Source organism: Pseudomonas sp. Eqa60, assembly GCF_018326405.1.
Lineage (GTDB): Bacteria > Pseudomonadota > Gammaproteobacteria > Pseudomonadales > Pseudomonadaceae > Aquipseudomonas > Aquipseudomonas protegens.
In genome coordinates this window covers 5,507,834-5,902,500 of record NZ_AP024342.1, presented here as the reverse complement: position 1 = coordinate 5,902,500, position 394,667 = coordinate 5,507,834, and the positions used below count along the sequence as shown (strand labels likewise).

Below are 394,667 nucleotides of genomic sequence, written 5' to 3'. Positions count from 1 at the left end.
GACACACGGCGGGTGCTAACGTCCGTCGTGAAAAGGGAAACAACCCAGACCGTCAGCTAAGGTCCCAAAGTTATGGTTAAGTGGGAAACGATGTGGGAAGGCTTAGACAGCTAGGAGGTTGGCTTAGAAGCAGCCACCCTTTAAAGAAAGCGTAATAGCTCACTAGTCGAGTCGGCCTGCGCGGAAGATGTAACGGGGCTCAAACCATACACCGAAGCTACGGGTATCACGTAAGTGATGCGGTAGAGGAGCGTTCTGTAAGCCTGTGAAGGTGAGTTGAGAAGCTTGCTGGAGGTATCAGAAGTGCGAATGCTGACATGAGTAACGACAATGGGTGTGAAAAACACCCACGCCGAAAGACCAAGGTTTCCTGCGCAACGTTAATCGACGCAGGGTTAGTCGGTCCCTAAGGCGAGGCTGAAAAGCGTAGTCGATGGAAAACAGGTTAATATTCCTGTACTTCTAGTTATTGCGATGGAGGGACGGAGAAGGCTAGGCCAGCTTGGCGTTGGTTGTCCAAGTTTAAGGTGGTAGGCTGGAATCTTAGGTAAATCCGGGGTTCTAAGGCCGAGAGCTGATGACGAGTTACCTTTTAGGTGACGAAGTGGTTGATGCCATGCTTCCAAGAAAAGCTTCTAAGCTTCAGATAACTAGGAACCGTACCCCAAACCGACACAGGTGGTTGGGTAGAGAATACCAAGGCGCTTGAGAGAACTCGGGTGAAGGAACTAGGCAAAATGGCACCGTAACTTCGGGAGAAGGTGCGCCGGTGAGGGTGAAGGACTTGCTCCGTAAGCTCATGCCGGTCGAAGATACCAGGCCGCTGCGACTGTTTATTAAAAACACAGCACTCTGCAAACACGAAAGTGGACGTATAGGGTGTGACGCCTGCCCGGTGCCGGAAGGTTAATTGATGGGGTTAGCTAACGCGAAGCTCTTGATCGAAGCCCCGGTAAACGGCGGCCGTAACTATAACGGTCCTAAGGTAGCGAAATTCCTTGTCGGGTAAGTTCCGACCTGCACGAATGGCGTAACGATGGCGGCGCTGTCTCCACCCGAGACTCAGTGAAATTGAAATCGCTGTGAAGATGCAGTGTATCCGCGGCTAGACGGAAAGACCCCGTGAACCTTTACTATAGCTTTGCACTGGACTTTGAATTTGCTTGTGTAGGATAGGTGGGAGGCTTTGAAGCGTGAACGCCAGTTTGCGTGGAGCCATCCTTGAAATACCACCCTGGCAACTTTGAGGTTCTAACTCAGGTCCGTTATCCGGATCGAGGACAGTGTATGGTGGGTAGTTTGACTGGGGCGGTCTCCTCCTAAAGAGTAACGGAGGAGTACGAAGGTGCGCTCAGACCGGTCGGAAATCGGTCGTAGAGTATAAAGGCAAAAGCGCGCTTGACTGCGAGACAGACACGTCGAGCAGGTACGAAAGTAGGTCTTAGTGATCCGGTGGTTCTGTATGGAAGGGCCATCGCTCAACGGATAAAAGGTACTCCGGGGATAACAGGCTGATACCGCCCAAGAGTTCATATCGACGGCGGTGTTTGGCACCTCGATGTCGGCTCATCACATCCTGGGGCTGAAGCCGGTCCCAAGGGTATGGCTGTTCGCCATTTAAAGTGGTACGCGAGCTGGGTTTAGAACGTCGTGAGACAGTTCGGTCCCTATCTGCCGTGGACGTTTGAGATTTGAGAGGGGCTGCTCCTAGTACGAGAGGACCGGAGTGGACGAACCTCTGGTGTTCCGGTTGTCACGCCAGTGGCATTGCCGGGTAGCTATGTTCGGAAAAGATAACCGCTGAAAGCATCTAAGCGGGAAACTTGCCTCAAGATGAGATCTCACTGGAACCTTGAGTTCCCTAAAGGGCCGTCGAAGACTACGACGTTGATAGGTTGGGTGTGTAAGCGCTGTGAGGCGTTGAGCTAACCAATACTAATTGCCCGTGAGGCTTGACCATATAACACCCAAGCAATTTGCTTAAGAAGCGAGTTGCGGTGTGTGAAGACGATACAAACCGAAAGTTTGCGAACACAAAAATCTATTACATACCCATTCGCTGGCACGTTGCACAAGCAACGGACTGGCTACCGAATTTCTTGACGACCATAGAGCGTTGGAACCACCTGATCCCATCCCGAACTCAGAAGTGAAACGATGCATCGCCGATGGTAGTGTGGGGTTTCCCCATGTGAGAGTAGGTCATCGTCAAGATTAAATTCCGAAACCCCAACTGCGCATGCAGTTGGGGTTTTGTTTTTGCGCGTGGAAAATTTGCTCTTATTCGCAAACAAATTTGCACAGTTATTTTCGGATTGGAACACTAGAATAACCGTTACTTTCTCCACTCCCAGAGCCTTCTATGCCAGAACCGGTTGACGCCCCCGGGTTGTCAGAATTACCACTGGACGACCTGGTTGCCTGCCATGAATGCGACTTGCTGATGCGCAAGCCCAAGCTCGCCCTCGGTGAGAAAGCCCAGTGCCCGCGTTGTGGCTATGAGCTCTACGCGCACCGGCACAATGTGGTCGAACGCAGCCTGGCCCTGGTGATCGCGGCCTTGTTGCTATATGTGCCGGCGAACTTTCTACCCATCATGCAGCTCAATCTCCTGGGACAGTCTTCCGAAGACACGGTCTGGAGCGGTGTGCAGGGGCTGTTCGACACCGGTATGGAAGGCGTGGCGGTGGTGGTGTTCCTGTGCAGCATGGGCATTCCCCTGCTCAAGTTGATTTGCCAGCTTTTAGTCCTGCTGAGTATTCGTTGGGACATCGGCCGCAGTTACGGCTTGCTGCTCTATCGCATTTATCACCATCTGCGCGACTGGGGCATGCTCGAGGTCTACCTGATGGGGGTGCTGGTGGCCATCGTCAAGTTGGCCGACATGGCATCCATTACCGTGGGCCTGGGCCTGGTGTGTTTTATCAGTCTGTTGTTGGTGCAGGTCTGGCTGGAGGTGGTGATGTCGCCTCACCAGATCTGGCAAGCGTTATCGGGAGAGGACATACATGCGGGCGATTGAGGCAGGCATTCTGATCTGTACTGAATGCCACGAGTTGAATCGGCAGGAGGCTGACAGCGAAGAGCAGACCTGCACTCGCTGCGGGGCCAGGGTTCATCCTCGTCGCCCCAATAGCATACTGCGCACCTGGGCGTTGCTGCTCACCGCCGCGATCCTCTACATCCCGGCCAACTTGCTGCCGATCATGACCGTCAGTTCCCTGGGCCAGGGTGACCCCAGCACCATCATGTCCGGGGTCATCCAGCTGGTGCAGCACGGCATGTTTCCCATCGCTGCGGTGGTGTTCGTCGCCAGTATCCTGGTGCCCACCTTCAAGCTGGTGGGCATTGCCTTACTGTTGTTTTCGGTGCAGCGTCACCAGCCGCTCTCTGCCCGACAGCGGATCATCATGTACCGCTTTATCGAGTTCATCGGCCGCTGGTCGATGCTGGATATCTTTGTCATCGCCATCCTGGTGGCGGTGGTCAACTTTGGCCGGCTGGCCAGTATCGAGGCCAATCTCGGTGCGGTCGCCTTTGCCAGCGTGGTGATCCTGACCATGCTGGCTGCAGTAACTTTCGATCCCCGACTGATCTGGGATAACACGGAGTCGGACGACGACCATGAGTGATTTGCCTACCGCCAAAACCCGCCCGGCCTCCAACTGGTCGGCTATCTGGGTATTGCCCCTGATTGCCCTGATCATCGGCGGCTGGCTGGGCTGGCGTGCCTACAGCCAGACCGGTATCGAGATCCAGTTGCGCTTTGAAAGCGGCGAGGGGATCCAGGCCAACAAGACTGAAGTGGTCTACAAGGGCATGCCCGTAGGTAAGGTCAAGACCCTGGCTCTGGACGATGAGGGCAACTCCAAGGGAGTGATTGCCTCGGTCGAGATGAACAAGGACGTCGAGCAGTACCTGAAGACCAACACGCGCTTCTGGCTGGTCAAACCCAGTGTCAGCCTGGCCGGGATCACAGGCCTGGAAACTCTGGTCTCGGGCAACTACATCGCCGTCAGCCCCGGGGATGGTGAGCCTAGTCGCAAGTTCAAGGCCCTGGCCGAGGAGCCTCCTTTATCTGATGCCAAACCGGGCCTGCACCTGACCATCAAGGCCGAGCGCCTGGGGTCGCTGAACCGTGGCAGCCCGGTGTTCTACAAGCAGATCCAGGTTGGCCAGATCAAGAGCTTCCTGCTCTCCGAAGACCAGAACACGGTGGAGCTCAAGGTCTATATCGAGCCCACCTATGCCAATCTGGTGCGCAAACACACACGTTTCTGGAACGCCAGCGGCATCAGCATCGACGCCAACCTGTCCGGGGTAAAAGTACGCAGCGAGTCCCTGTCCAGCATCGTCGCCGGGGGGATCGCCTTTGCCACGCCGGAGAATCGCAAGGACAGCCCGCCCACCGACCCAAGCCTGCCGTTCCGTCTGTATGAGGACTTCGACGCCGCCCAGGCCGGGATCCGCGTCAAGGTCAAGCTCACCGATTTCGAAGGCCTGCAGGCCGGGCGCACCCCGGTGATGTACAAGGGCATCCAGGTGGGTAGCCTGAAGGCCCTGAAGGTCGACTCCGACCTGAGCAGCGCCACCGCCGAGCTGACTCTCGATCCCCTGGCCGAGGATTACCTGGTCCAGGGCACCCAGTTCTGGACCGTCAAGCCTTCGATCTCCCTGGCCGGCATCACCGGTCTTGAGGCCCTGGTCAAGGGTAACTACATCGCTATCCGTCCCGGTGACAAGGGCGCCGCGCCCCAGCGCGAGTTCGAGGCCCGGGCCAAGGCCCCGCCGCTGGACCTGCGTGCCCCCGGCCTGCACATGGTGCTGTTCACCGACAACCTGGGGTCCCTGGATGTCGGCAGCCCGATTCTCTATAAACAGGTCAAGGTCGGGTCGGTGCAGAGCTACCAGTTCTCCCACACCCGCAAGCAACTGGTGATCGGCGTCCATATCGAGAAGGAATATGAAGGCCTGGTCAACGGTTCGACTCGCTTCTGGAACGTCAGTGGTATCACCCTGACCGGGGGCCTGACCGGCGGTATCCAGATCAAGAGCGAGTCGCTGCAAAGCCTGATGGCGGGTGGCATCGCCTTCGAGACCCCGCTGCCCAACGTACCGCTGAAAAAGCGCATTCCACGTTTCCGCCTGTTCGCCAACCAGGAGGAGGCGGCGCAGCGCGGCACCCTGGTGAGCATCAAGGTTGATCGCGCCGACGGCTTGCGGGCCGGCACGCCTGTACGCTTCAAGGGCCTGGACGTGGGCAAGCTGGAAGAAGTGACCCTCAGCGCCGACATGCAATCGGTCATGCTCAAGGCGCGGATCACCGAAGTGCCCGAGCGCATCGCCCGGGTCGGCAGCCAGTTCTGGGTGGTCAAGCCGGAGTTGGGCCTGATGAAGACCTCGAACCTGGAAACCCTGGTCACCGGCCAATACATCGAGGTCCAGCCTGCGACGAAGAGTCAGGGCGTGCAGACCAGTTTTGTCGCCTTGCCGCAACCACCGGAAGCCAGCGTTCAGGAAGCCGGCCTGAGCCTGGTGTTGAGCGCTGCTCGGCGTGGCTCGCTGAAAGTCGGAGTGCCGGTAACCTACCGCGAAGTGGCGGTGGGCAAGGTGACCGGTTACGAGCTGGGCCAGACGGCCGATCGGGTACTGATCCACATCCTCATCGAACCCAAGTACGCACCGTTGGTTCGCAGTGGTACGCGCTTCTGGAACAGCAGTGGATTTGGTGTCGACTTTGGCCTGTTCAAAGGGGCGACGGTGCGTACCGAATCCCTGGAGACCCTGATCCAGGGGGGGATTGCCTTCGCGACGCCGGATGGCGAGCGCATGGGCAACCCGGCGCGGCCTCAGCAGACCTTCCCGCTGTTCGACAAGTTCGAAGAGGAATGGCTGACCTGGGCACCGAAGATCCCCCTGGGCAAATAACCTTCTTGTAGGAGCCGGCTTGCCGGCGAAGAGGCCCTCAGCCCTGCGTCGCGCCAGAGGACGCCTTCGCTGGCAAGCCAGCTCCTACAGCAGCTTTCCCATAAAAAAGGCCGCGCTCGGAAGAGCGCGGCCTTTTTCGTTGCAGCGTTACGAAATCAGACTTCGTCCAGCTCCGCTTCTGCTTCCGGCTCTGCGTTCAGCACGGCCTTGACCTGATCGTGACGACGGATGAACTTCCAGTCGGCCTCGTCGATGTAGATGCCGTTCGGTCCGCTGCCACCTTCCAGGTCGATGGCCACCTGGGCCGAAACCTGGGGCTTCACACTGGCCAGGATTGGCACGAAGCCCAATTGCAGGCTGGTTTCCAGCAGCGCCGCCTGGTTGCGCTCGTCGATGTCCGCCGCCTCGTCGAGGTAGTAAGGCAGGCGGATGCGCCCGGCCTGGTCGCGGTCCATCAAGTGCAGCAACAGGTACATGTTGGTCAGCGCCTTGATGGTCATGGTGGTGCCGTTGGACGCCGCGCCATCGATGTCGGTGTGGATGACCGGCTGGCCGTTGACCTTGGTGATCTCGAACGCCAGTTCGAACAGGTCCTTGAGGCCCAGCTGGTTGTGGTTGGCCGCCACCAGCCGCGCCAGGTACTCCTTGGCTTCTTCGTTCTTGTTGTCCTGCTCGGCGCTCTGGCTCAGGTCGAACACCGACAGGGTCTCGCCTTCTTCGTATTGCCCGGCGCTGTGGATGATCTGGTCGATGTGCTTGAGGGCTTCCTTGTTCGGCGCCAGGACGATGCGGAAGCTCTGCAGGTTGGACACCTGGCGCTTGTTGATCTCGCGGTTGAACAGCGCCAGTTGGTGTTCCAGGCTGTCGTAGTCGCTGCGGATATTGCGCAGGGTCCGGGCGATATCGGTGACCGCGGCGCGGCGCGCCTTGCCCAGGGTCAGGGCTTCGTCGGTGCGGTGGGCATAGGCGTTGATCAGCAGCTGCAGGCGCCGCTCTACGTCATCCTCACTGTCGAACTTGGCCACGCCCTTGAGGCGCACCTGGGCATACAGCGCCTCGATCTGCCCGTCGACCCGCTGCAAGCCCTGCCAGCTGTCCTGGTAGTCGTTGAGCAATGGCAGCAGGTTGTCCATGGAGTCGTCCACTGGGTCCATGAACGGCGTGCCGAACGGCAGGTCCGCCGGCAGCAACTGACGGCGACGCAGGGCGTCGTCGAGGGTGCGCTGCTTGGCTTCCATGTCGGCAATCTGCCGGCCCACCAGTTGCAGCTTGGCCGACAGTTGCTGGACGCGTTCGGTGAAGGCGTCACTGGAGCGCTTGAGTTCGTCCTGGGCGGCCTCCATCTGTGCCAGCTGCTCCAGCTTCTCGCCTTCCTCGGCGCTCAGGGTCTGGGCACGGCGGAAGTCTTCCAGGGCCTTCTGCGCATCCAGTACCTGCTGGTACAGGGCTTCGGTCTGGGTCTTGCTCGCGGCGCGGTCTGCAGCCACGGCAGCTTGGGTCTTGAGCTGCTTGAGCTCTTTTTCCAGGCGCTCTTTCTGATCCCGCAGGGCGGCGCGGTCAGCCAGGGCCTGCAGGGCTGGCGGCTCGATGTGGGAGATGTCGATGGACAGCCCCGGCACTTCGAAACGCTCGCCCTTGAAGCCATCGAGGATCAGCTCCACCGACTTCACCCACTCGCCGTTGTCGTCCAGGGCGATGCCGTGCTCGCCCAGGGGCAGGCTGAACAGCGCGCTGTTGAACAGGCGCATCAGGCGCTCCACGTCCTGCTGGGAGAACTCCTCGCGCAGGCGGGCATAGCTGTTGTTGTCAGCGTGATCGAGTTGCTGCTTGACCGACTTCAGACGTTTTTCCAGGTCCCGCAGGCGCTCTTCCAGGTCTTCGGCGGAGAACTGCCGCGACTGGGCCAGGGCGCCGGCCAGTTCATCGTGGGCATCCTTGGCCGCCAGCAGTTGCTGTTCCAGGACCTTGACGTCATCCACCAGGGCGAAGCGGTGCTTGAGCACCGACAGTTCGCCGAGCCAGCGCTGGGTGCCGGTGATTTCCCGCTCCAGGCGCATCATTTCCTGGGTGCTGCTGCGCTGGTCGTTCTGCAGCGCGTCCTGCTCGTTGCGGTAATGCTCGGCCTGGATGGTCAGCTCTTCCTTGCGGGCGCCGGCGTAGTCCGACCAGGTGCCCAGCAGCGAGTCCAGCAACGGTGACAGGCGATGCAGTTTGCCCCGCAGAATGTCCCGCTGCTTCACGCCGTTGGCCAGGGCTTCCACCAGAGGGCCCGCAGCCACCAGGGAGTTGTAGTCCTGCTCCATGCGCCGCACATCGCGGAAGGCTTCGTCGCAGGCGGCGATGTAGTCGACGCTACCGGAGCGCAGGCTGTGCTCGAAGGCATCGAGGAACAGCTGCTTGAGCTTGGCCGCGGTGATTTCGCGCATGTGCAGCAGGTTGATGAACAGCGCACGGAAGGTCTTCAGGCTCTGTTCACTGGTGGAGCGCAGCGGAATCAGGGTCAGGTCCAGGGGGATCGACGTATGGCCGCCCACCAGCAGGCGCCGCAGTTCATCCGGCTTGAGTTCATAGGCCTTGAGGCCCTGGCGCTCCAGGTTGGTGAACAGCTCTTTCTGCCGCAGGCAGGTGTCGTCCTTCTGGTAATGCGCCAGGTCCAGCTGTCCGGCGTAGGCGAAGAACTGGTGACCGAAACCGCCGCCCGGGCCGCGCCCGACCACGCCGATCACATGGGGGCCGTGGGGTAGCGAGACCTCCACCAGGATGTAGCTGGTGTCGGAAGCGAAGTAGAAGCGCCGGGATTGCTCCAGGCTGTACTTGCCGAAGCTCATGTCCGACATGCGCGCCAGAATCGGGAATTGCAGGGCGTTGATCGACGCCGACTTGCCCAGGTTGTTGGCCCCGTAGACCGACAGCGGCTCTTCCAGGGGGAACAGGCCGAGGCTGTAGCCGGCGGTGTTCAGTAGGGCAAAGCGGCGGATGCCGTAGCGTTCCTTGCTCATGCGTCGAGCTCCTGTTCTTCGGCGATGGCTCGGGCCAGCGCGTCTTCTTCACTTTCTTCGGACTCGTCGAATTCGCTCAGGTCCAGCGGGTCATCGGTCTGCAGCAGTTTCTCGTCGCTGTCGTTGTCCACCAGCACCGGGGTCGGCAACGGCAGCACGCTGTGCAGGCTGGCGGCCAGGTCGCGGTCCTGTTGCACCGACAGGCAGACATCGAGGAAGCGGTGCATCGGCGGCAGGAAGCGATAGATCCCCGGCTCCTCGGCGGCAAAACCCAGCTGGGTCATGCGGCGCATGATCTTCTCTTCCAGCTCTTCCTGGGTCTGCACTTCGGCCTGGATGAACAGGTCGCGGTATTTTTCCAGCAGCGACGGCAGTTCGTCGCGGCCCAGGCTGCCGCCGTCGAGCACGGCGATCGGGTCGCGGCCCTGGTCGGCCAGGTGCTCCACCAGGATGAAGGTGAACAGCGCCAGGCGTTGGGCGGTCTTGTTCACCTGGGCGGCGGCGTTGTCCGGCACGAAGTAGTAGAAGCCGCGGGTATCGCACACCAGCTCGAAGCCCAGGGCCTTGAACAGGGTGCGGTACTGGTCCTGGAAATTCGACAGTTGGGCGTACAGCTCCGGGTCGCGGCGGCTGACGTGGTAACCCTTGAACAGCTCGCGGAAGATCGGCGCCAGCTGGGACAGTTCGGAAAGATCAAGATGCATTGGCGTTGCTCGCAGAATGCTCGGCGGCGTCATCGCGGGCCGAGAGCAGGGCGAAGGAGCGCAGGCTGACCTGGTGCTCCTGGGTGTGGTAGTCGCGGCGTTCGAGGCGCTCGCGCTTGAAGCGTTTTTCCCGGGACAGGCGCGAGAACCAGTACAGCAGTTCGTCGGTGGCGCCATCGGGCTCCTGGTCCAGCAGCCAGCTCATCAGGTCCGGCATCGGCAGGGCGTCTTCGCAGCGCTCGAGCATCTCGCGGACGGTGCGCGGCGCCTTGGGGGCCACGCCCTTGTGGGTCTTGTGGGCCTTGGGGAAGCGCGCGGGCTTGGGTTCGAAGCGGGCCAGGGCGTAGACATAGGCTTCCACCTGGCCGGAGCTGCCGAGGAAGGTGCTTTGCGGACGGGTGAACATCGGCATGGCGGCCTGGGGCACGGCGTCGATGCCCTTGCGGCGGATGGCCGACAGGGCCAGGGCCGCGCCGCGGGTCACGGCGTTATGACGGCGCGCCTCCTCACGCAGCGGCAGCAGCAGTTCCCGGGCATGGCGCAGGGTCAACTGGGCGCTGGTCTGCATTTCCAGGATCCGCGCGTGGGTGCGCAACAGCATGTCGTCGTCCACCAGGTGGCCCAGGCGCTGCTGTTCGGTGAGCATGCGCAGCAGGACGTTCTCCACCTTGCGCACGCCCTGTTCGAAGGCGCCGTCGGCGTTCACCAGCTGGATCATCGGTTCAACGTATTCGTCCCAGGTGGCCAGCACCTCGGCATAGCGCTGGCGCAGGGGGATCTGCCGGTCGCTGGTCTTGGCGCGCTCGGCCACCGCGACCAGGGCCTGTTCGTCGTTGGCGAGCTTCTTCAGGACATCGCGCACGCGCATGTCCAGCAGCCGCAGCTGACGGGCCAGGTCGTTGCCGTCGCGCACGTCGAAGGCGTCCTGGATGTAACCGGCCAGGCGCTCGAGGTGGCGCAGGTAGGCTTCGATCTCCAGGCACAGGCCCAGGCGGTGCTCACGGCGCAGGTAGGCGAGGAAGTCGTGGATCTGCGCATTGAGCTCGAAACGGTTCGGGCTTTTCGCCACCGGGACCAGGATGTCCAGGCGTATCCATACGTCCAGCAGGTGGGTGATGTCCTGGGGCGTGCTGTCCAGTTGTTGGGCAGACAGCTGTGAACGCAGTTCGGCAAGACTCAGGGTGCCTTGGTCGAAGTGCTCGCACAGCGGCTCCAGAAGTGCCCAGTGTTCGGCGAGGGCGCGCAAGACGCGCTTGGGTTCGATCATCGGAATGGCCGGCTGGTTGGCAATGAAAAGCGGCGATTGTACTGCATCAGGGGGCTGACGATTCACCCCCAGGTCCAGGTATGAGACGGACAGTCGCTTTTGTGCGCAATCAACTGCGGGCGATCTTCGGCGAAGGACGGTAGAATCCCCCTCCTCAGTTATCCACAAGTGGCCGACCTTTGCTTATCGAGTCCCGTCGTCGCGCTTATCTGTCCGCCATGCAGGTGGTCAGTTGGCTGCCGCGCAGCGAATTGCCCTTTGCCGCCCCTTCGCGCCCCGAGTTGCTGGCCCTGCCGGAACCGGAGGTGGAGGCGCCGCCTGCCCCTGTGGTCGAGGCCAAGGCCCCCGCGGCGCCGGCGGCAAGGAACGTCGAACGGCCGAAGATCGAGGTGCCGCGCCCCTCCACCGCCCCTGCGCGCCCAGCCAGCAAGGCGCCGACCGAGGGCGAAGAGGCCCCGGCCCCGGTGGTCAAGGCCCCGGTGGTACCGCCGCCGCGTTTTGCCTTGCAGTTGCTGCGGGCCGGCCGTTGCCTGCTGCTGGTGGAGTTACCCACAGGCGAAGCCTTCCAGAGCCGCGACCCGGCCTACCTGTTGCTCAAGGACATGCTGCGCGCCGCCGGCCTGCCGGACAGCCCGCAGATCCTCGCCGAGCCGGTGCGCTGGCCGATGCTGACCCGGGGCAACCTGGACCAGGGCCCCGAGGCTGCGCGGGATTTCGTCCAGGCCTTTGTCGGCGTGCGGATCGAGCAGGAACCCTGTGTCTGTCTGTGGCTGATCGGCCTGCCGGCGGTGCGATTTGCCGGCGAGGCGAATGCCGAATCCTACAACCGCGAACTCCAGGTCGAAGGCCTGGGTTCGGCCTGGGCCCTGCCTGGCCTGGAACTATTGATGGAAGAGCCACAGCGTAAGGCTGATGTCTGGCAAGCCATGCGTCGCTTGATGACGCGCTGGAAAAGCACTGATGAGCAAAATGACCAATGAGTGACGCGTTGACCTTCCGCCTGGCCACCGAAGCGGACCTGGATAGCATCCTGAAAATCGAATATGCGGCGTTCAGCCACCCCTGGACCCGGGGCATTTTCATGGATGCCTTCAAGTCCTACGAGGTCTGGCTGATGTTCGAAGGCAGCCAGCAAGTGGGCCACGGGGTGATCCAGGTGATCATCGACGAAGCGCATCTGCTGAACATCACCGTCAAGCCGGAAAGCCAGGGCCGCGGCCTGGGCCTGCGGTTGCTGGAAGAGCTGATGAAGCGCGCCTACCAGAAGGACGCCCGGGAGTGTTTCCTGGAAGTGCGCTCCAGCAACCAGACCGCCTATCGGTTATACGAGCGTTATGGCTTCAATGAAGTGGGGCGCCGCCGCGACTACTATCCGGCGGTAGGTGGTCGCGAAGACGCCCTGGTCATGGCCTGCACGCTGGTCGACTGAGCCTTTAACCGCACGCGGGCCGCTGTAGGATCTGGCTTGCCAGCGAAGGCGCCATTCGGGGCGATGCACGGCTTGAGGGCCTCTTCGCCGGCAAGCCGGCTCCTGCGGGAGAGCGCGTCATTGAATGCGGTGCAGGGCTCAGGGCTTGCCGTCCAGCGGGTCGCGGCGGGCCAGTTCGGCTTCATCCAGGCCATTGCCGCCACCAATGTTCTCTTCTTCGACAATACTCAGGTCCCAGTCGGCCGGTTTGTCGGCACCGGCCTCATGGGCGGAGCGGGCGCCGTCTTCGCGGATCAGGGTTTCCGGGCTCAGGTCATCATCGCTTGCACCGTCGTCCGTGACGCGGTTGCTGGCGCGGGCGGCGGGTTCGTCGTCATCGAAATGCAGCTCCTCCATGGAGCCCATGCGGTCCTGATCGTCGTCGATGGGTTCGGGCTGGGGGGCGTTGTAGGGGCGTCGTGATTCGTTCATGGCGATTACTCATACTTCGGGACTGGATAAAGGGTGGACCCTTGCACGCCCCTGAAGATTCCCCCGCAAGGGATGGCCGGTATCTGTAGCAATAGGCGTGACCTCGACGGGCGGCCGTCTGTCAAAGCAGCGCATCATTCTTGAGGCTTCACAGCATGAACGAACTACAAGATCTGATTGATAACAACGAGCGTTGGGCCGAAGCGATCAAGCAGGAAGATCCGGACTTCTTCTCCAAACTGGCTCGCCAGCAGACCCCGGAATACCTGTGGATCGGCTGTTCGGACGCGCGGGTGCCGGCCAACGAGATCGTCGGCATGCTGCCGGGCGATCTGTTCGTGCACCGCAACGTGGCCAACGTGGTACTGCACACCGACCTCAATTGCCTGTCGGTGATCCAGTACGCGGTGGATGTACTCAAGGTCAAGCACATCCTGGTTACCGGCCACTACGGCTGTGGCGGCGTGCGCGCCTCTATGCAGGATCGCCAGCTGGGCCTGATCGACGGCTGGCTGCGTTCGATCCGCGACCTGTACTACGAGCACCGTGAAGCGCTGGGGCAGTTGCCCACGGAAGAAGAGCGGGTCGACCGTCTGTGCGAACTGAACGTGATCCAGCAGGTGGCCAACGTCGGCCATACCAGCATCGTGCAGAACGCCTGGCATCGCGGGCAGAGCCTGTCGATCCACGGTTGCATCTACGGCATCAAGGACGGTCGCTGGAAGAGCCTGAACGCCACCATCAGCGGCTTCGAGCAGTTGCCGCCGCAGTATCGGCTGCGTCCGGTGGGCGCGGTCTGATCGTCGCTGGCCGCAGGCGGCGATAGGGCGCAGGCTTGCGGGCTCTGTCAGAGCACCGCGACCCTGCGGGTCGATCGCAGCCTGCGGCAGCGGCTACAGGTTTAGCGGCCGGCTCAGAGGTGCGGTACCTCGGTGCTTGGCGCCGGTGCCGGGGCCTTGAGCTGGTTGAGCTGGGTCTTGACCGGTGCACTGGTGCATTTGGCCGCGGCTTGCTGCTCGCTCAGCTTGCGCACCGAGGTGTAGAACAGCTCGCAGGTCTGCACTTTCTGCGTCACCTGCCAGGTCTGGGTGCAACTGCCGAGCAGGGTGCTCGGGTCCGTCCCCGGCTTGCTGCCCATGCCGGCCTGCCAGCAGGCCGCGCTCAGGTCCTGGCCCATCACTTTCAACCCCGCGGCATCGGCCTTGGCCTGGTCATCGTCGTAGTTCGCCGGGTCTGCCGCGTACCAGATATAGCTCGGGTGGTTGGAGCCCAGCACCGGCACCTTGACCCCCTCGCTGGGGCTGATCTGTGCCAGGCCCAGCACATTCACCGTGACCCCGTACTGCTGCTTGAGCCAATTGCGCACCGGTGCGCCGAAGGCCACCATCGGCAGGGCCGCGCCGCTGGTACTCTGGCTGACCTGCTTGACCATGCTGGTCTGGTAGCTGTTGAAGTAGCTGTAGACCCCCTCCAGGTCCTTGCCGGCACTCGATGGCGCGGCAATCGGCGCGATGTCGACGATGGTCTGGTAGGCCGGGGTCTGCTCGGCGGCGATGCCGTTGGCCGTCAACAGGGTTGCCCAGCGGTCGGTGGTGGCCGACTCCAGATAGTCCTGGGCCTGGGTCAATGAATAGTCCGGCGGGAAGTGCAGCAGCTCGACGCTCTTGCGGTTTTCCAGGGCCATGCCCAGGGGCAGGAACAGGTACCAGCTGTAGGCCCATTTGCCATCGGCATTGAGCTGGCTGGCGCCCTTGTAGGCCAGGTCGCCGGCATCCAGCAGGGCACTCAGGGGCTTGTCGTAGCCGTCCGGCACACCGCTGATGGAGGCCAGGACCTTGTCGCCGGTGGTCTTGACACTGACTTTTGCAGCGCTGTAGCCGTCACGCTGCACGCTCTGGGTCAGGTAGTGAGCCACCGTCTCCTCCAGGGTCCAGTTGCGATAGCAGATCACGTTGCAGTTGTTGGGGTAGGCGAAGAGTTGGGTGACGCGCTGGGGGCTGCCCAGATCGACTTCGACATCGGCCTGTGCCGTCGCGCTCAGGGCAGCAGCGGTCAGCGCCAGGGTCATTCCTGCGAATTTGAACATGCTCAGATCCTTTTCAGCGTGAACCCCTTCGAAGGGGGGGCAGGACATACTGAAACAGCACCGAGCGGAGAAACAGCCGGGAGTGAAAAAATATCCATTGCCCCGGCCGCGCAGGGTTCAACCAGGCATGAGGCGCGTCCAGGGAAACCCCGGGGTATGGAGCTGACAGACCCGGATGACCACGATCATGACGACCAGATAGATCGGCTGCCAGGGGCTGAAGTGATTCCAGTGCAAGGCGCCCAGCCAGGGGCTGCGGGCACAGAAATCCGGGTCCGGCTGGCCGATGCGCCGCGAATGCAGCAGGCCGATCAGCACAAAGCCCAGGTAGGCCAGTATCCCCAGGGCCCCCAGCCAATAGCCGAACAGGCCCAGCATGACCGCTTGCGGCACCCCGTGGCGCAGCACCAGCCAGTGCTGGTGCGGATTCAGGCGCTTGGGCACCAGGCGCTCGCTCAACCACAGGTCGATGGCCAGCAGGCGGGCGATCGCAGGGGCCCAGGTGTTGAGCAGGATCAGCCCGAAAATCGCCAGGACACCCCCACAGAACAGCCCCATCATCACTGCAAGTTCTTTGCTGTGTTGAGGCTTGTTCATGAAGTACAGGCTCAGGGCCAACCCCATGGCGACCCCTGACCTGATCCAGCTGTCCACGCCCTGCGGACGCGGCATCAGGTTCTGCCAGAAAAACACATCGCTGCGAGGCAGCCGCTCCAGCAGCGCCGGGAAACGCGAGGCCAGGGTCTGCGACAGCTCCATGCAGGCCTGCCAATGTTCGTCTTCGAAGTGCCGGGTCAGGGCGACCTGGCGACGTCGGGGCATGGGGTTCAGCAGCAGGCGAGCCGCGGCAACGTCCGGCGTCGCTTCGCCGGGTTCCCCAGCGTTGGCCTGCAGCTTCTGATAGAAGGCCTCCTGCTGGCAGCGCTCGATCAGCGACTGCCAGAGCCACGCCGGTTCAGGGGTGTTGCCACGGCTTTCGTCCCAGCCGAACAACTGGCATACCCGATCGAACAAGGGTACCTGCCAGGCTTGCTGCTGCAGCAACTGCAGCATTTCATGCTGCCAGTTCTGGCGATGATCGAAGATCCGCAGCCAGGGTTGTGCGCAGTAGCTCGTCAGACGTTCGAGGAAGGCCCGCTCCTGGCCGGCTTGCAGCAACGCTTCCAGCGTCCGGCGGTATTCCTGCAATAGCGTCTTGACCAGGAATGCCTCTTGCCAGGCCTCCATGGGCGGTTGTTGCCAGGGTGTCAGCCAGTCCAGATGCTCGGCGGCCCAGCCGATGATCGCGGCGTATTGCTCGGGGTGGGCGCAGCACGCCACCAGCAGGCGCTGCAGGAAATCGTTCTCGCAACCCTCCTGCCGAGCCTGTTGCCAGCGCTCTGGCAGGTTCTCGACGCTCAGCCCCTTGAGCAGCGGCAATGCGCTAGTGGCTGGAGCGGGTAGGGGGGCGGGATCCTGCGGGGCGGGCGGGACCCAGTCCGCCAGCGGTTCGACGGACAGGGGGACGTCTTCAAGCAGGCTGGCCCATTGCTGGGCCTGGGAAGGGCCCCTCGGCGTTGGCCGCGGGGCGGCCGCGTCCATCTCTATCAGGCCCGACCAGGCCTGCAGGTTGTCCGGGGGCGGTGCCTTAGTGGAGGCGGTCTGGATCACCACGACTTCATCCGCGATCTCTTCCCGCCAGCGGGCCAGTTGCAGCGCCCGCTCATAGGCTTCACGCAGGCGCTGGAAGCCTTCGGCATCCTCGTCCGGACGGGTGATCTTCAACTGCCGGGCATAGCTGCGCTTGATGCTGCGTTCGTCGGCGTCCTCGGGCAACTCCAGCAGGGACCAGCAATCCATGTTGCCGCTCCTCAGTGCCAGTGGCCGTTTTCCAGGTGTTGCAGCTGTTCACTGAGCTGGCTGCGCACTTCGCGGATCTTGCGCTCGTCCTGGGTTTCCAGCACTTGCTGGAATTGCCCGGCCCAATAGCCGATCTGTTCGCGCAACTCCCCCAGGCTCTCCTGATACAGGCGTTCCAGTCGGGCGCTGAGCAGCGTGTTGACCTGCTGGTCGCGGGGGTGAATCTTCAATTGCGCCAGGGCCTTGAGGCGCTCCTGGATTTCTTCCGGAGTCAGCACGCCGGGGTTGTTTTCGATCACCAGGGAATGGCTTTCCCCGGTCAGCGGGATGCTCACCTGGGCTTCCAGAAGGCCGTTGATGTCGTAGGTGAAGCGCACGTCCAGCGAGACTTCGCCGGCGGGGCGCTTGGGCACGCGCATTTCCAGCTGGCCCAGGGCGACGTTGTCGCGTACCAGGCGGCTTTCGCCCTGGAAGATCTTCAGTAGCACCTGCTCCTGGTTGTCATGCAAGGTCTGCACGGTCTTGACCCGGCTTACCGGCACCACGCTGTTGCGCTCGATGATCGGCAGGTAGTGCCCGCTCTCGATCTGGTTGCCGTATTGCTGGGAGGTCTCGATCCCCAGGGTGTAGGAGCAGACGTCGGTCAGCACCACTTCTTCCAGGGCCGCCGAGCGTGCCTTGAGGGCCGCCTGGACCGCCGCGCCCTGGGCCACCACCTGGTCGGGATCGAGGCTGATGGAGGGAAAGCGCCCGAACAGCCCGGCCGCCAGCTTGCGCACCAGGGGCATGCGGGTGGCGCCGCCCACCAGGAGGATTTCATCCAGGTCGCTGACGCGGATCCGTGCATCGCGCAGGGCGCGTTCGATGGGCGCCCGCAGGCGTTCCAGCAGCGGCGCATAGAGGCTGGCCAGTTGCGCCTGGGTGATGGTCTGGGTCCATTGCCGGCCATCGACCCGCAGGCTGAATTCGGCACTGGGCTCCTGGCCGAGGGCGCGGCGCACGCGCTCGGCTTCCCGGCGCAGTGCCTGGAGCACGCTCTGGCGTTCGGGAAAGCCCGCGGCCTGGGCCTGCTGTTCGAGGAAGTGTTCCAGCAGCAGGTTGTCGAAGTCCTCGCCGCCGAGGAAGTTGTCGCCGGCGCTGGCGCGGACTTCCATGACCCCGTCGAACAGCTCCAGGATCGACACGTCGAAGGTGCCGCCACCGAGGTCGAAGACCAGGAACGAGGTTTCCCGGTCACGCTGGTGCAGGCCGTAGGCCAGGGCTGCGGCGGTGGGTTCGTTGATCAGTTTTTCCACCTTGAGCCCGGCCAGTTCGCCGGCAATCCGCGTGGCCTTGCGCTGGGCATCGCTGAAGTAGGCTGGCACGCTGATCACCGCTTCCTCCACCGGTTCGCCATAGGCCCGCTCAACGTCTTCCTTGAGGCTCTTGAGCACCAGGGCCGAGAGTTCTTCGGGGCGGTAGGTACGTTCCCCCAGGCGCACTTCGGTGGCGCTGCCCATGTAGCGCTTGAACAGCGCCGTGGTGAGCTGCGGGTGCGTGTGCAGGCGCTCCCTGGCGGCTTGCCCCACCAGGATCCGGCCTTCGTCGTCCAGGCCCACCACGCTGGGGGTGAGCAGTTCGCCCAGGGCATTGGGCACCAGCTCGCTGGCGGTTTCGCGCCAGACCGCGACCAGGCTGTTGGTGGTCCCCAGGTCGATACCTACGATCATGACGACGAACTCCCTTTCCAATCGGAAAACAGATGAAACAAATAGGTGGCGCGCAGGATATTACCCGCCGGGTGGATGGGTAAAGTGGGTGATGTTATATGGCTATCATTTGTGCCGGTGCCGCAGAACCGAAGCCGGGCTTGGGTTTCGGTTCTGCGGTGGCAGGTGGGCCCGTTGCGGGCCCGGCCGGGGTCAGGCCGTGAAGTGCAGGGCGTTGGTCAGGTCGCCCATGGGCTTCTGGCCCCGGGCGATCATGGCCTGGTCACGTTCCTTGATGCCGTCCAGGGTTTCCAGCTGGAACACCCGGGTGATCAGCCGCAGGATCGAGGCGGTGTCGTAGACCGTGTGGTCCACCGTGCCCTTGCGGGCGAACGGCGATACCACCAGCGCCGGAATCCGCGTGCCCGGGCCCCAGCGGTCGCCCTGGGGCGGTGCCACGTGGTCCCACCAGCCGCCGTTTTCGTCAACGGTGACGATCACCACCATGTTTTTCCATTGCGGGCTTTCCCGCAGCACTTTCAATGCCCGGTCGATATGCCGGTCGCCGGCGGCCACGTCGGCATAGCCGGCGTGCAGGTTGAGGTTGCCCTGGGGCTTGTAGAAGGTCACCGCCGGCAGCTTGCCGGCCTCGGCATCGGCGAAGAACTTGTTGGTGCTCGACTCATCGCCCAGGCCGCCGTCGCGCAGGCGCTTGGCCCGTTCGGCGGGGTTTTCCGGGCCCTGGCGCACGAAGTAGTTGAAGGGCTGGTGGTGGTACTGGAAGTTGGGGATCTTGGGAATCCCGCCGGAATCCTTGAACTGCTCCAGGGTCGCCTGCCAGGCGCCGCCGTACCAGGCCCAGTCGACGTTCTTCTTCGACAGCTTGTCGCCGATGTGTTCGTGGGTTTGAGGCACCAGTACGCTGGGCAGGTCCGGCTTGGCGTAGTCCGGGCGCTCCGGGTCGCGGATCCAGGTTGGCCAGTAGGGCGGGGCCATGGTATTGACCGCGAAACCGTCCGGGGTCAGGGCGCTGGGACCGAACTGCGGGGCGCCGTCCATGGCACTGGCCGGGGACTTGTCCAGGGGCTTGAGGCGGGTGCCCTTGGGGTCGTCGCCCTGCAGGGTGGCGATCTGCGACTTGGCCACCGAGTTGGCGGCATCGGGGTAGAACGGCACCTTGGCGCTGATCAGGTACTGGTGGTTGAGGAACGAGCCACCGAATGCCCCCTGGAAGAAGTTGTCGCAGAGCACGAACTCCCGAGCCACGTCCCACAGGCGCAGGGAGTAGCGGGTCTGGGCGTAGTGGCCCATGGTCAGGGCGCCGGAGTCGGCCCAGGCCACGAAGCTGTCGTTCTTGCCGCCGTTGATCTGCATCTGGTTCTGGTAGAACACGTGCCACAGGTCGCGGGTCACCAGGCCCAGGGGCAGGTCCTCGCCACTGGGCCCCTTGAGGGCGAAGGGGGCATTGGGCAGGTTTTCCTGGAACTGGGTTTCCACCGGGTAGGTGATGCCGTCCAGGGTCTGCGGGCCCACCTGGAGAATGCCGCCCCAGATCGGCGGCAGTTTCTGCAACAGGTTGCCGTCGCGGTCGCGCTGCTGGAAGTCTTCGGGCTTGAGGGCCGAGAGCGGTTTCTCCACCCCGGGAAAGTTGGCGAACAGGTTGTTGAAGCTGCGGTTCTCGGCGAACAGTACCACTACGTTTTTCACCTGCTCCTGCAGCGCCTTGTCCAGTTCGGCCGGGGACAAGGGGCGTTCCACCGGCGGTTTGCCTCCTGGCTCGCCGGGCTGGCCGCAGGCGCTCAGGGTGGCGCCGACCCCCAGAACCGCAACGCCGCCTAGGAAGCGGCGGCGGCTGGTATCGGTAGGCTGGTCGGTGGCGGATTCGGGGGTGTCGCGCAGGTCGGTATCGTCGCTCATGTCGGCTCCTTGCTCGGCTCTCTGAGGATTCGTTACAAAGTATTTCGGTCGCACGGTAACAACCGAATATGACGCAAAGGCTACAGGAATGCGGCACGGCCTGGCTGTCTGGGCCCTGGATAAATCTGCGATTGGGCCGGCGGGCCGTTATCCACAGGCTCGCTGTGCAGCGGGCCTGTGGCTCTGTCAGGGAATGACCGGCGGCAGGTAGGACAGGGTGGTGCCCAGGGCCCAGAGCAGCACCAGCACCAGGGGCGCATGCACCAGCAACTGGACAAAGGAGAAGCCGATCAGGTCCCGGGCCTTCAAGCCCAGCACCCCCAGCAGCGGCAGCATGTAGAAGGGGTTGATCAGGTTCGGCAGGGCCTCGGCGGCGTTGTAGATCTGTACCGCCCAGCCCAGGTGGTACTGCAGGTCATTGGCCACCTGCATCACGTAGGGCGCCTCGATGATCCACTTGCCGCCGCCCGAAGGAATGAAGAAACCCAGCACCGCCGAGTACAGCCCCATCAGCAGCGCGTAGGTGTCGTGGGAAGCGATCTGCACGAAGAAGGTCGAGATGTGGTGGGCCAGGGTCTGGCCGTCCACGCCCTTGACCACCGTCATCAGTGCGGCGATGGAGCCGTACAACGGGAACTGGATCAGCACCCCGGTGGTGGTGGGCACCGCGCGGGCCACTGCATCGAGGAAGCTGCGGGGCCGCCAGTGCAGCAGGGCGCCGGCCATCAGGAACAGAAAGTTGTAGGTGTTGAGTCCGGAGATCGCGGTGATCGCCGGTTTGGTGGCGAACTCGTGATACAGCCAGCCGGCCGCCAGCAGCGCCAGGAGAAGGGTCAGCAGCGGGCTGTATTCCAGCCATTCGCCAGGTCGGGTCCGGAGTTGCGGCTTGGGCATGCTGAAGCTCGGGTCGACCCCGCAGGCCTGGGCATCCCGGGCGCTGCCGGGGCCGGGCGCCGTGGCGTAGGCGACGATCAGCGAGACCACCACCAGGGCCAGCAGCAGGACGCCGGATTGCCAGAGAAAGATGGTCTGGGTGAAGGGAATGACCCCGGTGATGGCCAGGATCGACGGTGGCAGGCTGCCCGGGTTGGCCTGCAACTGCGCCGCCGAAGACGACAGCCCAAGGGCCCAGACCGCGCCCAGGCCCAGGTAGGCGGCAGCGCCGGCGGCGCGGTAGTCCATGCGCAGTTCGGTACGCCGGGCCAGGGCCCGCACCAGCAGGCCACCGAACACCAGGGACAGGCCCCAGTTGAGCAGGGAGGCGACCATGGAAATCAGCGCCACCCAGGCCACCGCCGAGCGGCCGTTCCTGGGAATGCGCGCCAGCTTGTCGATCAGCTTCACCGCCGGCGGCGAGCTGGCTACCACATAGCCGCCAATGACCACGAAGGCCATCTGCATGGTGAAGGGGATCAGGCTCCAGAAGCCGTCGCCAAACGCCATGGCGGCATCGGTGGGCTTGGCGCCCATGGCCAGTGTGGCCAGGGCAACGATGATCACCGCCAGCGCGGCGAACACCCAGGAGTCGGGAAACCAGCGTTCGGCCCAGTTTGAGCAGCGCAGGGCAAAGCGGGCGGAGCGGCTATCTTGAATATCAGCGGCCACGTGAGTACCTCGGATTTCTTATGTTTATAAGGAGGTCGGCCGCCCCAGGCAGAGGCGGCCGAGAACTGTGCAAGAATGCGGCAATTGCCACGGACTGCAAAGGATCTCAACGCCCATGTCATTTTCCCCCGAAGAACGCGCCGCACTGCTCAAGGTCAAGGGTGTCGGTTCTACCGTGGTCGCTCGCCTGGAACAACTGGGCATCACTTCCCTGGCCCAGCTGGCCGCCGCCGATGCCCTGCACATCGTCACCCAGGCTTCGGCCCTGGTGGGTTCCAGTTGCTGGAAGAACAGCCCCCAGGCCCGCGCGGCGATCCAGGCGGCGATCGCCATGGCCAAAGGCAACTGAAGCGGTGCAGCGCCACCCGTCTTTCGCCTATCAGGCGGTCTACCGCTACCTGTCGCAGTGGATCGACAACGCCGCCAGCGATCAGGAGCAACGCCTGCCGTCATTGCGCGAACTGGCGCAGCGGCTGAAGGTTTCCCTGTCCACCATCAAGTACGCCTACGCCCTGCTGGAAGACGAGGGGCGCATCTGTTCGCGGCCGCGCCAGGGCTATTTCACCCGGGCCCTGGCCGCCGCGACCGTGCCCGAGACCGGTGAGGACCTGCTCGACAACCTCTATGCCCAGGCCCGCCTGCCGGGGCGCCTGGCGCTGTGCAGCGATGCGCCGGCGATGCTGCTGTCGCTGGAGCAACCCTTGCTGATGACCGAGCGCGAACTGGCCCGCCAGTACCCGCGCAACCAGGCACCGCTGTACCAGCCCCTGGGCGAGCAGGAGCTGCGCAGCGAACTGGCCCGGCGCTACACCTGCTCCAGCCGCGACTACTGGCAGGCCGACCAGGTGTTCCTGGGGGCCGATCTGCACAGCGTGGTGGAGTTGGCGTTGCGGGCGCTGGACCTGGACGGCGGCGTGGTGCTGGTGGAGTCCCCGTGTTCCTGGGCGATCCTGCGCCAGTTGCGGGCGGCGCGCCTGCGGATTATCGAGCTGCCCCTGGATGCCGGCGGGCGCTTCGATCTGCAGCAGGTGCAAGCGCTGCTTCAGCGCGAGCCGGTGCGCCTGGCGGTGTTCTCCTCGACGGTGAACATCCCCCACGGCAGCCTGATGCCCGCCGCCGACAAGCAGCAGCTGTGCCGCTGGTTCGCCGAGCGGGGGATCTGGCTGCTGGAGAACGATAGTTACGGAGCATTCAGCTTCGTGCCCGGCGCTGCTCGCTATCGGGATTTCGCCGACCCCGAGCGCCTGCTGGTGTTCGCCAGCCTGGACAAGGCCATCGGCGCCGAGGCGCCCTTGAGCTACGTGCTGAGCCGCAGCCTGGGCCCGGCCTTGCAGCGCCAGTGCCTGGAGCGGCGCTTTCGCCTGTCGCCGATCCGCCAGAAGGCCGTGGCCCGGCTCTTGAGTTCCGGTCGCGTAGACCAGCACGTGCTGAAACTGCGGGGCATGCTGCAACAGCGGATGAAGCAGTTGCAGCAACTGCTGGACGAGCAGGCCGGCGGGCTGTTGCATGCGCCGCTTGCCGCCGGCGGCGCGACCTTGTGGGTCGAAGCCAGGCGCCCGGTGCCTATGACCCGGGTCTACGAGCGCCTGCTGGCCGACGGCATCGTCATCGCCCCGGGGGCGATCTTCAGCCAGCAGGGCTTGTGGCAGCAGCACCTGCGCCTGAGCTTCACCCTGGACTGGAGCAAGGATATCCAGGGCGCCCTCGGGCTGTTGGCGCGGGCGGTGAGTCAGGCCTCCTGAACCACCCCATAACAATGCTGCAACTGCGGAAAGGCCTGCTCCCGAACCTCTGCGGCGAAGCGTTCGCAGGCCTGGCTGATCAGGGCGCCGGCATCGGCGTATTGCTTGACGAAACGCGGCACCTGGGGCCCGCCCAGCCCCAGCAGGTCTTCGGTCACCAGTACCTGGCCGTCGCAGGCCGGGGAGGCGCCGATGCCAATGGTCGGCATCGGCGAGAAGTCGCTGATGCGCCGCGCCAGGGGCTCCGCAACCCCTTCCAGCAACAGGCTGAAGGCGCCGGCCTCGAGGTGGGCCCGGGCATCTTCCTCGATCTTGCGGGCCGCCTCGCTGTCGAGCCCCTGGGCCTTGAACCCGCCCATCTGGTTGACGAACTGCGGCATCAGGCCGATATGCGCCATCACCGGAATGCCCCGCTGCACCAGGAACTCCACGGTGGGCGCCAGGGCCCGGCCGCCCTCCAGCTTGAGGGCGGCGCAACCGGTGCGGGCCATCACCTCGGCGCAATTGCGGTAGGCCTGTTGCGGGGATTCCTGGTAGCTGCCGAAGGGCATGTCGGCAATCACGCAGGCCAGGCGGCTGCCGGCCACCACCGCGCGGGTGTGGGCGATGATTTCCGCCAGGCTCATGTCCAGGGTCGAGGTGCGCCCGTAACCGACCATGGCGGTGGAATCACCGATCAGGATGAAATCCACGAAGGGGTCCATCAGCCGCGCCATGTGGCTGGTATAGGCGGTGAGGGAAACGATCTTCTGCCGGCCTTTCATGGCCACCAGTTGCGGGACGCTCAGGCGCTGGGTGCGGGTATGGCTGCTCATGACGACTTTCCTGATTCTGCTTGGGTGGGAAAGTGCCCGATTATTGGCCTGGCGCGCGGCCGTTCAAGGTACAGAAAACCCCGGAAAACCAACCCAGGGCCGGGAACGGGTTGTTCCCCGGATCTTTTGCGTAGACCATGAGCGCCTTTGCTTTGTGCTGCCATCGAGTTGCTTTATGACCCCTTCCACTGAGTCGTCGCCGGCGCGCTTTTCCCGCTCCGACTACAAGACCCTGGGCCTGGCCGCCCTGGGCGGTGCCCTGGAAATCTACGACTTCATCATCTTCGTATTTTTCGCCCTGACCCTGAGCCAGCTGTTCTTTCCCCCGGAAATGCCCGAATGGCTGCGCCTGCTGCAGAGCTTCGGGATCTTCGTCACCGGCTACCTGGCCCGGCCCCTGGGCGGCATCCTCATGGCCCATTTCGCCGACCGCCTGGGGCGCAAGAAGGTTTTCAGCCTGAGCATCCTGATGATGGCGCTGCCCTGCCTGCTGATCGGCATCATGCCGACCTATGCCCAGATCGGTTATTTCGCGCCCTTGCTGCTGCTGGCGCTGCGGGTGCTGCAAGGTGCCGCCGTGGGCGGTGAAGTGCCCAGCGCCTGGGTATTCGTCGCCGAGCACGCGCCGCGGGCCCATCGCGGTTATGCCCTGGGCTTTCTCCAGGCCGGGCTGACCTTCGGCTACCTGCTGGGCGCCCTGACCGCGACCCTGCTGGCGCGGGTCTTCAGCCCCGAGGAAATCCTCGACCACGCCTGGCGCTATCCCTTCCTGCTGGGCGGCGTGTTCGGCGTGATCGGCGTCTGGCTGCGCCGCTGGTTGAGCGAAACCCCGGTGTTCGTGGCGCTGCAGCACCAGCGCGATGCCGCCGCCGAACTGCCCCTGCGCACCGTGTTGCGGGAACACCGGCTGGCGATCCTGCCGGCGCTGATCCTCACCTGCGTGCTGACCTCGGCGGTGGTGGTGTTCGTGGTCATCACCCCGACCATGATGCAAAAAGGCTTCGGCATGAGCGCCAGCCACACTTTTGCCCTGAGCAGCCTAGGGATTGTCTTTCTCAACATTGGTTGCGTGCTGGCGGGGCTGGTCGTCGACCGCCTCGGTGCCTGGCGCACGGTGATGCTCTATAGCCTGCTGCTGCCACTGGGCATCGCCGTGCTCTATGGCTGCCTGATCAGCGGCGGCGCCTGGATCGGCCTGGCCTATGCCATCGCCGGCCTGGGCTGCGGCGTGGTGGGGGCGGTGCCGTCGGTGATGGTGGGCCTGTTTCCGGCGCGGATTCGCGTGTCGGGGATCTCCTTCACCTACAACATCGCTTATGCCCTCTGGGCCAGTACCACGCCGTTGCTGCTGATCGCCCTGATGCCCTGGAGCCCCTGGATCTGCGTGATCTACTGCGCAGTGATGGGAGCGGTGGGAGTCGTCAGCGCCGCTTACTTCGGCGGCCGTGTGGGTGAGGAAGGGCCTGCGGCAGCGAGAGAAAGCTGCATGGCTGACCAACGCTAGGACTTTTCTTCGGCCTGCTGTGATTCAGCGAAGCGGCGAGCTAGAGCCTTCACCAAAACGCCTCTTGATCCCGCGTGAAACCGGGCTGAAAAAGAGCTTTCAGCCCCCGGTTTTTTCCCGCTAATCTCCCGGAACGCGCGGCCTGCGCTTGGGTTTCCGGGAGCTGTCTTGATTCGTTCGACGCTGTGTTCCTTGCGAAATTTCTCCGCCTTGGCGCCACTGTTACAAGTGGCGCTGATGAGCTTCGTGCTGGGGTTGGTGTTTGCCCTGATCCAGGCCTGGACCTGCACGCAACTGGACTACGGCCTGGAGGGCGCCAGCCCCGACAGCTTGCGCGCCCGGGTGATCGCAGTGGAGGCCGGGGCGCTGCTGGTGGAGGAACTCGACACCGGGGAGCGCCAACGCTTGCGCCTGAACCGCGAACTGACCCGGCTCCAGCTGTCACTCGCTCAACTGCCGGGGCAGACCCTGGTACTCAGCCACCTGCGGGGGTACCTGCTCAGTTGTCGCCGCGACGATCAACCCGGGTGCAGCGCCCTGTGTTCCAGCGCCGCAGAGTGCCAGCAGCGCCTGCGCCAGGGCGACTCGTGTGTTGGCATGCTGGGCTTTGCCTGGCTCGTCAGCCTGATCTGCGGACTGCTGCATGGCTTGGAGCATCGACCGTTCTGGCCGCGAGCGGGCTCCTGAGGCCGCTTTCGCGGGCAAGCCCGCTCCTGCAGGTGCTCCGGCTTGCTGGCGAAGAGGCCCCCGGGCCTGCTGTCATTCGGGCAGCAGTTGTTCCAGATAGCGGGTGCGTTCGGTGCTCAGGCGGGTCACGCAGAGGTTGATCAGGGTCACATGGGCCGGCTTGCCCGGTTCCACTTCGAAGGCCTCCAGCACGCAGGTGCTGTCGCGGTATTTGATCCAGGCGCGTTGGGCGTTCTTCAATTTGCCGAGGTATTCCTGTTCTTGCAGCAGGCTGCTGGGGTACAGGTTGTGCACCCGGACCAGCAGCGCCTGATAGCTCTGGTTGAGTGCGGCGTCGGCCCGCTCCTTGTCCTGCTGGGCGCAGCGGTCGACCTGTTCGCTGACGCTGATGTGCTCGCAATCCAGCGCTGCGGCCTGGGCAGGCGCCCAACCAGCGGCGCCTGCAATTACGGCGATGACGAGGCCAAAGATCCAGGGCTGATAAGGCATGTCGGTCCCTTGCGCTGAGAATGAAGCGGGCATTCTACAGCGCTGTTCCCAATGCAGAAGGGCTGGCCTGCCCACCACGGCCAGCGGTTATTGCAGCCAGTGCCAGAGCAGCAGCGTCCCCACCAGCCCGACCACGGAAACAATGGTCTGCAGCACCGACCAGACCCAGAGTGTCTGCTTGAGTTGTAGGCCGAAATACTCGCGCACCATCCAGAACCCGGCGTCGTTCACGTGGCAGAAGAACACCGAGCCGGCGCCGATGGCCAGCGCCACCAGGGAGCTTTGGGTGGCGGCCAGACCGGCCATCATCGGCGCCAGGATGCCGGCGGTCGTGGTGGTGGCCACGGTAGCCGAGCCGGTGGCCTGGCGCAGGGCCACGGCGATCAGCCACGCCAGGAGGATATAGGGCAGGTGCGCGCCTTCGGCCACCTTGCTGATGGTCTGGCTGACCCCGGCATCCAGCAGCGTCTGTTTGAGCCCGCCGCCGGCGCCAATGGTCAGCAGCAGCACGGCAATCGGTGCCAGGCTTTTGCGCAGGGTGTTGCCCACCTGGTCCCGAGCCATGCCGTTGGCCCAGCCCAGACAGATCACCGCGGCGATCACCGCCAGGCCCAGGGCGATCAGGGGTTCGCCGAGAAACTTCAGGGTCAGGGCCAGGGTGTTCTCCGGGCTCATGGCGACCTTGGCCAGGGTGCTGCCGAGCATCAGCAGCACCGGCAGCACAATGATCAGCAGCGACACGCCGAAGCCCGGCTGGCGCGGGGCCTTGGGCGCAGCACTGAACAGCGCGCCGAGCTCCGCCGGTTCGCTGACCTGCATGCGCTTGGACAACCAGTTGCCATACAGCGGGCCGGCCAGGATCACCGCCGGCACGGCCAGGCACAAGCCCAGCAGCATGGTCAGGCCGAGGTCGGCGTGCAGGGCGCTGACGGCAATCAGCGGGCCCGGGTGCGGGGGCATCAGCGCGTGCAGGGTGGTCATCCCGGCCAGGGCCGGAATGGCGATTTTCAGCAGCGGCAGGCCCGAGCGGCGGGCCATGACGAAAATGATCGGCACCATCATCACCAGCCCCACTTCGAAGAACAGCGGCAGGCCGATGACCATCGCCACCAGGGCCATGACCCAGGGCAGCGACTTGCCCTTGCCCAGGCCCAGCAAGGTCGAGGCGATGCGGTCGGCGGCGCCGGACTCGGCCATCAATGCGCCGAGCATCGAGCCCAGGGCAATGATGATCCCGGCCTCGCCGAGAATCGCCCCGGCGCCCTTGCTGAAGGCCTTGGCCACTTCCTCCGGCGGCAGGCCTGCGCCCACCCCGGCAATGAAGGTGCCGATCAGGATCGACAGGAACGGCGGCAGTTTGGTGGCGCTGATCAGCACAATGATGCTGGCGATGGCCACCAGGCAGCAGATGATCAGGCGGGTGTCGTGGACCATCCAGGCGGCAGTCGATACATCCAAGGCGGGACTCCTCAATCGGCTATTTTTATCTGTTACGTTTTGTTTCACTTTTTCGGGAGCATACCCGAGGCGCCCGCCGCAGAGGGCTTATGCGCACTTTTGGTGCATTCGTTAGCCGGCTAACTATGGGCCTGCCCTGGATAACCGGCGGATAACCGGCAGATGACAATTCGCTTATCCAGCCCTGGGCACCTGGCCAATCGAACTATCATCAGAGCCACGCTTTACCAGCCAAACGAGGATCTTTCATGGGCGCAGGACACAGTCACGGCCAGGTACGGGCCGGGCATGAACGCAAGTTGTGGATGGCCCTGGGGCTGACCGGCAGCTTCATGCTCGCCGAGGTCATCGGGGCCTTTGTCACCGGCAGCCTGGCGCTGCTGTCGGATGCCGCGCACATGCTCACCGATACCCTGGCGCTGCTGTCGGATGCCGCGCACATGCTCACCGATACCCTGGCGCTGGCCATCTCCCTGGTGGCGATCCAGGTCGCCAAGCGCCCGGCGGACCGAAAGCGTACTTTCGGTTATGCGCGCTTCGAGATCCTCGCCGCGGCGTTCAACGCCCTGCTGCTGTTCGTGGTGGCGTTCTACATTCTGTTCGAGGCCTGGCAACGCCTGCAGGCACCGGCCGAGATCCAGTCCACGGGAATGCTGGTGATCGCGGTGCTGGGGCTGATCGTCAACCTGATCTCCATGGGCCTGCTGGCCTCCGGCAGCAGCCAGAGCCTCAACGTCAAGGGTGCATACCTGGAGGTATGGAGCGACATGCTCGGTTCACTGGGGGTGATCATCGCCGCGCTGGTGATCATGTTCACCGGTTGGGGCTGGGTCGATTCCCTGGTGGCCGCGGCCATCGGCCTGTGGGTGTTGCCTCGGACCTGGACCCTGCTCAAGGAGAGCATGAACGTGCTGCTGCAAGGGGTGCCGGACGGGGTCGACATCGACCAGGTGGAGCAGGCCATACGCCAGGTGCTGGGGATCAGTGATGTGCACGACCTGCATATCTGGGCCCTGACCAGCGGCAAGAACGTGCTTAGCGCGCATCTGGTGGCGCACCTGCAAGGGCGGGATGAACAGGCGATCCTGGCCGAGGTCACCGAGCTGCTGCAGGAGCGCTTCGACATTGCCCACGTCACCTTGCAGGTGGAGCAGGCAGGGTTTCATGAGCAGGTGCATGAACATTGAGGGAGCCGCGCTTGCGTCTTGTGCAGGAGCCGGCTTGCCGGCGAACACGGCCGCGCCTCAGTCGCGTTCTTCAAGGACATAACCCACACCGCGCAGGGTGTGGATCAGCTTGCGTTCGAAAGGGTCGTCGATCTTCGCCCGCAGGCGGCGGATCGAGACTTCCACCACATTGGTGTCACAGTCGAAATTCATGTCCCAGACAAAGGAAATGATCTGGGTCCGCGACAGCACCACGCCGCTCTGGCGCATCAGCAGGTGCAGCAGGGCGAACTCCTTGGTGGTCAGGTCGATGCGCTGCTTGCCGCGAAAGGCCCGGTGCCGGCCCTGGTCCAGCTCCAGGTCGGCGACCCGCAGCACATCCGGCACCGGCGCCTGTTCGCTGCGGCGCATCAGGGTGCGGACCCGGGCCAGCAATTCCGGAAACTGGAACGGCTTGACCAGGTAATCGTCGGCGCCCAGGTCCAGGCCACGGATCTTGTCCGCCAGCCGGCCCTGGGCGGTGAGCATCATCACCCGGGTGCTGCTGTCCTGGCGGATTTGCCCGAGCACGCCCCAGCCGTCGATGTGCGGCAGGTTGATGTCGAGGATCACCAGGTCGTACGCATGCTGGCGAGTCAGGTGCAGGCCGTCCGCGCCGTTGTTGGCGCAATCCACCACGTAGCCACTTTCAGTCAGCCCCTGATGCAGGTAGTCAGCGGTCTTGGGTTCGTCTTCGATGACCAGAATACGCATGAAAATGAGGTTCTCGGCAGGTGGGGGACAGTAACGAAAAGACGCGAGTAATCAGCGGGCCAATGCTCGAAAGTTGTGCGGCCCCGTGCCGTATTCGTGTTCTTTAAAGTTCGCTTGCTGGCACTTGAAAAGTGCTCTTGATGTTCACTTCGAATAGCCGGATGTTAATACAGAACCTTGAGACAGAGCCTTTGCTAACGGATTTGTAATCTTTGCGCCACCCTGCTGATAAGCACTGAAAGTTACAGTTGGCCGAACTTGAAACTCTCCCTGTCAATGGGCGAACTGCTGCAGTTTCATATCGGCCGGAACTCCTGTGGATAAGCGTCGATATGGTGCGCTGCAACTTCGCAGACACTTTGCCTCCATAGGGGCCGGAACTTGTTATGCCGACTTTCCCGAGAATATCTGCCCTGGCAGCACGCACCTGCGTCCTGACCCTGTTGCTGGCCCTGGCGAGCCAATCTGCAAGCGCCGTCGAGCAACCGCTGTTGAGCCTGGACAGCGCCCTGGCCCGAGCCTTTGCCAACAACCCTGAACTGGCCGCCGCACGCTGGGAGATCGACATCGCCCAGGGCGCCCGCCAGCAGGCCGGGCTCATCCCCAACCCGGTGCTTTCGGTGGACGCCGAGGACACCCGCCGGGATTCGCGCACCACTTCGGTCAAGCTCGGCCAGGCCCTGGAGCTGGGGGGCAAGCGCGGAGCACGGATCGACGTGGCCAGTCGCGGTCAGGAACTGGCGGCCCTGGAGCTGGAGCGGCGTCGCAACCAGTTGCGTGCGGATGTTCTGGATGCCTATTACACGGCGCTGCGGGCCCAGGAACGCACCCAACTGGCCGGGCGCTCCCTGGCCCTGGCCGAACGGGGCGTGGCGGTAGCCCAGGGCCGGGTCAACGCCGGCAAGGCCTCGCCGGTGGAAGCCACCCGGGCCCAGGTGCAACTGGCCGAGGTGCGCCTGGAACTGAACCGGGGGCAGATGGAGCAGGACAATGCCTACCGACGCCTGGCCATGGTCACTGGCGCGGCCACCAGCGACTTTGCCGGGGTGCAGGAGCAGCCCCTGGCACTGGCGGCGCTGCCGGCTCCGGCACAGTTGCTTGGCCGCCTGCCGGAAACCACCGAACTGCGCCTGGCGGAGCAGGAAGTGGTGCAGCGCGAGGCGTCCCTGGGGCTGGAGAAGGCCCAGCGCATTCCCGACCTGGACGTCAGCGTGGGCAGCCAGTACGACGCCAGCGCCCGGGAGCGGGTCAACCTGGTAGGGCTGTCGATGCCTTTGCCGCTGTTCAATCGCAACCAGGGCAACGTGCTGTCCGCCGCCCGCCGCGCCGACCAGGCCCGGGACCTGCGCAACGCCACCGAATTGCGCTTGCGTACCGAAACCCGCCAGGCCCTGGAACAGTGGAACACCGCCCGGGGCGAGGTGCAGTCCTTCAACCAGACCATCCTGCCCGCCGCCCAGCGTGCGGTGGACAGCGCCACCCAGGGCTTCGAGATGGGCAAGTTCAGCTTTCTCGACGTTCTCGATGCTCAACGCACCCTGATCGGCGCGCGTACCCAGTACCTCGCCGCGGTGGCGCAAACCACCGATGCCTGGGTACGGATCGAGCGCATCTACGGCGACCTCAGCCGTTGGTGAAACCCTGGCTGATGGGCCTGGCGTGCCTTGCCGCGTTGCTGGTGAGCGACTGCAGTGGCGCACCCCCGACAGCCCCCGAAGACCCACCCGCGCATTGGTGCGTGCATGAGCTGCATCGGGCCATTGGTCAATGGCTGTTTCCCTCTACCCCGTAAGGCAGCGCCTGGCGCTACCGACCCTCGATCGATTCAGGAGTCCCCATGGATAAAAAACGCAGCCTTGTTCTGGCCAGCACGGCAGTGGTCGGCCTCGGGCTGGCGGCCTTGCTGCTGCCGGGCCTGTTCGCCAGCCCGGTAACGGTGCCCCAGGCCGAGGAGGCCGGGCACGGCGCCCAGGAGCCCGAGGGCCATCTGGAACTCAGCCCGGAACAGATCCAGGCCGCCGGCATCGAGCTGGCCGCAGCCGGTCCGCGGCGCCTCAACCGGGTACTCAGCCTGCCGGGAGAGATCCGCTTCGACGAGGACCGTACCTCGCACATCGTGCCCCGGGCCGCCGGTGTGGTGGAGTCGGTACAGGTCAACCTCGGCCAGTCGGTCAAGCGCGGCGAACTGCTGGCGGTGATCGCCAGCCAGCAGATCTCCGATCAGCGCAGCGAGCTGGCCGCCGCCGGGCGGCGGGTGGAACTGGCCCGTACCACCTTCCAGCGCGAGCGCCAGTTGTGGGTCGACCAGATCTCCGCCGAGCAGGATTACCTGCTGGCACGCCAGGCCCTGCAAGAGGCGGAAATCGCCCTCAACAATGCCCGGCAGAAGATGAATGCCCTGAGCGGCAGCGCCCAGTTGGTGGGCGGCAACCGCTATGAAATGCGCGCGCCGTTCGACGGTGTGGTGGTGGAAAAACACCTGAGCGTGGGCGAAGTGGTGGGCGAAACCAGCGCCGCGTTCACCCTCTCGGACCTGTCCCGGGTCTGGGCCACCTTCGGCGTGTTTCCCAAGGACCTGGACAAGGTCCGGGTCGGCCAGCCGGTGCAGGTCAGCTCCAGTGAGCTGGGGACCCAGGTCCAGGGCCAGGTGGCCTACGTCGGCAGCCTGCTGGGGGAACAGACCCGCACCGCCACGGTGCGGGTGACCCTGGCCAACCCCAATGACGCCTGGCGCCCGGGGCTGTTCGTCTCGGTACAGGTGGCCACCGAAGCCTTCGACGCACCGGTCAGCGTGCCGCAGACGGCGATCCAGACCGTGGAAGACCGGCCCTCGGTGTTCGTCCGCGTGGCCGAGGGGTTCCAGGCCACGCCTGTGGTCACCGGGGCCAGCCAGGACGGTTTTGTCGAGATCCGCGAGGGCCTCGAAGCCGGGGCCCAGGTAGCCGCCCGCGGCAGCTTTACCCTTAAGTCCGAACTGGGCAAGGGCGCGGCCGACCACGGCCATTGATCGGCCTCATCAGAGAGTGACTTCCCATGTTTGAACGCATCATTCAATTCGCCATCGAGCAGCGCATCATCGTCCTGCTGGCGGTGCTGCTGATGGCCGGCGTCGGCATCGCCAGCTACCAGAAGCTGCCGATCGACGCGGTGCCGGACATCACCAACGTCCAGGTGCAGATCAACTCCGCGGCGCCGGGGTTCTCACCCCTGGAAACCGAACAGCGCATCACCTTTCCCATCGAGACGGCCATGGCCGGCCTGCCGGGGTTGCAGCAGAGCCGGTCGCTGTCGCGCTCGGGGTTGTCCCAGGTAACCGTGATCTTCAAGGACGGCACCGACCTGTTCTTCGCCCGCCAACTGGTCAACGAGCGCCTGCAAGTGGCTCGCGAGCAATTGCCCGACGGTGTGGAGGCGGTGATGGGGCCGATTTCCACCGGGCTCGGGGAGATCTTCCTGTGGACCGTGGAGGCCGAGGAGGGCGCCCGCAAGGAGGACGGCACGCCCTACACCCCCACCGACCTGCGGGTGATCCAGGACTGGATCATCAAGCCGCAACTGCGCAACGTGCAGGGCGTGGCCGAGATCAACACCATCGGCGGCTTTGCCAAGGAGTACCAGATTGCCCCGGACCCCAAGCGCCTGGCGGCCTACAAGCTGACCCTGAGCGACCTGGTGACGGCCCTGGAGCGCAACAACGCCAACGTCGGCGCCGGCTACATCGAGCGCAGCGGCGAGCAGTTGCTGATCCGCGCGCCGGGGCAACTGGCGTCCATCGAGGACATCGCCAACATCGTCATCAGCAGCAGCGACGGCACGCCGATCCGCGTGCGCAACGTGGCCGACGTGCAGATCGGCCGCGAGTTGCGCACCGGCGCGGCCACCGAGAATGGCCGGGAAGTGGTGCTGGGCACCGTGTTCATGCTGATCGGCGAGAACAGCCGTACCGTGTCCCAGGCGGTGGCGAAGAAACTTGAGGAGATCAACCGCTCGCTGCCCGAAGGCGTGGTGGCGGTCACGGTGTACGACCGCACCAACCTGGTAGAAAAGGCCATCGCCACGGTGAAGAAGAACCTCTTCGAGGGCGCGCTGCTGGTGATCGTGATTCTGTTCCTGTTCCTGGGCAATATCCGCGCGGCGCTGATCACCGCCCTGGTGATCCCGCTGTCGATGCTGTTCACCTTCACCGGCATGTTCAGTAACAAGGTCAGCGCCAACCTGATGAGTCTCGGTGCCCTGGATTTCGGCATCATCGTCGACGGCGCGGTGGTTATCGTCGAGAACGCCATCCGCCGCCTGGCCCATGCCCAGCAGCACCACGGGCGCATGCTGACCCGCTCCGAACGCCTGCATGAAGTCTTTGCCGCGGCCAAGGAAGCCCGGCGCGCGCTGATCTTCGGCCAGTTGATCATCATGGTGGTGTACCTGCCGATCTTTGCCCTTACCGGGGTGGCCGGGAAAATGTTCCACCCCATGGCCTTCACTGTGGTCATGGCGTTGCTGGGGGCGATGATTCTCTCGGTGACCTTCGTTCCGGCAGCCATCGCGCTGTTTGTCACCGGCAAGGTCAAGGAAGAGGAAAACCTGCTGATGCGCAGCGCCAAGCGCGGCTACGCCCCGGTGCTGGACTGGGTGATGGCCCGGCGTGGCCTGACCTTCGCCCTGGCCGGCTTGATCCTCGCTGGCAGTGCGCTGCTGGCCAGCCGCATGGGCAGTGAATTCATCCCCAGCCTCAGCGAAGGCGACTTTGCCCAGCAGGCCCTGCGGGTGCCCGGCACCAGCCTCACTCAGTCGGTGGACATGCAGCAGCGCCTGGAGAAAACCCTGCTGGCGCAAGTGCCGGAGATCGAGCGGGTGTTCGCCCGCACCGGCACCGCGGAGATCGCCTCGGACCCGATGCCGCCGAATATTTCCGACAGCTACCTGATGCTCAAGCCCAAGGCCCAGTGGCCGGACCCGAACAAGTCTCGAGAGGCGCTGATCGCTGATATCCAGCGTGCCAGTGCCCTGGTGCCGGGCAGCGCCTACGAGCTGTCGCAGCCGATCCAGCTGCGCTTCAACGAGCTGATTTCCGGGGTGCGCAGCGATGTTGCGGTGAAGGTGTTTGGCGATGACATGGCGGTGCTGAACAAGACCGCTACGCAAATTGCCACGGTCTTGCAGAGCTTGCCTGGCGCCTCGGAAGTCAAGGTCGAGCAGACCTCGGGGCTGCCGGTGCTGACCATCAATATCGACCGCGACAAGGCCGCACGTTTCGGCCTCAACGTGGGGGATGTGCAAGACACCATCGCCGTTGCGGTGGGCGGGCGCCAGGCCGGCACCCTGTACGAAGGCGACCGGCGCTTCGACATGGTGGTGCGCCTGTCCGATCAACTGCGCACCGATATCGACGGCCTGTCCCGGCTGCTGATTCCCATACCGGCGACGGCGGGCACGGCCAACGGGCAGATCGGCTTCATCGCCCTGTCGGAAGTGGCCAGCCTCGATCTGGTGCTGGGCCCCAATCAGGTCAGCCGTGAGAACGGCAAGCGCCTGGTGATCGTCAGCGCCAACGTGCGCGGGCGGGATATCGGCTCCTTCGTCGAAGAGGCCACAGGCCTGATTGCCGAGAAGGTCAAAGTCCCGGCCGGCTACTGGACGACGTGGGGCGGTCAGTTCGAACAATTGCAGGAAGCCTCCCAGCGCCTGCAGGTGGTGGTGCCGGTGGCCTTGCTGCTGGTGTTCGGGCTGCTGTTCATGATGTTCAACAACCTTAAGGATGGCCTGCTGGTGTTCACCGGGATTCCCTTCGCCCTGACCGGCGGGATCATGGCCCTGTGGCTGCGGGACATACCGCTGTCGATCTCGGCGGGGGTGGGCTTCATTGCCTTGTCCGGGGTCGCCGTGCTCAACGGCCTGGTGATGATTGCCTTTATCCGTAACCTGCGAGAGGAAGGGCGCTCGTTGTCCCTGGCGATTCATGAAGGCGCCCTGACCCGACTGCGCCCGGTACTGATGACCGCCCTGGTGGCCTCCCTGGGCTTCATCCCCATGGCCCTGGCCACCGGCACCGGCGCCGAGGTGCAACGGCCCCTGGCCACGGTAGTGATTGGCGGCATCCTGTCCTCCACCATCCTCACCTTGCTGGTGCTGCCTGCCCTGTACCAATGGGCGCATCGCAGGGAAGAAGACTGATCGCGCGCCGCTTCTTGTAGCCGCTGCCGCAGGCAGCGGCTACAGGTGTCAGTCCTGCGGCAATTTTCGGGCAAAAAAAAGCGCCCCAAGGGGGCGCTAAAAATTCATCTCTTTCCAAAGGAGCATCAGAAAAAACGCTTCAAGAGATGAATGTGCTCGGTAGGCAATCGCTGTCAGATGTCTTCTTCGGCCGTGGTAGGCGCAGAAGCATCGCGAGGGGCTTTGCCGGTGCTGCCGGTGGCGGCTGTTTCCTGGTTGGCGTCGCCGTGGATCTGTTCCTGGCTGGCCAGGAAAGCTTCGCGGACCTGCTGTGGGCGTTCGCTGCCATCAGCGGCCCAGGTGGCGGAGCTGGTTGTGGCCAGTAGGCCGATCAATAACAGTTGGGTTGGGCGCATGAGCTTCTCCTGACACGTTGGGCGGCCGTGAAAAACACGGTGGCTGCCAGTGTGTCCGGGAGTATATGAAGGCCAACCTAACGAGAAGGTGAGGCCGATATTACAGTTCTGAAAGGCATGAGTCTGTGAAGAAGTTTTAACACCGGGCAGGCCTGGCGCCTGCCCGGAGCCGCTCTCTAGAGCAGGGCCAGGGGGTACTCGACGATCAGGCGAAACTCTTCCAGGTCGGATTCGAACTGGCTGGAACGGATGGTCGCCTGGCGGATGCGCAGGGACAGATCCTTGAGGCTGCCGCCCTGGAACACGTACTTGGCTTCGATATCCCGCTCCCAGCGGCGCTGGTCGGTCAGTGGGTCACCTGCCGCATCGCGGCGCATGTACACCGAGTTGGCGTGGCTGTAGTCGGCGCCGCTGCCGCGGGCGTAGCGGGTCATGAACGACAGGCCGGGAATGCCCAGGGGCTGCATGTCGAGGTCGTAGCGGACCATCCACGAGCGTTCCTTGGGCGAGTTGAAGTCGCTGTACTGGATCGAGTTGTCGAGGAAGATCGAGTCCGACTGGCGCAGGTAGTCGAAGTCGTCGTTGCCGTTGTTGCGCTGATGCGACAGGGCCAGGGTGTGGGCGCCGTAGGTGGCGCCGACCTTGGCGCTCCAGATGTTGTTGTCGAACTCGCCCAGGAGTTTCTTGCCCTCATCGACGGCCTTGTAATAGTTGAAGCCGCTGAACAGGCTCAGTTGGTCGGACAGCGGGTAGTTGCCCGCGACGCCGAAGTAGTACTGGTCCCAGGCGTCCTTCAGGCGGCTGCTGTAGAGGCTGAAGTTGAGATTGGAGTTGAGCCGGTAGTCGCCGCCGAAGTAGCCGACCCAGGGCGAGTCCACCTTGCCGGCGTAGAAGGTGGCGAAGCCATCGCGCATGCCACTGCTGTCGGGCTGGCTCATGGCATGCAGGCGGCCGCCCTGCAGGTTGAGGCCGTCGATGCTGGTGTTCTCCAGGGTCACCCCGCGAAAGCTTTCCGGCAGCAGGCGGGAGTCGCCGTAGTGCACCACGGGGGTCTTGGGAAACACATCGCCGACTTTCACCACGGTATCCAGGGCTCGCATTTTCACCGCACCCCCAGCCTTGCCGTAGCTGTCGGCGGGCCGGTTGTCGTGGTTCAGCGGCAGCATGCCGAAGGAGCCACCGCCGCCGCTGCGGCCGGTGCCAGAGTCGAGCTTGAGGCCGTACATGGCAAAGGCATCGAGGCCAAAGCCCACCGTGCCCTGGGTGAAGCCGGATTCGAACTGGCCGATCAGGCCCTGGGCCCAGGCTTCGGAATAGCCGTTGCCGGTGGGGCTGGACTGGCCCTTGCGGTCGTCGCGGTTGAAGTAGAAGTTGCGCAGCAGCAGGTCGAGGCGGCTGCCTTCGACAAAGCCTTCGGGCCGTTCCTCGGCGGCCACTGCCGCCATAGGGCTGAGCCCCAGTACCGCAGCGAGCACGGACAGGGACAAGGGGGGATTGATACGCATGGGGGTCGCTCCTGAGTGTTGGCAGCTATCAACTTTTATATCGCCAGAGGCGTTCTTATTGGGCTCGACCGGCAGGCGTCGCAACGCCTGCCCAGTCGCTGTCGATAGTTGCAAACGGCAGATAACGGCGGGGTGACCCGGTCATTACAATTGTGCAAGAAAGCCGTCCAGGGCCCGGGCCAAAACCCCGACGGGCCGGGGGTTATCCCGGGTAGGGCGGGCTGTCGGCAGCGCCCATTACAGATAAGTAATCTGCCCGCGATCATCCTGACAGGGTCGGTTGCTTATCCTCGCTGGCGTCAACTGGACGAGGAAACTGTGATGAAAGCAATCAACCTGAGTCTCGCCGCGCTGCTGTTGAGCCTGGCTTCCCTGGTGCAGGCCGAAGGGGGAGGCGACCGTACGTTCGCCCGGGCCATGGTGGAAAACCAGAAGGCCATGGAGCGCTATGCGGCGAACCAGGGCAAGCCGGCGCCGGTGGTGCAGGCGTACCGCTACGGCATGAAGCTGGATGTCGCCAAGGTGGTCAACGTGACCCCGCCGATCAAGTCCTGCGAGGTGGTGCCTTCGCGCATGACGTATGAGGATTCCGCCGGCCAGCTCAAGACCATCGAGTACCAGGTCATGGGCCAGTGCCGCAACAACGGCAGTTGATGGGCCGCCGGCGCTGCTGTGCCGGGCCCGCAGGGGTGGGCCCGGCCAGCGTGGCTGTACTCAGTCGTTGCCGGAGCCGGGGTGCAGGGCGACGATCATGTCCACTTCCACCGAGGCATTCTTGGGCAATTGATAGACCCCCACCGAGGTCCGGGTGTGTACGCCGGCGTCGGCAAAGATCGAATAGAGGACTGCGGAGGCGCCGTCCGCCACTTCGCTCTGCTGGGTGAAGTCCGCCGCACTCTGTACATAGACGTTGATCCGCAGGATGCGCTTGATCCGCTGCAGGTCGCCGAGCATCTGCTCGAGGATCGCCAGGGCCCGCAGGGTGCAGATCTGCGCCCCGTGCCGGGCCTGTTCCAGGGAGGTTTCGGCACCGACCCGGCCAACCACCATCACGGTATTGTCGATACGCGGGATCTGCCCGCTGACATACACCTCATCGCCATTGCGCACCGCCGGCACGTAATTGCCGCCAATGCGCATCTCGCCTTCGAAACTGTGTCCGACCTGTGCTGCGGCCTGCTGGAAAAGTGCCTTGCGTGATGCATCCATAGTCCAACTCCGTCGATCGCCCTGGAATTTCCCGTCGCCGACTATACGCGCTCCTTGGTTGCGCGAAATCCCCGGCTGCGGGCCCGAATTCTGCGGCCTTGCTGGCTGCGGAATTATTTTTGTCAGACAAGCCTCAATGGCTATTAAGAAAAATCTTTCAGGGCCGATGTTAGGCCCAAAGCAGTCCACTTTTTCAGCCCCCCCCGGTACATCCTCATGTTCAATAAACGCTTGAAGCAGGAGTTGTCGACTCTACGCGAAGAACTTTCGAGCCTTCAGCAAGTGAAGGAGAGCCTTGAAAGCGAGATGCTCGTCATCAACCTGAGCGCCGATGGACGGATTCAGTCGGTCAATCACAATTTCGCCCAGGAAATGCTCTACAAGACTGGCGATCTGGTGGGCCGGGCCCTGGAGGACATCGTCCCGGAACACGTCAAGCATGATGAGTTTCACCTGCGGTTCAAGGCGACCCTGACCCGGGGCGAACACTTTGCCGGGGCGGTGCGGCTGCTGCGCGGCAATGGCCAGGAAGCCTGGCTGCGTTCCATCTCTCAGCCGGTTCGCGACTCCGAGGGGCGGATCAAGTATTTCGCGATCTTCTCCAGCGACCTGACCCGCACCATCGAGGCCTCTCGGGAGCACGAGAACCTGATTGGCGCGCTGATGCGTTCCACCGCGCTGATCGAGTTCGACCTCAACGGCAACGTGCTGACGGCCAATGACCGCTTCCTTTCCAGCATGGGCTACAGCCTGGCGCAGATTCAGGGCAAGCATCACCGTATTTTCTGCGAGCCGGAGGAGTACAACAGCCAGGCCTACCAGGCCTTCTGGAAACGCCTGAACGCCGGGGAGTTCATCGCCGAGCGCTTCAAGCGCATCGACGCTCATGGCCGGGTGGTCTGGCTGGAGGCTTCCTACAACCCGGTCATGGACGCCAACAACAAACTCTACAAAGTGGTGAAGTTCGCCACCGTGATCACCGACCAGGTAAACCAGGAACTGGCCGTGGCCGAGGCGGCGAGCATTGCCTACAACACCTCGCTGCAGACCGACAACAGCGCCCAGCGCGGTACCACGGTGGTTACCGAGGCGGTGAACGTGATGCGCGATCTGGCCAAGCACATGCAGGAGGCCGGCGAAGGCATTGGTGCCCTCAACGAGCAATCCCTGGTGATCGGCAGCATCGTCAAGACCATCAGCGGGATTGCCGAGCAGACCAACCTGCTGGCACTCAACGCGGCCATCGAGGCGGCCCGGGCCGGTGAGCAGGGGCGTGGTTTCGCCGTGGTGGCCGATGAAGTCCGGCAACTGGCCTCGCGCACCAGCAAGGCCACCGAGGAAATCGTCGGCGTGGTGCGCCAGAACCAGGACATGGCCCGCGAAGCCGTGGAACTGATGGCCGAAGGCAAGCTGCAGGCCGAGCAGGGGCTGGCCCTGGCGGCGGAAGCCGGCACCGTGATCGTCGAGATCCAGGACGGCGCGCAGAAGGTGGTCAGCGCGGTCGGCCAGTTCGCCAACCAACTGTCCTCCTGATTGCTCCCCAGCACAGTGCTCCCGCCATGGGGCACTGTGGATTTCAGGGCGGCACCGGCCAGCCCCGGCGCCCTTGGCGCCATTCATTTCCCACGCTGAGACACTCGGGCCTGACCGATAGGGCCCCGGGCGACGGCTGCGCCCAAGAAAAACCAAGAAATTTCCTAGAGGCTTGTAGGAAGTGTCTGGAAAGCGCTGCGGGGCTTGGAGAAAGCCCAAACTGCGCCGATGGCTAGGGGTTGTTGTATCCACTCCTAGTCTGTCGGTGTATCCATGTTCAACAAACGTTTGAAGCAGCAACTTGCCACCCTGAGCGACGAGCTGAACGCTCTGCAGCAATTCAAGGCCTGCCTGGAAAGCCAGGTGCTCAATCTCGAACTCGATGGCGAGGGGGCCATCCGCCGGGCCAACCAGAACTTCATCCAGGCCCTGGAACTCGATGGCCAGCCACTGGCCGGCGTGGCCCTGGAGAGCATCATCTCGCGCCACCCGCAGGCTGTGCCGTTGTATCGCGAATTCAAGGCGGCCCTGGGGCGCAACGAAAGCTACACCGGCCAATTGCGCCTGCAACGCGGAGGCGGCCGCGAGGCCTGGCTGCAGGTCTGCGTGCAGCCGATCCGCGATGGCGCCGGGCGGCTCGATCATTACAACCTGATCTGCACCGACCAGAGCGCTTCGGTGGAAAGTGCCTGCGAGCATGAAAACCTGATGGCGGCGCTGCTGCGCTCCTCTGCGGTGATCGAGTTCGACCTGCAAGGCCGGGTGCTGACGGCCAACTCGCGGTTTCTCGCCTGCATGGGCTACCGGCTGGATGAGGTCCAGGGCCAGAACCACCGCCTGTTCTGTGAACCGCAGGAATACGAAGGGCCCGGCTACCAGGAGTTCTGGGCACGGTTGAACGCCGGCGAATACATCGCCCAGCGGTTCAAGCGCATCGACAGCCAGGGCCGGGTGGTGTGGCTCGACGCTTCCTACAACCCGGTGCTGGACGCCAGTGGCCAGCTCTACAAGGTGGTGAAGTTCGCCATCCTGATCACCGATCAGGTGAACCAGGAGCAACGGGTGGCCGAGGCGGCGGACATCGCCTACAGCATCTCCCGACAGACCGACACCAGCGCCCAGCGCGGCTCGGCGGTGGTCACCGAGACCCTGGACGTGATGCGTGACCTGGCTACCTGCATGCAGCAGGCCGGGGACGGCATCGAAGCCCTGAACGAGCAGTCCCTGGTGATAGCGAGCATCGTCAAGACCATCAGCGGGATTGCCGAACAGACCAACCTGCTGGCCCTCAATGCGGCCATCGAAGCGGCCCGGGCCGGTGAACAGGGGCGGGGTTTTGCGGTGGTCGCCGATGAGGTCCGGCAACTGGCCTCGCGCACCAGCAATGCCACCGACGAGATCGTCGGCGTGGTGCGCCAGAACCAGGACATGGCCCGCTCGGCGGTGGAACTGATGGCCGAGGGCCGGCAGCAGGCGGAACAGGGCCTGACCCTGGCAGCGGAGGCTGGCACGGTCATCGTCGAGATTCAGGACGGTGCGCAGAAAGTGGTCAGCGCGGTCGGCCAGTTCGCCAACCAGCTGTCGGCCTGAGGGCGTGGGCGTGCGTCTTGGGGGCGCACGCCCGGGTTGCTAGCGTGGCGCAGGCCCATGGCACTCGTAGTGCAAGCGGTCGAACCACTCGCCGTGCAACAGGAAGCTGCGCCGCGAATGGCCGTAGCAAGAGAAGCCGCAGGCTTCCAGCACCCGCACCGAACCGGTGTTCTGCGGCCGCGCATTGGCTTCGATGCGGCTCAGTTGCAGTTCGCCGAAGGCGCGCAGCAGCACCTGCTGCACCGCAGTGCGGGCAATGCCGCGGCCGTTGAAGCGGGCGCCGACCCGGTAGCCCAGTTCCGCGCAATTGAAGTAGGGGCGCTGCACCCGGTGCAGGTTGACGCGCCCCACCAGCACTGCGTTGTCGCGGATCAGGAACTGATAGCCGCGGTCTGCCTCGGCATCCTCGCACGCCTGGTTTATGGCTTCGGCGACCCCTTCGCGGGAGTAGTAGGTGGCAGGCCGGGCGTTGATCGAGGCTTCGAAGAACGCTCGGTTTTCCCCTTCGAAGGCCAGCAGGTCATCCAGGTCGTCGAGGTGTGGAGCGCTGATGTGCAGGTGGGTCATGGTGCCAGTGCCTCAATCCGTGAAGGCGCTTTCTTCTCACGATCCGCGGGTGTTCAGCAAGCCTCCAGGTGCGGTTTGATCAGCTCGGCGAACCATTCGATGAACACGTTGAGGCGGCGCGAGCGATGGCGCCGGTCGGGGTATAGCGCGCAGATATCCATGGGCGCCACCGGCAGTTCACGGAGCACCTGCACCAGCTCGCCACGGTCCAGCAGGTGCTGCACGTCGAAGCGTGGCACCTGGATCAGCCCCAGCCCCTGCCGGCAGCAGGCGATGTAGTTCTCGACGTTGTTGACGATCACCCGGCTGGGCAGCCCCAGCAGGTGCTCGCGACCTTCCAGCAGGTATTCCCAGGGCTGCTCGCGGCCGGTGTCCGGGGAGGCATAACCGACCATCCACTGGCCGTTCTGCAGGTCCTGGGGGGTGTGGGGCTCGCCCTGTTCGGCCAGGTAGGCGGGGCTGGCGCAGTTGATCAGCGCCAGTTGCCCCAGGGGGCGGGCGACCAGGCTGCTGTCGGCCAGGCTGCCGACGCGGATCGCGCAGTCGATGCCTTCCTGGACCAGGTCGATGCTGCGATCGCTGGCGCCCAGGGCCAGTTGCAGGCCGGGGTATTGCGCCAGCCATCGGGGCAGGGCGGGGACGATCAGGCGCCGGGCGATGCGGCTGGGCACATCGATGTTCAAGCGCCCGCTGACGTCTATCTGGCGGTGGTGGAACAACTGGTTGAGTTCGGCGGCGTCTGCCAGCAGGCGCCGCGCCCGTTCCAGCAGAATGGCGCCGTCGGCGGTCAACTGCACGTGGCGGGTGGTGCGGTGCAGCAGTCGGGTGCCGAGGCCGGTTTCCAGTTGCTGCACGGCGGAAGAGACGGTGGCCCGTGGCAGTTCCAGGGCATGGGCAGCCTTGATGAAGCTACCCATGTCGGCCACCTGGATGAACACGCGGTATTGCTCAAGCTTATCCATCGTTTGAACGATCCTGGTTCGGGGGCGCCTGACGGCAGTGGATCGCAGCATCGGCCGAGGCGATCGATGCTGCGGCTCGGCAGGCCAATTTACCCCTTGGGCGCCAGGATTACTTGGTGGTGTAGCCGCCGTTGATCAGTAAGGTCTGGCCAGTGATCCACCAGCCTTCGGTGACCAGGTGGCGAATGAAGGGCACCACGTCCTCGATATCGGTGAGCCCGGTCTTGCTCGAAGGCGACAGGGCTGCGGCGCTCTTGTGGTACGCCACGGCGTCGGCGCCTTCGGCCGGGTAGAAGAATGGGGTATCCATGGGCCCGGGGCCGACGGCAGTCACTGAAATGCCGCGGGCACCGAACTCCTTGGCCGCGGCCCGGGTGAAGTGTTCCACCGGCGCCTTGGAGCCGCCATAGGCGGCATAGAACGGAGTGAAGGCCCCCAGCAGCGAAGTCACCAGGGTCACCAGCTTGCCGTTGTCCTCCAGGTGCTTGCCGGCTTCCTTGATAAAGAAGAAGGCGCTCTTGGCATTGACCGCGAACATCTGGTCGTACTCGTCCTCGCTGATTTCAATGATGGGTTTCTTCAGCACCTTGCCCACGGTGTTGATGGCGATGTCGATCTTGCCGAAGCGCGCCTTGGCCTCGTTGAACAGCTGCTCCACGGCACTGGCGCGGGTGAGGTCGGCCTGCCACGCCTGGGCTTCCACACCCAGGGCCTTGAGTGCCGCCACCGTGGCCTCGGCGTCGGCCCGGCTGGCGTTGCTGTTGTAGTGCACGGCCACCGCCCGGGCACCGTGGCTGGCCAGGTCGCGGGCAATCAGGCCGCCGAGGTTCTTCACGCCACCGGCGATCAGCACGACTTTGTTGTTCAGGGAGTGATCGGTCATGGCGCGGGTCCTTCAACAATTGGGGTGAAGGCTGAGTCTAGTGTCTGCACCGCTGTTGATAAGCCGTCGGCGGCTGGACGGATTATCCAGAAAAACCGGCCAATGACCTTGCCTGCCGACGGCCGCGATGGGGCTACAATCGCAGTTTTTTTCAGGAGCCAGTCATGTCCGATCTTCGTCGCCCGGTACCGCTGGACAAGGCGTACCGCTTGCTCAACCACGGCCCAACGGTGCTGGTCAGCGCAGCCCATGGCGGGCAGCGCAACATCATGGCCTGCCCCTGGATTTCGAGCCGCCGAAAGTCGCCGTGGTGCTCGACAAGTCCACCTGGACCCGACAACTGCTGGAGGCCTCGGGCACCTTCGTGCTCAATGTGCCTTGCGTGGCCCAGGTGGATATCGTGCAGAGCCTGGGCAACAGCTCCGGGCTTGAGCTGAGCCAGGGCGGTAGCGACAAGTTCGCCGCCTACGGTCTGCAGGCCTTTGCCGGCGAGCAACTGGCGGCGCCGCTGCTGGAAGGTTGCGTGGCCTGGCTGGAATGCCGGCTGCTGCCCGAGCCCCACAACCACCAGCAGTACGACCTGTTCCTTGGCGAAGTGATTGCCGCCCAGGCCGATGCCCGGGTGTTCAGCGAAGGGCGCTGGCACTTCGACGGGCACGACCGGCTGCGTACCCTGCACCATGTTGCGGGCGGGCATTTCCTGACCATCGGTGACGCCGTTGACGGTCGGCAACTGCCCCTGGTCGGCGAGCCCTGAGTCAGGGGATCAGCCGGTAGTCACGCAGCCGTTGCAACTGTTCGAGCACGCTCTGGTGGCTGTCGATGCAACCGGTAAAGCCGGCCTGGCGGATCTTGATGGTGCTTTGCACCATGTCGTAGCCGGTATTGAGCCAGCCATCGACGAAGGGCCAGGCGGCGATCTGCTCCCAGGGCGTGGGGCGCAGTTGCTGTTCCTGGACAATGCGCGCCCACAGCGGCGCCTTGTCGGCCATCTGCACCCCCAGGTTCATCGGTTGCGGCGCGGCGCTGGCAAGGCCGAAGAACCCTGCGATCTGTGGCCACAGGTGCTGCCAGCGAAAGTGATCGCCGTTGGTCACGTTGAAGACCTGCTGCTGTGCATTCGGTGAAGTCAGGGCCCAGAGCACGGCCTGGGCCAGCACCCGGGAATCGGTGGCCTGGTGCAGCGCCGACCAGGCCTGCAGGCTGCCGGGAAAACGCAGTGGCAGGTTCAGTGCCTGGCTGATGGCGGCGAAGCTGGCGATGCCGGTGAGGATGTTCATCGGTGAGTTGAGGCTGGGGCCCATGACCCCGTCCGGGCGCAATACCGTCCAGGCAAAACCCTCGCGTTCGGCTTCATGCCACAACAGGTCTTCCTGATCGTTGTAGAAGATCGGCCCCATGAAGCGCGGGTCGCTTTCCTTGGCTGGCGTCTTATAGGGCCCCAGGTGTTCACCGTAGGATTTGCCGCCACCGATCAGCACCACCTGGCGCAACCTGGCTCCGGCCTGGCGCAGGGCCTTGAGGCTGTGCTCCAGCATCGCCAGGTTCGGCGCCACCGTGGCGGCCATGCTTTCCCGCTCGCTGTAGGCGCAGAACACCAGGTCGGTGACGCTGCCCAGTCCGGAAAAGGCGCGAGCGGTGCCGGCGGCGTCCAGCAGGTCGGCGCTGATGTGCGCCGGTGCCGGGCTGCCGTCCAGCAGGCTGGTCGGTGGGCGGCGACGGGCGGCGGTGGTCAGTTGCCAGCCCGGGGTACGGTGCATCAGCTCGACCACTGCGGTGCCGACCACGCCATAGCCGCCGATCACCAGCAAGTGACGGTCCGGGGAAGTTGAAACGCTCATCTGGGATACCTCGAATAAAGGGATCGCCAGCATAGAGTCGGGTCTTTGAGTGAAATAGACTGCCGGCCGGAACAGCAGCTGTGAGTTGAATTCATATGGCGGGCAGCGAGATCAACCGGTTTGCCGAGATGGAAACCTTTGTCGCGGTGGTGGAGTGTGGCGGCTTGTCGGCCGCTGCGCGGTTGAGGCAGGTGACGCCTTCCTCGGTGAGCAAGCTGCTGGCGCGGCTTGAAGCACGCCTGGGCGTACGCTTGCTCAACCGCTCCACTCGCCAGTTGCAACTGACCGCGGAAGGCCGCGGCTTCTATGAAAACAGCGTGCGCCTGCTGGCAGACCTGCGAGAAGTGGAGGGTGAGGCCAGCAGCGCCCGGGCTCCGGTGGGCCGGGTGCGGGTCAACACCAGCGCCTCCTTTGGCCTGCATGTACTGGCGCCCCTGGTGGCGGAGTTTCTCCAGCTGTACCCGCAGGTGTCCCTGGACCTGGTGCACAGCGATGCCCTGGTAGACCTCTTGGGGGAACAGACCGATGTGGCGATCCGCACCGGGCCGCTGGCGGATTCGCAGTTGATTGCCCGCAAGCTCGGGGAAACCCGCGGCGTTGTCGTTGGCTCCCCGGCCTACCTGGCTCGCTGTGGCGTACCGCAGACCCCGGAGGATCTGGCCGCGCACCACCTGCTCGGTTTCGACTACGTCCGGGCCGTGCCGGGCTGGCGCCTGGGCGCGGCGGGCGAGAGCCAACTGCTGCAGCCCAATGGCCGGGTGCAGGCCAGCGACGGCGAAGCCTTGCGCCATCTGGCGCTACACGGTGCCGGGCTGGCGCAACTGGCGGCTTTCACCATCGCCGATGACCTGGACAGCGGCAGGCTGGTACCGGTACTGGAAGCCTTCAACCAGGCGCCGCTGGAAAGTTTTTATGCGCTGTATGTCGGCCAGGGCGGCCACGTGCCGTCGCGGGTGCGGGTGTTCATCGACTTCCTGGCGCAGCGGGTGCGCTTGTAGCCGCCACTGGTCAGGCGTGGCGACGGATGCTTGAATCAACCCCCTGGCGACTTTTCCAAGGACAGAACATGCATGCAGTTTTCCAACGACTGGTGAGCCTGCTGGACAGCCACCAGGCGCGCTATCGGGTGATTTTTCACCCGGCCGAAGGGCAGTCGGCGCGGGTTGCCGAGATCCGCGGCACCGAACCTGGGCAGGGGGCCAAGGCCATGCTCTGCAGCCTCAAGGGCACAGACGAGGTGTATGGGCTGGTGATTCTCAGCGGCGACCAGAAGCTGGACATGAAAAAGGTCGGCGCGGCCCTGGGGGGCAAGAAGGCGCAACTGGTATCGCCGGAGCTGGCCAGGGAGCTGACTGGTTGCGTGATCGGCGCCATAGCTCCGCTGAGTTTCGATCCGCGCATCCGGCTGATCGTCGACCCGCAACTGACCTCCCGCTACAGCGAGATCGCCTTCAACGCCGGGCGCCTGGATGCCTCCATGGTGCTCGATACCCAGGACTACCTGAGGGTCGCCCAGCCGCTGCTGCTGAGCGTGACCCGGGACCTGGAGAGCGACAGCGCCCAGCCCGGTTGAAGGCGGCTACCAGCTCAACCGAACCAGGGCCTCGGCAAAGGCGGTGAGCTTCGGCGAGCACTGGCGCGAGGGCGGATACACCAGCGACAGCTCGCGGCTGCGCCCGGCATGCTCCTGCAGCACCGGCACCAGCCGGCCGGTGTCCAGGGCTTCGCGTACCGCGAACTCCATCAGTTGGGCAATGCCGAAGCCGCCGAGCACCGCGTCCACCAGGGCATCGCCGATATCGAAGATCAGCCGGCCCTGGACGGCCAGGTCCAGGGGCTTGCCCTGGTCCATGAACTGCCAGTCCACCAGCCGGCCGCTGCGCAGGTTACGCACGGCCAGGCAGTTGTGCTGCTGCAGGTCGGCCAGGTGCCGGGGCGTGCCATGGCGCTCCAGGTAGCCTGGCGCCGCCACCGTGACCCAGCGCAGGGGCGCCAGGGGCCGGGCAATGAGGCGCTGGTCCTGGATCACCCCGGTGCGCACCACCGCGTCGAAACCTTCATCGATGATGTCCACCACCCGGTCGGTCATCACCGCTTCGATGCTCAGCCCCGGGTGCTGGGCCGTCAGCTCGCCGATCACCGGCATCACCACCTTGCGCCCGAACAGTGACGGGGTACTGATCTTCAACATTCCACTGGGGGATTCGCGCCGGTCCAGCAGCAGGTGTTCGGCATGGGCCAGTTCCGCCAGCAGGGGCGCGGCGCGCTCGACCAGCACCTGGCCGTCCGGGGTCAGGCTGACACTGCGGGTGTTGCGTTGCAGCAGGCGTACACCGAGCTGCTGTTCCAGGCGGGAAATGGCTCGGGACAGGCCGGACTGGGTCAGCCCCAGGTCACCGGCGGCACGGGTGAAACTGCGGGTTTCGGCAACCCGGACCAGCAGGCGAAGGGCGTTCAGATCCATGATTAAAGTCATTACTGAAAGAGATAATGGCTTGTTTATCATTTAAACAGCATCGATGACACTGGCCGCCGGTTATTTCCACACAAGGATCTTCGCGATGTCCGCGACCCCGTTAGCCAAGCCGTCGGGCTGGATGCTGTTACTGCTGGCCACCGCGCAATTGATCATCGCCCTGGACGCCACCATCGTGTTTGTCGCCCTGCCGGAAATCGGCAGCCACCTGGGCTTCTCCGCCCAGCAGTTGCAATGGGTGGTCAGTGCCTACAGCGTGGCTTTCGGTGGTTTCCTGCTGCTGGGCGGACGGGCGGCGGACCTCCTGGGCAAGCGGCGTTTCTACATCGTCGGCCAGTCCTTGTACGCCCTGGCCTCGCTGGCCGGCGGCCTGGGCGGCAGCGCGCTGCTGCTGGTGCTGGCCCGGGCGGTGCAGGGCGTGGGCGGGGCAATGCTGTTCCCCGCGACCCTGGCCCTGATCAACACCTGGTACGCCGAGGGGCCGGCGCGCAACCGGGCCTTTGCGGTGTGGAGCGCAGCCTCGGCGGCGGGGCTGGCCCTGGGGGCGCTGCTGGGCGGGGTGCTGACCCAGTACTGGGGCTGGGAGGCGGTGTTCCTGGTCAACGTGCCCCTGGCTGGGGCCTGTGCGTTGCTGGCCCGGCACTGGATACCCGCCGACCCTGCGCGCCAGCGCGGCCGTCAGTTCGACTTGCGCGGCGCGCTGACCGTGACCCTGGGTGGCACCCTGCTGGTGTTTTCCATCGTCCAGGGCCCGGAGTGGGGCTGGAGCGCCCCGGCGACCCTGGGCTGCCTGGCGTTGTCCCTGGCCCTGCTCGGGTTGTTCGTGCGCCTTGAACAGCGTAGCGCCGACCCGCTGATGCCCCTGCGCCTGCTGGGTTATCCACAACTGCGCATGGCCATGGTGATTACCGCGCTGTTCATGAGCAGCTTCGGCGTGCAGTACTACTTCCTCAACCTGTATTTCCAGCAGGTCTATCAGTTCAGTGTGTTGCAGAGCGGACTGGCGTTCCTGCCCTCGACCCTGCTGTGCACGGCCGGGATCTGGGTCGCGGAGCGGGCCCTGCTGCGCGTAGGCTTACGGGCGACCCTGGTCAGCGGCTTGCTGCTCGGGGCGCTGGGCATCGGCCTGATGTACCTGGCCCTGCCGGGCAGTAGCGGCTTTGTCGGCTTGCTGCCGGGGATCGTGATCATGAGCATCGGCCAGGGCATGACCTGGACCTCGATGTGGGTCTCGGCCGGGCAGGGTATCGCGGCGTCCGAGCAAGGGGTGGCTGCGGGTGTGGCTTCCACCAGCCAGCAGATCGGCGGCGCCCTGGGGCTGGCGCTGCTGGTGTCCCTGGCCAATACCTTGAGCCCTACGGGCAACCAGGCTTATGGCATCGAAATGGCCACTGCGGCCAGCGCCTTGCTGGCCTTGCTCGGGGCACTCCTGGCGCTGCGCCTGCCCCGGGCCTCAGCGGCCTTGCCGGCCTGTTCCGTGGCCCAGGGCTGAGGGGGATTTAATCGGGCTGGGGTAAGTGGCGGCGCACGGCCCACAGCACCCCGGCCAGCAACAGCAGGGCTGCCGAGCTTTGCATCAGGCTCGGCAGGTGTTGCAGGCAGATAAAGCCGTACAGCAGGGCGAACAGGGTCTCGAACACGATCAATTGGCCGCTGAGGGTCAAGGGCAAGCGCCGGGTCGAGGCATTCCACATGCGATTGCCGAACCAGGAACCCAACACGGCACTGGACAGGCTCAGGCCCCAGAACAGCATCCAGCGCTGCTCGCTGGCCTCGGCCCGGGTGCCGGGCAATGAGAACCCGTCCGCCAGCAGCCAGACCAGGGCGCTCATCAGCCCAGTGGTAATGCCCCACAGGGTCGACCACTGGCTGCTGTTGAAACGGCTGCCTTTGAGGTAGCGGGCGTTGTCGGTGGCAAACCAGGTCCAGCACAGCAAGGCGCCGAAGGCGCAGAGCAGGCCCAGGGCGCGCTGGCCCAGTTCCACGGAATCGCTGTGTGCCGTGAGCAGAGTGTCGAGGTTGATGCAGCAGATGCCGGCGAACACCAGCAGCAGCGGCCAGCGCAGTCGGCGCAGGGGCAGCGCGTCGGCGTCGGCGCGTCCGGCCAGAGTGATGGTCAGGGGCAGCAGGCCGACGATCAGCGCGGTGCTGGCTACGCCGGCCCACTGGATGGCGCTGGCCAGGAGCATGAAATAGATCAGGTTGCCGGTCAGCGCCAGCTTCACCAACAGCACGGCATCGCCCCAGGTCAGGCGTTGCAGCAGCTCCCGGGCCTGAGGCGCAGCCAGGAGCAGGGAGAATGCGCCATACAGCGTGAAGCGGGCACAGCTGAGCATCAGCGGACTGAACTCCGGCAACAGGCTGGGCACCACAATCGCCAGGCCCCAGACCGCGCCGGCCAGGGCGGCGTAAGCAACTCCGCGTTTCATGCACACACTCGCAGCGATTCATCAAAGCGCGCAGCCTAGTCATTGCTGACCGACCGGACAAAGGATATATAGGCACCCATCTATTCTTCTGGGGAATGCCTGATGAGCCGCTTTGCCCGCCATTTACCACCATTGGAAACCCTGGTGACCTTCGAGGCGGTGGGACGCAGCGCCAGTTTCACCCGCGCCGCCACCGAGCTGTGCCTGACCCAGAGTGCAGTGAGCAAGCAGATTCGTGCCCTGGAGCTGTCGCTCAAGACCGAGCTGTTCGAGCGCCAGGCCCGGGGGGTGAAACTCACCGTCAGCGGTGCCTCGCTGTTTGCTGAGGTCAGTACCCAGTTGGAAGCGTTACTGCGCAGCGTCAGCCGTCTGCGGGCCGGGCGCGACGCCAACACCATCACCGTGCAATGCACCCATGCAGTGGCACAGTTCTGGTTGTTTCCGCGCTTGCTGGCGTTCAACAAACAACACCCGGACATCACCGTGAGCATCCACGCCAACAACGACATGGACGAGTCCAGCGTGGCCGAGCACGACTTCGCCATTCTCTACGGCGCCGGGCACTGGTCGTCCCTGACCGCCACGCCGTTGTTCGCCGAGATGGTCTATCCCATCGCCAGCCGGCGCCTGGAGTTGCCGGCCATTGACGCGCTGGCACAACTGGCCGAGCTGCCCTTGATCCAGCTGGATGCCTCAGCCTGGAACTGCATCGACTGGCGCGACTGGTTCCGGCATTTCGGACTGGACTACAGCGCACCGCCAGGGGCCATGGGGTTCAACCAATTGACGCTGATGTTCAGTGCCGTGCAGCAGGGCATGGGGGTTGGCCTGGGCTGGGATTTCATGGCCAGTGAGTTGGTGGCCCAGGGCGAGTTGCAGCGCGTCGGCCAGTGGGCGTTTCGCACCGGGCAGGCAGACTTTCTGGTGCATGTGCGGCACAAGCGCCTGTCCGCCAGCGGCCAGCTGTTTCGCGACTGGCTGGTGGCGCAATCTGTTGAATGAGGGGGCGGGGCTCGGCAGGGAGCCCCGGAGTGCGGTCTAGAGGCTGGCGCGCGGCACGCTGAAGCGGAACTCGCTGCCCTTGCCCACTTCGCTGTGGGCTTCGATCTTGCCGCCGTGGGCGTGGATGATGCCCTGGGTGATGTACAGCCCCAGGCCGGTGCCGTTGGGGTTGCCTTCCTTCATGGTCCAGTAGCGGTCGAAAATGAACGGCAACTGGTCGGTGGGAATGCCCTCCCCGGAGTCGCGCACGCTGAACACGATCTGCTCGCCGTCGGACATCGCCACCACTCCGACCTTGCCCTGTTTGGGGGTGAACTTGATGGCGTTGCCCACCAGGTTCGACAGCACCTGGAACAGGCGCTCGGGGTCGGCGTTGATCCTGAGGTCCGGTTCGGCGTGGAAGCTGATGTCGATGGCCTTGTCCAGGGCCAGTGGCGCCAGCAATGAATAGGCCTCTTCGAATATCTGGCTGACGTCCAGCGGCTGCGGGGCGATGCTGTAGCGCCCGGCCTCGATCTTGGAGGTGTCCAGCAGGTCTTCCAGGAGATTGTTCATGCGGCTGGCGGCCTGCTGCATGGTGTCGATGGCCGAGGAAATGCGCCGTGAGGTATGCGGGCCATCGGAACTGAAGGCCTTCTGCATCATGCCGCAGAGCATGGAGATCACGGTCATCGGGTTGCGCAGGTCGTGGGACACCACCGCCACCAGTTCGTCCCGGGCGCGCACGGCCTGTTGCTCGCGCAGCACCTGGCGCGCCAGATCGTGCTCCAGGGCCGAGCGGCGCAGGTCATTGGCGGCGAAGCGGTCGCCGTGGCTCCACTTGGTGGAGATCCCGGCCATCTCCACTTTCCAGATCTCGAACGAGGTGCGCGGCCGCAGGCGCAGGCCGGCGTCGGAGTTTTCCAGGTCCAAGGGCTTTTGCGGGTTGCCACTCCAGTTGATGTTTTCCTTCACTTCCGGGCGGAACCACAGCACGCCGTTATCCACAGGCTTGGGCAGGGTCATGGCCAGGACCCCGCTGGCCACTTGTTGATAACTCGCCGCCGGCGGGTAGACGCTGGCCAGGTGATGGCTGGCGAACACCGCCTGCCCGGTGCCTTGCAGCCAGCGGTGCAGGGCGCGGATTTCGTCCTGGGGCGGGCAGTTACCGAAGCAGTGCAGCTGCTTGTCTTCGATGATTGCCACGCCACCGGCCTGGGTCAGGTCCAGCAGCAGTTGCGGCACCTGGGTCAGGCCGTCGAAGACGCTGTCAGGGGTGTCGCGCATGGTCTGGTCGAGGCTGGCCAGGGCGGCGACTTTCTCTTCCCGCTGGCGGCTGATATCCAGGGCTTCCATGGCGCTGATCTGTAACGACAGCACCTGGCCGATGGTCTGGCAGGCAATGCGCAGCTCGTGGGGCACCAGCAGCGGCTGGCGGTTGCCGCAACTGATCAGGCCCCAGAGCTGGTCGCCCTTGAGCAGGGAAATGCTCATGGAAGACAGCACGCCCATGTTCTTCATGTACTGGCAGTGGATCGGCGACACGCTGCGCAGGGTGGCGAAGCTAAGGTCCAGGGCCTGCTGAGTGTCCGGGCGCAGTGCCGGCAGCAGGGGCACTGGCTGGTAATCGGCGTTGGGGATGATCCGCAGCCAGTTGCTGCGGTACAGCTCGCGGGCTTGCTGGGGAATGTCCGAGGCCGGGAAGAACAGGCCATTGAACACTTCCATGGTGGGGCGGGTGGCTTCGGCGATCACCTGGCCGTGGCCTTCCTCTTCGAAGCGGTAGATCAGCACCCGGTCGTAGCCGGTCATCGCCTGGATTTCGCTGACGCTGATGGCGTACAGCTCATTCAGGGTCTTGGCCGTCTGCAAGCGCCGCAGCAGGCGCCCCAGGTTCTCGGTCTGCTCTTTCAGGTGCTGGGGCTGCAGGTGTTCGAGCTGGATTTCCAGCTCCAGCATCAGCACTCCCTGGTGGCGATGCAGCAAGCCTTCGAAGCGCGCGTCATTGACGGCCAGGTGCAGCGGCGGCGCATCGGACAAGCGCGGCAGTTGCAGCACCTCGCGGATGCGCTGGCCGTCGGTGTCTCCCAGCAGTTGCTCCAGGGGCTGGCCGAGGACCTGCGCGGCAGGCTGGCCCAGCAGGGCCTCGACGTTGGCGCTGATCTGCTGGATGCGCAGGTCCGGCTCCGACAGCGTCAGCAGCACGCCATGGGGCTGGATCGCACCGGGGGAGCGGATTGGCTCATCGGCGCAGTTGGCCAGCAGTTGTTCGAAGGCTTGGGCGTCTTGTGGGGTCATAGCAGCACCTCGCGGCTGTCGAGCCAGTGCTCGAAACAGGCAAATGTGGATTGCGCGGCGCTGACCACTTGTTGTCGTGCGCTCGCGTCCTCGGGCATGCGCCCCAGGTAGTCGAGAAAATCTTTCCAGCGCCGCCCGGTGGCGGCGCCATACACGTCGAGGAAAGCCCCGCCGTTATCCCTGTGCAGGTCCAGGCGCTGGGCCATTTCCCGGCGCAGGATCTGCCCGCCCAGGGTCGCGCCCTCCAGTACATAGAGGGCGCCCAGGCACGCGCCGGGGCTGGCCAGTGCGGGCAGATGGTCGCAACGGGGCAGGGCGTCGATGCGCTCCGGGGCCAGGCCCAGGGCCTGCAGGTCGCCGGCCAGGGCCGGGGTCTTGCGGCGCTGCTCCGGGTCGAAGCCGACAGGGATCAGGCCGCTGTCAAACAGGGCCGCCTCCAGGGGCTGATAGAAGCCGAAATAGGCCTGGATCAGGCGCCGATACCAGGCCGCATCGAGATGCTCAGAGAAGAACGGCAGGCGCTTTTCCAGGGCCTCGTGCAAGGTCGCGGTGCCGGCGCGCAGGTCTTGATGCAGGGTGGGGGCGGCGGTGTCTTGGTGCGGTTTGGGCATTCAGGGGTCAGGGGTCGCAACAGGTAATGGACGCGCCATGGGCGTCATCGAAAGCTGGGACCAGACTCTAGTCCCTGCACTAGAGCCATCGCACAGAAAAATAAGAGCGTCACTCTACCTGTGCTTTTTGCACTGACGTACAGTTTTTGACGCACCATTGGTCGGCCAAGGGTAGTCGATCGATGACGTGTTGCTGTGTCTGACTGTGTTCAAGAGGCAGAAATTCCTTTTTCCGTCTCGCAGGTTCAGCGGTGAGGATCAGATCCAGACGTCGTTCTGGGCGGTGCGTTCGCCACCTTGATCGCCGGTGTTGAGCACGCCCTTGGGTTCGATCAGCAGCAGTTTGACCTCCTGCTCGGCCCAGGGTTTGTGCTCGACGCCCTTGGGCACCACGAACATCTCGCCACTGCCGATGGCCACCCGGCCGTCACGGAAGTCGATGTACAACTGGCCGTCGAGCACGATGAAGGTTTCATCGGTGTCGGCGTGGGAGTGCCAGACGAATTCGCCCTGCAACTTGGAGATCTTGAACTGGTAGTCGTTCATCTCGGCGATCACCTTGGGGGTCCAGTGTTCGCTGAACAGGCCGAGTTTGCTGGCGAAGTTGATGCTCTGGTAGGCGTCTTGCGGGGCAGGGTTTTGCATGGTGTGGTCCACCTCAGTGATGAATGAGCGCTGAGGGTAAACAGCCAGGGGCTAGGGCTTCTTGAACGATCGTGTGTGGCCTCAGCGGCCGAGCATCTTCAGCCAGCGCGCCGGTGGCAGGCCGTAGGTCTGGCGAAACTGCCGGGTCATGTGGCTCTGGTCGGTGAAGCCGGCGATCAGTGCGGCGTTGGCCAGGGTCTGGCCCTGCACCAGCAGCGCGCGGACCAGGTCCAGGCGGCGCATGCTCAGGTAGCGGTAGGGGCTGGTGCCGAACAGCAAACGAAAATCCCGGGACAGGCTCCAGCGGTCGCGCCCACTGTGGGCCGCCAGTTCCTCCAGGGTCAGGGTGCGGTCCAGGGCACTGTGGATGTATTCCCGGGCCCGCTCGGCCGCCACATAGTCGAAACGTTGCCGTGATTGGGCGACCCCGGAGACGCTGTTCAGGGCATGGGCCAGGTCGAACAGGGCGTCTTCCTGTTCCAGCGGGTCCAGGGGGCTGTCGACCCCACGCAGCAGGGCCTCGGTGGCGGCAAACAGCCGCGGGTCGTTGGACAGGCCGCCAGTAATGAAGGGCAGCGGCTGGCCGCCGAGGATCTGCTGGATCAGCGCCGGCTCGACATACAGCATGCGGTAGTGAAAGCCGTCGTGGGTGCCGGCCTCGCCGTCGTGGGCTTCGTCGGGGTGCAGGACCATGGTGGCGCCGGGCAGGCTGTGGCGCCAGCCGCCGCGGTACTGGAAGCTCTGCACCCCGTGCAGGGTGCGGCCGATGGCGTAGGTGTCATGGCGGTGCATGTCATAGCCATGGCCGGCGAAATACGCCTCGATGCGCTCCAGGCCCCGGGCGGGCGGCGCGCGGTGAACCCAGTCGGTGACAGCTGCGGGTTTGGCCATGGAACGGTCCTGATGGATGAAACCAAGGGCCGTACGTTAACTCAGGGGCGCGCTGGCTGTCTTGCCCCTCGGTTCTACGCCGTAGCGGTTCTGCCGGAAGAAGGGCGGCTTGCAGGAGGGCTCCGGCGCTGCACGATGGCTTGTTGCCTGAGCCGGGTTGCGAGGCCAATCGGCGGTTGCCTGGGCAGGCGCGAGTGGAGTAGCGTCGTTCCCCCGGACCCTCTTCATGGCCATCTGTTCCCATGTACGCCTCACACCTGGTTTACCTCGCCCCGTTGTTGTCGCTGGCCCTGCTCTGGAGCGTGGCGGTGATCACCCCCGGGCCGAACTTTTTCACCACTGCACAACTGGCGGCGGGCTGTTCGCGGCGCCATGGCCTGTTCGCCGCCCTGGGGGTGGCCAGCGGCACCGTGCTCTGGGGGCTGGCGGGAGGCTTGGGCATCAAATCGCTGTTCAGCGCGGCGCCGGCGCTGTTCGTGTTGTTCAAGGTTGCCGGTGGCTGTTACCTGATCTACCTGGGGCTCAAGCAGTTCAAGCGCAAGCCGGCCCTGGAGACCCCGACCACCGATGGCGCGAGCCATGCTGCGCGCAGCCTGTTCTCGGCCTACCGGCTGGGCTTTCTCGGCAACATGACCAACCCCAAGTCGGCGCTGTTCGTGGCCACCATTTTTGCCACTTCGATGCCGGCCTCCCCGCCACCTCTGCTACTGGGGCTGGCGGTGCTGACCATGGCCGGCCTGTCGCTGTCCTGGTACTGCTGCGTGGCGCTGTTTTTCGCCAGCAGCCGGGTGGCCGGGTTCTATGCCCGGGCCCGGCGCTGGCTGGACCGCCTGGCCGGTGGTTGCTATGTGCTGTTCGGCGGGCATCTGCTGGCCAATCGCTGAACGGCCGGTGCCTTGCGCCGGCCAGTATCCACCCCCCAACAAGGACGATCCGTCCCCGTATCAGGAGACTGAACATGGCTGTTGTTTTTCGCCCGGTGGCAGAGGCGGACATTCCGCGGATCTGCAGTTTCGTGGGCAATCCGCAGGAGTTGTATTTCTTCTTTCCCGCTGCCACTTGGCCACTGACCCACGAGCAGTTGCGCGACTCCATCGCCCAGCGCAGCGACTCGACGGTGATCGAGCGTGACGGGCAGGTAGCGGGCTTTGCCAACTTCTACCGCTGGGCCAAGGGCGGCACCTGTACCATCGGCAATGTCATCGTCGACCCAGAGGTGCGCGGCACGGGCCTGGCGGCGCAATTGATCGGGCAGATGATCCACATCGCCCACAGCAAGCACCAGGCCAGCGAGGTGACGCTGTCGTGCTTCAACAGCAACGTGGCGGGGTTGCTGCTCTATCCGAAGCTGGGCTTTGTGCCGTTCGCCATCGAAGAGCGCAAGAACAAGGAGCAGGAGCGAGTGGCGCTGATCCATTTGCGCTACAGCCCCAGCTGAATTGAAGAACCGTCAGCAATCATTTTTTCAACAGGAAGCAGTCATGAGCAAGTTGCGGGTCGGGATTATTTTTGGTGGCCGTTCGGCCGAACACGAAGTGTCGCTGCAGTCGGCGCGCAATATCGTCGATGCCCTGGATCGCACGCGTTTCGAGCCGGTGCTGATCGGCATCGACAAACAGGGGCACTGGCACCTCAACGACACCTCGAACTTCCTGATCAACCAGGAAAACCCGGCGCTGATCGCCCTCAACCAGTCCAATCGCGAACTGGCGGTGGTGCCGGGCAAGGCCAGCCAGCAACTGGTGGAAACCTCCAGCCAGGAACTGCTGGGGCATGTCGATGTGATCTTCCCCATCGTCCACGGCACCCTGGGCGAAGACGGTTGCCTGCAGGGCCTGCTGCGCATGGCCGACCTGCCCTTTGTCGGCTCCGACGTGCTGGGTTCGGCGGTGTGCATGGACAAGGACATCAGCAAGCGCCTGCTGCGCGACGCCGGGCTGGCGGTGACCCCGTTCATCACCCTGACCCGGGCCACCCGTGGCCGCTACGGTTTTGCCCTGGCCCGGGAAACACTCGGCCTGCCGCTGTTCGTCAAGCCGGCCAACCAGGGGTCATCGGTGGGGGTGAGCAAGGTCGACAACGAGGCCGAATACGAGGCCGCGGTGGAACTGGCCCTGGGCTTCGATCACAAGGTGCTGGTGGAGTCGGCGGTGCGTGGGCGGGAAATCGAATGCGCGGTGCTGGGCAACGACCAGCCGATTGCCAGTGGCTGCGGCGAGATCGTGGTCAGCAACGGTTTCTATTCCTACGACAGCAAGTACATCGACGGAGAGGCGGCCCAGGTGCTGGTGCCGGCGGACATCAGCATCGAGCACAGCGAGCGCATTCGGGCCCTGGCCGTCGAGGCATTCCAGGTGCTGGGCTGCTCCGGGCTGGCTCGGGTCGATGTGTTTCTAACCGATGAGGGGGAAGTGCTGATCAACGAAATCAACTCGCTGCCGGGCTTCACCCGGATCAGCATGTACCCCAAACTTTGGCAGGCCACCGGCATGAGCTACAGCGAGCTGGTGAGCCGCCTGATCGAGCTGGCGCTGGAGCGTCACGCTGAACGGCAAGGGCTGAAAATCAACCGCTGAAGCGGATCATCGTGGTTAAGGACGTGACGAATGAGTTCGGCAACAGATGCATCGGTTTATCTTTTTTCCTACGGCACCCTGCAAGACAAGGCGGTGCAGATCGCCAACTTTGGCCGTGAGTTGAGTGGCAGCGCGGATGCCATGCTTGGCTACGAACAGAGCTGGGTGGAAATCACCGACCCCGAGGTGCTGGCGGCCAGCGGCAAGACCCACCACCCGATCCTGCGCCCGGGGGCGGCGGACAGCGCGCCGATTCCCGGCACCGTGTTCTGCATCACCCCCGGGGAGCTGGCAGCGGCCGACAGCTATGAAGTCTCGGACTACAAGCGGGTCAGCGTGACCCTGGCCTCGGGCATCCAGGCCTGGGTCTACGTCAGCGCCTGAGTCTTCGGCTCACTCCGGCGGCAGCATCACTCCGATGCACGCCAGGGCCAGCAGCACCGCCCCGAGCACGATGAACACATAGTTCAGCGGCGTGAAACGGGCGTTGCTGCGGCCTTCGGGATCTTTCGCGGCGGCATTCAGGCCGCGCTGGCCGAGCCAGGTGATCCACGCCAGTACCGGCAGCAGCGCCAGGCTGGCAATGTCGGTCACCGGGTAGCCGATATTCTTGCGCGACAGCGCGTCCACCACGTTGTTGATGATCACCCCCACCACAAACAGGGTTGCCAGTTCACCGGGCCGCCAGTCATGGCTGCGGCCGTCGCGCTTGAGCGTCGCATCGGCTTCGCGGTACAGCGCATGGGTGAAGAAGATCGCGAAGAAGGCCCGGGCCACCGGCCACAGCTCCTGGCCGCTGGCGTGCCTGAACTGATGCCAGTTCTTGTAGGCCCAGTACACCTGGTAGATACCGAAGGTGAGGATGTACAGGGTCAGGAACTTGGCCTTGGACACTACGTAGAACGGCTGTTGCGCCGCTTCGGGCGAGGGGGCGACCAGATCCGCCTGGGGCGGGGCATAGAGGTTGTCAGACACGGGCACTCCTTGGGTTGGGCCTGAGGGGGGAGGCAACGTTAGCTCAGGTTGCTGGCCAAGAACCAGCATGCTCTCGGTGACCAACCGGAACCAGGTTCAGGCCCGGGGTGGATCCGCCGGCCGAACGTAGTGAATATCCCATTCACTTTCACCCACCTGAACAAAGCCCAGGCGTCGATAAAAACGATTCGAGTCACTGCCGCGCAACGCATCGAGGTGGATGGGTAGCTGCTCGTTGGCGGAGCGTTCCAAAAGCTGTTCCAGGGCCTTGGCGCCGAGGCCCCGCCCTTGGAATTGCGGTAGGACGTACAGGTGCTGCAGGCTCAGATGATCGCCGTGTGATTGGCTCTGGATAAAGCCTGCGGGCTGTTCGTCACTGAGGATGAAGTGGCAGCGTTCGGCCGCGAAGCTTGCAGCAAAACGCTCCCGGGCGCGCTGTGGGTCGAAGCGACCCAGGCGCTCAAGGCTGTCGCGCATCGCCGCGATGCGCATCTGGACCAGGGTTTCCAGGTCGGTTAGAGAGGTCGGGAGTAGCGCAAAGCCGAGGCTCATGTCCGGCCGATCCAGGAGTACTGGAAGGCCTTGGCCTCACCCCGATGCATGCGTCGGCGATAGCTGGCCAGGGCCGGGGTCGAGCAGTAGGTGCACAGCTCGCTGATTTCGATCTGTTCATCACTGATTCCAGCGGCGTGCAGCAAGTGCACGGCATAGCGGCTCAGGTCGAACCACAGGGAATCGACCTGGGTCGGTTGCGGTGGCGGAATCTGCGGCGGCAGCAGCGGGGCCGGTTGCTCACGGCTCCAGGGGGCCTGTGCGGCCGGCCACAGTGGATCCTGAGTGGCGGACAGGGTGTCGATGAAGTCGGCGCTGACTTCATAGCAGCAGGGTTTGATCGACGGGCCGATGGCCACCCGCAATTGCTGTGGGGCGATGCCCTTGCTGGCGAAGTGTTGCAGCACATTGGCGATGATCCCGCCATGCAGGCCTTTCCAGCCGCCGTGCACTGCCGCGACCCAGGTACCGTCCTCGCTGCTGATCAGCAATGGCAGGCAGTCGGCGGTGACCACTGCGATGGGCCGGCTGGAATGGGTGAGTACCGCGTCGCCGCGGATGATTCCGCTGGGCAGCGTGGTACTGGCTTCCACCACCTCGCCGCTGTGGATCTGCGAGCAGAAGAACAGGTTGGCCGGCAGGGCGGCGCCGAGGGTCGAAAACGCATGACGGATGCCGGATATCTGGTTCAACACACCTGCCTGGAAACTCATCGGGCCTTCGCTCGGTAACCTGGGAATGGCTGCAGAGCATAGCGGTATCCGAGGTACTTTTGCTGACAGACAACGCTGGATAGGCCGGGGCAGACCAGCGGTAGCCTGCTGGTCGGCCCCTTCACCGGGCGTTTCAGGCGCTCAGTGGGATATACAGTTCCACCACGCTGTCCGGGTGCATGGGCCCCAGAAAGCGCTCGCCGGTGTACTCGAACTCCACCGCGTCGATGGGCATCAGCCCGGCGGCGGGCAACCACTCGCTGTAGGCGGCGCGAAAGGTTTCCGGCAGGGTGGCCACGCTACCGTGATGCTCGACTCGCGCGTAATGGCGGGCAGGGATTTCCAGCTCCACCATGCCGGGCACCAGGGGCGCGTCGGCGGCGACCGGCAGGCCGGCCACATAACGCCACTGGCCGTCCTCCAGGGGCTGGCAGATGCCATAGGTGCCCACCGGCTCGGCCAGGCGCTGGATCTCCTGTTCCCGAGGTTCGAAACGTTGCCAGAGCTCGGCGATGGTGCCCGGGTCATCCTGCTGCCAGGCCATGCCGATGATCCGCTGCGACGCCAGGAATACCTTCTGTGGTGTCTGCGCGGCTGGGAGTTGGCGCTGCGGCTGGGCCAGGTAGCGCTGCAGATGGCCCAGTACTTTCTGGCTGCGGGCGATCTCGCTTTGCAACTGCCGGGCATGCGCCTGCAGTGACTGCTGCATGTGCAGCACGCTGTCCAGGCCGCCTTGGTCCGCGAGATGGCGGATGTCTTCCAGGGACATGCCCAACTGCCGCAGCCAGACGATGCGCCCCAGGGTCACGATCTGTTCCGGGCTGTAGTAGCGGTAGCCGTTGTCCCGGCCGGTGAGGGCCGGGGTGAACAGGCCGATGCTGTCGTAATGGCGCAGGGTCTTGGTGGTAAGGCCGTGGCAGCGGGCCATTTGTCCGATGGTGAGCATGGAGCGTCCTTGGTGTTGTTGGGATGCGGGGCATGCTGAGCCTTTACCCAGGGGCAAGCTCAAGCCCGGCAGCACGGCTCAGGACGATTTGATCGGCTTGATCAGGCTTTCGGCAGGAATGCCGAACAGCTGGTGCAGTTTCCAGATCATGGGCAGGGTCAGCGCGCGCTTGCCGTTGAGCACTTCGTAGACGCGGTTGGTGCGGCCGATGGCGGGCGCCAGGTCGGCGGCGGACAAGCCGGACTGTTCCATGCGGAACTTGATCGCCTCGATCGGGTTGGGCAGGTCCAGGGGAAACTGCTTGGCTTCGTACGCCTCGATCAGGGTAATCATGACGTCGAAGTAATCGCCTTCAGGTGTTCCGGGCTGCGGTTCGTTGTCGAACAGGGGCGAGACGCTTTTCAGCGCGGCGCGGTAATCCTGGTCGGTGTGGATAGGGCGGATGTTCATGCGGGTTGCTCCATGTCTACGCTGTCGGCATCAATGGCGTCGTACTCTTGGTGAGTGCCCACGAACTTGATGTGCAGCGCACCAAAGCGGTAGGCCACGGCAACGATCAGTCGATACTCGTTGCCCTTGATGTTGAAGACCACCCTGCGGCTTTTGAGAATGCTCGCGTTGCGATATTGGTCCTTGATCTGCGCAGGGTTGGACCACTCGGCATTCCTTGCTTCATCGATCCAGGCCAGCAGAGGCTGTTCTGCGTCCGGGTGCTTTGCCCAGAAGGCCTTCAACTGGCTGACTGCAATAATTCTCATGGCGAGATCCTAGTCCCGTGCTGGGACTTAAACAAGTCGCTGAGTGCGTCAAGCGATGTACGGGCAGATCGCTGGATCTGCCCGCAGAGGCAACGTCGGTTCAGGGACGATCAGGTCATGCAGAGAGCGTGGCGTGCACGTCGTCCATCAGTGCCTTGCCCATCTCTGCCAGGTAGTGTGCCGCCCAAGCATAGCGGTCGCACCGCGGTTCCATGGCTGAATTGCTTTGCCAGATGCAACAGGGTCGAGGCGTGTTCCAGGGCGTCGTTGATCGGCACGTCGGCATTCACTCGAAACAGCGGATGCGAGTGTTCGCCGCAGTGGGAAAAGCGGATTTCACCGAGGGTGGTCAGGGGCGATTGAGTGGTCATCGGGCACCTCCGGTTTTGTGTGACGGGAGGTGTTGGGGAAACAGATTGCAGAAGCAGTTCATGGTCACGACTCCTTGATTCGAAGGACCGTCACCGTCTGCCGCCAAGCAGATCAGGGTGGCGGATTGCGCAGGATTGGCGGACCGGGAATCAAGGAACCGGCGAACCCGAAGGTTCTCCCACGCAACCCGCCATAACGCAGGTATGCGGGCGCAAAAAAAGCGCCTGCATGATTGGTGGGGGCGCTGTTGCGCCTCGATTCTATCAGGCCGCCAAGCCTGTTCGCTGATTTTGCAGCGACGGTCGAACCATAGGTTGGAGTAGGGGGCGTCGCAACGGCATTACTGCGACATTTTGTGAACCAACCCTGTAGCCGCTGCCGCAGGCTGCGAACGACCGGAACGGTCGCAGCGATCTCCCAGGCGCCGAAGGCCCTTCGGTCCTTGTCGCAGCCTGCGGCAGCGGCTACAGAAAGCCCTGTTTCGCCATCTCACTGGTCGCCGCCCAACCCAGCCCCTGATACAGCGGCTTGCCGGCCTCGGTCGCATGCAGCACGGCAAAGCCCAGCCCGCGCTGGCTGAACTCGGCCTCTGCCAGTTTCATCAGCGCCGAAGCCAGGCCGCGCCGCCGGTAGGCCGGTTCGACGTAGACGTTGAGCACGTAGCCGCGTTGATCCTGGGTCGGATGGGAAGGGTGGGGCGGCCAGTCGATGCTCATCAGGCCGATGCTGGCCACGCTCTGCTCGGCGTCCATCAGGGCGAAGCCGTAGTAGCGGCCGTCCTCCAGGCGTTCGCGCAACCAGGGGCGAAAGTGCTCGGTCATCACTTGCAAGGTGGAGAGATCCTTACCCGCATCGAGAAACATCGCCTTGCGATGGCGGCAGATCAGCTCAAGGTCCTGGGGCGTCAGGCGTCGCGGGCTCAGGCCCGTGATATCAAGGTCGGCTGCAATTTCGTTCATCGTCGGTTCCTCGGTGGACAGGGACGATGCTAGGGCAGATCCCCCGGCCGGGTCAGACACAGACCAGCGCAAAATTTTGCATACAGCGCCGTTGTTTCCCGCCCACAAAAAAGGGCCAGCCTCACGGCCAGCCCTCGGGTTCATCCGATTACTCTCAATCCCCAGCGCTTCCCCTTCACGCCGTGGATCGGCGCCGCCGGCCCAGGACGCCTTGCCCTGTGCATCACGCACGCGAACGATGGCCTGGGTGCCGCTGGTCATGTCGATCTCGTTTACCTCATGTCCCTGAGCTTGCAGTGCCTGCTTCAGGGCCGGGCTGAACTGGCCTTTCTCCAGTTCGGTCGGCCCGTTGCGGCTGCCGAAGTTGGGCAGGCCGACGGCGGCTTGCGGGTCGAGGTTCCAGTCGAGCATGCCGACCACCGACTTGGCCACGTACTCGATGATCTGCGAGCCGCCGGGGGAGCCGACGCTGGCCAGCAGTTCGCCGCTGGCGCGGTCGAAGACCAGGGTCGGCGCCATGGACGAGCGGGGGCGCTTGCCCGGTTCGACGCGGTTGGCCACCGGCTGGCCATTTTCCTCGGGGATGAAGGAGAAGTCAGTCATCTGGTTGTTGAGCATGAAGCCCTGGACCATCAGGTGCGAGCCGAACGCCGCTTCCACGGTGGTGGTCATCGATACGGCGCCGCCCAGGTCATCCACCGCCACCACTTGCGAGGTGGAGATGCGCATTGGCGAACGGTCCGGTGCGTAAGCCACCTGGATGCCCTGAGGCTTGCCCGGTTCGGCCTTGCCCATGCTGCGTTCGCCAATCAGGGCTGCGCGTTTGGCCAGGTAGTCCGGGGCGATCAGGCCGGCCACCGGCACGGGCACAAAGTCGCTGTCGGCCACGTACAGGCCACGGTCGGCATAGGCCAGGCGTTCGGCTTCGGCGATCAGGTGTACCGCTTGTGGCGCTGGCTCAAGGCCGGCGGGCAGGCTGGTTTTCTGCGGCTTGAGGTTGGCCAGGGTGTAGCGCGGGTCGCGCTGTTCCAGGGCCTGCAGGGTGCCGAGGATCTGCGCCACCGCCACGCCGCCGGAAGAGGGCGGCGGCATGCCGCACACCTGCCAGCGCTTGTAGTCGCTGCACAGCGGTGCGCGTTCCTTGGCGCGGTAGCCTTGCAGATCGTTGAGCGACAGGCTGCCGGGGTTGGCGTGGCCCTGGACCTTGGCGACGATTTCTGCAGCCACCGGGCCTTTGTACAGAGCGTCCGGGCCTTCCTTGGCGATGCGTTTGAGCACCGCGGCCAGTGGCGGGTTCTTCAGCAAGGTGCCCACGGCTTTCGGCGTGCCGTCGGCATTCAGGAAGTACGCGGCCATGTCCGGCGAGCGCGCCAGGAAAGGATCGGCGCTGATCATGGTGTGCAGCCGTGGCGAGATGGCGAAGCCTTGCTCGGCCAGGCGGATTGCCGGTTCGAACAATTGCGCCCAAGGCAGGCGTCCGTGTTTCTGGTGGGCCATTTCCAGGGCCCGCAGCACGCCCGGGGTGCCCACCGAGCGTCCACCGATCTGCGCCTGGGGGAAGGCCATGGGTTTGCCGTCCGCCTGCAGGAAGAGCTTCTCGGTGGCGCCGGCCGGCGCGGTTTCCCGACCGTCATAAGTGCGCACGGCCTTGCCGTCCCAGAGCACGATCATCGCGCCGCCGCCAATCCCCGAGGACTGCGGTTCTACCAGGGTCAGCACCGCTTGCATGGCAATCGCCGCATCGATGGCCGAGCCGCCCTTGCGCAGCATTTCGCGCCCGGCCTCGGCGGCCAGCGGGTTGGCAGCGGCGGCCATGTGCTTGTCGGCATGGCGAGTCTGCATGTCGGTGCGGTAGCCCGAGGCGATTTCCGGAGCAGCGGGCAGGGTGTTGGAAGAGGGCGGGTTGTGGCAGGCGCCAAGGCTGAGGGCGGCAGCCAGCAGGCTGAAGCCGAGCAGTTGGCGGTGACGGGGAGGGAAGTTCGAGAACACGCGTTGAGCTCCGTTCACAGGGAAATGAGGGGTCGTCCGTGCGGGGGAATGTACAGCAGTGGCGCCGGCAGTTGGACCCGGATGTAGCCCTGGGCAGTTGGCTGGAGTGGGCCATCTCCCCTGTACACAGGGTCGCAGGCAGTCTTTCACCCGGCCGTCGATTGATCTGAGTCAGGGCGGGAGGGGGCGTTGGGTACAGGGTGAAACAAACTATAAGCCTGATGAGGGGACGTCATGCACCGTTGTAAGTGGTTACTTGTTTTCGGATTGCTGTTGGGGGGGAGGTCAGGGGGGAAACGCCAAGCGAACCGATCCAGCCGGTACAGCCGGTGAAGATCACCGATGTGGCCAAGGTGGAGCTGGGCAAGCAGTTGTTCTTCGACCCGCGCCTGTCCAAGTCCGGTTTCATATCCTGCAACTCCTGCCACAACCTGAGCATGGGCGGCAGCGACAACCTGCCCACCTCCATTGGCCACAACTGGCACCAGGGGCCGATCAACTCGCCCACGGTGCTCAATTCCGGCATGAGCGTCGCGCAGTTCTGGGACGGCCGCGCGGCCACGCTTCAGGAACAGGCCGGTGGCCCCATCGCCAACCCGGGGGAGATGGGCTTCACCCATGACCTGGCGGTGGACGTACTGCGTTCCATTCCCCAGTACCGGGCCTCCTTCAAGCATGTCTACGGCGACGACGGCATCAAGTTTGACGACGTGACCAACGCCATCGCTGCGTTCGAAGAAACCCTGGTTACCCCCAATGCGCCGTTCGACCGCTGGCTCAAGGGCGACAAGGCGGCCATCAGCCCCACCGCGCTCAAGGGCTACCAACTGTTCAAGTCCATCGGCTGCGTGGCTTGCCACAACGGCGAGGCGGTGGGCGGTGGCTCATTCCAGAAGATGGGCATGATCGAGCCCTATGTCACCCAGAACCCGGCCCAGGGCGTGGCCGGACTGACCGGCAAGGATGCCGACCGCATGCTGTTCAAGGTGCCGACCCTGCGCAACGTGGCGCTGACCTATCCCTACTTCCACGACGGCGCCTACTGGAAGCTGGAAGAGGCGGTGGACGTGATGGCCCGTCTGCAACTGGGACGCAAGCTGGGTACCGAGGAGGTCAGCCAGATCGTGGCCTTCCTTGAAACCCTGACCGGTGACCAGCCGGACTTCAAGCTGCCGATCCTGCCGCCGTCCTCGGCGCAGACACCGCGTCCGCAGCCGTTCAACTGAGCGAAAAAAACCGCAGCCTGCTGCGGTTTTTCAAGCCCTACGTGCTGGGTCAGCCCTGCCTGGCCCCCGTGGCGCAATTGAATCGGTCATCGATGGGGGCTTGGCGAGCGGGTTCGAAGTAGCCAGGTGTACGAGTGCTATCGGTGCGTTGCCAGCGTTGTGGGTAAGACAGCATCGAGTAGGGCGAGTGGTCCTTGAGCGTCTCGTAGTTCAAGGACAGGTCGATCTGCGCAGCGCCGTGCAGGAGGGGCCCTTCGATCGAAAGGACGGAGCCGGTCAGCCAGGTTCGCTCAGGGCTTTCCAGGTACCTGGGCGCGGTGATGCGCAGCCAGGTACGCCCGGCATCCTGGGAAAAGTACAGGCGCGGCAAGCCGGCCCCGCCCTTGCTGAAGCCCGGTCCTTGGGCAATCGGAATCACCAGGTAGTTGGAGTTGGCAGCATCGATCATCAAGTGCGAACCACGGCCATGCACGGTGATGCCGTTGAATGAGCCAAAGGGTGCAACCGGGGTGTGGATGCCGAGCCGGGTGTCGGTGTAGTGCACCATGTCGCCACTGCTGGCGATGACCGGCGAGGAACCGTTGCAGAGCTTGAAGGTGGTCCGGTCGATCTCGAAAAAGCGTGATGAGTCGATGCGGTAGATGACCCGGCCGGGCAGGTACTGGATCGGCTCGGGAGTGCTGCAGGCCCCAAGTACCCCGCACGAGATCAGCAACAGCAGCTTCCTTGCCCACATGAGAAAACGACTCCTTGTTCCTGCCTGAGTGCAGGGGCTGGCGTTTATGACATCCCTGGGGGCTTGGCGCAACACTGGCCATGGCGGGCCAGCGTTGCGTTGATGTTGCGGCGCCCTGTCAGGGCTTCATCTGCCAGGCCGTCGAGCTGGCCGCGGCCTTGAACTTGGCCCGATTTTCCGGAGTGGCCGGCGGTTCGGAGTCGCCGAAGATCGCCTTCAGCCAATGGCCATCGGTGGGGTTGGGGAAGAGGATGAACTTGCGGCCGAACTGCTCCTTGTCCTCGGTCATCAGGCTGCTGCGCTGCTTGACGTCGGCCACGTAGTACTTGCGTTTGAAGTCGTTGAGGTTGTCGCCCAGCATCAGCACCACGTTGTGGTCCTTGGCGATCTCCTGCTGCCGCGGCTCCTTGTTGGAGCTGTCGCGGTACACCGTCAGGTGCTGCTCATCGGCATAGGGCAGCTGGTTCTTGCGCAGGTTGGCCAGGGCGTATTCGTAGGTCTTTTCGCCCTGGTCGCGGCTGGTGACGTAAAAGACTTCGACGCCCTTGGACTGGGCGTACTTGAGGAACTCCACGGCGCCCGGGGTGGCCACCGGGCCATTGTCCGCGACCCATTTGTCCCAGGCCTCGTCGTCGAAGAACTCCTTGCCCGAATTGATCATGTAGCCCCAGTAGCTGTTGCTGCTGAGCACGGTGTCGTCAACGTCGCTGATGATCGCCAGTGGCCGCTCGCCGGCCTTGTGTTCCTGCAGGGCGCGGTCCAGTTGCAGACGGGCGATGTTGAAGCCCTGGTAGTACAGCGCCTCGAACTCTGCGGCGGTCTGCTTCCAGGCCACGGCGGCGGTCAGCAGGTTGGAGGGCGGGGTAGGAGCCTGCTCGGCGAAGGTTGAGGTACAGGTGATTGCCAGGAGCGAGAACAGCCAGGGAGCGACCGCGGTTCGGGTGATTTTTGTTTTCATTTTCGAGCCCTTGAAGTGAGGATTGCGCAGCTCTCACAAACACTGCCGGAGTGTTCTATCCCAGTCAGTGGCGGTGCTCAATGCGGGTGTCGCGTTTGTGGATCAATGCGGCGTAATCCCCGGTACTTTTTCGCGGGCATAAAAAAACGGCCTACCTTGCGGTAAGCCGTTTTTAGTACTTGGTGGCTACACAGGGACTTGAACCCCGGACCCCAGCATTATGAATGCTATGCTCTAACCAACTGAGCTATGTAGCCAAGTGGCGCGCATTATTCGCTCGGAACGACAATGCGTCAAGCGTTTTTATAAAAAAATTATCTACGCTATCAACCGTTTATCCCTTCCCCCCGAAAATCAGTGGCGATGGGCAGCGCTGGAACCAGCGGCTGGCCTGTTCGTAGGCGTGGGCCAATTGCAGGACGGCGAAGTCGGCCTGGTGCTTGCCGATGATCTGCAAGCCCATGGGCAGGCCGTTGGCATTGAAGCCGGCCTGCACGCTGGCCACCGGGCAGCCGGACAAGGTGCCGGGAATCACCACCTCCATCCAGCGGTGGTAGGTGTCCATGGCCACGCCTTCGATGCTGCGCGGCCAGGGGCTGTTCTTGTCGAAAGGGAAGACCTGGGCGCTGGGCAGCAGCAGGTAGTCGAAGCGTTCGAACAGTTTTGAAATGGCGCGGTACCAGTCGCTGCGGATCACCGAGGCCTCGAACACCTGGCTGGCGGACAGCTTGAGGCCGTTCTCCACTTCCCAGATGGCTTCCGTCTTGAGTTGTGAACGCTTATGCGGGTCGGCATAGGCGCTGCCCAGGGACCCGGCGACCATCCAGTGGCGCAGGGTGCGCCAGCTGCTCCACAGACGCTCGGGGGCGAAGTCGGGGCTGGCCGGTTCGACGCTGCAGCCCAGGCTGCGGAAATCGCCCAAGGCCTTTTCGCAGAGCTCCAGCAGGCCCTTTTCCATTGGCAGGTAACCGTTGAAGTCCCCCAGCCAACCCAGGCGCGAGCCCTTGAAGTCACGTTCCAGCGGGGCGGCGAAGCCCTGGCCGGACTCGGCGATGGACAGCGGCGCCCGTGCATCGCCGCCGGCCTGTACTGACAGCAGCAGGGCCGCGTCGCGCACGCTGCGGGCCATGGGGCCTTCGTAGCCGAGCTGGTCGATGAACAGGTCGCTGCTGTCGTCGAAGGGCACCCGGCCCTGGGACGGGCGGAAGCCGAAGATGTTGTTGAAAGCCGCCGGGTTGCGCAGTGAGCCCATCATGTCGCTGCCGTCGGCCACTGGTACCAGGTGCAGGGCCAGGGCTGCGGCGGCGCCGCCACTGCTGCCGCCGGCGGTCTTGCTCGGGTCATAGGCGCAGCCGGTGGCGCCGAACAGCGGGTTGTAGGTCTGGGAGCCGAGGCCGAATTCCGGGGTGTTGCTCTTGCCGATCAGGATCGCCCCGGCGGCCTTGATCCGTTCCACCATGATGCCGTCGCGCTCTGGGATGAAATCCCGGTACAGCGGCGAACCCAGGGTGGTGCGGATGCCCCGGGTCAGGGACAGGTCCTTGATGGCGTGGGGCAGGCCGTGCATCCAGCCACGGTACTGGCCACGGGCCAGTTCGGCGTCGCGCTGGTCGGCCTCGGCCAGCAGGCTGTCGGCCGGTTGCAGGCTGACCAGGGCATTGACCAGGGGGTTGTAGTGCTCGATGTGGGCAAGGTAGGTCTGCATCACTTCCCGGCAGGAAACCTGACGCAGGCGGATACGCTCGGCGAGTTCATGGGCCTGGAGCAGGACCAGTTCGCTGGGGGGCTTGGCGATCATGGCAGGAGGGCCTTTCAAACGGCTTTGGAAACGCCCCGGCATCCAGGCCGGGGCGGCAGAAGTCAACGCAGCTCAGCGCATCAGGTTGGTCCATAGGCGGTCGGCAAGGCGGATTGCGCCTTCGCCGCAGGTCTGGCTGAAGACCACCTTGGTACCCTCGGGAATGTGCAGCTCGGGGGCGTCCTTCAGGCCGGCGTCGAGGAAGGGTTCGACGCCCTTGATCGGGCTCTGGTGCTTGAGGAAATTCTGGGTCATGGCAGCGTTCTCAGGCTGGCTGAGGAAGGCGATGAAGGCCTTGGCGTTTGCCGGGTTCTTGCTGCCCTTGGGGATGACCATGTTGTCCACCCAGGCCAGCACGCCCTCTTTCGGGTAGAGGTACTTCAGGCCGGGCTTCATCTCCCGGGCGCGCATGGACGAGCCGCCCCAGAACATCGACATGTCGATTTCCCCAGCCGCCAGGTTCTCGCGGATCGCCCCGGCCTTGGAGCTGTAGGTCTTGACGAAGGGCTTCTGCGCCTTGAGCAGGCCAAGGATCTGCTGCATCTGCTTGGGGTCTTCGCTGCACAGCGGAATGTTCAGGTACAGGCTGGCCATGTCGATCACTTCGCTCACCGAGTCGAACATGTTGATCCGCCCCTGCAGCTCCGCTGGCGGCTCGTAGAGCACCTTGTAACTGTCGCTCGGGCCTGTGTAGCGCTCGCCGTTGAGCACCACGCTGGTGGTGCCCCAGATGAAGGGCACCGAGTAGGCGCCTTCCGGGTCCCAGGTCGGGTTCTTCAGGTTGTCGACCACGCTGGCGTAATAGGGCTGCTTGGCCGGGTCGAAGCGCTCCAGCAACTGCTCCTTGATCAGGATCGGGATGAACTGGTGGGAGGGGATCGCCACGTCATAACCGGTGCCGCCCTGTTTCAGCTTGGCCAGCAGGGTTTCGTTGGAATCGTAGGAATCCACCGTGACCTCGATACCGGTCTGCTTCTGGAACTTGGCGAGGATTTCCGGCGAAAAGTAGCCGCTCCAGCTCACGACGTTGAGTTTCTCTGCGGCCTGCACCGCCAGTGGCAGGCTCAGCAACAACGAGGTACCCAGGCTTGCGATCAACTTGCTCATGTCATTTCCCCAAGGTCAGTGGAAGGTTCAAGCGTGTTTCTTGCTCAACAGGTAAGAGAGGCTGACGAACAGCACCGAGACGCCGAGGATCAGCGTCGACACGGCGTTGACGTCGGGTGTCACGCCCATGCGCAACAGGCCGAAGATGAAGATCGGCAGGGTGGTGGTGCCGGCCTGGGACACCATCATCGAGATCACGAAGTTATCCAGGGAGACAATGAAGGCCAGCATCAGCCCGGAGACGATCCCCGGCATCAGCAGCGGCAGAGTCACCTTGCGGAAGGTGCGCCAGGGGCCGGCGTACAGGTCTGCCGCGGCGTGTTCCAGGGACAGGTCCATGTCGTTGAGGCGGGCGCGGATCGGCAAATAGGCGAAGGGGATGCAGAACACCGTGTGGGCGATGATCAGGTTGCCGTAGCCCAGGGACAGCCCCAGGGTGGAGAACAGCGCCAGGGTGGCCACGCCGACGACGATTTCCGGCAGCACCAGGGGCAGCATGATGGCGCCCATGGACAGTTGCAGGCCCTTGAATTTCGCCCCGCGTGAGGTGCCCAGGGCCGCCAGGGTGGCGATGGCGGTGGCCGCCATGCTGGCGCACACGGCGATCAGCAGGCTGTTGCCTGCCGCCTGGCGCAGGGCCTGGTTGGCGAACGCCGCGCGGTACCAGTCGAGGCTGAAGCCGCTCCACACCGTGGCCGACTGGTTGGCGTTGAAGGAGAACACCACCAGCACCAGGATCGGCGCGTAGAGGTACAGGTAGAACAGGAAGCTGAAACCGCCGAAGCCGGGAAAGTCCTGGACACCGAGGCCGTTGCGCTTGAACAGGCGGATCATCATGCACCCTCCTGAAGGGTTTTCTGGCGCTGGGCGCGCAGGGCGTAGACGGTCAGTACCAGCATCACCGCGGCCATCAGCACCAGCGACAGGGCTGCGCCGAAGGGCCAGTTACGGGCATCGCTGAACTGCCGGAAGATCAGGTTGCCAAGCATCATCCGGGTGCCGCCCCCCAGCAGTTCCGGGGCGATCATCGCCCCCAGGCAGGGCACGAAAGTCAGGATCGCCCCGGCGAAAATCCCCGGTTTGGCAATGGGCAGCACCACCTTGCGCAGGGTCCGAATGCGCCCGGCGTAGAGGTCCTGGGCCGCTTCCAGCAGGCGGGTGTCCATCTTTTCCAGGGTGGCGTAGATCGGCAGCACCACGAAGGGCGCGTAGGTGTAGACCAGCCCCAGCAGCACCGCACCGTCGGTGTACAGCAACTGCAACGGCTCGTGGATGATCCCCAGGCCCATCAGGCTGTTGTTGATCACCCCGGTGTTGCGCAGCAGCAGGATCCAGGCGTAGGTGCGGATCAGCAGGTTGGCCCAGAACGGCACGGTGATCAGGAAGATCAGCAGGCCGCGGCGCTGCACCGGTTGCATGGCCAGCCACACCGCCACCGGAAAACCGATCAGCAGGGTGATCACCGTGGTCAACCCGGCGATGCCGATCGAGCGCAGGGCGATCAGCAGGTAGGAATCGGCGAAGGCCAGGCTGTCGTCCAGTTGCCGTTCGAACAGCAGGGAGGTGTAGGCGTCGCTGCTGAACACCTTGTTCACCCCGCCATAGGGGTTGGCTTCCATCAACGAATAGCCGATGACGATAAGGATCGGCACGATCAGGAACAGGCCGATGGCGACCAGGGCCGGGCTGACCCCGAGAAAGCTGCGCAGGGCCTTGCGTCGTTCCAGGTGCTGGGAAATCGAAGAAGCGTGCATGGCGAATCCTCGTGGTCAATCCAGCAGGACGCTGGCGCTGCCGCGTTCGAACAGCAGCCCGGCGCTGCTGCCTACGCTCAGGCGCGGGTGGTGTTCGAGGCTGTTGGGCGTGCGCACGGTGAGGCGCGTGCCGTCGCCGAGGCTGACCTGGTATTGCAGGTCGGTGCCCAGGTAGATCAGCGCTTCGATGCGGCACGCCAGGGCGCCTTGCGAGGCATCACCGCGCATGTGCAAGCGCTCGGGGCGCACCGACAGGGTGACCTGCTGGCCGACCTTGGCGGTGGTGCAGGGTTGCGCCGGCAGCGCCTGCCCGGCGGGCCCGCTGAACCAGGCCAGGCCCGCTTCGACACGGCTGACCGTGGCCGGGATGAAGTTGGTTTCACCGATGAAGTCGGCGACGAAGCGATTGCGCGGCTGCTCGTAGATTTCTTCCGGGCGACCCACTTGTTGCACTTCGCCTTCGGAGAGCACGGCGATGCGGTCGGACAGGGTCAGGGCTTCTTCCTGGTCGTGGGTGACGAAGATGAAGGTGATACCGGTCTTGGCCTGGATGGCCTTGAGTTCTTCGCGCATGGCCTGGCGCAGCTTGAGGTCCAGGGCCGACAGCGGCTCGTCCAGCAGCAGTACCTTGGGGTGGGGGGCCAGGGCCCGGGCCAGGGCGATGCGTTGCTGCTGGCCGCCGGACAGCTGGTTGGGCTTGCGCGCCGCAAAGCGCTCCATCTGCACCAGGGCCAGCATCTCGCGCACCCGCTCGGCGATCTGCGCCTTGCTCAATACCTGGCCCATAGGGCGCGATTCCAGGCCGAAGGCCAGGTTCTCGGCCAGGGTCATGTGGGGGAACAGTGCGTAATGCTGGAACACCGTGTTCACCGGGCGCTCGAAGGGCGGCCGGTCGGCGATGTTCTCGCCATAGAGAAGGATCTCGCCCTGGGTCGGGAACTCGAACCCGGCGATCATCCGCAAGAGGGTGGTCTTGCCACAGCCCGAGGGGCCGAGAAGGGTGAAGAATTCGTTGTCGCGGATATCCAGGTCGATGTTCTTCAGGGCCACCGGGCCGCTGTGTGGATCGCCGTAGACCTTGCGCACTGAACGGATGGACACCGCCAGCGTTTGCAGCGCATGCAGGGCATTCATGCCTTACCTCCGATTCCCCCATGAGCTGTCGTGCAGGCCATGGATCTTGTTTTTCTTGGGCAGGATCGAAATGTGTCGGGTGCGTGGAAAGCTTGTCTTTGCAGGCTTTGCGCGGGTTTTACCGGGTTCTGCTGGGGCTGATTATCAGTGAGGGGTTGCGGGGGGCGAAACATCAATTTTAACATACCGGCTGTTAAAAAAATTAATAGCAAGAGGCGGGCGAAATCATGGTCGAGCAGCGTTTGCCACCGTTGAATGCAGTGCGTGCTTTTGATGCCGCCGCCCGTCTTGGCAGCTATGTCGAAGCCTCCAGGGCCTTGCATGTAACTCAGCCGGCCATTGGCCGCCACGTGAAGCTGCTGGAGGACTGGCTCGGGGTGCAGCTGTTCGAGCGCACGTCCCGCGGCGTGAACCTGACCCCGGCGGGGGAGAAGTACCATCGCAAGATCGCCGCCGCCCTGCAACTGATCATCGAGGCCGGGCGCGAGGTACAGCCCAGGGCCGCCGAGCGCTGGCTGCGGATCATGGTCGTGCCGGGGTTCGCCAAGCGCTGGCTGACCCCGCGCCTGGAGGCGCTGCGCCACGTGCGCCCGGGCCTGAAGTTCGCCATCGAGCCGAACTCGACCTTTAGCGAAGTGGATGCCAAGAGCAGCGACCTGGGGATCGCCTACGGCCTGGACGGGCAATACGCCGAGTCCCGGGTCAGCCTGATCTGCCCCCGGGTGTTTCCCATCTGCACCCCGGCCTACCTGGCCAGTATCGAGGCGATTCGCGAGCCGGCGGACCTGGCCCGCCATGAGTTGATCCACTTCGATGACGGCGAGTGGTGGAACATGTGGTTCGCCGCCAATGGCCTGGATATCCAGCTCACGTCCGACCTGATCTACGTGAACAACGACCATGCGCTTTCGGTGGCGGAAAGCGGCGGTGGTATTGCCCTGGCCAACGAAGTGCTGGTGCGCGAGGAGCTCAAGGCCGGCACCCTGGTGCGGGTGCTGGAAGACCAGGTGCAGCTGGAAAGCTACCGGGTGCTGACCCCGGCCAGCGAGTGGTCGGAGGACGTGGAATGGTTTATCCAGTGGCTCAAGGCCGAGCTGGAAGCGGATTTCCCCGAGGCGCGAATCGGGGTTCGTTAGCAAGCTAATGGGATGGCGCGACTGCACCGAAAAATGGCACATTGACGCACCTGCCCCTGTGCACCCACCCGTTGTACGGAAAATCCTATGGCTAGCAGCAACTCCCCGAGCGTCGCCGCGACGGCTTCCCCGGCTTCGCAAAGCAGTCCCCTGGTCCTGCGCATCATTGGTGCGGTGGCCCTGGCGCACCTGATCAACGACTTGATCCAGGCAGTGCTGCCGGCGATCTACCCGATGCTCAAGGACAGCTACGGCCTGACCTTCACCCAGGTCGGCCTGATTACCCTGACCTTCCAGCTGACCGCGTCGCTGTTGCAGCCCTGGGTCGGCTACTACACCGACCGCCGGCCTCAACCATTCCTGCTGCCGGCGGGAATGATCTGCACCCTGATCGGCATCCTGATGATGTCCCAGGTCGGCAGCTTTCCCTTGATCCTGCTGGCAGCAGCATTGATCGGCATTGGCTCCTCGACCTTCCATCCGGAGGCTTCGCGGGTCGCGCGGCTGGCCTCGGGCGGGCGCTATGGCCTGGCCCAGTCGAGCTTCCAGGTCGGCGGCAATGCCGGCACCGCCTTCGGCCCCTTGCTGGCTGCGGCCATCATCATTCCCTACGGCCAGGGCAATGTGGCCTGGTTCGGCCTGTTCGCGCTGTTTGCCCTGGTGGTGCTGTACGCCATCAGCCGCTGGTATGCCAACCACCTGCGCCTGTACAAGCTCAAGCAGGGCCAGGCGGCGACTCACGGCCTGTCCAGGAACCGGGTGATCAGCGCCCTGGTGGTCCTCGGGCTGCTGGTGTTTTCCAAGTATTTCTACATGGCCAGCTTCACCAGCTACTTCACCTTCTACCTGATCGAGAAATTCGACCTGTCGGTGGCCAGCTCGCAACTGCATCTGTTCCTGTTCCTGGGGGCCGTGGCGGCGGGAACCTTCTTCGGCGGCCCGATCGGCGACAAGATCGGGCGCAAGGCAGTGATCTGGTTCTCGATCCTCGGGGTGGCGCCGTTCACTCTGTTGCTGCCCCATGTCGACCTGTTCTGGACCAGCGTCCTGAGCGTGGTGATCGGCTTTATCCTGGCCTCGGCATTCTCCGCCATCGTGGTGTACGCCCAGGAACTGGTGCCGGGCAACGTTGGCATGATCGCCGGGGTGTTCTTCGGCCTGATGTTCGGTTTTGGCGGGATCGGTGCGGCGCTGCTGGGGCACCTGGCGGATATTCATGGCATCGAGTATGTGTACTACCTGTGCTCGTTCCTGCCGCTGTTCGGGGTGCTGGCGATCTTCCTGCCGCGTACCCGCAAAGCCTGATGGCTTGAGGCGTGCTGGCGATAGAACGCCCGGGGTACTGGCCCCGGGCTTTTTTTTGCCTGGGCTTCAGCCGCCCTGGCGGGTGTGCCCGGTGCCTTGGCGAAAGGCGTTGGGTGTCTGGCCGCCGAGGCGCTTGAAGAAGCGGGAAAAGTAGGTGGGGTCGCTGAAGCCCAGGTTGTCCGAGAGCTGGCTGATGCTGATGTTGGTGTAGATCAGGTTGCGCTTGGCCTCCAGCATCAGGCGCTGGTGGATGATCTGCAGCGCGGTCTGCCCGGCCAGTTCCCGGCACAGGGTATTGAGGTGCACGCTGGACAGGCCGATGCGATGGGCCAGGGCTTCCACCGTCGGGTGCTCCTGGTAATGCTGCTCCACCAGCTTGATGAAGTGCCCCAACAGTTGCTGGTTGCGCTCGCTGCGGTTGCTGGGCGTCACGTTCTGCTGGCGTCGGCGGCTGATCCACACCAGCAGTACGTTGACCAGCGAATGCAGCAGCAGGTCCCGCGCCGAGGCGCTGCCTTCGTATTCCTCCAGCAAGGTCTTGAACAGGCTGTTGAGGCGCTGCCGGTCACGGCCCACCGGGTAGCGCCCGGCCGCGGCCAGGACCGCCAGCGGCGCCCCCAGCTGGCTTTCCAGCTGGGCCACCAGCGGCGCACCCAGGGTCAGCACGTAGCCCTCGATATTCTCGGAAAACTGAAAGCCGTGGACCATCAGCGGCGGCACCACCTGGATGGTTGCTTCGCGCACGTCCTCGCGGCGCCCTTCGACTTCCACCAGGGCCTGTCCGCTTTGCACATAGAGCAGTTGATACAGGTCGGCGTGGCGGTGCGGCTTGATCTCCCAGTGGTGCAGGCTGCTGCGCTTGGGGATGGATTCACAGTGCAGCAGGTCCGGAGTCGGCCAGGCCTGGTTTTCGCCGTAGAGCTTGAATACGGGGATGCTGGAGCGACTGGCTTTCATCGGGCGCGGCCCTGGGGGTGAGGGATTGGAATGCTCGATAATCGAACGCTGTTTTCAAAAGTGCATTTTTACGGCGGTTAATCACCATTTTTTGCGATTTTTGTCGGCAAAAATGCAGGGGTACAACAATAACCATAAATTCCGGATTTCGCCTGCACGGTGACTGGAATGCCCTTATGAGACGACAACAATGAAAACTCAGGTTGCGATTATCGGCGCCGGACCTTCCGGCCTTCTGCTGGGCCAACTGCTGCACAAGGCCGGCATCGACACTGTGATTATCGAGCGCCAGACCCCGGACTACGTGCTGGGCCGCATCCGTGCCGGTGTGCTGGAGCAGGGCACCGTGGACATGCTGCGCGAGGCCGGTGTGGCCCGCCGCATGGACGCTGAAGGCCTGGTCCATGAAGGGGTGGAGCTGCTGATGGGCGGCAAGCGCGTACGTATCGACCTCAAGGCCCTGACCGGCGGCAAGACGGTGATGGTCTATGGCCAGACCGAAGTCACCCGCGACCTGATGGAGGCCCGCGCTGCCTGCGCAGCGCCGATCATCTATTCGGCGGACAAGGTGCAGCCCCATGACATGAAGGGCGCGCAGCCCTATATCACCTATGAAAAAGACGGCCAGCTGCAGCGCATCGACTGCGATTACATTGCCGGCTGCGACGGTTTTCATGGTGTGGCACGCAAGAGCATCCCCGAAGACGTGCTGACCCACTACGAGCGCGAATACCCCTTCGGCTGGCTGGGGCTGCTGTCCGATACCCCACCGGTCAATCACGAACTGATCTATGGGCAGCATGAACGTGGTTTCGTGCTGTGCAGCCAGCGCTCCCTGACCCGCAGCCGCTACTACCTGCAAGTGCCGCTGAGCGACAAGGTCGAGGACTGGTCCGACGAGCGCTTCTGGAACGAGCTCAAGGCCCGTCTGCCAGAAGAGGTGGCGGCTGACCTGGTGACCGGGCCAGCGCTGGAGAAAAGCATCGCGCCGCTGCGCAGCTATGTGGTGGAGCCCATGCAGTACGGCAAGCTGTTCCTGGTGGGGGACGCGGCCCATATCGTTCCGCCTACCGGTGCCAAGGGCCTGAACCTGGCGGCCTCCGATGTGTGCTACCTGTACCGGATCCTGGTCAAGGTCTACCGCGAAGGGCGTACCGAGCTGCTGGAAAAGTATTCCGAACTGGCCTTGCGCCGGGTGTGGAAGGGCGAACGCTTCAGCTGGTTCATGACCAACCTGCTGCACGACTTCGGCGACCGGCAGGATGCCTGGGACCACAAGATGCAGCAGGCCGATCGCGAATATTTCCTCAACTCCCACGCTGGCCTGGTGAACATTGCCGAGAACTATGTGGGCCTGCCTTACGAAGAAATCTGCTGAGCCCACGACCCTGAAGCGACCCGCATGCAGTGGGCCGTTTCAGGGCGCTGCCTGCAACGGGCGGCAAGCCGTAATGTAACAGTGCGGAAACATTCCTATTTATAAATGATATTCATTAGCATTACACTCCGATCCCTCTCTCCCTTGATGCACCATCCGGGTGCATTGAATCGACAAGGATCGTTTGTAATGAAAGTCAGCTCATGCCTGTTCAATTCGCTTCTGCTAAGCGCCGGTGTCGGCCTGCTGGCCCCGCTGGCGCAGGCCGGCGATGCGGTTGAAGAGGCCAAGCCTGCATCGTTGGAACTGGATACCGCCTTTGTCACGGCTACTGGCGGTGCCACGGATCTCAAGGATGCCCCGGCCAGTGTCAGCGTCATCACCCGCGAGGAAATCGAGCGCCAGCCGGTCTATGACCTCAATACCCTGCTGCGCCGGGTGCCGGGGGTGACCGGTGGTTTCGGCCCGGTGGGCGAGCAGTCGAAGATCAAGCTGCGGGGGCTGGACGACAAATACACGCTGATCCTGGTGGATGGCAAGCGGGTCGGCAGTTCCGCGGACCTGAGTTATCGCCGCGACCTGGCGCGCCAGGACCTGAACTGGATCTCGCCGAACATGATCGAGCGCATCGAGATCGTCCGCGGGCCTATGTCGTCGCTGTATGGTTCGGACGCCATGGGCGGGGTGATCAATATCATCACCCGCAAGGTCTCGCGGACCTGGACCGGCTCGGCCAGCACCAATATCACCGTGCCCAAGGATTCCGACCGCGGCCAGACCACTCAGTACAGCGTGAATGCGGCAGGTCCGCTGACGGAGTCCCTGGGGCTGCGCCTGGGGGCCAACGTCACGCGTCGGGCTGCGGATGAGGTAGAGGCGCGGCGCGATGCCCAGGGCGATTTCATGTACGACGATGGCGCGGGCGGCTCCAAGGATCAGAGCGTGAATGCACTGCTGGACTGGCAGATCAACCAGGAGCAGAGCCTGTCCTTCGAGGCGGTGCATGGCGTTGAGCATTCCTGGGCATCAAAGAAGACCTTTGGTGACTGGAACGAGACCGTTGGTGGCGCCTTCGGCCCCAGCCGCCTGACCCGCGACAGCTACATTCTGTCCCATACCGGCGACTGGAGCTTTGGTACCTCGAAGCTCGATGCCTACCTGAACAAGTACCGCAACGACCTTGACCTGGGCAAAGCCAACTCGGAAGAGAAGATCGTCGAGGGCAGCCTGAATATTCCCTTCCAATTGCTGTTGGACCAGCGCCTGACGGTGGGCGGGCAATGGAAGCGTGAAGAGCTGACCAACACCGATACCCTGGGCACGGTACCCGTGGATTATCAGGGCGCGCCGGTCAGTGGCTCGACCTTGAAGGGCGATTACTCGGCGGCCTTTATCGAGGATGAACTGTTCCTGCTGGACAACCTGTCCCTGACCCTGGGCAACCGCTTCGACCACAGCGACAAGTACGGTAACCACAACAGCCCGCGGGCGTATGTGGTCTATCACCCGCACCCGGACTGGACCGTGCGTGGCGGTGTTTCCAAGGGTTTTCGTGCGCCAAGCCTGAAGGAGGGCAGTGCGGGGGCGGCTACCGAATCCGCAGGCCGGGGCTGTGGTTCGTTACGGCCGTTGGGCTATGTCACTGGTAGTTGCTGGATGGCGGGCAATCCGAACCTGACACCGGAAACCAGCACCAACAAGGAAATCGGCCTATCGTTCGACCACGATGGCTGGGAAGCGGGCCTGACCTACTTCCACACCGACTTCACCGACAAGATCGAATACGGCCCGTTGGGCCAGTACCAGGGCCGCTGGTGGACCATGCTGGAAAACGTCGACAAGGCCCGTACCCGTGGCTGGGAAGGCACCGCCCGGGTGCCGCTGGGCGACTCCGTGAACTGGCGCACCAACGCCACCTACATGCTGGAAAGCAAGAACCTGTCCACCGGTGAAGACCTGATCAGTTCACCCAAACTGTCGGCATTCAGTGCGCTGGACTGGCAGGTCACCGACCGTTTGAGCACCGAGCTTTCGGCTCAGCACGTCGGCAAGCAGCGGGGCATGGGCAATGATTTCGTGCAGTCCTACACCACCTACGACCTGACGGCGAACCTGGCGCTGACCAAGTGGCTGACCCTGAATGGCGGCGTGCAGAACCTGCTGGATAAAGACCTGCGGGACGGATCGACCAACTTCTATGTGCCCGGGCGGGCGTTCTTCGCGGGGGCGACCACTTACTTCTGAGGCCGCTGGATGTAGCGGGGGGAATCAGCCCCATTGCCAGGCAATGGGGCTGAAGGGGCATTACACGTTGAAGCGGAAGTGCATCACGTCGCCGTCCTTGACGATGTATTCCTTGCCTTCCAGACGCCATTTACCGGCTTCCTTGGCTCCGGCTTCACCCTTGAACTGGATGAAGTCGTTGTAGGCGATGACTTCGGCACGGATGAAGCCTTTCTCGAAGTCGGTGTGGATCACCGCGGCCGCTTGGGGCGCGGTAGCACCGACACGCACGGTCCAGGCGCGGACTTCCTTCACACCTGCGGTGAAGTAGGTCTGCAGGTTGAGCATTTCGTAGCCGGCGCGGATCACCCGGTTCAGGCCGGGCTCTTCCAGGCCCAGGGCCTCGAGGAACATGTCCTTTTCTTCGCCGTCTTCAAGTTCGGCGATTTCCGCTTCGATCTTGTTGCATACCGGCACCACCATGGCGCCTTCTTCTTCGGCGATGGCCTTGACCACGTCCAGCAGCGGGTTGTTCTCGAAGCCGTCTTCGGCAACGTTGGCGATGTACATCACCGGCTTGGTGGTCAGCAGGTGGAAGCCGCGGATGATCAGCTTCTCATCGGCGCTCATGTCCTTCATCAGGCTGCGGGCCGGCTTGCCTTCGGTGAAGTGGGCGATCAACTGCTCCAGCAGGGCTTTCTGGGCCACGGCATCCTTGTCACCGCCCTTGGCGTTGCGGGCGACTTTCTGCAACTGTTTTTCGCAGCTGTCGAGGTCGGCGAAGATCAGTTCCAGGTCGATGATCTCGATATCGCGCTTGGGGTCGACGCTGTTGGACACGTGGATCACGTTGTCGTCTTCGAAGCAGCGGACCACATGGGCGATGGCGTCGGTTTCGCGGATGTTGGCCAGGAACTTGTTGCCCAGGCCTTCACCTTTCGAAGCACCGGCCACCAGGCCGGCGATGTCGACGAACTCCATGGTGGTGGGCAGCACGCGCTCGGGCACGACGATGGCGGCCAGGGCGTCCAGGCGCGGGTCGGGCATCGGCACGATACCGCTGTTGGGCTCGATGGTGCAGAAGGGGAAGTTCTCGGCCGCGATCCCGGATTTGGTCAGGGCGTTGAACAGGGTGGACTTGCCGACGTTAGGCAGGCCGACGATGCCGCAATTGAATCCCATGGTGTATTCCCCGAGGAGTAGAGTCAGGCCTTCTGGCTGTGCAGGTTTTTCATCGCGCGGTTCCATTCACCGGCGAAGATATCCGGCAGCACGCCGAGGGCAAAATCGATGCTGGCATCGAGTTTTTCCTGTTCGGCGCGTGGCGCACGACCCAGGACAAAGTTTGAAACCATACTGGCAACGCCCGGATGGCCGATGCCGAGCCGCAGGCGGTGAAAGGTATTCTGATTACCGAGCTGCGCGATGATGTCCCGCAGTCCGTTGTGCCCGCCATGGCCGCCGCCGGTCTTGAGCTTGGCGACGCCTGGCGGCAAGTCGAGTTCGTCGTGGGCCACCAGGATCTCTTCCGGCTTGATGCGGAAGAAGCCGGCAAGCGCCGCCACGGCCTGGCCGCTGCGGTTCATGTAGGTGGTGGGAATCAACAGACGAATGTCCTGACCCTGGTGACTGAAGCGCCCGGTCAGGCCGAAATATTTGCGATCGGCGACAAGGTTGATCCCTTGTTTTTCGGCGATGCGCTCAACAAAAAGGGCCCCTGCGTTATGCCGGGTCTGTTCGTATTCGGTGCCTGGATTACCCAGGCCAACGATCAGTTTGATGGCAGTCACGATGGGGGCCCTTCTTTGGAGTGGTGGATGACATCGCCGCAACCGGTGCTACGGCGAAAGTGGACGACAAAAGCTGGGTTGCCTTGCGGCAAACTTCGCGTTCTCGCCCGCTTTCTCGCTACGTTCCAGTCCGCGATGTACTCCGCTTAACTCCCGCGTCAGAGTGAATTACTCTGCAGCGCCTTCTGCAGCTTCTGGAGCAACACGTGGAGCGTGAACGTTGGCTACTGCCAGGTCGTTGCCGTGTGCCAGGGCCACGAATTCAACGCCTTTAGGGGCCTTGATGTCGGACAGGTGAACAATGGTGCCGATTTCAGCGTCAGCCAGGTCGACTTCGATGAATTCAGGCAGGTCTTTGGGCAGGCAGGAAACTTCGATTTCCGCGATTACGTGCGAGATCTCGCCGCCTTTCTTGACCGGAGCAGCTTCGTTGATGAAGTGCACTGGAACGATGGCGGTCAGTTTCTGACCAGCAACCACGCGAACGAAGTCAGCGTGCATCACGTGGCCTTTGGCCGGGTGACGTTGCAGGGCCTTGATCACGACGTTCTGCTTGGTGCCACCAACGTTCAGTTCGATGATATGGCTGTAGGCAGCTTCGTTTTCCAGCAGCTTGGCAACTTCTTTGGCCAGCATGCTGATGGATTCAGGGGCTTTGTCGCCACCGTAAACTACAGCTGGAACCAGGCTTGCGAGACGACGCAGGCGGCGGCTCGCACCTTTCCCCAGGTCGGAACGCACTTCAGCATTCAGAGTAAAATCGTTCATGTTGTATCTCCAAAATAACCACACTCGCCCCAGCGTTTGCGACCAGCGCTAAAGGCGATATGGGCAAAAAAGCCCCGTCCCAACACAGGTTGGGACGGGGCGCTTTTCGTCATCGGGATGTTCTGCCAGGGACGGGCCCTAGCGGAACATCGCGCTGATCGATTCTTCGTTGCTGATACGGCGAACCGCCTCGGCAACTACCGGTGCGATATCCAGTTGACGGATACGCGCACAGGCTTGTGCTGCAGCGGACAGCGGGATGGTGTTGGTCACCACCAGCTCGTCCAGCACGGAATTTTCAATGTTCTCGATGGCCCGACCCGACAGCACAGGGTGTGTGCAGTAGGCAAAGACCTTGGCTGCGCCATGCTCTTTCAGGGCCTTGGCCGCGTGGCACAGGGTGCCGGCGGTATCGACCATGTCATCGACCAGAATGCAGGTGCGTCCTTCGACGTCGCCGATGATATGCATCACTTCGGAGTGATTGGCTTTCTCACGACGCTTGTCGATGATCCCGAGATCAACGCCCAGGGACTTGGCCACGGCACGTGCACGCACGACGCCGCCAATGTCCGGGGACACGATCATCAGGTTTTCGAAACGCTGATCTTCGATGTCATCCACCAGAACCGGGGAGCCGTAGATGTTATCTACCGGAATATCGAAGAAGCCCTGAATCTGGTCAGCATGCAGATCAACCGTGAGAACACGGTCGATGCCGACTACGGTGAGCATGTCAGCGACGACTTTCGCGCTGATAGCCACACGTGCGGAACGCGGACGGCGATCCTGACGGGCATAACCAAAATAAGGAATAACAGCAGTGATACGAGTAGCTGAGGAACGGCGGAAGGCGTCGGCCATCACCACGAGTTCCATCAGGTTATCGTTGGTCGGAGCGCAAGTCGGCTGAATAATGAAGACGTCTTTACCGCGGACATTTTCATTGATCTCGGCAGTAATTTCGCCGTCGGAAAATTTTCCAACAGAGATGTCACCGAGAGGGATATGCAGCTGACGTACGACACGCCGAGCCAGATCGGGGTTAGCGTTCCCCGTAAAGACCATCATCTTGGACACGCGCAGTACCTGAAGGCTGAGGGTATACCTGGATGAGTATAGGAAAATGGCAGGGGCGGCTGGATTCGAACCAACGCATGGCAGGATCAAAACCTGCTGCCTTACCGCTTGGCGACGCCCCTGTATCTGTTGCTTCGAATGCCTGGCACTCGGTTCCTTTAGAGCAGACTTTGCAGCTTGCGATGCAACATCGAAACGTTGCTTCCTTTGGCTACAAACCCTGTAAGGGTCTCTGTAAGAAGGGCCGAGACTTTATCAGCTTCAGCTTTGCTTGGGAAGCCCCCAAACACACAACTTCCAGTTCCAGTCAGTTTTGCTTCGGTAAATTTACCTAGCAAATTCAATGCGTTACGTACTTCTGGATAACGCCTTGCGACTACCGGAAGGCAGTCGTTTCTGCTGTTTCCCTTGGGAACGGGGCGCACTTTAATGGGCGCGGTGTTCCGTGTCAACAAAGGATCTGAAAAAATTTCTGCTGTACTAACAGACACTTGCGGGACCAGTACCAGATACCAGGGTTCTTCGGGATATTCAGGGGTCAGTTTTTCCCCCACACCTTCGGCGAAGGCAGCATGCCCGCGGACGAAAACCGGAACATCGGCGCCCAGGGTCAGCCCCAGTGCAGCCAGTCGGTCTTCGTCCCAGCCCAGTTGCCACAAGTGATTGAGGCCCAGCAGGGTGGTGGCGGCATTCGAACTGCCGCCGCCGATGCCGCCGCCCATGGGCAGGACCTTGTCGATCCAGATGTCGATGCCCTGGGTGCAGCCCGATTGTTCCTGGAGTTTCTTCGCCGCCTTGACGATCAGGTTGCTGTCGTGGGGCACGCCTTCGAATACGGTGTGCAGGCGAATCACGCCGTCATCGCGCAGGGCGAAAGTGATTTCATCGCCGTAGTCGAGAAACTGGAACAGGGTCTGCAGCTCGTGATAGCCATCTTCACGGCGACCGAGGATGTGCAGCATCAGATTGAGTTTGGCCGGGGAGGGCAGGGTCAGTTTTTCCACGGACATTTCATTGCCCCAGCTTGCGCGGCAGCCATTCCTTGATCACCAGGGTGACGTCAAGGTCGCTGCCGTGCAGTTTGATCCGCTCGGGCAGCCAATAGCCGTTCTGCTGCGAGTAGCTGCTGTATTCCACCTGCCAGCCATCTTGCTCCAGGCTCGCCAGATGGCTGTCGCCGTCCAGGGTCAGGCGGCTTTTGCTGTCGGGCGCGGGCAGGCCGCGAACCCACCAGGCCAGGTGCGAGACCGGCAGCTTCCAGCCCAGCTGTTCTTCCAGCAGGGTTTCCGGGCTTGCGGATTCATAGCGACCCTGGTTGGCCACTTCCAGGCTGACCTGGCCGGGACGACCGGTGAGTCGTGCGGCGCCACGGCCCAGCGGGCCTGACAGGCGGATGTCGTAGTAGTCCTGGCGTTGCAGCCAGAACAGCGTGCCGCTGCCGGAATCCTTGGGGGCACGAATGCCGATCTTGCCGTTGATCTGCCAGCCGTCGAGGCCGGTCAGTTGATCCTTGTGCAAGCGCCATTGCGCAGGGTTGCCCTGGCCCTGGACGGACTCGCGGGCACCGAAGCCGGCGCAGCCGGCCAGCAGGGCGATAAAGCTGAAAACGATAAAGTGGCGCAAAAACATGGTCTTAAAGAGTCTCTGATCCGGTCAGGCGTTTGATGGTGCCGCGTAGCACGGGGCTGTCGGGCTGATCCTTTAGGAACTTGCTCCAGATCTGCTTGGCCTCGCGCTGCTTGCCGTTGTTCCACAGCACTTCACCCAGGTGCGCCGCCACTTCCTGATCGGGGAAGCGTTCCAGGGCCTGGCGCAGCAGGCGTTCGGCTTCGTCCAGGTTGCCCAGGCGGAAATTCACCCAGCCCAGGCTGTCGAGGACGGCCGGGTCTTCCGGAGTCAGCTGGTGGGCTTGCTCGATCAGGGTCTTGGCTTCGGCATAGCGTGTAGTGCGGTCAGACAAGGTGTAGCCCAGGGCGTTCAATGCCATGGCGTTGTCCGGTTCGCGCTGGATGATCAGGCGCAGATCCTTTTCCATCTGCGCCAGGTCATTGCGTTTTTCCGCCTGCATGGCGCGGGTGTACAGCAGGTTCATGTCGTCGGGGTATTGCTGCAGGGCCTGCTGGATGACTTTCCAGGCGCGCTCGCCCTGGTTGTTCGCCGACAGGGTCTCGACTTCGATCAGGTACAGCTGGATGGCGTAGTCGGGTTGGGCGTCGCGGGCCGCCACCAGGCGTTTTTGCGCCTCGTCGGTGCGGCCGTTGTTCATCAGGATATCGGCCTGGCGCAACTGTGCGGGCAGGTAGTCATTGCCCGGGCCGACCTGGCCGTATTCGATCAAGGCCCCTTGCGGGTCGTTGAGCTCTTCGGCAATCCGGCCCAGGTTCAGGTGCGCGGAGTCTTCGTGGCTTTCACGGGCAATCAGGTCTTCCAGGTAGCCCTTGGCTTCTTCCCAGGCCTTGGCCTCCAGGCAGACGAGTGCCAGGGAATAGCGCAGTTCGTCATCTTCCGGATATTGCTGGACCAGACTGGAGAACTGGGTCTTGGCATCCTCCATGCGGTCCTGCTCCACCAGCATGCGGGCGTAGGTCAGGCGCAGGCGCTTGTCGTCCGGGTACTTGCGGATGCTTTTTTCCAGCAGCGGCAGGGCTTCTTTACCCCGGTTCAGGCTTTGCAGCAGGCGGGCGCGCAGCAGCAATGGCGCAACTTCGCCGTCTTCCGGTGGGTTCTGTTCCAGCAGGGCCAGGGCTTCCTTGGCGTCGCCGTCCTGTTGCATGAGCAAGGCCTTGCCGAAAATCAACTGGCTGTTGTGCGGGTGTTTCTGCAGCAGGCGGTCGAAGCTTTTCATCAGGCCGTTGCGCGTGTCCTGGTCGGTATCGGCTGCGGACAGGGCAAGAAAGTCGAAGTGGGTATCGCCCTTGCCTTGCAGGACCTTCTCCATATAGACCATCGAGTCGTCATAGCGCCCGGCCCGGGCCAGCTGGATCGCGGCGGCTCGCTGCGCTTCCAGGTCGTCGGGGGCGTTTTTCGCCCAGATCAGCGATGTGTCCAGGGCAGCCTGGTCGGCGCCCAGGTATTCGGCGATGCGAAAGGCCCGCTCGGAGATGCCCGGATCCTGGGTGTTGATGGCCTGGGTCACGTAGTTGTCCAGGGCAATGTCGAAACGATTGCGCTGGCCCGCGAGTTCAGCGCTCAGCAGGCTGAAGACGGTGTCTTCGCTGAACGAGGAATAGACCTTGGGCTTTTCAGGGGCGGAGGTGCTGTCTTCCACCGGCGACGTAGCGTCCGATGAAACGGGTGCCAGAGATTGGCAACCGCTGAGGAAGACAAAGGCGAGGAGCAACGCGGAAGATCTATTCATATAGGAAGAGGGCGACTAACCTGCGGTCGGATCATCATGACACAAGCCTTCGGCCAAACATAACCGAGACTCAACGGGATGCCAGAACAGAGGCAGTCTATTAGTTTCTGCGCGAAAACTGCCTGCGCTTCGACCATGCTGCGCGCTGGGCGGCCTTGGCGCTACGCAGAAACAGGCTCGGAATGCTCATTTAGGCTCCTAAACTCCGCTTCCTCGCCTGTTTTCGCCTTGCCTGATCTTCGCTCGGCGAGTTTTGGCACAAAACTAGGACAATAGTCGGCGGTAGTTGTTCTGAGTCGGGCGAAGTAGGACAATTGCCGGCTTCTCGACATCATCAGCGACCTTGAATGGCCTTCCTTGCACTCGGTATTAACCACAAGACTGCTTCTGTAGACGTCCGCGAGCGCGTGGCCTTTACCCCTGAGCAGTTGGTTGAGGCCTTGCAGCAGCTCTGCCGACTCACCGACAGCCGCGAAGCTGCGATCCTCTCCACCTGCAATCGCAGTGAGCTCTATATAGAACAGGATCATCTTTCTGCGGATGTGGTGCTGCGCTGGCTGGCGGAATATCACCATTTGAGCCTAGACGAGCTGCGCGCCAGTGCCTACGTGCATGAGGACGATGCGGCAGTTCGTCACATGATGCGGGTGGCGTCGGGGCTGGATTCGCTGGTGCTGGGCGAGCCACAGATTCTCGGGCAGATGAAGTCCGCCTACGCCGTGGCCCGCGAGGCCGGCACCGTCGGGCCGCTGCTGGGCCGGCTGTTCCAGGCCACATTCAGCGCCGCCAAGCAGGTGCGCACCGACACCGCCATCGGTGAGAACCCGGTGTCCGTGGCTTTCGCCGCGGTGAGTCTGGCGAAACAGATTTTCAGCGACCTGCAACGCAGCCAGGCACTGCTGATCGGCGCCGGGGAGACCATCACCCTGGTGGCCCGGCACCTGCACGACCTGGGAGTCAAGCGTATCGTGGTGGCCAACCGTACCCTGGAGCGCGCGAGCCTCCTGGCGGAGCAATTCGGTGCCCACGCCGTGCTGCTCTCGGATATTCCCCAGGAACTGGTGCACAGCGACATCGTCATCAGTTCCACCGCCAGCCAGTTGCCGATACTCGGCAAGGGCGCAGTGGAAAGTGCCTTGAAGCTGCGCAAGCACAAGCCGATTTTCATGGTGGATATCGCCGTTCCCCGGGATATCGAGCCAGAAGTCGGCGAGTTGGACGACGTTTACCTCTATACCGTCGACGACTTGCACGAAGTGGTGGCAGAAAACCTCAAGAGCCGCCAGGGCGCGGCCCAGGCCGCCGAGGAATTGGTGAACATCGGCGCCGAGGATTTCATGGTGCGCCTGCGGGAACTGGCGGCGGTGGATGTGCTCAAGGCCTATCGTCAGCAGAGCGAACGCCTGCGCGATGAAGAACTGCAGAAAGCCCTGCGCATGCTGGCCAACGGCAGCGGCGCCGAGGACGTGCTGGCCCAGTTGGCCCGCGGCCTGACCAATAAACTGTTGCACGCGCCGAGCGTGCAGTTGAAAAAGCTCTCCGCCGAAGGCCGCCTCGATGCGCTGGCCATGGCCCAAGAACTCTTTGCCCTCGGTGAGGGCTCATCGGATAAAACCCCGTAATGAAAGCGTCACTGCTCAGTAAGCTGGACATTCTCCAGGATCGTTTCGAGGAACTGACCGCCTTGCTCGGCGATGCTGAGGTCATTTCCGATCAGGCCAAGTTCCGCGCCTACTCCAAGGAATACGCGGAAGTCGAGCCGATCGTGGCTACTTATAAACAGGTGCTCAAGGTCCAGGCGGACCTTGAAGGCGCCCAGGCGCTGCTCAAGGACAACGACCCGGACCTGCGGGAAATGGCCGCCGAGGAAGTGCGCGAGGCCAAGGAACAACTGGCCGAACTGGAAAGCAGCCTGCAGCGCATGCTGCTGCCCAAGGACCCCAACGACGGGCGCAACGTATTCCTGGAAATCCGTGCCGGCACCGGCGGCGACGAGGCGGCGATCTTCTCCGGCGACCTGTTTCGCATGTATTCCCGTTACGTCGAGCGGCGCGGCTGGCGGCTGGAGATCCTCTCGGAAAACGAGGGTGAGCACGGCGGCTACAAGGAAGTCATTGCCCGGGTCGAAGGCGAGAGCGTCTACGGCAAGCTCAAGTTCGAATCCGGCGCGCACCGCGTGCAGCGAGTGCCGGCCACCGAATCCCAGGGCCGCATCCACACTTCGGCCTGCACCGTGGCAGTACTGCCCGAGCCGGATGAACAGGAAGCCATCGAGATCAACCCGGCGGACCTGCGCATCGACACCTATCGCTCCTCGGGTGCCGGTGGCCAGCACGTGAACAAGACCGACTCGGCGATCCGCATCACCCACATCCCTTCGGGGATCGTGGTGGAGTGCCAGGAAGAGCGTTCCCAGCACAAGAACCGGGCGCGGGCCATGTCCTGGCTGTCGGCCAAGCTCAACGACCAGCAGACCAGTGCCGCGGCCAATGCCATTGCCAGCGAGCGCAAGTTGCTGGTGGGCTCGGGGGACCGTTCCGAGCGCATCCGCACTTACAACTTCCCCCAGGGCCGGGTCACCGATCACCGCATCAACCTGACCCTGTATTCCCTGGACGAAATCCTCGCCGGGGGCGTGGAAGCCGTCATCGAGCCGTTGCTGGCTGAATATCAGGCCGATCAACTTGCGGCATTGGGTGAGTAAATGACCATCATCGCCAGCCTGCTGCGCGCAGCCCAACTGCCCGACTCGCCGACCCCGCGCCTGGATGCCGAGCTGCTCCTGGCCGCGGCCCTGGGCAAGCCCCGCAGCTTTCTCCACACCTGGCCGGAGCGCATCGTGCCCAGCGAGGCGGCCCTGGTGTTCACCGACTACCTGCAGCGACGCCGCTCCGGCGAGCCGGTGGCCTATATCCTTGGCCAGCAGGGCTTCTGGAAGCTCGACCTGGAGGTGGCGCCCCACACTCTGATCCCGCGCCCCGACACCGAACTACTGGTGGAAGCGGCGCTGGAACTGTTGCCCGCGACCCCAGCCACGGTCCTTGACCTGGGCACCGGCAGTGGTGCCATCGCCCTGGCCCTGGCCAGCGAGCGCCCGGCCTGGCAGGTCACGGCGGTGGACCGGGTACTTGAAGCCGTGGCCCTGGCCGAACGCAACCGCCAGCGCCTGCAACTGGACAACGTCAGCGTGCTCAGCAGCCACTGGTTCAGCTCCATTGAGTCCCGGCGCTTTGATCTGATCATCAGCAACCCGCCCTACATTGCCGAAGCTGACCCCCATCTGGTGGCCGGCGACGTGCGTTTCGAGCCGGAAAGCGCCCTGGTGGCGGGCAAGGATGGTCTGGACGACCTGCGCCTGATCGTCGCCCAGGCTCCGCAGCACCTGGAGGCCGGTGGCTGGCTGATGCTGGAGCACGGTTACGATCAGGCCGCGGCGGTCCGCGAGTTGCTGGCTGCCCAGGGTTTCATCGAAGTCCACAGCCGGGTCGACCTCGGTGGGCATGAGCGCATTAGCCTCGGGTGCCGGCCGTGCTGACCGACCAGGAGCTGTTGCGCTATAGCCGACAGATTCTGTTGCAGCATGTCGATATCGACGGCCAGCTGCGCCTCAAGGAAAGCCGCGTGCTGATCGTCGGCCTCGGCGGTCTCGGTGCTCCCGCAGCCTTGTACCTGGCGGCGGCGGGGGTTGGTGAGCTGCACCTGGCCGACTTCGACAGCGTGGACCTGACCAACCTGCAACGGCAGATCATCCACGACAGCCACAGCGTCGGGGTCAGCAAGGTGGACTCGGCCATCAGTCGCCTGTCTGCCCTCAACCCGGAGGTCCGCCTGGTGCCCCATCGCCAGGCGCTGGATGTCGATACCCTGGCCGCTGCCGTGGCGGCGGTGGACCTGGTGCTCGATTGCTCCGACAACTTCAGTACCCGCGAGGCGGTGAACGCCGCTTGCGTGGCGGCCGGCAAGCCCCTGGTCAGCGGTGCGGCGATCCGCCTGGAAGGGCAATTGTCGGTCTTCGACCCGCGGCGCCCGGAAAGCCCCTGCTACCACTGTCTATACGGGCATGGCAGCGAAGCCGAACTGACCTGCAGCGAAGCCGGGGTGCTCGGCCCGCTGGTGGGCACCGTGGGCAGCCTGCAGGCCCTGGAAGCCCTGAAACTGCTGGCCGGGTTTGGCGAGCCGCTGGTTGGCCGGCTGTTATTGATTGATGCTCTGGGTACGCGTTTTCGCGAGTTGCGGGTCAAGCGCGATCCGGGGTGCAGCGTCTGTGGTACCCATCGTGAGTGAAGCGCCGATCGGGGTGTTCGACTCCGGCGTCGGCGGCCTCTCGGTGCTGGCGGAAATACAACAGTTGCTGCCCCACGAGTCGCTGCTGTATTTCGGCGACTGCGGGCATATTCCCTATGGCGAAAAGACCCCGGAGTTCATTCGCCAGCGTTGCAGCCTGATGGCCCGGTTCTTTCGTGAACAGGGCGCCAAGGCCCTGGTGCTGGCCTGCAACACTGCTACCGTGGCCGGGGTGGCCGACCTGCGCCGCGATTATCCGGACTGGCCCATCGTTGGCATGGAGCCTGCGGTCAAGCCGGCGGCGGCCGCGACCCGCAGCGGCGTGGTCGGGGTGCTGGCCACCACCGGCACCTTGCAGAGTGCCAAGTTCGCCGCCTTGCTCGACCGTTTCGCCACTGATGTGAAGGTCGTCACGCAGCCCTGCCCGGGGCTGGTGGAGATGATCGAGAATGGCGACTTGCACAGTGCCGCTCTGCGCCAACTGTTGCACGGCTACCTCGAGCCTCTGCTGGCTGCCGGCTGCGACACCATTATCCTGGGCTGCACCCATTATCCGTTTCTCAAGCCGCTGCTGGCGCAGATGCTGCCCGGGCCCATCAGCCTGATCGATACCGGCGCCGCGGTTGCCCGGCAATTGCAGCGGCTGCTCGACGAAGGCGATCTGCGCGCCCAGGGGCCAGCCCGGGAAACCTGTTTCTGGACCAGTGGCGATGTCCCGCACTTTGCCCGGGTGCTGCCTCTGTTGTGGAAAGAATCTGCTGAAGTCCTGCCTTTGCAGTTGTGAAAAAATCGTGAAAAATCCCTTCGCTGGCGCTGAACTTCTGAATGCGCGCTGGCTTCTATAGCCTATCCACAGGGTTGTACAACACCATATAAAACCGTTCGAAAAGGATGTTCCTGATGAAGCGACTGTTGTGTTTGGCTGCACTTGCGGCCGGGTTGTTGGGGCACAGTTTTTCCGCGCAGGCGGCCGGAGTCGAGTTCTCCGTGGGGCAAACCGGCGATTCGACCCAGGCCTATCGGCTGGGTATGCAATGGGATTGGGACAAGAGCTGGCTGCAAAGTGACGTCGGCCGTCTCACGGGTTACTGGAGCGGCGCCTACACCTATTGGGATGGCGACAAGACCTCCAGCAACCACAGCCTGTCGTTCTCCCCGGTGCTGGTCTACGAATTCGCCGGGGCCAGCGTCAAGCCCTACATCGAGGCCGGCATCGGGGTAGCGGCCTTTGCCCATACCCAGGTCGAGGACAACAAGCTGGGGTCATCCTTCCAGTTCGAAGACCGCATCGGTTTCGGCCTGCGCTTCGCCGGTGGCCATGAAGTCGGTATCCGCGCCACGCACTACTCCAACGCCGGCATCAAGACCCCCAACGACGGTATCGAAAGCTACGCGCTGCATTACACGATGCCGCTCTAAGGCCGCTATCAGCGATACGCCGTGGCAATTCCCCGGCGTTCGCTCAAGCAATCGGCCTCGCCCAGCTCGAACTCGCGACAGATCAGCGGCCGCAGCTCATAGATGCTGCAACGCATGCTGTCGCGGTCCAGCGCCGCGCACCAGCCGTCATCCAGGCGGCGCATGACTTCCCCTCCCCAATCGTCGGTATCGATAAAGCGCTCGGGCACCCCGGTGTCGGTGATCAGCATGACCTCCAGCTGGCAGCAACAGGCGGCGCAGGTGGAGCAACTGACGGCGGGTTCGGCGGCGATGGAGGTAACGGGGATGGTGGTCATAGGCGCGCAGTGTAAGGCAGTGAGCCCGGGCTGTGTTAAAGCCCGGACGGATGCTCAGTCTCCGGTGACCAGTGGCGGCTCTTGCGGGGCCGGCCGCGCGAGCACGTGCAGCAGCGGCAGTAGCAGCGCCCAGAGCAGCCCCAGGCCGAGCAGGGTGGGGCCGGTGCCGTAGGGAAAGGTCACTCCCGCCAGGCGACCCCCGGCGTAGTAGGAAAGCGGCCCGCCCAATGCCCCCAGCACACACCCCAGCCACCAGGGCCGGGCGCTCCAGGCCAGGCCATGGCGCAGTGTGGTGGCCAGCAGGGCCCAGAGCAGCATCAGCCACAAGGGCACCAGCAGGCTGACTTGCTGGAACTGAAACACCCCGAGCCAACTGAGGAAGCTGTCCAGGGCGATGCCGATCAGGGCAATGCCGACGATCATCGGGCCTTCGTCGGCCCAGCGGCCGATCCAGTGCAGATGCGCCGGCAGGATCGCCACCCCCAGCAGCAGCCAGAGGCTGTCGCCGCTGAGCACGCAGATGAACCAGCCCAGCTGGAACAGCAGGGCATTGACCAGTTGCCTAGGCATCGAGGCGCCCGAGCAGCGGTTGTGGCGCGGCCGCAGGTTTGGCCAGCAGCAGTTGGGCGGTGCCGATGCTGCGTTCCAGGAAGCCGCCTTCGCAATAGCACAGGTAGAACTCCCAGAGCCGCAGGAAGTATTCGTCGTAGCCCAGTTCGCCGAGGCGGCCATGGGCGCGGCGGAAGTTCTCGTGCCACAGGCGCAGGGTGCGGGCGTAATGCAGGCCGAAGTCCTCCATGTGCAGCAGGTTCATGTCGGTGTCGCGGCTGACCACTTCGAGCATCTTCTGTACGCAGGGCAGGGCGCCACCGGGAAAGATGTAGCGCTGGATGAAATCCACGCCATTTTTCGCCTGCTCATAGCGCTGGTCGCGAATGGTGATGGCCTGTAGCAGCATCAGGCCGTTGCTCTTGAGCAGGTGCGCGCATTGCTTGAAGTAGGTGGGCAGGAAGCGGTGGCCCACGGCTTCGATCATCTCGATCGACACCAGCTTGTCGTACTGGCCGCGCAGGTCGCGGTAATCCTCCAGCAGCAGGGTTACCCGGTCCTGCAGGCCGGCGGCCTCTATCCGCTGCCGGGTATAGGCGAACTGCTCCCTGGACAGGGTCGTGGTGGTCACCCGGCAGCCGTAGTGTTGCGCGGCATACAGGGCCATGCTGCCCCAGCCGGTGCCGATCTCCAGCAGGTGGTCCTCGGGCTTGAGCGCCAGCTTCTGGCAGATGCGTTGCAGCTTGTTCAGCTGGGCCTGCTCCAGGCTGTCTTCGGCGCTGCGAAACTGCGCGGCGGAGTACATCATGGTGGGGTCGAGGAACTGCTCGAACAGCTCGTTGCCCAGGTCGTAGTGGGCCGCGATGTTTTTCTGCGAGCCCTTGCGGGTATTGCGGTTGAGCCAGTGCAGGCCGCGGATCAGCGGCCGGCCCAGTTTCGCCAGGCCGCCTTCCATGGCGTCCAGCACGTCCAGGTTGCTGACGAACACGCGGATCACCGCGGTCAGGTCCGGGGTGCTCCAGTAGCCGTGGATGAATGCCTCGCCGGCGCCGATCGAACCGCTGCTGGCCACCAGGCCCCAGGCGCTGGAGTCGTGGATGTGGATTTCCCCCAGCAGGGCGGCACCACTGCTGCCGAACACCAGGCGTTCGCCCTCTTCGCAGACCACCAGTTGGCCGTGCCTGAGCTGCGCCAGTTGTCGCAGCACGCCACGGCGCAGCAGGCTGGCGGTGAGGCTGTGGGTGCTGAGCAAGGGGGTTCTGGCCGAGATGCTAGAGGATTTCATGGCGGCGATCCTTGGGTTGTACGACGGCTGTGCGATAGGCGCCAACGGCGGCCCAATGGGGAAAAAAGCGCATGCCCTTGGCGGCCAGGCGCAGGGCCTGCCAGTAGATCGCCAGGCAGGTCTTGGCGGTCATCCATGGAAAATGTCGCAGGTACTGGTGCAGGCTGCGTCGATCCAGAGGCTGGCGTTGCAGGTTGAGGGTGGCGTCGAACACCTTGAGCTCGCCCTGCCAGTCGGCCATGTGCACGCCCAGCCGCTCGGCCGGCGGGCTGAAGCTCATGCGGTACTCCAGATCCCGGGGCAGGAATGGCGATACGTGGAAGGCCTTGGCCACGGCGAAGTGCTGGTGCTCGGGCGTTGTGGCAGTGCCCGGGCGGGCCGGTAGCACATAGTGATAGCGCTCGCGCCAGGGGGTGTTGGTGACTTCGCAGAGAATCGCCGCCAATTGCCCGTTGGCCTCGAAGCAATAGAAGAAGCTCACCGGATTGAACGCCAGCCCCCAGCTGCGCACCTGGGTCAGCAGGCGTATTGCGCCGCTGGGAGCGTGGCCGATGGCCGCGGCCACCTGCTGGCGTACCGCGTCGATCAGGCGCATGCCCTGGCCGGTGAAGGTCGGCAGGTAGTCGCTTTCACGGAAGGCGAAGGGTGCGAAACGGCTGCGGCCTGCCAGGGGCGAGAGCCCCAGCACCGCTTCCTGCTCGTCCAGGTCCAGGTACAGCAGGCCGATCCGGTAGCGGAAGGCATGGTCCTTGGGGGCGAAGCGCCGGTGGCTGATCCAGCCGTTGTACAGGGCGCTGTTCACAGTTGCTCTCCAAAGGCCTGGGCCACGCGCAAGGCGCTGACCACGCCGTCTTCATGGAAGCCGTTGGCCCAGTAGGCTCCGCAATAGAAGCTGTGGTGCGCGCCCTGCAGTTCGCCCCAGCGCGCTTGTGCGGCCAGCGCGCCGAGACTGTATTGCGGGTGGGCGTAGGTGTAGCGGGCAAGAATCTTCGAAGGGTCGATGGCGGCGCTCTGGTTGAGGCTGACGCAGAAGGTACTGCTGCTTTGCAGGCCCTGGAGAATGTTCATGTCGTAGGTCACGGCTGCGGCCTTTTCGGCGCTGGCGTCGAGGCGGTAGTTCCAGCTGGCCCAGGCCAGGCGCCGGCGTGGCAGCAGGCGGGTATCGGTGTGCAGCACCACGTCGTTGTCGGCGTAGGGCAGGGCCTGGAGGATTTCCTGTTCAGCGAGGCTCGGGCTGGATAGCAGTTGCAGGGCCTGGTCGCTGTGGCAGGCGAACACCACCTTGTCGAAGCGCTCGCTGCCGGCGTCGCTGTGGATAAGTACGCCCTGCTCATCGCGTTCGACCCGCCGCACCGGGCAGTCGAGACGGATGTGCTGGCGAAAGCTTGCGGTCAGCGGCTCGATGTAACGGCTGGAGCCGCCTTCGATCACGCACCATTGCGGGCGGTTGCTCACCGAGAGCAAGCCGTGGTTCTTGAAGAAACGCACGAAGAACTGCAAAGGGAAACCGAGCATCTGCCCCGGCGACATCGACCAGATCGCTGCGCCCATGGGCACGATGTAGTGGCGGATAAAACGCTCGCCGTAGCCCTGGCTTTGCAGGTACTGGCCCAGGGTGGTGTCGGCGGCGATGCGTTGTTGCAGCAGGTCCTGCTGGGAGGCCCGGTTGAAGCGCAGGATGTCCCGCAGCATGCCCCAGAACCCCGGTGACAGCAGGTTGCGCCGCTGGGCGAAGAGGCTGTTGAGGTTGTTGCCGTTGTACTCCAGCCCGGAGGCTGGGTCGCACACCGAAAAGCTCATCTCGGTGGCTTTGTAGCGCACCCCGAGCTGCTTCAGCAGGCGAATGAAGTTGGGGTAGGTCCAGTCGTTGAAGACGATGAAGCCGGTGTCCACGGCCTGGGTCTCGCCATTGAGGCTGACGTTCACGGTGTGGGTATGGCCGCCGATCCAGCTGCCGGCCTCGTAGACCCGGATGTCATGCCGGCGGTTGAGCACATAGGCGCAGGTCAGGCCAGCGATGCCGCTGCCGATGATGGCGATTTTCACGATGTTTCCCCGCTACGGGCCAGGCGCCTGGCAATGCCCAGTTGCAGGCGGCCGGGCAGCCAGGCCAAGAGCTTGAGGCCGAAGATGAACAGACCTGGGAAGGCGATCTCCAGGGGGCGCCTGCCCAGATGCCGGTGGATATGCCGGGCGGCCTGTTCGGCGGTCCAGCGCATGGGCATCGGGAAATCGTTGCGTGCGGTCAGTGGCGTGTCGACAAAACCCGGGCTGACCAGGGTCACGTCGATGCCTTCGGCAGCAAGATCGATACGCAGGGACTGCAGCAGATAGCGCAGCGCCGCCTTGGAGGCGCCATAGGCACCGGCCCGGGGCAGTGGCAAACAGGTCACCGAACTGGCCACGCCCACCAGGTACGGGCGATTGCCTGCGCGCAACAGCGGCAGTGCGGCCTCGATGCAGTAGCTGGCGGCCAGCAGGTTGGTGTTCAGCACCCGTTCGATCAGCGCTGCGTCGAACTGCTGTACCTCGATGTATTCGCAGGTCCCGGCATTCAGGATCACCGTGTCCAGGGCGCCCCAGGCCTGGGCGATGCGCTTGCCGATCTCGCGTACCTGCAAGGCATCGGTGAGGTCGCCGGGCACCACCAGCACTCGGCCCGGATAGCGCTTGGCCAGGGCCTCCAGGGGCTCGCGGGAACGGGCGCTGAGCGCCAGCTGGGCCCCGGCCTTGAGCAGTTCTTCGGCCAGGGCTGCGCCGATGCCGCTGCTGGCACCGGTGAGCCAGACCCTTCGTGGCATGGCAGGCTTCATCCGAGCCTCCGTTTCAGCCAGGCGATCATCGCCCCGAGTAGCGGCAAGTGTTCATAGAGCAGGGCACCGGCGTCGAAATAGTCGCGGTGGCGGTAGACCCTGGCGTCGCGCCATTGCAGGTACGAGCAGCCCGCCACCTGGATCAGGCCGCCGCCGTTGAGGCGCGGGTGGCGGTAGCTCATGGTCCAGCGCAGGTAGCCCTGGCCCTCGGCGCACAGGTCGCTGCCGTGGAATTCAAAGCGCAGCTCACGGACGTTGGCGTAGAGCTCGGCGAAGTAGCCGCGCAACTGGGCCAGCCCCTGGACCTCGTGCAGAGGATCGGTGAACTGGATGTCATCGCTGTAGAGCTGCTCCAGTCGGTCGAGATTGTGCCGGTCGAGGGCGGCGAACTCCCGGGCGAAGTTGTCGAGAAAGTCACTCATGGCTCACCCCTGCATCCATTCGCGCGGGCAGCGCCTTGAACGCCGCCAGGGCCCGCTCCCGGGAGCGTGAAAGATCGACGATCGGCGCCGGGTAGCCAGGCACGCCGAACAGGCCGCCCATGGCCGCCGGGTTGTGGATATCTTTTTTGTTCAGCCCCGCCAGTTGCGGTAGCCAGTGCTTGATGAAGCGCCCCTCACTGTCGAACTTCTGCGACTGGCTGATGGGGTTGAAGATGCGGAAGTAGGGCGCCGAATCGGTGCCGGTGGACGAGCTCCACTGCCAGCCGCCGTTGTTGGCCGCCAGGTCGCCGTCGATCAGGTGACGCATGAAGAAACGCTCGCCCTCGCGCCAGTCGATCAGCAGGTTCTTGGTCAGGAACATCGCCACCACCATGCGCAGGCGGTTATGCATCCAGCCGGTCTCCAGCAGCTGGCGCATGGCAGCATCGATGATCGGCAGGCCGGTGCGGGCCTCCTGCCAGGCCGCCAGTTCCTCGGGGGCATGGCGCCATTTCACCGCCTCGGTTTCCGGGCGAAAGGCCCGGCGCCGGGACACCCGTGGGTAGCCCACCAGGATGTGTTTGTAGAACTCGCGCCAGAGCAGTTCGTTGATCCAGGTGACGGCCCCGGGGCTGCCGCTTTCAAACTCGCCCTGGTTGCCGCGCAAGGCGGCGTGCAGGCACTGGCGGGGCGAGATCACGCCGGCGGCGAGGTAGGGCGAAAGCTGGCTGGTGCCGGGTTTGGCCGGGAAGTCGCGTTCGCTCTGGTAGTAGTGGATCTGTTCATCGCTGAACTGCTCCAGGCGCCTTTGCGCCTCGTCCTCGCCGGCGGGCCACAGCTCGCGCAGGGCTTGGGTGGGGCTGGGAAAGCCTTCGACCCGCTGCGGGAGCGGATCGGCGTTGATCGACAGCGGCAACTGAGCCCCGGGTGCCTTCACCAGGGCCGGCAGTGCGGTATGCAGGCGGCTGTAGCAGACCTTGCGAAACTGGCTGAAGACCTGGAAGTAGCCGCCGCTCTTGGTCAGTACGCTGCCGGGCTGGAACAGCAATTGGTCGAGATGACCCTGGACGCTGATTCCGGCGTGTTGCAGGGCCCGGGTCACGGCCGCATCGCGGCGGCTTTCGTGGATGCCGTATTCCTGGTTGAAGTGCAGCATCTGCACCTGCAATTGCCGGCACAGCTCCAGCAGGACCTGAGGCGCCTGCTCCCAGGTGGCGGCGCTGCGGATCAGCAGCGGGATATTCAGGCGGCCCAGGGCGGTGCTCAGCGACTGCAGGTTACGCAGCCAGAAATCGATCTTGCACGGTGCATCGTCATGGGCCAGCCACTGCTCCGGGCTCAGCAGATACACCGCTACGGCCGCGCCCCGCTGGGCAGCGGCGCTCAGGGCGGTGTTGTCATGTAGGCGCAGATCGCTGCGCAGCCAGATCAATTGCATGTCGGTTCCCGGATCAGAAAAGTCCTCGCTCGAGCAGTAGCTGGCAGGCCGCTATCGGGTCCTGGGCCAGGTACAGATCGGCGATTTCAGTGGTACATACGGACCACTGGGCGGGGTGGATGCACACCGCGGGTCCGACGATGAATTTTTTGCAGGCCACGCCGCTGAGCAGCCTGGGCAACTGGGCGGGGTTGAGTGCCTTGCCGGAATACAGCAGCAGGCCCCGGGCCTGCAGGCGTTCGGTGGCCAGGGCCAGTTCGCCGCCGGGCAGCGGCCAGTCGAAGACCTCCACCGGGCAGTCGGCGTTACTGGCCAGCCAGGCGGTGAGCCACAGGTGCGGCTCCAGTGGCAGGTCCGACTGGTTGACCAGCAGCAGCGGGGCGCCCTGCACCTGGCGGTTGTTGTGATAGATCCGGGCGCCGAGCTTGCTGCGCAGCCAGGAATAGAAGAACACCTGTTCCATCTGGCTGCCGAACTGGCCTTGCCAGCGTTGTTGCAGTTCCGCCAGCAGCGGCATCAACAGGTGCTCGCACAGGGTCCGTGGCGGGTACAGCGCCATGGCCTGATTGAAGGTGTCGTCGACCTTGCGCTCGGCCAGCTGGCTGATGGCCCGGGCGAGGGCGGCGCGCAGGTGCAGCCAGTCATTCTCCACCTGGGGGCTGGAGCAGGTGTCGCTGTCCAGCAAGGGCTTGACCTGGCTCACCGCAACCCCTCGATTGAGCCAGGTGAGGATGGTCAGGATCTGCTGCACCTGCTCGCTGGAATACAGCCGGTGGCCCTTGGGCGTGCGCCGGGGCACGATCAGCCCGTAGCGGCGCTCCCAGGCCCGCAAGGTGACTGCGTTGACACCGGTCTGGCGCGCCACCTCGCGGATCGGCAGCCAGCCCTGTTCCTGGCAGTCGGTATCCGGGGCGGTGTCTTCGTCGACCGCTGGGGGGAAGAGTTTCATGGCTCAGATCGCGTTGCGCAGGCTGAGGTCTTCGGGGTGCGGCTGCAGGTACAGTTGCTGGGCAATGTAGGGATCGGGGTTCTGGCGCAAGTGGTGCTTGAGCAGGGTCAGGGGCACCACCAGCGGCACGATGCCCTGGCGGTACTGGTTGATGAGGCGCTGCATTTCCTGCTTGTCCTCGCTGCTGATGGCCCGCTTGAAGTAGCCACTGATGTGCTGCAGCACATTGCTGTGGGTGCCACGGGTGGCGCAGCGGCTCAGCGCTTCCATCAACTGGCTGAAGTAGCGTGGGCCGATCAGCGTCGCATCGCCCTTGCCCATGCTGCCCAACAGATTGCCCAGGGCCTTGTACTGTTCGGGGTGATGGGCCATCAGCAGGTATTTGCAGCGCGAGTGGAAGTCGGTGAGGGCGCGGCGGGTCAGGCCTTGCTTGAGCAACGCCTGCCAGTCGCGATAGACGTAGACCCGGGTCAGGAAGTTTTCCCGCAGTACCGGGTCGTTCAGGCGTCCGGCTTCTTCCACCGGCAGATTGGGATGCTGTGCGCAGAATGCCTGGGCATAGATTCCCCGGCCGCCGTTTCGGTGGGGAATGCCGTTGGCCTGGTACACCTTGACCCGCTCCAGACCACAGGATGGTGAGTTCTGCATGAAGATATAGCCACAGATATCGTCTACCTGGGCCGCCATGCGCTCGCCATATTCCGCCAGGGGCAGGGTGACATCCAGGCTGGCATCCACGGTGCCTACGGCCCGGGGTTGCTCGGGGTCGCCGACCAGTCGAATAGGTTCGCGGGGGGTGCCCATGCCGATTGCAACTTCCGGACACAGAGGCACGAAATCGAAGTAGTCACTGAGTACTCGGCTGCACAGGCGAGACTCCTTGTGCCCACCGTTGTAGCGGACCTCGACGCCCATCAGGCAGGCGCTGATGGCAATTTTCGGCTTGGCGGACATGGTGCAACCTCCGGGGTTTACCTGTACAAAAAAGTAACGCTGTACAACTTTTCTTCATCATAGAATTAAAGTTGTACAAGTCAAATTATTTGTATAGGTATTGCCTGGTAGGTTGTCGGGTTATTTCCAGCCCATTCGCCAGTCGCTGTCGTTGAGCAGGGTTTGCCAGCTCATGCGCTGGCTGCGTCGGGTGAGTACGGCTTGCAGTTCGATGTCCAGCACAGTGCCTTCTTCGTCGCAGAAAAGCTCAGTGACCAGGAAGTGTTTCTCACGGCGTTGCGGGTGGGCTGCTGTCCACTTCGACAGCAGCAGTTTGCGCGGGTTGAGGCGATTCACTGCAGGCTCTCGTGGAGCCGGCGCGCGGCCTCCTGCCCGCTCAGCCAGGCGCCTTCGACGCGGCCGGACAGGCACCAGTCGCCGCAAACGTACAGGCCCAGATCGGCGTCGGCCAGGGCGCCCCATTCATGGCTGGTGGCCGGGCGGGCGTAGAGCCAGCGGTGGGCCAGGCTGAAGGTGGGGGCGGGCATGACGCTGTGCAGCAGCTCGGCGAAGGCACCGTGCAGTTGTTCGGTCACGGCTTCTTTCGAGAGGTCGATGTGCTGCCGGCTCCAGGCGCTGGTGGCATGCAGGACCCAGGTGTCGAGGTGGCTGTCGCGCCCGGGCTTGCTGCGGTTGCGGGCCAGCCAGTCCAGCGGGCTGTCCTGGACGAAGCAGCCTTCCATGGGGGTTTCCAGAGGGGTATCGAAGGCCAGGGCGACGGCCCAGGTCGGGTCCATTTTCACCCCGGCGGCGACACCCGCAAGCTTCGGCGCGGCGGCCAGCAGGGCAGTGGCCTGTGGTGCCGGCGTGGCGATCACGACGTGGCTGAAAGGGCCGTGGGTGAAACCTTCGGCGTCCTGCAGATGCCAATGCTGTTCGCCGCGGAAGACTTCGGTGATGCGGCAGGCGAAGTGGGCCTCGAGGTCGCCGATCAGCGCGCGGGTGATGGCGCTCATGCGGGGAGTGCCGACCCAGCGGGTCTGTTCATCCGGCGAGGGGCTGAGCTGGCCGCCGTGGGAGTTGTAGAGTTGTGGCGTCCATTCGGCGACCCAGCCCTTGGCTTGCCAGCGCTGGACTTCGGTGACGAAACGACGGTCACGGGCGGTAAAGTACTGGGCTCCCAGGTCCAGGCTGCCGGCATCGCTGCGTTTGCTCGACATGCGCCCGCCGCTGCCGCGGCTTTTATCGAAAAGGTGGACGGTATGCCCGGCATCTCGTAGCGCCTGGGCGGCGGAGAGTCCGGCGATGCCGGTACCAATGATTGCGATGGGTACTGTCATAGGGGCCTCGTTTACCTTTCTGTACAGATTACGCCGCCGCCAAAACCTGTACAATATTGTTTTTTGGTATAGCTTTCGGCGTCATCGGTTGTTCAGGTTGTCTATCGTTAAAACACAGCCTGTCCGATTGAAAAGATCCCTGCTTATAAAAATAGACTAGTGATTCGGGTAAAACGCCACGCGAGGAAGATGTCATGCATATATTGCTGACCGGCGGTACTGGTTTGATCGGGCGTGCCCTGTGTCGTCACTGGCAGGCCCAGGGTCACCAGTTGAGTGTATGGACTCGCCAACCCGATAAGGTTGCCGCCCTGTGCGGTCCCCAGGTGCGGGCTGTCAAGACGCTGCAAGAGCTGGACCAGATCCCGGTGGACGCGGTGATCAACCTGGCCGGGGCGCCGATCGCCGATCGGCCCTGGAGCCACAAGCGCAAGGCGCTGCTTTGGCACAGCCGCATCGCCCTGACCGAAACCCTGCTGGCCTGGCTCGAAAGCCGCGAACACAAACCCGGTGTGCTGGTGTCGGGCTCGGCGGTGGGCTGGTACGGCGACGGTGGAGAACGGGAACTGAGCGAGGATTCGCCCCCGGTCAACGAGGACTTTGCCAGCCAGTTGTGCATAGCCTGGGAAGAAACTGCCCAGCGCGCCGAAGCCATGGGCGTGCGTGTGGTGCTGGTGCGCACCGGTTTGGTGCTGTCGCCCGAGGGCGGCTTTTTGTCGCGCCTGCTGCTGCCCTTCAAGCTGGGGCTGGGCGGGCCGATCGGCAACGGCCGGCAATGGATGCCGTGGATTCATATCGACGATCAAATCGCCCTGATTGATTTTCTTGTGCATCAGCCTGGGGCACAGGGTCCTTATAATGCCTGCGCGCCAAAACCGGTGCGCAACCGCGAGTTCGCCAAGACCTTGGGGCGGGTGCTGCACCGGCCCGCACTGATACCGCTGCCGGCGTTTTTCCTGCGCCTGGCCTTGGGTGAATTGTCGTTGCTGTTGCTGGGAGGCCAGCGTGCCGTTCCCGCGCGGTTGCTGGAAGCGGGTTTCACTTTCCGGTTCACTGATTTGCCTGCGGCCCTGGATGCCTGTGTCCAGCCGCCTCTGAAATAGGACGTTGCATGACCGATCACGCGTTGCTCCTGGTCAACCTGGGTTCGCCGGCTTCCACTTCGGTGGCGGACGTGCGCAGCTACCTCAACCAATTCCTCATGGACCCTTATGTGATCGACCTGCCCTGGCCGGTCCGACGTTTGCTGGTGTCGCTGATCCTGATCAAGCGGCCAGAGCAATCGGCCCATGCCTACGCGTCGATCTGGTGGGAAGAGGGTTCGCCGCTGGTGGTGCTCAGCCGGCGTCTGCAGAAGGTAATGAGCGAGCAGTGGAAGCAGGGGCCGGTCGAGCTGGCGATGCGTTATGGCGAACCTTCGATCGAGTCGGCGCTGCTCAAGCTGGTGGCACAGGGACAGAAGAAGATTACCCTGGCACCACTTTACCCACAGTTCGCCGACAGCACGGTGACCACCGTGATCGAAGAGGCCAGGTGCGTGGTGCGCGAGCGCAAGCTGGACGTGCAATTCAGCGTGCTACAGCCGTTCTACGATCAGCCTGAGTACATCCAGGCCCTGGCGGCCAGCGCCAAGCCATACCTGGCCCGGGAGCATGATCATCTGTTGCTCAGCTTTCACGGCCTGCCGGAACGCCACCTGACCAAGCTCGACCCGACCGGCCAGCATTGCTTCAAGGACGCCGACTGTTGCCGCAATGCTTCGCCGGCGGTGCTGGCCACCTGTTACCGCGCCCAGTGCATGCGCACCGCATCGGCTTTGGCCGAGCACTTGGGATTGGCGGATGGCACCTGGTCGGTGTCGTTCCAGTCTCGTCTGGGACGGGCCAAGTGGATCGAGCCCTACACCGAGGCGCGGCTTGATGAATTGGCCAAGCAGGGAGTAAAGAAAGTCATGGTGATGTGCCCGGCATTTGTCGCCGACTGCATCGAAACCCTGGAGGAGATCGGTGATCGCGGTCGCGAGCAGTTTCGCGAGGCGGGAGGGGAGGACCTGGTGTTGATCCCTTGCCTGAATGACGACCCACAATGGGCCAAGGCCTTGAACGCCTTGTGCGAGCGAGCGCCGCTGGCGTTGTAAATAGCTTCGCCGGCAAGCCGGCTCCTGCGGGGGAGACAGCTTGCCGGCGAAGGGTTCTCTAGATCAACGGCTCATCGGCCTTCTTGTTCTTCCAGCCGTCGTTCCCCGGCAGCACCAGGTTCAGCACGATGGCGACAACGGCGCACAGGGCGATGCCTTTGAGGCCGAAATCATCCGGACCGGTACCGGTTCCCACCAGCACGCCGCCAATGCCGAACACCAGGGTCACCGAGACGATCACCAGGTTGCGGGCTTCGCCCAGGTCGATCTTGTGGCGGATCAGGGTGTTCATCCCCACCGCAGCGATCGAGCCAAACAGCAGGCAGAGAATCCCGCCCATCACTGGCACCGGGATGCTTTGCAGCAGCGCGCCGAACTTGCCGATAAAGGCCAGGGTGATGGCGAAGACCGCCGCCCAGGTCATGATTTTCGGGTTGTAGTTCTTGGTCAGCATCACCGCGCCAGTGACTTCGGCGTAGGTGGTGTTGGGCGGCCCGCCGAACAGGCCGGCAGCGGTGGTGGCGATGCCGTCACCGAACAGGGTGCGGTGCAGTCCGGGCTTCTTCAGGTAGTCGCGGCCGGTGACGCTGCCGACCGCAATCACGCCACCGATGTGCTCGATGGCCGGTGCCAGGGCGACCGGGACGATGAACAGGATCGCCTGCCAGTTGAACTCCGGTGCGGTGAAGTGCGGCAGCGCCAGCCAGGGGGCGGCGGCGATCTTCGCGGTGTCCACCACGCCGAAGTAGAACGACAGGGCAAACCCCACCAGCACGCCGGAAATGATCGGCACCAGGCGAAAGATGCCTTTGCCGAACACCGCGACGATCAGGGTGGTGAGCAGCGCCGGCATCGAGATCATCATCGCCGTCTGGTAATGAATCAGCTCGCTGCCGTCACCGGCCTTGCCCATGGCCATGTTGGCGGCGATGGGGGCCATGGCCAGGCCGATGGAAATGATCACCGGGCCAATGACCACCGGCGGCAGCAGGCGGTCGATGAAACCGGTGCCCTTGATCTTCACGGCCAGGCCGAGAAAGGTGTAGACGAAGCCCGCCGCCATTACCCCGCCCATGGTCGCGGCGAGGCCGAACTGGCCCTTGGCGAGAATGATCGGGGTGATGAAGGCAAAGCTCGACGCCAGGAAGACCGGCACCTGGCGCCCGGTCACCACCTGGAACAACAGAGTCCCGAGACCCGCCGTGAACAGCGCCACGTTCGGGTCGAGACCGGTGATCAGCGGCATCAACACCAGGGCACCGAAGGCCACGAAGAGCATCTGGGCGCCAGACAGTACCTGGCGCCAGAGCGGATCGTTGAACTCGTCCTGCATGATCAGGAATCCTTCTGCTTGGTGCCGAAGATCTTGTCACCGGCATCACCCAGGCCAGGAATGATGTAGCCATGCTCGTTGAGCTTCTGATCGATGGAAGCGGTGTAGATGGTCACGTCCGGGTGCGCCTGCTCGACGGCGGCGATGCCCTCGGGGGCGGCCACCAGGACCATGGCGCGGATGTCACGGCAGCCGGCCTTTTTCAACAGGTCGATGGTGGCGACCATGGAACTGCCGGTGGCCAGCATCGGGTCGATGATCATCGCCAGGCGCTCGTCGATTTCCGGTACCAGTTTTTCCAGGTAAGTGTGGGCTTGCAGGGTTTCCTCATTGCGCGCCACGCCTACGGCGCTGACCTTGGCGCCCGGGATCAGGCTCAGCACGCCTTCGAGCATGCCGATGCCGGCACGCAGGATTGGTACCACGGTAATCTTCTTGCCGGCGATCTTCTCGACCTGGACAGGGCCGCACCAGCCTGGAATCTCGTAGCTTTCCAGGGGCAGGTCTTTGGTGGCTTCGTACGTCAGCAGGGCACCGACTTCCTGAGCGAGCTCGCGAAAGTTCTTCGTGCTAATGTCTGCGCGGCGCATAAGGCCAAGTTTGTGTCGGATCAGCGGATGGCGGATCTCACGGATGGGCATAGGGAAAGGCTCCGGCGGCGGGCAAAAAAAACGGCCTAGATTAATCTATCCGGGGTTGTTGTCCTATAGACATAAAGTACGTTAGTCCAGAAACGCTTGATCTGACCGGGCCGGATGCGTACCTTTGCCCGCTTTTCCGAAACTGCCACCCCTTGGAGAGCGCCATGTCCGCTGATCTCGAGCATATCCGTCAAATCATGCGCGAGGCTGACTGCCTGTACACCGAAGCTGAAGTCGAGGCGGCCATCGCCCGGGTCGGTGCACAAATCACTGAAGAACTGGCTGAGCGCAATCCGGTGGTGTTCTGCGTCATGAACGGTGGCCTGATCTTCGCGGGCAAGCTGCTGACCCACCTGCGCTTTCCCCTGGAAGCCTCCTACCTGCACGCTACCCGCTACCGCAACGAAACCAGCGGCGGTGAGCTGTTCTGGAAGTCCAAGCCGGAAGTCTCCTTTATCGACCGCGACGTGCTGATCATCGACGACATCCTCGATGAAGGTCACACCCTGGGCGCGATCATCGACTTCTGCAAACACGCCGGCGCCCGCGCCGTGCACACGGCCGTGCTGATCGACAAGGACCACGACCGCAAGGCCCGTCCGGACCTCAAGGCCGACTACATGGGCCTGCCTTGCGTGGACCGCTACGTGTTCGGCTACGGCATGGACTACAAGGGCTACTGGCGTAACGCTGCCGGCATCTATGCCGTCAAGGGCATGTAAGCGATGACCGGGCCGAGCTTTCTCGATCAAGCGTTGTTCAGCGACCTGGCTGAGAAAGCCGCGGCCAACCCCCGCGGTCGTCAGCACCACAACTTCCATGCCATGGAAGAGCCTTGCCACCGCATGGCGGTGGGGCTGCAACCCTCCACTTATGTTCCGCCGCATCGCCACCTGAGCGCTGACAAGGCCGAGACCCTGCTGGTGCTCAAGGGGCGCCTGGGCGTGCTGATTTTCGATGAAGCGGGCCAGGTCCAGGGCAAGCGGGTGCTGCAGGCCGGCGGCGACTGCGTCGGTGTGGACTTGCCGGCCGGGGTTTTCCACGGCCTGGTGGTGCTGGAGCCCGACAGCCTGATGTTCGAATGCAAGGCCGGCCCTTATCGCCCAGTGGGCGAGGGTGAGCAGGCCAGTTGGGCGCCCCGTGAAGGCGAGCCCGGCGTGGCCGAATACCAGGCCTGGATGCGCGCCCACTTCGACTGAACAGGCCCGCGCCAGAGACAGCGGCCTACCGTCGGTAACGGTGCAAGATTTGCGGTAAAAACCCGTGCTAGAGTGCTCGGCCCTTGTCTGGAGCCTGTCATGAGCCTGTTGATTCGCAGTAGCGCGGCCCTTCTTCTGTGCTTGAGCCTGCCCCTGGCAGCCGCCCCGGCCCCCTTGCACGGGCAGTTCCTGCCTCCCGATGATCTGACCCTGCGCGACAGCGTTCCGCAACAGCAGCAGTTGTTGCAGGTCACCGAGTATTCGGTGGTGATCGGCAGCCAGCGCCAATCGAACCAGCAACCGATTCCCGTGACTTCGCCAGTGTGGGTGAGGCTCAAGGGCAAGCCGTTGAACAAGGGCGCCACCATCAGCCAGGTGCTGGTGAACTTCGACGGTGAAAGCAAAAGCCTGAAAAAGCCGCAATTCGATGCCAAGAGCCGGACCCTGACCCTGTATTACCCGCTGGCCCAGTACCGAGCGGTGATGGACCTGTTGCGCAATGACACGGTGTATTGCCAGTTCCTCAGCTATGCCAACGGGCACATCTGGGCTGACCTGCATACTGGCAGCGTGCGTTCGCGTTGAGGCCATATGCGGGCTGGAGGTAAACTGCCCGCCCCGTGAAATGTCTGCGAGCTGGAGTCGGCAATGCGTAAAGATAAGAAACAAGTGATTGGTGACGAGATCAGCGACGAGCAGATCAAGTTGTTCCTCGATTTCGAGCCGGTCGATGCAACTTCGCCGTCCCTGCACAAGCTGATCAAGGCCTATCGTGGCCTGCGCATCGATGATTTCGAACGCTTCCTGACCTTCTTCGTCGAAGCTGGTTTCGACCTGGATGGCAAGGATGAGCACGGCCAGACCTTCGTCGACCTGATCCGCGATCAGCGCAACGCCGCCGACTACATCGAGCTGATGGACAACGCCCGCGGCTGATCTTCTCGCCAGGCATAAAAAAACGCCCCGTCCTGCGAAGGACGGGGCGTTTTTCATTCAGCGCGGATCAGGCGCAGCTTTCGGTTTCCTTGCTTGGCTCGACCAGCTCCAGGCTCAGGTTGTTTTCGCTGTTGATCTGGTGGTACAGCGTTGCGTCGGTTTCCAGGACCTTTTCCCGTGCCGGGAAGATTTCCTTGAGCTTGGCAGCCCATTCGCCGCTGGCCTTGGCCGGGAAGCAGCGCTCGATCAGCTCCAGCATGATCGAAACGGTCACCGAGGCACCTGGCGAGGCGCCGAGCAGGGCGGCCAGAGAGCCGTCCTTGGCTGCCACCAGTTCGGTACCGAACTGCAGGATGCCGCCTTTCTTCGGATCCTTCTTGATGATCTGCACCCGCTGGCCGGCCACCTCCAGGCGCCAGTCCTCGGCCTTGGCCTCGGGGTAGAAGCGGCGCAGGGATTCCAGGCGCTGCTCCATGGACTGCATGACTTCGCTGACCAGGTACTTGGTCAGGTCCATGTTGTCCCGGGCCACGGCCAGCATCGGGCCGATGTTGCCGGCGCGTACCGACATCGGCAGGTCGAGGAACGAGCCGTGCTTGAGGAACTTGGTGGTAAAGCCGGCATAAGGCCCGAACAGCAGGGACTTCTTGCCTTCGACCACGCGGGTGTCCAGGTGCGGCACGGACATCGGTGGCGAGCCCACGGCCGCCTGGCTGTAGACCTTGGCCTGGTGCTGCTTGACTACTTCCGGGTTGTCGCAACGCAGCCACTGGCCGCTCACCGGGAAACCGCCGAAGCCCTTGCTTTCCTCGATGCCCGAGGCCTGCAGCAGGGGCAGGGCCGCGCCACCGGCGCCGAGGAACACGAACCTGGCGTCGACTTCGCGGGTACTGCCGCTGTTGACGTCCTTGATGCTCACGGTCCAGCAGTTGGCCTTGTTGCGCTTGAGGCCAGTGACACGCTTGCAGTACTTGACCTGGGCATCGGGAGCGCTGGTCAGGTGCTTGAGCAACTGGTTGGTCAGGGCGCCGAAGTTGACGTCGGTACCGTTGAGCACGCGAGTGGCGGCGATGGTTTCGTCCGCTGGGCGGCCCGGCATCATCAGCGGCATCCACTCGGCCATCTTGGCCTTGTCTTCGGTGTATTCCATGTCCGCGAAGGCATGGTGCTGGCTCAGTACTTCAAAGCGCTTCTTGAGGAAGGAAACGCCTTTTTCGCCCTGTACGAAGCTCAGGTGCGGCACGGGGCTGATGAAGGACTTGGACGAGCCGAAGGTGCCTTTCTTGGTCAGGTAGGACCAGAACTGCTTCGACACCTCGAACTGGGTGTTGATGTGCACGGCTTTCTTGATGTCGATGCTGCCATCGGCGGCCTGTGGCGTGTAGTTCAGCTCACAGAGGCCGGCGTGGCCGGTACCGGCGTTGTTCCACGGGTTGGAACTTTCCGCGGCACCCGAATCCATCAGCTCGACGACTTCCAGCTTGATCGCGGGGTCGAGCTCTTTGAGCAGTACAGCAAGGGTGGCACTCATGATGCCGGCCCCGACCAATACGACGTCTACTGCTTCGTTATGCGCCATTAACGCGTCTCCAAAATCTGCAGCACCAAATTGACGGCATGGCTGCCAGGAGTGACGGGGCGGTTCACGTAATGCCCCAGGTTACCCATGGCCAGGATCGCCATGTCCGAATCTTCGCAATTTTTTGCAACTACCACGGACGCTGCCAACCGGGCCTCAAGGTGCGTATGAACGCATCTCGGGGAGCCTCGGGCAATTCGACTTATGGTCGATACATCCGCTCGTGCAACCAAATCCGTCAGCGGACAGGCTTCAAGCACCAGTTCTTGAGGAGTGCTCGGTCCTGTGTAATCGGGCTGTTGTAGAGGCCAATGGTGCCAGTTCAGACGCAAAACTATTCATTTGCTCGCCACACTCTTGTGAAGTTGTGAAAACCCGTTTTTTCACGCTCTTTTGAAGACGTGAACCTCAAAAAAGGGCTGCCTCAGCCTGGCACCTGGCCCGCGCGGTGATGCCGGCAAAGGATGCGGGCACGACGGGCAAACAGCTTTAAGTGGCCGAGCAACGGCAGCTCTGCAGTTTCGCGAAAAGTGGAGGTTTGCAAGGTGAACAGCAAGCACGCCAGCTTCACTCGAACTGTGTGGGCGGCTCTCTGTGGGCGGTGCGGGGTGCCAAAGCAGTGGCGTTGGCGGTACTGCGAGGCCCGATCAGGAGACGTCCTTATAATCGGGGGGAGATTGTAACGAAGAAATGCGCAGAAATGATCCTGTTTCGCGACTTTTATTAGGCTTTTGGTCAGGTGGCCAGTATCGGTTGCACCCGGGAGCGAGCGCAGCGCGGGCTGACCCGGGCGCTGGCGGGCAGCGCCTGGTGCAACCAGTTCAGGCGAATTTCCTGGATTTCCACCCAGCCATCGCCTACCGGGGCCAGCAGGCAGTGCTTGAAGGCCTGGCAACGTCCCTGGCTGTCCAGCAGGGCGAAGCTGCGAAACTGTTGACGCGGGGCGAACAGGGAGCGGAGGAAGTTCATGACCAGGTACCTGAATGTGTCATTGACGATAAGAATGCCCTTGAGCCGTTACATCATGATGTATTGCCAGTGAACGGCAGGTTACAGGAACCCGGTTGTACGGGACCTGTCTGAGTCTTGACTAAGTCATGCCTGGCGCTGGTTTGCCGTCCTTGTGCACCGCTATACTGCGGGCCTGTTTGTGCCTGATTCCTGGAGAGATGAGCATGTTGCAACGCCTGTTGTTCGGTTTGATCACTGTGACCAGCCTGTCGCTGGTGGGTTGCGCCCACAGCCCGCAACAACTGAGCCCGGAGCCCAAGCTCACTGCCCAGCTGGCGCCTGTCGGCCATGGCCAGCCGGTGGTGGTGAAAGTGGTTGATGGACGTCCTTCGCCGACCCTGGGCACCCGTGGCGGCCTGTACCCGGAAACCAGTGCCATCACCGTGCAGAGCGCGCAGATCCTGCCCAAGCTGCAGGCCCAGGCCGAAGCGGCAGTGCGCCTGCTGGGCTTTACCCCGACCGCCGGTGGCGCCAACGCCCCTCAGTTGACCGTGACCCTGGCCGAGCTCAAGTACCAGTCGCCTAAAGAAGGCCTGTACGTGACCGAGGCTACCATCGGTGCCACCTTCCGCTCGGATGTGCAGAACGCCAACCGTCGTTACAGCGGCCGTTACGGTGCTTCCCTGGACCAGCGTTTCGGCATGGCGCCGAACCAGGACACCAATACCAAGCTGGTGGGTGATGTGCTCAGCGATGCCCTGACCCGCCTGTTCAAGGATCCGACCGTGGGCCAGATCCTCGGCGAGTAACCCGCGCCTGGCTGGGGTTTGAGCCCTGGCCAAGCAACGAAAAAGCCCGGCTGCCTGATGGCGCGCCGGGCTTTTTTATGGGCGCGGATCAGGCCGCCTCGACGTAGAAGTCCAGCATGCTGACGCCTGTCAGCAGGTCTGTTTCCGGCAGGTCCGCGTGCTGGTGGCCGCCCAGGGCGCAATACACCAGCCAGTGCCGGTCCTGCACGTTGAACGCCAGGGCGCCCACCAGCGCCTGCTGTTCTTCACTGGGGGCGATCAGGTAAAGGCGGTCCTGGTTTTCGGCGTGCAGCATGACAAGCTCCGTGGGTTTCGAGGGGCGACAGACTGGCTTGTTTAGATGACGAAAAGATGACGCTTTAAATTAATGGACCGGCGTCTCGTTACTGGTCGGAAAGCCCCCGCGTTTTGTCGGGGATTGAGTAGAATCCGCGCCGCGGGTGCACTCGACGGCCCGTATACGGCTTTCCTCCGAGGTTCATGATGTCGCTGCAACTGATTTGGTCGATGTTCAACGCCCATCCCGCCAAACTGATCAACCTGCTTGCCCTGCTGTTCGCCTGCCCAGGCAGCTGGCTGCTGCACGCCACCCGCCGTCGTGAACTGCGGGCCCTGGCCAATCTGGCCGTGCAGAGCGAGGGACGGGCGGTGGATCAGCCGCTGCTGATGCTGGATCCCGCAACCTTGCGCATCAATAGGTTTTTCTACCGCTTCGGCTTCGCCTGCCTTGGCCTGGCGTTGCTGGTGTCCTGGATCAGCACCCGGTTCTGATCAACCCCCAGGTTGCAGAAACGACAACGGCGCCCGCAGGCGCCGTTGTGCTTTCCAGTCCGGCCGTTACAGCGCCAGACCGGCCTTGACCCGATACTGGTTGCGCACCGGATTGGCGTATTGCAGTACCAGGTACGGCCGGTGTTCTGCCGGGCAGGCATCCAGCCGGCGCTGCCATTCCTGTTCGGCCTTGGCCAGCTCCTGGGCCGGGAAGACCTCGGCGGCCGTTGGCACCTGCAGTTGTGGATCGGCATCGCTCCACTGGGCATAGGCCAGGTAGTGCACCGGGAACAGGCGGTAGCCGCCGAGGATCTGCCGGTCCATTTCCATGGCCAGTTGCTTGGTGTCCTCGAAGGATTCGCTGATGGGCGCGGCGAAGTTTACGTGGACCCGGCCTTTATAGCCGGTGATGCCCTTGGCGATGCTCACGTCATCCTCGCCTGGTGCCTTGGTATAGGTGCCGGTGGTGGCGCGGATGTACAGCTCGCGGGCCTTGGCCTGGTCGCAGGGGTCGTATTCGTAGCTGATGGACACCGGCGTCAGGTTCAACGACTGGATGACCTCGCCGAACGGCTCGTCCTTGCGGCTCATGTGGAACATCTTGAGGATCGCCGACTCGGTGCGATCGTCGCCATCCTTGGCCCGGCCCTCGGCCTGGGCGATCCAGATCGACTGGCCGTCGTTGCGGATCGAATGGTTGATATAGGCCGACAGCAGCTGGTAGGCCGCGAGCTTTTCCCGGCGACCGCTGATGGAACGGTGCACGATGAAACTCTTGTTCAGGCGCATCAGATCGCTGACAAACGGTTTCTGCAGCAGGTTGTCGCCAATGGCGATGCGTGGCGTCGGCAGGCCGGCGTGGTACACCGCGTAGTTGACGAAGGCCGGGTCCATGACGATGTCGCGGTGGTTGGCCAGGAACACATAGGCGGTGCCCGACTTGAACTGCTCGACGCCGGTGTAGGTCACGCCGTCGGTGGCCCGCTCGATGGTGTGGTCGACGTAGAATTCGACCTTGTCCTGCAGGGTGGCCACCGAAGTGACCCCGGCAAACTCACGGCGCAGGCGGTGAGCGATCAGGGGTTTGAGCAGCCAGCCGAAAGTCTTGGCAAAACGCGGGAAGCGAAAGTGGGTGAGGATATCTAGAAACGCCTTGTCACCGAGCAGCCGGGCCAGCACCGCTGGTACTTCGCTGTCGTGGTAAGGTCGGATGGCATCGAATTCGCCCATCATGCTCTCTTGTTAGAAACGGCTAGGGTAAGAAAAGGTTCGGATCGAAAAAAAGCCGGGCACGGTCTGAAAATTCAGCTCAAACAAAAAAAGCCCTGCAAATAGACCGGCGATTATACGCATAAGTCACTCTGGAGACGGCGATGCTGGAAACCGACCATTATCAGTGCCCTTACTGTGGTGAACAGGCAGAGGCGGTGCTGGACCTGTCTGGCGGCGACCAGACCTATATCGAAGACTGCCCGGTGTGCTGCCGGCCCATTGTATTCACCCTGCAAACCGACGGTCGGGAATGGATGCTCGACGTTCACAGTGAAAACGACTGAATGGGGAGTGGCCCTTATGCAGCGCATCTACGAGCCGGAAAACCTACTGGAAGGCGAGTTGCTCCAGTGCATGCTGGCCAGCGAGGGGATCGAGGCCCATCTGCAGGGGCGCGATCTGTTGGGCGGGGCAGGGGAGCTGCCGCTGTTCGGGCTGCTGGGGCTGGCGGTGGAAAACCACCAGGCGCAACAGGCGCGAGAGCTGATCGCTGCGTACAATGCGGCCCTGCCGTTGCCCTTTGATGAACCGGACAATTTTGCCGGGGTGCTGGTCTGTTAGGCTGAGCGCCGATTTGCCGAGAGTTGTATTGCCCCATGTGTGGACGTTATGCCCTGTTTCGCTGGAACCCCGCGTTTGCCGCCTTGCCGGGATTTCCCGCCGACCAGAAGGCGCAGTGGAACATCTCGCCCAATGATTCGGTGCTGATCCAGCGCGCGGAAAACGGCCAGCGCACCCTGGCCCGGGCCCGCTGGGGGCTGACACCGCCGTGGCTCACGGACCTTTCCCGGACGCCCGCCCATGCCCGGGCGGAAACCCTGGCGGAGCAGCCGATGTTTCGCCAGGCCTTTCGCGAGCGGCGCTGCCTGCTGCCGGCCAATGGTTTCTACGAATGGCGCGGCGGCACCCGCAAGCGCCCCTACTGGCTGACACCGGGGGAAGGTTCGTCGATCTTTTTTGCCGCGATATGGGAGGCCTACCCGGTGCAGGAGCAGGTCTGGCTGAGCACTGCAGTGGTAACCCAGGCGGCTTCCAATCTGCGCCGCCCGCTGATCCTCGATGCCGCCGGCCAGCAAGCCTGGCTCGATCCCGAAACCCCCTTGCATGCCCTGCAAGCCTTGCTGGCCAGCCCGCCGGCAGCCCTGCGCGAGCGGGTCCTGGCCAACCTGGTCAATGACCCCAAGCTCAACGGCCCCGAGTGCCTGACCCCCGCCTGAAGCATCAACTGCAGGAGCTGGCTGCAGGAGCTGGCTTGCCAGCGAAGAGGCCCCCTGGTTTGCTGCCCAAGCCAGGATCGCTTTCGCCGGCAAGCCGGCTCCTACAGGTCCGTGATTAGACTTTGAACTGGTTGATCAGGCGTCGTTGCTGTTCGGCGAGCTTGGTCAGCCCGGCGCTGGCCGCACTGGACTCATCGGCACCGCCCGCCACTTCATTGGCCACCTGGCCGATATTGATCACATTGCGGTTGATGTCCTCGGCCACCGCGCTCTGCTCCTCGGCGGCGCTGGCGATCTGGGTGTTCATGTCGTTGATCACCGACACCGCCTGGGTGATGGTTTCCAGGGCCTGGGCCGCCTTGGCCGCGTGTTCCACACTCTGGTCGGTCTTGTGCTGGCTGTCCTCCATCACCCGCACCACTTCCCGGGTGCCCTGTTGCAGTTGCTGGATCATCGACTGGATTTCTTCGGTGGCCTGCTGGGTTTTCTGCGCCAGGTTGCGCACCTCGTCGGCAACCACCGCAAAGCCCCTGCCTTGCTCGCCGGCCCGGGCCGCCTCGATTGCCGCGTTAAGCGCCAGCAGGTTGGTCTGCTCGGCAATCCCGCGAATGGCGATGAGGATGGCGTTGATGTTCTCGCTGTCCTTGGCCAGGGTCTGCACCACGCCCACCGCACGGCCGATTTCCTCGGCCAGGGCGCCGATGGCGCTGGAGGTGTCGCGCACGATCTGCATGCCCTGGCTTGCGGCCTGGTCGGCGTGGCTGGCGGCTTGCGCGGCCTGGGTGGCATTGCGCGCGACGTCCTGGGCGGTGGCGGTCATTTCGTGCACCGCGGTGGCTACCTGATCGATTTCAACCATTTGCTTGTGCACGCCCTGGTTGGTGCGAATGGCGATGTCTGCGGTGTGTTCCGAAGAATCGCTGACGCTCTGAACCGAGGTCACCACTTGGCTGATCATCGCCTGCAGCTTGGCCAAAAAGGTGTTGAAGCCTTTGGCGATGGAGCCCAGCTCGTCAGCGCGATCGCTGGTCAGGCGTCGGGTCAGGTCGCCTTCGCCCTGAGCGATGTCGTCGAGCATTGCCACCATCTGCCGCAGCGGCCGGGCAATGCCGTGGCCCACCAGCCAGATCACCAGCAAGCCGAGGCCGGCAATCACCAGCCCGACCATGGCCATGCCGAAGGTGTCGGCCTTGCGTTGTTCGGCCAGGTCACCTTGCAGTTTGTCGAGGTCGGCCATCACCGCGCTCAGCGGCAGTTGCAGCATCAGGGTCCAGTGCGCATCGGTCTGGCCGATGCCGAAGGGCAGGTACAGGCTGATGGTGCCGTTGGCCTGGTCGACGTCGTAGGTCACTTCGCCGCGCTTGAGGCTGGACAGCTTGGTCAGTGCATCACTGCTGAGCACGTCGCTGACTTTTTCACCGAACTTGCTCGAGTCCTTGGTATAGGCGACCAGGCGACCGTTGCCGCCGATCAGGGCCATGTGCCCGGCGCCGCCGTAGAGCTTCTGGTTGGCTCCCACCAGCATGTCCTGGATGAAGTTCACTGACAGGTCGGCACCCACGATGCCCTGGAACTTGCCTTTGAGCAGGATCGGCTGAATAAAGGAGGCCAGCATCACCACCTTGTCGCCGACCTTGTAGGGAGCGGGGTCGATGGCGCAAGGCTTTAGGCTGTCCTGGGAGCAGAGGTAGTACTCGCTGGCGCGCACGCCGGTGGAAAGCAGGGTCCGATCATTGACGTCGGCCAGTTTGTCCAGGCCCAGGCTGCCGTCCTCATTGCGGAACCACCAGGGCAGGAAGCGGCCGTTTGCTGCATCGATACCCACCACCGAAGTGCCTACGTAGGCAGCGTCGTCATGGTCGATGGCGCCGGGTTCCCAGCCAATGTACGCACCGAGGATCTTCGGGTTCTGGGTGACGTTTTCCTTGATCAGGGCAATCAGCTGTTCACGGCTCAGGCTCAGCCCGGCATGGCTTTGCGAGTCCTGGGTGCCCATCAGCGCATTGACCCGCACCAGGCCGCCGGCGATCAGCAGGGGCGCTTCCAGTTCGCGCTGGATCTGGCTGACCTGGGTCTGCGCCAGGCCGCTCAGGCGTTGTTCGATGACCTGTTCGAACTGGGCCTGGGTACGGTCTTGCACCATCTGCTGGGTCCTGGCCCCGGAGAACAGGGCGTACAGCACCAGGGCTGCAACCACGCTGAGAACGATGGCGCCGGCCAGGGCGGCGACGGAAAACTGGATCGACTTGAACTTCATAGAGGCTCCGGGCGCAGGAATTTAGGTCTGCCGAGCTGTATCGGCCGCTGCAGCGCTGGCCATTAGCCTTACACGGAAAAATGACTGTTTCAGGGAGCTTGATGTCGTTCTTGGCAAGCTGTGGGGGTAACCCGGGCGGGATTTGCGGGAGGAATGAATTTTCTCCTGCAAGGCAGATATGTATCTGAAATGCGACCGATTGCTGTTTTTACATCTGGCGCGGATACATTTCCGCCCTTAGGATACGCGCCACGTTTTCAGGGAGGTTTCATGATGAAGAAGTCATTGGTCGTATGTGCATTGAGTGCCGCAGTACTGCTCAGCGGTTGTGAAACGGTCAATACCACCAGCGGTGGCGTGGTCGGTGTGGATCGCAAGCAATCCATGTTCAGCATGGTTTCCAGCGCTGAAGTGAACCAGTCCTATGCCCAGTCCTATCAGCAGACTCTGGGTGAAGCCAGCAGCCAGGGCGTACTGGACAAGACCAGCGCCAACGCCAAGCGCCTGCAGGTCATTGCCAACCGCCTGATTGCCCAGGCGCCGACTTTCCGCCCCGACTGCGCGCAGTGGAAATGGGAAGTCAACCTGATCAAGAGCGACGAGCTCAACGCCAACTGCGGTCCTGGCGGCAAGATCATTTTCTACTCCGGGCTGATCGAGAAGCTCAAACTCACCGACGATGAAATCGCCGCGGTCATGGGCCATGAAATTGCCCACGCCCTGCGCGAGCACGGTCGCGAAGCCATGTCCAAGCAGTACGCGGTCGGTGCCGGCAAGCAGATCGCCACCTTGTTCGGCGTTCCGCAGGAAACCGTAGCCCTGGGCGACAACGGGGTGAACCTGCTGATGACCCTGCCCAACAGCCGCGAGAATGAAAACGAAGCGGACCTGATCGGCCTGGAACTGGCCGCCCGTGCCGGTTACAACCCGAATGCGGCCATCAGCCTGTGGAACAAGATGGGCCAGGCTGCCGGTGGCTCCGCGCCGCCCGAGTTCATGAGCACTCACCCGGCTTCCACCAGCCGTATCGCTTCCTTGCAGGCGGCGATTCCCAAGGTGATGCCGCTGTATCAGGCCGCCAAGAAGTCCTGATCCCTTCGCGTCATTGTCGATGATGCCATCGCCGGCAAGCCGGCTCCTACGGGTTGCGTAGGGGCCAGCTTGCCGGCGATTTCGTTTATACCCAGCCGCTGATCTGCATGGCCTTGTACACCGCCACCACGGCGAGGATGAAGAAGGCCGACGCCGCCAGGCGACGGATCAGGGTCAGGGGCAGCTTGTCTGCGGCGAAGTTGCCTGCCAGGACCACCGGTACGTTGGCAATCAGCATGCCCAGGGTGGTACCAATGATCACCAGCCACAGATCCGGGTACTGCGCCGCCAGCATGACGGTGGCGACCTGGGTCTTGTCACCGATTTCTGCCAGGAAGAAGGCGATCAGGGTGGTCAGGAATGGGCCGAACTTGCGTGCGGTATTGGCTTCGTCGTCGTCCATCTTGTCCGGAACCAGGGTCCACAGCGCGGTGGCGGTGAAGCTGGCGGCGAGGATCCAGTGCAGGGTCGAGTCCGAGAAGAAGCTGCCGAACCAGGCGCCTACCGCACCGGCCGCCGCGTGGTTGGCCAGGGTCGCGGCAACGATGCCGGCGATGATCGGCCAGGGTTTGCGAAAACGTGCGGCGAGAATCAGGGCAAGCAGTTGCGTCTTGTCGCCGATTTCGGCCAAGGCAACGATTGCGGTGGGAACGAGTAGGGAGTCCAGCATCATCAGGGTTTTCCTAAGGGGCGGGTCGACACGGCTATGACACGTACAGCCTTCCCGCCCCGGGTAAGGTGTGCGTGTCATAGGTCTTGTCAAACCCTGCGGTCCGTCTGTGCGGACTCTTGGGTCGCATGCGCCATGGTCTGTTGACCAAGTATGTTGACGCATGCCGGACGAGCGTGGCGCTCGTGGGAGACTACTCCCCTAGGACGGAGCGGATTCTGCCTAGGCAAAACCCTTTCGGCAAGCCTTGTTTGCGAAAAAGGATTTCAGCCGCGCTTGGCCCGATAAATGCGAAAGCCCTGGCCTTCGGCCTTGATCGCACAGGGCCCCAGGTGCTCTTCGATCAGCGGCTGGTAGCGCAGGAAGCTGTTGGCAACTACTCGCAGTTCTCCACCTTTTTGCAGATGTTTGGCTGCTTTTCGCAGCAGGTTTTCCGTTGCCTGGTAGTCGGTATGGACCCCGGTGTGGAAGGGCGGATTGGTCAGGATGCCGTTCAGCCCCATGGGCGCGGCGTCGATTCCGTCACCGGTCAGCACCTCGGCTTCCAGGCCGTTGGCCGCCAGGGTCAGGCGGCTGCTGGCGGCGGCGAAGGCGTCCACATCCAGCAGGGTCACGCGGCTGTCCGGGTAGCGGCGTTTCACGGTGGCCCCGAGCACTCCGGCACCGCAGCCGAAGTCCAGCAGGTGGCCGGCGGGCAGGTGGTCCAGGTGCTCCAGCAGCAGCGCGGTGCCGCGATCCAGCCGGCCATGGCTGAACACCCCCGGCAGGCTGATGACTTTCAGCGGGCCTTCGGCCAGCGGCAGTTCGTACTCATGGGCCAGGCTCTGCAGGGTGAGCGGTTCGGGAGCATTGGCCACCGTGACCTGCCACAGCTGGCAGTGCCGGGCGCTATCGAGCTTGCGCGGTTTGCCGAAGGGGTTGAGTTGCTTGGCCGCACTCTCCACGCCGCTGCGCTTCTCGCCCACCAGGTACAGTTCGCGCCCGGCCAGGCGCGAGGCCAGGGCGTTGAGCAGGTAGTCGGTGAGGTCCTTGGATTTGGGCAGGAACAGCACGGCGCTGTCGAAGGATTGGGCCGGTGCGTCTACGCCAAAGTGACTGCGGCCGGGAAAGCGCGCCTCCAGGGCTGCCTGGTCGCCGGCGTGCCAGCTCCAGCCCCGGGCATTGGGCAGGCGGCCCAGCAGATCGTCGGCGGCCAGGCCGGCCAGCAGCAGTGAGCCTTGAAACAATTCAGCCTGACGCAACAGTACTTCACTGCGTGTGTCCATGATCCGCCCCCGAAAAAAGTGGCGAAGTTTATCAACTCACGACCCGCAGCGGGGCGCCGCTGAAGAAGGCGTGGGCGTTTTCCGTCAATTGACCGACGATTCGCTGGCGGGCCTCGCGGCTGCCCCAGGCGTTGTGTGGAGTGACGATCAGGCGCGAAATGTCGCCGGCCAGCAGGGGGTTGCCAGCCACCGGGGGTTCGACGCTGAGCACATCGGTGGCTGCACCACCCAGGTGACCATTGCGCAATGCATCGGCCAGGGCCTGTTCATCGATCAGCCCCCCGCGGGCGGTGTTGACCACCAGGGCTCCGGGCTTGAGCAGGGCCAGTTCCCGGGCACCGATAAAGTGGCGGGTGTGCTCGTTGAGGGGGCAGTGCAGGGTCAGGGCGTCCACTTGCGGCAGCAGTTCCTCCAGCGGCAGGCGGTCCGGGCGGGTCGGGCGGCCTGGAATCTGCCCCAGCAGCACACGCATGCCAAAGGCTTCGGCCAGGCGGGCCACCGCGCTGCCCAGTTCGCCATTGCCCAGCAGGCCCAGGGTCTTGCCCGCCAGTTCGATGATCGGGTAGTCCAGCAGGCAGAACTGACTGGCCTGTTGCCAGCGCCCGGCAGCCACGGCCTGCTGGTAATCGGCGACCCGGGTGGCCAGGTTGAGCAGCAGCATCAGGGTGTGCTGGGCCACCGAGGGAGTGCCGTAGCCCTGGCAGTTGCTGACGGTGATCCCCTGCTTGCGGGCTGCGGCCAGGTCGACATTGTTGGTGCCGGTGGCGGCCACCAGGATCAGTTGCAGGTCGGGGCAGGCGGCCAGGGTTTCGGCTGTCAGTGCCACCTTGTTGCTGATGGCCACCCGGGCTCCCTGCAGGCGTTCGGCGACCTGTTCCGGCGCTGTGTGGGCATGTACTTGCAGAGGGCTGAAGCTGTCATGCAGCGCACCCAGGTCCAGGTCACCGAGGTCCAGTGAGCTGTGATCGAGGAAGACGGCGCGGCGATTGTTAGTCATGAACTGTACCTTTTGCACGAGGGTTCTAAGGCGTAATCTGCCGAGCCTAACAGATGAAATAATTAGACATACACAGGAGCCTGCATGTACTTCACCGAGTTCTTGACCGTTGCCCTCATCCATCTTCTGGCAGTGGCCAGCCCCGGCCCGGACTTCGCCGTGGTGGTGCGTGAAAGCGTGACCCACGGCCGTCGAGCCGGCACCTGGACCGCGCTGGGCGTGGGCTGCGCAATCTTCCTGCACGTGGGTTACTCGCTGCTGGGGATCGGCCTGATCGTTTCCCAGTCCATCGTTCTGTTCAACGCACTGAAGTGGCTGGCTGCGGCCTACCTGCTGTACATCGGCTACAAGGCCCTGCGTGCCCAGCCGGCCAAACCGGCGGCCGACGACCTGCACAAGGAAGCCGGGGTCCGCACTGCGCGTGGGGCCTTCACTTCAGGCTTTGTCACCAATGGCCTGAACCCCAAGGCGACGCTGTTCTTTCTCTCGCTGTTCACCGTGGTGATCAACCCGCATACGCCGCTGGCGATCCAGGCCGGGTATGGCGTGTATCTGGCGGTGGCCACCGCTGTGTGGTTCTGCCTGGTGGCCATGCTCTTCAGCCAGCAGCGGGTTCGTGCCGGCTTTGCCCGCATGGGCCACTGGTTCGACCGCACCATGGGCGCAGTGCTGATCGCCATCGGCGTGAAGCTGGCCTTCACCGAGATGCATTGATTGCGCTGAGCTGATTCAAGGCCGCCACGTAATGCCGTGGCGTATCCCCGAGCAAACGGCAGAACATCGCGCTGAAGGCCCGGGCGCTGCCGTATCCCAGCGAGTCGGCCACGCTGTGCACGCTTTCCCCGGCGAGCAGGCGTGGCAGGGCTTCCATCAGGCGCACCTGCTGGCGCCAGGCATTGAAATTCATCTGCACCTGCTGCTGGAACAGCCGCGCCAGGGTTCGTGAACTGGCGCCGACCTGCTGCGCCCAGTCTTCCAGGGTGTGGGGGTGATCCGGGGTCTGTATCAAGGTCCGGCAGATGGCTTGCAAGCGCCGGTCCTGGGGCATGGGAATGTGCAGCGGAAGGTTTTCCAGGGCGGCGATTTCTTCCAGCATCAATTGCTGGATCAAGGGGTTTTCCGCTTGTTCCGGACCTTGCACGGCACGCAGGATCAACTCCCGCAGCAGCGGTGTGACCGCCAGGACGCAGCATTGGCGCAATGCGGGCGCTGACAGCTCCGGGTCGATGAACAGAGAGCGCATGCGCACCTCGCCGACCATGAAGATTTCATGCTCCACCAGTGGCGGGATCCACACCGCCCGGCTCGGTGGGATCACCCAGGCGCCCTGGGCGGTGACCAGGCGCATGGTGCCGCAGGCGGCGTAGAGAAACTGCGCCTCGCGATGGCGGTGCAATGGTTGATGCCCGGCGTCGGGGTAGTCCCGGGGATAGGCGCTGACCGGCCCATGGTGGAAGTGGTCGATTAACATGTCCGGTCCAATGACTTTGTTGTCAGAAATGCGGTGGATTGCCAAATTAGCATAGGCGGCACAACAACCAACCCCCGGTGTGTCGCCATGAATCAAGCCCGAAACGTCATCCGCTACGTCAACGCCGCCCATGTCATCGATCACATGTTCATGCTGATCTTTCCCGCTGCCGTGCTGGGCATGACCCAGGCCTTTGGCCTGGACTATGCCGGGCTGATCGGTCTGTCCCTGGGTGGTTTCATCGCTTTTGGCGCCTGTTCGCTACCGGCCGGTTGGCTGGGGGATCATTGGAGTCGGCGGCAGATGATGCTGCTGTTCTTTTTCGGCATCGGTGGCGCTTCGATCCTCACCGGGCTCAGTAATAGCCCGAGCATGCTGGTGATCGGGCTGACCCTGATGGGAATATTCGCCGCTATCTATCATCCGGTGGGCACCGCGATGCTGGTGGCCTATGCGCAGAATCGCGGGCGCGAGATCGGCATCAACGGTATGTGGGGCAACCTCGGCGTGGCCTTCTCGGCCTTGATTACCGGCTTGCTGGTGGCGCAGTTCGGCTGGCGCTCGGCGTTCATCCTGCCGGGGAGCGTGGCCATCCTTCTGGGTGTCGGCTTTGCCTTGCAGGTGCGTGACGAGCCTGCCCCCGCACGCGCCCATGTGCCGCTCAAGGGCAAGGGCGGGCAGCAGATCTCCATGTTCCTGGTGTTCGGCGTGCTGGCCCTGGCCACAGCCACTGGCGGGGTGGTCTTCAACGCCACCACCATGACTTACCCGAAGCTGTTCCAGGAACGCCTGCATGAATTGTTCACCTCGCCGCAGACCCTGGGGGTGGTGGTCAGCCTGGCCTATGCCTTCGGCGCAGTGGCGCAGTTGTTGATCGGCCGGGTATTGCACCGCTTCAGCCTGAAGTGGCCGTTCATCATTTTGACCCTGCTCCAGGCCCCGTTGCTGCTGGCGATGGCCGACAGCCAGGGTTGGGGTGTGATCGTCCTGGGTGCGGCCTTCATGTTCGTGGTGTTCGGCCAGGTCACGGTGAACGATGCCATGGTCGCCAACTTCGTTGCGCCCCAGTGGCAGTCGCGAATCTTCGCCTTGCGTTACTGCCTGTCGTTCGGTGCCAGTGCCACGGCGATTCCGCTGATTGCTCTGGTGGAACCGCGTCAGGGCCTGAGTGGCCTGTACCTGGTCCTGGCGGGGGTCGCGGCGCTGACGTTTGCCGCGGCGCTGGCCTTTCCCCGCACCCCGGCGGAGGCAGCCGTGGGGCAAAGCGCCTGAGGTCGTGCAGGGCCGTAACAATACTGGCCTGAAGCTAGTATTTGTACGGCCCTGCAAATCATTCCTTTGGCTGATTTAGCGGGCGCGCAGGAGCTCTAGAGTGGTTATCCTCCAGTCACGACCGAGCCGTCAGAAAAGGGATTCTTATGTTGCAGACTCGCGTTATTCCTCCCGCCGAAGGCGCCTACCAATACCCACTTCTGATCAAGCGCTTGCTGATGTCCGGCACCCGCTACGAAAAAACCCGCGAGATCATCTACCGTGACCAGTTGCGCTACACCTATCCGACCCTGATCGAGCGGGTGGCGCGCCTGGCCAATGTGCTGACCGCGGCCGGGGTCAGGGCGGGGGACACCGTGGCGGTCATGGACTGGGACAGCCATCGCTACCTGGAGTGCATGTTTGCCATCCCGATGATCGGTGCGGTGATCCACACCATCAACGTGCGTCTGTCGCCGGAGCAGATTCTCTACACCATGAACCATGCCGAGGACCGCTTCGTGCTGGTCAACAGCGAGTTCGTCGGCCTGTACCAGGCGATTGCCGGGCACCTGACCACGGTGGAGAAAACCCTGCTGCTCACCGATGCCCCGGAGAAAACTGCCGAGCTGCCGAACCTGGTGGGCGAGTACGAGACCTTGCTCGCCGCCGCCGGCCCCCAGTACGCGTTCGAGGATTTCGACGAGAACTCGGTGGCCACCACCTTCTACACCACCGGCACCACCGGCAACCCCAAGGGCGTGTACTTCACCCACCGCCAGCTGGTGCTGCACACCCTGGGGGTGTCCACCATCATGGGGGCCATCGACAGCGTGCGCCTGCTGGGCACCAACGATGTGTACATGCCCATCACCCCGATGTTCCACGTGCACGCCTGGGGCTTGCCGTACGTGGCCACCATGCTCGGGCTCAAGCAGGTCTATCCCGGGCGCTACGACCCGGAGTACCTGGTGGAGCTGTGGCGCCGGGAGAAGGTCACCTTCTCTCACTGCGTGCCGACCATCCTGCAGATGGTGCTCAATGCCAAGGCGGCCCAGGGTACGGATTTCGGCGGCTGGAAGATCGTCATCGGCGGCAGTGCGCTGAACCGCGCGCTGTACGAGGCGGCCAAGGCCAAGGGCATCCAGCTGACGGCTGCCTACGGCATGTCGGAAACCGGACCGCTGGTGTCCTGTGCACACCTGAACGATGAACTGATGGCGGGCAGCGAGGACGAGCGCACCACCTACCGCATCAAGGCCGGAGTACCGGGGCCGCTGGTGGAGGCGGCGATCATCGATGCCGAAGGCAACTTCCTCCCGGCGGACGGCGAGGCCCAGGGCGAGCTGGTGCTGCGGGCGCCCTGGCTGAGCGAAGGTTATTTCAACGAGCCGCAAAAAGGCGCCGAGCTCTGGGAAGGCGGCTGGCTGCATACCGGTGACGTGGCAACCCTGGACAGCATGGGGGTGATCGACATCCGCGACCGGATCAAGGACGTGATCAAGACCGGTGGCGAGTGGATCTCCTCCCTGGACCTGGAGGACCTCATCAGCCGCCACGTGGCGGTACGTGAAGTAGCAGTGGTGGGCATTGCCGATCCGCAGTGGGGCGAACGCCCATTCGCCCTGCTGGTCATCCGCGAGGGCCATGAGATTGGCGCCCGCGAGCTCAAGGAACACCTCAAGCCCTTCGTCGAGCTGGGCCACCTGAGCAAGTGGGCGATTCCCAGTCAGATCGCCCTTGTTACTGAAATTCCCAAGACCAGCGTTGGCAAGCTCGACAAGAAGCGCATCCGCGTCGACATCAGCGAGTGGCAGGCCAGCAACAGCACCTTCCTCTCCACGCTCTGAGCGTCCTCTGCCGTGCCCGCCAGGGCACGGCATGCCCACCCGGCAAGCCTTTGCCTTGTACTCACGGATTTTTCAGTCATTCTTGCCGCGCCGTTTTTCAAAGGTTATGGCAAAGGGCTGTTCCAGTGCGGTGGGTGGCTGCAAATCACACTTTAGAGGGATCAAGCAGTAATCCCTGCTGGATATAGTCCGTTCACGGATTTTTCTGAACGACGGAGCATTGCGGGGGGCTCGCGCCACGCAACTTCGGAGCCGGGACAAGTGTTCATTCAACCGGTATTCGAAGCGTTTTCAGAAAAGCGTACTGCCATAACAATAATGCACATGGAGTAGCGTCGATGACATCAGCAAACCAGTTCTGGCGCCGGGCGAAACTGCCCCTGGCCGTCGGTCTCGCCTCCACGCTCGCCGGGCCGGCATTCGGCGTCAGCTTCAACATCGGTGAAATCGAAGGCAGCTTCGATTCGTCCCTGTCGGTGGGGGCCAGCTGGTCGACCGCCGGGCGCAACAAGGACCTGATCGGGGTCAACAACGGCGGCAAGGGCCTGTCCCAGACCACCGATGACGGCCACTTGAACTTCAACAAGGGCCAGACCTTCTCGAAGATCTTCAAGGGTATCCATGACCTGGAATTGAAGTACGGCGATACCGGTGTGTTTGTCCGTGGCAAGTACTGGTATGACTTCAAGCTCAAAGACGAAGACATGGACTTCAAGAACATCAGCGACAACAACCGCAAGGAAGGCGCCAAGTCTTCCGGCGGTCAGATCCTCGATGCTTTCGTCTATCACAACTACTCCATTGCCGATGAGCCAGGTTCGGTGCGCTTCGGTAAGCAGGTGGTGAGTTGGGGCGAAAGTACCTTCATTGGTGGCGGTATCAACTCGATCAACCCGATCGACGTGTCGGCGTTCCGCCGTCCTGGTGCCGAGGTCAAGGAAGGTCTGATTCCGGTCAACATGTTCTACATCTCCCAGAACCTGACCGAGAACCTGTCGGCCGAAGCGTTCTATCAGTTGGAGTGGGACCAGACCGTTACCGATAACTGCGGAACCTTCTTCTCGCAGCCGGACAACATTTCCGATGGCTGTGACGACAATCTGCGTCTGCTCGCCAAGCGTTCGACCATCGCCGCCACGGCGCCGGGGCGCGCGGCCCTGGCCGCGATGCAGGCTCGTGGCGTCGACGTCAACGAAGAAGGCACGCTGGTGCGTCGCAGTGGCGACCGAGATGCCCGTGACAGCGGCCAGTTCGGTGCGGCGTTCCACTACAACTTCGAGCCGCTGGACACCGAGTTCGGTGCCTACTTCATGAACTATCACAGCCGAGCGCCGATCTTCAGTGCCACGGCGGCACCACAGTCGGCTTACAACATCGCTCCTGGCTTTGGCTCTCTGGCGCCGGTGTGGATCGCCGGTAATTCGAAGTACTTCGTTGAGTATCCAGAAGACATTCGCCTGTATGGCTTGAGTTTCTCCACCACCCTGCCTACGGGGACGGCGTGGAGCGGTGAAATCAGCTACCGGCCGAATGCGCCTGTACAACTCAACTCTACCGATATTCTCTATTCCGCCGTTCGACCTCTGAAGGGGGCATTCGCCAACGCCTCGCTGCTTGAAGGTGTAGCGGGGCAGGACCTTCACGGCTATCGCCGCAAGGAAGTCACTCAGTTCCAGACTACCTTCACGCACTTCTTCGATCAGGTCATGGGCGCCAGCCGTCTGACGCTGGTGGGTGAGGTGGGGGTTACCCACGTCGGAGGCCTTGAGAGCAAGTCGGATGTCCGCTATGGACGTGATCCGGTGTTTGGTCCTGGCGCCTTGCCAGCCACCGGCGGGCAAAACACCTGTCGTGCGCTTAACTCCACCACCATTGCCGGTGCAGGTCCTGGTGCAGACGCCAGCAATCTGAGCGCCAACTGCAACAACGATGGCTTCACCACCGCCACCTCCTGGGGCTACCGCGGCCGTGCCATCTGGGAGTACCCGGATGTGTTCGCTGGTGTGAACCTCAAGCCGAACGTGGCTTGGTCCCATGACGTCAAGGGTTACTCGCCAGGTCCTGGCGGCAACTTCGAAGAAGGCCGCAAGGCCATCAGCCTGGGGCTGGATGCCGAGTACCAGAACACCTACACCGCGAGCCTGGCCTACACCAACTTCTTCGGTGGCGACTACAGCACCGTGGATGACCGGGATTTCCTCGCCTTGAGCGTTGGCGTGAACTTCTAAGCACACTGCATTTTCAGGAAGAACAACAATATGAAAATCACCAAGAGTCTGTTGCACGTCGGTGTGCTGGGACTGTCACTGCTGGCCACCGGGGTCATGGCCGCGGTCTCGGCCGATGAAGCCGCCAAGCTGGGTACCAGCCTGACTCCGATGGGCGCGGAAATGGCCGGCAATGCCGCCGGCACCATTCCGGCCTGGAAGCCACTGGCGACCAATGCTGGCACCGTGGACAGCAAGGGTTTCCTGTCCAACCCCTACGGCAGCGAGCAGCCGCTGTTCACCATCACCGCGCAGAACGTCGAGCAGTACAAGGACAAGCTGGCGCCGGGGCAGTACGCGATGTTCAAGCGCTACCCGGAAACCTTCAAGATGCCGGTCTACCCGTCCCATCGCGGGGCCACCGTGCCGGCTGACGTGTTCGCCGCGATCAAGCGCAACGCCACCAGCACCAACCTGGTGTCCGGCGGCAACGGCCTGGAGAACTTCGAAACCGCGATTCCGTTCCCGATCCCGAAAAGCGGCGTGGAAGTCATCTGGAACCACATCACCCGCTATCGCGGTGGCAGTGTGACCCGCCTGGTGACCCAGGCCACGCCACAGGCCAACGGCTCCTACAGCCTGGTGTACTTCCAGGACCAGTTCGTGTTCCGCGACAAGATGAAGGACTACGATCCGAAGAACCCGGGCAACATCCTGTTCTACTTCAAGCAGAAAGTGACCGCGCCGGCGCGCCTGGCCGGTGGCGTGCTGCTGGTGCACGAAACCCTCGACCAAGTGAAGGAGCCGCGTTCGGCCTGGGTCTACAACGCTGGCCAGCGCCGCGTACGCCGCGCCCCGCAAGTGTCCTATGACGGTCCGGGTACCGCTGCCGACGGCCTGCGTACTTCCGACAACCTGGACATGTACAACGGTGCGCCGGATCGCTACGACTGGAAGCTGGAAGGCAAGAAGGAGATGTACATCGCTTCCGACAGCTACAAGCTCGACTCGCCGACCCTGAAGTACGCCGACATCATCAAGGCCGGCCACATCAACCAGGACCTGGCTCGCTATGAGCTGCGCCGGGTCTGGCATGTGGTGGCAACCTTGAAGGAAGGCCAGCGCCATATCTACGCCAAGCGTGACTTCTACATCGACGAAGACACCTGGCAGGCAGCGGTGATCGACCACTACGACGGTCGTGGCCAGCTGTGGCGCGTGGCCGAGGCTCACGCCGAGAACTACTACGACAAGCAAGTGCCGTGGTACGCCCTGGAAACCCTCTACGACCTGCAGTCCGGCCGCTACCTGGCCCTGGGCATGAAGAACGAAGAGAAACAGGCCTACGACTTCGGTTTCACCGCCACCACCAGCGATTTCACCCCAGCCGCCCTGCGTCAGGACGGGGTTCGCTGAGCCGCTGCAAATAGAGGCCGCATCCTCGGAAAAAGCCCCGACCTGGTTCGGGGCTTTTTTTTGCCTGAGGGCCCGGCCTTGGAATCCATCCAGGTACAGGCAGCTTTCTCGAAGCTAATTAGCCACTTAATCAATAAATAAACGAAATATCTTTTAATCATTCAGAGTTATCTGACCAATTTGCTCATAGTCTTTTTCGCCCGAATGGTCGCAAAAATCTTCAACAGGTGGCCTTTTACCGCTAGTCTGCGGACATCTGCTACGCCGACAACCGTACATCAATAAGAGTTGGCCATGACTGACCTGTCCCCCCTGCAACGGCCTGCCAGCGCGGTGATCCCCGCTCTGGAGGGGCGTTTTTATCGACCCCCCCTGCCCGATGGATACGTGCAGCGGCCGCGTCTTTGCGAGCGCCTGGGCGCCGGGTTGAAGGGGCGATTGCTGCTGGTCTGTGCGCCTGCCGGGTTTGGCAAGAGCTCGCTGGCCGTGGAGTTTTGCCAGGGCCTGCCGGATAACTGGCAGAGCCTGTGGCTGGGGTTGAGCCGCCGGGACAGCGATCCCGGGCGCTTCCTCGAGCGTCTGTTGGCCGGTCTGCAGCAGTACTTTCCCCAATTGGGACGGCAGTCCCTGGGCCTGTTGAAAATGCGTCAGCGCCACCAGCCCTTCGCCTTTGAAGAGTGGCTGGACGGCCTGCTGGATGAGCTGGCGGTGCAATTGACCGGTGCCAGTCCGTTATTGCTGGTGCTGGACGACTATCACCTGGCCCAGGGGCCGGTCCTCGATCGTTGCCTGCAGTTTTTTCTCAATCACCTGCCCGATGGCTTGCTGGTGCTGGTCACCAGCCGCCAACGCCCGGACTGGCACCTGGCGCGGCTGCGGTTGTCCCGGCAACTGCTGGAGCTGCACGAGCAGGATTTGCGCCTGACCCACGACGAATCCCTGAGCCTGCTCGACCGGCACAGCAGTTCGCTGCGCGGCGAAGCCCTGGAAAACCTGATTCAGCGCAGCGAAGGCTGGGTGGCCGGGCTGCGTTTCTGGTTGCTGGCGGCATCCGAGGCGGGAGCCGGGGGCGCGCTACCCCAGGGCCTGCATGGCGGGGAAGGGCTGATCCGCGACTACCTGCTGGAAGAGGTCATCGACTGCCTGCCCGCCGAAGTGCAGTCATTCCTGTATGACACGGCGCCCCAGGAGCGGTTTTGCGCCGAGCTGTGCGATGCCCTGCGCGAAGCCCATGACAGCGCCGAGATCCTGGGTTTCCTCCAGGCCCACCAGGTATTCCTGGTGCCCCTGGATGAACACGGCCATTGGTATCGTTATCACCACCTGTTTTCCGACCTGCTGCGCAGCCGGCCCACGGCCAATGCCCTGGTGCCAGCGGCCAGCCTGCACCTGCGCGCCTGCCGCTGGTTCAACGCCCAGGGGCTGCTCGACGAGGCGGTGGAGCAAGCGCTGCGCGCCGGGCACCTGGACGTGGCGGCCAACCTGGTGCAGAACCTGTCCGAAGAGCAACTGCTGGCGGAACAGAACGTCGGCATGCTGCTGCGCTGGAAGATGGACCTGCCCGACAGCCTGCTGATCAGCACGCCGCGGCTGATCGTGCTCTACAGCTGGGCCCTGGGCCTGGCCTGCCAGCTGGATGCGGCGGAGGAACTGGCCAATCACCTGAGTCGTTTCCTGCCGGCCCCTTCGGCCACGGCGCAGAAGTCGATGTTGGCGCAATGGCTGGCCCTGAGCGGAATCATCGCCCGTGGCCGCGGCCAGCGGGAAAACACCCTGGCCTATTGCAGCGAGGCCCTGGAAAGCCTGCCGCCCAAACGTTATGGGCAGCGCCTGATGTGCCTGTCGACCTTGTCCAACCTGGCCATTACCGATGCCGATCTGTGGCGGGCCCGCAGCCTCAATCGCGAATCCCTGGAGCTGGCGCAACGGGTCGGCAATCCGTTGTTCGAAGCCCTGGCCCACTACGACCGTGCCCGGGTCCTGCAGGCCCGCGGCGAAGTGCTGCGGGCGCAGGAGGAGGTACACCAGGGGCTGCGGCGCTTGCAGGGCCTGTCGGCCCAGCGGTTGTATGCGGTGCGGGCCCGGTTGACCCTGTATGACGGTTATCTGCTGACCCTGCGCGCCCAGCCCGAGGCCGGCCTGTTGCGCTTGCAGGCCGGCCTGGTGGAGGCCCGGGCCTGTCGCGATATCAGCGTGCTGATCGGTCACTGCGTGATCGCCAAGCAGGAAGGCCTGGGTGGCGAGTTCTCCCGAGCCTTCGCCGAGCTGGCGGAAGCCGAGCGCTTGATGCACATCTGGGACGTGCCACCGATCTATTACCTGGCAATGATCACCCTGGTGAAATGCGAGCTGTGGCTGGCCCAGGGGCGTACCGATCTGGCCGAAGCCTGGCTGGCCCGCCTGGGCCAGACCTACACCGGCGAACAGGCGGCGGCGCCACCGGAGTTCCACCCGCAACTGCCGTTGCACATCGAATTGCAGCAAGCCCAGCTTGAAAGCATCAAGGGCGACCTGAGCCGGGCGGAGCAGCGCTTGAATCGGTTGGTCGAGCATGGCCAGCAAAGCGGCCGGCAGTTGCTGAGCGTCATGGCCCTGACCCAGAAAGCCGCACTGTTGCTGGCGGCCGGTCGCGGTCCGCAGGCCCGCCAGGACCTGGCCCAGGCTCTGGAGGCCGGGGTTGGAGGCGCGGTGCAGCCGTTCATGGCATTGCTCCATGGCCATCCCGGCTGGATGCGTGAGCAGTTGCAGCAGGGCGTATCGACAGCCCTGACCCAGGCGTTGCTGGAGCGGTTGCCGGCAGCATCGCGTGAACCTCAGGAGATCGTGGCCCATAACGAGTCCTTGAGCTCCCGGGAGCTTTCAGTGTTGCAGTTGATCGCCCAGGGCTGCTCCAACCAGGAAATCAGCGAGCGCCTGTTCATCTCGTTGCATACGGTGAAGACCCATGCCAGCCATATCAACAGCAAGCTGGGGGTAGAGCGCCGGACCCAGGCCGTGGCCCGGGCCCAGGAGCTGGGGTTGCTGGGGTAGGCGCTGCGCCACTGGCTGCCGGGGCTAGCGGGCCAGGTGCTCCTTGCAGTAGTCGGCGAACAACCGCGCCGGCTTGGTCAATTGGCCACGTTTGAGCCAGGCGGCCACCAGGCCTGAACCTGTGACGTCCTCGACAATGTCGACACACACCACCGGCTTGCCATCGTAGGAAAAAGGCGAGTGGGGGCGGGTGACCAGGATCGAGAAACCGAAGCCCTGGCCGACCATCCCGCGCACCATCTCGATGGACGGTGAGCTGAAGGCAATCTGCGGCGTCAGCCCCAATTCTTCGAACAGGCTGACGAAATAGGTGCGGCTCGGTTGCACATCCAGCAGGATCATCGGCTCCAGGCACAGGTCGCGCAGCGATACCTGGGGCTGCTTGGCGTAGCGATGGCCGGCCGGCAGCAAGGCGTAAGGCCGTTGCGGCGGCATCAGTGGCTCGGTTTCGATGGTGCCGTCCAGGTCATGCTCATAGAGGATCGCCAGATCGAACGCGCCACCGGTCAGGCCCTGTACCAGTTCCTGCTGCTCGCCATCACGGATGCGGATTTCCACCCCGGGATAGAGCGCGCTGAAGCCGGCGATCAGCTGTGGCAGGTACAGCGGTGCCACGGTTTCGAAGCAGCCGATGTCGATCTGTCCGGCGACCACGTCGTTGTCTGCCAGGGCGTTCTGCTCGAACTCCTTGGCCATGCGCAGCAGCTCCTGGGCCTTGCGGTAGAAACGTGCCCCGCTGGGGGTCAGGGAGACGCCGAGGGCATGGTGACGAATCAGCAATTGCACGCCGAAGCTGTCCTCCAGGCCCTTGATGGCGGTGGAGATCGACGGCTGGGCAATGTACAGCTTGCGTGATGCCTCGGCGACGCTGCCGCACTCGACGGTGGTGATGAAGTACTTCAGTTGACGCAGATTGTAGGCAGCCACAGCGAACCTCGTTCTTTGCCCGGGCACGGGGGAAGGGCGGCCGGGTCAGGGTGACCCGGGACTTGCATGCATCACCGCGCATGCAGTGCGCTTGATGCAAGCAAGTTACGCACCGGCAAGGCTCCCCCGGCGTGTTTTTTTGTCCCGCAACAATACTCACAAGTGCCGGGAGGGAGGGCATGACCAAGGCAGTTTTTTCATCGCTTGCGAGCACATTTTTCCTCGCTTGGCTTCAGGCACTCTCCTCGCCGGGGGCGGCGGGCGGGGCTTCCTCGGTCGGGGTGGCGTCGAAGTCCAGGGTGACGCTGAAGTGTTGCTCCTCCACCAGCACGTCGATGCGCCAGCCCAGGCGGGCACACAACTGGCGCATCAGTTCCAGACCCAGGCCATAGCCGTAGTCGCTGGAAGGCTCGATCTGCTTGGCTTCGCGGATGCGGTTGAGAATGCGCAGGCGCGGGTAGTCGAAGTGGATCTCGATGGTGCCGTCATCGGCATATTGCAGGGCGTTGCGCAGGAAATTGCCGACCACGATTCGGCAGGCGGTCAGGGGCAGGCGGCAGGGCGTGGTGCTGATGTCCAGGGTCAGTTCGATATCCCGTGTCCCGATCAGGTAGCGCTGCTCCTGGATCAGCTCGTTGACCAGCCCGCTCATGTCGATGGGCTCCTCGGGCAGGGCTTCGGGCAGCTCGCGGCTCATCCACAGCAAGGTCTCGGCGATGCGCTGCATGTTCAGCACCGAGCGTTCGATACGTTGCAGGGGCGGCGGCAGGGCGCCGCCGGATTGCAGGGTCAGCAGCTCGATATTGGCCTTGAGCACTGCCAGCGGGGTACGCAGTTCATGGCTGGTGTAGCGTAGCAGCCGACCTTCACGCAGGCTGGCAGCCTGGACCTGTTGCATGCTCTGGGCCAGGGCGTCGGCCAGCATATTGAATTCCTTGAAGCTGAAATTGGGCCGTTCGCCGGCCACCGTGTCGGGGTCCTTGAGGGTACTGGACCACTGGGACAGGCGGCCCAGGGGCCGTACCAGCCACCAGACCAGCAGGGCAATGATGATCAGCGCCGGTATGAACACCGCCAGGCTGATGAAAATCACCCCGTGCAGTTCACGGTCCAGGTAGGCGTCGGACAGTGGCGTCTCGACTTCGCCGCCTTCTTCCTGGTCATGGTCGACGTCGTACATGTACAGGGTCTTGCCGTCCGCCAGGGGTTGGGCAAGGATCGCCCGGCCTTCATCGTCGTCATCGGAATCCAGATCGCCAAAGACCTGGACTGCACCGAAGGACAGGCTCGGGGGCGTGTCCAGCAATTGGCGGACCTTCCCGGGCAGCGCCTCCTTGCCGATGACGCTGGTATAGAAATAGTTGTGCGGCGGCGGGGTCGTGGGGTCCTTGTTGTAGTGCCTGGCGAAGTACTGGGCTTCTTCCTCCATCATCGCGCTGGCGGTGTAGAGCAGGCCGCGGACGCTGTATTCCGGCAGCAGCAGACTGTAGATCAGCAGCACCACGGCAATCAGCAGCAGGAAGCTGCCGCTGATCACCCATTTCAAACTCAGGCCGTTACGCATGTGACCTCAGCTGTATGCCAATACCGGGAAGGGTGTGGATCAGGGGCTGGTCGAAGGACTTGTCCACAGTCTTGCGCAGCCGGTGCATATGCACCTTGAGGGTGTTGCTGTCGGGCGGTTCGTCGCCCCAGATCGTCGCCTCCAGGCGTTCCCGGGTGACAGGCTCGGGGCTGGCGCGCATCAGGCATTCCAGCAGGGTCCAGCAGATGGGCGACAGGTGCAGTTCCTGGCCGGCGCGGCTGACCTTGCGGGTGGTCAGCTCCATTACCAGGTCGGCCACCTGCAGGCGGCTGGCCTGGCCGCTGCGGCGCAGGCTCAGGGCACGGATCCTGGCCACCAGCTCGGCCAGTTCGAAGGGCTTGACCAGATAATCGTCGGCACCGGCGGCAAAGCTGGCGAGCTTGTCCGACAGGGCATCCAGCGAGGTGAGCATGAGGATGGGGGTCTGGCTGCCGTGCTGGCGCAGTTGTTCGCACAGCTGCTGGCCGTCCAGCCGCGGCAGCATGATGTCCAGGAGGATCACGTCGTAATGCTGGCTCAGGGCCAGGTTAAGGCCGGTCTGGCCGTTGCTGGCGTGGTCGCAGACGATGCCGCCGATTTCCAGGTACTCGATGACGGTATTGGCCAGGTCGAGGTTGTCCTCGACCAGCAGCAGGTGAATATGCACGGAAACGTCCCCTTGGACCCTTGGCACTCGATGGGCCGAAGGATAGCGGAAGCCGAGGCTTTTCCATTCATGTTTACCCGCTCTTAACCCAGCGCTCTCTAAGCTCAGGCTCTTCTTAACTGCAGAGCGCGGCACAGCCATGAACCTGTCTTCAGTGCTCAAAGGCATCCTGCTGGTGTTGATTCTTCTCGGCCTGATGGCTTGCGTCCTGCCGTCCGGGGCACCCATGGTGCGCCTTGGGGACGGCGGCCCCTTGAGCTTGTTCCTGCTGGGGCATGACCTGCAACGGGCGGAGGCCGAGCATGTCGCGGGTATCGTCTGACGATAGCGGCGCCGGCTACACCGACCAGCTGGTGCTGTGCCTGATGCTGATCCTGTGTGTATCCATTTCCCTGGGTGCTTATATCGTGCGCTTCAACGCCCAGATCGACCGCCAGCGCGAGCTGTCGCCGGTGCACTTGCTGGAGTGTGGTCAGGGGCGGGGGGCCTTTATCGTCGACCCCCATGGGCGGCTTAGCAGCAGCGACAATTGCTACCTGGTGGATGAGGACGACTAGCCTCGCCGCCTGGCAGCGCCCAGAATGATCCGCCTTCGAGTTCCAGCGCAAGAAACGAGGTTCTTGCGCTGAAATCTCGTTCTACAGTGCAGGCGTACTGAGATGAAGGCGGCGAACCCCAGGGTTGCCGGCCTGATTTCCCTGGCGGATTGAAGGAGAACTGCGATGTCCTGCGTATTCAAGAAAATGGCGTCCCCGGTTGGCCAACTGACCCTGGTCGCCCGAGGAGCGAAGCTGGCGGCGATTCTGTGGGAGCACGAGCGGCAGAACCGGGTGCGCCTGGGCCCACTGCAGGAAGCCGCGGAGCATCCGCTGTTGCTGGAGACCGAGCGCCAGTTGTGCGAATACTTTGCCGGTACCCGCGAGCGTTTCGAGCTTGAGCTGGACTTTGTCGGCACCGAGTTCCAGCGCCAGGTCTGGCAAGCCCTGCTGACCATTCCTTTCGGCGAAACCCGCAGTTACAGCCAGATCGCCCGACAGATCGGCAATCCCACTGCCGTGCGTGCGGTAGGGACGGCCAATGGGCGTAATCCGATCTCGATCGTCGCCCCCTGCCACCGGGTGATCGGCGCCTCGGGCAGCCTCACCGGTTTCGCCGGCGGTCTTGAGGCCAAGCAGTTCCTGTTGGCACTAGAAGGCGAGGAAACGTTGCAACTGGCGTTCTGAGTAAGCAGTGGCGGCGAGCTGTGACAGAATGGCCCATCGATTTTTCTGGAGCCTTCCCATGGACGCCGCCAAGCCCAGCCTCATCCGCGAAACCTTCCCCGTCGGCCCGCTGCAGTGCAACTGCACCATCATTGGCGACCCGCTGACCAAGAAAGCCATAGTCGTCGATCCGGGCGGCAACCCCGACCTGATCATGGCGCGCCTGGACGCACTGGGCCTGAAGGTGGTGAGCATCATCCATACCCATGCCCATCTGGATCACTTCCTGGCCTCCGGGCAGATGAAGGAAAAGACCGGCGCCACCCTGCATTTGCACAAGGACGACCAGTTTCTCTGGGAGAACCTTGAGATGCAGTGCAGCATGTTCGGCGTGCCCTACACCCCTGTGCCGTCCCCGGATCGCTGGCTGGGTGATGACGAAGAGCTGGCCTGCGGTTGCGGCGTGGCCTTGCACACTCCAGGGCATACCCCTGGTTCCATGAGCTTTTGGTTTTCCGAGGCTAAGCTTCTGATTGCCGGCGACACGCTGTTCAAGCGCGGGGTCGGGCGCACGGATTTGTGGGGTGGCGACCAGGCCACGCTGGTGCGTTCGATCAAGCAGCGTCTCTATACCCTCGACGAGGACGCCACAGTGGTTGCCGGGCACGGCCCAGACACCCGGCTGGGAGATGAGATGCGTCAGAACCCGTTCGTGCGAGCCTGACTATTTGACCGTTGGTTCACGGAATTTTTGCCGTTCTGCGTGTTCCAACGCCGGCAAAGGTCTATTGCCAACGTCCGCTGCACCACAGAATGCAAAATGTAGGAGCTTTCCATGTTCACCTCACGTCGTTTGATTGTTGTCGCTACTGCTGTGGCCTTGTTGTCCGGCTGCGCTTCGCCTAACCCCTATGACAACCAGGGGCAGGCCGACGGCGGCTCGTCTGGCATGAGTAAAACCGCCAAGTACGGTGGGCTGGGAGCCTTGGCCGGTGCGTTGGCTGGTGCTGCCATCGACCACAACAACCGTGGCAAGGGGGCCTTGATCGGTGCAGCAGTGGTCGGTGCTTCCGCTGCAGGTTATGGCTACTACGCTGACCAGCAGGAGAAAAAACTGCGTGCCAGCATGGCTAACACCGGGGTCGAGGTGCAGCGCCAGGGCGATCAGATCAAGCTGATCATGCCGGGCAATATCACCTTCGCCACTGACTCGGCGAATATCGCGCCCAGCTTCTACCAGCCCCTGAACAACCTGGCCAACTCCCTGCGTGAGTTCAACCAGAACCAGATCGAGATCGTCGGCTACACCGACAGCACCGGCAGCCGTCAGCACAACATGGATCTGTCCCAGCGTCGCGCCCAGAGCGTAGCGACCTACCTGACGTCCCAGGGGGTCAGCGGTTCCAATCTGTCCGCTCGTGGCGCCGGTCCGGACAACCCGATCGCCAGCAACGCCGATGTCAACGGACGTGCGCAGAACCGTCGGGTCGAGGTCAACCTCAAGGCGATTCCGGGCCAGCAATACCAGCAACCGAACCAGCAGTACCAGCAGCCCTATCAGCAGCAAGGTCAGCAATACCAGCAGTATCCCTGACCGGACTGGCTGAACCCCAGGCATAAAAAAGCCCGCCCGATGCAGATCGGGCGGGCTTTTTTAATGGCTGAGGCGTATTACTTCTTCAGGCCATATTGTTCGTCGAGCATGCCTGGGGCATTCGGCGTCTTCGGCGCGTAGTCCCGTGGTGGTTCCTGGTCCCGTGGAGGGGTCAGGCGCTCACGTGGAGCCTGCACCGACTCCGAGTGCAAGGCGGCCAGCAGGCGCTGGCGGGTCAGTTCGTCCAATGCCAGGCGATTGGCGCCCTCGGCGAGGTGATCCTGCACTTCCTGGTAACTCTGGGTCAGTTTCTTGACCAGGGTTGCGGTGCTGTTGAAGTGAGTGACCACTTCATTCTGATAATTGTCGAAACGTTCCTGAATATCATCCAACTGACGCTGCGTGCGGTTAGGCGCGGCATTGGGCAGCAGGCGAGCGACCAGGAATCCAATGGCGACACCCGCGACCAGGGCAAGAGTCGGCAACAACCAAACTAAGAGCGAGTGTTCCACGAGTCCTTCCTCTATAAACGGCTTTGCTTTACGTTAACGGCTCGAACCTGCGCTGTATACCGCGATTCACTCGCAATAGATTGGCACAGACCATTTGCTAGACGAGTCGACCCCCTTCGAGGTCACGGAGTTCCTTCCTTGCTTATGCGTGAAACCCCTGTAGTGATTGCCGGCCCGGTGGGCCAACTGGAAGCCCTGTATCTGCAGGTGCCCGATGCACGTGGGATGGCGCTGATCTGCCACCCCAATCCGGTGCAGGGCGGCACCATGCTCAATAAGGTGGTATCCACCTTGCAGCGCACTGCGCGGGATGCCGGCCTGACCACCCTGCGCTTCAACTACCGTGGCGTGGGCGCCAGTGAAGGCAGCCACGACATGGGCAGCGGTGAAGTCGACGATGCCCAGGCGGCAGCCCAGTGGTTGCAGGCCCAGCATCCGCAACTGCCCTTGACCCTGTTCGGGTTCTCCTTTGGCGGTTTTGTCGCGGCCAGCCTTGGCGGGCGTCTGGAAGGCCAGGGCACGCAGCTCAAGCACTTGTTCATGGTGGCGCCGGCAGTCACCCGCCTGCGTGATAGCGACCTGCTGCCGCAGAACTGCCCGTTGACCCTGATCCAGCCGGAAACCGATGAGGTCATCGACCCTCAGGCGGTCTACGACTGGTCCGACGCGCTTGTTCGCCCCCATGAGCTGCTGAAAGTGGCAGAATGCGGGCACTTTTTTCATGGCAAGCTCACCGATCTGAAAGATCTGGTGCTGCCGCGACTTTCGAATTGATAGCAGTCTGATAAGCGATTACCCATGACTACTCGTACGCGTATCCTCACCGGCATCACCACCACCGGCACCCCGCACCTGGGCAACTATGCCGGTGCGATCCGCCCGGCGATCGTCGCCAGCCGCGACAGCAATGCCGACTCCTTCTACTTTCTGGCCGACTACCACGCACTGATCAAGTGCGATGACCCGCTGCGTATCCAGCGTTCGCGCCAGGAAATCGCCGCCACCTGGTTGGCCGGTGGCCTGGATGTGGAGCGCGTGACTTTCTATCGCCAGTCGGACATCCCGGAGATCCCCGAGCTGACCTGGCTGTTGACCTGCGTGGCGGCCAAGGGGCTGCTCAACCGTGCCCATGCCTATAAGGCTTCGGTGGACAAGAATGTCGAGGCCGGTGAAGACCCGGACGCCGGCATCACCATGGGCTTGTACAGCTACCCAGTACTGATGGCGGCGGACATCCTGATGTTCAACGCGCACAAGGTGCCGGTGGGCCGCGACCAGATCCAGCACGTGGAAATGGCCCGGGACATTGGCCAGCGTTTCAACCACCTGTTCGGCCAGGGCAAGGAGTTCTTCACCATGCCCGAGGCGCTGATCGAGGAAAGTGTTGCCACCTTGCCAGGCCTCGATGGCCGCAAGATGTCCAAGAGTTACGACAACACCATCCCGCTGTTCACCAGCGCCAAGGACATGAAGGACGCGATCTCGCGGATCGTCACCGACTCCAAGGCGCCAGGCGAGGCCAAGGATCCGGACAACTCTCATTTGTTCACCCTGTACCAGGCGTTCTCCACCCCTGCGCAAGCCGCCGAGTTCCGCAGCGAGCTGCTTCAGGGCCTGGGTTGGGGCGAAGCCAAGAACCGCCTGTTCCAATTGCTGGATGCCGAACTGGGCGAAGCCCGCGAGCGTTATCACCAACTGATCGCACGCCCTTCGGACCTGGAAGACATCTTGCGTGCCGGCGCCGTCAAGGCCCGTGCCGTGGCCACGCCGTTCCTCAACGAACTGCGCGAAGCCGTGGGCCTGCGCTCTTTCGCCGCCCAGGTACAGGTGGCAGCCACCACCAAGAAAAAAGCCGCCAAGGCCGCGCGTTTCATCAGCTTTCGAGAGGATGATGGCAGCTTCCGTTTCCGTTTGCTGTCGGCCGATGGCGAGCAACTGCTGCTGTCGCGCAATTTCGCTGATGGCAAGGCTGCAGGTGCTGTCACCAAGCAACTGCAATCGGGCCAGGAGCTGGATCTGCGGACCGAGGGCAATGCATTCGGTATCTGGCTGGACGGCGCCTGTGTGGCGGACAGCCCGGACTTTGCCGATGCCAGCGCCCGTGACGCGGCTGTAGATGCACTGCGCATCGCTCTGACCCCGGCGCAGGACTAATCGGCGTCTTCCCGACCAAGGGCTGATTGCCATTCCCCAGGGCCGTCGCTAAAGTGACGGCCCGTTTTTGTTGCCTTGCTAACGAATTATGACGCCCCTAGAACGATACCAAGCAGATCTGAAACGCCCGGATTTCTTTCATGATGCGGCACAGGAAACGGCTGTGCGTCATCTGCAGCGCCTGTATGACGATCTGATCGCGGCCGAGCAAAACAAGCCGGGCCTGCTCGGCAAGCTCTTTGGCAAGAAGGACCAGACGCCGGTCAAGGGGCTGTATTTCTGGGGCGGAGTGGGGCGCGGTAAGACCTATCTGGTGGACACCTTCTTCGAAGCCTTGCCGTTCAAGGAAAAGGTACGCACGCACTTTCACCGTTTCATGAAGCGCGTACACGAAGAAATGAAGACCCTGGGCGGTGAGAAGAACCCGTTGACCATCATCGCCAAGCGTTTCTCGCAAGAGGCGCGGGTGATCTGCTTCGACGAATTCTTCGTGTCTGACATTACTGACGCGATGATTCTTGGCACCCTCATGGAGGAGCTGTTCAAGAATGGCGTGACCCTGGTCGCCACCTCGAACATCGTCCCCGACGGCTTGTACAAGGATGGCTTGCAGCGCGCGCGCTTCCTGCCGGCGATTGCCCTGATCAAGCAGAACACCGAGATCGTCAACGTCGACAGCGGTGTCGACTACCGCCTGCGTCACCTGGAGCAGGCGGAGCTGTTCCACTATCCATTGAACGAAGAAGCACAGGAAAGCTTGCGCAAGAGCTTCCGGGCGTTGACGCCGGAGTGCACCCAGGCGGTGGAAAACGATGTGTTGATCATCGAGAACCGCGAGATCCGCGCATTGCGTACCTGCGATGATGTGGCCTGGTTCGACTTCCGGGAGCTGTGCGACGGCCCGCGCAGCCAGAACGACTACATCGAGCTGGGCAAGATCTTCCATGCCGTGTTGCTCAGTGGCGTGGAGCAGATGAGCGTCACCACCGACGACATCGCCCGGCGCTTTATCAACATGGTCGACGAGTTCTACGACCGCAACGTCAAGCTGATCATTTCCGCCGAGGTCGAACTCAAGGACCTCTACACCGGTGGCCGCCTGACGTTCGAGTTCCAGCGCACCCTTAGCCGTCTGCTGGAGATGCAGTCCCACGAGTTCCTGTCGCGGGCGCACAAGCCATAAGCATCGCCAGATGAAAAAGGGCCTGCATTGCAGGCCCTTTTTTTATGCCGCCTGTTGCTGGAACTGTTGGCGGTACTGGTTGGGTGAAAGTTCGGTGTGCTGGCGGAACAGTCGGGCGAAGAAACTGGCGTCGTCGTAGCCGACTTCGTAGCTGATGGTCTTGATGCTCTTGCGCGTTCCCGAGAGCAGGCCCTTGGCGGTTTCGATGCGCAGGCGCTGCAGGTAATGCAGGGGCTTGTCGCCGGTGGCGGTCTGGAAACGGCGCATGAAGTTGCGAATGCTCATGCCGTGCTCGCGGGCCACGTCCTCGAAGCGGAACTTGTCGGCGAAGTGCTCTTCGAGCCAGTGCTGGATCTGCAGGATGATCACGTCCTGATGCAGCTTCTGGCCGCCGAAGCCGATGCGCCCTGGGGCGTAGCTGCGCTGTACTTCATAGAGAATGTCCCGGGCCACGGCCTGGGCCACGTTGGCACCGCAGAAGCGTTCGATCAGGTAGATGTACAGGTCGCAGGCCGAGGTGGTACCGCCCGCGCAGTAGAGGTTGTCGGCGTCGGTCAGGTGCTTGTCCTGATTGAGCTGGACCTTGGGGAAGCGCTCATTGAAGGCGCTGAAGAAGCGCCAGTAGGTAGTGGCTTCCTTGCCATCGAGCAAGCCGGCTTCCGCCAGCCAGAACACCCCGGTGGCTTCGCCGCAGAGCACCGCGCCGCGAGCGTGCTGGGCGCGCAGCCAGGGCAAGATCTGCGGGTAACGCTGGCACAGGGTGTCGAAGTCGTCCCAGAACGCCGGGAGGATGATGATATCGGTGTCTTCCAGCGGGCCGTCCACCGGCATGATCACGTCGCTGAAACTGCATACGGGTTGACCGTCGGGGCTGACCAGGCGGGTTTCGAACGCCGGGGTCAGGCCTTGGCCCAGTTGTTTGCCGTAGCGCAGGCTGGCCAGATGGAAGAAATCCTTGGCTTGCATGAGGGTGGAAGCGAAAACCCGGTCGATAGCCAGGATGCTGACGCGCCGCAAGGGCGTGGAGGTTTGGTTAGACATAATTCAATTGTTCTTATAGGGGAAAGTGGTCACCAGACGGCTGGATCGTCTTATTTTTTGTCGGATGTGTCCAGTGTCCCGTGCAGGTGGCTAGCCTTAGGCTCTGGCAGCCAACCCATGATCAATAATCATCACAGGTGCCTGCATGATCCCTAGAACCTTGTTCAGCTCCGAGCACGAACTCTTCCGTGACAGCGTGCGTACATTCCTTGAGAAAGAGGCAGTGCCCTTCCATGGCGAATGGGAAAAACAGGGCTATATCGACCGTCAGCTGTGGAGCAAGGCGGGGGAGGCCGGAATGCTGTGTTCGCACATTCCCGAGGAGTACGGCGGCCTGGGGGCGGACTTTCTCTACAGCGCGGTGGTGATCGAGGAGATTGGCCGGCTGGGCCTGACGGGCATTGGTTTTTCCCTGCATTCGGACATTGTCGCGCCCTACATCCTGCATTACGGCAGTGAGTCGCTGAAGCACAAGTACCTGCCCCGGCTGGTCTCGGGGGAAATGGTCACGGCCATTGCCATGACCGAGCCGGGGGCGGGCTCCGACCTGCAAGGGGTGAAGACCACGGCAGTGCTCGATGGCGACGAATACGTGATCAATGGTTCCAAGACCTTTATTACCAACGGCTACCTGGCGGACCTGGTGATAGTCGTGGCCAAGACCGATCCCAAGGCCGGAGCCAAGGGCACCAGTCTGTTTCTGGTTGAGGCCGATACTCCCGGGTTCTCCAAGGGCAAGCGCCTGGAGAAAGTGGGAATGAAGGCTCAGGACACCTCCGAGCTGTTCTTCCAGGATTTGCGAGTGCCCAAGGAGAATCTGCTGGGGCAGGCTGGGGCAGGATTTGCCTATTTGATGCAGGAGTTGCCCCAGGAGCGCCTGACCGTGGCCATTGGTGGCCTGGCCAGTGCCGAGGCTGCATTGCAGTGGACCCTGGAATACACCCGCGAACGCAAAGCCTTCGGCAAGGCAATTGCCGATTTCCAGAACAGCCGTTTCAAGCTGGCGGAAATGGCCACGGAAATTCAGATCGGCCGGGTATTTGTCGATCGCTGCCTGGAGCTGCACTTGCAGGGCAAGCTCGATGTGCCGACGGCGGCCATGGCCAAGTACTGGGTGACTGACCTGCAGTGCAAGGTGCTTGATGAATGCGTGCAGTTGCACGGCGGCTACGGCTTCATGTGGGAGTACCCGGTGGCCCGGGCCTGGGCCGATGCCCGGGTGCAGCGCATTTATGCCGGGACCAACGAGATCATGAAGGAGATCATTGCCCGCTCACTATAGGACGGGGGCCGCCGGCGAAGGGTGCGAAGCGGGTTGTGCGACGTATCCATTCGCTGGCAAGCCAGCAACTGTGGGCCTATTAAGGCGCGGGGTTGGGGTGATCCTTGTGGATTGCCTCGATCCCGGCGAGGATCTCCTCCGACAACTTCAAGGCGGCGCTGGCGATGTTGCTGTCCAGCTGTTCCAGAGTGGTGGCGCCGATGATGTTGCTGGTCACGAACGGCTGTTGAGTGACGAAGGCCAGGGCCATTTGTGCCGGATCCAGGCCGTGCTCGCGAGCCAGCGCCACATAACGGCTGCAGGCCGCTTCCGACTGAGGGTTGAAGTAGCGGCTGAAGCGGCTGTAGAGGCTCAGCCGTGCCTTGGCTGGCCGCGCGCCGCCTTCGTACTTGCCGGACAGGTAGCCAAAGGCCAGAGGAGAGTAGGCCAGCAGACCGCATTGTTCACGAATGGCAATTTCCGCCAGGCCTACTTCGAAGCTGCGGTTGAGCAGGTTGTAGGGGTTCTGGATCGAAACCGCCCGCGGCCAGCCACGGCTCTCGGCCAGGGCAAGGAACTTCATGGTGCCCCATGGCGTTTCGTTGGACAGGCCGATATGGCGGATCTTGCCGGCCTTGACCTGCTCGTCCAGGGCTTCGAGGGTTTCTTCCAGCGGAGTGAAGTCTTCATCGGCCTGGTGCTTGTAGCCCAGTTGGCCGAAGAAGTTGGTGCTGCGCTCGGGCCAGTGCAGTTGGTACAGGTCGATCCAGTCGGTCTGCAGGCGCTTGAGGCTGGCATCCACGGCTTCGACTATATGCTTGCGGTTGTGCTTGAGCTGTTTGTCGCGAATGTAGTCGATGGTGTTGCCCGGACCTGCGATCTTGCTGGCCAGGACCCAGTCGGCGCGGTCGCCACGCTGCTTGAACCAGTTGCCGATATAGCGCTCGGTGGTGGCGTAGGTTTCGGCCTTTGGCGGCACCGGGTACATCTCGGCAGTGTCGATGAAGTTGATTCCGGCGTTCTTGGCCCGCTCGATCTGAGCGAAGGCTTCAGCCTCGGTGTTCTGCTCGCCCCAGGTCATGGTGCCCAGGCAAATTGCACTCACATTCAGATCGGTTCGGCCCAGCTGGCGGTAGTCCATCGGGTGCTCCCTTGGCAAAACAATCATAAAAGCAGGTTGAAATTTTTTTCGCAATCTGCATAATTCGGCAGCTCTTTCTGCAGTGGAAGTGATGCGCCGCCTGCCGAAGAATCTTGCCGTATATCAGACGCGCTGACCCGAGCCCCCGATAGCGTCTGTGTCCGGCTGCCTTTGACCTTGTCAAAGTAAGCACTATTCAGTAAGATCCGCCGTCTATTTTGCTGGGCGGCCCCTGAGGCTATAAAGAATGAAAACTTTTACTGCTAAACCGGAAACAGTAAAGCGCGACTGGTTCGTCGTCGACGCTGCTGGTCAGACCCTGGGTCGTCTGGCCACCGAAATCGCGAGCCGTCTGCGTGGCAAGCACAAGCCTGAGTACACTCCTCACGTTGACACCGGCGACTACATCGTCGTGATCAATGCCGAGCAGGTACGTGTTACTGGCGCTAAAACCACTGACAAAATGTACTACTCCCACTCCGGTTTCCCGGGCGGCATCAAGTCGATCAACTTCGAAAAGCTGATCGCCAAAGCCCCTGAGCGCGTGATCGAGACCGCGGTAAAAGGCATGCTGCCTAAGAACCCGCTGGGTCGCGACATGTACCGTAAGCTGAAAGTCTATGCGGGCGCTGCACACCCTCATACTGCTCAGCAGCCCCAAGAACTGAAGATTTAACGGAATAGTTCATTATGTCGGCGACTCAAAATTACGGCACTGGCCGTCGCAAGACTGCAACCGCACGCGTTTTCCTGCGTCCGGGCACTGGCAACATCTCGATCAACAACCGCTCCCTGGATAACTTCTTCGGTCGCGAAACTGCCCGCATGGTAGTTCGTCAACCGCTGGAGCTGACCGAGACCGTTGAAAAGTTCGATATCTACGTCACCGTTATCGGCGGCGGTGTAAGTGGTCAAGCTGGCGCAATCCGCCACGGTATCACTCGCGCTCTGATGGATTACGACGAAACTCTGCGCAGCGCGCTGCGTAAAGCTGGTTTCGTAACCCGTGACGCACGTGAAGTTGAACGTAAGAAAGTGGGTCTGCGTAAAGCGCGTAAGCGTCCGCAATACTCCAAGCGTTAATTCGCTACTGCGTTCAAAAACGCCCAGTCTCCTCGCGGAGCTGGGCGTTTTTTATTGTCTAGAATTTGCTCTGTGACAACTTGCCACATCCGCGGAGGCCCTATACTGCAAGGCTTCGGGCCGGCTCGGCTTGGTAATTACCTTGTCAGAATAGGGGCTTTTCATTACCATTCGGCAAAATTTTTATAAGTTCAGATTTTTACTTAGTAGATGCCTGATTTAACAGGCCACAAAGCTGATGGGAGAGGACTGAATGAGCAATGACGGCGTGAATGCAGGCCGGCGTCGCTTCCTAGTAGCAGCCACATCCGTGGTGGGTGCTGCTGGAGCGGTGGGGGCTGCGGTCCCGTTCGTGGGGTCATGGTTTCCCAGTGCCAAGGCGAAAGCCGCAGGTGCACCGGTGAAGGTGAATATCAGCAAGATCGACCCAGGTCAGCAGATGATTGCTGAATGGCGTGGTCAGCCGGTATTCATCGTCCGCCGTACCGAGGAAATCCTGGGGAATCTTAAAAAGATCGAGGGCCAGTTGTCTGACCCTGACTCCAAGAACTCAGTACAACCAACCTACGTCGACCCGGAAGTGCGTTCGATCAAGCCAGAGATTCTGCTGCTGATCGGTATCTGCACCCACCTGGGCTGTTCTCCGACCTTCCGTCCTGAAGTGGCGCCCGCGGATCTGGGCAAGGACTGGGTAGGTGGCTATTTCTGCCCTTGCCACGGTTCCCACTACGATCTGGCTGGTCGCGTCTACAAGTCGCAACCTGCGCCTTTGAACCTGCCAGTACCCCCGCATTCCTATGAGTCGGATGACATCATCGTCATTGGCGTCGACACGGAGAAAGCGTGATGAGCAAGTTCATGGATTGGGTTGATGCGCGCTTCCCCGCGACCAAGATGTGGGAAGACCATCTCAGCAAGTATTACGCTCCGAAGAACTTCAACTTCTTCTATTTCTTTGGCTCCCTGGCGCTGCTGGTTCTGGTCAACCAGATCGTAACCGGTGTCTGGCTGACCATGAGCTACACCCCTTCGGCGGAAGAGGCCTTCGCTTCCGTTGAATACATCATGCGCGACGTCGAGTACGGCGCGATCCTGCGTCTGCTCCACTCCACCGGCGCTTCGGCGTTCTTCATCGTGGTCTATCTGCACATGTTCCGTGGCCTGCTCTACGGTTCCTACCAGAAGCCCCGTGAGCTGGTGTGGCTGTTCGGCATGCTGATCTACCTGGCACTGATGGCCGAGGCCTTCATGGGCTACCTGCTGCCGTGGGGCCAGATGTCCTACTGGGGCGCCCAGGTGATCATCTCGCTGTTCGGTGCGATCCCGGTCATCGGCGACGACCTGACTCAGTGGATCCGCGGTGACTACCTGATTTCCGGTATCACCCTGAACCGCTTCTTCGCCTTGCACGTTGTTGCCCTGCCGATCGTGATCCTCGGTCTGGTGGTGCTGCACATCCTGGCACTGCACGAAGTGGGTTCGAACAACCCGGATGGCGTCGACATCAAGAAGAACAAGGATGAGAACGGCATCCCGCTGGATGGTATTCCTTTCCACCCTTACTACACCGTGAAGGATATCGTCGGCGTAGTGGTGTTCCTCTTCATCTTCTGCTCGATCGTGTTCTTCTTCCCGGAAATGGGTGGCTACTTCCTCGAGAAGCCGAACTTCGAACAGGCCAACCCGTTCAAGACGCCTGAGCACATTGCTCCGGTTTGGTACTTCACCCCGTTCTACGCGATCCTGCGTGCGGTGCCGGACAAGCTCATGGGCGTCATTGCCATGGGTGCTGCCATTGCCGTGCTGTTCGTGCTGCCTTGGCTCGACCGTAGCCCGGTCAAGTCCATGCGCTACAAAGGCTGGCTGAGCAAGATCTGGCTGCTGGTGTTCTGCATCTCGTTCGTGATCCTGGGGGTGCTGGGTGTATTGGCACCGACTCCGGGCCGTACGCTGCTGTCGCAGGTATGTACCTTCCTGTACTTCGCCTACTTCATTCTGATGCCGTTCTACACCAGGCTCGAGAAGACCAAACCGGTTCCGGAAAGGGTGACTGGCTGATGAAAAAGCTATTTGCTGTACTGATTCTTGCTGCTATGCCTGTATTGTCTTTCGCGGCCGAGCACGGCGGCCCTGAGTTGGAGAAGGTCGATATCGACCTGGCCGACAAAGCTGCCCTGCAAGACGGCGCGCGTACCTTTGCCAACTACTGCATGGGCTGCCACAGCGCAAAGTTCCAGCGTTATGAGCGGGTTGCCGACGATCTGGGTATCCCTCACGATCTGATGTTGAGCAAGCTGGTCTTCACCGGCGCCAAGATCGGTGACCACATGAACATCGGCATGCAGCCGGCAGATGCCAAGACCTGGTTTGGCGCTGCGCCACCGGATCTGACCCTGGTGGCCCGTGTGCGGGGTACCGACTGGCTCTATGGCTACCTCAAGTCCTTCTATGAGGACCCGGCGCGCCCTTGGGGTGTGAATAACAAGGTTTTCCCGAACGTGGGCATGCCTAACGTTCTGGTTGGCCTGCAGGGTCGCCAGGTGATCGGTTGCAAGCAGGTGCAGATCGTCGAAGACGGCAAGAAGCAATACGATCCGCTGACTGGCACGCCGCTGACTCATGAAGCCTGTGACCAGCTGACCATCAAGGAGAACACCGGGACTCTCAACGAGGCTCAGTTCGACGAGAAGGTCAAGAACCTGGTGACCTTCCTGGCTTACTCGGCCAACCCGGTCAAGCTGCAGCACCAGCGCATCGGTACCTACGTACTGCTGTACCTGGCCTTCTTCTTCGTGTTCGCCTATCTGCTCAAGCGCGAATACTGGAAGGATGTGCATTGATAGCGTTTTAAGCATCAGTTGTTGAACGTGCGCGCCCAAGGGCGTCTCTGAAACTGTAACAACCCTGTATCATTCGGGGGTTACCAGAGGCGCCCTGAGGGCGCGCTCGTTTTTTCTGCTTCCGATAATTTCAACAAGCGAGGAGGATCGCCATGGGCGTGACCAATCGGTTGGCCTGTTACTCCGACCCCGCCGACCACTATTCCCACCGGGTGCGCATTGTGCTCGCAGAGAAGGGTGTCAGCGCCGAGATCATCAGTGTGGAGGCGGGGCGTCAGCCGCCGAAGCTGATCGAAGTGAACCCTTATGGGAGCTTGCCAACGCTGGTCGACCGCGACCTGGCGTTGTGGGAGTCGACAGTGGTGATGGAGTACCTGGATGAGCGTTATCCGCATCCGCCACTGCTGCCGGTTTATCCTGTGGCGCGAGCCAACAGCCGTCTGCTGATACACCGGATCCAGCGTGACTGGTGCGGGCAAGTGGATCTGATTCTTGATCCGCGGACCAAGGAGGCTGCTCGAGTGCAGGCGCGCAAGGAATTGCGTGAAAGCCTGACGGGTGTTTCTCCTTTGTTTGCCGACAAGCCATTTTTCCTCAGTGAGGAACAAAGTCTGGTGGACTGCTGCCTACTGCCCATACTCTGGAGATTGCCGGTCCTGGGTATCGAACTGCCGCGGCAGGCCAAGCCGTTGCTTGATTATATGGAACGCCAATTTGCGCGTGAGGCTTTCCAGGCGAGTCTGTCTGGTGTCGAACGCGATATGCGCTGAGGCTTAAGGAGCCGCTATGAACTCCAGTCGACCTTATCTGGTCCGCGCGCTCTATGAGTGGATTGTGGACAACGATTGCACCCCGCACATGCTGGTCAATTCTGACTATCCGGCAGTGCAGGTGCCCCAGGGCTTTGCCAGTGATGGGCAGATCGTCCTGAACATTTCTCCCAGTGCCGTGCGTCATCTGCATATGGATAACGACGTAGTGACCTTCGAAGGGCGCTTCGGTGGTGTGCCGCACAGCCTGCATGTGCCGGTTGCGGCGATCTTGGGGATCTATGCCCGTGAGAATGGCCAGGGCATGGTCTTCGATCTGGAGTCGCCTCTGGATGAAGAGGATGATCTCGAGCCGGATGACGACCTGCCGCCACCGGACAGTGAGCCGCCGCGCCCCAGTGGCCGACCGAGCTTGAAAGTGGTCAAGTAATAAAAAAGGCGATCCATCCGGATCGCCTTTTTTGTATCTCGCGGTTGTGTGTCAGTCGATGTATTCGAACAGTTTGACGATCTTCTGCACACCGGACACGCCTTGAACCAGGTTGGTGGCCTGGGTGGCCTCCTGTTGGGTCAGCAAGCCCAGCAGGTAGACGATGCCGTTCTCGGTCACCACCTTGATTCGCGAGGCGGGCACGCTGGCGTCGGTGAGCATCTGGGTCTTGATCTTGGTGGTCAGCCAGCCATCGTTCTGGCGGGCCAGGAAGCCGGAAGGTGGCAGTACCTGCAGTTCGTTGTGCACCTTCTTGACGCGCTGCACTTCGCTGGCGGCCTGTTCGGCCATGGCCTTGAGGTCCGGGCGGGGTGTTTGTCCGGCCAGCAGGACGATGCCGTTGAAGCTGGTGACAACGATGTGCGAGTTGTTTTCCAGGTCTGGGCTGGCTTTGGCGACGTTGACGGCGACTTTGGTCTCGATCAGCGAATCGTCGATCTTGCTGCCAAAGGTGCGGGTGCCGCGGTCATCATCGATGGGTTTGTCGCGGGTGGCGGTAATCACCGAGCTGCAACCAGTGATGCTCAGGCACAAGGTCAAGGCCAGGAGGCCAAGGCGATTAGGGGTCATTCTTCACTCCCGAACAATTGGCTGTCGATCAGATCGCAGAGGCAATGGATCGCCAGCAGGTGGACTTCTTGAATGCGTGCAGTGACGGTGGCCGGTACGCGGATCTCGACATCTTCAGGCAGCAGCAGGGAAGCCATGCCGCCGCCGTCACGACCGGTCAATGCTACGACAATCATTTCGCGATCATGTGCGGCCTGGATCGCTTGAATAATGTTTGCGGAGTTGCCGCTGGTGGAAATCGCCAGCAATACGTCACCGGGCTGGCCCAGGGCGCGGATCTGCTTGGAGAAGACTTCGTTGTAGCTGTAGTCGTTGGCGATCGAGGTAATGGTAGAGCTGTCGGTAGTCAGGGCAATGGCCGGCAGGCTCGGGCGTTCGCGCTCGAAGCGGTTGAGCAGTTCGGAGGAGAAATGCTGGGCATCGCCGGCGGAGCCGCCGTTGCCGCAAGAGAGCATCTTGCCCTCGTTGAGCAGGGCGTTGACCATGACCTGGCTGGCTTGCTCGATGTGCGGTGCAAGTACGTCCATCGCCTGTTGCTTGGTGTCGATGCTGGCCTGAAAAAGCTGGCGAATTCGGGATTGCATGTCCATCTGTGTGACCTTAAGTGGCGCGGCTTGGTGGCACGTAAATGTGCAGCCCGCAAAGCAAAGAGCAAAAAAGTTGAGTGAAAATGGGTGCGGCCTGAGGGCTTCTTTCAGCTGTCGAAGGCATTGCGTAGCCAGTTCAAGCGGGCTTCTGCACCCGAGGCGCCGTCAATGGCGACCACGTCGAAACGGCAAGGATGGCTGGACCAGCGTGATTCGCTTTGCAGGAAAAGCTGCGCGGCAAGGATCAGTTTTTGACGCTTGCGCCCATCGATACTGCCCAGTGCGCCACCCCATTGCGTGTGTTTTCTGTAGCGGACTTCGACGAATACTACTGTATCGCCGTCAAGCATGACCAGATCAAGCTCGCCGCGTTTACACAACCAGTTCTGCGCCAGCAGGCGCAGTCCGTGCTGTTGGAGATGCCGAAGCGCTTGGCTTTCGGCATCTCGTCCGCTGTGCTGGCTTGATCCTTGGAGCATTAGCGCGGCGTGTCGGGCAGGCGGGTCACCTGGCCCCCGACGAACTTGGCCCATGGCAGCTGACGCTCGATGCGTTGCCCGGCAGCCATGCCCAGGCTGCCGGATTCACCTTCTATCCGGCTGTCTGGCAGGGCCTTGAGTTGGCCCAGGCGTGGCGCCAATCGGTAGGCGTCGACGCCCATGGCATACAGGCGCCCTAGGCTGCCGCCAGCTTGCGGCCATTGTGCGGTGACCTGGCGGCGCAGCGGGCCGTTGGCATCCAGCAGCCATGGGGTTTCGCAGAACATCACGCCGTTCATGTCGTTGTACTGGTTCTGGTCGCCGCTGGCGCTGAACACATTGGAGGTGGCGTAGACCGGTACATCACCAGCGTATTGGAAGTTCAAGGTCGGCTTGATCTGCTGAGCCTGTTGCGGAGTGGAGGCGAGGAAAATGAACTCGATATCCTGGCGACGTGATGGCTGTGCGGCTACCTGGGTGCCTACGGTGCTCTGCAGGCTCTTGGCGCGGCCTTCACTCTGGCGCAGCTGGAACAGGTCGGCAATCTGCTGTGCCAGGGCGACGGGCTGATCGACGCGTTCGATACCGATTACGCTACCACCGTTGGCTTCCCAATCCTGACGGAATGCCTTGAGCACGCGATCGCCCCATTCGCCTTTCGGAACCAGAGCGGCGGCGCGGTGCAGGCCGTCGGCGCGGGCGCGACGGGAAACCTCGCGGGCTTCGTCTTCGGCTGCCAGGCCGAACTGGAACAACTGCGCCGGGCCTTGTTCGCCTTCGCTGTAGTTCAGGGCCAGGGTGGTGATCGGCAGTTGCGGGCGAGCGGCAAGTTGCTTGACCAGGGGTTTTTCCAGTGGGCCGACGACCAGTTGCACGCCAGCGGCCTGAGCCTTGCGGTAGAAGTCATCCAGCGAGCTTAGGCGCGAGCTGTCATAGAACTCGATGCTGGGTGGATTCTGTCCGGCTTGCTGAGCCTGGTAGTGAGCAGCCATGAAACCTTCGCGCAGTGCTTTGGAAACCGATGCGAGGGGGCCGTCCTGTGGCAGCAGCAAGGCAATTTTCGATACCGGCTGGCTGGCCAGTTCCTTGAGCTTGATCAGGGGTTGGGGCAGTTGAATGGCTGCCGGGTGCTTTGGATTCTGGGCGCGCCAGGTATCGATGGCTGCCTGCTGCTGTTCCAAGGTGCCGGCGCTCTTGACTGCCAGGGCCAGGCTCATCCAGCCGGCCAGGTCGTCATTGCCGGCAGGCTGCAACTGATCGGTCGGCAGGGCGGCAATCAGTGCCCAGATGGCTTCGTGGTTTTTGGCTGCTGCATCATCCTTGAGCAAGGGCGCGATAACGATGCGCTCTTTGGCGGCGGCCAATGTCTGGCCGTCGGCTTCCAGTGCGCGAGCATGAACGCTGCCGGTGCGAATCTGTTGAGCTGCCGGCAGTTCGCTCAGGTGTTGCAGGCTTGGATGGCTCAGTGCGGTGAGGGCAGCCTTTGGCTGGTTGCGCACCAGGGCCAGCTCTGCGGACAGGGTGCTGGCGAAGATTTGCTGGGCAGGCTTGAGTTGATCCAGCGGCACTTGCTGCAGGATTTGTCCGGCGCGTCCGGCATTGCCTTGACGATACGCCAGGTCGGCGGCGCTCAGGCGCAGCAGGGCTGCTTTTTCCGGAGTTTTGCTGGTGGCGGCCTGTTCGAGCAGTTGCTCGATACTGGCATCCGGTGTCCGTGGAAGTTCGCCAAGGCTGGAAGAGGGCGAGCTGGCGCAAGCCACCAGAAGGGTAGCCAGGCAGAGGGCAAGAAACAGCCGCAGGCAAGCGATCATGTAAGTGTTCCTGATACTCGATCAAATGAGCGTGGAATTGTACCCAAGCGCTGGCTGGGGTGCGATGTTACTGGCGATAAACCGTCGATTTAGCTCAAGCAAATGTTGCTTGGCTGCCTGAAAGGTCGCAGCGCAGCGCCATACCGGCTGATCGCAAGGCGTATTGAGAATGCTTCAACGCGCTACAATGGCGCTTTTGCCGATCAAGAGGTGTGCGCTTTGACTGCTCCAGGTCCTTTGAATTCCGCTGCTGGCTCGCTTTATGTGGTGGCGACGCCCATCGGCAACCTGGACGATATCAGCGCCCGGGCCTTGAAGCTGTTGCGCGAGGTGTCGTTGATCGCTGCCGAAGATACCCGGCATTCCCAGCGCCTGATGCAGCACTTTGGTATTTCCACGCCCCTGGCTGCCTGCCATGAGCACAACGAACGTGATGAGGGCAGTCGCTTCATTACTCGTCTGCTGGCTGGGGATAATGTCGCCTTGATCTCCGATGCGGGCACGCCGCTGATTTCCGATCCCGGCTACCACCTGGTGCGCCAGGCGCGGGCGGCGGGTATCAACGTGGTTCCAGTACCGGGGGCCTGTGCTCTGATCGCGGCGTTGTCGGCGGCGGGCTTGCCTTCGGACCGGTTCATCTTCGAAGGCTTTCTGCCGGCCAAGGCGGTCGGGCGCAGGGCGCGCCTGGAAGCGGTCAAGGAAGAGCCGCGTACGCTGATTTTCTATGAGGCGCCGCATCGCATACTTGAATGCCTGCAGGATATGGAGTCGGTATTCGGTGGTGGGCGGCCGGCATTGCTGGCGCGTGAATTGACCAAGACCTTCGAGACCCTGAAGGGGCTGCCACTTTCCGAGCTGCGCCAGTTCGTCGAGTCCGACAGCAATCAGCAGCGTGGGGAGTGCGTGGTGCTGGTCGCGGGGTGGACAGCACCGGAAAGTGATGAGGCGATCAGTAGTGAGTCGATGCGTATCCTCGACCTGTTGCTCAAGGAAATGCCGCTGAAGCGGGCTGCTGCTTTGGCTGCGGAAATCACTGGCGAGCGCAAGAATGTGCTGTATCAGGTGGCCCTGGATAAACAGAAAGAACAATAAATTGCGTAGCAGGGTGGCCAAAGGCTTTTAGCGCTTGTTCTTCGTTCGCTCTGCCGTTAACCTGCGCGGCGGAGAGTCGATTGGACAGTCGCTGCCCTCTATGAAAATTAGAGGGGGGAGGAAAGTCCGGGCTCCATAGGGCGGAGTGCCAGGTAATGCCTGGGGGGCGTGAGCCTACGGAAAGTGCCACAGAAAATAACCGCCTAAGCACTTCGGTGCCGGTAAGGGTGAAAAGGTGCGGTAAGAGCGCACCGCACGTCTGGTAACAGTTCGTGGCTAGGTAAACCCCACTCGGAGCAAGACCAAATAGGGTTCCAAGGCGTGGCCCGCGCTGGAACCGGGTAGGTTGCTAAAGATGTCCAGTGATGGCCATCGTAGAGGAATGACTGTCCTCGACAGAACCCGGCTTACAGATCGACTCTCCACCTTTTCCCTCCCTGCTTGAATCAATAGCAGAAGCGTTTTTGTAATACCGAAAAAATCTTACTCTTAATAAATTACTTTAACTTCGCGCTGCAGCTTATTGAGCTGTTGGAAGTTGATGCTCTGAAACACCCTTCGAATTCCCGTTACCTCTCCTTTAAGTCTCCTAAATATCCGTTCTATAAGGCTTTTCCGTCGCCGCGCGCCTTGACGGTGGTGTGGGCGCATTCCTATAGTGTGCGCAAGTGGCGGAAAGTGGCATGAAGTGGGTTTTTTGAGCGCAAAACGCTAAAATTTGGAGAAACGCTGACGTGTTTCGCGGAGCTAACGCTATCAGTCTCGATGCAAAAGGCCGTCTCGCCATGCCGAGCCGGTATCGTGACGAGCTCGTTTCGCGAAGTTCCGGGCAGTTAATCGTCACCATCGATGCCGTTGATCCCTGTTTGTGTGTTTACCCCCTCGATGAGTGGGAGCTGATTGAAACCAAGCTGCGCGCACTGCCTTCTCTTCGTGAAGAGAACCGTCGTTTGCAGCGTTTGCTGATTGGTAACGCCGTCGACCTTGAACTCGATGGCAGTGGTCGTTTTCTGGTGCCTCCGCGCCTGCGTGAATATGCCAAGTTGGATAAGCGCGCAATGCTGGTGGGCCAACTGAACAAGTTCCAATTGTGGGACGAGGATGCCTGGAATGCTGTTTCCGCAGCGGACCTGGCAGCTATTCAACAACCGGGCGCCATGCCTGATGAACTGCGTGATTTGATCCTGTGACTATTGATAGCGGCTTTAACCACATCACCGTACTGCTTGACGAAGCCGTCGAGGCTCTCGCCGTACGTCCTGATGGCTGCTATCTGGATGGCACCTTCGGGCGTGGCGGGCATAGCCGGCTGATTCTCAGCAAGCTCGGGCCCCAGGGGCGCCTCCTCGGATTCGACAAGGATCCCCAGGCGATTGCCACCGGGCAAGCGCTAGCGGCCGAAGACGGCCGCTTTGTCGTTGTACAGCGCAGTTTCGCCGAGCTCGGTTCGGAAGTTGCCGAACGCGGCCTGGCGGGCAAGGTCAGCGGTGTCCTGCTGGATCTGGGGGTGTCTTCGCCGCAGCTGGACGACCCTGAACGCGGCTTCAGTTTTCTCAATGACGGCCCGCTGGATATGCGCATGGACCCGACTCGCGGCATCAGTGCTGCGCAGTTCATCGCCACCGCTCCGGTAGAGGAAATTGCCCGGGTATTCAAGGAGTACGGCGAGGAGCGTTTCTCCGGTCGCATGGCGCGAGCCGTGGTCGAGCGCCGCGAGATCCAGCCGTTCGAGCGTACCGCCGATCTGGCTGAAGTGTTGAAAGTCGCCAACCCGGCTTGGGAGAAGGGCAAGAACCCGGCTACCCGTGCTTTCCAGGGGCTGCGCATTCACGTCAACAATGAACTGGGTGATCTCGAGGCGGGCCTTGAAGCTGCACTGGAGTCCCTGGAAGTGGGTGGTCGCCTGGTGGTGATCAGCTTCCACTCCCTGGAAGACCGCATCGTCAAATTGTTCATGCGTCGTCTGGTCAAGGGCGAATCGGACAACCTGCCGCGCAATCTGCCGGTACGTTTCGAAGCCTTTGTGCCGAAAATCAAGATCCACGGCAAAGCGCAGTTCGCCTCCGAGGCAGAGCTCAAGGCCAACCCGCGTGCCCGCAGTGCCGTCATGCGCGTCGCGGAGAAGCTTCGGTGAGCAAGCTTTTCGCCAAGCCACTTCCGGGCGGAAGCTTTTTCATGTTCCTGCTATTCGTCGGCGTTCTGGTTTCCGCAATTGCGGTGTCCTACAGCGCCCACTGGAACCGTCAGTTGCTCAATACGCTGTACGGCGAGTTGAGCGTGCGTGACAAAGCCCAGGCCGAATGGGGTCGCCTTATTCTTGAGCAAAGCACCTGGACTGCTCACAGCCGCATTGAAGTGCTGGCCACCGAACAGTTGAAAATGCACATTCCCGGCGCGGCCGAAGTCCGCATGGTGGCGCCATGAAGCTCGAAGGCGCGCTCTATCCATGGCGTTTCCGTGTAGTGCTGGGTTTGCTGGCGGTCATGGTGTCGGCGATTGCCTGGCGCATCATCGACCTGCAAGTGGTCGACCGTGACTTCCTCAAGGGGCAGGGCGATGCACGCAGTGTCCGGCACATTCCGATTCCCGCGCACCGCGGTCTGATCACCGATCGCAATGGCGAGCCTCTGGCCGTCAGTACGCCCGTGACCACCCTCTGGGCCAATGCCAAGGAAATGCAGCTGGCCAAGGATCGCTGGCCGGCGCTGGCCATGGCACTTGGCCAAGACCCGAAAGCCCTGGCCGAGCGGCTTGAAGCCCAGGCCAATAAAGAGTTCATCTATCTGGTCCGAGGCCTGACGCCTGAACAGGGCCAGTCCGTATTGGATCTGAAGGTCCCCGGTGTCTATGGCATCGAGGAATTCCGACGCTTCTATCCAGCCGGCGAAGTAACCGCGCACATGGTGGGTTTCACCGATATCGACGACCGCGGTCGCGAAGGGGTGGAACTGGCCTACGACGAATGGCTCGCAGGGGTTCCGGGCAAGCGCCAGGTGATCAAGGACCGGCGCGGCAGGCTGATCAAGGACGTCCAGGTCACCAAGAACGCCAAGGCCGGCAAGCCCTTGGCGTTGTCGATTGACCTGCGCCTGCAATACCTGGCCAACCGCGAGCTGCGCAACGCCATCGTCGAGAACGGTGCCAAGGCTGGCAGCCTGGTGATCATGGATGTGAAGACCGGCGAGATCCTGGCCATGGTCAACCAGCCGACCTACAACCCGAACAACCGGCGCAACCTGCAGCCGGCGATGATGCGCAACCGCGCGATGATCGACGTGTTCGAGCCTGGCTCGACCATGAAAGCGATCTCCATGAGTGCCGCACTGGAAACCGGACGCTGGAAGCCCAGCGATACCGTCGAGGTCTACCCGGGCACCCTGCAGTTGGGCAAATACACCATCCGTGACGTTTCCAAGACCGAAGGTCCGGTACTCGACCTGACCGGCATCCTGATCAACTCCAGTAACGTCGGCATGAGTAAGGTGGCCTTCGATATCGGCGGCGAAACCATTTTCCGCCTGGCACAGAAAATCGGTCTGGGCCAGGACACGGGGCTCGGCTTCCCTGGTGAGCGGGTCGGCAACCTGCCGAACTACCGCGAATGGCGCAAGGCGGAAACCGCGACCCTGTCCTATGGCTACGGCCTGTCGGTGACCGCGATCCAGCTGGTGCACGCCTTTTCCGCATTGGCCAACAACGGCCGTATTGCGCCGCTGACACTGATCAAGTCCGACAAGACTCCGCAGACCACCCAGGTGATTCCGGAAAATGTCGCCAAGACCATGCAGGGCATGCTGCAGCAAGTGATCGAGGCCCCGCGCGGAGTATTCCGTGCCCAGGTTCCGGCCTATCACGTGGCCGGCAAGAGTGGTACTGCGCGCAAGACTTCGGTGGGTACCAAGGGCTACGCCGAGAACTCCTACCGCTCGCTGTTCGCCGGCTTCGGTCCGATGAGTGATCCACGCTACGCGATCGTGGTGGTGATCGACGAACCGAGCAAAGCCGGTTACTTCGGTGGCCTGGTATCGGCGCCGGTGTTCAGCAAAGTGATGTCCGGCACCCTGCGCTTGATGAACATCACCCCGGACAACCTGCCGACCACGCAGCAGGCCAACGCCGCATCCGGCACCCCTGTACGAGCCAATGGAGGGCGCGGCTGATGTCTCTTAGCCTGAACAAGATTTTCGCCCACGCCGGTCGCGACCTGCTGATTCGTGAGTTGACCCTGGACAGCCGTAACGTGCGGGCCGGGGACCTGTTTCTTGCGGTGCCCGGCGCCAAGTTCGATGGGCGTGCGCACATTGCCGATGCCCTGCAGCGCGGCGCTGCCGCGGTGGCTTATGAAGTGGAAGGGGCAACTGTGTTGCCGCTGACCGATGTACCGCTGATTCCGGTCAAGGGCCTGGCGGCGCAGCTGTCGGACATAGCCGGGCGCTTCTATGGTGACCCGAGCCGCCAGTTGAACCTGGTGGGCGTGACCGGCACCAACGGCAAGACCAGCGTTACCCAACTGGTGGCTCAGGCCCTGGATTTGCTCGGCCAGCGTTGTGGCCTGGTAGGTACCCTGGGGACCGGGTTTCATGGCGCGCTGCAAAGCGGGATGCACACCACGCCGAACCCGATTGCCGTGCAGGCCACCCTGGCGGACTTGAAGAATGCAGGAGCCAAGGCGGTGGCCATGGAGGTCTCGTCCCATGGCCTGGATCAGGGGCGCGTGGCGGCACTGGCTTTCGATGTGGCGGTGCTGACCAACCTGTCCCGTGACCATCTGGATTACCACGGGACCATGGAAGCCTATGGCGCAGCCAAGGCCAAGCTCTTTGCCTGGAACGACCTGCGTTGCCGGGTGATCAACCTCGACGACGATTTTGGCCGGCAACTGGCGGCGGACAAACATGAGTCACGACTGATCACTTACAGCCTCGAAGACGCCGCTGCTTATCTGTACTGCCGCGAAGCGCGTTTTGACGATGATGGCGTGCGCGCGACCCTGGTGACTCCACAGGGTGAGCACCACCTGCGCAGTTGCCTGCTCGGGCGCTTCAACCTGAGCAACGTGCTGGCTGCGGTAGGTGCGTTGTTGGGTCTTGAATACGCGCTGGACGAAATTCTTGCGGTCCTGCCCAAGCTTGAAGGCCCCGCCGGACGCATGCAGCGCCTGGGTGGCGGTACTCAGCCGCTGGTGGTGGTGGATTACGCCCACACCCCGGATGCCCTGGAAAAAGTCTTGCTGGCCCTGCGTCCGCACGCCAAGGGCCGCCTGCTGTGCCTGTTCGGTTGTGGCGGCGACCGGGACCGCGGCAAGCGTCCGTTGATGGCTGAGGTGGTCGAGCGTCTGGCCGACGGCGTGCTGGTGACTGATGACAACCCGCGCAGCGAAGAGCCGGCCCAAATCTTCGACGATATTCGTGCCGGCTTCAGCGCGGCAGAAAAGGTGAAATTCGTAGCCGGTCGCGGGTTGGCCATTGCTCGCCTGATCGCTTCCGCGTCGGCCGATGACGTGGTGGTGCTGGCCGGTAAAGGCCATGAGGATTACCAGGAAATAAACGGCCAGCGACATGACTTTTCTGATCTCGCCGAGGCGGACAAAGCCTTGACCGCGTGGGAGGTGGGCCATGCTTAAAGCCCTGCAACTCAGTGAGGTCTCGGCTCCATTGGACGCCCGCCTGATCGCGGGCGATGCTCGTTTTAGCGGCGTCAGTATCGATAGCCGGGCGATTCAGGCCGGCCAACTGTTTATTGCTCTGACCGGCCCACGTTTTGACGGCCACGATTACTTGAATGAAGTGGCGGCCAAGGGCGCCGTGGCGGCGTTGGTTGAACGTGAGGTTCCCGACAGCACGCTGCCGCAACTGCTGGTCAAGGACACTCGCCTGGCGCTGGGGCAGTTGGGTGCGCTCAATCGCGCCGCGTTCAGCCGCCCGGTCGCTGCGGTAACCGGCTCCAGCGGCAAGACCACGGTCAAGGAAATGCTCGCCAGCATCCTGCGCACCCGTGGTCCGGTACACGCCACTCGGGGCAACCTGAACAATGACCTGGGTGCGCCCCTGACCCTGCTGGAACTGGCCCCGGAACACACAGCCGCAGTGATAGAGCTGGGCGCTTCGCGCATCGGCGAGATTGCCTACACCGTGGCCATGACTCGCCCCCACGTAGCGATCATCAATAACGCCGGTACCGCTCACGTCGGTGAGTTTGGCGGGCCGGAGAAGATTGTCGAGGCCAAGGGGGAAATCCTGGAGGGCCTCGATAGCGCCGGGATCGCCGTGCTCAACCTGGACGACAAGGCTTTCCCTATCTGGAAGGCCCGTGCTGCCGGCCGTCAGGTGCTGAGCTTCGCCCTGACTGACAGTTCTGCCGATTTCTTTGCCTCCGATATCGGTCGCGATGCCCGTGGCTGCCCATCCTTCAAGTTGCACAGCCCCAAGGGTGTGGAGGCGGTGCAATTGAACCTGCTGGGCACCCATAACGTTGCCAATGCCCTGGCTGCGGCAGCCGCGGCCCACGCCATGGGCGTCTCGCTGTTCGGCATCGTCACCGGCCTGAATGCGGTGCAGCCGGTCAAGGGGCGTACCGTCGCCCAACTGGCCAAGAACGGCATGCGGGTCATTGATGACACTTACAACGCAAACCCCACCTCAATGTGCGCCGCCGTTGATATACTCGCCGGCTTTTCCGGCCGCACCGTCCTGGTGCTCGGAGACATCGGCGAGTTGGGCGAGTGGGCGGAGCAGGGGCACCGCGAAGTAGGTGCATATGCCGCTGGCAAGGTTTCGGCCCTCTACGCCGTAGGCCCGATGATGGCTCATGCCGTTGCCGCCTTCGGCGAGCACGCGCGCCACTTCGCCAGCCAGGCTGACCTGATTGCCGCCCTGGGCGTCGAGCAAGACCCAAATACCACCATTTTGATCAAAGGATCGCGCAGCGCGGTGATGGAAAACATCGTCGCGGCTTTGTGCGGCTCCAGTACGGAGAAACATTGATGCTGCTGCTGCTAGCGGAGTACCTGCAACAGTTCTACAAAGGCTTCGCGGTCTTTCAGTACCTGACCCTGCGCGGGATCCTCGGGGTACTGACTGCGCTGTCTTTGGCGCTGTGCCTGGGTCCGTGGATGATCCGCACTCTGCAGAACCGCCAGATCGGCCAGTCCGTGCGTAACGATGGTCCGCAATCTCACCTGTCCAAATCGGGCACACCGACCATGGGCGGTGCGCTGATTCTCTCGGCCATCGGTATCAGCACCCTGCTGTGGGCCGACCTGCGCAACCACTATGTGTGGGTCGTGCTGCTGGTGACCCTGGCCTTTGGCGCCATCGGCTGGGTCGACGACTATCGCAAGGTGATCGAGAAGAATTCCCGTGGCCTGCCCAGCCGCTGGAAGTATTTCTGGCAATCGGTGTTCGGCCTGGGCGCGGCGATCTTCCTTTATATGACTGCCCAGAGTCCGGTGGAAACCACTCTGCTGATCCCGATGCTCAAGGACGTGAGCATTCCCCTTGGCATCGGCTTCGTGGTCCTGACCTATTTCGTCATCGTCGGTTCGAGCAACGCGGTCAACCTGACCGATGGCCTCGATGGCCTGGCGATCATGCCTACGGTGATGGTGGGCGGTGCGCTTGGGATCTTCTGCTACCTGTCGGGTAACGTGAAGTTCGCCGAATACCTGCTGATTCCTTATGTACCGGGGGCGGGAGAGCTGATTGTCTTCTGTGGTGCGCTGATTGGCGCGGGCCTGGGCTTCTTGTGGTTCAACACTTACCCGGCGCAGGTGTTCATGGGTGATGTTGGCGCCCTGGCGCTGGGCGCGGCCCTGGGCACTATCGCGGTCATCGTCCGTCAGGAAATCGTTCTGTTCATCATGGGCGGCGTGTTCGTGATGGAAACCCTGTCCGTGGTGATCCAGGTTGCCTCCTTCAAGTTGACCGGCCGCCGTGTGTTTCGCATGGCGCCGATTCACCACCATTTTGAACTCAAGGGCTGGCCCGAGCCGCGCGTGATCGTCCGTTTCTGGATCATCACCGTGATTCTGGTGCTGATCGGCCTTGCCACCCTGAAGCTGAGGTAGAACGAGTGTCTCTGATCGCTTCTGACCACTTCCGCATCGTTGTCGGCCTCGGCAAGAGCGGCATGTCCCTGGTTCGCTTCCTGGCGAGCCGGGGCGTTGCCTTTGCGGTGGCCGATACGCGGGAAAATCCACCTGAGCTGGTCACGCTGCGGCGTGACTACCCGCAGGTGGAGGTGCGTTGTGGCGAGCTGGACGTGGACTTCCTGTGCCGTGCCGACGAACTCTACGTGAGCCCCGGCCTGGCCCTGGCGACCCCGGCCCTGCAGGCTGCTGCTGCCCGTGGGGTGAAATTGTCCGGTGATATCGAGCTGTTCGCGCGTAACGCAAAGGCACCGATCGTGGCAATCAGTGGTTCCAACGCCAAGAGCACCGTGACCACCCTGGTGGGCGAGATGGCAGCGGCGGCGGGCAAGCGCGTGGCGGTCGGCGGCAACCTCGGGACCCCGGCCCTGGACCTGCTCAGCGATGACGTCGAGCTGTACGTGATGGAGCTGTCCAGCTTCCAGCTGGAGACCACCGACCAGTTGGGCGCCGAAGTGGCCACCGTGCTCAACATCAGCGAAGACCACATGGACCGTTACAGCGGCCTGCCGGCCTACCACCTGGCCAAGCACCGGATCTTCCGTGGCGCCCGGCAGGTGGTCTTCAACCGCCAGGACGCTCTGACCCGGCCATTGATCGGTGAAGGCCTGCCATGCTGGACCTTCGGCCTGAGCAAGCCTGATTTCAAGGCCTTCGGCCTGCGCGAAGAGGACGGCGAGAAGTACCTGGCCTTCGAGTTCCAGAACCTGATGCCCGTGCGCGAGCTGAAGATCCGCGGCGCCCATAACCAGTCCAACGCCCTGGCAGCCTTGGCCCTGGGTCATGCAGTGGGCTTGCCGTTCGACGCCATGCTCGCGGCGCTGCGCACTTTCGCCGGCCTCGAGCATCGCTGCCAGTGGGTTCGCGACCTGGATGGCGTGGCGTACTACAACGACTCCAAGGCCACCAACGTGGGCGCCGCCCTGGCGGCCATCGAAGGCCTTGGCGCCGACATCGAAGGCAAGATCGTGCTGATCGCCGGTGGTGACGGCAAGGGCGCCGACTTCAAGGATCTGCGCGGCCCGGTGGCGGCCAACTGCCGCGCGGTGATCCTGATGGGGCGCGACTCCGACCAGATCGGCGAAGCCATCGGTGACGCCGTGCCGCTGATTCGTGTCGGCTCGCTGCAGGAAGCCGTGGAGCAATGCCGCGCCACTGCCCAGCCCGGTGATGTGGTGCTGCTGTCGCCGGCCTGCGCCAGTTTCGACATGTTCAAGAACTACGAAGACCGTGGCCACCAGTTCGTCCGCGTTGTGGAGGAACTGGCATGAACCTGAGAAACATCATCAAGCCCTATCCATCGCCGATCATCACCGGTCGGGGCATCGACCTCGATTTCCCGATGCTCGCTGGTTGCCTGACCCTGCTCGGCCTGGGCCTGGTCATGATTGCCTCGGCCTCCACTGAAGTGGCGGCGGCGCAGTCGGGCAGCGCCCTGTACTACATGATTCGCCACCTGATCTACATCCTGCTGGGCCTGGGGGCCTGCATCGTCACCATGATGATCCCGATCGCCACCTGGCAGCGCCTGGGCTGGTTGATGCTGATCGGTGCCTTCGGCCTGCTGGTGATGGTGATCATTCCGGGGATCGGCCGGGAAGTGAACGGTTCGATGCGCTGGATCGGCTTCAGCTTTTTCAACGTCCAGCCTTCCGAGATCGCCAAGGTGTTCGTGGTGATCTACCTCGCCGGTTACCTGGTGCGGCGCCAGAAAGAAGTGCGCGAGAGCTGGATGGGCTTCTTCAAGCCGTTCATCGTGCTGCTGCCCATGGCTGGCCTGCTGCTGATGGAGCCGGACTTCGGCGCCACTGTCGTAATGATGGGCGCCGCTGCGGCCATGCTGTTCCTGGGAGGGGTCGGGCTGTTCCGGTTTTCCCTGATGGTGGTCCTGGCGGTGGCAGCGGTTGTCTTGCTGATTCAGATGCAGCCCTATCGAATGGCGCGCCTGACCAACTTTGCCGACCCCTGGGCGGACCAGTTCGGTGCCGGTTATCAATTGTCCCAGGCACTGATCGCCTTTGGTCGCGGTGAGTGGCTGGGTGTCGGCCTGGGCAACAGCGTGCAGAAACAGTTCTACCTGCCGGAGGCTCACACAGACTTCGTGTTCTCGGTACTGGCTGAAGAGCTGGGCGCCGTCGGTTCGCTGTGCACGGTAGCGCTGTTCGTCTTTGTCTGTATCCGCGGCATGTACATCGGCCTGTGGGCGGAAAAGGCCAAGCAGTTCTTTGCCGCCTATGTCGCCTACGGACTGTCGTTCCTGTGGATTGGCCAATTCCTGATCAACATCGGGGTGAACGTCGGCCTGTTGCCGACCAAGGGCCTGACCTTGCCTTTCCTCAGTTATGGCGGCAGCTCGCTGGTGATCTGCTGCGCCTGTCTGGGGTTGTTGCTGCGTATCGAATGGGAGAGCAGGACCCACCTGGGCAGTGAAGAGATGGAGTTCAGTGAAAGTGACTTTGCCGAGGAGCCGAGCCATGGGCGCTAACGTCCTGATCATGGCCGGCGGCACCGGTGGCCACGTGTTCCCGGCACTGGCCTGCGCCCGCGAGTTCCAGGCCCGTGGCTACACCGTGCACTGGCTGGGTACCCCACGTGGCATCGAAAACGATCTGGTGCCTGCGGCCGGGCTGCCGTTGCACCTGATCAACGTCAGCGGTTTGCGGGGCAAGGGCAAGCTGTCCCTGCTCAAGGCGCCGTTCGTGTTGATCAAGGCCGTGCTCCAGGCGCGGCAGGTCATTCGCCAGTTGAAGCCGGTCTGTGTCCTGGGTTTTGGCGGTTATGTGACCGGCCCTGGTGGAGTTGCCGCGAAGTTGTCTGGGGTGCCGGTCATCGTTCACGAACAGAACGCCGTGGCCGGTACCGCCAATCGGCTGCTGGTGCCGTTGGCTGCCCGAGTCTGCGAAGCTTTCCCGGACACCTTCGGTGCCTCGCAAAGCCGGCGCACCACGGGCAACCCGGTACGCACCGAACTGTTCCTCGAAACACCGCGCGAGGCCCTGGCCGGACGCAAGGCGCGTTTGCTGATCCTGGGCGGAAGCCTGGGCGCAGAGCCGTTGAACAAGCTGTTGCCGGAAGCCTTGGCACAGGTCGCCCCCGAGCTGCGCCCTGAGGTGTTCCACCAGGCCGGCAAAAACCACGATGAAGTCACTGCAGAGCGCTATCGCGCCGCCGGCGTCGAGGCGCAGGTGCAGCCCTTTATCAAAGACATGGCCCAAGCCTATGGCTGGGCCGACCTGGTGGTCTGTCGCGCAGGCGCGTTGACCGTCAGCGAACTGGCTGCCGCCGGTCTGCCCTCGATGCTGGTGCCTTTGCCCCACGCGATCGACGACCACCAGACCCGCAATGCCGAATATTTGGCTCGTGAAGGTGCTGCCTTCCTGATGCCGCAAAGAACGACTGGTGCTGCGGACCTTGCCGCTCGCCTGACAGAGGTTTTGATGCAACCAGAACGACTCGACAACATGGCCCAGGCTGCTCGCCGCCTGGCCAAGCCCGGCGCCACCCACGACGTAGTGAATATCTGCCTGGAGGTGGCCCATGGTTGAGAATCAGAAAGCCATGCCGCAGCCGGAAATGCGCCGCATCCGCCGCATCCACTTCGTCGGTATCGGCGGCGTGGGCATGTGCGGGATTGCTGAAGTGCTGCTGAACCTGGGCTACCAGGTATCCGGTTCCGACCTCAAGGCATCGCCGGTTACCGAGCGCCTGGAGTCCTTTGGCGCACAGATTTTCATCGGCCACCGCGCCGAGAACGCTGCCAATGCCGATGTGCTGGTGGTTTCCAGCGCCGTGAACACCTCCAACCCGGAAGTCGCCACCGCTCTGGAACGGCGTATTCCAGTGGTACCGCGGGCGGAAATGCTCGCCGAACTGATGCGCTACCGTCACGGTGTGGCCGTGGCCGGCACCCACGGCAAGACCACCACCACCAGCCTGCTGGCCTCGGTATTCGCCGCTGGCGGCCTGGACCCGACGTTCGTCATCGGCGGGCGGCTGAATGCAGCGGGCACCAATGCACAACTGGGCACCAGCCGTTACCTGATTGCCGAAGCCGACGAAAGTGATGCCAGCTTCCTGCACCTGCAACCGCTGGTGGCTGTGGTCACCAACATCGACGCCGACCATATGGCGACCTACGACGGTGACTTCAACAAACTGAAGAAAACCTTTGTCGACTTCCTGCACAACCTGCCGTTCTACGGACTGGCAGTGATGTGCCTGGACGATCCGGTGGTGCGCGAGATCCTGCCGCAGGTCAAGCGTCCGACCGTGACCTACGGCTTCAGCGAAGAAGCCGACGTGCGCGCCATCAATGTACGCCAGCAAGGCATGCAGACCTTCTTCACCGTACTGCGTCGCGACCGCGAGCCGCTGGACGTGTCGGTGAACATGCCGGGCAACCACAACGTGCTGAACTCCCTGGCGACCATCTGCATCGCCACCGACGAAGGCATCAGCGATGAAGCCATTGTCCAGGGCCTGTCGGGCTTCCAGGGTGTGGGCCGACGCTTCCAGGTCTATGGCGAACTGCCAGTGGAAGGGGGCAACGTGATGCTGGTGGACGACTACGGTCACCACCCGACCGAAGTCGCTGCGGTGATCAAGGCCGTGCGCGGTGGCTGGCCGGAACGCCGCCTGGTGATGGTCTACCAGCCGCACCGTTTCAGCCGTACCCGCGACCTGTACGACGACTTCGTGCAGGTACTGGCCGATGCCAACGTATTGCTGCTGATGGAGGTCTACCCGGCCGGCGAAGAGCCGATCCCGGGCGCCGACAGCCGTCAGTTGTGCCACAGCATCCGTCAGCGTGGCCAACTGGACCCGATCTACATCGAGCGTGGGGTCGACCTGGCACCGCTGGTCAAGCCGTTGCTGCGCGCCGGTGACATCCTGCTGTGTCAGGGTGCCGGTGACATCGGTGGCCTGGCGCCAAAACTGCTCGGCAGCCCGCTGTTCGCCGGTGCTGTAGCCGCTGGCAAGGGGGCGAAATGACCGCTGCCTACGCTAACCTGTTCTCTACCGTGAAACCGAGCGATTTCGGTCGCGTCGCCGTTCTTTACGGTGGCAAGAGCGCCGAGCGCGAAGTGTCGCTCAAGTCCGGCAAGGCCGTGCTTGAAGCGCTGCAGAGCGGCGGTGTGAACGCCTTCGGCATCGACGTCGGCGATGATCTGCTGCAACGTCTCTTGAGCGAGAAGATCGATCGTGCCTTCATCATTCTCCACGGTCGTGGCGGTGAAGACGGCAGCATGCAAGGGCTGCTGGAGTGCCTGGGGATTCCTTACACCGGCAGCGGCATCCTCGCTTCGGCCCTGGCCATGGACAAACTGCGTACCAAGCAGGTCTGGCACAGCCTGGGCATTCCGACGCCGCGCCACGCCGTATTGAGCTCCGAGGCCGATTGTATTTCCGCGGTGGCGGAACTGGGCCTGCCTTTGATCGTCAAACCGGCTCATGAAGGCTCCAGTATCGGTATGGCCAAGGTGACTTCCGCGTCCGAATTGTTCGACGCATGGAAGGCGGCCAGTACCTACGATTCGCAAGTGTTGGTCGAGCAATGGATCCAGGGTCCGGAGTTCACCATCGCGACCCTGCGTGACCAGGTGCTGCCACCCATCGCCCTGGGCACTCCCCACACATTTTACGACTACGACGCCAAGTACCTGGCTTCCGATACCCAGTACCGGATCCCGTGCGGGCTCGACAGCTCCAAGGAACAGGAACTCATGGAACTCACGGCGAAAGCCTGTGAGGCGCTCGGTATCGCCGGTTGGGCACGTGCCGACGTGATGCAGGACGCCAAGGGGCAGTTCTGGTTCCTGGAAGTGAATACCGCTCCGGGCATGACCGATCACAGTCTGGTTCCGATGGCGGCCCGCGCGGCCGGCCTGGATTTCCAGCAACTGGTATTGGCCATCCTGGCAGCCAGTCTTGAGGCGAGAGGTTAAGTCCATGCAAGGCGCGTCGCTTCGTCATCAGCAACCCGCACCCGGCCGCAAGCCGGTGCCGCGGGGTGCCAGCCGAATGGTGGCCAAAGAGCCGATGTCGGCGCGCCTGCCGAAAGCCAACTTCGGCTTTCTGAAAAGCCTGTTCTGGCCGGTGCTGCTGGTGGCTCTGGGGTTTGGCACCTATGAAGGGGCCCAGCGCCTGCTGCCGTACGCCGACCGCCCGATCACCAAGATCGCGGTGCAGGGGGACTTGAGCTATATCAGCCAGCAGGCGGTGCAGCAGCGGATCGCGCCTTATGTCGCGGCGAGCTTCTTCACCATCGACCTGGCGAGCATGCGCACCGAGCTGGAGCAGATGCCCTGGATCGCCCACGCCGAGGTACGTCGGGTGTGGCCGGACCAAGTGGTGATTCGCCTGGAAGAACAACTGCCGGTGGCCCGCTGGGGCGACGAGGCGCTGTTGAACAACCAGGGCCAGGCCTTCACCCCGCGTGAACTGGCGAACTATGAGCACTTGCCGCAGTTGTTCGGGCCGCAGCGGGCCCAGCAGCAAGTGATGCAGCAGTATCAGGTGTTGAGCCAGATGCTGCGGCCGCTGGGCTTTTCGATCGCCCGTCTGGAGCTGCGCGAGCGCGGCAGCTGGTTCCTGACCACAGGCGCCGGCAGTGCCGGCCCGGGTATCGAACTGCTCCTGGGCCGCGATCACCTGGTGGAGAAGATGCGCCGCTTCATTGCCATTTATGAAAAAACGCTGAAAGAACAGATCACGAACATCGCGCGCATCGATCTGCGCTACGCCAACGGCCTGGCCGTCGGCTGGCGCGATCCGGCGGCACCCACGACGGCGCAACCTGCCGTCGCGAAGAATTAAGAAGAGGCAGGACCATGGCAAATGTGCAAAGCGGCAAAATGATCGTCGGCCTGGATATCGGTACCTCCAAGGTTGTGGCGCTGGTGGGCGAAGTCGCGGCCGATGGCTCGCTGGAAATCGTCGGCATCGGTACCCATCCTTCCCGCGGCCTGAAGAAGGGCGTGGTGGTGAATATCGAATCCACCGTGCAGTCGATCCAGCGGGCGGTGGAAGAGGCGCAACTGATGGCGGGCTGCCGTATCCACTCGGCGTTCGTCGGTGTGGCGGGCAATCACATCCGCAGCCTGAACTCCCACGGCATCGTGGCGATTCGCGACCGTGAAGTCAGCTCGGCGGACCTGGAGCGGGTCCTCGACGCTGCCCAGGCCGTGGCGATCCCGGCTGACCAGCGGGTTCTGCACACCCTGCCGCAGGATTACGTGATCGACAACCAGGAAGGCGTGCGTGAACCCCTGGGCATGTCCGGCGTACGCCTGGAAGCCAAGGTGCACGTGGTCACCTGTGCAGTGAATGCCGCGCAGAATATCGAAAAATGCGTGCGCCGCTGCGGCCTGGAAATCGACGACATCATCCTCGAGCAGCTGGCTTCGGCCTACTCGGTGCTCACCGACGACGAGAAAGAGCTGGGCGTGTGCCTGGTGGATATCGGCGGCGGCACCACCGACATGGCGATCTTCACAGAAGGCGCGATCCGCCACACCGCGGTGATTCCGATTGCCGGCGACCAGGTGACCAACGACATCGCCATGGCCCTGCGTACCCCGACCCAGTACGCCGAGGAAATCAAGATCCGTTACGCCTGCGCCCTGGCCAAGCTGGCCGGTGCCGGCGAAACCATCAAGGTGCCAAGCGTTGGCGACCGCCCACCGCGCGAACTGTCGCGCCAGGCCCTGGCCGAGGTGGTCGAACCGCGTTACGACGAACTGTTCACCCTGATCCAGGCCGAACTGCGCCGCAGTGGCTACGAAGACCTGATCCCGGCGGGCATCGTGCTCACTGGCGGCACTTCGAAGATGGAAGGCGCGGTGGAACTGGCCGAGGAAATTTTCCACATGCCGGTTCGCCTGGGCGTACCCCACAGTGTCAAGGGCCTGTCCGACGTGGTGCGCAACCCGATCTATTCCACCGGTGTCGGCTTGCTGCTGTACGGGCTGCAGAAACAGTCCGACGGCATCTCGTTCTCCGGCATCGGCAGCCGCGACAGCTACAGCAGCGACGAGCCCAAGGCGGCACTGCTCGATCGCATCAAGAGCTGGGTGCAGGGCAACTTCTAAAGATTTACCGCAACACCGTTTCAAAGCAGTAGGCAGTAGGCGAAAAACTAGAGAAATGAAAGGAGAGGGAAAATGTTCGAACTCGTAGACAACATCCCGCAAAGTCCGGTAATCAAGGTTATCGGTGTTGGCGGTGGCGGCGGCAACGCGGTCAATCACATGGTCAAGAGCAACATCGAAGGCGTCGAGTTCATCTGCGCCAACACTGATGCTCAAGCGCTGAAAAACATCGGCGCGCGGACCATCCTGCAACTGGGTACCGGCGTGACCAAGGGCCTGGGTGCGGGTGCCAATCCGGAAGTCGGCCGTCAAGCCGCCCTGGAAGACCGTGAGCGTATCGCTGAAGTACTGGCGGGCACCAACATGGTGTTCATCACCACCGGCATGGGCGGCGGTACCGGTACCGGTGCGGCGCCGATCATTGCTGAAGTGGCCAAGGAAATGGGCATTCTCACCGTTGCGGTGGTGACCCGTCCGTTCCCGTTCGAAGGCCGCAAGCGCATGCAGATCGCCGATGAGGGCATCCGCGCGCTGAGCGAAAGCGTTGACTCGTTGATCACCATCCCCAACGAGAAACTGCTGACCATCCTCGGCAAGGACGCCAGCCTGCTGTCGGCTTTCGCCAAGGCGGACGACGTGTTGGCCGGTGCCGTTCGCGGTATTTCCGACATCATCAAGCGTCCGGGCATGATCAACGTCGACTTCGCCGACGTACGTACCGTGATGAGCGAAATGGGCATGGCGATGATGGGCACTGGCTGCGCCAGCGGTCCGAACCGTGCACGTGAAGCCACTGAAGCGGCGATCCGCAACCCGCTGCTGGAAGACGTGAACCTGGAAGGCGCACGCGGCATCCTGGTGAACATCACCGCCGGTCCTGACTTGTCCCTGGGCGAGTACTCCGACGTGGGTAGCATCATCGAGGCCTTCGCTTCCGAACACGCCATGGTCAAGGTCGGTACCGTTATCGATCCGGACATGCGTGATGAGCTGCATGTAACCGTAGTGGCCACCGGCCTGGGCGCAAAAATCGAGAAGCCTGTGAAGGTCATCGACAACACCGTCCAGACTTCCATGTCCGCCCAGTCGCAAGCGCCAGCCCCTGCTCGCCAGGAACTGCCGTCGGTGAACTACCGTGACCTGGACCGTCCGACCGTCATGCGCAATCAGGCGCAGTCGAACGCGGCGACCGCGGCGAAGCTGAATCCGCAAGATGATCTGGACTACCTGGACATCCCGGCATTCCTGCGTCGTCAGGCCGATTGATGGAATGCATCAGGGGTATTAGGGTGATTGGTGTTCAGCAAAGGCATGGTCTGCTATTATCGCCAGCCTTTGTTGATACCAGTTCGCAATTTGCGCTGAAGCGGCCCAAGCCATGATTAAACAACGCACCCTGAAGAATATTATCCGTGCCACAGGTGTAGGCCTGCATTCCGGGGAGAAGGTATACCTGACCCTCAAGCCTGCGCCTGTCGACACCGGCATTGTGTTTTGTCGTGCCGACCTGGACCCTGTGGTGCAGATTCCTGCTCGCGCGGAAAATGTTGGCGAAACCACGATGTCGACCACTCTGGTCAACGGTGACGTCAAAGTGGACACGGTGGAGCACTTGCTCTCGGCCATGGCTGGCCTGGGCATCGATAACGCCTACGTCGAGCTCTCCGCGTCTGAAGTCCCGATCATGGATGGCAGTGCCGGACCCTTCGTATTCCTGATTCAATCTGCTGGCCTCGAAGAACAGGACGCAGCTAAAAAGTTCATCCGCATCCTTCGTGAAGTGACCGTGGAAGACGGCGATAAGCGCGCCACTTTCGTGCCTTTCGATGGTTTTAAAGTGAGCTTCGAGATCGATTTCGATCACCCGGTTTTCCGTGACCGCACCCAGAGTGCAAGCGTGGACTTCTCCAGCACTTCGTTTGTAAAAGAAGTCAGCCGCGCCCGTACCTTTGGTTTCATGAGTGATATCGAGTACCTGCGCAAGCACAACCTCGCACTCGGCGGCAGCGTGGAAAACGCAATTGTGGTCGATTCGGATGGCGTACTGAATGAAGACGGTCTTCGCTACGAAGACGAATTCGTCAAGCACAAGATCCTGGATGCAATTGGCGACCTCTACCTGCTGGGCAACAGCCTGATAGGTGAGTTCAAAGGCTTCAAGTCGGGCCATGCACTGAACAACCAGCTACTGCGCAAGTTGATTGAGCAGAAAGATGCCTGGGAAGTCGTGACCTTCGAAGATGCCAGCACTGCACCGATCTCTTACATGCGTCCGGTTGCGGCCGTGTAAGTCACTCTCTCTTTCCTTTTGTTTTTGAAGGCCATCCCCCGGATGGCCTTTTTTTATGCCTGCGGTTTCAAGCGCCGCGCTTGGAGCCGCCCTGGGACATGTTGGAAACCACCCGGTTGCGCCCGCTGTACTTGGCCTGATACAGCGCCTTGTCGGCGTCGCTCACCCACTGTTCAAGACCGATATCGAGGTTACCCGACCAGGTGTTGATGCCAATGCTCACGGTCAGCGGCGCGGCGTGTTCGCTGATGGCCGGCAAGGCGGCGATGCTGGTGCGGATCTTCTCGGCGAGTACGGCGGCGCCGGCACTGTCGGTACCTGGCAGGATGACCGCAAACTCCTCGCCGCCATAGCGCGCCGCCAGGTCCGATGGGCGCCCGACGCAGGCGCCAATGCTCTGTGCCACCGCACGCAAGGCCTGGTCCCCCAGCGGATGGCCGAAGCGGTCGTTGAAGGATTTGAAGTGATCGACATCGACCATCAATAGCGACAACGGCAGGTTGGCTCGCCGGGCCCGCGACCATTCGTTGCCCAGCACCTGGTCCAGGGTCCGGCGATTGGCCAGGCCGGTGAGGGCATCGACGGCTGCCAGGCGCGCCAGTTCCTGCTCGGCGCTCTGCCGGCGCCGCAGTTCGCGGCACAACTGCCAGGTCAGCCAGAACAGGGCGATGCAGAGGGCGCCAGTGGCGCCGCTGATCAGCACCGCGGTGCGTTGCCAGGCTCCGAAGACCTCGTCGATGGACAGCGCGACAATCACGATCAGGGGCAGATCGCCGACCTGGGAAAAGGTGTACAGCCGCTGCTTCTGATCAACGCTGGAGACGCTGCTGAAGCTGCCGTTGCCTTCACGCAGAATGCGGACGAAGTTGGGGCGGCTGCTGAAGTTCTTGCCTATCAGGTCGTCTGCCAGCGGCGGTTGCTGGGCCAGCAGAACGCCGTCGCGGCTCACCAGGTTGATCGTACCGTTGCGACCGATATCCAGATTTCTGAACAGCTCGTTGAAGTAGCTCAGGCGCATGGCCGCTTCGGCCACCCCGATGAACTGGCCATGCTCGTCGCTGAGCCGGCGGCTGAAGCTGATCCGCCAGTCGTGATCGGCGGTGCGCGCGCGGAACGGCGGGCTGATCATCATCCTCGGGTCCGGATTGTCGATGTGCGATCGAAAGTACTCGCGATCGGCGTAGTTGCCCGTGCGCGGCACGACCGAGGCCGAGTCGGCCAGCACGTCGCCGTGCCTGTCCAGCAGCAGGATGTCGCCCTTGTAGGGCGCTGCGGTGGCCCGGTCGAACAGCGCCAGGTGACGTATGGACGCCGAAACATCCTTCAGATCGTCACGTTGCGCGGCACTGATCAGTCCCTTGAGAGACAGGTCGTAGAGCTCGACGTTGCGCAATACATCGGCGTCGATCAGTTGCACGATGTTGTTGGCGGCACGTGTGGCAGCCTGTTCGGCAGCGGCGTGTTCGCGGATCAACAGGTAGGTGACGATGCCGAGAATGGCTACAACGATCAGCGAGCTGGAGAGGATCAGCAGGCGCTCGGTATTTGACGCGATCTTCCCTGTGCGGGGTGTCGCACTACTCACGTTCATGATTTTGATTTCTGCTGCGTCGACAGTTTTGAGTCTAGTGTGGACGTGGGCTACAGAAATCGGTCACGCCTGCGCGCTTGTATAAATCTCCGATAAAAAAAAGACCAGCAAAACATGCTGGTCTTTTTGTTTGGGCGGCTTAGAAGACGTTGATCGGGTAGTCGACGATCACCCGGTATTCGTCGGTGTCGTTGTCCAGCGCGCCGTAGCCGTTGCCGCCACGGTTGGTGGCCCACTGCAGGCGTACGGCGAGGTCCTTGGCGCTGCCGCCCTGCACCACGTACTTGAGGTCCAGGTCGCGCTCCCAGTGCTTGGCGTTCTTGCCGTCGGCGCTGTACCAGCTGGCATAGCCGCGGCTGGCCGGATCGACCTTGGTCAGGTCCAGCTCGCCGCGCGAGTAGGACAGCGCCGAAGTCAGGCCCGGCAGGCCAAGACCGGCAAAGTCATAGGCGTACTTGAGCTTCCACGAACGCTCGTTGGGGCCGTTGAAGTCCGAATACTGCTGGGAGTTGTCCAGGTAGATGCTGTCGCCCTGGGCGATGTAGTCGAACGGTGTGTTGCCGTTGACCCGCTGATAGGCCGCGGTGACGCTATGGTTACCCACGCCGACGGTGAAGTGCAGGCTGTAGGTGTTGTTGTCGATGTTGCCCAGCAGCGCCTGGCCGGTGTCCTGAGTGTGATAGAAGTGCAGGCCCGGGTTGAGGCTGACCAGTTCATTGACCGCGTAGGTGTAGTCCAGGTCGTAGTAGTACTGGTTCCAGATGTCCTTGAGTTCGGACGCGTAGAGGCTGCTGGTCAGCCCTGGCACGCCGCTCCAGGCCACGCCGGCCCAGTTCAGGTGCAGGCTCTCGTCGCCCTCGCGCAGGCTGCCGTAGGAAGTACCGATGCGTTTGTGTCCGCTCTGGTTGTACGGCTTGGTGAAGCTGGCCTGGCCGCCCTCGATCAACCAGCCGTCGAAGCTGTGGTTGGTCAGGCTCACGCCGCGGAAGGTCTGGGGCAGCATGCGGCTCATGCCGCCGGCGATCACCGGGTTGTTGAGGAACAGGTCGCCAGCCTTGAGCTCGGTATCGAAGGCCCGCATTTTCAAGGTGGCGCCGGCGGTGGAGAACGAGCCGGGTGCCTTGTGCCGGCCATCGTCGCTGATAGGCAGGATGCTCGACTTGGTGGTGCCGCCACCACCGTCCAGCTTGAGGCCGAGCATGGCGTTGGCATCAAGGCCGAAACCCACGGTGCCCTGGGTGTAGCCCGACTCGAAGACGCCGAGAAAACCCTGGCCCCATTCGATGTTGTCTTTGTTCTGCTGCAGGCGGTTGCGGTTCATGTAGTAGTTGCGGGCGTTGAGCTTGAGGCTCGAACCCTCGACAAAACCCTCGGCCTTGGTTTCTTCGGCGGCTTGCCCGAGTGTCGGGATCGTTGCGGCGATTGCAATGAACAGGGGGCTGATCTTCAGTGAGGTCTTGAACAACGTTTAGCTCCTTTGGTGAAGACAATGGCTTCTTATTGTGAATTCGGGTGTTTCTTGTTCTGGGTATGACGAGTGTGCCGAGGGTTTCTATACGGCAAAAAAAAGCCGCTGAACTCAGCGGCTTTAAGACAACTTACTCCCGGGTTGAAAGCAGAGAAGTTGTCGAGGGAAACAAGTCGGAAGCGTGGATCAACTGTCTTTCTGAGTGTCGCTCTTGCTTTGCTCGGCAGTGATCTTCTGGGCTTGCTGAGTGTTTTGCTGCTGGGCTGCCTGGGCGATCTGGGCTTGTTCGAAAGCGGCGGCGCGTGCGGCATTTCTTGCCACGAATCCCTGGGATTCTTCGGCCATGGCCATTGGTGCCACGAACAGGGAAGACAAAACGAACGCGCTGGCGATACCCATACTGTTGGACATTTCTGAAGACCTTCTTGCAGAGCAAGTTCAATTCGGTGCGACAAAAATATAACCACGTGGCTGCTGGAAAAAGAGCCGAACAGGATAAGGACTGTTACAAAAAAAACAATAGTAGGAGCTGGCTTGCCAGCGAACGCGCCCTATCGCCTTGCGCCGGATGTGTTGACGCCTTCGCCGGCAAGCCGGCTCCTACAGAATCCGAGAATCCCGAGTCAGAGAGGCAGGTACAGGCCGAAGGTATTGATGCCCCGGTCGCTGCGCACGAACACATCGCCGCCATGCATCAGGGCGATGGCCTTGACGATGGCCAGCCCCAGGCCGTGATTGGCACCGCTGTTGCTGCGCGAGGGATCCACCCGGTAGAAACGCTCGAACAGCCGTGGCAGGTGTTCACTGGCAATGTCCTGCCCCGGGTTGCTGACGGCGATCGCCACCTGGTGTTCCTGGACCTCGATCCGCACCTGGATCACTTCCCCGGCTGCGGTGTGCTGCACCGCGTTGCTCAGCAGGTTGATCAGGGCCCGGCGCAGGTGGGCAACCTCGATCCGCACCTGGGCATCGCCCTGAACCTCGACCCTGACCTGGGCGTCTTCGAGGATGAAGTCCAGGTAGTCCAGGGTCGTTGCCACTTCCGCCGCCAGGGAACTGGTGGTGAGCTTGGTGGCCTTGCTGCCCTGGTCGGCACTGGCCAGGAACAGCATGTCGTTGATGATCGAACGCAGCCGCTCCAGCTCTTCGAGGTTCGATTGCAGTACCTCGAAGTAATGCTCCGCCGAGCGCCCCCGGGTCAGGGCGACCTGGGTCTGGCCGATCAGGTTGGTCAGGGGCGAGCGCAGTTCGTGGGCCACATCGGCGTTGAACGACTCCAGGCGCGAGTAGGCGTGTTCGACCCGTTCCAACGTGGAGTTGAAGGAATTGACGAACTGCTTCAGTTCCGGCGGCAGTGGCGACAATTGCAGGCGCCCGGACAGCCGTGGCGGTGCCAGGCGCTGGGCTTCCTGGGAGAGCTTGATCAGCGGCTTGAGGCCGATCCGCGCCACCCAATAGCCCAGGGCCGAGGCCAGCAGCACGCCGACAATGGCCAGGCCGATCAGGGCCATCAGCAACTGATGCTGGGTCTGGTGGAAGGTGTCGGTGTCGATGGCGATCAGAAAGCGCAGGGCCGGGCGCTGTTCCTTGGCCGGCAACTGGCTGACCAGGACTTTCAGCGGATAGGGGTGATCGCTCAGGTTCAGGTCACGCATGCCCAGGGGGCCTTGGGCGAATTCGCGGATCTGCGCGTCGGGGTTGCCGTATTCATAGCCGGGGTCGCCGCTGATGGCCCAGAAGCGGATGCGCTTGTCTTCCTCGCTCAGCAGCTTGAGCTTGGCGTTGATCTTGGCCCAGTGCTCGGGGTTGCCGTAGCGGGTCAGGGCCGACTCCAGCACGCTGTAGCGCGCATCCAGTTCGGCTTCCGGGAGCAGCCCCAGGCCCTTGTCCACCTGCTGGTAGAGGGCCCCGCCAATCAGCAGGAAGATCAGCAGCGCCACCAGAGTGAACAGCCCGCTCAGGCGCAGGGCAATGGAGTTACTCGGCACCGCGGCTCTCCAGCACATAGCCCATGCCACGGATGGTGTGCAGCAGTTTCTGTTCGAAGGGGCCGTCGAGCTTGGCCCGCAGGCGCTTGATCGCCACTTCGACGACATTCGCGTCGCTGTCGAAATTGATGTCCCAGACCATTTCCGCGATGGCGGTCTTGGACAGGATCTCGCCCTGGCGCCGGGCCAGCACGCTGAGCAGGGAAAACTCCTTGGCGGTCAGGTCCAGGCGGCTGCCGGCACGGCTGGCCTTGCGGCTGATCAGGTCGATCCACAGGTCGGCGATGCTGATCTGCACCGGCTCATGCCCACCGCTGCGACGGGTCAGGGCTTGCAGGCGGGCCACCAGTTCAAGGAAGGAGAAGGGCTTGCCCAGGTAGTCGTCGGCGCCATCGCGCAGGCCCTTGATGCGGTCTTCCACGCGTTCGCGGGCGGTGAGCATGATCACCGGGGTCTGCTTGCGCGCACGCAGTGCTCGCAATACGCCAAAGCCATCCAGGCCGGGCAGCATCACATCCAGCACTATCACGGCATAGTCGCCCTCCAGAGCCATGTGCAGGCCTTCGACGCCGTCCCGGGCCAGGTCGACGGTGTAGCCTTGCTCGGTCAACCCGCGGTGCAGGTAATCGGCCGTTTTTTCTTCGTCTTCGATAATCAGAACGCGCATGACCCGCCTCAGGTAGTGGTGGCCGGCAACAGGGCCGGCTGGGGCCGGTGGAACAGCCGCTCAAGCCACAAGTATATGACCGGCGTGGTGAACAGCGTCAGGGCCTGGCTGACCAGCAGGCCGCCCACCACGGCAATCCCCAGGGGCTGGCGCAGTTCGGCGCCGGCGCCGTAGCCGAGCATCAGCGGCAGGGCACCGAGCAGGGCGGCCAGGGTGGTCATGATGATCGGCCGGAAGCGGGTGATGCAGGCCTGGTAGATCGCCTCCTCGGGAGGCAGGCCGCCGTGGCGCTGGGCTTCCAGGGCAAAGTCGATCATCAGGATGCCGTTCTTCTTGACGATGCCGATCAGCAGCACCAGGCCGATCAGCGCCATGATGGAAAAGTCCTGGCCGCACAGCCAGAGCATCAGCAAGGCGCCCAGCCCGGCCGAGGGCAGGGTGGAAATGATGGTCAAGGGATGCACGAAGCTTTCGTACAGCACCCCGAGAATGATGTACACCGCCACCAGCGCCGCCAGGATCAGGTACGGCTGGCTGGCCAGCGAGCTCTGGAAGGCCTGGGCCGCGCCCTGGAAATTGCCGCTGATGGCCGTTGGCATGCCGATCTCGCTCTTGGCCTGGTTGAGCAGGATGACCGCATCGCCCAGGGCCACGCCGGGGGCCAGGTTGAAGGACAGGTTGGCCGCCGGGAACATGCCGTCGTGGGCAATCGACAGCGGGCCGATGGTGGGCGCATCGAAGCGCGCCAGGGCAGAGAGCGGGACCATTTCTCCGGTCAGCGGCGAGCGCAGGTAGAAGTAGTTGAGGCTCTCGGCCTTGCCCCGTTGCTGGGTGTCGAGTTCAAGGATCACGTTGTACTGGTTGATCTCGGTCTGGAACTCGTTGATCTGGCGCTGGCCGAAGGCGTCGTACAGTGCCTCGTCGACATCGCTGGCGGTAAGGCCGAAACGCGCGGCAGCCGTGCGATCGATCTGGATGTGGGTGATGCTGCCGCCCAGTTGCAGGTCGTTGGAGATGTCACGGAAGGCCGGGTTGCTGCGCAGCTTTTCCGTCAGGCGCTGGGTCCAGGTGCTCAGGGTCGGGCCGTCGTTGCTTTTCAGTACGTACTGGTACTGGGCGCGGCTGGGACCAGAGCTGAGGTTGATGTCCTGGCCGGCCCGCAGGTACAGGACAATGCCGGGCACCTTCATCAGTTGCGGGCGGATGCGGTCGATGAAGGCACTGGCAGACACGTCCCGGTCGCCACGGTTCTTGAGGGAAATCCAGAAGCGGCCGTTGGCGATGGTCTGGTTGCTGCCCGAGACCCCCACGGAGTGGGAGAAGGCCTGCACTGCCGGGTCGGCGGCGACGATCTCGGCCAGCGCCTGGTGCTTTTTCACCATGTCCGGGTAGGAAATGTCCGCCGCAGCTTCGGTAGTACCGAGCACGAAGCCGGTGTCCTGCACGGGGAAGAAGCCCTTGGGGATCAGGATATAGCCGGCAATGGCCATGCTCAGGGTCAGGCCGAAGATCCCCAGCATCAGTTTCTGGTGGGCCAGGGCCTTGCGCAGGCCGCGCTCGTAGACCGCCAGCAGGCGCTCGCCGAAGCCCGGCTTGGCATGGGCCGGGTGCACCGGCGCGCGCATGAACAGGGCCGCCAGGGTGGGGGCCAGGGTCAGCGAGACCACCACCGAAATCATGATGGTGGAAGTGGCGGTCAGGGCGAACTCCTTGAACAGCCGGCCCACCACGCCGCCCATGAACAGCAGGGGAATGAACGCCGCCACCAGGGAGAAGCTGATGGAGACCACGGTGAAGCCGATCTCGCCGGCGCCCTTGATTGCCGCCGCGCGCATGCCGTCGCCGGCTTCCAGGTGGCGGTGGATGTTCTCCACCACGACGATGGCGTCATCCACCACAAAGCCCACGGCCACGACAATGGCCACCAGGGTCAGGTTGTTCAGGCTGAAGCCCAGCACGTACATCAAGGCGAAACTGGCGGTCAGGGACACGCCCAGCACCGCGGAGACGATCAGGGTCGCGGACCACTGGCGCAGGAACAGCGCCATCACCGCCACCACCAGCAGCACGGCGATCAGCAGGGTGATCTCCACTTCGTGCAATGAGGCGCGGATGGTCTGGGTCCGGTCCACCAGCACCTTGACCTGCACCGAGGCCGGGAGCATGGCCTCCAGGCCTGGCAGGGCAGCCTGGATGCGGTCCACGGTCTCGACGATATTGGCCCCGGGCTGGCGCGAGATCACCAGGTTGACCCCCGGTTGGTCGCCGGACCAGGCCTGGACGTAGGCATCTTCCGAACCGTTGACTACCCGCGCCACATCCTGCAGGTGCACGGGGGCACCGTCCTTGTAGGAAACGATCAACTGGCCGTATTCCTCGGGATGGAACAACTGGTCGTTGGTGGACAGGGTGGAGATGCTCGACTCGCCATACAGTGCACCCTTGGCCAGGTTGAGGCTGGTCTGCTGGATCGCCAGGCGGATGTCGGCCAGGGTCAGGCCGATGGCCGCCAGTTTGTCCGCCGAAGCCTGGACCCGGATCGCCGGGCGCTGCTGGCCGGTGATGTTGATCTGGCCGACCCCGTCGATCTGGCTGATCTGTCGGGCCAGCAGGGTTTCCGCGTAGTCACTGAGCTCGGTGCCGGGCATCTGCGTCGAACTGATGCTGAGGATCAGCACCGGGCTGTCCGCCGGGTTGACCTTCTTCCAGGTGGGCAGGGTGGGCATGTCCTTGGGCAACTTGCCAGCGGCGGTGTTGATCGCCGCCTGCACTTCCTGGGCGGCGGTGTCGATGCTCTTGTTCAAGGTGAATTGCAGGGTCAGCAAGGACGAGCCCAGGGCGCTGCTGGAGGTCATCTGGGTCATGCCGGGAATGGCGCTGAATTGCACCTCCAGGGGCGTGGCCACGGAAGAGGCCATGGTGTCCGGGCTGGCACCGGGCAGGGCGGCGGACACCTGGATGGTCGGGAACTCGGCCTCTGGCAGCGGCGCCACCGGCAGGCGCGGGAAGGCAATGGCGCCCAACAGTACCAGGGCGAAGGTCAGCAGGACGGTGGCAACCGGATGGTCGACGCACCAGGCGGACACCGAGCCATGGCCCTTCATGGCTGGGGCTCCGTCGCCTGTACCACCTGGGGTGGATCGCTCAGTACCTGGACCTGGGAGCCGGGCTTGAGCCGCGACTGGCCGTCACTGACCAGCACATCGCCAGCCTGGACCCCGGAGATGATGTTCAACCCGCTGTCCTGATACACCACCTGCACCGGCACGACTTCCACCTGCTGGCCCTTGACCCGGTACACGAAGTGCTGGTCCAGGCCGCGCTGGACCACGGTCGGCGGTACGGTGAGGGCGTTCTGGTCCAGGGCGGTCTGGATTTTCACCGTCACCAGTTGCCCGGGCCACAGCTGCTGCTGGGCGTTGCTGAACTCCGCCTTGGCGCGGATGGTGCCGGTCCCGGCGTTGATCTGGTTGTCGATCAGGGTCAGGTGGCCGTTGCCCAGCAGGGCCCCGGCGCTGTTGCTGTCAGCGCCGAGGAAGGCCTTGACCGCCGCCGGGTCCTGGGCGCGGATCAGTTGCTGCAGGGTTGGCAGCATTTGCTGGGGCAGGGAAAACTCCACGGCAATCGGGTCGATCTGGGTTACCGAGAACAGGCCCTGGGTATCGCTCATGCGTAGGAAGTTGCCTTCATCAACGGTACGAATCCCCACCCGGCCGCTGACGGGAGAGCGGATCTGAGTGTAGGAAAGCTGTACCTGAGCGGCATCAATGGCAGCCTGGTTACCCTGGGCCGTGGCGTTGAGCTGATTGACCAGGGCCACTTGCTGGTCATAGGTCTGCTTCGAGATGCCGTCATCCACCGACAGCAGCTTGTAGCGCTTGAGGTTGATCTGGGCCACCTGCAACTGGGCCTGGTTCTGCGCCAGCTGGGCCCGGGCCTGATCGAGGTTGGCGCGTATCGAACGATCATCGATGGTCGCCAGCAGGTCGCCGGTCTTGACCAGTTGCCCCTCCTTGACCAGCAGCCGGGTCAGGATGCCATCCACCTGTGGGCGAATCACCACGCTGTGCAGCGACAGTACCGTGCCGATGCCGCTGGCGTAACGCGGCACATCCTGCTGGTGCACGCTGACCACCCGTACCGGAATGGCCGTGGGCGCGGCCAGCCTGGCGGTGGCGGGCTTGTTCAGGAACCACGCGAGGCCGGCGATGAGCATCACGAGTACCGCTGCGGTCACGACTGTTTTCTTGGCAATGGGCATGGGGAGAGAGCGCCGGGCAATGATGTCGGAAGGATGGCCATGATCTGGGCACAGTTATAGCCCGACAACCCGGTCAGCACCGTGACGGCCAGCTGTCAGCGCTGTCAGAAAACTCCCGGTGGGCCCCGATCAAAGATGGCTGGCGCACAGGTATACTGGCGCCCACTGCGGCCTGCACCCCGGCGCGGATTTCCTTTCTCTCCTGGAGTTTCCATGACTTCCCCTGCACAACCCGCTGCGGATGACGCCCTGAACGTCGACCCGGCCGCTGACGCAACCGCTACCGACACCCCGAGCACAGCGGCGATCCCGGCGTTCAAGTTTCCCTTCAAGCCTTCCGAGTTTGCTCCTGCCAAGAATGCCCAGCAGCCCTGGTACAAAAATGGTGCCAGCAACGGACACACCAAGACCCCCGGCGCAGCGCCTCCCGGCACTCGTCGCTCCATGGGCAAACGCTGATATCGCCGACATTCGCAGAAAAAATCCCGATTTGCGCTTTTTTAATCGCAATGATGGCTAATTGCTTTAAACCTGAGCTGGATCAGTATTTGTGGCATCAGTGCGCTTAGAGTCAGCAGCCCTGCCGACTCCACCCAACACATACGAGCGCGCTATCCATGAAGATCAACCTTCCGGTTACTGGGCGAAACGTGGACTTTGCCCCTGATGCGAATATCCTTTCGACCACTGATCTGACTAGCGCGATCACCTACGCCAACCCTGATTTCATCAAGATCAGTGGCTACAGCCGTGAGGAGTTGCTGGGCGCGCCGCATAACCTGTTGCGCCACCCGGACATGCCCTCCGCGGCCTTCGCCCACATGTGGCGCACCCTCAAGCGCGGCCGTTCGTGGATGGGCATGGTGAAGAACCGTTGCAAGAACGGCGATCACTATTGGGTCAGTGCCTATGTCACGCCCGTGACCCGCGATGGCCAGGCGGTGGAATACCAGTCGGTGCGCACCAAACCCAGCGTCCGTCAGATCGAGGCGGCGGAGCGGGCCTATGCCCAGCTCAACGGTGCCGGCCCCTCGTGGTGGAGCCTGTTGCCGGTGATCAGCCTGCGGTTGCGTCTCTGGGCCTCCATCAGCGCCGGCTTCATCGGCAGCTACGGCGTTTCAGTGTGGCTGCTGCCCGAATCCTGGATGGTCCAGGGGGCCGTGATGGCCATGGGGTGGTGCCTGAGCCTGACGGCGGTCGGCGTGCAAGCGCGGCCACTGGATCGATTGGCCGAGCGCGCCCGGCAGATCGGTGACAACCCCTTGAGCCAGGGCATCTATACCGGCCGTACCGACGAGTTCGGGCGCATCGAGTTCGCCCTGCAGATGCTCGAAGCCCAGGTGGGCGCGGTAGTGGGGCGCATCGGCGATGCGTCCCAGCGCCTGGAGGGGCATGCCGCGGAACTGGTGGAGCATCTGCACAGCAGCCACAACAGCACCCTGGAACAGCAGGCGGAAACCGATCAGGTGGCGGCGGCCATTCACCAGATGGCGGCCAGCGTCGCCGAGGTCGCCACCCATGCCCAGCAGGCCTCGGTGGCGGCGGACCAGGCGGAAAGCGAAACCCGTGAGGGCCACCTGCTGGTGGGCGAAAGCCGCAGTGCGGTGCTGCGCCTGGCCAGCGAGCTGGAGCGGGCCACCGAGGTCATCCATCAACTGGAAAGCCATAGCACCGACATTTCCGGGGTGCTGGAGGTGATCCGCAGCATCGCCGAGCAGACCAACCTGCTGGCCCTGAATGCGGCAATCGAGGCAGCGCGGGCCGGGGAGCAGGGCCGGGGTTTTGCCGTGGTCGCCGATGAAGTGCGCGGGCTGGCCCAGCGTACCCAGGATTCCACCAACGAGATCCAGCGCATGATCAGCACCCTGCAAATGGGCGCGCGCAATGCGGTGGAGGCCATGCAGCACAGCAGCCAGCACCTGGAGAGCAGTGTCGACCAGGCCAAGCGCGCGGCGGTGGCCCTGGACGGCATCAGCCAGCGGGTCAACCAGATTACCGAGATGAGCTTGCAGATCGCCGCAGCGGTGGAAGAGCAGAGCGCAGTCAGCGAGGACATCAACCGCAACATCATCGGCATTCGCAATGCCTGTGAGGCGACCGTCAGTGCCGGCCAGCTCAGCCACGTCAACTCAGGCGACGTGGCCGGGCTGGCGGGGGACTTGCGGCAACTGGCCCTGGAGTTCTGGCACAAGCGCGGCTAGGGCTGTTCGCCGCCCCGCCATTGTCCGCGGCTCAGGCGGCGCGCAGGGAAATGAAGGCGTAGTCCAGAGGCGTTTCACTGACCACCTGGGCACCGGCGGCCTGGACCTGACCGGCGATATCGTCTCCGGACAGGTGAAAGCGCCAGGGCTGGCCCGGTGCTCCGGGTGGTGCAGCCTGGACCTGGTCGATGGCGTTAGCCAGGGCGCCCATGTCCGGCAGGTAAGCGGTGAAACCGTCGCCCTTGAGCGCTGTGGTGCGAATGCCCAGCAAGGCGCAAATGGCCTCCTTGGTGTGGATGTCGTCACGGTCGGCCTGGCGTGAGCGGCGGATCAGCTCGGCCAGCTCCTGATCCACCAGTTCATTCCCCAGAATCAGTTGCGGGCCCTGTTCCCAGGATTCCGGCGGGCATTCCTTGGCCTGCGGGTTGAGGGGAATGTGCGGATTGATTTCCATGGGGTAGATGCGGCACACCAGTGGCCGGCGCTGGTAGATGCGGCACAGCTGGTCTTCGTCAAGATTCCGGCAGGGGCCGACGTTGTAGGCGGCGAAGGTGATCGCCACATAGGCTTCGGTGGCGCCACTGCGGACCCGGCAGGAACGGCGTTCGGCGTGCTCGCGCTGCTGCATCGGCAGCCCCAGGCCATTGCCGAGGAAGGCTTCCACCAGAATGATCACCTGGCCGCCGTCGGCCGCCCAGTCGCGGGCTTCCAGCAGGGTCAGGGGCACGTGGTGATCGTTGCAGCATTTGCCGCAGCCGACGCAGGAAAACTGAGTGTTCATTGCACGAAGCGCCTTGTGGATCAGCAGGAGTCAGGTGGGAAAACCGTCATGGACGCTACCCGGGTCCATGCCGAAGCAAGTTATGCGCCATTCACCGGGCCTTGAGGGCCGGCCGGATCGAGTCCCACTCGCTGACCGCAGCCTGGCCGGTCTGCCTGTTGTACAGGCACAGTTCGATGCCCGATTGGCCGCGCATGTGTTTCTGCGGGTAGCGGCCTTGCAGCAACAGGGCGCTGACGCCGACCTGGTCGGGAAATTGCGCGATGGTTCCCACGGGTTTGGGGTTTTGCAGGCCGCTGGCCTGGGTACAGCTGATTCGGATGGCCTGCTCCAGGGCGGCCCAGGCATCGTCGCTGGAGGCGCTGGCCTGGCCGGTGAGGGTGGCCAGGCAGAGCAGGCACAGAGTCTTGGCGTTCATGGGGGCGGCTCCTTGGGGCGCAGGGGCTTTGGGATCGCCGGGGCTGATCCGACCGTTCGCAGCCTTCGGCGGCAGCTACAGGATAGTGACCGGCGGATCAGTCGAGGGTTTCGTGACGCACGATGTACATGCCGACGCTTTCGTAGAGGCGCCGGGCCCCCAGGTTGCCTTCCAGTACCCGCAGATCGACGCAGCCTTCCCGGCGTTCGGCGAACAGGATGAAGGCTTGCTGCAGCAAGGCGCGCCCCAGGCCCTGGCCGCGCGCTCGGGGGTGTACCACCAGGTCCTTGATGTAGGCGCTGGTCCAGCACTGGGCGACGCCGATCACACCTTCGGCATCCCGGGCCACCAGGCACAGTTCGGGGTCGTATTCGGCATCGCTCTCGAAGGCCTGGCGCCAGCTGTCCAGCACCGGGACGTCGCCGCCACCGTCCTGGTAGCCCAGATGCATCAACTGATGCACAGCCTGCGCATGCTCGGGGCTGTAGTTGTACACAGTGACGCCGGCAGGCCACTGCGGCGCTGCCAAAGGGGCAGTGAGATCGCGGCGCATCAACAAACAGTGGATCTGGCTCATGCTTCAGGCGCCCTGGGTGGCAATGGTCTTGGCTGCGTCGATCAGGCAGCGGGTCAGTTCTGGCGAGGAAAACTTGGTGAGCACGGCGTTGGCACCGGCCACACGGGCTTTCTCGCTGTTCATGGCGCTGTCCAGGGAGGTGTGCAGCAGCACGTAGAGATGGGCGAAGTCCGGGGTTTCCCGCAGGGTGCGGGTCAGGGCGTAGCCGTCCATCTCCGACATCTCGATGTCCGAGACAATCAGGTTGATCTCGTTGGCCGTGCCTTGCAGTTCCAGCAGGCAGTCGATGGCTTCCTTGGCGCTGCGGGCGGTGTGGCATTGCAGGCCGAGGTTGCGCAAGGTGTGTACCGATTGCTGCAGTGCCACCTGGCTGTCGTCCACCACCAGGATCCGCGCGTTGCCCAGGGCTTCGGCGTCTTCCATGCTCAGCTCGGTGGGCGCCATCTCGATCTGGGCCGGGGCGATGCCATGGATCACTTTCTCGATATCCAGTACCTGCACCAGGGTGCCGTCCACTTGGGTCACCCCAGTGATGTAGGACCGCAAGCCGCCGGAACCGAAGGGCGGTGGACGGATATCGGTGGTCAGGCAATGCACGATCTTGCTCACGGCCTGCACGTGCAGGCCCTGTTTGGAGCGGCTGACGTCAGTGACGATCAGGCAGCCGCTGTCGGGGTCGGCCAGGGGCCGCTCGCCGATGGCCCGGCTGAGGTCGATCACCGACAGCGAGTTGCCCCGCAGGGTGGCGATGCCTTTCACGTGGGGGTGGGATTCGGGCAGCTTGGTCAGCGGCGGGCAGGGAATGATTTCACTGACTTTAAGCAGGTTGATTGCCATCAGCTTGCCGCTGCGCAAGGTAAACAGCAGAAGCGATAGCGAATCTGCGCGGGCTTTGTTGGAGGACATAAAAACCTTCTCTGGAGAAAATTGGCTCGTGGCACGGGCCACGGACAACCATTGATAACGGGTTATCGACGTGTTCAGGGCTGGCTTTAGCGGTGTTCCCGCTTTCCGTCGGCGGCGCGACCCTGGCCGGCAAGCCGGCTCCTGCAGAGGGGCGGGGCGCTTTGTCGGCGCTGGCGTTTACCGCAGGCCCAGGCGCTTGGCCAGGCGGCTCAGGTTGGCCCTGTCCAAGCCTAGCTCACGGGCGGCGCTGGCCCAGTTGTGCTGGTGCTGCTCCAGGCAACTGCTGATCAGTTGGCGCTGGTAGTGGTCGGTGGCCTGGCGCAGGTCGCCGGCTACGGCAGGCATGGCCTGGGTTGCAACAGCAGGCTCGACGGGGGCGCTGGTTCTTTCGCTGGCCCGGGGCAGGTCCAGATCGCCGGCATCCAGGCTGAGGATCTTCGGTCGCTCGGGGTGGTTGCCCAGCGCTTTCAGAGCGCTGCGCCCGATCAAGTGCTCCAGCTCGCGAACGTTGCCCGGCCAGTGGTAGGCCAGCAGCGCCTGTTGCGCCTCAACGCTCAGGCGCAGGCTGCCCAGGCCCATGCGCGAGCGGTTCTGTTCCAGGAAGTAGCCACTGAGCAGCAGCACATCGCGGCCGCGCTCGCGCAGTGCCGGCACCCGCAGGGGGTAGACGCTGAGACGGTGGTAGAAGTCGGCACGATAGCGGCCGTTGCGCACTTCTTCCGCCAGATCGCGGTTGGTGGCGGCAATCAGGCGCACGTCGACCCGATGCTCCTGGTCCGACCCCAGGCGTTGCAGTTGGCCGCTTTGCAGCACCCGCAGCAGTTTGGCCTGCACGGTCAGCGACAACTCGCCCACTTCATCGAGAAACAGCGTGCCGCCATTGGCCAGTTCGAATTTTCCCCGGCGATCCTGGGTGGCCCCGGTGAAGGCGCCGCGCACGTGGCCGAACAGCTCGCTCTCCACCAGGGTGTCGGGCAGGGCCGCGCAGTTGAGGCTGATGATCGGCTGCTCGGCCCGGGGCGAAGCCGCGTGGATAGCCTGGGCGACCAGTTCCTTGCCGACGCCGGTTTCTCCGGTGATCAGCACCGTCAGGTCGCTGCCGCCCACCAGCTTGATTTCCTCCAGCAAGCGTTTGTGGGCCTTGCTCTGGCCGATCATCTCGCGGTTCTGCCCACTGGCCTGGCGATAGACCTCGGCCCGCTGGTGCTCGTTTTCGGCGCGCTGGGCCAGGCGTTCGATGCGCTGGGCGGCGCTGACCGTTGCGGCGGCGAGGCTGGCGAAGGCTTGCAGGGCATCCAGCTCGATGGGTTCGAAGCGCTGCGGGTCCAGGGCATCGAGGGTCAGCAGGCCCCAGGGGCGCTCGTCGACGAACAGCGGGCAGCCCATGCAGTCATGCACTTCCAGGTGATCATCGAGCCCCTCCACCAGGCCGTCGTAGGGGTCGGGCAAGTCGCTGTCGCTGGCAAAGCGGGTCGGGCCCGGGCTGCTGAGCAGGGCGGCGAAGCGCGGATGCTCGCTGACCTTGAAGCGGCGGCCCAGGGTGTCGGTGCTCAAGCCGTTGACCGCCAGGGGCACCAGCCACTCGCCATCCAGGCGCAGCAGTGCGGTGGCATCGCAGGGCAGCAGGGCGCGCAGAGCTTCCAGCAGGCGGCGATAGCGCTCGCCTTCGGGCAGTTCGCGGGACAGGTCGGTGACCAGGGGAAGCAGGGCGGTGAGCAGGGATTTTGCAGTCATAATGACTCCGTGGTGTCTTAATGACTATAAAAGACAGAGTGTCTTTATGACTATATTTATTTTAACTTGTTGATATTTAACGTATTTATTTTTGGCACGAAAACTGATTAGGCATAGGAAACCTGCAAGCAGTCATAAAGTCCAGGAGTTGTCCTTATGCTAAGCGTTCAAGATCGTGCCATTATCAAAGCCACTGTGCCCCTGCTCGAAAGCGGCGGCGAAGCCCTGATTACCCACTTCTACCGGATGATGCTCTCCGAGTACCCGCAAGTGCGGCCACTGTTCAACCAGGCGCATCAGGCCAGCGGCGATCAGCCCCGGGCCTTGGCCAATGGTGTTCTGATGTATGCCCGGCACATCGACCAACTGGACCAGTTGGGGGACCTGGTGGCCAAGATCATCAACAAGCACGTCGCCTTGCAGATCCTTCCGGAACATTACCCCATCGTTGGCGGTTGCCTGCTGCGGGCCATTTCCGAAGTGCTGGGCAGCGAGATCGCCACCCAGGAAGTGATCGATGCCTGGGCCGCCGCCTATAACCAGCTGGCGGATATCCTGATCGGCGCCGAGGCGGCGATCTACGACGAGAAAGCCCAGGCGCCCGGCGGCTGGCGCGGTGCCCGTGAGTTCCGGCTGGTGCAGAAGGTGGAAGAAAGCGCGGAAATCACCTCCTTTTATTTCGAACCGCTGGACCAGGGGCCGATCCTCGCCGCTGAACCGGGGCAGTACATCGGTTTGCAGCTCTTTATAGGGGGCGAGGAAATCCGTCGTAACTACTCCCTTTCGGCACTTTCCAACCAGGGCCAGTACCGCATCAGCGTCAAGCGCGAAACCGGCGGCGTGGCCTCCAACTACCTGCATGACCAATGCCCGGTGGGCACCAGCGTCATGCTGTTCCCTCCTGCGGGGGAGTTCACCCTGGCGGCCAGCGACAAACCGCTGGTGCTGATCAGCGGCGGGGTGGGCATCACTCCAACCCTGCCGATGCTGGAGGCGGCGCTGGCCACCGAGCGTCCGGTGCATTTCATCCACTGCGCCCGCAACGGCCAGGTGCATGCTTTTCGCAACTGGGTCGATGAACTGGCCCAGCGGTATCCACAGCTCAAGCGCTTCTATTGCTACGCCGAGGATGACGGTGTCAGCCCGGCGGCGGACAAGCTGGGCATGCTGACCCGCGAGCAACTGGCCGAGTGGCTGCCGGAGCAACGCGACCTGGACGCCTACTTCCTCGGGCCCAAGGGTTTCATGGCCGCGATCAAGCGCCACCTGCAGGCCCTGGGCATTCCCGAGCAGCAGAGCCGCTATGAGTTCTTCGGTCCGGCAGCGACCCTGGAATAACCACCCCGGCCGGCTCCCCACGGGCGCCGGCCTTTTCTCTCTCCCCTTCGTTTCATGTCGCTCCGGTATTCGCTGATTTTCCCGAAACCGCCTTTATTCTCGGCGTATTTGGTATGGCGGTTAATCCACTCTTAACCTGCTTGTCGCTATTGTCCGCAACTGGCAAAGCGCCCGAAGCCGCGTTGCAGTGGCGCTGTACGTCCCTGCATTCAAAGGTCATGTTCAACGTGTAGACTTCCCGGCAGCCGGGTGTGCCTCTGCGAGTATTGGCCTGCACGCGATCGACGGGTTCATCGAAGACAATCTCGGTCTGCCGCCTCGGGTCTCGGGGGCAGGCTGAACACAACAGAAAAAGGAATAGGGATGAGTGACGACAGACTGGGTTTGGGACGCGAGCGGCGTTTCCTGGTGCTGCTGGGGATTATCTGCCTGGCACTGATCGGCGGAGCCCTGTACATGCAGGTGGTGCTGGGCGAGGCGCCGTGCCCGCTGTGCATCCTGCAGCGTTATGCCTTGCTGCTGATTGCACTGTTTGCCTTCATCGGCGCGGCCATGAGTTCGCGACGTGGGGTCACGGTCATGGAAACCCTGGTGGTCATCTGCGCCCTCGCCGGCGCGGGCGTGGCGGGGCACCATGTGTACACCCAGTTCTACCCCTCGGTGAGCTGTGGCATCGATGTACTGCAGCCGATTGTCGACAGCCTGCCGTTGGCCAAGATCTTCCCCCTGGGCTTTCAGGTGGACGGTTTCTGCTCCACGCCGTACCCGCCGATCCTCGGTCTGTCCCTGGCCCAGTGGGCGCTGGTGGCGTTCGTGCTGACGGTGATCCTGGTGCCTCTGGGTGTGGTACGCAATCGCAAGAAAACCTACTGATTCACTCGTAAAAGCCCCGGCCTTCCGATGGGGGGCCGGGGCTTTTTTGTGCCGTTCATTCGGCACCTGAAAAGTCCGTGATTTGCGGCAAGCGCAGGTGCGGCAAAAGTGCGACATGTTGTCACAGTGCCGCGGTCGCAGAGGGGCGGTTGAGTCGCTGCAACAGACTGCATTCTGGCGCGCTGGTTCAATGAGAGCCTGTCAGTTTGTGTACGCGAGCCTGTCGGCCGAGAACCATAGCCTGCTATCGATACAAATCTTCACAGCGCCCGTTTTACAAGGGGTGAAGCCTGATGGAAGGCGGCCCTCAGGGGGGATCGAGAGTCCTGGAAGGGGAGTGTTTCAGGTCCTTTTTGGGGCTTTTTGTTGCAAATGAAAATCGCTATGATTGCGATCCTTCGCAACAATCATGAGGGATTGTTGCGCCATGGGATAAAAATTATTTCGGGATAAGACATGGTTTATAAAACGCGACATATCTACAATCGCCCGCACTGAATTTCCGACGCTGCTCAACCCTGAGCACACGAGGACGGTCGAGGGGCGGATAGAGCGCTCCATGCGACTGCGGGTGTCGGCGCCTTCCAAACTTCCGCACCAAATGGAATTGGTCTGTAACAAGGCCTTTGACCACGAGATCGAATAAGAACCACTGCTAGCCCGGGATGTGTCGTTGAGCGCTTAACGCAACGGGCAGGCCCTTATTCAATTGAAGAAAAATGCCAACCCTTGGCAGGGTGAAGTGTTGGCGATCAAAACCCAACTGCATTGCGCAAGCTGCTTTAGAGGTCGTGAGATGAGTAAAAACAGGTACCCCAGATTACTAGGCTTATTGCCGCTGCTCGGCATGTTAATGCTGGGAGGCTGCAAGTGGACCTTGCTCGATCCCAAGGGTCAGGTCGGTCTGGATGAACGAAACCTGATCATCACGGCAACCATCCTGATGCTGCTGGTGGTTGTGCCGGTCATCATCATGACCTTCGCCTTCGCCTGGAAATACCGCGCCTCCAACAAGGACGCGACCTACGCGCCGAAGTGGTCCCACTCCACCAAGATCGAGATCGCGGTGTGGCTGGTTCCGGTGCTCATCATCATTGCCCTGGGTTATGTCACCTACAAGTCGACCCACGCCCTGGACCCTTACCGTCCGCTGGATTCCGACGTCAAGCCAGTGACCATCGAAGTGGTCGCCATGGACTGGAAGTGGCTGTTCATCTATCCCGACCAAGGGATCGCCACCGTCAACAAGATCGTTTTCCCGGCCCATACCCCGGTGAACTTCCGCGTGACCTCCGACACCGTGATGAACTCGTTCTTCATCCCGGGCCTGGGCGGCCAGATCTACGCGATGGCGGGCATGACCACCAAGCTGCACCTGATTGCCAACCAGAACACCGAACTTGAAGGTATCTCCGCCAACTACAGCGGCGCGGGTTTCACCGGCATGAAGTTCAAAGCGATCGCTACCAGTCAGGAAGATTTCGACGCCTGGGTAAACGAAGTCAAGAAGGCACCTAAACAGCTGGACACCGCTGAATACGAAGCCCTTTCCAAGCCAAGCCAGAACAATCCTGTAGAGCTCTACTCCGCCTACGCGCCAAACCTGTTCCAGACCGTCATCGACAAGTATGAAGGCATGAAACCGGGCAAGCCGCTCAAGCACGAGAAGAAAGAAAAGGAAGTGGCCGCAACGGAAGGGATGGACGTGAGTTCGCATTCAGCTGCCGGGGCAGAGGAGTAAACGATGTTTGGTAAATTAAGTCTGGAAGCGATTCCGTTCCACGAGCCGATTGTCATGGTCACCGTTGCCATGATTCTGCTCGGTGGCGTGGCGCTGTTCGCGGCAATCACCTACTTCAAGAAGTGGACCTACCTGTGGACCGAGTGGCTGACGTCCGTCGACCACAAGAAAATCGGTGTGATGTACATCATCGTCGCCATGGTCATGCTGCTGCGTGGTTTTGCCGACGCCATCATGATGCGTACCCAGCTGGCCATGGCCACCGAGGGTTCGCCTGGCTACCTGCCACCTGAACACTATGACCAGATCTTCACCGCTCACGGTGTGATCATGATCATCTTCATGGCGATGCCATTCTTCACCGGCCTGATGAACCTTGTCGTGCCGCTGCAGATCGGCGCGCGTGACGTGGCCTATCCGTTCCTCAACTCCCTGAGCTTCTGGCTGCTGGTTTCGGGCGTGGTGCTGATCAACCTGTCCCTGGGCGTTGGCGAATTCGCCAAGACCGGCTGGGTTGCCTATCCGCCGCTGTCGGGCTTGCAATACAGTCCGGGCGTGGGTGTGGACTACTACATCTGGGCGCTACAGCTATCAGGGCTGGGGACAACGCTGACGGGGGTCAACTTCCTGGCCACCGTGCTGAAAATGCGTACCCCGGGCATGAAGATGATGGACATGCCGATCTTCACCTGGACCTGCACCTGGGCCAACGTGCTGATCGTGGCTTCGTTCCCGATCCTCACCGCTACCCTGGCACTGCTGACGCTTGACCGTTACATGGATTTCCACATTTTCACCAATGAACTTGGTGGCAATCCAATGATGTACGTGAACCTGTTCTGGGCCTGGGGTCACCCCGAGGTGTACATCCTGATCCTGCCGGCGTTCGGTATCTTCTCCGAAGTGATCTCGACCTTCTCCGGCAAGCGCCTGTTCGGCCACCATTCGATGATCTACGCTTCCGGCGCGATCTCGGTACTGGGCTTCATGGTCTGGCTGCACCACTTCTTCACCATGGGTTCGGGGGCCAGCGTCAACGCCTTCTTCGGCCTGGCGACGATGCTGATCTCGATTCCGACGGGGGTGAAGCTGTTCAACTGGCTGTTCACCATCTACCACGGCCGTCTGCGCATCACCAGCCAGGTTCTGTGGACCCTGGGCTTCATGGTGACCTTCGCCATCGGCGGCATGACTGGCGTACTGCTGGCCATTCCGGGTGCCGACTTCGTTCTGCACAACAGCCTGTTCGTGATCGCTCACTTCCACAACGTGATCATCGGCGGCGCGGTATTCGGCTACATCGCCGGCTTCAGCTTCTACTTCCCGAAAGCCTTCGGCTTCAAGCTGCATGAAGGTTGGGGCAAGGCTGCGTTCTGGTTCTGGATCTCCGGCTTCTTCGTCGCGTTCATGCCGCTCTATGCACTGGGCTTCATGGGCATGACCCGTCGTCTGAACGCCACCACCAACCCTGAGTGGGTGCCGTACCTGTACGTCGCCATGGTAGGTGCGGTGATGATCGCCGTGGGTATCGCCTGCCAGCTGATCCAGCTGTACGTCAGCGTGCGTGACCGCAAGCAGAACATGTGTGTATCCGGCGACCCTTGGAACGCCCACACCCTGGAATGGTCGACCTCGTCGCCACCTCCGTTCTACAACTTCGCGGTACTGCCGAAAGCCGAAGGCATCGATCCGTTCACCGAAGCCAAGGAAAACGGCACTGCCTACGCGCAGCCTGGCCGCTACCAGCCGATCCACATGCCCAACAACACCGCTACCGGTCTGGTCATGGGTGCTCTGCTGACCGTGTTCGGTTTCGCCATGATCTGGCACATCTGGTGGCTGGCCATCGCAAGCCTGGCCGGCACCGTGATCTATTTCGCGATCCACGCTGCCCGTGATGATCAAGGCTACATGGTGCCGGTCGAAACGATCGAGCGCATCGAAGCCGAACAGCACAAGCGTCTGGTATCGGAGAACAAGATCCCGGCTACCCGTGTTGAAACCTCGTTGGAACAGGCTTAATCCATGTCGAACTTAGTGACCAATGCTGGACACGCCCATGTCGATGACCATGGGCACGATGACCATCACCACGACTCGGGCGAGATGACCGTATTCGGTTTCTGGCTCTACCTGATGACCGACTGCATTCTGTTTGCGTCGATCTTCGCGGTATACGCGGTACTGGTTAACAACGTAGCGGGTGGCCCGTCGGGCCACGACATCTTCGAACTGCCATACGTACTGGGTGAAACCGCCCTGCTGCTGTTCAGTTCGATCACCTACGGCTTCGCCATGCTGGCGTTCTTCCGGGGCAACAAGATGCAGGTACTGGGCTGGTTGGCCATGACCTTCCTGTTTGGCCTGGGCTTCATCGGCATGGAGATCAACGAGTTCCACCTGCTGATCTCCGAAGGCTATGGCCCTAGCCGTTCCGGCTTCCTGTCCGGGTTCTTCACCCTGGTCGGTACCCACGGTCTGCACGTGACCAGCGGTCTGATCTGGATGGCGATCATGATGTACCAGGTGCAGAAAAACGGCCTGACGGCGACCAACAAGACCCGTCTGAGCTGCCTGAGCCTGTTCTGGCACTTCCTGGACGTGGTGTGGATCTGCGTATTCACCGTTGTTTACCTGATGGGGACTATGTAAATGGCCAACACACACTCCCACGACGAAGCCGGTCACGGCAGCGTCAAGTCCTACGCCATCGGCTTCATCCTGTCGGTCATCCTGACACTGATCCCGTTCGGCCTGGTGATGTACCCATCGCTGCCCAAAGACGTGACCCTGTGGATCGTCCTGGCGTTCGCAGTCATCCAGGTGCTGGTGCACCTGGTGTACTTCCTGCACCTGGACCGTTCCGAAGCACAGCGCAACAACGTGGTGGCGTTCATCTTCGCCGCGTTGGTCATTGTTCTGCTGGTTGGTCTGTCGTTGTGGATCATGTTCAGCATCCACACCGTCATGATGGCGAAGTGAGGTAAACCCGATGTCGCTCAAGCACTTTATCCAAATCACCAAACCGGGGATCATTTTCGGTAACGTGCTTTCTGTGGCAGGCGGGTTCTTCCTGGCCTCGAAAGGGCATGTCGATCTGGCCATTTTCCTGGCCGCCATGATCGGCACCTCGCTGGTGGTAGCGTCCGGTTGCGTGTTCAACAACTGCATCGACCGTGACATCGACCTGAAGATGGAGCGCACCAAGAACCGCGTGCTGGTCCAGGGCCTGATTTCCCTGGAAGTGGCACTGGTCTACGCCTCTATCCTCGGTGTCGCCGGCGTCGCCCTGCTGTACTACGTGGCCAACCCGTTGGCCGCGTTGTTCGCGGTAATCGGCTTTGTCATCTACGTCGGCTTCTACAGCCTGTACCTCAAGCGCAAGTCGGTTCACGGCACGCTGGTGGGCAGTCTGTCCGGGGCCATGCCGCCAGTGATCGGCTATGTCGCGGTCAGCAACAGCTTCGACATGGCTGCGCTGACCCTGCTGGTGATGTTCAGCCTGTGGCAGATGCCGCATTCCTACGCCATCGCGATCTTCCGCTTCAACGATTACCTGGCCGCATCGATTCCGGTGCTGCCAGTGAAGCGTGGCATCCGCGTGGCCAAGAAGCACATCCTGCTCTACATCCTGGCATTCCTGGTGGCGACCCTGATGCTGACCTTCAGCGGTTATGCCGGCATGAGCTACCTGGCGGTAGCGGCGGCCATGGGCATGTACTGGTTGTACATGGCCTGGACCGGCTACAAGGCAGTGGATGACACCGTGTGGGCGCGCAAACTCTTCGTGTTCTCGATCTTCACCATCACCGCGCTGAGCGTGATGATGTCGGTGGATTTCAAGGCCCCGACCGAGCTCCTGCTGACCTACGCACACTAAGCTGTCCAGGCCACAGGAAAAGCCCCGCCTTCGCAAGAAGCGCGGGGCTTTTTTCATTGCGCTGGATTGATGGTCACATCATTTAAAGTTTTTCGGCCCGAAGGCCTGGCCTGGCCGGGTAAAATGCGCCGTTCGTGGATAGAACCTGAGTGGATGCAATGGAAAACCGTATTGAACTGTACGACTCGAAGGCGCGCTATGGCGTCATCAGTCGCGGACTGCACTGGGCCATGGCCCTGGCCTTTGCCTGGATCTACAGCACCACCAGTGCGCATTACCTGCTGGCCGATTCGGCCCTGGACAAGTTCCTCTGGCCGACCCACAAGCAAGTCGGCCTGCTGTTGATGGCCCTGCTGCTGGTGCGTGTGGTCTGGAGCCTGTTGAACCGTCATCGCCGGCCGCCGAGCCTCAACCTTGCAGCAACCCTGGGGCATGGGCTGCTGTATGCCGGGATGTTTGCCATTCCGTTTCTCGGCCTGTTGCGTCAGTACGGCTCGGGTCGCGCCTTTTCCGCCTTCGGTCTGCCGGTAATGAACGGCTTCGACGGGCCGAAGATCCAGTGGATGACCGAGCTGGGCAACAATTTCCACAGCCTCCTGGGCTGGACCCTGCTGGTGCTGATCGTCGGCCATGTGGCGGCGCTGATCCTGCACTGCATCAAGGGCCAGGGGCATATTCTGCGGCGCATGGCCGGCAGTGCACGCTCGGCGTGAGCCGCGCACCCGAACACGGAAAAGCCCCGCCTTCGAGAGACGCGCGGGGTATTTTATTGAGAGCCCTTGCGTGGGCTGCCCAACTATTCAAATGACCCAACTCATGCAGGAAGCAGAATGATGAAGAAAACAGCGGTTATCGTGTTCAGCGGCGGACAGGACTCGACAACCTGTCTGATCCACGCCTTGCCGCTCTATGACGAAGTGCACTGCATTACGTTCGACTATGGCCAGCGGCACCACGCGGAAATCGAGACCGCGCAGCGGCTATCCAAGCAGTTGGGGGCGACCGTGCACAAAGTGCTGGACGCTTCGTTACTCAACGAACTGGCGATCAGCAGCCTCACTCGGGACAACATTCCGGTGCCCACGGTGAACAGTTCAGGCGAGAGCTTGCCCAGCACCTTTGTACCCGGAAGAAACATCCTGTTCCTTACCCTGGCCTCTATCTATGCCTATCAGGTAAAAGCCGAGACCGTGATTACCGGAGTGTGCGAGACCGATTTCTCGGGTTACCCCGATTGCCGCGATGAATTTGTAAAGGCATTGAACAAGGCCCTCGAACTGGGCATGGAGTACAAGTTGCGCCTCGAGACTCCACTGATGTGGCTGAACAAGGCAGAAACCTGGGCTCTGGCGGACTACCACAATCAACTGGAGCTGGTTCGCGAGCAAACCCTGACTTGCTACAACGGCATCATGGGCAGTGGCTGCGCCAACTGCGACGCCTGCAATCTGCGGGCAAAAGGCTTGAACGCTTATCTGGAGAACAAGACGCAAGTCATGGATAGCCTGAAGAGCAAGATGGGTCTGAAGTGAGGATTTGAGCAGCTTGCTGCCCTTGGAGCCCAACACTGAACCTGCCTGGCAGATAGGTGTTGAGCTCCGGCGTCGCTCTACAAACAGCGATCGATCATTTTGCCTGGCTATCCGTTATGTATCTCTTGAACAGTGATCGTGCGCCATAGGCGGGCAATATATTGAAGAATGCAAAACAGACCTTGATTGCGATCTGAACATAAATCATGTTCAGGATGTCGTTGTTTTGCATGGATCCATAGAATGCGATGTAGCAAAACACGAAGCTGTCGATGATGACCGCAAACAAGGTGCTGAGGAATATCCGCAGAAATAGGAATCTGGAATTTGTGAGTTCCTTTATCTTGCACAGCAAATATGAGTTTATGTTTTCAGAAACAAGGAAGGAAACGGAAGACGCTACGAGTACAGACGACACCTGGATAATAACGTCGTTATAAGGTGTATCGAGTTTCCAGCCTGGCAGTCCGGGGAGAAAAGTGGACGCGTAGAGCAGGATGATGATCATGGCGTTGCTTGCAAATGCAAACAGAATGGCTCTTCTGGCGAGCCTGAGTCCGAAGTTCTCGTTCAGCAGGTCAACGATCAGGAATGTCAGAGGGTACAGAAAGGTGCCGGGGGTAATAATGATGTCGAGGGATTCAAGGTAGATCGGCTTTGTTGCAGCGATGCTGGTGAAAATATAAAAGGTAAAGAGCAGCAGGTTGAGGATGATGTAGATCATCCATGAGTTTTCATTGCGGTCGTTCAAGTCGTATGCAGTAAGTGTTCCTCCTTGGGAGTAGAACTTTTTATACAGGTTTTTAACTTCCATTTTGTTTAAGTTATCCATTATTTCGCTGTTCACTACTTCGCTCAGCTTTATTTTTATGACCTTGCCGGTGTCGATGATCATGATCACGGCCAGGTTTTTATTGTTCTCAAACCCCAGAAGCTTGTACTTGCTGTTCTCGATATCACCTTCATAGGCAGTCATTGAAGCGTTCCTCAATGATATCGCCGACAACGGATATACGATCTGGGTCGAAGACGACCTCGTTCATGATCAGCAGTTTCCTGGTCTGTTTGTCGTAAGCCAGTTTTTCCTTTTCATCGGTGATCGTCCCCTTTTGCACGATCAGCAGGCCGCCGACCTCATACATGCCCTTGATATCGTTTTCCAGGCGCACGGCTATCAAGTTAGAGGATGTACCGAAGTAGTAGGTCAATGGGAAACAAGTGGCGAGTTCGCCAATACGTTTATCCATGTTGGCCATCAACTGGCTTTCCTTGAGGATCGGAACAGCAGCCGGGTTCATGTTCCCTTGCGGGGAAATGCTGCTTTCGATGATCTCCTTCTCTTCAAAGTCGACGGTTTCTATTTCCTCATAGGAAATGCCGAAGAAGTCGGAGATTTTTCGAATGGTGGACTGCTGGACGTTGCTGACCTTGCCTTCCAGGATGTTGTATATGGTTGTTCTGGTCAGGCCACTGGCGTTGCATAAAGACAGTTGTGTCTCTCCTCGACTTTTAATCAGGTATTTGATATTGCTTTTTAAATACTCTGTTCTTTCTCTTCTGTGCATCAAATGCCTCACCATTTCCTTATAGTCGTAATGCATCGAATTTTTTAGCGTTCACATCGCGCATGACATCGATTGCCTGGTGCCAATAGCGGGATCACTGTGGCAGAAGCCTGTCAGTTGCTTGTGTGTTGTCTGGTAATTCGCTAGTGCTCCTTTAGCCAGCCTGTATCCGTCCTGGGATACTTCGCTACGGGGACTGTGGGCGATCAAGTCGCTGAGAGGGGCCGGTTTGCACAGGGCCGCAACGGACAAGTGTTGCATGCGTCAGCCATGACAATAAAGCCCCAGGGGTTGGGCATTATCACTCTCGCCCTGAGGCTTGCACCGGCAAGGCTGCGCCGATGTCCTTCCACTTCAAAAAAGAAGCATTTAACTTTGGGGATGTTTAATTTTTTGATTAATTCTGTTACGCCTTATACAGTCTTGACCTAGGGCCCGGATCAGCCCGATTCACACCAACGAACGTAAAACCCAGGAAGCACGCCCTCGTTCGTGGCGCGCAGCACTCAAGGAAGGGGCACAGATTTATGGCAGCCGATACCGAACCACTGAGGAACCAGGCCGACTTGCTGCGATGTGGCTTGGCGGACCTGCGAACAGAAGACGCCGAGCTGGCCAGGATCCTGGACGCTGAAGTAAGCCGGCAACAACGCACGCTTTCCCTGGTTTCATCCTCCTGTGCAGCCACCCCCAGAAGCCTTGCCGCCTCGGCCTCGGCGTTGGTCAACGTGACGGCGCAGGGGGTTGCGGGCAAACGCCATCACGCCGGGTGCGAAAACGTCGATCTGGTGGAATCCCTGGCGATCCGCAGGGCACGGGAGCTGTTTGCCGCGCAATACGCCGCGGTGCAATCGCACTCGGCCTCGAACGCCAACTACCAGGTGTTGTCCGCGCTGCTTGAGCCGGGGGACACCCTGCTCGGGATGGCCCTGGATCATGGCGGCGACCTGACCCACGGCAGCTCCCTCGCTTTTACCGGTGCCCACTACAAGGCGATCCGCTACGGCACCACGGCCCAGGGCACCATCGACTACCAGGAGGTACGTCAGCTGGCGATGGCCCATCGCCCGCGCATCATCATCTGTGGGGCAACGGCTTATTCGCGGGTCGTGGACTTCCAGCGTTTTCGCGACATTGCCGATGAAGCCGGGGCCATCGTCCTTGCCGACATCTCCCATATCGCCGGCCTGGTTGCCACGGGGCGTCATCCGAGCCCGATCGATGTGGCGCACGTCACCACCACTTGCACCCACAAACAGCTCGCCGGGCCACGCGGCGGCCTGATTCTTTCCGGGCGGGACGCGGACACCAAGGTGCCCGGCCTGAGGTCGAGCTTTCGTCGGGTGCTCGACCAGGCAGTTTTCCCCGGGATGCAGGGGGCGCCTGCAGTCAACATGATCGCCGCCAAGGCGGCCGCGCTGGGCTATGCCATGTCTGCACAGTTCGATGCCTACATGGGGCGGATTCGCGCCACGGCGGATGAAATGGCCTGCGCGTTCATGGCGCGGGACTACGAGGTAATGGGCGGCGGGACGGAAAACCACACGATCCTGTTGCGCTTGCCTAAGGGCATCAGCGGCTCCCTCGCCGAATCGGCATTGGAAAAGTGCGGAATCATCGTCAGCAAAAAACGCGCACCGGGGGAGACTCGATCGTCATTTGCCGCCAATGGCTTGTGTATCGGCACGGGCTCCATCGCACAGCGCTATGTGGACCCCCAGGGCTGTCGGCAGATCGTCGACCTGGTGTGCCGGATACTGGATCAGCTGCAGCCGCGGGGCGAGCAGCCATACGTTCTGGAGCCCGCGCAGCAGGAGCGCTTCCGGCTGGAGACCGAGGCGTTGTGTGCGATGTACCCCATCCTTGAGTACGGGGATCGCTGAAGAAAGAAAAGCCCCGTCTTCACGCTGGAATACGGGGCTTTTCAGGTCTGCAGAAGGCTGTGCTGGCGCTTCGCGAGCAAGCTCGCTCATGCAGCGGCGGGTTACAGCTGTTGTTGCGCGCTGTAGCCTTCGAACGCGGTCTGCTGCTGGATCGCGGTAACGATGTTCTTGCGGGTGGCCTGCTGTTCGTTGCCATCCTTGTCGAGGAACATCTCGCTTTCCAGTTCCGCCTCGTCGCCTTCGCCGACAAAGCTGAAACCGAGGAATTCGAAGGCTTCACGGTCGACGTTGGCCTTGGAGCGCGGGCGCATCGGCAGGGTGACGCTGACGCCGTCCTTGCTGATGGCGAACACTTCCATTTCCTTCTTCGGACGCGCCTTGCTCTTGCCGCCGCTGGGGTTGCTGATGGCCTGGTGGGTCTGGTTCAGCACCTTCAGGGCCAGGCCGTAGACCAGCTCCTGGAAGTCCGGATCGTCCTTGTAGCTGGAGAGAATCCGGCTGATGGGGAATTTCTTGCTCAGGTCTTCCAGGGCGGCGAGGTCGGCGGCCTCGGCGTCTTTGAGCTGCTTGAGCTGGCCCATGAGTTCATAGGCGGTGTCGTCGTCAAAGCGGTCGTGGGCCTGGCGAATCGCTGCGCGCAGTTCGCGAATCTGGTCACTTTCTTTCGAGGTGTGGAAGGCGTCGAGCACCATCTCGCTGATGGTCTTGGCCTGGGACACGTGTTGTGAAAGATGAATGGCGTTTTCGTATTCGGCCTTGTTGGACAGGGCGACTACGGATTCTTCGGTGTTGGAATCAGGCATTGAACATCCACTACTTGGTTTAACAGGTTTGAGGCGCGAAAGGCCCAGGGGGATTTTCGGGGGCGCCTAATCTATTGGACCCGGGCCCTATTGTCACGGACCAAGCGACGGCCCGGCAGCCGCGCCTCTTTCAGACCGGCCTTCGCGCCACAGATTCCCTGTCGTTCAAAGCACTTGTGTATCGCTGACCCCAGCCTCCAGTTCCTGGCGCAGATCGCTGCCTCGGCGGGCGATGAATACCAATTGCGCGGCATGCTCGGTGGGCTGATCGGCGGCCAGGGTGAACTGGCTGCGGTTGCCCACATGCTGCAACCAATAAGGTTGTTCATTGCCTTCAAGGCGCACCAGGCCCTTGAGGCGCAGCAGGTCGGCTGGCAGGCGCGCCAGCCAGTCCCGCAAAGCCTTGGGCTGCAGCGGTCGCGAGCTTTTCCACACCCAGCTTTCGAACAACTGGTCGTGGGCCTGGGGCAGGGCCTTGAACAGCACTTCGGTGGAGCGCACCGGCGGCGCCAGCAGCAGCTCGGGGGGCAGCTCGGCCTGCACCGTGTCGAACACCGGGGCACGATTGCCGAGGCTGGCGCGGATGCTCTGCAATTGCTCGGCGCTCACCAGGTCGGCCTTGTTCAGCAGCACCCAGTCGGCGCAGGCCACCTGGGCTCGGGACAGGCGGGCCATTTCCCCTTCCAGGTCCTGGTAGCCGCTGGCGTCCACCAGGGTGATCACCGCGTCCAGGTGCAGGCGGTTGCGCAGTTGCGGGTAGCCGATGGTCTGCACGATGCGCTGCGGGTCGGAGACGCCGCTGCACTCGATGACAATTCGCTCCAGGGCCGGGCGCAGCTTGGACAGGCTCACCAGTTGCGCCAGCAGGTCCTCCTGCACGGTGCAGCAGATGCAGCCGTTCTGCAGGCTGTACACCGCGTCGGTGACCTCGGCGATGATCGCCGCATCGATGTTCAGCTCGCCGAAATCGTTGACGATCACCGCCAGCCGGCCGCTGTCGGCGCGTTGCACCATGCGGTTGAGCAGGGTGGTCTTGCCGGCGCCGAGAAAGCCTGCAACCACGGTTACCGGGATGCTCGGGGTGCTGTTCATTATTCCTTGCCCTCGATCACCGGTGGCAGGCCTTCCCACACCGCTTGCAGCGGGGTGTCGCTGAAGGTGCCCTGGCGGTCGTAGACCAGTTGCCCCTCGACGAAGGTCAGTTGCACCTGGGTGTGGTGGATGTAGTTGCGTGCGCCCTGGGCGAACAGGTCGCGGTCGAGGACGATCAGGTCCGCCGACTTGCCGGCCTCCAGGCTGCCGGTCAGGTGTTCCAGGCCCATGGCATGGGCGCCGTTGAGGGTCGCCACTTGCAGGGCCTGTTCCAGGCTGATGGGGTCACCGAAGGTGTCAGGTTCCTGGTTCCACGGGTTCTGCCGGGTGACCATGGTTTCCAGGGCCAGCCATGGATCGATGGACGCCACCGGCCAGTCGGTGCCGAACACCGCGATGCCACCAGCTGCCAGCACGCCCTTGAAGTCATAGATGCGCTTGAGGCGTTCCTGGCCGTAGCCGGAGCGTGCGCCGCTGGCGAACGGAGTCGGGTACCAGGCTGCCGGAGAGAACTCGGCGATCACGTCCAGGGCCTGGAAACGCTTGAGGTTGCCCGGGTGCAGCAGGGTGCTGTGGGCGCACTGGTGACGGATGCCGCTGTTGCCGTTGCGCCGCCGGGCCTCGGCCACGGCATCGAGGAACACGTCGGAGGCGCCGTCGCCGGTGCAGTGGGCGATCACCCGCAGGCCGCGCTTGTCCATGTCCACCACCATGTCGGTGATGTGTTCCGGGGTCAGGTTGAGCTTGCCGCGCCAGCTCGACTCTTCCGGCCAGGGGGTCAGCAGGTAGGAAGACTTGGGCTCCACGGTGCCATCGAAGTGGAACTTCACCGCGTTGGCACTCAGGCGCGCGCTGCGATAGAAATGCCGCTCGCCACTGAGCAGTTCCCAGCGCCGGCGCACCGGGAAGATGTCGTCCTGCCAACTGATGGCGGCTTCCACCCGCAGGGTCAGCTCGCCGGCATCGTCCAGTTCCTTGAGGGCCTGCAGGCGGTTTTCGCAGACGTGCACGTACTTGGTGGCGGTGACCCCGCGAGAGGTCTGGAAGTGCACGCCATCGCGATAGGCGCGGCGCAGCACCGACACCGGAGTCGGCGGCATGGCGGCATGGATCAGGGCGTAGGCACCGTCGATCAACAAGCCGTTGGGTTCGCCGGTCAGCTCGTCGCGCTCCAGGTAGCCGTTGCGCGGGTCGCTGGTGTGGCGGTCGATGCCGGCCAGTTCCAGGGCCTTGGAGTTGACCATCATGGTCCCCCACATGCGGTCCAGCAGGGCTACCGGGCGGTGCGGCATGACGCTGTCGAGCCATTCGCGGCCCGGGGTCAGCCCGGCTTCGCGGAAGGTGTAGCGCACCCAGTACTGGCCGTAGATCCAGCCGTCGCCGGGATGGCTGTCGGCATAGGCGTGGATCGCGGCTGCCAGTTGCTCCGGGGTCGGGTCTTCGATGCCCACGTCCAGGTCGTCGGCGTAGCGCGGGGCCAGGGCCAGGTCCGGGTGGGTGTGCATGTCATGCAGGCCGGGCATGCAGAAGGCCCCGTCCAGATCGTGCTGGCGGGTGTTGGGGCCGATCAGCGAAGCCAGGGAGGCGAGGCTGCCCACCGCGATCAGCTTGCCCTGGCGGATGGCCACGGCGTCGGCCCAGGGCTGGGCCGGATCGAGGGTGTACATCCGGCCGTTGTGCAGCACCAGTTCAGCGTATTGATCGACGGCGCTATGGGTGGAGTTGAATTGGTCGGAAGCGGTCACGGGGTCAACCTCTCAAGCAGGGGGCCCTTCAAAGGTGGGCAAAAAAGTAAGGCGCAGCAGTGTTCTTGTCGGAGGTACCAGGGCCGCTGGGCGGCCCGGGTCATGCGTTCAGCGTTGTGCGCCCAGGGTTTCGACAAAGCCGGCAATGCGCTGGCAGGCGTCCTTGAGCACCTCGTCGGCGACGGTGAAGGAGATCCGCACGAAGCCCTCGGCACTGGCGCCGAAAGCCTGGGCGTCGAGCACCGAGACCCCGGTGGCGCGGAACAGCTGCCAGGCGAAATCCATGCTCGACAGGCCGGTGCGGCGTACGTCCACCAGCATGAACATCCCGGCTTCCGGCTCGCGGCAGTCCAGCAGTTGCACCTGCTTGAGGCCCGCCACCACCAGGTCGCGGCGCCGGCGATAGACCTCGCGGGCGCTGCCGATCACTTCTTCATCGAGTTCCAGGGCCTTGAGCGCGGCTTCCTGGATAAACCCCGGCAGGCCGTAGAGCATGCACAGCAAGAGGTTGTCCAGATGCCCGACCAGGGCCGGCGGGGCGATCACCCAGCCCACGCGCCAACCGGTCATGGCATGGGTTTTCGACAGGCTGTTGAGGATTACCGTGCGCTCGGCCATGCCCGGCAGCGAAGCGATGCTCAGGTGTTCGCGGTCGTAGGTCAGTTGCCCGTAGACCTCGTCGGAGATCACCCAGAGGTCATGCTTGCGCGCCACCTCGGCCACGGCTTCCAGCTCCTCACGGCTGTAGACGTTGCCGGTGGGGTTGCACGGGGTGGCCAGGGCAATGCCGCGAGTCTTGTCGGTGAGCGCCGCTTCCAGGGCCGCGGCGGTCAGGCGAAAGCCATTGGCCGCCGGCTGCTGGACGCAGGCGATCTGCGCCCCCGAGGCGTGGATGCAGGCCTCGTAGGTCAGGTACATGGGTTCTGGCACCAGCACTTCGTCGCCGCTGCTGAACAGGCACAGCGATGTGGCGAACAAGCCGTTCTGCGCACCCGCCACCAGCGCCACGTTGTCGGCGCTGACCTCGATGCCCAGCAGGCGGCGCTGCTTGGCGGCGATGGCCTCACGCAGGGCCGGGCGGCCGAGGACGTGGGTGTAGTGGGTGTCGCCTTGCTCCAGGGCGGCACTGGCGGCAGCGCTGATGCGCTCGTCGGTGGCGAAGTCCGGGTCACCGACGCTGAGCACGATCACGTCTTCGCCGCGCCCACGGGCCTCGATGGCCGCGTAGTGGATGTCCCAGGCGCTGACGGATTCGCCGCTGATGCGCTGTACGAAAGGTGAGTAACGCATGTTGTTCTCCTCACGGGCCTCGCTGCCCGCGCAATGAATGGGTTCAGGCCTGACGCTGGGGGACCTTGCCCAGGCGTGCGCACAGATGTTCGATGACAAAGGCCAGGACGATGTAGATCAGTGCCACGGCCAGCAGCGGCTCGTAGACTTTCAGGGTCTGGGCCCGTACCAGGTTGGCCGCGCCCAGCAGGTCGGTGACCGCCACGGTGGACGCCAGTGCAGTGGCCTTGAGCAGCAGCACGCATTCCCCCACCAGGGTCGGGCGCACCAGTTCCAGGGCCCGGGGCAGCCACACCCGGCGCAGGGTCAGCCAGTGGCCCATGCCATAGGCGCGAGCGGCTTCCAGCTCGCCTCGGGGCACGGCCCGCAGGCCGCCACGCAGCACTTCGCCGACGTAGGCGCCGACACTCAGGGTCAGGGCCAAGGCCACATACCAGAAACCTTCGCGCAGGTAGGGCCAGAGAAAGCTGCCGCGAATCGGCGGGTAGGCGGCGAACAGGCTGCCGACCCCGTAATAGAGGATGTAGATCTGCACCAGCAGCGGGGTGCCGCGAAACACACTGATGTAGAACTGCATCGGCGCACGAATCAGAGGGTTGCGCGACACCCGGCCCAGGCCCACCACTACTGCCAGGGCAAAGCCGCAGATTCCGCTCAGCAGCAGGAGCTTGAGGGTGATGCCCAGGCCGCGCAGCAGCTCGCTGGAAAAACCGTTGATCCAGGAAAAGTCCATCCGAGCCTCCTAGTGCTGGGGCAGCCAGCGGTTGGTGCGTCGTTCGAGCACGCGGAACACGCTGCCGGACACCAGGGTGATGACGAAATAGAAGGCCGCGACCGCCAGGTAGAACACCAGGTAATGCTTGGTGGAACCGGCCGCCTGTTTGCCCACCGAGAGCAGCTCGCTGTAGCCGACGATGCTGATCAGCGCGCTGTCCTTGACCAGCACCAGCCACAGGTTCGACAGCCCGGCCATGGCGTAGGGCAGCATGCTCGGCAACAGGATGCGCCGCACCAGCAGCCAGCGCTCGATGCCGTAGGCCCGGGCCGCTTCGATCTGACCGTGGGGGATGGCCTGGATCGCGCCCCGGATGATCTCCGCCGAATAGGCGCCCTGGACGATGCCCAGCACCAGTACCGCGGCAATGAAGCCGTTGACCGTGACACTCGGCCGGTCCATGGCCGCCATGGCCATGTTCAGCAGGTCGGTGCCGGCGTAGTAGAGCAGCAGAATCAGCAGCAGTTCGGGCATGGCCCGGTACAGGGTGGTGTAGGCGTTGGCCAGCTTCACCAGCCAGCGCGGGCCCTTGAGCTTGATCATCGCCACCAGCAGGCCGATGCCCAGGCCGAGCACAAAGGCCCCGGCGGAAATCTGCAGGGACACCAGCGCGCCCTGGGCCAGGGCGCCGAGCCAGCCGTCGGCGACGAACAGTTGGGAAAGGTCGGACAGAGAAATCATGACGTATCCAGTCAACGCCGGCGGCCCGCGCAAACGGGCCGGCCGGACGGCTTAGTTGGCAGAAATGTCGACGCTGAAGTAGCGGCTGCGGATCTTGTCGTAGGTGCCATCGGCCTTGAGCGAGGCCAGGGCGGTGTTGATCCGCTGCTGCAGGGCGCTGTCACCCTTGCGCAGGCCGACCCCGATGCCGGAACCGAACAGCGGGTCCTTGGGCGCCAGGCCCTTGTCCGCCAGACCGGCGCCGGCCGCGGTCTTGAGGATCGGCTCGATGGTCAGGGCGTCGGCCAGCATCACGTCGATCCGCCCGCTCTGCAGGTCGGCGATCATGTCGTCCTGGGTGGTGTAGTAGCGCAGGGTCGAGGTCTTGCCGTAGTAGGTCTTGGCGAAGGTCGCGTTGGAGGTCGAACCCTGCACGCCGATCAGCTTGCCCTTGAGGCCTTCGGGGGTGGTGACCAGCTCCAGGCTCTGGTCGGCGACCCACATGGCCGGGGTCTGGTAGTAGGGCGCAGAGAAGTCGATGACCTTTTCCCGTTCGTCGGTGATGCTCAGGGAGTTGAGGATGGCGTCGATCTGGCTCGATTGCAGGGCCGGGATCAGGCCGTCCCAGGCCACTTCCTTGAGTGGGCACTGGGCCTGCATGCGGTCGCACAGAGCCTTGATCAGCTCCGGTTCGAAGCCGCTCCAGTCGCCGTTGCCGCTTTTCATCGAGAACGGCGGGTAGGGTTCCAGGGCGATGCCGAAGACGATCTTGTCGGCGGCCACGGCGTGGCTGGCCAGTGCACTGAACAGGCAACCGGTGGCGAGCACCTTGAGCAGGTTTTTCATGGCTTTACCCTTTATCGAAGTTGTTGTTTTCAAGGATTGAAGCGAAACGTCAGACGCGGTTTTCCTGAGCCATGACGAATTGCCGGCAGCGCTCGCTGACCGGGTTGAGGAACACTTGCTGGGGTGGCCCTTCTTCTTCCACCAGCCCCTGGTGAAGGAACATCACCTTGCTCGACACGTCCCGGGCAAAGGCCATTTCGTGGGTCACCAGGATCATGGTACGGCCTTCCTCGGCGATGCCCTGGATGACCTTGAGCACTTCGCCCACCAGTTCCGGGTCCAGGGCCGAGGTCGGTTCGTCCATCAACAGCACCTGGGGGCGCATGGCCAGGGCCCGGGCGATGGCCACCCGCTGCTGCTGGCCGCCGGAGAGAAAGGAAGGGAAAGCGTCGCGCTTGTTGGCCAGGCCGACCTTTTCCAGCAGGTGCTCGGCATGGGCGATGGCGTCCTTGCGGTCTTCACCGAGGACATACACCGGCGCTTCGATGACGTTTTCCAGGACGGTGCGGTGGGGCCACAGGTTGAAGCTCTGGAACACCATGCTCAACTGGGTGCGCAGGCGCGCCACCTGGGCCGGGTCGGCGACCTGCGGGTTGCCGGCACGGTCGGTCCTGATGCGCACTTCTTCGCCATTGATGCGCAGGCTGCCGCTGCAGGGAATCTCCAGCAGGTTGATGCAGCGCAGCAGGGTGCTTTTGCCCGAGCCGCTGGAGCCGATCAACGACACCACTTCGCCTTCATTGGCGCGCAGGGCGATGCCCTTGAGCACGTGGTGATCGGCGTAGCTCTTGTGCAGATCATCGATCGCCACCACGGGATTGACGGAGTTGGGCTGCGATTGCAAGGGTCGACCCTCTTGTTATTGTGCGATGGCCGGGCAGTACCCGGCACAGGGTAGGGCTTGAGAATTAGCCATCGACGGCGGCGGGTCAATCGAGCATTTTTAGTGGGATACGGTAATTTTTTTCAGTAATGGGCTTTTTTTTCGGCGACGAGCAAGGCTATTGCCGGACGCCGATTGCAGCTATGGTGCTGCCACTCGTTTTTTTGTAGTCGAGGCATGATCGGTATGCGTTATCCCTCCATGACCGCGTTGCGCGCTCTGGACGCGGTGGCCCGCCTGGGCAGTGTCGCCGAGGCCGCCAATGAGCTGAACCTGACGCCCAGCGCCATCAGCCACCAGATCAAGAGCCTGGAGCAGACCCTGGGGTTTGCCCTGACCGAGCGCCAGGGCCGCAGCATTCGCATCACCTACCAGGGGGAGCGCTATGCCCGGGACATCCACCTGCTGCTGGCCAATATCCTCGAGGCCGGCCAGCGCTCCGATGGCCAGCAGGTCAGCGGCCGGCTGTGCATCAGCAGCCCGCCGGGGTTCGCCACCTATTGGCTGTGCACCCATATCGCCGAATTCCAGGCGCTGTATCCCCAGGTTGAACTGCAGTTGGTGTCGCCCCGCACTCCGGGGGACACCAGCGACAGCAGCGTCGATCTGTTCGTGGCCTATGGCATGGGCGACTGGCCCAACCAGCACGTGCAGAAGATCGTCTCCCTGCGCTATTTCCCGGTGTGCAGCCCGAGCCTGGTGAATGCCATGGGTGGCCTGAAAACCCTTGATGGCCTGGATCACGCCTTGCTCCTGCACATGATCGACTACTCCGACTGGCGGGTCTGGCTGGCGGCCGCCGGGGCGCCGAATGTCGACGTGCGCCGGGGCATCGTGTTTGCCGACGCGCACTTCGTGCAGTCGGCCTGCATCGCCGGCCAGGGCATTGCCATGGGCGACAACCTGATCAGCGGCGAAGCCCTGGCCCGGGGCCAACTGGTGCAGCCCTTCGGCACCGAGATCGAGTCCAATCGCGGCTACTACCTGGTGGCCGACCTGCTCAAGTCCGAGCGGCCGGTGGTGCTGGCGTTCAGCGAGTGGGTCAAGTCCCAGCTGCAGGGCATCACCCGCTTGCACCCGGAACCCCGTCGCAACGGCAAAGCGTGAATTTTATTGAGCAATCGCCGCGATTTTTTTCGATTGTTGCCCCTTGGGTGCAGCGACTAATGTCCCTCGACATCAGCCGGGCGCAGGGTGTCGCCCGCACATAAGAACAAGAGGAAGTAGTCGATGACCACCTGTGCGCAGTCCCTGGTTCGTTTGCTGGAAGGTTATGGCGTGGACACGGTATTCGGGATTCCCGGCGTACACACCGTCGAGCTCTATCGCGGCCTGCACGGCAGCCGCTTGCGCCACGTCAGCCCACGGCATGAACAGGGGGCCGGGTTCATGGCCGACGGCTACGCCCGGGCCAGCGGCAAGCCTGGGGTGTGCTTCATCATCACTGGCCCTGGCATGACCAATATCCTCACGGCCATGGGCCAGGCCTATGCCGATTCGGTGCCGATGCTGGTGATCTCTACCGTCAACCGTCGCGAGCACCTGCGCCTGGGCCACGGCCACCTGCACGAACTGCCGGACCAGCGAGCAATGGTGGCCGGGGTCTGCGCCTTCAGCCACACCCTGCAAGCGCCTTCGGAGTTGCCGGAACTGCTGGCGCGGGCCTTTGCCGTATTCAAGTGCGCACGGCCGCGGCCGGTGCACATAGAGATTCCCCTGGACGTGCTGGAGATGCCCGCCGATAACCTCAACCTCATGCCCCGCAGCCTGCCTGGCGCGCCGGCGCCGGCCGGGGCTTCGATCGAGGCGGCGCTGGCCTTGCTCAACAGTGCCCACCGCCCGTTGATCCTGGCCGGTGGTGGTGCCCGGGGTTGCGCCGAGGTCCTGCGGCAATTGGCCGAGCGCCTGCAGGCGCCGGTGGCCCTGACCACCAACGCCCGCGGCCTGCTGCCTTGCGGCCACCCGCTGTTGCTCGATGGCGTGCAGTCCTCGGCCCATGGCCGGGCGCTGATCGACGAAGCGGATGTGGTGCTCGCCGTGGGCACCGAGCTTGGGGAAACCGACTACGACTTCTTTGGCCTCGGGCCGCTGCGCTTCAAGGGTTCGCTGATTCGCCTGGACATCGACCCGATGCAGGTCATGGGCGTGCAGCGGGCCCATGTCGGCCTGGTGGGGGATGCCCTGGAAGGTTTGCAGGCACTGCTGGGCAAGGTGGCGCCTGCCAATTCCCGCGGGCGCTGGGCACTGGACAGCGTGCAACGGGTGAACCAGACCGAGCGCGCCGGCTGGACGCCCAAGCAGCAAGGCTTGCAGGGCCTGCTGGACCTGCTGCGGGACAATCTGGATGCACCGATCCTGGTGGGCGACTCGACCCAGCCGGTGTACCAGGGCGCCTGTGGCTACCAGGCCCCGGCTCCGGCCAGCTGGTTCAACGCCGGCAGTGGTTACGGCACCCTGGGATACGGCTTGCCGGCGGCCATGGGCGCCAAGCTGGCGCGCCCCGAGCGGCCAGTGGTGGCCCTGGTGGGGGACGGTGGCTTGCAGTTCGCCAGCGGCGAGCTGATCGCGGCCAAGGAAGCACAGATCGGCGTGATCCTGCTGGTGTGGAACAACCAGTGCTACGGCGAGATCCGCGACTACATGCAGGCGCGGGATATCGTGCCGCTGGGGGTGGACATCCTCACCCCGGACTTCCAGGCCATGGCCCGAAGCTTCCATGTGGCGCACCACCGCGCCGACACCCCCGCGCAGCTGCAAGACCTGTTGCACACCCTCAAGGACAACCGGCAGCCGGTGATGATCGAGGTCGATGCCGGCGCCTACCTGGCGCTGGGCTGAACCCAAGCCGGGCACAAGGAACGCGCTTTACAGGATGCAGGTGGGTTACATTGGCGGCGCCCGCCTGGGCGCGCCTTGCCACTTGAGGATTCAGGGATGAATTGCATTTTCTGCCAGATTGCCGCCGGCACCTTGCCCGCCGCACTGGTGTACCGCGATGAGCACTGCATGGCCTTCATGGACGTGCATCCGCTGGGTGAAGGGCACCTGCTGCTGATCCCCCAGCAGCACGTAGAGAAGCTCGAGCAATTGCCCGGTTTCATCCGCCAGCACCTGTACCAGGTCTTCGATGGCCTGCTGGCGGCGCAACGGCGTGCCGGCTACGGCGTCGAAGGCACCCACCTGCTGGTCAATGATGGCCGCGCCACCAACCAGCACATTCCCCATGCGCACCTGCACTTGATCCCGCGCAAACGCGGCGATGGCCTGGGGTTTGCCGGGCGCTTGCTGCTGCATTTCACTGGCTTGTTCGGCCGCCGGACCCAACTGGAGGTGTTGCAGCAGCAGGCCACGAGCATCGCCGAGCAGGTGCGGGTGCCCTGGGTCAGTGAAACCCCGGTGGGTAACCGCTGATATGCACCTGAGCCGCGCGCTGGCGCTTGAATATGCCGAAACCCAATACCTGCGGGCCCGGGTCCAGGGTCTGGCGAGCCTGCCGGGCAACCCTTATCGGGCCTGCCTGTATGGTGAGCCGGGTTGTGGTGTCTTCGTCGTCGGCGGCAACCCCAGCCCGATGATGAACCGGGTACATGGCGACAGGGCGCAGGATGCCCGGCGCCTGGTCGATCTGCTGCAGAGCTGCGTGGCTTACGCCCCGGCGATCGCCTTGATCGCCGAGTCAGCCAAGGTTGTGCCCACCCTGGAGCTGCAAGGGCTGCCGTTGCAGCGCCTGAAGGGCTGGACTCATGGGCAGCTGTTCGCTCCTGTGGGCGAGATTGTGGCGCCGCCTTCAGTGCTGGATATCGAGCCGGTGACCGCCTCGACGCTGGAAGTGTTCTGCACGCTGCACCGCGAAGGCTTCAATACCCCTGCGGCCGCTCGGCCAGCCACCCAGGCGGCCTTTGGTGGCTTGCTCAACGATGGGCGCGGGCATTTGTACCTGTTGCGGGAGCAGGGCGTTGCGGTGGCCGGCGCGGCGCTGTTCGTCGCCGACAACGGCGTGGCGTACCTGGGCACCGCCTTTACCACCCGGGCCGCGCGGGGCCTGGGTTTTCACCGGGCCCTGATCGCCCATCGCTTGCAGCAGGCTGCTGCTTTGGGGGCCCGGAGCGTGGCAGCCACCGCCCTGGTGAACTCGCAAAGCCGGCGCAACCTGGAGCACTGCGGCTTGCGCTTGTCCCACCTGCAAACCCTGTATCGGGCCGTGCCTTAGTGCGGGTTCTATTGCGCCGCTGGCACCGGGTCGAAGCGGATCGAGTGCAGGATCGCGTCCAGGATCGCGAAGTCCTGGAAGAACCCCACGCTGTCAGCCACCACCCGGCGCCGGCCACTGTCGAGCAACGCCATCAGGCAGGTGCCACCATAGGCGTGAAAGCCGGTTTCCTCATCGCTGATGCCGCAGGTCTGATAGGCCCGCAAGCCTTTCCAGCCGGGGCCTGAGATGTCCTGCACCGGGCTGGGTGCATCCCTTCCGGCGCTGCGCATCCAGACGCCGTTTTCCTGATAGAAAAACAGCTCTTCGGCGGCCTGTTCCAGGCTGCCCTGCCGCAGGCACAGGTGCAGGGTGTATTCCTCCTGGGGGCGTTTTTTCGGGTGGTCCAGGGTGAGGCAGTTCTGCGTCTGGCTGAGCTTCCAGCCTTTGGGGTACTGCAGGCTGAATCCCGGGCCCTTGAAGCGTTGCGAATCCTTGGGCAATACCGGAACCCCGTCTTCCTCCCGCAAGGGTTCGTACAGGCTGGGATCGTTGCGACAGGCTGACAGCGGTCGGGCCTTGGCCTTGTGCAATTGGTCGAGGCGATGAGTCCGGGGATCCGCACTGGCGCTGACACAAGCGCAGCCGTAGCCGTAGTGATTGTTGGTGCGCACCCATTGCTGGTCGTTGAAAGTGGGCCACTCGCCCTCGGCCTGATAGCCGCCCTGGCTGGCGATCTCCCAGACGCCATCGCGGTCGGTCAGGGTGGCGTTGGCTGGCGTCGGGTTCTCGAACCAGCCGCACCGGCGTTCGACTTTGGCTGGCGCGGCACTGGCGGTTAAGGCAAGCAGTACCAGGAGTGTGCAGATCAGGGCACGCTGAAACATGAAGCATCCTTGTTCGAGGGTAGGAACCGCAGGTCGTGTGCTGGCATTAGCTTCGGCAGAGGCTGGAATCCTGGTTCATCAATAGCGCCACTTGCGTACCAGGTCCTCGCCGTAGCGCTGGCTGATCAATGCTTCGGCAGCATCATCGTCGTCGTATACCTCCGCCAGGCAGAGCAGCATCAGCGTATCCAGGTACTCCTCGGGGGAGTCGAAGAAGCGTGTCAGCGCCGCACCTGTGTCGTGATCGAAGTAGTAGACCGCGCCGGATTCGCGGTGAAAGCAGAACAGGTTGCCATTGCCCAGGTAGTCGCCGAAGGCCACCAGCTTGCCTGCCAGTATCAGGTCGACATCGCTGATCTCGACGATACCGGGATAAGCCTCCAGCAACGGCTGGATCGGCGTGTGCCCGGGCCCGACGCTGCACAGGACCTCCGCCAGGGACAGCACCCCCAATTGCCGATGGTAGTCGCGCAGCGATCGAGGCAACGGGCAGCCCAGGCGTTGCTCCAGCGCCTGCAGGGCGTCCTCGCTGACAGGCGTCAATTCCGGTTCGTTGACGTGCCCTTCCCATAGCGCGCCGTAGGCGCCAATCGCGGCCAGGTACCAGTTCAGCCGTGCAGCCTGGTCAGGCAGGTCCGGCCAGGCCAGGGGCGGGCAGCCGGCGGGGGGCCAGTCGGCGTTGGAGTCGTGCTGTTCGGACATGGGTCTTCCTTGGATGAGCTGGAGGCGGGGGAGTGATTATGCGCGATGGCGCGTGCGTTCCAGAGTGATGATCGAGGGTTCGAAGCCCAGCGAGCTGAAAAATTCCGCTGCCCCGGGGCGCCCGGCCCGCAGGACCCAGGTGATCTCGGGGTTGTCGCCCATCACCCAATGCACCAGGGCGCGGCCGATACCACGCCGCTGGTGCTGCTCGGCAACGACCACCATGGACAGGTAACCGTTGGACAGACCGTCGCAGATGCCTCGGGCGAAGCCGACGATCTGCCCCTGCAGAAGGGCGACCGCCGTGCGCTGGGAGTTTGCCAGCAACTGGGCGAAGTATTCGCTGCTGCCCACCCGATGGCCCCAGCCGTTATCGCCGAGAAACTGCCGCAGTGCTTCGCTTTCAGCTGCGTGTGCGTCGCGGATCAGCATGGTGAACTCTCCAATGGGCAAGTACGGGCAGATCGCGCCCCGACTGTGCTCGGGGCCGACCCATGTAGTTGAGTGCTTCGGCCCAGTGGGCATCGTTGTCGCAGCGGCGTGCCGGCTCGACCGTGGGCGACCTGGAGGATACAAGCCTGCCTCGGAAACTGGCAGCCCTCGGTGCCTGAACGCAACCGGCCAAGGGAGCTCTTCGAAACTCGTACGGCTGTTCGCGGCGTTCAGGCATTGGCCACGGATTTGTGGCCAGGGCAACGTGCTGCTCGCCGGCCAATTCCTCCTAGTGTGTTGAAAAAAACGCCGGGAGCAGGTCCGGGGCCTGGAACTTCCGCCGGTATTTGCGGACAAATTCCTCCAGGGCAATGCCCGTCGGAAATTCGGTTTGCAAGCGCTGGCGACAGGCGCTCAGGCCGCTTTCCAGGGCGCCTGAACGCCGTTGCCGGAATGCGCTTGCGTCGCGGCAGTGGTTTTTCTGGAGGCAGGTTTCTTGTTATCGTGGCCTCCCTCTTTCACGGACGAATATCGAGACAGCCCATGGCTAACTCCACCCCGTCACGCTTTGGCAAGATCCTCCAGGGTCTGCTGTTCGCCCTGATCGGCATCGGCCTGTTGGTCATTGCAGTCAATCTCACCCTTGATCGCCGCGAGTTCCTCGCCAGCGCCCAGACCGCCGACGGTATCGTCAGCGATTTGAATGCCGGGGGTTCGCACCCCGAGATCGCCTTCACCAGCAGTACCGGTGAGAAGATTTCCTACCCCCAGGGTGGCTTTATCTTCGGCTACCAGAAGGACCAGCCGGTGCGGGTGTATTACCAGCCCGAGCGGCCGGCCAACAGTGCAATCATCGACGACCCGGCAGCGCTCTGGGCCACCTCGGGTGTGCTCGGCCTGATCGGTCTGGTATTTACCCTGGCCGGCCTGGTGGGTGTCATCAGCCATCGCGGACGAGCCACACAACGAGCAAAAGGACTTTGACCCCATGAACCTCAGCATTCCGATTCCGGTCAACGAAAGTAAATGGCTGTACCAGACCGCCAGCGGCGGCGGCCTGACCGTAGCCCTCGTGGCCGGCGGTGGTGGTTCGATCACCCTGCGTTCGCCTCAGGGCAAGGACGTCAGCTATCGCTACGGCGGCCTGGGGGTGGGCGCCGGCTTTGGTGGGCGCCTGCCGCGTTTCGGCAAGGTCAATATCCAGGTCAAGGGCAAGAGCGTCAGTGGTGCCGGTGCGGCGGAGGCTTTTCCCAGCACCGGCAAGGTCTTTGTCAGCGATGCCCTTCGCAGCCGGGACCTGACCGAGGACGACATCACCGGGCCTTGCTTCTATACCGAGGTCGGTGGTGGACTGGTGGTGGGCGGTTCGGCCACGGCCCTGCTGTTCGGCCTGGACCCCAAGCTACTGGCCCTGGCCGTCGTTTTGGGAAGCAACCCGGCGACCATGATGGCTTCGATCAAGGTCAACGAGCAGCTGCTGCGTTCGGCCAAGGGCGCAGTGGTCATGGCTGGCATGAACGTCGGACCACAGGCCGGTGGCGGCATTGCCACCTACATGGGCTACCTGTTCTAGCCTCGCCCTGAGGCGCGCCGGGAATCACAGGCGCGCCAGGCATTCCTGGAGAATATCCAGGCCCTCCTCGAAGATTTCAGGCTCGGTGGTCAAGGGCGCCAGCAGGCGAATGATGTGCCGCGACTTGCCGCTGGGCATCAGCAGCAGGCCCGCATCCCGGGCGCTGCCTAGCAGCGTGCTCAGTTGCTCTGGCGCCGGTTCGCCCCGGGCATTGACCAACTCGATGCCGCGCATGGCTCCCACCCCCGTCAGACGGCCCAGGAAGGGGCAGAGCCCACTGCTTTTCCAATGCTCATAGCGCTGCACGATCGCCCGCTCCTGGCGCCCGCCCCAGGCCTGCAGGTGCTCGTCGGTCATTTCATCCAGGGTCGCGAGCGCCGCCGCGCAGGCAATCGGGTTGCCCGAGTAGGTGCCCCCCAGGCCGCCCTTGGGCAGCACGTCCAGCAATGCTTTGCGACCCACCACGGCGCCCAGTGGAACCCCGCCGCCAATGCTCTTGCCCAGCAGGATCAGGTCCGGCTCGATGTTCAGGCGGGAGAAGGCAAAACGCTGCCCGGTGCGGCCGAAGCCGGACTGGATCTCGTCGGCGATCAGCAAAATGCCATGTTCATCGCAGAAGCTGCGCAAGGCCCGGGCGAACGTGGCGTCCAGGGCCAGGAAGCCGCCTTCGCCCTGCACCGGTTCGAGGATGAAGCAGGCCACTTCCTCGACATCGATTTCCACACTGAACAGGCGCTGCATGGCCTTCAGCGCTTCGGCGCAGGTGACGCCGTTGTCGGCGCTGGGGTAGGGCAGGTGGTACACAGGCCCGGGTAGTACACCGACCTTCTGCTTGTAGGGCGCCACCTTGCCGTTGAGGTTGAGGGTGGCCAGGGTGCGCCCATGGAAGCCTCCGTCAAAGGCGATCACCGCGCTGCGCCCGGTAGCTCCGCGCACGATCTTCAGGGCGTTTTCCGCGGCCTCGGCGCCGCTGTTGGTGAGCATGCCGCTGACCGGGTAACTCACCGGGATGAAGTTCGCCAGGCGCTGCATGAACTCGATGTAGGGCCCGTGAGGCGCGGCATTGAAGGCGTAGTGGGTGAGCCGGGTGGCCTGCTGCTGGATGGCTGAGACTATGCGTGGGTGGCAGTGCCCGAGGTTGAGCACACCGATACCGCCGACAAAGTCGATGTAGCGCTTGCCATCGACGTCCCAGACCTCGGCGTTGCGTCCGTGGCTGAGGCGGATCGGGTGGACGGTGGAGATCGAACGGCTGATGTTCTCGTGGCTCATGGATGCGGGCTCTGGGTGCCGGAAACAAGCCGTTATCTAAGCCGGGGCCGGGGGGCCTGGACAAACGAAATAAAGTCGCCGGGTCAGTATGAAAATTCCCGATGTGCCAAAGCCCTTGTCTCAGTGCTGCTGGGCCTTGTGCCTATTACGCAAATGCCGCACCAGTGCCGCAAGGACCACCAGCGCTATCACCCCGAGGAAGATCGGCAGGCGATAGGGTTTCAGGTCGCCAAGAAAATGCTGCAAGGCTTCGCCGGCCCAGTAACCGGCGCTGACGAACAAGATGGCCCATACCGCAGCCCCCAGCACATTGAGCAGGGCGAAACGCCAGGGTGCCAGGCCACTGGCGCCGATCACCATCGGGCCCACCAGGCGCATGCCGTAGAGAAAGCGCACGGCGAACACCGAAGTCGAGGGGTAACGCTGGATCAGGCCCTGGACCCGTTCGATGGCCGCCTGATGGCGCTTGAGCTTGGGCAGCAGGCGCGCCCCGCCATAGCGCCCGGTCCAGAACAGCAACTGATCGCCGAGGATGCCCCCCAGGGTGGCCCAGCCGATCACTTGCGGCCATTGCAGGCTACCCTGATGCGCCGCCATGCCGCCGAGAATCAACACGGTTTCGCCTTCCAGCAGGCAGCCGATGAAGATCACCCAGTAGCCGTAGGCGGCGATCAGCGCGTTGAGGTCGAGGTGTTCGAGCATGGGCAAGGGCTTCCGCAGGGGGCATGAAAACAAGCCGGGCGATGATCAGGTTACAAATGGCTCTGATTCCTTTCACCGGCACAAGTGCCCGGGATCTTCCAGCGCAGGTACCGCCAGGGCGCCTGCCAGTCCATCAGAACCCAGCGTAGACGCCAGCCTCGGCGGCGGACACGGCTAGACCTACGGATATTGCTTGTGTGGAGCAAACTGGGTTCAGCGGGTATGTGAAAGCCCCTGCGAGTGCAGACTGGATGCGCGAGCAGGATCAGTCGTTATCTGCGTCGGCTTGCTCGGCCCAGGCGGACTTGGACGAGGGATAGCGTACTTCAACCTGGGCGCCGGCTTGAATCAGGGACTCCTGCCAGACACTGAACTGTTGCGGCCAGGCCTGGATCACCTTGAAGGGGACGCTGGTCAGCAAGTTTCTGGCCACGTTGGGGCTTACGCCCATGGCTTGCCTGATCAGCGCGAAGATCTTCGCGGGGTTGGGGCCCACCTCGGTGATCCAGAGTGCTGGATCACTGGAGGCGAGGGGCGGGTAGTCCGCAAGCGGAGCATACTGCCGGGTCAGCACTGCCCTGGCATCGCTATAGCTCAGCGAAGCCAGGGCCCGGGCACTGGCCAGATGTTCATCGCAGAACCACTCGTAGCCATGAGGGTGCCCCGCGCACCCTTGGCCCAGCGGGCGATAATCGGCGAACTGCACCATGCCGCCGCCAGTTCCGGCATGGCACATCTCCGAGGAAAAATCGTTGTGGCACAGGTCGCATACAGGTGGCTTCATCGATCGATCTCTCTGGGCATGCTCGGCCTCTGGGCTGAGGTCACGCAGTCTGCCCCAACACCCACGCCCAGAACATCCCGGCCATGTACAAGCCCAGCCCGAACACCGAATGCGCCATCAGGCTGCGCAGCCGGGCCACATTCGGCTTGGGCATCTTGCTCGCCGCGATCCCGGCGCCCATGCCCGGTTGCATCAGCAGGAACGGCGCAGCCACCGTCAATACGCCGATGATCAGGGCCGGTGCCAGGGTCGGTTGCCGCGCCCACTCCAGGCCGCAGGCCAGCAGCAACAGGGCGGCAAACAGGACGCCGATCAGGTAGTGGGCCAGCCAGCCCAGGGCCCGTTCCCCCGGAACCGTGGCGGCTTGGGCAATGCTCTGGTGCAGGAACTGGCCACGAGGAAAATGCCCGATCCAGCGTCCGACCATGGCCCAGTTGGGGCCAGGAATGTTCAACACTCGCGCCAGAAACAGCGTCCACAAATCAAGGACCAAGGTAGCGCCGACACCGATCAGCAGTGCCGGTAAAATCAACGCCATGAACTCATGCATAAAGACTCCTGGGTATGGATGGCTGCACTTCAGCCTCGGCTATGGGTGTGATAATGTTTCATTCAATTAAGTAATTGAATGATCAATAAAGCAGCAGGAGCTGTCAATGACCGATTCGATTTCCCCTCAACAGCCTCTGGCGGACATGGCCGAGCTGGCACGTATTCTCGGCCATCACCATCGCCTGATCCTGCTGGAGCACATTGCTCGTGGCGAGCAGCCGGTGGAGCGCCTGGTGGAAGCCTCGGGACTCTCGGTGGCCAACACCTCGCAACATTTGCAACAGCTGCGCCGGGGCGGTTTCGTGCAGACCCGGCGCGACGGCAAGCGGGTGCTCTACAGCCTCAGCCAGGGGCCGTTGGCCGCACTTCTGGGGGGCTTGCGCCAATACGTCGATTACAACCACGGGCAGATCCGTGAGCTGCTGGCCGACAGCGAGCAGCAGCCGGGGCGCCTGGAGGGCATCTCCCGGGAAGAGCTGCGCCAACGCCTGCAGGAGGGCGGCATGACCCTGCTGGACGTGCGCTCGCCGCAGGAGTTCGCCCTTGGGCATTTGCCGGGGGCAATCAATATCCCGGTGGAAGAGTTGGAGCAGCGTCTGGCCGAGTTGCCCGCGGGCCAGGAGTTGGTGGCTTACTGCCGCGGGCCCTACTGCGTGCTGTCACACAATGCCGCGGCCTTGCTTCGCGCCAAGGGTTTCAGGGTGCGGCGCCTGGACGACGGTTTCGTCGATTGGCAGGCCGCCGGCCTAGGGGTGGAAACCACCCGGTAAAAGTGTCGCAGAGTCGGCCATACAGGACATTGCCTATAGGGCCATGATCCATATCAACAGGGTTTTCAGAAAAATCCGCTACAAGGGCATCAGGCTCGGACCCACAAGGTATCGAGCCCCGGGCCTGTACCGTGAAGGCCGGGATAACCAATAAAAACCTTTGTGGATATCGGCCGAGGGGACCACCCCAGGCGGATTTTAAAGGAATAACCTGATGGCTTTTTCTCTGTCACGCCTGTGCCTTCTGGGCGCTGCGTTGCTCTGCGTACCCCTACTGCATGCCAGCGAGCCGACCCCGGCAGCGGCGGCCTCGACCCCAGATTCCGAACTGATCCAGCGTGGCCAGTACGTGGCCCAGCTCGGCGACTGCATTGCCTGCCACACCGCCAAGGGCGGGGCCACCATGGCCGGTGGCCTGGAGCTGAAGACGCCCATGGGCACCATCTACTCCAGCAACATCACCCCGGATAAAGACACCGGTATCGGCAGTTACAGCTTCGAAGCATTCGACCGCGCCATGCGCGAAGGCGTAACCCCTGACGGCAGTCATTTGTACCCGGCCATGCCCTATCCGTCCTACGCCAAGATGACCGAAGAGGACATGCGCGCCCTCTACGCCTACCTGATGCACGGGGTGGAACCCGTAGCCCAGGGCAACCTGGAAGCCGACATGGGGTTCCCCTTCAACCAGCGCTGGGGCCTGTGGTTCTGGAACCTGGTGTTCGTCGACAAGCAGCCCTTCAAGCCTGACCCGGCCAAGGACGAACAGCTCAATCGCGGCGCCTACCTGGTCCAGGGCCTGGGCCACTGCGGTTCCTGCCATACCCCGCGGGGCATCGCCTTCCAGGAGAAGGCCATGAGCGACAGCGAATCCGGCGGCCAGCACTACCTGGCCGGCGAGACGGTGGAAGAGTGGCGAGCCCTGAGCCTGCGCAACCTGTGGACCGTGGAGGACACGGTGCAGTTGCTCAAGACCGGGCAGAACCGCTTTGCCACGGTATCCGGCAACATGGCCGACGTGATCCACCACAGCACCCAGCACTTCACCGACGCCGACCTGACGGCGATCGCCGCGTATCTCAAGTCCCTGCCGGCCGGCAAGGACGACTTGCCCATGCCATCGGTGGCCCTGACCCCGGCGGCCCCGCCGAACGACCTGTTCACCTCCCGTGGCGGCCTGGGCTACGCGCAATTCTGTTCCGACTGCCACCGTCAGGACGGCGCTGGTGTGCCGCAGATGTTCCCGTCCCTTGCCGGCAACCCCAGCGTCGCTTCGGCCAACCCGACCTCCTTGCTGCACATCACCCTGACCGGCTGGAAGACCGCCCAGACCGCGGCCCATCCACGGGTTTACACCATGCCCGGCTTTGCCCAGCTGGCCGATGGCGAGATCGCCGAGATCCTCAGTTTTGTCCGCAGCAGCTGGGGCAACAACGGCTCCGCCATCAGCGCCGAGCAAGTGAAGAAGATGCGGGCGCAACTGAGCCCGCAAGTGGAAAGCACCCTGTTCGAAACCCCGCGCCTGGCCAACCTGCTGGCGGCGCCGAATGCCGAGCAAGTGGTGCGTGGCATGCGCCTGCATCTGGAAACCAAGGCCCTGCTGCCGGACAACGTCGGCAACTCGCTGAACTGCACCAGTTGCCACCTCAACGCCGGCACCGTGGCCGACGGTTCACCCTTTGTCGGCGTCTCGGCGTTCTTCCCCGGCTACGCGCCGCGGGCGGGCAAGACCATCACCCTGGAAGAGCGCATCAACGGCTGCTTCCGCCGCTCCATGCACGGCAAGCCGCTGCCGGTGAACGGCGCCGACATGCAAGCCATGGTGGCTTACTTCGAGTGGATGAAAATGAACACCCGCCCAGAAGACAAGGTGGCCGGCCGCGGTGTGGGCAAGATCGACCCGGCCCTCAAGCCCAATGCCGACAATGGCAAGCAGGTGTACGCCAAGCAATGCGCGGTGTGCCACGGCGCCGACGGCGAAGGCCTGAAGCGTGCCGACGGCAGCCTGATCTTCCCGCCGCTGTGGGGCGATCAATCCTTCAACATCGGCGCTGGCATGGCCCGCACCTACACCGCTGCGGCGTTCGTCAAACGCAACATGCCGATTGGCTTCCACGAGAAATTCCCCTTGGGCCAGGGCGGTCTTTCGGATCAGGAGGCGTTGGACGTGGCCGAGTATTTCTCTCACCAACCGCGCCCGGACTTCCCGGACAAGGTCAAGGACTGGCCCAACGGTGGCCGCCCAGCGGACGCCCGTTACTGAGGGCTTGACCCTGTAGTCGCCGCCTTTGGCTGCGGCTACAGGCCCCGCAGAAAAATCTGCCGACGCGCCCTGGCGCCGAGGTAAGATTGCCATCCTTTGCGTCAGCCTTCGCTGTCGGTCCTTCAAGGATGAATCATGCGGCTTCGCTCGATCCTGTTGCTGAGCCTGTCTCTGGGGCTCAGCGGTTGTGCCTTTGTTTCCGCGCTCAAAGCGACCACCGTCAGCTACCGGGTGCCGGCCGATGCCGGTGACACCGCACTGATCCGCATCGTCGCCCAAGGGCTGGTGCGGGGTGTGCCCTACAGCGATTGCATCGACTGGAGCAAGCCTGCGTCGGGGCTGATGGTTCGGCCCCATCGCGGCATCGCCCATCCCAACTTCCGCAACCTGGGCATTCCCATGACCGCCGCCACCGACCGCATGCGGCGCCAGGAGGGCTTTGGCGCCAACGAGCTGAAGATCCCGGCCAATCGTCCGTTCGCCTTCATGTTCTACAACACGGAACCGGGGATGGATAAGGACTACCGTGCCGTCTGCGAGCAAAGCGTGACCTTCGTTCCCGAAGCCGGCGCGACCTATCAGATGGAATTTCTCCAGGACCAGATGTGCACCGCGAGGCTGCGCAAGATCGATGAGCGTGGCGAGGCATTGCCGGACCTGGTGGTTCTGCGGCCCACCGATTTCTGCCGCGCCGACGCGCGATAGCGTACGAACCTATGGGGCGTAGTGCCTGCAGATTTCCTCCCAGATATAGGCCCCGCGAAAGCGGATCCAACGGATGAACAAGCGCACGCGAAACGCCTGCCAGCGGCTGTTGCGCCTTAGCGCCAGGCTTGCCTCGATCTCCTCCAGCAAAGGCTCGCGGGCGAAGCCCATCCAGATTTCCGGGATCACCGCCATCAGGTTGACGTAGCACACCGGCGCCACCTCTTCGTAGAGAATGCGCTCCACCTCGGCCCGGTCATAGGCTTGGGTCTCGCGGGCGATGTAGGCGTAGTCCACCTCGTTATCGACAAAGGCGTCCGACAGTACGTAGCGAATGTCGTCCAGCTGTTCCGGGGTGATTGCTGATGACACGGAGCGCTCCTTCCTGGGGCTTTGGCAATCGATCTGAGGCAATCTGTGCGCCGGATGCGACGCGCTGCGACGGGCTCACCAGCGACGATAGGGTTGGCCGAAGGGAACCCCGTTCAAGGTGTGAGTGCAGCAAGGGCAATTGGGGCTCATGGTGGCTGCGCTCAGCTGGGGATTGACCTTCTGCAGCAGGCCCTGGGTATCGACGTACAGACCGCTGAAATAGGCGCAGCCGCTGAGCCCCACATAATCCTGTTGTTCGTGCTCATGCAGGGCCACCAACCAGAAAATCGGTTCCTCCCGATCCAGCCGGCCTTTCGCTTCGCTGAACACCCCATCCCACGGCTGGCCGACCCGGCTGAGCAGAAAACGGAACAATGGGGTGTAATCCAGCCCCAGGCGCTTGTCGGAGTGCATGCTGCCGCGTTGCTGTTCCCTGGCCAGGAGGGCCTTGCTGTGGCGCTGTTTGGCGTAGGACGGTGAGTTCTTGTGCCCCACGCCCCGGGTCCGGGTGTTGACCTTGCGATACAACGGTTGTTTTTCCATCGGGCGGGTCCTTCCTGGTGGCCGGCGACAGCGGATTCTATCTCGGCGCAATCATCCGTGTCGGCGCCGCGCCATTGGCATTGTGCTGATAGATCGCCACGGGCTGCCCCTGCTCATTGAAAAACACCTGGCCGATCCCCGACGAGTTCCACAGCCGCTCCCCGGCCTCGGCATGCTCGGGCACATGGGGCATCACCTTCATCCGCCGGCGCTTGGTGAACCAGTTCAACGGCGAGCGCGGCGAGTAGAGCCAACGGTTGAGGCGGTCGAACCATTCCAGCAGGGCGGCGGGGAATTCGTTCTTGATGCCGCTGCTGGTGATCTGCCAGATCCGCGGGCCGCCCTGGCGGTGGCGGATCAGCACTTCGTAGACGAAGGAGTAATGCACATCCCCCGAGAGAATCACGTAGCTGCCCGGGGTTCGCGAGTGGCGGAAGATGTTCAGGATCACCTGGGCGGAACCGCGATGGGCCATCCAGTTCTCCGCGTCCACCAGCAGCGGGTAGCCGCACCAACTGAAGACCTTCTGCACCGTTTCGATCAGCTTGACGCCGAAGATCGGCGCCGGTGAAACGATGATCGCCGAGGGGTGATCCAGCAGTTCATGTTGCAGTTCGCTCAGGGCTTCCCAGTCCAGCAGGCCGGAAGGCTGGCCCAGGTTGGACTCGCTGCGCCAGCGCCGGGTGCGGGTGTCCAGCACCACCAGGGCCGGGGTGCTGGGCAATACGTATTGCCACTGCTGGAAACCCAGCAACTGGTCGATCAGGTCGTTTTGGGCCTGGCATTCCAGCATGCGTTCCGGAGTTTGTGCCGTGGCGCTCAAGGCCCGGGTGTGTTCCAGCAGTTGGGCGAAGGCATCCGGGTTGTTGCCCCAGCCCTGGCACAGCATGTAAGCCAGCAGCGCGTTGCCGATGATGCGCTTGGAGAAGGGATGGCCGTAGGCGGTTTCTTCCCATTGGGCACTGAGGTTCCAGTCGTCGGTGATGTCGTGGTCGTCGAAGATCATCAGGCACGACAGGTGGGCAAAGACCCGCGCGGCACCCTTCAGGCCCTGGACAAAATCGTCGATGCGTTGCTGTTCCCGGGTGTAGCGCGTTTGCTGTTCCGGCGTCAGTCGTGGCGGCTGCGGCGTGATCAGGGTCCAGGGCAGCGGTGACCAAACCAGCAGGTACATGGCCAGCACCTCGGCGAACGTCACCAGATGGTTGTCAGCATTGCTGCTGGTGAAGATCGGTTTTTTCACCCCGCCGAAAAACCGCTCGCGCAGGGTTTCATTGCTCTTCAGCGCCGGGAGCAATTCGGCCCGCTGGTAGTAGCTGGCGCCATGGCGGTACAGCGCCTGACTGTCGGCCACCACGGCACCGTCCAACTCTTCATCGAACAGCCCGAGGCGCTCGATCAGGGCGTGGACGGCCCGCAGCATGGGCCCGGCCACATCGTCGGCGTACACCTGATCGCCGCTCATCATCAGCAAGGCCGGGCGTTGTGCAGGCTCGGGGTGTTGCGCCAGCAGGCGGTCGACGCAGAGCAAGCCGTCAGCGGACGGGTGATGGGGCTTGCGGCAGGAGCCGTGGAGCAGGTTGTCGATGCGGCTGTGGAGCACGAACTCAGGGGACCCGGCATCGCCATACAGCAGGTGCGGCGCCCAATCGGCAATGGCCCGGGCGCTGTCCTCGGCATCGTTGATCAGCAGGTCATAGGCGATCGTCACGTCCAGGGGCAGGGCATCGTCCAGTGCCACATCGATCAGATGGATGAAGGCATGGCGACCGACGGGAATGACCTGGCATTGCTGCGGGTCGAGGGCCAGATCCAGGGTCGTGCTGCCAGCGGGCTGCAGGCGCAGGGTCAGCGCCAACGCCCTGGAACCCACCAGCCACAGCACCAGCCGCGTCGGCTCCAGGCGGCGCAGCAACGGGCCGGCGAGAACAGGAGGCAGGGCAGTGGGGGGCGTGGTCGGGAGCATCTGCTGTGGGATCTCTAGCGGTTGCAAAGGGGGCGAAATGGTAGCGCAGCCGATGTCGAAGAAACGTCGGTTGCGCGGGCTGGAGCAAGGCTTTTGTATCCGATTATTTATGGGCGTTGGCCCGCATTGCCCGCAAGCTGTTGTACCTGATGATCCATGGCGTCCTGGCGAATTTGCGCCAGCATCCAGTCGATAAACACCTGGGCTTCGGGGGCCGCATCGCTGGCCAGCGCGTAGTAATAGCGGGTCAGGGGCTGAAGCAGTTCCGGCAAGGGGCAGATCAGGCGGCCGCTGGCCAGGTCCTTGGCCAGCAACGAGGCCGGGCACAGCGCCAGGCCCAGCCCGTCGACGCAGGCCTGGAGCACGAAGTGCATATGGTCGAAATGCAAGGTTGGCGAGGTACGCAGCGGTTTCAGGCCGCAGTGCTCCAGCCACTTCTGCCAGTCGCTGGCGCGGGTGCGGCTGACCAGCAAGGTATGTCGCGGCAGATCATCGGGGCTGTTCAGTGCTGTGCTGTGCAACAGCGACGGCGCTGCCACCACCAGGATTTCGTCTTCCAGCAGGCGTTGGGGTTGCAGCGTGGTTGCCCAGCCCGAGCGCCCGCGGCGAATCACCAGATCGAAGGTTTCCTTGGCCGGATCGGGGAGCAGGGTGCTGGTCACCACCTCCGGCTGGATCTGCGGGTACAGCGCCATGAACTGCGGCAAGCGCGGAATCAGCCAGCGCACCGCGAAGGACGGCCGCACATTGATGATGACCTTGCGCAGGGCCGCGCCGCGGCGCAGGGAGGCGGCGGCATTGGCGATCTGGGTCAGGGCCACGCTGACCTGTTCATAGAAGGCTTGCCCGGCGGGGGTCAGCACCGACTGGCGAATGCGCCGCTCGAACAGCAGCACTCCCAGGTGCTCTTCCAGCAACTTGATATGGCGGCTCACCGCGCTGTGGCTCACATGCAGTTCTTCGGCGGCGCGGCTGAAACTCTCGTGGCGAGCAGCGGCGGCAAAGGCGCGGACGGCGTTCAGGGGCGGCAGGTCAGTGATCATGTGTCTAATTTAGTCACATGTATGGCGCAATTAAAGCGTTTGTCAGTGTCGCAACAGAAGGTCACGCTGAACGCCGTTCATGACCTGCCGGTTTGCCTGCCATGCCCGATACCCACGCCCGCACCACCGATAAGGCTTCCGCCCGCGCCGCCTCGATCCTCGGCCTGTGCCTGCCCGGCGACACCTTGCTCTACCTGTTGCTGCCCATGCAGCACGAGGCCTTCGGCGTGACCCTGGCCGAAGCCGGCCTGTTGCTGGCAGCCAACCGCCTGGTGCGGATCTTCGGCTACAGCCATGTGATGCGCTTCTACGCCCGGCGCGGTGATCGCCCGGTTTGCGTATTGGCCGCCGCCACCGCCGCCCTCTGTGCCCTGGGTTACGCCACCTTGTCCGGCTTTTGGTGGCTGCTGCTGTTGCGCCTGGGCTGGGGCCTGACCTACGCGGCCCTCAACCTTTCAACCCAGGTTATGGCCACCGCCGAGCCCACGGGCGCCGCCCGCCGCACCGGCCGCTCCCGGGCGCTGATCGCCACCGGGCCGATGCTGGCCTTGCCCCTGGGCGCGCTGGTCAGCGTCGAATATGGCCCGCGAGTGATCTTCCTTCTTATGGCCCTGACGTCGCTGGTCGCCCTGCTCCTGGCCTTCGGCCTGCCGAGCAAGCCCCATCCACTGGCCAGTTCCAGCCGCCGCTTCCGGCGTCCCGACAGCGTGGCGGTTTGGTCCTTTATCGAAGGCCTGGTGCTGGACGGCCTGTTCATCATTGGCCTGTCGCTGCAGGCCGAACAGCTGAAGGCGGGCAACGCGGTGCTGGTGGCGGGCGGGCTTCTGGCCCTGCGCTACGTCTCGGAAATGCTCCTCAGCCCTTTGGGCGGCCTCGCGGCACAACGCTGGGGCGCGACGCGGATGTTGATCGTCTTCTCCCTGCTGACCTCTGTGGCCCTGGTGGGCTTTGGTTGCCATTGGCTGATTGTCGGCGGCGCCCTGGTGCTGGTGTTGCGGGCCATGCAATTGCCGCTGGTGGTCACGGTGGTGGCGCAACGGCATCCGGGTACGGGAAGGGTGCGGGCCCTGGCGGCCAATGCGGTGTGGCGGGATATCGGCGCCGGGGTCGGGCCCTTGATCGCCGGCTTGCTGCTGCCGGTGGCGTCCACGGTGTGGGTGTATTCGCTGGCGGCGGGGTGTCTGGCGGTGAGTGCGTTGGCGTGTCGAGAGGTTGGTGTCCGTGGGGAGGAGGGCAGACAGGCGTCTGCCGAAGAGGCTTAGGGGCGCCTCTGTGGCCACGGCCAGTCAGATCAGTTAGCGGAGTTCTGTAGGGGCGGGCTTGCGCGCGATCGTCACGAGCAAGCTCGCCCCTACAGGTCTCAGGCCGAGGCCTTGTGTTCTTCTCCGCGTTCAATGCTCTGCGGCTGGCCCTGCTCGATCACCCAGCGCAGCAGGTCGGTCACCGACACCCGATGCTTGCGCTCCACCCACTCCATGCCCTCGGGGCTGTAGTGCTCGCTGTAGCGGGTCAGCACCAGGTGATTCTGGTCTTCAGACATGCGCAGGCTGACTTCGCGGCAATGCAGGCTGGCGTTGTCGAGCTTGGTCACGCGTTGCAGCAGCATCAGGGCGTGTTGTTCGCAGGTGGGCACGGGCAGCTCCTTTGCGGCAAGAGGGGCTGGGGCCGAGGCGGGTTTGAGCAGGCGCATGGTCAGGGTTCTCCAGCAAGGGGAAGCCGATGCTGGCAGGTGAACCTTGCGCAAAGATGTCTGCTTTATTGCGTGGCTGAAGGTTTGTTACCACGTTGAAATATATGACGGGCCGCGCCGAATGGTTTTAGATAACGGCTCTTTCCGACCTTGAGTGATGCCTGCTGGTGAGCCGTCTTTTGATCGTGGACGACGACATTGAAGTCCTCGCTCTGCTGAAGAAATTTTTTGTCCAACAGGGCTACCAGGTGGTGGTGGCCACCGATGGCGCTTCGCTGTGGGCGGCTCTGGAGCGGGAGGTGCCGGACCTGATCATCCTCGACCTGATGCTCCCCGGCGACAACGGCCTGACCCTGTGCCAGCGCTTGCGCCAGCAGCACGCCACGCCGGTGATCATGCTCACCGCCATGGGCGAGTTGAGCGACCGGGTGGTGGGCCTGGAGATGGGCGCCGACGATTACCTGAGCAAGCCCTTCGATGCCCGCGAACTGCTGGCCCGTGTGCGGGCGGTGCTGCGCCGGGCCGGGGAGAACCGGCCGATGAGCGCGGACGTGCCGCGGCCGCTGATCAAGTTCGCCGACTGGCAGCTGGACCTGACTCGCCGCGAACTGCGCTCGCCGGACCAGGTGATGATTCCGCTGTCGGCGGGGGAGTTCGACCTGCTGCTGGTGTTTGTCGAGCACCCGCAACGCATCCTCACCCGCGAGCAGTTGCTGGACCTGGCCCGGGGCCAGGCCCATGACGCCTTCGATCGCAGCATCGATGTCCAGGTCAGCCGCCTGCGGCGCAAGCTGGAGTTCGACACCAAGCGCCCGGCGATGATTCGCACGGTACGCAACGGCGGCTATCTGTTCACCCCCAGCGTGACCCGCCAGTGAAGCTGATCAAGCCCTTGTGGCGTTATCGCCTGCGCGACACCGTGGCGCGCTGGATCGCCCTGACCATCATCATGGCCATGCTCACGGCCCTGGCGTTCAATGCACTGTTCGTGCAGTTGGCCGGGGTCTGGGCTTATCCGCCACTGGCGGAAACCGGGTTGCTGGAGAAGTCCGCGGCCATCGTGCGCATGGTCGAGGCCTCGGAGCCGGGCCAGCGCTCGCGGTTGGCGGCTTCGGTCAGCACCGATCACCTGAGCATTGTCTGGCAGGCGACACGGCAGGGCCTGGATCTGCCGCTGCTGGAAGACTCCGAATACCGCGACGGCTCCGAGGCATTTCGCGCCTTGCTCGGCCCACCGCAGCGGCATATCGAGGCCTATCAGCCCAGCGACTGGCGAAGCGACCAAGGTCGCTACGCGCTGCTGGTGCAGTTGAGCGACCAAAGCTGGCTGATGTTTTCTTCGGCGTCACGCAGTTGGGGGCTGGAGGAGGGCACGCGCAACCTGATCGTAATTGCCCTGGTGCTGATTTCCACCGGCCTGGTGGCCTTGATCGCCACTCGCCGGCTGGCCAAGCCGCTGCAGCAGTTCGCCCAGGGCGCCCGGCGCTTTGCCGTGGACTTTCGCGCGCCGCCCATCGATCCGGTGGGGCCCCACGAGATCCGCCAGGCAATCCTGGCCTTCAACGCCATGCAGGCGCAGTTGCAGCACTTCATCAAGGACCGCACCCAGATGCTCGCGGCCATTTCCCATGACCTGCGCACACCCTTGACCCGCATGCGCCTGCGCGGTGAGTTCATCGAGGATGCCGACCAGCAGCAGCGCCTGTTCCGCGATGTGGACGAGATGCAGGCCATGATCAATTCGGCCCTGGAGTTCTTTCGCGACGATGCGCGGCTGGAACAGGCCACCCATTTCGATCTGGCCGAGCTGTTGCAGACCCTGGTGGACGACTATCGCGACCAGTCGATTCCGATCGTTTTCAGCGGCCCGCCGCGCCTGGTGTATTGCGGTCGGCCCCTGGGACTGAAACGGGTGATGACCAACCTGCTGGACAACGCGATCAAGTACGGGGGCGAGCCGGCCATTGTGCTGGAACACGATGCGCATCAATTGCGCGTGCGGGTGCTGGATCGTGGCCCGGGGATTCCCGCCGAGGCGCTGGAGCAGGTGTTTGCACCGTTCTTCCGGCTGGAGTCATCGCGCAACAAGAGCACCGGCGGCGTGGGCCTGGGCTTGTCGGCTGCAAGGGCGATTGTCCGCGAGCATGGTGGCGAGTTGCGGCTGCTCAATCGTGAGGGGGGTGGGCTGGAAGCGCGGGTGGAATTGCCGGTGTAGTCAGGGCTCCGGCCAACAAAACCCTGCAGGATTTGGCGAGCTTCTGCAGGACGGCGTTGCAGAGGCAACGCCGCCCAACCGATCACGGCCTGAGGCGGCTACCGGGTCATATCAGGACCAGTCGAAGCAGAACAGCACCAGGCCCTCCACCGGCTCATAGAACATCACGATCAGGTCGGCGCCGCTGATGCCGTAGTGGTAGGCCGGAACCCCGAGCACGTGCTGGAAGCGCCGGCCCGCGGGGCTCAGGGGCCAGACGTCGATGTCGCCGCTGTCGTCCGTGGCTTCAACGATATCCATGGGGAATTCCACGGTTTCCACCCAGTTGCCGTAACCCTCGGCCACGCCGCCCATTTCATTGATAAACGTCAGGCGCTGCTCGTCATCTTCCGGCCAGGTCAGATAGCCCAGCTCCTGGTAACGCTGGCGCGCCGTCTGGTAAGCCGCGTGCTCCTGAGCGTAATGGCGTTGCAGCTGGGCCCGCTGGTTGCGCCGCGATTCGGGCAGTTGGGCGTTGCCCGGGTGCAGGAAGAAGTAGCGCGGATCGCCGCACAGGCGATAGCGGCCGTTCTCGATCTTGAAGCCGATCCAGTTGGTCTTCAGCAGCTCGCTGCCAAAACCTTCGTCCTGGGTGAGTTCGCCCACCAGGCCTTCATCGGGTTCGATGGGGCTCAGCAGGTGCAGGCGTCCGGACCATTCGGGGTTGATCTGGCTGGCGTCGATGGACAGCAGCGGCAGCAGATGTTCGGCCAGTTCCTGCTGGTCGGCGACGAACAGCTCCCGGGCGTCGGGGTAGGCGACGGCGCCGGCAGGCAGCTGAGTGAGTTCCGGGGTCGGGATTGCGGGCATGTTGCGGGTCCTTGAACAAACGGGAGTGACAGGGAAAGAAGGCCGCGCGCTTCAGGCGCGGCTGTTACGGAAACTGCCGGGGGTAATGCCCACCACCTTCTTGAAGGCGCGGGTCATGTGGCTCTGATCGAAGAAGCCGCAGCTGAACGAGGCTTCCGCCAGGCTGGCGCCGGTGCGCAGCAGGTTCTGCACCTGGGCCACGCGCTTCTGGATCTGGTAGCTGTGGGGCGAGACGCCGACGGTCTTCTTGAACACGCGGATCAGGTACAGCGGGTCCATGTCCACCAGTTGCGCCAGTTCTTCCAGGGGAATGTGCCGGGCGTATTCGTCTTCGAGCTTCTTCTTGATGAACTTGACGGCGCTGCGCTCGGCGCTGGCGATGGCGGCAATGGGGGCGCCGCTGCGTTCGAAGAGTTGGGTCACCAGGTCCAGGAGGATGGATTCGCGCTCCAGGCTGGGTGGGGAATTTTCGATGATCTGGTGTTGCTGGAGGAAGGTCAGGGCAAAGCTGGGGTCCAGGTTCAGGGCATTCTGGAACAGATGGATGTGCTCGGCGCCGAAGCGGCCCTGGAAAATCACCCGGTTGACCCAGCCCGGGTCGAGGTAAAGCATGCGGTACATCCAGCCCTGGTCATGCCCGGGGAGGCCGTCATGAATTTCCCCCGGGGTGATGGTGACCACGCTGCCGGCGCTGCCCAAGTAGTAGCTGCCTCTATAGAAGAGTTTTTCCACCCCGCTGCTTATAACGCCTACTGCATACCGATCATGTGAATGCCTGCCAAAAGACTGAGTGCTGTAACGCGCCGATAACAACTCACAGTCGCCTTCTGGTATTCGCCAAAACTGCACGAAATCCTTGTCTGGCCTAAAGACTTTGCCGGGTTGGTGCTCATCCATGAGTTTGTCCAGTTTTGTGCAATACGTTGGAAAAGAGGGCCGCTAAATTTAGCACCCATTTCACAACGCGAGCTAGGGGAAGTGATGCCTACAAAACTAGTTATTGGGGATTACAAAAAGTCTTCATGGTCATTTCGTGCATGGCTGGTTCTTGTAACGGCAGACGTCTCCTTCGAGACCCTTCAGGTCAAGCTGGAACAGGATGACACCCGCCAGCAGATCCTGCGCTATTCGCCCTCGGGCAAGGTGCCGGCACTGCTGCTGGACAAGGTGGTGATCAACGACAGCCTGGCCATCTGCGAGTACGTTGCCGGTGCCTATCCGGCGGCCAACCTGTGGCCCCAGGACCCGCTGGTCAAGGCCCAGGCCCGCGCTGCCGCGGCGGAAATGCACTCCGGGTTCGTCAACCTGCGTACCCAGATGTCCTTCGGCCTGAACACCGGCGATACCCCCGAGCCGCTGACCGCCGACACCCAGGAAGAGATCCAGCGGATCTTCGACATCTGGACCAACCTGCGCCACGCCAGCGGCTCCAAGCAGTTCCTGTGCGGCGACTTCGGCATCGTCGATGCCATGTTCGTACCGGTGGTGTTCCGCTTCCGTCGTTATGGCGTGGCGGTGCCGGCACAACTTCAGGCTTATGTCGAACAAGTTCTGGCCTACCCGCCAGTACAAAAGTGGCTGAAGTTGGCTGCGGAAGAAGTTTGAAAAAGCCGAACTAGTTATAACGAATAACGCTAACTAAAAATTAATGGCTATTTGACGGAAGGCAGAAAAGACCCTGGTGTTTTTTCTGCTTTTTCGAGTCTGACTTTTGTTGCAGGAAGGGGAATTTATGAGTGTTCATAAAGTGACTGCCAAGGATGTTGGCCGTGAAGGGCAAGTTTACGACGTGATCGGCATCGGTTTTGGCCCGGCGAACATCGCCCTGGCCATCGCCATGGAAGAGATGGAATTTGCCGGCACCCGGCTGTTTCTCGAGCGTCACGCGAGCACTCAATGGCAGCCGGAGATGATGCTCTCCGGCAGCGATATCCAGAACCACCCGAGCCGTGACCTGGTAACGCCGCGCAACCCGCGCAGCCGCTACACCTTCACCAACTTCCTGTTCGAGAACGACCGCCTGTTCGAACACCTGAACCTGGGCCTGGAGTTCCCCCTGCGCAGCGAGTTCGCCGAGTACGTACGCTGGGTTGCCGGCTTTTTCGCCCGGGACGTGGCCTACAACCAGAGCGTGAGCCAGATCCAGGTCGACCCGGCCAGCAACCTCTACACCATCACCACCCAGGCCGGCGTGCAGTACCAGGCGCGCTCCGTGGTCCTGGCCCCGGGCCGCACCCCGGTGATTCCGCAGGTGTTCGCCAACGCCGCGGCGGACCGGGTGTTCCACCTGACCCAGTACCTGGGGCGCCTGGCCAGCCTGGCGCAGAAGGGTGAGCTCAAGCGCGTGGCGGTGGTCGGCGGCAGCCAGAGCGCCATCGAAATCATCCTGCACCTGCGCCACACCTACCCGAACCTGGAAATCGTCAGCGTGCAGCGCGGCTACGGCTTCCGCCTCAAGGACACCAGCCAGTTCAGCGAGCACGTGTACTTCCCGTCCTTCGTCGACCAGTACTACAACAGCTCCGCCGAGGCGAAGAAGAACATCAACCGCCACCTGCACTACACCAACTATTCCGCTGCCGATGCCGACGTAATCAAGGAACTCTACGTGGGCATGTATGAGGACAAGCTGCAGGGCCGCGAGCGCGTGATCATCAAGGGGCTCAGCGAGATCCAGGGCTGCACGCCGGACGGCGAGGGCTACAGCCTGTCGCTGCGCAACAGCAGCACCCACGCCACCGAGGAGCTGGGCGGGCTGGACGCGATCGTCCTGGCCACGGGTTTTCGCAACCTCGGCACCGGCCCCCAGGAAGAACGCTACCCGGCGATCCTCAAGGACCTGGCCGAACACCTGGAGAGCGACGCTCAGGGCGTGATCCGCATCGGGCGCGACTACAGCCTGGCCGCAGCCAAGGGCAGCCATCTGCCCGCGTTGTACCTCAATGGTCTGTGCGAATCCTCCCACGGCTATGGCGATGCCGGCTCCTTCAGCCTGCTGTCGCTGCGCTCGCGGGACATTTTCAACTCGCTGAACCAGCAACTGGGCCTGGCCCAGGCTGCAGAAAAGATCGCTTGAGCCGCTGCATCGAATCCTGAACCTCGACCCCTTTATGTGAGCAGGCAGCAATGGATATTTCAGAAATGGATGAGTTGGGCGTATTTGCGGATGTGGAGTCTTCGGCGCGCAGTTACTGCCGCAGCTTTCCGGTGGTCTTCGACCAGGCCCAGGGCAGTCATCTGTATGACCTGAAAGGCCAGGCCTATATCGACTTCCTGAGCTGCGCCGGGTCCGTGAACTATGGCCACAACCCCAAGGCGGTGAAGGCCGCGGTGATCGACTACCTGCAACGGGACGGCATCCAGGCCGCCCTGGACATGCACAGCCGGGCCAAGCAGGAGTTCATCTACAACTTCCGCAAGATCATCCTGGCGCCCCGGGCCCTGCCCTACAAAATGCAGTTCACCTCGCCCACCGGCACCAGCGTGGTGGAGTCGGCGGTCAAACTGGCGCGCAAGGTCACCGGGCGCCGGCACATCGTGGCCTTCACCAACGGCTTCCACGGCATGTCCAACACCTCCCTGGGGCTGACCGGCAACCGTGACAACCGCCAGCCAGGGGTGGATCCCTATGTGTTCCGCATGCCGTTCGACGGTTACCTGGAAGGCCTGGATTCCATCGCCTACTTCGAGCGCCTGGTCAAGGACAACAGTTCCGGCATGGACCTGCCGGCAGCGGTGATCCTGGAAACCATCCAGGGCGAAGGCGGGATCAACGTGGCTTCGGCAGAGTTCCTGCAGCGCCTGCGCCAGCTGACCGCCGAGCACGGCATCCTGCTGATCGTCGACGACATCCAGGCCGGCTGCGGCCGCACCGGGACCTTCTTCAGCTTCGAGCCCTCGGGCATCACCCCGGACATGGTGTGCCTGTCCAAGTCCCTCAGCGGCTACGGCTTGCCGTTCGCCCTGCTGCTGCATCGCCCGGAACTGGACCAATGGTCCCCTGGCGAGGACAACGGCACTTTCCGCGGCAACACCCTGGCCTTTGTCGCCGCCACCAAGACCGTGCAGGAGTTCTGGAGCGACGACCGCCTGGTCAAGCACATCCAGGCCAACGAAGCACAGCTCAAGGAGTGGCTGGCTGAGGTGACCGAACGCTTCGCCGGGCATATCAAGGATGTGCGCGGACGCGGGCTGTTCTACGGCATCGAGTTCCACGACCCGGCCCTGGCCGCCGCGGTGATGCGTGCCTGCTTCGCCCGCCGCCTGATCATCGAGCGCTGCGGTCCGGTGGACCAGGTACTCAAGCTGATGCCGGCGCTGACCATCAGCAGCGAAACGCTGCAGGCCGGCCTGGCGAGCATTTTCGACGCCATGCAACAGGTGCTGGAGCAGGGCAAGTTAAGTGACCCGGACCAGGACGTCGATCCTCTGGTCTTCATTAATGGAGTCGCGCATGTCGACTAATACCAACCGCGCCATCATCGAGCTGACCATTGGTGGCTTGATGCTCAGCCTGTCGGCGCTGGCCGTGGCCTTTGCCCACATCGGCGCCGGTGGGGCCGGGTTCTACCGCATGCTGTTCGCCTCGATCCTGTTCTTCCTGCTGCTCAAGGTGCGGCGCATCCCGGTGCTGCTCAAGAGCGCCAAGGCGCAGCTGTACACGGCCCTGGCCGGGGTGTTCCTGGCCATCGACCTGGTGCTCTGGCACCAGAGCATCTACATCGTCGGCCCGGGCATCGGCTCGATCCTGACCAACTGCCAGGTGTTCTTCATGACCCTGCTGGGGCTGTACCTGCTCAAGGAGAAGCCGTCGATCTACTTCCTGATCTCCATCACCCTGGCGTTTATCGGCCTGTACCTGTTGCTGCTGCCGGAAATGACCAGTGCAGTGGGCATCAAGGGTGTGGTCTATGGCGTGCTCTCGGGCCTGGCCTACGCCATTTGCGTGTATTTCCTCAAGGTCAACACGCAGTTGCCTGACGGTGGGGGCGACAAGATCGCACAGATGCTCAACCTGAGCCTGTGGGCCGCGCTGGTGCTGCTGGTGTATGCCCTGGCCATGGGGGAAAGCCTGGCCATCGTCGATGGGCAGACCCTGGTGATGCTGATCATCTATGGGGTGATGGTGCAATTCGTGGGCTGGTTGCTGGTCAACCGCTCCATCGGTGCCATCAGCCTGGGCCTGGCGGGGCTGATCCTGCTGCTGGAGCCGGTGATCACCTACTTCGTCGATGTGGCGTTTCTCGGCAAGGCCAGCTCGGCGCTGCAGATCGCGGGTGCGCTGCTGACCATCTTTGCGGTGTACATCGGCTCTATCAAACCACCGGAGAAGGTGACGCCGGTGACCGAGGCTGCCTGAGGCCTCGAGCTGATCCAGTGCTCTGATTCATAGATCCGCTCGACTTTTGCTGCGCACAGACCCGCCTGTCTGCGCGCAGTTTTTTTTGCCCGGAATTCAGGCCGACAAGGCCAGGCGCGTGGCTCGCGGATCTGTCGCAGCCTGGGCCTGGGTGCCTTCATCCTCTTCCAGTACCCGCGAGGCGCGGCCCACCAGCAATGGGTCCGGGGCGTGGGCGACTTTCAGGTCCTTGCCCGGGTAGTCCAGCTCGTGCAGGAAGTGGCGGATACAGTTGATTCGCGCGCGCTTCTTGTCATCGGACTTGATCACCGTCCAAGGGGCATCGGCGGTGTCGGTGTGGAAGAACATCGCCTGTTTGGCGGCGGTGTACTCGTCCCACTTGTCCAGGGACTTGATGTCGATGGGCGAGAGCTTCCAGTGCTTGAGCGGGTCGTCCCGACGGGAGATGAAGCGGCGCAGCTGTTCTTCGCGGTTCACCGAGAACCAGAACTTGAACATCAGGATGCCGCTGTTGCACAGCATGCGCTCCAGCTCCGGGGTCTGGCGCATGAACTCCAGGTATTGCAGGGGCGAGCAGAACTCCATCACCCGTTCCACCCCGGCGCGGTTGTACCAGGAGCGGTCGAAGAAGACCATTTCCCCGGCGGTGGGCAGGTGCTGGATATAGCGCTGGAAGTACCACTGGCCCTTTTCCTGTTCCGAGGGCTTTTCCAGGGCCACGATCCGCGCGCCGCGGGGGTTGAGGTGTTCCATGAAGCGCTTGATGGTGCCGCCCTTGCCAGCAGCGTCACGGCCTTCGAACAGCACCACGATGCGCTGCCCGGTTTCCTTGACCCAGCTTTGCACCTTGAGCAGTTCGATCTGCAGTTCGTTCTTGGCCTTTTCGTACTCGGCGCGGCGCATGCGGTTGCGGTACGGATAATTGCCCGGCAGCGCAGCGGACACGCTGTCTTCGTTGGAGCCGCGCGGCGCGCTGGCCACCTGCAGGGCCATGGGCTTCTGGCTGATGGCGCTGATTTCGGCCTCGGCGGCTTTCACCGGTGCAGCCTTGCTCGCTGTGCGTGGGCGACGCGGGCGCGGCGTTGCGGGTTTGCGCGGGGTGCTCTTGGCAGGGCTGGCGGAGCTGGCTTCCGGCAAGGCTTTGGGCTGGGTGCGGAGGGTGGATTCTTCACTCATATAAGGAGGGCCTGTGCGTCTCGTTCAAATGTTCACTTACAAGTGTATGGCCCTCAAACGTCGGCTCTTTGACCTCCATCAAGGATGTGCCCGAGAGATGCTTGTATCAGGCGCGCGGGGCCCTGGCGCCGGCTACGGAAGCAATTCCTGCTGATGCACCGCGAGCCTCGGGAATCCAATGCGAGTGTCGCCCCTGGCAGGGGGAGCGACATTCCTCGGAACCTGCATGGAAGGATGCTGAATATGGATACTGATACCGTTGTTCATTCAAGCCGCCGTCTTCTGGCGCGTCGCTGGCAAAATCTGTTGCTGCTACTGGGCCTGGGTGCGCTGGCGCAATCGGCGCTCGCCATCAACGTGGCGTTTGACGGCTCCTGTGCCACCCAGGCTGACCGTACCGCGGTGAGCAATGCTGTGGCCGTCGCTACTACCTGGTCGACCAATGCCTACAACCAGGTCAACAACAATGAAGCGACCTTTCGCCGCAATCAGGACCTGGCCTACCGGACCTGGTTCGGTACCTTCAGCCAGGATCGCTACCAGCGGGTGCGTGCAGTGCTCGACGGGGTGCGTTTCAAGCTCAACAGTGGCAACACCCTGACGGCCTATTGCCGGGTCAACCCGAATGACCCTTGCGACGCGCCCGGGGATATCGCCGCCACCTACGTCAACGCCCGCGGGGACGTGCAGGCCTGGTTCTGCACGGCATTCTTTGCCCTGCCGCCGCGCGTGGGTTTCGATACCCAGGCCGGTACCGTGGTGCATGAACTGACCCATTCCATTGGCCACACCACCGATATCCCCGGCGCCTACGGCGTGGCGGGATCGCAGAACCTGGGAGCCAACCGCCCGAGCGACGCGGTGGAGAATGCCGACAACTACGAGTACTACGTGGAGGACTTGTACGACTGAGCAGGGCGGGAAAGAGGCCCGCAACGGGAGGTGTGCGTCGTGCTGGCACTTTTCTGCAGGCGAAAAAAAAGACCTTGGATTTCAAGGTCTTTTTCATGTTTGGTGCCCGAGGGAGACTGGAGTCTTCCATGTAATCCGTTGCCTACAGCCGGATTAGATGGTTAGGGATACACACGGGGATACAGCTTGCTTGGGCCTATGATCGCACAATCGTAGTTTTAGGCATAAGCAACCCGTAGCCAGCCATGCACTCCCAGCAACCTAGCTGGTGTGACAAGGGTTGCAGCAGTAGTAGCAACCATTGATTCGCAGAGTTGGGTTTACCGCTCGAGCGGCGTCTACAGCACCGATGCAGGTGAGATGACTTCCAAGTGGTACCTGGTTCTGCGGCTGCGGCATGAAACTGCATCCAATCGTCGTGTTGTGCACTTCATAGTCGCCGTTGGGTTGAACGTTTCTGTTCATGATAAATGATTGCATTTGCTAGTCCTCGCTTCCGTGTGTCGGATCGGTAATGACTCAACATTTTTAACTATGTCTGTTGTGCTGGCTGAGCATGCTGACCAGCAGGGTTGGAGGTTAGCTGGGGGATGGCAGAAAGCAATCAGTCGCAGAAATGCCGCCGGGGACCCTGGGAGTATCTGAAGGACACGGGGTCGGAAACCCGCGGGACTGTGGTAGCGGGAGATGCTGGAGCTTACTGAAATTTCAACGTTGAAATTGAAAGGATCTTGAAGAAAAAAGGACATCTTTACCGTACCGGTAATGGTGACCTTGGATCGATTGCTTCGTAGTGCAGATGCACAGGTGAACAGGCAGTTCACCGGGTTCACCTGTTCACTAAGCTGGGAGTTCTCCCGCTAACAAGGTCCGGCGGGTTTCCGACCCCGTGTCTCGAAGAAAACCTCAGGGGCCCCGGCACACTGCGGGAGATACACCTGACGTTCGCTGGTGGGATTGATGCTTACGGGGTGTGGGGGCAATGTACCCCTCAAAAATGCGGTGTAACTCATGTAACTGGTGTAACGATGGTTGTTAAGTAACTGTATTTATTGATTATTTATGATGTTACATCGGCTGCGTACACAAACATTTAGTCGTGTAACTCTGCCATCTGGTGTAACGCTCCGATGCTCGAAAGCGGGACGGAGGAGGTCATATCCATGCGCAGGAGACCAGGTAATTCCCCACTCCCAGTCCGCCCAATTGATGCGATTTACGGGCTGTAATCATCAGTTTGGCCGCTTTGCCAGCGATCAGTCAGCAGTCGTAACGGGCCGCTTTCGGCCAAGAGCAGTCACTCGACGATGTGCCAGCGAAATGCTACCTTCCGGTGAAGCGGGCGGAAATATATTCATCCGACGTCTCACTTTTGACACAGCTAGCTAGCCCAATTTTTCTATATGTTTTACAAAACTTATGAAGAAAGAAGAACGCGATGTGATGGTTCAAAATTGGCCTGAATGGCGCTGGTTCGAGACCATGCAACATCTTCTCGAAGACGCGATTTCGCGGATTCAGCAATGTGACTCGCCAGAACTTTCTGCGATATTCCCTTTCTTGGACTCCGCCAATGAATCTCTTGCATCCTTGGGCGTACTTGTTAAACAGCTTAAGTTGCGCGATGCGTATGTTATAGCGCGCGTAGTCTACGAGACCTCGCTTAATGCTTGCTTTCTTATAACCGACCCTCAAGTACTTTCATTGCGGGCGCATACCCATGCAAAGCAGAAAGCGCTTCGAGGCTTGGTCCGAGCCATTGAAATTTCGGGCGAAAAAATATTCGAATTCAAAGCTGAAGGCGTCGAGGCACTAATGCAGCGTCCGAAGCACAAGGAATGGCTTGAGGAGTTCACCTCGAAATCGGGAAGAGAGGTGACATCTTGGACGCCCGAAAATGTCTCACAGCGACTAGAAGCGGTGTATTCGAAATTTGGATCTAACACAACACGTGGCTTGGCGTTCGGTCTGCTTATATACCGACATGCATCGGAAATAGCTCATGGCACGCTATTTGGCACATTGTTCTCATGGGGGGCGATGGAGGTAGGAAAACCTTTGTCGAAACCAGACGAGATGGGTGAGTTTCGAAAAAAAGAGCTGCGCCATCTTGTAAAACTGACTTCCTTCTCTCTCGAGTCGGTGGTCCGAATCATTTCTATACAGTTAGGTGTAAAGGATTTATCTGAGGCTGCAAAGAAGGCACGAACTGACTACTACAGCAGTCGCAATGTAAATTCCTAACGATGCGATCAAAAACTTCCCTTCGGGAAGCAGTCGTCTTAAACTCGCCTGTTTTGGGTGCTCCGTCGCAGCCTGAATCATTCCCACGTATCCGATGCAAGGAGCGCCAATCGCATGAATAACGAGTCTCACAGTGGAAATGCTCACGGGTATAGATATCAGCCTAACGATTCCTTAGACGCTGAAGGTTCCTTCTTAAAAAGCCCGGATGAAATTGTTTATAAATGGGCTCCAAGTAAACAGGCCAAAAAACTAAAGCTTTATAAGAGCATGCAGTATCTAATTGCAACTATACTTGCTATGTTCTTGTCGATTTTTTTGATAACATTTCCGAGTGACTTTGAGTCTGACATCCTGCAAAGAATATGGGGTTCCTTTGACTACAAAACTTTGGTCGTCGTGACCGGGCTTGGGATTGGAGCGGTTTTGTTTGTCGTTTTGCATTATCAAATGTTTGTTAATAACAAGCCCCTGCCTTCAAGTTTTGTGGACATAGATGAGCGCGCTAGCTCAAGCAAAATTGACCTAAGACTGTCCGAACTTAGACAGGAGTTTCTGAAATTTAAAACATCAAGGGACAGCGGGGCAAATAATACGCAGGAAGAAGTGGCCGCAGATATTCCCAAGGCGGAGTTTCATCAGTCAAGCGCTATTGAGTATTACATTAATAGGTTAACTAAATCTCTCGACATGCACATTGAGACGTCTGACAAGAAAGCTTCCAAACTATTGGATACAGGCACAATGTATTTGCGTCGCGGTATATATTTCTATGTTGCGTCGATTTTTGTTTGGCAATTAGTTGCTCACATTTGGGGAGTTAACAAGCCGCTGATATATGGCGTAATCTCTTGTTCCCTCACATTTCTTGTCGTGGAGTTTTTGGCGGCTTGGTTTTTGAGGCAGTATCGAAGCTTTATTGATTCATCGGTTCAGTTCATGAAGGCCAAGTCCGTATTTGATCGTTATATGTTGTCATATTATGCAATTAAAGAGTTCTCCGTCGAGGGGGCTGAGGGCATGGCCGAGTCAAAAATTCAAATTCTAAAAGTTTTGGCGGAGGAGATAAAATGGCCCGATGCGCTGAATTCTAAGTCGGGCGATATGAATCACATGGTTGAAATGTTCGAGTCGTTGAATGGGCTATTAGATAAGGTTAAAAAAGTTTCTACGAAAAATGATCAGACCGTCACTTAAAGGTGAGATCTCAGTCCAAAAGCCTTCGATGGTAACAGGCTGAAAACGACCCATAGCAGTCATCTGAACCGCATTGATCGACAGCAATGCCACCTGCCAGCCCTAAAATCGTGATGGCAGCTCATTTCCGGCCTTAATATCCGAAAAGATCTCATCCGGATCTGCCTGACACCAATATCTGAACAGTAGGCGAGGCTCGATATTTCCGAAATGTTGATCCACGATGCTCTCGGGGGGCACGGTCAAATTAGGTTCTGGCCATTGCTGGGCAAAAACACCTAATGGTTTGCCAGATGAATAAACAACCCAAGTCGCCTTGCCACCACTGATACGAGGTAGGTAGTCCATATCTTGTATCACTTCGATTAAGGTGCGCAGTGTGGCTGATGGATCGAGTGTGATCGACATTGCATGGCTTTCCAAATCATCCCCCGCATGAACGCTATCTCGATCAATGGAAACTACCAACATGACTGCTCCTTTTTAGTGGTGTGCTGTCACCAGATCGATCAGCGTAGAGACCTCCGCGGCTACCTGTCTACGGTCCGCTTCTGGCCGTCAGCTTTCGGCCAAAAGCGGACTTCCGAATGGAGTCTGGGAAATTAGGGGGCGATTCACTCATTACTTGTGGGGCAAAGCTTCTCTATCCAACGAGGTCTAGATGGCACATGGACCGGCGTCATTCAAAAGAGAGACAGCGAACTGCACTTGAGTTCCTCGAACATATCCGGCGCTCTGCCGCCAGCGATTCTGAACTCCGACCAATTTAGATTCACTTGGGGTCCAGAACAACCCCTCTCGTGATTCAGTAATTAGCCAAATGCCACCGCCGCTGAGGCCCGGCGGCTCCGGAGCTTCAACGGTTCCTTCTTGGGACGGCGAGATGTTCGACGTCATGTTGTACTCGAGCGCAATGTCGTGCGCCGGATTCAGATGAGAGGGAAATGGATCGCAAGAATTCGTGACGTAACACATAGTCCCTGCGCCGACTGTTTTATTAACCATTGATGCCCGCGACCAGGCGCTCGGTGCGCCATAGACAGCAAAAAGCCGTGATTCATCTGCTGAGACCCCATGGAGAATGCGCGTCTCGGCAAGAAACTCTCTGCATGTCGCGATTTGGTCTCCCCCTTCTGGAGTCAGTTCGAGCAATGCAATGTCGAGAGGATCGCGCTCCCCTCCACCGACCGATAGAATCCGTTGGATGAAAATGTTTTTCGTGTTGCCATCCTTGCTGAACAACACTGCGATCGCACGCGAGTCTAGGTGCTGCCCCTGATCATCGATCACCACGTGTGCTGCAGTTAAGAGGTAGCGAACACCTTGCAGTTCGATGCATGTTGCGCTTCCTATGTCCTTTGGCTGATCGGCATCAAGGTCCCAGATAAGCAGAGTCACTGAGTGCCGCATCAGGCTTTGCTGAACAGCAGTGGTGGCCATTTTAAATCGCTGCAGATCTTGATCTGTATGAGCACTTGTCATCTGAACCACTACCATAATTGTGGAATATCATTAGTGCTACTGTACTCGAGTCATTGCTATTGGCCCAGTGGCTGGGTTGTGCACCTAAGAACCGTATTTGTACGCTCCTGATGACTGCCGCTATCACGAGCGACGGCAGTCGGCCAAAAGCAGACATATTACCAATCGATTTTTTCGAGCTTCCCGGTAATAAGGCTTAAGGCAACATGTTTGATATCTTACTTTTTAAGCCGTCGAATTCCTCAGGAAAATTTTTAAAAACAATACCGCACACAAGTATTAAACAGCGTTCAGGGTCTAGATTTACTTGCTCACCCACTTCGACAAATTCTTCATGCTTGCCTGCCTGCAATGCGTATTCCACGATTTCGGTAGCTCGCTGACCTTCAACGCCTAGCTCAATCCCTAGTTCGTGCGGGATCTCGCTGCATTTTTGCAAAAGCCAGGCTTCTGGCCATGTGTCGCCTGGTAGATAACTTGTGCGTGAAACCAACCAGTTATTAATCTCAGCATCTTTCCTCTCTGCCATGCTTTTGGCATGTTCGATATTCTTCGACTGCAATTTTTTCTGATCTGCATCGTATACAGCTAATATATTCGCATGCTCATCTCTCAAAAAATTTGCAGCTAACTGGCGAGCTACAGCGGCGGCGGAGCCTATTCGAGTGATATTTATCCGACTGCGTGAACTTCCATCTAAAATTGTTTCAATGATAACTTTTGCGACTGGATCCTCAACAAATATCTCAAGTTCTTTCTCGCCAATAGCTCCCATTTTTGAGAAGGCAAACTCCGCTGATACACCAGGAGTTATTTTTGTCTTAGACCCTGTCCTCTCAATAAAAAACCTAGCATCGTCAGGCAAGCATTGAAATATTTGTTTTGAATGTGTTGTGCATACAACCTGAGTTCCCGTACTCATGCATACTTCTTTCAAGCGCTCCATAAACAACCTTTGGGCTCTTGCATGTAGGCCAAGCTCAATTTCATCGAGAACCAGTAAAGCTCCCTCGCCAGAAGCATATATGGTAGAAAAAATATCAAACAGCGCATTTTCACCTGCACCCATATTGAAACCAGAGTAAACCACATCACCAACTTTAACAATCGGAAGACCGTACTTTCTATATTCTAGCTGTCGGTAATCATCGTAACGTTTACCAAGGATATAACCAACAGCGTCTTTAACCTTCTGCTCCCAGCCGTGAACCCTCAAATCTTTAAAGGATCGTGAATAAGATCTTGACTGACTGCGTTCGGCGTGAGGGACAATTCGTTCAATTCCCAAAAACACTACCGTCCTTTTTATTCTGGTGTCATAGTCGTTCCACTTTCCACCTGCTTTTTTCTTTCTTATTTGCGACGCGATTCCTTCAGGTGAACTTTTCCAATTGTTGTGAGCAAAGCTATACCAAATCTCTACGCCAGGAGGAGCAATTTCTTCTGAGTGCTGCACAAAAAAATCAGAAAAAGTGTAATAGCTCCTACTGCGCTTAGGAAGTTTGAAACCATCCGGCTTGTTATGATAGGCACAAGCAGCGAGCGCCAACATAGTTGACTTTCCGGATCCATTAACTCCGGCAAACGCAGTTATAGGATAGTCGAGACTCACCTTGAATGATGTTAGCCCGCGAATGCCGCCAGTTGAGATTTGAATGCTCCGAAGCAGGGCTTTGGTATTATCCTTACAGAACCAATTTCGTAATTTCTTATCTAAATTACTTTCCCTGTACTTCATTGGTTCTCCCCACGATTAATTAACAGCGCCTGAAGTGCTGCGTGGCCATTTGCTATTCCTAGCACAAATTTTCGATACTTTCGAGCCAGCGATGATTTTTTTTCAATACCTTAGATGGCTGGAAAGTGTAACTCCCCAAAGGAAAGAAAGACTGAGACTGCTTTTGGCCGACAGCGGTCGCTTGCCGATGTCCGCTTCTGGCCGAAAGCAGACGTCCGTGAGCGGCGGCTAGTGGGCAGACGCGGTCGTCGAGAAAAAATCGTCGAGAGCAGCCAGGAGCAGCTCGTTTCTATCAGTTGGGAGGGCAGAGTAATACTTCGCGGAAGGCTTCATCACCCGTGAGGAACGCAGAGTGATGATCGAGAAGGCTGCAGCGAACTACAGGAAAGCAGTCGAGGGAGTAGGGCAAGGCACCTAGCATTAGCCAAGATGGGTAGAGCTGCGTTGGAGCGATCAATGTTCGCTATGGTGAATTGTAGCTGGTCGGGGGGCGATCACTTCGACAGATAGACTATGGTCGGCATGTATCGAGCAGGTGATAGCGCATTGCGGGAGGCGCCAAGACAACAGGTCGTCAATTTCACGTCTGCTCATTGTGTCCACAACGTTGACTCCTTTTGCTGATGGTAGCGATTCTTAGATGGTGAGGTCGCAGGCGCGAAGGATGTGATCAACAAAAGAAAAGGCCTCTGAGAGGCCTTTTATTCAAGCTGCGTTATTTCTTCACCCAGCTTTCAACTTCGTCGGCACCGTGCTTGGTTTTCCACTCTTTCAGCGTCTTGTGATTGCCGCCTTTGGTTTCGACCACTTCGCCGGTGTGCGGGTTCTTGTAGACCTTCAGAGCGCGAGGCTTACGCTTGCCAGGTGCCGCCGCTGGTGTTGAAGCGCGCTTCGTGCTTTGCGGATCCAGCAGGTTGATGATGTGCTTGAGGCTGAAGCCGTATTGGTTGAGCAACTCGCGCAGCTTGGTTTCGAACTCGATCTCTTTTTTCAGCGCGCCATCGCTCTTCAGTGCTTCCAAAGCCTGAAGCTGTTCGGCGAGGTGCTTTTCGAGCTGGCGGTATTCGGCAAGTTTGGACATGTTTGATTCCTACATTTGTTTGATGACAGTTTGAATGTTCATGCGGCTCACAAGTTCAGCGCTATTCTGACAGTTTAAGATACTCTCGGATGCTGATGATCTCTGCTTTTATCAATTTCACGGTGAGAGTCTCGACTTTCGTTTTTATGCGAGGTTTGTCCGCGAATTCCAGCATTTCCTTTAAGGAGACTATTCGTGCATTCAGTAGGTCTTTCCAGTTGGGGGTGTTTCTAAGGTCAAATTGAATGATCATTTTGTAACCTGTGGAGGTTAAACAGCCTACCTGCGTAAGCTGTTTCGGTGGCTCAGCGCATTACAACGCGAGAACTTCTTGGATTGAGTATTTGGAGGCGCGATTCCACAAATCGGAGCTGGTCCAGTTGCGGAAATTTTCGCCTTCTTCAGGAAGTACCAATTTCCTGAGACTGATTTGGTCGCCGCCAACGAGATTGATGGCAGACCAGAGCTTGCCTCCCATTTCCAGCAACTCTTGAGCTTTCTCGTTCCACTGTTCCTCGAGAACAGTCTGCGCCAAGAGCAACGCCCTTCGTTCGATGGTTTTGTGCTCTTTCCGCGCCTCGTCGATGTGTTGATCCACGATGACGAGTTCCTGCTCCAGCGCGGCAATAATCAGAAGCTGCCGGCGATGCTGTTCGCTCGCAGTCGCCAGATTCTTTGCAGCCTTCTGGGCGTCGGCGTTGGCGGTTTTCTCGCCCTCGGTGTCGCCCCAGGCCACGGCTTGTGCATAAGCGGTCGCTGCATCGGTTTCGGCTTGCCGAGCCTTGGCTATGTCCTCTTCTGCCTGCTGCTGGATCTGGGCCAAGCGGGTGCTGAGGCTGTCGCGTTTCTCGTTGAGCTCCTGTTCGTCGGTTTTCCAGTTCGTCATCGATTCGACGTAGCCCGCCATCAGGGTTTCATGATTGACTAGCTGTTCGCGTCGTCGAATTCGAGCGTCTGCGTAACTAGCGCGTGTCTTGCAGGAGTCGTAAGGAATTTTGAGGGTGTTGTACTGTTTTCGAATTTCATGCAGTCGATCTGCATCGAGTTCGTCCTCGTTTTCCAAGAGCGCTTCCAATGGAGCTATTTGCACGTAGTGCTCCGCTGCCTCCCTCAGCAGGCTATCGCGGTGGCTGGTCCACTCTTCGATTTCGCCCATCAACACTCGCTTCTTTTCACATACGCCGATTACTTCGCCGGTGGCTGCTACGGGCAATGAGAGCCCTGTTTCATGGCCATCTGGATCACTGGCCAGCAGTTCGTGTTGTTCGGTGGAAGTTTGGAATTCGTTCATCTGTCTTGTTCCTAGAAAATGGGTTTGGGTTGAATGAGTGGCTGGCGAGGCCGGGAATAAGCCGGCGCTACCTCGATCAGCGGAGATGCCCTCAGGCAGCCCGAGCCTCGCCGTCATCCGGTCCTGGAATAGCCTTCACGATGTAGCAGCGTTGCTGCCCGAGGCCGGGTAGCCGCACCAGACTCGACGCCTTGCCGTCGCTGCTCGGTTCCAGCACGCCGCGTTGCAACAGTTCCTTGTTCACCGCCGTGAGGTTCATGCCTCGGAAGATCTCCGAGCGCCACGCCTCGGTCAGCACGTAATAGGTGTTGGTGGTGTGCATGGTGTCGCCCATGCCGTGCTCCAGCGTCTTGCGAAAGCCCAGGCGGTCAATAGTGCGCGGGCCGTGTTCGTCGATCTTGGCCGCTGCCGATTCCCAGCGTGTGAAACGGCTTTCACCAAAACGCTCGATGACCTGGCGCAGCCGCGCCAAGATCGCATCGCCCTCGAAGTTTCCGGCGCCGCCGCGCTCGTGGAGCCATGCGTTTAAGCACACCCGAGCGGCGGTGGTGGCCGTGCCGTCCGGCCAGCCGGTGATGCCCATCGCGGTGGCCAGCTCGCCTGCTGCGGCGGCGAGGCCGAAGCGAGCAGCGGCACGGTGTGCCTGTCCACTCGCGGACGCAGGGAGCGACTTGGCAATAAAGCCTTCCAGCGTGCGGCGCAGGATTGCCGCCCAGCCGTGGCGCTTGCCGGGTTCACACAGCGCGGTCAAGAACGCGGTCAGCGGCGTGCCGTAGTAGTTCGCCACACGGGCCTTGAGTGCGTCGGATAGGGCGGCGGCATCCTCGAAACCGTTGAGCGTGTCGAACATACCAAGGCCTTTGCTGGCATCGGCCGGGACGGCGAGCATTCGCACCTCCATACCGGCTTTCAGTTCCTTGTTGGCTTCGGCCATGTGCTGGGCCAAGGTCTTCTCGCCGGTTGAGAGAAACAGCAGACGCCATTCCTGCACCTGCCGGCCTGCTTGGCCTCGATCATTGGCCCGAGCCTTACCGGTGCCGTTGCCCAGCATGTACACCGTCTCGCCGATGATGCGGGCATCACACATGCCGATTTCATCGAGCACCAGAAGCCCGTCGGAATGCGCGGCAGCGATTGACTCCAGCGCGTTGTCGGTCGACCGCCACGAGCGCACCAGACGCGGCCCGCCGTAGATCGAGGCGGCTACTTGCAGGTGAGTGGTCTTGCCGCCGGAGCTGTCACCGTACAGGTGAAAGCCGCCCGATTCGTGGCCGAGCATGTGTAGCAGGGGGCCGGCGAAGGCCACACCGACGACAAACGCCAAACGGTGGTTGCCGATGCACAGCGCACCGATTTGCTGTTGCCATTGTTCCAACGTGCCCGCTTCGCTGATCGGCGGAAGCTGCGCGCCGGCCTCGTAGAAGTGCAGGTGTTCCGCGTGCATGCCGACCTGTTGCTCGGGCAACAGAAAGGCGTTGTCATGCCAACCCAAACGGGTGACAAGTCGCGCACGTTGCGCGCTGTCGAAGCCGCCGAGGTAACTCTGCAAATCGTTGCGTGCGTTGCGCCCCGAGCGACTGCCTGCCAGACGCAACCCCATGTCCACCAACGGGCCGAGCACGTCCTTGCCGAAGTCGCCGGTCATGGTGCGTGCCGGGATGTTCCAGCGTTTCTTGGTGCCGTCGGGGTCGTCGAATTCGACCAGCAAGCCCCAGTTGTGGCCCTTTTCGTCACGGGTACGCGCAAGGATTGCCAGCGGCGAACACACCGGGCGTGCTTCACCGTCGTCGCCGGCATAAAACACACCTTCGGGCGTCAGGCGAAAGCCACCGGGCATCAAGTCGTTTTTCGATTTTGCCGGGCGCTTGGCTGCTGCTTTGGGTTTCGCTTCTGGCTCCGGTTCCTGCTTGGGTTCTACCGGGGCAACTACCGGTTTTTCTTCGATCACGCCGAACAGTTCGCCGTTGCTTTGCAGTACGACGAAGTGGTCGGCGGTCCAGCCTTTGGAGAGTGCATCGGCGGCATCGTCGCCGTCATCCCATTGACCACCCTTGGCAAACACGGCGCGGTCGTTTTTCAGCGTCGGCTTGCGTTTGAACACCTCCAGCGCGATGACCCGGACCGAAGCGGCGCCGATTTCACGCAGCTTTTCGGCAACGATAGCCATGCAGGCTTTACCGCTGTCGTCGTTGTCCGGCCACAACACAACGTCTCGTCCCTTGAGCGGCGTCAGGTCGGCTTTGTGCCAGGAGTTTGAGCCATTCGGCCAGCAGGTGGCGACGTAGGTCGGCAACAGCTCGGCGGCGGCATCGGCCGCTTTCTCGCCTTCGCACAGAACCACCGGTGCGTCAGCGCGCTGGGCCAGTTCATCAAGGCGCAGCAGCGGACGCGGATCCTGCAGACCCTGCCAGCGCCATTGCTGGGTTTGGCTATCGGTGCGCTGACACCACGTCAGGGGCGCAAAGACCTTCTTCGGCTTGCCGTCTTCATCCGGGCCGAGGTCGAAGCGATACAGCGCCATGAGTGGGTGACCCTGTGCGTCGCGGTAGATCCAGACCTTGGACGGCACACCGTGATCACGGTGCTTGGCCGGGCACTTGTTCATGGCCTCGGTCGGGATCGGCTGGATGGCGTTCCATGTTGCTGCCTTGGGCTTGCACGGGGCGGCCTTAACCTTGGCGGCGCCGGGCGCGACGTTCAGCCAGTCCGCCAGTTTGTGGCAGGCTTCAACGTCGGTGCCGCCGTCGAGATAGCGCACCAGATCGATCAGGTCGCCGCCTTTGTCGCCGGTGGCAAAATCCGCCCAGGTGCCCTTGCTCAAATTGACCTTGAGCGAACCCGCACGCTTGTCGCTGCGAGTCGGGTTAGGAGCGGTGTATTCCTTGCCGCCGTCCACACGCTTGCCGTTGGGCAGCCAATGCGACAAGACACGATCAATGTCTTTCAGCGAGGCGGCTTTCACGTCGGCGAAGTTTGGGCGTTTCGCGGTGCTGTTCGGTCGTTGGCTCATGTGTCAGCCCTCGGCAAAAACAGCGCATCGTTGATGTCGTCGATCAGTGCTTTGGCCATCTCGCCCAGGTACAAGGCGGGCCAACTGAAACGCTCGCCGTGGTCACTCATGGCCGCATCGAAAATGAGCTGGTTCGCGTGATGCTGCAGCAATGACACCATCTCCAGTGCGTCTTCGACTGGCACACCGGCGTTGACGCGAAACAGCTTGAGGTCGGTGGCATTAACGCGAGAAAAGGTAGCGTGGCCCGGTGTGGTGGAAATGCTCATAGCGCACCGCCTTTCTGCACCGCAGGCGACGAAGTGGTGTCACCGTGCATGGCCAGCGTTTTGATCAACCCGAGGGTGCCGCGCACGTCCCAGAGGACGGCGGCAATCACGTGATTGGCAAGGCGCGAGGATTCGTTTTCGAAGTGATCCTCAAGTAGGGTCAGCACCGAGTCAGCACGGTCAATCGCGCAGGTGATGGCGTCGATAGGAACGCCGGCTTCCGCGCTCGGATTCACGCAGAGCAGATCTTCGGGCAGGGCAAAACCCAGGGCGTTGTTCATTGGGCACCGCCTGCGGTTTCGAGTGCGCGGGCTTTGGCCATGTGAGCGTTGTAGCGGGAGAGGCGTGTAGCGAGGCTGGAATTGGCGTGTAAAGCGGCGAGAGCCATTGCACGGTGTGCAGTGGCGCGAATTTTGGACGGATTGAGGGCGTGCATGTGGTGAAACTCCTATTGTTGAGGAGCTACCACCGTCCGCCGTCAAACGAATTAGGGTGGTAGCTGTGCGCAGGTTGACGGACCGGGACAATAGGAACCCGGCAGACCCGAAGGTCTCCCACGCACAGCCACCATAAACAGGAATGCGGGCACAAAAAAAGCGCCTGCAATCGTAATGGGGGGCGCCTGTGCGCCTATTGTTGATCGGGCCGTCAAACCCGGTCGCTGAATTTGCAGCGACGGCCAGAGAGTAACGTCCGTGTTTCGAAAGTGCAACTGCGCTGATGGCTTGCGGATTTTTCAGGTGCGGCATAAATTGTTCGGGCATGTAGATTGACCTCAACGCCTCCGGATCGCCCCCGGAGGCGTTTTCATTTCAAGCGTGAGCTTCCCAGCGCAGGGAGAGAAGGGGCAGAAATCCGCCGCTGAGCATGGAGCGGGCGTCTTCGTAGGCGTCGACCTGCTGGCCCTCGTCGACAACAACAGCCCCGGTCTTTTCGCAATGGAGGGATAGGGCGCACCAGGTGCCGTCGGCCCAGCTGAGCACGCTGACCACGCGACCTAACTTGTCCTGCTTGCTGCGATACCGCTCGAGGCGCTGCATAAGGCGAGGTGAGAACCCGATTTGACGCAGCACTGAAAACGGATGCATCAAAGCTTTCTCTGCGATTTTGCGATTCATGCGGCCACCTGATCACGCGCCTCAATGCGGCTGCGTGCCCATGCTTGGATTTCGGAAAGAACCCACGCCACTGGCGCTCCGCGTGCGGTGCTTGTGCTCAGTTTTACAGGGCGTGGAAAGCCGCTCTTTGGGCACTGCATTAGCTTGTAAATAGTGGGGCGTGCCAGGCCAACGATAGCCATGACTTCAGAGATTCTGATCAAGGTTGTCGCGGGGTCGCGATAAGGAATTTGGTTGATTGTTGATGCGCGGGAGTTAGACATAGTCGTGCCTGTAAGGTGAGAGACAGGCGCAGACTAAAAGACGAAAAAAAAGCAAACATGGTTTGCTTTTCGTCGGTACAGCGAAAATTTATCTAGGGAGAAATTTACCTTTTCTCAGGTATTTTCTAACGGTCGGGGCTGATGCCTTGCCCAGGTCGACTAGCGCTTTGACTAATTCGGTTTCCGTTATGTTGGGGTTGGAAGAGATTTGGCTTTTTGCCGCTTTGCTTATGTCCTCAAAAAGCTTTTTGGTGTTCTCTTGTTTGATTGTGCCTGGCTTGGCGTTAGCCTTTCCGGCCGCTTTGCCCTTTTCCGACGCTTTTGCGGCAAAAGCCTTTTCCAGCGCTTTTCGCAGAAAACCTGATGCGCTAAAGTCATTGCGCGAAATGTCCGCCCAATCCGCTTGTTGATAAAGTGAAGCAAGCATCAAAATCTTGGAGGCCTCGCCATTGAAATCAGCAAACGCCTCTCGTGCCTCGATTTCGAAGTCGCTCTTTCGCTTTCGTTCTCTCTGAATGAGGAGGAGGTATTGTTTGGGGTCGGTCTGTCTGATCTGCTCCACCAGATCTAGATCCAGATCGTAGAGGGAGCGTTCTAGGTCGAATAGCCAGTTCGCAAGGACTTTTACCGCCTGCACCGCTTGAATAAGCGCATAAGTCGCTACGAGTTGCGTGTCGCTTGCGGGATGATCAATGCCAAGGAAGCGGCGAACGACTCTGGGCAGTGAGGTCGGTTCGGAAAAGTAGAAACGCTCTTCAATAGGGTCGCGAAGTCGAAACATTGTCTTTGTCGCTGATTCAGCACAGTCAGCGTATTGGCCGTCCGCGAGCCAGAACGATGTTGCATTGTGGATGCAGGTAAACGCATCACGGAAGTGCTCGGAGAATTGGCTGTATAGCGCCAACTCACGGACAGCGAGTTCGACCTCGTCAAGATCCCAAAGCAGGCAGCCAACGTCTACTCCGGCAATCTCAAGCTCTAAAGCTTCGGTGCCAAGATTCCTGTTCATTAAGATACCCCTCGCCCCGTACCGTGCGTACTGCCCCAGCGAGGTGTATCTGGCAAAACAGCTGCCAGCAGGGGGCTTGTGGTTCGATGACAGTTACACACGTCAGCAGCGTTACACGCGGAGTTTGTTGAGCTCGGATTCGGTGTAACTTTAAAAAAATCTAATTTTTTCAATGGTTTGGATAGGATCGTTACACGAGTAACACCCGTTACACCGGTTTTAGAGATAGCCTGGATAAGTGATCTCATACCGCCTTTCCAAACTCGGCTTGCACTACATTGCCAGCTGCAAGTCCATCAAGATGATCGGCATACCACTGCATCATCGTTACGCGTTGCTCAAGGTATTGGGCCTTGTTGTATACCCCTGAGATGCCTTCCTCTTTGTGAGCCAGCTGCGCTTCAACATGCTCCTTCGGCCAGCCATGTTCTCGAAGCAACGTGCTTGCGGTGTGCCGAGTACCGTGTCCAACAAGGCGACCCTTGTAGCCGATGGTGGCGAAGACTTTGTTGATTGTGTTTTCACTAATAGTTGGGTTCTTGGCTCCTACGCCGGGGAAAAGCCAGCGACTCCGCCCTGTTAAGCAGTGCAGATCTTTCAAAGCGGTAACAGCTTGATGGGGAAGGGGGCATACAAAATCCCGACGCATCTTCATCTTGGCAGCAGGTGTCGTCCAAATAGCTTTCTCAAGGTCGAACTCTTTCCACTCAGCCAAGCGGACCATGCCAGGGCGCGATGCTGTCCAGACACAAAGCCAAGCGGCGGTGCGGGCTGTCAGTCTGCTTGGTGTGTTTTTGAGTGCGTGGAGGAATTCAGCCAGCTCAGGTTCCAGCAGGTGTGGATGCTGCTGAGTCTTGGGGGCTTGGGCTGCAATGTCACGGAGGCGGCTGCCCGGATCGTTTTCGGTGAGCCCTAAGCCGATGGCTCGGCCGAAGATCTGATTGATCCAGGTGCGACACTTTTCCGCCACGTTGTGTGCGTTTCGCGCTTCGAGGGATGCCTGGAGGTCTGCGCAGTCGGTACGGGTGATTTCGTCGAGGGGCTTATCTCCCAATGCCGGGAGAATGTCCTTATCGAGGTAAGTGCGGATTTTGTTAAGAGTGGAGGGCGCGAGGCCCTTTCCTTCTTTGGCCTTAAGCCAAGCTTCCGCAGCAGCTCGGAAGGTCCTAGTCCTGGCAGCGTCAATGGCAGCTTTGGCAGAGCGTTTCTGTTCGAGAGGATCGGCCCCGCTGCTAACTACCTTGCGTAGTTCGGCAGCTTTGTCCCGCGCCAACGCACCACTCACTTCCGGATAACCCCCTAGCCCCATCCAAGCCCAATTGCCCGCCGGACGTTTGTAGCGGAGCTGCCAGGATTTACCACCATCAGGTTTAACCCTGAAGTAGAGGCCGTTTCCGTCCAGCTCCCGGTATTCCTTTGATTCCGGCTCCAATCCCGCAAGTGTCGTGTCAGCGAGAGGGCGGCGCTTGATGTCTGCGCGTTTCATCCTTGTATCCCAAAGTTCGGTATTTTTCTCAGGATACAAGCAGGGATACAGGGATACAACGGATAAGGGGAGACAGGGATAAACAGACAGGCACAAAAAAACCGGCCAAGTGGCCGGTTTCTCTGGGTCTGAGAGGCTGGTAGATACTCTCAGATACTGCTATGTGGTGCCCCGAGGGAGACTCGAACTCCCACTTCTTGCGAAAACGGATTTTGAATCCGCCGCGTCTACCAATTCCGCCATCAGGGCTCAATGGCGGCGAAGTATAGAGAGGCGCTTACCGTTGGTCAATCGGCTTTCATGGTCAATTTTTGCTTAATCCGCTAAACTTTCCGGCCCTGCTAGACGAACCCCATCATGCGCGTTGCTGACTTTACCTTCGAGCTTCCTGATTCGCTGATCGCCCGCCATCCACTGGCCGAGCGTCGCGGCAGCCGTCTGTTGACCCTGGATGGGCCAACCGGCGCCTTGGCCCACCGTCAATTCACTGATTTGCTTGAGCATTTGCGCCCGGGCGATCTGATGGTGTTCAACAATACCCGGGTGATTCCGGCCCGTCTGTTCGGTCAGAAGGCTTCCGGCGGCAAGCTGGAAATCCTCGTCGAGCGGGTGCTGGACAGCCACCGTGTGCTGGCCCATGTGCGCTCCAGCAAGTCGCCCAAGCCTGGGTCGAAGATCCTCATCGACGGCGGTGGCGAAGCCGAGATGCTGGCGCGCCATGACACGCTCTTCGAGCTGGGCTTTGCCGAAGAAGTGCTGCCGCTGCTGGACCGGGTCGGGCACATGCCGTTGCCTCCTTATATAGACCGTCCGGATGAAGGCGCCGATCGCGAGCGTTACCAGACCGTGTACGCCCAGCGCCTGGGCGCGGTGGCGGCACCGACCGCCGGGCTGCATTTCGACCAGCCGCTGCTGGAGGCCATTGCCGCCAAGGGCGTGGAGACCGCGTTCGTCACCCTGCACGTGGGGGCTGGTACCTTCCAGCCGGTGAGGGTCGAGCGCATCGAAGATCACCATATGCACCATGAGTGGCTGGAAGTCGGCCAGGACGTGGTGGATGCAGTTGCTGCGTGCCGGGCTCGCGGTGGCCGGGTGGTGGCAGTGGGCACCACCAGCGTGCGCTCCCTGGAAAGCGCCGCGCGCGATGGCGTGCTCAAGCCGTTCAGTGGCGACACCGACATCTTTATCTACCCGGGCCGGCCGTTCCATGTGGTCGATGCCCTGGTGACCAACTTCCATCTGCCGGAATCCACGCTGTTGATGCTGGTTTCGGCGTTCGCCGGCTATCCCGAAACCATGGCCGCCTATCGCGCCGCGGTGGAAAATGGATACCGCTTTTTCAGCTACGGTGATGCGATGTTCATCACCCGTAATCCCGCGCCGACCGCTCCCAAGGATCTGGCCCCCGAGGAAACTGTATGAGTCGCACTTGTCGTATGTCCTTCGAGCTCCTGGCCACTGATGGCAAGGCTCGTCGCGGTCGCCTGACCTTCCCCCGCGGCACGGTGGAAACCCCGGCCTTCATGCCGGTGGGCACCTATGGCACGGTCAAGGGCATGCTGCCGCGGGATATCGTCGCTACCGGCGCCGAAATTATCCTCGGCAACACCTTCCACCTGTGGCTGCGCCCGGGCACGGAAGTGATCAAGGCCCACGGTGACCTGCATGATTTCATGCAGTGGAAAGGCCCGATTCTGACCGACTCCGGTGGCTTCCAGGTGTTCAGCCTGGGTGCCATGCGCAAGATCAAGGAAGAGGGCGTGACCTTCGCCTCGCCGGTGGACGGCGCCAAGGTGTTCATGGGCCCGGAAGAGTCGATGCAAGTGCAGCGCGACCTGGGTTCGGACATCGTGATGATCTTCGACGAATGCACGCCGTACCCGGCTGATGAAGACGTGGCGCGGATCTCCATGGAGCTGTCCCTGCGCTGGGCCCAGCGCTCGAAGAATGCCCACGGCGACAACACCGCGGCGCTGTTCGGTATCGTCCAGGGCGGCATGCACCAGGACCTGCGCATGCGCTCCCTGGAAGGCCTGGACAAGATCGGCTTCGACGGCCTGGCCATTGGCGGCCTGTCGGTGGGCGAGCCCAAGCATGAAATGATCAAGGTCCTGGACTACCTGCCAGGCCAGATGCCAGCCGACAAACCTCGTTACCTTATGGGAGTTGGCAAGCCGGAAGATCTGGTTGAGGGTGTGCGCCGCGGTGTGGACATGTTCGATTGCGTGATGCCAACCCGCAATGCCCGCAATGGGCATCTGTTCATCGATACAGGCGTGCTGAAGATCCGTAACGCGTTCCATCGCCATGATGATTCGCCGCTGGACCCAACTTGTGATTGCTACACCTGCCAGAACTTCTCCCGTGCTTATCTGCACCACTTGGACAAGTGTGGGGAAATGCTCGGGAGTATGCTCAATACCATCCATAATTTGCGCCATTACCAGCGTCTTATGGCTGGTTTGCGCGAGGCTATTCAACAAGGTACATTGGCCGCCTTTGTCGATTCCTTCTATGCCAAACGCGGGTTACCCGTGCCGCCTTTAGAGTAAGTTCTAAAGACGTTAAGACACTAATTCTGAAATTATCGGAGTGTTAAATGAGCTTTTTGATCCCTGCCGCGTATGCGGACGCCGCTGCACCTGCCGCTGCCGGTCCTGCCGGCACTGGTTTCGAGTGGATTTTCCTGATCGGCTTCCTGGCCATCTTCTATCTGATGATCTGGCGCCCACAGGCCAAGCGCGCCAAAGAGCAGAAGAACCTGCTGGGTAGCCTGCAGAAAGGCGACGAAGTTGTGACCACCGGCGGTATTGCCGGCAAGATCAACAAAGTGACCGACGACTTCGTGGTTCTGGAAGTGTCGGACTCCGTTGAACTGAAGTTCCAGAAGGGCGCGATCGCTGCCACGCTGCCAAAAGGCACGCTGAAAGCGATCTAAGTTTCATCTTTTACCAATCGACGGGGCGCGCAAGGCGCCCCGCGTCATAAACGGGCGGCGTGATGCTGAACAAATATCCTCTGTGGAAGTACCTACTGATCCTGGCGGTGCTGGCGATCGGTTTTATTTATTCCGCTCCCAATCTATACCCTGATGATCCGGCCATTCAGGTCAGCGGCGCGAGTACCGCGTTGCAGGTTACTCAGGCGGATCTGGATCGTGCGAGCAAAGCGCTCACCGACGCCGGCATCAACGTCAAGGCTTCTTCCATTGCCGCCAACGGCAAGGGTGGCCTGCTGCGCTTGACCAACAAGGAAGACCAGCTTCCGGCCAAGGATGTAGTGCGCAAGGCGCTGGGCGATGACTATGTGGTGGCGTTGAACCTGGCGCAAACCACTCCGCAATGGCTGCGCAACCTCGGTGCGCACCCGATGAAACTGGGTCTGGACTTGTCCGGTGGTGTGCACTTCCTGCTGGAAGTGGACATGGACAAAGCCCTCGACGCCCGCCTGAAAGTCTATGAAGGCGACGTCAAGAGCCTGCTGCGCAAAGAGCGCCTGCGCTATCGCAGCCTGCCGCAGCTCAATGGCGCCATCCAGCTGGGCTTCAGCGATGAAGACAGCCGTGAGCAGGCCCGTTCGCTGATCCGCAAGAACTTCAATGATTTCGATATCGTACCGGCCGACCTCAATGGCCAACCGGTGCTGCGTCTGGCGATGACCCCAGCCAAGCTGGCGGAAATCCGCGAATACTCCATCAAGCAGAACTTGACCACCGTGCGTAACCGGGTCAACGAGCTGGGTGTGGCCGAGCCTCTGGTTCAGCGCCAGGGTGCCAACCGTATCGTGGTTGAGCTGCCGGGCGTGCAGGACACCGCTGAAGCCAAGCGGATCCTGGGCAAGACCGCCAACCTGGAGTTCCGTCTGGCCGCCGAGCCGGGTGCTTCCAAGGCGACTTCCGAGTCCTTCGAATTCCGTGAGGGCAATCGTCCTCCAGCGCAGATCGAGCGTGGCCTGATCATCACCGGTGACCAGGTGACCGATGCCCAGGCCGGTTACGACGAGCATGGCCGCCCACAGGTGAACATCAAGCTTGATGGCCACGGTGGCGAGCTGATGAACCGTTCGACCCGCAGCAACGTCGGCCGCAGCATGGCGGTGATCTTCATCGAGCAGAAGCCGATCACCACCTATACCAAGCAGGTGGTCGACGGCGTCGAGAAGGACGTGCCGGTCCAGGCGTTCAAGGAAGAGAAGAAGATCATCAGCCTGGCGACCATTCAGTCGCCGCTGGGCAGTCAGTTCCGTATCACTGGCCTCAATGGCCAGGGCGAGTCCTCCGAACTGGCGCTGCTGTTGCGTGCCGGTGGTCTGGCGGCGCCGATGTACTTCGCTGAAGAGCGCACAATCGGTCCGAGCCTGGGTGCTGACAACATCACCAAGGGTATCGATGCGTCGCTGTGGGGCATGCTGTTCGTGTCGCTGTTCATAATCGCCATCTACCGCTTCTTCGGGGTGATCGCCACTGTGGCGCTGGCCTTGAACATGGTGTTGCTGCTGGCCCTGATGTCCCTGCTGGGGGCTACGCTGACCCTGCCGGGTATCGCCGGTATCGTGCTGACCATGGGCATGGCGGTGGACGCCAACGTGCTGATCTTCTCGCGGATACGTGAAGAGATCGCCGCCGGCATGACCGTGCAGCGAGCAATCAACGAAGGCTTCGGCCGGGCATTCACCGCGATTCTGGACTCCAACCTGACCACATTGCTGGTGGGTGGCATCCTCTTTGCCATGGGCACCGGCCCGGTCAAGGGCTTTGCGGTGACCATGTCCCTCGGGATCTTTACCTCGATGTTCACGGCCATCTGGCTGACCCGCGCGATGGTCAACCTGATCTTCGGCGGTCGTGACTTCAAGAAGTTGTGGATTTAAGGGGCTGCCATGTTACGTACTATTAACTTCATGGGCGTGCGCAACGTTGCGTTCGGCGTCACTGTGCTGCTCACCATCCTGGCGTTGTTCAGCTGGTTCCACAAAGGCTTGAACTACGGTCTGGACTTCACCGGCGGCACGCTCATCGAGCTGACCTACGAGCGTCCGGCGGATGTGATGAAGGTGCGTTCGCAGCTGAACGACGCCGGTTATCACGAAGCCATCGTGCAGAGCTTCGGTGCGACCACCGACCTGCTGGTGCGGATGCCGGGCGAAGACCCGCAACTGGGCCACCAGGTGGCTGAAGCGCTACAGAAGGTTGGCGGTGACAACCCGGCGCAGGTCAAGCGCGTCGAGTTCGTCGGCCCGCAGGTGGGTGAAGAGCTGCGCGACCAGGGTGGCCTCGGCATGCTCATGGCGCTGGGCGGCATCCTCATCTATCTGGCGTTCCGCTTCCAGTGGAAGTTCGCGGTCGGTGCCATCGTCTCGCTGATCCACGACGTGATCGTGACCGTGGGCATCCTCTCGTTTTTCCAGATCACCTTCGACCTGACGGTGCTGGCGGCGGTGCTGGCGATCATCGGTTACTCGCTCAACGACACCATCGTGGTGTTCGACCGGGTGCGTGAGAACTTCCGTGTGCTGCGCAAGGCCAGCCTGATCGAGAACATCAACATCTCGACCACCCAGACCCTGCTGCGCACCATGGCCACTTCGATCTCCACCCTGCTGGCGATCGTGGCCCTGCTGTTCTTCGGTGGCGACAACCTGTGGGGCTTCTCCATCGCCCTGTTCGTCGGTGTATTGGCGGGTACCTACTCGTCGATCTACATCGCCAACGTGGTGCTGATCTGGCTGAACCTGAACAGTGAAGACCTGATTCCTCCGGCCAATACCGAGAAGGAAGTGGACGACCGTCCTTGATGGCCTGACCTGTTCCGGCTGTCAGTTAAAAAGGCGCGAGTGTTGAACTCGCGCCTTTTTTTTTGCTCCAAGGCTGGGAGAAGCGCGGGCTTTTGACCCGCATGTATGGTCAGGAGGTTCACGTGAACAAGTCGTTGCTGGTTGGTGCGGTATTGGGTGCTGTCGGTGTCACCGCCGGGGGTGCTGTTGCCACCTACAGCCTGGTTAAAAGCGGCCCTGAGTATGCGCAAGTGCTGGCCGTTCAGCCGGTCAAGCAACAGATCAAGACCCCGCGGGAGGTCTGCAAGGACGTCGCCGTGACCCGGCAGCGTCCGGTCAAGGATGAGCATCAGATCCTGGGCACCGTGGCTGGCGCAGTGGGCGGTGGCCTGTTGGGTAGCATGATCGGTAATGGCAATGGCAAGAAACTCGCCACGGTTGCCGGTGCTGTTGGTGGGGGCTATGCGGGGAACAAGGTGCAGGAAGGCATGCAGGAGCGTGATACCTACACCACTACGCAGACTCGCTGTAACACGGTCAATGACATCAGTGACAAGATCGTTGGTTATGACGTGAAGTACGACCTGGGTGGCAAGCAGGGCCAGGTGCGTATGGATCGGGATCCGGGCAACCAGATTCCGGTGGATAAAGAAGGGCACCTGATTCTCGGTCAGAACCAGAATCAGCCCGGCCAGTAACCCTCAATTGCAGGAGCCTGTTTGCCGGCGAAGGCGATTTCAAGGTCCCATTCGCCGGCAAGCTGGCTTCTACGGCAATTGCGGGCATAAAAAAAGCACCCCTCGGGGTGCTTTTTTTGTCGCTGGTGCTTAGCGCTTCAGCGAAGCCGGCAGGTGCGGCTGGATGGCGGTCAGAACTGCCTTGAAGCATTTGGTGTTGCCGGCCACGACGTGGCCTTTTTCCAGGAAGTCGTGACCGCCGGTGAAGTCGCTCACCAGGCCGCCGGCCTCCTGGATCAACAGGGCGCCTGCTGCCATGTCCCATTCGGACAGGCCCGATTCCCAGAAGGCGTCAAAGCGACCGGCGGCGACGTAGGCCAGGTCCAGGCTTGCTGCGCCAGCGCGACGGATGCCTGCAGTCTGGCCAACCAGGGCGCGGAACATGCCCAGGTAGTTGTCCAGGTTGTCCATCTGGTCGTCACGGAAGGGGAAGCCGGTGCCCAGCAGGGCGCCGTCCAGGCTGGTGCGGCCGCTGACCCGCAGGCGACGACCGTTCAGCTGGGCACCGCGGCCACGGCTGGCGGTGAATTCTTCCTGGCGAACCGGGTCCAGAACCACGGCGTGTTCCAGGCGGCCACGGTATTTGCAGGCGATGCTCACGGCAAAGTGCGGGATGCCGCGCAGGAAGTTGGTGGTGCCGTCCAGTGGGTCGATGATCCACAGGTAGTCTTCGCCTTCGCCGCTGCCGGCGTGCAGGCCGGTTTCTTCGCCGAGGATGGCGTGGGTCGGGTAGGCTTTGCGCAGCGCGTCGATGATCTTCTGCTCGGCAGCGCGATCAACTTCGGATACGTAGTCTTTGGCGTCTTTTTCGTCGACCTTGATGGTATCCAGGCGCTCGATGGAGCGGAAAATCAATTCACTGGCGCTGCGGGCGGCGCGCAGCGCGATATTCAGCATTGGCTGCATGGATAGGTCACCTAAGGTTGTTAAAGAAAGCCGAGCATTCTAGCAGAAAACTTTTGCAGATGAAGGTCGGCGTTCGCTTTGATTGCATTGATCCGCTGTGTGGCGCATTTCGTCAGCGGGTATTGGCCGCTCCTGTCGCGGGCTCTCAATAAGGCAGCGGAATTGGCAGATGGTTATTTTTGAGGCGGTGGTGCAGCCTGTTCTGTAATATTTGCTCCCCCTTCCCGTGTCCGAGAGCGCCTCCCTTGCTGCAGAACATTCGTGTCGTCCTGGTCAATACCAGTCATCCGGGCAATATCGGCGGGGCTGCGCGTGCCATGAAGAACATGGGCTTGTCGCGGCTGGTGCTGGTGGAGCCGCGGGTATTTCCGTCTCATGAGGCGGATGCGCGGGCTTCTGGTGCCACCGATATTCTCGAAAATGCCCAGGTGGTGGCGACGCTGGAGGATGCTCTGGCGGGTTGCACCCTGGTGTTCGGCACCAGTGCTCGTGATCGGCGCATTCCCTGGCCGCTGCTGGATCCCCGCGAGTCGGGCCTCAAGGTCGTGGAGGAGGCCGGGCAGGGGGCGCAGATCGCTCTGGTGTTCGGTCGTGAAGATTCCGGCCTGACCAATGACGAACTGCAGCGATGTCATTTCCATGTGCATATCCCGTCGGATCCGGAGTTTAGCTCGTTGAACCTGGCCACGGCGGTGCAAGTGCTGACCTATGAAGTGCGCATGTCCTGGTTGGCAGCCCAGGGGCGGCCGAGCAAGGTGGAGAAGGATGAGGTGGCGTCGCCGCGCAGTGATGAGCTGGCAACCATGGATGAGCTGGAGCGGTTCTACGAGCACCTGCAGCAAACCCTGGTGGCCATCGACTTCCTCGATCCGGAGAAACCTCGACACTTGATGGCGCGCTTGCGTCGGTTGTACGGTCGCAGCTCGGTCAGTCGGGCGGAAGTGAATATATTGCGAGGTATCCTCACGGAAACCCAGAAAGCGGCTCGTGGGGAGCTACAGAAGCGGAAGGATCAGTGATGTTCGAACGTCTGCGTGAAGATATCCAAAGTGTTTTCCATCGTGACCCGGCTGCGCGCAACGCCTTTGAGGTGCTGACCTGCTACCCGGGGATGCATGCGATCTGGATCCATCGCCTGTCCGGCGCCTTGTGGGGGATGGGCTGGAAGTGGCTGGCGCGGCTGGTCTCGAACTTCGGGCGCTGGCTGACCGGGATCGAGATTCATCCGGGGGCCAAGGTCGGTCGTCGCTTCTTTATTGACCATGGAATGGGCATCGTCATTGGCGAAACCGCCGAGATCGGTGATGACGTCACGCTTTACCAGGGGGTGACCCTGGGTGGCACCAGTTGGAATAAAGGCAAGCGCCACCCGACCCTGGAAGATGGTGTGGTGGTGGGGGCTGGCGCCAAGGTGCTGGGGCCGTTCACGGTCGGGGCCGGGGCCAAGGTCGGTTCCAATGCCGTGGTGACCAAGGCGGTGCCGGCCGGTGCGACCGTAGTGGGGATTCCGGGGCGGATCATCATGAAATCCAATGATGAGCAGGAAGCCAAGCGCAAGGCCATGGCGGAAAAGCTCGGCTTCGATGCCTATGGCGTCAGCGAAGACATGCCTGACCCCGTGGCGCGGGCCATTGGTCAGTTGCTTGATCACCTGCAAGCGGTCGATGGTCGTCTGGAGGGGATGTGTGGCGCGCTGAAGGATCTGGGCAGTGACTACTGCGCCAAGGACTTGCCTGCCCTGCGTGAAGAAGACTTTGCTGAAGTCAAGGGCAAGGGCGACAGCCAGGTCGGCTGATGCCCCGCAAACCGGCTTCTCCTGCAGGAGCCGGTTTGCCGGCGAAAAAGCCCCTGAGATGCCATAAGCGACCCGCGGGTCAGTTGTTGCCATCGCGCTGTGCCATTACGTCGCAGACTTTGCTATGATTCGCGCGCTCTTTTGCGGGTAAATCCGACTAAAGTAGTTGGTCTTATAGTTGACCTGATTACTCGGGTATTGCATACTCGCCTCCATTCCGAAACTCCGTGGTACTTGTCCATGCGACTGACTACTAAAGGCCGATACGCCGTGACCGCCATGCTCGATCTGGCGTTGCACGCGCAACATGGCCCGGTCTCCCTGGCCGATATCTCCGAGCGCCAAGGCATTTCCCTGTCCTATCTCGAACAGCTTTTCGCCAAATTGCGCCGTAGCAATCTGGTGTCCAGCGTCCGGGGTCCTGGTGGCGGCTATCAGCTGTCCCGCGACATGCAGGGGATCCAGGTGGCCCAGGTGATCGATGCGGTGAACGAATCGGTCGATGCAACCAAATGCCAGGGGCTGGGTGATTGCCATGCCGGCGACACCTGCCTGACGCACCACCTGTGGTGCGATCTGAGCCTGCAGATCCACGAATTTCTAAGCGGTATCAGCTTGGCTGACCTTGTCACTCGCCGTGAGGTGCAAGAAGTAGCCCAGCGTCAGGACCAGCGCCGTTGTAATGGCAAGGCGCCGCGCCTGGACAAGATTGAAGCGTCCGCCGTCGAATGACAGCCAAAGAGCTAGCGGCACGCCAGCCAGCCTGATTTAGGAGAGAGTCCATGAAATTGCCGATTTACCTTGATTACTCAGCGACCACCCCGGTTGATCCGCGCGTCGCGCAGAAAATGAGTGAATGCCTGCTGGTCGACGGGAACTTCGGTAACCCGGCGTCCCGCTCCCACGTGTTTGGCTGGAAAGCCGAAGAATCGGTGGAAAACGCCCGTCGCCAAGTGGCCGACCTGGTTAACGCCGACCCGCGTGAAATCGTCTGGACTTCCGGTGCTACCGAATCCGACAACCTGGCAATCAAGGGTGTCGCGCATTTCTACCACACCAAGGGCAAGCACCTGATCACCTCGAAGATCGAGCACAAGGCTGTCCTGGACACCATGCGCCAACTCGAGCGTGAAGGCTTCGAAGTGACCTACATCGAGCCGGGCGAAGACGGCCTCATCACTCCGGCCATGGTCGAAGCAGCCCTGCGTGACGACACCATCCTGGTTTCGATCATGCATGTGAACAACGAGATCGGCACCATCAACGACATCGCTGCCATCGGCGAGCTGACCCGCTCCAGGGGCGTGTTGTTCCACGTCGACGGCGCTCAGTCCACCGGCAAGGTCGACATCGACCTGCAGGCCCTGAAGGTCGACCTGATGTCCTTCTCCGCCCACAAGACCTACGGCCCGAAAGGGATCGGCGCGCTGTACGTCAGCCGCAAGCCGCGGGTGCGCCTGGAAGCAACCATGCACGGCGGTGGTCACGAACGCGGCATGCGTTCCGGCACCCTGGCTACTCACCAGATCGTCGGCATGGGCGAAGCCTTCCGCGTGGCCAAGGAAGACATGGCCGCCGAGAACCTGCGCATCAAGGCCCTGAGCGACCGCTTCTACAAGCAGGTCGAGCACCTGGAAGAGCTGTACATCAACGGCAGCATGACTGCCCGCGTACCGCACAACCTGAACCTGAGCTTCAACTACGTTGAAGGCGAGTCGCTGATCATGGCCCTCAAGGACCTGGCAGTGTCTTCCGGTTCGGCCTGTACTTCGGCCTCCCTGGAGCCTTCCTACGTGCTGCGTGCCCTGGGTCGCAACGACGAGCTGGCTCACAGCTCGATCCGCTTCACCTTCGGCCGCTTCACCACTGAAGAAGAAATCGATTACGCGGCGCAGAAAGTCTGCGAAGCCGTTACCAAGCTGCGCGCTCTGTCGCCGCTGTGGGACATGTACAAAGATGGCGTCGATATCTCGAAGATCGAGTGGGCGGCGCACTGAATATAAGTCGCCGCACAGGGTTCTGTAGAGCGTACCGATAACGGCGATTTGCAGAACCCAAGAGCGACTCTCTGATGAGTGAGGATTAAGAATCATGGCTTACAGCGAAAAGGTCATCGACCACTACGAGAACCCGCGCAACGTCGGCAAGATGAACGCGGAAGATCCGGATGTCGGCACCGGCATGGTCGGCGCTCCTGCCTGCGGCGACGTGATGCGCCTGCAGATCAAGGTCAATGAGCAGGGCATCATCGAAGACGCCAAGTTCAAGACCTATGGCTGCGGTTCCGCCATTGCTTCCAGCTCCCTGGCCACTGAGTGGATGAAGGGCAAGACCCTGGATGAAGCCGAAACCATCAAGAACACCCAGCTGGCTGAAGAGCTGGCCCTGCCTCCCGTGAAGATTCACTGCTCGGTACTCGCCGAAGACGCCATCAAGGCCGCCGTACGCGACTACAAGCAGAAGAAAGGCCTGATCTGACCGATCGGCTTTCACAGATTTGGCGACAAGTAAGGAGTCACGATGGCTATCAGCATGACAGAAGCGGCTGCTCAACACGTGCGACGCTCCCTCAACGGGCGCGGCAAGGGTGATGGGATTCGTCTGGGTGTTCGCACCACGGGCTGTTCCGGCCTTGCCTACGTGCTGGAGTTCGTCGACGAGATTGGCGAGGACGATCAGGTATTCGAGAGTCACGGCGAGAAAGTGATCATCGATCCGAAAAGCCTGACCTATCTGGACGGCACCGAACTTGATTTCGTCAAGGAAGGGTTGAACGAAGGCTTCAAGTTCAACAACCCCAACGTGCGCGGTGAGTGTGGCTGCGGCGAAAGCTTCAACATCTGAGGCTTGTCGTGGGTACTCCTTGTCATTTCGCTTTATTTGAGCTGCAACCGAGCTTCCGCCTGGATCTCGAGCAGTTGGCCGCGCGCTACCGCGAGTTGGCGCGTGGGGTTCATCCAGACCGTTTTGCCGATGCTTCCGAGCGCGAGCAGCGCCTGGCCCTGGAGCAGTCGGCAAGCCTCAACGAGGCTTACCAGACCCTCAAGAGCCCGCCCAAGCGCGCCCGTTACCTGCTGGCTTTGAATGGCGGCGAGTTGCCGTTGGAAGTCACGGTGCATGATCCGGAGTTTCTTCTGCAGCAGATGCAATGGCGCGAAGAGCTCGAGGATTTGCAGGACAGCGCCGACCTGGCCGGAGTGGCGGCATTCAAGCGTCGGCTCAAGACAGCCCAGGATGAACTGAATGAAAGCTTCGCAGCCTGTTGGGATGATGCGGCGCAACGCGAGCAGGCCGAGCGCCTGATGCGGCGCATGCAGTTCCTCGACAAGCTCACCTACGAAGTGCGCCAGTTAGAAGAGCGCCTCGACGATTAACCCAGTGCCGCTCCGGTCGCACGCCTGATATACAGATAAGTCCAGATAAGCATGGCCCTACTGCAGATCGCCGAACCCGGCCAAAGTCCTCAACCGCACCAGCGTCGCCTGGCTGTGGGGATCGACTTGGGCACTACCAATTCGCTGGTCGCTGCCTTGCGCAGTGGTCTTTCCGAGCCGCTGGCCGACGCGCAGGGGCAGGTGATTCTGCCGTCCGCGGTGCGTTATCACGCCGACCGCGTCGAGGTGGGCGAGTCGGCCCGCCTGGCTGCACCTACCGACCCTTTGAACACCGTGCTTTCGGTCAAGCGCCTGATGGGGCGTGGCCTGTCCGACGTCAAGCAGCTGGGTGAGCAACTGCCCTATCGCTTCGTCGAGGGCGAGTCGCACATGCCGTTCATCGAGACCATCCAGGGGCCGAAAAGCCCGGTGGAAGTATCGGCTGAAGTGCTCAAGGTGTTGCGTCAGCGTGCTGAGGCGGCCCTGGGTGGCGAGCTGGTAGGTGCGGTCATCACCGTTCCTGCCTATTTCGACGACGCCCAGCGTCAAGCCACCAAGGATGCGGCCAAGCTGGCCGGCCTGAATGTGCTGCGCCTGCTCAACGAGCCGACCGCGGCGGCTGTGGCTTATGGTCTGGATCAGCACGCCGAAGGCGTGGTGGCGATCTATGACTTGGGTGGCGGCACCTTCGATATTTCCATTCTGCGCCTGACCGGCGGCGTCTTCGAAGTCTTGGCTACCGGTGGCGATACTGCTCTGGGCGGCGATGACTTCGATCACGCCATTGCCGGCTGGATCATCGAGGGCGCGGGCCTGTCCGCCGACCTCGACCCGGGTACCCAGCGCAGTCTGTTGCAAGCCGCTTGTGCAGCCAAGGAAGCCTTGACCGGCGCCGCGTCCGTGGAAGTGGTGTATGGCGATTGGCGTGCCACCCTGACTCGCGACGCCTTCGACGCCCTGATCGAGCCGATGGTTGCCCGCAGCCTCAAGGCCTGTCGTCGTGCTGTACGCGATTCCAATGTCGAATTGGATGAAGTGCAGGCGGTGGTCATGGTGGGCGGTTCGACCCGTGTGCCGCGTGTGCGTGAGGCGGTGGCTGAAATGTTCGGTCGCCAGCCGTTGACCGAGATCGATCCGGATCAAGTGGTGGCCATTGGGGCCGCGATCCAGGCCGATACCTTGGCCGGCAACAAGCGCGAAGGCGGCGAATTGCTGCTGCTGGACGTGATTCCGCTGTCCCTGGGGTTGGAAACCATGGGCGGGCTGATGGAGAAGGTGATTCCGCGCAACACCACCATTCCGGTTGCCCGTGCCCAGGACTTCACCACCTACAAGGATGGCCAGACGGCCATGATGGTTCATGTGCTGCAAGGCGAGCGCGAGCTGATCAGCGACTGCCGCTCCCTGGCGCGTTTCGAATTGCGCGGCATCCCACCGATGGTGGCCGGTGCGGCGAAGATCCGCGTGACCTTCCAGGTCGACGCCGATGGCCTGCTCAGCGTTTCTGCGCGAGAGCTGGGTTCGGGCGTCGAAGCCAGCATCCAGGTCAAGCCATCCTACGGTCTGACCGACGGCGAGATCGCCAAGATGCTCAAGGATTCCTTCCAGTACGCCGGCGACGACAAGGTGGCCCGTGTACTGCGCGAGCAGCAGGTTGATGCTCAGCGCCTGATCGAGGCGGTGCAAGGTGCCTTGGACGCCGATGGCGAGCGTCTGCTGGACGCCGAAGAGCGCATGGTTATCGAGCTGCAGATGCAGGAATTGAGTGAATTGATGCGTGGCACCGATGGTTATGCCATCGAGCAGCAGACCAAGCGTCTGTCGCAAGTGACCGATGCCTTTGCTGCCCGACGCCTGGATTCGACGGTGAAAGCCGCGCTGGCGGGGCGCAACCTGAATGAAATCGAGGAATAACTGATGCCGCAGATCATTTTTCTGCCACACGCCGTGTTCTGTCCGGACGGCCTGGTTGTAGAGGTCGAGCCTGGCGTCTCGGTGCTCGAGGTGGCGCATGACAACCACATCGAGATCGAAAGTGCCTGTGGCGGCGTCTGTGCCTGCACCACCTGCCATTGCATCATTCGTGAAGGCTTCGACTCGCTGAACGAGGCTGACGAGCTGGAAGAAGACCTGCTGGACAAGGCCTGGGGCCTGGAAGCGCAGTCGCGCCTGTCCTGCCAGGCCATCGTCGGCGATGAAGACCTGACCGTCGAAATTCCAAAATACTCGCTCAACCATGCAGCCGAAGCGCCGCACTGATTTCAAGGAACTGGCATGAGCCTCAAGTGGGTTGATGTACTGGAAATCGCGATCCAACTGGCTGAGTCCAAGCCGGATGTGGATCCGCGTTATGTGAACTTTGTCGATCTGCACCAATGGGTTCTGGCACTGCCGGAGTTCAGCGACGATCCGGCTCGCGGAGGCGAGAAGGTTCTTGAAGCAATTCAGGCCGCCTGGATCGACGAAGCTGACTGAATCCGCGGGCTACGCAGTTAGGCAATCCCTATAAACCCGCGTATAATTCGCGGGTTTAATTTTTCGCTTTAATCACCGTTTCTGGAGTTACACCATGGCTGTTCAACGTACTTTCTCCATCATCAAGCCTGACGCTGTTGCAAAAAACGTTATCGGCAAGATCGTTTCCCGTTTTGAAGAAGCCGGCCTGCGCGTTGTAGCTTCGAAAATGAAGCAACTGTCCAAGGCTGAAGCTGAAGGCTTCTACGCTGAGCACAGCGAGCGTGGCTTCTTCGGCGAACTGGTTGCCTTCATGACTTCCGGCCCGGTTGTTGTTCAGGTTCTGGAAGGCGAAAACGCCATCGTTCGCAACCGTGAGCTGATGGGCGCCACCAACCCTAAAGAAGCTGCTGCCGGCACCATCCGTGCTGACTTCGCCGAGTCCATCGACGCCAACGCCGTTCACGGTTCGGACTCCGAAGCTGCCGCTGCTCGCGAAATCGCTTACTTCTTCGCAGCTACTGAAGTAACCGCTCGCTGAGTAAGGCTTGCGCGTGAGAGGTGAAACCATGACTGCATCGATCGGCAAAACTAACCTGTTGGGGCTTACTCAACCGGAAATGGAGAAATTCTTCGACTCAATCGGGGAGAAGCGTTTCCGTGCCGGTCAGGTAATGAAATGGATTCACCACTTTGGCGTCGATGATTTCGACGCCATGACGAATGTCGGCAAGGCCTTGCGCGAAAAGCTCAAGGCTGTTGCCGAGATTCGCGGTCCGGAAGTGGTCAGCGAGGACATCTCCAGCGACGGCACCCGTAAATGGGTGGTGCGCGTGGCGTCCGGCAGCTGCGTCGAGACCGTCTACATTCCCCAGGGCAAGCGCGGCACTCTGTGCGTTTCGTCCCAGGCGGGCTGTGCCCTGGATTGCAGTTTCTGCTCCACCGGCAAGCAAGGCTTCAATAGCAACCTCACCGCCGCCGAAGTCATCGGCCAGGTGTGGATTGCCAACAAATCCTTTGGCAGCGTCCCGGCGACCGTCGACCGTGCCATCACCAACGTGGTGATGATGGGCATGGGTGAGCCGCTGCTGAACTTCGACAACGTCATTGCTGCCATGCACCTGATGATGGACGACCTGGGCTACGGCATCTCCAAGCGCCGGGTGACCCTGTCGACCTCCGGCGTGGTGCCGATGATCGATGAGCTGGCCAAGCACATCGACGTCTCGCTGGCGTTGTCTCTGCACGCACCCAATGATGCGCTGCGCAACCAGCTGGTACCGATCAACAAGAAGTACCCGCTGAAGATGCTGCTCGAGTCCTGCCAGCGCTACATGTCGGCCCTGGGTGAGAAGCGTGTGCTGACCATCGAGTACACCCTCCTCAAAGACGTCAACGACAAGCTTGAGCACGCGGTGGAGATGATCGAGCTGCTCAAGGATGTACCGTGCAAGATCAACCTGATCCCGTTCAACCCGTTCCCGCATTCCGGGTACGAGCGTCCGAGCAACAATGCCATTCGTCGCTTCCAGGACCAGCTGCATCACGCCGGTTTCAACGTCACCGTGCGCACCACGCGTGGTGAAGACATCGATGCCGCCTGCGGTCAGTTGGTCGGGCAGGTGCTGGACCGCACCCGTCGTAGCGAACGCTATATCGCCGTGCGTGAGTTGAGCGCCGACGCCGATATGCCGCAAAGCGCCGCAACCCGTACCTGAGAGAGGATCTCCATGGCCCTGCGCTTTGCGCTGCTCCTGCTTGTTGCCAGCCTGTGTGCTGGCTGTGTTCTGTCGGGTGATTCCAACCCGATGAACACCAGCAAGGGGCGCGACGAGGCGCGCGAGGCGTATGTGCAGTTGGGCCTGGGCTACTTGCAGCAGGGCATGAGCGAGCGGGCCAAGGTGCCACTGAAGAAAGCCCTGGAACTGGCCCCCGCCGATGCCGACGCCAATGCTGCCCTTGCACTGGTGTTCCAGGCCGAGATGGAACCGGCCCTGGCCGACGAGCATTTTCGCCAGGCCCTGGCGGCGCGTCCGGAGAGTGCCCGGATCCTCAATAACTACGGCAGCTTTCTGTTCCAGGAAAAACGTTACAAAGAGGCTTATCAGCGCTTTGAGCAAGCCGCTGCTGATACTCTGTACCCCGAACGTTCCCGAGTGTTTGAAAACCTCGGCATGACCGCTTCAAGGCTCGGCCAGCGTGATCTGGCCCAGCTGCAGCTGGAAAAGGCCTTGCGTCTCAATCATCAACAGCCCCGTGCATTGCTGGAAATGGCTGAGTTGTCTTACGAAGACAGGCATTATGTGCCCGCGCGCGACTATTACGATCGTTTTAGCCTGCTCGGCGAGCAAAATGCACGTAGTCTATTGCTCGGCGTTCGGCTGGCAACGGTGTTCGAAGATCGCGACAAGGCCGCCAGTTACGGTCTGCAACTAAAACGACTTTATCCCGGTACGCCGGAATATCAGCAATACCTGTCGGAGCAATGATGAAAGCGGCCCATCCCGAAGTTCAAGCAGTGACTCGCGTAAACCCCGGTGAGACCCTGCGTCAGGCCCGCGAAAGCAATGGTTGGTCGCTGGCCGAAGTGGCCCACAAGCTCAACCTCACCGTGAGCTCCCTGAGCAACCTGGAAGCTGGCGCCTTCGACAAGCTGCCGGGGCACACTTTCGCCCGTGGCTATATTCGTGCCTACGCCAAATTGCTGGGCATGGATCAGGCGGTACTGGTCCAGGAGTTCGATCAATACACCGGTACCGACTCCCAGGGCAGCAGCGTCCATGCCCTGGGGCGCATCGAAGAGCCGGTGCGGGTTTCCCACACTATCTTGCGCATTGTCAGTTTGCTGCTGCTGGTGGCGGTGGTTGGTGGCGGTTTCATCTGGTGGCAGGATCAGTCCTCCCAGCGCGGCAAGGAGCCGGTCTCCCTGAGCCCCGAGCATGTCGAGGTCGAAGGCGCCGACGGCACTACCCAGATTCATCCTATCGACGAGCCCGAAGACCAAGCGGTTGCCGAGGGGCAGAGCGAGGCGCTGGACAACGCCGCTCAAAGCGAAGGCCAGGCAGCGAGCGAGACTCCTGCCGCCCCAGCCGTTTCGACCGCTCCGGCACCGGCTGCCACTGCGTCCGTCCCCGCAGCTCCCGTGCACAACGCGCCGGCTCCGGCGCCTGTCGCACCGGCTGCCGTGGCGCAAGCGCCTGTCACGCCGACCGCGCCTGCTGCTGCGGTTGCACCGGGCAGCGCTGCGGCAACTGCAGTTGCAGGCGCGGGCCAGGTACAGATCCAGTTCAGCGCCGACTGCTGGGCCCAGGTCATCGATGCCAACGGCAAGGTTCTGCTCAGCGCCCTCAAGCGCAAGGGTGAAAATGTCGATGTCAGCGGCAAGCCGCCTTTTGCCGTACGTCTGGGCTATGCCCGTGGCGCACAAATCACTTACAACGGTCAGGCGGTGGATATCGCCCCGTTCACCAGTGGCGAGACTGCTCGCCTGAAGTTAGGTCAATAAGTCATGCACGGCGAATCTCCAATCAAGCGTCGCGAATCCCGCAAGATCTGGGTCGGCTCGGTACCGGTCGGAGGCGATGCCCCGATTGCGGTGCAGAGCATGACCAACAGCGACACCAACGACGTGGCCGCAACCGTCGCCCAGATCAACCGCCTGGAAGCCGCCGGTGTCGATATCGTGCGGGTTTCGGTGCCGGACATGGACGCCGCCGAGGCGTTCGGCCGGATCAAGCAGCAGGTCAAGGTACCGCTGGTGGCCGACATCCACTTCGACTACAAGATCGCGCTGCGCGTGGCCGAACTGGGCGTCGATTGCCTGCGGATCAACCCGGGCAATATCGGTCGTGAAGACCGGGTACGCGCGGTGGTGGATGCTGCCCGTGATCGCGGGATCCCGATCCGTATCGGGGTCAACGCCGGTTCCCTGGAAAAAGACCTGCAGAAAAAATACGGCGAACCGACCCCGGCTGCATTGGTGGAGTCGGCGCTGCGTCACGTAGAGCACCTGGAACGCCTGAATTTCAAGGACTTCAAGGTCAGCGTGAAAGCCTCGGACGTGTTCATGGCCGTCGAGGCCTATCGCCTGCTGGCCAAGGAAATCATCCAGCCCCTGCACCTGGGGATCACCGAAGCCGGTGGTTTGCGTTCAGGCACAGTGAAATCCGCCGTCGGCCTCGGTATGCTGCTGGCCGAAGGAATTGGCGATACCATTCGCATTTCGCTGGCGGCCGACCCGGTCGAGGAAGTGAAGGTCGGCTACGACATTCTCAAGTCCCTGCACCTGCGTTCCCGTGGCATCAACTTCATCGCCTGCCCGAGCTGCTCGCGGCAGAACTTCGATGTGGTGAAAACCATGAACGAACTGGAAGGGCGGCTTGAAGACCTGTTGGTGCCGTTGGATGTTGCAGTGATCGGTTGCGTGGTCAACGGCCCGGGTGAAGCCAAAGAGGCGCACATCGGCCTGACCGGTGGTACACCGAACCTGATCTACATCGATGGCAAGCCGGCACAGAAACTGACCAATGACAATCTGGTGGACGAGCTTGAAAAGCTGATCCGGCAGAAGGCGGCCGAAAAGGTCGAGGCCGACGCAGCGCTGATCGCTCGCGGCTAACCGAACGTATTTAAGGATTTTTTGTGAGCAAGTCTCTGCAAGCCATTCGTGGCATGAATGACATCCTGCCCGAGCAGACGCCCCTGTGGCGTTATTTCGAGGGTACTGTGGCGCGCCTGCTGGATAACTACGGTTACAAGCAGATCCGCATGCCGATCGTCGAGTTCACCGAGCTGTTCAAGCGCTCCATCGGTGAAGTGACCGACATCGTCGAAAAAGAGATGTACACCTTCGAGGATCGCAACGGCGACTCCCTCACCCTGCGTCCGGAAGGCACCGCTGCCTGTGTCCGTGCAGTGCTGGAGCACGGCATTACCGGCGGTGGCCAGGTGCAGAAGCTGTGGTACATCGGCCCGATGTTCCGTCACGAGCGCCCGCAGAAAGGCCGTTATCGCCAGTTCCACCAGATCGGTTGCGAGGTATTCAACCTCGACGGGCCGGACATCGATGCTGAACTGATCGTGCTGACCTGGCGCCTGTGGGGCGAGCTGGGCATCCGTGATGCGGTCAAGCTCGAACTCAACAGCCTGGGTACCGCCGAAGCGCGCGCGCGCTATCGCGACGCGCTGGTGGAGTTCCTGTCGGCGCGCATGGACAAGCTGGACGAAGACAGCCAGCGCCGCCTGAAGACCAACCCGCTGCGGGTGCTGGATACCAAGAACCCGGACACTCAAGCCGTGCTGGTGGAGGCGCCCAAGCTGGCCGACTACCTGGACGAAGAGTCCCGCGTGCACTTCGAAGGCCTCAAGGCTCGCCTGGATGCTGCGGGTATCCCCTATGTGATCAACCCCAAGCTGGTGCGTGGGCTGGATTACTACAGCAAGACCGTTTTCGAATGGGTCACCGACAAGCTCGGTGCCCAGGGCACTGTCTGTGCCGGTGGCCGTTACGATGGCCTGGTGGAGCAGATGGGCGGCAAGCCTACCTCGGGCGTTGGCTTTGCCATGGGGATCGAGCGTCTGGTGCTGCTGCTGGAAACCCTGGAGCAGGTCCCGGAAGAAATCTCGCGCCAGGTCGACGTTTACCTCTGCGCCTTCGGTGAGGCCGCCGAACTGGCTGCGCTGGCGCTGAGCGAGCGTGTTCGCGATCAATTGCCGAACCTGCGTCTGCAGATCAATGCCGGTGCCGGCAGCTTCAAGAGCCAATTCAAGAAGGCCGACAAGAGCGGCGCGCTGTATGCGCTGATCCTCGGTGACGACGAACTGGCCCAGCAAGTGGTAGGTTTCAAACCCCTGCGTGGCCAGGGCGAACAACAAAGCATTGCCTGGGATGCACTCGCTGCGCACCTGGCCACCTGCGTCGTGCAGGGTTGAAGCTGTCAAACAGCCGATTTAGCGAATAAGGAGTATTGGGGTGTCGAGTACCGAAGATGAACAGCTGGCGGAATTGAAAGACTGGTGGCAGCGTAACGGCAAACCCCTGGTGACTGGCGGCCTGCTGGCCCTGGTTATCGTGTTCGGCTGGCAAGCCTGGCACAAGTATCAGAACAATCAGTCGCAAGGCGCTTCGGTGCTCTATCAGCAACTGCTGGAAACTACCCTGACGCCGGATGGCAAGCCGGATGCGGCTCGTGTTACGGACCTGGCGGGCAAGCTCAACAGCGAGTTCGGCGGTACTGCCTACGCGCAGTACGGCAACCTGTTCGTGGCCAAGGTGGCAGTAGACACCGGCAAGCTGGACGATGCAGCGGCACAGCTCAAGGCCGTGGCCGACAAGCCCGCCAACCCGACCCTGGGTGAAGTGGCGCGTCAGCGCCTGGCACAGGTACTGGCGGCGCAGAACAAGGCCGACGAGGCTCTGAAGCTGCTCGACGGCGATGCCGACAAGGCATTCCTGGCGACTCGTGAAGAACTCAAGGGCGATCTGCTGGTCCAGCTGGGCCGTGTGGACGAAGCCCATGCGGCATACCAAAAAGCCAAGGCGGCGCTCTCGGATGAAGCGGCAGTCGGTGGCCTACAAATCAAGCTGGACGACCTGGCCAAAGGGGATGCATGACGTGATCCGTTGGAAACATGCAGCATTGCTGGCTCTGGCCTTGTTGGCCGCGGGTTGCAGCAGCAACAGCAAGAAAGAACTGCCACCGGCGGAACTGGTCGACTTCAAAGAAGAAGTGGTCCTGCAGAAGCAGTGGAGCCGTTCGATCGGTGACGGTCAGGGCGAAACCTATAACATGCTGGTGCCAGCCATCGATGGTGACACCATCTATGCCGCTGACGTGACCGGCGTGGTGGTTTCCATGGATCGCATGAACGGCGACGTCAAATGGAAGAAAGATCTCGAACTGCCTGTTTCCGGCGCCGTGGGCGTGGGTTATGGGTTGGTCATGATCGGCACTCTGAAAGGCGAAGTGGTTGCCCTGGATGCCTCCAGCGGTGAAGAGAAATGGCGTGCCCGTGTGACCAGTGAAGTGCTGGCTCCGCCAGCTACCAACGGTGACGTGGTGGTGGTGCAGACTCAGGACGACCGCGTGATTGGCCTTGAAGCCAGCACCGGTCACCAGATCTGGCTCTACGACAGCACTCCAGCGGTGTTGACCCTGCGGGGCACCAGTGCGCCGTTGGCGACCAACCGTCTGGCCCTGGCCGGTCTATCCACCGGCAAGGTGGTCGCGCTGGATATTCGCAACGGCGTGCCGGTGTGGGAGCAGCGTGTAGCCATTCCACAAGGCCGTTCCGAACTGGATCGGGTCGTGGACATCGACGGTGGCCTGCTGCTGTCCGGTGGCACCCTGTACGTTGCCAGCTACCAGGGGCGTGTGGTTGCCCTGGACCTGGAGAGCGGCCGTCCGCTGTGGCAGCGTGATGCTTCCAGCTACGCCGGTGTGGCCCAAGGGTTCGGCAGCGTTTATGTCAGCCTGTCCTCGGGTACCGTGGAAGGCGTGGACGAGCGTTCGACTACCGCGCTGTGGAGCAACGACTCCCTGGCTCGCCGCCAACTGTCGGCACCGGAAGTCTTCTCCAGCTACGTAGCCGTGGGCGACCTGGAAGGTTACCTGCACCTGCTGAGCCAGGTTGACGGTCGCTTCGTCGGTCGTACGCGCATCGATAGCGACGGCCTGCGTGCTCGTCCGCTGGTGGTGGGCGACATGATTTATGTGTATGGCAACAGCGGCAAACTGGAAGCCCTGACCATCAAGTAATGGTTTGACTATGCTTGGGGTGATCCCCAAGCGAACTGCAGGAGCGAGCGTGCTCGCGATGGATGCCAGGTGACGCCAGCTTGCTGGACGAGCGCGGCGCCATGGAGTTAATCGCGAGCACGCTCGCTCCTACAGTGCTGCCCCGAGCACCAGCCGCTGCCTCGCAGCGGCTTTTGTATTTTCTGAATTAACGCAGTGGAGAGCCGCATGGTTCCCGTAATCGCCCTGGTGGGCCGACCTAACGTCGGCAAGTCCACCTTGTTCAACCGCCTGACTCGGACTCGCGACGCCATTGTCGGCGACCTGTCCGGTCTGACCCGTGATCGCCAATACGGTGAGGCCAAGTGGCAAGGGCGTACCTATATTCTGATCGACACCGGCGGTATCTCCGGTGACGAGCATGGCATGGATGAAAAGATGGCCGAGCAGTCGCTGCTGGCCATCGAAGAAGCTGATGTGGTGTTGTTCCTGGTGGACGCCAAGGCCGGGTTTACCGCGGCCGACCAGATGATCGGCGAGCACCTGCGCAAACGTAACAAGACTTCCTACGTGATCGCCAACAAGGTCGACAACATCGACCCGGACATGGCCCGCGCCGAGTTCGCGCCGCTGGGCATGGGCGATGCCATCCCGATCGCCGGTGCTCATGGCCGCGGTATCACCCAGATGCTGGAAATCGCCCTGAGCGAATTCCCCAAGGATGACGCTGACGAGCCGGAAGAAGGCGAGGAAGAGATCGTTGCCGAGGGTGAGGAAGCCAAGCGCATTCCGGGCCCGAGCGAGAAGGACGGGATCAAGATCGCCATCATCGGTCGTCCCAACGTCGGCAAGTCGACCCTGGTCAACCGCATGCTCGGTGAAGACCGGGTGATCGTCTATGACCAGCCCGGCACCACCCGCGACAGTATCTACATCCCGTTCGAGCGCAACGACGAGAAGTACACCCTGATCGACACCGCCGGTGTGCGCAAGCGCGGCAAGATCCACGAGGAAGTCGAAAAGTTCTCGGTGGTCAAGACGCTGCAGGCGATCAAGGACGCCAACGTGGTGATCTTCGTCATGGACGCCCGCGAAGGTGTGGTGGACCACGACCTGAACCTGCTGGGCTTTGCCCTGGAAGCCGGTCGGGCCCTGGTGATCGCCCTGAACAAGTGGGACGGCATGCAGCCGAGCGAGCGCGACTATGTGAAGACCGAGCTGCAACGCCGGCTGTTCTTCGTCGACTTCGCCGATATCCACTTCATCTCGGCGCTGCACGGTACCGGTGTGGGCAACCTCTACCAGTCGGTGCAGAACTCCTTCAAGTCGGCGGTAACCCGCTGGCCCACCAGCCGCCTGACGCAGATCCTCGAAGATGCCGTTGGCGAGCACGCGCCGCCCATGGTCAACAATCGCCGGATCAAACTGCGCTACGCCCACTTGGGTGGTGCCAACCCGCCGCTGATCGTGATCCACGGCAACCAGGTGGAGAAGGTGCCCAAGTCTTATGTGCGCTATCTGGAAAACACCTACCGCCGAGTCTTGAAGCTGGTAGGTACGCCGATCCGCATCGAGTTCAAGGGCGGCGAGAACCCGTACGAAGGCAACAAGAACACGCTGACCGACCGCCAGGTCAACAAGAAGCGTCGCTTGATGTCGCACCACAAGAAGGCCGACAAGAAGCGCCGCGACAAGCGCTGACCGGCTTAGGGGCCGGCTTGCCGGTGAAGCTCCGGACCTGCTTCAGAGCTTCGCTGGCAAGCCAGTTCCTACGGGATCTGTGTGGATAAGAGGGCGCCCCGGGCGCCCTTTTTCATGCCTGGCGTTTGGGCTATTCTCGGGGACCTCCGCGCCGCCGTAGTGCGGACTGCTCAGCAGGGAATCCTCATGATCATCAGTAAGTTGCCGAATGTCGGCACCACCATCTTCACGCAAATGTCCCAGCTCGCGGTGGAAACCGGAGCGCTCAACCTGTCCCAGGGCTTTCCTGATTTCGATGGCCCGCAAGCCCTGCGTGATGCGCTTGGCTGGCATGCCGCCAATGGCCATAACCAGTACGCACCCATGACCGGCCTACCGGCACTGCGCCAGCAGGTCGCCGCGAAAATCGCCCGCAGCTATGGCGTCCAGGTCGATGCGGACGCTGAGGTGACCATCACCCCCGGTGCGACCCAGGCAATCTTCTGTGCCATCCAGGCGGTGATCCAGCGCGGTGACGAAGTCATTGTGTTCGACCCCAGTTACGACAGCTATGAGCCGTCGGTGGAGCTGGCCGGTGGGCGTTGTGTGCATGTGCCGTTGGCCGGGCAGGGCTTTGCCCTCGATTGGCAGAAACTCGGTGAAGCCCTGAGTCCGCGCACGCGGATGATCATCCTCAATTCGCCGCACAACCCCAGTGGTGCCTTGATCAGCCGCGCCGAGCTGGACCAGTTGGCCGCCCTGATCCGTGATCGCGATATTTATCTGGTCAGTGACGAGGTCTACGAACACCTGGTGTTCGATGGCGTACCCCATGTCAGTGTGCTGGCCCATGAGGAGCTGTATCAGCGGGCCTTCGTGGTCAGCTCGTTCGGCAAGACCTACCACGTGACCGGCTGGAAGACCGGTTATGTGGTTGCACCACCGGCCCTGAGCGCCGAGCTGCGCAAGGTGCATCAATATGTCAGCTTCTGCGGGGTCACGCCTTTGCAGTACGCTCTGGCGGACTTCATGGCCGACCACCCGGAACATGTCGAAGAGTTGCCGGCCTTTTACCAGGCCAAGCGTGATCTGTTCTGCGATCTGCTGAGCGCCTCGCGTTTCAGCTTCAACCGGGTGTCGGGTACCTATTTTCAATTGGTGGACTATTCGCAGATTCGTCCAGACTTGAATGATGTCGACATGGCGATATGGATGACCCGCGAACACGGCGTGGCGGCCATTCCGGTGTCGGTGTTCTATCAGCAGCCGCCCCAGGGGCAGCGCCTGGTGCGTCTGTGTTTTGCCAAGCGCGAGGAGACGTTGCGCCAAGCAGCGGAGAAACTATGCGTGATCTGAGTGCATTACCCGATCTGAATCTGGCCCTGATCCAGACCACCCTGGCCTGGCACGACCGCCAGGCCAACTTCGAGCATTTCGAGCAGTTGCTGGAGCAGGCCCGTGGTGCAGATCTGATCATCCTGCCGGAAATGTTTACCACCGGATTCTCCATGGAATCCGCGACTCTCGCGGAAGCGGAGAATGGCCCTACCAGCAAATGGCTACGTGGCCAGGCGAAAAAGCTGAATGCGGTGATCACCGGCAGCGTGATAATCCAGGCAGCGGATGGCAGCCATCGCAATCGCTTGCTGTGGGCGCGCCCTGACGGTGAGGTCTGGCACTACGACAAGCGCCACCTGTTTCGCATGGCCGGCGAGCACAATCACTACACGCCGGGGGAACGGCAGGTACAGTTCGAGCTCAAGGGTTGGCGTATTCGCCCGCTGATCTGCTACGACCTGCGGTTCCCGGTGTGGAGCCGGGACGCCCAGGACACCGACCTGCTGCTCTACACCGCCAATTGGCCGGGTGCCCGCCGCCTGCACTGGAATCGCCTGCTGCCAGCCCGGGCCATTGAAAACCTCTGCTACGTTGCGGCGGTGAACCGGGTGGGCACCGACGGCAAGGGCTTTGCCTATACCGGAGACAGCCAGGTTCTGGACTATCAGGGCGAAACCCTGCTCAGCGCCGGAGAGGCCGATGGCGTCTTCCAGGTGTGCCTGAACGCGGGTGAACTGGCGGCTTACCGTGCGCGTTTTCCGGCGAACCTCGACGCCGATACCTTCATGTTCACTTAGGATCGCTTCGGCACTGCACACTTTTTTACAGGTTGTGAATATCAAGCTTCGAGGGTGAAGGCCGATAGCAGGATCAGTTCAGGAGGAATCAACCATGACTACCATCACTGCCACCATCGTCAATCCTTACCCCTGTCGGCACCCAAAACTGCTTCGACTGAAGCCGAAGGCAACAGCGCCAGCCCGCTGGCGCCGGTGGATGACAGCAAGGACGGTCAGGATAAGGAGCTGCGGGTCAACTCTGGCGATGCCAATATCGATGCGGTAAAGGCCGGTGGTGATCCGGTCAAGGCGCTGCAGAAACAGATCGAGCAGACCCAGAAAACCCTGACCGAACAGCAGGCCCAATTGGCCAATGTGCAGAAGGGCCAGGCCAGCGACGAACAGAAAGCCCAGCAGGTGATGGAAGTCCAGGCGCAGATCGCCGTGACCAACAGCACCTTGCAGGTGCTGCAGGCGGCTTTGCTGCAAGCCATGTTCAGCGTTGATGTGCATGCCTGAAACAGTCGTTGCTGACATTTAGCTGGTGTTATCTGTTCCGGCATAAAAAAGGCCCCGGGGAGTCGAGCTCCTCGGGGCCTTTCGCTTTTGGCAGCCTTTAGGCTGCCTTGGCCTGCTGCTCGCTCAAGGAGCGGTTCAGCGCACTGAACAGCGCCTTGAAGCTGGCGGTGGTGATGTTTTCGTCGATACCGACGCCGTGCACGGCGCGCTCACCGTTGACCCGCAGTTCGATGTAGGCCGCCGCCTTGGCGTTGGTGCCGGCGCCGATGGCGTGCTCGTTGTAGTCCATGATCTCCACCGGAACCGGCAGCCCGGCTACCAGCGCTTCCAGGGCACCGTTGCCCTTGCCGCGCCAGCTGAGGTTGGTCTCGCCCTGGCCCTTGCTCGAGACTTCCACTTCCACGGCGCTGTGGCCGTTCTCTTCCTGCAAGCGATGGCTGACCAGCGCGTAGGGAGTGTTGGCCTGCAAGTACTCGCTGTGCAACAGCGCGTGGATCTGCTGGGCGGTCATTTCCAGGCCCAGGCGGTCGGTTTCCCGCTGCACCACCTGGCTGAACTCGATCTGCATGCGGCGTGGCAAGCTGATGCCGTATTCCTGCTCGAGCAGGTAGGCGATACCACCCTTGCCCGACTGGCTGTTGACGCGGATCACCGCCTCGTAGCTGCGACCGATATCGGCCGGGTCGATCGGCAAGTACGGCACCTCCCACAAGCCATCGGCTTTCTGCTGGGCGAAGCCCTTGCGGATCGCGTCCTGGTGCGAGCCGGAGAACGCAGTGTGGACCAGGTCGCCGACATAAGGGTGACGCGGGTGCACGGCAATCTGGTTGCACTCTTCCACGACTTTGCGCACGCCGTCGATGTCGGAGAAATCCAGTTCAGGGTTTACACCCTGGGTGTAGAGGTTCAAGGCCACGGTGACCAGGTCGACGTTACCGGTACGCTCGCCGTTGCCGAACAGGCAGCCTTCGACACGGTCGGCGCCGGCCATCAGGCCCAGCTCGGTGGCGGCCACGCCCGTACCGCGGTCGTTGTGGGTGTGCAGGCTGATGAGCACGCTGTCACGACGGTTGATGTTGCGGCAGAACCACTCGATCTGGTCGGCGTAGATGTTCGGTGTGGCGACTTCAACGGTGGCCGGCAGGTTGAGGATCACCTTGTTGCTTGGCGTGGCGTTCCAGACTTCCACCACGGCGTCGCAGACTTCCTTGGCGAACTCCAGCTCGGTGGCGCTGAAGGTCTCTGGCGAGTACTCGAACTGCCACTGGGTTTCCGGTTGCTGGGCGGCGTATTTGACGAACAGCTTGGCCGCATTCACCGCGATCTCTTTCACACCGGCCTTGTCCTGGTTGAAGACAATGCGGCGGAACGAAGGGCTGGTGGCGTTGTACAGGTGGACGATGGCCTTTTTCGCTCCACGCAAGGACTCGAAGGTGCGGGCGATCAAGTCTTCGCGGGCCTGGGTCAATACCTGGATGGTGGTGTCGTCCGGAATGTGGCCGCCTTCGATCAGGGTGCGCACGAAGTCGAAGTCGGTTTGCGAAGCGGCCGGGAAAGAAGCTTCGATTTCCTTCACACCCACAGCTACCAGGGTCTTCCAGAAGCGCAGCTTCTTGACGGCATCCATCGGTTCGATCAACGACTGGTTGCCATCACGCAGGTCCGAACTGCACCAGATCGGCGCGCTGGTGATGGTTTTCGACGGCCAGGTACGGTCCGGCAAGTTGATGGTCGGGAACGCGCGGTACTTGGAGGATGGGTCTTTGAGCATGGTCATGGAGAAATCCTTATTGTCCGGGCCGAAAAGAGGCGGCCTGCCGGTGAGTCAAGAGTGAGGTTGACGCAAGGGGGTGAGGCACCGCGATTCAGCCTGGCAGTCGTGCGCTGACGAGGCAGAGGCTCCGGTGTTGACGACGCTGAATGAGGGTGTGAGAGGTTTTCATGTGCTCAACCCTAACCACTGGGGTGAGAGATGGCAAGCAGTCGAAAAAAATTGAGAGGAATACTCGAAAACAAAGCTATATCGAGATTTTATGCTGGGTATTCTTTGAAAGAATACTAACGATTGCGCAGTCGAGTAGGGCTGCGCAATCCCTGTGGGCGTCGGCTCGCCGCTGAATCAATGCCTGATGCAGGCAAGCGGCGCTGCGCGATCAGGGCTGGAAGGCCCCGATAAAGATGGCCGGATCGACACGCGCATCATTCAGGCTGACGTTCCAGTGCATATGCGGCCCGGTGGCGCGGCCGGTCGCCCCCACCTTGCCCACCACGGTGCCACGGGCCAGGGACTGGCCGACCTTCACGTCGATTTTCGACATGTGGCAGAACATGCTGATGAAGCCCTGGCCGTGGTCGACGAACACGGTGTTGCCGTTGAAGAAGTAGTTGCCGATCAGGATCACTTTGCCCGCCGCCGGGGTCTTGATCGGTGTGCCTGCCGGCACCGCGAAGTCCAGGCCCGCGTGAGGGTTGCGCTCTTCACCGTTGAAGAACCGGCGTACGCCGAACTTGCTCGACAGGGGGCCATTCACCGGCTTGTCCAATAGCAGGTTGCTTGGGGTGTTGGGGCTGAAGCTGCGGTAGGCGCGGATCTGTTCCGCCAACTCGCCGTCGATGCGCTTGAGGTCCGCCGGGTTCGGATTGACCTGGCGCTGGTTCTTCAGGGTGATGTGCTGCTCCGGGTATTTCTTGTTGCCGACCACGAAGTTCAGGCTGCGCCCGCCGGTGCTTACTTGTTGAGTGCCGGGCTTGACCGTCAGCGGGATGCCGACAATCGCCAGCCAGTTGTTCTGCTCCTTCACCACCAGCACCGGCTTGCCCTGGTAGCTGGCCTTGGGCGCCTGGGCGGCGCTGCCCAGGTCGACCACCGCTACGCCACCGGGCACGGGTTTGTTCAGCAGGCGGGTGATGTAGCTGTCGGCGTGAGCATTGAAGGCCAGGCACAGCAACAGCAGGGAGCAGAGAAAACGCGGCATGGATCAATCCAGTAGAGAAAGAGTGACGGGCGTCAGGTGGTTGTCTTCGACGCGTACTTGCAGCTCGCCTTCGCCCAGGCGGGCACTGAGGCGCTGGCCTGGGCGGGTCTGGCCGGCACTGCGAATGGCCTGCCCGCGATCGTCCAGCAGGATGCTGTAACCGCGCCCCAGGGTGGCCAGGGGGCTGACCACATGCAGGGTCTGCATCTGGCTGTGCAATTGCAGGCGGCGGCCCTTGAGGCCTTCGCGCATGGCCCGGGGCAGGCGTTCGGCCAAGCTGTCCAGGCGCTGGCGCAGCAGTGCCAGTTGCCGCCCTGGATGCTGGGCTCCGAGGCGGGTTTCCAGGCGGATCAAGCGTTCGCGACGGGTATTGAGGCTGCGCTCGAAGGCGCGGCGCAGGCGCATGTCCAGGTCGTCCAGGCGCTGTGCCTGCTGGCGCAGGCGTTCGCCGGGATGGCGCAGGCGTCGGGCCAGGCCGTCCAGGCGCAGCCGGTCGCGCACCAGCCGGTCGCGCATGCGCATCACCAGGCGTCGATGCAGGTTGTCGACCCGGCGTTGCAGGTCACTGGAATCGGGGGCCAGCAGTTCGGCTGCTGCGGAAGGCGTGGGCGCGCGAACGTCGGCCACGAAATCACTGATGGAGACGTCGGTTTCATGGCCGACGGCGCTGACGATCGGTGTCACGCAGGCATCCACCGCACGGGCCACGGCTTCTTCGTTGAAGCACCAGAGGTCCTCCAGGGAGCCGCCGCCACGGGCCAGGATCAGCGCGTCGAAGCCCCGGGCGTCGGCCAGCTGCAGGGCCCGGACGATCTGCGCCGTAGCCTCGCGGCCCTGCACGGCGGTAGGGATCAGGGTCAGCACGACCTGCGGTGCGCGGCGCCGGAACACACTGATGATGTCGCGGATCACCGCGCCGGTGGGCGAACTGATGATGCCGATGCGTTGCGGATGGGCCGGTAGTGGCACTTTGCGTTCGGCGCTGAACAGCCCTTCGGCGCTCAGCTTGTCTTTCAGGGCATCGAAAGCCAGGCGCAGGGCGCCATCACCGGCCGGTTCCACGGTGTCGAGAATCAGCTGGTAGTCACCGCGCCCTTCGAACAGCGAGACCTTGCCCCGCACCTTGACCGCCAGGCCGTCCTTCAGCGCCTGGCGGACCCGCGCGGCGTTCTGCCGGAACAGTGCGCAGCGCACCTGGGCGCCGCTGTCCTTGAGGGTGAAGTACACATGGCCGGAAGCCGGGCGGGCGAGGTTGGAGATCTCGCCCTCCACCCAGATATTGCTGAACACGTCCTCGAGCAGCACCCGGGCGCGGCCGTTGAGCTGGGTGACGGTGAGGACCTCGCGGTCCAGGCCGAGTCGTGCGAAGGGATCTTTAATCATGGGGCGCAGTTTAAAGGCCTGTCTCTGAATGGAACAACGCAAATCAACTACAAGTGATTGCGAAAATGTTCGACGAATTGCGCCACCAGCGGCGTCGGCTCCTGTCGATAGGCGAGGGCCACGGTGCTCTGGCAATCGGCATCCGCCAGCGGCAGGAAGCGGATGCTGGCCGGGGCGATGTCCTGCATCGACTCCGGCAGCAGGGCGATGCCGAAGCCGGCCTGGATCAGTTGCAATTGGGTGGTCTTGCGCGACATCACCCGCGCCGCCCTGGGAAAAAAGCCCTGGCGCATGCACAGCTCGGCCGAGAGGTAACTCAAGCCGCCCCGCTGGGGGTGGGGGATGGAGATGAAGGCTTCCTCGCGAAGCTGGGCCAGGTCGACGCCCCCGGCCGGAGGGTCCAGCGCCAGTGGGTGCTGAGGTGGCACCGCCAGCAGCAAGGGTTCGGCGAACAGGGGCGTGATCTGTACACCTGCCCGTTGACGTAACACCGGCAGGCGCAACAGGCCGATATCCAGGTGCCCCTGCGCCAACTCTTCCAGTTGCGCCTCGGAAGACAGCTTGGCGATGTCCATCGAGGCTCCAGGGCAATGCTGCAAGTAGCTGCCGATGCCCTGGAGTAGCCGGCCGCTCATGGGCACGGTGCTGGAGTGGCTCAGGCGCAAGGTGCCCAATTGCCCCATGCCTACCTGAGTGGCCAGTTCGCTGGCCTTGTGCAATTCACTCAGCAGGTTGCGTGCCTTGGGGAAGAACGCTTCACCGGCCGCCGTCAGCCGCGGCAGGCGCGCGGTGCGCTCGAACAGTGGGGTCTGCAATTGGTTTTCCAGCTCCTTGATCTGCCGGCTGAGGGCTGACTGGGCGACGAACAGGCGCTCGGCGGCGGCGCTGAAGCTGCCGCATTCGGCGATTTCCACGAAATAGCGCAGTTGGCGGGTCGAAATCACGAGGCATGCCTTTTTGCGATGAGTTGGCGACTTCGACGATATTAGTCGCAAGGCTCACTGCTGGCTAAAGTCACTGCGTATTCAACTGGGAAGTCGCAGCGATGAGCGTGGTAATCGAGGGTTTGAACCAGTGGTCTTTCGGCCCGGGCAGTTGGTTGGTGATCGGCCTGGGCATCGCGCTGGCGTACATAGTGTTCGGCATTGCCGGGTTCGGTACGGCGCTGGTGGCAGGGCCGGTGCTGATCCTGTTCATGCCGCTGTCGAAGATCGTGCCGCTGCTGGTGCTCCTGGATTTTGTCGCGGCCTTTGGCAACCTTCTGCCCTCGCGCAAGGATGTGGCCAGGCCGGAGTTGCTGCGCCTGTTGCCCTGCATGGCAGTAGGTTGCACCTTGGGGGTGATCTTCCTGCTCAACCTCAAATCCGATCTGTTGCTGCTATTGATGGGGCTGTTCATCAGTGCTTATGCCATCTACAGCCTGTGGGTGAAGGCGCGTCCGACCCAACTGGCGGCCGGCTGGGCGGTGCCGATGGGGATTGTCGGTGGGCTGTTTGGCGCCCTCTTCGGCAGCGGCGGCTTTCTATATGCCATCTACCTGAACAGCCGCCTGCCCAAGGACCCGGCGCGGGCGACCCAGAGCGCGCTGATCAGTTGCAGCACCGTGGTGCGCCTGAGCCTGTTCGCCCTGGCCGGGGTCTATGCCGAGTTGCCGCTGCTGCTATTGGCGCTATGCCTGTTGCCGGCGATGGCCTTGGGGTTGTGGATTGGCCGCCGGCTGACGATGAAACTGTCCCGGGAGGCTTTTGTACGCCTGGTGACCTGGCTGGTGCTGGCCAGTGGCGTTGCCTTGATCGGCCGTTACCTGAGTACTTGACCTGCTGGGGCCAGGGATTAAGCTGCGGGCCTTTGAATTCGTTCGCCGGCAGGCCGGCTCCTACAATTGATGACAGGAGCCGGCTTGCCGGCGAAAGCGTGAGTACCGTCCCCGCATGTTCCAGGCTTATCCATGAACTCCCAAAGCATCCTCGTCCCGAAAATTTCCACCCTGCCGGTGCACGAGCCCCGGGCCCGGGCGATCGTGCGCTGGCTGGTGCGCAAGAACATCGTCGAGGAAAGCCTCAGCACCTGCGGGCGCACGGGCAATCGCATGGGGCACGCCATTGCCGCCGGGGCACGGGAGGTGGTGCTGCGGCCAGAGGCGCTGCCCTTCGGCGAGCCGATCAATGGCCTGGAAATCATCACCAAGCGCTGCATCTATACCCCGGCCAAGGGCTTTCTCGAGGAAGCGGGCTGTGCCGAGTGCCGGCAGGAAATCGGTGAGGCGCTGTTCGAAAGCCTGGAAGACTGGATGCCAGGGCGTACCGACAACTTCACCTGCCCCGAATGTGGCCATGAAGATGACATCAACGGCTTTCTGTTTCTTCAGGAATGCGGTTTTTCCAACTTGGGCTTCATCTTCAACAACTGGGCCGAAGCGGGTTTTAAACAGAGCTTTATCGACGAGTTCGCCGACTGGCTGGATCAGCCGATAAGTTGGGTCAAGGTCGAGTTGTAGCGCGCGGATATCTCCATCTATCACTCCAGCGATATTAGCCAGAGTTTTACATTGAGCCCGGGTAGCTGTCTGAGTATAATGGCGCGCTTCCATTTTCCCGCCCGGGAGCCCCCGCGATGCTGCGTATCAGCCAAGAAGCCCTCACCTTCGACGACATTCTCCTAGTGCCCGGTTATTCCGAAGTACTGCCTAATGAAGTCAGTCTTAAGACCCGTTTGACCCGTGGCATCGAGCTGAATATTCCACTGGTTTCCGCCGCCATGGACACCGTCACTGAAGCCCGTCTGGCAATCGCCATGGCTCAGGAAGGCGGCATCGGCATCATCCACAAGAACATGACCATCGAGCAGCAGGCTGCCGAAGTGCGCAAGGTCAAGCGTTTCGAAGCCGGTGTGGTCAAGGACCCGATCACCATCGAGGCCGACGCCACCGTGCGTGACCTGCTCGAACTGACCAGCATGCATAACATCTCCGGTGTGCCGGTACTGCACAACGGCGACCTGGTGGGCATCGTGACTTCCCGCGACGTGCGTTTCGAAAGCCGTCTGGAAGTCAGCGTCCGTGAAGTGATGACGCCTAAAGAACGCCTGGTCACGGTCAAGGAAGGCGCCGACAAGACCGCCGTCCGCGAGCTGCTGCACAAGCACCGCATCGAGCGTGTACTGATCGTCGACGACGCCTTCGCTCTCAAGGGCATGATGACCGTCAACGATATCGAGAAAGCCAAGGCTTACCCGCTGGCCAGCAAGGACGACCAGGGTCGCCTGCGCGTCGGCGCTGCGGTCGGTACTGGCAAGGACACTGGCGATCGCGTTGCTGCGCTGGTCAATGCCGGTGTCGACGTGGTGGTGGTGGACACCGCCCACGGTCACTCCAAAGGCGTGATCGACCGCGTTCGCTGGGTCAAGGAGAACTTCCCGCAAGTGCAGGTGATCGGCGGCAACATCGCCACTGGCGCTGCCGCCAAGGCCCTGGCCGAAGCTGGCGCCGACGCAGTCAAGGTCGGTATCGGTCCAGGCTCGATCTGCACCACCCGTATCGTTGCCGGTGTTGGCGTGCCGCAAATCAGCGCCATCGCCAATGTTGCAGCGGCGCTGGTAGGCACTGGCGTGCCGCTGATCGCCGACGGCGGTATCCGGTTCTCCGGTGACTTGTCCAAGGCCATCGTCGCCGGTGCTTCCTGCGTGATGATGGGTTCGATGTTCGCCGGTACCGAAGAGGCTCCAGGCGAGATCGAGCTGTTCCAGGGCCGCTCCTACAAGGCTTACCGTGGCATGGGTTCCCTGGGCGCCATGTCCCAGGCCCAGGGCTCTTCCGACCGCTACTTCCAGGACTCCTCCGCGGGTGCCGAGAAGCTGGTGCCGGAAGGTATCGAAGGTCGCGTGCCGTACAAGGGCACCCTGACCGCGATCATCCATCAGCTGATGGGCGGCCTGCGTTCTTCCATGGGCTACACCGGTAGCGCCAACATCGAAGAAATGCGCACCAAGCCGGAGTTTGTCCGCATCACCGGTGCCGGCATGGCTGAATCCCACGTCCACGACGTGCAGATCACCAAGGAAGCGCCAAACTATCGCGTAGGTTGATAGTGATCGCCTCCAGGCCAAGGCCCGGAGGCGATTGACGAATTTAGTAACCGGGGCTGTGTTTTTCAGCCCCGTGTCGTTTCTGAAATTAGACGAGACTGACCATGGCCCTCGACATTCACGCTCACCGTATCCTGATCCTCGACTTCGGTTCCCAGTACACCCAACTGATCGCCCGCCGTGTGCGCGAGATCGGGGTCTACTGCGAACTGCATCCGTTCGACATGGACGACGAAGCGATCCGCGAATTCGCTCCCAAAGGCGTCATCCTCGCCGGCGGCCCCGAATCCGTGCACGAAGCCAACAGCCCTCGCTGCCCGCAGGCGGTGTTTGACCTGGGCGTCCCGGTCTTCGGCATCTGCTACGGCATGCAGACCATGGCCGAGCAGTTGGGCGGCAAGGTCGAAGGTTCCGAGCTGCGTGAGTTCGGCTATGCCCGGGTTGATGTAGTCGGCAAGAGCCGCCTGCTGGACGGCATCGAAGACCACGTCGACGCCGACGGCCTGTTCGGCCTAGACGTTTGGATGAGCCACGGTGACAAGGTCACCAAGATGCCGGAAGACTTCCACATCCTGGCCAGCACCCCGAGCTGCCCGATTGCCGGCATGTTCAACGACGACCTGCGCTACTACGGCGTGCAGTTCCACCCGGAAGTGACCCACACCAAGCAGGGCGGTCGCATCCTGTCGCGCTTCATCCTCGATATCTGCGGCTGTGAAGCGCTGTGGACCCCGTCGAAGATCGCCGAGGACGCCATTGCCCAGATCCGTGCCCAGGTTGGCACCGACAACGTCCTGCTGGGCCTGTCCGGCGGCGTCGACTCCTCGGTGGTCGCGGCCCTGCTGCACAAGGCCATCGGCGACCAGCTGACCTGCGTCTTCGTCGACAACGGCCTGCTGCGCCTGCACGAAGGCGAGCAAGTAATGGCCATGTTCGCCGAGAACATGGGCGTCAAGGTGATCCGCGCCAACGCCGAGGAGCAGTTCCTCAATAACCTGGCCGGCGAAGCCGACCCGGAGAAGAAGCGCAAGATCATCGGCCGTACCTTCATCGACGTGTTCGATGCCGAATCCTGCAAGCTGGAAAACATCAAGTACCTGGCCCAGGGCACCATCTACCCGGACGTGATCGAGTCGGCTGGCGCGAAAAGCGGCAAGGCCCACGTGATCAAGTCGCACCACAACGTGGGCGGCCTGCCGGAGGAAATGAACCTCAAGCTGGTCGAGCCACTGCGCGAGCTGTTCAAGGACGAAGTCCGCCGTCTGGGCCTGGAACTGGGCCTGCCGTACGACATGGTCTACCGTCACCCGTTCCCGGGCCCGGGCCTGGGTGTGCGCATCCTTGGTGAAGTGAAGAAGGAATACGCCGACCTGCTGCGTCGCGCCGACCACATCTTCATCGAAGAGCTGCGCAAGGCCGACTGGTACCACAAGGTCAGCCAGGCATTCGTGGTGTTCCAGCCGGTGAAATCCGTGGGCGTGGTAGGTGATGGCCGTCGTTACGCCTGGGTCGTGGCCCTGCGCGCCGTGGAAACCATCGACTTCATGACCGCACGTTGGGCGCACCTGCCTTACGAACTGCTGGAAACCGTCAGCGGCCGGATCATCAACGAGATCGAAGGCATCTCCCGCGTCACCTACGACGTGTCGAGCAAGCCGCCGGCCACGATTGAGTGGGAATGATTGGACGTTCTTCGAAGGCTACCGCTGGCTAGCGTCGGCTAACAAAACAAGTTGACTGTGGCGCTGGCGGTAAGAGTCGAGGTTGGATAAAGAAACGCTCGTTCACTGCTCAGACTTTTACCGTCTTTGACGGTAAAAAATTTCTCGGGGAAGCTCGTTTACGCGGCTTTCAAGGCATCAGCAGGCCTCCTGATCCTTGACAGTAAAAACTGTCGAAAAACTGGAGGAATACCTTGAGGCCGACCGACGCTGCACTGCGAAGTCTGAAGCCTAAGTCCAAGGTTTATAGGGCTTCTGACCGAGATAGGAGGACGTGACGGTATCGCCCAGCGGTACCGTCACCTTCCGCTATGACTACCGGCTTCACGGCCGCTGTGAGGCGCTGCCCCGGGAACGCTATGGCTCGGGTGGTATCTGGCTAGCGATGGTGCGCGAACTGCTCCTGGAGGCGCGCAAACCTGTTCAGGCAGGCACATCCTTTGCGTTTGAAAACAACGCCAGAGCTAGTGGGTGGTCGCCATCAAGACTTTCGGCGCGGCGATGGACGCATGGCTGGCCAATGCACGTTTGGCCGACAGCACCCGTGCCATGCGCAAGCGCATCATCGACCGAGATCTCCTAACGGTCTTTCACAATTGCCTGCTGACCGAGAATCGGGCCGAAGACCAGTAAGCGTCGTGCAAAAAGGTCAAGGGGCTTAGAGCGCGGGCCATGGCTACTCTATTTTCGTGAACAGTTTTCCGCCGGTGCTCTGGTCGATGATTTATATGGTTTTCGTCTAGATGCTCTGAGGTTTCGTCTTGGACATCTGCTTTCGATGAAACGACACTTCTAGATAGCAAGAGCTCATTCAAGCAGGCTTGTATTGGAAGGTAGCTCTTTGCTCCGGTTATATAACAACCGGTCTGGGGTGATTGTAGGGCGCTTAATACTATCTTTGAGCAAACGGAGTGCGGAAAAAATCTCGATCACAGGCTATTTTTTTCCTAGCTTAGTCCGCCCCAGGATAGCTAGCTTTGTGGGCAGGTCCGCTGGTTGTATCTTGGAGAATGCTAATGAATACGAAAGAAAAGTTTGAACAGCTTAAGAGCACGCAAGGTCTTAATGATGAAGTACTGTTGGACTTCTTTGACTCGCTTTCTCCAGTCACAATCGATGGCGCGTTGGGCCGTTGGCAAGGTGGTGACTTCAAGACAGGACACTGGGGCAATGACGCACTTACCGGAATGAAGTGGTACGGAAAGTGGTACCGGAGCAAGTTGGATGCCGTTCCCCTAGTCTGCTACGACGAACAGGGCCGACTATTTTCCAACAAGATCATGAAAGGTGAGGCCTCTCTCTGGGAGGTGGCGTTTCGTGGCAAGGTTTCGACTACGATGATCTACGATGGCGTTCCGATTTATGATCACTTGCGCAAGGTCGATGACAACACCCTTTTCGGGATCATGGATGGTAAGTCCTTTGAGGGGCAGCTCCCCGACATCATCGACAATGGCAAGTACTACTTCTTCTACCTCGAAAGGGTCGATGGCTTCCCTGTCGAGTTCGTCTAGCGTGCAGCAGCGCGACAGCTGGACTTTCGACAGGTAATCCCCCCATTTTCAGTACTCGCCAGTAGTAGAGGTCAGGCCGCAAGGAACAACTTTTGTTTGGTCCGATGCCTCCCGGGGCCATCTATCGCCGCTGGGATGGCTTTTCCCTGAACGCTTAGGTCTAACGGCTCAATGTCAGCGTGCAATTCCCGATTGCGCGCTAACATTGCTCAAGGCTGACCTGACGCCTGCTTAATGAATTGGAGCGAAGGTATGAAGCTTGACCCTCGCATGGTGGTGCAGTTTGCGGTGATCGCAGAAGAGGCCTCGTTCACACGGGCGGCTGAGCGTTTATGTGTAGCACAACCTTGGTTGTCGAGACGTTTGAGTAAATTCGAGGAACAGTTGGGCTTCCCGCTGTTTGTCCGCAACACACGTAGTATTGCGTTGACCGATAAGGGATGGGAACTGCTTCAGGTAGCTCGTAGTGTCCAAGTTTCAATGTCAGCGATGGAAGCATTGGCATCTCAGTTGCAACGCGGGAGCGCGGGTCGACTGAGGCTAGGTGTGCCCCCATACAGCTACCAAGTTGCCCCCAGAGGCGAACTAATTGATCGCTTTTGCTTACTTTATTCTGATGTTAGCGTGGAACTCGATGTTGGCTGGACGCCTGGGCTGATTGATCGGGTGTTGTCAGGGTCGTTAGATTTGGCTTTTGTATTAGGCGACATTCGTAGTACTGAGCTTGAAGTAACGACGCTCTGCGAACTTCGTGTAGAGCTGATAATGGCTGCCGATCACCCGCTTGCTACCGTGAAGGAGCTGGTTTCTTCTGACCTCAAGAACCAGACGATTGCGGTATTCAATAAGGCGCTCCATCCTGAGTTGTTTGATTCCATTTACTCAAAGTGGCAGGAGGCTGGCGCCAAGCTGATTCCGTTTGTGGAGCTCAACCAGGCTCTTTTGGATCGCACGCTTAGTCTGGAAAAAATCATCATTGCCAGCTTCGACTTGAGGGACGATCTCCTCAATGAAAAAGCAATTATTAGAAGGGCGCTTGGGGACAGTATTTGGGTTCCTTTTTCCCTTGTGCGCAGGATTGGCTGGAACTCGCGGGAAAGTCAGCGTTTCTTGAACCTTGCCAGAGACTTTGCTCTAAAGCCGCCAGATATGGCCCGTCAATAGCGCTGGTGGAGTCAACATCCCAGCTGCTCGAGGCCATCCACCGCGATCACAAAGCAAAAGCCGTGGGCGCATCGGTGGGGAACAGGAATGATTACCTTTGGGTTCTACTCCATCGCCGGGGGGCGGGCCGAAGGGGCCGGCCACCTGTTGCAGGCAGTTGCCAACCTTCTGAATACACTTATGAAGAGGACTTTCCTGGGCAGCTTTCGAGTCCTGCTCGATCCCGGCTGGCCTGATCCAGTTTGTTCAGATGGCCAGCGACTGATCCATCAACCGGATGGGGGTCGATGAAGGTTAGGCGAGTCAGTAAGGGGAATTACTCCCGAGTGCTACAGCACAATCTGCTTCTTGATGTTCACCAGCTCGTTGATAATAGAGTGGTTGATCGGTAATTGATTCATTCGCGGTAAACAATGGCGATCGGGACCTTAGGGGGAGATCGCCATTGTCGTTTCTGGACATTTGAATCCGCGCTTCAGGCATTTGTGTTGCAGCGTTTTTGCAAACGACACTTTTCAGCCGTTCGGCAATATCACGCAAGACATGTTCTTCGCCGTGCCCCGGCCTTCTCTCTACCCTTGTGTCTCCCCCCGCTGTTTGCGTCGCGGCTTGTCCGCCGAGCGGGTTTGTTCGGAATTCTCATGGTTGTCAGTTGACAACTAAATTGTGCTGGCGATACTGGAGGCTATGGATGGCTCGTGCAACTCATCCCAAGAAGGACATTGAAATGGCCCTGCGCTACGCCGAATGGCAGGGCTGGCGCATCGAGGTCGGCGGTGGTCATGCCTGGGGGCGGATCTACTGTCCGTACAACAACGAAGTGTGTCGCTGTGGCGAGTTTTGCATCACCAGCGTATGGCGCACGCCGAAGAATCCGACCCAGCACGCCCGGGCGTTATGCCGGGTGATCGATAACTGCACCCTGAACCAGCTGCGTGGAGCCAAGTCGCCGGCAGCCCGCAAGGAGTAAGCACCATGGAATACCTGTTCACCCTCAACTACCTGCTGCCGCTGGAGGGCTGTGATCCGCTGCAACTGGTGGAGCGCCTCGGTGCGGCGGGTTGCACCGACGTTCTGGTGGGCACCGGCCTGGCCGGGCGCCTGGCCCTGGAGTTCAGTCGCGAGGCCGAGAGTGCCGAAGCGGCGCTGCTCAGTGCCCTGGGGGATATCAAGCGGATCATTCCCGAAGCGCGGCTGGTGGAGGCCAGCCCGGATTTTGTCGGCCTCAGCGAGATCGCCGAGATCGTCGGCGTGTCCCGGCAGAACATGCGCAAGCTGATGCTCGGCCATGCCGACAGCTTTCCCCTGGCGATCCATGAAGGCAGCGCTTCGCTGTGGCACTTGGCGGAGGTCCTGAGCTGGCTGGACAGCAAGGGCGGCTACGCCCTCAAGCACCCGGTGATCGAGGTGGCGCGGGTGGCACAGCAGGTGAACACCGCCAAGGAGTCGAAGCGCATCGGCCCCCTCAGCGGTGAACTGGTGGCCTTGCTGGGCTGATGGGGCAGGGTGGGGCTTAGCGCCGCGCCACGTCGGAGAAGTAGAACTTGTCCAGGGTGTGCCGTGATTCGGTGTACTCGAACTGGCGCCCGTCCTGGAGAAAGGTCTGGTTGCTCACCACGATCACGTGGCTCTGGCCGTCCAGGTCGAGCAACTGCTGGTCGTCCTTGCTCCGCGGGCTGGCCTCGATGGTGCGTTGGGCGTAGCTGATGCTCAATTGCAGGGTTTGTTCGATGTAGGCATAGATCGACTGCTCGGCGATCTGCCGGTCCAGCCCTGGAATCAGATCGGCGACAAAGTGGTTGATGTCGAGAATCACCCGTTTGCCGTCAATGCGCCTGACCCGCTTGATCCGGGTGATCAGGCTGCCTTCTTCGGCTTGCAGATGGGCCCGCAGCGGGCCTTCGAGAGGAAACTGGCTGAACTCCACCACCTCGGTGCTGACGTCATCCCCCAGGCCTGGATAGGTTTCCTGGAAGCTGACGATGCCGCCCAGTTGGAACTCGATGGGATTGGGCGAGAGCACGAAGGTGCCCTTGCCGTGGATCTTCTGCGCGAAGCCGCGCTCCTGCAGCAGTTCGATGGCCTTGCGCACGGTGCCGCGGCTGGCCTGGTAGCTGTCCATCAGTTCGCTTTCCGAAGGCAGGCGGGCGCCACGCTCCAGACGTTCGGTGGTGATGCTGGCAAGCAGATCGCTGTAGATCTGGTTGTATTTGCTCATGGGATGGCTCTGCGCCGCGCTGTGCTCAAGGCAGGCACCTTAAGGGCTGCGCGGGGTATTTGTCCATGTACCTGGCAGGCCGGAGTCGGCTCGGAAAAGCACATTTCGAGCGTTGGCCAGAAGAAAAATCCAAACTCGTCTGTACGAGTTGTTGATTTAACTCGTACAGACGAGTAGTTTCCTCCTCGGCGTGCTGCCAATAACAAAAAACTCAGGTGGAAGAACGAGCATGAGCCACGACTATTCAACGATCGCCAGCGAGTTGCTGCACAGCCTCGGTGGCGCCGACAACCTCGAGCAGGCTGCCCATTGCGTGACCCGCCTGCGCCTGGCCCTCAAGGACCCGAGCCTCGTCGACAGCGCCACACTCAACCAGATCGATCTGGTCAAGGGTTCGTTCTTCACCGGTGGTCTGTTCCAGGTGGTGATCGGCCCTGGCGAGGTAGAGAAGGTCTACGCGGCCCTGCGAGAACAGACGGGCCTTGCGGTTTCCACCATTGCCGACGTGAAGCAGAAGGGCGCGGAAAAGACCAACGCCATGCAGCGTCTGGTGCGGGTGTTCTCCGATGTGTTCATGCCTATCCTGCCGGCCCTGATCATCGCCGGCCTGCTGATGGGGGTGAACAACCTGCTAGGTGCCAAGGGCATGTTCATCGAGGGCCAGACCCTGCTCGAGGCCTACCCGGGCCTGGACGGGCTGTGGAGCCTGATCAACCTGATGGCCAACACTTCCTTCGTGTTCCTGCCGGCCCTGGTGGGCTGGTCGGCGGCCAAGCGCTTCGGCGGCAGCGAGATCCTCGGCATCGTCCTGGGCCTGATGCTGGTGCACCCGGACCTGCTCAACGCCTGGAACTACGGCAAGGCCGTGGCCGGGCTGGATGGCCAGAGCCTGCCGTACTTCGACATCCTCGGCCTGTTCCAGATCGAGAAGGTCGGCTACCAGGGGCAGATCCTGCCGATCCTGCTGGCAGCCTATGTGATGAGCGTGATCGAAAAATGGCTGCGGGCCCGGGTGCCCAACGCCATTACCCTGCTGGTGGTGCCCATCACCACCATCGTGGTCACCGGGGTGCTGGCCCTGGCGATCATCGGCCCGGTGACCCGCCATCTGGGGATCCTGATCACCGAAGGCGTGGTCACCCTGTTCGACCTGGCGCCGGTGGTGGGTGGGGCGATCTTTGGCCTCCTCTATGCGCCGCTGGTGATCACCGGCATGCACCACATGTTCCTGGCGGTCGATCTGCAACTGATCTCCACCCAGGGCGGCACCTTTATCTGGCCCATGATCGTCATGTCCAACCTGGCCCAGGGCAGCGCGGCCCTGGCGGTGTTCACCATGAGCCGCAATGCCCGGGACCGCAGCATGGCTTCGACCTCGGCGATCTCGGCCTATTTCGGCATCACCGAGCCGGCGATGTTCGGCGTCAACCTGCGCTACAAGTTTCCGTTCTATGCCGCGCTGATCGGTTCGGCCCTGGGCAGCATCTTCCTCTCGCTGAACAAGGTCCAGGCCTCGGCTATCGGCGTCGGTGGGCTGCCGGGGTTCATCTCGATCATTCCGCAATACATCCCGATGTTCGTGATCGGCATGGTCGTCGCCCTGGTGGTGCCTTTCGTCCTGACCTGCGGCCTGAGCCTGAAGATCATCCGTCCCGGCTACCGAGTGGCCTGACCGGCCTTCTAGGCGCCGGCTCGCCGGCGAATGCCCTCGCACTTTCCAAAGGATTCCCCCATGCAAGACTGGCAGCGTTCGGTGATCTACCAGATCTACCCGAAAAGTTTTCACAGCCACCAAGGGCAGGCCACCGGCGACCTGCTGGGAGTGGTAGACAAGCTCGACTACCTGCACTGGCTGGGGGTCGATTGCCTGTGGCTGACCCCGTTCCTGCGTTCGCCGCAACGCGACAACGGTTATGACATCAGCGACTACTACGCCATCGATCCCAGCTACGGCAGCATGGCCGACTGCGAGTTGCTGATCGCCGAGGCCGGCAAGCGCGGGATCAAGCTGATGCTGGACATCGTGGTCAACCACACCTCCATCGAGCACGCCTGGTTCCAGCAGGCCCGCAGCAGCCTGGACAACCCCTACCGGGATTTCTACATCTGGCGCGATGAGCCCAACAACTGGGAGTCCAAGTTTGGCGGCTCGGCCTGGGAATACGAGGCACAGACCGGGCAGTACTACCTGCACCTGTTCGACCACACCCAGGCCGACCTCAACTGGGACAACCCACGGGTGCGCGCCGAAGTCTTCAAGATGATGCGCTTCTGGCGGGACAAGGGCGTCGGCGGCTTTCGCCTCGACGTGATCAACCTCATCTCCAAGCCTGCGGACTTCCCCGAGGACCAGAGCGATGGCCGGCGCTTCTATACCGATGGCCCGAACGTTCATGAGTACTTGCAGGAAATGCATCGGGAAGTGTTCGCCGGCCATGACCTGGTGAATGTCGGCGAGATGTCGTCCACCCGCCTGGAACACTGCATCCGCTACTCGAACCCGGAGTCGAAGGAGCTGTCCATGACCTTCAACTTCCATCACCTGAAGGTGGATTACCCCAATCAGCAGAAGTGGTTGCGGGCCGATTTCGACTTCCTTGAACTCAAGCGCATCCTGTCCGACTGGCAGTGCGGCATGCAGGCCGGTGGCGGCTGGAATGCGCTGTTCTGGTGTAACCACGACCAGCCCCGGGTGGTCTCGCGCTTTGGCGACGACGGCGAACACCGTGTGGTGTCGGCGAAGATGCTGGCCACCGCATTGCACCTGCTGCAGGGCACGCCCTTTGTCTATCAGGGCGAAGAGCTGGGCATGACCAATCCGCATTTCCAGCGCATCGAGCAGTATCGCGACGTCGAGACCCTGAACATCTACCGCCTCAAGCGCGAGGCCGGTGAAGAGCCGCAGGCCATCATGGCGGCGATCCAGCAGAAGTCCCGGGACAACGGGCGTACGCCAATGCAGTGGAGTGCCGGGGCCAATGCCGGTTTCAGCAGCGGCACCCCCTGGATCGAGGTTGCGGCCAACGCTGGCCAGATCAATGTCCAGGCACAGCTCGACGACCCGCAATCAGTGCTGCACCACTATCGCCAATTGATCGCGTTGCGCCGTGAGCAGGGTTTGATCCAGCACGGCGTCTATCGCCAATTGCTGCCCGAGCATCCGCAGGTCTGGGCCTACGTGCGGGAAGGGCAGGGCGAGCGACTGCTGGTGGTGAACAACTTCTACGGTTCGCCGTGCGAGGTTGAATTGCCGCAGGAGGTCATCGAGCCGGGCATGCAGCAGCGTCTGCTGATCAGCAACTACCCGGGGGATGGCGCCCGCAGCCGGCATTTGCGGCTGCGGCCCTATGAGTCCTTCGTCCTGCACCTGACCGACTGCTGACAATCCTCGCAGAAGCTGCCGGGCGGTTTGCGTCTGCCGTGAATGCGCTGTTGCAGATACAGCGCAGGGCTTCGTTCGTCGGCAAGCCGGCTTCTGCGGATCGAAATATCACAATAAAAATAATGGGGTGGCTTATGAAAACAACAATAAATCGCGGCCTGGCGGCGTCCTGCCTGTGCCTGGCATTGCCCTTTCCGGCCCAGGCCCTGGAGTTCGCCGGCTACCTGCGCAGCGGCCTTGGCACTTCGGTCAACAGCGGCCCGCAATCCTGCTTTCAGCTACCCGGCGCGCCCTCCAAGTACCGCCTGGGCAACGAGTGCGAGCAGTACGCCGAGCTTGAGCTGCGCCAGGACCTGTACACCCTGGAAGACGGCTCGGTGCTCAGCGTCGACGGCATGGCTTCGCTCTACAACCGCTACGACCGCAACCTGACCTTCCAGGGCGAAAACGGCTCGGCGCGCATGCCGCAGATGTACGCCCAGTGGTCGAACCTGCCCAGCCTCAATGGCGGCTCGCTGTGGGCCGGGCGCCGTTACTACAAGCGTAACGACATCCATATTTCCGACTTCTACTACTGGAACCAGAGCGCCACCGGCGGCGGGGTCGAGGACGTGCGCATCGGCGATCTGAAATACAGCTACGCCTTTTCCCGCAAGGACAACCTCTACCAGAAGCAGGCCGTGAGCCGTCATGACTTCAACGTTGCCGGTTTCCAGACCAACCCCGGCGGCGAGCTGGAGCTGGGCCTGAGTTACCTGGAAAAGCCCGATCGCCGTGGTGCCCACAATGGCTGGGCGATCACCACCCAGCATGTGCAGAAAGACTTCTTCGGTGGCAAGAACAAACTGGCTCTGCAATACGGTGAGGGGCCCGGTACCGGCCTGGGCTACACCGGCAATCCCTACCTGGATGACGGCAACAAGAGCTATCGCCTGGTGGAGTTCTTCGATTGGCAGGTCACCCCGCGCTTCGGCGGCCAGGTAGAGGCGGTCTATCAGAAGGACATTCGCCCCGACGGCCAGGACCAGAACTGGATCTCCCTGGGTGTGCGCCCGGCCTATGCCATCACCGAACAGTTCAAGTTGGTGACCGAGTTTGGTCATGATCAGGTGGAGGCGCCCGGGGGCACCCGCAAACTCAGCAAGTTCACCTTCGCGCCCACCTGGTCACCCAAGGGGCCGGAGTTCTGGGCGCGGCCCGAGGTGCGCCTGTATTACACCTATGCCAGTTGGAACGAGGCCGCCAAACGCGCGGCCAACGAACTGGCGGCCGGCTCCGCGCTGTCCGACAGTGGTGTCTTCGGCACCGCCCGGCACGGGGCGAACGTCGGTTTGCAGGTCGAGTACTGGTGGAAATAAGCGATGCTGTCGGGGCTCGCGCTCCATCGGCACTTCAAGGAATCATTAGCAGGTGACGTCATGGCCATAACCCAACCCTTGCAATTGCTCGCGCCCCTGTCCGGGGTGCTGCTGCCCCTGGACCAGGTTCCGGACCCGGTGTTTTCCAGCCGGGTGATCGGTGACGGGCTGTGCATCGACCCGACTTCCCAGACCCTCTGTGCGCCTCTGTCCGGGGTGATCAGCAACCTGCAACACAGCGGCCATGCGGTGAGCATCACCGGTGAACAGGGCCAGCAGGTGCTGATGCACATCGGGCTGGACACGGTGAACCTCGCGGGCAAGGGCTTCACCTGTCTGGTCGAGGAGGGGCAGCAGATCTCGGCAGGCCAGCCGCTGATCGAGTTCGATGCTGATTATCTGGCCCGGCACGCGCGCAGCCTGTTGACCCTGATGCTGGTGGTCAGTGGCGAGGCGGTGACGGGGCTGGTGTCCGGCAGCCTGCTGGTGGAGCTGGGACAGCCGGTGTTGCAGATCGAGCCCGCCTGCGCAGAGGAGGGGGCCAAGGTCGAGGGCGCTGAAGCAGAGGCGCTGTTTTCCAAACCGCTGATCCTGGGCAACCCCCAGGGGCTGCACGCACGTCCGGCGGCGTTGCTGGCCCAGGCCGCCAAGGGCTTTGCCGCGAATATCTGCCTGCACCGGCGCCAGGACTCGGCCAATGCCAAGTCCCTGGTGTCGATCATGGCGTTGCAGACGGTGCAGGGCGATGTCTTGCAGGTCAGTGCTGCGGGTGCGGATGCCGAGCAGGCGATCCAGGTTCTGGTGGAACTGCTGGCCTCGGGTTGTGGCGAGAAAGTCAGTGCTGCGGCGCCGAGTCCTGAGCCAGTAGCGGCGCGGGATGAGTCGTTGGAGACGGTTCTGCGGGGTGTCTGTGCGTCACCGGGTTCGGCGGTCGGCCAGGTGGTCAATGTGGCTGAGCAGCGCCTGCAGATAAGCGAGTGGGCGGCGAACCCGCAGCAGGAGCGCGAAGTCCTTGAGCGGGCCTTGCGAGAGGCGGTGCGGGGCCTGCAACAGCTGCGGGACAATGCCCCGGGTGAAGCACAGCAGGAAATCTTCCGCGCCCACCAGGAACTCCTCGACGACCCGAGCCTGTTGCAGCAAACCGAAGCCCTGATCGTCGCCGGCAAGAGCGCCGCCTTTGCCTGGAACAGTGCCATCGAGGTTACCGCCGAGCTGTTCAAGGGCCTGGGCAGTACGCTGCTGGCTGAACGCGCGGTGGATCTGGCGGACGTCGGCCAACGGGTGCTCAAGCTGATTCTCGGGGTGCAAGAGCATGCCGTGAGCTTGCCGGACCAGGCCATTCTGATTGCCGAGCAACTGACCCCCTCGCAGACCGCCAGCCTGGACACGGCCAAGGTGCTGGGGTTTGCCACTGTCGGCGGCGGCGCCACCAGCCACGTGGCGATTCTCGCCCGAGCCCTGGGCCTGCCGGCGATCTGTGGGCTGTCGCCCCGGGTCCTGTCCCTGGCCAACGGCACCCGGGTGCTGCTGGATGCCGATCGCGGCGAACTGCATACGGACCCTGACCCGCAACGCTTACAGCAACTGGAGTCCCTGCGTCAGCAGCAACGCCTGCGCCAGCGTCAGGACCTGGCCCAGGCGGCGCAACCGGCGGTGACCCGCGATGGTCATCATCTGGAGGTCACGGCCAACATTGCCTCTCTGGCGGAGGCCGAGCAGGCCATGAGCCTGGGAGGCGAAGGCGTCGGCCTGTTGCGTTCGGAGTTCCTCTACCAGGACCGCAGCCACGCCCCCAGCCTGGAGGAGCAGGCCGAAACCTATCGGGCCATCGCCCAGGCCCTGGGGCCTGAGCGCAATCTGGTGGTACGCACCCTGGACGTGGGCGGCGACAAGCCCCTGGCCTATGTGCCCATGGACAGTGAAGCCAACCCCTTTCTCGGCCTGCGGGGCATCCGCCTGTGCCTGGAGCGTCCCGAACTGCTGCGGGAGCAGTTCCGGGCGATTCTCGCCAGCGCCGGGCAGGCACGCCTGCACATCATGTTGCCCATGGTCAGCCAGCTGGCGGAGCTGCGTCAGGCGCGGCAGCTACTGGATGACGAGGTTCGGGCCCTGGGCCTGGCGGAAAGGCCCAAGTTGGGCATCATGATCGAGGTGCCTTCGGCGGCCCTGATGGCAGACCGCTTTGCTCCGGAGGTGGATTTCTTCTCCATCGGCACCAACGACCTGACCCAGTACACCCTGGCCATGGACCGTGATCATCCGCGCCTGGCCAGTCAGGCCGACAGCTTCCACCCGTCGGTGCTGCGCCTGATCGCGCGAACGGTGCAGGCCGCCCATGCCCACGGCAAGTGGGTCGGAGTCTGTGGTGCACTGGCGTCCGAAACCCTGGCAGTGCCGCTGTTGCTGGGCCTGGGGGTGGACGAACTGTCGGTGAGCGTGCCGTTGATTCCGGCCATCAAGGCCCGGGTACGCGAGCTGGATCTGAGCGAATGCCAGGCGCTGGCAGCTCGGATCATCGATCTGGAGGACGCGGTTCAGGTACGTGAATACCTGCACAAGCAGCAAGTCGCAGCCGATTCACTGGTTCTGGAGAACTGAAAATGTTCGAGAAATTGCAACGCGCGTTCTGGAAAGCCCTGACTCCAGACCTGATCCCTGATCAACCGAAGGCCCCCAGGGCCAACGGCAATGTTCTGAATGACGCAATGCTGGCGGCGCTGGGTGGCAGCGCCAACATCAAGAGCCAGCAACCCCTGGCCCTGACCCGCCTGCGCCTTGAGCTGCATGATCCGCAACTGCTGGACAGCAGCGCCCTGCGCGTGGCGGGGGTACCGGCGGTGATGCCCCTGGCCGGTGGCGTGGTGCACCTGCTGTTGGGGTTGCAGGGCTGAGGGGCCTGTTCGCCGGCCAACCGGTTCCTGCAAGAGCAACGGGCTTGCCAGCGAGCAGACTCTCGAAAACACCCATCGTTTCCCCGTCTCGCCTGCGTCCCGTCGCCGCGCCGGCCTTACTGTTTCTCAACTGCGGGTGTATCGTATTCGCCTTTTGCGGGCCTGGGCCCGCGGCTGATACGTGAGGTAGTTGAGTCCATGTCCTTTACCCGTCGACAAATACTCGGTGGTCTGGCCGGTCTGGTAGTGGTGGGCGTGGGGGCGGGCGGCGCATCGCGTTATTGGCTGGGAAAGATGGCTGACGCCGAGGCGGGGCACGATTACGAGCTGATCGCCGCGCCACTGGACGTGGAGCTGGTGCCGGGGCACAAGACCGAGGCCTGGGCCTTCGGCCCTTCGGCGCCGGGTACCGAACTGCGGGTACGCCAGGGCGAGTGGCTGCGGGTACGCTTTATCAACCACCTACCGGTGGCCACCACCATCCACTGGCACGGCATCCGCCTGCCCCTGGAAATGGACGGCGTGCCTTACGTCTCGCAACTGCCGGTGCTGCCCGGCGAATACTTCGACTACAAATTCCGCGTACCGGATGCCGGCAGCTACTGGTATCACCCCCATGTGAACAGCAGCGAAGAACTGGGTCGCGGCCTGGTGGGCCCGCTGATCATCGAAGAGCGCGAACCCACCGGCTTCAAGTACGAGCGCACCCTGAGCCTGAAAAGCTGGCACGTGGATGAAGAGGGCGCGTTCATGCCCTTCAGCATCCCTCGGGAGGCGGCGCGCGGTGGTACGGCCGGGCGCCTGTCCACCATCAACGGTGTGTCCCAGGCGGTGATCGACCTGCCGGCCGGGCAGATCACCCGGGTGCGCCTGCTGAACCTGGACAACACCCTGACCTACCGCATCAACATCCCGGATGTCGAAGCGCAGATCTACGCCCTGGACGGCAACCCCATCGAGCCGCGCCCCTTGGGCAAGGAATACTGGCTGGGCCCGGGCATGCGCATCTGCCTGGCGATCAAGGCGCCGGCGGCCGGTGTGGAGTTGTCCCTGCGCAACGGACCGGTGCGCCTGGGCACTTTGCGCTCGGTGGCCAACAACGACGCGCCCACCCAGTGGCCCGCCGCCTTGCCGGCCAACCCCGTGGCCGAGCCGGATCTCGACAACGCCGAGAAGCTCAACTTCAATTTCGAATGGGTTGGCTCAGTCTCGGTGAACGTGGACAATGGCAAGCCGCCTAGCCTGTGGCAGATCAACGGCCAGGCCTGGGACATCACCGACAAGACCTGCGCCGACCGCCCGATTGCCACCCTGAAAAAGGGCAAGAGCTACATTTTCGAATTGAAGAACATGACCCAGTACCAGCACCCGATCCACTTGCACGGCATGAGCTTCAAGGTCATCGCCTCGAACCGCAAGAAGATCACCCCCTACTTCACCGACACCTACCTGCTGGGCAAGAACGAGCGTGCCCGGGTCGCCCTGGTGGCGGATAACCCGGGGGTCTGGATGTTCCACTGCCACGTGATCGACCACATGGAAACCGGCCTGATGGCCGCCATCGAGGTGGTGTGATGCGCCAGATACGCCCGGCGCCGATCATCGACCGCAGCCGCGACCAGGACTTCATGCGTGAAGCCCTGGCCCTGGCCGCGCAGGGCGCTGCCCTGGGCGAGGTGCCGGTTGGCGCGGTGCTGGTGCTGGATGGGCAGGTCATCGGCCGTGGCTACAACTGCCCCATCAGCGGCAGCGATCCCAGCGCCCACGCCGAGATGGTGGCGATCCGCGAAGCGGCCCAGGCGGTGAGCAACTATCGCCTGCCCGGCAGCACCCTGTACGTGACCCTTGAACCTTGCAGCATGTGCGCCGGGCTGATCGTCCATTCGCGCATTGCCCGGGTGGTGTACGGCGCACTGGAACCCAAGGCCGGCATTGTGCAGAGCCAGGGGCAGTTCTTCACCCAAGGGTTTCTCAACCATCGAGTGCTGTACGAGGGCGGAGTTCTGGCCGAGGAGTGCGGCACGGTGCTGAGCGAATTCTTCAAGGCGCGTCGAGCGCGCTGATCTCAAACCGGTTCGCGGCCTACACAAAACCGTAGGAGCCGGCTTGCCGGCGAAGAGGCCCTTGAGCCTTGCGCCGCTCTGGCGGGCGCCTTCGCTGGCAAGCGGAACGCCGCCCGGCCAGCTCCTGCGGGGGAAGGCGGGTTATTTCTTGGCGACTATCACCGCACGCATCGGCGCCGGCAGGCCTTCGATGGTCTTGCTGTGGTCGTTGGGGTCCAGGAAGTCGCTCAGGGACTGGTACTTCATCCACTCGGTGCCGCGCTGCTCCTCGACGCTGGTCACGCTCACATCAACACAACGCACATCGCTGAAACCGGCGCGTCGCAGCCACAGTTCCAGGGCCGGTACGGACGGCAGGAACCATACGTTGCGCATCTGCGCGTAGCGGTCTTCCGGTACCAGCACCTGGTGCTGGTCGCCTTCCACCACCAGGGTTTCCAACACCAGTTCACCGCCCTTGACCAGGCAGTCCTTGAGCGCCAGCAGGTGCTCGATGGGCGAACGGCGGTGGTAGAACACCCCCATGGAAAACACCGTGTCGAAGCCTTCCAGGTTGGCCGGCAGGTCTTCGAAGGGGAAGGGCAGGTGCCACACCGAAGGCTCCGACAAGTAACGCTGCACCGCCTGGAACTGGCAGAAGAACAGCCAGTTGGGGTCGACGCCGATCACGCTGTGGGCGCCGGCGCCAAGCATGCGCCACATGTAGTAGCCATTGCCGCAGCCGACATCGAGGATGCGCTTGCCCTCAAGGTCCAGGTGCGGGGCGACCCGCGACCACTTCCAGTCCGAACGCCATTCGGTGTCCACGTGCACGCCGAACAGGTCGAACGGGCCCTTGCGCCACGGCGACAGGCCCATCAGTGCGGTGCGCATCTGCGCCCGAGTGGCGTTGTCGCAGTCGGTGTCCAGGCGCAGGCCATTGATCAGGTCGATTTCGCTGGGCTGGATCTTCGGCAATGCATCCAGGGCGCTTTGCCAGCGCTCCAGGTCGCCATGGCCTTTTTCCATCTTGGCGTCGAGCTGGGCTTGCAGCCCGTTGGCCCAGGTGGCCAGGGGCGTACCCGCCAGACGGCGAGCGAGGGGGGACAGATCAATCATGGCAGGGCAATCAACGAGGCAAAGTTAAGGCATTGGAACCACGGCACCACTTTCGAGAACCCGGCAGCCAGCAGGCGTTCGCGGTGTTCTTCGAGGCTGTCGGGCTTCATGACGTTTTCGATGGCACTGCGCTTCTGGGCGATTTCCAGTTCGCTGTAGCCGTTGGCGCGCTTGAAGGCGATGTGCAGGTCGGTGAGCAGGGCGTGTTCCTGGTCATCGTTGAAGCGCAGCTTCTCCGAGAGGATCAGCGCGCCACCGGGCAGCAGTGACTGGCGGATGCGCCCCAGCAGGGCCAGACGCTGCTCGGGGGCGATGAACTGCAGGGTGAAGTTCAGGGCCACCACCGAGGCCGGCTGGAATTCCAGGGCCAGGATATCGCCCTCGATCACCTGCACCGGCAGCAGCTCCTGGAACATCGAGTCCTGGCCGTTGAGGTATTCCCGGCACCGTTCGACCATGGCTGCGGAGTTGTCCACCGCGATGACCCGGCAGCCATCCGTGCGCACATGGCGGCGCAGGGCCTGGGTCACTGCCCCCAGGGAAGAGCCCAGGTCGTAGAGCACGCTGTTGGGCTGGGCGAACTGCGCCGCCAGCACCCCGAGGTTCTCGACAATGGTCGGGTAACCCGGCACCGAGCGCTTGATCATGTCCGGGAACACCCGCACCACATCCTCGTTGAAGGCGAAGTCGGGCACCTGGGCCAGTGGCTGGGCGAAAAGGCGGTCGGGTTCTTTGCTCACGGCGGTTCCGGCGATGGAGATAAAAAGAGGGCGGCATTGTAGCCGCTGCCGCAGGCTGCGATAAGGCCCGCAGGGCCTTCAGGGGCGCAAGGGCGACGCAAGGTGGGGGCCTTTCGCCGGCAAGCCGGCTCCTACGGAGAGTAGGGACCGGCCTGTCGGCGCAGGCGGCTCAGCGTGGCTTCTGGCTGAACGCCGAAGCGGCAATGCCCCACTGGCCCAGCCAGTAGAAAATGATGATCAGGTAGGGCGCGGCGTCGAAGGCCAGCACGAAGCGGCTGATGCCGATCAGGCTGTCGGAGAAGGCAAAGCTCAGGGCGCCCAGCGCTGCCAGTACCGCGGACCGCGTGGGCACCGCTGAGCCGAGGCGTGCCAGGGCGCGCCAGAGCATGGCGCTGATGGTCAGGGCGTAGACGATCACCGGCACCAGCAACGGCCCCAGGCCGTGGGAGATCAGGATGCTCAACAGCACCGCGCCAATGGCCAGTGCCACCAGCAAGGGCAGCAGCGCCGGGCGCCGGCAGTCGCTGAGATAAGCCTTGAGGTAGGCCAGGTGCGCCACCAGGAAGGCTCCGAGACCGAACACGAACAGGTCCGTGGGCCAGGCCAGCAGGACATCCCCCAGCACCGAGAACAGCAGGCCGATGATGATCCAGCGCCGGTAGTCCCCGGGCGGTGCATCGTGCAGCCAGCCCAGCAGGGCCAGCACCGGCAGTGGCTTGACCAGCAGGCAGAGCAGGGTGGCATGCACGCTGACGCCGTAGAGGAAGGTCGCGGCGCCCATCAGCGCCAGTATCAGCCAGCCCATGTCAGTTCACCGTGATCGAGCAGTCGAAGGCCTTCACCGGGGCCTCTTCCGGTGCCCAGGGTTGCTGGTAGGTCAGCAGCAGCCGGCCCTGGCCGCTGGCGAAGGCCTGGAAACGCCAGGTCGACTGCCCGCCACTGCCCACCAGACCGGTGTCTTCGGGGTTGCTGTAGACCTCGGGGCTGACCTTGCGCAGGATGCCGCCGGCCGAATCCTGGATCGCCCAGCGATAACCGGTGGTGGGGTTGCTTGGCAGGGTGAGGATCAGGTTCTGCCCATTGTGCAGTTGCAGCGGGCATTCACTCTGGTTTTCAACGGTGACGTTCTGCTTGGGCTGGCTGGCGCAAGCGGTCAGCAGGGCGAGGCTGAGCAGGGCAAGAAGGCGGGGTGTGGGCATGGGTCAGGAAGCTCCGATCATTCATGACGAACGGCGAGCATAACTGAAGATGATGGGCGGTGTGGGGAGGGGAATAAAGGTTGGCGGTTATGGCCTGTTCGCCGGCAAGCCGGCTCCTGCGAGGGGGGCCCTGCAGGAGCCGGCTTGCGGCGAAAGGGGTTAGAACAGCACTTTGGCCACGTCGGCAAAACGCTTGGCAAAATGCACGGTGATGCCTTCCTTGAGGTAGTCCGGCAGTTCTTCGAAATGCCCGCGGTTGGGCTCCGGCAGGATCAGCTCGTGGATCTTCTGGCGCCGCGCGGCGATGACTTTCTCGCGCACCCCGCCAATGGGCAGCACGTGGCCGGTGAGGGTCAGCTCGCCGGTCATGGCCACGCCTTTCTTCGGCGGCTGGTTGCGCGCCAGGGACAGCAGGGCGCTGGCCATGGTCACCCCGGCACTGGGGCCGTCCTTGGGGGTGGCGCCTTCGGGAACGTGCAGGTGGACGAAGGCTTCGTCGAAGAACTTGCTGTCGCCGCCGAATTGCTTGAGGTGCGAGCTGACGTAGCTGTAGGCGATCTCCGCCGATTCCTTCATCACATCCCCCAGTTGCCCGGTGAGCTTGAAGCCGCGGTTGTGGGTGTGAATGCGCGTGGCCTCGATAGGCAGGGTGGCGCCGCCCATGCTGGTCCAGGCCAGGCCGGTGATGACCCCGGTGCCGCTCAGGACCTGCTCGTTACGGAACACCGGCATGCCCAGGGAAGCCTCCAGGTCCTTGGGCGCGATCTTGATCGTGGCGTCCGGCTCGTCCAGCAGCTTGACCACGGCCTTGCGTACCAGCTTGCCCAGTTGTTTCTCCAGCTGGCGCACCCCGGCTTCCCGGGCGTAGCCATCGATCACCGTGCGCAGGGCGCTGTCGCTGATGCTCAGGCTGGTCTTGGCGACACCGGCCTTTTCCAGCTGCTTGGGCCACAGGTGGCGTTTGGCGATGGCCAGTTTTTCTTCGGTGATGTAGCCGGACAGGCGAATCACTTCCATACGGTCCAGCAGCGGGCCGGGAATCGAATCCAGGGTGTTGGCAGTGCACACGAACAGGACCTTGGACAGGTCCATGCGCAGGTCCAGGTAATGATCGAGGAAGTCGACGTTCTGCTCCGGGTCCAGGGTCTCCAGGAGGGCCGAGGCCGGGTCGCCCTGGTAGCTCTGGCCCATCTTGTCGATCTCGTCGAGCATGATCACCGGGTTCATCACCTCCACTTCCTTGAGGGCCTGCACCAGCTTGCCCGGCTGGGCGCCGATGTAGGTGCGGCGGTGGCCCTTGATCTCGGCTTCATCACGCATGCCGCCGACGCTGAAGCGGTAGAACGGCCGCCCCAGGGATTCGGCGATGGATTTGCCGACGCTGGTCTTGCCGACACCGGGTGGGCCTACCAGCAGCACGATGGAGCCGCTGATCTCGCCCTTGTAGGCGCCCACCGCGAGGAATTCGAGGATCCGGTTCTTGATGTCGTCGAGCCCGGCGTGGTGCTTGTCCAGCACCTTGCGCGCGTGCTTGAGGTCGAGCTTGTCGTCGCCGAAGACGCCCCAGGGCACGGCGGTGGCCCATTCCAGGTAGTTGCGGGTAACCGCATATTCCGGCGAACCGGTCTCCAGGATCGACAGCTTGTTCATTTCCTCGTCGATGCGTTTCTGCGCCTGGGGCGGCAGCACTTTGCCAGTCAGGCGCTGTTCGAACTGCTCCAGGTCGGCGCTGCGGTCATCCTTGGTCAACCCCAGCTCCTGCTGGATCACCTTGAGCTGCTCCTTGAGGAAGAACTCGCGCTGGTGCTCGCCGATCTTGCGGTTGACCTCGGCGGAAATCTCTTTCTGCAGGCGCGCCACTTCGACTTCCTTGCGCAGCATCGGCAGGACTTTTTCCATGCGCTTGAGCATGGGCACGCAGTCCAGCACTTCCTGCAGTTCGTTGCCGGTGGCGGAGGTCAGGGCGGCGGCGAAGTCGGTCAGGGGCGACGGGTCGTTGGGGCTGAAGCGGTTGAGGTAGTTCTTCAGCTCTTCGCTGTACAGCGGGTTGAGCGGCAGCAGCTCCTTGATCGCATTGATCAGCGCCATGCCGTAGGCCTTGACCTCGTCGGTGGGCTCGCTGGGCTGATGGGGGTACTCGACCTCCACCAGGTAGGGCGGACGATGGTGCTTGAGCCAGGTGCGGATGCGCACCCGGGTCAGGCCCTGGGCAACGAACTGCAGCTTGCCGTTTTCACGGCTGGCGTGATGGACCTTGACCAGGGTGCCGTACTCCGGCAGCGCGGAGGTATCGAAGTGTCGCGGGTCCTCCTGCGGGGTGTCCATGAAAAACAGGGCAAGGGAGTGATGCTCGGATTTGCTCACCAGTTCCAGGGTTTCGGCCCAGGGCTCTTCATTGACGATGACCGGCAATACTTGCGCAGGAAAGAAGGGACGATTGTGAATCGGGATGATGTAGACCTTGTCCGGCAGATTCTGTCCGGGCAGGGCCAGGCCGGTGCCATGGGCAGCCTGGTGTTCGGTGTTTTCCGGATCGACGTAGTCACGTGGATCTTCGGGAAATTCTTGCTGGTCGCTCATGGAGGCTCCTGCGCGATGGACTATGCAGCTTAGATGGGGCAGGTCGCCGCGGGTTTCAATGGGGGACTGGTTTCAGCGTTTTTCCGAAGCGGTGGGAAATGCCGCTGCATCGCCCCTTGCTCTGGCAGAGAAGCGTTGCATAGCCGCGGTCTAGGCTGTTCTTGCTGCATGCCTGGGGGTTTTTGCGAAGGGATTCAAGCTCACTTGAAGGGGCTGTTTGACATGGGTTGTCAATAAAATGACTGCGATGTCACCTGTTTTATTGCGTGATCTTGTGTAATTTGAGGATTAATCTGATTGCCCGGAATGCCGGAATGAAGCTGGCATTTATTTGACGCGCGCATTCAGCTTCTCAGAGGGATGGGTATGAAGAAGGGATTTTTCAGCTTCCGGCAGGGGTTATCCGCGTCGGCCTTTTCAAGGCCCGCCGGGGACTTGGAGCGACTGAGAGCAGCCTTATGAAGTGGCGCCGAACCTTTCAGGCAAGGATTGTCGGGGTGCTGGCGCTATTGCTGTTGGTATTGATTGCCGCGGTGTATTTCGCGGTCAAGACCGCCACCACCCAAGCGGTGGAGCGCCAGGCGCAATTGCAACTGAAGATCGGCACCCGGGTATTCGAACGGCTGCTGGACTTGCGCGGTCGCAACCTGCAGTACGGTGTCGACTGGCTGGTGGTGGATTCCGAGTTTCGCCGGGCGGTGCTCAGCGGCAAGCCGGTGGATATCCTTGCCGCCCTGGCCCAGCATAGCGGCGGCATCCGTTCCAGCGAGATGTTCGTGCTCAGCCCCGAGGGCCGGGTCATCGCCAGCACCCTGCCGGTGATCGCCCGGGACCAGCACTTTCCCTACGACCAGGCCCTGCGCCGGGCCATGCGGCACAACACCCACATGCTCTTCGTCGCAATCAAGGGCCGGCCCTATCTGCTGGTCCAGGGGGAAGTGCTGGAGTCGCTACCCATCGCCCGGGTAGTGATGGGCTTTCCCATGGATGAGCTGTTTGCCCAGGAACTGCGCTCCATGAGCAACCTGGAAGTGTCGTTTCTGACGGTCGATGGTCAGCATCCCGGCGAGCTGTTCAGCACCCAGCCGGAGTTCTTCTGGTCGCCCATCATCAATGTCCTGGCCGACTCCCTGTGGCAATCCCTGCCGCAGTTGAGCGAGACCCATGGCCAGCGTTTCCTCAACCAGGCCTTGCAACTGGCCAATACCGGGGATGCCGGCGATCCGCGGGTCATGGCCTTGCTGCAAAGCCCCCTGGAGCAGGCGTTGCAGGCCTTTGCCCCGCTGGACCGGGAGTTCATGTGGATCGCCATGGTGGCGCTGGTGGTCTCCCTGGTCTGCGCCCTGCTGATGGCGCGGCGGGTATCGCGGCCCCTGGAAGACCTGGCCCAGGCGGCAAGACGCATCGGTGCCGGTAACTATCAGGCCCCGGTAACCATCAAGCGCAGCGACGAGTTCGGGGTGCTGGCAGATGCCTTCAACGCCATGCAGAGCGCCATTGCCACCCGCGAACGGCAACTGGCCCACAACGCTCTGCATGATCCGCTGACCGGGCTGCCGAACCGGGCCCTGGCCATCGAACGCCTGACCAAGGCCATTGCCGCCCGGCGCAATGTGGTGCTGCTCTACCTGGGCATCGACAACTATCGGGCGATCAACGAAGGCTTTGGCACAGAAGGCCTGGACCAGATGATGGGCGAGCTCAGCCGGCGCCTGCGGGAAGTATTGTCCCAGGGCGATACGGCGGCCCGGATCACCGCCAGTGAATTCCTCCTGCTGCTGGAGAACACCGAACTGGACGGGGCCATGGCCATGGCTGACCGGCTGCATGACCTGCTCAGCCGGCCGCAACTGATCCAGGGCGATGAGGTGCGCCGGCAGATCTGCATGGGGATGGCGGTGTACCCCGCCGACGGCAAGTCCGCCGAGGAACTGATCAGCCGCGCCGCCATCGCCCGCCATGATGCTTCGCTCAAGCCCGGTTACTTGCAGGTCTACCAGCAGGACCGAGACCTGGCTCACCAGCGGCAGATCAGCCTGATCCGCGACCTGCGCCGGGCGGCCGCCGAAGGTGAGCTGTTCCTGTTGTACCAGCCCAAGCTCGATCTGCGCCGGGACTACCTGCACCAGGCCGAAGCCCTGCTGCGCTGGCAGCACCCGGTGTTCGGCGTGGTCTCGCCGGCGGAATTCATTCCCCTGGCCGAGCGCACCGGCAGCATGCACAGCCTCACCGCCTGGGTCATCGAAGCCTGTATCCGCCAGCTGGCGGAGTGGAACCGCCGGGCCCTGCCCGTACGCCTGTCACTGAACATCTCGGCCAGCGACCTGGAGGACGACGGCCTGGAGGTACGGGTCAGCGATTACCTTGAGGGCTATCAGGTGGCAGCCGAACAGTTGGTGTTCGAGATCACCGAGAGCGCCATCATGCGCGACCCGGAGCAGGCCCTGGCCGTGCTGCAACGCTTGCGCGGCTGCGGCATCAGCCTGTCGGTGGACGATTTCGGTACCGGCTATTCATCCCTGGCGCAGTTGCAGCGCCTGCCGGTGCAGGAACTGAAGATCGACCAGTCGTTCATCCGCAATCTGGATGAAACCAGCGGCGATGCGGTGATCGTGCGTTCCACCATTGAAATGAGCCACAAGCTGGGGCTCAAGGTGGTGGCCGAAGGCGTGGAATATGAGCATTGCCTGAAATTGCTGGAAAGCTGGGGCTGCGACACGGTGCAGGGCTATCTGATCAGCCGACCGTTGCCGACCGAGGCCTTTGAGCGCTGGCTGGTGAACTCCCGGGTGTCGAGCTGAAAGCTGGATGGCCGAGGGGCCATCCAGGGGGCGCGCTCAGGGGGCGGCGGACTCGGCCTTGGTCAACAGGCTTTGCAGCTCCGGCTCTATGCCTTCCTCACTGAGGTTGTCCATGATTTCCAGGATGCAGGGCGCATAGCGGGGCTCGATGGCCGCTTCCGACCAGTCCAGTTCATAGATCGCCATGACCCTTACGTCCAGGTAGGGCGAATCCACCAGCAGGCGTTTCAGTAGCTCGATGGCCGGCGGGCTGCGCAACTCTCCCAGGGACACCGCGCAGCGGTGCTGCCAGTACTCGGGGCGCGACAGCAGGGTTTCGCCGAGGCGTTGCCATTGCGCCGGGGTAAAGGCGTGGAGGACTCCCTTGGCCACCTGCTCGGTGGTGTATTCGTTCCAGTTGGCGGCTTCCGAGTCACCGAACCAGTGGTGTAACCGTTCAAACAACTCATCACGCTTATCCGTACTCATGATGTCTTTCTCCTGCGAGGGCGGTCGCGCCAGCACGCTGTTCCTGGCGTGCCGCCCAATGCCATGGCGTTTATACCGGCGTGCCAGAACCGATGCTGCCTCATTTGCGCAGGGCTTCCCAGCATTAACGGCGCGCGCTGACCAACCGTGTCTTGGCATTCTGGTGCAGGCCGCCCGATAGCGCGGCCCCGATTGTCCCGGTTTACCAGGTGCCGGCGAACTTCACCGCCGCCGCGGCGCGTGACGGCACCTTGAGGGTATGCAGCAGGGAAGACACGTGGATGCGCACGGTGAACGGCGAGATATCCAGCTCTCGGGCGATTTCCTTGTTGGTCTTGCCCTGGGCGATCAGGCGCAGGACTTCCTGTTGCCGGGTGGTCAGCTGGCTCACTTCGGCGCAGGCGTCCAGGGGCAGCAGCAGGCCGGAAGGCGCGTACTTGACCACCACGTCGCCTTCGCGGATGGCCTGAATCGCCTGGCCGATCTCGTCCGGGCTGATGCTCTTGCCGATGAAACCGTCGGCCCCGGCGGCCATGACTTCGGCGATCAGGTCCTGGTTGTCGACCATCGACACCACGATGATCGAGGTGCGCGGCAATTGCTGGCGCAGGCCGGCAATCATGCTGACCGAGGTCAGGCCGGGAAAGCGCAGGTCGAGAATCAGCGAGTCCGGCTCCTCGCCGCTCTCGGCCAGGGCCATTACCGCAGCCAGGTCGCCGGCCTCTTCGAGCACGGCATCGGGCAGCAAGCGCTGGATGGTGCGCAGCATGCCTTCGCGAAACAACGGGTGGTCGTCGGCGACGATAATCCGGCATGTCATGTTTGAAACTCCTTGAAACATCCAGTCCTGTGGGCATGCTAACTTGGCGCACGGCGTTGTAACTGCCCGCTGGTCGTGTCCGATGGGCCAGTTTGCCGAACGGCAAAAGACCACGGCAGCGCATATTGCACAAGGAGGTGATTGCATGAAAGTTGAGAAAGACAGTGAACTCGATCAGGCCACCCTGCGGATTATCGTGGCCGGATGCGCCCTGGTCTGGTTTGGCGTGATCGGCTTCCTGCCGGGGCAGGATGTGGATCCCTACGTGCCGGTGATGATCTACATTTCCCTGTTCATGCTGGGTTCGATCGTGCTGCGCATGGCCATTGCCCGTTGGCCCGGGCACTACCCGGCGCGGCGCATCCTGGGCATGGTCTATGACTACACCGGCACCTGTTACGGCCTGGTGGTAGGCGGCGAGGGGGCGCTGCCGATCTATGCGGTGATGGTCTGGGTCAACCTGGGCAATGGCATGCGTTTCGGCTCGCGCTACCTGGCCATCGCCACCGTGCTGGCGCTGTTCGCGCTGTTCATGGTCTACCTGCTGACCCCCTATTGGCAGGCCCAGCCCTACATGGTGCTGATGCTGATGATCACCAGCACGGTGATCCCGGTGTACGCCCACATCCTGCTCAAGCGCACCCGCCTTGCTTCGGAAGAGGCGATTGCCGCCAACCTGGAAAAGTCCCGTTTCCTGGCCCAGGCCAGCCATGACCTGCGCCAGCCGATCCACTCCATCGGCCTGTTCACCGCCTGCCTGCGCGAAGCCAGCCTGGGGGTGGATGAGCGGCGCCTGGTGGACAACATCGATCGTTCGCTGCTCAACGTCTCGCAGCTGTTCCGCTCGATCCTCGACCTCTACACCCTGGACAACGGGCGAGTGCAGCCCAAGTACGAAACCGTCCACCTGGGCGAACTGCTGCGCGACCTGGTACGCCAGAATTCCGAGGCGGCGCGCTGGGCCGGTGTCGAACTGCGGCTGCGGCCCTGCGCCCATTGGGTGCGGGTCGACCCGGGGCTGTTGGCGACCATGGTGCAGAACGTGCTGTCCAACTGCTTCAAGTACGCCGCGGAACGGCCGGTGCTGATTGGCGTGCGCCGGCGTGGCCAAGGCCTGGCCATTGTCATCTATGACCAGGGTCGGGGGATTGCCGAGGAGCATCTGCCGAAGATCTTCGATGAGTTCTACCGGGTTCGCCAGGTACGGGACAAGGACGTCGAAGGCGTCGGCCTGGGCCTGTCCATCGTCAAGCGCCTGGGGCAGATGACTGACCTGCAGGTGACGATTCGTTCGCGGGTCGACCACGGCACCACGGTCAGCCTGCACGGCCTGTCACTGGCCGCGCCACAGCGTTTGCACGGTCGTGACGAGGCGTTGCAGAGCGGCTTGCTGACCGGGCTGCGGGTCTGTCTGGTGGAGGATGACCGTAACGTGCTGCTGGCCACTTCGGCGCTGCTGGAGCGCTGGGGCTGCGTGGTCCAGGCCGAATCGAGCGGGGAGAACCTGCTGACCGATTGCGACATTATCGTCGCCGACTATGACCTGGGCACCCGGGCCTCGGGTATCGAATGCATCGACAGCATCCGTCAGCAGCGGGGCTGGGAAGTGCCGGCGCTGATCATCACCGGGCACGACATCGAGAAAATCCACGCCGCCCTGCACGACCGCAACATCGCCATCCTGTCCAAGCCGGTGCGGCCGGTGGAACTGCGCAGCACCTTGCGAGCCCTGCGCGAGGCGCCGCTGGTGCCTGCCCACAGGGCTGCGGCGCCAGAGGCAGTTACCAGGTCCGGCACGGGATAAGCAGGGGGTAGTTGGTCATGGTCAGCTTCTTGTTCTCGCCGCTGGCCAGTTCGACGAAGTCATCCAGCATGCCCGAGTACGAAGAGATCGAACTGCGCTCGGTGTAGTAGTGGGTGGTCACCGGCCCGTAGTTGGTGTTGCTCTGGCCGGTGCCCACGTACTCGTTCCAGCGGCTGGTGCCGTACACCATATCGCGGCCCTGGACGAAGTAGCGGCCCGGTTGCAGCCCCGTGAACTGGAAGATGCCGTTGCCGTCGGTGCGGGTCACCCGGTGCACGGCCAGGGCCTCGGGGACCATGCTCACCGGTGCGCCTTCGGGTTGGGACGCGCGCAACTTGTGCCAGGCCTGCAAGTGCGGGGTGGCCGGGTAGAGATAGATCTCGACGTTGCGGCTGTCTTCGATACCGTCATTGCCGACGATACAGAACTTGCCGGTGAGCGTTGCGGTGCCGGGTTGCAGCGCGGCGCGCGCGGCCTGGGTGTCGAAGGGCTCGTCGGGGTACTGCACGGTGGGAATCTTGACTGGCGGGTATTCGTCCAGGGTTCGCCCTTGGCGCGGCGCGCAGGCAATCAGGGTACAGGCGAGCAGGGCCAGGCCTGTCACCATGAAGAGACGGGGTTTCATCAACTCAGGACCTTTTCAGGAGGGAGTGGTGCTCGCCCGACGCTGTCCCGCTGCTACACCGGTGCAGCCCGTCGCGGCGAACCTGGTTGGCCAGGGGCTAGCGGTTTATTGCTTGCTGCACTCGGCCGGCAGCGCTACCGCTCCACCCATGGTGGCGAAGGCGACCATGCCGCCGCTGGGCAGTACGCAATTGTATTCGCCGGCACTGGTGCTGGCGGTGAAGTAGGTCTGGGACGCGTCGCTGCGCACGTTGGAAACCGTGGAAACCGGCTTGCCAAGGGTGATCTGGGCGCGGTTCTTGAGGTCGTCGTTGCTCGGTTTGGCGATGGCGCAACCGCCCAGGGCGAGTGCCAGGAGGCTGAGCAGGGCAACGGGGCGGAGGCTGGACTGGAGTTTCATGATGAATCTTCCTTGGTGTTGTTGTGTTTTCAACGGCGCAGCCGCTCCCGACACCGCAGGCTGGCAACGGTGGGGAGATCAGATGGTTGCTCGGCACTATAGCCCCGGGTTGGGGGAGGGTCGATTAGCACAAATGGGCTAATGTCGCTTTGCAATTAAGGGACTGCTGGGCAGGCGAACAGGGCCGCTTGAGAGGGCCGGCGAGGCGCCGCCGGTCCTGGAGCCGGGGTCAGGTCAGCAGTTGTTCCTGCAGGCGTCGGCCCAGTACGTCCAGCAGGTCGCAGCCATCGCGCAGGGGGATGACGCACAGCTGGGCGAAGTCCTGGAGCAGAGCCGGGTTGCTCTGCAGGTTGTCGTGGCTGGCGATGTTCTCCAGCAACTGGGTGGCCGCGCGGATGCGGTGTGCGGCGGCTTCGTGGAGAGCGTCCAGCGGGGCCTGGGTGTCCACCAGCAGGGCGGGGATGTTGTAGTCGTTGCTGGTGAGGGGCATGTATTGCTCCACGGCTTTGTCCAAAGTGCAGGCTACAAACAGGTCAGGCAGTTGCTGGTGCTTTGCGCGCCTGACGATATGGGGGGCTTCCACACCCCTGTCACTGAGTTTTCAATGACCCCCAGACCTTAAGGGCAGAGCCCTTGAGGGGCAAGGTGATGCGATGGGACGTGAGTTGTAGGAATTTTCGGTGACCGTCCTTTGAAGGGCTGCCGGTCGAGCAAGATGGAATGACAAGCCCCTTGTAGGAGCCGGCTTGCCGGCGAAGAGGCCCGCAAGCCATGCAGCGCCCGGGCCCGCGTCTTCGCTGGCAAGCCAGCTCCTACGCAGAGGGCGAACGGCACAAAAAAGGCGGCTACCAGAAGGTAGCCGCCTTTTTCATGCCTGCCGGTAAAGCTTATTCCGACAGTTTGTAGGCAATGATGTAGTCGCCCATCTTGGTGCCCAGGGAGCCGTGGCCGCCCACGACCACCAGCACGTACTGCTTGCCATCCTTGCCGGTGTAGCTCATCGGCGTGGCCTGGCCACCCGCTGGCAGGCGGGACTTCCACAGCTCCTTGCCGTTCTTCACGTCATAGGCGCGGATGTACTGGTCCAGGGTGCCGCTGAGGAAGCCCACGCCACCACCGGTAACCATGGAGCCGCCCATGCTCGGCACGCCCATCGGCAGGCCGATCGGGATTGGCGAGCTGTCACGGCTGGTGCCGTTCTTGTGCTTCCACACCACCTTGTTGGTGGTCAGGTCGATACCGGCCACGTAGCCCCAGGCCGGAGCCTGGCAAGGTACGCCGAGCGGCGACATGAACGGATGCATGATCACCGCGTAAGGCGCGCCGGTGTTGGGTTGCACGCCCGAGGTCTCGCTTTCGCGCTTGCTCCCGGCGGCCACTTCGGCACGCGGCACCAGCTTGGAAACGAAGGCCATGTAGTTCGGGCTGGTGAACAGCAATTGACGGACCGGGTCCAGCGAGACGCTGCCCCAGTTGAACACGCCGACGTTGCCCGGGTAGATCAGGCTGCCCTGCACCGATGGCGGGGTGTACTGACCTTCATAGCGCAGTTCCTTGAACTGGATGCGGCACAGCATCTGGTCGAACGGCGTGGCACCCCACATGGCTTTCTCGTCCAGTGGCGGCGGCAGCAGGTTCAGGTCCGAACGGGCCTGGGTCGGTGCGGTGTGGTCGCCTTCGACTGCGCCGGTCGGGGCCGGTACTTCACGGATCGGCACGATCGGGGTGCCGTCGCGACGGTCCAGTACGTACAGGCTGCCTTGCTTGGTCGGCTGGATCAGCGCCGGCTTGACGCCGTCCGCGGTCTTCATGTCCAGCAGAGTCGGCTGGCTGCCCACGTCCATGTCCCACAGGTCGTGGTGGGTGAACTGGTAGTTCCAGCGCAGCTTGCCGGTGTCGATGTCCAGGGCCACGGTGCCGGCGCTGAATTTCTCGGCGCCTGCGGTGCGGTTGCCGCCCCACTGGTCAGGCATCTGGTTGCCCAGTGGCAGGTAGACCATGCCCAGTTTCTCGTCGACGCTGGCCAGGGACCACATGTTCGGCGAGTTGCGGGTATAGGTCTTGCCTTCCGGCAGCGGAGTGGTCTCGTCCGGGTTGCCCGAGTCCCAGTTCCACACCAGGTGGCCGTCGTGCACGTCGAAGGCGCGGATCACGCCGGACGGCTCGTTGGTCGACTCGTTGTCGGTCACGTGGCCGCCAATGATCACCAGGTTACGGGTGATGGCCGCCGGGGAGGTGGAGTAGTAGCCGCCCGGGGTGAATGGGCCGATACCGGCCTTCAGGTCCACGGCGCCCTTGGTGCCGAAGTCTTCACAGACCTTGCCGGTGTCGGCGTTGATGGCGATCAGGCGCGCATCGGCGGTAGGCAGGAACAGGCGACGCGGGCAGCTGGTGGCGATGGCCTGGCCCGCGGGGGACAGGGTGGCCGGCTGGCTGATGGCGTCGGCGTTCTTGAAGTTGGCTTCGTCGTAGTACGACACGCCACGGCAGGTCATGTGTGCCCAGCCACGGAAGTCGTCGCCGTTGGGGCCCTGGATCTGCGGATCGAAGCGCCAGATTTCCTTGCCGGTATCCGGGTCCAGGGCCAGCACTTTGCTGTGGGCGGTGCAGGCATAGAGCTTGCCGTTGACCTTCAGCGGGGTGTTCTGGTTGGTGATTTCCACCGGGTCCTTGTCGGTCGGCATGTCGCCGGTGCGGATGCGCCAGGCTTCCTGCAGCTTGCCGATGTTGGCCGGGGTGATCTGCTTCAGCGGCGAGTAGCGATCGCCGAACTCGGTGCGGCCGTAGGCCTGCCATTCACCGTCGGGGATGGCCGGCGCGGTGCTGGTCATGTCCGCGGTGTCGCGGCCCAGGTCACCGGAGATTTCCCCGGGGTTGGTGAACTGGCTGCCAATGGCGGCGCCACCGGCCAGGACCACGGCCACGCTCAGGGCAGCGGTGCCCAGCGGGGCCGGGCCATCGCGCAGCAGCGGGCGACGGAACCAGGGCAGCAGCAGGACCACGCCGAGGGCGAACCACAGCGACAGGCGTGGCACCAGTTGCCACCAGTCCAGGCCGATTTCCCATAGCGACCAGACGGTACTGGCGAACAGTACCAGGGCGTACAGGCCCAGCGCCGCGCGTTTACCGGCCAGCAGCAAGAGGCCGGTCAACGTCAGGCCGATACCGGCCAAAACGTAGTACAGCGAGCCGCCGAGCATGCTCAGCTTGATCCCCCCGGCCAGCAAGGCCAGGCCCATTAGCAGCAGCAAGATCCCGAGCAGGCTTGGCAGCAAGCGGCTCGGACTTGAAGCACCCTCAGTGCTCATAGTGTGGTTCTCCGTGACGTTTAGAGTGTTCCCGCGCATGTTCACTGTAGATGACGATCAGGCGCGGGCTTGGTTCAGCTGAAAACTGTGAATGGCGTCGTTGTGTGCCTGTCGGCCTTAGAACGAACTCTGGATCTTGATCCCGCCGATCAGGGCGTCGTCCACCCGGCTCACGCCGCCGGGGTGGCGGATGTATTGCAGGTTGGGGCGCACGGTCAGCCAGTTGGCCAGGTGCACGCCGTAGTACAGCTCGGCGCTGTATTCGGTGTCCTGGGGCGGCAGGTAGCTCGGGTTGTCGTAGTCGTAGAGCGCCCGGGCCTGGTTGCTGGCCTGGGCGTTCTTGCGGTACGCCGGGTTGACATGGACCCGGGCCAGGGCAAAGCCGATGTCATCCTTGGCCCGGGCATCGAACAGCCCCTTGTAGACCAGGCCCGCCTGGACATAGTTGTCGATGGCGTTGGTCTTCTTGTCGTGGGCGGTGACGTTGGCGAACAGGCTCAGGCCGCGGGAGTGGTCGCTGGCCTGGCTGGTGACCTGCTGTTGCGCGCCCAGCCACAGGCCGTGCTTGCTGGAGCTGCTGCGGTAGGCCTCGCCGGTCAGGGCTGCAGGCTGGCCATTGCCATCCTTGTAGACGTCGCTGGCCTTGGCGCTGCTGTAGTAATAGCCGGCGCGGTACTCACCGGCCAGGCCGTTGAGTTTGGGTGTCCACACCAGTTCCACTGGCAACAGTGTGCCCTGGGTGCCGCTGCCGCTGAGCTTGAAGCCGTTGTCGCGATCGAGGTTCGAGGGGTTCTGCTCATAGGCACCGATCTGCGCGTAGAGCTCGGCGTTCAGGTGGTATTTGACCCGCAGGGCCCACTGGCTGACCGGCCAGTTGTACCAGACGCTGCCGGCCCAGTTACCCACCTGGGAGCCGCAGAACGCCAGGTTCTGGAAGTCGCAGGGGAAGCTGTTGAAGTCTTCGCCCTGGCCGAAGCGGCCGGCCTTGATGTCGAGCTTCTGGTCGAAGAATTTCTGCTGGTACCACATTTGCGTCAGGCGCCAGGTCTGGCCGCGGCCCCAGACTTCCTGGGCCGAGGTGAAGCCGCCGACCCGCGGGTCGTTGATCCGGTCGTTGCTGATGTTGTCGCCGTCGCGCTTGGTCACCGTCAGTTGGAATTCGGCGTCGTCCCAGCCGAGGATCTTCTGCAGGTCCAGGTGGCTGCCGAAGGCGAACTGGTCGCTGTAGCGCGCGGTGCGGTCGTGGTCGTAGCCACCGTGCAGGTTGGCGCCCATCTCGCCGACGTAGTCGATCTTGAAGTCGTAGCCTTTGTTGGCCAGTTCCGTGCGGGTGCCATTCCAGTCGCCGAGCATCCACGGTGAGTCACTGTCGAAGGCCGGTGCGGCCTGGGCGCAGGCGGCAAATCCAAGGGCGCCGAGTAGGCTCAGGCTCTTGGGCAGGGCGACGGAAGTCAGGACAGCGCTGTCTTTTAAACGCTGAAAAGTGGGCATAGGCATTCGGATAAGGTCTTTTTCTAGGAATAGGCAGAAGCAAGGGCATGGCGCGTAGCATCGATGCAGGTTGATCGAGAACGGCAGGCCACTGATTTCAAAGGGAAAGATGAAACGGTTCAGCTTTATTAGGGGGCTAAGGATAAAGCGCCGTCTCCGGGAGAGAAAGCGCTTTTATTGACATGAACAGTTTCGCAATCGGTAACAGTTCCCGGCCCGGGCTCTGCTCAGCGTGGGGCGCTGGCCTGGGCGAGGCTGGGTTTGTGCCGGGTGTGGCTCAGAGCAAAGTGCGCCACCAGGCCGAAGATCAACCCCCAGAACGCGGCGGCCAGGCCCAGGAAGCTCATGCCCGATGCCGTGACCAGGAAGGTGATCAGCGCCGCTTCACGCTGTTTTTCGTCGGCCATGGCGCCGCTCAACCCGGCGCTGATGGCGCCGAACAGGGCCAGGCCGGCCAGTGCCGCAATCAGTTCCTTGGGTAGGGCGGCGAACACCGAGGCCAGGGTCGCGCCGAAAATCCCCATGAGGATGTAGAACAGGCCGCAGGCGATCCCGGCGATGTAGCGCTTGTCCTTGTCTTCATGGGCTTCGCGGCCGGTGCAGATGGCAGCGGTGATGGCCGCCAGGTTGATCCCGTGGGAGCCGAACGGCGCCAGCAGTGCCGAGGTGATGGCTGTCCAGGAAATGATCGAGCGGGCCGGGGTGTTGTAGCCGGCGCTGCGCATCACCGCCATGCCCGGCACGTATTGCCCGGTCAGGGTGACCAGGGCCAGGGGCAGGCCGATGTTGATGATGGCGTGCCAGCTCCACTCGGGAGCGATGAAGATCGGCTGGGCCACCGCCAGGGTGATGGCACCGCCATTGAGTTCGCCCAGGCCTGCGGCCATCGCGCAGCCCACCAGCAGCACCGCGAGGATCGCGTAGCGGGGTGACAGGCGCTTGCCCAGCAGGTAGGCGGCGATCATCGCCAGCACCAAGGCCGGTTGCAGGCTGACCGAAGTGAACAGGCCGGCGCCGAAGCGGAACAGGATACCCGCCAGCATGGCGGCGGCAATCGCCTTGGGCAGGCGGCTCATGAGCTTGTCGAAGGCCCCGGAAAGCCCGACCAGCGCGATGAGCAATGAGGCCACGATGTAGGCGCCGATGGCCTGGGGCAGCGACACCGTGGGCAGCATCGACACCAGCAGCGCCGCGCCGGGGGTGGACCAGGCGGTGATCACTGGCACTTTCAGGCGCCAGCTCAGCAGCAGGCCGGTGAGGCCGCTGCCGATGGAGATGGCCCAGATCCACGATGACACCTGGTCGCTGGGCAGATGGGCTTCGCGGGCGGCCTGGAACACGATGATCAAGGGGCCGGCGTAGGAAATGATCACGGCGATCAGGCCGGCGATCACGGCGGAGAGGGACAGGTCCTTGCTGAGACTGTGCATGGCATCTCGACTGGGCATGGGTGGGAGGGATTGAGTCGATTGGGTTGGTGTTGGTTGAGTGTATTTCAATGAATTGAATCGATTCAATTGTTTCTCGGGATGGCTCTACCGAAGCTGGCTATGTTTTGTTGGTAAGTTAATGATTTATAAGAATTTATAGATAATATAAAAACTTTTTAGCGGTTTTGAGTCGCCAGTTTGGCTTGAAGATCGAATCAATTTTCCAAATGAGTCGATGTTAAGAGGCGATCCATGGCTGTGATATGCTCCGGTCCACCTCAACGCAGCCGATGGTCATCAGCCTCCATGTGGGTTCCCCAGTTAAGCGAGTTCAATCAACCGGTCTACCTGTCCATCGCCGACGCCCTGGCGCGGGATATCGGCAGCGGTTTGTTGAATGATGGTGACCGCTTGCCGACCCTGCGCGAGCTGGCGGTAACCCTGAATGTCACCCCTGGCACCATCAGCCGCGCCTACAGCGAAGCTCAGCGGCGTGGGTTGGTGCAGGGCGAAGTCGGCCGCGGCACTTACGTGCTGGCGCAGCCGCCGCTGGTGTTGCCCGAAGGTTCCAGCGCTCCGTCCCTGTCCCTGGGGCAGGCCGAAGCCCTGGACCTGTCGATCATCAAGCCCTACAGCGAAACCCTGGAGTACTGGTTGCGTAGCGCCCTGGTGGGCATGGCCCGCAGCAGTGACTTCGGCCGGGCGCTGGACTACGCCCCCGATGGAGGCCACCCGGCTCATCGCGAGGCCGGGGCGCAGTGGTTGCGGCATTCCTTGCCCGAGGCCAACTGGCAGCAGGTGGTCATTACCTCCGGTGCCCAGCACGGGCTGATGGTGGCCATCAGCGCCCTGAGCAACGCCGGCGACCTGGTGCTTTGCGAGTCGCTCTGCTACCCGGGCATCATCTCCGTGGCCCACGGCCTGGAGCGGCGCCTGCGGGGCGTGGCCATGGATGAAGAGGGAATACTCCCCGAGGCCCTGCGCGAGCAGTGCCTGCGAGAAAAACCGGCGCTGCTGGTGTGCGTCGCCAGTTGCCAGAACCCCACCACGGCGATCATGTCGCCAAGGCGTCGGGCGCAAATTGCGGCAATCGCCGAAGAGTTCGACTTCCTGATCATCGACGACGATATCTACGGCTTTCTCGCCACCGATCCGTCGATCAAGCCGCTGGCGAGCTATGCGCCGCAGCGTTCGGTGTACCTCACCAGCCTGTCCAAGGCGATCATGCCGGCGTTGCGCGTGGGTTACCTCTACAGCCCGCCAAAGCTGCTGTCGCGGCTGAGTTCCATGGTCCGTAGCAGCGTGTGGATGCCGTCGCCGCTGACCGCGCAATTGGCCAGCAATGTGATTGTCGAAGGCTTGGACCGCAAGCTGGTACAGACCCAGCGCAATGAAGCGGCAGCGCGCCAGGCGATTGCCCGGGACGTGTTTGCCGGCCTGGAGATCCGGACCCAGCCCCACAGCTATCACCTGTGGCTGACCTTGCCGGAGCCCTGGACGGGCGATGAGTTCGCCACCCTGGCCCGAGCCAATGGCGTGCTGGTGATGAGCGGCAGCCAGTTCCAGGTGGAACGCGGTGCCAGCTCCCGTTGTGTGCGGGTGGTATTGATGTCGCCCACCACCCAGGACGAGTTGCGCTTTGCCCTGACCCAGCTGGCCAGCCTGATCGAGGCTGACCCGCGGCGTTACCGCTAAACCCTTGGCCGGCAAGCCGGCTCCTACGGGGCCGTGTAGGAGCCGGCTTGCCGGCGAACAGGGCCTTAAAAGGTAGTACGCAACCCCACTTCCACACTGCGCCCGGCGGCCGGCGCGATATCCCGTAGGATCGAGCTGGCATAGCGCACGGTCTGGTTGGTCAGGTTCTCGCCCTTGACGAAGGCCAGCCACTGGCTATGTCCGATATCGAAGCGATAACCGGCACTGGCGCCAAAGGTGGTGTAGCCATCGGTGCCGCTTTCGTTGTCCGGCACCCGGCCCTGGCTGGCGGCATGTTGTACATCCAGGCGTGCCTGCCAGCGGTCCAGTTCCCACAGCAGGCCACTGTTCAGGCGCAATGGAGCGATGCGGGGCAGGTCCTGGCCGTTATCCAGGTTCTTGGCCCGGGTGTAGTCGCCGGACAGTTCCAGGGCGAACTTGCCGTAGGCGTTTTCCCCCAGGGTCCAGCGATCCTGGGCCTCGATCCCACTGAAGCGTGCCCGCACTCCGCTGTAGGCGTATTCCGGGATACCTGTCGCATCTTCTTCGCCTTCATCGTTGAGGGTGCGCCCCGTGCCCAGCAGGCCGATGTAGTTGGAGAAGTGGCTGTAGAACACGCCGACGCTGCCTTTGTGGATGCCGTTGTCGAAGCGCAGGGCCAGGTCGCTGGACACGGCTTTTTCCTTCGATAGCTTGGCGCTGCCCACTTCATAGGTGCCGGTGGCGACGTGGGCGCCGTTGGCATACAGCTCGTAGAAGGTCGGGGCGCGCTCGGTGTAGCCCAGGGTCGCGGCCAGGGACCAGACCGGGGTCAGGGTGTAGACCGCCCCCGAGGACAGGCTGCCGGCGGTGAAGCTGCTGGACTTGTCGGCCTGGGCGAAGCGTGCGTTGCCCTTGCTGTCCGGGTCCACGGTGGTGTGTTCCAGGCGCCCGCCGAGGCTGAGCCGCAGGCGTTCGGTGGCTTGCAGTTCTTCGAGGATGAACAGCGCGCCGCTGTTGGTATCGGTCTGTGGCACGAAGGCTTCTTCGCCCAGGGCGGAGAATTCGTTGCGGTTGACCTGTGCACCGATCACCCCTTCGAGCGGGCCCAGCGGCTGGTGCCGGGCCTCGACACGGGCCTCGTAGCCCTTGTTCTTGAAGGTGGTGCCGGTTTCACCGCCCTCGATCTCGCGGTGTTCGTAGTCGGTGTAGCCGGCGTTGAACTTGAGCGAGCTGAACGGGCCCTGGAGGTTGCGCAGTTCCGAAGCGAAGGCGTAGTGGTCCTGCTTCATGCGGATGCGCACGTCTTCTTCGGCGGGGGAGCCGTAGTTGGAGTCGTAGTTGCTGTAGGACAGGCCGGCATAGCCGTCGTCCCAGGTGTAGGAACCGCCGATGGCACCGCCGTCCTGGCGACCGTCGCTGTTGCCCAGGCGGCCTTTCTTGCCATCCCCGTCTTCACTGGCCGCAGCGTGACGGCTGCGGGCGTAGCCGGGAATCTTCAGGTCATTGAACTGCCGCGAGTTGGCATCCAGGTGCAGGGCAAAGGTGCCATCGCCGGCTTCCAGCTTGCCGGCGCTGCTGCGGGTGGTGTCGGCGCCGCCGTAGCGCAACTCGCCCGCCCCGTGGATGCCCTCGATGGCCTCGGTGGGAATCCGATTGTCGAAGCTGTTGACCACCCCGCCAATGGCGTTACCGCCGTACAGCAGGGCCGCCGGGCCGCGGACGATCTCGATGCGCTCGACGTTAACCGGGTCCAGGGGCACCGCATGGTCGTAGGACAGCGACGAGGCGTCGAGGGCCCCGACGCCGTTCTGCAGAATGCGAATCCGGTCGCCATCCAGGCCGCGAATGATCGGCCGGCTGGCCCCCGGCCCGAAGTAGGATGAAGACACGCCCGGCTGTTTGTTCAGGGTTTCACCGAGGCTGCCTTTTTGTTCCAGGGTCAGTTGGTCGCCTTCCAGCACAGTGCTTGGGGCGGCCAGTTCGGTGCTGCCCAGGGGGTTGGCGGTGATGACCTGCTGGGGCAATTCCACGGCATGGGCCTGGGAGGCGATCAGCAGCGCGGCGGACAGTGGCGACAGGCGCCAGAGCAGGGAGCGAGAAGGGCGGTGAGTTGAGCGGGACATCGGTCATTCCTTGGCGAACAGAGCGCTAGGCGCTTTGAGTCAGTGAGCAGGCGGGACACGGGGGCGCCCAAAATGCGGGTGAGTTGTTATTGATTGATACAATATAACATCTCTTTTATTTCGAAAAGCCAGGAACTTTTCGCTGTTCATGCCCGATCGCCTCGGTGACGGGCTGCGACTACAGTTACTCAAGCGTGCTGGCGCGGGGCCAAGCCCTCGGCTAAGGTGCGCGGCTTTCCTCATTTTCTTCCCGCAAAGGCCTGGCATGACCGACACCCACACCGACCCGCTGCATGGCGTGACCCTGGAACAGATCCTCAAGGCGCTGGTGGAACACTACGAGTGGTCGGGGCTGGCCGAACGCATTGATATCCGCTGCTTCAAGAGCGACCCGAGCATCAAGTCGAGCCTGACCTTCCTGCGCAAGACGCCCTGGGCGAGGGAGAAGGTCGAGAAACTCTATGTGAAGTTGCAACGCACCAAGCGCCCGCTTTAAGGAGCCCTATGGCTGGCTTCTCGCTGCCGGGGCTGTGCACTCGGCGTGGCCTGATTGCCGTGGCGGCGATCCTTGGCTGGTTCGGGCTGACCGTCCAGCTGTACCTGATCCTGCTGTTGCGCTGGGACAGTGGCGCCAGCCTGCTGGGCGGGCTGGTGAACTTCTTCAGTTTCTTCACCGTGCTCAGCAATACCCTGGTGGCCAGCGTGCTGACCTGCGCCCTCAACCTGCGGGTTTCCAAGGGGCAGGCGTTCATGCTCCAGCCCTGGGTCAGCGGCGCCGTGGCGGCGAGCATTCTGCTGGTGGGGCTGGCCTACAGCCTGCTGTTGCGCCACCTCTGGCATCCCCAGGGTTGGCAATGGCTGGCGGACGAGTTGCTGCATGACGTGATGCCGCTGCTGTTCCTGGTCTATTGGTGGTGTTGCGTGCCCAAGGGCGGGCTGCGGATGAGGCACATCGGGTGGTGGACGCTCTACCCGATTGTGTATTTCGCCTACCTGTTGCTGCGCGGGCACTTGCTTGGGCTGTACCCCTATCCCTTCATCTCCGTGGACAGGCTGGGCTACCCCCGGGTGCTGCTCAATGCCCTCGGGATATTGGCGGGGTTCGTCCTGGTATCCCTGCTGTTGCTGGGGCTGGACCGCTGGCTGGGTAAACTCCGGTCCCGGGCCCCGTAGGAGCCGGCTTGCCGGCGAGGGGGCCCTTGGGACCGCCTTCGCTGGCAAGCCAGTTCCTACCCTGATGCGCGATTATTCTTCTTCGCTGCTGTCCAGGCGCCAGTAACCGGCGGCCTTGACGAATTCGTCGTTGAGCTGGTGCTCATCCAGCAGCACTCGACGCACCTGGCGCGACACCTTGCTCTCGGTGGCTACCCAGGCATACAGCTTGCCTTGCGGCACCTGCACCTGGCGCACCGTGCTGATCAGGTCCTGCCCGCCTGCGTCCCGTTCAACCCAGATCACCTGCACCTGGGCGGCACTGTCCAGAGCCTGGCGTTCGGCGGCGTTCTGCACCTCGATCACCGCCAGCACCTGGCGCCCGGCCGGCAGTTCTTCCAGGCGCCGGGCAATGGCCGGCAGCGCGGTTTCATCGCCGATCAGCAGGTAGCTGTCGAAGATATCCGGCACCACCATCGAGCCCCGTGGCCCGCCGATGTGCAGGAACTGGCCCGGTGCGGCCTGTTCGGCCCAGGTGGAGGCGGGGCCGTCGCCGTGGAGCACGAAGTCGATGTCCAGTTCGCCCAGCTCCAGGTCATAGCGGCGCGGGGTGTAGTCGCGCATGGCGGGCATCGGGCCGCTGTCCTTGCCCGGGCCCAGTACCAGGGTTTCCAGGGCGGCTTGCTGTTCGGCGTTCTGCGGGAACAGCAGCTTCACATGGTCGTCGCTGCCCAGGCTGATGAACCCGGCCAGCTCAGGGCCGCCCAGGGTGATGCGGCGCATGCGCGGGGTCAGGTCGACCACGCGCAGCACCTCCAGGCGGCGGCGCTTGATCTCGTGCATGACCCGATGGATGGACAGTTCTGGGCTGGCAGTCATTGGCTTTTCTCCGGGGCGGGGTGGCTCACAGGACCATCGACAATGGCCTTGGCGGTGTTGTTCAGCAGGTCGCGCACCCGAAGGATTTCTTCCGGGCTCCAGCGGCCATGGTGCATTTGCAGGGCGTGGCGCAGGTTGTGCACCGCCTCGTGGATTTCAGCGGGGCGATCATGTCCGCGCAGGGAACGCTTGCTGACCTCGATGCGCATGCGCACGCCGTCCAGGGCGATGGCCTGCTCCTGCAGGGAAAGACGTCCGGCGTCGGTCACGCTGTAGCGCTTTTTGCCGCCTTCGGCATCGCCCTGGATCATTTCGCTTTCTTCGAGAAAGGTCAGGGTCGGGTAGATCACCCCGGGGCTGGGGCTGTAGGCGCCGTCGAACATGCTTTCGATCTGGCGGATCAGGTCGTAGCCGTGGCAGGGCTGCTCGGCGATCAGCGCCAACAGCAGCAGTTTCAGGTCGCCGGGGGCGAATACCCGGGGCCCGCGGCCACCGCGTTCGCGGCCCGGGCGGCGTTCGAAGATCTCATGGCTGTCCCCGTGCTCGCGATGGGGAGGGTGGTGGTGCTCTCTCATTTTCTCTTTCTCCGTTTCGATTTAGACATAACTTAAGATATATCTTATGAGCCACGCAAGCACTTCTGCCTGCGGCAATGCTGCCGTTTGTCGGAGAGAGAGGGGGCTGCCTGTCGTGATTCAGCGTTGCGCCACGCTGCCCAGGCATTGGGTGCCACTGCCCGGTTGCAGGTAGGGCATGAGGATCGGCGCCATGCCCTTGAGCACCTGCACCGGCAAGGCCGAGGTGAATCTGAAGGCCTGGGCCGAGGCCCCCGGCACGTAGGCGGTAAGGGTGCCGAAATGGTGGTCGCCGATGTAGAACACGAAGGTTGCGGTGCGGTTGATGGATTTGGAGCTCAACACCCGCCCGCCGGCGCCAATGGCTTCGATGCGGTTGTCGCCGGTACCGGTCTTGCCGCCCATGGCCAATGGCGTGCCATCAGCCAGCTTGAAGCTGCCGGACACCCGTTTCGCGGTGCCGGCATCCACCACCTGCGACAAGGCTCCGCGCAGCGCCGTGGCCACCTCCGAGGGCATCACCCGCTTGCCCTTGTCCGGGTCGTTGAGCAGGCGGGTTTCATAGGGCGTGCCGGCGGCGAAGTGCAGGCTGTCGATGCGCAAGGTTGGCAGGCGCACGCCGTCGTTGAGGATGGTGCCCACCAGTTCCGCCAACGCCGCGGGGCGGTCGCCGGAGCTGCCGATAGCAGTGGCCAGGGACGGTACCAGGTGGTCGAACGGATAGCCGACGCTCTGCCAGCGCTGGTGGATATCGAGGAAGGCCTCGATCTCCAGCATGGTGCGGATACGGCTGTCGCGGGCACTGCGATGGCGGCTCTTGAACAGCCAGCTGTAGACCTCCTGGCGCTCGAACTCGCTGGCCTTGACGATCTGGGTGAAGTTCGCCTCCGGGTTGTTCATCAGGTAGCCCAGCAGCCAGAGGTCCAGGGGGTGGACCTTGGCGATGTAGCCCTGGTCCGGTAGGTCATAGGCGCCGGGGCCGTAGCTGGCGTAGAGCTTGTCCAGGCGCTCGTCGGTGAGCTTCTCGCTGACCTTGGCGCTCTTCATGTGGGCCCGGACGAAGCGGTTGAAGCTCTCCTGGCTGGCGTCCGGCAGCAGGTAGCGGTGCACGGCGGCGAGGCGGATTGCCGTGGGGTGCATGCTGTCGAGGAAGGTTTCCAGGCGCGACTGGGTGTCCTTGTTGCGGTACTTCTTCCAGAAACGCAGCAGGAACGAGGTGCCCTCACGGTCGGCAAAGCGTGCCAGGTACTCCTGGCGCCGCGGGTTCTGGTCGTCCTTGAGCAATTCGGCGCTGCTGCTGTCGCCGCCATAAGTGCTGTAGCGCACCAGGTCACGCATCAGGCGGATGAACGGCAGGTTGATGGATTCGCGCAGGGCATCGCGCAGGGTCGGGCTGCGGCCGTTGTCTTCGTTGCGAAAATTGTGGAAGTGATGCACCCCGCCACCGGTGAAGAAGGCCTCACCGGGGCTGGCGGAGTAGGTGCGGTCCAGGGCGGCGTCGAGCATCTTCGGCAGGCTGCGGTCGCTGTTCTGCATCAGGTAGTCGAGGGCCCAGCGGCTCAGGCGGTCCTGCTCGTTCACCGGGATCTTTTTCAACTGCGCGGGTGTTTGCGTGGCGTACTTGTCGTGCAGCTCGGAAATGATCTGCAGGTAGGTGGTCAGCACCCGCAGCTTGGCGGTGGAGCCCAGTTCCAGCTTGCTGCCTTCGTTGATGTCGAAAGGCTGGTCGGTGCTGTCGGTCTGCACCCGCACCCGCGAGCCGTCGGGGGTCAGTTCGAGCAGGGTGAAGCTGTAGCGCACCTGGGTGGTGCTGGTGGGGGTCAGCAGGCGTTCGCCTAGCACACCAATCTGCGCGGCGAAGGCCGGGTCCGCAAGGTGCTTGAGGTATTCGGTGGCCTGGCGCTGCAGGTCGCTCTGCAAGGTGCTGGTGGCCGAGAGGTCGAGGCGGTCCAGGTCATACAGCGGCCGGTTGAGCAGGGCGGCGAGGCGGCTGCGGGCGACGCTGATGCCCTTGTTGGTCTCGATCGGCTGAATGGTCGGCTGCTGCTGCCAGTCCCGGTAGGTCACCTGGCTGGCCAGGGCGGCGCTGCTCAGCGCCGGGTCGATGACGTTGTTCTGCGCCAGTAGGCGGATATGGCTGTCCGTCAGATCCGCCAGTTCTGCGCGACCCTTGGCCAGGTAATGGGAGGGACGGCGCTGGGCAATCATCAGTGACAGCACCTGGCGCAGGGCCAGCCCTCGTGCGGCAAGGCTTTTCGAGTCCATGGCGGTGCTGCCGAGCACCTGGTTGACCTTGTCGAAGTCAGCGCCATACCAGACCCGCAGCCCCTCGGCCATGCCGTGCACTTCGCCGTGGCCGGGCACCGCGGACAGCGGCACGCTGTTGAGGTAGTCGCGCACGATGCGTTTGCGGGCCTCCAGGGTCTGTGGGCCGTCCTGATAGGCCCGCACGCTGGCGGAAACCATCTGCCGGATCTTCTCGCCCCCGGATACCGTCAGGCCATCCGGCGAATGGCGGTATTTTTCCAACTGGGTGGCCAGGGTGCTACCCCCGGCGCTCTGCCCCGGCAGGTGCAAGAGCCGGGCGATCTGCGACCAGGCGGCCTTGGCAAAGCGCGGCCAGTCCACCGCCGGGTTGGCCTCGGCCGGCTTGGGGGCCAGCAGATCGCGGTTCTCGATGAACAGCAGGCTGTGCACCACCAGCGGCGGAATGCTGGCAAAGCTCTCATACAGCTGTTGCGGGTAATTGAACTGGTACAGGGGCGCGGCGCGGCAGTCGGTAATGGACAGGCCAGCCTGGATCTTTTCGGTGTAAGGCACGAAAAATCCGCTTTTGCTGTAGTCCATCAGTGCCGGGGAGAAACGCGTCTGGGCGTCGATCAGGTAACCGCGCTTGAGCAAGCGTGGCAGGAACTCCCCCAGGGCGCTGTAGCCCAGGCGCCGGTCGAACGGCCCGGCACCGGGGTAGAGCACGGCATCACTGGGGCCGGGCTCCAGGGAGTAGCTCAGGTCAGCGGCCAGCCGGCTGAATTCCCGGGCCTGGAGTTTCGAGGTGCGCATCTCCCGGGCAGCGGCAAAGCCCAGGGCAATCAGGGCGATCAGCAGCAACAGCCAGAACAGGCGCCAGGCATAACGGCGGGATTTGCGGCGTTTCGGTAAAGGCGTTTCGTCCTCGCTGTGGCTTGGCACTGCGTTCTTATGCGAATCGGTCTGCCACAGAGCGCCCATAGTCGATTGATCCATTCACGCAGATTGATCGGACTTGCCTGAAGCTTAGTCGGTGGTGGGCGTCGGTGAAGAAAATGTGAAAACGACCCGGCCCCGCTTCTGTGGCAAGGGAGCAAGCTCCCTCGCCACTGGGTAGAGCCTTTTCCCAGGTAAATACGCCCTAGGTAGGGGCATGACGATGCACCAGGCCTGTGCAATACTCCCGGCCCTTTCCGAGTGAGGTTTCAGGGCAAAAAGCAGGTAATGCTTCTCCGTGAAAGCGGTATTTGCCGAGATTTCTCTCTGAATATTGCAACTTATAGAGTGAAAAGCCCTGTCGGGAGCTTTTTATACTGCGCACCCCGCTGATCTGGCAGGTCTTGTCCTACCAGACGCTCCGTCCCACAAGGCCGGTGCGGTCGAGCAAGCTTCGGCTATCCGCTGGTGCTTCGAAGGCTCGGTGGTTCATATCCAATAACAAAATGAGGTTGTATCTCTATGCCAGTTGGCAACCAACTGCCCCACGGCGAGACCGCTCAGGGCGGCCCGCTGAAACGCGAACTCGGCGAACGGCATATTCGCTTGATGGCCCTCGGCGCCTGTATCGGTGTCGGCCTGTTCCTCGGCTCGGCCAAGGCCATCGAAATGGCCGGCCCGGCCATCATGCTGTCCTACATCATCGGCGGCCTGGCGATCCTGGTGATCATGCGCGCCCTCGGCGAGATGGCGGTGCATAACCCGGTCGCAGGTTCCTTCAGCCGTTACGCACAAGACTACCTGGGCCCGCTGGCGGGCTTTCTCACCGGCTGGAACTACTGGTTCCTGTGGCTGGTGACCTGTGTGGCGGAAATCACCGCGGTGGCGGTGTACATGGGGATCTGGTTCCCCGATGTGCCGCGCTGGATCTGGGCCCTGGCGGCCCTGGTGAGCATGGGCTCGATCAACCTGATCGCGGTCAAGGCCTTCGGTGAGTTCGAGTTCTGGTTCGCCCTGATCAAGATCGTCACCATCATCGCCATGGTGGTCGGCGGCATCGGCATCATCGCCTTCGGTTTCGGCAATGACGGCGTGGCCCTGGGCATCTCCAACCTGTGGACCCACGGCGGCTTCATGCCCAATGGCGTGACCGGCGTGCTGATGTCCCTGCAGATGGTGATGTTCGCCTACCTGGGCGTAGAGATGATCGGCCTCACCGCCGGTGAAGCGCGCAACCCGCAAAAGACCATTCCCAACGCCATCGGCTCGGTGTTCTGGCGCATCCTGTTGTTCTACGTGGGCGCGCTGTTCGTGATCCTGTCGATCTACCCGTGGAACGAGATCGGCACCCAGGGCAGCCCCTTCGTGATGACCTTCGAACGCCTGGGGATCAAGACCGCTGCCGGCATCATCAACTTCGTGGTGATCACTGCCGCGCTGTCGTCCTGCAACGGCGGCATCTTCAGCACCGGGCGCATGCTCTACAGCCTGGCGCAGAACGGCCAGGCCCCGGCCGGCTTCGCCAAGACCTCGAACAACGGCGTGCCGCGTCGCGCCTTGCTGCTGTCGATCTTCGCCCTGCTGCTGGGCGTGCTGCTGAACTATCTGGTGCCGGAAAAAGTGTTCGTCTGGGTGACTTCGATTGCCACCTTCGGTGCGATCTGGACCTGGGTGATGATCCTTCTGGCCCAGCTCAAGTTCCGCAAGGGCCTGAGCCCGGCAGAACGTGCCGGCCTGAAGTACCGCATGTGGCTGTACCCGATCAGTTCCTACCTGGCCCTGGCCTTCCTGGTACTGGTGGTGGGGCTGATGGCCTACTTCCCGGATACCCGTGTGGCGCTGTATGTCGGCCCGGCGTTCCTGGTGCTGCTGACGGTGCTGTTCTATCTGTTCAAGCTGCAACCGACCAATGTCCAGCAAGGTTCGGCGCGGTCGGCGTCCTGACCTGCGCTTGGGTGATGCGGCTGGCTTGAGCATCCCGGACTGAAACGCTGAGACCAGAAATCCGGCGACCTGCAAAGGCCGCCGGATTTTTTTTGCCCGGGTCAACCGCCCAGGGTGCCGCTGGTATCGGCGTCGAAGATGGCCTTGGCCTGCAGCGCCGCCGGCGCCAGCAGGGCGAGCAACGCCGTTTCGCTGTGGAGCTGATGGGCGGCCAGGGTCTTGGGTGTCGGCTCGATGGGAATCAGCACCTCTTCGCCGGGCCCATGCAGCCAGATCGCCGTGACCTGCAGCGCCGAGATGAACAGCAGGCGCAGTTCATAGCTTTTTCCCTGCAGTTGCGGCGCCTGTTCCGCCAGGTCCAGGGCGTTGACGGCGGACGCCGCCAGGCTGCCATGGTTCAGCGCAGAGAAGCCGACCTTGCCGGCCACCTCGGTCAACTGCGCATCGGCAATCGACACTCCGGCATCGAACACCAGGTAATGCCAGTCACCGGCCTTGGCCTCGGCCAGCCCCTTGCCCTGGGCCAGGTCCTCCAGGCTCAGGGCGTAGCCGCGAAAGGCCTGGGACAAATTCAGGTTACGGGCACTGGCCTTGGCAAACCCGCGGTTGATACCGAAACCCTGGGTCTGCAGGGCCGCCTGAAGGGCCGAGCGCAGGTGCTGGACGCCATCGACAGGCGCCTTGGGGTAAGTCAGTTGCATGTCGCCTCCTAGTTTTTTCGGGTGAAGTAGGTGTGGGTCCAGTTGCCGCCGCCGTTGTAGGAACCGGGGAAACTGTTCAGGGCGCGGGTCGAGTAACCGTAGATCGAATCCGCCACCAGGATGTAGCCGCCATCGCTGCCGTAGATCGTCAGGAAATGCGCACCGCCGCCGTACCAGGCACAGCGCAGGCCCACGGGGCGGCCCATGCCGAGCTGGTTGTCGATGGCCGGCATTTGCATCCGGTCCTCACGCATGCCGCCGTAGCAGCGGGTGGTGCGCAGGGCCGAATCCAGGTAGCCGTAGACGTTGCACGGCCCGGGCTGGCTGCAGCAGGAGTTGCGGCCCAGTTCGGCGTTGGCCACTCCGCACTGGGTCCAGGAACCGGTGCCGTAGTAGTTGCCCACCGATGCGGACAATGCGGCCCAGCACCAGTTGCTCTGGGTTTGCTGCTGCACGCTGAAGTTGAGCCGGGCAGCGGCCTGGGGCGCGGCTTCGGTGTGTGGATCGACTTCGCTCAGTTGCGGGTCGAGCAGGCTGCTGGCCAGGCACTGGGGCAGGGCCTGGGAAGCGTGGCCTGGGGTCAGGTTGCTACTTAACATGTTCATCCTCCATGAATGAAATCCAGCCTCCGGCTGGTGTCGTCGTTGCGTGTCGGGCTACTGCGCGTAGCCGGACCCGGGACGTGACGCTGCGCTGGGCCAGCCTCGATGGCCTGCGTTGACCGGGTCTGCAAACAACCTTAGAGGATTGATGCGTAAATGCAATTAAAGTATGCGTTTATGCATATTGTCTGCCGTGGACGTCCCTGGAAAGAGGGGCATCCATGGCGATGGCCGGGGCTATTTTTCGTCGAGGAAATGTTCCAGGGCTGCATTGAACAGGCCCGGGTCCTGGAGGAAGGCGAAGTGGCTGACGTTGGGCAGGATCAGCAGCCCGGCGCCGGGAATCGCCTGGGCCATGTATTCGGTGTGCTCGCGCTTGATGGCTTCATCGTGGTCGCCATCGACGATCAGTACCGGCGTCTTGATCTTCGCCAGGTCGGCGTCGCTCCAGTTCGGCTGGCTGGCCCACATGTGGCCGATCTGCTCGACAAAGGCCGGGTACTCCTTGGGCGTGGGTGACAGGCGGGTGTACTCCTGGCCGGCGCGCTCGATGTAGGCGGCGAAGGTCGGGTTGTTCTCCACGCCTTCCTTGACCCCTGAGGTCTGGGAGTTGGCGGCGTAGGCGAAGACCTTGCCGACCCGCTGCGGGTAACGCATGGCCAGGTCCAGGCCGAGGATCGCGCCGTCGCTCCAGCCGACGAAATCGGCGCGGGGGATCTTCAGCTGGTCCAGCAGGGCGATCACGTCGTCGGCCATCAGGTCGTAGCCGTAGGGCCGGGCGTCCCGGGTGCTGCGCCCGTGGCCGCGGCTGTCGACGCTGATCACCGTGTGCCGGGCGGCCAGGGCCTTGGCCTGGAGCCCCCAATAGTCGGCATTACCCAGGCCGCCATGCAGCAGCACCACCGGTGAGCCGTGGCCGAGCTTGCTGTAATACAGGCGGATGCCGTTGACTTCGGCATAACCGGCTTGCGCCCCGGCCACCGGGGCCGGTGTGGGCGGCAGGCTCTGCCAGCGTTCGCCGGCAAAGGCACTGTTGAAGGACATCAGTAAAGCGATCACTGCAAACAGACGACGAGGCATGGGCTTCTCCGTGCATGGGCCCTCTGGTCGGACCGACCTTGGGCAGGTGGTTACCGCGATTGAGTCGATGCGAGACAGGCTAGACGTCGATGATCACCAGGGTGCCGTGGCTGCCGGGCAGCACGCTATGGGCCTGGCCGGCCTCCACCAGGTACATCTGGCCCGTCGCCACTTCCACCACGGCCTGGCCAATGCCCAGGTGCAGGCAGCCCTGGGTCACCAGCAGGCCTTCGTTGAAGTCGTGGGTTTCTTCCGGGTAGGGCTGGCCGTCCATGCGCAGCACCTTGATGCGGGCCGGGCCGACCTGGCCCACCAGCGTGGATTGCCAGGGCGCTGGCAGTTGGCGGGACAGTTGTTCGAATGACAGCAAGGGCATGGCGGGTCTCCGAAAGGTCAGTGGGGTTGGGGTCTGCTTTCGGTGGTCCGGTCAAGCAAGGTCTGGGTCGGGTTTTCTAGAACTCGTTCATCAACAGCACACGGCATTCGCGGCGCTGAAAAGCATTGATCTGCGGCACCAGGCGGGTGAAGTGCTCGGTCTGGCAGTGGGTGTCGAGGGCCGCCTGGTCCGGCCACTGTTCGACGAAGATGAAGTGCCCGGGGTCTTTCTGATCGACGAACAGATCGTAGGCGATGCACAGCGGTTCCTGGCGGGTTTTTTCCACCAGTTCGGCGTACCACGGGCGCACGGTGTCCAGGTGTTCGGGCTGGATGAAATCTTCAGCGATGACCTTGAGCATTGCAATCTTCCTTGGGTGATGCCCCGCGCTCCCCGGCAACCGGGGAGCACTGGGCAATGGGGCTTAAGCGGCGGCTTCGGTGTTGGGTTCGAAGCTGTCGGCCCGGGCCAGTTGCCACATGCGCGAGTAGAACTCGCCGTTGACCTCGCCGGTGAGCAGCTCGCCGGGCTTGAGGAACACGTGCAACTGGGAGAACAGCTTGATCTCGGTGGCCGACATGCGTCGCACCAGGTGCTTGGCTTCCAGTTGCGAAGGGTGTTGCAGGCCGGCGGCAGCGAGCATTTCCGCCAGGGCCTTGAGGGTGTTGCGGTGGAAGCTGAATACCCGCTGGGCCTTGTCCGGCACCACCAGGGCGCGCTGGCGCAGGTTGTCCTGGGTGGCGACGCCGGTGGGGCACTTGTTGGTATGGCAGCTCTGGGACTGGATGCAGCCGATGGCGAACATGAAGCCCCGGGCCGAGTTGGCCCAGTCGGCACCGATGGCCAGCACGCTGGCGATGTCGAAGGCGCTGACGATCTTGCCACTGGCGCCGAGCTTGATCTTGTCCCGCAGGTTCAGGCCCACCAGGGTGTTGTGGACGAACAGCAGGCCCTCGCGCATCGGTGCGCCGATGTGGTCGGTGAACTCCACGGGGGCCGCGCCGGTGCCGCCTTCCTTGCCGTCCACCACGATGAAGTCCGGCAGGATGCCGGTTTCCAGCATGGCCTTGGCGATGCCCATGAACTCCCAGGGGTGGCCCAGGCAGAACTTGAAGCCCACCGGCTTGCCGCCGGACAGCTCACGCAGTTGCTGGATGAAATGCATCATCTCGATCGGGGTGGAAAAGGCGCTGTGGCTCGACGGGGAAATGCAGTCCTCACCCATGCGGATGCCCGGGTGTCGGCGATTTCCTGGGTCACCTTGTGCTTGGGCAGGATGCCGCCGTGGCCAGGCTTGGCGCCCTGGCTCATCTTGATCTCGATCATCCGCACCTGGGGGTTCTGCGCCTGCACGGCGAAGCGCTCCGGGTCGAAACGGCCGTCGCTGGTGCGGCAGCCGAAGTAGCCGCTGCCCAGTTCCCAGGTCAGGTCGCCGCCGTGTTCGCGGTGGTAGGGGCTGATGCTGCCTTCACCGGTGTCGTGGGCGAAGTTGCCGAGCTTGGCACCCTGGTTCAGGGCGCGGATGGCGTTGGCGCTGAGGGAGCCGAAGCTCATGGCCGAGATGTTGAACACCGAGGCCGAGTAGGGCTGGGTGCATTGCGGGCCGCCGACGGTCACGCGAAAGCTGTTGGGATCACTCAGGGGCGCCGGGCGCATGGAGTGGCCGATGAATTCGAAGCCCGACTGGTAGACATCGATCAGGGTGCCGAAGGGTTTGTCGGCGCTTTCGTTCTTGGCCCGGGAGTACACCAGGGAGCGTTGGGCGCGGGAAAAGGGCAGGGCGTCGCTGTCGGATTCCAGCAGGTACTGGCGGATTTCCGGGCGGATGCCTTCCACCAGGTAGCGGATATTGCCCAGGATCGGGTAATTGCGCCGCACCGCGTGCGGGCTTTGCAGCAGGTCGAAGATCCCCAGCAGGCTCAGCAGGCCGGTGACCAGGGCGAATGGCCAGAGCCAGTCGTGTTCGAGAAAGGGCAGGCTGGCGAGGGTGAAAATCACACAGGCGGCAAAGAAGGCGTAGCGGCTCAGAAGGGACAGGCTCATACGGTTTCCTTGGTTCGGACTCATTAAGGTCGTTTATCAGTACTCATTCTTATGGGTGCACAAGATCTTATTGTTGTGTGGGGCTGCCGGGGCGGCCCTGAAGGGGTATCAGGCGCTTTGCGCCTGGAGAAAAATCGAAAACAGCTCGGACTGGGATTTGATGCCCAGCTTGCTGTAGATGTGCTTTTTATGAACTTTCACGGTTTCGGCGGAGATTTCCAGCTTACGAGCGATCTCCTTGTTGGAGCAACCGCTGAGCATCAGACGCCCCACATCCAGCTCCCGGGCGGTGAGTTGTGCGCCCCGCAGTTGTTGCATGGAGTGGTCCAGCTGGCTGCGCCAATCGGGCATTGGATGCAATTGCGCTGGGTTGTCTTGCTCAATGCTTTCGTGGGGCAGGCGCTGGCGCAGCAAGGCCACCACCCAGGGCTCGATCAGTGACAGCAGGGCGATCTGGGGTGGGGCGAAGCGTTGTCGCGAACCCAGGGACAGGCACAGGGTGCGGTCGTCCGCCAGCTGGCAATTGAACTGGATCTCATCGGCCACCACATTCAGACGAAAGTAGCGTTGGTAGTACTCGGTCAGCTGGAAGTGTTCCGGGGCCACTTCCGCCAGGCGCAACAGGCCGCTGCGCGATTGTTCGCGGCTGGCAACGTAGAAGGGGTCGAGCAGGTACAGGCCGTTGAGGTAGTCCTGGAACAACTGGTCGGGGCTGCCGTCCTCCCCCGGGCATTCGGCGAACACCAGGGGTTTGCGCTCACTGCAAAACAGCAGCGCCACCCAGCTGTCGAAACTCACGTACTGCTCCAGCAGGCGCACCAGCTGGGGCCAGAAACTGGCCTGGTCCAGGGCTTCGATCATCTGCCCCACCGAGCGGTGCCAGGCGATGTCATCCAGCGACAATGTCATGCATCTACCCCTATCGGGTTACCCCGGCTGCGTGATTTGCGGGCCGGTTGCTGCTGCGCATACTGCGGCACAGCCAAAGAACAAGGAATACCCATGAAGGTTGAACTGGCCCAGTTGGCGGGCCGTGATAACGCCACAGCTTACAACCTGGAACGAGCCCTGGCGGCCATTGCCGCCTGCGCCGCCGATACCCGGTTGATCGTATTTCCAGAAACCCACCTGATGGGTTTCCCCAGCGCCGAGACCGTGGCCGCCGTGGCCGAGCCGCTGGATGGCCCCACCGTGCAGGCCGTGATCCAGGCCGCCCGGGCGCGCAATATCGCGGTGGTGATCGGCATGGCCGAAAACGACGACGGCCGATTCTATAACACCACTTTGCTGATTACCCCCGAGGGCATCGCCCTGCGTTATCGCAAGACCCACCTGTGGGCGTCCGACCGCGGTGTGTTCACCCCCGGTGACCGCTACACCACCTGCCTGTGGAACGGTGTGCGGGTCGGCCTGCTGATCTGCTACGACATCGAGTTCCCGGAAAGCGCCCGGGCCCTGGCGCAACTGGGCGCCGAACTGCTGATCGTGACCAACGGCAACATGGACCCCTACGGGCCCACCCACCGTACCGCGATCATGGCCCGGGCCCAGGAAAACCAGGCGTTCGCGCTAATGGTCAACCGAGTGGAAGAAGGCGATGGCGGCCTGCTGTTCGCCGGCGGCAGCGCCCTGGTGGACCCCCTGGGCAGCCTGCTGTTCGAAGCCGGGCGCGAGGAAGGTCAGTTCAAGGTCGAGCTGGATCTCAAGCAACTGCAGGTGGCGCGCCAGGACTACCGCTACCTCGAAGACCAGCGCCTGAAGCTTGCGGGCGAAGTGCTCGAACACGGCGATGGCGTGCGTGAACTGCTGATTCCGATCCGCTGAAAGGGCCGTCCGCGGTCGGCCAATCCCATAAGAAAGCCCCCTGCTGCACTCTTTTCAGTCCTGCCATAAATCTAATAATTGCGGAGTACTCGCTCATGGCTCGCTTGCAACGCACCCTTTCATTGGGCGCGGTGGTGCTGTTCGGTATCGCTTACATGACGCCGATCATTGTCCTCGGTACCTTTGGCATCCTCGCCCAATCCACCGCTGGCATGGTGCCGGCAGCCTATCTGGCAGCGCTGGTGGCGATGTTCTTCACCGCCATGAGCTACGGGCGCATGGCCGCGGCGTTTCCCGTGGCCGGCTCGGCCTACAGCTATGTGCGCAAGGCCATCAGCCCCAAGCTGGGTTTCATCGCCGGCTGGGCGGTGCTGCTGGATTACCTGTTCCTGCCCATGGCCATCTGGCTGATCGGCGCCGCTTACCTGCATTCGGCGTTTCCCGGTGTACCGCAGTGGGTCTGGGTGCTGGCTTTCATCGGGGTGACCAGCGCGATCAATATCGTTGGCCTGAAACTGGCCAACGGCATCAACGGCCTGCTGATGCTGGTGCAGTTCCTGGTGCTGATCGCCTTTGTCGGCCTGTGCATCCACTACCTTGGTGGCGAGGCCGGGCGGCCGCTGTTCACCCTGGCACCGTTCTTCAACGGGCAGATGCACCTGCCGCTGATCATGAGCGGGGCGGCAATCGCCTGTTATTCATTCCTGGGCTTTGACGCGGTCAGCACCCTGACCGAGGAAACCCGCGACCCACGGCGGACCATTCCCCGGGCGATCATGCTGATTACCCTGGTGGGCGGGCTGATCTTTGTCGCGGTGTCCTACTTCGTCCAGGTTGCCCATCCGTCCTTCGAGTTCGCCGATGTGGATTCGGCGGCCTACGAGATTGCGCGCAATATCGGCGGCGACCTGTTCGTCTCGATCTTCCTGATCGGGCTGATTGTCGGTCAGTTCGCCTCGGGGCTTTCGGCCCAGGCCAGCGGCTCGCGACTGCTGTTCGCCATGGGCCGCGACGGGGTCTTGCCCAAGCGCTTTTTCGGCAGCCTGCACGAGCGCTTCGGTACCCCGGTCAACAGCATCCTGCTGTGCGCCGTGGTGGCGTTGCTGGCATTGAAGCTGGATGTCACCACCTCGACGTCCTTCATCAACTTCGGCGCCTTCCTGGCCTTCAGCCTGGTCAACCTGTCGGTGATCTTTCATTACTGGGTGGGGGCCCGGCAGCGTGGCCTGCGGGAGCTGATCCTGTTCCTGATCTTTCCCCTCATCGGTCTGGCGGCCGATCTGTGGCTGATGTCCAGCCTCGATCACCTGGCGATCTACCTGGGGGCAAGCTGGCTGGTTATTGGCCTGGTGTACCTGGGTTTCCTCACTCGCGGTTTCTCCCGCCAGCCTCCGGAAATGGATTTTCAGGAAGCGGCATAGAACTGTCGGCAGTTTCCTTATTGCAATCGGTTCTCGTTTGGGTGATTTGGATATGTTATTGTATAACGCATCCAGCTCACCCAGATGCCCAGGAGGCCTCATGAAACCCGGTATCCATCCTGACTACCGCACCGTGCTTTTCCACGATACCGCTGCCGACGTGTACTTCCTCATCGGCTCCACCGTCGATACCGATCGCAGCCACACCTACAGCGACGGCAAGACTTACCCCTATGTGGCGCTGGACGTTTCCAGCGCCTCGCACCCGGTGTACACCGGCCAGCAGCGCAAGACCCAGTCCGAAGGCCGCATCGCCGGCTTCAACAAGCGTTTCGCTTCCTTCGGTTCCGGCGCCAAAGCCGCCCAGTGACGGCGTGCACGGCGAGTGTTGCGACTGCGCAACACTCGCTGAAGGTGGTTGGCGGCGCAGCCGCAGCGGACCGATGGTATTAAAAAGCCACTATCTCGATTGGAAATTCTTCTAGTCTTCAATCAGGCAACAGGGATTACCGTTGCCAGCTCTAACAATGAAGGACACGTGCATCGACGTTGACCCGAGGTGTCTCATGGGTGAGCTAAACGTTGCCACTGTCACACGCCGACCCGAGATTCTGCTGGTCGATAGCCAGGAAGTGATCCTGCAACGCCTGCAGCAGTTGCTCAGCCCGCTTCCCTACACGCTGCATTTCGCCCGCGATGCCACCCAGGCCCTGCAGCTCCTGGCCAGCCGGGAGGTGGACCTGGTGATCAGCGCCGCCCATCTGCCGCAGATGGATGGCCCGACCCTGCTGGCGCGTATCCATCAGCAGTACCCGAGCACCACCCGCATCCTGCTGACCGGCGACCCGGACCTGAAATTGATTGCCAAGGCCATCAACGAAGGGGAGATCTACCGTTACCTGAGCAAGCCCTGGGATGACCAGGAATTGCTGCTGGCCTTGCGCCAGGCCCTTGAGCATCAGCACTCCGAGCGTGAGCGCCTGCGCCTGCAGGATCTGGCCCAGCAGCAGAATGCCGAGCTCAAGGCGCTCAACACGCTGCTGGAAAAACGCGTGGCGGCACGCACCTCGGAGCTGCAGCAGACCGCCGACATGCTCGACCTGGCCTATGAGGAGCTCAAGCACAGCTACGCCACTGGCGCCGAGCTGTTTTCCCTGCTGGTCAACCAGCGCTTGCCCGCGGACAAGCAGACCAACCGGCGGATCATCGAGCTGGTGCGGGCCTACTGCAAAGTCCAGGGCATCGACCCTGGCGCCCAGCGTGACCTGGCCATGGCCGCGGCGTTGCACAACATCGGCAAGCTGAGCTGGAGCGACAGCATGATGACCAGCCCGGCGGATTTGCTGCATCACCATCAGCGCGAGCGTTATCGGGCCTATCCGGCGCAGAGCGAATCGTTGCTGATGACCCTGGAACCGGTGCAGGACGCCGCGCGGCTGATCCGCCATCATCAGGAACACTGGGACGGCAGCGGTTTTCCCGACCACCTCAAGGGCGACGCGATTCCCCTGGGCTCGCGGCTGCTCAAGCTGGCGGTGGACTTCATCGAGTTGCAGTGCGGGCTGATCCTGGAACGGCACATGAACAGCGACGAGGCCCTGGTGTTCATCCGCAAGTACGCCGGCCGCTTGTACGACCCGGACCTGGTGGAAGGTTTCATCCAGGTGTGTGCGGTCTACCTCAGCGACGTGACCCTGGGCGACCCTTCGGTGAAGGTTCTGAGTACCCGGGAGCTGGCGGCGGGGATGATCCTGGCGCGCAACCTGAATGCCGATAACGGCATGCTGCTGCTCAACGCCGGCAAGGTGCTCAACCTGCCGCTAGTGGACAAGCTGATCGCTTTTGAAACCATGGAGGGCGCCCGCTACAGCGTGTTCGTCAAGTTGCCCCAGGAACATCAGGCAAGGGCCTGAAGCCGGGTGCGGTCACATCGAAAAATGCCGGCGGCGGATGACGAGCCGCCGCCGCGCATGTGATCCTTGCGCCCTCATTCTCAAGGCTCGCGGATTCCCATGTCGCTGTCGTCCGTTGCTGCACCCTCCATCATTCGTATCGCCGCTGCCCTGCTGATCGGTGCCGACGGCCAGACCCTGTTGGTGCGCAAGCGCGGCACCCAGGCCTTCATGCAGCCCGGTGGCAAGATCGAAGCCGGTGAACAACCGGTGCACGCCCTGGCCCGTGAACTGGAAGAAGAACTGGGATTGCGCATCGACCCGGCCCAGGCCCGTTACCTGCAACAGTTCTCGGCACCGGCGGCCAACGAGCCGGGGCATGTGGTGGAGGCCGAGGTGTTCCTGGTCCATATCCATAGCCCGGTGACCCCGGCGGCAGAGATCGAGGAAGTACGCTGGATCGACCCGGCCGGCGATGGAGATTTGTTCCTTGCGCCGTTGACACGCGATCTGATCTTGCCGTTTTATCGCAAGGCCCGAGCGGGCCACGCCTGACCCCCTCCCATTGCCAAGGATTGCCATGATTCCACTCCACGACTACCTGATCTTCGCCGCTGCTTCCCTGCTGATGGTGCTGACCCCGGGGCCGAACATGATCTACCTGATTTCCCGTTCGATCTGCCAGGGGCGCAAGGCTGGGGTGACGTCGTTATTGGGGGTGGTGGCGGGGTTCTTTGTCCACCTGTTCGCCGCCGCGCTGGGCCTGACCGCTGTGTTCATGGCGGTGCCCATGGCCTATGAGGTGCTCAAGTGGGCCGGCGCCCTGTACCTGCTGTGGCTGGCCTGGCAGGCGCTCAAGCCTGGCGCGCGCTCGCCCTTCGAAGCCCAGCAGCTGCCGGCGGATTCGCCGCGCAAGCTGGTGACCATGGGCTTTCTGACCAGCGCCCTGAACCCCAAGATCGCGGTGTTCTACCTGTCGATCTTTCCGCAGTTCATCCACCCCGAGCACGGTTCGGTGTTCTCCCAGAGCATCATCCTGGGCCTGACCCAGATCAGCGTGAGTTTCTCGGTGAACCTGATGATCGCCCTGTTTGCCGCCGGTATCGCCTCCTGGTTTGCCAGCAACCCCACCTGGCTCTCGGTGCAGCGTTATTTCATGGGCTTTGTGCTGGCGGGGCTGGCCGTGCGCCTGATGTTCGAACAGCGTCGCGTCAACTGATCGAGGAGCGCCAGCATGAGTGATTTTCCAAGCCCGCAAGCGGTGGTCGAAGCACAACTGCAGGCCTACAACCGCAAGGATCTGGAGGCCTGGCTGGCGACTTATGCCGTAGATGCCCGGCAATACGAACATCCGGCCACCTTGCTGGCCAGGGGGCACGAGGAAATACGAGCTCGGGCCGTGGTGCGTTTCCAGGAACCCAACCTGCATGCCCGGCTGATCCAGCGTACGGTCATGGGCAACGTGGTGGTCGATCACGAACTGATCAGCCGCACCTTCGCCGACGGCAGCGGCACCCTGGAAACCGTGGCCATTTATGAAGTGCAGGGCGGCAAGATAAAATGCGCTTCATTCATTACCGGACACAAGACCCTCGACTGAGCATGCAGATCCAGCGCCTGACCCCTGACGATGTGGAGCAATACCGGGCCTTGATGCTCGAGGCCTATGAGCGCCATCCCCAGGCCTTCACCTCCAGCGTCAAAGAGCGGGAAAAACTGCCTCTGGCCTGGTGGGCCGCACGCCTGGACGGCGAGCTCGACCTGTTGCTGGGGGCGTTTTCCGAAGGGCGGTTGCTGGGGATCGTCGGCCTGGCCTTCGAGCTGCGGGAGAAGGCCCGGCACAAGGCGACCCTGTTCGGCCTCTATGTCACCGGCACGCAGCGCAACAGCGGGCTGGGCTACCGCCTGGTCCAGGGGCTGCTGGCCGAAGCGGCTGAATACGAAGGGCTGCGCCTGATCCAGTTGACCGTGACGGCCGGCAATGAAGCGGCGCTGGCCCTGTACCAGCGCTGCGGCTTCGTCCAGTTCGGCCTGGAACCCCAGGCAGTGCGGGTGGGCGAGGACTATTTCGACAAGATCCACATGTGGCGCCAATTGCCGGTCGAAGGTTGACCCCGGTTCGCTGGCAAGCCGGCTCCTGGGCAAGCCAGCTTGGGGTCAGCGTACGGCGCTGACGCCGTCCAGGGTCGAGAACGAGGTGTCCTTGGCCGTGAGCAAAAAGTCGCGCATGTAGGGCGCATCCAGCATGTCGGCGCGAATCGCCGCGTACAGGGTGGCGAACAGGCCCTTTTCCCCGAGCCGCTTGGCCTTCACATAACCCCGTGAGCTGTACTCGTGCAGGGCCCAGTGAGGCATCCCGCACACGCCCCGGCCGCTGGCCACCAGTTGCATCATCATCACCGTCAGTTCCGAAGTCCGTACCTGGGCCGGTTCGATGTCCGCCGGTTCCAGGAAGCGGGTGAAGATGTCCAGGCGGTCGCGTTCCACCGGGTAGGTGATCAGGGTTTCGCTCAGCAGGTCTTCCGGGACTACGTATGGCTTGCTTGCCAGCGGGTGCTGGTTGGCGACCGCGAGCATGGCTTCGTAGGTGAACAGCGGCACGTAGGTGATACCCGCCAGCTCCAGGGGGTCGGAGGTCACCACCAGGTCCAGGTCGCCCCGGGCCAGGGCTGGCAACGGAGCGAACGAGAAGCCGGAGGCCAGGTCCAGCTCCACTTCCGGCCAGGCGTCGCGGAACTGATCGATGGTCGGCATCAGCCACTGGAAGCAGCTGTGGCATTCGATGGCCATGTGCAGGCGCCCGGCAGTACCGCCGGCCAGCCGCGAAATGTCGCGTTCGGCGCCGCGCAGCAGGGGCAGGGTCGCATCCGCCAGTTGCAGCAGGCGCAGACCGGCGCTGGTGAAACGCACGGGCTTGGTCTTGCGCACGAACAGCGGCATGCCCAGGCGCTCTTCCAGCTCCTTGAACTGATGGGACAAGGCGGACTGGGTCAGGTGCAGGCGTTCAGCGGCTTCCACCAGGCTGTCGGCTTCGCGCAAGGCGTGCAGGGTCTTCAGGTGACGGATTTCGAGCACCAGGATCTCCATGAGTAAATTTTGTGGTTAAAGCGAAAAGATTGAGTTTGTCTCATGTTGACGGGCCTGTCGACCATCCCGCGTTCATCGATTCGCGGGCATCTTTGCCGATACGGGCGACAGCGCCTGTGTGTTGTGCACCGGGTGCCGGGGGCAAGCGCCGACCCTTGCCGCGGAAAAAGTACCGCTGGGGCAATCTTCATCAAATTGTCACGCAACTGTGGCAGCGCGAATCATCCAGGTTCATCAGACTCGCGCTCCACTGGGGTTCTGCGTTTCGGTGTTTTTCATGCGGGTACGATTTCTTTCGACTGTTCTACTCTTGGCCGGGCTGTTGCTCGGCCCGCTGTGTTTTGCGGCCGCGCGCTGCGATGTCAATGTCCCGACCCAACGGGTCGACCTGCCGCAGGTGAGCCTGGCCTACCAGAGCATTGGGCGCACCTCCGACCCGGCGTTACTGCTGGTCATGGGCCTGGGCGGGCAACTGATCCACTGGCCGGATGAGGTGGTGGTGGCCCTGTGTCAGCAAGGGTTTCGGGTGATCCGCTACGACAATCGCGATGTCGGCCTGTCCACCTGGCGCCAGGCCCCGGCCAGCGCCAACCTGACCTTCGAAGTGCTGCGCTACAAGCTGGGCCTGCCGGTGGCGGCGCCCTACACCCTGACCGACATGGCCGATGACGCCCTGGGCCTGATGGACGCCCTGCATATCGAGCAATTCCACGTGCTGGGGGCGAGCATGGGCGGGATGATCGCCCAGCACCTGGCAGCCATGGAGCCGCGGCGGGTCGAGAGTCTGACGCTGATCATGACCAGTTCCGGGGCCGAAGGTTTGCCGGCGCCGAACGCGGCGCTGGTGCAACTGCTCTCGCGGCGCAACGCACCGAGCCGGGAAGCGGCGCTGGAGCAGCAGGCCGACCTGCTGGCGGCCCTGGGCAGCCCGAAGGTCAGCGATGACCGCCAGGTCCTGTTGCAACAGGCGGCGGTGGCCTATGACCGGGCGTTCAACCCGGAAGGGGTCAAGCGCCAGATCATGGCGATTCTTGCCGAGCCGAGCCGGGTGGCATTGCTCAAGCAACTGCGGGTGCCGACCCTGGTGGTGCATGGCACCGCCGACCCGTTGCTGCCGGTGATGCACGGCGTGCACCTGGCGGCGCAGATCCAGGGCAGCCAGTTGAAGTTGATTCCGGGGCTGGCCCACCGGTTCCAGGAAGCCTTCAAGGCGCCGCTGCTGGCGGCGGTGCTGCCATACCTGCAAACCCACCGGGAAGACACTTCCCACTGGGCGCAGATCGAGCCGCTCGATAGCAGCAACATCCTCTAGGGCAGCGCGGCAAGCCGGCTCTTGCGGTTGGGTGCAGGAGCCGGCTTGCCGGCGAATGAAGCGCTGCGGTTTCAGCGAACGATCTTGTCCACCTGGATGCCGAGTTTCTTCAGCCGGTACCAGAAGCTGCGCTCGGAAATACCGATCAACTGCGCCGCTGCCGCCTGGACACCGTTGCTCTGCTGCAGGGCGGCGAGAATGTAGGCTTTTTCCACTTCCGCCAGGGCCGCTTCCAGGTCGCTGGGCACTTGCGGGCCGACACTGATGGCTGCGCTGCTCTCTGTGCCCTGCGCCTGGGGACCGAACAGATACCCTGGCAGGTCCTTTTCTTCGATGACCTGGCCGCTGGCGACGATGGTGGCCCGCTCCACGCAGTTCTGCAGTTCGCGGATATTCCCCGGCCAGGCGTAGCTGGCCATGGCCTGCAGGGCTTCGGGGCTGAAGCCGCTGATGCGCTTGCCGGCGGTGGCACCCAGGCTGTGGGCAAAGTGCCGGGCCAGCAGGGCGATGTCCTCGACCCGTTCGCGCAGTGCCGGCAAGGGGATCGGGAATACATTCAGGCGGTAGTACAGGTCTTCGCGAAATTCCTTGTTGGCCACCGCTTCCAGCAGGTTCTTGTTGGTGGCGGCGATCACCCGCACATCCACCTTGCGCTCCCGCGGATCGCCCACCGGCTCGATCACCCGCTCCTGCAGGGCACGCAGGATCTTGGCCTGCAGGGCCAGGGGCATGTCGCCGACTTCGTCGAGGAACAGGGTGCCCTTGTCGGCTTGCTGGAAACGTCCGACCCGGTCCGCCACGGCGCCGGTGAAGGCGCCCTTGCGGTGGCCGAACATCTCGCTTTCCAGCAGGCCCTCGGGAATGGCCGCGCAATTGACCGCGACAAAGGGCTTGTCGGCCCGGTTGCCGTGCTTGTGGATGGCCCGGGCGACCATTTCCTTGCCGGTGCCGCTTTCCCCGGTCAGGAGGATGGTGGCGTTGCTTTCGCGCACCGAATCCACGGCTTGCAGCACCCGACGGAAGGCCGGGCTGTCGCCCACCAGGCTGTCGATCTGCTGATGCTCTGCGAGCTCGGCGCGCATGCGCTGGTTGTCTTTGAGGATGTCGCGAAACTGCAGGGCCTTGCTGACGGTGATGTCCAGTTCGTCGATGTCGAAGGGTTTGGCGATGTAGTCGTAGGCGCCGTTGCGCATGGACTGCACGGCATTCTTCACCGTGCTGTAGGCGGTCATCACGATCACCGGCAACTGCGGGTAGCGCTGCTTGATTTCCCCCAGCAACTGCGGCCCGTCCATGCCGGGCATGCGCCAGTCGCTGATCACCAGGTCGATGTCTTCCTGCTCCAGCACCTTGAGCGCGTGCAGGCCGTTGCCTGCGGTGAATACCTGGATGCCGTTCTGGCTCAGGGCCGAGGACAGCAGGTCGCAGAGTTTCGGCTCGTCATCGACCACCAGCAGGTTATGCGTCATCACTGTCCTCGTCGTCTTCTTCACCGTTGGCCGGAATGTACAGGCTGAAGGTGGCGCCAGCATCTTTTTCGCTGGTGCACTCGATATGGCCGTCATGGCTTTCCATGATCGAGAAGACTTTAGCCAAACCCAGGCCGGTGCCCGAGGCCTTGGTGGTGACGAATGGGGTGAAGATGCGTTCCAGCATGTCCGGCTCGATGCCCTGGCCGGTGTCGCTGACGCTGATGATGGTTTCGTCGTCGCGCTGGGAAATGCCCAGGGTCAGGCGGCCGCCGTCGGGCATGGCGTCGATGGCGTTGAGAATCAGGTTGAGGCAGGCCTGCTTGAGTTGCCGGGCATCGGCGTGGAGGGTCGCGCCGGGGGCCTGGTCGTCGATCCGCGCGTCGATGTTGTGGGTGGCAAGTTCCGGGGTGCAGAAGCCCAGCAGTTCCTCCACCAGCGGGCGGGCCAGCTGGGTGGCGCGTATCGGCGCGCTGGGCTTGGCGAAATCGAGAAATTCGGTGATCAGGTCGTTGATCCGGCTGACCTCGCTGATCACGTATTCCAGGTGGCGCTTGTCGTTTTCCGGCAGGTTGGCCCGGCGGTGCAGCAACTGCGTGGCGGTCTTGATGATGCCCAGCGGGTTGCGGATCTCGTGGGCCAGGCCCATGGCCACTTCGCCCAGGGCATGCAGGCGGTCGCGGCGGCGCAACTGGGCTTCCAGATGCTGCAGTTCCCCCAGGCGCTCGGTCATGTGGTTGAAGGTGCTGCTCAGCTCCGCCAGTTCGTCGCCGCCGATCACCGGCACCCGTTGGCGGTAGTCGCCGGCGATCACCGCCTGCACGCCCTTGGACAGGCCCCGCAGCGGTCGGGTCAGGCGCTGGGAAACCAGCCAGCCGACGCACAGCGAGGCTGCCGAGCTGAGCAGGAAGATCAGGATGAACAGGTTGCTCTGGTTGACCAGGCCCACCAGGCTGCTATGGCGCAGCAGGCCGCTGAAGATCACCCCCACCAGGTCGCCGCTGTCGTTGAAGATCGGCCGGTACAGGCCGCTGTAGCGGCTGGTGAACTGCTCGGTGGGCTGGCGGGTGGCGCGCAGGATGTCTTCGATCTTGTGCGGCACCTGGGGCGGGTGGTCCTCGAAGCGCTGGGTGGCGAAGATTTCCGAGAAGTCATCGGCCTTGGCCAGGTACAGGCGCAGGTCCAGGGAATGCACGTCGGCCACGCTGGTGAGGAAGCTGGCGTCCAGGTAGGTGGCGATCAGCAACTGGTAGTCGACCCCGTCGAGCTGGGTCTGGAACGTCGAGACCACCGCCCCGGTGGCCACGCCGCCGACCTGGATGGTCTGCAGCACGGCATTGGAGGCGGTACTGATCTGCCCCACCACGTCATCGGCGGCAGTGGTGAACACCACCTTGTGATCGTTCTTGCGGATCAGCGCCACCACGTCGATGCCCATGGAGTCGGCGATGTCGGCGGTGAGCTTGTCATGCTTGGCCGCATTGCGGTCCGTGGGCGGGCGCGTATAGCGCAGGAACAGCTGGGCGATCCGCGCGTTGTCATGGAGGATTTCGGTGATCTCGTCCTCGACGATCTTGGTGGACTCCTGCAGCCAGATCCGCACGTTGCTGTCGAAGATTTCCGACAGGGTAGTGGCCGCCAGTTCCGCGGCGATCATGGTGGGAATCACACTGACCAGCCAGAACGCCAGCACCAGCTTGCGTTGCAGGCTCCAGCGGGAAATGGCGAAGGGGCGAGGAGGGCGACGATCTTTTCTGGTCATGTACTTTCGCTTATTGCAGCAGCCATGGCGGGGTCGGAGCGATCCGGGCGGACAAAGCGTTTTATCAGTTTGAGCAGGGCATTGAGCAAGGGATTGCGATGCCGGAAAAACAACATGTTACCGGTGAACTGGCAACCCAGGCGCAACTTGCTGGCATAACCGGCCTGGCCGCACTCGTACAGGGGAATGCGTTGCTGAATACAGTAGTCGACGTTGGCCAGCCAACTGCGGAAATACAGATTGTGCTCACGGGTGACACTGAGGTCGTGGGCAAAGAACTTGTCGATCAGCCGATGCTGGTCGATGAGCACCAGGTTGAAGGCCACCAGTTGCTCGTCGACCCAGTACAGGACACAGGCCGCGCGTTCCCCCAACTGCTCGAGGATGCCGGTGAAGTAGCCTGCCGGCAGGCGTTCGAACTGCAGGTCGCTACGATTCAGGGTGGCCTCGTAGAGGCGCATGATGTCCGGCAGCACGTCGTCGATCTGGCGTCGCCATTCTATGCGTGGCGCCGGTGTCCGGAGTTTGCGGCGCAGGTCCTTGCGGGTGGATTTGCCCAGGGTGCCCAGGTAGGCGTCGATCGAGGCAAAGGGCACCGGCAGCAGCGCCGTGGGCAGGCTCGGCATGGCTTGCAGGCCCGCGGCCAGGCAACTGGCAGCCCATTGCCGGTCGTTGCTTGGCGCATCCTTGACCGCCATCAGGCCGATGCCGAAGCTGTCGGCATCGCGTCGCGCCAGTTGCAGCAGCTGCTCCAGCAGCTCCTGGCGGCGTTGCGCAGGCACATGGCTGGCGGTGCCGGCATTGCACTGTTCGGCCACAGGCGAGCCTATGGCGTACAGGCGCAGCTCCAGGGCCCCGGGCCACTGGCGTGCCAGGCGTTCGGTGAAGCGCTTGGCCAGCCCGGAGACCGTGGTATCGAGCCGGTACTGGGTGGTGAAGGCCGGCGCCACTGCCACCAGAGTCGAACCCTCGTAGAGCGCCAGGTAGCGCCAGCGAAAATCGGCGATCGCGGCTTTTTCCACGGCCAGGTAATAGTCCCAATCCTCCAGGGCCCCTGGGAAACAGTCATTCCAGGCGCTGCGATCGATGGCCTGGATGGTTGAAAAGGCTTGGGCGGTTATCACGTCTCTTCCTTAAGTCACGCCAGCTGTCGGTAGTCTTCGCGCACCGCAGGTGCCACCACTCGCTGCTGGATGAAATCTGCGCTCAGTTCGATCACCCGCTGGTACTGCAGGTCCACGGTGATCATGTGATAGCAGTTGTCGAGGAGGATCTTGGTCACCGGGCCGCCGAGCTTGCGCTCCACGTAGTCGGCGTTCCAGGTACTGGTGATGTCGTCTTCGCTGGAGTGCAGCACCAGGGCCGGGGTCAGGATCGACGGCATGCGTTTCTTGACCACGGCGTTCATCCGGTGCAATTCGCGCACCGTCACGCCCTCCATGGTCAGGAGCCCGGCATTGCTGCTTTCACCGGCTTTCATCTGCTTCTCGACGATGGCCCGCAGGCGTTCGTTCTTGATGCCGTAGGGTGGCTTTTCCTCGAAGCGGCAGATGTGCACGCCAAAGGGGATCTTCATCAGCAACGGGGTGAGGAAGGCCAGTTTGTTGATGCTCCAGCCGTCGTACTTCAGGGTGGTGGAGTACATCAGCAGGCCGCTGATCCGTCCCGGATGCTCGGAGGCCAGGTACATGGACATCACCGCACCCATGGACAGGCCGCCGACGAACACCTGCTCGTGGCGCTGCTCTACATCGGCGAAGGTCTTGCGCACGCCCTCGTACCAGTCCTGCCAGCCGGTGGCCTGCAGATCGCTGTTGTCCCCGCAGTGCCCGGGCAGGGTCGGTACGTACACCGTGCACGTACCGTCCTTGGCCAGGCCCTGGGCCACCCGACGGAGTTCCGTCGGGGTGCCGGTCAGGCCGTGGATCAACAAGACCCCGACCGGACCCGTGCCGAGAACGAAGCCGGCGCTGCCTTCGCCCAGATCGATCTCAGCCTTGCTCATCGCTTCATGGCCCGATCCAGCAGGCGATCCAGCAGTGCGATGCCCAGGTCGATTTCCGCGTAGCTGATTTCCAGCGACGGGGCCAGGGTGATGACGTTCTTGTAGTAGCCGCCCACATCGAGGATCAGGCCCAGGCGCTGGCCGTTGATTTCGATGTCGCCCTTCATGCCTTCCTCGACCATGTAGTCCAGGGTCGCCTTGTCCGGGGTGAAGCCGTCGGTGGTGCAGATCTCGCAGCGCAGGGCCAGGCCCAGGCCGTCGACGTCGCCGATGATCGGGTAGCGCTTCTGCAGGTCTTGAAGGCCGGCCAGGAAGTACTTGCCTTTCTCCATGACCATCGCGCCGTAGTCGATCTCGCTGGTCATCTTGAACATTTCCAGGCCCACGGCGGTGCCCAGCGGGTTGGAGGCGAAGGTGGAGTGGGTCGAACCTGGCGGGAACACGCCCGGGTTGATCAGCTCTTCACGGGCCCAGATGCCGCCCAGCGGGTTGAGGCCGTTGGTCAGCGCCTTGCCGAACACGATCACGTCCGGCTTGACGTCGAAGTGCTCGATCGACCACAGCTTGCCGGTGCGGTAGAAGCCCATCTGGATCTCGTCGACCACCATCAGGATGCCGTGCTGGTCGAGCACGTGCTTGAGCTCGCTGTAGAAGTTCATCGGCGGGATCACGTAGCCGCCGGTGCCCTGGATCGGCTCGACATAGAAGGCGGCATATTCGCTCTGGCCGACCTTCGGGTCCCAGACGCCGTTGTATTCGGTTTCGAACAGGCGGGCGAACTGCTGCACGCAGTGGCTGCCGTACTCTTCCTTGGTCATGCCTTTGGGGCCGCGGAAGTGGTACGGGAATGGAATGAACTGCGCACGCTCGCCGAAGTGGCCGTAGCGGCGGCGGTAGCGGTAGCTGGAGGTGATCGACGAAGCGCCCAGGGTACGGCCGTGGTAGCCGCCTTCGAAGGCGAACATCAGGCTCTTGCCGTTGGTGGCGTTACGCACCACTTTCAGCGAGTCCTCCACCGACTGCGAACCGCCGACGTTGAAGTGCACGCGGCCGTCGAGGCCGAACTTCTTCTTGGCGTCGACCGCGATCATTTCCGACAGCTCGATCTTGCCTTTGTGCAGGTATTGGCTGGCGATCTGCGGCAGGGTGTCGATCTGTTGCTTGAGGGCGTTGTTCAGGCGTGGGTTGGCGTAGCCGAAGTTCACCGCCGAGTACCACATCTGCAGGTCGAGGTAGGCCTGGTCGCTGGTGTCCCAGACGTAGGAGCCTTCGCAGCGGCTGAAGATGCGCGGTGGTTCGATGTAGTGAACGGTATCGCCGTAGGAGCAGTACTTGGCTTCTTTTTCCAGAAGGATCTGGTCTTCTGCGGTAGCGATGCGGATATCAGACATGGTGGAAGAGTTCCTGGGTTTCAAGAGAGAAGTTGGTCGCGTTGGCGGCGTTATTCGGCAGCTTGGCCAGCAGCGCTGGCAGTTCGGCGAAGGAGTCGAACCGCGCATGGGGAATCTTGTTGCGTTCGCAGTAGTCGGCCAGGCGATCCTTGGCGAACACGAAGTCGGCGGTGGAAGCCACGCACATATCCGACTGGCCATCGCCGATCACCAGCACGCGCTTGCCCCGCGGGGTGGATTTGCACTTGCAGTTGCCGGAAGCGGCGCGGCAGGCGTCGCTGGCGTAGGGGAAGTCGATGCGCCAGCTGTTGTGGTCGACCTGGCGCAGGCGGTTGGCGAGGATCGGCAGCAGGGTCACGTAGTTGCGTGCCAGGATGCGGGCGATGCCCTGCTCGATGCCGTCGCTGACCACTTCGATGGAAGCGCCCAGGCCGATCACGTGATCGACGAAGTCGGGGAAGTCGGGGTCGATTTCGACACTGTCGAAGTAGCCCAGCAGTTCGGCGGGCGAAGCCTTGACCAGGGCCAGTTGGCGGCTGAGGCATTCTCGGGAGCCGATGTGACCGTCCAGCCATTCCTGCTCTATGCCTTCCCAGCTGGGGTCGGCGAAGCGTTGGAGAACGTTATCGATCACGTCGGCGCGGGAGATGGTCCCGTCGAAGTCACATACGATATGCCAGTGCATCATCTGCTGTTACCTGTTGAATAAGAGCGCTCTTTGCGCTTGTGGCAGGGGTAGAGCAGGGACTGTGCCAAGTGGCGAAAACCCAGCGGGGCTGGGGCCTTGGCGAGGAAAGAGGGGGATTTGTAGAGTTCTGGCTACAATTTTTGTAGGTCCCTACAAAGAACATCAGTGCTTGCGCCCAAGGGCCGCTCTGATGATTGATGCGCGCATGTTCAGACAAGGAAACTCATTCATGCCCAGGCTTTCATCCCCCGCCTTACTGGCCGGCCTGCTCTCCCTGACCCTCGCCAGTGGCGCCATGGCCGACTCCGGCATCACCGGTGAACTGGGCCTGGGCCTGGGCTACCAACCCCATGACCCCACAGGCAGCAGCTACGACACCGTGCCGCTGCCGTACATGGACCTGGATTGGGGAGATGTCAGCCTGAACGGTGACGATGGCCTGACCTGGGATGCCTTCAAGAGCAATGGCTTGAGTATCGGCCCCTACATCAATTACCTGCAGGGGCGTAATTCCGACGGTGCGCTGCGCGGCCTGCGGGATGTTCGCGACATGGCCGATATCGGCGCCTTCATCGAGTACGCCCCCGACGACTTCTGGCGGCTGTTCGCCGCCGTGGGCCAGGCGGTGGGCGGTGCCGGGGGCCAGGGCGGGGTGCTGGGCAAGGTCGGGGGTGAAATCGGCTACCCGCTGGGCCTGGGCATCATTGGCAGCAACAACCTGACCCTGCACTTCGCCGATGGCCGCCAGAGCCAGACCTTCTTCGGCGTCGACGCCAAGGAGTCCCTCGCTTCCGGCATTGGCCAGTACAACGCCAGCGGTGGCATGCAGAACTTCACCCTGAGCCAGAATTTCCACTTCCCCCTGGGGGGCAACTGGGCGCTGGTGGCCAGTGCCAGCTGGACGCGCCTGGTCAATTCCGCCGCCGACAGCACCATCGTCCGCGACAAGGGCGAGGTCAACCAGGGGCAGGTGCAGACCGCCATCAGCTACAAGTTCTGAGGGGCGCCGCCCAGGCCTGAGCACGGCCTGGGGCGGCAACAGCAAAAACTGGTCTGGCCTTTGCAATGGTCGCCATGAATTCAATTTCTCAGGAAGTTCTTCATGGCTCGACCTGCCTATCGTCTACTCGCCTATTCCCTCTGGGACCTGATCCCGATTGCCATGGCACTGGTACATTTCGCCTTTGTACTGTGGTTGGTGCTGGATTTCCACGCCCTGTCCTGGTGGGTCATCGTCCCGGCAGCGCTGCTGTATTCAGTCAGCCTGTCGTGGAGCATCAACAGCATTTCCCATAACCAGATCCACAACGCCTATTTCACCCCCGGGTGGATGAACCGCGGCTTCGACCTGCTGCTCTCGGTGACCATAGGTTTTTCCCAGACCCTGTACCGCGACATCCACAACCGCCACCACCGGGGCAACTCCGACCTGCCGGACGCCAATGGCAAGACCGTCGACCCGCTCTCCATCTACCTGCATGGCAAGGATGGCCAGCCGGACAACCCCTGGGCCTACACCTTCCTGAGCTTTTTCCGCGACGACCCCAAGGAGATCTACCAGGAAATGCAGCGCAAACGGCCTGACGATGCACGTTGGGTAAAAGTGGAGATCGGCGTCACAGTGGCGTTCTATCTGGCCCTGGCGCTGTATGACTGGCATGCGGTGCTGGTGCTGCTGCCGTTCTGGTACCTGGGGCAGTCGCTGTCGTCGCTCAATGGCTACTACGAGCACCTGGGGGGCAACCCGGACCTGCCGATCGCCTGGGGCGTGAGCTCCTACAGCCCGCTGTACAACCTGATCTGGATGAACAACGGCTACCACGCCGAGCATCACTACCGGCCGAAGATGCACTGGACCAAGGTCAAGGCTTTCCACCGCGAGATCCGCGAGCAGCAACGGGCTGCCGGGGTGAAAGTGATTCCGGTGTCCCACGGCCTGGGTTTCCTGGTGTCCCACCGCAAGACCTAAACCCCGTGGCTGTAGGAGCTGGCTTGCCAGCGAAGGGGCCGGCAAGATCGCCTTCGCCAGCAAGCCGGCTCCTGCACAACATCCCTTCGCTGTAGCAAAGAGGCCCTCAGGCCTCTTCACCCTCCGCCAAGAGGGCAATCCCGCCGATGATCACAAAGACCCCGACCCAGTGCAGCAGGCTGATCTGCTCGCCCAGGCCCAGCCACGAGCCCAGCAGCACCACCACGAATACCAGGGAGCTCAAGGGGAAGGCCAGGGACAGGCTGCTGCGCCGCAGGATCAGCATCCACACGAAAAACGCGCCGATATAGCAGGCAATCGCCATCAGCACCCCGGGGTTGACCGCGACCGCCGCCAGCCACTGCAGATTGAAATCCATCTGGCCCAGCTGGTCGCCGCCAACCTTGGTGGCGATCTGCCCGGCGCTCTCGAAACCGATCAGCAGGGCCCAGAGCACGATGGTGCCCAGGCGCTCGTGCAGCCAGCCGTGGGAGGTATTGGAACTCATCAAACGCTTCCTTCTATTCGTTGAACAAGGCTCAGGTACTGGCCACGCACACCAGCATCACCCCGGCGGTGATCACCAGGGTGCCGAGCCAGCGACGGCGGCTGACGGTCTCGCCCAGCACCACCTTGCCCGCCAGTACCACGCCGCAATAGGCCAGGGCCGCCGCGGGGAACAGCAGGCTCAGGGGCGCCCGGGACAGGGCTTCGAGCCAGACGAAGAACTCGATGGCGTAGGCGCCGATGCCGCACCACAGCAAGGGCGCGTTGAACACCTGGCCCCAGAAAGCGTTCAGGCGAAAACCGCCTTCCAGCTCTGGCAGGCGGTCCAGGCCGAGCTTGAAACAGAGTTGGCCGACCACGTCCAGGACAATGGAAAAGGCCACCAGCAGAACAACGGTCAGGGTCACGGGAACAGCTCCTCGAACAGCGAGATCAGGGCTTCATTGGTCACCGAGTTGCGCAGCAGGTCGTCCTGGCTCCAGCGCTCGGCCGGAGGCTGGTCGGACTTGGCTTCCCAGCGTTTGAAGGCGTTGCTGAAGGCCGGCTGGGCGAACTCGCCGCAGACGTCGATGCCCAGGATCCGCTTGCGCGCGGCCAGGGTGCGCAGGGCCTGCAGCAGGTGGGTCAGGCGCATGCCGCCCTGGTCCCAGTTGGTGGCGGCGTCTTCGCTGGCCAGCACATCCTTGTCGATGGTGATCCAGATCGCCTCGGTGGGCAGGCTGTCGATCATCTGTTCGAGAAAGGCCTGCCAGTCCAGTTCCGCCAGGTTGCGCCAATGCAGGTGGTTTTCCTGCTGCTGGTGCCCGGCGCCGTCGCCGACCCGCCCCCAGATCTTGGACGGCGCGTGCTGCCAGGGGAACAGCTGCAGCTTGCCGTGCTTGAGGGCGGCGACATTGCCGCCGCGCAGTTGTGGGTTGTGCAGGTCTTCGCTGCAGGGGCCAAGGGTGACGATGCGCTGGATGTGCGGCAGTTTCAGCGCCCGGTTGACCCAGGAGCCGCAATGCCGGCGCGGAGCCAGGCGTACCCAGTCCGGGTGGTTGTCGAAGTGGATCAGGCTCACCGGCTCTTGCAGGTCGCCGAGAAAGGCCGGGGTCAGGTGGTGATAGTCACCGGAGCCGACAAAGAAGATTTCCGGCTGCGGGCCGCTGTGGCGGGGCCGCTGGCGCAGGCGTTCGGTGAAGTGACGGTAGGTGCGCTCGGTGGACCACAGGCGCAGCTTGGGCCCCAGGTCCAGCAGGTCGAGACGCCGCGCCTGGCCGCTGTTCAGGCGTCGGATGATCGGCTCCTGGGCGGTCAGGCTGTGGTCGAGATCTAAGATGTTCAAGGTGTTCTTTACCCATGGCAGCGCCCTCCAGAAAACTGCGTGATCAGGCTGAAACGCAGGCTGGACGGGCTTTGCCGGGTAAATGCAAGGGTCGGGCCAGGGTCGTTGCCGGGTTGCCGGCGAAAGACCGCGGCGCAGGCTTCGCGAGCAAGCTCGCTCCTACGGGAATGGCAGGGCTCAGGCGTGCAGGCGCACCCAGACGCTGACCAGGATCGTCGCGGCGATCAGCCAGGCCACGGCGGCTACCGCCAGGGAAGCTTCCAGGCGCAGGCGATCGACCATCACATACAGGGTCGCCAGGTAGACGAAGTAGGGAATGATCGACCACATGCCGAACAGGATGGTGGTCTTCAGGTCATCGAGGGAGCGGCCCTTGCCGACGATGTAGTGGGCGATCAGGGCAAAGGTCGGGAACAGCGGCACCAGGCCGGCGATGTAGTAGTTCCGGGTCTTGGCCAGGGCCGCCAGAATCACCACCACCGCCGCGCCCAGGGCGGCCTTCAACAATAGATCCATGGTTACTCGCGCCTTGGGTTAGTGGCTCAGGCCGTACTTCTTGACCTTGTCGAACAGGGTGGTCTTGGCCATGCCCAGCTCCTGGCTGGCCTGGGTCAGGTTGCCGCCGCTGCGCTGCAAGGCATCGTTGAGCAGGTTGCGCTCGAAGGCTTCCACCGCCTCGGCAAAGCCCAGCCCCTGGGCGACACTGCTGCCGGGCTTCTTGAAGGCCGGCAGGCCGAGGGCAAAGCGTTCGGCGACGTTGCGCAACTCGCGCACGTTGCCCGGCCAGTCGTGGCTCATGAGGGTCGACAGGGTCTGGTTGTCCAGCTCCGGCACCGCGCGGTCAAAGCGCAGGGACGACTGCTGCAGGAAATGCTCGAACAACTGCAGGATGTCTTCGCGGCGTTCGCGCAGGGGCGGCAGTTCCAGGGTCACCACGTTGAGGCGGTAGTACAGGTCGCTGCGAAACTCCTTGGCCCGGCTCATTTCGTCCAGGTCCGACTTGGTGGCGGCGATCACCCGGCAATCCACGGCCACGCTCTGGTTGGAACCGAGGCGCTCCAGGGTACGCTCCTGCAACACTCGCAAGAGCTTGATCTGCAGGTTGATCGGCATGCTTTCCACTTCGTCGAGGAATAGCGTGCCCTGGTGGGCGTGCTCGATCTTGCCGATGCGCCGTTTGCCGGCGCCGGTGAAGGCGTTGGCCTCGTGGCCGAAGATCTCGCTTTCGAAGAGGTTCTCGGGCAGGCCGCCGCAGTTCAGGGCGACGAACTGCTGCTGGTGGCGCCGGCTGAAGTCGTGCAGGCAACGGGCGACCAGTTCCTTGCCGGTGCCGGTCTCGCCTTCGATCAGCACGTTGGCCGAGGTATCGGCAACGTTGGCGATCAGCTCCCGCAGGTTCTGCATGGCCGGCGAGCGGCCGATGATCCGCCCTTCCAGGGAACTGCGTTCGGCCAGCTGGCGGCGCAGCGAGGTCACTTCCCGGGCCAGGCCCCGTTGCTCCAGGGCGCGGCGGGCCACATCCACCAGGCGCTCGGGGGAGAAGGGTTTTTCCATGAAGTCGTAGGCGCCTTTCTGCATGGCGCCCACGGCCATGGAAATATCGCCGTGGCCAGTGATCAGCACCACCGGCAGGCTGCGGTCCCGGGCCTTGAGGCGGTTCAGCAGTTCCAGGCCATCGATGCCCGGCAGGCGAATGTCGCTGACCACGATGCCGGGAAAGTTTTCACCGACCTGGGCCAGGGCTTCTTCGGCGCTGCCCACACCGATGCAGGGAATGTCTTCCAGGGCCAGGGCCTGTTGGCAACCCAGCAGGACATGGGGGTCGTCTTCGACGATCAGCACGGTCAGCTCGTTGTTCATATCGGCTCGGCTTGAGTGGGGCTTGCCAGGGGCAAGCTGAGGACAAAGGCGGTGCCGCCGCTTGCCGGGTGTTCCACCCCCAGGCTGCCGCCGGTGGCGGCGGCGAGGCTGGCGGACAGGGTCAGGCCGAGGCCCAGGCCCTGCTCGCCGGGTTTGGTGGTGAAGAAGGGTTCGAACAGGTGCTTGCGCGCTTCAAGATCGATGCCGTGGCCGTTGTCGCGCACCCGCAGGCGGTACTTGCCCTCGCTGAATTCGCCCTCCAGCCACAGTTGCGGCTCCGGTTGGGCCTGCATGGCATCCAGGGCATTGCCGATCAGGTTGACCAGGATCTGCTCCAGGCGGGTCTGGTCGATCTGCAGGGTCTGCTCGGTGAAGTCGCGGTGCAGTTGCAGGGGCAGGGGTTCGAGGCGTGCATTGAGCACTTGCAGGGCTGCGTCAACGGCCTTGTCCAGGCTGGCCTGGCCCTGGTCGTCGCCACGGCGGGCGAAGGAGCGCAGGCTGGCGGTGATGCGGCCCATGCGGTCGATCAGTTCATTGATGGTCTTGAGGTTGGCGCTGGCGGTGTCCAGGGCGCCGCGTTCGAGGAAGCGTACGGTGTTGCCGGACAAGGTACGCAAGGCCGCCAGGGGCTGGTTCAGCTCGTGGGCGATGCTGGTGGACATCTGGCCGATGGCCGCCAGCTTGCCGGCCTGGACCAGTTCGTCCTGGGCGCGGCGCAGGGTTTCCTCGGCCTGGCGGCGTTCGCGGATCTGGCCCTTGAGCCGTTCGTTGCTGGCCCGCAGGTCGGCGGTGCGTTCGGTGATCCGCCGTTCCAGCTGGCTGTTGGCTTCCTGCAGGGCTTCACGGGCGGCCAGGCGAGTGGCGATGACCTTGCGCCGTTCGTTCCAGGCGATCAGCAGAAAGGCCACCAGGGCAAAGGCCACCGCCACCAGGATGCCCTGGTTGATGGCTTCGCGGCGCAGGTCCTGCAACGGGGTGAGCAGGGTGAAGTTCCAGGGGGTATCGCTCAGGGGCCGGGTCTGGGACAGGTAGCTGATGGCTTTCTCGTCGGACACCAGCTCGGTGTTGGCCGGAAAGGTCAGCTTTTCCACGCCTTCGGCCAGGCGTTCCCGGGCCAGGGGTTCCAGTTCGTTGAGGGGGAACCAGTAATATTGCAGGCTGCGGGCCAGGCGTTCCTTGGTGTCGTCGCTGAGCGGGCGGACCGACTTGAGGCGGCGCGCCGGGTCGCTGGACAGGATGATGATGCCGTTTTCGTCGCTGACGAAGGCTTCCAGGCGGGCACGCTGCCAGCGTTCCTCCAGGGCCTCCAGGCGTACCTTGACCACCGCCACGCCGATGATCTTGCCTTGTTCTTCCAGGCCATGGGCCAGGTAGTAGCCAGGTTCGCCGTTGGTGCTGCCGATGCCGTAGAAGCGCCCGGGCTGGCCGCGCACGGCGTTCTGGTAGTAGGCCCGGAACGACAGGTCTTCGCCCAGGTAGCTGTCGACGTCACGCCAGTTGCTGGTGGCTACCACCCGGCCCGTGGTGTCCATGACATAGATGGCCCGGCTGCGGCTGCGGCGGTTCAGGCCTTCGAGGTATTGATTGACGGTTTGCCGGTGTTCCGGCGAAGGATCGCCCAGCAGCTGGGAAACACTGGATTCCAGTTCCAGCAGGCTTGGCAGATAGGTGTACTTGCTGATCTCACTTTCTACGGCGCGGGCATGCAGCTCCAGCTGGCGCTGGCCGTTTTCGCCGAGGGTGCGGATGCCGTTGTGCTCGCTGATCCAGAACCCGACGTAGCCCAGGCCGATCATCAGCAGGATGACCAGGGGCGGCAGGAACAGATGTCGGATCAGGCGGGGTTTCACGGCGAGTGATGGCGGCGCGGCGCGATAGAGAGTGGGGTCGCATTTCATCACAGATGCCTTGGGTCAACCACTGCGCAGTGTCTGTAGGAGCCGGCTTGCCGGCGACCAGGGCGGCACTGACGATAGGGGAGTCAGATACCGTCCCGTCGCAGGCAAGCCGGTGCCTACAGGAACGCGGGTTTTAGTGCTGCAGGATCTTCTCGAGGAAGTGCTGCGCACGTTCGGAGCGGGCGCTGATATCGCCGAAGAACTCTTCTTTCTGGCAGTCCTCGATGATCTGGCCCTTGTCCATGAAGATCACCCGGTTCGCCACTTTGCGGGCAAAGCCCATTTCGTGGGTCACGCACATCATGGTCATGCCTTCATGGGCCAGTTGCACCATGACGTCCAGCACTTCGTTGACCATTTCCGGGTCCAGGGCCGAGGTCGGTTCGTCGAACAGCATGACGATCGGGTCCATGGCCAGGGCGCGGGCGATGGCCACACGTTGTTGCTGGCCACCGGAGAGTTGCCCCGGGTGCTTGTGGGCGTGGGCGGCGAGGCCGACGCGGTCCAGCAGTTGCAGGCCTTTCTTGGTGGCCTCTTCCTTGCTGCGGCCCAGCACCTTGATCTGCGCGATGGTCAGGTTCTCGGTGATGGTCAGGTGCGGGAACAGCTCGAAATGCTGGAACACCATGCCCACGCGGGAACGCAGTTTCGGCAGGTTGGTCTTGGGGTCGGCGATGGAAGTGCCGTCCACCACGATGTCGCCTTTCTGGAAGGGTTCCAGGGCGTTGACGCACTTGATCAGGGTCGACTTGCCGGAGCCGGACGGCCCGCAGACCACCACCACTTCACCTTTCTTGACCTCGGTGCTGCAATCGGTCAGCACCTGGAAGTCCCCATACCACTTGTTGATGTTCTTGATAGAGATCATACGGCGAACCTTTTTTGCAGACGCTTGACCAGCAGCGAGGCGGCAAAGCTGATTGTGAAATAGACCAGACCAGCGATGATCAGGAATTCATTGGAGCGGCCGATGATGTCGCCGCTGGACCGCGAGGCGTTGAGGAAATCCACCAGGCCCACGGTGTACACCAGGGAGGTGTCCTGGAACAGGATGATGCTCTGCTGCAGCAGCAGCGGGGTCATCTTGCGAAACGCCTGGGGCAGGATGATCAGGCGCATGGTCTGGCCATAGCTCATGCCCAGTGCCTGGGCGGCGCCCATCTGGCCCTTGGGGATCGACTGCACGCCGGCACGGACGATTTCGCAGAAGTACGCCGCTTCGAACATCATGAAAGCCACGATGCACGAGGTGAATGCGCCAATCGGGGTGTCTTCGCCGGTGATCCAGCGCAGCACGAAAGGCACCGCCAGGTAGAACCAGGTGATCACCAGCAGCAGCGGGATCGAGCGGAAGTAGTTGACGTAGGCGCCCGCCAGGTTCGACAGCAGCTTGTTGTGAGACAAGCGCATCAAGGCCAGCAAGGTACCGAGGATGATCCCGCCGACCACACCCATGACCATCAGCTTGAGGGTCATCAGCATGCCGTTCCACAGGCCGGGAATGGCCGGGATGATGCCCGAGAAGTCGAATTCCATTATTTACCTCCCACGGAGATCAGGCCGGGGACCGAAACTTTCTTCTCCACCAGGCGCATCAGCAGCATCAGGCTCATGTTCAGGGTGAAGTAGATCAGGGTAGCCAGGGTGAAGGCTTCGAACAGGTTGGCCGAGAACTCGGCGGTCTGCTTGGTCTGGGCCAGCAATTCCATCAAGCCGATCAGCGACGCCACGGAGGAGTTCTTGAATACGTTGAGGAATTCCGAGGTGAGCGGCGGAATGATGATCCGGTAGGCCTGAGGCAGCAGCACGTTCCAGTAGATCTGCGGCAGCGAGAAGCCCATGGCGCGTGCGGCGGATTCCTGGCCACGGGGCAGGGCCTGGATACCGGTACGTACCTGTTCGCAAACCCGTGCGGCGGTGAACAGGCCCAGGCACACGACAACGCTCAGGTAGGCCGAGGTGGTCGGGTTGAGGTCCTGCTTGTACCACTCCTGGAGGTTCTCCGGCAGCAGGTCCGGCACCAGGAAGTACCAGATGAACAGCTGTACCAGCAGCGGCACGTTGCGGAAGATCTCCACGTACACGGTGGCGATGCCCGACACCAGGCGGTTCGGCACGGTGCGCATGACGCCCAGGATCGAGCCCAGCAGCAGCGCGATGATCCAGGCCACCACGGCGATGGCGATGGTCCAGCCCAGGCCGGAGATGAACCAGTCGAGATAGGTCTCGCTGCCCACGCCGGTGGACTTGAAGAACACGCCCCAGTCCCAGTTGTAATTCATTAGGGTTACCCCTCAGATCGTTCGATGTACAAGCACCCGCCTGGGGACGTCCGTTCCCGCCTGATCATGACGATCAGGCACACACGATCGGCTCGACAACCACCGGTTCGAGTGTTTCCAAAAAATGCCAGCAGGTAGTGACAGACTCCTGAAAGGGCAGGGCCCCTTCAGGAGATAAGGTTAGTCAGGAATCAGGACTTTTTGTCGTCAGCCGCTTTGTCGGTCGGGTTGGCGATCAGGGCCTTGAGCTCGTCGCTCATCGGGAACATCAGGTTCAGGCCTTTTGGCGGGATCGGCGACTGGAACCACTTGTCGTAGATCTTGTTGATTTCGCCCGATTTGTAGGTGGCGACGATGGCGTCATCCACGGCTTTCTTGAACGGGGCATCGCCCTTGCGCACCATGCAGCCGTAGATTTCGTAGGACTGAGGGGTACCGGTCACGGCCCAGTCGGTCGGTTTCTTGGCCTTGGCCATTTCACCGGCCAGCAGCGCGTCGTCCATCATGAAGGCTACGGCGCGGCCCGATTCCAGCATCTGGAACGACTCACCGTGGTCCTTGGCGGAGATCACGTTCATGCCCATCTGCTTGTCGGCGTTCATGGCCTTGAGGATGCGCTCGGAAGTGGTACCGGCGGTGGTTACCACGTTCTTGCCTTTCAGGTCCGCGAAGTCCTTGTAGGAAGAGTCCTTCTTGGACAGCAGACGGGTGCCGATCTCGAAGATGCCAACGGAGAAGTCGACTTGTTGCTGACGCTCGACGTTGTTGGTGGTGGAGCCGCACTCGACGTCCACGGTGCCGTTCTGCACCAGCGGGATACGGGTCTGGGAGGTGACCAGGTTGTACTTGACCTTGAGGTCAGGCATGTCGAGGTCTTTCTTGATCGCTTCGACGATTTTCAGCTGGATGTCGTGGGAGTAACCCACAGGCACGCCGGAAGCGTCAGCGATGTAGGAAAACGGAATGGAAGCGTCGCGATGTCCGAGGGTGATGGTGCCGGACTCTTTGATTTTCTTCAGTGTGCCGGTGAGCTCGGCAGCGAAAACTGGAGTGCTAATCAGAGCGGCAGCGATAGCTGCGCCCAACAGATGGGGAACGATGCGCATCAATATTTCCTCGACATTTGTTTTTTTTATGAAGCCAGTTCGACGGCTCTTTTATACAGCGAATGCCTTGACGGCTCCTGTTGTGTTGGCACGACAGGCATTCGTCGCACAGTGTAGAGCATGAGTCGTGCCAGACCCATTGATCATCGTCAAACCCTTGATTTTCAAGCCTATAGAATATTTATGACCTGGGGATTTCAGCGGCTGTATCCGGTTATCCGAACCCCTGCGGCTTCTCCATTCGGAAAACCGAACGTGCCCCTGCCATTGTAGGAGCCGGCTTGCCGGCGAAACGTTCAATCCTGCGGGCCCACAAAAAAGCCCCTGGACCTTCCGGTGCAGGGGCTTTGCTTGCCTATGTGGCTCAGGCAGCCTTGATCTTGCCGCGATTGTGCTCGACTTTCTGCAGATAATCCTGCAGTTGCTGCTGCTGCGCCTCGGTGGTGAACAGCCCGAGCTTGCTCCGGCGCCAGAGAATGTCCTGGGCTTTCACTGCCCATTCCTCGCTGCACAGGTAATCCACTTCGCGGGTATAGAGGCCGCCGCCCAGGTGTTCGCCCAGGTCGCTGAGGCTGTGCACGCCTTCCAGCAGGCGCCAGGTACGGCTGCCGTAGCTGGTGGCCCAGCGCTGGGCGATCTGGCTGGGTACCCAGTCGAACTTCTTGCGGATGGCTTCTGCCAGTGCCTGTGGCGTGCTCATGTTCTCGCCACCGGGTAGGGTGGCCTGGGCTGTCCAGCTCGGCTTGGCCTGCTTGAAGTACGGCGCCAGCTGCGCCATCGCCGATTCCGCCAGTTTGCGGTAGGTGGTCAGCTTGCCGCCGAACACCGACAGCAGGGGGGCTTCCTCGCCATGGCCGGAAAGGGCCAGGGTGTAGTCGCGGGTCACGGCCGAAGGGTTGTCGGATTCGTCATTGCACAGCGGGCGAACGCCGGAATAGCTGTGCAGGATATCGCTGCGGCTCAGCTGTTTCTTGAAGTGCGCATTGACCACTTGCAGCAGGTAATCGGTTTCACCTTCAGTGATCGCCACCTTGGCCGGGTCACCGGTGTATTCGCGGTCGGTGGTACCGATCAGGGTGAACTGGTTGAGGTAGGGAATGGTGAAGACGATGCGCTGGTCCTCGTTCTGCAGGATGTGCGCGTGCTCGCCCTCGTACAGCTTGGGCACGATCAGGTGGCTGCCCTGGATCAGGCGGATACCGTATGGCGACTCCAGCTTGAGGTCGTCCTTGATGAACTTGGCGACCCAGGGGCCCGCGGCGTTCACCAGGGCCTTGGCGCTGATGGAGAACAGGCTGCCATCGGCGCGCTCCAGCTCCAGTTGCCACAGGCCCTTGCTGCGACGGGCGCTGATGCAGCGGGTCTGGGTATGAACGTGGGCGCCGTGTTCGCGGGCGGCCATGGCATTGAGCACCACCAGGCGCGCATCGTCGACCCAGCAATCGGAGTATTCGAAGCCCTTGGTGATTTCGGCTTTCAGGGCGCTGTCGGCACCGAACTTCAGGCTGCGCGAGCCGGCGAGTTTTTCCCGCTTGCCCAGGTGGTCATACAGGAACAGGCCGGCGCGAATCATCCAGGCCGGGCGCAGGTGCGGCCGGTGCGGCAGGACGAAACGCATGGGCTTGACGATATGCGGGGCCTTGGCCAGCAGCACTTCGCGTTCGGCCAGGGCTTCGCGCACCAGGCGGAACTCGTAATGTTCGAGGTAGCGCAGGCCGCCGTGGATCAGCTTGCTGCTGGCCGAGGAGGTATGGCTGGCCAGGTCGTCCTTTTCGCAAAGGAACACGGACAGGCCGCGACCTGCCGCATCGGCGGCAATTCCAACACCATTGATCCCACCGCCAATGACGGCGATATCGTAAACCTCGGAAAGAGGGCGCGCGGGCAAGGTAGAAGTGGGCATCGACAGGCCTCGTGTTACTTTGATATTTGAATTCGAACATTAATGTTCATTTTCGAAAATACTAGCGCATAAAGATGCACGCATCCAGCGTGCTTCGATTGAAAAAACTGATCGAAGCAGCGCTAAAGGAAAGTTTTCGAACATTGTCGACGGGTAACTGTAGCCGCTGCTGTTGCCTTGGGCTGGATGGCGGGATCGGCCGCGGCGATTTCGAAAGCGATGAAGCGTCGAGGCTTGTCGTTCGAGCGCGGCCGGATCCGCAGGAGGGGGAGCAGTCAGACCACTTCGAGGCGGATCTTGTGCTGGTTGAGCAGTTGGGTCAGGGCCGGTACCGGTTGCTGGTCGGTGACCAGGCAATCGATCAGGCTGATGGGCCCCAGGCGGATCATGGCGTTGCGCCCGAACTTGCTGGAGTCGGCAGCCAGGATCACCTGCCGGGCATTGGCGATGATCGCCTGGGACACCCGCACTTCCTGGTAGTCGAAGTCCAGCAGGCTGCCGTCCTCGTCGATGCCACTGATGCCCACCAGGGCGAAGTCGACCTTGAACTGGTTGATGAAGTCGACACTGGCCTGGCCTACCACGCCGCCGTCACGGCGCACATTGCCGCCGGTGAGCAGTACGTCGAAATCATCCTTGGCGCTGAGCATCGAGGCCACGTGCAGGTTGTTGGTGATGATCTTCAGGTGGCTGTGATTGAGCAGGGCCCGGGCGATGGATTCGGTGGTGGTGCCGATATTGATGAACAGCGAGGCGTGATCGGGGATCTGCGCGGCAACGGCTTCGCCGATGCGCTGCTTTTCGTCGCGCATCTGGTCGGCGCGCATGGCGTAGGCGGTGTTTTCTACGCTGGAGTCATAGGCTGCGCCACCGTGGTAGCGGCGCAGCAGATTGGCTTCCGCCAGCTGGTTGATATCGCGGCGGATGGTTTGCGGGGTTACGACGAACAGCTGGGCCAATTCCTCGATGCTGACGTAGCCGCGTTCGCGAACCAGATCGAGGATTTGCTGCTGACGGGGAGGCAGATTCATGGGGCTTCCTTTGGGCTGCCGTGCAAAATTTGCCCATGATGCCGCAGGAATCCCCTCCCTACCAGTTACAAGCGGTTACCAATCCACGGCTTGGCTTATTTGGCCTCGTCGTGGGGTTCCCAGTCGCGGGTGCGGCTGACGGCCTTCTTCCAGCCTGCGTACAGGCCTTCTTTTTCCGCTTCCGCCAGTTGTGGTTCGAACTCGCGCTCGATCACCGCCTTGCCCCGCAGTTCTTCCAGGCTGCCCCAGAAACCGCAGGCCAGGCCCGCCAGGTAGGCAGCGCCCAGGGCGGTGGTTTCACGCATTTGCGGGCGTTCCACCTGGGTGCCGAGGATGTCGGCCTGGAACTGCATGAGGAAGTTGTTGGCCACGGCGCCGCCGTCCACCCGCAGGGCTTTGAGGCGTTCGCCGGAGTCCTGCTGCATGGCGTCGAGCACGTCGCGGGTCTGGTAGGCGATGGACTCCAGGGCGGCACGGATGATGTGGTCCACGCGCACGCCGCGGGTCAGGCCGAACAGCGCGCCACGGGCATAGGGGTCCCAGTAGGGAGCACCCAGGCCGGTGAAGGCCGGCACCAGATACACGCCGTTGCTGTCCTTGACCTTGCCGGCGAAGTATTCGGTGTCGTGGGCGTCGTTGATGATCTTCAGTTCATCACGCAGCCACTGTACGGTGGAACCGCCGTTGAATACTGCACCTTCCAGGGCGTAGGCCACTTCGCCACGGGGGCCGCAGGCGATAGTGGTGAGCATGCCGTGCTGGGATTTAACCGCCTTGTCGCCGGTGTTCATCAGCAGGAAGCAGCCGGTGCCGTAGGTGTTCTTGGCCTGGCCCGGCTCGACGCACATCTGGCCGAACAGCGCGGCCTGCTGGTCGCCGGCGATACCGCCGATGGCGATGCCGCTCTTGGTGCGGCCATATATTTCCGACGAGGACTTCACTTCCGGGAGCATTTCCCGCGGGATGTCCAGCACCTCCAGCATCTTCGCGTCCCACTCCAGGGTGTGGATGTTGAAGAGCATGGTGCGCGAGGCGTTGGTGTAGTCGGTGACGTGGGTCTTGCCGCCGGTGAATTTCCAGATCAGCCAGCTGTCGATGGTGCCGAACAGCAGCTCGCCGTTGCGCGCACGCTCGCGGCTGCCTTCGACGTTGTCGAGGATCCACTTGAGCTTGGTGCCGGAGAAGTAGGGGTCGGTCACCAGGCCGGTGGTTTCGCGGATGTAGTCTTCCAGGCCGTCGCGCTTGAGCTGCTGGCAGATCTCGGTGCTGCGGCGGCACTGCCAGACGATGGCGTTGTAGATCGGCCGGCCGGTGTTCTTGTCCCAGACCACAGTGGTTTCACGCTGGTTGGTGATACCGATGGCGGCCACCTGGTCGTGATGCAGGCCGGCTTGTGCCAGGGCCTCGACCATCACCGCGCTCTGGGTGGCGAAGATTTCCATCGGGTCATGTTCGACCCAGCCGGCCTGAGGGTAATGCTGGGCGAATTCGCGCTGGGCGGTGCAGACCACGTTGGCGTCGCGATCGAAAATGATCGCCCGGGAACTGGTCGTACCCTGATCGAGGGCAATGATGTAGTTCTTATTCTGAATGTCGGTCATGTCGATTGCCTTGGACGAAATAAGGGAGTGAGAACAGGCGCGCGATCGATTTGGGCAGGATCACGCGCCACTGGATTCAGGAAGCTTTGACTTTGCCTTCGGTGACCTGTTCGGCCTCCGGGGCGACAGCAGCGCTGGGCAAATGGCGGGCAATCAAGCCGCGATAGGCTGCAGCACCCAGGCAGGCGCCGAGGATCGGAGCGAAGATTGGCACCAGGAAATACGGAATATCACGGCCGCCGGTGAAGGAAATTTCACCCCAGCCGGTCACGAACGTCATCAGTTTAGGCCCGAAGTCCCGCGCCGGGTTCATCGCAAACCCGGTCAGCGGGCCCATGGCACTGCCGATCACGGCAATCAGCAGGCCGATCAGCAGCGGAGCCATCGGGCCGCGCGGCAGGCCATTGTTGTCATCGGTCAGGGACATGATCACTCCCATCAGGATGGCGGTGATCACCAGCTCCACAAGGAACGCCTGGGCAGTGGACAGCGCCGGGTTGGGGAAGGTGGAGAACACCGAGGCCAGTTCCAGGCTGGCCTGGGAGCCACGGACCATCTGGTGGGTTTGTTCGAAATCGAAGAACAGGTTGCTGTACAGCGTGTAAACCAACAGCGCCGCGCAGAAGGCGCCAGCGATCTGGGCGAGGATGTAGAACGGCAGTTTGCGCTTTTCAAAATCGGCGAACAGGCACAGGGCGATGCTCACGGCCGGGTTCAGGTGCGCGCCGGAAACTCCGGCGGTCAGGTAGATCGCCATGCTCACGCCGATCCCCCAGATGATGCTGATTTCCCATAAGCCGAAGCTGGCCCCCGCGACCTTGAGCGCGGCGACACAACCGGTGCCGAAGAAGATCAACAGCGCAGTACCCAGAAACTCGGCGATGCATTGGCCCGATAGCGACGGTTGTTGCAGAGCAGTTGTCATGTGAACCTCGATTTTTGTTGTTGTCTGGCGCTGCTGCAAAAGGCATGGAGCGCGACTTCAAACGAAGGCGGAATCCCCATTCCGACCTCGCCTTGCTACTGGGTACAACCTTGGATCTACCGCATGATATTCAGAAACGAAAAAATATAGACAAGAAACACCGCTGTCAAAGGTCGAAAGTGAACGGATGGTCATTTTATAGATATCAATCAAATGAATGATTCTGGGGCATAGTCGCGGGAACGACAGGCGTGGTTGCTTTCGTAGGCACACGGGCCGGTTATCAAGGCTTGGAATAGAGCCTTTTGCTGGTGAATGACCTAAAATTCGCGCGCTTGGTTTTGCCTTTTCATTCCTCGCCTGGAGCTGCCATGACCCCTGCACTGGACCTGCTGAAAAAAGTTCGCGCCGAACATCGCATCCACAGTTACGAACATGACCCCAAGGCCGCCTCCTATGGCCTGGAGGCCGCGGAGAAGCTTGATCTTGATCCTGCGCAGGTGTTCAAGACCTTGCTTGCCAGCAGTGAAAAGGGTGAGTTGCTGGTGGCGGTGGTGCCGGTCGTCGGAAGTCTTGACCTGAAGGCCCTGGCCCACGCAGCGGGCGTGAAAAAGGCTGAAATGGCCGACCCGGCTGCCGCCCAGCGCGCCACGGGGTACCTGCTGGGAGGCATCAGCCCGCTGGGGCAGAAGAAGCGCCTGCGGACCTTTATCGATAACAGTGCGCAGCCGTTCGCCAGCATTTTTGTCAGTGCCGGGCGCCGTGGCCTGGAAGTCGAGCTGGCGCCGGCGGTACTGGCCGAGCATACCCAGGCCAGGTTCGCCGATATCGGTCGTCCTTGAGTCGCAGCGGCTGCGGCTAGGGCCGCTGCTGTATGCAGGAAAATCCCGACTTCTGTGTCTGTCCCCCGTCGGGGGCCAGGGCCCATGCTGGGGGCCAGTTATTCACGGAGAAGGGATATGCAGCTTGAGTTTCATCAGGTAGATGCGTTCAGCGAGCGCCCGTTCGCGGGTAATCCGGCCATGGTTTACCGGCTTGAGTCCTGGCTCGATGACAGGCTGATGCAGCAGATTGCCGCCGAGCACAATCTGGCAGAAACTGCTTTTGTGGTGCGTGAGGCCCAGGGCTGGCGGATTCGCTGGTTCACCCCGGTGACTGAAGTGCCGTTGTGCGGGCATGCAACCTTGGCCACTGCCTATGTGTTGTTCGAGGTTTATGGCCAGGCCGCGCAGCGTATCGACTTTCTCAGCCAGTCCGGGCCCCTGAGTGTCACCCGTGAAGAGGGCCTGTTGTGGCTGGATTTCCCGCTGCGCAGCCCGAGCAGCCAGGCAGGGCGGGAGGCGGTGGCGCAAGCGCTGGGGGTTGAGGTCGTCGAATTGCTGGGGGCCAACGAGCTATTGGCCGTGCTGGAGTCGGAGCAGGCGGTGCGTGAGTGCCGGCCGGATATGACGGCGCTGGCGAAACTGCCCTGGCCCGGGGTGATCGTGACTGCGCGTGGGGAGCAGCACGACTTTGTCTCGCGCTATTTTGCCCCTGCCATCGGTATCGATGAGGACCCAGTGACCGGATCCACCCATTGCTGCCTGGCGCCTTACTGGGCGCAGCGGTTGGATAAGCCGCAGTTGAGCGCCTACCAGTGCTCTGCCCGAGGTGGCGCGTTGTTTTGTCGTCTGGAAGGTGAGCGGGTGAAGATCGGTGGGCATGCCCGGCTGATTGCCAGTGGGCAGTTGCATCTGCAATGACTGTGCTGGGTGTTTCGCCGGCAAGCCGGCTCCTACAGTGCGCTGTCGTAGGAGCTGGCTTGCCAGCGAAGACGGCTCAATGCGCGCTGCTGTAGCGGCGCACCCCTGAGTCGCTTTGCGGGATCTGCGCTGCGGTACTGCCCGAAGCCTGGAACAGCACCAGGTGTTCCGCCGCGACCCGGATACCCACGTCGGCGCCGACCTGATGATCGGCGTGGCTCGGGAAGATCGATTCCAGCTGGCTGCCGGTGGGCAGTTGCAGGCGATACAGGGTCGAGGCGCCGAGGAACGTCTTGCCCACGACGCGGGCTTTCAAGGCGCTGTCGGGGGCGTGGACGATGTCGTCCGGACGCAACAGCACATCCACCGCACCGCCGGTTGGCCAGGTGTAGGCACGGTTGCCCTGCAGCAAGCCGAGTTCGGTCTGTACCGATTCCGGGCTGCTCAACTGGCCGCGAATGAAGTAGCCCTGACCGATGAAGCTGGCGACGAAGGGCGTCTGGGGTTCGTGGTAGAGGTTGTACGGTGTGTCCCACTGCTCCAGGCGGCCTTCCTTGAATACCCCTACCTGATCGCTCACGGCAAAGGCTTCTTCCTGGTCGTGAGTGACCAGGATCGCACTGGTGCCACGGGCCTTGAGGATGTCACGCACCTCGTGGCTGAGCTTGCGTCGCAGTTCGCCGTCGAGGTTGGAGAAGGGCTCGTCGAGCAGCAGCAGTTGTGGTTCGGGAGCCAGGGCACGAGCCAGGGCCACCCGTTGTTGCTGGCCACCGGACAGTTCGTGGGGGAAGCGCTGGCCGAGGTTCTTCAGGTTCACCAGCTCCAGCAGTTCGGCCACCACCCGCTCTTTCTGCGGGTGTTTGCGAATGCCGAAGGCAATGTTGTCGGCCACGCTCAGGTGCGGGAACAGGGCGTAGTCCTGGAACACCATGCCGATCCGGCGTTTCTCCGGCGCCAGGGTGAAACCAGCGCTGGAGATGGTCTCGCCCGCCAGCTGGATTTCCCCCTCGTGCACCGGCTCGAACCCGGCGATGGCGCGCAGGGTGGTGGTCTTGCCGCAGCCGGATGAGCCCAGCAGGCAGCCGATATCCCCGGCATTGAGGTGCAGGTTGAGGTTCTGCACCACGCGTTGGTCCTGGTAGCCGCAAGCGAGGTTGCGCAGGTTCAGTAGCAAGGGCTGGCTCATGCGTGGTGGTACGCCGGCTCGACGAGGAATTCGAGCAGGGCCTTTTGTGCGTGGAGGCGGTTTTCCGCCTGGTCCCAGGCCACCGAACGCGGGTCGTCCAGCAGGTCGAGGCTGATTTCTTCACCGCGGTGGGCGGGCAGGCAATGCATGAACAGAACGTCCTCGGCGGCCAGGTCCAGCAGTGCACGGTTGACCTGGAAGGGAGCGAACAGTTGCAGGCGCTTGGCGGTCTCCTCTTCCTGGCCCATGGAGGTCCAGACATCGGTGCTCACCAGGTGGGCGCCACGCACGGCTTCGCGAGGGTCGCGGACGATGGTCACGCGCTCGCCGGCCTGAGCGACGAAGTCTGCGTTCGGCTCGTAGCCTTCAGGGCAGGCGATGCGCAGTTGGAAGTCGAACTGGATGGCCGCTTCTATATAGCTGTTGCACATGTTGTTGCCGTCGCCGATCCAGGCCACGGTCTTGCCCTGGATCGAGCCGCGATGCTCGAGGAACGTCTGCATGTCAGCCAGCAGTTGGCAGGGGTGCAGGTCATCGGACAGGCCGTTGATCACCGGTACGCGGGAGTTGGCCGCAAACTCGGTCAGGGTGCTGTGGGCAAAGGTGCGGATCATCACGGCATCGAGCATGCGCGACATGACGATGGCGCAGTCGCCGATGGGCTCGCCGCGCCCCAGTTGAGTGTCCCGTGGCGAAAGGAAGATGGCCTGGCCGCCCAGTTGGATCATGCCGGCTTCGAAGGACAGTCGGGTTCGGGTCGACGACTTCTCGAAAATCATGCCAAGCACACGATTTTTCAAGGGCTCGAAGAGTACGCCGCGGTTACGCAGGTCCTTCAGCTCGATGCCTCGACGAATCACACTGACCAGCTCTTCGGGCGTGCAATCCATCAGGGAGAGAAAGTGCCTTGCGCTCATCATTAACTACCTTTTTGCAACGGACCGCAGATTCTCAAAGCCTTGTTTAGTCGAACAACGGGCTGGACCTGCGGCGAAAGCCGCACGGGGCGACGAAATAGGGGAAGGCGCGATCTTATAATTAAATGTCGCGTCTTACCAATAGTAGTGCTACGGCGATTATGGGCATGAGAGGCCAGGACGCGAATGCGCTGGCACTTTTGAGACCAGTTTCCAGACAGCAGCCGGGCATTTGTACACTGCCCCGGCGCGCCTTGGCAATCGAGCGCGGCGCGGGTGATGCCCATGCAGTCGTTTTCTGACCTGGAGGGCGGGGGCTGCGTCCCGGATAATCCGCGGGCTGGCAGCCTGAAACATTTCCTAATGCAAAGTGCTGAGGTTATAAAGGCGAATCAGTGGCAGGGACGGGTGAACGATGGAATCCAGGGAGCAACAACTGATGACGCTCTTGGGGCTCACGGCCCGGGCACTCACCGACATGACAGCTTCGGTGACGGCGTTTTCCTTCGAGCTGCTGCGCAGTGAAGATCCTGTGACCCGAGCGGCCGCGCGCAAGATGATCGACCGGATGATGAGCCTCAGTGCAGGCCTGGACGAGCATTGGCGATTGCTCGCACAACTCTCGGGTGGCTATGGAGAGCGGGAGGCCGTGGATGCAACCACCCACGTCTCAGCGGATGGGCCGCCACGGTTGCCCTCCAACTGAAGGCGCCGATCATGGCCGGGGCTGATGGCCGTGAATTCATGGGACGAACGTCACTGGTGTCCTGTCAGGGGAGCGCCCATAGTTTTTGCTTCCGGCAAGCGAATACGCTGCGCTCTCAGACAATAGAGACTGGCCATGACCAAGACTCTCCATCACCGTGCCTGCCACCTGTGTGAGGCCATCTGTGGCCTGACCCTGGAAATCACTGAAGAAGACGGCAGTGCTCCGCGCATCAGCTCGATCAAGGGCGATCCTCAGGACAGTTTCAGCCGCGGTCATATCTGCCCCAAGGCCGTGGCCTTGCAAGATATCCAGAATGACCCGGACCGCCTGCGCCAGCCGGTGCGCCGGGTTGGCAATGAGTGGCAACCGATCGAATGGGACGAGGCCTTTGCCCTGGTGGCCGAGCGGCTGGCGAGTATTCAGCAGCGTCATGGCAACAACGCGGTGGCGACCTACCAGGGCAATCCCAGCGTGCACAACTATGGGCTGATGACCCACAGCAACTACTTTCTCGGCCAGCTCAAGACGCGCAATCGCTTCTCGGCTACCTCGGTCGACCAATTGCCTCAGCACCTGACCAGCTACCTGATGTATGGCCACGGTTTGCTGTTGCCGATTCCGGATATCGATCACACCGATTTCATGTTGATTCTTGGCGGCAATCCCCTGGCGTCCAACGGCAGCATCATGACCGTTCCGGATGTGGAAAAGCGCCTGAAAGCGATCCAGGCCCGTGGCGGCAAGGTAGTGGTGGTCGATCCGCGGCGCAGCGAAACCGCGGCCATGGCCGACCAGCATCTGTTTGTCCGCCCGGGGGGCGATGTCGCGCTGCTGTTTGGCCTGCTCAACAGCATCTTCGAAGAGGGGCCGACCCGCGACAGTCACTTGCAGGTGGATGGGCTGGCCGAGGTGCGCCAGGCCATATCCCGGTTCACGGCGGAGGCCATGAGCCCCCTGTGCGCCATTGCGGCGCCACAGATCCGCCAACTGGCCAGGGATTTCGCCTCGGCCGACAGAGCGGTCTGCTACGGGCGCATGGGCGTCTCGACCCAGGCCTTCGGCACGCTGTGCCATTGGTTGCTGCAATTGCTCAACCTGGTCACCGGTAACCTCGACCGCGTGGGTGGCGCCTTGTGTACCAGCCCCGCGGTGGATCTGGTAGCGGCGACTTCGGGCGGCCACTTCAATGCCTGGCAGAGCCGGGTTTCCGGGCTTCCGGAATACGGCGGCGAGTTGCCGGTGTCGGCCCTGGCAGAAGAGATGCTCACCGAAGGGGAGGGGCAGGTACGGGCGCTGATCACGGTGGCGGGCAACCCGGTGCTGTCCACGCCCAATGGCCGGCAGCTGGAGCAGGCGCTGGATGGCTTGGAGTTCATGCTCAGCATCGACCTGTACATCAACGAAACCACCCGCTATGCCGACTTGATCCTGCCGTCCACCTCGGCCCTGGAAAATGATCACTACGACACCACGTTCAATCTGTTCGCGGTGCGCAATGTCAGCCGTTTCAACCGGGCGATCCTGCCCAAGCCCGAAGGTGCACTGCACGACTGGGAGATCTTCGTCGGCCTGGCCAAGGCCTTTGCCGAGCGCACCGAAAGCTCGCTCAAGCCGACTATGGCGCCGGCGCAAATGATTGATATGGGGCTGCGTGCCGGGCCTTATGGCGACGCCTCGCCGTTCAAGCTGTCATTGGCGACGCTGGCCGAGCATCCCCATGGCATCGATCTGGGGCCGCTGCAGCCGAATCTGGCCGGGCGCCTGAAAACCGAAAACCGGCGGGTCCAGGCTGCGCCGCCGGCGATCATGGCCGACCTGGAGCGCTTTGCTGCCCTGGAGGCGCCGCAGGAGGGGGAATTGTTGTTGATCGGCCGCAGGCATGTGCGCAGTAACAACTCCTGGATGCACAACTATCACCGCCTGGTGAAGGGCAAGCCTCGTCACCAACTGCTGATGCATCCGCAGGATCTGGCTCACCGGGGTTTGCAGGACGGTCAACGGGTACGCATCAGTTCACGGGTCGGCGCGGTGGAAGTCGAAGTGCTGGCCAGCGCCGAGATGATGCCGGGGGTTGTGAGCCTGCCCCATGGCTGGGGGCATGGGCGTCCGGGCGTGCAGATGAACATAGCCACGGAGCAGCCGGGTTGCAGCGCCAATGACCTGACCGACGAGCGCCAGCTCGATGTGCTGTCGGGAAATGCGGCGTTGAACGGGGTGCCGGTCAGGGTGCAGGCGGCCTGAGATGTCTGTCGGAGAGGCCGAGCAGGGTGCTCAGGATTCCGTTACAATGCGCCACCGTGCCGACAACAGAGTCGGAAAGTTCAGCCGAGGTGTTCCATGGATATCATCGAAACTATTAAAGAGCAGATTGCCAACAACACCATTCTGCTTTACATGAAAGGCTCGCCGAATGCCCCGCAGTGCGGCTTCTCTGCCAAAGCCGCTCAGGCCGTAATGGGCTGTGGTGAGAAGTTCGCTTACGTGGACATCTTGCAGAACCCGGAAATTCGCGCCAACCTGCCCAAGTACGCCAATTGGCCAACCTTCCCACAACTGTGGGTGGCCGGTGAGCTGGTCGGCGGCAGCGACATCATGGCTGAAATGTTCGCCAACGGTGAATTGCAGAGCCTGATCAAGGCCGCTGCCGAAAAAGCCGCTGCCAAGACCGAAGCGTAAAGCGCGCCTGCTCGCGAGGGTTTCCGGGAATCGACATGCTACTCGTGTGATTCTCGGAAACTTGCGGCAAGCACTCTGCTTCGGTTTGTTACGCGAACATATCCGCGTAATAAAAAAAGCCCCGCTCTCATAAGAGAAGCGGGGCTTTTTTATTCTTCGGGTATTACGAGTTGAGTTACTCGTCACCCATTTGCGATTGCAGATAGTTCTCGATACCCACTTTATCGATCAGGCCCAATTGGGTTTCCAGCCAGTCGATATGCTCTTCTTCGGATTCCAGAATATCTTCCAGCAGTTCACGGCTGCCGAAGTCACCAACCGATTCGCAATGGGCGATCGCGGCCTTGAGGTCGGCATGGCCGGTGCGCTCGATACGCAGGTCGCATTCGAGCATTTCCTTGGTGTGCTCACCGATATGCAACTTGCCCAGGTCCTGGACGTTGGGCAGGCCTTCGAGGAAGAGGATGCGCTTGATCAGCTTGTCCGCATGCTTCATCTCGTCGATGGACTCGTGGTACTCGTGCTTGCCCAGCTTGTTCAGGCCCCAATCTTCATACATGCGCGCATGCAGGAAGTACTGATTGATCGCGACCAGTTCATTGGCAAGGATTTTATTGAGATGCTGGATGACTGTAATGTCGCCTTTCATGATGGGGTCCTGCCCTGTATTTAGTGGAACATGGGCAGAGTCTGAGCTGCATGAACATTACTGTCAAACCTAAGTTATTGAATAATATATGAAAATTAATCGGAATAAGAATGTTTGTGTTCCGCGTTTTGTCTCTAAGCGATTGAATTACAGGCATAAAAAAACCGGACGCCAGGTCCGGTTGTTTGTAACGCCGCTAATTATTGATTAAATCAGGCGACATTAAATTCCACAGGGTAGGGGATTGCCGCTTGGCTGCTCTGCAATTCGGTCAGGGTTTCGCGAACCACTTGCTTGGCCAGGCAGGCACATTTGCCGCACTGGCTGGCAACGCCGGTGGCCTGGCGTACTTCGCGGTAGCTGCAGCAACCTTCGTAGATCGCTTCGCGAATTTGTCCGTCGGTGACACCGGTGCAGAGGCAGACATACATAAGATGAGAACCGTCGCTGGTTAGGGCTCAATGGCGATGGATCTTAATGTTAACGAGAATGATTGTCAAAGTGGTTTCGACGCCCTTTGTTGCTGATTCTTGCTTGAGTGACGAACGGCTTTTCTTGGCATTAATGACAGATCATTCGCATTTTTCGCGTTGGAGGCCGGCCAGAGGAAAAACCACTAAGGACAGCTTAAAAACGCCGTGTATGATGGTCGGTCCTTGCGAAGAGGGCGCACGTCACGGGGCTGTCGTATCAGCATGGCAGGCTCGGGGCCAACCCTTCTTCTTCATTACTACGTCCACACCAGGAGATATCCAATGAGCGTACTCGTAGGCAAACAAGCCCCTGACTTCACCGTTCCGGCCGTTCTCGGCAATGGCGAAATCGTCGACAGCTTCACCCTGTCCTCGGCCATCAAAGGCAAATACGGCCTGGTGTTCTTCTACCCACTGGACTTCACCTTCGTGTGCCCGTCCGAGCTGATCGCTCTGGACCACCGCATGGCCGACTTCAAGGCACGCAACGTTGAAGTGATCGCTGTGTCCATCGACTCGCACTTCACTCACAACGCCTGGCGTAACACCCCGATCAATGCCGGCGGCATCGGTCAGGTTCAATACATCATGGCTGCTGACATGAAGCACGAAATCGCCAAGGCCTACGACGTTGAGTCCGAAGGCGGCGTGGCTTTCCGTGGCGCGTTCCTGATCGACGACAAAGGCGTTGTCCGCTCGCAGATCGTCAACGACCTGCCACTGGGCCGCAACATGGAAGAGCTGATCCGTCTGGTCGACGCTCTGCAGTTCCACGAAGAGCACGGCGAAGTCTGCCCTGCCAACTGGAAGAAAGGCGACAAGGGCATGACCGCTTCGCCAGAAGGCGTTGCTGCTTACCTGAGCGAGAACGCCGGCAAGCTGTAAGGCTTGGCGTCACGCATAAAAAAACCGGCCTTAGGGCCGGTTTTTTTATGCGGCAAAGGTAAGCGACTATTCAGTCGTCGAAATCCTGCCAGCCGCCCATCTGTTTCCAGCGGTTGACGATGCCGCAGAACAGCTCGGCGGTCTTCTCGGTGTCGTAGCGAGCCGAGTGGGCCTCGCGACCGTCGAAGTCGATGTCTGCGCTCTGACAGGCCTTGGCCAGCACGGTCTGGCCGTATGCCAGGCCAGCCAGAGTGGCGGTATCGAAGCTGGAGAACGGGTGGAACGGATTGCGCTTCATGTCCAGGCGCGCCACGGCGGCATTCAGGAAGCCCAGGTCGAAGCTGCTGTTGTGGCCTACCAGGATGGCGCGCTTGCAGCCATTGGCCTTCAGCGCCTTGCGCACCCCGCGGAAAATATCGGTGAGGGCGGTTTCTTCGCTCACAGCCATGCGCAGGGGATGGTCAAGCTTGATCCCGGTGAATTCCAGGGCTGCAGCTTCGATGTTCGCGCCTTCGAAAGGCTCGACCCGGAAGAAGTAGGTGTGTTCGGGGAACACGAAGCCTTTTTCGTCCATGCCGATGGTGGTTGCGGCAATTTCCAGCAGGGCGTCGGTGGCCGAGTTGAAGCCACCGGTTTCAACATCGACGACTACCGGCAGGTAACCGCGAAAGCGTGCCGCCATCGGATGGCGAGGACCGCCGCTGCTACCTTCTTGTTCGTCGTCGAAATGGTCGTCACTCACGAGTGATCCTCCAGCAGGCGCCAGCGCAGTTTTTCACCGGCGCGCAGCGGAATGACAGTCAGCTCGCCAAACGGCAGGCTGGCAGGAGCGGTCCATTCTTCACGGACCAGGGTGATGCTGTCGGTGTTGGCCGGCAGGCCGTAGAAGCGCGGGCCGTTGAGGCTGGCGAAAGCTTCCAGCTGATCCAGGGCATTGCGTTGTTCGAACGCTTCGGCGTACAGCTCGATGGCGGCGTAGGCGCTGTAGCAGCCGGCGCAACCGCAAGCGGCTTCCTTGGCGTGCTGGGCGTGAGGTGCCGAGTCGGTGCCGAGGAAGAACTTCGCGTTGCCGCTGGTGGCCGCATCCAGCAGGGCTTCCTGGTGGGTGTTGCGCTTGAGGATCGGCAGGCAATAGAAGTGCGGACGAATACCGCCCACCAGCATGTGGTTGCGGTTGTACAGCAGGTGGTGCGCGGTGATGGTTGCGCCAACGTTGGCCGAAGCCTCCTTGACGAACTGCACGGCTTCAGCGGTGGTGATGTGTTCGAACACCACTTTCAGGCTGGGGAAGCGTTCAACCACACGCCGCATGTGCTCGTCGATGAAGATTTTCTCGCGGTCGAAGACGTCGACGTCGCCGCGGGTTACCTCGCCGTGGATCAACAGCGGCAGGCCGACTTCGGCCATGGCTTCAAGCACCGGGAAAATCTTGTCGATGCTGGTCACGCCCGAATCCGAGTTGGTGGTCGCGCCGGCCGGGTACAGCTTGGCGGCGTGGACGAAACCGCAGGCCTTGGCCGCGCGGATTTCCTCCGGCTGGGTACGGTCGGTCAGGTAGAGCACCATCAGTGGCTCGAAGCGGCTGCCGGCCGGGCGCGCAGCTAGAATGCGCTGGCGATAGGCGTCGGCTTCCGCGGCGTTGCGCACCGGAGGTACCAGGTTGGGCATGATGATGGCGCGGCCAAAGGTGCGCGCGACATCTGCGACTGTATTGGGCAACACGGCCCCATCGCGAAGATGAATATGCCAGTCGTCGGGACGCAGCAGGGTCAGGCGGTCGGACATTGGAGGTTCCAGGCGGGTAAAACTCGGGGGAATGCTACCGGAAAAGACTCTTCCAGGCACTCGCTATCAAGTTTTGCGACGAGCAACCGATATCCCGAAGGTATGGCGTATTAACGCCTGTCGATTTTTCTGTTGTACACGTCAGTGGAGCCTCCCGTGCGCCAGCGTTATCTAGCCTTGCTCAGTGTGTTTGCCAGCCTGCCTGCGATGGCTCTCACTTTCCAGACTCGCCTGGAGAGCATTGAGTGGACGGTCGAAGGTGACAAGTTCGAGTGCCGCCTGATCCAACCGGTTACCGATTTCGGTTCCGGCGAATTCGTTCGTCGCGCCGGCGAGCAGGCGATTTTCCGCCTCAAGAGTTTCAACCCCATGCAGGCCGGTGGTTCCGCGACCCTGCTTGCGGCCGCCGCCCCCTGGCAGCCGGGGCGTGGCGACATCAACCTCGGGGCGGTCAAGGCCGGTACCGATGGGGTGCTGTTCAACAGCAACCAGATGCAGGCCGGACGTCTGATCGTCGGTTTGCTGGAGGGGCGCAGCCCGGTGGTCCGGCACTTCTCCCGCGAAGGCGGAGTGTCCGAGGTACGCCTGTTGCCGGTGAAGTTCAGCAAGGCCTACAGCGACTATCAAAGCTGCATGGCCAAGCTGTTGCCGATGAACTATGAACAGGTCAAGCAGGCCGAGATCGGTTTCCCCGGGGGGGCATCGACCTGGACGCCCGGGCCAAGGCCAAGCTGCAAGTGATGGTGGACTTCATCAAGGCCGACCCCACGGTCAATCATGTCGAATTGGACGGGCACTCTGATAACAGTGGCAACCGCCTGACCAACCGTGACCTGTCGCGCCGTCGTGCGCTGGCGGTCATGGAGTTCTTCAAGGCCAATGGCCTGGCGGAAAACCAGATCGTGGTGCGCTTCCATGGCGAGCGCTATCCCCTGGCCCCCAACACCAATGCGGCCAACCGGGCGAAGAACCGGCGGGTCAATGTGCATCTGGAGCGGGTCGCTCCTGCCGAAAAGCCGGCCCCAGCGCCTCAGGCGGCTTCCGGATCCAGCGCAGCGGCGACTTCCTGATACGGCTGTCGTCGTCGCTCGCTCGACATAATCTGTCGCTTGGTCGTCATAAGCTGTCGC

General features: G+C 62.3%; 369 protein-coding genes, 3 tRNA genes, 2 rRNA genes, 1 other RNA gene, 8 pseudogenes and 1 riboswitch (1 of these 384 cut by a window edge). Of the genes and pseudogenes, 190 read left to right on the top strand and 193 right to left on the bottom strand.

What is annotated here, in order from left to right; genetic code table 11:
• The 5 genes from KI242_RS26700 to KI242_RS26680 all read left to right on the top strand — a co-directional run.
• Nucleotides 1-1,960, top strand: a 23S ribosomal RNA gene (locus KI242_RS26700); it begins 932 nt to the left of the window's first position.
• Between the two features lie 138 nt (nt 1,961-2,098).
• Nucleotides 2,099-2,214: ribosomal RNA gene (gene rrf / locus KI242_RS26695) — 5S ribosomal RNA — on the top strand.
• Nucleotides 2,215-2,362: 148 nt separating this feature from the next.
• Entirely contained in the window at nt 2,363-3,022 is a 660-nt protein-coding gene (locus KI242_RS26690; RefSeq protein WP_015637045.1) for a paraquat-inducible protein A, read from the top strand.
• Complete coding sequence (locus KI242_RS26685) at nt 3,009-3,632, top strand: paraquat-inducible protein A (protein ID WP_212805693.1); 624 nt, start codon at nt 3,009-3,011, stop codon at nt 3,630-3,632. The genes KI242_RS26690 and KI242_RS26685 overlap by 14 nt, the downstream gene beginning before the upstream one ends.
• Nucleotides 3,625-5,928, top strand: a complete 2,304-nt coding sequence (locus KI242_RS26680; protein ID WP_041119906.1) for an MlaD family protein — start codon at nt 3,625-3,627, stop codon at nt 5,926-5,928. The genes KI242_RS26685 and KI242_RS26680 overlap by 8 nt, the downstream gene beginning before the upstream one ends.
• Nucleotides 5,929-6,083: 155 nt before the next feature.
• On the opposite strand, the gene mksF is transcribed toward KI242_RS26680, so the two are convergent.
• From mksF to mksB, 3 genes are read right to left on the bottom strand one after another with little or no spacing between them, the layout of a single operon-like run.
• A complete protein-coding gene (gene mksF / locus KI242_RS26675) occupies nt 6,084-8,927 on the bottom strand; it encodes an Mks condensin complex protein MksF (protein WP_015637042.1) in 2,844 nt (947 codons plus the stop codon).
• A complete protein-coding gene (mksE, locus tag KI242_RS26670) occupies nt 8,924-9,631 on the bottom strand; it encodes an Mks condensin complex protein MksE (RefSeq protein WP_015637041.1) in 708 nt (235 codons plus the stop codon). Before mksE ends, mksF begins: the two co-directional genes overlap by 4 nt.
• Entirely contained in the window at nt 9,621-10,898 is a 1,278-nt protein-coding gene (mksB, locus tag KI242_RS26665) for an Mks condensin complex protein MksB (RefSeq protein WP_041120711.1), read from the bottom strand. The genes mksE and mksB overlap by 11 nt, the downstream gene beginning before the upstream one ends.
• Nucleotides 10,899-11,077: 179 nt before the next feature.
• Between mksB and KI242_RS26660 the strand changes: the two genes are divergently transcribed.
• Both KI242_RS26660 and rimI read left to right on the top strand, forming a co-directional pair.
• On the top strand, nt 11,078-11,878 hold the full coding sequence (locus KI242_RS26660) for a hypothetical protein (RefSeq protein ID WP_015637039.1): 801 nt from the start codon (nt 11,078-11,080) through the stop codon (nt 11,876-11,878).
• Nucleotides 11,875-12,327: a ribosomal protein S18-alanine N-acetyltransferase gene (gene rimI, locus KI242_RS26655; protein ID WP_011063479.1), complete on the top strand. Its 453-nt coding sequence runs from the start codon at nt 11,875-11,877 to the stop codon at nt 12,325-12,327. Before KI242_RS26660 ends, rimI begins: the two co-directional genes overlap by 4 nt.
• A gap of 138 nt (nt 12,328-12,465) precedes the next feature.
• Here the strand turns inward: rimI and KI242_RS26650 are convergent, their stop codons facing one another.
• A complete protein-coding gene (locus KI242_RS26650) occupies nt 12,466-12,798 on the bottom strand; it encodes a hypothetical protein (protein ID WP_011063478.1) in 333 nt (110 codons plus the stop codon).
• A gap of 155 nt (nt 12,799-12,953) precedes the next feature.
• Here KI242_RS26650 and can point away from each other — a divergent pair, with 155 nt between their 5' ends.
• Nucleotides 12,954-13,598: a carbonate dehydratase gene (gene can / locus KI242_RS26645; protein ID WP_011063477.1), complete on the top strand. Its 645-nt coding sequence runs from the start codon at nt 12,954-12,956 to the stop codon at nt 13,596-13,598.
• A gap of 113 nt (nt 13,599-13,711) precedes the next feature.
• Here the strand turns inward: can and KI242_RS26640 are convergent, their stop codons facing one another.
• The 5 genes from KI242_RS26640 to KI242_RS26620 form a co-directional block, all read right to left on the bottom strand.
• Nucleotides 13,712-14,884 carry a hypothetical protein gene (locus KI242_RS26640; protein ID WP_041120710.1) on the bottom strand — a complete coding sequence of 391 codons (1,173 nt, stop codon included), beginning with the start codon at nt 14,882-14,884 and terminating at the stop codon, nt 13,712-13,714.
• A 117-nt stretch (nt 14,885-15,001) separates the two neighbouring features.
• Entirely contained in the window at nt 15,002-16,723 is a 1,722-nt protein-coding gene (locus KI242_RS26635; RefSeq protein WP_212805692.1) for a J domain-containing protein, read from the bottom strand.
• An 11-nt stretch (nt 16,724-16,734) separates the two neighbouring features.
• Nucleotides 16,735-18,432, bottom strand: a complete 1,698-nt coding sequence (locus tag KI242_RS26630; protein ID WP_011063474.1) for a molecular chaperone HscC — start codon at nt 18,430-18,432, stop codon at nt 16,735-16,737.
• Nucleotides 18,433-18,624: 192 nt separating this feature from the next.
• Nucleotides 18,625-20,328, bottom strand: coding sequence for an acid phosphatase (locus KI242_RS26625; RefSeq protein ID WP_212805691.1), 1,704 nt, complete (start codon nt 20,326-20,328; stop codon nt 18,625-18,627).
• 186 nt (nt 20,329-20,514) lie between these two features.
• Nucleotides 20,515-21,933, bottom strand: a complete 1,419-nt coding sequence (locus KI242_RS26620) for a TIGR00366 family protein (protein ID WP_212805690.1) — start codon at nt 21,931-21,933, stop codon at nt 20,515-20,517.
• Between the two features lie 115 nt (nt 21,934-22,048).
• Here KI242_RS26620 and KI242_RS26615 point away from each other — a divergent pair, with 115 nt between their 5' ends.
• Nucleotides 22,049-22,282 carry a hypothetical protein gene (locus tag KI242_RS26615; protein WP_041774476.1) on the top strand — a complete coding sequence of 78 codons (234 nt, stop codon included), beginning with the start codon at nt 22,049-22,051 and terminating at the stop codon, nt 22,280-22,282.
• 4 nt (nt 22,283-22,286) lie between these two features.
• A complete protein-coding gene (locus tag KI242_RS26610; RefSeq protein WP_123472975.1) occupies nt 22,287-23,675 on the top strand; it encodes a PLP-dependent aminotransferase family protein in 1,389 nt (462 codons plus the stop codon).
• Here the strand turns inward: KI242_RS26610 and panB are convergent.
• Nucleotides 23,663-24,490, bottom strand: a complete 828-nt coding sequence (gene panB, locus KI242_RS26605) for a 3-methyl-2-oxobutanoate hydroxymethyltransferase (RefSeq protein ID WP_011063469.1) — start codon at nt 24,488-24,490, stop codon at nt 23,663-23,665. The genes KI242_RS26610 and panB overlap by 13 nt on opposite strands.
• A 175-nt stretch (nt 24,491-24,665) precedes the next feature.
• Here panB and KI242_RS26600 point away from each other — a divergent pair, with 175 nt between their 5' ends.
• Nucleotides 24,666-25,994, top strand: a complete 1,329-nt coding sequence (locus KI242_RS26600) for an MFS transporter (protein WP_212805689.1) — start codon at nt 24,666-24,668, stop codon at nt 25,992-25,994.
• Between the two features lie 168 nt (nt 25,995-26,162).
• Entirely contained in the window at nt 26,163-26,681 is a 519-nt protein-coding gene (locus tag KI242_RS26595; RefSeq protein ID WP_212805688.1) for a hypothetical protein, read from the top strand.
• A 72-nt stretch (nt 26,682-26,753) separates the two neighbouring features.
• On the opposite strand, the gene KI242_RS26590 is transcribed toward KI242_RS26595, so the two are convergent.
• Both KI242_RS26590 and KI242_RS26585 read right to left on the bottom strand, forming a co-directional pair.
• Nucleotides 26,754-27,170 carry a lysozyme inhibitor LprI family protein gene (locus KI242_RS26590; RefSeq protein ID WP_015637031.1) on the bottom strand — a complete coding sequence of 139 codons (417 nt, stop codon included), beginning with the start codon at nt 27,168-27,170 and terminating at the stop codon, nt 26,754-26,756.
• 87 nt (nt 27,171-27,257) lie between these two features.
• Entirely contained in the window at nt 27,258-28,628 is a 1,371-nt protein-coding gene (locus tag KI242_RS26585; RefSeq protein ID WP_212805687.1) for a gluconate:H+ symporter, read from the bottom strand.
• 248 nt (nt 28,629-28,876) lie between these two features.
• On the opposite strand from KI242_RS26585, the gene KI242_RS26580 reads away from it, so the two are divergent.
• Nucleotides 28,877-29,815 carry a cation diffusion facilitator family transporter gene (locus KI242_RS26580; protein ID WP_212805686.1) on the top strand — a complete coding sequence of 313 codons (939 nt, stop codon included), beginning with the start codon at nt 28,877-28,879 and terminating at the stop codon, nt 29,813-29,815.
• Between the two features lie 57 nt (nt 29,816-29,872).
• Here the strand turns inward: KI242_RS26580 and KI242_RS26575 are convergent, their stop codons facing one another.
• Entirely contained in the window at nt 29,873-30,547 is a 675-nt protein-coding gene (locus tag KI242_RS26575) for a heavy metal response regulator transcription factor (protein ID WP_011063463.1), read from the bottom strand.
• A 386-nt stretch (nt 30,548-30,933) separates the two neighbouring features.
• Between KI242_RS26575 and KI242_RS26570 the strand changes: the two genes are divergently transcribed.
• The 3 genes from KI242_RS26570 to KI242_RS26560 all read left to right on the top strand — a co-directional run bounded on the left by KI242_RS26570 (nt 30,934) and on the right by KI242_RS26560 (nt 36,718).
• The gene (locus KI242_RS26570) at nt 30,934-32,184 is read left to right on the top strand and encodes a TolC family protein (protein WP_212805685.1); all 1,251 of its coding nucleotides are present in this window, start codon (nt 30,934-30,936) and stop codon (nt 32,182-32,184) included.
• Nucleotides 32,185-32,384: 200 nt separating this feature from the next.
• Entirely contained in the window at nt 32,385-33,554 is a 1,170-nt protein-coding gene (locus KI242_RS26565) for an efflux RND transporter periplasmic adaptor subunit (RefSeq protein ID WP_123431436.1), read from the top strand.
• 26 nt (nt 33,555-33,580) lie between these two features.
• Nucleotides 33,581-36,718 carry a CusA/CzcA family heavy metal efflux RND transporter gene (locus KI242_RS26560; RefSeq protein WP_212805684.1) on the top strand — a complete coding sequence of 1,046 codons (3,138 nt, stop codon included), beginning with the start codon at nt 33,581-33,583 and terminating at the stop codon, nt 36,716-36,718.
• A gap of 173 nt (nt 36,719-36,891) precedes the next feature.
• Here the strand turns inward: KI242_RS26560 and KI242_RS26555 are convergent, their stop codons facing one another.
• On the bottom strand, nt 36,892-37,113 hold the full coding sequence (locus KI242_RS26555) for a hypothetical protein (RefSeq protein ID WP_011063459.1): 222 nt from the start codon (nt 37,111-37,113) through the stop codon (nt 36,892-36,894).
• Nucleotides 37,114-37,289: 176 nt separating this feature from the next.
• Nucleotides 37,290-38,618: an OprD family porin gene (locus KI242_RS26550; RefSeq protein ID WP_011063458.1), complete on the bottom strand. Its 1,329-nt coding sequence runs from the start codon at nt 38,616-38,618 to the stop codon at nt 37,290-37,292.
• 321 nt (nt 38,619-38,939) lie between these two features.
• Between KI242_RS26550 and KI242_RS26545 the strand changes: the two genes are divergently transcribed.
• Nucleotides 38,940-39,272: a DUF2790 domain-containing protein gene (locus tag KI242_RS26545; protein WP_103289258.1), complete on the top strand. Its 333-nt coding sequence runs from the start codon at nt 38,940-38,942 to the stop codon at nt 39,270-39,272.
• 60 nt (nt 39,273-39,332) lie between these two features.
• On the opposite strand, the gene KI242_RS26540 is transcribed toward KI242_RS26545, so the two are convergent.
• Nucleotides 39,333-39,827 carry a RidA family protein gene (locus KI242_RS26540; RefSeq protein ID WP_011063456.1) on the bottom strand — a complete coding sequence of 165 codons (495 nt, stop codon included), beginning with the start codon at nt 39,825-39,827 and terminating at the stop codon, nt 39,333-39,335.
• 216 nt (nt 39,828-40,043) lie between these two features.
• On the opposite strand from KI242_RS26540, the gene KI242_RS26535 reads away from it, so the two are divergent.
• Together KI242_RS26535 and KI242_RS26530 are read left to right on the top strand one after the other, a co-directional pair.
• A complete protein-coding gene (locus KI242_RS26535) occupies nt 40,044-41,360 on the top strand; it encodes a PAS domain-containing methyl-accepting chemotaxis protein (RefSeq protein ID WP_011063455.1) in 1,317 nt (438 codons plus the stop codon).
• Nucleotides 41,361-41,633: 273 nt separating this feature from the next.
• A complete protein-coding gene (locus KI242_RS26530) occupies nt 41,634-42,950 on the top strand; it encodes a PAS domain-containing methyl-accepting chemotaxis protein (protein ID WP_011063454.1) in 1,317 nt (438 codons plus the stop codon).
• A gap of 39 nt (nt 42,951-42,989) precedes the next feature.
• On the opposite strand, the gene KI242_RS26525 is transcribed toward KI242_RS26530, so the two are convergent.
• From KI242_RS26525 to KI242_RS26515, 3 genes are all read right to left on the bottom strand, one after another.
• A complete protein-coding gene (locus KI242_RS26525) occupies nt 42,990-43,517 on the bottom strand; it encodes a GNAT family N-acetyltransferase (RefSeq protein WP_015637021.1) in 528 nt (175 codons plus the stop codon).
• Nucleotides 43,518-43,570: 53 nt separating this feature from the next.
• Nucleotides 43,571-44,479 carry a LysR family transcriptional regulator gene (locus KI242_RS26520; protein WP_019093558.1) on the bottom strand — a complete coding sequence of 303 codons (909 nt, stop codon included), beginning with the start codon at nt 44,477-44,479 and terminating at the stop codon, nt 43,571-43,573.
• A 109-nt stretch (nt 44,480-44,588) separates the two neighbouring features.
• Complete coding sequence (locus KI242_RS26515) at nt 44,589-45,362, bottom strand: SDR family oxidoreductase (RefSeq protein WP_015637019.1); 774 nt, start codon at nt 45,360-45,362, stop codon at nt 44,589-44,591.
• Between the two features lie 164 nt (nt 45,363-45,526).
• On the opposite strand from KI242_RS26515, the pseudogene KI242_RS26510 reads away from it, so the two are divergent.
• Nucleotides 45,527-46,119 (top strand): annotated as a pseudogene (locus KI242_RS26510) (flavin reductase family protein).
• 1 nt (nt 46,120) lies between these two features.
• Here KI242_RS26510 and KI242_RS26505 read toward each other — a convergent pair.
• The gene (locus KI242_RS26505; RefSeq protein ID WP_187682860.1) at nt 46,121-47,203 is read right to left on the bottom strand and encodes an SDR family oxidoreductase; all 1,083 of its coding nucleotides are present in this window, start codon (nt 47,201-47,203) and stop codon (nt 46,121-46,123) included.
• 95 nt (nt 47,204-47,298) lie between these two features.
• Here KI242_RS26505 and KI242_RS26500 point away from each other — a divergent pair, with 95 nt between their 5' ends.
• Nucleotides 47,299-48,201 (top strand): LysR family transcriptional regulator, encoded by a 903-nt coding sequence (locus KI242_RS26500; RefSeq protein WP_212805683.1) that lies wholly within the window; start codon nt 47,299-47,301, stop codon nt 48,199-48,201.
• Between the two features lie 68 nt (nt 48,202-48,269).
• Entirely contained in the window at nt 48,270-48,776 is a 507-nt protein-coding gene (locus KI242_RS26495) for a YbaK/prolyl-tRNA synthetase associated domain-containing protein (protein ID WP_011063447.1), read from the top strand.
• 6 nt (nt 48,777-48,782) lie between these two features.
• Here the strand turns inward: KI242_RS26495 and KI242_RS26490 are convergent, their stop codons facing one another.
• Nucleotides 48,783-49,667, bottom strand: a complete 885-nt coding sequence (locus KI242_RS26490; RefSeq protein ID WP_019093555.1) for a LysR family transcriptional regulator — start codon at nt 49,665-49,667, stop codon at nt 48,783-48,785.
• A gap of 97 nt (nt 49,668-49,764) precedes the next feature.
• Between KI242_RS26490 and KI242_RS26485 the strand changes: the two genes are divergently transcribed.
• Complete coding sequence (locus KI242_RS26485; RefSeq protein ID WP_053160047.1) at nt 49,765-51,171, top strand: MFS transporter; 1,407 nt, start codon at nt 49,765-49,767, stop codon at nt 51,169-51,171.
• Between the two features lie 7 nt (nt 51,172-51,178).
• Here the strand turns inward: KI242_RS26485 and KI242_RS26480 are convergent, their stop codons facing one another.
• Nucleotides 51,179-52,108 (bottom strand): DMT family transporter, encoded by a 930-nt coding sequence (locus KI242_RS26480; protein WP_053160045.1) that lies wholly within the window; start codon nt 52,106-52,108, stop codon nt 51,179-51,181.
• A 102-nt stretch (nt 52,109-52,210) separates the two neighbouring features.
• Between KI242_RS26480 and KI242_RS26475 the strand changes: the two genes are divergently transcribed.
• Nucleotides 52,211-53,110: a LysR substrate-binding domain-containing protein gene (locus KI242_RS26475; RefSeq protein WP_053160043.1), complete on the top strand. Its 900-nt coding sequence runs from the start codon at nt 52,211-52,213 to the stop codon at nt 53,108-53,110.
• A gap of 36 nt (nt 53,111-53,146) precedes the next feature.
• Here KI242_RS26475 and KI242_RS26470 read toward each other — a convergent pair whose 3' ends face one another.
• From KI242_RS26470 to KI242_RS26455, 4 genes are all read right to left on the bottom strand, one after another.
• The gene (locus tag KI242_RS26470) at nt 53,147-55,387 is read right to left on the bottom strand and encodes an ATP-binding protein (RefSeq protein WP_212805682.1); all 2,241 of its coding nucleotides are present in this window, start codon (nt 55,385-55,387) and stop codon (nt 53,147-53,149) included.
• Nucleotides 55,384-55,998, bottom strand: coding sequence for a biliverdin-producing heme oxygenase (locus KI242_RS26465; RefSeq protein WP_212805681.1), 615 nt, complete (start codon nt 55,996-55,998; stop codon nt 55,384-55,386). Before KI242_RS26465 ends, KI242_RS26470 begins: the two co-directional genes overlap by 4 nt.
• 258 nt (nt 55,999-56,256) lie before the next feature.
• On the bottom strand, nt 56,257-56,643 hold the full coding sequence (locus KI242_RS26460; protein WP_011063440.1) for a cupin domain-containing protein: 387 nt from the start codon (nt 56,641-56,643) through the stop codon (nt 56,257-56,259).
• An 81-nt stretch (nt 56,644-56,724) separates the two neighbouring features.
• Entirely contained in the window at nt 56,725-57,534 is an 810-nt protein-coding gene (locus KI242_RS26455) for an AraC family transcriptional regulator (protein ID WP_047285399.1), read from the bottom strand.
• A 242-nt stretch (nt 57,535-57,776) separates the two neighbouring features.
• Between KI242_RS26455 and KI242_RS26450 the strand changes: the two genes are divergently transcribed.
• The 4 genes from KI242_RS26450 to KI242_RS26435 all read left to right on the top strand — a co-directional run bounded on the left by KI242_RS26450 (nt 57,777) and on the right by KI242_RS26435 (nt 60,494).
• Entirely contained in the window at nt 57,777-58,418 is a 642-nt protein-coding gene (locus KI242_RS26450) for a LysE family transporter (protein ID WP_053153815.1), read from the top strand.
• A 74-nt stretch (nt 58,419-58,492) separates the two neighbouring features.
• On the top strand, nt 58,493-58,972 hold the full coding sequence (locus KI242_RS26445; protein ID WP_183000076.1) for a GNAT family protein: 480 nt from the start codon (nt 58,493-58,495) through the stop codon (nt 58,970-58,972).
• A 43-nt stretch (nt 58,973-59,015) separates the two neighbouring features.
• On the top strand, nt 59,016-60,110 hold the full coding sequence (gene ddlA / locus KI242_RS26440; RefSeq protein WP_053153812.1) for a D-alanine--D-alanine ligase: 1,095 nt from the start codon (nt 59,016-59,018) through the stop codon (nt 60,108-60,110).
• A gap of 30 nt (nt 60,111-60,140) precedes the next feature.
• The gene (locus tag KI242_RS26435; protein ID WP_183000075.1) at nt 60,141-60,494 is read left to right on the top strand and encodes a gamma-glutamylcyclotransferase family protein; all 354 of its coding nucleotides are present in this window, start codon (nt 60,141-60,143) and stop codon (nt 60,492-60,494) included.
• A 9-nt stretch (nt 60,495-60,503) separates the two neighbouring features.
• Here KI242_RS26435 and KI242_RS26430 read toward each other — a convergent pair whose 3' ends face one another.
• The 9 genes and pseudogenes from KI242_RS26430 to ggt all read right to left on the bottom strand — a co-directional run.
• Nucleotides 60,504-61,085 carry a membrane protein gene (locus KI242_RS26430; RefSeq protein ID WP_019093550.1) on the bottom strand — a complete coding sequence of 194 codons (582 nt, stop codon included), beginning with the start codon at nt 61,083-61,085 and terminating at the stop codon, nt 60,504-60,506.
• Nucleotides 61,086-61,181: 96 nt separating this feature from the next.
• A complete protein-coding gene (locus KI242_RS26425; protein ID WP_212805680.1) occupies nt 61,182-61,637 on the bottom strand; it encodes a GNAT family N-acetyltransferase in 456 nt (151 codons plus the stop codon).
• Nucleotides 61,634-62,350 carry a polyphenol oxidase family protein gene (locus tag KI242_RS26420; protein WP_212805679.1) on the bottom strand — a complete coding sequence of 239 codons (717 nt, stop codon included), beginning with the start codon at nt 62,348-62,350 and terminating at the stop codon, nt 61,634-61,636. The genes KI242_RS26425 and KI242_RS26420 overlap by 4 nt, the downstream gene beginning before the upstream one ends.
• A 133-nt stretch (nt 62,351-62,483) precedes the next feature.
• Nucleotides 62,484-63,296, bottom strand: coding sequence for a MerR family transcriptional regulator (locus tag KI242_RS26415; RefSeq protein WP_015637008.1), 813 nt, complete (start codon nt 63,294-63,296; stop codon nt 62,484-62,486).
• 78 nt (nt 63,297-63,374) lie between these two features.
• On the bottom strand, nt 63,375-63,746 hold the full coding sequence (locus KI242_RS26410) for a helix-turn-helix domain-containing protein (protein ID WP_041119869.1): 372 nt from the start codon (nt 63,744-63,746) through the stop codon (nt 63,375-63,377).
• Complete coding sequence (locus tag KI242_RS26405; RefSeq protein WP_212805678.1) at nt 63,743-64,054, bottom strand: type II toxin-antitoxin system HigB family toxin; 312 nt, start codon at nt 64,052-64,054, stop codon at nt 63,743-63,745. The genes KI242_RS26410 and KI242_RS26405 overlap by 4 nt, the downstream gene beginning before the upstream one ends.
• Nucleotides 64,055-64,169: 115 nt before the next feature.
• Nucleotides 64,170-64,425, bottom strand: a pseudogene (locus tag KI242_RS26400) (DUF3077 domain-containing protein).
• Nucleotides 64,426-64,890: 465 nt separating this feature from the next.
• Nucleotides 64,891-65,385: a GNAT family N-acetyltransferase gene (locus KI242_RS31925; protein ID WP_280517152.1), complete on the bottom strand. Its 495-nt coding sequence runs from the start codon at nt 65,383-65,385 to the stop codon at nt 64,891-64,893.
• A gap of 159 nt (nt 65,386-65,544) precedes the next feature.
• Nucleotides 65,545-67,374, bottom strand: a pseudogene (ggt, locus tag KI242_RS26395) (gamma-glutamyltransferase); the annotation flags it as partial.
• A gap of 329 nt (nt 67,375-67,703) precedes the next feature.
• Here ggt and KI242_RS26390 point away from each other — a divergent pair.
• Complete coding sequence (locus KI242_RS26390; protein WP_280517138.1) at nt 67,704-68,600, top strand: cytochrome-c peroxidase; 897 nt, start codon at nt 67,704-67,706, stop codon at nt 68,598-68,600.
• Nucleotides 68,601-68,649: 49 nt separating this feature from the next.
• Here the strand turns inward: KI242_RS26390 and KI242_RS26385 are convergent, their stop codons facing one another.
• The 8 genes from KI242_RS26385 to KI242_RS26350 all read right to left on the bottom strand — a co-directional run bounded on the left by KI242_RS26385 (nt 68,650) and on the right by KI242_RS26350 (nt 76,087).
• Nucleotides 68,650-69,336, bottom strand: a complete 687-nt coding sequence (locus KI242_RS26385) for a hypothetical protein (protein ID WP_053160028.1) — start codon at nt 69,334-69,336, stop codon at nt 68,650-68,652.
• 118 nt (nt 69,337-69,454) lie between these two features.
• Nucleotides 69,455-70,294 (bottom strand): 5'-nucleotidase, lipoprotein e(P4) family, encoded by an 840-nt coding sequence (locus tag KI242_RS26380; RefSeq protein WP_212805676.1) that lies wholly within the window; start codon nt 70,292-70,294, stop codon nt 69,455-69,457.
• A 180-nt stretch (nt 70,295-70,474) separates the two neighbouring features.
• Nucleotides 70,475-70,551, bottom strand: a tRNA-Met gene (locus KI242_RS26375).
• Between the two features lie 77 nt (nt 70,552-70,628).
• Nucleotides 70,629-72,092 (bottom strand): amidase, encoded by a 1,464-nt coding sequence (locus KI242_RS26370; protein WP_212805675.1) that lies wholly within the window; start codon nt 72,090-72,092, stop codon nt 70,629-70,631.
• A 72-nt stretch (nt 72,093-72,164) separates the two neighbouring features.
• Complete coding sequence (locus tag KI242_RS26365; RefSeq protein ID WP_041119860.1) at nt 72,165-73,199, bottom strand: extracellular solute-binding protein; 1,035 nt, start codon at nt 73,197-73,199, stop codon at nt 72,165-72,167.
• A gap of 27 nt (nt 73,200-73,226) precedes the next feature.
• The gene (locus tag KI242_RS26360) at nt 73,227-74,036 is read right to left on the bottom strand and encodes an ABC transporter permease (RefSeq protein WP_015636986.1); all 810 of its coding nucleotides are present in this window, start codon (nt 74,034-74,036) and stop codon (nt 73,227-73,229) included.
• Nucleotides 74,033-74,953, bottom strand: a complete 921-nt coding sequence (locus tag KI242_RS26355; protein WP_194237160.1) for an ABC transporter permease — start codon at nt 74,951-74,953, stop codon at nt 74,033-74,035. The genes KI242_RS26360 and KI242_RS26355 overlap by 4 nt, the downstream gene beginning before the upstream one ends.
• A gap of 15 nt (nt 74,954-74,968) precedes the next feature.
• Nucleotides 74,969-76,087, bottom strand: coding sequence for an ABC transporter ATP-binding protein (locus KI242_RS26350; RefSeq protein WP_212805674.1), 1,119 nt, complete (start codon nt 76,085-76,087; stop codon nt 74,969-74,971).
• A gap of 227 nt (nt 76,088-76,314) precedes the next feature.
• Here KI242_RS26350 and KI242_RS26345 point away from each other — a divergent pair, with 227 nt between their 5' ends.
• Nucleotides 76,315-77,223, top strand: a complete 909-nt coding sequence (locus KI242_RS26345) for a LysR substrate-binding domain-containing protein (RefSeq protein ID WP_011063418.1) — start codon at nt 76,315-76,317, stop codon at nt 77,221-77,223.
• Nucleotides 77,224-77,310: 87 nt separating this feature from the next.
• Complete coding sequence (locus KI242_RS26340) at nt 77,311-78,528, top strand: MFS transporter (protein WP_011063417.1); 1,218 nt, start codon at nt 77,311-77,313, stop codon at nt 78,526-78,528.
• Between the two features lie 66 nt (nt 78,529-78,594).
• Here the strand turns inward: KI242_RS26340 and KI242_RS26335 are convergent, their stop codons facing one another.
• Nucleotides 78,595-79,485, bottom strand: coding sequence for a helix-turn-helix domain-containing protein (locus KI242_RS26335; RefSeq protein WP_015636982.1), 891 nt, complete (start codon nt 79,483-79,485; stop codon nt 78,595-78,597).
• A 190-nt stretch (nt 79,486-79,675) separates the two neighbouring features.
• Between KI242_RS26335 and pobA the strand changes: the two genes are divergently transcribed.
• Together pobA and KI242_RS26325 are read left to right on the top strand one after the other, a co-directional pair.
• Nucleotides 79,676-80,863 carry a 4-hydroxybenzoate 3-monooxygenase gene (pobA, locus tag KI242_RS26330; RefSeq protein WP_053160021.1) on the top strand — a complete coding sequence of 396 codons (1,188 nt, stop codon included), beginning with the start codon at nt 79,676-79,678 and terminating at the stop codon, nt 80,861-80,863.
• 189 nt (nt 80,864-81,052) lie between these two features.
• Nucleotides 81,053-83,107: a TonB-dependent receptor gene (locus KI242_RS26325; RefSeq protein WP_053153765.1), complete on the top strand. Its 2,055-nt coding sequence runs from the start codon at nt 81,053-81,055 to the stop codon at nt 83,105-83,107.
• A 60-nt stretch (nt 83,108-83,167) separates the two neighbouring features.
• On the opposite strand, the gene ychF is transcribed toward KI242_RS26325, so the two are convergent.
• The 8 genes from ychF to KI242_RS26285 form a co-directional block, all read right to left on the bottom strand.
• Nucleotides 83,168-84,268: a redox-regulated ATPase YchF gene (ychF, locus tag KI242_RS26320; protein WP_015636980.1), complete on the bottom strand. Its 1,101-nt coding sequence runs from the start codon at nt 84,266-84,268 to the stop codon at nt 83,168-83,170.
• Between the two features lie 23 nt (nt 84,269-84,291).
• Nucleotides 84,292-84,876: an aminoacyl-tRNA hydrolase gene (gene pth, locus KI242_RS26315; protein WP_011063412.1), complete on the bottom strand. Its 585-nt coding sequence runs from the start codon at nt 84,874-84,876 to the stop codon at nt 84,292-84,294.
• 168 nt (nt 84,877-85,044) lie between these two features.
• A complete protein-coding gene (locus KI242_RS26310; protein WP_011063411.1) occupies nt 85,045-85,644 on the bottom strand; it encodes a 50S ribosomal protein L25/general stress protein Ctc in 600 nt (199 codons plus the stop codon).
• Between the two features lie 138 nt (nt 85,645-85,782).
• The gene (locus KI242_RS26305) at nt 85,783-86,724 is read right to left on the bottom strand and encodes a ribose-phosphate pyrophosphokinase (RefSeq protein ID WP_003171603.1); all 942 of its coding nucleotides are present in this window, start codon (nt 86,722-86,724) and stop codon (nt 85,783-85,785) included.
• Between the two features lie 47 nt (nt 86,725-86,771).
• Nucleotides 86,772-86,846: transfer RNA gene (locus tag KI242_RS26300), tRNA-Gln, on the bottom strand.
• Between the two features lie 36 nt (nt 86,847-86,882).
• Nucleotides 86,883-87,734 (bottom strand): 4-(cytidine 5'-diphospho)-2-C-methyl-D-erythritol kinase, encoded by an 852-nt coding sequence (gene ispE, locus KI242_RS26295; RefSeq protein WP_103289283.1) that lies wholly within the window; start codon nt 87,732-87,734, stop codon nt 86,883-86,885.
• Between the two features lies 1 nt (nt 87,735).
• Nucleotides 87,736-88,353, bottom strand: a complete 618-nt coding sequence (gene lolB / locus KI242_RS26290) for a lipoprotein insertase outer membrane protein LolB (protein ID WP_019095037.1) — start codon at nt 88,351-88,353, stop codon at nt 87,736-87,738.
• A gap of 4 nt (nt 88,354-88,357) precedes the next feature.
• Nucleotides 88,358-90,082 (bottom strand): tetratricopeptide repeat protein, encoded by a 1,725-nt coding sequence (locus tag KI242_RS26285; protein ID WP_011063408.1) that lies wholly within the window; start codon nt 90,080-90,082, stop codon nt 88,358-88,360.
• A 347-nt stretch (nt 90,083-90,429) separates the two neighbouring features.
• Here KI242_RS26285 and hemA point away from each other — a divergent pair, with 347 nt between their 5' ends.
• The 6 genes from hemA (at nt 90,430) to KI242_RS26255 (ending at nt 95,785) form a co-directional block, all read left to right on the top strand.
• On the top strand, nt 90,430-91,704 hold the full coding sequence (gene hemA / locus KI242_RS26280; RefSeq protein ID WP_011063407.1) for a glutamyl-tRNA reductase: 1,275 nt from the start codon (nt 90,430-90,432) through the stop codon (nt 91,702-91,704).
• Complete coding sequence (gene prfA, locus KI242_RS26275; RefSeq protein WP_123472953.1) at nt 91,704-92,786, top strand: peptide chain release factor 1; 1,083 nt, start codon at nt 91,704-91,706, stop codon at nt 92,784-92,786. The genes hemA and prfA overlap by 1 nt, the downstream gene beginning before the upstream one ends.
• On the top strand, nt 92,787-93,617 hold the full coding sequence (gene prmC, locus KI242_RS26270; RefSeq protein ID WP_015636975.1) for a peptide chain release factor N(5)-glutamine methyltransferase: 831 nt from the start codon (nt 92,787-92,789) through the stop codon (nt 93,615-93,617).
• The gene (locus tag KI242_RS26265) at nt 93,611-94,366 is read left to right on the top strand and encodes a molybdopterin-synthase adenylyltransferase MoeB (RefSeq protein WP_015636974.1); all 756 of its coding nucleotides are present in this window, start codon (nt 93,611-93,613) and stop codon (nt 94,364-94,366) included. Before prmC ends, KI242_RS26265 begins: the two co-directional genes overlap by 7 nt.
• Complete coding sequence (gene murI / locus KI242_RS26260) at nt 94,359-95,150, top strand: glutamate racemase (protein WP_011063403.1); 792 nt, start codon at nt 94,359-94,361, stop codon at nt 95,148-95,150. Before KI242_RS26265 ends, murI begins: the two co-directional genes overlap by 8 nt.
• 116 nt (nt 95,151-95,266) lie before the next feature.
• Nucleotides 95,267-95,785, top strand: coding sequence for an acyloxyacyl hydrolase (locus tag KI242_RS26255; protein WP_015636972.1), 519 nt, complete (start codon nt 95,267-95,269; stop codon nt 95,783-95,785).
• Between the two features lie 8 nt (nt 95,786-95,793).
• Here the strand turns inward: KI242_RS26255 and KI242_RS26250 are convergent, their stop codons facing one another.
• From KI242_RS26250 to KI242_RS26195, 12 genes are all read right to left on the bottom strand, one after another.
• Nucleotides 95,794-96,102 carry a YkgJ family cysteine cluster protein gene (locus KI242_RS26250; protein ID WP_011063401.1) on the bottom strand — a complete coding sequence of 103 codons (309 nt, stop codon included), beginning with the start codon at nt 96,100-96,102 and terminating at the stop codon, nt 95,794-95,796.
• A gap of 54 nt (nt 96,103-96,156) precedes the next feature.
• Entirely contained in the window at nt 96,157-96,672 is a 516-nt protein-coding gene (locus KI242_RS26245; protein WP_077934756.1) for a DUF2878 domain-containing protein, read from the bottom strand.
• The gene (locus tag KI242_RS26240) at nt 96,665-97,936 is read right to left on the bottom strand and encodes a cyclopropane-fatty-acyl-phospholipid synthase family protein (protein ID WP_019095041.1); all 1,272 of its coding nucleotides are present in this window, start codon (nt 97,934-97,936) and stop codon (nt 96,665-96,667) included. Before KI242_RS26240 ends, KI242_RS26245 begins: the two co-directional genes overlap by 8 nt.
• Nucleotides 97,923-98,738 carry a DUF1365 domain-containing protein gene (locus KI242_RS26235; protein WP_212805673.1) on the bottom strand — a complete coding sequence of 272 codons (816 nt, stop codon included), beginning with the start codon at nt 98,736-98,738 and terminating at the stop codon, nt 97,923-97,925. The genes KI242_RS26240 and KI242_RS26235 overlap by 14 nt, the downstream gene beginning before the upstream one ends.
• Nucleotides 98,735-99,982: an FAD-dependent oxidoreductase gene (locus KI242_RS26230; RefSeq protein ID WP_011063397.1), complete on the bottom strand. Its 1,248-nt coding sequence runs from the start codon at nt 99,980-99,982 to the stop codon at nt 98,735-98,737. The genes KI242_RS26235 and KI242_RS26230 overlap by 4 nt, the downstream gene beginning before the upstream one ends.
• A complete protein-coding gene (locus tag KI242_RS26225) occupies nt 99,979-100,749 on the bottom strand; it encodes an SDR family NAD(P)-dependent oxidoreductase (protein ID WP_065365196.1) in 771 nt (256 codons plus the stop codon). Before KI242_RS26225 ends, KI242_RS26230 begins: the two co-directional genes overlap by 4 nt.
• A complete protein-coding gene (locus KI242_RS26220) occupies nt 100,746-101,171 on the bottom strand; it encodes a nuclear transport factor 2 family protein (protein ID WP_011063395.1) in 426 nt (141 codons plus the stop codon). The genes KI242_RS26225 and KI242_RS26220 overlap by 4 nt, the downstream gene beginning before the upstream one ends.
• Nucleotides 101,164-102,609: a deoxyribodipyrimidine photo-lyase gene (gene phrB / locus KI242_RS26215; protein ID WP_077934754.1), complete on the bottom strand. Its 1,446-nt coding sequence runs from the start codon at nt 102,607-102,609 to the stop codon at nt 101,164-101,166. Before phrB ends, KI242_RS26220 begins: the two co-directional genes overlap by 8 nt.
• Before the next feature lie 13 nt (nt 102,610-102,622).
• Nucleotides 102,623-103,558, bottom strand: a complete 936-nt coding sequence (locus KI242_RS26210; RefSeq protein WP_019095046.1) for a MerR family transcriptional regulator — start codon at nt 103,556-103,558, stop codon at nt 102,623-102,625.
• Between the two features lie 3 nt (nt 103,559-103,561).
• On the bottom strand, nt 103,562-104,512 hold the full coding sequence (locus tag KI242_RS26205) for a DUF523 and DUF1722 domain-containing protein (RefSeq protein WP_103289290.1): 951 nt from the start codon (nt 104,510-104,512) through the stop codon (nt 103,562-103,564).
• Nucleotides 104,513-104,632: 120 nt separating this feature from the next.
• Nucleotides 104,633-104,848 carry a TIGR02450 family Trp-rich protein gene (locus tag KI242_RS26200; RefSeq protein ID WP_077934751.1) on the bottom strand — a complete coding sequence of 72 codons (216 nt, stop codon included), beginning with the start codon at nt 104,846-104,848 and terminating at the stop codon, nt 104,633-104,635.
• The gene (locus KI242_RS26195; RefSeq protein ID WP_011063390.1) at nt 104,845-105,831 is read right to left on the bottom strand and encodes an FAD-dependent oxidoreductase; all 987 of its coding nucleotides are present in this window, start codon (nt 105,829-105,831) and stop codon (nt 104,845-104,847) included. The genes KI242_RS26200 and KI242_RS26195 overlap by 4 nt, the downstream gene beginning before the upstream one ends.
• 194 nt (nt 105,832-106,025) lie before the next feature.
• On the opposite strand from KI242_RS26195, the gene KI242_RS26190 reads away from it, so the two are divergent.
• Both KI242_RS26190 and hemH read left to right on the top strand, forming a co-directional pair.
• Nucleotides 106,026-106,934, top strand: coding sequence for a TIGR01777 family oxidoreductase (locus KI242_RS26190; protein ID WP_212805672.1), 909 nt, complete (start codon nt 106,026-106,028; stop codon nt 106,932-106,934).
• Between the two features lie 8 nt (nt 106,935-106,942).
• Nucleotides 106,943-107,968 (top strand): ferrochelatase, encoded by a 1,026-nt coding sequence (hemH, locus tag KI242_RS26185; RefSeq protein ID WP_212805671.1) that lies wholly within the window; start codon nt 106,943-106,945, stop codon nt 107,966-107,968.
• A 58-nt stretch (nt 107,969-108,026) separates the two neighbouring features.
• Here the strand turns inward: hemH and KI242_RS26180 are convergent, their stop codons facing one another.
• Nucleotides 108,027-109,301 carry a uracil-xanthine permease family protein gene (locus KI242_RS26180; protein ID WP_011063387.1) on the bottom strand — a complete coding sequence of 425 codons (1,275 nt, stop codon included), beginning with the start codon at nt 109,299-109,301 and terminating at the stop codon, nt 108,027-108,029.
• A gap of 2 nt (nt 109,302-109,303) precedes the next feature.
• On the bottom strand, nt 109,304-109,942 hold the full coding sequence (gene upp / locus KI242_RS26175; RefSeq protein WP_011063386.1) for a uracil phosphoribosyltransferase: 639 nt from the start codon (nt 109,940-109,942) through the stop codon (nt 109,304-109,306).
• Between the two features lie 164 nt (nt 109,943-110,106).
• Here upp and KI242_RS26170 point away from each other — a divergent pair, with 164 nt between their 5' ends.
• The 4 genes from KI242_RS26170 (at nt 110,107) to KI242_RS26155 (ending at nt 112,077) form a co-directional block, all read left to right on the top strand.
• Nucleotides 110,107-110,664, top strand: a complete 558-nt coding sequence (locus KI242_RS26170) for a hypoxanthine-guanine phosphoribosyltransferase (RefSeq protein WP_011063385.1) — start codon at nt 110,107-110,109, stop codon at nt 110,662-110,664.
• A gap of 3 nt (nt 110,665-110,667) precedes the next feature.
• A complete protein-coding gene (locus KI242_RS26165; protein WP_041119829.1) occupies nt 110,668-111,141 on the top strand; it encodes a WbuC family cupin fold metalloprotein in 474 nt (157 codons plus the stop codon).
• A 99-nt stretch (nt 111,142-111,240) separates the two neighbouring features.
• The gene (locus tag KI242_RS26160) at nt 111,241-111,726 is read left to right on the top strand and encodes a hypothetical protein (protein WP_053153731.1); all 486 of its coding nucleotides are present in this window, start codon (nt 111,241-111,243) and stop codon (nt 111,724-111,726) included.
• A gap of 63 nt (nt 111,727-111,789) precedes the next feature.
• Complete coding sequence (locus KI242_RS26155; RefSeq protein ID WP_011063382.1) at nt 111,790-112,077, top strand: PA4642 family protein; 288 nt, start codon at nt 111,790-111,792, stop codon at nt 112,075-112,077.
• A 67-nt stretch (nt 112,078-112,144) separates the two neighbouring features.
• Here the strand turns inward: KI242_RS26155 and mqo are convergent, their stop codons facing one another.
• The gene (gene mqo / locus KI242_RS26150) at nt 112,145-113,656 is read right to left on the bottom strand and encodes a malate dehydrogenase (quinone) (protein WP_212805670.1); all 1,512 of its coding nucleotides are present in this window, start codon (nt 113,654-113,656) and stop codon (nt 112,145-112,147) included.
• A 735-nt stretch (nt 113,657-114,391) separates the two neighbouring features.
• Nucleotides 114,392-114,625: a hypothetical protein gene (locus tag KI242_RS26145; RefSeq protein ID WP_019096022.1), complete on the bottom strand. Its 234-nt coding sequence runs from the start codon at nt 114,623-114,625 to the stop codon at nt 114,392-114,394.
• Between the two features lie 206 nt (nt 114,626-114,831).
• On the opposite strand from KI242_RS26145, the gene KI242_RS26140 reads away from it, so the two are divergent.
• Nucleotides 114,832-115,416, top strand: a complete 585-nt coding sequence (locus KI242_RS26140; protein WP_011063379.1) for a YajG family lipoprotein — start codon at nt 114,832-114,834, stop codon at nt 115,414-115,416.
• 88 nt (nt 115,417-115,504) lie between these two features.
• Here KI242_RS26140 and KI242_RS26135 read toward each other — a convergent pair whose 3' ends face one another.
• Nucleotides 115,505-115,711: a hypothetical protein gene (locus KI242_RS26135; RefSeq protein ID WP_011063378.1), complete on the bottom strand. Its 207-nt coding sequence runs from the start codon at nt 115,709-115,711 to the stop codon at nt 115,505-115,507.
• A gap of 188 nt (nt 115,712-115,899) precedes the next feature.
• On the opposite strand from KI242_RS26135, the gene KI242_RS26130 reads away from it, so the two are divergent.
• On the top strand, nt 115,900-116,187 hold the full coding sequence (locus KI242_RS26130) for a hypothetical protein (protein WP_015636955.1): 288 nt from the start codon (nt 115,900-115,902) through the stop codon (nt 116,185-116,187).
• Between the two features lie 66 nt (nt 116,188-116,253).
• On the opposite strand, the gene KI242_RS26125 is transcribed toward KI242_RS26130, so the two are convergent.
• Nucleotides 116,254-117,420 (bottom strand): 1-acyl-sn-glycerol-3-phosphate acyltransferase, encoded by a 1,167-nt coding sequence (locus KI242_RS26125; RefSeq protein WP_015636954.1) that lies wholly within the window; start codon nt 117,418-117,420, stop codon nt 116,254-116,256.
• A 140-nt stretch (nt 117,421-117,560) separates the two neighbouring features.
• Between KI242_RS26125 and KI242_RS26120 the strand changes: the two genes are divergently transcribed.
• The 3 genes from KI242_RS26120 to KI242_RS26110 are packed head-to-tail and all read left to right on the top strand — an operon-like array spanning nt 117,561 to nt 118,676.
• The gene (locus tag KI242_RS26120) at nt 117,561-117,743 is read left to right on the top strand and encodes a CPXCG motif-containing cysteine-rich protein (protein ID WP_011063375.1); all 183 of its coding nucleotides are present in this window, start codon (nt 117,561-117,563) and stop codon (nt 117,741-117,743) included.
• A 16-nt stretch (nt 117,744-117,759) separates the two neighbouring features.
• Nucleotides 117,760-118,020: a DUF2007 domain-containing protein gene (locus KI242_RS26115; RefSeq protein ID WP_212805669.1), complete on the top strand. Its 261-nt coding sequence runs from the start codon at nt 117,760-117,762 to the stop codon at nt 118,018-118,020.
• Between the two features lie 35 nt (nt 118,021-118,055).
• Nucleotides 118,056-118,676, top strand: coding sequence for an SOS response-associated peptidase (locus KI242_RS26110; RefSeq protein ID WP_011063373.1), 621 nt, complete (start codon nt 118,056-118,058; stop codon nt 118,674-118,676).
• Between the two features lie 115 nt (nt 118,677-118,791).
• Here KI242_RS26110 and KI242_RS26105 read toward each other — a convergent pair whose 3' ends face one another.
• Nucleotides 118,792-120,933, bottom strand: coding sequence for a methyl-accepting chemotaxis protein (locus KI242_RS26105; RefSeq protein ID WP_212805668.1), 2,142 nt, complete (start codon nt 120,931-120,933; stop codon nt 118,792-118,794).
• Between the two features lie 273 nt (nt 120,934-121,206).
• Here KI242_RS26105 and KI242_RS26100 point away from each other — a divergent pair, with 273 nt between their 5' ends.
• The gene (locus KI242_RS26100; RefSeq protein ID WP_011063371.1) at nt 121,207-122,025 is read left to right on the top strand and encodes a M48 family metallopeptidase; all 819 of its coding nucleotides are present in this window, start codon (nt 121,207-121,209) and stop codon (nt 122,023-122,025) included.
• Between the two features lie 85 nt (nt 122,026-122,110).
• Here KI242_RS26100 and KI242_RS26095 read toward each other — a convergent pair whose 3' ends face one another.
• From KI242_RS26095 to KI242_RS26085, 3 genes are all read right to left on the bottom strand, one after another.
• Nucleotides 122,111-122,695 carry a TMEM165/GDT1 family protein gene (locus tag KI242_RS26095; protein ID WP_011063370.1) on the bottom strand — a complete coding sequence of 195 codons (585 nt, stop codon included), beginning with the start codon at nt 122,693-122,695 and terminating at the stop codon, nt 122,111-122,113.
• Between the two features lie 92 nt (nt 122,696-122,787).
• Nucleotides 122,788-122,909: riboswitch (yybP-ykoY riboswitch) on the bottom strand.
• 52 nt (nt 122,910-122,961) lie between these two features.
• Entirely contained in the window at nt 122,962-123,960 is a 999-nt protein-coding gene (locus KI242_RS26090) for a class I SAM-dependent methyltransferase (RefSeq protein ID WP_015636950.1), read from the bottom strand.
• Nucleotides 123,961-123,991: 31 nt separating this feature from the next.
• A complete protein-coding gene (locus KI242_RS26085; RefSeq protein WP_212805667.1) occupies nt 123,992-124,957 on the bottom strand; it encodes a 2-hydroxyacid dehydrogenase in 966 nt (321 codons plus the stop codon).
• 84 nt (nt 124,958-125,041) lie between these two features.
• Between KI242_RS26085 and KI242_RS26080 the strand changes: the two genes are divergently transcribed.
• Complete coding sequence (locus KI242_RS26080) at nt 125,042-125,671, top strand: LysE family transporter (protein WP_011063367.1); 630 nt, start codon at nt 125,042-125,044, stop codon at nt 125,669-125,671.
• Here KI242_RS26080 and KI242_RS26075 read toward each other — a convergent pair.
• Entirely contained in the window at nt 125,655-126,428 is a 774-nt protein-coding gene (locus tag KI242_RS26075) for a helix-turn-helix transcriptional regulator (RefSeq protein ID WP_015636948.1), read from the bottom strand. The genes KI242_RS26080 and KI242_RS26075 overlap by 17 nt on opposite strands.
• An 87-nt stretch (nt 126,429-126,515) precedes the next feature.
• On the opposite strand from KI242_RS26075, the gene KI242_RS26070 reads away from it, so the two are divergent.
• The 5 genes from KI242_RS26070 (at nt 126,516) to KI242_RS26050 (ending at nt 136,182) form a co-directional block, all read left to right on the top strand.
• The gene (locus KI242_RS26070; protein WP_015636947.1) at nt 126,516-127,700 is read left to right on the top strand and encodes an MFS transporter; all 1,185 of its coding nucleotides are present in this window, start codon (nt 126,516-126,518) and stop codon (nt 127,698-127,700) included.
• A 146-nt stretch (nt 127,701-127,846) separates the two neighbouring features.
• Complete coding sequence (locus KI242_RS26065) at nt 127,847-129,529, top strand: fatty acid--CoA ligase (protein ID WP_015636946.1); 1,683 nt, start codon at nt 127,847-127,849, stop codon at nt 129,527-129,529.
• A gap of 338 nt (nt 129,530-129,867) precedes the next feature.
• Nucleotides 129,868-131,757, top strand: coding sequence for a DUF1302 domain-containing protein (locus tag KI242_RS26060; protein WP_011063363.1), 1,890 nt, complete (start codon nt 129,868-129,870; stop codon nt 131,755-131,757).
• Between the two features lie 30 nt (nt 131,758-131,787).
• Complete coding sequence (locus tag KI242_RS26055; protein WP_011063362.1) at nt 131,788-133,152, top strand: DUF1329 domain-containing protein; 1,365 nt, start codon at nt 131,788-131,790, stop codon at nt 133,150-133,152.
• A 294-nt stretch (nt 133,153-133,446) separates the two neighbouring features.
• A complete protein-coding gene (locus KI242_RS26050; RefSeq protein WP_212805666.1) occupies nt 133,447-136,182 on the top strand; it encodes a LuxR C-terminal-related transcriptional regulator in 2,736 nt (911 codons plus the stop codon).
• 24 nt (nt 136,183-136,206) lie between these two features.
• Here the strand turns inward: KI242_RS26050 and KI242_RS26045 are convergent, their stop codons facing one another.
• The 3 genes from KI242_RS26045 to KI242_RS26035 form a co-directional block, all read right to left on the bottom strand.
• Entirely contained in the window at nt 136,207-137,109 is a 903-nt protein-coding gene (locus KI242_RS26045) for a LysR family transcriptional regulator (RefSeq protein WP_011063360.1), read from the bottom strand.
• A 232-nt stretch (nt 137,110-137,341) separates the two neighbouring features.
• Nucleotides 137,342-138,673, bottom strand: coding sequence for a HAMP domain-containing sensor histidine kinase (locus KI242_RS26040; RefSeq protein ID WP_212805665.1), 1,332 nt, complete (start codon nt 138,671-138,673; stop codon nt 137,342-137,344).
• Entirely contained in the window at nt 138,666-139,340 is a 675-nt protein-coding gene (locus KI242_RS26035; RefSeq protein ID WP_019093010.1) for a response regulator transcription factor, read from the bottom strand. The genes KI242_RS26040 and KI242_RS26035 overlap by 8 nt, the downstream gene beginning before the upstream one ends.
• A 139-nt stretch (nt 139,341-139,479) precedes the next feature.
• Between KI242_RS26035 and KI242_RS26030 the strand changes: the two genes are divergently transcribed.
• The 5 genes from KI242_RS26030 to KI242_RS26010 all read left to right on the top strand — a co-directional run bounded on the left by KI242_RS26030 (nt 139,480) and on the right by KI242_RS26010 (nt 142,136).
• Nucleotides 139,480-139,662, top strand: a complete 183-nt coding sequence (locus KI242_RS26030) for a hypothetical protein (protein WP_011063357.1) — start codon at nt 139,480-139,482, stop codon at nt 139,660-139,662.
• The gene (locus KI242_RS26025) at nt 139,643-139,897 is read left to right on the top strand and encodes a hypothetical protein (RefSeq protein ID WP_011063356.1); all 255 of its coding nucleotides are present in this window, start codon (nt 139,643-139,645) and stop codon (nt 139,895-139,897) included. Before KI242_RS26030 ends, KI242_RS26025 begins: the two co-directional genes overlap by 20 nt.
• Nucleotides 139,898-140,062: 165 nt before the next feature.
• Nucleotides 140,063-140,563, top strand: coding sequence for a methylated-DNA--[protein]-cysteine S-methyltransferase (locus tag KI242_RS26020; RefSeq protein ID WP_041119811.1), 501 nt, complete (start codon nt 140,063-140,065; stop codon nt 140,561-140,563).
• 58 nt (nt 140,564-140,621) lie between these two features.
• Entirely contained in the window at nt 140,622-141,266 is a 645-nt protein-coding gene (locus KI242_RS26015; protein WP_212805664.1) for an MBL fold metallo-hydrolase, read from the top strand.
• A 111-nt stretch (nt 141,267-141,377) separates the two neighbouring features.
• A complete protein-coding gene (locus KI242_RS26010) occupies nt 141,378-142,136 on the top strand; it encodes an OmpA family lipoprotein (RefSeq protein WP_011063337.1) in 759 nt (252 codons plus the stop codon).
• Nucleotides 142,137-142,213: 77 nt separating this feature from the next.
• Here KI242_RS26010 and KI242_RS26005 read toward each other — a convergent pair whose 3' ends face one another.
• Nucleotides 142,214-142,648: a DUF1043 family protein gene (locus KI242_RS26005; protein WP_011063336.1), complete on the bottom strand. Its 435-nt coding sequence runs from the start codon at nt 142,646-142,648 to the stop codon at nt 142,214-142,216.
• Nucleotides 142,649-142,792: 144 nt separating this feature from the next.
• Here KI242_RS26005 and KI242_RS26000 point away from each other — a divergent pair, with 144 nt between their 5' ends.
• The 3 genes from KI242_RS26000 to zapE all read left to right on the top strand — a co-directional run bounded on the left by KI242_RS26000 (nt 142,793) and on the right by zapE (nt 145,985).
• Entirely contained in the window at nt 142,793-143,422 is a 630-nt protein-coding gene (locus KI242_RS26000; protein WP_015636938.1) for an alpha/beta fold hydrolase, read from the top strand.
• A 24-nt stretch (nt 143,423-143,446) separates the two neighbouring features.
• Nucleotides 143,447-144,802, top strand: coding sequence for a tryptophan--tRNA ligase (locus KI242_RS25995; protein WP_015636937.1), 1,356 nt, complete (start codon nt 143,447-143,449; stop codon nt 144,800-144,802).
• A gap of 88 nt (nt 144,803-144,890) precedes the next feature.
• The gene (gene zapE, locus KI242_RS25990) at nt 144,891-145,985 is read left to right on the top strand and encodes a cell division protein ZapE (protein ID WP_019093692.1); all 1,095 of its coding nucleotides are present in this window, start codon (nt 144,891-144,893) and stop codon (nt 145,983-145,985) included.
• Nucleotides 145,986-146,027: 42 nt separating this feature from the next.
• Here zapE and KI242_RS25985 read toward each other — a convergent pair whose 3' ends face one another.
• On the bottom strand, nt 146,028-146,927 hold the full coding sequence (locus KI242_RS25985; RefSeq protein WP_169892244.1) for a GlxA family transcriptional regulator: 900 nt from the start codon (nt 146,925-146,927) through the stop codon (nt 146,028-146,030).
• Nucleotides 146,928-147,171: 244 nt separating this feature from the next.
• Between KI242_RS25985 and KI242_RS25980 the strand changes: the two genes are divergently transcribed.
• A complete protein-coding gene (locus KI242_RS25980) occupies nt 147,172-148,308 on the top strand; it encodes an acyl-CoA dehydrogenase family protein (protein ID WP_212805663.1) in 1,137 nt (378 codons plus the stop codon).
• Between the two features lie 79 nt (nt 148,309-148,387).
• On the opposite strand, the gene KI242_RS25975 is transcribed toward KI242_RS25980, so the two are convergent.
• On the bottom strand, nt 148,388-149,428 hold the full coding sequence (locus KI242_RS25975; protein ID WP_041119804.1) for an NADP(H)-dependent aldo-keto reductase: 1,041 nt from the start codon (nt 149,426-149,428) through the stop codon (nt 148,388-148,390).
• 247 nt (nt 149,429-149,675) lie between these two features.
• Here KI242_RS25975 and rplM point away from each other — a divergent pair, with 247 nt between their 5' ends.
• The 7 genes from rplM (at nt 149,676) to KI242_RS25940 (ending at nt 154,551) form a co-directional block, all read left to right on the top strand.
• On the top strand, nt 149,676-150,104 hold the full coding sequence (gene rplM / locus KI242_RS25970; RefSeq protein ID WP_007928449.1) for a 50S ribosomal protein L13: 429 nt from the start codon (nt 149,676-149,678) through the stop codon (nt 150,102-150,104).
• A 14-nt stretch (nt 150,105-150,118) separates the two neighbouring features.
• Nucleotides 150,119-150,511 (top strand): 30S ribosomal protein S9, encoded by a 393-nt coding sequence (rpsI, locus tag KI242_RS25965; RefSeq protein WP_003228056.1) that lies wholly within the window; start codon nt 150,119-150,121, stop codon nt 150,509-150,511.
• Between the two features lie 253 nt (nt 150,512-150,764).
• The gene (gene petA, locus KI242_RS25960; RefSeq protein WP_011063329.1) at nt 150,765-151,358 is read left to right on the top strand and encodes a ubiquinol-cytochrome c reductase iron-sulfur subunit; all 594 of its coding nucleotides are present in this window, start codon (nt 150,765-150,767) and stop codon (nt 151,356-151,358) included.
• Entirely contained in the window at nt 151,358-152,569 is a 1,212-nt protein-coding gene (locus tag KI242_RS25955; RefSeq protein ID WP_011063328.1) for a cytochrome bc complex cytochrome b subunit, read from the top strand. The genes petA and KI242_RS25955 overlap by 1 nt, the downstream gene beginning before the upstream one ends.
• Complete coding sequence (locus tag KI242_RS25950; protein ID WP_011063327.1) at nt 152,569-153,351, top strand: cytochrome c1; 783 nt, start codon at nt 152,569-152,571, stop codon at nt 153,349-153,351. Before KI242_RS25955 ends, KI242_RS25950 begins: the two co-directional genes overlap by 1 nt.
• Before the next feature lie 152 nt (nt 153,352-153,503).
• The gene (locus tag KI242_RS25945; RefSeq protein WP_011063326.1) at nt 153,504-154,121 is read left to right on the top strand and encodes a glutathione S-transferase N-terminal domain-containing protein; all 618 of its coding nucleotides are present in this window, start codon (nt 153,504-153,506) and stop codon (nt 154,119-154,121) included.
• A 16-nt stretch (nt 154,122-154,137) separates the two neighbouring features.
• Nucleotides 154,138-154,551: a ClpXP protease specificity-enhancing factor gene (locus tag KI242_RS25940; protein WP_011063325.1), complete on the top strand. Its 414-nt coding sequence runs from the start codon at nt 154,138-154,140 to the stop codon at nt 154,549-154,551.
• Between the two features lie 51 nt (nt 154,552-154,602).
• Here the strand turns inward: KI242_RS25940 and KI242_RS25935 are convergent, their stop codons facing one another.
• From KI242_RS25935 to KI242_RS25920, 4 genes are all read right to left on the bottom strand, one after another.
• Nucleotides 154,603-155,181 carry a BON domain-containing protein gene (locus KI242_RS25935; protein WP_011063324.1) on the bottom strand — a complete coding sequence of 193 codons (579 nt, stop codon included), beginning with the start codon at nt 155,179-155,181 and terminating at the stop codon, nt 154,603-154,605.
• Nucleotides 155,178-155,771, bottom strand: a complete 594-nt coding sequence (locus KI242_RS25930) for a phosphoheptose isomerase (protein ID WP_015636934.1) — start codon at nt 155,769-155,771, stop codon at nt 155,178-155,180. The genes KI242_RS25935 and KI242_RS25930 overlap by 4 nt, the downstream gene beginning before the upstream one ends.
• A 104-nt stretch (nt 155,772-155,875) precedes the next feature.
• Nucleotides 155,876-156,247, bottom strand: a complete 372-nt coding sequence (locus KI242_RS25925; RefSeq protein ID WP_011063322.1) for a YraN family protein — start codon at nt 156,245-156,247, stop codon at nt 155,876-155,878.
• Nucleotides 156,247-158,058 (bottom strand): penicillin-binding protein activator, encoded by a 1,812-nt coding sequence (locus KI242_RS25920; RefSeq protein WP_011063321.1) that lies wholly within the window; start codon nt 158,056-158,058, stop codon nt 156,247-156,249. The genes KI242_RS25925 and KI242_RS25920 overlap by 1 nt, the downstream gene beginning before the upstream one ends.
• Nucleotides 158,059-158,277: 219 nt before the next feature.
• Here KI242_RS25920 and rsmI point away from each other — a divergent pair, with 219 nt between their 5' ends.
• The 18 genes from rsmI (at nt 158,278) to lpxC (ending at nt 177,676) form a co-directional block, all read left to right on the top strand.
• Nucleotides 158,278-159,150, top strand: coding sequence for a 16S rRNA (cytidine(1402)-2'-O)-methyltransferase (gene rsmI / locus KI242_RS25915; RefSeq protein ID WP_041752552.1), 873 nt, complete (start codon nt 158,278-158,280; stop codon nt 159,148-159,150).
• A 72-nt stretch (nt 159,151-159,222) separates the two neighbouring features.
• Nucleotides 159,223-159,576, top strand: an RNA gene (gene rnpB / locus KI242_RS25910) — RNase P RNA component class A.
• A 308-nt stretch (nt 159,577-159,884) separates the two neighbouring features.
• Complete coding sequence (gene mraZ, locus KI242_RS25905) at nt 159,885-160,340, top strand: division/cell wall cluster transcriptional repressor MraZ (RefSeq protein WP_011063319.1); 456 nt, start codon at nt 159,885-159,887, stop codon at nt 160,338-160,340.
• A 2-nt stretch (nt 160,341-160,342) separates the two neighbouring features.
• Complete coding sequence (gene rsmH / locus KI242_RS25900) at nt 160,343-161,284, top strand: 16S rRNA (cytosine(1402)-N(4))-methyltransferase RsmH (protein WP_085983368.1); 942 nt, start codon at nt 160,343-160,345, stop codon at nt 161,282-161,284.
• Entirely contained in the window at nt 161,281-161,574 is a 294-nt protein-coding gene (gene ftsL, locus KI242_RS25895) for a cell division protein FtsL (protein WP_011063317.1), read from the top strand. Before rsmH ends, ftsL begins: the two co-directional genes overlap by 4 nt.
• The gene (locus KI242_RS25890) at nt 161,571-163,310 is read left to right on the top strand and encodes a penicillin-binding protein 2 (protein ID WP_011063316.1); all 1,740 of its coding nucleotides are present in this window, start codon (nt 161,571-161,573) and stop codon (nt 163,308-163,310) included. The genes ftsL and KI242_RS25890 overlap by 4 nt, the downstream gene beginning before the upstream one ends.
• The gene (locus KI242_RS25885; protein WP_212805662.1) at nt 163,310-164,773 is read left to right on the top strand and encodes a UDP-N-acetylmuramoyl-L-alanyl-D-glutamate--2,6-diaminopimelate ligase; all 1,464 of its coding nucleotides are present in this window, start codon (nt 163,310-163,312) and stop codon (nt 164,771-164,773) included. Before KI242_RS25890 ends, KI242_RS25885 begins: the two co-directional genes overlap by 1 nt.
• Nucleotides 164,766-166,133, top strand: coding sequence for a UDP-N-acetylmuramoyl-tripeptide--D-alanyl-D-alanine ligase (gene murF / locus KI242_RS25880; RefSeq protein ID WP_015636930.1), 1,368 nt, complete (start codon nt 164,766-164,768; stop codon nt 166,131-166,133). The genes KI242_RS25885 and murF overlap by 8 nt, the downstream gene beginning before the upstream one ends.
• Nucleotides 166,133-167,215 carry a phospho-N-acetylmuramoyl-pentapeptide-transferase gene (gene mraY, locus KI242_RS25875; protein WP_011063313.1) on the top strand — a complete coding sequence of 361 codons (1,083 nt, stop codon included), beginning with the start codon at nt 166,133-166,135 and terminating at the stop codon, nt 167,213-167,215. The genes murF and mraY overlap by 1 nt, the downstream gene beginning before the upstream one ends.
• A gap of 5 nt (nt 167,216-167,220) precedes the next feature.
• The gene (gene murD, locus KI242_RS25870) at nt 167,221-168,567 is read left to right on the top strand and encodes a UDP-N-acetylmuramoyl-L-alanine--D-glutamate ligase (protein ID WP_015636929.1); all 1,347 of its coding nucleotides are present in this window, start codon (nt 167,221-167,223) and stop codon (nt 168,565-168,567) included.
• 2 nt (nt 168,568-168,569) lie between these two features.
• Nucleotides 168,570-169,781, top strand: coding sequence for a putative lipid II flippase FtsW (ftsW, locus tag KI242_RS25865; RefSeq protein ID WP_169892250.1), 1,212 nt, complete (start codon nt 168,570-168,572; stop codon nt 169,779-169,781).
• Nucleotides 169,771-170,841, top strand: coding sequence for an undecaprenyldiphospho-muramoylpentapeptide beta-N-acetylglucosaminyltransferase (gene murG, locus KI242_RS25860; RefSeq protein ID WP_015636928.1), 1,071 nt, complete (start codon nt 169,771-169,773; stop codon nt 170,839-170,841). Before ftsW ends, murG begins: the two co-directional genes overlap by 11 nt.
• The gene (gene murC, locus KI242_RS25855; RefSeq protein ID WP_011063309.1) at nt 170,834-172,288 is read left to right on the top strand and encodes a UDP-N-acetylmuramate--L-alanine ligase; all 1,455 of its coding nucleotides are present in this window, start codon (nt 170,834-170,836) and stop codon (nt 172,286-172,288) included. Before murG ends, murC begins: the two co-directional genes overlap by 8 nt.
• Nucleotides 172,285-173,241 (top strand): D-alanine--D-alanine ligase, encoded by a 957-nt coding sequence (locus KI242_RS25850; protein WP_212805661.1) that lies wholly within the window; start codon nt 172,285-172,287, stop codon nt 173,239-173,241. The genes murC and KI242_RS25850 overlap by 4 nt, the downstream gene beginning before the upstream one ends.
• Nucleotides 173,242-173,245: 4 nt before the next feature.
• Nucleotides 173,246-174,112 carry a cell division protein FtsQ/DivIB gene (locus tag KI242_RS25845; protein WP_015636926.1) on the top strand — a complete coding sequence of 289 codons (867 nt, stop codon included), beginning with the start codon at nt 173,246-173,248 and terminating at the stop codon, nt 174,110-174,112.
• A gap of 14 nt (nt 174,113-174,126) precedes the next feature.
• Entirely contained in the window at nt 174,127-175,386 is a 1,260-nt protein-coding gene (ftsA, locus tag KI242_RS25840) for a cell division protein FtsA (RefSeq protein ID WP_011063306.1), read from the top strand.
• A gap of 72 nt (nt 175,387-175,458) precedes the next feature.
• The gene (gene ftsZ, locus KI242_RS25835; RefSeq protein ID WP_011063305.1) at nt 175,459-176,652 is read left to right on the top strand and encodes a cell division protein FtsZ; all 1,194 of its coding nucleotides are present in this window, start codon (nt 175,459-175,461) and stop codon (nt 176,650-176,652) included.
• A 112-nt stretch (nt 176,653-176,764) separates the two neighbouring features.
• The gene (gene lpxC / locus KI242_RS25830) at nt 176,765-177,676 is read left to right on the top strand and encodes a UDP-3-O-acyl-N-acetylglucosamine deacetylase (RefSeq protein WP_011063304.1); all 912 of its coding nucleotides are present in this window, start codon (nt 176,765-176,767) and stop codon (nt 177,674-177,676) included.
• Between the two features lie 67 nt (nt 177,677-177,743).
• Here lpxC and KI242_RS25825 read toward each other — a convergent pair whose 3' ends face one another.
• The 7 genes from KI242_RS25825 to KI242_RS25795 all read right to left on the bottom strand — a co-directional run bounded on the left by KI242_RS25825 (nt 177,744) and on the right by KI242_RS25795 (nt 187,651).
• Complete coding sequence (locus tag KI242_RS25825) at nt 177,744-179,267, bottom strand: diguanylate cyclase (protein ID WP_041119792.1); 1,524 nt, start codon at nt 179,265-179,267, stop codon at nt 177,744-177,746.
• 139 nt (nt 179,268-179,406) lie between these two features.
• A complete protein-coding gene (locus KI242_RS25820; protein ID WP_053153705.1) occupies nt 179,407-180,732 on the bottom strand; it encodes an OprD family porin in 1,326 nt (441 codons plus the stop codon).
• Between the two features lie 189 nt (nt 180,733-180,921).
• Complete coding sequence (locus tag KI242_RS25815; RefSeq protein ID WP_011063301.1) at nt 180,922-181,146, bottom strand: hypothetical protein; 225 nt, start codon at nt 181,144-181,146, stop codon at nt 180,922-180,924.
• A 212-nt stretch (nt 181,147-181,358) separates the two neighbouring features.
• Complete coding sequence (locus tag KI242_RS25810) at nt 181,359-182,723, bottom strand: heavy metal sensor histidine kinase (RefSeq protein WP_041752549.1); 1,365 nt, start codon at nt 182,721-182,723, stop codon at nt 181,359-181,361.
• Complete coding sequence (locus tag KI242_RS25805; protein WP_011063299.1) at nt 182,713-183,390, bottom strand: heavy metal response regulator transcription factor; 678 nt, start codon at nt 183,388-183,390, stop codon at nt 182,713-182,715. The genes KI242_RS25810 and KI242_RS25805 overlap by 11 nt, the downstream gene beginning before the upstream one ends.
• A gap of 8 nt (nt 183,391-183,398) precedes the next feature.
• Nucleotides 183,399-186,494 (bottom strand): multidrug efflux RND transporter permease subunit, encoded by a 3,096-nt coding sequence (locus tag KI242_RS25800; protein ID WP_015636922.1) that lies wholly within the window; start codon nt 186,492-186,494, stop codon nt 183,399-183,401.
• A complete protein-coding gene (locus KI242_RS25795; RefSeq protein ID WP_015636921.1) occupies nt 186,491-187,651 on the bottom strand; it encodes an efflux RND transporter periplasmic adaptor subunit in 1,161 nt (386 codons plus the stop codon). Before KI242_RS25795 ends, KI242_RS25800 begins: the two co-directional genes overlap by 4 nt.
• Nucleotides 187,652-187,864: 213 nt before the next feature.
• On the opposite strand from KI242_RS25795, the gene KI242_RS25790 reads away from it, so the two are divergent.
• Together KI242_RS25790 and KI242_RS25785 are read left to right on the top strand one after the other, a co-directional pair.
• Nucleotides 187,865-188,110, top strand: coding sequence for a hypothetical protein (locus tag KI242_RS25790; protein ID WP_011063296.1), 246 nt, complete (start codon nt 187,865-187,867; stop codon nt 188,108-188,110).
• A 158-nt stretch (nt 188,111-188,268) separates the two neighbouring features.
• Nucleotides 188,269-189,852 (top strand): PAS domain-containing methyl-accepting chemotaxis protein, encoded by a 1,584-nt coding sequence (locus KI242_RS25785; protein ID WP_011063295.1) that lies wholly within the window; start codon nt 188,269-188,271, stop codon nt 189,850-189,852.
• Between the two features lie 31 nt (nt 189,853-189,883).
• On the opposite strand, the gene KI242_RS25780 is transcribed toward KI242_RS25785, so the two are convergent.
• The 5 genes from KI242_RS25780 to norR form a co-directional block, all read right to left on the bottom strand.
• Entirely contained in the window at nt 189,884-190,633 is a 750-nt protein-coding gene (locus KI242_RS25780; RefSeq protein ID WP_011063294.1) for a YkgJ family cysteine cluster protein, read from the bottom strand.
• Between the two features lie 91 nt (nt 190,634-190,724).
• Nucleotides 190,725-191,051, bottom strand: a complete 327-nt coding sequence (locus tag KI242_RS25775; protein WP_015636919.1) for a hypothetical protein — start codon at nt 191,049-191,051, stop codon at nt 190,725-190,727.
• 97 nt (nt 191,052-191,148) lie between these two features.
• Nucleotides 191,149-191,628, bottom strand: coding sequence for a GNAT family N-acetyltransferase (locus KI242_RS25770; RefSeq protein WP_019093702.1), 480 nt, complete (start codon nt 191,626-191,628; stop codon nt 191,149-191,151).
• Nucleotides 191,629-191,631: 3 nt separating this feature from the next.
• Nucleotides 191,632-192,534, bottom strand: a complete 903-nt coding sequence (locus tag KI242_RS25765) for a chemotaxis protein (protein WP_011063291.1) — start codon at nt 192,532-192,534, stop codon at nt 191,632-191,634.
• Nucleotides 192,535-192,711: 177 nt separating this feature from the next.
• Nucleotides 192,712-194,268: a nitric oxide reductase transcriptional regulator NorR gene (gene norR, locus KI242_RS25760; protein WP_212805660.1), complete on the bottom strand. Its 1,557-nt coding sequence runs from the start codon at nt 194,266-194,268 to the stop codon at nt 192,712-192,714.
• Nucleotides 194,269-194,424: 156 nt separating this feature from the next.
• Here norR and hmpA point away from each other — a divergent pair, with 156 nt between their 5' ends.
• Both hmpA and KI242_RS25750 read left to right on the top strand, forming a co-directional pair.
• Nucleotides 194,425-195,606, top strand: a complete 1,182-nt coding sequence (gene hmpA / locus KI242_RS25755) for an NO-inducible flavohemoprotein (RefSeq protein WP_077934735.1) — start codon at nt 194,425-194,427, stop codon at nt 195,604-195,606.
• Nucleotides 195,607-195,969: 363 nt separating this feature from the next.
• Nucleotides 195,970-196,479 carry a disulfide bond formation protein B gene (locus KI242_RS25750; RefSeq protein WP_011063288.1) on the top strand — a complete coding sequence of 170 codons (510 nt, stop codon included), beginning with the start codon at nt 195,970-195,972 and terminating at the stop codon, nt 196,477-196,479.
• A gap of 574 nt (nt 196,480-197,053) precedes the next feature.
• Here the strand turns inward: KI242_RS25750 and KI242_RS32060 are convergent.
• Nucleotides 197,054-197,248, bottom strand: a pseudogene (locus tag KI242_RS32060) (hypothetical protein); the annotation flags it as partial.
• Nucleotides 197,249-197,275: 27 nt separating this feature from the next.
• On the opposite strand from KI242_RS32060, the gene cyoA reads away from it, so the two are divergent.
• The 7 genes from cyoA (at nt 197,276) to queC (ending at nt 203,632) form a co-directional block, all read left to right on the top strand.
• Complete coding sequence (gene cyoA, locus KI242_RS25745) at nt 197,276-198,220, top strand: ubiquinol oxidase subunit II (protein WP_011063287.1); 945 nt, start codon at nt 197,276-197,278, stop codon at nt 198,218-198,220.
• Nucleotides 198,221-198,223: 3 nt separating this feature from the next.
• Nucleotides 198,224-200,242, top strand: coding sequence for a cytochrome o ubiquinol oxidase subunit I (cyoB, locus tag KI242_RS25740; protein WP_011063286.1), 2,019 nt, complete (start codon nt 198,224-198,226; stop codon nt 200,240-200,242).
• A gap of 3 nt (nt 200,243-200,245) precedes the next feature.
• On the top strand, nt 200,246-200,872 hold the full coding sequence (locus tag KI242_RS25735; protein WP_212805659.1) for a cytochrome o ubiquinol oxidase subunit III: 627 nt from the start codon (nt 200,246-200,248) through the stop codon (nt 200,870-200,872).
• Entirely contained in the window at nt 200,873-201,202 is a 330-nt protein-coding gene (gene cyoD, locus KI242_RS25730) for a cytochrome o ubiquinol oxidase subunit IV (RefSeq protein WP_011063284.1), read from the top strand. It begins immediately after the preceding gene.
• Between the two features lie 10 nt (nt 201,203-201,212).
• Nucleotides 201,213-202,100 carry a heme o synthase gene (gene cyoE / locus KI242_RS25725; protein ID WP_011063283.1) on the top strand — a complete coding sequence of 296 codons (888 nt, stop codon included), beginning with the start codon at nt 201,213-201,215 and terminating at the stop codon, nt 202,098-202,100.
• Between the two features lie 158 nt (nt 202,101-202,258).
• Nucleotides 202,259-202,813, top strand: a complete 555-nt coding sequence (locus KI242_RS25720) for a cytochrome b/b6 domain-containing protein (RefSeq protein ID WP_019093706.1) — start codon at nt 202,259-202,261, stop codon at nt 202,811-202,813.
• Between the two features lie 120 nt (nt 202,814-202,933).
• Nucleotides 202,934-203,632 (top strand): 7-cyano-7-deazaguanine synthase QueC, encoded by a 699-nt coding sequence (queC, locus tag KI242_RS25715; protein WP_011063281.1) that lies wholly within the window; start codon nt 202,934-202,936, stop codon nt 203,630-203,632.
• 94 nt (nt 203,633-203,726) lie between these two features.
• On the opposite strand, the gene KI242_RS25710 is transcribed toward queC, so the two are convergent.
• Nucleotides 203,727-204,608, bottom strand: coding sequence for a queuosine precursor transporter (locus tag KI242_RS25710; RefSeq protein WP_015636913.1), 882 nt, complete (start codon nt 204,606-204,608; stop codon nt 203,727-203,729).
• Nucleotides 204,595-205,197: a helix-turn-helix transcriptional regulator gene (locus tag KI242_RS25705; RefSeq protein WP_015636912.1), complete on the bottom strand. Its 603-nt coding sequence runs from the start codon at nt 205,195-205,197 to the stop codon at nt 204,595-204,597. The genes KI242_RS25710 and KI242_RS25705 overlap by 14 nt, the downstream gene beginning before the upstream one ends.
• 527 nt (nt 205,198-205,724) lie before the next feature.
• Here KI242_RS25705 and KI242_RS25700 point away from each other — a divergent pair.
• Complete coding sequence (locus KI242_RS25700; RefSeq protein ID WP_015636911.1) at nt 205,725-207,080, top strand: serine hydroxymethyltransferase; 1,356 nt, start codon at nt 205,725-205,727, stop codon at nt 207,078-207,080.
• A 101-nt stretch (nt 207,081-207,181) separates the two neighbouring features.
• Here KI242_RS25700 and KI242_RS25695 read toward each other — a convergent pair whose 3' ends face one another.
• The 8 genes and pseudogenes from KI242_RS25695 to KI242_RS25660 form a co-directional block, all read right to left on the bottom strand.
• On the bottom strand, nt 207,182-207,883 hold the full coding sequence (locus tag KI242_RS25695; protein WP_011063277.1) for a hypothetical protein: 702 nt from the start codon (nt 207,881-207,883) through the stop codon (nt 207,182-207,184).
• A 165-nt stretch (nt 207,884-208,048) separates the two neighbouring features.
• The gene (locus KI242_RS25690) at nt 208,049-208,975 is read right to left on the bottom strand and encodes a GTP-binding protein (RefSeq protein WP_011063276.1); all 927 of its coding nucleotides are present in this window, start codon (nt 208,973-208,975) and stop codon (nt 208,049-208,051) included.
• On the bottom strand, nt 208,975-210,720 hold the full coding sequence (locus KI242_RS25685; RefSeq protein WP_011063275.1) for an amidohydrolase: 1,746 nt from the start codon (nt 210,718-210,720) through the stop codon (nt 208,975-208,977). The genes KI242_RS25690 and KI242_RS25685 overlap by 1 nt, the downstream gene beginning before the upstream one ends.
• A 108-nt stretch (nt 210,721-210,828) precedes the next feature.
• Nucleotides 210,829-212,010, bottom strand: coding sequence for an aminotransferase class I/II-fold pyridoxal phosphate-dependent enzyme (locus KI242_RS25680; RefSeq protein ID WP_011063274.1), 1,182 nt, complete (start codon nt 212,008-212,010; stop codon nt 210,829-210,831).
• Between the two features lie 43 nt (nt 212,011-212,053).
• Nucleotides 212,054-212,743 (bottom strand): ABC transporter permease subunit, encoded by a 690-nt coding sequence (locus KI242_RS25675; RefSeq protein WP_011063273.1) that lies wholly within the window; start codon nt 212,741-212,743, stop codon nt 212,054-212,056.
• A 9-nt stretch (nt 212,744-212,752) separates the two neighbouring features.
• The gene (locus tag KI242_RS25670; RefSeq protein ID WP_053153682.1) at nt 212,753-213,466 is read right to left on the bottom strand and encodes an ABC transporter permease subunit; all 714 of its coding nucleotides are present in this window, start codon (nt 213,464-213,466) and stop codon (nt 212,753-212,755) included.
• 51 nt (nt 213,467-213,517) lie between these two features.
• Entirely contained in the window at nt 213,518-214,291 is a 774-nt protein-coding gene (locus KI242_RS25665) for a transporter substrate-binding domain-containing protein (RefSeq protein WP_011063271.1), read from the bottom strand.
• A 49-nt stretch (nt 214,292-214,340) separates the two neighbouring features.
• Nucleotides 214,341-215,105, bottom strand: a pseudogene (locus tag KI242_RS25660) (ATP-binding cassette domain-containing protein); the annotation flags it as partial.
• A 255-nt stretch (nt 215,106-215,360) separates the two neighbouring features.
• Between KI242_RS25660 and KI242_RS25655 the strand changes: the two are divergent.
• From KI242_RS25655 to KI242_RS25640, 4 genes are all read left to right on the top strand, one after another.
• Nucleotides 215,361-216,281, top strand: a complete 921-nt coding sequence (locus KI242_RS25655; RefSeq protein WP_015636908.1) for a LysR substrate-binding domain-containing protein — start codon at nt 215,361-215,363, stop codon at nt 216,279-216,281.
• 123 nt (nt 216,282-216,404) lie between these two features.
• A complete protein-coding gene (locus KI242_RS25650; protein ID WP_212805658.1) occupies nt 216,405-218,012 on the top strand; it encodes a 5-guanidino-2-oxopentanoate decarboxylase in 1,608 nt (535 codons plus the stop codon).
• A 96-nt stretch (nt 218,013-218,108) separates the two neighbouring features.
• A complete protein-coding gene (locus tag KI242_RS25645; protein ID WP_011063267.1) occupies nt 218,109-218,585 on the top strand; it encodes an HIT family protein in 477 nt (158 codons plus the stop codon).
• Between the two features lies 1 nt (nt 218,586).
• Complete coding sequence (locus KI242_RS25640; RefSeq protein ID WP_212805657.1) at nt 218,587-219,384, top strand: GNAT family N-acetyltransferase; 798 nt, start codon at nt 218,587-218,589, stop codon at nt 219,382-219,384.
• Nucleotides 219,385-219,392: 8 nt separating this feature from the next.
• Here the strand turns inward: KI242_RS25640 and KI242_RS25635 are convergent, their stop codons facing one another.
• The 3 genes from KI242_RS25635 to KI242_RS25625 all read right to left on the bottom strand — a co-directional run bounded on the left by KI242_RS25635 (nt 219,393) and on the right by KI242_RS25625 (nt 221,384).
• Nucleotides 219,393-220,250: a DUF4087 domain-containing protein gene (locus KI242_RS25635; protein ID WP_212805656.1), complete on the bottom strand. Its 858-nt coding sequence runs from the start codon at nt 220,248-220,250 to the stop codon at nt 219,393-219,395.
• 78 nt (nt 220,251-220,328) lie between these two features.
• The gene (locus KI242_RS25630; RefSeq protein WP_053153669.1) at nt 220,329-220,952 is read right to left on the bottom strand and encodes an SMI1/KNR4 family protein; all 624 of its coding nucleotides are present in this window, start codon (nt 220,950-220,952) and stop codon (nt 220,329-220,331) included.
• A gap of 36 nt (nt 220,953-220,988) precedes the next feature.
• Nucleotides 220,989-221,384: a GNAT family N-acetyltransferase gene (locus KI242_RS25625; RefSeq protein WP_053159982.1), complete on the bottom strand. Its 396-nt coding sequence runs from the start codon at nt 221,382-221,384 to the stop codon at nt 220,989-220,991.
• A gap of 453 nt (nt 221,385-221,837) precedes the next feature.
• On the opposite strand from KI242_RS25625, the gene KI242_RS25620 reads away from it, so the two are divergent.
• Together KI242_RS25620 and KI242_RS25615 are read left to right on the top strand one after the other, a co-directional pair.
• Nucleotides 221,838-222,368: a DUF3592 domain-containing protein gene (locus KI242_RS25620; RefSeq protein WP_212805655.1), complete on the top strand. Its 531-nt coding sequence runs from the start codon at nt 221,838-221,840 to the stop codon at nt 222,366-222,368.
• A gap of 4 nt (nt 222,369-222,372) precedes the next feature.
• Nucleotides 222,373-222,957: a hypothetical protein gene (locus tag KI242_RS25615; protein WP_015636901.1), complete on the top strand. Its 585-nt coding sequence runs from the start codon at nt 222,373-222,375 to the stop codon at nt 222,955-222,957.
• A 24-nt stretch (nt 222,958-222,981) separates the two neighbouring features.
• Here KI242_RS25615 and KI242_RS25610 read toward each other — a convergent pair whose 3' ends face one another.
• The 4 genes from KI242_RS25610 to KI242_RS25595 all read right to left on the bottom strand — a co-directional run bounded on the left by KI242_RS25610 (nt 222,982) and on the right by KI242_RS25595 (nt 226,265).
• Complete coding sequence (locus KI242_RS25610; RefSeq protein ID WP_123431385.1) at nt 222,982-224,229, bottom strand: aspartate aminotransferase family protein; 1,248 nt, start codon at nt 224,227-224,229, stop codon at nt 222,982-222,984.
• A 120-nt stretch (nt 224,230-224,349) separates the two neighbouring features.
• Nucleotides 224,350-224,931 carry a DedA family protein gene (locus KI242_RS25605; protein ID WP_011063258.1) on the bottom strand — a complete coding sequence of 194 codons (582 nt, stop codon included), beginning with the start codon at nt 224,929-224,931 and terminating at the stop codon, nt 224,350-224,352.
• A 265-nt stretch (nt 224,932-225,196) separates the two neighbouring features.
• Nucleotides 225,197-225,715: a hypothetical protein gene (locus KI242_RS25600; RefSeq protein WP_053153667.1), complete on the bottom strand. Its 519-nt coding sequence runs from the start codon at nt 225,713-225,715 to the stop codon at nt 225,197-225,199.
• Nucleotides 225,716-225,755: 40 nt separating this feature from the next.
• Complete coding sequence (locus KI242_RS25595; RefSeq protein WP_019094249.1) at nt 225,756-226,265, bottom strand: DUF2938 domain-containing protein; 510 nt, start codon at nt 226,263-226,265, stop codon at nt 225,756-225,758.
• A gap of 106 nt (nt 226,266-226,371) precedes the next feature.
• On the opposite strand from KI242_RS25595, the gene KI242_RS25590 reads away from it, so the two are divergent.
• The 3 genes from KI242_RS25590 to KI242_RS25580 all read left to right on the top strand — a co-directional run bounded on the left by KI242_RS25590 (nt 226,372) and on the right by KI242_RS25580 (nt 230,005).
• Nucleotides 226,372-227,037: a metalloregulator ArsR/SmtB family transcription factor gene (locus KI242_RS25590; protein ID WP_015636898.1), complete on the top strand. Its 666-nt coding sequence runs from the start codon at nt 226,372-226,374 to the stop codon at nt 227,035-227,037.
• Between the two features lie 214 nt (nt 227,038-227,251).
• Entirely contained in the window at nt 227,252-229,300 is a 2,049-nt protein-coding gene (locus KI242_RS25585) for a c-type cytochrome (protein WP_015636897.1), read from the top strand.
• Nucleotides 229,301-229,435: 135 nt separating this feature from the next.
• Complete coding sequence (locus KI242_RS25580) at nt 229,436-230,005, top strand: hypothetical protein (protein ID WP_015636896.1); 570 nt, start codon at nt 229,436-229,438, stop codon at nt 230,003-230,005.
• A 9-nt stretch (nt 230,006-230,014) separates the two neighbouring features.
• Here KI242_RS25580 and KI242_RS25575 read toward each other — a convergent pair whose 3' ends face one another.
• The 4 genes from KI242_RS25575 to gcvA form a co-directional block, all read right to left on the bottom strand.
• Nucleotides 230,015-230,377 carry a hypothetical protein gene (locus tag KI242_RS25575; RefSeq protein WP_015636895.1) on the bottom strand — a complete coding sequence of 121 codons (363 nt, stop codon included), beginning with the start codon at nt 230,375-230,377 and terminating at the stop codon, nt 230,015-230,017.
• Between the two features lie 75 nt (nt 230,378-230,452).
• Nucleotides 230,453-230,920: a hypothetical protein gene (locus KI242_RS25570; protein ID WP_015636894.1), complete on the bottom strand. Its 468-nt coding sequence runs from the start codon at nt 230,918-230,920 to the stop codon at nt 230,453-230,455.
• 37 nt (nt 230,921-230,957) lie between these two features.
• Nucleotides 230,958-232,886 (bottom strand): alkaline phosphatase D family protein, encoded by a 1,929-nt coding sequence (locus KI242_RS25565; RefSeq protein WP_212805654.1) that lies wholly within the window; start codon nt 232,884-232,886, stop codon nt 230,958-230,960.
• A gap of 107 nt (nt 232,887-232,993) precedes the next feature.
• Nucleotides 232,994-233,929, bottom strand: coding sequence for a transcriptional regulator GcvA (gene gcvA, locus KI242_RS25560; RefSeq protein ID WP_123472931.1), 936 nt, complete (start codon nt 233,927-233,929; stop codon nt 232,994-232,996).
• 101 nt (nt 233,930-234,030) lie between these two features.
• Between gcvA and KI242_RS25555 the strand changes: the two genes are divergently transcribed.
• Entirely contained in the window at nt 234,031-235,191 is a 1,161-nt protein-coding gene (locus tag KI242_RS25555) for an MFS transporter (protein ID WP_212805653.1), read from the top strand.
• Between the two features lie 98 nt (nt 235,192-235,289).
• Here the strand turns inward: KI242_RS25555 and KI242_RS25550 are convergent, their stop codons facing one another.
• Complete coding sequence (locus KI242_RS25550) at nt 235,290-235,619, bottom strand: hypothetical protein (RefSeq protein ID WP_015636890.1); 330 nt, start codon at nt 235,617-235,619, stop codon at nt 235,290-235,292.
• 167 nt (nt 235,620-235,786) lie between these two features.
• On the opposite strand from KI242_RS25550, the gene KI242_RS25545 reads away from it, so the two are divergent.
• Both KI242_RS25545 and KI242_RS25540 read left to right on the top strand, forming a co-directional pair.
• Complete coding sequence (locus KI242_RS25545) at nt 235,787-236,497, top strand: response regulator (protein WP_183000050.1); 711 nt, start codon at nt 235,787-235,789, stop codon at nt 236,495-236,497.
• Nucleotides 236,494-237,834 carry an ATP-binding protein gene (locus tag KI242_RS25540; RefSeq protein WP_244868155.1) on the top strand — a complete coding sequence of 447 codons (1,341 nt, stop codon included), beginning with the start codon at nt 236,494-236,496 and terminating at the stop codon, nt 237,832-237,834. Before KI242_RS25545 ends, KI242_RS25540 begins: the two co-directional genes overlap by 4 nt.
• A 111-nt stretch (nt 237,835-237,945) precedes the next feature.
• On the opposite strand, the gene KI242_RS25535 is transcribed toward KI242_RS25540, so the two are convergent.
• Together KI242_RS25535 and KI242_RS25530 are read right to left on the bottom strand one after the other, a co-directional pair.
• Complete coding sequence (locus tag KI242_RS25535) at nt 237,946-238,683, bottom strand: hypothetical protein (RefSeq protein ID WP_212805652.1); 738 nt, start codon at nt 238,681-238,683, stop codon at nt 237,946-237,948.
• Nucleotides 238,684-238,734: 51 nt separating this feature from the next.
• The gene (locus KI242_RS25530; RefSeq protein ID WP_011063241.1) at nt 238,735-239,580 is read right to left on the bottom strand and encodes an AraC family transcriptional regulator; all 846 of its coding nucleotides are present in this window, start codon (nt 239,578-239,580) and stop codon (nt 238,735-238,737) included.
• Between the two features lie 84 nt (nt 239,581-239,664).
• Here KI242_RS25530 and KI242_RS25525 point away from each other — a divergent pair, with 84 nt between their 5' ends.
• The 4 genes from KI242_RS25525 (at nt 239,665) to KI242_RS25510 (ending at nt 244,042) form a co-directional block, all read left to right on the top strand.
• The gene (locus KI242_RS25525) at nt 239,665-240,288 is read left to right on the top strand and encodes a glutathione S-transferase family protein (RefSeq protein WP_011063240.1); all 624 of its coding nucleotides are present in this window, start codon (nt 239,665-239,667) and stop codon (nt 240,286-240,288) included.
• A gap of 127 nt (nt 240,289-240,415) precedes the next feature.
• Nucleotides 240,416-241,759 carry a SidA/IucD/PvdA family monooxygenase gene (locus KI242_RS25520; RefSeq protein ID WP_019094258.1) on the top strand — a complete coding sequence of 448 codons (1,344 nt, stop codon included), beginning with the start codon at nt 240,416-240,418 and terminating at the stop codon, nt 241,757-241,759.
• A gap of 65 nt (nt 241,760-241,824) precedes the next feature.
• Nucleotides 241,825-243,147, top strand: coding sequence for a diaminobutyrate--2-oxoglutarate transaminase (ectB, locus tag KI242_RS25515; protein WP_019094259.1), 1,323 nt, complete (start codon nt 241,825-241,827; stop codon nt 243,145-243,147).
• The gene (locus KI242_RS25510) at nt 243,137-244,042 is read left to right on the top strand and encodes a DMT family transporter (RefSeq protein WP_011063237.1); all 906 of its coding nucleotides are present in this window, start codon (nt 243,137-243,139) and stop codon (nt 244,040-244,042) included. The genes ectB and KI242_RS25510 overlap by 11 nt, the downstream gene beginning before the upstream one ends.
• Before the next feature lie 96 nt (nt 244,043-244,138).
• Here the strand turns inward: KI242_RS25510 and ppk2 are convergent, their stop codons facing one another.
• Entirely contained in the window at nt 244,139-245,035 is an 897-nt protein-coding gene (ppk2, locus tag KI242_RS25505; protein ID WP_161466650.1) for a polyphosphate kinase 2, read from the bottom strand.
• A 426-nt stretch (nt 245,036-245,461) separates the two neighbouring features.
• On the opposite strand from ppk2, the gene KI242_RS25500 reads away from it, so the two are divergent.
• The 3 genes from KI242_RS25500 (at nt 245,462) to KI242_RS25490 (ending at nt 249,571) form a co-directional block, all read left to right on the top strand.
• On the top strand, nt 245,462-246,130 hold the full coding sequence (locus KI242_RS25500) for a M35 family metallo-endopeptidase (RefSeq protein WP_212805651.1): 669 nt from the start codon (nt 245,462-245,464) through the stop codon (nt 246,128-246,130).
• 1,419 nt (nt 246,131-247,549) lie between these two features.
• Nucleotides 247,550-248,374, top strand: a complete 825-nt coding sequence (locus KI242_RS25495) for a DUF5677 domain-containing protein (RefSeq protein WP_212805650.1) — start codon at nt 247,550-247,552, stop codon at nt 248,372-248,374.
• A 114-nt stretch (nt 248,375-248,488) separates the two neighbouring features.
• On the top strand, nt 248,489-249,571 hold the full coding sequence (locus KI242_RS25490; protein WP_212805649.1) for a hypothetical protein: 1,083 nt from the start codon (nt 248,489-248,491) through the stop codon (nt 249,569-249,571).
• Nucleotides 249,572-249,673: 102 nt separating this feature from the next.
• Here the strand turns inward: KI242_RS25490 and KI242_RS25485 are convergent, their stop codons facing one another.
• From KI242_RS25485 to KI242_RS25425, 13 genes are all read right to left on the bottom strand, one after another.
• Nucleotides 249,674-250,042, bottom strand: a complete 369-nt coding sequence (locus KI242_RS25485; protein ID WP_212805648.1) for a hypothetical protein — start codon at nt 250,040-250,042, stop codon at nt 249,674-249,676.
• A 186-nt stretch (nt 250,043-250,228) separates the two neighbouring features.
• A complete protein-coding gene (locus KI242_RS25480; protein WP_212805647.1) occupies nt 250,229-251,053 on the bottom strand; it encodes a hypothetical protein in 825 nt (274 codons plus the stop codon).
• A 196-nt stretch (nt 251,054-251,249) separates the two neighbouring features.
• Nucleotides 251,250-252,791 (bottom strand): AAA family ATPase, encoded by a 1,542-nt coding sequence (locus tag KI242_RS25475; protein WP_212805646.1) that lies wholly within the window; start codon nt 252,789-252,791, stop codon nt 251,250-251,252.
• A 715-nt stretch (nt 252,792-253,506) separates the two neighbouring features.
• Nucleotides 253,507-253,872: a histone-like nucleoid-structuring protein, MvaT/MvaU family gene (locus KI242_RS25470; RefSeq protein WP_085606863.1), complete on the bottom strand. Its 366-nt coding sequence runs from the start codon at nt 253,870-253,872 to the stop codon at nt 253,507-253,509.
• Between the two features lie 313 nt (nt 253,873-254,185).
• Complete coding sequence (locus KI242_RS25465; protein WP_212806401.1) at nt 254,186-255,028, bottom strand: chromosome segregation protein SMC; 843 nt, start codon at nt 255,026-255,028, stop codon at nt 254,186-254,188.
• Between the two features lie 226 nt (nt 255,029-255,254).
• The gene (locus KI242_RS25460; RefSeq protein WP_212805645.1) at nt 255,255-258,173 is read right to left on the bottom strand and encodes a DUF927 domain-containing protein; all 2,919 of its coding nucleotides are present in this window, start codon (nt 258,171-258,173) and stop codon (nt 255,255-255,257) included.
• Entirely contained in the window at nt 258,170-258,442 is a 273-nt protein-coding gene (locus tag KI242_RS25455) for a DUF3077 domain-containing protein (RefSeq protein WP_212805644.1), read from the bottom strand. Before KI242_RS25455 ends, KI242_RS25460 begins: the two co-directional genes overlap by 4 nt.
• Complete coding sequence (locus KI242_RS25450; RefSeq protein WP_212805643.1) at nt 258,439-258,723, bottom strand: hypothetical protein; 285 nt, start codon at nt 258,721-258,723, stop codon at nt 258,439-258,441. Before KI242_RS25450 ends, KI242_RS25455 begins: the two co-directional genes overlap by 4 nt.
• Nucleotides 258,724-259,254: 531 nt before the next feature.
• Entirely contained in the window at nt 259,255-259,560 is a 306-nt protein-coding gene (locus tag KI242_RS25445) for a hypothetical protein (RefSeq protein WP_212805642.1), read from the bottom strand.
• A complete protein-coding gene (locus KI242_RS25440) occupies nt 259,557-259,823 on the bottom strand; it encodes an AlpA family phage regulatory protein (protein WP_085655305.1) in 267 nt (88 codons plus the stop codon). Before KI242_RS25440 ends, KI242_RS25445 begins: the two co-directional genes overlap by 4 nt.
• 88 nt (nt 259,824-259,911) lie before the next feature.
• Entirely contained in the window at nt 259,912-260,832 is a 921-nt protein-coding gene (locus KI242_RS25435; RefSeq protein WP_212805641.1) for a hypothetical protein, read from the bottom strand.
• Nucleotides 260,833-261,076: 244 nt separating this feature from the next.
• On the bottom strand, nt 261,077-262,318 hold the full coding sequence (locus KI242_RS25430; protein WP_212805640.1) for a tyrosine-type recombinase/integrase: 1,242 nt from the start codon (nt 262,316-262,318) through the stop codon (nt 261,077-261,079).
• A gap of 164 nt (nt 262,319-262,482) precedes the next feature.
• Nucleotides 262,483-262,567, bottom strand: a tRNA-Leu gene (locus KI242_RS25425).
• A 108-nt stretch (nt 262,568-262,675) separates the two neighbouring features.
• Between KI242_RS25425 and queA the strand changes: the two genes are divergently transcribed.
• The 6 genes from queA (at nt 262,676) to KI242_RS25395 (ending at nt 268,788) form a co-directional block, all read left to right on the top strand.
• Entirely contained in the window at nt 262,676-263,740 is a 1,065-nt protein-coding gene (queA, locus tag KI242_RS25420; protein WP_011063226.1) for a tRNA preQ1(34) S-adenosylmethionine ribosyltransferase-isomerase QueA, read from the top strand.
• A gap of 14 nt (nt 263,741-263,754) precedes the next feature.
• Nucleotides 263,755-264,870, top strand: a complete 1,116-nt coding sequence (tgt, locus tag KI242_RS25415; protein ID WP_162470478.1) for a tRNA guanosine(34) transglycosylase Tgt — start codon at nt 263,755-263,757, stop codon at nt 264,868-264,870.
• 47 nt (nt 264,871-264,917) lie between these two features.
• Nucleotides 264,918-265,256, top strand: coding sequence for a preprotein translocase subunit YajC (yajC, locus tag KI242_RS25410; RefSeq protein WP_015636884.1), 339 nt, complete (start codon nt 264,918-264,920; stop codon nt 265,254-265,256).
• Between the two features lie 62 nt (nt 265,257-265,318).
• A complete protein-coding gene (gene secD, locus KI242_RS25405; protein WP_011063223.1) occupies nt 265,319-267,187 on the top strand; it encodes a protein translocase subunit SecD in 1,869 nt (622 codons plus the stop codon).
• Between the two features lie 9 nt (nt 267,188-267,196).
• Entirely contained in the window at nt 267,197-268,111 is a 915-nt protein-coding gene (secF, locus tag KI242_RS25400) for a protein translocase subunit SecF (RefSeq protein ID WP_011063222.1), read from the top strand.
• A gap of 122 nt (nt 268,112-268,233) precedes the next feature.
• The gene (locus KI242_RS25395) at nt 268,234-268,788 is read left to right on the top strand and encodes a glycine zipper 2TM domain-containing protein (protein ID WP_041752543.1); all 555 of its coding nucleotides are present in this window, start codon (nt 268,234-268,236) and stop codon (nt 268,786-268,788) included.
• A 129-nt stretch (nt 268,789-268,917) separates the two neighbouring features.
• Here KI242_RS25395 and suhB read toward each other — a convergent pair whose 3' ends face one another.
• Nucleotides 268,918-269,733 carry an inositol-phosphate phosphatase gene (suhB, locus tag KI242_RS25390; RefSeq protein WP_011063220.1) on the bottom strand — a complete coding sequence of 272 codons (816 nt, stop codon included), beginning with the start codon at nt 269,731-269,733 and terminating at the stop codon, nt 268,918-268,920.
• 245 nt (nt 269,734-269,978) lie between these two features.
• Here suhB and trmJ point away from each other — a divergent pair, with 245 nt between their 5' ends.
• The 22 genes and pseudogenes from trmJ to KI242_RS25280 all read left to right on the top strand — a co-directional run bounded on the left by trmJ (nt 269,979) and on the right by KI242_RS25280 (nt 289,408).
• Complete coding sequence (gene trmJ, locus KI242_RS25385) at nt 269,979-270,752, top strand: tRNA (cytosine(32)/uridine(32)-2'-O)-methyltransferase TrmJ (protein WP_015636882.1); 774 nt, start codon at nt 269,979-269,981, stop codon at nt 270,750-270,752.
• Nucleotides 270,752-271,528: a serine O-acetyltransferase gene (gene cysE / locus KI242_RS25380; RefSeq protein ID WP_011063218.1), complete on the top strand. Its 777-nt coding sequence runs from the start codon at nt 270,752-270,754 to the stop codon at nt 271,526-271,528. Before trmJ ends, cysE begins: the two co-directional genes overlap by 1 nt.
• A 240-nt stretch (nt 271,529-271,768) precedes the next feature.
• A complete protein-coding gene (iscR, locus tag KI242_RS25375; protein WP_011063217.1) occupies nt 271,769-272,260 on the top strand; it encodes a Fe-S cluster assembly transcriptional regulator IscR in 492 nt (163 codons plus the stop codon).
• A 50-nt stretch (nt 272,261-272,310) separates the two neighbouring features.
• Nucleotides 272,311-273,525, top strand: coding sequence for an IscS subfamily cysteine desulfurase (locus tag KI242_RS25370; protein ID WP_212805639.1), 1,215 nt, complete (start codon nt 272,311-272,313; stop codon nt 273,523-273,525).
• A gap of 94 nt (nt 273,526-273,619) precedes the next feature.
• Nucleotides 273,620-274,006, top strand: a complete 387-nt coding sequence (gene iscU, locus KI242_RS25365; RefSeq protein ID WP_007929523.1) for a Fe-S cluster assembly scaffold IscU — start codon at nt 273,620-273,622, stop codon at nt 274,004-274,006.
• 42 nt (nt 274,007-274,048) lie between these two features.
• Complete coding sequence (iscA, locus tag KI242_RS25360) at nt 274,049-274,372, top strand: iron-sulfur cluster assembly protein IscA (RefSeq protein WP_007929524.1); 324 nt, start codon at nt 274,049-274,051, stop codon at nt 274,370-274,372.
• An 8-nt stretch (nt 274,373-274,380) separates the two neighbouring features.
• Entirely contained in the window at nt 274,381-274,902 is a 522-nt protein-coding gene (hscB, locus tag KI242_RS25355) for a co-chaperone HscB (protein WP_011063215.1), read from the top strand.
• A gap of 51 nt (nt 274,903-274,953) precedes the next feature.
• Complete coding sequence (gene hscA / locus KI242_RS25350) at nt 274,954-276,816, top strand: Fe-S protein assembly chaperone HscA (protein WP_011063214.1); 1,863 nt, start codon at nt 274,954-274,956, stop codon at nt 276,814-276,816.
• Nucleotides 276,817-276,819: 3 nt separating this feature from the next.
• Nucleotides 276,820-277,161: an ISC system 2Fe-2S type ferredoxin gene (gene fdx, locus KI242_RS25345; protein WP_011063213.1), complete on the top strand. Its 342-nt coding sequence runs from the start codon at nt 276,820-276,822 to the stop codon at nt 277,159-277,161.
• A 15-nt stretch (nt 277,162-277,176) separates the two neighbouring features.
• Nucleotides 277,177-277,377, top strand: a complete 201-nt coding sequence (gene iscX, locus KI242_RS25340) for a Fe-S cluster assembly protein IscX (RefSeq protein ID WP_011063212.1) — start codon at nt 277,177-277,179, stop codon at nt 277,375-277,377.
• Nucleotides 277,378-277,471: 94 nt separating this feature from the next.
• Nucleotides 277,472-277,897: a nucleoside-diphosphate kinase gene (gene ndk, locus KI242_RS25335; protein ID WP_011063211.1), complete on the top strand. Its 426-nt coding sequence runs from the start codon at nt 277,472-277,474 to the stop codon at nt 277,895-277,897.
• Nucleotides 277,898-277,925: 28 nt separating this feature from the next.
• Nucleotides 277,926-279,074: a 23S rRNA (adenine(2503)-C(2))-methyltransferase RlmN gene (gene rlmN, locus KI242_RS25330; protein WP_011063210.1), complete on the top strand. Its 1,149-nt coding sequence runs from the start codon at nt 277,926-277,928 to the stop codon at nt 279,072-279,074.
• 12 nt (nt 279,075-279,086) lie between these two features.
• Nucleotides 279,087-279,845 (top strand): type IV pilus biogenesis/stability protein PilW, encoded by a 759-nt coding sequence (pilW, locus tag KI242_RS25325; RefSeq protein ID WP_053153598.1) that lies wholly within the window; start codon nt 279,087-279,089, stop codon nt 279,843-279,845.
• Nucleotides 279,845-280,861: a RodZ domain-containing protein gene (locus tag KI242_RS25320; RefSeq protein WP_015636879.1), complete on the top strand. Its 1,017-nt coding sequence runs from the start codon at nt 279,845-279,847 to the stop codon at nt 280,859-280,861. The genes pilW and KI242_RS25320 overlap by 1 nt, the downstream gene beginning before the upstream one ends.
• Before the next feature lie 3 nt (nt 280,862-280,864).
• Nucleotides 280,865-281,974, top strand: coding sequence for a flavodoxin-dependent (E)-4-hydroxy-3-methylbut-2-enyl-diphosphate synthase (gene ispG, locus KI242_RS25315; RefSeq protein ID WP_011063207.1), 1,110 nt, complete (start codon nt 280,865-280,867; stop codon nt 281,972-281,974).
• Nucleotides 281,975-281,997: 23 nt separating this feature from the next.
• Entirely contained in the window at nt 281,998-283,287 is a 1,290-nt protein-coding gene (gene hisS / locus KI242_RS25310) for a histidine--tRNA ligase (RefSeq protein WP_015636878.1), read from the top strand.
• A 40-nt stretch (nt 283,288-283,327) separates the two neighbouring features.
• Nucleotides 283,328-283,969: a tetratricopeptide repeat protein gene (locus KI242_RS25305; RefSeq protein WP_011063205.1), complete on the top strand. Its 642-nt coding sequence runs from the start codon at nt 283,328-283,330 to the stop codon at nt 283,967-283,969.
• Complete coding sequence (gene bamB / locus KI242_RS25300) at nt 283,962-285,113, top strand: outer membrane protein assembly factor BamB (protein WP_011063204.1); 1,152 nt, start codon at nt 283,962-283,964, stop codon at nt 285,111-285,113. Before KI242_RS25305 ends, bamB begins: the two co-directional genes overlap by 8 nt.
• A gap of 207 nt (nt 285,114-285,320) precedes the next feature.
• Nucleotides 285,321-286,793, top strand: a complete 1,473-nt coding sequence (der, locus tag KI242_RS25295; RefSeq protein WP_011063203.1) for a ribosome biogenesis GTPase Der — start codon at nt 285,321-285,323, stop codon at nt 286,791-286,793.
• 186 nt (nt 286,794-286,979) lie between these two features.
• A complete protein-coding gene (locus tag KI242_RS25290) occupies nt 286,980-288,128 on the top strand; it encodes a pyridoxal phosphate-dependent aminotransferase (RefSeq protein ID WP_047337705.1) in 1,149 nt (382 codons plus the stop codon).
• Nucleotides 288,116-288,907 carry an amidohydrolase gene (locus KI242_RS25285; protein ID WP_011063201.1) on the top strand — a complete coding sequence of 264 codons (792 nt, stop codon included), beginning with the start codon at nt 288,116-288,118 and terminating at the stop codon, nt 288,905-288,907. The genes KI242_RS25290 and KI242_RS25285 overlap by 13 nt, the downstream gene beginning before the upstream one ends.
• A gap of 94 nt (nt 288,908-289,001) precedes the next feature.
• Nucleotides 289,002-289,408: pseudogene (locus tag KI242_RS25280) on the top strand (hypothetical protein).
• 97 nt (nt 289,409-289,505) lie between these two features.
• Here the strand turns inward: KI242_RS25280 and leuA are convergent.
• The 4 genes from leuA to KI242_RS25260 form a co-directional block, all read right to left on the bottom strand.
• Nucleotides 289,506-291,185: a 2-isopropylmalate synthase gene (gene leuA, locus KI242_RS25275; protein ID WP_011063199.1), complete on the bottom strand. Its 1,680-nt coding sequence runs from the start codon at nt 291,183-291,185 to the stop codon at nt 289,506-289,508.
• 376 nt (nt 291,186-291,561) lie between these two features.
• Complete coding sequence (locus KI242_RS25270; protein ID WP_077934721.1) at nt 291,562-292,383, bottom strand: M23 family metallopeptidase; 822 nt, start codon at nt 292,381-292,383, stop codon at nt 291,562-291,564.
• 3 nt (nt 292,384-292,386) lie between these two features.
• Nucleotides 292,387-293,766 carry an exodeoxyribonuclease VII large subunit gene (xseA, locus tag KI242_RS25265; RefSeq protein WP_011063197.1) on the bottom strand — a complete coding sequence of 460 codons (1,380 nt, stop codon included), beginning with the start codon at nt 293,764-293,766 and terminating at the stop codon, nt 292,387-292,389.
• A 47-nt stretch (nt 293,767-293,813) separates the two neighbouring features.
• The gene (locus tag KI242_RS25260; protein ID WP_015636875.1) at nt 293,814-294,710 is read right to left on the bottom strand and encodes a LysR substrate-binding domain-containing protein; all 897 of its coding nucleotides are present in this window, start codon (nt 294,708-294,710) and stop codon (nt 293,814-293,816) included.
• Between the two features lie 101 nt (nt 294,711-294,811).
• Between KI242_RS25260 and KI242_RS25255 the strand changes: the two genes are divergently transcribed.
• The 9 genes from KI242_RS25255 to KI242_RS25215 all read left to right on the top strand — a co-directional run bounded on the left by KI242_RS25255 (nt 294,812) and on the right by KI242_RS25215 (nt 303,745).
• Nucleotides 294,812-295,582 (top strand): sulfite exporter TauE/SafE family protein, encoded by a 771-nt coding sequence (locus KI242_RS25255; protein ID WP_011063195.1) that lies wholly within the window; start codon nt 294,812-294,814, stop codon nt 295,580-295,582.
• A gap of 132 nt (nt 295,583-295,714) precedes the next feature.
• Nucleotides 295,715-296,263, top strand: a complete 549-nt coding sequence (locus KI242_RS25250) for a hypothetical protein (protein ID WP_011063194.1) — start codon at nt 295,715-295,717, stop codon at nt 296,261-296,263.
• Between the two features lie 116 nt (nt 296,264-296,379).
• Nucleotides 296,380-297,849: an IMP dehydrogenase gene (gene guaB, locus KI242_RS25245; RefSeq protein ID WP_015636874.1), complete on the top strand. Its 1,470-nt coding sequence runs from the start codon at nt 296,380-296,382 to the stop codon at nt 297,847-297,849.
• 104 nt (nt 297,850-297,953) lie between these two features.
• The gene (gene guaA, locus KI242_RS25240) at nt 297,954-299,531 is read left to right on the top strand and encodes a glutamine-hydrolyzing GMP synthase (RefSeq protein WP_011063192.1); all 1,578 of its coding nucleotides are present in this window, start codon (nt 297,954-297,956) and stop codon (nt 299,529-299,531) included.
• Between the two features lie 510 nt (nt 299,532-300,041).
• Nucleotides 300,042-300,203, top strand: a complete 162-nt coding sequence (locus KI242_RS25235; RefSeq protein ID WP_015636873.1) for a hypothetical protein — start codon at nt 300,042-300,044, stop codon at nt 300,201-300,203.
• A 383-nt stretch (nt 300,204-300,586) separates the two neighbouring features.
• Nucleotides 300,587-301,084 (top strand): DUF4334 domain-containing protein, encoded by a 498-nt coding sequence (locus tag KI242_RS25230; protein WP_015636872.1) that lies wholly within the window; start codon nt 300,587-300,589, stop codon nt 301,082-301,084.
• A 252-nt stretch (nt 301,085-301,336) separates the two neighbouring features.
• On the top strand, nt 301,337-302,248 hold the full coding sequence (locus KI242_RS25225; protein ID WP_051167115.1) for a LysR family transcriptional regulator: 912 nt from the start codon (nt 301,337-301,339) through the stop codon (nt 302,246-302,248).
• Between the two features lie 691 nt (nt 302,249-302,939).
• Nucleotides 302,940-303,218, top strand: coding sequence for a hypothetical protein (locus KI242_RS25220; protein ID WP_026019975.1), 279 nt, complete (start codon nt 302,940-302,942; stop codon nt 303,216-303,218).
• A 5-nt stretch (nt 303,219-303,223) separates the two neighbouring features.
• Nucleotides 303,224-303,745 carry a hypothetical protein gene (locus KI242_RS25215; RefSeq protein WP_053153583.1) on the top strand — a complete coding sequence of 174 codons (522 nt, stop codon included), beginning with the start codon at nt 303,224-303,226 and terminating at the stop codon, nt 303,743-303,745.
• A gap of 16 nt (nt 303,746-303,761) precedes the next feature.
• Here the strand turns inward: KI242_RS25215 and treR are convergent, their stop codons facing one another.
• Nucleotides 303,762-304,466 carry a trehalose operon repressor gene (gene treR, locus KI242_RS25210; protein WP_011063188.1) on the bottom strand — a complete coding sequence of 235 codons (705 nt, stop codon included), beginning with the start codon at nt 304,464-304,466 and terminating at the stop codon, nt 303,762-303,764.
• A gap of 229 nt (nt 304,467-304,695) precedes the next feature.
• Here treR and treP point away from each other — a divergent pair, with 229 nt between their 5' ends.
• The 7 genes from treP (at nt 304,696) to tadA (ending at nt 314,160) form a co-directional block, all read left to right on the top strand.
• A complete protein-coding gene (gene treP / locus KI242_RS25205) occupies nt 304,696-306,138 on the top strand; it encodes a PTS system trehalose-specific EIIBC component (RefSeq protein ID WP_212805638.1) in 1,443 nt (480 codons plus the stop codon).
• A 60-nt stretch (nt 306,139-306,198) separates the two neighbouring features.
• Nucleotides 306,199-307,848, top strand: a complete 1,650-nt coding sequence (gene treC / locus KI242_RS25200; protein ID WP_041119723.1) for an alpha,alpha-phosphotrehalase — start codon at nt 306,199-306,201, stop codon at nt 307,846-307,848.
• Nucleotides 307,849-307,982: 134 nt separating this feature from the next.
• A complete protein-coding gene (locus KI242_RS25195) occupies nt 307,983-309,206 on the top strand; it encodes a carbohydrate porin (RefSeq protein WP_011063185.1) in 1,224 nt (407 codons plus the stop codon).
• A gap of 60 nt (nt 309,207-309,266) precedes the next feature.
• Nucleotides 309,267-311,804 carry a phosphoenolpyruvate--protein phosphotransferase gene (ptsP, locus tag KI242_RS25190; RefSeq protein ID WP_212805637.1) on the top strand — a complete coding sequence of 846 codons (2,538 nt, stop codon included), beginning with the start codon at nt 309,267-309,269 and terminating at the stop codon, nt 311,802-311,804.
• A 2-nt stretch (nt 311,805-311,806) separates the two neighbouring features.
• On the top strand, nt 311,807-312,097 hold the full coding sequence (locus KI242_RS25185) for a PTS transporter subunit EIIB (protein WP_011063183.1): 291 nt from the start codon (nt 311,807-311,809) through the stop codon (nt 312,095-312,097).
• 198 nt (nt 312,098-312,295) lie between these two features.
• Nucleotides 312,296-313,672, top strand: coding sequence for a multicopper oxidase family protein (locus KI242_RS25180; RefSeq protein ID WP_015636864.1), 1,377 nt, complete (start codon nt 312,296-312,298; stop codon nt 313,670-313,672).
• Nucleotides 313,672-314,160 (top strand): tRNA adenosine(34) deaminase TadA, encoded by a 489-nt coding sequence (gene tadA, locus KI242_RS25175; protein WP_011063181.1) that lies wholly within the window; start codon nt 313,672-313,674, stop codon nt 314,158-314,160. The genes KI242_RS25180 and tadA overlap by 1 nt, the downstream gene beginning before the upstream one ends.
• A 141-nt stretch (nt 314,161-314,301) precedes the next feature.
• On the opposite strand, the gene cmoB is transcribed toward tadA, so the two are convergent.
• From cmoB to lon, 5 genes are all read right to left on the bottom strand, one after another.
• Complete coding sequence (cmoB, locus tag KI242_RS25170; RefSeq protein ID WP_015636863.1) at nt 314,302-315,258, bottom strand: tRNA 5-methoxyuridine(34)/uridine 5-oxyacetic acid(34) synthase CmoB; 957 nt, start codon at nt 315,256-315,258, stop codon at nt 314,302-314,304.
• A complete protein-coding gene (gene cmoA, locus KI242_RS25165; protein WP_011063179.1) occupies nt 315,255-315,998 on the bottom strand; it encodes a carboxy-S-adenosyl-L-methionine synthase CmoA in 744 nt (247 codons plus the stop codon). Before cmoA ends, cmoB begins: the two co-directional genes overlap by 4 nt.
• 169 nt (nt 315,999-316,167) lie before the next feature.
• A complete protein-coding gene (locus tag KI242_RS25160; protein WP_011063178.1) occupies nt 316,168-316,803 on the bottom strand; it encodes a lysoplasmalogenase in 636 nt (211 codons plus the stop codon).
• 1 nt (nt 316,804) lies between these two features.
• Nucleotides 316,805-317,197 carry a protease inhibitor I42 family protein gene (locus KI242_RS25155; protein ID WP_011063177.1) on the bottom strand — a complete coding sequence of 131 codons (393 nt, stop codon included), beginning with the start codon at nt 317,195-317,197 and terminating at the stop codon, nt 316,805-316,807.
• 159 nt (nt 317,198-317,356) lie between these two features.
• Nucleotides 317,357-319,777 carry an endopeptidase La gene (gene lon / locus KI242_RS25150; RefSeq protein ID WP_011063176.1) on the bottom strand — a complete coding sequence of 807 codons (2,421 nt, stop codon included), beginning with the start codon at nt 319,775-319,777 and terminating at the stop codon, nt 317,357-317,359.
• A gap of 458 nt (nt 319,778-320,235) precedes the next feature.
• On the opposite strand from lon, the gene KI242_RS25145 reads away from it, so the two are divergent.
• The gene (locus KI242_RS25145; protein WP_015636861.1) at nt 320,236-322,578 is read left to right on the top strand and encodes a GGDEF domain-containing phosphodiesterase; all 2,343 of its coding nucleotides are present in this window, start codon (nt 320,236-320,238) and stop codon (nt 322,576-322,578) included.
• Between the two features lie 36 nt (nt 322,579-322,614).
• Here the strand turns inward: KI242_RS25145 and KI242_RS25140 are convergent, their stop codons facing one another.
• Complete coding sequence (locus KI242_RS25140) at nt 322,615-323,046, bottom strand: hypothetical protein (RefSeq protein WP_011063174.1); 432 nt, start codon at nt 323,044-323,046, stop codon at nt 322,615-322,617.
• A 202-nt stretch (nt 323,047-323,248) separates the two neighbouring features.
• A complete protein-coding gene (locus KI242_RS25135) occupies nt 323,249-323,866 on the bottom strand; it encodes a response regulator transcription factor (protein WP_015636859.1) in 618 nt (205 codons plus the stop codon).
• 145 nt (nt 323,867-324,011) lie between these two features.
• Here KI242_RS25135 and KI242_RS25130 point away from each other — a divergent pair, with 145 nt between their 5' ends.
• Nucleotides 324,012-325,670, top strand: coding sequence for a hybrid sensor histidine kinase/response regulator (locus KI242_RS25130; protein WP_015636858.1), 1,659 nt, complete (start codon nt 324,012-324,014; stop codon nt 325,668-325,670).
• On the opposite strand, the gene KI242_RS25125 is transcribed toward KI242_RS25130, so the two are convergent.
• From KI242_RS25125 to KI242_RS25100, 6 genes are all read right to left on the bottom strand, one after another.
• The gene (locus tag KI242_RS25125; protein ID WP_015636857.1) at nt 325,648-326,295 is read right to left on the bottom strand and encodes a carboxypeptidase-like regulatory domain-containing protein; all 648 of its coding nucleotides are present in this window, start codon (nt 326,293-326,295) and stop codon (nt 325,648-325,650) included. The genes KI242_RS25130 and KI242_RS25125 overlap by 23 nt on opposite strands.
• A 105-nt stretch (nt 326,296-326,400) precedes the next feature.
• Nucleotides 326,401-326,694, bottom strand: coding sequence for a hypothetical protein (locus KI242_RS25120; RefSeq protein WP_015636856.1), 294 nt, complete (start codon nt 326,692-326,694; stop codon nt 326,401-326,403).
• A gap of 229 nt (nt 326,695-326,923) precedes the next feature.
• Nucleotides 326,924-327,184, bottom strand: a complete 261-nt coding sequence (locus KI242_RS25115) for a hypothetical protein (RefSeq protein ID WP_015636855.1) — start codon at nt 327,182-327,184, stop codon at nt 326,924-326,926.
• A gap of 397 nt (nt 327,185-327,581) precedes the next feature.
• Entirely contained in the window at nt 327,582-330,002 is a 2,421-nt protein-coding gene (locus tag KI242_RS25110; RefSeq protein WP_015636854.1) for a glucose/quinate/shikimate family membrane-bound PQQ-dependent dehydrogenase, read from the bottom strand.
• Between the two features lie 117 nt (nt 330,003-330,119).
• Nucleotides 330,120-331,493, bottom strand: a complete 1,374-nt coding sequence (locus KI242_RS25105; RefSeq protein WP_011063168.1) for a carbohydrate porin — start codon at nt 331,491-331,493, stop codon at nt 330,120-330,122.
• A 227-nt stretch (nt 331,494-331,720) separates the two neighbouring features.
• Nucleotides 331,721-332,923, bottom strand: a complete 1,203-nt coding sequence (locus KI242_RS25100; RefSeq protein WP_053153559.1) for a benzoate/H(+) symporter BenE family transporter — start codon at nt 332,921-332,923, stop codon at nt 331,721-331,723.
• Between the two features lie 306 nt (nt 332,924-333,229).
• Between KI242_RS25100 and KI242_RS25095 the strand changes: the two genes are divergently transcribed.
• Nucleotides 333,230-334,618 (top strand): PLP-dependent aminotransferase family protein, encoded by a 1,389-nt coding sequence (locus KI242_RS25095; RefSeq protein ID WP_212805636.1) that lies wholly within the window; start codon nt 333,230-333,232, stop codon nt 334,616-334,618.
• Between the two features lie 65 nt (nt 334,619-334,683).
• Here KI242_RS25095 and KI242_RS25090 read toward each other — a convergent pair whose 3' ends face one another.
• A complete protein-coding gene (locus tag KI242_RS25090) occupies nt 334,684-336,723 on the bottom strand; it encodes a TonB-dependent receptor (RefSeq protein ID WP_212805635.1) in 2,040 nt (679 codons plus the stop codon).
• A 265-nt stretch (nt 336,724-336,988) separates the two neighbouring features.
• Here KI242_RS25090 and KI242_RS25085 point away from each other — a divergent pair, with 265 nt between their 5' ends.
• Both KI242_RS25085 and KI242_RS25080 read left to right on the top strand, forming a co-directional pair.
• The gene (locus KI242_RS25085) at nt 336,989-337,219 is read left to right on the top strand and encodes a VF530 family protein (RefSeq protein ID WP_019093117.1); all 231 of its coding nucleotides are present in this window, start codon (nt 336,989-336,991) and stop codon (nt 337,217-337,219) included.
• Between the two features lie 8 nt (nt 337,220-337,227).
• Nucleotides 337,228-337,896, top strand: coding sequence for a Pr6Pr family membrane protein (locus tag KI242_RS25080; RefSeq protein ID WP_011063163.1), 669 nt, complete (start codon nt 337,228-337,230; stop codon nt 337,894-337,896).
• Between the two features lie 72 nt (nt 337,897-337,968).
• Here KI242_RS25080 and KI242_RS25075 read toward each other — a convergent pair whose 3' ends face one another.
• From KI242_RS25075 to KI242_RS25065, 3 genes are all read right to left on the bottom strand, one after another.
• Entirely contained in the window at nt 337,969-338,754 is a 786-nt protein-coding gene (locus tag KI242_RS25075) for a siderophore-interacting protein (RefSeq protein ID WP_015636848.1), read from the bottom strand.
• A complete protein-coding gene (locus tag KI242_RS25070; RefSeq protein ID WP_011063161.1) occupies nt 338,751-339,329 on the bottom strand; it encodes a PadR family transcriptional regulator in 579 nt (192 codons plus the stop codon). Before KI242_RS25070 ends, KI242_RS25075 begins: the two co-directional genes overlap by 4 nt.
• A 120-nt stretch (nt 339,330-339,449) precedes the next feature.
• Nucleotides 339,450-342,557 carry a transglycosylase domain-containing protein gene (locus KI242_RS25065; protein ID WP_212805634.1) on the bottom strand — a complete coding sequence of 1,036 codons (3,108 nt, stop codon included), beginning with the start codon at nt 342,555-342,557 and terminating at the stop codon, nt 339,450-339,452.
• Nucleotides 342,558-343,034: 477 nt separating this feature from the next.
• On the opposite strand from KI242_RS25065, the gene KI242_RS25060 reads away from it, so the two are divergent.
• Complete coding sequence (locus KI242_RS25060; RefSeq protein WP_015636846.1) at nt 343,035-344,456, top strand: amino acid permease; 1,422 nt, start codon at nt 343,035-343,037, stop codon at nt 344,454-344,456.
• Nucleotides 344,457-344,557: 101 nt separating this feature from the next.
• On the opposite strand, the gene KI242_RS25055 is transcribed toward KI242_RS25060, so the two are convergent.
• The 7 genes and pseudogenes from KI242_RS25055 to KI242_RS25025 form a co-directional block, all read right to left on the bottom strand.
• Nucleotides 344,558-345,157 (bottom strand): hypothetical protein, encoded by a 600-nt coding sequence (locus KI242_RS25055; protein ID WP_011063159.1) that lies wholly within the window; start codon nt 345,155-345,157, stop codon nt 344,558-344,560.
• An 8-nt stretch (nt 345,158-345,165) separates the two neighbouring features.
• Nucleotides 345,166-345,756: a papain-like cysteine protease family protein gene (locus KI242_RS25050; RefSeq protein WP_212805633.1), complete on the bottom strand. Its 591-nt coding sequence runs from the start codon at nt 345,754-345,756 to the stop codon at nt 345,166-345,168.
• Nucleotides 345,757-345,996: 240 nt separating this feature from the next.
• Entirely contained in the window at nt 345,997-346,839 is an 843-nt protein-coding gene (locus KI242_RS25045) for an alpha/beta hydrolase (protein ID WP_212805632.1), read from the bottom strand.
• Between the two features lie 79 nt (nt 346,840-346,918).
• On the bottom strand, nt 346,919-347,215 hold the full coding sequence (locus KI242_RS25040; protein WP_011063156.1) for a cupin: 297 nt from the start codon (nt 347,213-347,215) through the stop codon (nt 346,919-346,921).
• 76 nt (nt 347,216-347,291) lie between these two features.
• The gene (locus KI242_RS25035) at nt 347,292-347,576 is read right to left on the bottom strand and encodes a putative quinol monooxygenase (RefSeq protein WP_019093120.1); all 285 of its coding nucleotides are present in this window, start codon (nt 347,574-347,576) and stop codon (nt 347,292-347,294) included.
• A gap of 63 nt (nt 347,577-347,639) precedes the next feature.
• Nucleotides 347,640-349,258 (bottom strand): annotated as a pseudogene (locus KI242_RS25030) (FMN-binding glutamate synthase family protein).
• A gap of 108 nt (nt 349,259-349,366) precedes the next feature.
• Entirely contained in the window at nt 349,367-350,167 is an 801-nt protein-coding gene (locus KI242_RS25025) for a LuxR C-terminal-related transcriptional regulator (RefSeq protein ID WP_053153547.1), read from the bottom strand.
• A gap of 93 nt (nt 350,168-350,260) precedes the next feature.
• On the opposite strand from KI242_RS25025, the gene KI242_RS25020 reads away from it, so the two are divergent.
• The 8 genes from KI242_RS25020 (at nt 350,261) to KI242_RS24985 (ending at nt 356,507) form a co-directional block, all read left to right on the top strand.
• Nucleotides 350,261-351,082: a carbon-nitrogen hydrolase family protein gene (locus tag KI242_RS25020; RefSeq protein WP_011063152.1), complete on the top strand. Its 822-nt coding sequence runs from the start codon at nt 350,261-350,263 to the stop codon at nt 351,080-351,082.
• 95 nt (nt 351,083-351,177) lie between these two features.
• Entirely contained in the window at nt 351,178-352,503 is a 1,326-nt protein-coding gene (locus tag KI242_RS25015; RefSeq protein ID WP_015636840.1) for an APC family permease, read from the top strand.
• A 100-nt stretch (nt 352,504-352,603) separates the two neighbouring features.
• Nucleotides 352,604-352,873 (top strand): type B 50S ribosomal protein L31, encoded by a 270-nt coding sequence (locus KI242_RS25010; RefSeq protein ID WP_011063150.1) that lies wholly within the window; start codon nt 352,604-352,606, stop codon nt 352,871-352,873.
• 196 nt (nt 352,874-353,069) lie between these two features.
• Nucleotides 353,070-354,416, top strand: a complete 1,347-nt coding sequence (locus KI242_RS25005) for an HD domain-containing phosphohydrolase (protein WP_077934705.1) — start codon at nt 353,070-353,072, stop codon at nt 354,414-354,416.
• 99 nt (nt 354,417-354,515) lie between these two features.
• A complete protein-coding gene (locus KI242_RS25000) occupies nt 354,516-354,950 on the top strand; it encodes an NUDIX domain-containing protein (RefSeq protein WP_011063148.1) in 435 nt (144 codons plus the stop codon).
• A 25-nt stretch (nt 354,951-354,975) separates the two neighbouring features.
• Nucleotides 354,976-355,614: a LysE family translocator gene (locus tag KI242_RS24995; protein ID WP_161466607.1), complete on the top strand. Its 639-nt coding sequence runs from the start codon at nt 354,976-354,978 to the stop codon at nt 355,612-355,614.
• 15 nt (nt 355,615-355,629) lie between these two features.
• Entirely contained in the window at nt 355,630-355,995 is a 366-nt protein-coding gene (locus tag KI242_RS24990; protein WP_019093123.1) for a nuclear transport factor 2 family protein, read from the top strand.
• 2 nt (nt 355,996-355,997) lie between these two features.
• Complete coding sequence (locus KI242_RS24985; RefSeq protein WP_053159936.1) at nt 355,998-356,507, top strand: GNAT family N-acetyltransferase; 510 nt, start codon at nt 355,998-356,000, stop codon at nt 356,505-356,507.
• 45 nt (nt 356,508-356,552) lie between these two features.
• On the opposite strand, the gene metR is transcribed toward KI242_RS24985, so the two are convergent.
• On the bottom strand, nt 356,553-357,470 hold the full coding sequence (gene metR / locus KI242_RS24980; RefSeq protein WP_011063144.1) for a transcriptional regulator MetR: 918 nt from the start codon (nt 357,468-357,470) through the stop codon (nt 356,553-356,555).
• Between the two features lie 289 nt (nt 357,471-357,759).
• Here metR and KI242_RS24975 point away from each other — a divergent pair, with 289 nt between their 5' ends.
• A complete protein-coding gene (locus KI242_RS24975; RefSeq protein WP_015636833.1) occupies nt 357,760-358,794 on the top strand; it encodes an alpha/beta hydrolase in 1,035 nt (344 codons plus the stop codon).
• Nucleotides 358,795-358,865: 71 nt separating this feature from the next.
• On the opposite strand, the gene KI242_RS24970 is transcribed toward KI242_RS24975, so the two are convergent.
• The 6 genes from KI242_RS24970 to KI242_RS24945 are packed head-to-tail and all read right to left on the bottom strand — an operon-like array spanning nt 358,866 to nt 366,109.
• Nucleotides 358,866-360,263, bottom strand: a complete 1,398-nt coding sequence (locus tag KI242_RS24970) for a sigma-54 dependent transcriptional regulator (protein WP_015636832.1) — start codon at nt 360,261-360,263, stop codon at nt 358,866-358,868.
• Nucleotides 360,253-362,025 (bottom strand): HAMP domain-containing sensor histidine kinase, encoded by a 1,773-nt coding sequence (locus KI242_RS24965; RefSeq protein WP_011063141.1) that lies wholly within the window; start codon nt 362,023-362,025, stop codon nt 360,253-360,255. The genes KI242_RS24970 and KI242_RS24965 overlap by 11 nt, the downstream gene beginning before the upstream one ends.
• Nucleotides 362,022-363,149 carry a GNAT family N-acetyltransferase gene (locus tag KI242_RS24960; RefSeq protein ID WP_015636831.1) on the bottom strand — a complete coding sequence of 376 codons (1,128 nt, stop codon included), beginning with the start codon at nt 363,147-363,149 and terminating at the stop codon, nt 362,022-362,024. Before KI242_RS24960 ends, KI242_RS24965 begins: the two co-directional genes overlap by 4 nt.
• Nucleotides 363,150-363,163: 14 nt before the next feature.
• Nucleotides 363,164-364,030, bottom strand: coding sequence for an alpha/beta fold hydrolase (locus tag KI242_RS24955; RefSeq protein WP_011063139.1), 867 nt, complete (start codon nt 364,028-364,030; stop codon nt 363,164-363,166).
• Nucleotides 364,027-365,421: an aminotransferase class III-fold pyridoxal phosphate-dependent enzyme gene (locus KI242_RS24950; RefSeq protein ID WP_011063138.1), complete on the bottom strand. Its 1,395-nt coding sequence runs from the start codon at nt 365,419-365,421 to the stop codon at nt 364,027-364,029. Before KI242_RS24950 ends, KI242_RS24955 begins: the two co-directional genes overlap by 4 nt.
• Complete coding sequence (locus KI242_RS24945; protein ID WP_011063137.1) at nt 365,414-366,109, bottom strand: HAD-IB family phosphatase; 696 nt, start codon at nt 366,107-366,109, stop codon at nt 365,414-365,416. The genes KI242_RS24950 and KI242_RS24945 overlap by 8 nt, the downstream gene beginning before the upstream one ends.
• Nucleotides 366,110-366,299: 190 nt before the next feature.
• On the opposite strand from KI242_RS24945, the gene KI242_RS24940 reads away from it, so the two are divergent.
• The gene (locus tag KI242_RS24940) at nt 366,300-367,109 is read left to right on the top strand and encodes a MipA/OmpV family protein (protein ID WP_212805631.1); all 810 of its coding nucleotides are present in this window, start codon (nt 366,300-366,302) and stop codon (nt 367,107-367,109) included.
• Between the two features lie 102 nt (nt 367,110-367,211).
• Entirely contained in the window at nt 367,212-368,078 is an 867-nt protein-coding gene (locus tag KI242_RS24935) for a fatty acid desaturase (protein ID WP_015636828.1), read from the top strand.
• Between the two features lie 106 nt (nt 368,079-368,184).
• Here the strand turns inward: KI242_RS24935 and KI242_RS24930 are convergent, their stop codons facing one another.
• The 14 genes from KI242_RS24930 to KI242_RS24865 form a co-directional block, all read right to left on the bottom strand.
• Nucleotides 368,185-368,586 carry an EamA family transporter gene (locus tag KI242_RS24930; protein WP_011063134.1) on the bottom strand — a complete coding sequence of 134 codons (402 nt, stop codon included), beginning with the start codon at nt 368,584-368,586 and terminating at the stop codon, nt 368,185-368,187.
• A 31-nt stretch (nt 368,587-368,617) separates the two neighbouring features.
• Nucleotides 368,618-368,992, bottom strand: a complete 375-nt coding sequence (locus tag KI242_RS24925) for a transporter (RefSeq protein ID WP_011063133.1) — start codon at nt 368,990-368,992, stop codon at nt 368,618-368,620.
• Nucleotides 368,989-369,909, bottom strand: coding sequence for an arginase family protein (locus KI242_RS24920; protein WP_015636826.1), 921 nt, complete (start codon nt 369,907-369,909; stop codon nt 368,989-368,991). Before KI242_RS24920 ends, KI242_RS24925 begins: the two co-directional genes overlap by 4 nt.
• 177 nt (nt 369,910-370,086) lie before the next feature.
• On the bottom strand, nt 370,087-370,416 hold the full coding sequence (locus KI242_RS24915) for a GlpM family protein (RefSeq protein ID WP_169892259.1): 330 nt from the start codon (nt 370,414-370,416) through the stop codon (nt 370,087-370,089).
• Between the two features lie 27 nt (nt 370,417-370,443).
• Nucleotides 370,444-371,769, bottom strand: coding sequence for a sigma-54 dependent transcriptional regulator (locus KI242_RS24910; RefSeq protein WP_011063130.1), 1,326 nt, complete (start codon nt 371,767-371,769; stop codon nt 370,444-370,446).
• Nucleotides 371,766-373,667 (bottom strand): sensor histidine kinase, encoded by a 1,902-nt coding sequence (locus KI242_RS24905; RefSeq protein WP_015636825.1) that lies wholly within the window; start codon nt 373,665-373,667, stop codon nt 371,766-371,768. Before KI242_RS24905 ends, KI242_RS24910 begins: the two co-directional genes overlap by 4 nt.
• Before the next feature lie 133 nt (nt 373,668-373,800).
• Nucleotides 373,801-374,535 carry an amino acid ABC transporter ATP-binding protein gene (locus tag KI242_RS24900; RefSeq protein ID WP_011063128.1) on the bottom strand — a complete coding sequence of 245 codons (735 nt, stop codon included), beginning with the start codon at nt 374,533-374,535 and terminating at the stop codon, nt 373,801-373,803.
• A complete protein-coding gene (locus KI242_RS24895) occupies nt 374,532-375,203 on the bottom strand; it encodes an ABC transporter permease subunit (protein ID WP_011063127.1) in 672 nt (223 codons plus the stop codon). The genes KI242_RS24900 and KI242_RS24895 overlap by 4 nt, the downstream gene beginning before the upstream one ends.
• Nucleotides 375,203-375,949 carry an amino acid ABC transporter permease gene (locus tag KI242_RS24890; RefSeq protein WP_011063126.1) on the bottom strand — a complete coding sequence of 249 codons (747 nt, stop codon included), beginning with the start codon at nt 375,947-375,949 and terminating at the stop codon, nt 375,203-375,205. The genes KI242_RS24895 and KI242_RS24890 overlap by 1 nt, the downstream gene beginning before the upstream one ends.
• 191 nt (nt 375,950-376,140) lie before the next feature.
• The gene (locus KI242_RS24885) at nt 376,141-377,055 is read right to left on the bottom strand and encodes a glutamate/aspartate ABC transporter substrate-binding protein (RefSeq protein ID WP_011063125.1); all 915 of its coding nucleotides are present in this window, start codon (nt 377,053-377,055) and stop codon (nt 376,141-376,143) included.
• Nucleotides 377,056-377,419: 364 nt separating this feature from the next.
• Entirely contained in the window at nt 377,420-378,958 is a 1,539-nt protein-coding gene (glpD, locus tag KI242_RS24880) for a glycerol-3-phosphate dehydrogenase (protein WP_015636824.1), read from the bottom strand.
• 275 nt (nt 378,959-379,233) lie between these two features.
• A complete protein-coding gene (locus tag KI242_RS24875; protein WP_011063123.1) occupies nt 379,234-379,989 on the bottom strand; it encodes a DeoR/GlpR family transcriptional regulator in 756 nt (251 codons plus the stop codon).
• Nucleotides 379,990-380,084: 95 nt separating this feature from the next.
• Entirely contained in the window at nt 380,085-381,590 is a 1,506-nt protein-coding gene (gene glpK / locus KI242_RS24870) for a glycerol kinase GlpK (RefSeq protein ID WP_019093252.1), read from the bottom strand.
• Nucleotides 381,591-381,666: 76 nt separating this feature from the next.
• The gene (locus tag KI242_RS24865) at nt 381,667-382,515 is read right to left on the bottom strand and encodes an MIP/aquaporin family protein (RefSeq protein ID WP_015636822.1); all 849 of its coding nucleotides are present in this window, start codon (nt 382,513-382,515) and stop codon (nt 381,667-381,669) included.
• A 371-nt stretch (nt 382,516-382,886) separates the two neighbouring features.
• Here KI242_RS24865 and ybaK point away from each other — a divergent pair, with 371 nt between their 5' ends.
• Together ybaK and KI242_RS24855 are read left to right on the top strand one after the other, a co-directional pair.
• Nucleotides 382,887-383,357, top strand: a complete 471-nt coding sequence (ybaK, locus tag KI242_RS24860; RefSeq protein WP_011063120.1) for a Cys-tRNA(Pro) deacylase — start codon at nt 382,887-382,889, stop codon at nt 383,355-383,357.
• A gap of 117 nt (nt 383,358-383,474) precedes the next feature.
• Nucleotides 383,475-384,257, top strand: coding sequence for a PhzF family phenazine biosynthesis protein (locus KI242_RS24855; protein WP_212805630.1), 783 nt, complete (start codon nt 383,475-383,477; stop codon nt 384,255-384,257).
• Nucleotides 384,258-384,333: 76 nt separating this feature from the next.
• Here the strand turns inward: KI242_RS24855 and KI242_RS24850 are convergent, their stop codons facing one another.
• On the bottom strand, nt 384,334-385,443 hold the full coding sequence (locus tag KI242_RS24850) for an ABC transporter ATP-binding protein (protein WP_053153523.1): 1,110 nt from the start codon (nt 385,441-385,443) through the stop codon (nt 384,334-384,336).
• A complete protein-coding gene (argF, locus tag KI242_RS24845) occupies nt 385,440-386,360 on the bottom strand; it encodes an ornithine carbamoyltransferase (protein ID WP_011063117.1) in 921 nt (306 codons plus the stop codon). Before argF ends, KI242_RS24850 begins: the two co-directional genes overlap by 4 nt.
• Before the next feature lie 415 nt (nt 386,361-386,775).
• Here argF and KI242_RS24840 point away from each other — a divergent pair, with 415 nt between their 5' ends.
• The 3 genes from KI242_RS24840 to grxD all read left to right on the top strand — a co-directional run bounded on the left by KI242_RS24840 (nt 386,776) and on the right by grxD (nt 389,745).
• Nucleotides 386,776-387,066 (top strand): hypothetical protein, encoded by a 291-nt coding sequence (locus KI242_RS24840; RefSeq protein WP_015636818.1) that lies wholly within the window; start codon nt 386,776-386,778, stop codon nt 387,064-387,066.
• A gap of 135 nt (nt 387,067-387,201) precedes the next feature.
• Nucleotides 387,202-389,310: a molybdopterin oxidoreductase family protein gene (locus tag KI242_RS24835; RefSeq protein WP_212805629.1), complete on the top strand. Its 2,109-nt coding sequence runs from the start codon at nt 387,202-387,204 to the stop codon at nt 389,308-389,310.
• Between the two features lie 96 nt (nt 389,311-389,406).
• The gene (grxD, locus tag KI242_RS24830) at nt 389,407-389,745 is read left to right on the top strand and encodes a Grx4 family monothiol glutaredoxin (protein WP_011063114.1); all 339 of its coding nucleotides are present in this window, start codon (nt 389,407-389,409) and stop codon (nt 389,743-389,745) included.
• A 175-nt stretch (nt 389,746-389,920) separates the two neighbouring features.
• On the opposite strand, the gene bfr is transcribed toward grxD, so the two are convergent.
• On the bottom strand, nt 389,921-390,394 hold the full coding sequence (gene bfr, locus KI242_RS24825; protein WP_011063113.1) for a bacterioferritin: 474 nt from the start codon (nt 390,392-390,394) through the stop codon (nt 389,921-389,923).
• Between the two features lie 212 nt (nt 390,395-390,606).
• Nucleotides 390,607-390,825, bottom strand: coding sequence for a bacterioferritin-associated ferredoxin (locus tag KI242_RS24820; RefSeq protein WP_011063112.1), 219 nt, complete (start codon nt 390,823-390,825; stop codon nt 390,607-390,609).
• A gap of 324 nt (nt 390,826-391,149) precedes the next feature.
• Here KI242_RS24820 and KI242_RS24815 point away from each other — a divergent pair, with 324 nt between their 5' ends.
• Complete coding sequence (locus tag KI242_RS24815) at nt 391,150-391,752, top strand: peroxiredoxin (protein WP_011063111.1); 603 nt, start codon at nt 391,150-391,152, stop codon at nt 391,750-391,752.
• Between the two features lie 70 nt (nt 391,753-391,822).
• On the opposite strand, the gene rnt is transcribed toward KI242_RS24815, so the two are convergent.
• Both rnt and pyrC read right to left on the bottom strand, forming a co-directional pair.
• A complete protein-coding gene (gene rnt / locus KI242_RS24810) occupies nt 391,823-392,494 on the bottom strand; it encodes a ribonuclease T (protein ID WP_011063110.1) in 672 nt (223 codons plus the stop codon).
• On the bottom strand, nt 392,491-393,537 hold the full coding sequence (gene pyrC, locus KI242_RS24805) for a dihydroorotase (protein ID WP_011063109.1): 1,047 nt from the start codon (nt 393,535-393,537) through the stop codon (nt 392,491-392,493). The genes rnt and pyrC overlap by 4 nt, the downstream gene beginning before the upstream one ends.
• A 156-nt stretch (nt 393,538-393,693) precedes the next feature.
• Here pyrC and KI242_RS24800 point away from each other — a divergent pair.
• Nucleotides 393,694-394,607 (top strand): annotated as a pseudogene (locus KI242_RS24800) (OmpA family protein).
• Nucleotides 394,608-394,667 lie beyond the last annotated feature (60 nt).

Excerpts from the sequence above, each read along its gene's own strand:
- KI242_RS26690 (WP_015637045.1), top strand. The coding sequence starts at position 2,363 with ATGCCAGAACCGGTTGACGCCCCCGGGTTGTCAGAATTACCACTGGAC.
- KI242_RS26685 (WP_212805693.1), top strand. The coding sequence starts at position 3,009 with ATGCGGGCGATTGAGGCAGGCATTCTGATCTGTACTGAATGCCACGAG.
- KI242_RS26680 (WP_041119906.1), top strand. The coding sequence starts at position 3,625 with ATGAGTGATTTGCCTACCGCCAAAACCCGCCCGGCCTCCAACTGGTCG.
- mksF (WP_015637042.1), bottom strand. The coding sequence starts at position 8,927 with ATGAGCAAGGAACGCTACGGCATCCGCCGCTTTGCCCTACTGAACACC.
- mksE (WP_015637041.1), bottom strand. The coding sequence starts at position 9,631 with ATGCATCTTGATCTTTCCGAACTGTCCCAGCTGGCGCCGATCTTCCGC.
- mksB (WP_041120711.1), bottom strand. The coding sequence starts at position 10,898 with ATGATCGAACCCAAGCGCGTCTTGCGCGCCCTCGCCGAACACTGGGCA.
- rimI (WP_011063479.1), top strand. The coding sequence starts at position 11,875 with ATGAGTGACGCGTTGACCTTCCGCCTGGCCACCGAAGCGGACCTGGAT.
- KI242_RS26650 (WP_011063478.1), bottom strand. The coding sequence starts at position 12,798 with ATGAACGAATCACGACGCCCCTACAACGCCCCCCAGCCCGAACCCATC.
- can (WP_011063477.1), top strand. The coding sequence starts at position 12,954 with ATGAACGAACTACAAGATCTGATTGATAACAACGAGCGTTGGGCCGAA.
- KI242_RS26640 (WP_041120710.1), bottom strand. The coding sequence starts at position 14,884 with ATGTTCAAATTCGCAGGAATGACCCTGGCGCTGACCGCTGCTGCCCTG.
- KI242_RS26635 (WP_212805692.1), bottom strand. The coding sequence starts at position 16,723 with ATGGATTGCTGGTCCCTGCTGGAGTTGCCCGAGGACGCCGACGAACGC.
- KI242_RS26630 (WP_011063474.1), bottom strand. The coding sequence starts at position 18,432 with ATGATCGTAGGTATCGACCTGGGGACCACCAACAGCCTGGTCGCGGTC.
- KI242_RS26625 (WP_212805691.1), bottom strand. The coding sequence starts at position 20,328 with ATGAGCGACGATACCGACCTGCGCGACACCCCCGAATCCGCCACCGAC.
- KI242_RS26615 (WP_041774476.1), top strand. The coding sequence starts at position 22,049 with ATGTCATTTTCCCCCGAAGAACGCGCCGCACTGCTCAAGGTCAAGGGT.
- panB (WP_011063469.1), bottom strand. The coding sequence starts at position 24,490 with ATGAGCAGCCATACCCGCACCCAGCGCCTGAGCGTCCCGCAACTGGTG.
- KI242_RS26600 (WP_212805689.1), top strand. The coding sequence starts at position 24,666 with ATGACCCCTTCCACTGAGTCGTCGCCGGCGCGCTTTTCCCGCTCCGAC.
- KI242_RS26590 (WP_015637031.1), bottom strand. The coding sequence starts at position 27,170 with ATGCCTTATCAGCCCTGGATCTTTGGCCTCGTCATCGCCGTAATTGCA.
- KI242_RS26580 (WP_212805686.1), top strand. The coding sequence starts at position 28,877 with ATGGGCGCAGGACACAGTCACGGCCAGGTACGGGCCGGGCATGAACGC.
- KI242_RS26575 (WP_011063463.1), bottom strand. The coding sequence starts at position 30,547 with ATGCGTATTCTGGTCATCGAAGACGAACCCAAGACCGCTGACTACCTG.
- KI242_RS26570 (WP_212805685.1), top strand. The coding sequence starts at position 30,934 with ATGCCGACTTTCCCGAGAATATCTGCCCTGGCAGCACGCACCTGCGTC.
- KI242_RS26565 (WP_123431436.1), top strand. The coding sequence starts at position 32,385 with ATGGATAAAAAACGCAGCCTTGTTCTGGCCAGCACGGCAGTGGTCGGC.
- KI242_RS26560 (WP_212805684.1), top strand. The coding sequence starts at position 33,581 with ATGTTTGAACGCATCATTCAATTCGCCATCGAGCAGCGCATCATCGTC.
- KI242_RS26555 (WP_011063459.1), bottom strand. The coding sequence starts at position 37,113 with ATGCGCCCAACCCAACTGTTATTGATCGGCCTACTGGCCACAACCAGC.
- KI242_RS26550 (WP_011063458.1), bottom strand. The coding sequence starts at position 38,618 with ATGCGTATCAATCCCCCCTTGTCCCTGTCCGTGCTCGCTGCGGTACTG.
- KI242_RS26545 (WP_103289258.1), top strand. The coding sequence starts at position 38,940 with ATGAAAGCAATCAACCTGAGTCTCGCCGCGCTGCTGTTGAGCCTGGCT.
- KI242_RS26540 (WP_011063456.1), bottom strand. The coding sequence starts at position 39,827 with ATGGATGCATCACGCAAGGCACTTTTCCAGCAGGCCGCAGCACAGGTC.
- KI242_RS26535 (WP_011063455.1), top strand. The coding sequence starts at position 40,044 with ATGTTCAATAAACGCTTGAAGCAGGAGTTGTCGACTCTACGCGAAGAA.
- KI242_RS26530 (WP_011063454.1), top strand. The coding sequence starts at position 41,634 with ATGTTCAACAAACGTTTGAAGCAGCAACTTGCCACCCTGAGCGACGAG.
- KI242_RS26525 (WP_015637021.1), bottom strand. The coding sequence starts at position 43,517 with ATGACCCACCTGCACATCAGCGCTCCACACCTCGACGACCTGGATGAC.
- KI242_RS26520 (WP_019093558.1), bottom strand. The coding sequence starts at position 44,479 with ATGGATAAGCTTGAGCAATACCGCGTGTTCATCCAGGTGGCCGACATG.
- KI242_RS26515 (WP_015637019.1), bottom strand. The coding sequence starts at position 45,362 with ATGACCGATCACTCCCTGAACAACAAAGTCGTGCTGATCGCCGGTGGC.
- KI242_RS26505 (WP_187682860.1), bottom strand. The coding sequence starts at position 47,203 with ATGAGCGTTTCAACTTCCCCGGACCGTCACTTGCTGGTGATCGGCGGC.
- KI242_RS26500 (WP_212805683.1), top strand. The coding sequence starts at position 47,299 with ATGGCGGGCAGCGAGATCAACCGGTTTGCCGAGATGGAAACCTTTGTC.
- KI242_RS26495 (WP_011063447.1), top strand. The coding sequence starts at position 48,270 with ATGCATGCAGTTTTCCAACGACTGGTGAGCCTGCTGGACAGCCACCAG.
- KI242_RS26490 (WP_019093555.1), bottom strand. The coding sequence starts at position 49,667 with ATGGATCTGAACGCCCTTCGCCTGCTGGTCCGGGTTGCCGAAACCCGC.
- KI242_RS26485 (WP_053160047.1), top strand. The coding sequence starts at position 49,765 with ATGTCCGCGACCCCGTTAGCCAAGCCGTCGGGCTGGATGCTGTTACTG.
- KI242_RS26480 (WP_053160045.1), bottom strand. The coding sequence starts at position 52,108 with ATGAAACGCGGAGTTGCTTACGCCGCCCTGGCCGGCGCGGTCTGGGGC.
- KI242_RS26475 (WP_053160043.1), top strand. The coding sequence starts at position 52,211 with ATGAGCCGCTTTGCCCGCCATTTACCACCATTGGAAACCCTGGTGACC.
- KI242_RS26470 (WP_212805682.1), bottom strand. The coding sequence starts at position 55,387 with ATGACCCCACAAGACGCCCAAGCCTTCGAACAACTGCTGGCCAACTGC.
- KI242_RS26465 (WP_212805681.1), bottom strand. The coding sequence starts at position 55,998 with ATGCCCAAACCGCACCAAGACACCGCCGCCCCCACCCTGCATCAAGAC.
- KI242_RS26460 (WP_011063440.1), bottom strand. The coding sequence starts at position 56,643 with ATGCAAAACCCTGCCCCGCAAGACGCCTACCAGAGCATCAACTTCGCC.
- KI242_RS26455 (WP_047285399.1), bottom strand. The coding sequence starts at position 57,534 with ATGGCCAAACCCGCAGCTGTCACCGACTGGGTTCACCGCGCGCCGCCC.
- KI242_RS26450 (WP_053153815.1), top strand. The coding sequence starts at position 57,777 with ATGTACGCCTCACACCTGGTTTACCTCGCCCCGTTGTTGTCGCTGGCC.
- KI242_RS26445 (WP_183000076.1), top strand. The coding sequence starts at position 58,493 with ATGGCTGTTGTTTTTCGCCCGGTGGCAGAGGCGGACATTCCGCGGATC.
- ddlA (WP_053153812.1), top strand. The coding sequence starts at position 59,016 with ATGAGCAAGTTGCGGGTCGGGATTATTTTTGGTGGCCGTTCGGCCGAA.
- KI242_RS26435 (WP_183000075.1), top strand. The coding sequence starts at position 60,141 with ATGAGTTCGGCAACAGATGCATCGGTTTATCTTTTTTCCTACGGCACC.
- KI242_RS26425 (WP_212805680.1), bottom strand. The coding sequence starts at position 61,637 with ATGAGCCTCGGCTTTGCGCTACTCCCGACCTCTCTAACCGACCTGGAA.
- KI242_RS26420 (WP_212805679.1), bottom strand. The coding sequence starts at position 62,350 with ATGAGTTTCCAGGCAGGTGTGTTGAACCAGATATCCGGCATCCGTCAT.
- KI242_RS26415 (WP_015637008.1), bottom strand. The coding sequence starts at position 63,296 with ATGCTCACCATCGGACAAATGGCCCGCTGCCACGGCCTTACCACCAAG.
- KI242_RS26410 (WP_041119869.1), bottom strand. The coding sequence starts at position 63,746 with ATGAACATCCGCCCTATCCACACCGACCAGGATTACCGCGCCGCGCTG.
- KI242_RS26405 (WP_212805678.1), bottom strand. The coding sequence starts at position 64,054 with ATGAGAATTATTGCAGTCAGCCAGTTGAAGGCCTTCTGGGCAAAGCAC.
- KI242_RS31925 (WP_280517152.1), bottom strand. The coding sequence starts at position 65,385 with ATGAACGAAATTGCAGCCGACCTTGATATCACGGGCCTGAGCCCGCGA.
- KI242_RS26385 (WP_053160028.1), bottom strand. The coding sequence starts at position 69,336 with ATGTGGGCAAGGAAGCTGCTGTTGCTGATCTCGTGCGGGGTACTTGGG.
- KI242_RS26380 (WP_212805676.1), bottom strand. The coding sequence starts at position 70,294 with ATGAAAACAAAAATCACCCGAACCGCGGTCGCTCCCTGGCTGTTCTCG.
- KI242_RS26370 (WP_212805675.1), bottom strand. The coding sequence starts at position 72,092 with ATGATCGCCAAGCCCCCCAGCGAACTGGTCCTGCTCCAGGCCCATGAA.
- KI242_RS26365 (WP_041119860.1), bottom strand. The coding sequence starts at position 73,199 with ATGAGCAAGTTGATCGCAAGCCTGGGTACCTCGTTGTTGCTGAGCCTG.
- KI242_RS26360 (WP_015636986.1), bottom strand. The coding sequence starts at position 74,036 with ATGATGATCCGCCTGTTCAAGCGCAACGGCCTCGGTGTCCAGGACTTT.
- KI242_RS26355 (WP_194237160.1), bottom strand. The coding sequence starts at position 74,953 with ATGCACGCTTCTTCGATTTCCCAGCACCTGGAACGACGCAAGGCCCTG.
- KI242_RS26350 (WP_212805674.1), bottom strand. The coding sequence starts at position 76,087 with ATGAATGCCCTGCATGCGCTGCAAACGCTGGCGGTGTCCATCCGTTCA.
- KI242_RS26345 (WP_011063418.1), top strand. The coding sequence starts at position 76,315 with ATGGTCGAGCAGCGTTTGCCACCGTTGAATGCAGTGCGTGCTTTTGAT.
- KI242_RS26340 (WP_011063417.1), top strand. The coding sequence starts at position 77,311 with ATGGCTAGCAGCAACTCCCCGAGCGTCGCCGCGACGGCTTCCCCGGCT.
- KI242_RS26335 (WP_015636982.1), bottom strand. The coding sequence starts at position 79,485 with ATGAAAGCCAGTCGCTCCAGCATCCCCGTATTCAAGCTCTACGGCGAA.
- pobA (WP_053160021.1), top strand. The coding sequence starts at position 79,676 with ATGAAAACTCAGGTTGCGATTATCGGCGCCGGACCTTCCGGCCTTCTG.
- KI242_RS26325 (WP_053153765.1), top strand. The coding sequence starts at position 81,053 with ATGAAAGTCAGCTCATGCCTGTTCAATTCGCTTCTGCTAAGCGCCGGT.
- ychF (WP_015636980.1), bottom strand. The coding sequence starts at position 84,268 with ATGGGATTCAATTGCGGCATCGTCGGCCTGCCTAACGTCGGCAAGTCC.
- KI242_RS26310 (WP_011063411.1), bottom strand. The coding sequence starts at position 85,644 with ATGAACGATTTTACTCTGAATGCTGAAGTGCGTTCCGACCTGGGGAAA.
- ispE (WP_103289283.1), bottom strand. The coding sequence starts at position 87,734 with ATGTCCGTGGAAAAACTGACCCTGCCCTCCCCGGCCAAACTCAATCTG.
- lolB (WP_019095037.1), bottom strand. The coding sequence starts at position 88,353 with ATGTTTTTGCGCCACTTTATCGTTTTCAGCTTTATCGCCCTGCTGGCC.
- KI242_RS26285 (WP_011063408.1), bottom strand. The coding sequence starts at position 90,082 with ATGAATAGATCTTCCGCGTTGCTCCTCGCCTTTGTCTTCCTCAGCGGT.
- hemA (WP_011063407.1), top strand. The coding sequence starts at position 90,430 with ATGGCCTTCCTTGCACTCGGTATTAACCACAAGACTGCTTCTGTAGAC.
- prfA (WP_123472953.1), top strand. The coding sequence starts at position 91,704 with ATGAAAGCGTCACTGCTCAGTAAGCTGGACATTCTCCAGGATCGTTTC.
- prmC (WP_015636975.1), top strand. The coding sequence starts at position 92,787 with ATGACCATCATCGCCAGCCTGCTGCGCGCAGCCCAACTGCCCGACTCG.
- KI242_RS26255 (WP_015636972.1), top strand. The coding sequence starts at position 95,267 with ATGAAGCGACTGTTGTGTTTGGCTGCACTTGCGGCCGGGTTGTTGGGG.
- KI242_RS26250 (WP_011063401.1), bottom strand. The coding sequence starts at position 96,102 with ATGACCACCATCCCCGTTACCTCCATCGCCGCCGAACCCGCCGTCAGT.
- KI242_RS26245 (WP_077934756.1), bottom strand. The coding sequence starts at position 96,672 with ATGCCTAGGCAACTGGTCAATGCCCTGCTGTTCCAGCTGGGCTGGTTC.
- KI242_RS26240 (WP_019095041.1), bottom strand. The coding sequence starts at position 97,936 with ATGAAATCCTCTAGCATCTCGGCCAGAACCCCCTTGCTCAGCACCCAC.
- KI242_RS26225 (WP_065365196.1), bottom strand. The coding sequence starts at position 100,749 with ATGAAGCCTGCCATGCCACGAAGGGTCTGGCTCACCGGTGCCAGCAGC.
- KI242_RS26220 (WP_011063395.1), bottom strand. The coding sequence starts at position 101,171 with ATGAGTGACTTTCTCGACAACTTCGCCCGGGAGTTCGCCGCCCTCGAC.
- phrB (WP_077934754.1), bottom strand. The coding sequence starts at position 102,609 with ATGCAATTGATCTGGCTGCGCAGCGATCTGCGCCTACATGACAACACC.
- KI242_RS26210 (WP_019095046.1), bottom strand. The coding sequence starts at position 103,558 with ATGAAACTCTTCCCCCCAGCGGTCGACGAAGACACCGCCCCGGATACC.
- KI242_RS26205 (WP_103289290.1), bottom strand. The coding sequence starts at position 104,512 with ATGTCCGCCAAGCCGAAAATTGCCATCAGCGCCTGCCTGATGGGCGTC.
- KI242_RS26195 (WP_011063390.1), bottom strand. The coding sequence starts at position 105,831 with ATGACAGTACCCATCGCAATCATTGGTACCGGCATCGCCGGACTCTCC.
- KI242_RS26190 (WP_212805672.1), top strand. The coding sequence starts at position 106,026 with ATGCATATATTGCTGACCGGCGGTACTGGTTTGATCGGGCGTGCCCTG.
- hemH (WP_212805671.1), top strand. The coding sequence starts at position 106,943 with ATGACCGATCACGCGTTGCTCCTGGTCAACCTGGGTTCGCCGGCTTCC.
- KI242_RS26180 (WP_011063387.1), bottom strand. The coding sequence starts at position 109,301 with ATGCAGGACGAGTTCAACGATCCGCTCTGGCGCCAGGTACTGTCTGGC.
- upp (WP_011063386.1), bottom strand. The coding sequence starts at position 109,942 with ATGCCCATCCGTGAGATCCGCCATCCGCTGATCCGACACAAACTTGGC.
- KI242_RS26170 (WP_011063385.1), top strand. The coding sequence starts at position 110,107 with ATGTCCGCTGATCTCGAGCATATCCGTCAAATCATGCGCGAGGCTGAC.
- KI242_RS26165 (WP_041119829.1), top strand. The coding sequence starts at position 110,668 with ATGACCGGGCCGAGCTTTCTCGATCAAGCGTTGTTCAGCGACCTGGCT.
- KI242_RS26160 (WP_053153731.1), top strand. The coding sequence starts at position 111,241 with ATGAGCCTGTTGATTCGCAGTAGCGCGGCCCTTCTTCTGTGCTTGAGC.
- KI242_RS26155 (WP_011063382.1), top strand. The coding sequence starts at position 111,790 with ATGCGTAAAGATAAGAAACAAGTGATTGGTGACGAGATCAGCGACGAG.
- mqo (WP_212805670.1), bottom strand. The coding sequence starts at position 113,656 with ATGGCGCATAACGAAGCAGTAGACGTCGTATTGGTCGGGGCCGGCATC.
- KI242_RS26145 (WP_019096022.1), bottom strand. The coding sequence starts at position 114,625 with ATGAACTTCCTCCGCTCCCTGTTCGCCCCGCGTCAACAGTTTCGCAGC.
- KI242_RS26140 (WP_011063379.1), top strand. The coding sequence starts at position 114,832 with ATGTTGCAACGCCTGTTGTTCGGTTTGATCACTGTGACCAGCCTGTCG.
- KI242_RS26135 (WP_011063378.1), bottom strand. The coding sequence starts at position 115,711 with ATGCTGCACGCCGAAAACCAGGACCGCCTTTACCTGATCGCCCCCAGT.
- KI242_RS26130 (WP_015636955.1), top strand. The coding sequence starts at position 115,900 with ATGTCGCTGCAACTGATTTGGTCGATGTTCAACGCCCATCCCGCCAAA.
- KI242_RS26125 (WP_015636954.1), bottom strand. The coding sequence starts at position 117,420 with ATGATGGGCGAATTCGATGCCATCCGACCTTACCACGACAGCGAAGTA.
- KI242_RS26120 (WP_011063375.1), top strand. The coding sequence starts at position 117,561 with ATGCTGGAAACCGACCATTATCAGTGCCCTTACTGTGGTGAACAGGCA.
- KI242_RS26115 (WP_212805669.1), top strand. The coding sequence starts at position 117,760 with ATGCAGCGCATCTACGAGCCGGAAAACCTACTGGAAGGCGAGTTGCTC.
- KI242_RS26110 (WP_011063373.1), top strand. The coding sequence starts at position 118,056 with ATGTGTGGACGTTATGCCCTGTTTCGCTGGAACCCCGCGTTTGCCGCC.
- KI242_RS26105 (WP_212805668.1), bottom strand. The coding sequence starts at position 120,933 with ATGAAGTTCAAGTCGATCCAGTTTTCCGTCGCCGCCCTGGCCGGCGCC.
- KI242_RS26100 (WP_011063371.1), top strand. The coding sequence starts at position 121,207 with ATGAAGAAGTCATTGGTCGTATGTGCATTGAGTGCCGCAGTACTGCTC.
- KI242_RS26095 (WP_011063370.1), bottom strand. The coding sequence starts at position 122,695 with ATGCTGGACTCCCTACTCGTTCCCACCGCAATCGTTGCCTTGGCCGAA.
- KI242_RS26090 (WP_015636950.1), bottom strand. The coding sequence starts at position 123,960 with ATGGACACACGCAGTGAAGTACTGTTGCGTCAGGCTGAATTGTTTCAA.
- KI242_RS26085 (WP_212805667.1), bottom strand. The coding sequence starts at position 124,957 with ATGACTAACAATCGCCGCGCCGTCTTCCTCGATCACAGCTCACTGGAC.
- KI242_RS26080 (WP_011063367.1), top strand. The coding sequence starts at position 125,042 with ATGTACTTCACCGAGTTCTTGACCGTTGCCCTCATCCATCTTCTGGCA.
- KI242_RS26075 (WP_015636948.1), bottom strand. The coding sequence starts at position 126,428 with ATGTTAATCGACCACTTCCACCATGGGCCGGTCAGCGCCTATCCCCGG.
- KI242_RS26070 (WP_015636947.1), top strand. The coding sequence starts at position 126,516 with ATGAATCAAGCCCGAAACGTCATCCGCTACGTCAACGCCGCCCATGTC.
- KI242_RS26065 (WP_015636946.1), top strand. The coding sequence starts at position 127,847 with ATGTTGCAGACTCGCGTTATTCCTCCCGCCGAAGGCGCCTACCAATAC.
- KI242_RS26060 (WP_011063363.1), top strand. The coding sequence starts at position 129,868 with ATGACATCAGCAAACCAGTTCTGGCGCCGGGCGAAACTGCCCCTGGCC.
- KI242_RS26055 (WP_011063362.1), top strand. The coding sequence starts at position 131,788 with ATGAAAATCACCAAGAGTCTGTTGCACGTCGGTGTGCTGGGACTGTCA.
- KI242_RS26050 (WP_212805666.1), top strand. The coding sequence starts at position 133,447 with ATGACTGACCTGTCCCCCCTGCAACGGCCTGCCAGCGCGGTGATCCCC.
- KI242_RS26040 (WP_212805665.1), bottom strand. The coding sequence starts at position 138,673 with ATGCGTAACGGCCTGAGTTTGAAATGGGTGATCAGCGGCAGCTTCCTG.
- KI242_RS26030 (WP_011063357.1), top strand. The coding sequence starts at position 139,480 with ATGAACCTGTCTTCAGTGCTCAAAGGCATCCTGCTGGTGTTGATTCTT.
- KI242_RS26025 (WP_011063356.1), top strand. The coding sequence starts at position 139,643 with ATGTCGCGGGTATCGTCTGACGATAGCGGCGCCGGCTACACCGACCAG.
- KI242_RS26020 (WP_041119811.1), top strand. The coding sequence starts at position 140,063 with ATGTCCTGCGTATTCAAGAAAATGGCGTCCCCGGTTGGCCAACTGACC.
- KI242_RS26015 (WP_212805664.1), top strand. The coding sequence starts at position 140,622 with ATGGACGCCGCCAAGCCCAGCCTCATCCGCGAAACCTTCCCCGTCGGC.
- KI242_RS26010 (WP_011063337.1), top strand. The coding sequence starts at position 141,378 with ATGTTCACCTCACGTCGTTTGATTGTTGTCGCTACTGCTGTGGCCTTG.
- KI242_RS26000 (WP_015636938.1), top strand. The coding sequence starts at position 142,793 with ATGCGTGAAACCCCTGTAGTGATTGCCGGCCCGGTGGGCCAACTGGAA.
- KI242_RS25995 (WP_015636937.1), top strand. The coding sequence starts at position 143,447 with ATGACTACTCGTACGCGTATCCTCACCGGCATCACCACCACCGGCACC.
- zapE (WP_019093692.1), top strand. The coding sequence starts at position 144,891 with ATGACGCCCCTAGAACGATACCAAGCAGATCTGAAACGCCCGGATTTC.
- KI242_RS25980 (WP_212805663.1), top strand. The coding sequence starts at position 147,172 with ATGATCCCTAGAACCTTGTTCAGCTCCGAGCACGAACTCTTCCGTGAC.
- KI242_RS25975 (WP_041119804.1), bottom strand. The coding sequence starts at position 149,428 with ATGGACTACCGCCAGCTGGGCCGAACCGATCTGAATGTGAGTGCAATT.
- rplM (WP_007928449.1), top strand. The coding sequence starts at position 149,676 with ATGAAAACTTTTACTGCTAAACCGGAAACAGTAAAGCGCGACTGGTTC.
- rpsI (WP_003228056.1), top strand. The coding sequence starts at position 150,119 with ATGTCGGCGACTCAAAATTACGGCACTGGCCGTCGCAAGACTGCAACC.
- petA (WP_011063329.1), top strand. The coding sequence starts at position 150,765 with ATGAGCAATGACGGCGTGAATGCAGGCCGGCGTCGCTTCCTAGTAGCA.
- KI242_RS25955 (WP_011063328.1), top strand. The coding sequence starts at position 151,358 with ATGAGCAAGTTCATGGATTGGGTTGATGCGCGCTTCCCCGCGACCAAG.
- KI242_RS25950 (WP_011063327.1), top strand. The coding sequence starts at position 152,569 with ATGAAAAAGCTATTTGCTGTACTGATTCTTGCTGCTATGCCTGTATTG.
- KI242_RS25945 (WP_011063326.1), top strand. The coding sequence starts at position 153,504 with ATGGGCGTGACCAATCGGTTGGCCTGTTACTCCGACCCCGCCGACCAC.
- KI242_RS25940 (WP_011063325.1), top strand. The coding sequence starts at position 154,138 with ATGAACTCCAGTCGACCTTATCTGGTCCGCGCGCTCTATGAGTGGATT.
- KI242_RS25935 (WP_011063324.1), bottom strand. The coding sequence starts at position 155,181 with ATGACCCCTAATCGCCTTGGCCTCCTGGCCTTGACCTTGTGCCTGAGC.
- KI242_RS25930 (WP_015636934.1), bottom strand. The coding sequence starts at position 155,771 with ATGGACATGCAATCCCGAATTCGCCAGCTTTTTCAGGCCAGCATCGAC.
- KI242_RS25925 (WP_011063322.1), bottom strand. The coding sequence starts at position 156,247 with ATGCTCCAAGGATCAAGCCAGCACAGCGGACGAGATGCCGAAAGCCAA.
- KI242_RS25920 (WP_011063321.1), bottom strand. The coding sequence starts at position 158,058 with ATGATCGCTTGCCTGCGGCTGTTTCTTGCCCTCTGCCTGGCTACCCTT.
- KI242_RS25890 (WP_011063316.1), top strand. The coding sequence starts at position 161,571 with ATGAAGCTCGAAGGCGCGCTCTATCCATGGCGTTTCCGTGTAGTGCTG.
- KI242_RS25885 (WP_212805662.1), top strand. The coding sequence starts at position 163,310 with ATGTCTCTTAGCCTGAACAAGATTTTCGCCCACGCCGGTCGCGACCTG.
- murF (WP_015636930.1), top strand. The coding sequence starts at position 164,766 with ATGCTTAAAGCCCTGCAACTCAGTGAGGTCTCGGCTCCATTGGACGCC.
- mraY (WP_011063313.1), top strand. The coding sequence starts at position 166,133 with ATGCTGCTGCTGCTAGCGGAGTACCTGCAACAGTTCTACAAAGGCTTC.
- murG (WP_015636928.1), top strand. The coding sequence starts at position 169,771 with ATGGGCGCTAACGTCCTGATCATGGCCGGCGGCACCGGTGGCCACGTG.
- murC (WP_011063309.1), top strand. The coding sequence starts at position 170,834 with ATGGTTGAGAATCAGAAAGCCATGCCGCAGCCGGAAATGCGCCGCATC.
- KI242_RS25850 (WP_212805661.1), top strand. The coding sequence starts at position 172,285 with ATGACCGCTGCCTACGCTAACCTGTTCTCTACCGTGAAACCGAGCGAT.
- KI242_RS25845 (WP_015636926.1), top strand. The coding sequence starts at position 173,246 with ATGCAAGGCGCGTCGCTTCGTCATCAGCAACCCGCACCCGGCCGCAAG.
- ftsA (WP_011063306.1), top strand. The coding sequence starts at position 174,127 with ATGGCAAATGTGCAAAGCGGCAAAATGATCGTCGGCCTGGATATCGGT.
- ftsZ (WP_011063305.1), top strand. The coding sequence starts at position 175,459 with ATGTTCGAACTCGTAGACAACATCCCGCAAAGTCCGGTAATCAAGGTT.
- lpxC (WP_011063304.1), top strand. The coding sequence starts at position 176,765 with ATGATTAAACAACGCACCCTGAAGAATATTATCCGTGCCACAGGTGTA.
- KI242_RS25825 (WP_041119792.1), bottom strand. The coding sequence starts at position 179,267 with ATGAACGTGAGTAGTGCGACACCCCGCACAGGGAAGATCGCGTCAAAT.
- KI242_RS25815 (WP_011063301.1), bottom strand. The coding sequence starts at position 181,146 with ATGTCCAACAGTATGGGTATCGCCAGCGCGTTCGTTTTGTCTTCCCTG.
- KI242_RS25805 (WP_011063299.1), bottom strand. The coding sequence starts at position 183,390 with ATGCGCGTTCTGATTATCGAAGACGAAGAAAAAACGGCCGATTACCTG.
- KI242_RS25800 (WP_015636922.1), bottom strand. The coding sequence starts at position 186,494 with ATGAAGGGCCATGGCTCGGTGTCCGCCTGGTGCGTCGACCATCCGGTT.
- KI242_RS25795 (WP_015636921.1), bottom strand. The coding sequence starts at position 187,651 with ATGCCCATTGCCAAGAAAACAGTCGTGACCGCAGCGGTACTCGTGATG.
- KI242_RS25790 (WP_011063296.1), top strand. The coding sequence starts at position 187,865 with ATGACTTCCCCTGCACAACCCGCTGCGGATGACGCCCTGAACGTCGAC.
- KI242_RS25785 (WP_011063295.1), top strand. The coding sequence starts at position 188,269 with ATGAAGATCAACCTTCCGGTTACTGGGCGAAACGTGGACTTTGCCCCT.
- KI242_RS25780 (WP_011063294.1), bottom strand. The coding sequence starts at position 190,633 with ATGAACACTCAGTTTTCCTGCGTCGGCTGCGGCAAATGCTGCAACGAT.
- KI242_RS25775 (WP_015636919.1), bottom strand. The coding sequence starts at position 191,051 with ATGAACGCCAAGACTCTGTGCCTGCTCTGCCTGGCCACCCTCACCGGC.
- KI242_RS25770 (WP_019093702.1), bottom strand. The coding sequence starts at position 191,628 with ATGAGCCAGATCCACTGTTTGTTGATGCGCCGCGATCTCACTGCCCCT.
- KI242_RS25765 (WP_011063291.1), bottom strand. The coding sequence starts at position 192,534 with ATGTCCTCCAACAAAGCCCGCGCAGATTCGCTATCGCTTCTGCTGTTT.
- norR (WP_212805660.1), bottom strand. The coding sequence starts at position 194,268 with ATGACTGCAAAATCCCTGCTCACCGCCCTGCTTCCCCTGGTCACCGAC.
- hmpA (WP_077934735.1), top strand. The coding sequence starts at position 194,425 with ATGCTAAGCGTTCAAGATCGTGCCATTATCAAAGCCACTGTGCCCCTG.
- KI242_RS25750 (WP_011063288.1), top strand. The coding sequence starts at position 195,970 with ATGAGTGACGACAGACTGGGTTTGGGACGCGAGCGGCGTTTCCTGGTG.
- cyoA (WP_011063287.1), top strand. The coding sequence starts at position 197,276 with ATGAGTAAAAACAGGTACCCCAGATTACTAGGCTTATTGCCGCTGCTC.
- cyoB (WP_011063286.1), top strand. The coding sequence starts at position 198,224 with ATGTTTGGTAAATTAAGTCTGGAAGCGATTCCGTTCCACGAGCCGATT.
- KI242_RS25735 (WP_212805659.1), top strand. The coding sequence starts at position 200,246 with ATGTCGAACTTAGTGACCAATGCTGGACACGCCCATGTCGATGACCAT.
- cyoD (WP_011063284.1), top strand. The coding sequence starts at position 200,873 with ATGGCCAACACACACTCCCACGACGAAGCCGGTCACGGCAGCGTCAAG.
- cyoE (WP_011063283.1), top strand. The coding sequence starts at position 201,213 with ATGTCGCTCAAGCACTTTATCCAAATCACCAAACCGGGGATCATTTTC.
- KI242_RS25720 (WP_019093706.1), top strand. The coding sequence starts at position 202,259 with ATGGAAAACCGTATTGAACTGTACGACTCGAAGGCGCGCTATGGCGTC.
- queC (WP_011063281.1), top strand. The coding sequence starts at position 202,934 with ATGAAGAAAACAGCGGTTATCGTGTTCAGCGGCGGACAGGACTCGACA.
- KI242_RS25710 (WP_015636913.1), bottom strand. The coding sequence starts at position 204,608 with ATGACTGCCTATGAAGGTGATATCGAGAACAGCAAGTACAAGCTTCTG.
- KI242_RS25705 (WP_015636912.1), bottom strand. The coding sequence starts at position 205,197 with ATGCACAGAAGAGAAAGAACAGAGTATTTAAAAAGCAATATCAAATAC.
- KI242_RS25700 (WP_015636911.1), top strand. The coding sequence starts at position 205,725 with ATGGCAGCCGATACCGAACCACTGAGGAACCAGGCCGACTTGCTGCGA.
- KI242_RS25695 (WP_011063277.1), bottom strand. The coding sequence starts at position 207,883 with ATGCCTGATTCCAACACCGAAGAATCCGTAGTCGCCCTGTCCAACAAG.
- KI242_RS25690 (WP_011063276.1), bottom strand. The coding sequence starts at position 208,975 with ATGAACAGCACCCCGAGCATCCCGGTAACCGTGGTTGCAGGCTTTCTC.
- KI242_RS25680 (WP_011063274.1), bottom strand. The coding sequence starts at position 212,010 with ATGCGTTACTCACCTTTCGTACAGCGCATCAGCGGCGAATCCGTCAGC.
- KI242_RS25675 (WP_011063273.1), bottom strand. The coding sequence starts at position 212,743 with ATGGACTTTTCCTGGATCAACGGTTTTTCCAGCGAGCTGCTGCGCGGC.
- KI242_RS25670 (WP_053153682.1), bottom strand. The coding sequence starts at position 213,466 with ATGATTTCTCTGTCCGACCTTTCCCAACTGTTCGTCGCCGACGGCTGG.
- KI242_RS25665 (WP_011063271.1), bottom strand. The coding sequence starts at position 214,291 with ATGAAAAACCTGCTCAAGGTGCTCGCCACCGGTTGCCTGTTCAGTGCA.
- KI242_RS25655 (WP_015636908.1), top strand. The coding sequence starts at position 215,361 with ATGCGTTATCCCTCCATGACCGCGTTGCGCGCTCTGGACGCGGTGGCC.
- KI242_RS25650 (WP_212805658.1), top strand. The coding sequence starts at position 216,405 with ATGACCACCTGTGCGCAGTCCCTGGTTCGTTTGCTGGAAGGTTATGGC.
- KI242_RS25645 (WP_011063267.1), top strand. The coding sequence starts at position 218,109 with ATGAATTGCATTTTCTGCCAGATTGCCGCCGGCACCTTGCCCGCCGCA.
- KI242_RS25640 (WP_212805657.1), top strand. The coding sequence starts at position 218,587 with ATGCACCTGAGCCGCGCGCTGGCGCTTGAATATGCCGAAACCCAATAC.
- KI242_RS25635 (WP_212805656.1), bottom strand. The coding sequence starts at position 220,250 with ATGTTTCAGCGTGCCCTGATCTGCACACTCCTGGTACTGCTTGCCTTA.
- KI242_RS25630 (WP_053153669.1), bottom strand. The coding sequence starts at position 220,952 with ATGTCCGAACAGCACGACTCCAACGCCGACTGGCCCCCCGCCGGCTGC.
- KI242_RS25625 (WP_053159982.1), bottom strand. The coding sequence starts at position 221,384 with ATGCTGATCCGCGACGCACACGCAGCTGAAAGCGAAGCACTGCGGCAG.
- KI242_RS25620 (WP_212805655.1), top strand. The coding sequence starts at position 221,838 with ATGCGCTTGCGTCGCGGCAGTGGTTTTTCTGGAGGCAGGTTTCTTGTT.
- KI242_RS25615 (WP_015636901.1), top strand. The coding sequence starts at position 222,373 with ATGAACCTCAGCATTCCGATTCCGGTCAACGAAAGTAAATGGCTGTAC.
- KI242_RS25610 (WP_123431385.1), bottom strand. The coding sequence starts at position 224,229 with ATGAGCCACGAGAACATCAGCCGTTCGATCTCCACCGTCCACCCGATC.
- KI242_RS25605 (WP_011063258.1), bottom strand. The coding sequence starts at position 224,931 with ATGCTCGAACACCTCGACCTCAACGCGCTGATCGCCGCCTACGGCTAC.
- KI242_RS25600 (WP_053153667.1), bottom strand. The coding sequence starts at position 225,715 with ATGAAGCCACCTGTATGCGACCTGTGCCACAACGATTTTTCCTCGGAG.
- KI242_RS25595 (WP_019094249.1), bottom strand. The coding sequence starts at position 226,265 with ATGCATGAGTTCATGGCGTTGATTTTACCGGCACTGCTGATCGGTGTC.
- KI242_RS25590 (WP_015636898.1), top strand. The coding sequence starts at position 226,372 with ATGACCGATTCGATTTCCCCTCAACAGCCTCTGGCGGACATGGCCGAG.
- KI242_RS25585 (WP_015636897.1), top strand. The coding sequence starts at position 227,252 with ATGGCTTTTTCTCTGTCACGCCTGTGCCTTCTGGGCGCTGCGTTGCTC.
- KI242_RS25580 (WP_015636896.1), top strand. The coding sequence starts at position 229,436 with ATGCGGCTTCGCTCGATCCTGTTGCTGAGCCTGTCTCTGGGGCTCAGC.
- KI242_RS25570 (WP_015636894.1), bottom strand. The coding sequence starts at position 230,920 with ATGGAAAAACAACCGTTGTATCGCAAGGTCAACACCCGGACCCGGGGC.
- KI242_RS25565 (WP_212805654.1), bottom strand. The coding sequence starts at position 232,886 with ATGCTCCCGACCACGCCCCCCACTGCCCTGCCTCCTGTTCTCGCCGGC.
- gcvA (WP_123472931.1), bottom strand. The coding sequence starts at position 233,929 with ATGATCACTGACCTGCCGCCCCTGAACGCCGTCCGCGCCTTTGCCGCC.
- KI242_RS25555 (WP_212805653.1), top strand. The coding sequence starts at position 234,031 with ATGCCCGATACCCACGCCCGCACCACCGATAAGGCTTCCGCCCGCGCC.
- KI242_RS25550 (WP_015636890.1), bottom strand. The coding sequence starts at position 235,619 with ATGCGCCTGCTCAAACCCGCCTCGGCCCCAGCCCCTCTTGCCGCAAAG.
- KI242_RS25535 (WP_212805652.1), bottom strand. The coding sequence starts at position 238,683 with ATGCCCGCAATCCCGACCCCGGAACTCACTCAGCTGCCTGCCGGCGCC.
- KI242_RS25530 (WP_011063241.1), bottom strand. The coding sequence starts at position 239,580 with ATGGATGAGCACCAACCCGGCAAAGTCTTTAGGCCAGACAAGGATTTC.
- KI242_RS25525 (WP_011063240.1), top strand. The coding sequence starts at position 239,665 with ATGCCTACAAAACTAGTTATTGGGGATTACAAAAAGTCTTCATGGTCA.
- KI242_RS25520 (WP_019094258.1), top strand. The coding sequence starts at position 240,416 with ATGAGTGTTCATAAAGTGACTGCCAAGGATGTTGGCCGTGAAGGGCAA.
- ectB (WP_019094259.1), top strand. The coding sequence starts at position 241,825 with ATGGATGAGTTGGGCGTATTTGCGGATGTGGAGTCTTCGGCGCGCAGT.
- KI242_RS25510 (WP_011063237.1), top strand. The coding sequence starts at position 243,137 with ATGTCGACTAATACCAACCGCGCCATCATCGAGCTGACCATTGGTGGC.
- ppk2 (WP_161466650.1), bottom strand. The coding sequence starts at position 245,035 with ATGGCCCTGCAGGTGGCCAGCGCGCCGCGCGGCTCCAACGAAGACAGC.
- KI242_RS25500 (WP_212805651.1), top strand. The coding sequence starts at position 245,462 with ATGGATACTGATACCGTTGTTCATTCAAGCCGCCGTCTTCTGGCGCGT.
- KI242_RS25495 (WP_212805650.1), top strand. The coding sequence starts at position 247,550 with ATGAAGAAAGAAGAACGCGATGTGATGGTTCAAAATTGGCCTGAATGG.
- KI242_RS25490 (WP_212805649.1), top strand. The coding sequence starts at position 248,489 with ATGAATAACGAGTCTCACAGTGGAAATGCTCACGGGTATAGATATCAG.
- KI242_RS25485 (WP_212805648.1), bottom strand. The coding sequence starts at position 250,042 with ATGTTGGTAGTTTCCATTGATCGAGATAGCGTTCATGCGGGGGATGAT.
- KI242_RS25480 (WP_212805647.1), bottom strand. The coding sequence starts at position 251,053 with ATGACAAGTGCTCATACAGATCAAGATCTGCAGCGATTTAAAATGGCC.
- KI242_RS25475 (WP_212805646.1), bottom strand. The coding sequence starts at position 252,791 with ATGAAGTACAGGGAAAGTAATTTAGATAAGAAATTACGAAATTGGTTC.
- KI242_RS25470 (WP_085606863.1), bottom strand. The coding sequence starts at position 253,872 with ATGTCCAAACTTGCCGAATACCGCCAGCTCGAAAAGCACCTCGCCGAA.
- KI242_RS25465 (WP_212806401.1), bottom strand. The coding sequence starts at position 255,028 with ATGGGCGAAATCGAAGAGTGGACCAGCCACCGCGATAGCCTGCTGAGG.
- KI242_RS25460 (WP_212805645.1), bottom strand. The coding sequence starts at position 258,173 with ATGAGCCAACGACCGAACAGCACCGCGAAACGCCCAAACTTCGCCGAC.
- KI242_RS25455 (WP_212805644.1), bottom strand. The coding sequence starts at position 258,442 with ATGAGCATTTCCACCACACCGGGCCACGCTACCTTTTCTCGCGTTAAT.
- KI242_RS25450 (WP_212805643.1), bottom strand. The coding sequence starts at position 258,723 with ATGAACAACGCCCTGGGTTTTGCCCTGCCCGAAGATCTGCTCTGCGTG.
- KI242_RS25445 (WP_212805642.1), bottom strand. The coding sequence starts at position 259,560 with ATGAATCGCAAAATCGCAGAGAAAGCTTTGATGCATCCGTTTTCAGTG.
- KI242_RS25440 (WP_085655305.1), bottom strand. The coding sequence starts at position 259,823 with ATGTCTAACTCCCGCGCATCAACAATCAACCAAATTCCTTATCGCGAC.
- KI242_RS25435 (WP_212805641.1), bottom strand. The coding sequence starts at position 260,832 with ATGAACAGGAATCTTGGCACCGAAGCTTTAGAGCTTGAGATTGCCGGA.
- KI242_RS25430 (WP_212805640.1), bottom strand. The coding sequence starts at position 262,318 with ATGAAACGCGCAGACATCAAGCGCCGCCCTCTCGCTGACACGACACTT.
- queA (WP_011063226.1), top strand. The coding sequence starts at position 262,676 with ATGCGCGTTGCTGACTTTACCTTCGAGCTTCCTGATTCGCTGATCGCC.
- tgt (WP_162470478.1), top strand. The coding sequence starts at position 263,755 with ATGTCCTTCGAGCTCCTGGCCACTGATGGCAAGGCTCGTCGCGGTCGC.
- yajC (WP_015636884.1), top strand. The coding sequence starts at position 264,918 with ATGAGCTTTTTGATCCCTGCCGCGTATGCGGACGCCGCTGCACCTGCC.
- secD (WP_011063223.1), top strand. The coding sequence starts at position 265,319 with ATGCTGAACAAATATCCTCTGTGGAAGTACCTACTGATCCTGGCGGTG.
- secF (WP_011063222.1), top strand. The coding sequence starts at position 267,197 with ATGTTACGTACTATTAACTTCATGGGCGTGCGCAACGTTGCGTTCGGC.
- suhB (WP_011063220.1), bottom strand. The coding sequence starts at position 269,733 with ATGCAGCCAATGCTGAATATCGCGCTGCGCGCCGCCCGCAGCGCCAGT.
- cysE (WP_011063218.1), top strand. The coding sequence starts at position 270,752 with ATGTTCGAACGTCTGCGTGAAGATATCCAAAGTGTTTTCCATCGTGAC.
- iscR (WP_011063217.1), top strand. The coding sequence starts at position 271,769 with ATGCGACTGACTACTAAAGGCCGATACGCCGTGACCGCCATGCTCGAT.
- KI242_RS25370 (WP_212805639.1), top strand. The coding sequence starts at position 272,311 with ATGAAATTGCCGATTTACCTTGATTACTCAGCGACCACCCCGGTTGAT.
- iscU (WP_007929523.1), top strand. The coding sequence starts at position 273,620 with ATGGCTTACAGCGAAAAGGTCATCGACCACTACGAGAACCCGCGCAAC.
- iscA (WP_007929524.1), top strand. The coding sequence starts at position 274,049 with ATGGCTATCAGCATGACAGAAGCGGCTGCTCAACACGTGCGACGCTCC.
- hscA (WP_011063214.1), top strand. The coding sequence starts at position 274,954 with ATGGCCCTACTGCAGATCGCCGAACCCGGCCAAAGTCCTCAACCGCAC.
- fdx (WP_011063213.1), top strand. The coding sequence starts at position 276,820 with ATGCCGCAGATCATTTTTCTGCCACACGCCGTGTTCTGTCCGGACGGC.
- iscX (WP_011063212.1), top strand. The coding sequence starts at position 277,177 with ATGAGCCTCAAGTGGGTTGATGTACTGGAAATCGCGATCCAACTGGCT.
- ndk (WP_011063211.1), top strand. The coding sequence starts at position 277,472 with ATGGCTGTTCAACGTACTTTCTCCATCATCAAGCCTGACGCTGTTGCA.
- rlmN (WP_011063210.1), top strand. The coding sequence starts at position 277,926 with ATGACTGCATCGATCGGCAAAACTAACCTGTTGGGGCTTACTCAACCG.
- pilW (WP_053153598.1), top strand. The coding sequence starts at position 279,087 with ATGGCCCTGCGCTTTGCGCTGCTCCTGCTTGTTGCCAGCCTGTGTGCT.
- KI242_RS25320 (WP_015636879.1), top strand. The coding sequence starts at position 279,845 with ATGAAAGCGGCCCATCCCGAAGTTCAAGCAGTGACTCGCGTAAACCCC.
- ispG (WP_011063207.1), top strand. The coding sequence starts at position 280,865 with ATGCACGGCGAATCTCCAATCAAGCGTCGCGAATCCCGCAAGATCTGG.
- bamB (WP_011063204.1), top strand. The coding sequence starts at position 283,962 with ATGCATGACGTGATCCGTTGGAAACATGCAGCATTGCTGGCTCTGGCC.
- der (WP_011063203.1), top strand. The coding sequence starts at position 285,321 with ATGGTTCCCGTAATCGCCCTGGTGGGCCGACCTAACGTCGGCAAGTCC.
- KI242_RS25290 (WP_047337705.1), top strand. The coding sequence starts at position 286,980 with ATGATCATCAGTAAGTTGCCGAATGTCGGCACCACCATCTTCACGCAA.
- KI242_RS25285 (WP_011063201.1), top strand. The coding sequence starts at position 288,116 with ATGCGTGATCTGAGTGCATTACCCGATCTGAATCTGGCCCTGATCCAG.
- leuA (WP_011063199.1), bottom strand. The coding sequence starts at position 291,185 with ATGACCATGCTCAAAGACCCATCCTCCAAGTACCGCGCGTTCCCGACC.
- KI242_RS25270 (WP_077934721.1), bottom strand. The coding sequence starts at position 292,383 with ATGCCGCGTTTTCTCTGCTCCCTGCTGTTGCTGTGCCTGGCCTTCAAT.
- xseA (WP_011063197.1), bottom strand. The coding sequence starts at position 293,766 with ATGATTAAAGATCCCTTCGCACGACTCGGCCTGGACCGCGAGGTCCTC.
- KI242_RS25255 (WP_011063195.1), top strand. The coding sequence starts at position 294,812 with ATGAGCGTGGTAATCGAGGGTTTGAACCAGTGGTCTTTCGGCCCGGGC.
- KI242_RS25250 (WP_011063194.1), top strand. The coding sequence starts at position 295,715 with ATGAACTCCCAAAGCATCCTCGTCCCGAAAATTTCCACCCTGCCGGTG.
- guaB (WP_015636874.1), top strand. The coding sequence starts at position 296,380 with ATGCTGCGTATCAGCCAAGAAGCCCTCACCTTCGACGACATTCTCCTA.
- guaA (WP_011063192.1), top strand. The coding sequence starts at position 297,954 with ATGGCCCTCGACATTCACGCTCACCGTATCCTGATCCTCGACTTCGGT.
- KI242_RS25230 (WP_015636872.1), top strand. The coding sequence starts at position 300,587 with ATGAATACGAAAGAAAAGTTTGAACAGCTTAAGAGCACGCAAGGTCTT.
- KI242_RS25225 (WP_051167115.1), top strand. The coding sequence starts at position 301,337 with ATGAAGCTTGACCCTCGCATGGTGGTGCAGTTTGCGGTGATCGCAGAA.
- KI242_RS25220 (WP_026019975.1), top strand. The coding sequence starts at position 302,940 with ATGGCTCGTGCAACTCATCCCAAGAAGGACATTGAAATGGCCCTGCGC.
- KI242_RS25215 (WP_053153583.1), top strand. The coding sequence starts at position 303,224 with ATGGAATACCTGTTCACCCTCAACTACCTGCTGCCGCTGGAGGGCTGT.
- treR (WP_011063188.1), bottom strand. The coding sequence starts at position 304,466 with ATGAGCAAATACAACCAGATCTACAGCGATCTGCTTGCCAGCATCACC.
- treP (WP_212805638.1), top strand. The coding sequence starts at position 304,696 with ATGAGCCACGACTATTCAACGATCGCCAGCGAGTTGCTGCACAGCCTC.
- treC (WP_041119723.1), top strand. The coding sequence starts at position 306,199 with ATGCAAGACTGGCAGCGTTCGGTGATCTACCAGATCTACCCGAAAAGT.
- KI242_RS25195 (WP_011063185.1), top strand. The coding sequence starts at position 307,983 with ATGAAAACAACAATAAATCGCGGCCTGGCGGCGTCCTGCCTGTGCCTG.
- ptsP (WP_212805637.1), top strand. The coding sequence starts at position 309,267 with ATGGCCATAACCCAACCCTTGCAATTGCTCGCGCCCCTGTCCGGGGTG.
- KI242_RS25185 (WP_011063183.1), top strand. The coding sequence starts at position 311,807 with ATGTTCGAGAAATTGCAACGCGCGTTCTGGAAAGCCCTGACTCCAGAC.
- KI242_RS25180 (WP_015636864.1), top strand. The coding sequence starts at position 312,296 with ATGTCCTTTACCCGTCGACAAATACTCGGTGGTCTGGCCGGTCTGGTA.
- tadA (WP_011063181.1), top strand. The coding sequence starts at position 313,672 with ATGCGCCAGATACGCCCGGCGCCGATCATCGACCGCAGCCGCGACCAG.
- cmoB (WP_015636863.1), bottom strand. The coding sequence starts at position 315,258 with ATGATTGATCTGTCCCCCCTCGCTCGCCGTCTGGCGGGTACGCCCCTG.
- KI242_RS25160 (WP_011063178.1), bottom strand. The coding sequence starts at position 316,803 with ATGGGCTGGCTGATACTGGCGCTGATGGGCGCCGCGACCTTCCTCTAC.
- KI242_RS25155 (WP_011063177.1), bottom strand. The coding sequence starts at position 317,197 with ATGCCCACACCCCGCCTTCTTGCCCTGCTCAGCCTCGCCCTGCTGACC.
- lon (WP_011063176.1), bottom strand. The coding sequence starts at position 319,777 with ATGAGCGACCAGCAAGAATTTCCCGAAGATCCACGTGACTACGTCGAT.
- KI242_RS25145 (WP_015636861.1), top strand. The coding sequence starts at position 320,236 with ATGAAGTGGCGCCGAACCTTTCAGGCAAGGATTGTCGGGGTGCTGGCG.
- KI242_RS25140 (WP_011063174.1), bottom strand. The coding sequence starts at position 323,046 with ATGAGTACGGATAAGCGTGATGAGTTGTTTGAACGGTTACACCACTGG.
- KI242_RS25135 (WP_015636859.1), bottom strand. The coding sequence starts at position 323,866 with ATGACATGCCGGATTATCGTCGCCGACGACCACCCGTTGTTTCGCGAA.
- KI242_RS25130 (WP_015636858.1), top strand. The coding sequence starts at position 324,012 with ATGAAAGTTGAGAAAGACAGTGAACTCGATCAGGCCACCCTGCGGATT.
- KI242_RS25125 (WP_015636857.1), bottom strand. The coding sequence starts at position 326,295 with ATGAAACCCCGTCTCTTCATGGTGACAGGCCTGGCCCTGCTCGCCTGT.
- KI242_RS25120 (WP_015636856.1), bottom strand. The coding sequence starts at position 326,694 with ATGAAACTCCAGTCCAGCCTCCGCCCCGTTGCCCTGCTCAGCCTCCTG.
- KI242_RS25115 (WP_015636855.1), bottom strand. The coding sequence starts at position 327,184 with ATGCCCCTCACCAGCAACGACTACAACATCCCCGCCCTGCTGGTGGAC.
- KI242_RS25110 (WP_015636854.1), bottom strand. The coding sequence starts at position 330,002 with ATGAGCACTGAGGGTGCTTCAAGTCCGAGCCGCTTGCTGCCAAGCCTG.
- KI242_RS25105 (WP_011063168.1), bottom strand. The coding sequence starts at position 331,493 with ATGCCCACTTTTCAGCGTTTAAAAGACAGCGCTGTCCTGACTTCCGTC.
- KI242_RS25100 (WP_053153559.1), bottom strand. The coding sequence starts at position 332,923 with ATGCACAGTCTCAGCAAGGACCTGTCCCTCTCCGCCGTGATCGCCGGC.
- KI242_RS25095 (WP_212805636.1), top strand. The coding sequence starts at position 333,230 with ATGTGGGTTCCCCAGTTAAGCGAGTTCAATCAACCGGTCTACCTGTCC.
- KI242_RS25090 (WP_212805635.1), bottom strand. The coding sequence starts at position 336,723 with ATGTCCCGCTCAACTCACCGCCCTTCTCGCTCCCTGCTCTGGCGCCTG.
- KI242_RS25085 (WP_019093117.1), top strand. The coding sequence starts at position 336,989 with ATGACCGACACCCACACCGACCCGCTGCATGGCGTGACCCTGGAACAG.
- KI242_RS25080 (WP_011063163.1), top strand. The coding sequence starts at position 337,228 with ATGGCTGGCTTCTCGCTGCCGGGGCTGTGCACTCGGCGTGGCCTGATT.
- KI242_RS25075 (WP_015636848.1), bottom strand. The coding sequence starts at position 338,754 with ATGACTGCCAGCCCAGAACTGTCCATCCATCGGGTCATGCACGAGATC.
- KI242_RS25070 (WP_011063161.1), bottom strand. The coding sequence starts at position 339,329 with ATGAGAGAGCACCACCACCCTCCCCATCGCGAGCACGGGGACAGCCAT.
- KI242_RS25065 (WP_212805634.1), bottom strand. The coding sequence starts at position 342,557 with ATGGGCGCTCTGTGGCAGACCGATTCGCATAAGAACGCAGTGCCAAGC.
- KI242_RS25060 (WP_015636846.1), top strand. The coding sequence starts at position 343,035 with ATGCCAGTTGGCAACCAACTGCCCCACGGCGAGACCGCTCAGGGCGGC.
- KI242_RS25055 (WP_011063159.1), bottom strand. The coding sequence starts at position 345,157 with ATGCAACTGACTTACCCCAAGGCGCCTGTCGATGGCGTCCAGCACCTG.
- KI242_RS25050 (WP_212805633.1), bottom strand. The coding sequence starts at position 345,756 with ATGTTAAGTAGCAACCTGACCCCAGGCCACGCTTCCCAGGCCCTGCCC.
- KI242_RS25045 (WP_212805632.1), bottom strand. The coding sequence starts at position 346,839 with ATGCCTCGTCGTCTGTTTGCAGTGATCGCTTTACTGATGTCCTTCAAC.
- KI242_RS25040 (WP_011063156.1), bottom strand. The coding sequence starts at position 347,215 with ATGCCCTTGCTGTCATTCGAACAACTGTCCCGCCAACTGCCAGCGCCC.
- KI242_RS25035 (WP_019093120.1), bottom strand. The coding sequence starts at position 347,576 with ATGCTCAAGGTCATCGCTGAAGATTTCATCCAGCCCGAACACCTGGAC.
- KI242_RS25025 (WP_053153547.1), bottom strand. The coding sequence starts at position 350,167 with ATGACATTGTCGCTGGATGACATCGCCTGGCACCGCTCGGTGGGGCAG.
- KI242_RS25020 (WP_011063152.1), top strand. The coding sequence starts at position 350,261 with ATGAAGGTTGAACTGGCCCAGTTGGCGGGCCGTGATAACGCCACAGCT.
- KI242_RS25015 (WP_015636840.1), top strand. The coding sequence starts at position 351,178 with ATGGCTCGCTTGCAACGCACCCTTTCATTGGGCGCGGTGGTGCTGTTC.
- KI242_RS25010 (WP_011063150.1), top strand. The coding sequence starts at position 352,604 with ATGAAACCCGGTATCCATCCTGACTACCGCACCGTGCTTTTCCACGAT.
- KI242_RS25005 (WP_077934705.1), top strand. The coding sequence starts at position 353,070 with ATGGGTGAGCTAAACGTTGCCACTGTCACACGCCGACCCGAGATTCTG.
- KI242_RS25000 (WP_011063148.1), top strand. The coding sequence starts at position 354,516 with ATGTCGCTGTCGTCCGTTGCTGCACCCTCCATCATTCGTATCGCCGCT.
- KI242_RS24995 (WP_161466607.1), top strand. The coding sequence starts at position 354,976 with ATGATTCCACTCCACGACTACCTGATCTTCGCCGCTGCTTCCCTGCTG.
- KI242_RS24990 (WP_019093123.1), top strand. The coding sequence starts at position 355,630 with ATGAGTGATTTTCCAAGCCCGCAAGCGGTGGTCGAAGCACAACTGCAG.
- KI242_RS24985 (WP_053159936.1), top strand. The coding sequence starts at position 355,998 with ATGCAGATCCAGCGCCTGACCCCTGACGATGTGGAGCAATACCGGGCC.
- KI242_RS24975 (WP_015636833.1), top strand. The coding sequence starts at position 357,760 with ATGCGGGTACGATTTCTTTCGACTGTTCTACTCTTGGCCGGGCTGTTG.
- KI242_RS24970 (WP_015636832.1), bottom strand. The coding sequence starts at position 360,263 with ATGACGCATAACCTGCTGGTGGTCGATGACGAGCCGAAACTCTGCGAC.
- KI242_RS24965 (WP_011063141.1), bottom strand. The coding sequence starts at position 362,025 with ATGACCAGAAAAGATCGTCGCCCTCCTCGCCCCTTCGCCATTTCCCGC.
- KI242_RS24955 (WP_011063139.1), bottom strand. The coding sequence starts at position 364,030 with ATGAGCAAGGCTGAGATCGATCTGGGCGAAGGCAGCGCCGGCTTCGTT.
- KI242_RS24950 (WP_011063138.1), bottom strand. The coding sequence starts at position 365,421 with ATGTCTGATATCCGCATCGCTACCGCAGAAGACCAGATCCTTCTGGAA.
- KI242_RS24945 (WP_011063137.1), bottom strand. The coding sequence starts at position 366,109 with ATGATGCACTGGCATATCGTATGTGACTTCGACGGGACCATCTCCCGC.
- KI242_RS24940 (WP_212805631.1), top strand. The coding sequence starts at position 366,300 with ATGATTGATGCGCGCATGTTCAGACAAGGAAACTCATTCATGCCCAGG.
- KI242_RS24935 (WP_015636828.1), top strand. The coding sequence starts at position 367,212 with ATGGCTCGACCTGCCTATCGTCTACTCGCCTATTCCCTCTGGGACCTG.
- KI242_RS24930 (WP_011063134.1), bottom strand. The coding sequence starts at position 368,586 with ATGAGTTCCAATACCTCCCACGGCTGGCTGCACGAGCGCCTGGGCACC.
- KI242_RS24910 (WP_011063130.1), bottom strand. The coding sequence starts at position 371,769 with ATGAACAACGAGCTGACCGTGCTGATCGTCGAAGACGACCCCCATGTC.
- KI242_RS24905 (WP_015636825.1), bottom strand. The coding sequence starts at position 373,667 with ATGAAATGCGACCCCACTCTCTATCGCGCCGCGCCGCCATCACTCGCC.
- KI242_RS24900 (WP_011063128.1), bottom strand. The coding sequence starts at position 374,535 with ATGATCTCTATCAAGAACATCAACAAGTGGTATGGGGACTTCCAGGTG.
- KI242_RS24895 (WP_011063127.1), bottom strand. The coding sequence starts at position 375,203 with ATGGAATTCGACTTCTCGGGCATCATCCCGGCCATTCCCGGCCTGTGG.
- KI242_RS24890 (WP_011063126.1), bottom strand. The coding sequence starts at position 375,949 with ATGAATTACAACTGGGACTGGGGCGTGTTCTTCAAGTCCACCGGCGTG.
- KI242_RS24885 (WP_011063125.1), bottom strand. The coding sequence starts at position 377,055 with ATGCGCATCGTTCCCCATCTGTTGGGCGCAGCTATCGCTGCCGCTCTG.
- glpD (WP_015636824.1), bottom strand. The coding sequence starts at position 378,958 with ATGCCCACTTCTACCTTGCCCGCGCGCCCTCTTTCCGAGGTTTACGAT.
- KI242_RS24875 (WP_011063123.1), bottom strand. The coding sequence starts at position 379,989 with ATGAATCTGCCTCCCCGTCAGCAGCAAATCCTCGATCTGGTTCGCGAA.
- glpK (WP_019093252.1), bottom strand. The coding sequence starts at position 381,590 with ATGACCGACATTCAGAATAAGAACTACATCATTGCCCTCGATCAGGGT.
- KI242_RS24865 (WP_015636822.1), bottom strand. The coding sequence starts at position 382,515 with ATGACAACTGCTCTGCAACAACCGTCGCTATCGGGCCAATGCATCGCC.
- ybaK (WP_011063120.1), top strand. The coding sequence starts at position 382,887 with ATGACCCCTGCACTGGACCTGCTGAAAAAAGTTCGCGCCGAACATCGC.
- KI242_RS24855 (WP_212805630.1), top strand. The coding sequence starts at position 383,475 with ATGCAGCTTGAGTTTCATCAGGTAGATGCGTTCAGCGAGCGCCCGTTC.
- KI242_RS24850 (WP_053153523.1), bottom strand. The coding sequence starts at position 385,443 with ATGAGCCAGCCCTTGCTACTGAACCTGCGCAACCTCGCTTGCGGCTAC.
- argF (WP_011063117.1), bottom strand. The coding sequence starts at position 386,360 with ATGAGCGCAAGGCACTTTCTCTCCCTGATGGATTGCACGCCCGAAGAG.
- KI242_RS24840 (WP_015636818.1), top strand. The coding sequence starts at position 386,776 with ATGGAATCCAGGGAGCAACAACTGATGACGCTCTTGGGGCTCACGGCC.
- KI242_RS24835 (WP_212805629.1), top strand. The coding sequence starts at position 387,202 with ATGACCAAGACTCTCCATCACCGTGCCTGCCACCTGTGTGAGGCCATC.
- grxD (WP_011063114.1), top strand. The coding sequence starts at position 389,407 with ATGGATATCATCGAAACTATTAAAGAGCAGATTGCCAACAACACCATT.
- bfr (WP_011063113.1), bottom strand. The coding sequence starts at position 390,394 with ATGAAAGGCGACATTACAGTCATCCAGCATCTCAATAAAATCCTTGCC.
- KI242_RS24820 (WP_011063112.1), bottom strand. The coding sequence starts at position 390,825 with ATGTATGTCTGCCTCTGCACCGGTGTCACCGACGGACAAATTCGCGAA.
- KI242_RS24815 (WP_011063111.1), top strand. The coding sequence starts at position 391,150 with ATGAGCGTACTCGTAGGCAAACAAGCCCCTGACTTCACCGTTCCGGCC.
- pyrC (WP_011063109.1), bottom strand. The coding sequence starts at position 393,537 with ATGTCCGACCGCCTGACCCTGCTGCGTCCCGACGACTGGCATATTCAT.